The sequence below is a fragment of the Francisella hispaniensis FSC454 genome, assembly GCF_001885235.1.
Lineage (GTDB): Bacteria > Pseudomonadota > Gammaproteobacteria > Francisellales > Francisellaceae > Francisella > Francisella hispaniensis.
In genome coordinates, this window is record NZ_CP018093.1 from 865,073 (window position 1) to 1,326,445 (window position 461,373).

The following is a 461,373-nucleotide window of genomic DNA, read 5'->3' on the forward strand; positions in this document are numbered from 1 at the left end:
TCAAGTGTTGATGATATCAAGTTGTACGGTGTAAGAGGTGAGTCGATTATTTTAGAAAATAAAAGTATTAAATTGGATTCTGTTATTAGACTTTTACACCCACGACACTCTATTTATTTGATTCCTAGAGAAAGTGGTGTTTTTTATCTTGGTGCAACAAGTATTGATAGTAGTGACTATTCTAAGATTTCTGTACAGAGTACATTAGAGTTGCTAAGCATGTTAGTTACGATAGATAAGCGTTTTTTAGAAGCAAGGATATCAAAAACTTTAACTAATGTACGTCCGATGAGTATCGATGATAAGCCCATTATAAGTACTAAAGGGAACATAACATATTTAAATGGTTTATCTCGACATGGGTATTTATTTTCACCAATGGTTGCACAAACTGTGATAAAAAATAATTATGATTTTGGAGGTTGACTATGCGTGTCTTATTTAATGAAAAAGAGCTAAGTTTTGATAATAGTTTAACAATTACAGATTTATTAAAGAGTCAAAATTTTGAATATCCTTGTTTTGCTGTAATGCTTAATAATAGCTTTATAGCAAAAAGGAGTTATTCTGAAGTTTTTCTTAAAAATAATGATGTGGTTGTTACTATTCAGCCAATGCAAGGAGGATAGATTATGCTTGAGTTGTATGGAGAGCATTTTAACTCAAGATTTATACTTGGGACGGCCTTGTATCCTAGTATTGAAATTATGCTTGAATCTATATATAAGTCAGAAGCAGATCTTCTGACAGTATCTCTAAAAAGGTCTGCAAAAAACATGAATGTCAAAAATCAGTTTTGGGAGGAGTTAAAAAATACAGGGTGTAAGTTTTTACCGAATACTGCTGGTTGTAGGAACTCTAAAGAGGCAATAGAAATAGCAGAAATTTCACGTGAAATATTTGCTACTAATTTTATTAAAGTTGAAGTAATAGGAGATGACTATAATTTACAGCCTGATCCTGTTGAGCTAATAGACGCATGTGAGAAGTTAGTAAAAAGAGGGTTTAATGTTTTACCTTATACTACAGATGATTTAGTAATTGCTAAAAAACTAATTGATGTGGGTTGTGAGGCTTTAATGCCTTGGGCAGCGCCTATTGGTAGTGGTAAAGGACTGATAAATCCATATGCTTTGAAAGTCCTAAGAGAACGATTTGATAAGATTAAACTAATTGTTGATGCAGGTATTGGAGTGCCTTCACAAGCATGTGAAATTATGCAGATGGGGTATGATGGTGTATTACTAAACAGTGCTGTAGCATTAGCTGGAGATCCTGCTAGTATGGCTAATGCTTTTAAATTAGCAATATATTCGGGAAGAGAGGCTTTTAAAGCGAAAAGGATGATCGAGAGAGAAATTGCTGTTCCATCAACTAATTTAGTAGATACGCCATTTTGGCATCAGTATTAAGAGATAGTATTATGCGAGATATATTTTTGACCATAGGTGGGTCAGATAGTTCATCAGGTGCGGGTATTCAAGCGGATATTAAAACTGCTAATAATATAGGTGTTCATGTTTGTACAGTTATAAGCTGTGTTACTGCACAAAACTCAACCAGTATTTTAAATATTGAAAAGGTTTATAAAGATAGTTTCAAAGAACAAATACAAGCAATAAGTAGTGACTTTAAAATTAAAGTCATCAAAACTTCAGTACTATCATCTATTGAGCAGATTGATATTGTTGTAGACTTGTTGAATGATTTAAAAGATGTGTTCTACATTTGTGACCCAGTGATGGTGAGTACTACAGGCTATAGCTTAGTAGATTATAAGCTTGCAGAATATTCTAAGCGAAAGCTTTATCCATTAGCCAATATTTTAGTACCAAATCTTGATGAGGCTAAGACGCTTCTTGATGAGTATGATTCTTCTAATATGGAAGTTGTTGAAATTGCTAAGGCAATACAAAAAAAATATAACTGCAAGAGTGTGCTTTTGAAAGGAGGCCATGATTCTTATAAAAATATATCTTTGGACTACTATTATAGTCCTGAAGTTAACTATAAATTAATATCAACAAGACATAAATTAGATGAAAAAGTAAGAGGAACAGGTTGTACTTTTTCAAGTGCTATTGCTAGTTTTTTAACTTTAGGCTTTGATATTAATAATTCTATTGTTCTAGCTAAGTCATATATCTCTAACGCTATTAAAAGTAGTCAAAAAATAGCATCCCATGGATGTTTAATTGTAGGCGCTGAATATATAAATAAACAAGGGTTATTTCCTAAAGTTAGTATGCATGGAAAAGATCTAAATATAAAATTCAGATCAATTAATAAAATAGGCTTTTATCCAATAGTTGACAATGCTAGTAAGATACCTGGTTTAGCTAATTTAGGGATTAAAACTATACAGCTTAGAATTAAATCAAATGATAATAAGCATATACAAAAGCATATTGTAGAGGCTGTTGAGTATCAAAACAAATATGGTCTGCAGCTATTTATAAATGACTACTATGATTTAGCAATTAAATATAAAGCTTTTGGTATACATCTTGGCCATGAGGACTTATTAAGCATAGATAAGAAAACTTTATTAAAAATTAAAAATACGGATATGGCATTAGGTTTAAGTACACATGATTATTATGAGTTAGCAATAGCTTTAGGGGTTAATCCTAGTTATGTGGCTTTAGGTCCCATATATACGACAACTACTAAAAAAATGAAATTTGCACCACAAGGTATCGCTAGGATTCATGAATGGTTAAATATTACTGATACACCATTGGTTACCATTGGCGGTATAAAGAAGAGGCACATTCAATCTTTAGCGAGTATAGGAGTCGATGGCGTAGCTGTAGTTACATTAATAGATGAGATATCTAATCATGAGATACAAAATATAGTAAAGTTATTGGAGAAATAGATGATTTATAATCCTAAAATATCAGAATCTGAACTTGAATATTATGAGCGACAAATTATTATTAAGGATTTTGGCATTGATGCTCAAAAAAAATTAAAAAAGTTTAAAGTATTACTCATAGGTGTAGGCGGTGTGGGCTCACCTGTAGCTACTTACTTAACTGGTTTGGGTGTTGGGGAGTTGAGTATAATTGACGATGACTCTGTTTCAATATCAAATTTACATAGACAGGTTTTATTTGATATAGATTGCTTAGGAGCAAGTAAAGCAATCGTAGCTAAAAACAGGTTGCAAAAGCTTAATCCATATATAAATATAACCGCAACTACACAAAGATTAACTAATCATAACTATACTAAATTAGATATAGAAAAATATCATTTAATCATAGATACAAGTGATAATTATTTGACTAAAATATTGAGTAATAAAATTTCATTGGAATATTCTATACCCTTATTATCAGGAGGGGTTTTAGGATTAGACTTTCAAGCAGGAATATTTAATATTAGCCCTAGTTCGGCATGTATAAATTGCTTATATCCTGATTTGGATAAAGTAGAGCATAATAATACTTTAGGAGTTGTTGGCATAGTAGCTGCTCAAGCAGGCTTAATTCTGGCTAATTTAGCCATCAATTTTTTATTAAAAAAACAAGACTATCTGAGTTCTACTTTATATAGATATAACTCAACATCAATGCAACTAAATAAATTTGATTTGTCTAAAGACGTCGATTGTAACAGATGTCAGTAATTTGTATTTTTTTGTAGACTTAAATTCTTCTAAATAAAGCTAAAAAAATGTATGATTTGCTAAATGTCAATTAATAAGATCAGTGATGGAAATGTACGATAAAAATAGTAGAAATGTTATATTACTTGCTGGGATTGGTGCAATCTTAGAGTTTTATGACTTTGTTTTATATATGATTTTTTCTAAAGAAATTTCAGCAACTTTTTTTGCGGAAATAACGAATCCAACAATCAAAACCTTTTTAACAGTTTTAATATTTTCAATTGCCTATCTGGTAAGACCATTTGCAGGAACTATTCTTGGTATTGTTGGTGATTTGATAGGGCGTAGGCGACTTTTGTTATTTACGATATTACTTATGGGAAGTTGCTCATTATGTATGGGATTAATGCCAGGATACGCTCGTTGGGGATTATTTGCTAGCTTTGTTTTTGTTGTTTTACGTATAATGCAAGGGATAGCTTTAGGTGGTGAACTACCAGGTGCGTATGTGATCGTTTATGAATCTGTCAAAGGGAAAATTGGCTTTGCTACAGCTATTTTATTTACATTTGTAACTGGAGGATTTTTATTCTCTGATTTTGTTGGTTTTGCTCTTGAGTATATTTTTGGCGATTTTGCTTGGCGAGCTGGGTTTATCATTGGTGGACTTTTAGGTTTTGTTGGCTATTATGTGCGCCGTAACCTTCATGAAACTCCAGAATTTGAGAGTATTGATAAGCAAAAAAGACATTCCTTTGGTTCTTTGATCTCAACTTATGGAGCAAATTTATTTGCAGGTATATGTATGGTTATCATAGTAGCCTTTGGCGGGGTAATGCTTACTCTTTATATCCATAAGTTTGTTGAAGATATTATACCTAGTTATAATTCAGGACAAATTTCTTTAATCCTAATGCCAAGTGTTTTAACACTTACTTGTTTTACTTTTGTATTTGGTTTTTTATCAGATAAGGTAGGTATTGCAAAAATGTTTACACTAGGAGCTGGGCTTGTTGTGGTTTGTGCTTTACCAGTATTTTATTTGATGAGTAATATTGGTAGTGTCTCTTCTATAATTATTACTTCAGTTGTAATTATGTTTTGCTATGCATTAGTTGCTGCTACATTTATATTTCTACTTTGTGATCTTTTTCCTACAGATGTTAGATTATCAGGTGTGGGACTTAGCTATAATCTTGCTTTTGCAATAGTTGGTGGAGTTGCTCCTTTGCTTAGTACAACAATTATCACAATGACAGCTTATAATTTCTTAGGTCCTGCTATTGTTGGTATAGTTTGTGGTGTGATTGGTCTATTAGGAATCTTTATCTATCTTAGAAAAGGTGGCTATCATAAAAATAATAAGCAAATGATAGTCAAACTTTAAATCAAAGTCTCTATAGGTATAATACTTTAATTTTTGATAAGGAGTATTAAAAATTAACAGATAATAGCAAATGACACTATGATATAGTTTAGTTCATCAATAAAAAAACGCTAAAGTCTTAGCATTAAAAACGAAGATTAGTAATGAGAAGTTTAATTATTATAGTTATTTTTTTAGTTTTCTTTGAGCAATCTAACGCATTTTTAGTTAAAATTAGTAAAGATAATCATATTAATCAGCCTGGCTATATAACCACTATTACAGGACCAAATATTCAAGCAGTTGATATTAGTAATGATGGTACAAAACTATTTTCTATTTTTAGAGCAGAATATGATTATTGTCTTAATGTCACTAAGTTATCGTATTCGATAAATACTACAGGATCATTTACCCACTGTTTTGATAATCAAAACGTTATTGGTAGCAAAATCACAGAAATAGTTGTAGCTAAATCTGCTAATGCTTTTTATATTTTTTCAAATCATAAGTTTATTGCTTATAGTATCTCACCAATAACTACTAGTATTAAGGGTAAAATTTTTTCACAACGCTTTACACAAAAGATTGTTGAAGCAAAGTTGATTAATGATGGTAAAAATTTATATGTATTAACAGCTAGTTCTAAAAGCGAAAGTGGTAAAGTTATCAACTACAGAGTAAATAGTGATGGCTCTTTAACTAAAGTTAGTAGTGAATCATTAAGCTATAAGCCTAAAAAGATTAAATTTAATAACCTTGAGTATATGTATATTCAAAGTAGTAAAGATATCTATCGCTACGAACTTATAGCTGATGGTAGTGTGATAAAAGATGACAAGATTATAACTATACCATCCGGCAATATATTAGATTTTGATATAATTGCTGAAAATAGTACTGATAGTAAGCTAGTGCTAGCTATTCAAGATACTATTGAGAATAGCAATGTTGAAGGCGCAATAGCTGTCTACAAAGATAGTAGTGGTTTGGTGAGACTTTTGTACAATATAAACTATGATAATCTCCCAAGAGAAGTAGTTAGCTTTAGAGATAAAGCTACTAATCAAGAGATATTTCTAGTTGCATTTGATTACAAATATGAAGTCAATCTTGTAAATAGTTTAAATGCACCATTAATATTCACAGCAAATCTTGATGGAAGTTTTCTTAAACTTCTCAAAAAAGATAATTTAGCAGAGATAGTATCTACTCAGTCATCTATAATCTACGATCTTAAAGAAAATAATAGATTAGCAGTATTTTTCTTAAAAGATATTCAACAACAGCAATCATTTCTATCTAGAAAGATTATTGGTGTGGGTAATCAAAGTAGTATAAATATATTTCAGCTATAGTCGAGTGTTTTTGAGTTAAAGAGATTATCTAGATAGCAAACTTGAAGTAACTAAGTCAGCTAAAAATCTTAATTTAATAAGAGAAGAAATCTGGTTTATTTTTCGACACTAATGATCTACAAAAATGTATTTATAATATCTTTTATGTACTATGATTAAATAGTTCTTATGCTATAATTTTTTTTGAAAGTGTTTTTATTTCAAGGTGTTTATATGTCGCATAATAGTGTTTTTAATGGCTATGTTCCTTATGCAAATGTTTATGATGAAATTTTCACAGCTGATGGCAAAGTACGAAATGATGTTCGTCAAGCTATCAAAGCTATAGATGAATTAAATTTAGAAACATTACATGAGAAACAGAAGTTTGTTGATGCTTCATTCCTAAAAAGTGGTATTACATTTACCGTTTATAGTGATAGCCAAGGTACAGAGAAAATATTTCCTTTTGATCTAATTCCTAGGATTATCTCAGAAGATGAGTGGCGTGAATTAGAAAGAGGTTTGAAACAGCGCTTAAAAGCCTTAAACGCATTTTTAAATGATATTTACGCTGAGCAAAAAATACTAGAAGATGGCATAATTCCTAGAGAGCTTGTAGAATCATCAGAAGAGTACTTACCACAAATGAGATGGATAAAACCACCACATGGTGTCTATTGCCATATTGCTGGATTAGATCTTATAAAAGATGAAAGTGGTTTTATGGTGCTAGAAGATAATGTTAGAACACCTTCGGGAGTTTCGTATGTATTAGAAAATCGTAACTCCTTGATAAAAGCTATTCCAGAAGCTTTTGCTAGCACAAATATCAAAAAGGTAGTAGATTATCCTACTGAGTTAAGAAAGGCATTATCAAGTATTTCTCCAATAGTTGATGGTAAAAAAGGGCTAAGTGTAGTCTTAACACCAGGTCAGTATAATTCAGCATATTTTGAGCATAGCTATTTAGCGCGTAAGATGGGTTGTGAATTAGTTCAAGGTTCAGATCTATTTGTACATAATAATCATGTTTATCTAAAAACTACGAAAGGTCCTAAGCTTGTTACGGTAGTTTATCGAAGAATAGATGATAAATTTTTAGATCCAGAATTTTTTAATCCAGAGAGTATGCTCGGTGTTCCAGGTATTATCCAAGCTTACAAAGCAGGTAATGTAGTTTTAGCAAATGCAGTAGGTAATGGTATCGCAGATGATAAAGCGATATATCCATATGTTCATAAGATGATAGAGTATTATCTTAATGAAAAACCAATATTAGCTCAGGTGAAAACTTATTTCTGCAGTGAAGAAAACGATAGAAATTATGTACTAAATAATCTTGATAAATTAGTTGTCAAAGAGGCAAATAGCTCTGGTGGTTATGGGATGTTAATTGGACCACAAGCTAGTATAGATGAGATACAAGAGTTTGCAGCTAAAATAAAAGCTAAACCAAGAGCATATATTGCCCAACCATTGGTAGAACTATCAACAAGTCCTACATTTGTCGATGGTAAGATAGTACCTAGAAGAGTAGATTTAAGAGCATTCTTAGTTACAGGTAAAAATACTTGGATATTGCCTGGAGGTCTTGCAAGAGTGGCTTTGAAAGAAGGCTCATATGTTGTTAACTCTAGTCAGGGTGGTGGTTCAAAAGATACGTGGGTTTTAGGGAGAGAAAAATAATGATATCTCGTACAGCAGAAAATTGCTTTTGGCTAAGTAGAAATATAGAAAGAGTACAAATGCTAACAAATGCTATTGATGTAGCATATAATGTTGAGCTAGAAATATATTGTGATGCCAAAGATATTTGGTATCCATTAATTGTGGTTTTAGGTTGTGAAGATACATTTATCAAAAAATACGGCTGTAACGCAAAATCTAATACCAGAAAGATTCAAGAATTTTTAATCTGGGATAAAGATAATCTTTCATCTATTTACTCGTCACTTTCATCAGCTCGTGAAAATGCAAGGATAATTAGAGATTTAATTGCTGCAGATATGTGGGAAGAGATAAACGAACTATGGTTATGGATAAATGCAGCTGAAACACATAGACTCTCGATTACTAATTTAGATACCTTTTGTAAAAAAATCATTAAATTCTGTTTTTTATGGATTGGTTTTTATCATAATTTTATTTTGAGAAATGATACCTATAACTTTATGAAATTGGGTATGCTGATTGAGAGAGTTGACTTTACACTTAGATTAGGTGATGTCCATCATCATAGGCATATTAATCTAAATACTAATAGAGAAAGTATGGATGAGTCTCAATATTGGCAGGAAATGTTGTTAGACACGATGTCAAGAGATGCTTTCATGCGAAAAGCAGATTTAGATCTCAATAGAAAAGATGTTGCTGAGTTTTTATTAAAAGCAGATGATTACCCTAGGACAGTAGCTTTTTGTTTAAATGATTGTCTAGCGATATTAAAGAAAATATCATATCATTCGACAGGTATTGGGATGGAGTCTAGAGCTAAAGTAGAGCAACTTATAAAGTACTTACAAGATAATTCTACAGAAACATTGTTAGAAAACAATCATCAAGTTATAACTTATATAATAGTTTCATTAGCTGAGCTTACAACGCTTATTTCAAAAGAGTTCTTTATTTCTGATGTTAATTTCTACATAGCAATGTTAGAAAAACATAATTAAAAAAGGAATATTCTAAATGTTTAGTAACATCTTAGCGATATCTTCAGATTGTCCAATCTCTCCTAAAGTAGACTTAATTAATGATAATGTATCTTCAGATACTATTAGAGACTTTATGTGGGGAATTGGTTGGTATCATTCAGATCATAATGAAGCAACTATCTTAAAAGAAAGTCATGTTGAGAGTGTCGATGTTTTAAGATCGCTGTTCAAAGATAATTCAAATTTTATCTCAAGTAGTTTCATTGGTCATATTTATAGCCATAGTTTATTTGATAAAACAAATCTAAACTTACAACCATTTGTGAAGCCTTACGCTGGTAAAGAGTGGACTTTAGTTCATAATGGCGATTTGAATTACGGCTATGAGAATATCTTAAAACTTACAGTTACTGATTATGAGCCAGTTGGTAAAACTGACTCGGAGTATATTTTGTGCTGGTTTTTGTCACAACTAAGAAGAAAACAAATACGCGACTTAGATGATGATAACTTGTTTATTATTCATGATTTATTGAAAAAAATTAATGAAGTAGGCCAGGCAAATTTAATTATCTCAAACGGAGATGTTACTATAGTTTACCAAGATATTAATGATTTTAATCCTATTTACTATTCAAGATTTTTTCCACCTATCAATTTGTGTAACTTGGTTATTGGTGATATTAAAGTCACTACAGGTTTAAACGATGATAGTCTTAGAACATATATGATATTTTCTAATATAAAAGGTAGTGGTAATTCTTGGCGCCGTCTAGAAGCTGGAAAGATGGTTGTAGCCTCTCATGGTCGAGTTATATGGAACAGTGATAAAAAAAGTAGTAATTACGGTGGACATAAATTTGAAGAAAAACCTATTGCAGCACCAATTATTAAAATGGGTGTTGAGTTTTTAGAACGTGTTTTACATATTGTCCATGAGACTAAATACACATATCAAAATACTGTAAATCTTAGTAAACATATTATTAAGATGAAGCCTGTTATTGATTCTAAACAAAAACTATTTAGCCATAGTTTAGATATTTCTGTAGCATGCGATAAAGAAGAGTATATCGATGTATTTGGTAACGATGTGATGTTTTTAAAAACTAGAGAGCCATACACTGAATTTACTATAAAAATGGAAACAAAAGTTGCTGTCAGTACGAATCATTATATTCGTAAAAAGTCGATAAATAATCGTGCAACAATGCCAATCGCATGGATGCCATGGCAAAGACAAATGATGGCACCATACTTATTATCAGTTGAGTTACCACAAACACAACTTGAAGAGCTAATGGATTACGCTGTTTCATTTGTCAAGAGAAATCATAGTAATGTTATGGCTATCCTTGATGATATTAATAAAACAATATTTTATGAATATAAATATGTTTCTGGCTCAACAAACTTTGCTACTACAGCCTATGATGTATATGTTACAAGACAAGGAGTTTGTCAGGATTTCTCAAATCTATTTATTTGTTTAGCTAGACTTTTAGGTATTCCAGCACGTTACCGTTCTGGTTATATATTTAATGGAGGTAACTATAGTAATACTGCTATGAGTGATGCTACACATGCTTGGGTTGAAGTTTATATTCCTTGGATTGGTTGGGTAGGTTATGATCCTACTAATGGTTGTGAGGTCAATAGTGATCATGTACGTATTGCTTGTGGACGTCATTATATCGATGCAACGCCTACAGCTGGGACGATATATCGTGGTGGTGGTAGTGAGAGTTTATCTATAGATGTAAAAGTTTTTGATATAACTGAATGAGCATAGTAATCTAATATTAGTAAAGGTAATTAAATCTAATTGTTTTCTTTTTTATTCAAAAGATGAGATAAGGCTAGCATAATATTTAACCCCATTTAGCATAGCCTCATTACTTAAATCAAAAGTGGGCTCATGGACCATTGATGTAAAGCCTCTTGTTTGATTTCTAACTCCTAAAAAGGCATAACAAGCAGGTATTTTCTTAGCAAAATAAGAAAAATCTTCTGAGGCCATCCATGGATATTTAGACTCGATAACATTGTTATCACCCAAGGCTCTTTTTGCACTAGTAATTGCTCTAGCACTAGCTGTAGCATTATTTCTAGTTTCTGGGTAACCATCGATATAATTGACTTGTACTTTTGCTTGGTATGTAGCAGCTATACCATTAGCGATTTCATGTAGACGTTTTTGGGCAGTTTCTTTAGCTTCAGAACTTAGGTAACGAATAGCGCCTTTTAAGCTTGCTTGTTCTGGGATTACATTAAATGCTGACCCAGCTTGTATAGCTGTTACAGAGATAACTAGTGGGTCAAAGCTATCAGCATTTCTAGATACAATGGTCTGTACTTGATTAACAAATTGACAAGCCATAATGATTGGATCATTAGCTTTCATCGGAGTACTAGCATGGCCTCCTGTACCGTGAAAGTTTATTTGAAATTGATCTACACCAGCTAGAGCAACAGGGGTAGATATTTGCATAGTACCTTCATCAATTGCTGGTAATACATGGATACCATATATTTCATCAACTTCATCTAAGGCACCATCTGCAATCATTCCTGGAGCACCGCCTGGTAGAACTTCTTCAGATGGTTGAAATATAAATCTAATATTTACGTTTAGTTTATCTTTGTTTGCAACAAATTGCTGAGCTGTTACTATGACCATAGCACAGTGAGCATCATGACCACACATATGTGCTTTGCCAGCAATTTTAGATTTGTACGCACAAGTATTTTGCTCATGAATTGGCAAAGCGTCCATATCTGCACGCAGAGCAATAGTTTTTTTAGCAGCTGCGACTTTTAAATCAGCTATTAAGCCTGTCTTACCGATTCCTTTTTTGACTTGTAAGCCTATTTTTTCTAGTTCATTAGCAATAAAATCAGCAGTATTATATACATCAAAACCAAGTTCTGGATATTGGTGGATGTGTTGGCGAATTCTTTGTAGTTCTTGTATGGCATTTAGAGAAACATTAATCATTCCTAAGTTTCCTTAGGTAAAACATATAATGTTATATATTACATAAACTTAAAATTTAAGTATATGGTTTTTATATTTATTCATGGATAACCTAATGATAATTAGATAAAAATAAGACTATCTATTTTTGATATTGGCTATTAAAAATAGATAAGTGGAGTTATTGATTTATAATGCTATATTTAGAATATCGATATGTGGTTTATTAACTTAAATATTAACGAGGGAAGTCTTTAAGATGAAAAAAATAAACTTATTTATATTATTGATGGTTATGTTTGGTTCAATATATGCAGCAGATCAGCAATTAACTATAGACGATCTTAATTGTTTACAAGAGCAGAAACATCATGGACATATAATAACTTGCTTACCAACAAAAAAACCAGAGAATTGCTCAACAGAAAATTACCAAAAATTAAAGTCGACTGTTCAAGAGTGTAGTTTTAAAATTAGAGGTACTCTAAGATCGGCTCTTTAATTTTTTTAGATATTTTTCTCAAGAAACATTTCTAGATATAATTTCTTATAATTAGATTTAGTATAGTATCTAAGCAGCTAATAAATCTTGTATATTAACTGATTGAATGTGAAAATTATTAGATAATATATTTAGTAGACACTGTAATGCAACAATCACTAAAATTAAGTGAATTTCTTGAGCTTATAAAAAGTACTATAGAAATGAGCTTTGGCTATGAAGGTTTCTGGATAGTTGCTGAATTATCTGAATGGCGTAAGTCTGGAAAACACTATTATGGTGAACTTATTGAGCATGATGATATAAGTAAATATCCTATTGCTAAAATTAGGTGTAATTGTTGGGCAAATAAAGCTGATTATATTCATAACAAGTTTAGCTTAGCAACTGGAGAAAAACTTAGTTCTGATATGAAAGTCTTAATGAAAGTTACAGTAAGTTATCATATCAGTTTTGGACTTAGTCTAAATATTGTTGATATTGATCCAGCTTTTACACTTGGTGATAGGCAAACTCGCAAAATACAAATTCTTGAGAAATTAGCTAAAAAAGGTATCTTAGAAAAAAATAAGTCTTTAGCTATGTCTTATGATTTTACAAGTATTGCTGTGATTACTAGTATAACAGCCGCAGGCAAGGGCGATTTTTTTGAAGAAGCGGATAAACTACAAGATTTAGGACTATGTAAGTTTGATATTTATGAGGCAAAGATGCAAGGTGCAGAATGTGCAAAAAGTGTCTCGGCAGCTTTTACGAAAATAGAAACAAAAGCAGTTAATTATGATGCAATAGTACTAATCAGAGGTGGCGGTTCACAAGCTGATCTTGATTGGTTTAATAACTTATTACCCGCTGAAAGTATTTGTAATAGTAAAATACCAGTGATGATTGGCATAGGGCATGAGCGTGATACAACTGTTTTAGATGAGATATGTACTAAAAGTTTTGATACACCATCTAAAGTCATAAATTTTATCGCAAATACAATTATAACTAATGCTAAAAATGCCAAATATAACTATGCAGATATACTCAAGATTACTAATAATTCAGTAAAACAAAATAAACATCAATTAGATAGCTTATACCATAATTTTAAAACTAAAATTGAGCATTATTTATATCAAACGAGCCAAAATATTGAGCATAATTACAAAGCGGCTATATCTATAGCCAGAGGATTGGTAAAATTATATGGCAAATCTATGGATATGCAGTATGATAATATAATTTCTAATTCGCAAAATCTTATAAAAAACTTTCAGCACAATCTTGAAGAGACATATGATCACTCATTAAGTATCGCTAAAAATGTTATAAAATATTACAATCAAGCAAGTGAATACTTATATAAGCAGATAATATCGGTATCTATCGAACCTACTTTGAAAAGAGGTTTTAGTATAACTAAAACACAAGATGGTAGGTATATCACTAGCCAAAAGCAGGCACAAAAATATCTGAATTTAGAAATTATCTATGTAGACGGTCAAGTACAAGTAGAGGTGAAAAATAATGGCAACACAAAGTAAAAAATTTGCAAAAAACTATGAGATATTAGCAGAGATAAATGAGAAACTACAAGAGCAGCAAGATAATCCAGCATTATTAGATGAGTTAGCACCTATGCTTGAGCAAGCTTCAAAAAGCTATCAGCTATGCAAAGAGAGAATCGCTGCAGCACAGAAGTTTATTGATGAATTTGAAAAAGACTAGTTCAAGTTTACTATTTGTTGTTAATCATCTAACTTTTTTGCAAATCAAAATTTAATTCTATAATATATCAAAAATTAAACTAAAATTTATGAAAAAATGCAAAAGGATATATCTCCTAAAAACGTAATCTTTGCTGGTTTAGCAACTAGTGTAGAGTATTTTGATTTTGCGCTATTTGCATATGTAACTGTTTTTATTTCTGCAGCTTTTTTCCCTGATAGTAACTCAACTGTGGCGACAATTAAAACATTTGGAATGTTTGCCGCGGGTTATCTTATGCGTCCTATAGGTGGAGTATTTTTTGGTAATCTAGGTGATAAAGTAGGACGTAAAAAAGTATTGATCATAACGGTTGCTCTAATGGCTATTTCAACTGCGATTATCGCTTTTACTCCAAACTACCAACAAATTGGTATAGTTTCTGTACTTTTAATTATTTTTGCGCGAATGATACAAGGTTTCTCAATTGGTGGCGAGTATAATGGTGTACTAGCAATATTAAGTGAGCAAGCCCCAGATAATAAGCGTGGTTTAATTACAGCATTTGGGACATTTTTTTCAGGATTTGGAGTATTCTTAGGTACTGTGGTAGTCTTTATATTCTCAAGCTTTTTGTCACAAGAGCAGATGTATTCTTATGGTTGGCGACTGTGTTTTGTGATCGGTACGGTAATGGCTATATTAGTGCTTATATTACAGTTTAGGCAAGATGAGTCACCAGAGTATCTAAGAGCAAAACATGATAACCTTCTTGAAGATACTCCAGTAGTTTCAGCCATTAGAGAGTATCCTTATCAAATATTTGTGGTGTTTGCCCTAGCTGGTTATTTAGGTATTGTTTATTATATGGTTTCGGCATTTATTCCATCTTTATTAGAAGGCTTGTTGCATTACTCGACAAATGTAGCAATGCTAGTAACTATGGTTGCATCAATATGCTATTTTGCAACAGCACCATTATGGGGAGCTGTTTCAGATAAGATTGGGCGTAAGAAAGTCTTACTAACATCTTGTACAGGGGTTGGAATATTAATTTATCCAAGTTTATTCGTGATAAATAGTATGAACTCACCATTATTTTCTTGCATAGTAATGTCATTATTGATGCTACTCATATCAGCAGCAACAGCAACATTTGTAGTGGCTATTAATGAGCTTTTTCCAACGCATCTTAGATTTAGTGGTGTTGCAACTGGTTATAATGTTAGTAATGCACTATTAGGCGGGACAGTACCATTAGTTTCTAGTATCTTAATTGTATATTTTGGTCAGATGGCACCAGCATTATACGCCATTATAGCTTCTGTGGTAATTGTAGTTATTGTTACAAAAATGCCTGAAACTAGAGGGATTGAGTTGGAAGAGTAGCTATTTAGTAGTAGTGTCTATATCAAACAAATTTTTATCCATCAAATGACTAGGCAATACATTTGATAGTGAATTCAAAATATTACTAGGTACTTTTGGATTTTCAAGCGCTAAATCTTGGATAAGTTTTTTAACTTTCTTTCTTTTGAGATTTTCTTGCGAACCACATAGATTACATGGGATTATCGGGAAATTCTCTTCTTTAGCAAATTCTATCAGATCACGTTCTTGTACTAACACCATTGGGCGGATTACAGTATTTTCACCATCTTGAGTAATAAACTTAGGCGGCATAGATTTTATCTGGCCTTGGTAGAGGATTGACATTAATAATGATTGAATTAAATCATCGCGATGATGTCCAAGAATTATTTTATCCATTTTATGCTCTTTTGCATATCTATAAATGTTACCACGACGCAACCTAGAGCATAATGAACAATAAGTTTTACCCTCTGGAACTTTGTCTATGACTACACCATAAGTGTTTTTTGTCTCAATTTCATAAGATGCACCGAGATCATCAAGATATTTTCTAAGTTGACTATCATCCCAACCTGGTTGAGACTGATCTAGTGTATATACATGAAGGTCAATATCGTAAGTTTTATCCTCAATTAAACCATGTAAAACTTTTAGCAGCCCAAATGAGTCTTTACCGCCAGATAGGCATAACATAACTTTATCACCTTTATCAAGAAGCTTATAGTCTGCAATAGCCTTGGTGATGTAATGGCGCAGTTTTTTCTCAGTCTTTGTCATTTATTTATAAGCCTTTTTAAATAACCTATCTTTTTCACGTGCCCAATCTTTATCTTTTTGAGCTTGGCGCTTATCATGAACTTTTTTACCTTGAGCTAATGCTATCTCTATTTTTACTCGTGGACCTTTCCAATACATAGCAAGAGGTACACATGTAAAACCTTTTTGCTCAATTCTCCCCATAATCTTATCAATCTCACGACGATTGAGAAGTAGCTTACGTGTTGCTGCAGCATCTGCAACCACATGGGTTGAGGCAGATAGTAAAGGTGTGATTAGACAATTAAAAAGCCATGCTTCACCATGTTTAATATGCACATGACTATCAACCATTTGTACTTTACCAGCGCGAATACTTTTTACTTCCCAGCCTTGTAGAACTATTCCAGCTTCAAATTTCTCTAAAATAGTATAATCATGCAAGGCTTTTTTGTTTTTAGCAATAGTCGCTGGAGAAACCTTATGTTTACTCATAACTTTATTATTTTTTGTAAAAGATATACAATGTAATGCTATATATTATCAGCAAAACGCAAAAGATTAAATAAATGAATAAGGTTAATAAATCTGCAGTTGTAAATTATAGTGCTGCACAGATGTACGAGCTTGTAAATGACATTAGAAGCTACCCTAAATTTCTGCCAATGTGCTATGATATCGAAATCTTTGAGCAGACTGAAACAGAGACAAAAGCATCATTGAAAATAAAGTCTGGATTTGTGAAGCTTGATTTTGGTACGCATAATACAATGGTCAAAAATGAGCATATTCATCTCAACTTAATGAATGGTCCATTTAAAAGCTTAACTGGTGATTGGAAGTTTGAGCCAATAGATGAAAACTCATGTAAAGTTTCACTAGATATGGAATTTACTTTCGAAAATAAATTTGTTGAAATGGCACTTGGACCAGTTTTTCGCGGTTTAGCAGATAAGATGTTAGGAGCTTTTTGTAAGCGTGCAGAAGAGGTTTATAAGTAGTGAAAATAGAAGTTATCTATGCTTTAGCTAATGAGCAACAGTCTTTTTTTGTTGAAGTTGATGAAGCTATCACTGTTAGACAAGCTCTCAAATTATCTAAAATATCACATAAATACCCAGAGTTAGGGGATATCGAGAATTTGAAAGTGGGTGTATATGGCCAGTTAGTAGATTTAGATTATCAACTAAAAGATAGAGATAGGGTAGAAATCTATAGAAATCTAACTATTGACCCAAAACAAGCTCGTATGCTAAGAGCAGAACAAAAGCGTAAAAAAGAAGGTATTAGACTTTTTGGAGCATAAAAGAGTTTTCAACGCAGAGATCATCATACATTAGAGAATTTTTTATGATTAAAAGAATAGCTATTATCGGTGCTGGTCTTGCGGGATGTTCATTGGCGTATGAGTTAAGTAAATCAGGTAGCTTTGATATAACTATATTTGATAAGAATTCTGAAGTAGCTGATGAAGCTTCAGGTAATTTTGCCGGTATATTAGCGCCGTATTTAACTTCTGATAATAACTTCTCTGATCAATTTCATACTCTTGGTTATAGCTTATTAGTCGATTTTATAAACCAGTATAAAAATGACATACAAATTTGTAATCAAGGAGTAATTCAACTTCTAAGTGATCCAAAAGAGCAACATAGATATCAAAAAATTTTTTTAAATAGAGATATAGATTCAAATGTTGCTAAATTACTATCAGCTATAGAAGTCTCTCAACTTATAAATATAACTACTTCAAAAAATGCTATTTATTATCCGCATGCTTTAGCATTAGTACCTAAAAGTATTTGTCAATTATGGCTTAAATTATCTGATGTTGAATTAAAGTTAGATAATGAACTATTAGATATCGAAAGAACAGTAAATAATACTTGGCAATTAGAGTTTAATAATTTTAAAGAAAATTTTGATATTGTAATTTTTGCAGGTGGATACCAGCTATTTAAGCAAATAACTCAACTCCAAAAAATCCCGGTATATCCATCACAAGGCCAATTAACAGTTATAGAAAAAAGTTTTGATATCACAAAAACTATTATGGATAAAGGCTATATAATTCCAAACTATAAGCAAAATTTACAAGTTATCGGTGCAACCTTTCGTGATAATGATGATACTAATGCAGCTATCAGAGAAGAGGATGATAACTTTAATATAGCTCAAATAAAACAAATGCTAGATAATAGTATAGCAGGTATAAATATAGTTGATTCAAGAGTAGCTACACGATGTGTGACATCAGATCATTTACCATTGGTTGGTAAACTAGTTGATTATGCTAAGTTTGAAAAAGATTTTTATAAACCTCTATCCAGAGGCTATCCAAAAGCAAAAATGCCAAAGATTGAATATCAACAAGGTCTATATGTAGCTTCAGGATTTGGATCAAAAGGTTTATGTTCATCATTATTAGCAGCCAAGATTATAACTGCACAAATAACTAATCAAAAACCACCATGTTGTGATAAATTATTAGCTGCTCTAGCAATAGAGCGTTTTTGGATTCGTGGCTTTAAAAGGGGTATAAAGTTTTTATAAAATTATTGCTAAGCTTATTTATACACCAAAGTAATTGGCTATAATAGTAAAATTTTCTAAGCTAAATTGTATAGATATGAAGTTAAGAGTAAAAACAATCTTGTTGTTAGTAACTTTTAGCATGGTATTGTCTAGTTGTGGGATTAAATGGGAAACTCCAGTAAATGATCGTGATCCTTATGAGAAATATAATAGAAAAGTCTTTTATTGGAATAATAAGTTATACAGTTTTTTAACTCCAGCTGCAAAAACTTATAATTTTATTGTTCCTGATGCAGTTCAGACAGGTATATTTAATATTTTTCAGAACTTATTTGAGCCTAGTAGAGTCGCAAATGATTTATTTCAAGGTGAGTGGGGTTATGCAGGTGATGATAGCATGCGTTTTTTAGCTAACACTACACTTGGAGTAGCAGGTTTCTTTGATGTTGCAAATAGTTGGTTTAATCTACCAATGAGGTATCACCAAGATTTTGCTGTGACATTACACAAGTGGGGAGTATATAAAAAAGGCTATGCATCCCCTTATATAGTTTGGCCAGTCTTTGGTCCTGGAACTATAGAGGGAGTTACTGATAGTGTTGATGCGCTATTTAATCCACTTTCATATTTATTTTTAGCTCCGGGAGTGGGCACATTTACCGCATATGTTGTTAACTATAGTGTTTATGGTTTATATTATACAAACCAAGGGGTTTCGTATTTACCAGCATATTCAAATTTAGAAGAAGTATCTATTGACCCATATGCTGCTTTGCGTAATGCTTATATACAAAATTATGATTATGGTATGGCAAAAGTCCTTAAACAAAAAGATCCAACTTTAGATTCAACACAACAGAATAATCAAGCGATATTAAGTGTTTTAGGTATTAGTGATAAAAATAGCAAATCAGAAATAGCATCAAGTGGCGAAAGTTTTGTTCAAGCCTCACCAAATACTCCGGCTGTGCTTAAAAGTAGTCTTTCAAGTGTAAACCAGGTTGCTGAAGTTTAATTTAAGCTAACAATGCAATTTTTAAAAATATTTTTTGGCTTATCTTTGTTTCTTTAATGTACTGTTTTTTGTTATCTTATATTTATTATGTTAAAAATTACACTGAGGTTTTTAGTGAAAAAATTATTTGTAAATTTAATGTCATTGTTGATACTGTTACCAAGTTTAACTTTAATTGCTGCACCAGTCCCGACAGGTTATGATTTTATTCCTATCCAAGAAGAGATGCAAATTGCTCAACCAGTTGTGCAAAAGCATGGAATGGTTGCATCTCAAGAAGCTCTTGCAAGTAAGGTAGGCTTAGATATCCTAAAGCAAGGTGGTAATGCTGTTGATGCTGCGGTAGCTGTTGGTTTTGCTTTGGCGGTCACTCTACCTAGAGCAGGTAATCTTGCTGGTGGTGGATTTATGATTATTCATCTACAAGATGGTAATAAGAATATAGCTATAAACTATCGTGAAAAAGCCCCAGCAAAAGCATCTCGCGATATGTTTCTAGATGATAAAGGTAATGTTGACTATAGTAAAGTTTCTGGTTCTTACAGTGCTTCAGGTGTACCTGGCACAGTTGCTGGCTTAATCGATGCGCAACAAAAATATGGTAAATTAAAACTATCACAGGTTATTGCTCCTGCTATCAAACTTGCCGAAAATGGTATTCCTGTAAGTTATGATTTTCATCAGTCGCTTGTAACTGCAAAACCGTGGTTACAAAAATCTCCAGACGCTATGAGAATCTTTTATAAAAAAGATGGATCTGCCTATGAGGTGGGAGAAATCCTAAAGCAACCTGAACTTGCTAATAGTCTAAAGCTAATTGCAAAACAAGGCAAAAAAGCTTTCTATGAAGGAGAAATAGCTCATAAGATAGCTGATAGTATGGCTAAAAATGGTGGTTTAATAACATTACAAGATTTGAAAAATTATAATATTGAGGAGATGAAACCACTTAAAGGAACTTATAGAGGCTATACTATATACTCTATGCCACCACCAAGTTCAGGTGGAGTAATCCTAATTGAGCTACTAAATATTTTAGAGAATTTCCCATTATCTGACTATGGTAACAATAGTGCTAAAACTATCAATCTTATGAGTAATGCAATGAGTTACGCATATAATGACAGAAACTCTGACTTAGGCGATCCGGATTTTGTTAAGATGGATTTAGCTAAGTTCTTATCTAAAAAATATGCAAAACAGATTGCTAAAAAGATAACTACAGATAAGCATATTCCTAGTAAAGATATTAGTAGTATAGATCCAGATGATCATGAAAAACTACAAACTACTCATTTTAGTATCGTTGATAAAGATGGCAATATGGTATCAAATACTTATACGCTAAACTATTCTTATGGAAGTGGTATTGTAGTACCAGGAACTGGAATCTTATTAAATAACGAAATGGATGATTTCACTGCTAAAGTTGGTGTGGCAAATGTTTTTGGTTTGGTTCAGGGTGAGGCAAATACAGTCGCACCAAATAAACGACCACTAAGCTCAATGACTCCAACGATAATATTAGATAAGGATGGTAATCCTTTCTTAGCTACAGGTTCTCCTGGTGGTAGCCGTATTATTACAACAACGCTACAAGTGATTCTAAATGTAATTGATTTTAATATGAATCTTCAAGCAGCGGTTAATAATCCTCGTATACATAGTCAATTATGGCCAGAAGAGATTGGTATAGAGCAGGGTATATCTGTAGATACAATTAATCTACTTAAGAAGATGGGTAACACTATCACTCCTTATGCTGCTATGGGAGCAGCTGAGTCTGTAATGTCAGATGGTCAATATGTTTATGGTGCTGCAGATCCTCGTAGAGGTAATGCCTTAGCGGTAGGGTATTGATTGTTTACAAAATAAGTTCATAAGTATTTTATAAGTTTTGGTTAATTTAGGAGTCATTTGTTTTATAAAACATTATATTGTCCAAGTTAAAATACAAAATACTGGTGAATTATTTTTGTTTGTAGTATAAATCAGATAGCAGGATGAAAAAGTAATACTCAAAATGGTTTGGAGAAAATTATAGTATAATTGTTGATTGTAACAAGCAAGTGATAACCTAATAGTGTTAGAAGTATAGAGAACTTTGCCACCTCACTTAGTGGTTATACTAGAACTTCCTGTAGTTTATAAAGTTTTTAATGCGGTAAATCATAAAGGTATAATTGAAAAGCTTATATTAATAGAGTTGATAGAGCTCCTAATGCGTTAAGCAGAAATAAAGCTCTAGTAATTTATACTCCAACAAATGGTAAAATAGCTGCAGCTACTTTTGTTAGTTAGAGTAATAAAGTTACATTAACCTAAGACTAAAAACAGGTGCTTAATAAAATATATTCCTAGCTATTATGCGATAAAAGCTATAAATATTTGGCTGATAAAGTTATTTGAAATAGTTTAATCGGTTAGCTAACAATAATTTAAGCAAGTTTGATTATCAGTAAAAGCATGCTTGTGCTAGCGGCTATAAAATAATTGGTAATGAGAAAGATTATTGGTTTAACCTGATTTAGCTTTAATTCTTAGAGGTTCTGAAGGATAGAAGCTAATAGAATCAATACTTTCATATTTTAAATTTTTATCAAAATAAATAAGTTTATGATTTATTCGACAGTCTTTCACATATGTTTTTAAAACTTATCAAATCCTTTATGAGATTCTATAGTATCATGGAAGTTTAAAAATCTTCTAATATCGATTCTTCTATGTTCTCCAGAATCAAAAAAAGCTTCAACATGCTACATTTAACTCTCTCAGTCTTACCATTTTTTACGGTCTAGCGAATTTAGTAAAATTTTGATTAATCTTGGAGTGATTAAGCTTTTATAAGTTGATGATCAGCCGTTCCTTTATATTTAATAGAGCCCTTGCGAAATAGAACTCTACTACTTTTAGCTTTTAATCTAGAAACTTAATATACACTAGCTTATTTTAAAACTGTAATATTATTCTTACAATTATTTACAATACTTTACGATGCTTTACAACGATTTACTTTTTTTATTATAGTATGTTTATTCATAATGAAAAACTTTGGAAATAAAAACGATGAAAAAAATAACATTACTTACTCTTCTGTTACCATGTTTATTCCTAAACGGATACTCTGTAAGCTTAGACAGCTATTTAAGTTATGTCGAACAAAAATTTGATAAATCAACTTCTACTGAAGCTAAAAGATATGAAGTGATTAAGCCTCTTAATATTAAATATTTATCTGAGGTTAGTTCTATTGAGGATATAGATGAATCACAGTTGGTCGTAGAAGATTTCAAGACTATTTCTTTTTCTAATGCTTTGGCATTAGCTATTGCTTCAGGTGATGTAAAAAAAACTAAAAAATTTTTAAAAGTAATTGATGATGTTAATGACGGTAAATTAGTTTCATCAGCAGGACGTGAAGAATTAGTAATAGGATTACCTCATATTGCTGTAAATCCACTTAGACAATTGAAAATATTTGATAAGCAAGCTAAATTAGATTCTGATCATGCAATAAAGATGCTTAGAATAATTGATTTATTAGCCCAACGTGGTGCTAATTTTAACATGTCGGACTGTGCGGAGTATAATGGACGTTTATATCTTTATAACAACACTCCCCTTGTTCATGCTGAATCAGTTAGTTCTTATTATTCATCTGACTTAAAGCCACAGTATGAGCTTATGGCTAGAGCTATATTATATGGTGCTGATCCTAAACTTTATGACTTATCAGGTTATTTGATTGAGTATTATAAAGGCGGTCTTAAGAATCTGAAGCCTCTAATATTAGAATATTATGCACAATTGTCTATTAATCCAATAAAGTCTAAAAAAGTTAAGTTAGCAGAATCTGTATTGGTTTATCAAGACATTTCAAAGATAATTGAAGCTATTGATAAAAAACAATCTAATAGTTCAGTTCATAAAACTGCACCAAAAGCTGTCAATAAAGTTAGTAGTCAGTCGGATAATGAAAGTACACCAAAAGCTGTTACTGAAGTTAGCAGTTCATTGTGTTGTTCAATATTGTAGAAAATTTTACCAATTTGTTAATTTTTGAGTCTGCTGCTGTTGATTTAATAATATCTTGATTATGACTAAATTCTATAAAACATAGATATCAAGGATATTTGTGTTTTAGTGATCATGGATTTTTATTTTTGTTTATATAAGAATAGTTTTAGAATGCTCTAATTCTAAAATAACAGAAATTACTTTTTTCTACTTTAGTATTTGTTTGTAGCTTAGCCACTTTAGTAAACTTTTGATTAATCCTGCAGTGATTAAGCTTTTATAAGTTGATGATCAGCCGTTCCTTTATATTTAATAGAGCCCTTGCGAAATAGAACTCTACTACTTTTAGCTTTTAATCTAGAAACTTAATACACATTAGCTTATTTTAAAACTGTAATATTATTCTTACAATTATTTACAATAATTTACGAGGCTTTACAACGATTTACTTTTTTTATTATAGTATGTTTATCAATAACGAAAACTTTGGAAATAAAAACGATGAAAAAAATAACATTACTTACTCTTCTGTTACCATGTTTATTCCTAAACGGATACTCTGTAAGCTTAGACAAGTATTTAAGTTATGTCGAACAAAAATTTGATAAATCAACTTCTACTGAAGCTAAAAGATATGAAGTGATTAAGCCTCTTAATATTAAATATTTATCTGAGGTTAGTTCTATTGAGGATATAGATGAATTACAGTTGGTCATAAAAGATTTCAAGACTATTCCTATTTCTAATGCTTTGGCATTAGCTATTGCTTCAGCTGATATACAAAAAACCCAAAAATTTTTACAAGTAATTGGTTATATTAATAGCGATGTATTAGCTTCATCATTAGGATCTGAAAAATTAGTAGGATTACCTCATATTGCTGTAAATCCAATTGAACAACTGAAAATATTTGATAAACAAGCTAAATTAGATTCTGATCATGCAGAAAGGATGCTTGAAATAATTGATTTATTAGCCCAACGTGGTGCTAATTTTAACATGTCGGGCTATGTGATCTATTATGGACATTTATGTTCTTACAACAGTACTCCCCTTGTTCATGCTGCAATGGTTAGTTCTATGAATTCATCTAACTTAAAGCCACAGTATGAGCTTATGGCAAGAGCTATATTATATGGTGCTGATCCTGGACGTAAAGGCACATCAGATTATTTGTTTAAATATTGTGATTACAACGGACTTAATAGCCTAAAGCCTTTAATATTAGAATATTATGCAGAATTGTCTACAGACCCAATAAAGTTTAAAAAAGTTAAGTTACCAAAATCTGTAATGGATAAACAAGTTTCAGAAATATGTAAAGCTATTGACAAAAAACGATTTAATAGTTCAGATCATGAAAGTACGCCAAAAGCTGTCAATAAAGTTAGTAGTCAGTCGGATAATGAAAGTACACAAAAAGCTGTTACTGAAGTTAGCAGTTCATTGTGTTGTTCAATATTGTAGAAAATTTTACCAATTTGTTAATTTTTAAATCTGCTGCTGTTGATTTAATAATATCTTGATTATGACTAAATTCTATAAAACATAGATATCAAGGATATTTGTGTTTTAGTGATCATGGATTTTTTATTTTTGTTTATATAAGAATAGTTTTAGAATGCTCTAATTCTAAAATAACAGAAATTACTTTTTCTACTTTAGTATTTGTTTGTAGCTTAGCCACTTTAGTAAACTTTTGATTAATCCTGCAGTGATTAAGCTTTTATAAGTTGATGATCAGCCGTTCCTTTATATTTAATAGAGCCCTTGCGAAATAGAACTTTACTACTTTTAGCTTTTAATCTAGAAACTTAATATACACTAGCTTATTTTAAAACTGTAATATTATTCTTACAATTATTTACAATACTTTACGAGGCTTTACAACGATTTACTTTTTTTATTATAGTATGTTTATTCATAATGAAAAACTTTGGAAATAAAAACGATGAAAAAAATAACATTACTTACTCTTCTGTTACCATGTTTATTCCTAAACGGATACTCTGTAAGCTTAGACAAGTATTTAAGTTATGTCGAACAAAGATTTGATAAATCAATTTCTCCTGAAGCTAAAATATATGAAGTGATTAAGCGTCTTAATATTAAATATTTATCTGAGGTTAGTTCTATTGAGGATATAGATGAATCACAGTTGGTCGTAGAAGATTTCAAGACTATTCCTTTTTCTAATGCTTTGGCATTAGCTATTGCTTCAGGTGATGTAAAAAAAACTAAAAAATTTTCACAAGTAATTCTTTATATTAATTTCGATGTATTAGCTTCATCACCAGGATATAGAAAATTAGCAGGATTACCTCATATTGCTGTAAATCCAATTGAACAACTGAAAATATTTGATAATGAAGCTAAATTAGATTCTGCTTATGTAAAAAGAATGCTTGAAATAATTGATTTATTAGCCCAACGTGGTGCCAATTTTAATATGTCTGGCAAGGTGAACTATAACGGACATTCATATATTTATAACAATACTCCTCTTGTTTATGCTGAATCAGTTAGTTCTCATTATTCATCTGACTTAAAGAAGCTACAGTATGAGCTTATGGCTAGAGCTATATTATATGGTGCTGATCCTAAACTTTATGGATTAGAAGGTCTTCGTTTGAATGAGTATTCTAAAGAAGATCTTAAGAATCTGAAGCCTCTAATATTAAAATATTATACAGAATTGTCTATTAATCCAGAAAAGTTTGAAAAAGTTAAGTTAGCAAAATCTGTAATGGATCATCAAGACATTTCAAAGATAATTGAAGCTATTGATAAAAAACAATCTAATAGTTCGGTTCATAAAACTGCACCAAAAGCTGTCAATAAAGTTAGTAGTCTGTCGGATAATGAAAGTACACCAAAAGCTGTTACTGAAGTTAGCAGTTCATTGTGTTGTTCAATATTGTAGAAAATTTTACCAATTTGTTAATTTTTGAGTCTGCTGCTGTTGATTTAATAATATCTTGATTATGACTAAATTCTATAAAACATAGATATCAAGGATATTTGTGTTTTAGTGATCATGGATTTTTATTTTTGTTTATATAAGAATAGTTTTAGAATGCTCTAATTCTAAAATAACAGAAATTACTTTTTCTACTTTAGTATTTGTTTGTAGCTTAGCCACTTTAGTAAACTTTTGATTAATCCTGCAGTGATTAAGCTTTTATAAGTTGATGATCAGCCGTTCCTTTATATTTAATAGAGCCCTTGCGAAATAGAACTCTACTACTTTTAGCTTTTAATCTAGAAACTTAATATACACTAGCTTATTTTAAAACTGTAATATTATTCTTACAATTATTTACAATACTTTACGAGGCTTTACAACGATTTACTTTTTTTATTATAGTATGTTTATTCATAATGAAAAACTTTGGAAATAAAAACGATGAAAAAAATAACATTACTTACTCTTCTGTTACCATGTTTATTCCTAAACGGATACTCTGTAAGCTTAGACAGCTATTTAAGTTATGTCGAACAAAAATTTGATAAATCAACTTCTACTGAAGCTAAAAGATATGAAGTGATTAAGCCTCTTAATATTAAATATTTATCTGAGGTTAGTTCTATTGAGGATATAGATGAATCACAGTTGGTCGTAGAAGATTTCAAGACTATTTCTTTTTCTAATGCTTTGGCATTAGCTATTGCTTCAACTGATATGGAAAAAAGTCAAAAATTTTTACAAGTAATTGATGATGTTAATGACGATAAATTAGCTTCATCAGCAGGATATAAAAAATTAGCAGGATTACCTCATGTTGCTGTAAATCCAATTGAACAACTGAAAATATTTGATAAACAAGCTAAATTAGATTCTGCTTATGCAAAAAGGATGCTTGAAATAATTGATTTATTAGCCCAACGTGAAGCCAATTTTAATATGTCTGGCAAGGTGAACTATAACGGACATTCATATATTTACAACAATACTCCCCTTGTTTATGCTGAATCAGTTAGTTCTTATTATTCATCTGACTTAAAGCCACAGTATGAGCTTATGACTAGAGCTATATTATATGGTGCTGATCCTAAACTTTATGATAAAGTTTATAAATCATCTCGTTGTTTGACTGAGTATTATAAAGGCGGTCTTAAGAATCTGAAGCCTCTAATATTAGAATATTATGCACAATTGTCTATTAATCCAATAAAGTCTAAAAAAGTTAAGTTAGCAGAATCTGTATTGGTTTATCAAGACATTTCAAAGATAATTGAAGCTATTGATAAAAAACAATCTAATAGTTCAGTTCATAAAACTGCACCAAAAGCTGTCAATAAAGTTAGTAGTCAGTCGGATAATGAAAGTACACCAAAAGCTGTTACTGAAGTTAGCAGTTCATTGTGTTGTTCAATATTGTAGAAAATTTTACCAATTTGTTAATTTTTGAGTCTGCTGCTGTTGATTTAATAATATCTTGATTATGACTAAATTCTATAAAACATAGATATCAAGGATATTTGTGTTTTAGTGATCATGGATTTTTTATTTTTGTTTATATAAGAATAGTTTTAGAATGCTCTAATTCTAAAATAACAGAAATTACTTTTTCTACTTTAGTATTTGTTTGTAGCTTAGCCACTTTAGTAAACTTTTGATTAATCCTGCAGTGATTAAGCTTTTATAAGTTGATGATCAGCCGTTCCTTTATATTTAATAGAGCCCTTGCGAAATAGAACTCTACTACTTTTAGCTTTTAATCTAGAAACTTAATATACACTAGCTTATTTTAAAACTGTAATATTATTCTTACAATTATTTACAATACTTTACGAGGCTTTACAACGATTTACTTTTTTTATTATAGTATGTTTATTCATAATGAAAAACTTTGGAAATAAAAACGATGAAAAAAATAACATTACTTACTCTTCTGTTACCATGTTTATTCCTAAACGGATACTCTGTAAGCTTAGACAGCTATTTAAGTTATGTCGAACAAAAATTTGATAAATCAACTTCTACTGAAGCTAAAAGATATGAAGTGATTAAGCCTCTTAATATTAAATATTTATCTAAGGTTAGTTCTATTGAAGATATAGATGAATCACAGTTGGTCGTAGAAGATCTAGGTAAGATTAGTCTTATTTCTAATGCTTTGGCATTAGCTATTGCTTCAGCTGATATACAAAAAACGCAAAAATTTTTACAAGTAATTGATGATGTTAATGACAATAAATTAGTTTCATCAGGATATAGACAATTAGTAGGATTACCTCATATTGCTGTAAATCCACTTAGACAACTGAAAATATTTGATAAGCAAGCTAAATTAGATTCTGATTATGTAAAAAGGATGCTTAAAATAATTGATGTATTAGCACAATATGATGCCAATTTTAACATGTTGAACTGTGAGAATTATTATGGATATGTTTACAACAATACTCCCCTTGTTCATGCTGAGTTGGTTAGTTCTATATATTCATTTAACTCAAATCTACAGTATCAGCTTATGACGAGAGCTATATTATATGGTGCCGATCCTGAACTTCCTGGAACAACAGGTCGTTTGACTAATTATTACAAGTATAACAGAGACCTTAAGAATCTGAAGCCTTTAATATTAGAATATTATGCAGAATTGTCTACTGACCCAATAAAGTTTAAAAAAGTTAAGTTAGCAGAATCTGTAATGGCTAATAAAGAAATTTCAGATATACTTAAAGCTATTGACAAAAAACGATTTAATAGTTCAGATCATGAAAGTACGCCAAAAGCTGTCAATAAAGTTAGTAGTCAGTCGGATAATGAAAGTACACAAAAAGCTGTTACTGAAGTTAGCAGTTCATGGTGTTCAATATTGTAGAAAATTTTACCAATTTGTTAATTTTTAAATCTGCTGCTGTTGATTTAATAATATCTTGATTATGACTAAATTCTATAAAACATAGATATCAAGGATATTTGTGTTTTAGTGATCATGGATTTTTTTCATTTATATAAGAATAGTTAGATAGAGATAGTAATTTTTTTATACTTATCGAATTTTAAAAATTATATTTACAACTAATTGTATCATGTAAGTTGTTAGATTTTGTCGAGTTACTTATAATATATTCTTCTTAAAATACTTCTCTAGTTTCTCATATGGTTTTAAAATTTATCAATTCATTTATGAGATTTTTAGAGATGTATTATAGAAATTTAAAAAAAACTTCTAGATTCTTTTCTTTAGAATCAAGAATAGTTTTAGAATGCTCTAATTCTAAAATAACAGAAATTACTTTTTCTACTTTAGTATTTGTTTGTAGCTTAGCCACTTTAGTAAACTTTTGATTAATCCTACAGTGATTAAGCTCTTATAAATTGATGATCAGCCGTTCCTTTATATTTAATAGAGCCCTTGCGAAATAGAACTCTACTACTTTTAGCTTTTAATCTAGAAACTTAATATACACTAGCTTATTTTAAAACTGTAATATTATTCTTACAATTATTTACAATACTTTACGAGGCTTTACAACGATTTACTTTTTTTATTATAGTATGTTTATTCATAATGAAAAACTTTGGAAATAAAAACGATGAAAAAAATAACATTACTTACTCTTCTGTTACCATGTTTATTCCTAAACGGATACTCTGTAAGCTTAGACAAGTATTTAAGTTATGTCGAACAAAGATTTGATAAATCAATTTCTCCTGAAGCTAAAATATATGAAGTGATTAAGCGTCTTAATATTAAATATTTATCTGAGGTTAGTTCTATTGAGGATATAGATGAATCACAGTTGGTCGTAGAAGATTTCAAGACTATTCCTTTTTCTAATGCTTTGGCATTAGCTATTGCTTCAGGTGATGTAAAAAAAACTAAAAAATTTTCACAAGTAATTGGTCATATTAATGGCGATGTATTAGCTTCATCATTAGGATATAAAAAATTAGTAGGATTACCTCATATTGCTGTAAATCCACTTAGACAATTGAAAATATTTGATAAGCAAGCTAAATTAGATTCTGATCATGCAATAAAGATGCTTAGAATAATTGATTTATTAGCCCAACGTGGTGCCAATTTTAACATGTCGGACTATGTGAGCCATAATAATGGACATTTATATCTTTATAACAACACTCCCCTTGTCCATGCTGAATCAGTTAGTTCTTATTATTCATCTGACTTAAAGCCACAGTATGAGCTTATGGCTAGAGCTATATTATATGGTGCTGATCCTAAACTTTATGGATTAACAGGTCGTCGTTTGAATGAGTATTATAAAGAAGATCTTAAGAATCTGAAGCCTCTAATATTAGAATATTATGCACAATTGTCTACTGACCCAATAAAGTTTAAAAAAGTTAAGTTAGCAGAATCTGTAATGGATCATCAAGACATTTCAAAGATAATTGAAGCTATTGATAAAAAACAATCTAATAGTTCAGTTCATAAAACTGCACCCAAAGCTGTCAATAAAGTTAGTAGTCTGTCGGATAATGAAAGTACACCAAAAGCTGTTACTGAAGTTAGCAGTTCATTATGTTGTTCAATATTGTAGAAAATTTTACCAATTTGTTAATTTTTAAGTCTGCTGCTGTTGATTTAATAATATCTTGATTATGACTAAATTCTATAAAACATAGATATCAAGGATATTTGTGTTTTAGTGATCATGGATTTTTTTCATTTATATAAGAATAGTTAGATAGAGATAGTAATTTTTTTATACTTATCGAATTTTAAAAATTATATTTACAACTAGGTTCTGTGCACAAAAAATCTAAATTAGATTGAAAATAGCTAAACCGTTGTTATTTAAAAGTTGTAAGACAATAAATTCAACGGTTTAGCAAATGAATTATCATATAAAAGAAGTATTTTGGTCAAGTATATTATCATTCTTAAAATCACAAAAAGGTATACATACCAATGATGAAGACAAATTAAGATTGTTTATTGAATCAATCTTTTATGTATTACGTACAGGCTGCCAATGGAGAATGTTACCATTTTATTATGGTAAATATAACCTCAGTTCGATAATTATTTCATGTCTAAATATTTATAATTATTGATTTTAATTGGTTTAATAATAAACTGAGCTAAAGCAGCCATGAGGTGAGTAAAAGCATTATTAATAGATCTATGTCTTGTATGCCATAAGGTTAGATTATTTTTAAGATAATCAAAAATAGTTTCAATGATAGATCTTTTAGCTGACATAGTTTTTTCAAATCTAGATCTAGGAACTTTTTTCATATTCTTTTTTAAAGTGGTTATAATGTAATATTATTCTTACAATTATTTACAATAATTTACGAGGCTTTACAACGATTTACTTTTTTTATTATAGTATGTTTATTCATAATGAAAACTTTGGAAATAAAAACGATGAAAAAAATAACATTACTTACTCTTCTGTTACCATGTTTATTCCTAAACGGATACTCTGTAAGCTTAGACAGCTATTTAAGTTATGTCGAACAAAAATTTGATAAATCAACTTCTACTGAAGCTAAAAGATATGAAGTGATTAAGCCTCTTAATATTAAATATTTATCTGAGGTTAGTTCTATTGAGGATATAGATGAATCACAGTTGGTCGTAGAAGATGTACGTATTGTCAGTCGTACTTCTAATGCATTGGCATTAGCTATTGCTTCAGCTGATATACAAAAAACCCAAAAATTTTTACAAGTAATTGGTTATATTAATAGCGATGTATTAGCTTCATCATTAGGATATAAAAAATTAGTAGGGTTACCTCATGTTGCTGTAAATCCAATTGAACAACTGAAAATATTTGATAAACAAGCTAAATTAGATTCTGCTTATGTAAAAAGGATGCTTGAAATAATTGATTTATTAGCCCAACGTGATGCCAATTTTAACATGTCGGGCTATGTGATCTATTATGGACATTTATATTATTACAACAATACTCCCCTTGTAAAGCCACAGTATGAGCTTATGGCTAGAGCTATATTATATGGTGCTGATCCTAAACTTTATGACTTATCAGGTTGTCGTTTGAATGAGTATTATAAAGAAGATCTTAAGAATCTGAAGCCTCTAATATTAGAATATTATGCACAATTGTCTACTGACCCAATAAAGTTTAAAAAAGTTAAGTTAGCAGAATCTGTAATGGATCATCAAGACATTTCAAAGATAATCGAAGCTATTGATAAAAAACAATCTAATAGTTCAGTTCATAAAACTGCACCCAAAGCTGTCAATAAAGTTAGTAGTCTGTCGGATAATGAAAGTACACCAAAAGCTGTTACTGAAGTTAGCAGTTCATTATGTTGTTCAATATTGTAGAAAATTTTACCAATTTGTTAATTTTTAAGTCTGCTGCTGTTGATTTAATAATATCTTGATTATGACTAAATTCTATAAAACATAGATATCAAGGATATTTGTGTTTTAGTGATCATGGATTTTTTTCATTTGTTAGATAGAGATAGTAATTTTTTATACTTATCGAATTTTAAAAATTATATTTACAACTAATTGTATCATTTAAGTTATTAGTTTTTGTCGAGTTACTTATAATATTCTTCTTAAAATTTTAGCTTTTAATCTAGAAACTTAATACATATTAGCTTATTTTAAAACTGTAATATTATTCTTACAATTATTTACAATACTTTACGAGGCTTTACAACGATTTACTTTTTTTATTATGGTATGTTTATTCATAAAGAAAAACTTTGGAAATAAAAACGATGAAAAAATAACATTACTTACTCTTCTGTTACCATGTTTATTCCTAAACGGATACTCTGTAAGCTTAGACAGCTATTTAAGTTATGTCGAACAAAGATTTGATAAATCAACTTCTACTGAAGCTAAAAGATATGAAGTGATTAAGCCTCTTAATATTAAATATTTATCTGAGGTTAGTTCTATTGAGGATATAGATGAATCACAGTTGGTCGTAGAAGATTTCAAGACTATTTCTTTTTCTAATGCTTTGGCATTAGCTATTGCTTCAACTGATATGGAAAAAAGTCAAAAATTTTTACAAGCAATTGATGATGTTAATGACGATAAATTAGCTTCATCAGCAGGATATAGAAAATTAGTAGGATTACCTCATGTTGCTGTAAATCCAATTGAACAACTGAAAATATTTGATAAACAAGCTAAATTAGATTCTGCTTATGTAAAAAGAATGCTTGAAATAATTGATTTATTAGCCCAACGTGGTGCCAATATTAATGGTTTTATTTGTTGATATAACATTTAAATATAATTGGCCAAACCACATTATATATTTTTTTACTGTCTCCCCATGATTCTCTGAATTTATCATAAAATCCTAGTTCAATTATAGGGCATTTATTGTGATTTTTGAGATATTCGGCATAAGCAGAAAAAGATTTGAGATATTCGATAAAACCATCAAAATTCATTTTTTTAGTTTGTTTAAATTCTGGGGCTTCTAAATTGGGTAAATTAATATTGATATCTTTATAAAAGTTATCAACATGTTCTCTACCTTGTGGGAAGTATGGTCGGATAGTTTTATAAAATTCTTGGTAAATAATTTCAACTTCAGCATTGACAGTAATGTTATGGTGATATGCCCAAATAGCTACAATTCCATTAGGTTTAAGTATGCGTATACACTCTTTTTCAAATTTACTCATATCAAACCAATGAGCAGCTTGTGAAACTGTTATTAGATCAACACATCGGTCAGCAAACATACTATTAGCTTCATCTGCTTCAAAATATTTAATATTATTATGTTTGAAGGCTTTAGCTAGTTGAGCACTACTAATATCAGTAGCATGGATTTCATTGATAAATTCAGCTAATTTGATTGCTGTTTGACCATTACCAGTACCACAATCCCAAGCTTTTTGATTAGAGAGTATTTTTTCTTTTAGAAAGTCTATAATCTCAACAGGAACACTGGGTCTAGCTTTTTGATATAATGTTGCTACTGAACTAAAATCTACGTTTGATTTACTCATTGTCTATAATTTTGGTTATAAATATCATGATTTTAATAATACATTATTAGATTAATTAAAACTAAGGGGGTTACAGCTCATAAATATTTTAATTAATGGTAAATTCAAAAAAAATTATAGGCTATTATGTTTTTTTATGAAAAGCTTAGTAATTTGAGTAATTAATCTAAGCTATTAAAGTGTACCACGAGATGCTTTTTTACGATCAGATTCTGTTAGGTGTTTTTTTCTTAATCTAATAGATTTTGGTGTAATTTCAACAAGTTCATCATCTTCGATAAATTCTAAAGCGTACTCAAGAGTAAGCTTAATTGGTGGGACTAAAACTACAGCTTCATCTTTACCAGAGGCACGAATATTAGTAAGTTGTTTACCTTTACAAGGGTTTACGACAAGATCATTATCTCTATTATGAATCCCGATAATCATCCCCTCATATACATCTGTACCATGACCAATAAACATTCTACCACGCTCTTGTAGATTAAACAGAGCAAATGCCAAAGCCTTACCCGATACCATCGAAACTAATGTACCATTTTGGCGAGTTTCAAGAGTTTGTTTTTTCATCGGTCCATAGTGGTCAAATACTTTATTTAAAATACCTGAACCTGATGTAATAGTTAGGAATTCTGTATAGAAACCTATCAAACCACGCGAAGGTATTATAAATTCAAGCTTGACACGTCCTTTACCATCTGGCTCCATATTTTTAAGCTCACCTTGACGTAAGCCCATTTTCTCCATTACTGTCCCTTGATGCTCTTCATCAATATCGATTATAGCTTGTTCATATGGCTCATGTCTTTCACCATCAATATCTTTGAAGATTACTTGTGGGCGCGATACTGCGATTTCAAAGCCTTCGCGACGCATATTCTCAAGTAAGATTGATAAATGTAATTCACCACGACCAGAAACTTTGAATTTATCAGGATCATCTAGTTGCTCAACTCTTAGAGCAACATTATGGATTAGTTCTTTCTCGAGTCTTTCTTTGATCTGACGCGATGTTACAAACTTACCTTCTTTACCAGCAAAAGGTGAGTTATTAACTTGGAATGTCATACTGATAGTTGGCTCATCTACAGAAAGGGCAGGCAGGGCTTCGACATATTCTGGATTACATAATGTATCAGAAATTTTTAGACCCTCCATACCTGTTACACAAACTATGTCACCAGCGCTAGCTTCTGGTACTTCGTTTCTCTCTAAACCAAGATAACCTAATATTTGTAGCACACGTCCACTTCTTTTTTCACCTGCTGCATTTACGATTGTTACAGGAGTATTTGTTTTGATTTTACCTCTTTGAATACGACCAATACCAATAGTACCAGTGAAGTTTGAATAATCTAGTGAAGATATTTGCATTTGGAATGGACCATTTTCATCTACAGCAGGATGCTCAACATTTTCTATGATAGCTTTGAAAAGATCTGTCATATCTTCTTTTTTCTCATTGATATCATTAGTTGCCCAGCCATTGATAGCAGAAGCATAGATAACAGGGAAATCTAATTGTTCATCAGTTGCACCTAGCCTATCAAATAAATCAAAAACTTGATCAACAACCCAGTCAGGACGTGCACCATCTCTATCAATCTTATTGATTACGACTATAGGTTTTAGACCTTTTGCAAATGCCTTTTCTGTTACGAATCTAGTTTGAGGCATTGGTCCATCAACAGCATCAACTAGTAGCAATACCGAGTCAACCATTGAAAGTACACGCTCAACTTCACCACCGAAGTCAGCATGCCCCGGAGTATCTACGATATTGATTCTATAGTCATTCCACTTAAGCGCAGTATTTTTAGCTAAAATTGTGATACCTCTTTCTTTTTCGATATCATTAGAGTCCATGACTCTTTCAACTTCAGGGCCACGACTTTTGAGTGTTCCAGATTGTTGTAATAATTTGTCAACCAAAGTAGTTTTACCATGGTCAACGTGTGCAATAATTGCGATATTTCTTAAATTTTCAATCATTCAGTATTACCTATTTTTATAAAATCACAGATTATTATAGACTAATAGGCTGCAAAAGTACCTAAAAAGTTAAGAACTTTAATTTGAAATTAGTTTTCTATTCTTAGTATAACCAACTAGGAAAATTATAAATGATAAAAAGCTAAATAAGATACTTGTAAGCCTATATAATGAGCATGTGTCATATTGAAATATTACAATTATACTCATTACTATGTATTGGAGTGAATATAGCGAATTAATTAATAATCCAAAAATATAACCAAAAATTAATAAGCTACTACCTAAATATACAACTATTCCAAAGATTACGGATATGAGCAATCTAACATCTACAAAAGGAGATATAGGTAGAGTTAGATAATTAAATAGTATTATTAGTATAGTTACTACTAAAGTGAAAATACTTACAGTTAATAAATTATCCTTAGTTATTTTCTTTGGTTGGATACCAAATCTGTTATAAACAAGTATTGCAACTAAAGGGAGAATTAGATCATGGCTATACATTGCTAAGTTATCAAAATACTTACTAAGACTAAACTGTGAAAAATCAATAAATTGAAAAGAGCCTATGATAGTTGCCAACAGGTAAAAATACCAAGCATCTTTTTTAAAAGAGCAAATCCTAATGGCAAAGATTAAGCCAAAGATTAATATAAAAGCTTGGCATAAATAAAAACTAGTGCTCATGTAAAATTATTTATTGTTTAATTTTAAATTATAATAATATACATATAAGTTATAGATATCAAATAAATACTTATCTAAGGTTGGGCTTGTAGCAGCTCTTTGTTAAAATTAAACTGAAAGTATCAAAAAAAATGGTTGGATGTTAGCAAAACTTAATAAATTTAAAAACCTATTTACAAGAAGGAATTCGTATAATAATTCATATATAAGTGAGCTTATATCATCTATTCATCGTACAGATATCAAAGCAACTATACTTTCGATAATATGGGCAGCAGGTCCAGTTACAGTAATTGCAATTACATTAGGATATTATCTAAGTCATGGTTCTGTAGTCCCTAGCGTCACGGTGATATATTTTTCTTTATATGTACTTTTTGTTGGTTTAGTTGGTTTTGCTAGTAAAATTATTTTTGACTCAATTAGACATCGCAAACAAGAAGAAATGCAAGAACGGTTTTTGTCAGTAATTGAAGATTCTTATCAAAATTTATATTTGGCAAAAAAACTCAATATCACAAATCTTAGTGATCAAGCACGAAATGATAAAATAGCTTATGAAATTTTATCTAAATCACACCCAACTAGTAAAGAAATCTTTTATGCTTTTAACTTGCATTTTAGTAAAGAAATAGCTGAATTCGCTGAAATAGTATATTTACATCATGAAAATGGTTTTCCATTAGACACACAGGTTAATAAACGTAAGTTAAGGATGTTTTATAAGCAAATAGTTAATCATCAAAATATAACCAAAGAGCTAAAGGATAAGTTTTTAAAAGCATTAGTTGGGCAATATGCTAGTCTAAAGCATGGTACAAATAGAAAGATAGGTTTTTTGACAAAGATTTATAATAGCGGTGGTCAATATAACCTTTTTGACTTAGATGATGCAAATAATGCTATTAGACTTTTTATCGAATTACTCTCTGGGAGAAAAATATATTATTTCAGAACAATATCAAAGTTTACTGATGTAAAAAAAGATTACTTATTTAAGTCTATAGAAACTTTGAGAATCAAAGTAATTGAAAAATATAACCATCTCTTAGGAACTTATAAGCAGTGTTTTCTAACTGTTGCTAGCGTAGCTCCAAATTTGAGTCTAAAAGAAGTGATAAATGTATCTGATGATATTCTAGAAAATGTCAAAAAACTTGAGATGTCTCTTTCGCAACTTCATGCTAGAAAGCTAACTAAAGAACTAAGAAAACAAGTATTACAAACTAAAAATAGATTTAATCAAAATGTATCTATAATAAAAACTCTGCTAAAAAGGCTAAATACCCAACTACAACAATGGCATAGGTTACCTTTTAATAACGATGATAAATTAATCAATAACATCGAGCATGAATTAGTATATGTTTTTCTTGAGGATAAAATGAGAATGACTTTGGCATATCAGATGTATGAGTATATAAATCATGAGCATGATTTTCAGACAAAAGAGCAATATATCAAAGCTTATGCAAGACAGATTGTTAAAATATTAAAAGAACCATTAAACTTAGAAGACTCTTCAGTTTTAACAGCTATAGAGATGTCTCGTGGAGCAAATCTTAGTAGTATTAGACTAAGTAACTCAACTAAACAAAAATTAGATACTACTTATAATTTGCGTAAATCTGTTAAAACAAATATTTTTGAGCTTAGAAGGCGTATACAAAAAATTTTAGTAGCACAATATGTTTAGATTTTAATGTATTTTTTATCTCTAAGATATCCAATACTAAAGTTAATCATTATTATACTATCAAAGCTAGCTGCAAGGATTGTTATCTTACTGCAAAGATAGTAAATCTAAGTATTGCAACTCCCAATCTCGTTCACTCTAACTATTAATTTTCTCTAGAAAAAATTTATCATTAGTCATATTATTAGGATATATGTGATTAAAAATCTCCTAAATGTCATATTCTGAAGCAGATACCAAAGCTAAGCTAATAACCCCAAAACTTAAAGATAGTGGTTGGGATGAACGTAATATTACATGTGAGTATTATTTTACAGATGGTCGTAAACAAGCAGGTGGTGCTAGAGGTGAAAAAAAGTTTGTTGACTATCTATTACATTATCAAGGTATAAATCTTGCGATAGTTGAGGCAAAGAAAGGGTGTCAATTATAAACAGGGTCTACAACAAGCTATAGACTATGCTAAGACACTAAATGTTGACTATGTCTACTCTACAAATGGGCATAATATCCTTGAATATCATATCCCAACAGGACAAAGCCAAGATATAGATAAATTTCCAACCCCTAGAGAGCTTTTTGAGCGTAAATATCCAAATATTAATAAAGTTAGACAGAATGTAGTTACGCAAGAGTTTTTCTCTGATGGTACAAAGACTCCGCGATATTATCAAAAGATAGCAGTACAAAAAACTATAGATGCTATTAGTAGTGGTCAAGATAGAATCTTACTAACATTAGCAACTGGTACTGGTAAGACATATATAGCGTTTCAGATAGCCTATAGGTTGTTAGAAGCCAGATGGAGAAAAAATGATATAGGTAATAAAAAGCCACGAATACTATATCTAGCTGATAGAAATATTCTTATCGATCAGGCGATAAATGAGTTTAATCCTATAGAGAATGATTGCAAAAGAATCCAAGGTAAACTAATCAAGAAAAATGGTGGTAAAGTGCCATTAAGTGGCAATGTCTTTTTTGCGATATATCAAGCAGTAGCTGAGAATAAAAATCGTCAGTATTTATCTACAGATAGCGATGATGATAGCCTAACAGCTTACTATAAGCAGTATCCCACAGATTTCTTTGATTTGATAATTATTGATGAGTGTCATCGTGGTAGTGCCAATGATGATAGCTCTTGGCGTGAGATTATTGAGTATTTCTCAAGTGCAGTACATCTAGGGCTGACAGCTACACCTAAGCGTGATGTTAATGGTGATACTTATGATTACTTTGGTGAGCCAATTTATGAGTACTCGCTCAAAGATGGTATTAATGATGGTTTCTTGACTCCGTATAAGGTCAAACGCATTACAACAAATATTGATGAATATCGACCAAACACTCATGATAGTGTAGATGGAGATTTGCCAAATAAGGTCTATGGTATCAGCGATTGGGAGAAGACTATCACCAGCCAACAACGCCATGAGCTAATTGCAAATACAATACTAGATAATATCAACAAGATGGATAAGACTATCGTCTTTTGTAAAAATCAGCCGCATGCTTTAGAGCTAAAGCTAGCCATAGATAGATTTAAAAAAGTCAAAAACCCAGACTACTGTGTGCGTGTGACTTCTGATGAGGGGCAAATTGGTCGTGATTATCTCGAGCAGTTTCAAGATAATGACAAAGATATACCTGTGATTTTAACATCATCAAAAATGCTAACTACTGGTGTCGATGCTAAAAATGTCCGCAATATCGTCCTAACAGCTCCGATAGAATCAATGATTGAGTTTAAGCAGATAATCGGTAGAGGTACACGAACTTTTGAGGGTAAAGATTTCTTTACAATCCTAGATTTTGTCAAAGCTAGTGATAAATTCTATGATAAAGAATGGGATGGTGTCGCTGATGTGGTTACAGATGTCAAAGCTGATGGCAAGCCAAAAGATGATGTCAAAGAAATCAAAGAAAAAGACCCTATAGAGAATCTCAAAGAAAAAGATGATGAGCCTAAAAAGTACGAGCCAATCAATATCACTATAAAAGGGCGTAAGCTTAAAGTACTAGATATAGAAACTAGTTATGTCGGAGTCGATGGGCGACCGATTGCAACACAAGAATATCTTGAGCAATTAATCGGTGTATTAGGTAAATATTGTCAAAATGATGAACAAGCTCTCAAAGATGCTTGGGCAAATCCACAATATCGACAAACACTACTAGACAAGCTCGAGGAGATGCTAAGCTTTGGGCAAAATATCGACAACATCAAAGCAATCTTTAAAGCTAAAGATAGTGATATCTATGATGTGCTAAATCATCTAGTCTTTAGTAAAGATATCTTAACACGCGAGCAAAGGGCAGTTGCTGCAGAGTCATCAGAGTTTATACAGAGGTTACAAAATGCCAAGGCGAGGGAGTTTCTACTCTTTGTCTTAGATAAGTATAAAAAAGATGGAGTAGTTGAGCTGGAGCAAAAAAGACTACCATCATTAGCTGAGTTAAGTGGTCTTGGGACAGTTTCGGAGCTTGCCAATGATTTTGGTGGTATGGCACAGTTAAAAGAAAGCTATTTGCAGTTGCAAAGGGAGATTTATAGGTAGTGTTTGAAATTAAATCTATTCCAAAATATATAACTAAATTACTTAACAAGTGGTATATATTAGTTTCATTATTTTTATTCTTCTTATCATTACTAACTTTATTTTTTCCCACTAATAATAAGGTTAGTGACTTTATACAGTATATAAATAATTTTAGTTTCCTAATCTTTATAATGTGTTTTTTTATAGCATCATATCAAGTATGGTTAGAGGTACAGCAAGAGCTAGATAAAATAAAAAAGAATCCTGTTGATTATAAGGTTACTGCTAAAATACAAAAAATTTTTATAAAAAAGCGATATTTGACAGAAGAAGATGGAAATAAATTAGATCAGCAAATAAATAAATGTGAAGATGAAATTAAGTGTTATGAAAATAAGAATTTAGAAATAACTTCAGATGAGCATAATGTTGCTAACACTGTGCCAATTGGTAAAATAATTAATAATCCTAAATTTTTAAAAAGTTATACAGAAAAAAAGAGTAAAGAATTAGATATAGCTTATTTGCAGAAACTTTATCAGTATAAAGAAGAGTTATTCTATTATAAACATAACATAATAGGTAACATTGAAGAATGGAATAGGACTGTAGATAAAAATTTTTCTAATTTATATACCGTTGATTTTTATATAGAGAGCATAGGTAATAAATCAGATAAAAATATAGATGTTAAAATACAGTTAGGAAGTAATACTTATATAAAAAATGAATCTTTAGAAAACTTATATTGTCATCCTAGATTTATAGAAAAACCAAAAAAACCAGATAAACCTAGTATAAGTAACTTATCAAATTTGACTGGTCTAAATAATACTTCAGACTTAGATATTTTTAAATCTACGAATCTTAATATAGATAATTATCTCAAATTCAAAGAATTTAAAGAAAAATCTCTATCTGTTAATTTAAGAGATATTAATGTAGGAGATGATATACATATTTTCAGAGAAAAAGTTTTAATTGAGTTACCTAAAAAAGAAGAAATAAAAGTTATTATTAAATCTGAAAATTCAAATGCAAAAATTGAGAAAACCGTTGAGTTTGAAATAGAAGAAAATCCCATAGAATATTTTGATTATTTAGCTAGTGAATTAGAAGAATAAAATATACAAAAAAATGGTTGTAAAAAGGCAGATATGGAATCTGCCCCTACAATAAATAATAAAATTGTGAAAATGTATGGTAGGGGTCGTGCCTTGTGCCGACCCATTTTATGATGGATTTAAAATAATGGGTACAAGGGCAACCACAAGGGATTGCCCCTACAACAAATTATAAATTTGTGAAAAAATATTGTAGGTTGGTTTTATGCCAACCCAATATAAAAATAGACAAAATAGAGAAAAACAAAAAAATGAGCGAATTATATAAACTGCCAGCAGGGTGGGAGTGGAAGAAGTTAGACTCTATTTCATCTATTGTTGGTGGTGGAACACCAAAAAGGAATATACAAGAGTACTGGGAAAATGGAAGTATAGTTTGGCTTTCTCCTACCGATTTAGGAAATATCGGAGAAATAATAAAAGTATCATCATCTAAAGATATGATAACTAAATTAGGGCTAGATAAAAGTTCAGCAAGGCTATTACCAATAGGCACAGTTTTATATAGTAGTAGAGCTACTATAGGAAAAATAGCAATAAATGAAATCAAAGTTTCTACAAATCAAGGGTTTACAAACTTTATTTGTAGTGATGGTTTATATAATTACTATTTGGCATATTGTTTAAGCAATTTCACAAGTGAAATAGTTTCTCTTTCAAACTCAACGACCTTTAAAGAGGTTAGTAAATCTAGTTTTAAGAGTTTTTCAATCCCTCTCCCACCACTAGCAGAGCAAAAGCGAATAGTTGCTAAGTTAGATAGTCTTTTTGAGAAGATTGATAAGGCGATAGAGCTACACCAACAAAATATCACAAATGCAAATACTCTAATGGCTAGCACCCTTGATAAGACTTTTAAAAAGTTGGAGGGGGAGTATGGAAATAAAACTTTATCTGATAGTGTAGGAAATCCTAAAAAAGATATTGTAGATGGACCATTTGGTTCCAATCTTAAGGCACCTGAATATATTCAAAAAGGAGTACCTATTATCAGAATACAAAATATCCAGAGATTAGAGTTCATAAATAAAGATATTAAATTTGTTTCGGAGAAAAAAGCAGAGTTTTTGAAAAGACATTCATTTATAGCTTCTGATATCGTTATAACAAAACTAGGAGAACCTTTAGGTAAAAGTTGTATTGTACCTGATAATTTAGAACGAGGCATAATTGTTGCTGATATTATTAGAGTAAGAGTAGATAGTTCGAAGTCTAAAAATAAATATATTATGTATGCTATAAATTCTGCTATTGCTATAAATCAGTTCTCAGAAAACTCAATGGGATCTACAAGGCAAAGAGTTAAGCTATCTATTGTTAGAGATTTAAAAATTCCTCTCCCACCACTACCAATCCAACAACAAACCGTAGAGTATTTGGATAGTATTGCCACCAAGGTTGATAAGATTAAGCAATTAAATGAGCAGAAATTAGAGAATTTAAAGGCATTAAAAGCCAGTATTTTAGATAAGGCATTTCGTGGCGAGTTGTAATATTTAATTGTAGGGGTTGTGCCTTGTGCCAACCCGTTTTATGATAGATTTAAAATAATATATACAATGGCAACCACAAGGGTTGCCCCTACGACAAATTATGGATTTGTGAAAATGTATGGAATAAAAAATATTCACAAATAAAAGAATGAATTCATAGCCAAAGGCTATATGTCTAGCATATAGACTTATATTGGCATTTCGTATACTATTTTAATCCACATAGTGGTAAAAAGTCAATTAACAAGTGAATCAACAAAATATCCTAAAATTTATAACTAAACCAAGAATATCGAAGTATTCTAGCCTAGATGGTTATAAATTAAATATTTTAGAATCACAAAAATATTACTCATCACTAGCAATATTGGAAGTGGCACTCAGAAATGCTATAAACAGTACTTTTTGCGCCAAGCTTGGAGATAACTGGCTTATAGAAAATAATTTCCTAAAAATTAAACAAATTCAGCAAGTTGAGAATGCTAAGGCATTACTAGAAAGTAGAAAAGAACATGTTACTCAAGATAAATTAGTAGCAGAGCTTAATTTTGGCTTTTGGACATCTTTGTTTTCAAAAGTTTATGATAAACAAATGAGAATATCTATTTTGGTTAAAATTTTTAATAATCTACCTAAAAAAGAAGAAAAATTAGTAAATAGACATATTTTAGGTCAAAAGCTTAACAAAATAAGAATTTTTAGAAATAGGATTTTTCACTATGAGAAAATCACTAATAAGCCAGAGTTTGCAGATGTTGATGATACTATAAGCGAAATGTTAAGTTATTTAGATAAAGAGTTATTAAATTTCTTAGCAGGCGTGAGTATTTAATATTTAGAAGGTATTATAAACATTAAAAATTAGTCATACTACGGCACCGATCGTAGTATCCATAGACAAAATGATAATATGGATATAAAAAATAGATTCTATGGTTATGCTTCGACAAGCTCAGCAACTGAGTCATAGAATGACGATGATGTATTGTAGGGGTTGACCTGTGTGTCAACCCATTATGAAATATAATCCATAGTGTAAAATAGGGCCAACATATAAGTTAGCCCTTACGATAAAAAAATGTAATATATGACAAACCAAAACAACCAAAACAACCAAACACAATATTTTAAAAACCGTAAAAATTTACGTTTGAAATATTATGATTATTCTTCGAATGGTGCATATTTTGTCACAATATGTATCAATAATCGTGAATATTTGTTTGGTGATATTATTGATGGTCAGATACATTTAAGTGATGCAGGATTAATGGTAGAGAAAATCTACTATGATTTAGAAAATAAATTTGCCAATATACAATGTGGTGAATATGTGATTATGCCAAACCATTTTCATTGTGTGATACATATTTGTAATGATGGATATGGGACGAATGAAAGGGATGATATAGAATTATCCCCTACAAAGGTTCCTGTAGAGGGCAACCTATGTGTTGACCCTAAATTAGAAAAGGGCGAACACGCAATTCAAAAAAAGGCAGATATAGAACCTGCCTCTACAAACAATCATGTAGGGGTTGTGCCTTGTGCCAACCCATTATTAGGGCAACCACGAGGGATTGCCCCTACGACATTATCGGATATCATTGGTGCATTTAAATCATTGACAACCAACGCATATATCAACGGTGTAAAAACCAAAAATTGGCAATCATTTAATAAACGCTTGTGGCAACGAAATTATTATGAACATATAATTAGAAATGAAAAATCATATAATGAAATTATAAAATATATCCAACTAAATCCTTTGAAATGGGAATTAGATGAATTAAACCCAAAATTTGAGAACAAAAATGCAATCAAAGATAAATAGAATAACAGATATACTAAGACGAGATGATGGAATCAGTGGAGCGATGCACTATACTGAGCAAGTCAGCTGGATTCTTTTTTTTGAAATTCTTGAATGACTATGAGAATGAAAAATCTCTTGAGGCAGAGCTAACAGGTGAAGATTATATATTTGTCTTAGATGAAAAATATCGTTGGAATACTTGGGCAGCTCCAAAAGGTGCAGATGGTAAGCTTGATGTTATCAATGCTGATAGCGGTGATGATTTACTAGAGTTTGTTAATAAAGAGCTTTTTCCATATCTGAAATCTTTTAAATCTATAGATGAAGATGTCAAAAGCTTAAAGTATAAAATTGGAGCGATTTTTGAATTTCTTGATAACCGTATTGCCAGTGGTCATACTCTACGCGATGTTATCAATGAGATTGATGAGCTAAATTTTAATAAAAAAGAAGATCTATACCAACTATCTCAAGTTTATGAAAATCTGCTTAAAGAGATGGGTTCTGATGGTGGTAATAGTGGTGAGTTCTATACTCCAAGACCGTTAGTTAAGGCTATCGTCGATGTAGTTAATCCTCAAGCTGGGCAAACGGTATATGATCCAGCGGCTGGGACTTGTGGCTTTTTGATAGATGCTTATGAGCATATGTATAGCAAAGAGCTATCAACTACACAGTTGAAATTTCTTAATGAAGAGACTTTTTTTGGCAAAGAAAAAACACCTCTATCATATGTCATGGGTGTGATGAATATGATCCTACATGGTATTACATCGCCAAATATTAACAAGGCTAATACTCTTGTCAAAGATATTCGTAGTCTTGAGGAGAAAGATCGTTATGATATCATCCTTGCTAATCCACCATTTGGCGGTAAAGAAAAAGCAACTATTCAGACTAACTTTCCAATCAAATCAAATGCTACTGAGTTACTATTTTTACAACATATTTACAAAAGTCTCAAGCTAGGTGGTAGATGTGGGGTAGTGGTGCCAGAGGGTGTGCTTTTTCAGACAAATAACGCTTTTAAGAATGTCAAAAAAGAACTATTAGAAAACTATAATGTCCATACTATAGTTTCATTACCTGCTGGGGTATTTTTGCCATATAGTGGCGTTAAGACAAATGTAATTTTCTTTGATAGAGAGGGTAGCACTACAGATATTTTCTATTATGAAGTAAACCCACCGTACAAACTAACCAAAAATAAACCAATTCAGTTTGAGCATTTTGATGAATTTCTTGAAATTTGGCAGTCACGTAAACTTACAGAAAATAGCTGGATAGTTAAGGTAAAGGATATCAAAGACTATGATATATCAGCTAAAAACCCTAACAAAGTTGAAACTATCGAGCATAAATCACCAACACAGCTAGTCAATGAGATTAAGCAAAATACCGCTGAGATAGATAGATTGATAAACGAGATTGAGAGTATTATTCAATAAGCATTAATATATGCTGAGCATTTCTGACACCTAGTTCGGCAGCTTTTTTGTAATAATACATTGCTTTTTCTTTATTGTATGGTACGCCATTTTGCTCTTCATTATAGTATAGTGAAGCTAATTTATAGTATGCTTGTCCATAGCCTTTCTCAGCAGATTCATTGAAATACTTAAGTGCTTCTTTATATTCTTTGTTATTATAGTAGTATTCACCAGTATAGTACATCGCGTAGACATCGCCATCTTTTGCCGCTTGCTCAAGTTTATAGAACTGCCTAAAATCACCTTTTTGGGCAAATACCTGCATTCTATGGATCTTTTCCTCATGGGTTAGTTGAATTTTTTCAGCTTTTGATTGTTTTTGATTTTGTTGTTGTTTTGATGAGTCTGTTTGTTGAGTGACTTCTGGTTGTTTTACTGGAATTTCTAGCTTATCGTAAAGATTAGGTAATAGTGAAGAAGCTTTAGGTTTATTGTTTTTGATTATTGTTGCCAATAAATCTTGGCTAATTTTGTCTTTACTATTGTAATAGTAGTAGATAATGCCTTCGTATTTATTATTGTTAGCGCTATTAGCAAAATCAAATTTTAGTGATGATTGATTATTTTTGAGATTAGCTAATACTAAAAAGTCATCAACATAACTATTATCTAAATTACCCCCTGTTTTTAAGAAGTTTGTATCAACTTCAACGCCGAGAATATCTTTATAGAATTGCTGTAGTTGACCTTTATTGGCTTTAAAAAGGTTTATATATATCAAACCACTTAGATTGTTAATTTTTTGTTTTGGTGTTGATAGTCCAACTTCTTTCTTTTGCTCAATTTGATCAAGTTTTTTAGCTTGTTCGATTAGCTTCTGGCGTTGTTGTATCTGTATTTTTATTTGCTGTTGTCTTTGCTCTTCAAGCTCTTTTAAGCGCTGTTGTTTTACACGTTCTTCGACATCAACAATTTCTTTCTTAGCAAGTTCTGATACCTTAGGGTCGGAGCTATATAATAATGTTTGCCACAGCATTAGTGCTCTATAGTTATCACCAGCTTGGGTAAAATTCCGTGCTTGAACGATTATCGCTGGTTCATAACCTTCAGCTGCGGCAGTTGTAAGATATTTATTTGCCATTACTGGGTCATCAGCAGAGATAATACTACCATTTTTGTAACCTAGATAGATATCATATAAAATTTCCGGTTCAACTACTGAAATTATATGATTATTAGAATTAACAAGATCAGCAAGTGCTGTCACAGAATCTTTGTAACCAAGGTCATATGATTTCTTAAAATATTCTATAGCTTTTTTATTACTTTTATTAACACCTAAACCATCTCTATACAAGATAGCTATTTGATAAAAAGCGCTTGGATAGTCTGCGTTAGCTGCTTTCTTATAGTTTTTGTAGGCATCATAGTAATTTTTTTCTGTACCTAAACCATATTGGTAGATATAGCCAAGATAAAAGTAATCTTTAGCTGTGGCTTGATCATCTTCTACAAGGTCTTTGAGAATTATAAAAGCGTTTTTATAGCCACTCTTATTTTGGTTTTGGATATCAGCAAGAGCTGTGTTATAACTTTCTAAGAAAAGCTGATGCTTATAGCTTAGGTAACTATTGATACCAAAAACACAACTACCAATTACACCAACTGAAACTAAAGCTTTGATGATATTCTTTTTAGTAAGCGCGATAGGACCAATTTTTTTTGGTTGTTTAGGGATATTCTCTTGCTCTGACATCAACTATATTTTTTAATAAGATATTTACTTAGATTATATAATAGTTTTAGTTTAGATTTAAGCCAATTAGAGATTTTGTTGTAGTTGTTGTTGCTCTAGTAGTATTTGTTCTTTCTCAGCTTCGACAGTTTGAGGATCTTCTAACGAGACGTTGCCAAAGTGCCCAGCACGGAAATCATGGACTATATTTTTAGCAGCTTGTTTGATATTTGAATTAGTTTTTGCATTTGAAACATCTTTAAGTATCTCTTGAGGATGTTTCTCTAACAAATCTTTTTCGCTAATGAAGTTGTAGCGAGCTAAGAAGTTTTTTGTATTTTTTTCTCTGAAAAAATTTAGAAGATAACAAGCTGTACCTTCATAATCCATCGCAGTATCACGGATAGAGCCAATAGCTGCGATTCTAAAAGCGCTACTTTCACTTTTAGGGCTAGGAAACATAATCCCTGGAGTATCAAATATCATAAAAGTTTTGCTAATATCGATGCGTTGTTGTAGTTTCGTCACTGCTGGTTCATTGCCTGTTTTGGCAACTTTACGACCTGCAAGTTTATTTATCATTGTAGATTTGCCTACATTTGGCAGACCAAAGATAATTGCTCTAATAGGTTTTAGTACAGTGCCTCTTTGTGGACATTTTTTTTGTGCTAAATCAAGAATTCTTTTGACAATATTTTTATCCTCAAGAGTGTTTACTGCAATCGCACTACCTTTGTAGAAATCTAGCCATTGTTTGGTAATTGTAGTATCTGCTAGATCATTTTTTGAGAGTATTTTTATAATCGGTTTGTCACCAACAATTTGTTCTAAAACATGATTGCTGCTAGAGTCTGGTATGCGTGCATCAACAATCTCAATAGCAATATCAATCGAAGGCATTTTTTTACGAAATTCTTTGGTGGCTTTATGCATATGCCCAGGAAACCAATGTAACATTGTAGATAAAAAATATAAATTTAGTTAATATAGGACAAGATTTTACCGATTAGGGCTGATATATGCAAAGCTATATTCTAAAAGGTGGCAAAATTTATGCCCAAAATGATTTTGAAGCTAAGGATATTGTTGTCAAAGATAATATTATCAGTGCTATACTTGATGATGCAAAGGCAGCTACTTTTAATTTACCTATCATTGAGCTAAGTTCTGATGATTATGTGATACCTGGGTTTATCGATATCCATATCCATGGTTCAAAAGGTGCTGATGTAATGGATGGTGATGTTGATGCTTTAGCTGTAATCTCTAAATCACTATATACACAAGGAGTTACTAGCTATCTGGCAACTACAATGACAGCAGCAAATGAGCAAATTCTCAAAGCAATGCACGCGATCAAAGATTATAATTCTCAAACTCACTTGGATAGTGCAAAAATTGTTGGTGTTCATCTTGAGGGGCCATTTATATCGCCAGGTAAGATTGGTGCTCAAAATCCTAATTACCTCCAAGAAGCAGATGTTACTAAAATGACAAATTGGCATAATGCTTGTGATGGGTTAATCAAAAAAATCACTATTGCCCCAGAGATTAAGAATGCTAATAAAGTAATCGAATTTTGTAACTCTAAAAATATAATTAGCTCAATAGGTCACACTAATTGTACTATGGCTCAAGCTCTAGAGGCGATAGAGCAGGGTTGTTCACATGCAACACATTTATTTAATGCAATGAGTCCTATCGAGCATCGTAATCCTGGTGCAGCAACAGCCTTATTAATGTCAAAAAAAGTTTTAGCAGAATTGATAGTCGATGGTATACATTTACACCCTGATATGGTCAAGTTTACCTATACTATAAAGGGTAGTGATAATATTGCTTTAATCACTGATGCGATGTCTGCTCAAAGTGCTGGAGAAGGTGTCTTTGAATTAGGTGGTCAGAAAGTAATAGTCAAAGATGGTCAAGCAAGATTAGAGAATGGTGTACTAGCAGGAAGCGTCTTGACAATGAATAAGGCTCTAGAGAATTTCTTGAAATTTACAAATTGTAGTCTCTATGATGCTGTGAAAATGACAAGTACAAATCAGGCTAAGTCATTAGGGCTTAAAAAAGGTCAAATCAAAGTAGGCTTTGATGCTGAGTTTGTAATTCTCGATAAAAATTATCAAGTTAAACAAGTTATTGGTTAGAAAATGAATTTTTTAGTATTAGATACATCAAGTAAATATTGCTCAGTGGTATTATCAGCTTCTGGTAAAGTATATAATGATACACGTGAGATACCACGCCAACACAACAAATACTTACTTGAAATGATACAGGGAGTTTTCGTTAAGGCGACAATTGACATCAAAGATTTAGATTTTATCGCTTATGGTGTTGGACCTGGTAGTTTTGTTGGTGTTAGGCTTGCTGCAGCAGTTTGCCAAGGTTTTGCAGTTGGTCTAGATATACCAGTGATTGGCTTTTCTAGTATGTTTGCATTGGCAAAAAGTGTTGTAACTGAATCGCAAAAAGTAGCTGTTATCCTTGATGCAAAAATGGGTGATTTTTACCTTGGGCTTTATGATAAAGATACAGATCAGATAATCGCAGAGAATGTTTATAAACTAGAGGAGTATTCTCAAGATCTATATACTGGTTATCAACTAGTTGGTGAATCTATCGCAGAACTACAACTAGAAAATGATGATTTCAAAATAGATGTCGCTAATGTAGTAGAGTATGTATATAAACAATATCAAAAACAAAAATATGATGGTACTTTAACTCAAGAAACATTTCCAGTATATCTAAGAGGTACTAGTCATTGGCAGGCTAAAGAGGAGTGAGCTAATGTGTAGATGGCTTATGTATCACGGTGATAAAATCAAAATGAGTGATTTGCTTGTTGACCCAGAGAATTCCTTGATACATCAGAGTATTCATTCATCACAGGGTGCAGTACCAGTTAATGGCGATGGTTTTGGTATTGGATGGTATACGAGTTTGCACAAAGAACCTGGGATTTATAGAGATCCTCTTCCAGCTTGGAATAATCAAAACCTAATATCACTAGCAAAACATATCAAAAGTAGAAATTTTATGGCACATGTGCGTGCTAGTACTATTGCACCAACTGCTAGTGTAAACTGCCATCCATTTACATTCAAAAATCATCTATTCATGCATAATGGTTCAATTGGTGACTTTAGTGATATTAGACAGGAAATTGAACAATTGATAAAACCACAATGCTTTAAAGCTAGATTAGGCTCTACTGATTCTGAGGCAATGTTTTTATTAGCAGTGTCAAATGATCTAGAAAATAATCCAAAAGCAGCAATAGTAAAATCTATCGAGCAGATTACTAAAATTCAGGCAAAAAATGGCCTCAAAGAAAGTATCAAAGCAAGTATTGCCTACTCAAATGGTGAAACTTCTTATTCGTTAAAAATATCTACCATTGGTAATGAGCCATCGCTATACTATATCAGTTATAAAGATATTATAGAAACTCTTGGCTTAAAAAAGAAAAATAAATTAAAAAGTGGTTTTGTGGTATTATCAGAACCGTTAGTAGAATCTGATTCATATACTTATGTGAATAATTATACTTGTATTGAAATTAGGCAAAATGAATTTAAAGTAGAAAAGTTATAAGGAACAAAAATGGCATCGCTTAACAAAAAGATTCAAAATGTTTCGACTTCACCAACTAATGCTATGGCAGCATTAGCAAAGCAAATCAAAGATCAAGGAAATGACGTAATCTCTCTTGCTATCGGAGAACCTGGTTTTAGTACGCCGGATATTATTAAAGCCGCAGGTATCGAAGCGATAAATAAAAATATTACCAAGTATACAAATGTTGATGGTCTTAAGGAACTACGTGAGGCTATAGTGGCTCGTTACAAGCGTGAGTATGGTATTGAGTTTGCTGCAGATCAAGTCTGCGTTACCTCAGGGGCTAAGCATAGCTTGCATAATATTTTTAACTGTATTTTAGAAGCAGGAGATGAAGCAATTTTCTTTGCACCATATTGGGTATCATATCCGGATATGATCGCCCTTACAGGAGCAAAACCAGTAGTTGTAGAAACTAAATTTGAGAATAACTTTGAGATAGATGTTACAGATTTAGAAAGACATATTACAGCAAAAACCAAAGCTGTGATTATTAACTCACCTAATAATCCTACAGGTTTAATCTATTCAAAAAAATGTATCGAAGATTTAGCAAATTTACTTAGAAAATATCCAAATATTTGGATTATTGGTGATGATATTTATGACCAACTTTACTTTAAGGACAGAGTTACATTGATAACTGAAGTAGCACCTGACTTAGCTGATAGATATGTGATCGCTAGTGGTGTGTCAAAAAACTTTGCAATGACTGGTTGGCGTGTTGGTTTTACAATAGCACCAAAGCTTTTAAATGATGCGCTGAAAAAGTTTCAGTCACAATCTGCTACTTGTGCTTGCTCGATATCACAATATGCTGCAATTACTGCTATGAATATGCCAGCAAAAGATTTAGACTATTTTGTAGAGTCTTACAAACAAAAAGAGCAGTTTGTCACTAAGTGCTTAGAAGCTATGCCGTATATTGATGTCAAGAGCGCTGATGGTACTTTTTATCTTTTTCCCGACCTTAGAAAACTACTTAAACACACTGACTTTAATAATGATGTTGAGCTATGTAATGCGCTACTTACAGAAGAGTATGTCGCTATGATGCCTGGTGTAGCATTTGGTTTATCAGGTTTTGCTAGAATTAGTTGTGCTAATGAAATGCCAGAGCTTGAAGAGGCTATGACTAGATTAGCTAGATTTATTGATAGGCACGTTTTAAACTAATATATTTTCATTGCTTACTATGTAAGCTAGAAATTTATCAAATACACAAAATATTTTCGACTCCAAATTAGATAGCTGTTACAATCAATAATTATTTATTATTATTATAATTTTTTTTATGAAAAATGTGGCTATATTTCAATTATAGGTAGACCAAATGTTGGTAAATCTACTTTGTTAAATAATATTCTAAAATATAAAGTAAGTATTACATCACGCAAACCTCAGACAACTAGACATCAGATCACGGGTATTAAGACTGTTGGCGATACGCAGTTTATCTATGTTGATACTCCTGGTATACATATCAAAGAACCTAAAGCCATCAATAAATTTATGAATAAAGCAGCAACAACAATGGTCAAAGATGTTGATGTGATTTTATTCGTAGTAGAGATGGGTAAATGGACAGAACTTGAAGATAATATTGTTGAGAAATTAAAACACTCAGAAATACCGATATTTTTAGTTGTTAACAAGGTTGATAAGAAAAAATCATTAGAAGCAGCGATGTTTATCGAGTCTATCAAAGAGAAACTAAGTTTTTATGATGTGATTTATGTATCTGCTAAGCAGGGGCACAACATCGATGAACTAGAATCAAGAATTGAGAAGCTTTTACCAGAGTCTGAATATTTTTTCTATGAGGAAGACCAAATTACTGATAGAAGCATTAAGTTCATGGTGGCTGAAATTATCCGTGAGAAGATTATGCGTACTATAGGTAGCGAGGTACCATACCAAATAACTGTAGAGATAGACAGCTATAAAGTTGACCAAGAAAAAAATATTGTCGACATCTATGCTAGTATCCTTGTTGAGAGAGAAAGTCAAAAAGGTATTGTCATAGGTGCTAAAGGAGTCAAACTCAAAAAGATTGGTACAGACTCACGTATAGATATTGAAAGATTAGTTGGTATGCAGGTTAATCTTAAAACACATGTAAAAGTTAAAAGCGGTTGGTCAGATGATGAGCGAGCTTTGAAATCGCTTGGATATGATCTAATCTAAATGTAGTTTATCTATGCAGCGACTTGAGATCAAACCATCAATAAGGTATCGTAATATTGTTTATGCAAGTCTAGTCTTTTTGAGTAGTTTTATTATAGCTAGTTACTTTGGTAATAGTAGTATTGGTTATTTTGGCTTTTTATTGATTTTAGTTTCGATATTTTTCGTAATAGCAGACAATAAGTTTTCTCTTGAAGCTATCATCATCCCAAATCAATTAGAGAGTAATTCACTAATATTTGTAATTAATGGTAGTGAAACTGATTTTTGGCTTATTAGGAAGAATATTGTTATAAATGGCTGGATATTTTTATATGCTATCCAACAAGGCTCAAATAAAAAAATAAAAATGTGGTTGCATAAATCTAATTTTAAACAGCAAAATGATATTAAAGTTTTAGCAAGATATATTTTATTTTCTCAAAACGATTAATCTTTGTTATATTCTTAGCTATACTTTGATTAGTAACTATCAAGAGTATTTTTCTAATGTTAAATCAGTTTAAAGATAAAGTAGCAAATTTTTTAGCAAAGCCGCAAATTATTGAAAATGAGCTATTAAGATATGCGTATTCGACAGACGCTAGCTTATATAGAATGGTTCCTGTGCTTGTACTAATTGTCAAAAATGAAGCCGAAGTCATAGAGGTTATTAAGTTAGCTAATCACTATGATGTCAAACTAACTTTTCGAACAGCAGGAACTAGTCTTTCCGGTCAGGCAGTGACTGACCAGGTCTTAGTAGTGTTAGCCGCAGATGCCTGGTTGGATTATCAAATTATTGATAATGGTAACAAAATAAAGCTTGAGCCAAGTATAATTGGTGCACAGGCAAATAATTATCTTAAGATATATAAGCGTAAGATTGGCCCTGATCCAGGTTCAATTAATAGTGCTAAAATAGGCGGTATTATTGCTAATAACTCAAGTGGGATGTGTTGTGGTACTGCAAAAAACTCCTATGCAACCTTAGACTCAATGCGGGTGATTTTTGCTGATGGTAGTATCCTTGATACTTCTGATGATAATAGCGTTGTCGATTTTAGAAAAAATAATAAAGATTTTATAAATGCAATTTTAAATATTCGCCAACAAATAATCCAGAATCAAGAGTTAGTTGATTTTATCAAAAAGAAATTTGCAATAAAAAATACTAGTGGTTATAGTTTAAATGCTTTTTTAGATTTTGCTGATCCTATCAAAATTATTGAAAGATTAATTATAGGGTCAGAAGGTACGCTTGGATTTGTTAGTAATGTTACCTTAAATACTGTTGTAGACTATAAATACAAAGCCTTAAATCTTATATATGGCAATTTAGATGATTTGATAAAGCTAACTACAAAATTACAAGCATTTGAGCCTTCATCTGTAGAATTACTTGATTATTTATCACTAAAATCGGTATCTGGGGTAGCTGAGCTACAACCTTTTTTAATTAAACTCGAGGATACTAATATAGCAGCAATAATGGTTGAGCTTGCTGAAGATAGTCATCAAAAGTTAGCAGCACATTTAAATGCTGTAAATCAGTGTATTGATACTGCAAATATACTTTATCAAGTTGGTTTTAAAAGTGATGAACAGCAAATGCAAACTCTATGGAAAGCGCGCAATGGTGTGTTTCCAACTATCGCGGCTCAAAGGCCTAATGGTAGTAGCGTATTAATTGAGGATATCGCTGTAAATATTCTAGATTTACCTAATCTTATTAGTGATGTCAAAGAACTTTTTGTTAAGTATAACTACACAAACGCGGCTATTTTTGGACATGTCTTAGCTGGTAATATTCATTTTGTCCTAACGCCTAATTTTAATGATGATGAACAAGTTTTAGTTTATGATAATTTCATGCATGAGATTACTAGGCTAGTAGCAAAAAAATATAATGGTTCTCTTAAGGCCGAACATGGTAGTGGACGTAACATCTCGCCATTTGCAATAGTTGAGTGGGGTGAGAAATGTTGGGATATCATGTGGCAAATTAAAAACCTCTTTGATAAACAAAACATCCTAAATCCAAATGTTAAGCTTACTAAGGATACAAGTTTACATATCAAAAATCTCAAAGAACTAAATAGTGTTGATGATCAAATAGATAAGTGTATGGAATGTGGATATTGCGAGCCAGTATGCCCATCGAGAAATCTTAGTTTGACACCACGCCAACGTAATACTGTTGCTCGTAAAATTGAAACTCTCGAAGGAGAACAAAAACAAAAATGGCTCAAAGATTATAACTATTATGGTATTCAAACATGTGCTACTACCAGTTTATGTAAGACACGTTGTCCGGTAGATATTGATACAGGAAGATTTATCCTTAGTAAAAAAACTCGTCAAGATAGGTCTGTTAATCACAATAAAACAATCAATATTGCCAAGCAAAAAGTTAGGTTAGGAAATTTAACTGCATCTGTTATCGGTAAGCGCAATCTACACAATATCACTCAAACATTGCATAGTAAGTTCAAGTCTATACCAGTTTATTTAGAAACTATGCCAAAAGTTCAGAATTCTAGCTTTGCTAATTCAAATTTTGCTGCAAAACAAAAAGTATTACTAATGCCAGCATGCCCAAATAGAATCTTTGCTGGAAATAGAAAATATACTAAATATCCAAGTCAGTTAATTATAGAAAAGCTTGGTTTTGAGGTTAATTACCCCTCTAATTTAAATAGTCAATGCTGTGGACAAATGTACCATTCTCAGTCAAACCATATTCAGCAACAAAATTCGCAATTACAGCTGCAACAAAGTATCAATTACAATAGTTATAGTTATATCGTTACTGATAATAGCTCTTGTGCTAATTTCGCTAAAGATCAAAATCTTAGTATCACTAGTATAAATAATTTAATTATCGATAACTTAGATAATCTAAAGTTAACTAAGAAGTTTAGTAAAATTGCTCTACATATAGATTGTTCTACGCGTAAGCAAAATATTGACAATAAATATATACAAGCATTATATAGATGTTGTGATGAAGTAGTGATCCCAGAGCAAATTTATTGTTGTGGTTTTGCTGGCGATAAAGGTTTTACGACACCTGAATTAAATGCTAGTAGTTTAGCCTCATTGAAACCACAAATAAAAGATTGTCAAATAGGAGTTAGTTTTAATCGTAGCTGCCAGATTGGACTGTCTTATTATGGTCAGTTAGAGTATATCTCTTTTACAGAGTTGTTATTAGAGTGTTTAGAATAGTAAACTAGTTAAACTAAGATATTGTAATTATCACTCAGATATCAATTTTTGAAATAGTATGAAATAGTATATAACTTCTAAATAAATACAAGTATTGAGATATTTTTTAGTTAAACAAATACTAAATATCATCAGTCTCAGTAATTATTTTAGTTGATTAAAAATATCTTGAGATACTTTTTCAACAGCTTGATCGCCATTTATCTTAATGTATTTTGGTATTTTAGTGTTTGTTGATGAGAAATTTCTGTAAAAATCGATTAACTTAGCGGTTTGAGCATGATATACAGCTAGTCTTTGTTTAACTGTGTCTTCATTATCATCTGTACGAGTTATTAGTGGTTCACCGGTTACATCATCTTTATCAGCTACTTTAGGTGGGTTAAACTTAGTGTGATAAGTTCTACCAGATGCTGGATGTATTCTCCTACCTGTAATTCTCTCGATAAGAAGATTATCAGCTACATCTACCTCAACTATGTAGTCAATATTTACACCTAATTTGTCTAACTCTTGTGCTTGAGGGATAGTTCTTGGGACACCATCTAATAAAAAGCCATTGTTACAATCATTTTTTGAAATTCTATCTTTGACAATCTTGATAATAAACTCATCTGAAACTAATTCTCCAGCATCAAGAATTTTTTTTAATTCTTGACCAAGCTCACTACCTGATTTTATAGTCTCTCTTATCATATCTCCAGTAGAGATATGAGCGATATTATATTTTTGTTCAATTATCTTTGCTTGAGTTCCTTTACCAGCTCCAGGTGCTCCTAAAAGTATTATACGCATTGTTAATTAACCTTAACGTTTTAAAACTAGAGTTTACTTAATGTGGATTTAATTATAAAATAAACAAACTTATATATCTAGGAATAGAGTACCTAATTTTAAGCTGTAAATTTATAAGAAGAGTTTTATGATATCATTGTTACTTGAGAAAAGACGCAAACAAGCACAAAAAACAGTTTTAGGCATTGAGTATGATAAATACTCACTTGCTGCTGTTAAGCTTGATAAGAAGGGTGATAAATACTCATTAGTGTGTTGTGGTAGCGATGTTTTTCCAGCCGAAGCGTATTTTGAAGGTGAGTTAACAACAGAATATGTCGGCGGTGTGGTTGCTGATATCATCAAAGAGAATAAGCTAGGACGTTTTGTAAAGCTAGGTTTTACAAGTTATAACGAGATAGATGTCGCAAAAGAGCAAATTATTTGTGATAAAAGAGCTCTCGAAATAATAGAAAAAGAAGGTGTACATTTTTATATCAGAGAGAATTTCCTAAAAAAACGTTTTCCAGAGAATTATGTTAACGTAGCTTATGATTATTATGATGAGTTAGAAGAAAAGGGAGCTTTAAATATCTACTACATATCTGATAGTGATAGAGTTAAGCAATTCTATGCTATAGCCAATAAAGCTAAAAGAGCATTATCAGTATGTACACTTGATAAAATAGCTATTAGTAGTTTTGTTTCAGAACTTTTTTTATCAGAGATTTCTAAGTATTCTAGTGATAGTATATTTTTGGGATTATATTCAGATAAAATATCGGTATATAGCTTCTCACCACTGGGTGAGTTAAAAAACTATGAGTCTGTCAAAATATTCGATGCAAATATTACTAGTATTAGTTATGTAGATGAGGTTATACAACTGCTACTAAGATTTATGGATTTTATGTCATTAGATTTTGGTGCTAATGATTTTGATAGTTTTGATCAGGTTCAAGATAATAATGTTTATATCTATGGCATTAAACAGGATTTTGAGAATATTTTTGTATCGATAAAAGAATTATCACAAAAAAGTTGCAAAATACTTAATCCATTTGTAAATATTGATATTGAGAAATATGGTGATATAGAGAAACCTTACCGCTATGTTTTGCCTATAGCAATAGCTATGAGAGAGGCATTGTGATATGAAAGATCTTAATTTTATACGCGGTAGATGGAGAAAAAAACAACTAACATATCTTGGCATAGATTTCGGTTTTATGGCGTTAGTTGCTTTTATATTAATGTTTGTTTTGTCGATAATATTTTCTTGGTCTAGTGAAGAGGATATGAAGGTTGAGAACTATATACAAACGCAAATCACAAAACTCAATAGTCAAGTAGCTGAATATGCGGCAGTTAAAACACAAAGAGATAAACTATTAGATATGTCAACAGACTTAGCAAATATTAAAGCTAGTCAGTACTATATCCTATTGGGTATAGAAAAAATTTCACGTGCGATTACCGATCAGCTTTATATCACTAATATTAACTATGTATCTAGTTCTGATACTTTGATCCTTACTGGAGAAGTTAAAGATTTAAAACTTCTTTCGATATTTATGAAGAATCTTGAAATAGAGTTTAGAGTAAAAAAAGTCGAACTTAAAAATTTAGGTTCAGAGAAAAATGGTCAAAGAAGTTTCTCTTTAGAATTTAAGTTTGGAGAGGGTAACGCATTTAAGGGAGAGAGTGTTAAATGGTAGATAAAATCCAGAGCTTTTTATCTAGTAAGCACATCAATAAGATTATAAATGCCCCTCTAAAGATTAGACTGCCAATAATGATTATAGTATTTGCATTATTTGTCTTTGTTTTTTATGGTTTGTTGGTAGGTCCCGTAATTTCAAAAGCAAATCAAGTACAAAATCATATTCAGTCAATGGAAGCACAGATTCCAAGACTTGTCAAAAAAGAGAAAGATTTAGCAGCATTAAAAGAACAAGTAAAGATGCTAGAGCAACACAATACCGAAGAGAGATTTAGTATTCCTGAGCGTCACTCTGTACCGATATTTTTATCTGCACTTAATGAGGCTATTAGTAGTTCAGGTATAACGATTATAGATTTATCTCCAGCGGGTGTTGAGAAAAATAAATATTTAGACTTATATGCTCTAAATTTTAAGGCAAAACTATCTGGGAATTTCTCACAATTAATTAAACTTTTCGTTGCTTTAATTGATATGAAAGATATTGCTGTTATCACCAATATAAATATTAAAAAAGAGTCTGATGATAAATTAGTTACAGAACTAAACTTGCAGACCTATTCGCGTCAAGGAGTGGGGGCTTAGTTTAGATGATAAAAAACAAAAAGTTGAAAAAAATATTTTTTATAATTTTAATTAGTAGTTATAATTTAGCTTTTGCTAGTTACGAATCAAGAATAAATGAGGTAAATCAGTTGATTCAGGTAAATATGAAAAGTGTCAAAAGTACAGAAAAGCTTGATATTCCTGAGTATAAAGGTGATACATTAACTTTTGAGAGATTATCAAAAATCCGTAATGTTTTTAATATGGATCACTATCTACCATTTGAAAAGAAAATACCAATTATTAAATCACAACAAAATAAAAGTATTGTTAAATTAAAGCCAATTGTGATTCCATCAGAGTTACAAAAGATTATGGATGCTAAAGCTAGTGGTTTACAGCGTTATCCATTGGATTCTTTTAAGTTCAAGGGAGTTGTATATCAAAATAATCAAAAATGGGGTGTTGTTGAAAACTCAATGGAAAATAAACCGATGTATCTGAAAAAGGGTGAGCTAGTAGGTCAAAACTATGGTCAGGTTGAAGATATAACTAAAGAAGGTATTGTTATTGATGAGTGGAAGAGGAATGACCTCAAAAGAATCTGGGAAAAGATTCAAACTGTTATACATTAATAAGGTAAAGTGATGTTTTTTGCAAAAAAGAAGTTATTAGTTGTTCTAACAATACTAGGTGGTATTCTAGGTTATGATGTCTCGGTAGCTGATACTAAAGAATCTCAAGTATCTAATCAGTCGCAAACTTCAGATCAGCCTGCAGCAAAAATTGTTGGTCGAGAGGAAAATAAAGACAAAATTACTGATAAACATATCAAAGATCTTGAATTTCATCGTAGTTTAAATGGTAGTGCAGTTTTTGAAGTTGCTTTTGAGGAGAATATAAGTAATTTCTCAGGTTATAAGACTAAGCTGTCACAGGATGGCTATACACTGACAATAACTTTTAATGATACAACTATATCTGATAAATGGGTTAGTAATATTGATACTAAAGTTTTTAATACTATAGTTGACTCTATCAAAATCTTCAAAGAGGGGGGCAGTGTAGTCTTTGTAATTCATTCTCTTGATAGAATCTCTCTAAGTGATTTTAAAGAGGGGAATGTATTTAAGTTTAAGATTGATAGACGTAATAGCCGTGTTGAAGGATTTAATGTTAATGAGCCAATTTCAATATCTTTTAAGGATGCACCAGTACAGACTGTATTGCAAGTTTTATCTGAATTTGCTGGTTTAAACCTAGTAGTTAGTAGTAGTGTGCGTGGTAATATCTCTATTGATTTAAAAAATGTACCTTGGAATGAGGTAATGAATATTGTTTTGGTTAGTAAAGGTCTAGCTACAAAAAAAATGAGTAGTATATTGTATGTAGCTACTGCGGCTGAAATCGCAGCTCAGGAGCAGTTAGAGTTACAAACAAAACGCTCATTGGAAAATAATGCTACTCTGGTGACGGAATTTATACCATTAAACTATACTACTGCTCAGGCTGCACAAACGGTGATTACTTCAATGGCAAAACAAAATGGTGGTATTATGTCACCACGAGGTAGTATTACTGCGGATGCACGTACAAATACCTTAATAGTAACAGATACCGAAGAAAAATTACCACGTATCAAAGAAGTTGTTAATGAGATTGATATTCCAAATGATCAGGTTTTAATAGAAGCTAGAATTGTCGAAGTACTTAGAACAAGCGCACTTGAACTTGGTTTTAACTATGGTGTGATTGATCCCTCTGGTAGAGTTAACATAGGTCTAGATACTTATAATAGTAATCCTAACCCAGCTCCAGGACCAACACCCCCTACACTTGGTGCAGCTGCTGCTGATACTTTTGTTGGTACAACAGCAAAGTTAGCATATACTATAGCTGGAGGAGTACAACTTCAAATGGAAATCAGAGCTCTTGAGAGTGAATCACTAGCAGAAACAGTAGCATCGCCGCACTTAGTCGTTGCAAATAACCAGGTAGCATTTATTAAAGATGGTGAAGATGTTCCATATAACCAAGCAACAGCTTCTGGTGCAGCAGCTGTTGCTTTCCAAGAGGCGGTTCTAGAGTTACAAGTTACACCGCAAATTGCTCCGGATGGTAATATTATTATGGATATTCTTGTTACTAAAAACTCAGTAGGTGCCTCCCCTGGTAAGACGCTTCAAGGAGGAGATTTGCCACCAATTATCAAAAAGAGAGAGATAACCACCAAAGTTATGACTAAAGATGGTGATACTGTTGTAATTGGTGGTATTTATACGAAAACTCAAAAAGAAGAGCGTAATAAGATCCCATTCTTAGGTGATATTCCTTATTTGGGTTATCTATTTAGTTATACAAAAATCACTGATCAAGATTCTGAGTTGTTAATTTTTATAACTCCAAAAATTATTCAGTCAAGAGTCCAAAAATGATAGCAGATAATAGTTGCAAAAATACCAATATTTAGGTATCTTATAGCCTATAATTTTTTATGTATGAGGGGTGATTAGTAACTAACTATCACGGTGTGTAATCAACTTACAATTTTGAGTCAAAAATGATAAGAACAAAAAATATTTTCTTAATTGGTCCAGTGGGTGCTGGAAAATCTACTATTGGTAAGCAGTTAGCAAAACAGTTAAAATTAGAGTTTATCGATTCTGATGATGTTATTGAAAAAAAATGTGGTGTAGATATTAACTGGATTTTTGATCTAGAGGGTGAAGAAGGTTTTAGAAAGCGTGAAAGAGAAGTTATTGCTGAGATTTTAGCTGAAAAGCAAAATATAGTTCTAGCTACAGGTGGCGGTGCTATCCTTGATCCAGATACTAGATCATTACTATCGTCACGAGGTAAGGTTGTCTATCTTGAGGCAACAATTGAACAACAACTTGAGAGAACTTCTAAAGATACAAAAAGACCGTTATTGAGAGTTGATGATAAAAGACCAGTTCTTGAGCAGTTAATGGCTGAAAGAGAGCCATTATATAGAAGTATCGCTGATGTCGTTGTGGAAACTAATGGCGCAACAGTTAAAAATATCGTTAATAAAATATCGACATTTTTAGTAGAAGAAACTATCCTGTGATTAGTACGTTATCAGTAAATCCTACTTTTAGTCCTAGTTATAATATTATTATTGACTCAGTACTAGATTTTTCAAATATTCTCGAGTATGTAGCTAACAAGCAAGTTTTGATTGTTACAAATACTACTATAGGGAACTTATATTTGACTAAGTTTTTAACAGTCTTAGCCAATGATTTAGATGTCAGAACTTGTATTTTAGAAGATGGTGAGCAATATAAATCGCAACAAAGTTTAGATAAGATATTATCAAGCTTGCTTGAGAATCATTTCACGCGTAACTCAACAGTTTTAGTTGCTTTGGGTGGTGGAGTCATAGGTGATATTACAGGATTTGCTGCTGCGATATATCAGCGCGGTGTTGATTTTATCCAAATACCAACCACGTTGCTTTCTCAAGTTGACTCATCAGTAGGTGGTAAGACTGCTATAAATCATCAGCTTGGTAAAAATATGATTGGAGCTTTTTATCAGCCCAAAGTTGTTTATACTTCTATAGAGTTTTATAAAACTTTGCCGCAGCGGGAATATATTGCTGGTATGGCTGAGGTTGTCAAATATGCTTTTATCTCAAAAGATTTTTATCTTTGGCTTGATTCAAATAGAGATAAAATCTTAGCAAAAGATAGCGTTACTTTGATAGAGATGGTAAAAAAGAGCTGTCAGATTAAAGCTCAAGTTGTTGCTATGGATGAAAAAGAGCTAACTGGAGCTAGAGCTATTCTAAATTTTGGTCATACATTTGGTCATGCTATAGAGAAGTGTCAAAATTACCGAGGTCTAAAGCATGGTGAAGCTGTAGGTGTGGGTATGGCTCAAGCTATTGATTTTTCTTGCTATCTTGGAATAATATCACAACAACAAGCAAAAGATTTTAAAAAATTTATAATCAGCTTTGAAATTTCTATTGATTTCCCTAAAGATATTTGTCAAAAAGAATTTTTAGATGCAATGCTTTTAGATAAGAAAAATAGTAATAAAGAGTTAAAATTTATTCTTATAAAAGATATCGGAAATTTAGTTTTGCAAAAGCAGTCCAAAAAAGATTTAGAATTATTCTTGACAGTTTTTAATAGAAAATAACAGATTATATTGATAGTATGTCTTTATTGGTGATTTCTAAAAGGATTGTAAAATATGAAAAGTAAAACTTTAATAACAGGGATGTTGTTACTTTCATTATCGGGAGTTTCTTTTGCAAGTTATACTGTTTTAGATGATAAAGGTAAAGCTATAACTAACTGTGCTGACTTAGAAATAGAAAAAGATAATCAAGATAGATTTTCTAGAGCTGTTTTCTCAAAATGCAACAATAGAGAAGTATTTTCTTATACTGGAGATTTTAGATACATAGAAAGATAAACTAATAGCAATTTTAAGGTTAATCGAAATAAAATAGTTATTTGAGATATTTAAAACTTATTAATTAACTTTTATTATCGATTAGGCTTCGATTGGCTTTTTTTAGTTCATTTCTATAGTAATCTAGATTCTTTGCAGACTCAACTTTTAGATCTTTGATTTGTTGAGTTAGAAAAGTGATTTGACTCTCTAAACTTTCTTTTAGATCAGATATTCGTTGTTTAGCTTGTTCTTGGACAAGGTCACAATATGACTTAGCATCTTTAGCTAATCTTTCAGCAGTTTCACGGCGAATACTTTCTTTAACTAAAGCGGAATATAGTTTTTTGATTTTAATGTTATCATCAGACTCATTAAGAAGTGTTGACCATTCATCTGAGATGTTGCTGAATAGATCTAGTTCATCAATATCTTGAAGTATTTTTATAACATTTTGACTAATAGCCATTAGATTTTAATCCTTATAATATTTTTTGTTTGAAAAAATTATTTTAGACAAGTAATAGTGTTATGAATAAACCTATATATTCTAATGCAAATGATACCGGATTGTTTAGCTAATTAAAAGAGTATTTTTTCAAATAATTCATATAACTATATTGGTTGTCTTAAGCGTATAGTATAAACTAGTGTAATCCATATATTTATGTGTCTATTAAATATGTTAATAAACAATGATAATCTTATATTTAGTTCCGTTGATAAAATAAAGTACTCCGCACGTAGGGGTATGTTGGAGCTTGATATAATTTTAGCGCCATATTTGAATAATTGTTATATGCACGAAGATCTTGCTGGTAAAAAGCTTTTTGTTGAGTTTTTAACTAGTGAAGATAGTGATATGTTTGATTGGCTCTTTAAGGGAGTTACTCCACCACAAAAATATCAACAACTTATAGATAAAATTATCCAAGAAAAGAAAAAGTTTAATCAAAATAAATTAAAATAGCTAAAAGGTGTGTTATATGAATGACTTACTAAATCACTCAGGAGAATATCCTATTTCTAAAGAAATAATGAATATATCTAAATATTGGCTTATTGATGAAAAAGAAGCGATGACAAAGCTTGTTGAAAAAGCTCATATGTCAAGTGTTCAAAAAGCGCAAGTTAGAGAAAGAGCTTATGGCTTGGTAGAAAAAGTCAGAAAAAATAGACTCAAAAAATCTGGTATCGATGCGTTTATGATCGAGTATGATTTATCCTCAGAAGAGGGAATAGTGCTAATGTGTTTAGCTGAAGCACTTTTAAGAGTACCTGATAAATATACTATTGATTTACTTATCAAAGATAAACTTACAAGTGCTGCGTGGAAAAGCCATGTTGGTAGAGAGAAGCATTTATTTGTTAATGCTGCAACATGGAGTTTGATGCTAACTGGTAAAATTTTAAAGAATCCGCATGGATCATATAGAAAAGTTTTCCAGAACTTACTAAAAAAATCAAGTGAGCCAGTAATTCGTCAAGCTATGAAACAAGCGATGAAAATTGTTGGTAAGCAATATGTACTTGGTGAAACTATTGAAGAAGCTCTAAAGGTATCAGAAGCTAAAGTAGCTAGAGGCTATAGTTACTCTTATGATATGCTTGGTGAAGCTGCGATGACAATGGATGATGCTGAATACTATTATGGTCAATACCTTCATGCTATACATGAGTTGGCTAAGTATGCTACAAATACAGAGATCAAAAAAAATCCTGGAATTTCTATAAAATTATCTGCTTTACATCCACGCTATGAGGTCGCAAAGCACCAAAGAGTTCATACGGAATTATATCCAAAACTGCTTAAGCTTACGCAATTAGCAAAAGACTATAATGTTGGTATGAATATCGATGCTGAAGAAACAGAAAGATTACAAATATCATTAGAACTAGTAGAAAGACTAGCTCATGAGCCATCTTTAGAAGGTTTTAATGGTATTGGTATTGTTGTTCAGGCATACCAAAAAAGAGCTCCTTATGTATTAGACTATTTAGCTAACCTTGCTAAGAAAACAAATAGAAGATTTATGATTCGCTTAGTTAAGGGGGCATATTGGGATGCTGAAATTAAGCATGCGCAAGAGCAAGGTTTAGCAGGTTATCCTGTATTTACACGTAAATATCACACAGACGTCTCATATCAGGCTTGTGTTAAACAGCTTTTTGAGAATCATCAATATATCTATCCTCAGTTTGCAACACATAATGCTCAAACTGTCGCTGTAGTATTTGAGTTAGCTAATGGTAATAGAGATTTTGAATTTCAATGTCTGCATGGTATGGGTGATGCACTATATGACAATGTCGTTGGTAAAGAAGGCTATGAAGATATTCCATGTAGAATATATGCTCCAGTTGGTGGTCATAAGCATCTTTTAGCATATCTAGTAAGAAGACTGCTAGAAAATGGTGCTAATAGCTCATTCGTAAATAGAATAGTAGACGAGAATCTGCCTATTGAAGAATTAATAGAGGATCCTGTGAAAAAAGCTATCGATCATGGTTGTGGTCAGCATCCTAATATTCCTTATCCAAAAGATATAGTTGCACCAAGATTGAATTCACAAGGTCATAACACCAATGATTTTGCTGTTTTGGCTGATATGTATAAGCAAATAGAAAAATATACGCTTAAAAATACATATAAAGCAAAACCTATAGTTTCCAGTATTGATCTTGATAAAACAATAGCTGAAAGTGTTATAAATCCAAACACCAATGAAGTTATCGGTAGTGTAATTAATGCTGATGTTAAGATCGCTAAAAGAGCATTAAAAAATGCTCAAAGTGCATTTGAAGAGTGGAGTAATACACCAGCAACAAAAAGAGCTGATATTCTAGAGAAATTTGCTGATCTTTTAGAACAAAATACTAATAAATTCATTGCTATAGCGATGATTGAAGCTGGTAAGACCTTGGCTAATGCTATAGATGAGGTCAGAGAGGCTGTAGATTTTTGTCGTTATTATGCTGCTCAAGCTAGAAAAGAATTTAATGGTCCTATTGATTTGCCGGCACTATCTGACCATCTTAAACAGATAGAGTTTACCGGTCGAGGAGCTATGGTATGTATTAGTCCTTGGAATTTCCCATTAGCAATATTTCTAGGACAGATTACAGCTGTGTTAGCAGCTGGTAATACAGTAGTTGCTAAACCAGCTGAGCAGACACCAATAATTGCTTACAAAGCAATCAAACTTCTATTTAAAGCTGGTTTGCCTAAAAAAGTTTTACAATTTACACCTGGAGATGGTGCAACAGTTGGTAGTGCACTAGTTAAAAGTCCAGTATGCAAGGGTGTGATTTTCACAGGCTCTACAGAAGTTGCGGCTATTATAAATCAAACTTTAGCAAATAAATCTAGTGAAATAGTACCATTTATTGCTGAGACAGGTGGACAAAACGCTATGATTGTTGACTCATCATCACTTCCCGAGCAGGTTACAGCAGATGTGATACGCTCAGCCTTTGATAGTGCGGGGCAACGCTGTTCAGCATTACGTATCTTATGTCTTCAAGAAGATATCGCTGATAACTATATTAAGATGATAGTTGGTGCAATGAAAGAACTTAAAATAGGCAATTCAAAATATATTGATACTGATGTTGGTCCTGTGATCGATAAAGAAGCTGCTGATAACCTAAATGCGTATATTGAAGAGAAAAAAAGCCAGTTCAAGCTTATATATCAAGCTCAGCCTAACCAAGATACTCAAAAGGGCACATTTGTGATGCCTACTGCTTTTGAGATAGATAAAATATCTGATTTAGGCAGAGAGCAGTTTGGTCCAATTTTACATATCTTGCGCTTTAAGGCTAATCAACTAGATAAGCTTATCAACGACATCAATGCTACAGGATATGGTTTGACTGCAGGTGTTCACAGTAGAATTAATGAGGTGATGAACTATGTCAAAAATAACCTTAAAGCTGGTAATATCTATGTAAATAGAAATATTGTTGGTGCTGTTGTTGGTGTCCAGCCATTTGGTGGTCAAGGTAAGTCAGGAACTGGTCCTAAGGCTGGTGGACCTTATTATATGCATCGTTTAGCTAATGAAAAATTATCAGGAGTAGGTGCCGTTGAAGAGATTTATAATCCTGAAAAAATAGCTGAAGATGAAAAGCAGACTAATAAGCTTATCAAAGATAAATATACCATTACAAATATTGTTGCTGGTGAGAGAACTAAAAAAGATAAATATACTAGTCTTAAAGCAGCTAATGGTAAAACTATTGGTAGTAAATACATAGCTTCTGTGAATACTGTAGATAATGCTATAGAAATTGCGAGTAAAGAAGCAGAGCTATGGAATCATGTTAATGCTGAAAAAAGGGCTGCTACTATTGAGAAGTTCCTAGAACTATTAGAGAAAGAACGTCATTTGATAGCTTCATGCCTTGTAGTAGAGTCAAATATTTCAGTTGAAGATGCCCATATCGAAATAGATAAAACTATTCAGCAGGTAGCATATTATTGCCTACAAGCTAAAAAAGAGTTTGCTCATCCACAACTTTTACCTGGACCTACAGGCGAGATTGATGAGTTAAGCTTAAAAGGGCGCGGTGTTGTGGTAAGCATGTGCTCAAGTTCTGATTTACTCATTAGATTTGTTGGTCAAACAGCAGCAGCTTTATTAGCGGGTAATACTGTAGTAGCTAAGCCAGCATATACTGGTAACTTAACTGCTTATAATATTGTTAAATTAATGTTAAAAGCAGGAATAAACCCTAAAGTACTTCATCTAGTCTTGTCAGATGATGAAGAGATAACATCAGCATTACTATTCAATAGTAAAGTTGCACTAGTTGCTTTCTCTGGTAGTGTTTCTGCGGTTAAACAGGTTCATCAGGCTTTAGCATTACGTAGAGGAGCAATTATACCTTTTGTTGCCGAAAGTGTAGCTAAAGATGATAAATGTACAAGCTTAGCTATAGAAACAGCTTCACCATTATATTTACGCAGGTTTGTCGTTGAAAAAACTGTAAGTGTTGATACAACTGCATCTGGTGGTAATGCTTCTTTAATGAGCCTAGAAGAATAAAAAAATATTGCAAACTTATTTTCTTGATGATAATTTAAATCTTAGGTTATTAACTTTCTACTAGCTTTATAGGTTAGTCATTATCAAATAATCACAATGAAAGCAAAGTTATAATCACCTTTGCTTTCATCTAATTTAATAAATTATATAAGGAAAGAATATGAGTAATAATGTATCTGTAAAAAAGATGTCGTTGTTTAGTGCCATATTGATTGGTACTACTTGCATGGTTGGCTCTGGTTGGCTATTTAGTGCTCAGCTTACAGCTAAAAATGCCGGTAACTGGGCTTTCTTGGCATGGATTTTAGCTGCATTAATTGTTGTGATGATTGCGCTATGCTTAGGTAAAGTAGTATCTTTGTATCCTGTTAGAGGAGCTACAACTAGATCTAGTGCAATATCACATAATAGTATTTTTGCAATGCCATTTGCTTTTGCAAACTGGTTTGGTATCGTCGTAGTTATTTCATCTGAAGCATTAGCAACTACTCAGTATCTATCAGGCGTTAAGTCTATGCAATGGCTTATGAGTGATGGTGTTCTGACTACAGCTGGAACAGCTTTTGCACTATTTGTGTTATTTGTATATCTAGTGATTAATTTTTATGGTGTGAAAGTTTTAGCTAAAGTAAATAACGCTATAACTGTATTTAAGATGGCGGTACCGTTCATTATTGTTATAATATTTATAACTTATGCTTTTATGCATAGTTCTGATCATGTAAGCATGTTTTCAGAAGATATTCCTAATAATTCTCAATTTGGATTTAGTTCAGCACTGACAGCAATTGTTGCAGGTGGTTTGATCTACACTTTTAATGGTTTTCAGACCGTTGTTGCTTATGCAAGTGAAGTTAAGAATCCTGGTAGAAATATTCCTTTAGCAATTATTTTAGCATTATTGATAGTTTTAGTTTTATATCTAGGCTTACAGTACGCATTTATGCAGGCAGTTCCTCATCAGTACCTATTAGATAAAGGTGGTTGGGCAGGTCTAGATTTTGACTCACCGTTATTACAAGTAGCAACTCTTTTGGGACTTGGTTATATATCTTTTTTACTTATTGTTGATAGTGTGATTAGTCCATCAGCTACAGGTTATACATATTTAGGTGCTTCTTCGAGAATGCTATATGCAATGTCTTCAGAGGGTCAGATGCCAAGATATTTCGCTAAGATTACTCCAATAGTAAATATCTCACGTAGATCGCTTTTAGCGAATTTTATTTTATCGGTTATATTTTTGTTTTTTTCAGATAACTGGGCAGGTCTAATGCTTGTTGTGACAGGCTTTCATATTATTGGATATATGGCTGCTCCTGTGAGTATGGGAGCTTTAGCACCACGTACAAGGCTATTTGGTTTAGTTGTATTTGTAGTTCTGACATTATTACTTAATACTGTAGAAATTCAGACTCAGATAAATATGAGTGTGATTCTTGTTGTTTTAATGACTATATATGCAAGTCTTGAGTTTAGAAGAATAGGTATTAAGAATCTTTTAATGCTTATATTACCATTTATAATTTTTGTTTGTTTAACTACACCTATAACAAATTATTTTGCTGATGCAATTGTAGGCGTGGTATTCTACTGGTTTGTTACAGACAAACGCTATGTGTCATTTTGTAGATCTACAGCAAACGAGAAAAATATTATTGTCGATTAATTGCTTATTAGCTATAGTCTTTGGAATCTTATCTATCTATAATACAACTCTAATATTATTAAGTTCTTTCAAATAATGAAAAATGCAAAATGGATTTTGATTATTCTCTGTTTAGGGTATTTTATAGATTTTTATGATCTGACAGTATTTAGTGTCTCTTATGTAGATTTATTAAAACAGCAGTTTGGAATATTTGATTCTACTAAAATCCAACAAACATATTATTTGATAAATAATATTCAAATGGTTGGTATTTTAGTTGGGGCAATATTGTTTGGTATCTTAGCTGATAGATTTGGACGTATTACTGTCATAAAATATAGTATATTGCTTTATTCTTTGACTACTTTATTGTGTATATTTGTAAATAATATTTATATATTTATGCTACTAAGATTCTTGGCATATCTTGCATTAGCAAGCGAGTTTGCTGTTTCAAGTGTCTTAATAGTTGAGTTTTTCCCACCAAAAATAGCTGCTTGGGGTATGAGCCTTTTATACATATTGGGTGTTTTAGGTGGTATGTTTGCGACATTTTTAGGTGTATTTTCTTATAAGATTATGTTTATCTTTGGTGGATTTGCCGGTTTGGGTATATATGCTTTTAGAAGAGTTCTTGAGGAGTCGCCATACTTTATTGAGTTGTATACATCAGATAGATTTAAAAATGCTGGAAGTATAGTTTTTCTACTCAGAAACTATAGTAAACCATTGATATTAAACTTTTTAATTACACTACCTTATTTCTTTGTAATTACAGTAATGTTAGCTTTGGTTAAATTTATTGCTACAGATATTGATTTTGCTAGTTTAGTGAAGATGTTTTTATTTGGTTTTTTTGTAGGAAATATTATTAGTTGTATTTTTAGTGGTATCTACAATCATTATTTTAAGTCACCAAATTTATTTTTTATCGTTAATATTATTATATTTCTAACAAGTATTTTTGCATATAGATATATATCGAGTAATTTCATCTTCTTATATGGAATATTTATTGGCTTAATTGGTGGTGGTTATAATATTATGTGGGCTCAATATGCGGCTACTGAGTTTCCAACAGAAGTTCGTTCATTAGCTTGTAACATGATATTTGCTCTAGGTCGTACAAGTAGTATTTTCTTTGGAATTACCTTTGCATCTTGGCTTGCTAGTGAAGAATTATTTAGACAAAATGTTAATATTCTTGCTGTTGTTGTAGCAATTATAGTTTTATTAATCATTTTCTTTTATAAAAGAAAAAAGATTTTAGTTAAATAGAGAAAATGTTTTATGGTAAATAAAATTTTATTTGGAATTACTGGTAGTGTATCAGCTTTTAAAGCTATAAATTTAATAAGGCTTTTTATAAAAAATGGTACTGAATGTAAGGTTATTGTTACTAAAGGTGCACAACAATTTATTAAACCTGAACTTTTAGTAGCTTTAGGATGTGATGTTTATACAGATGAAAAACTAGATATGTTATCTTATCAGCAAAGTATGGCACATATAAATTTACCACGCTGGGCTGATAAGATATTTATAATTCCGGCTTCTGCAAATACTATTGCAAAATTAGCTCATGGTTTGGCAGATGATTTATTGAGTCAAGCTATTCTTGCTAATAATGATAATTCTAAGGTATATATAGCGCCAGCGATGAATGTAAATATGTGGCAAAACCAATTAACCCAGATGAATATTAGTAAGCTTCAAAACATAGGCTTTAATTTGATAGCTCCAGATCAAGGTATTCAAGCTTGTAGTGATGTTGGTAGTGGTAGATTACATGAGCCTGAAGAGTTGTTTAAATTGTTAGCTACTTCTCAGGATTTTAAAGGTAAAAAAGTTCTTATAACAGTAGGCGCAACTGTTGAAGATATTGATGGTGTTAGGTATTTGTCAAATTATAGCTCTGGTAAAATGGGCTTTGCTTTGGTCAAAGAGTTGCTTAATAGAGGAGCAAACGTTGTAGTATTAAAAGCTAAAACTACAATAAATTTTGATATTAAACATACCAATCTAGAAATTATCGAGAGCAAAAGTGCTGATGATATGAATCAAACAATGCTTGAGCAAGCTAAAAATAGTGATATTTTTATTGGTTGTGCTGCAGTGGCTGATTATAAGATCAAAAATAAATTTACTAATAAAATTAAAAAAACTGATGAAACTTTAACTTTAGAATTTATTAAAAACCCTGATGTTTTAGCAAATTGTAAAAAATCATATCCAAACATTTTTGCTATAGGTTTTGCAGCGGAATCACAAAATATAATAGAGTATGCTCAGGCTAAGCTTGTCAAAAAAAATCTAAATATGATAGTTGCTAATTCAACCGAAGTATTTGGTAATGATAATTCAAGTGTAGCAATATTATCTAAGCATCAAAATAAACAATATAATAATAAATCAAAGTCAGAAATAGCTAGTTTAATATTAGATTTTGCTAAGGAGATAATATGAGTTCTAGAGAAGTTTGTATAGCTGGTAAATGTAATAACTTGATAACATTAAAAAATGATAATGTTGAGTTAACACTTTTGGATTTGGGTGCAACTGTTTATTCACTTAAGACTAAGGATAAACATGGTAAGTTTGAGAATATAGTCTTACAGTATCAGGATATAACAGAATACTACAATAATCCATCGTACTTTGGTGCGACTGTAGGTAGAGTAGCAGGTAGAATTAAGGATGCTAAGATTTTGCTTGATGGTAAAACATATTACCTAGAAAAAAACTACCAAGATAAACATACTTTACACGGTGGATTTAATAATATCACATTACAAAAGTTTGCTTTTGAATTTATAGATTCTAATAAGGTCAAGCTTACAACAACACAAAAATCAGTAAATGACAAATTCCCCGCTGATGTTACTATTAGTGTAACCTATGAGCTCTTAGAAAATTCTATAGTTATCTATTTTGATGCTGTAGCCACAGCAGATACAATTTTAAATATGACTAATCATTGTTATTACAATCTATCAGGAGATTATAAGTCAACAATAGTTGATCATCAACTTGAAGTGCCTGCAACACAATTTGTCAATGTGGATGATGATTTGATACCGATAGATATACAAAACTTACCTCAAGAAATGGATTTTAGACAAAAATCATCTATTAGTGATAAGTTAAAATATCAAGATTCTAAATATTTCCGTAGGGGTGGTATTGATCATTGTTATATAGTTGATGGAATAGTAGTACTTGAAGATAGTAATAGTGGTAGGAGGTTAAAGATTTCAAGTTCATACCCAGCAATGCAGATTTATACTTGTAATTTTAGTAGAGGGCACACTCTTTCTAATGGTAAAATACTCAAACAATATGACGCAATATGCTTCGAGCCACAATACGTTGGAGCATTTGATGGTAATTATGATAATCATCCAGCAAAATTGAGAAAAGGGCAGCAATATCAACATTTTATAAAGTTAGAATTTTGATTTCTAAATACTTTAAATAAATCAATAATATTTTTGTGCTGTCCTAGATAACTAAGCTATGCTAGTATAGTTTTGATGAAAAAAGTAGGTTAAGTTCATATTAAAAGATAAGTTAATAGATTTATTGATAGCGGGTAGTACAGAGTACAGCACGAACTGCTTCGGAATGAGTATCGGTGAATAAGACCACGGCTAGTTATAGTTATAGTTAATCCGAAATAGATATGTAATACTACGACTTGATCATAGAATCTAGTTTTAAAATTCATAAGCATAGATCTTAGGATCACACTTTGACTTCCCTCAGTGACCCAGCTATAGAGTGACAAAGTTTATTTTCAAAATACACTCGGATTAACTATATTATTTCCATAGATTAAGACTATTAATTTATAAGAACAGTAAACATTTTTAAATGTTTACTTGAGAAGTTGAAGTAGATAAAAGCTACTTTGGAGAAGCTTGGAAAGGTAAACTAGGAAGAGAATCTAGAGGTAAAATACCTGTATCTGGGGTATTAATTCCATAGTAAATTTGCTGATCTAAAAATTAAAGCTAGTTGATTTTTAGATGATTTAAAATGGCAAAAGTTATATATCACAACTTTCTTAATCAACTTTTATTCTCTTCAAAAAGTTTTCGATAAACTCTATTCTTTGTTCTGCAGTTTTTGTGGCTTTTATAATTAGTAGATCCTGTTCCTTAGTAAGTTTAAAATCACTAGGCTGGGATTGGATAATTTTTATTAGTTTTTGTGGTTCAAATTTTGTATTGTTTGAGAAACTAATTTTGCCAGATGTCGCAAACATTTTTATTTGAGTAATTCCTAGTGCTATTGCATCTATTTTTATATGTGCTACTTTTAGTAGATAAAGAACTTCTAAGGGTAGTTTACCGAAGCGATCAATTAGCTCAATCTTGATATTAACTAGTTCTTTGTGATTAGCTTTAGAGATACGTTTATAGATATTCAAACGAGTATTAACATCATTAATATAATAGTCAGGAATTAGTGTTGGAATATTTAACTCTACTTCGCAGATTGTAGAGTTAATAACTTCTTCAATATTAAGTTCTTTACCAGCTTTTAGATTTGCAATAGTTTTATCGAGTAAATCCATATATAGATTTAAACCAATACCATCAATATTACCACTTTGCTCCTCTCCGAGTATTTCACCAGCGCCACGAATTTCTAAATCATGATTAGCTAAAGTAAAACCACCTCCTAGTGATTCAGTGTTGCTGATAGCCTCAAGCCTTTTTAGAGCATCCTTAGTGATACTTGTTTCATTAGGTATTAGCATATATGCATAAGCTTGATGATGTGAGCGACCAACTCTACCTCTTAGTTGATGAAGTTGAGCTAAACCTAAATTATTAGCATCTTCAATAATTAGAGTATTAGCATTTGGTATGTCAATACCTGTTTCAATAATCGTTGTACACAGTAGGATATGATACTTGTTATGTTTAAAATCAAACATAACTTTTTGGATTTCTTTCTCACTCATTTGTCCATGAGCTATAGCTATTCTTAAGCGAGGAAACAACTCTTGAAGGATTTCTTTTTTCTTTTGAATAGTTTCAACCTTATTATAAAGATAAAAAATCTGCCCACCACGGATAGTTTCACGACTTACCGCTTCACGAATTATATTGTTATCATATTCTTTGACAAAAGTCTTAACTGATAAGCGCTTTGCCGGAGGTGAAGCGATAATTGATAAGTCTCTTAATGCTGAGAATGCCATACTTAAACTACGCGGAATAGGTGTTGCAGACATAGTCAAAATATCTATTTCGGCTTTTAGAGCCTTTAACTTTTCTTTTTGTGCAACACCAAAACGATGCTCCTCATCAATAATTAGTAAACCTAAATTTTTAAAGTCAATTTTTGATGAAATTAGTTTATGAGTGCCAATAATTATATCTACAGTTCCTTTTTTGAGATTTTCAAAAAGTTGTTGCTGAGCTTTTGGTGTTTTTGAACGAGTGATTACTTCAATATTAACTGCAGTATTAGTGAACCTATCTTTAAAGCTATTATAATGTTGTTGAGCTAAAATTGTTGTAGGTACTAAAATGGCAACTTGTTTTTGATTTTGTGTTGCAAGGAATGCTGCACGCATGGCAATCTCTGTCTTACCAAAACCTACATCACCACAGATTAGTCTATCCATAGGTTTCGTTGAGATCATATCTTTAAATACATCATTAATAGCTAAAAGCTGATCAGGAGTTTCCTCATAAGGAAAGTCTGCGCAAAATCTAAGGTATTCTTCCTCATCTAAGCTATTGCTAAAACCTTGACGCATTTCTCTTTTTGCATAAATTTCGAGAAGATTAGCCGCAACATCAATAATCTTTTTAATAGTTTTTTCTTTTTGTTTTTTCCACTTATCTGTACCAAGTTTATTTAGAGCTATTTTTTCGGTAAGAGAAGAATTATAAATAGAGATTAGATTTAATGATGTTATTGGCACATAGATTTTGGCATCATTTGCATATCTTAGTAATATAAACTCATCTTTTTTACCATTTAGCTCAATACTTTCTAAGCCTTCATATCTACCTATACCATGGTCAATATGGACAACATGCATTCCTGGTTTTAAATCTGTAAGGTCTTTAAGATCAATACTAGGATGATGATCATGTTGTGAAATTTTGGTGGAGTTATAGCTATGTTCAGGAAATAAATCTGCTTCTGTAATTAAAACAATTTTTTTGTCTATAATTATCCCTTCTTGAAAGGGAGAAATTATTAAGCAGAATTTAGCAGTTACTTCTAAGGCTTGATTAAAACTTTTACAGCTTTGTATATTTAGATTAAGTTTATTTAAGTGCTCTAGAAGCACTTCAGCACGTCCGTTTGAATCAGTTGAGAAAATAACTTTGTCAAAGTTAGCTTTATTTAAAAGCTGTTGTAAATCTCTAAATGGATTTGCAAGCTTATAGTTTGCTGAGATTTTTTCTAAATGTTCTACTTTAAGTGTTTTAGATTTTGACTTTGGCTGCTGAAACCATTTGATATTTTTATATTCCCGGTAGATATCTTGTATTTCTTGCTGTGAGTAAAAAATTTCTTGGTAGGGTAGAATCGGTCTATCAATATCATGCTTAAGTTCATTATATCTAAATTTTACTTCATCAGAGAAAGCTTCAGTAGAATTACTAATATTATCAACTAAGTGAATATTTGTTGATTGCGGTAGATAATCATAAAGACTAGTAAGCTTGTCATAAAACAAAGGTAAATAAAACTCAATACCACTGAAATATTCATTATATCTTATATATGTTGCTATAGTTGAATTAAGAGCTTTTTCACCACATAATCTCTTGAGCTTATCCAAAGCAAAAGTAGTATTTTGATCGTTATATACTAGCTCATGAGATGGCATAATATTGATTGATTGGATTTGATTACCAGAACGTTGTGTTTCAGTATTAAGTTCTTTGATACTATCAACTTCATCATCAAAAAGATCTATCCTAAATGCAACTTTTGAGCCGATAGGATATATATCAATAATACTCCCGCGAATACTAAATTCACCTTTTTCAAAAACATTGTTTACTAAAGTATAACCTGCTTCTGTAAGTAGTATTTTATATTTAGTGATATCTAATTTATCACCTGTTTTGAGTATAAAACTATGCTCTTGTATAAAGCTTGTTGGTGCTAGTTTTCTTAATGTATTTGAGATGCTTGTGATTATTAGAGTATTTTGTGGTTGGTGTGTCATTTTATGTAGAATTTCTTGGCGTCTAGAAATAATATCTATAGAAGCTGAGAATCTATCATAAGGAAGGATTTCTAAATTTGGAAAAAATAAGATATCTATCTTTGGATTATCTTTATTTAGATATTTTAATTCTTTGTATATCTTATGTGCTTGTTGTGAGTCTTCAGTTACTATTAAATTAAACTGATTATTTTGCTTGAGATATTCGTTAAATAAAATACTAAAAGCAGAGCCATAAGCATTAGATACAATTGTATCATTAGCAAATATTTGGTTATTAAGCATTAGTAAAAATTATTGGATTAGAAATTTAGATAAATGATAATATAAATTATTCTCTATCGCCAGCTACAGCACCAAAGATTTGTAATAGAGTTACAAAAATATTAAATAAAGATACATAAATATTTACAGTAGCTAAGATATAGTTAGTTTCCTCACCTCTTACGATAGCATTTGTTTGCCATAATATAAAACCACCAGATATAAATGCAAATACTAGCGATATAACTAAAGCTAAAGCAGGAAGTTGTAGAAATATATTAATTACTAAAGCTACTAATGCAACAATAGCACCGATAGCACAGAATGAACCTAATCTATTAAAATTTCTCGCAGGGCTCATTGCAACTACAGATAAACCAAGGAATATAAGACCTGTAGTTCCAAATGCCATCATGATTAGCTCAGCACCATTTTTAAACATAGTAAGATACATATTAAGTATAGGACCTAATGAATAGCCTAAAAGTCCTGTTAGAGCAAAAGTTAAAACTATGCCCCATGGTGAGTTTTTAGTAGCATTAATACCAAATAGTAAACCAATGTAAACTACTAGCATCAGCAATGGGTTCATTATCGTTGCGCCTGTACTCATCGCTATAAACGCTGTAAAAGCACTAAATAGTAGTGTCATAGATAACAACCAATATGTATTTCTAAGAACTTTGTTTGCTCTTAGCACAGACTCTTGAGAGAGTGAGTCTATTACACGAGTATTATTTTCAAAGTTATTCATTTTTTCTCCTTCAAATTTGTTTTATATAATCAATAAAAGCTTATTAGAAATTAATTATAGCATAATTGTATAGTGTTAAATATGGGGTATGAAGCTATAATTACAAGAAAATTATTTATAAACTAATAGAAATATCATATAAAAAAGATACAAATATTAGTGATGAGAATATTAAATATAGTAGTGTTGTAGTAATAATTTCATTTTTACCGCCAGCAAGTATTTTGCCAAGAGAAAAATATATTGGGACAATGAAAATATTTAAAATCAAAGCTAAGATTGTAGCAATCATAATCATTATATTGCTGACTAGGATATTATTTGTAAAAATTATTATTAAGATAAATACTCTGATAGCTTCAATATACAACATAATTTTTATAATATTTGAGTTTGTAATTGATTCAATACGCAAAGTTATAAGTTTAAATCTCCAGCCAAAATACACTATTATGCATAATAAATAACCAGCTAGTAAAAATAAAAAAGTACTAATCGCAGAATTTAGATATTTTGGATCTACTACATTTTCGTATCTTAGAAAACTAAGATAAAAGATTTTATTTATAACTATAAGTGCTAAACTAAAGTAGATATATTTTAAAAGATTTTTACCATTTTCTTTGTTATTAGAAATTGTAAGGACATGTAAGTATATTAGTGATAGAGGTAAGATAACTAAGTTTAGACTGCTAAAAACATTTAGATTAACAAGCAAATAAAAAAGTATAAATGCAAATATAAAAAAGATTAAAAGTACTCCATAAAAGCTTATGTTTATTCTTTCTGTTTGACTTGTTAATGAAGTATTAAGCTTATAACTATTTTTAAGGAAAAATAATAACAAAAATATAACTATAAAAAAGTAGAGAATTTTAAAATAGTACATACTTTTGAGAATTAAAAAATATATAATAATTCCTACGGCAACTCCAAGTAAAGCACTTGAATATACACCAATAAAGCCATATATTCTACGAATATCTGTCTTGAGATAAAAAGCACTTAAGTTAAAAAGTAAGTTTACAATAACTATCGCAAGTCCAATCCACAGCGCAGCGCAGCTGAATAGGATCATATTATTTATAAAAGATAAAATAATAGCTACTATGATGAATTGTAAACCATGAATAATTGATTTAGTTGAGCCAAAAATATAGTTACTTATACAACCAAAAATCCCAGCAAAAAATATTACAAAAAAATAATCATTGCGATTATAGAAGAAGTTAATATTGCCGTAATCGTTTAATATCGTCATAAAAGGAGCTATACATAAACATAAGCAAAAAGACATAAAAGCAATGATATGTAAACCCCTGGGTTGGTTAAAATTAATATTTACTTTTGAAATTTTTGTAGAATTTCTCATTATATAAGTGCTAACTCTTGTAGTTTAGTTAAATAGTTTTGTTCATCTGGGAGAGTGTTATACTTTTGTGATTTCCACATTTCCTCTGCTAAATAGTCTATCATAATATGATGTACTTTATGCTCATCATAGTTATATTTACCTAGAAGTTGCTGATATACATTGCTTATGCCAAATGGACGATTTGTTTGAACTTGTTCAATAATCGCTAAATGTAAGCTTATATGTAAGAAAGGATTTATTTGTCCCATTTCAGGAGAGTAGTCTTTATCAATATTATCAATTTTAATCTGTTTATGATACTCTGGATGTAGCTCTATAATCCTAGCTATTTGCTCTTCTAATGCAGTTAAAGGCTTGTCATTGACAAACTTATCCCAGCTATCGATAAAAAGTTTACGTAATTGGTATCTATCTTGAGAGAGGATCATCGATATTTTTCCTTATCTTTAAATTCACAGTAGTCATAAATAATACAGTTGCGACACTTTGGTCTTTGAGCGGTACAAATATATCTACCGTGTAGAATTATCCAATGATGAGCATCTTGTAGATACTCTTTTGGAATAACTCTCAAAAGCTTTTTTTCAACTTCGTTGACATTTTTGCCCTTAGCTAATGGGATACGATTTGCAAGCCTAAAAATATGTGTATCAACTGCCATAGTAGGCTTACCAAATGCAGTATTAAGCACTACATTTGCTGTTTTTCTGCCCACACCAGCTAAAGATATTAGTTCATCAAAATTATCTGGTACTTTACTATCAAACTTTTCAATTAGATCTTTAGATGTTGCTATGACATTTTTGGCTTTGGTTTTATATAGACCTATAGATTTTATATATTCAGCTAATTTTTGCTCACCTAAAGCGTATATTTGTTCCGGAGTATTTGCAACTTTGAACAATATTTTCGTAGCTTTATTGACACTAACATCAGTTGCTTGAGCTGATAAAATTACTGCAACTAGAAGTTCAAAATTAGATGTATATTCAAGCTCTGTTGTTGGTTTGGGGTCATTTTGTTTCCATGTTTCAAAAATTTGGATTCTTTTTTGCTTATTCATTGGTTAATGAAGATTTCTTTTTATTTCTAAACTTAGCTAATGAAGCAGCTATATAGGCTTTTTTATCAATTTCTTGAGCAGTTGCGATATTTTTGTAAACTTCTCTTTGCTTAGTCTTTGTCTGATTTACTCTCTGCTTGTGATATTCGTACCTATCACGATAGTGATTTTTTTGAGTTGTATAAGCATCCTCACTTAGATTATTTGGTTGTTTATCTACAGCTAAATCTACCAAAGATATACAATCCATTGGGCATGGTTCTACACATAGCTCGCAGCTTGTACATTCCGCTTCAATTACCGTATGCATGAGTTTTTTTGCACCTACTATAGCATCAACGGGACAAGCAAGTAAGCACTTCTCACAACCAATACACATTGATTCATCAATTCTTGCAACAGCTCGAGGTTTTTCTCGTCCTAGCGAGCTATCTAATGGTATTTCAGGTTTATTTAAAAGTTTTGCTAGCTCTTTTAAAGTTTTTTCTCCACCTGTTATACACTTATTATACTTTTCACCATTTGTGATAGCTTTAGCATAACTATAACAATCAGGATAAGTACATTTTTGACATTGTGTTTGAGGTAATACTTTATCAATTGCTTCTATGGATATAATCATTTTAGTATAATTCTATGTTTGTTTTTGCTTCGATATTTTTGATATAGTTGGTAATATTCGTTGGTATTTCAAGCAAATCTCTAGCCATTGTTAGGATAAAAAATATTGGAAAAATATTTATATCATCCCAAGAAAACTTTTCACCATTGATAAAAGGAGTTTTGATAAAAGGATCAATTTTTGCAAGTATTTGGTTTATTGCTCTGATTGAGTCATAAGGAGGATTTCTAAGTAAAGCATCAAAGTCACCAATATATTGGGATTTCTTATTTATAAAATATTCTTTAGCACTTTGCGTTGGGAAGTCACATTCATTGCGTGGATGATGAGGAATTCGAGGATATACAATTCTACGAAAATTTGGCTCTAGATCGTCAATACGGTCTTTGACGAAATCATCAATAGTTGATTCCGCAATCTCAAAATTCTGAGTCTTGGCAATAAACTTGCAAATTTCATCACTTTCTTTGATAAAAGTGCCATCATCTTTTTCTAAAAAAGGTACTTGTTTTGAGCCAATTCTATCGATATGAGCTTTTTCATCATCATTTGCTAAGATTATCATCTGATAGTTCAAATTGTTTAAGTCAGCAACTAATCTTACTTTTATACAGTAAGGACAATGGTGATATAGATATATTTTCATAATTGTTTGTTACCATATATTCATAATTATTGCGTTAATTATATCATTTCTTGAGATTAGATAAACTTGTTTAAGTAATCAGCAGTTGTGTTAAAAAGTGCATAACTTGCTAGATCTTTATTTTTATTTCTTTAAAAAGTCATTAGTATAAAATTTATTATCTTTAGGAAATACTATGTTTAAAGATCTAAAATCAAAACAAAGTTTTACAATCGCAGCAATTACATTTTGGGGGCAATTTGCAACTTATAGTTTCAATGCTATTTTAATCTTATACTTGACGAGATCTGTATTAGATTATGGTATTGGCTTTTCAGAAAGTCATGCTTATTCATTTCAAGGCATTTATAAGGCAATGAATTACGCAATTATCATGTTTGGAGGATATATAGCTGATAGATATTTAGGTTTAAGAAGATCTATATTTTGGGGAAGTCTGCTATTAGCTTTTGCATATTTGGCTGTATTTTTAAGTGGTTTTGTGGTCCATCTTAGTGATGAATTTTTTATTTTTGCATTTGCTTTAGTTCCTGTATGTGGATCTTTACAGCTAGGAACAGCATCTGCAATGGTATCAAAAATATATAGCGATAATCCTGTACATGCAAAAAGTGGTATGACAATGTTTTATATATCTGTTAATCTAGGTAGTCTATTTGCATATATAGTAGCTCCTTCATTAACCAATTATAAATTTGGTGCACTAGCAGTATTAAGTATAGTTTTTATTGGGAAATTATTAGCAATAACAAATTTTTCGTATAGATATAAAATTTATGATAATGTTATTGATGACATTGATAAAAAGCCAATGACAAGCATAGCTAAAAAAGTTGTGTTATGGTATTTGGTTATAGTATATATATTTACAGTTATTTGCTATCACTATCCAGACTATGCAAATATAGTTGTGGCCGGTATTAGTATGTTTTGTTTGTTATTATTTTTATTAAGAACAATATTTTTCTTAGATGGTGATGTACGTTTGAAGCAGGTGGTAGGGCTGATACTGATAATTGTAGCTGTAGTATTTTTTGTCATTTATAATCAAATGGGATCAACTCTTGTAATGGCAGCAAAGAACAACTCAGATCTTTTAATGTTTGGTTTTAAAGTTAATGCTGCGAGTTATCAGATAGTTAATCCAATTTTGATAATATCTGGTGGTATGCTTTTAATGAGGATATATCCAATGTTTCCAAGATTTTATATACCATATCAATTCGCTGTAGGAGTATTATTAGCAGCTGCAGGTTTATTCATAATGTATTATGGCTTCTCTATAGACAATAATGGTATTGTAAGTGGTAACTACATTACATTATCATATGTCCTAATTTCTATTTCAGAGTTATTTGTAAGTGCTATTGGACTTAGTATGATTGGCATATACTGTGATAGTAAAACTATTGGTTTTGCAATGGGAGCTTGGTATATATCCTCTTCTATGGCAAATTCTATAACAGGTCTGTTTAATCAAGTGGTTGCTCTTCCAAAAGATGGAATTAGTGCTTTAGAAAGCGCTAATATGTATAAAACTTATTTCTTTGATACTAGTTTAAGTGTTATGTTAATCGGAATTTTAGTACTAGTTTTAGCATACTTCTTAATAAGATTTATGAAAATAAGAAATATAGATTTTGTATAAAATTATAGACTAGGAGCATTAAAGTTTCTTTTAGCAGCTTCTTGATCTAGTAGATATAAACCACTGTCTTTGACAAGTTTGATTTTATTAATCATATCGCCAACAGTTGCTTCTTCTTCCACTTGTTCATCGATAAACCACTGAAGAAAACTCTTAGTAGAGTGCTCTTTCTCTTCTAAAGCTATATTCATTAAGTTATAAAATCTAGTAGAGACTTCTTGTTCGTGTACAAGAGTCGCTTCAAAAACTTCAAGTAATGAATTAAATTTATTTTGCGGTGCTGCAACAGATTTGACTTCGATACGACCATTTTTATCATTGATGAACTTCATGATTTTTTTTGCATGAAAAAGTTCTTCTTCATACTGCGCCATAAACCAATTAGTAAAGCCGCCAAGACCAAGATCTGCAGTGTAACCAGCCATAGCTAAATAAATATTTGCTGATTCTAACTCATAGTTAAACTGGTCATTTAAAGCATCTAATAATCTTTTTGATATCATGATATATCTTCCTTATTTTCATTTTTTATTAAAGTCTAAAGGTTTTTGAAAGTATCTGCAAATTTATAATATTAAAAATTGTTTAATAATCATAATAATTAGCTGGTAACTTAGGAATAGAGAGAATCTTAAACTAATTATTTATAAATAGGCGTTTATCTTTTATAATGTAGGGAAATTATAGCTTAAGTTAATATGCTAGAAATATTATGAAAGAAATATCTAATATAAAAGTTAAAGTTGAAAGTGGTACTAAATATACTACGGATCATGGTTTTCATGCTGTCAAAGATGGTATTAGAAATAAGAAAGAGAATACTGTGCATGTGCGTAAACCAGATTGGTTGAAAGTGCAAAAACAAGATTCTAGAGAATATCTAAAAGTTAAATCTATAACAAAAAAACATAAACTTTCAACTGTTTGTGAAGAAGCAAGATGTCCAAATATTAATGAGTGTTGGTCCCATGGTACAGCAACAATTATGCTAATGGGAAGTGTATGTACTAGAGCTTGTAAGTTTTGTTCTGTAGATACAGGTAATCCAAAAGGTTGGTTAGATAAAGACGAGCCTATAAATGCTGCACAAAGTGTTAAGCTTATGGGACTTGAGTATGTCGTATTAACATCTGTAGATCGTGATGATTTAGAAGATGGCGGTGCTGGGCATTATGCAGCAACTATTACAGCTATCAAAAATCTTAATCAGAATATTAAAGTAGAAGCATTAACTCCAGATTTTGCTGGTATTAACGAAAATATTGATAAAATCATAAATACAAAAGTAGATGTAATTGCACAAAATATCGAAACTGTAGAGCGTTTGACTCATCCAGTACGCGATCCACGTGCAGGATATTGGCAAACATTAAATTTATTAAAATATGTTAAACAAAAATCACCAAATGTGCTTACTAAAACTAGTATTATGGTAGGTCTAGGTGAGACTGATGAAGAAATTTACAAAACTATGGATGACGCGCGAAGTGTAGGCGTTGATATAATCACGCTAGGGCAATATATGCAACCGACAAAGCATCATTTGAGTGTTGAGAGATTTGTGACTCCACAGCAATTTGAAGAGTATCGCAAAGTTGGTCTTGAAAAAGGTTTCTTAGAAGTAGCATCAGGACCTATGGTAAGATCAAGCTATAGAGCAGATAGAGTTTTCAAAAGAAATAATTTAGATTTGTAAAATCAAAAAATATATAAAGGTGAATAAAAATGGCAAAAGTAGCGGTAGTATTATCTGGATGTGGTTATCTTGATGGTTCAGAAATATACGAAACTGTATTGACAATATTAGCATTAGAAAAACAAGGAGTAGAATGGCAAGGTGTCGCGCTAAATAGAGATCAAAAGCAGGTGATTAATCATTTGCACCAATCTGTAGATAGCAAAGCCTCAGCGCGTAATATTCTTGAAGAGTCAGCACGAATTACTCGGGGTAATGTCATTGATATAGCAGATGCAGATAGTGATGATTATGATGCGATAATCTTTCCAGGTGGTTTTGGAGCAGCTAAAAATATTATGGATTTTGCTTTTGTTGGTGATGATAGTTATCAAATGGATGAAGAAGTTTTAAAATTTGCACGAGCTTTTTATCTAGCTGATAAGCCTGCTGGTTATATATGTATAGCACCGTTGATGATACCACTGGTATATCCAGAGGGCACAAAAGCTACTGTTGGTACAGATGAAAATACCACGGCTATACTAGCAAAAAAAGGCGCTGAAGCTATAATTATGGATGCTACAGATATTTGTGTTGATGAGAGTGTCAAAGTTATATCAACACCAGCATATATGTGTGCAAGAAATATCTTAGAGGCAGCTCAAGGAATTGAAAAATTAGTAGAAAAAGTAGTTAGTTATATTTAGATAAAAGGTGTAAAAATGGCAGGTCATAGTAAATGGGCTAATATTAAGCATAAAAAAGCAAAAGAAGATGCAAAACGTGGCAAGATCTTTACAAAGCTAATTAGAGAGATAACTGTTGCTGCAAGATTAGGTGGTGGTGATAAAGATGCTAATCCGCGTTTAAGAGCTGCAATAGCAACTGCATTAGCAAACAATATGAGTAAAGATACTATCGAAAGAGCCGTAGTAAAAGGTGCTGGTGGTGATGAAAGTGCAAATGTAGAAGAAGTTCGTTATGAAGGTTATGGTCCTGGTGGTGTAGCAATTATTGTTGATTGTATGACTGATAACCGTAATCGTACTGTTGGTGAAGTGCGTCATGCATTTACAAAAGTGGAGGTAACCTTGGTACAGATGGTTCAGTTGCATATATGTTTACTAAAAGAGGAATCATCTCATTTGCACCTGGAGTAGATGAGGATGCATTGATGGAAGTTGCTTTAGAAGCTGGTGCAGAGGATATAATTACTCATGAAGATGGTAGTATAGATGTATACACAGATCCGCATGATTTTTCTGATATACAAGAGGCTTTAATTGAGAAAGGTTTTAATTCTGAAAGTGCAGAAATTACTTTTGATGCTGAGACAAAAGCAGAGTTAGATACAGAAACCGCAGAAAAAAATTATAGCGCTTATTGATAAGCTAGAAGATTTAGATGATGTACAAAGTGTTTATTCAAATGCTAACTTTACTCAAGAGCTAATTGAGCAAATCGGTTAGAATTTTATATTTGACTATCATTATTGATAGTTTTCTATATATTGGTGTTAATCTATAGTAAAATCTTGTAGTCATAGAGTTATAAATAAGTATTAAATGGTTATTTTAGGAATAGATCCAGGCTCAAGGATAACAGGTTTTGGAGTTATAAAAGTCCAAGATAATAAAATCTATTATGTCGCAAGTGGCTGTATTCGTATAACAGAAATAACTACGCCAAGAAGACTCAAGCAAATTGCTGATGGAATAACCGAGATTATAAATGTATACGCACCGACTGAAGCTGCAATTGAGCAAATATTTATGTTTCAGAATCCTATGGGAGCTATTAAACTAGGTCAAGCTAGAGGAGTGGCTATGTGTACACTAGCTATTAATAACTTAGAGGTTAGTGAATATTCAGCCAAACAAATTAAACAAGCTGTAGTAGGTACTGGAGGAGCTGCTAAATCGCAAGTCCAGCATATGGTACAGTCTTTGTTAGGTTTGAGCAAAAAAGCCCCCAGAGGATGCTGCAGATGCATTAGCGATAGCAATATGTCACTACCATAGTAGCAAATCATTAGCAAGAATCTCTGGAGCAAGTAGAGTTTCGCAAAAGAGAATTAAATGAAATATCAAAAAAATCATTTGTCTAAGTTTGATGTCAAACTTATAATAGCCTTATCATAAAAATTTACCAGTATTGTTTTATATGGGCACAAAGTATTATATTCGAGCTTGTACAGTATGGCTTATCGGCGCTACATTTTTCTTTTATGAATTTTTTTTAAGAGTGTTGCCAAATTCACTCCATCAAGATATAGTTAATAGTTTTCATGCGACAGCTTTTAGCTTTTCATTATTTGGTGGAGCTTTTTACCTGTGTTATTCATTATTACAAGTGCCAGTAGGATTTTTATTTGATAAATATGGTATAAAAAAATCACTATTTTTTGCTACTATCACTTGCGCGTTAGGAGCATTGCTTTTTTCGTTAACATCTAGCTTATATGTGGCTATTTTTGCAAGATGTTTGATGGGAATTGGTGCTGCGTTTGGTTTCTTAGGTTTATTAATAATATCAACACAATGGTTCCCGATGAAATATATGGGTATTTTATCTGGATCTACGCAAATATTAGGAACTTTAGGTCCTATTTTAGCTGGTGGACCATTACTATTTTTTGTAAATTATTTAGATAGTTGGAGATTAGTAATATTAATATCAGCTATTTTAGGAATTTTTTTAGCAGTATTAATTTTGATTTTTGTTAAAGAGGGTACTAAAGCTGCAGAAACTTTGAGCAAGCAAGAAGTAAATAGTGAGATAAAAAGTAATCTTTTAAATAAAAAATTAATTACTATATATTTCTACGCTTTCTTTATTTATTGTTCGATACCTACATTAGGAGCTGTTTGGGGAGTTAGCTTATTGCAAACTAAAGGACTTAGTATTACTCAAGCTTCTTATTCGGTGGCTTTTTTATGGTTAGGTCTTGGTATTGGAAGTCCTTTTTTTGGTCTAATGTATGATAAGTTTAAAGATAGAATAAATATGTTATTTGTAGTTTCTTTATTAGGATTTATTTGCGTTTGTGCTTTATTATTTTTACATTTAAATCAAATAATGAGTATGACTTTACTATTCTTGATTGGTTGTTCTGCTGCTGGTCAGACACTTTCATTTACTGTGATAGCAAACTATAGAGGACAAAAGCCTAAATCAATATTTTTTGGTATAAATAACACTGTAGTGATGTTCTCAGGGTTTATTGTGCCAATTATTGTTGGAGTTTTAGTTAATAGTTTTAATTTAGATATTTCGCTAGCTCTTTCGATTCTGCCTATCGCTTTTTTAGCAGCACTTATAGTAAGCTTAAAATTATCAAGAATTCAAAGAGGCTAAAGGATATTATTGATGATAAGTTTTATAAAAGGAGTATTGATAGAGAAAGATCCAACCGCTTTACTTATTGATGTAAATGGTATTGGTTATGAAGTTTTTGTACCGATGACAACATTTTATACATTAGGTGATATTGATAGCCAGATTAGCCTCTATACACATTTTGTAGTTCGCGAAGATGCTCAGCAGCTCTATGGCTTTAAATCAAAAGTTGATAAGAAAGTTTTTCAAGAATTAATTAAAGTTAATGGTATAGGAGCTAGAACAGCTATTGCTATTTTATCTGGAATGGATTCAAAAACGCTATTACATTGTATTGAAAATAAAGATTATGCCTTACTCGCTACAGTACCAGGTATTGGTAAGAAAACGGCAGAGCGCCTAGTTGTAGAAATTTACGATAAGTTATTAAAAATGGCCAATGAGATTTATGCTCAATCTTCAGGTACTACAGTAGCTAGCCTAGACTCACAAGCACCACAAGTACCAACACCTACAGTGATAGCAACTTCAATATTTAACGAATCGGTTGATGCATTATTGGCATTAGGCTATAAGCAAAAAGATGCTGAAAAAATGGCTCGTTCTGCTATGGGTGATGCAACTACAGCAGCAGAGGTAATTCGTAAAGCTTTACAAGGATCAATAAGATCGAAAAGATAATCTAAGAAAAATTTTTAAAGAGTCGAATTTTAACTGGACCATTTTGGAAGATAAACGATAATACGCCTACTTTTATTGTTACTAAAGATACCGTCCAAGAAAGACATTTGATTAAGAATTTCTTTTCTAAAATTAATCATTTTAGGATAGTATTCTCTAGGTTGGATAAAACCATTTCAGCATATCTGGGTATGATTAAACTAGCTTCTACTTTTATTGGGCTACGATAAAAAACTATTTTTGTGTACAGAACCTAGATAAAGGTCAAGTAGCATTTTTTAGGTAGTAGTATTATCTGAATACTAACCTTTAATAACCTAAAATTTTAATCTTAACCATTTTGTCTTTTTTGGAATTTAGCAGAGATAAACATGCCTAATAGGACACCAACGACAATAATTCCAATCATGATCGTAGCCAAGGCATTTATCTCAGGTGTAGGACCATTTTTTACAGTTGAATAAATATACATTGGTAAAGTAGGGTTATCACTACCCGCAACAAACTCTGTAACAACCAAGTCATCAATAGACAATGTAAACGTAAGTAGTGCTGAAGTAATTAGTGCTGGTATTAGCTGTGGTAGAGTTATTTTAAAGAATGTTTCAATAGGGCCAGCTCCTAGATCTAGAGCAGCTTCTTCTAGAGATATATCTACACTAGCTATACGTGATTGCATTACTATCGTTACATAAGCGGTACACATGGTTACATGGGCTATCACAACAGTAGTTGTACCACGCTCATGTGGCCAGCCGATTAAATGTTGTAAGGTTGAAAACATCAATAGTAAAGCAACCCCTAGAATAATATCTGGTAATACAAGAGGTGTTGCCACAAGACCATATAAAAAACTTCTAGATCTAAAAAATTTAAATCTAGTCATTGCATAAGCAATTATAGTACCTAATATTGTAGCTATTGCAGAGGTAATAGTAGCTATTTTAAGGCTAGTAAAAGTGGCATTTATGATATCTTCATCATTAATAACCTCATGATACCAGTCAAAAGTAAAACCACCCCATAAATTAATAATTTCAGAATTACTAAATGAGAAAACCACTAAAATTATTAGCGGAATATATAAAAAGATCAAACCTAATATAAGCATTATCTTACTAAATGAAAATCTTTTCATCGCTTATATCCTCCTAAACAAAAGTTCTCTTTGCTTGAATGCGTTGCATCCATAGGATAGGTAGAACTAGTACAACTATTAAAACTACAGATATCGCAGCAGCCATGCCCCAGTTATTAGAGGTGAAAAACTCTTCCCAAATAACATTACCAATCATTAACGAATCCATACCCCCCATAATTTGTGGCACAACTACCTCTCCAATAGCCGGGATAAATATTAACAAGCTGCCAGCAATTAGTCCAGGCATTGATAATGGTAGTGTTATCTTAAAGAAAGAATTAATCGGTCTAGAACCTAAATCCTCAGCTGCATCGTAGATACTAGGGTCGATTTTAATTAGGGTACTATATAGTGGTAATACTAGAAATGGTAAGTAGCAATAAACCATACCTAAATACATCGAAAAATCATTATAAAGTAAAGCCATGCTTGGTAAGCCTAAATCCATTAGAAATTGATTTAGAGTATGGTTACCCAATAATGTCACCCAAGCATAAGTTCTAAGTAAAAATGAAGTCCAGTATGGAATAATAATCAAGACTAAGAAGAAGATTTGAGTATTTTTTTTAGCTCTAGATAGCGCTAAAGCCATAGGGTAGCCAATTAAGATACACAAAGCAGTAGTTATAAAGGCAACTTTAAAAGATTTAAGTAGCGAAATAAATATTAGATTATAATGAATCAACTCAATATAATTACTTAAATATAATGTAAAGTGTAGAGCTGATTGTTTATAAGTCATTAATGAAGTCACTGGCGGAGTGCCATCTGCTGGTAATGTAAAACTGATACCTATGACAAATAAAAAAGGTATAAGTAAAAATACCATAAACCATACAAAAGGAACTAAGTACACTAAAGTATGTCTAAAGCTTTTTTCTAAGTTTTGCATTATGAGTATAACACCATGATATTTTCTGATTCCCAAGTGAGATATACTTCATCATCCCAAGAAGGATGATCTGCATTTCTCTCAATATTGAAGTCAGTTGACTTAATTATATTGCCATTAGCAGTCCTAACATGGTAAGTAGATAAGCCGCCCATATAAGCAATATCTTCAACAATACCTTTAATACAATTTACAGGTTTATTAGGATTGTAATCTTCAGGTTTGTCTTTACTTATGACTATCTTTTCAGGTCGCAATCCAACCCAGATTTCTTGATCTTCAATAGCTTCTATATTTCTTCTTAATACGAAATTAGTACCAGCTTGCTCTGAAGTTATAATGCTTCGAGTTCTACTTACTGCTTCTACACGACCTTCAAAAATTGTACTTTTACCAATAAAATTGGCTACAAATCGACTTTTAGGGAACTCATAAATTTCTGAAGGAGTGCTTACTTGCTCTAACCAACCGTCAGTCATAATACCAATTCTTGTCGACATTGTCATGGCTTCTTCTTGATCATGGGTTACCATTATAAAAGTACTACCTGTTTGTTCTTGAATATCTACAAGCTCAAACTGCATTTGATCACGCAAATTTTTATCTAAAGCTGATAATGGCTCATCAAGTAAGATTAATTTTGGTCTTTTTGCCAAACATCTTGCCAAAGCTACACGTTGACGCTGTCCACCAGATAATTGATGAGGTTTTCTTTTAGCAAGGTGGTCCATCTTAATAATTTTCAAAGCGGCATCTGTAGCTTTCTCAATCTCTTCTTTTTTAAGAGATTTCTCTTGCTTTAAACCAAACATAATATTTTGTTTTACATTCATATGCGGAAATAACGCGTAAGATTGAAACATCATGTTTACAGGTCTTTTGTATGGTGGAGTATTTGACATATCTACTCCATCTATAATTATCTTACCATCAGTAGGTCTTTCAAATCCTGCGAGCATTCTAAGTAGTGTACTTTTACCACTTCCAGATCCGCCAAGCAAAGAAAAAAATTCTTTTGGATAGACATCAAGATTTACAGAATCAACAGCTAGGTGGCCATCATCAAACTGTTTAGATAGGTTCTTTATAGAAACCAAAGGTTTTTTTGAAGATTTTTGCATCTTTAGGTTCTATATAAGTTGGTTAAGATGTGTAATAATAAGCAATTTTTCGATAGAAAAAAAGTAAATTTTAAAAGCTTTGGTAATTAATTATTTTTGGATATCTATAACTTGCTCGCAAAATATCAACTTTCGTAGGCTTTATTACATAATCTTGCTATATATAAACTTAAAAAAGAAGTTAATAAATTATAAGATTGGGATGATATAGTAATACTATTTATTGGATATAAGATTAAAATTATTATTGTTTACTTCAATAACTAAAAAAGTAACAAAAATGATAGAATAAAGAAGGACTTATTATGAAAGAAAGTAACTATGTAACACCTGAAAAGATGTTAAAGGACGGGGTAGATGGTGATATATTCAACGGAGTATTTATACGCAAAGGTACTATAGCTGCTGCTATTAAAAATGCTCAGATCTTAGATGATCCTCAATCAAATAAGCTAGACAAAGAAAAAGCTCTACAATATTTAAAAGACACAATACCAAGTTTAAATAAAGCATTTGGTATGGATAAAGTACTTTCTTGGAAAAATGAACAGCTTAATAAACTTTGATAAGATTATAAATATGGTTTTTACCCAAAAAATAGGCACATTTTTAATTGATAATACATAAAATATTTTCAATCTGATTTATATTTTTTAGAACTTATTTATTCTTTGATATTATCAAATACTTTATTAATTCTTTTCGAAATTAAGAAGAAAATAATAGTTAAAATAGCAGCAATAACCGTTAGGCAAACAAAGATATTTGAGTACATTTGATTTGTACCTAAAGCAGTAATATCTTCAGCTTTTAGTTTGTTACCAATAGCATAATTGGAAACAGGGCCTGCGATTACAATACCAATAGCCACATTTACAAACATATAGCCGGTAAAAATTCCCTGATGAATAGGTTTGATTAAGTCACCAACTAAAGCATAGCTAGTAGCATTTACATGGATCTCACCAGCTGCAACAATTAGCAGTAATAGTATTGGAAAGATAACATTAACAGTACCAGTATTTTTGTTGGCTAATAATATTCCGATCGGTATCATCATAAAAGCTATTATATATAAGCCAATACCTCTAGTGATTAAGCTACCTGGTGGGAGTGTAGTGCCATTTTTTAGTCTTCGTTTTGACAATATTGCTAACATGAAACCAAAAATAATTACACCTAAACTTTCAAAAGTGTTGACAGTTGCTGGCTCCATAGTTATGCCAAATAAAGACTTGTTCGTATTAAACTCAACAAAATTTTCTAATGCTGAGCTTTGCATACCTTGTACAAATGCAAAAATCATACATGCCGAACTTAATAGCATAAAGGCAATTATGCGTTCTCTATACTCTGGTTCTTGTTTTAAAGCGATAAAAGCTAAATATATAAATACTAAGATAAATACGCATATAACAAGGTTGCTACCAAATTCCGCATGTCTGATTAGAAATATTGAAAATAAAAAGCATACTAAGATTATTCCAGGAGCTACTAAAAAACGAGCATTAGACTTTGAAAATTGATTATGGAAAAATGTATCTTTATCCTCAACGTTTTTAAAATTTAGTAGATGCAAAACTACTGTTAGTGCTAAGCATCCGGCAGCTGTATAAAAGGCGATAGTATAGGCGCCATAGCTTTGTATCACTCCAGCTAAGATAAAGCTACCAACAAAACCTATATTCATACAACTATAGTTTATAGAAAATGCAATTCTACGGTTATGATCTTCTGTTTTAAAGAGTTGAGTTAACATCATATTAAGACAGCTGACATTAAGCCCAGCACCAGTGATAAATAGTGCCATGCCATAGACTATCATAGTTTGATTATGTTCAGCGATCATAAACATACTAACTACCTGTAGACATACACTAACTAAAAACAGACCTCTAAAGCTAAAAAACTTTCCACCTAAAGCACCACCTAAAAAATGTAATAAAAAGTTAAGGGCAAAAAAGCTTGCTGTAAGAGTATTTGCTTGAGTTTTTGTAAAACCACCATGATCTGTAAGGTAAAAATTAAGTAGTCCCATTAGTACCGCATAACCAACGGTTGAGAAAATTTGAATAATATTTATCTGTAATACGCCTTGTGGCATTTTTTTATAACTAATCATTTGTTCCTTGATATTAAGAATAAAACATAGAAAAGAGTATAATACAAATTATTGCTGTTTTGTATTTATTAAAAGCTTATGAATAAACTATTTGTAGCCACTGGTTTAATGGCCTAGAAATACTATATAGTTCTCAAAGTAACAAAAATTATATCTATTAAATAAATATTTATTGGAAGTATTATTTTACTATAGCCCCATCTTATAACCGTTTTGTAGAATTAATTGATAGAGCAATATCACCTTTAATTATGTTTATATCAAGCAATCATGGTAAATATAAAGACTTATATTTTGTTGATGCTACTAAAATGCCTCTTTGTAATAATCTAAGAGAGTCAAGACATAAGATGTTTGACGGTTTAGCAAAATACTGACTGGATTTTTGGCTTTAAGTTGTATCTATTAACTGACCATATTGGTGAAATTGTTAATAAGGAGCTCCTTTTCATTAAATTATGTAGTGTAAAGGATTGGTATTTGGCGATTGAGGCTATATTTCTAAAGATAAAGCAAGTAACTACTTAATCAATAATTCTAAGAGTTTATCTATGAAATAATTATCGAACTGAGCTTATAATTAGAATTAAACTTAAAATCTGATAATAGAAACTTTTTACTGGTAAGTATATTTCTTGCTGAGTATGCTGATTGTCTCTGACACAATGCTTCTAAACAGAAGGTCTTATACCTATCGCATAACGAGAACTATTCAAATACAAAAAATTACAAATTTAAACAATTTTTTAAGATAAATTTGCTATATTTTAAAAATTATTTAAACAACTATTTTAATTTAATATGAAAAAATTACAAATGTTTCTACTTATCTCAATATTATGGTTAAATTCGCTTTTTGCTAGTAAGCTACCATATGAGTTTATTACTACTCCTAACCAAAAAATCGTTCTACACGCTGCTTTAGAGGGTCATAATGTAATAGTCGGTGGGTTAGGAATGGTTGTTAAAGATTTAAGTTTAAATGAATATGAGCATAGTAGTAGTTATAGTTATATTACCTACTCTATAATTCCGTATTATTCTTTTTTAAAAGAGAAATATAAGGATGATAATATTATAGAGGTAACTACCATAAATCATGAAGTATTTACAGAAAATAGGAATACAAAAGTTTTTTATAACGATAAATATAAACAGTTTTTAATCGAGCCTGATGAGAAAAATTCAGATATGGTTAATAAACAACCTATATATACACAAGAATCATCTTATTTAACTATCGCGTATTTTAACTCTGCAGTAGCAAGTTTTGCTAATTTTTTAAATGTTAGTAGTTTACATTTACATGCATGGCATTCTGGTTTAGCAGCACCACTAATAAAGAAAAAATATAATATTGAAAGAAAACAAAAAGGCTTAAAGCCAATAAAAGTTATTTCTCATGTGCATATGTTAAATGAAGAACAAGGTATTGAACAAGACCAGTTTTTATATAAAAATTTAGGATTGGAATATAAAACTAACGAAAAACTAAATATTATGGCTTCTCAAATAATAGAGTCAGATTTTTTAATATTTGTCTCTAAAGGTTTAGTCTATGACTACCAAAATGGGCTTGATTATGGGCTCAAAAAAGTACTAGATGAAAAAGGAACTTATTTGAGAAGTGTTAGAAATGGGATAAATTATAACAATTACTCTCTCTTTAATGAGGAACTATATAAAGAATACAGTTTAGATCAGAATACTTTTACTAATGATGATTTTGATTTAAATAAATCAAGAATAAAAGAAATTCTATATGAAAATAATATTATTAGCTCTAAGGATAAGCCTTTATTATTGTATATAGGGAGATTTTCAGAAGAGAAAGGAATAAAATCTTTTCAGATAATAATTGATTCATGGTTAAAACTAGGAGGGCAAGTCGTACTTGCTGGTCAAGCATATGATTCTAATTCTTATTTTCATATTATTAAACTTCAAGATATATACAAAATGAATGAAGATGTAAAAATATATGACAACATAATGAAAGATCAGAAAGAAAAACTTAGCGATAAAGTTGAAATTTCAAAAGGACATTTATTAAGAGCAGCCGCAGATTGGGCTATTATTCCTTCTAAAATAGAGTCTTGCGGTTTGATTGCTATGGAATTGTTATCAGTTGGAACTCCTATAATCACTAGTTGGGTTCAAGGATTAAAAGATACACTTAATCCTTATGGGGTTGTTAACCCTATTGTAAGTGATTCGAATAATATTAATTATAATAGTATCTCATATTTTTATGAAAAAAATATGTCAGAAGACCAATTGAAATATGAGATTGATAGAGCATTTTTAAAAGCTTTTAGCATTTTGAGTAATAGAAAAGAATATCTGGAAATAAGTGTCAAAGCATTAAAAAATAGTTTTGATTATGATTTGAAAGATAATACATTTCCACAACTATATCAAATATATGATGAAGCCAGTGAAGATATTGACCTAAAAGAGAATTATAGTTTATATAATCTTGAAGATCTAATTATAGACTATGAAAGTGAATTATCTCTAGAACAGCTTGGTAAAGAAAAAAAATATAGTTTTGATAAAAAAAATAATTTTTTGATAAGCACTGCTAGTATATATGATGATATAAATTCCGAATGCAACTATGAAAATATTGATAAGAATAGCATCATTTATAATGCTGAGAATAAAAAAATAGTTTCAGAGATAGGTGGTTCAGGAATGTTTATATGGGTTTTAGATATAGATGGTAACTTTTATATAGATACTGGCAAAAATGGTAACAAATTATGTCATGCTTTTATTTGCAAAAATAAAAATCAAATACCAAAACCTATAGTATGTGCTGGGGACATTAAAATTGAAAGCGGGAAGATCGTTTATATAGATAATAGAAGTGGTCATTATAAGCCAACTTTAGATCAATTCCTATTAGCACTAAAATACCTAGATAAAATAGGGATTCTCAATGAAAATGTAAAAATTAAAGAAGAAACTTATAATTTAGATATAACTATTGAACAAATAAGAAATATAGATGTTAACAAAATTAAAAGTCTATATTATTTTGATCACCAGATTGATACAAAAAAACACTAACTTATTTACAAGATTAGTTTCGATGAACAAAATTTTTGCATAAAAATGTTAATCGTATTTAAATAGTTTTGCGAACAAAAATAAATATACTTAATGCAAATTGCATATTATATATCAGAATCAAATTGATCAACCATTTTAACTTTTCTTATAATTCAAAAACGCTTGTATTAGGTCTAGACTTTTACAAATTATAGAATCGGTATTTATATTTTGAAAACAAAGAGCTCAATGAGGCTATATACATAAACATTATAAATATTGGGTTGATAAAAGTATCTGGAATAATTTGATGACATATGTATCAGATGTTGATTAACAACATTTTATTATAGATTATCTGTCAAAGCATATTTCTTCTGAAGGGCATCATATAAAACCTTTTCTGCTTTTCTCAGCTTCATTGCTCTAGCTAGTACTTTTATTTGACTTAGATGAAGCTGGTCATTTTATTTCTGAACTGATATTTATTGCAAATCGACAATCTCAAAATCACGATGATGGTTTGGTTTTTGTGAATGTAATTGATGCAGATAGCAGACTTAGTTATATTGTCTATTTAAATGCTAATGATTTAACGCTAGTATATAAAGTATATTTACCAATTTAAATTACACCTGCATTGCATGGAATTTTTTTAGAGTAGTAGTTTTATGAAAAATATAATTTTTGATTTTGATTCGACGTTAATAAAAAAAGAGTCTTTAGAGTTAATTTTAGAACCAATATTGCAAAAATCCCCAACAAAATTAAAAGAGATAGAGTATATAACTAACCTAGGGATGCAAGGAGATATCAGTTTTAGAGATTCTCTACAAAAAAGATTAGCAATTGCTAGCCCAACTAAGCAGAGTATAAAAGAGTTTAGTAACAGATATTGCCCTAAACTACTAACAGATGGTATCAAAGAGCTAATTCAGAATCTCAAAACTAAAGGCTCTGAAATATGGATTTTTAGTGGTGGTTTAACTGAAAGTATCCAGCCATTTGCAGATTATTTGAATATTTCTCGAGAAAATATTTTTGCTGTTGAGACTATTTGGAATAGCGATGGTAGTTTTAAAGAGCTTGATAACTCTAATGGCGCCTGTGACTCTAAGTTAAGCGCATTTGATAAGGCTAAAGGTTTAATTAATGGTGAGGTTATAGCAATTGGTGATGGCTATACAGACTATCAGTTATATGAAAAGGGCTATGCAGCTAAGTTTATTGCTTATATGGAGCATGTTGAGAGAGAAAAAGTGATAAATTTATCTAAATATGTTGCAAGAAATGTTGCTGAGTTAACTAGTTTAATTATGTAACTTTTTATGAGATATAACAGAATGAATAAATGCTAAACTAAGTACTAATATACCAATTGAGCCGCTAAACCACTCAGGGATATGCGTAAATATTTTTAGTAATAATATTACTGCAAGAAAACCAATTGCATAATGTGCCCCATGCTCTAAGTAGATATATTTTGCCAGTGTTTTCTTTTCGACAAATAGTATAGTCAAAGATCGCACAAACATCGCGCCAATACCTAGACCAATCATAATAATGATAATATTCGCAGTGATGGCAAATGCACCGATAACACCATCAAAACTAAATGAAGCATCTATTATCTCTAAGTAAATAAAACCGATTAAACCATTGCGAGCAACATCTGAATTACTAACTTTAGCAGTATCAAATAATGAGTTAAGTAGGCCAATACTCTCATGAACTATTATACCCAAGAGAAAAGCAATAGCTAAACTACCTTGATAGTTCGGATCAGCGTAGTGGATTGTGATAACTCCAATAATAATTGCAAAAAGAATGTAGCCACCATCATAATTACGAATTTTTTTTGTAACAATATTGTTTTCAATAAGAGGTATCCAATGATGTCCTTTATTTTCGCTTAGAAAAAAGTTTAGGAATACCATTAGTAAGAAACTACCGCCAAAGCTACAAATATAAGGCATAGAATGCTCTAATATAGTTTGGTATTGTTGTGGATTATCTAAAGCAAGAGTAATTACACTTATAAAGTTGATACCGCTAGTCACACTTACTAGTAAAATTGGAAATATTAAACGCATTCCAAAGACAGCAATAGGTAGACCTAAATATATAAAAATCTTTTGCCATTTTGGAGGCATTTGCCCAAGAATTTTTGCGTTGATTACAGCATTATCAAAACTAAGTGATATTTCAAGTATTGCTAATATTAAAATCGAGTATATTGTTTCTAGTGGAGCATTTGGATAAATAAATACAGCAATAACAACACCAATTATTGTTATAAAGAAGGATCCATAAAAGTATTTTAAAATTTTCAAGGTATTCAGGACAGTTATATTTTTAACGGATAGATTTTAACATATAATAATGTTTTAACGGAAATTTTAGGGATGAGTATGTCAATAGCTTTATATACACTGATTTTTCTAGCAGGGTGTTTTTTTGCATGGCGCAACTTTATGAAAAATAAAGAGTATGCTATAAGCATAGCAGAGCGTACAGCAGTTAAATACAATTTGGATTTGCTTGATGATACTGTTTGTTTGCGTAAGATAAATTTGCAATTTGAGAATAAAAGATTGGTTTTTTATAGAGTATATTCATTTGATTATAATACTCAAAGTTCAGATGACAGATACAGAGGTTATATAGTTATCAGAAATGGCAAACTTGATGATGTTGTTGTCTCAGAGTTTGAAAAAGCTGATATTGTCAAAGAAAGTATTATATCTGATCAAGCTGTTAAAACTTCACCGTACCAACCAGCACATAATATTATAAATTTTGATGAGTGAGGAAAATATGATGATTCATCTACACCAACTACCAAAGCTAAAAGGTAGAAATTATAGCTGTAGTCCTTTTTGCTTAAAACTTGAATTATACTTAAAAGCTACAGATTTAAATTATCAGAATCACTTTAATCTTGAGTTTAATAAGTCGCCAACAGGTAAAATGCCCTATATAGAAACTATGGGTAAAAAATTTGCGGATAGCAATCTTATAATTGCTATGTTAGAAAAACAATATCAACTTAATTTAGATCAGCATCTAAGCTCTGAGCAAAAGGCTGTAGCACATGCTTTTATAAGACTGTGTGAAGATAGCTTGTATCCGGTTGGTGTCTATAGCCGTTGGATAGATAAAGATAACTATATTTGGAAAAAAGAATTTATCGAATCTATAGGTTTACCAAAAGCAATGGCAAATATTGTATATCCTGTTGCTAAAAGAAATATTTTACGTCAGTTAAAAGCTAACGGTATTACAAATTTAACTAATAATGAAATTTACTCAAAAGCAGAAAGTGATCTACAAGCTATAAGCGATTATTTAGGCTCTAAAAAGTATTTTTTTAATGATAAAATTTCACTAGTAGATATTGTAGTGTTTAGTTTTGTCATAAATATACTAGATGGTAGTTGTGGTAAAAGATTAGCAAATTTTTTGGTAAGTTTGAAGCTTGATAATTTCATCAAAAATATGCAAGATTCTTTTAATGTGAATTTCTAATATTATTATTCTAGTTTTTATTAAAAATAATAAACTTATAAATATTTTTAGTTATAAAATGTTTTAAAGTTTGTATGCTTAGCTTTCTAAGCTGAATTAGTAACAACAATTTTTTATAAAAAAACAAAGTTATGTAGATTTAAAGGATAAAATATGAATGTTTTGGAGATTAACGTACAAACTCTGAGAAATAATATTAAGCTAATAAAAGAGTATGTAGGTAATGTTAGAATTTGTTTTCCTGTAAAGGCAAACGCCTATGGACATGGTTTAGAGTTAATAGTCCAACACAGTCATGATTTGGTTGATTTTTTTGCTGTGGCAAATGTTTTAGAGGCATTTAGGGTCTTAAATGTAGTTGAAAAACCAGTTATGATTTTTGGAGTAATTGAATATAACTATATTGATAGAATTTTAAGTAAAAATATCCGAGTTAGTATTCAAGATTATAATGATATTGAGAAGTTAGAAAAATTTGCTAAGTACTATAATAAAAAGCCTTTTGTCCATGTTAATATCAATACTGGCATGAATCGCATGGGCGTAGATTATAATGATGCTTGTAGAACTATACAGAAAGCTTATGAGTCTGATTGGTTAATTTTAGAAGGGGTATATAGTCATTTGGCATGTGCTGATAATAGAGATCATCCTACAAATATCAAACAAAAAAACAGATTTGATACTATAGTTGAATTTACTAAAGAATTATCTCAAGATATTATTTGTCATTTGTCTAATTCTTATGGTTTTCTAGGTCAAAAAGGAATCTGTTATGATATGGTAAGACCAGGGATTTTAAGCTATGGTTTTTTACCAGAGTTTTATGTTGATAGAGTTATAAGAGAAATAAAGCCTATTGCAAGACTAATCTCAGAAGTAGTTAAAATAATTACACTACAAGAGGGTGAGGGTGTTGGTTATTCTTTGATATATAGAGGCTATGAGGGTGAGCAACTGGCTGTTATCCCTATTGGTTATGGTGATGGCTTTCCTCGTGAATTAGGTGATAGAGGCTTTGTAAATATTAATGATGTGATGTATCCCATGGCTGGTAGAATGAGCATGGATGGTTTGACAGTATCATTGGGAATAAATGAGAATGATGTCAAAGTAGGCGATATAGTCGAGTTAATATCTGATATTCCACGTAATCGAAATAGTGCATTTTCAATAGCAAAACAAACAAATACTATTGAATATGATATTATGAGTACATTAAATGATCGTGTCATAAGAAAGATTATATAATATTCTAAACTGTTTACTTAATGAATTAATCACAGTAAACTCATAATTATAGTTTATCAATTTGTTAATTAGAGGATAACATGGAAAAAAAGAGTCTTTCTACTTTTAGTCTTGTGGCTATGGGTGTTGGTGCTATCATGGGTTCTGGTTGGATGTTTGCAGCACAGTATACATCTCAAGAGGCTGGTCCAGGATCTGTTGTATCATGGATAATAGGCGCAGTTTTAATGGTCTTTATAGCCTTAGTATTCGCAGAAGTTTGTACAATTGTCCCTGTTGAAGGTTCTACATCAAGAATTCCGCATATTACACATGGAACAATGATAAGTTATATGTTTGCATGGATTACGTGGATATCATATTTAGTTTTAGCACCAATCGAGGTTCAGGCTGTTATTCAATATTTGGCTGTTTTTTATCCATCATTGATCGATACAAGTAGAGATGGTGCTTTATCTATAGCTGGTCTACCTTTAGCGATATTTTTTCTTTTAGGTTTCTGTATAATTAATTTCTATTCGCTTAAGTGGTTAGCAAAAATAAATAATATCGTAACTTTATTTAAAGTGGCTATACCAATATTTATCTCAATTGTCTTTATAGTTTTTTGTTTTACATTGCCTGCATTAAAAGATATAAAAGCCGAAGAGCTTTCATTAATGCCATTTGGCTTTAATGGTGTTTTAGCAGCTGTTTCTGTTGGGGGTATTGCCTATGCTTTTACTGGCTTTAAAACTATTGTTGAATTAGCTGGAAGTACAAAAAATCCTAAAAAATCTATACCTGTAGCAACTGTTGGTGCAGTATTGATTTGTCTAATAATATTTTTATTCTTACAGTCTGCTTATTTGTTAGTAATGTCAAAATTTGTCCATAATAATGATTGGTATAGTGTAGTTATGCCAGGTTCAAGCTCATCAAGTTTTGGACCTTTTGCAGTTATGGCGCAAAGTTTTGGAGTTAAGTGGGTTATGTATCCATTGTACTTTGGAGCTATTATTTTCCCATTAATGGCTGGTTTAATCTATTTTAGTATTGCATTAAAGTCTCTTGGTGCTATGGTTCATAATGGTTATTTACCAAGTATTTTAGGTAAACTAAGTCCTATTATGAAAAAGCCTATTTATGCTATTAGTTTGAATTTTCTTATTGCATTAGTTATGTTTGCGCCTTTTCCTGGTTGGAAAGAGATGGCGACTTTTTTGACATCTTTGATAGCTCTAACTTATATAACTGGTCCTACATCAACTATGGCACTTAGACATCATTTACCTGAGCTTCATCGACCATTTAGGCTTAAAGGTGCTTATTTGTTATCAACTTTAGGTATGTTTGCTGCTACTTTAGTGTTTTTGTGGAGTGGCTGGGCTATAGTATCAAAAGCAGGTATAGCTTTGATTATTGCTTTAGCAATGCTAGGTATATATAGGACTTTTAGAAAAGATAGATCTGAAGAAATACACTGGAATTTTAGAGAATCAATATGGTTTTGGGTTTATATAGTATTAGTAACGATAGTTTCATACTTTAGCTCATTTGGAGGTAGAGGAGATTTAGATTTATATTGGAGTTCGGCAATAATATTAGTAATTAGTTTTATTGTTGTTACAATCGCAAAAAATCTGTGTTTACCAGCGGCTGATATGCGCGATGGTATACACAAAGCTATTAGTGATGATAATTATATCTAAGTAAATATTTCTATTTTTATCTTATATTTCATAATGTATTATATCTATTAGTTAAATCAATTTTAAATATCCTATGATTAAAGTATCTTTTCAGGGTGAGCATGGTGCTTATTCTGAGCAAGCGATAACTAATTTTTTAGAGCAGCAGAATATAAAAGATTTTCAAACAGTTCCATGTTGGTCTTTTTCTGATGCTATTGAACATACTATAAGTGGTAAATCAAATTTTGTAATGATTCCAGTAGAAAACTCTTTAGCTGGTTCTGTTGTGCCAGCATATGATGAGTTGATTAAGAGTAATCTAAAGGTCAAAGCTGAGATAGTCTTAAAAATAAAGCATTGTTTGATGGGGCTCGATGGTGTCGAGATTTCCGAAGTTGAAAGTGTGATATCACATCCTCAAGCATTATCACAATGTGCCAATAGCCTTAAAAAATTAAAGCTTACTCCTGAGGCATTTGTCGATACAGCGGGGGCTGCTAAGTATATATTTGAAAAAAATTAAAAAAATCACTTAGCTATTGCTGGGGAGTTAGCAGCTAAAACTTATGGCTTAAAGATTTTTCAGCATGAATTTGAAGATGAAAGTTTTAATTATACACGTTTTTTATTGATGGGTTATAATGATATCAAAGTTAACTCAGCTGATAATAAGTATAAGACAACTATAATATTCTCAGTTGAAGATAAGTCTAATGCTCTAGTAAATACATTAAATGTTTTTGGTAAACATAATATTAATCTAACAAAAATAGAATCTCGACCATCAAGAAATAGGGCATGGAACTATTTATTTTTTATTGATTTTGAGGGTTGTGATGATGATCTTAATGTACAGCAGGCATTACTCGAGGTTCTAAAAAAAAGCACATTTCTTAAAGTTTTAGGTTCTTATAAAAGTTATCACTTTAGTTAAAAAGTTTATTAATGAATTTAAGTAATGAGTTATAAAGTTAAGATTATTTATAGGGATGTTGCTAATCTAAAGATTTCTTTAAATAAAGATGGTTTAGTAACAGTGGTATCACCTCAAAAGGTCACCAAGAAAGAAATTTTTAAAATTCTTGAGTCTAAAAAATCATGGCTTGATAAACATGCTAAAAGATTATTAGTAAATCAAAAATATGATTATCAAAACTATACCTTAAATGATGGAGATGGTGTTTATTTTCTTGGGCGTGAATATCCTATTAAAATTGTCGAGTCAAAGCATAATATTGTGAATTATCATGATGACTATATACAGTTTTTCTTAAATCCTGGGGTTATTACAAATAGAGAATTTAAGTTACAATTATTAGAAGAATTTTATAAAGATCAGGCAGATGTTATTCTCAATAATCTAGTGGCTAAATACTTAAAAATTACTAATCAAGAAATTAGTAGAGTTACAATAAAAAAAACAAAAACACGTTGGGGCTCATGTAACTATGTCAAAAAAACTATCAATCTTAATTTTAATCTTGTTTTGCGAGACATCCAAGCAATTGAATATGTTGTTTTACATGAGATAGCGCATTTGACTCATCCAAATCATTCAAAAGAATTTTATGCCTATGTGGCCAGCTATATGCCTGATTGGAAAATTAGAGAAAAAAGGCTAAAATAGAGTATAATTAATCATAGCTATTATAAAATTCTTAAACTTTCTGGAGGCATTTTATGGAAAGTACGTTTGAGCTTTTTTCTATAGGAGTTGGTCCATCTTCATCTCATACTATAGGTCCAATGAGAGCTGGTTGTGATTTTATAAATTTGAATAAGGAAAAACTACCTCAAACTACTCGTGTCAAGATTGATTTATTTGGTTCTCTTGCTTTAACTGGGAAAGGTCATAAAACAGATTACGCCGTTGTTTTAGGTGTTATGGGGTTTTTACCAGAGTCAGTTGATATTGAACTAGCTAAAAAACTCTACGATGATTGTTTAAGGAATAAAAAACTGAATTTAGGTCAAAAATTTGAAATTGATTTTGATTATGATAAAGATTTAGTATTTCATTATAATGAGTTTTTACCAGAACATGCTAATGGTATGCGTTTTTCACTATTTGATGGTGATGAGTTACTTTGTGAGAAAGAGTATTTTTCAATTGGTGGTGGCTTTATTGTCGATAAAAAACAAATTAAAAAAGATACTGTTCCTACAGAGGTTCCTTGTGATAAGCCTTATAAGTTTTCAACTATGGCTGAATTAAGAGAGCTTTGTCAGCGTGATAATAAAACTATTGATGAGATAATGTTCGAAAATGAAAAGACAGCTTATGGTGAGCAGCAATCATTAGATAAACTAGCTGAGATATGGCATGTAATGGAAACATCAATCGAAAAAGGTTTAACTTGTGCTGAAGCAACGTTGCCAGGTGGTCTCAAAGTTAGGAAAAGAGCTCCAAGCATGATTAGAAAGCTCAAGGAACAAAATATTGTCAATACTGACTTTAATTATTTAAATGCTTTTGCTATAGCTGTAAATGAGCAAAATGCATGTGGTGAAAGAGTAGTTACAGCTCCTACTAATGGTGCCGCAGGCGTTATTCCAGCTGTGCTTAAATATTATTTACAGACTCATGAGATTGTTAATCAACAAGAACTTAAAGAGGTGGTGAATAAATACTTACTAGTATGTGCTGCTATTGGTATTTTGTATAAATCTGGAGCATCAATTTCAGCTGCTGAAGTAGGTTGTCAAGGAGAAGTTGGTGTTGCCTGTTCGATGGCAGCTGCAGGATACTGCGCTTTACTTGGAGGAGATCTTGATTCTATTGAGTCCGCAGCAGAAATTGGCATGGAGCATAACTTAGGACTTACTTGTGATCCTATTGGTGGGTTAGTACAGATTCCATGTATAGAGCGTAATGCTATGGGTGCTGTCCAAGCTATAAATGCAGCTAAACTAGCATACCTTGATACAGGTGAGAAACGCTTTGTTGGTTTAGATTATGTAATCAAAGTTATGTATGAAACTGGTTTGGATATGTCTAGTAAATATAAAGAAACCTCTTTAGGTGGTTTAGCTACCAATGTTCCAGTATGTTAGTTAACTTATAGTACTGAAATATCTAGGTTTTAAGTTAGTCTGGTAAAATTATACTAATTTGGTATAATTTAGGTCGTAAGAATTCTATAGAAGTTTTTGATATGTATGATGTAAATAAGATTAGACAAGATTTTCCTTTTTTAGCACAAAAAATAAATAATAAGTCGGTGCTTTTTTTTGATACAGGAGCCTCAGCACAAAAACCTCGAGCTGTTATAGAATTCATAGCTGAAGCATATGCTTATGATTATGCTAATGTCCACAGAGGAGTATATTCTCTTAGCCAAGAAGCTAGTGAAAAGTATGAAAATGTTCGTAAAATTGTACAAAATTTTTTAAATTCTAAATCAGCAGATGAAATAGTTATCACAAAAGGAACTACTGAGGCTATTAACCTAGTTGCTAGCTCTATCGGTAAGGGGATTATTAGGTCTGATGATGAAATAGTTGTCACAGAAATGGAGCATCATGCTAATTTTGTACCATGGCAGATGCTTTGTGAAGACAAACAACTAGCTTTTAAAGTAGCTGCAATTAAAGATAATGGTGAGCTAGATGTTGAGAATTTATTAGCTTTAGTTACGGCTAAAACTAAAATCTTAGCAATTACATTATGCTCTAATGTTTTAGGCACAATTAATCCTGTGAAAGAGATTATTAAACAAGTTAGACAAATTAATCCAAACATAATTATTCTAGTAGATGGTGCTCAAGCTGTTATTCATACTAAGGTTGATGTTCAAGATTTAGATTGCGATTTTTTTGTCTTCTCTGGACATAAATTGTATGGTCCTACTGGAGTAGGTGTTTTGTATGGTAAATATGAGCTACTAAAACAACTTCCGCCTTATAATTATGGTGGTGATATGGTTGAAGAAGTAACTATATCTAAAACCACATTTGCGTTACCACCATATAGATTTGAAGCAGGAACTCCAAATATTGTTGGTGCTATTGGACTTGGTAGGGCTATTGAGTATGTTGACTCAATTGGTATGAGTAATATTGAGGAACATGAGCAAAAATTGTTAGAGTACGCGACAAGTGAGCTGAGTAAAATAACGGGTTTAACAATAATTGGACAGGCAAAATATAAAGCAGGTGTGATAACTTTTAATATTGAAGGTTGTAATGCTGGTGATATCGGTGAGCTACTAGCAATCAAGGGTATATGTGTGAGAACTGGTAAGCATTGTGCTCATCCTTTGATGTATCGAATGGGAGTTACCTCAACAGTACGTATGTCTTTTGGAATGTATAATACTTTTGAGGAAATAGATTTGTTCATAATAGCATTGAAAAAAGTAATATCTCAATTAAAATAATTTAGCAAAAAGAGGCGGATATGGTAGAAGTTTTTGATCCAAATGCTAGTAGTGTTTTAGAAGTTACAGATGCTGCGGCAAAACATTTCAAGAAACATCTAGAAAAGCATAATGGTTGTATAGGCATTTACGTCGGAACTAAGGTTATGGGCTGTTCTGGCTTAGCTTATGATGTTGACTTTGTTAGACAGCAACCAGAAGATACACAAAAAGTACAACAGCATGGTATTAGTTTTTTTGTATCTAATAAGTCTATGAATTTTCTTAATGGTCTAAAAATTGATTATGTTAAACATGATTTTGGATTATATAAGTTAGAATATACAAATCCAAATGAGTCAGCACGTTGTGGTTGTGGTGAAAGTTTTACAGTTTAGGAATATATAAATAATGAAACCAACAGATGTAACAATAATAAGAAGACAGGTAAAAGCAGTTGCTGTACCATTTGGTAATGAAGTCGAGCTAATGCCTGGTCAAGAAGTCTTAGTAACTCAAGATAAAGGTGGAAGCTTTACTCTAAATGTAAATGGTAATTTACTCCATCTAGATGGTAAAGATGCAGATGCGATAGGTAAGCAAATCGTCAGATATCCTGTAGAAGAATATGATATTAAACCAGGTGATCCTATTAATATGGATGCTATTTGGGACCAAATGAGAACAGTTTATGATCCAGAGATTCCTGTCAATATTGTTGATCTTGGTCTGATTTATAATATTATTACTAGAAAGTTAGACAATGGTAATTTCCATGTAATAATTGATATGACATTAACAGCGCCTGGTTGTGGTATGGGACCAGTGCTTATGACAGATGTTGAAAAAAGAGTAGCAATGCTTCCTAATGTTGATAAAGTTGATGTAGTAATGGTTTTTGATCCGCCATGGAATTCAGAAATGATGACTGAAGCTGCTAAATTAGAGTTAGGCTTATTTTAGTATTTAGCTTATGAATAAGATAGCAATTTATCCAGGCACTTTTGACCCAATTACTAATGGTCATGTTGATCTAGTAGAGCGTGCATTAAATATCTTTGATGAAATAGTTGTTGCAGTATCTACAGCTTATGGTAAAAATACTCTTTTTGATATTGCTACTAGAGAGCAGATGATAAAAGAGGTTTTCAAAGATAATCAAAGAGTCAAGGTTGTAAGCTTTCAAGGTCTGCTTGTTGATACAGCAGTAAAACATAATGCTTGTGCTATAGTTAGAGGTCTTAGAGCAGTATCTGATTTTGATTATGAATTTCAGATGTCAAGCATGAATAACAAACTAAACAGTGATATTCAAACTATATTCTTAACTCCAAGTGAGAAGTTTTCGTGTATTTCTTCAACATTGGTTAGAGCTGTAGCGATACATAATTATAAGCGTGTCGATGAGTTTGTACCTGAGTGTGTTTTCCGTAAGATAAAGCTTAAATATTCTAAGGAATAAAAATTATGGCATTATTAATTACCGATGAATGTATTAATTGTGATATTTGTGAACCTGAATGTCCTAATGAAGCAATATCACAAGGTGAAGAGTATTATGAGATTGATCCAAATAAATGTACAGAGTGTGTAGGACATTTTGATGAATCTCAGTGTACCAAAGTTTGCCCAATTAGATGTATAATTATAGATCCAAATAATATAGAAACACATCAACAGCTTTTAGAAAAATACAATAGTTTAGTATCATAAAGCTATAAAAAACTCTTTGATTTTTTAAAAAAATTATGTAGAATACTTGAGTCTTATGTTTCGGCATGTGAATAGTTAAAAAGTATTTAAAGGAGTTTTTGATGAGATTAAAAAGTATTGTTATAGCTACAACTGTATTATTAGGTTCAGCTACAGTATCTATCGCTGCAGGTTCAGATAATATGGATACGTCAGCAAACACTAATTCAGCTACTACACAAAGCAGCGGTTTTGCGGCTAATAATTTCATTGCTCCTTTTGCAAATACTTATAGCGCTTTGACTAACAAGGACAATACTTGGGGACCTCAAGATAGAACTGGTCAGTGGTACTTAGGTGTAGATGCTAACGGTCTTGCTGGAACTCCTAACTCTCCATCAGGTGCTGGTGCTAACTTCACAATCGGTTATAATGTTAACAAATACTTTGCTGTACAGTATAACCAATTAGTTGGTAGAGTCTTTGCTGGTTTAGGTGAAGGTGTTGTAAACTTTAGTAACAGTACTATGTTTACTCCATATGCTGCAGGTGGTGCTGGTTGGGCGAATCTAGCTGGTCAAGCAACAGGTGCTTGGGACGTTGGTGGCGGTCTTAAGTTTGAGCTATCTAGAAATGTTCAAGCAAGTGTTGACTATAGATATATCCAAACAATGGCACCTAGTAACATTTCTGGTGCTAATGGTAGAGCAGGTACTAACATGATTGGTGCTGGTTTAACATGGTTCTTTGGTGGCAAAGATACTACTAATAATGACACTGGTAATATCCAGGATAATGGCGCAACTACAGCAGCACAAACTGTTGCTATGCCTACTATTGATGAGTCTAAATATGTTTTACCTGCTGGTATTAAGCAGTGTGAAGGCAACTTTAATCTAACTGAAGATGGTGTTGCGTGCTATACAGTAAATGGTGATGATGTGACAGTTTACTTAGATACTAAGTTTGCTTATGATAAAGCTACTTTAAATGCTAAAGGTAAAAAAGCTATTGCATCTTTTGTTAAATTTATCAAAGATAGTAACATTAGTTCTGTGACAGTTAAAGGTTATGCTTCTCAAGGTCAAACTGGTAGCGAGTTTGATATTTACAATCAAAAACTTTCTGAGAAGAGAGCGCAAGCTGTTGCTGATTATATGAAGCAATTAGGTTTAGATAGTGAGAAAATAATCACTAAAGGTTTCGGTTACGACGATACTTTAGGTGGTATTCCAAAATCTGATCCGCGTAACCAACGCGTAGAAGCTAGCGTATCAGCTCCTCTTAAAGAAGCTAACTAATAGCTTATTTATCAAAATCTTTTAATTTCATCTATATTATATTATTCTAGACAATCAGTTGATTTTTATATTTAAACTATTTAGTAAGTATTAAATATATTTTATTAACTATTATAAATTAAACATAATAAGTCACATAAATTTTGATAGGCTAATATATAACTTATTAGTTATAAGAGTAGTATGAAATATCTTAAAATTAAGTTGTTTCAGTGGTAAAGCCTGACGGAATAATATACTGCTCTTAGTGTAAGTTAGTTATATAGTCTAGTAGGCTTACAAGTACTATGTTCTGCTGTTACTCTGAAATAGTTTTAGTTTCAATGAAATTAATATTTATAATGAGATGATGAACATATACTAGACCAGATTCATTATTTTCTGTATATAGTTTATAAAGAAAAACTCTCAAAGATGATCTATTCTCTAAATCTGATATTATTTTCCTATTAATAACATGCACATACATGTATAGTAAGCTCTTAATAATAGTATTAAATAGTGTCAATTCAAATAAATATCAATTTACATCTCTAAGCAATAAAGTCATATATAAACAATATAAAGATCAATTTGAAAAATATTTTCATTAACTTAGATTACCATAAAGATATTTTGTTCAAAAGATAAAATGAATTATAAATTTTATAATTTTAATCTAATTTTAGTATTGAGAAATTAGATTATTATATTCGATTTTATTAAGCAGAATTACTATAAAGGTTGTTAAATTTTTCAATTTTTTAAATTGATTTTAATTTTAAATACTGGTTTAATGCTTATTAAACAAATAATAAATGTAAGTGAAGCTGAAGCTAGTTTCTACAAGCTTTGATTCAAATTTATAGATTTTATGATTATAAACTTTATGATTAAAAATTTATATCAAATTATTCTCTAACTAAAGTAAAAGAGGTCACTTTATGAATATCAAAATATTACCAATAGCAATAGATTTAGGTGCTAAAAATACCGGTGTTTTTAGCGCATTTTATCAAAAAGGAACTTCTCTTGAAAGTTTAGATAATAAAAATGGCAAAGTATATGAATTATCAAAAGATTCTTATACTTTATTAATGAATAATAGAACAGCAAGAAGACATCAAAGAAGAGGTATAGATAGAAAACAACTAGTTAAAAGACTTTTTAAGCTTATTTGGACAAAGCAACTAAACTTAGAGTGGAATAAAGATACTCAACAGACTATTAGCTTTTTACTTAATCGTAGAGGTTTTAGCTTTATCACTGATGGTTATTCGCCTGAATATTTAAATATTGCTCCAGAACCTGTAAAAGTAATACTTATGAGCATACTTGATGATTATAATGGTGAAGATGATTTAGATAGTTATTTACAATCAGCTACTGAGAATGATAGCAAAATTGATGAGCTATATAATAAGCTATTACAAAAAACACTAGAATTTAAGCTAAGAAAGTTATGTATTGATATCAAAGAAGATAAAGTAACTACTAAAACACTTAAAGAACTCTCAAATACAGAGTTTAAGTTATTAGCTAATTATCTAGTTGACTATGATCGTATCTTAAGAACACAAAAATTTAGTTATACAGATAAACAAGGTAATTTAAGAGAGCTAAACTACTATCACCATGATAAATATAATATTCAGGAGTTTCTTAAGCGAAATATTATTATAAATGATGTAATTTTAGAAAAGTTAACTGATGATTTAGATATTTGGAATCTGAATTTTGATAAGTTTGATTTTGAGAAGAATCTTGAAAAGCTTGAAAATCAAGAAGATAAAGATTATCTACAAACACATTTACATCATTTTGTTTTTGCAGTAAATAAAATAAAAAGTGAAATGGCAAGTGGCGGTCGTCATCGTAGCCAATATTTTCAAGAGATAACAAATGTGCTGGTTGAAAATAATCATCAAGAGGGATATCTCAAGAATTTTTGTGAAAATTTACATAATAAAAAATATTCAAATTTAAGTGTTAAAAATTTAGTTAATCTAATTGGTAACCTAAGTAATTTAGAACTAAAACCGCTGAGAAAATATTTTAATGACAAAATTCATGCAAAAGCTGATTATTGGGATGAGCAAAAATTTGCAGAAACTTATAGCGATTGGATACTAGGAGAATGGCGAGTTGGTGCAAAAGATAAAGATAAAAAAGATGGCGCTAAATATAGCTATAAAATTTTGTGCGATGAATTAAAACAAAAAGTTGGTATAAATCAGGATGGTATAATTAACCAAACTAAGGGTGATTTTGTGGGTTTTTTACTAGAGTTAGATCCATGTAGAACTATCCCACCATATCTAGACAACAATAACCGTAAACCGCCAAAATGCCAAAGTTTGATTTTAAATCCAAAGTTTTTAGATAATAAATATCCAAACTGGCAACAATATTTACAAGAATTAAAGAAACTACAAACTGTTCAAAATTATTTGGGAAATTTTGAAATTGATTTAAAAGACTTAAAATCAAGTAAAGAGCAACCTTATTTTGTTAAATATAAGAGTTCAAATCAGCAAATTGCTAGTGGTCAAAGAGATTACAAAGATTTAGATGCTCGAGTGTTACAATTTATATTTGATAGGGTAAAAGCTAGTGATGAGTTACTTTTAAATGAGATTTACTCGCATGCTAAAAAGCTTAAGCAAAATATTAGTTCTGAGTTAGAAAAACTCGAGTTATGCAAAAAGCTAGATAAAATTATAGCAAATAGTCAACTATCACAAATACTAAAGTCTCAACATATAAATGGTATTTTTGAACAGGGCACTTTTTTGCATTTGGTTTGTAAATATTATAAACAAAGACAAAGAGCGAGAGACTCTAGACTATATATTATGCCTGAGTACCGTTATGATAAAAAACTAGATAAATATAACAATACAGGTAGATTTGATGATGACAATCAACTATTAACATACTGTAACCATAAACCAAGGCAAAAAAGATATCAATTATTAAATGATCTAGCTGGAGTACTGCAGGTATCACCTAATTTTTTGAAAGATAAAATTGGTTCTGATGATGATCTATTTATCAGCAAATGGTTGGTAGAACATATTAGAGGATTTAAAAAAGCTTGTGAAGATAGTTTAAAAATACAAAAAGACAATAGAGGATTATTAAATCATAAAATAAATATAGCTAGGAATACAAAAGGCAAATGTGAAAAAGAAATATTTAATTTAATATGTAAAATAGAAGGTTCAGAAGATAAAAAAGGTAATTATAAGCATGGTCTAGCTTATGAATTAGGTGTACTTTTATTTGGTGAACCTAATCAAGCTAGTAAACTCGAGTTCGATAGGAAAATCAAAAAATTTAACTCGATATATAGTTTTGCACAGATTCAGCAAATTGCTTTTGCAGAGCGTAAAGGTAATGCTAATACTTGTGCAGTTTGTAGTGCTGATAATGCTCATAGAATGCAACAAATTAAGGTTGCTAAGCCTGTTGAAGGGAACAAAGATAATATAATCTTAAGTGCCAAAGCTCAAAGACTACCGGCGATACCAACTAGAATAGTTGATGGTGCTGTTAAGAAAATGGCAACTATATTAGCTAGAAATATAGTGGATGATAATTGGGATAATATCAAACAAGCTTTGAGTAATAATCAACAATTACATGTACCAATCATCACAGAATCAAATGCTTTTGAATTTGAGCCTGCATTAGCTGATGTAAAAGGTAAGAGCCTAAAAGATAAGAGAAAAAAAGCATTAGAGAGAATAAATCCTGAAAATACATTCAAGGATAAAAACAATAGAATAAAAGAATTTGCTAAAGGTATATCAGCATATAGTGGCGATAATTTAGCGAATGGCGATTTTGATGGTGCAAAAGAAGAATTAGATCATATAATACCTCGCGCACATAAAAAATACGGTACTCTAAATGATGAGGCTAACTTGATCTGTGTAACACGTGAAGATAATCAAAATCGAGGCAATAAAGCAGTATTCTTATATGATCTAAAACCAAATTATAAACTAAAACAGTTCGACACAACTGATGATTTGGAAATTGAAAAGAAGATAGCTGATACAATCTGGGATGCTAGCAAGCAAGATTTTAAATTTGGTAATTATCGTAGTTTTATTAATCTAACACCACAAGAGCAGAAAGCATTTCGCCACGCTCTATTTCTAGCTGATGAAAATCCTATCAAAAAAGCAGTCATAAGGGCGATAAATAATCGTAATCGTACTTTTGTAAATGGTACTCAACGCTACTTTGCAGAAGTCCTAGCAAATAATATCTATTTAAGAGCTAAAAAAGAAAATCTAGCTACAAATAGAATAACTTTTGATTATTTTGGAATAGAGACTACAAATTCAAATGGTAGAGGTGTTGCAGATGTTCGTAAACTCTATGAAAAAGTTGATAGTGATATACAAGCGTATGCAAAAGGTGATAAACCTCAAGATAGCTACTCTCACTTAATAGATGCGATGATTGCTTTTTGTGTTGCCGCAGATGAACATAAAAATGGTGGAAGTATAGGTCTAGAAATCGATAAAAATTATAGTTTATATCCATTAGATAAAAATACAGGAGAAGTCTTTAGCAAAGATATTTTTAGTCAAATTAAAATTGCTGATAATGAGTTTAGTGATAAAAAATTAGTAAGAAAAAAAGCTACAGAGGGCTTTAATACGCATAGACAGATGACTAGGGATGGTATCTATGGAGAAAGTTATTTACCAATACTAATCCATAAAAACCTAAATGAAGTTAGAAAAGGCTATAACTGGGAAAATAGTGAAGAAATAAAAATATTCAAAGGTAAAAAGTACGATATACAACAATTAAATAACCTTGTGTATTGTCTAAAATTTGTAGATAAACCTATATCTATAGATATACAAATTACTACATTAGAAGAGTTAAGAAATATATTGGAAACAAATAATATAAGTACTACAGCAGAATACTATTATATAAATCTAAAAACTCAAAAATTACATGAGTATTATATCGAAAATTATAATACTGCTTTAGGTTATAAAAAATACACTAAAGAAATGGAGTTTTTGAGAAGCTTAGCTTATCGTACCGAAAGAGTAAAAATCAAATCTATTGATGATGTAAGTATGATATTGGCTAAAGATAGCAACTTTAAAGCTGGAAAAATAGAATTGCCATTTAAAACAGAGTGGCAAAGACTATATCTTGAGTGGCAAAATACTACTATTAAAGATAATTATGAATTTTTAAAATCATATTTTAGTGTCAAAAATGCTACAAAACAGCATAAAAAAGTTAGAAAAGATTTCTCTTTACCTATTTCTACAAATGAAGGTAAGCTCTTAGTCAAAAGAAAAACATGGGATAACAATTTTATCTATCAGATATTAAATGATTCTGATTCTAGAGCAGATGGAACAAAGCCTTTTATTCCAGCTTTTGACATTTCTAAAAATGAAATAGTCGAAACTATTATTAAATCGTTTACATCAAAAAATATTTTTTGGCTTCCTAAGAATATAAAATTACAAAAGGTAGATAATAAAAGCATTTTTGCTATAGATACTAGTAGATGGTTCGAAGTAGAAACACCTAAAGATCTTATAGAGATTGGAGTATCAACAATTCAATATAAAATCGACAATAATTCTCGCCCGAAAGTCAGAGTTAAACTTGATTATGTTATGGATGATGATAGTAAGATAAATTATTTTATGAATCATTCTTTATTAAAATCAAGATATCCTGATAAAGTTTTAGAGATTTTAAAACAATCAACTATTATAGAATTTGAAAGTTCAGGTTTTAATAAAACTATCAAAGAAATGCTTGGTATGACCTTAGCAGGTATTTATAATGAAACACTTAATAATTAGTGAATACGGTTTATATCTTGGTTTAGAAGCTGGTAGATTAGTTGTTAAGAATAAAGAAGATAAAAAGTATTTTCCATTAAATCGATTAGCTACAGTTTCTATAGCTAAAAAAGGTGTTAGTTTATCTAGTGATTTGATAGAGCAGTTTTCTTTAAGAGGAATCAAACTTTTCTTTTTGGATTTTAGAGGTGTTGCTCACTCGATGCTTGTTGGTGCTAATCAGCACGCTGTAGTTCAAGCACGTATAAACCAATATCGCTATATCAATGAGAATGCTCTAGCACTGTCAATCAAGTTGATTATAGCTAAAATAAAAAATCAACGTGCTACACTTAGCTATTTTAATAAACATCATAAATCAGTAAATCTTTTAAATGCCATAGAAGAGCTAAAGAGGACAGCACAACTTATCAAAAATGCTAAAACTCTAAATGATGTGTTAGGTTATGAAGGATATGCTGCAAATATATATTTTTCAAGTTTAGCCAGAGATAAGTTTTTATCAGAGAGTTTTGCTAATAGAGAAGGGCGAGGCTCTCAAGAAATTGCTAATAGTATGCTAAATTTTGGTTATGCAATTTTATCTAGTTATATTCTAAATGCTGTTACAAATGCTGGACTTGAGCCTTACCTAGGATTTCTGCATCAAAAAAGACCGGGAAAGATGTCGTTAGTTTTAGATTTGATGGAGGAGTATCGAGCTTGAGTTGTTGATAGGGTGGTTATTAAGCTACGTGAACAATATAAGAATAAGAAAAGTATTGATCCTAAATTAAAATCGGCATTAATCTCAGAGATACAGGCAACTATAGCTAAGAAATATATTTATAATGGTAAAAAGTTAAAATTAGAGCATATTATCCAAAGGCAGGTTTATAGATTATCCGGAGAGTTTGCTGGCGAGCATAATTATAAACCGTATATTTTTAAATGGTAAGATATAAGTTGATTGAGTTAGTCGAAATAGACACATATAAATTAAATATTACTTTGACTAGCTCGGTCATCTTTAGAGGAGAGTCATGCAACTAAGAAAAGAATATCTAATAGCCTATGATATAGAAGATAATAGAACCAGAACAATAATCTATAAACAACTTCTAGCTTATGGTCTTAAGGCAGTACAGAAATCAGTATTCTGGGGTCATATAAGCATTGCTGAACTTAATGCTATCAAAAGATTGTTTGCTAACTCATTAACTATTTCAGACAAAATATTTATAACAAGGGTGAATATGCAGGAACAAAAGCTAGAATATAGCTTTGGCTACGATGACAAAACTTTCAAAGATTGGGAAGAGTATGGACATATTTGATAATGATTTATCGATACCGATTAATTTAATTAGGCAATGGTGTTTTTGTCCTAGAGTAGTTTATTATCAAGAGCTATTGGCGATTAAGCCACACAAGCCATTATGGGTTGCTCAGGGTGAAGGATTTCATAAAAAAGTAGAGCATCTTGAGAAAAGACGAAACTTTAGCAGATATGGTTTAGATAATGCTATTAGGCATTTTAATGTAACTATAAAAAGCCAAAATTATAAACTCCATGGTATAGTTGATTGGGTTTTAGAAACTGATAATAATGTATATGTGGTTGAGTATAAGACAAATCCTAATCCAAATAGTCTAGGACATAAACTACAAATAGCAGCTTATGCTTTATTAGCACAGGAGTATTTTGCTAAGCCATGCAAAACTACATTTCTAACATCTGATAAAAAATCATATGAAATAAAAATAACTGATGAGTTAATCACAAAACTTGTAAAAACTGTCAATGATATTCTTAATGCTTTAGATAGTGGTAATAAGCCAGACTCATCTGCATCGGATCATCAATGTATACAGTGTGAGTATTTAAATTTCTGTAATGATCGCTAAAATCAAACTCCTTCGAGCTTGTCAGAATAATTTTAAACTAAAAAGATATCATAAAGTAAAAGATATAGTCTTAGGCATAAAAGTAGTAAATTTTGTCATCATATTATGTAATTATGTCTTTTTTATAAAATCTACGTTTATAATGAGATGCCGAAATAAATTCAGCTTGACATTTTTATCTATGGTTAGCTATACAAAGCTCAAATAAATTATCCACTAGCAAAAAAGCCACTTGAGTGGCAAATTTTTATTTTTAGTTATTCAGACGTGTCAAACAGAGGTCCGTTCAAAATACTTTTAAATGATTACAGAGCATTGATTATTTGGTACGCTTACATTGTAGATATTTTTTCGCAAAATGTCTACATTTTTTTACAAGTAGGATGTTTGCGAAAAAACACCAGCAAATAATTCTCTCAAAGCCTTGCAAACTCTAGGTTTGTCTTGGCTCTAACAGCAGTATATCAAATAATCTAGCTACTGAAACTCACAAAAGCATCTGCTTTGTTAGGTGAATTAATACTAACAGCAGTATATCAAATAATCTAGCTACTGAAACCTTAAAGCTCCACTGGATAATGCTTGACCTAGTTGCTAACAGCAGTATATCAAATAATCTAGCTACTGAAACACATAATAACCATCAGGCTTATCATTACTAGAGCTAACAGCAGTATATCAAATAATCTAGCTTCTTATAAATAACACTAATACCTAGCATCAAGCAGGTAAGTTTTTATTGTACATCAAATAACCTAGCTACCGAAACTTAATTAATTTTACGAATAATATTTAGAAGTTTCTATCTGAGTAAAGTATATCAGATAATATAACCGCTAAAATAGTTATATAGCAAAATATTAATTCAAGTACAGTATTCAAAGCAGTATATCAAATAACCTAATTAATGAAAATTTACAGCTAATTGTTCTTTATATGTCAGGTTAATCCTAACTATAACACTAGTATGTACCAAATAATCTAGCTACTGAAACTTACAGCTAATCTTTTTTCATTTGCTGGACTGATCCTAAGATAGTATATCAGATAATCTAGTAACTGAAACTTATTAAAAAAAAATAATATTTAGTAAGATCATTACTTGATTATGAAAACCTAATTCTAAGAGCTATGTAAACAAAGTTTTAATAGGCTTTAAGCAATTTATTTTATGGATTAATTATTTTTTTTGAATCAATTTTAGAAAAATAATAGCTCTAAAATGATATATAGCTGCAATTAGCTTAATAATAGCTAAGATAAAGTAGTATACAGTATATAAAGTTGCCATAAATACTATAGCTAAAAACAAAATTGTAATCATAACTAATATTGAGATTATCAGTATTTATAGAGTATAGATAAAACTCAAACTATCAAGATAAAAAAGTTTCTAAAATAGCCTTTTAAAAGTTATTTTTAGTAGCTTTATACAGTTAGTTTAATGATTATTTGTTATAATATCTATTAGCAAAATTATATTTCGTTTTGGATTAAGAATTTAGTGAAAAATCAACTTAAATGGATGGCATGGGAAACAACTAGACGTTGTAATCTCAAATGTGTTCATTGTCGTTCATCTTCTGAATGTGAGGTACTTGGTCACCCTGATTTTTCTACCGAAGAGGGTTTTAGAATTATTGATAGTATTGCAGCATTTGCTAATCCGGTTTTGGTGCTATCAGGAGGTGAGCCACTACTACGTACTGATATCTTTGAACTAGCTCAGTACGGGGCGAATAAAGGTCTACGTATGGCATTAGCTACAAATGGCTCTTTAGTAACTGATGAGATCTGTGAGAAAATCAAAAGCTCAAGTATAAGTATAGTATCTCTAAGTATTGATGGTGCTACAGCTGCGACACATGATGATTTTAGAGGTCAAAAGGGTGCTTTTGAGGCAACTGTAAATGCGGCTAAGCTTTTCAAAAAACATCGTATACCTTTTTTGATAAACTCATCGTTTACTAAACGTAATCAGCATGAGATCAAAGATGTCTATAAACTAGCAAAATCTCTAGAAGCTACAGCATGGTATTTATTTATGATAGTACCAACAGGACGAGGAGAAGAGCTTATGCAAGAGCTAATCGATATCGATGATTATCAAGATATTCTCAATTGGCACTATGATATGGAGGCAGATGAGCAAGATATGCTAGTACGTCCAACTTGTGCGCCACATTATTATCGAATTCGTTTTGAGCGTAATAAAGAGGATAGTGCAAAGGTTCGTTCACGTGCTCTTAGCTTTGGTACTGGGGGTGGTAAGGGTTGTATTGCAGGACAAAGTATTTGCCTACTTGATGTCGATGGCAATGTCTATCCATGTAGTTACTTACCTGTCAGCGCTGGTAATGTCAAAGAGAAATCTTTTGTCGAGATTTGGCAAAATAGTGATGTAATGAATCATATGCGTGATTTTAGCGCTTATGAGGGTAAGTGTGGTGCGTGCGAATTTATCAAAATATGTGGTGGCTGTAGAGCTAGGGCGTATAATATTCATGGTAGCTACCTAGCAGAAGAACCTTTTTGCAATCATATGCCAATTAGAATGAGAAATACAGAGGAAAAACAAAGTAATGAATAATTTTAAAAGTATAGTTTTATATCGTATGGTTACACCAGAGAAAGTTTGTCCATATGGTCTTAAGGCGAAAGCGCTCTTTGAGCAAAAAGGTTGGAGTTTTGAAGATAATCATCTAAAAACTCGTGCTGAAACAGACGCCTTCAAAGCAAAATATAATTTACAAACTACTCCATTAATTTTTATAGATGGTAAGCAGATAGGTGGTTATAGTGACTTACTTGAGTTTTTGGGTGAAAAATGAATCAGCAATTAAAATATTTTGTCCTATCTACTCAAGTATTGCCTGAGCATATTGATCCAAATAAGCATCTAAATAATATTGTCTATCTACAATGGATGCAGGATGTCGCTATTGCACATGTCAAGGCTAATGGCGTCTTTGAATTGACCGAGTCTCAGGGGCTTACATGGTTTGCTAGGAAACATACGATAGAGTATCTATCACAAGGTTTCTTAGGTGATGATATCGCTGTGGTTACATGGGTAGAGAGTATTACCAAGATTTCTACATTTAGAAAATATCATATTTATAGAAAATCAGACAAAACACTATTATGTAAAGCAGATACACTATGGATCATGGTAAATGCTCACAAGGCTAAACCTGCCAAAATCCCTACAGAGCTAGTCGAAATTTTCGATAAATATAATGATTTTGAGATTGATGATATTAAAAGCTTAATCTAAGTAAGTATTTTAAAGCTATTTTTTATCGTTTTGAATCACTTCTACTGGTCCGTGATCATCACAATGATCGCCATGAGGATGGTGTAATCTACCATCAACAATATAATCTATATGATCACCATGAGGTACTGCTTCATGACCACAATTAGGTCCATGTACATGTTTAGAGCAATCTTCTTTGATCGGATGGCAGCCATCGGGATTCTTTTCCGTGACTTCTAGGGTATGTTCATCATAGTGACCATTGTGTTCATGATGAAGATGACCATCATGTAGATAGTCGTAGTGATCACCATGTTTGATTTTGGTATGACCACAGTCATCTTGATGTTTATGCTCATGGTTTTGATGTGTTTTACATTTGCTCATAGTGTTATCCTTTTGTAGACTTGTATTATAATCTTAATGCTAATCAGTAAAAACATCAATTCTACTGTGTTAATTTGTTAAATTAGCGCGATTGACAAATTTTATACGGTAGCTAAATTTATTTTGAAAGGTACAATCCTATTTACTACAAAAGAAAGCTTATAAGTAGTTATGGTTTAAAATCAAAAACCAACAATAATTTGATAGAAAAAATTATTTGAATTTGAACTCTTGATAGTTAGCTTGTCCAAAGATTGTATCTGCTTGATATTTGGCTTTGGCAAAATCTATCTTGCTAAGATCAACTTTACGGATATCATAGTTATCCCAAGTACGGAAATAGTAAACACGATTACTAAGATCATCAACTACAGAGTATGAGGTAAATTGTGGCTGAGAACTTACCCATTTCCAATATAGAGAACCCTGTGGTATATCTACAGTGTTGATCATTGACCAAGCATGATTTACAGCTGTCAAATCATCTGGTGTATTTGCTTTAGTAGCATTAAAAGATGCCATTTTTGCAAAGCGACCTGCAGGTGAATAATCAAAAGCAATCAATCTATCTTGTTTAAATTTATCACCTTGATATTTTTTTAGCAATTCAAGTTGTTGATCATAGGTTGGATCATTAGTAAGAACTTTAATCTTATTATCATAAATTTTGGTTTTACCATTTATAAACTCAACTACTACAGAGTTACCTTTAGCATCACTAATCGCAAAATGTAGCGTAATCTCGAGTTTATCTGAGATCTCTGGTATTACAGAGGTATAGAACTTGTTTTTTTTGATAAATTCTACAGCTTGATCAACTGTTTTGGTATTACCTAAAACATATGGCAATAGCATAGTAATATTATAGTCAGAATCTTTTTTATCAGGATATTTACTACTACTAAGCCAAAGAGCACTTACTGCTAGACCATATTCATTCATCCCATCACTAAAATTACCATTATGACTCATACCTACAAAGCCGTAGTGAGTTGTAAAGTCTGCAAACTTATAGCCTCTTGGTACTAGGGTAATTTTAGTATTTAAATCGCCAGGCCATTCCATAGTTCTACCAATAAAGTAATGTCCCTTATCATTTTCAAAACTAAACCAAGTACATCCAAAGCTAAATTGTAGAAATGATAGTATAATTAACGGAGTTACTAGTATTTTCTTAAACATACTTAATAATTTTTTAACTGATACATATTGACCATTATACATATAACTAGAGTACTTTATATATTTATATTCTGATATTCAAAAAATTAGCAACTTTTATTTAAGACGCTGGCGTAAACCTTCAAATAAATAAATCGTTGCAGCTTGAGCTACATTTAACGACTCTATATCACTAAGTGTAGGTATCATAGTTTTCTCACCTATAGAAAAATCAGCGATACCGTTTGCCTCTTCACCAAAAACTAAAATGCTATTAGCAAGTTTAAATTCTTTAGCATAGCATGATACTCCCTGATGTGGTGTAGTTAGCCATATTTTGCGCTGCTGTAATTTTGAGATATTCTTTAGCTCAGCAAGAGTTTCTAGATAGCTAAAATTGAGACTAAATTGTGCTCCCATACCAGCTCTGATGGCTTTAGGGTTAAATGGATCAACAGTACCATTGATTAAGATTATTTCTTTTAATCCTACAGCTATAGCAGTACGTAGAATTGTACCAATATTACCAGGATCTTGAATTCTATCAAGTACTAGAATAAAGTCATCATCAAAGCTAAGTTCTTCAAGCTTAGGTTTTTCAGCTAAGATTAAAATTCCTTGTGGATTTTGTGTTTGTGATAGTGCTTCAAAATCTTTCTCAGTAATAATATATTTTTTGTCTAGAGTATAATTTGGACTATCAGTTTTCTCAGTTACCAATATCGCAATTATTTGTTGTTGTGGTAATCTTTTGAGGGCTTCTTGAGCGCATCTAAATCCTTCAATGACATAGTACGGTGACTTTTTTCGACCCTGAGAGCTATGAAGTTTTTTTATTTCTTTATAGAGTTTTTGGCTAAGATTTTTCATTAAATTAATTAGCTAAGAATTTTGTTAGTTATTGTATGTTTTTTGGTGTGGTGTTTAAATAGCTTTACTGTGTATTTTTGCTATAGCTAGCTATAAATGTTAAGGTAAATATACTATTAATAGATCTCGAGAGTATATTATGCAAAGAGAAAAAGGAGCTTATGCTCCAGTATTTTATCCTGCTATCGTTATTGCAAGCATATTATCATTATTAGGAATTTTAGTGCCTACATCTTTTGCTAATAATATCCAAACTATCCAAAACCTAATATTAGAAAAGTTTGGCTGGGCATATATTTTAGCGATGAGCTTTTTTGTTTGTTTATGTTTGATTTTGATGTTTAGTCGTTTTGGAGATATCAAACTAGGTCAGGATCATGAGCTGCCAGAGTATACAAATATCTCATGGTTTGCGATGTTATTTGCCGCAGGTATGGGAATTGGTTTGATGTTTTATGGTGTTGCTGAACCACTAAATCATTTTTTAACTCCTCCTAATCTTTCGCCAGATAGTCTAGAAACGCTAAAACAGGCTATGAATACAACTTTTTTTCATTGGGGAATACAAGCTTGGTCTGTATATGCTGTAGTTGGCTTATCTTTGGCATATTTTGCATATAGGCATAATTTACCACTATTACCACGCTCAGTACTTTATCCAATTTTAGGTTATAAAATCTATGGAGTAATTGGTCATGGTATTGATATTTTTGCGATATTAGGTACCTTGTTTGGGGTTGCGACTTCATTAGGTTTTGGTGCAATGCAAGTAAGTTCTGGTATGAGTTTTTTAACTGGTATTGCTGATACTCAAAATATGCAAGTTATCTATATCACCATAATTGTCGCACTTGCAACTATATCTGTAGCTTTAGGACTTGATAAAGGTATCAAGGCATTAAGTAATTTAAATATTATATTGGCTATTGTATTATTAGTTTTTATATTATTTTTAGGCGATACTGCCGGACTGATACGTGATTATATCCAAAATATTGGTTATTATTTAAGTACTATTGTTAATCAGACTTTTAATCTATACGCCTACAATCAAAATAATCAAGAATGGTTGAAAAAATGGACTTTATTTTATTGGGGTTGGTGGATAGCTTGGTCACCATTTGTAGGGATGTTTATAGCTAAAGTTTCAAAAGGTAGAACAATTCGTCAATTTATAATAGGTGTTTTGTTTATTCCGGTAGGATTTACATTTTTATGGATGACTGTATTTGGTAATTCAGCTATTGAGATTGTTATGACTGGCTCGGCACAAGGTTTAATAAATGCTGCCAATAATAATATTCCAGTAGCGCTATTTGAGTTTTTGCAGCATTTTCCATTTGCGACAATATTATTGATCTTGGCAGTTCTTTTGATTGTGACATTCTTTGTTACATCTGCTGATAGTGGCGCCTTAGTAATTGATATTTTAGCTACTGGTAATGCACAGACATCAATAACTCCCCAACGTATAGCATGGTCAGTATTAAGTGGTCTTTTAGCTATTTCATTAATCTTAGCTGGAGGTTTACAGGCATTACAATCAGCAACCATAATTAGTGCTTTTCCACTTCTATTTATCTTATTTTTGATGTCAATTTCATTAATAAAGTCATTAAGACTAGATTATCTAAGAATCAAAAGTATCCAAAGACATTCTACAGTTGTCCAGTATGTCAAAGCAGATACATCATGGCAAAAGCGCTTAGCAGCTATAGCATATAAACCATCAAAAACTCAAGCAATAGAATTTTTACAACAGGTAGTAACTCCAGCAGTACTAGAAGTTGCTAGTGAAATGCAAAAAAATGCTATAAATAGCGAAGTTACTAAGGATGATGATGATCATATTCAATTGACGATTAATATAGAATCAGGTGATGATTTTATATATAGTGTAATGCTTAGATCATATCAAACAAAAGCAGATAGCGATAACAATAGGGTAGAAGTTTTATTAGGTCATGGAGGACAATATTATGATATTATCGGTTACTCAAAGGATCAGGTAATTGCAGATATTGTTAATCAATACGATAAACACTTACATTATTTACATTTAGCAGTAGCTGATAAAGATATTATTAATTAAGTACAGCGTAACTTAAATTAAGTATCCAAGCAAAGCTTATCCATAACAGATAAGGTACTAGTAAATATCCAGCTAACTTGCTTATATGCTTAAATACTACAATGTTCCAAACAACAAATATCCATAATATCGACATCTCTAATAGTGCTAAGTCAATATTATGCCAACAGAAAAATATAAAGCTCCATAAGAAATTAAGTCCTAACTGTATAGCATAGACTATAAAAGCTTTTTCTTTGAATAGACCTTGCTGGAATATTAGCCAACCAGATATAGCAATCATAATGTATAAAATTGTCCATACTGGTGCAAACACCCAATTAGGTGGGGCGAAGAACGGACTTTCTAAGTGTGTAAACCAGCTTGGAATATTTATCGATGTTATCATACCAATGAAATATCCAATAGCTAAAATTACTATAATAAATAAGGCTAGTGATAGCGATTTTGTGATTTTGAATTGTTTCATTTTTAACTCCTCAAATCTGCTAAAAAGACCTTTGGATTTATATTAGATATTGTAGATTAGAATATACTTTTTCTAAAGTTTATATCATAATTATTAACAATTCTTAAACAAGATAATAAGGTAAGTAAGATGCTAAAAACTAAGAGCTTAACCCCACATGAGTATGATATTATCATTAATAAAGCTACAGAAAGGCCTTTTACAGGTAGATATAATAATTTAGATCAAAAAGGTGTGTATATTTGTCGTAATTGTGGCACGCCTCTATTTAGAGCTGATAGTAAGTTCATATCAACTTGTGGTTGGCCAAGCTATGATATCCATATTGATAATAATGTAAAGCAACTTCCGGATGCTGATGGTAGAAGAACTGAAATTTTATGTAATAATTGTGATGGTCACCTTGGGCATATATTTCATGGTGAAGGCTATACAAAATTAAATACTCGCTATTGCGTCAACTCTGCTAGTGTAGATTTTATCCCAGCAGAAGATTTTAGTAACACTGAAGAGATTATTGTTGCAGCAGGGTGTTTCTGGGGTGTTGAATATTATATGAAAAAGCTTCCAGGAGTGTTATTTGCTGAGTCCGGCTACTGTGGTGGTAGTGAGCCTTATCCTGATTACAAAAAAGTTTGTCAAGGTGATACAGGTTATTTAGAAGTTGTTAGAGTTATATTTGATACTAGTAAAGTTTCGTTGCAGCAAGTGCTCAAATATTTCTTTGAAATCCATGATTTTGAGCAAGTTGATGGTCAGGGTCCTGATATTGGCGAGCAATATAAATCTGCTATTTTTTACTATGATGATAAGCAAAAACAGGTTGCAGAAGATCTAATACAAATATTAGCACAAAAGGGTTATAAAGTTGCTACAGAGATTAGAGCAATGAAACCATATTATGTAGCTGAAGACTATCACCTTGACTATTATATGAAAAAAGGCACTTTGCCTTATTGTCACAGTCATAAGAAGATATTTTAATTATGTTGATTTGGAAAAAGCCTGTTTTTGATTAGTAAAAATAGACTTATTGAAACTAGTATAAAACCTAATTGCTGTGATGGTATACCTATCATTAATTTTGATATTGATAGGAAACTGAGAAAGAAACCAGCAGCCCCAGCAACTGTAAATTTAACTAACCTTATTACAGCATTACCCGCTGCAAATCCCTCTTTTAATAAATCTATGACTTTTGATGTTGTAGTTATATTTACAAATGCTAGTCCAATTGTTAATAAAGCATTTAGAAATATAAAGATATAGATATTATCAAAAATATAAGAGCTTAAGATATTTATTATTATAATGATGATCGCAAAATAATAGCCGTTGAGAATTAATTTCCTTTGATTATGTGCAGTTACTCTTCTTCTAATATAATTACTAGCAAAAACCACTCCACAAATATTTAAACCAAATAATATACAGTATTGTGTATAACCAAGATGAAAATAGCCAATAATTAAATTTGATGAAGCAGTGATAAAGCTAAATAAGGCGCCAAAACATAAGCCACCAGTCAAAGCGCCAAATATAAAAGGAATATTCATAAAATGATTTAGATAAGTCTTAAAGCTTATTACAAGATTTTTTGAGCGTTTGTATGATGGATGAGTTTCTGGCATTATTAATGTTAAGATTAGTAGAATAACTCCATAGATAGTTAGAAAATGGAAAATATCTTGCCAGTTGCCTGTTAGATATACGATCAAGCTACCAATAATTGGTGCAACTATTGGAGCTAGCATAAACACCATAACCATTGTAGCCATCATTTTCATTAGTTTTTGACCTCTGTAACAATCTTTGAGTACTGCCATTGCCGCTACACCAGCAGGAGAGTCGCCCAATCCCTGCAAAAACCGCATTAATATTAATGTATCAAAACTATGTGTTAGTGAACATAGGATGCTACTAGCTATATATATAAGCATACCTATAGTGAGGATTTTCTTACGCCCAAACCTATCCGATAAAGCTCCCCAAAAAAGCATGCCAATACCAAAACCAACGACGTATGTAGATACAGTAATAGCTACTTTATTGACATTAACATTAAAGAAATCAGCAATATTACCAAAAGCTGGGATGTATGCATCAATAGCAAATGGTGGTAATGCTACGAAAATTACCACAAAGAAAATAAGGTATTTACTACCTTTTCTAATTCCAATCATAATTTTAAGATAATTAATTTTAATATTTTATTTTACAGATAACTTAATATTAAAGCTTTAATAGGTTAAGTCAAACATTTTAAAAGCATGATGATTTAATATAATAGATATATTATCATTGCTTTGTTATTTTTAATAAGTACTTGTCTAAAAAGATAATTTTCAACCAAAAAATAAGGTCATACTTATATTATGTCCGCTTATTGTTATTAATGATAAAAACACTAAGCAAAAAGCATTTTTAAACTTTTATAGATTAATCTAATTAAGCTTCAACACTATCATCATCTTGGCTTTGCTGAGCTGTTTGCTCTGTACTGCCTGATGCTGCTTGAGCTTCAGCTGTAACTGTATTAATATCATTGTGAGCTTGTTTAGCATCAGTTTGCTCATTAGTACTAGCTGTTGTAGCTGTAGACTTAGCTTTGTTAATAGCTGCTTGGATACCATCAGCAGTAGTATAACCACCAATTATAGTAGTATTAGCAGTTGTAGCATTTTTAGCAGGAGCTATCACTAAGAATGGTGTGCCTTGAATTCCAAGTTGATCAAATCCCATTTTTAGCATATCTTTAAGATGGTCAGCAATCTTATCATCTTGGATAGCTTTTTTGACTTTAGTCATATCTGCACCAGCTTGTTTAGCTACATTATCAACTGTTGAATTTTTTAGGCTACCTTCATCTTCACCTGTTGCAAAAATACCGTTATGATATTTAATGTAAGCATCAGCACCATATAGTTTATAAATCGCAGTACCAACTTCTGCAGCATATTCAGAAGCAGGTGCTTTTTGACCAAATATTGGAAACTCTGCAAAGACTATTTGAACATTGCTATTATCCTTCATGACTTTTTCTATTTCAGGAGCAAGTTTAGAACAGTACATACATTGATAATCAAAGAATTCATAAACAACCACATCAGGATTTTTTATATCAGACTTAGGTGTTAGATCAGAGTTGTAGATACTATCTTGGACACTTAAGAAGCTAGTTACAGCTTTTTGATTCATTTGCTGTTGCATCTTATCGCGTAACGTATTCATATTATTGGCGATATCTTCTAGTGGAATAGCTGGTTTTTTAGCATTTATAGCATCTTCGAATCCTGCCATAATTTTATTATTATCTAAGCTGAAAGATTTGATATTTTTATCAGTAGCTATACTAGAACCCATACCATAACCAATAGTATAGCTTGCGTTAGCTGTAATATTAGTATTATCTGCAGGAGCTGCTACTGTTGTTGTAGCAACACTAGAACCAGAACTAGTAGCAGTAGTTGAAGATTTATCATTACTAGAACTATCTGAACAAGCTACTAAACTTGTTGTAATAGCAGCAACAGCTAATGCTTTTAAAAGTTTTTTCTTAGTCATTAAAAATTTACTCCTTTAACTATTTCTTTTGAGCAGCCATTGCTTGCTTTTGGAATTCAATCATTGCATTTTGCATTTGATCTGGAGTTAGTTTTGATTTTTTTCCATTTATACCATCTTTCAGACCGTCAGCCATTTCTTGATTATCAGTAGAAATATTACTTTGATCCATTTGGTTTTTTAATGTTTGTCCCATTGTGTAACCAACAGAATAGCTAATATCATCTTGGCTATCTGCTGCAGCGAAACAAGAAGTAATTAAAGCACCAGCAACTAATGGCGCTAGAAGTAGAGTTTTAGTTAATTTCATTATTTATTTTCTCCTTTTGTTTGGATAATGAATACTTTCTGCTAATAATTCTAACAAACAGTTTGTAAATCACAATGTTTTATCTGTGTAACTTAGAAGTTTTTGCTTTTTAATAGCCCAATCAATATGCTCTAAAACTAGTTGATTATTAGAAAAATGCGATTTTTTTAGTTCCAAAGCTTGTAGATTTGCTTGACTAAATGGTGAGTTACCGATTGCTATAGCAATATTTCTTATCCACGCAGCATAGCCAATTCTTCTAATAGCTGAACCTTGGGTATACTTATCAAAATCTTTCTCTGACCATGCTAGTAGTTCAAGAAGTGGTTTATTTACTAAAAAATCACGCTGTTGAAAATCTTTTTCTGTTGTAATAGGTGCAGTATTATTAAAGGGGCAGACTAGTTGACAATCATCACAACCGTAAATGCGTGTGTCAATTTTATCTCTAAGTTCTATTGGTATAGCGCCTTTGTTTTCTATAGTCAGGTAAGAAATACATTTGCGTGAATCAATCATCTTGCCAGACTGTATTGCTCCTGTAGGACAAAGTTTTATACATGCTTGGCATTTGCCGCAAGAATCTTGATGCTTAGGTAAATCAGGCAGTTTAGACAAATCAAGGTTGCTATAGATTACTCCAATAAAAAAAAATGAACCTTGGCTTTTATTCATCAGCATAGAGCTTTTACCTTGCCATCCTAGACCTGCTTTTTCAGCAAGAGGTCGTTCTAAAACAGGAGCACTATCAGTGAAAACCCTAAACTGATGTCCACCTGTTAGTTTATCGATAAACTCGCCTAATTGCTGAAGTTTTTTTTTCATTACTTTATGATAATCTCTACCATGAGCATATATAGAAATATCTGCAATATTATTAGCTGTTCTTAGTCTCTTAACCTCTGTTTTGACATTAACTGGACGATTAAGATAGTTTAGCGTAGCTACGATGACACTATTAGTACCAGCGACTAATTCATTAGGAATAAACCTTTTTGATCCATGTTTTACCATGTAATCAAGATCAGCATGATAATTATTTTCTAGCCACTTGTTATAATGAGGAATATATTCAGAAAGATCGCAATGAGCTTTCGAAATTGATGATAGATTAAGACTTCTTATGGCAAAATCTTTTACCTGTTGCCATTGTTCTAGAGAAAGCTCAACCTTCATAATTAGTTATCTATGCGTTTGATATCCCATAGCTTTTCTAGCGCATATAGATCTCTAGTTGCTTCAAGCATGATATGCACAACAATATCACCAATATCAACTAAAACCCAATCAGATTTATTGTCACCTTCGATACCAAGTATAGTAATTTCATTGTTTTTTAATTCTTGTTCTAAATTCTTTGCTAAAGCTTTTGCATGAGTTGTTGATGATGCTGTAGATATTACAATCTTATCCATCATATCTGTGAGATGCTCTACATCTATAGTTTGAATATTAATGCCTTTTAAGTCATCAAGAGCTTCTAAAACAATCTCTAGGCGTTGATCTGTTGTCATGAAATTAAATATTAAAGTTTTATAAATTTGGATTAAGATTATAACATAAGTTAATCTAAATGATGATATCATTATATAAACAAAAGGCTTTAGGAGTAAAAGATGAAGAAAAAGAGTTTGTTTCTATTTTTATTTTTGATTATTTTGACTGCAGTAGTTCTAGTGCTTTTTTATAGGTTTGCCCAATGGTATGAGCAAATAATGGGGACAATATTTTCATATATAATGATGATTGGTTTTATATTATTTATATTTGCACCGTTTAGATTTATAAAGGATAAAAAAACAAATATAAGTTTCTTTAATTATTTTAAATATATGGGCATGACTCTACTAGCATTAGTGAAAATAATAATTAGTATCTGTAAGCAGGCAGTTTTGACAGTTGGTTATGTTGTGACAAGATTATTTACTAATGACCAATCTCAACATAAATAGTTAAGTATAAATAACAAGTAATTGATGCAATACACAGCTGAACAGCAAAAAATCATTAATCATGATATCACTAAGCATGCTTTAGTTTCCGCGGTAGCAGGTAGTGGTAAAACCCAAACTTTAATAGCACGAATTGAGTATCTGGTTAGCAATCAAGTGGCGCCAAATAGGATCTTAGTTTTGATGTATAATAAGTCAGCCCAACTTGACTTTGCTACACGCCTAAAAAAAGTTCTCAAGCCAGAAATTGCCAAGTTGATAAATGTGCGTACTATGCATTCCTTGGGTAACAGTTTTCTTCAAGCTTTTGCTAAAGCTGGTTTTGTCAAAGCTGATAAAATTCTCAAGGAGTATGAAGTAGATGCAATCATCGTTAAGCTCCTAAAAACTTATCAAAAAGAATTTAAAATAACTAAAGATATTGATAATGAACGAGTAGAAATATTTAAAAATTATATTTCATTACTAAAATCAGATTTATCTTTGGATAATAGTAAAATAAAAGAGTTAAACTCAAAAGAGAAAAAGTTATTAGACAAAATTTTCAGCCAATTTAATCAAGAATGTGAAAATCAAAAAGTTATAACATATGATGATATGATATATTTACCAGCTAAGTTTTTTGAAAAAGATAAATCCAGTGTTACTCAAGCAAGTAATTTGTATTCGCATATAATCATTGATGAGTATCAAGATATAAATCAGATTCAACAATTTTTTTTACGGTGTTTGGTTGGACAAAATACTTATGTTATGGCAGTTGGTGATGTCGATCAAACTATCTACCAATGGCGTGGCTCGACTCCTTACTATATGTTAGAAGGTTTCAAAAAAGATTTTAAAGATGTAAAGCAATACACACTTTCATATACTTTTCGTTATGGTGACCTGATATCGCTTATGGCAAACAATATTATCGTAAATAATAAAAAGCGACATAATAACTTATGTATAACTTACCCTAAATTAAATAAAGCTACTGATGTGAGTATTTTAGATAGTAGTGACAAAGTGGTATTAAAACTAAAAGCATTAATACATAGTGGCGTTAAGGCTAGTGACATAGTGATACTTGTACGTAAATATAATTCAACTACAATTTTTGAGTTAAGTTGTTTGTACCATGATTTGGCATATAATGTTGTTGCTGATAAAAATATTTTTAGTGAGAATCTTTTTAAAGCTATTTATGGATATTTAATGTTGTTTAACAAAGGTTATGGTTTTAGTAAACATACTCTTGAGCAACGTGTAGAGTTTATCAAATCTATGTTAGATTATCCTTCTTTATATCTAAAAAAAGATCTTAAGCAAAAATTAGCTATACAGATTGCTAGTGATATTTCTCAAGCTGCAAATTTTATCGCTGCTCTTAGCGAAACGGTTGATAAGGCATTTAAACAAAAAAATATCTTAGCAATATCTAGTAGTTGGCGTAATATTTTTAATAATACACGCTTAAGAAAAGCTGAGAAAGCGATTGATTTCATATTAGAAAGTTTAGATTTAGAGAAACAAATTTCTAAGGTTTCAGGAGAAACTCACTCAAGTAAATCTAAGCTACAGATTATTGAGGGAATGGTTAGTTTCGCTAAGGGTAAAAAAAATACTCTGATAGAGTTTATTGAGCTTTTATATGAGCTTTATATTAGATCAAATCAGCAAAATCAAAGTAATCCTAATCAAATTCAAATTATGTCGATGCATCGAGCTAAAGGGTTAGAATGGGATTATGTTGTAGTTCATGATGCTACAGAAGGAGGATTTTTTGGTGATAAAAACACCAAAGTTTGCGATGATGTAATAGAAGAAGAACGAAGACTATTCTATGTTGCGATTACACGAGTTAAGAAACATTTGTTTATAGTTTCATCTGATGATATAACACGTTTATCATCTTGGTATCAGATTAGAAAAAATACTTATCCACGTGATTTGAAATGTAAGAATAGCTTAAGATTTCTATACGAAGGAAATTTAGTTGAGTGTGAGAACTATCTCGATAAGTCTAATTGCGACGATAATGCTAAAAAACTCGATAATATAATCTTTAAAAGATATCACGCTAAAATTACAACTGAGTTTGACTAGTTTTGTGGTTGAGTGTTAGTGTTATTTTGAGTGTCTTGTTGCGCAACTGGAGCTTTGTATTGTAGATCAAATGGCTTGTCAGCAAAGTACATCGCTGGATGAGCTATAATTTTATTATCCTCAGTTTTGCTATACCATTTACCATCGGTATCAGTACTTGCAGCAAAACCATCTAGAATTTGGATATATCTTTTCCAACATTGTGCTTTAAACATAGGTTTTTGACCACTAATAACATTGACTTTGTGCCAAGTCTTACCATTATCGGCTGATTCTTGAAAGGTAATCAAACAGTAGTCCGTTGGTTTTGGCAGAGCAGCTTCCTCTTGGGCTTGTTCTGCTATTTCTTCTTGTACAGCTTGGTAATGAAAATAATATCCAATCCCCGAGATTACTACGATAACACTAATAATAATTGAGCTAATAATTATTTTTTTTTTCATTTTTACAGTCTATAAAATGATAACTTATTTATGATTATATACTTAATTATATTCAAATGCGATTGGTAGAGTTTATTTTGTTTGTCAAAATGGTTTATAATACTATCTGTTTTGAATTTAATAAATCTGTAGCACTATCTACTAAAAGGTAAATCATGATTACTACTAAAGAGTTACGTAATAAATTTATAAATTATTTTGAGTCTAAAAATCACTCGCATCAGCCTAGCTCATCTTTAATCCCATTTGGCGATGATACTTTATTATTTACAAATGCTGGAATGGTGCAGTTTAAAGATGTTTTTCTTGGGATTGAAAAAAGAGATTTTTCTCGTGCGGTGACAGTACAAAAGTGTTTACGTGCTGGTGGTAAGCATAATGATCTTGATAATGTAGGTTATACAGCTAGGCATCATACTTTTTTTGAGATGTTAGGCAACTTTAGTTTTGGCGATTACTTCAAAAAAGAAGCTATTAGTTTTGCTTGGGAATTTTTGACTAAAGAAATCAAACTTCCTGTAGAGAAATTGTGGGTAACTATATATGCTAGTGATGATGAGGCATTTGATGTCTGGCATAAGCATATTGGTTTAGCTAAAGAGAGAATTATCCGTATTGATTCAACAGATAACTTTTGGTCGATGGGTGATACTGGGCCGTGCGGTCCATGTACAGAGATCTTTTATGATCATGGTGAAGATGTTGCTGGGGGGTTACCTGGCACACCAGAACAAGATGGTGATAGATATATCGAGATTTGGAATATTGTATTTATGCAATACAATCGTCATGCTGATGGTTCTACTACAGATCTACCTAAACCATCAGTTGATACTGGGATGGGTTTAGAAAGAATATCCGCAGTATTGCAAAATGTTCATAGCAACTATGAGATAGATTTGTTTCAAGCATTAATTAAAAAAGCTCAGCAAGTAATAAATGCAAGAGATATAAACTCACCTTCACTAAGAGTTATTGCTGACCATATTCGCGCATGTGCTTTTTTAATTGCTGATGGAGTTTTACCAGCTAATGAGGGGCGAGGCTATGTTCTAAGAAGGATTATTCGTAGAGCTGTACGTCATGGTAATAAACTTGGAGCAAATCAGATATTTTTTTATAAATTAGTTGCTGAACTTATAAATCAGATGGGAGAAGCTTACCCACAATTAATCGATAAAAGAGAGCTGATTGAAAAAACACTTATAAAAGAAGAAGAGCTTTTCTTGAAAACTATTGAAAACGGCATAAAAATATTTGATGCTGAAATAGAAAATCTAAAAGGTGATACAGTATCTGGTGAAGTGGCTTTTAAGTTGTATGATACTTATGGTTTCCCTTTTGATTTAACTGCAGATATGGCAAGAGAAAAGGGCTTAAAAGTTGATGAACAAGTATTTTTAGCACAAATGCAGGTTCAAAAGCAAAGGTCTAAAGAGGCTGGAAAATTTAATGTTGATTATAATACTTTGATTAACTCTCAAGTTAAATCAGAATTTAGAGGATATTCAACACTGATAGAAGATGCAAAAGTTTTAGAGATATATCATGATAGTCAATTAGTTGATAGCATTACTGAAGAAGCATCAGCTGTTGTTGTTTTAGATAAAACTCCTTTTTATGCAGAGTCTGGTGGCCAGGCAGGTGATAAAGGTGTCCTTGAAGGTGTTGGCTTTGAGTTTATAGTTGAGGATGTCCAAAAGTCTGGTGAGGCAATTTTACACATTGGTAAGTTAGTAAAAGGTCGCTTAAGTGTAAATGATGAGCTAACTGCACAGGTAAGTGATCAACCTAGACTTGCTACTGCAGCCAATCATAGTGCTACTCATTTATTACATAAAGCTTTAAAAGTAGTTTTAGGTAATCATGCTGAACAAAAAGGTTCACTTGTTGATGAAAATAGACTAAGATTTGACTTTACTCATGATAAAGCGATTTCTCGTAGTGAAATAGAACAAATAGAACTTTTGGTAAATCAGCAGATACGTGCTAATTATCCTGTAGCAACTATAGAAACATCGCAACAAAAAGCTAAGTCACTAGGTGCACAAGCTTTATTTGGCGAAAAATATGGTGATATAGTACGTGTAATATCTATGGGCGATTTTTCTATAGAGCTATGTGGTGGCACGCACGTTGCTTATACTGGTGATATAGGTTTATTTAAAATAATTTCTGAAAGCGGTATAGCTTCAGGAATTAGAAGGATAGAGGCAGTTACAGCAGATAAGGCTATAAGACATACTTTTACCAATGAAAATAAAATTGTAGCGATTAAAGATAGTCTCAAAGCAAATGATGCTAATTTGATAGATAAACTAAAGTCAATGCTTGAGCAGATAAAGAATCAAGATAAGCAAATTGCTAAACTTAAAAAAGAATTATTGTCAGGCTCTAGTAATGATATCAAAGAAACTAATATTGGTGATATAAAAGTTGTTGTTGCTAATGTTGATGGTGTTGATGTCAAAACACTGCGTGATAAAATCGATGATTATAAGTCAAAAAATACTAAGGTAATCGTGGTTTTAACTACAACTAATGCCGACAAGGTACAGTTTGTAATTGGTGTTAGTAATGCTATGACAACTTTGATTAAGGCAGGAGATATTGCTAAAGAGCTAAGTAGTCATATTGATGGTAAGGGCGGCGGTCGTGCTGATATGGCTCAAGGTGGTGGTAATAACTCTGCGAATATAGATCAGGCTTTATCTCAAGTAGAAAAATTTATTTTAAATAATATAAAAAAGTAGTGGTGGCTTGGAAGTAGTGCGTAGATATTTATTAATATCGTTGGGTATATTTGCTTATTGTGTTAGTAGTATAGCTAATCCTGTAGCTGACTATACTAGCACGATAAAGCAATCAATAAATAATTCACCACAGTATAAATTTATTGGCTTTCAGCTTAACTCAAGACAAATGAGCCCGGCGATTCAGTTAGGTAGATTATTACCAAGTATAGATATCGGTGGTTCAATTACAGCAACAAATATTTTAGACCAAAGAACGATAGCTGATGGTGATATTGCTGGTGGGCGTTTTGATTCGATTCAAGGCTTGGTAACGTTGACACAGCCATTATATGATTATGGTGCATATAAGGATTTACAATCAGCTGAAGAAACAGCACAGTTTGCCCAACAGGATTATAGAACAAGTTATCAACAATTCTTATATGATGTAAGTTATGCTTATTTCAATCTTGCTAAAGCAATAAAAAACGTTCAGTATAACTCATATAATTTGAAATCAAACAAACAAAGCTTAAATGAGCTTGAAAGTAAGTTCAAAGCTGGTACTGCAGACGTTGCAGATTATGAAACTGTTAAGGCTAACTATTATATAGCTGAAGCTGATTATGCAGCTGCAGAGAGGGAAGAAAAGGTTGCCCGCGCAGAATTACGTAAATTTACTAATAATGATGATGATGTAGTTTTATATAACAATGATTTTAAAATTAAACAACCATCACCTAATACAGAAGAAGGTTGGGAAGAGCTAACAATGCGTAGCAGCCCATCATATTTAGGTTCTGTTCATACTAAAGAAAGTAAGTATTATGATTATCAATCAGCTACAAGCTCGTTTATGCCTAAAGTTAACTTTGAAGTTAAATATTCGCCTGGTTTTAATGATGTTAGTTCACTTGGTAATCCAGTATTTGATAACTTTTTACCATCTAAAGGCACGATAAATGCATTTTATTTTGGGATTAATTTGACTTGGAATATTTTTGCCGGTGGTACAGATTATGCTCAGTTGAAAAAAGCAGCTTATGATTATCAATCATCTGAGTTTACTATGATTCAAACTGGGAGGGTAGCGCAGAATGATGCGATGTATGCCTTTAGATTTGTTCAACTTAAGAAAAAAGAAATAGAATCGTTGCGTAAATCTGTTGCAGCAGCTAAGATTGCCTATGAGAAATATAAAGAACGCTATGAGCAAGGTACAACAACTATTACTCAGTATTTCATTCTTTTAAACCAATACTATCAATTTCTTATTCAACTTAACAATACTGAATTTGATTATATTATGGGATTTCTAAGTCTATACAAAACAGCTGGTATTTTAACAGCAAAAACAGTGCAAGATTTTAATAATTGGTTACTATTAGGTCAAGACGTGGAGCTATAAAGATGTATATATCAACCAAATTAGAGTGTTTTACACAACATAAGCAAAGTAATTCTCTGCCAATTTTTGTGATTAATAAGGATAACTTTACAAGTTGGCTTAGCAGTCAAGATAGTTTTTTACAGAATTTTATTAAGCAGTTTGATGAAAAAACAAAGATTATTACTGTTCCAGATAATTTAGGAAATATTCAAAAAGTAATTTGTCTTGTATCTGAGGATATGTTTGGTATTGCAAATCTACCAAATCAGCTAGCACAAGGAAATTATCATATCGAATATAGTGATGTAACTGACTTATCACTCTATCATATAGGTTTTGCTTTAGGAAGTTATAAATTTGAGAAATACAAATCTAAAATACAACAGTTAAAAGTGAAATTATATTTACCACAACAATACCAGCATATATTAGCAACTATAGAAGCTAATTATTTAGTTAGGGATATGATTACTACTCCAGCCGAAGATATGGGGCCAGCTGATATTGCTAATGTGATACAACAATTAGCCAAAGAGTTTGCTGCTGATTTTGAAGAAATAGTTGGTGAAGAACTTATTGAGCAAGGTTATATGGGTATTTATACTGTCGGTAAAGGTAGTCATAGAGCTCCTAGACTTGTGCGATTAAACTGGGGTAATATAACTCATCCTAAAGTATCAATAGTTGGTAAAGGTGTGGCTTTTGATACAGGTGGTTTAGATGTCAAACCATCATCAGCAATGCAACTGATGCACAAAGATATGGGTGGTAGTGCTAATGCTATTGGTCTTGCGTATATGATTATGAAGTATAAACTACCTATCAGATTAAGCTTGGTAATTCCCACAGTTGAAAATGCTATAGATGCAAAATCATATCGACCTAGTGATATTATTAAAATGAAAAATGGTACTAGCGTACAAGTTACTAACACAGATGCTGAAGGGCGTTTAATTTTAGCTGAACCACTATATGAAGAAGCACAGAAAAAACCTCATTATTTAATTGATTTTTCAACACTTACAGGAGCAGCTAGAGTTGCAGTTGGACCTGAGATTGCAGCATTTTTCTGTAATAATGATGATGTAGCTAACCAGGTATATAAGTATGCTCAGGCGACGCAAGATCAGGTTTGGCGTCTACCATTAGCTCATTGTTATAGAAAAAGTTTAGAAACGGAATTCGCGGATATTTCACATTGTGATTTATCACCATTTGCTGGAGCAGTAAAAGCAGCATTATTTATGGAGCATTTTGTTGGTATAAAAGATGCACCTACATGGATTCATTTTGATATGATGGCATGGAATATTAGCTCTACGCCAGGTAAACCTAAAGGTGGTGAAATGATGGCTGTTAGAGCTATGTTTGAGATGCTTAAGGATAAGTTTCCAGCTTAAATTAATCAATTGATATTAATACCACACTTCAGTAAGTTATATTTTTTAGTATATAAACATAATTAGTTTATTTACTAATACATCTGAAGTTGTATACTTTATATAAAGAGTATATAAATTATAAAATAATCATGCAAAAATCATTATTAGAACAGCTCAAGCAAGTAACAATGGTAGTTGCAGATACTGGAGATTTTGAGTTAATCAAAAAATACAAGCCAGTTGATGCTACAACAAATCCAAGCTTAATTCTTAAGGCCGTAAAAGAGCAAAAATATTCCAAATTAGTTGCAGAAACTATTAGTAAAGTAAAAACTAATAATCCAAATCTTAACAGTGATGACCTTGTCAAAGAAATAGCTATAGAGATTTTAGTTAGCTTTGGTGTCAAAATACTTGATGTCATCGAGGGTAAAGTATCAAGTGAAGTAGACGCTAGAGTATCATTTAATAGCGCAGCAACTATTGATTATGCTAAAAGGATTATTGCAAGATATGAGTCTAATGGTATCTCAAAAGATAGAGTTTTGATAAAAATTGCTGCGACATGGGAAGGTATTAAAGCTGCAAAAATATTACAAAAAGAAGGTATTAACTGTAATCTTACGCTTATTTTTGATAAGGCTCAAGCCCAAGCATGTGCTGAGGCAGGTGTATATCTAGTCTCGCCATTTGTAGGTAGAATTACAGATTGGCAAATGCAGCAAAATAATTTAAAAACTTATCCAGCAACTAGCGATGATGATGGTGTTAATTCTGTAAAAGCAATATACAATTTATACAAAAGTCATGGTTTTAAGACAATAGTTATGGGTGCTAGCTTTAGAAATGTTGAGCAAGTTATCGCTTTAGCTGGCTGCGATGCTTTGACTATATCTCCAGCTTTACTTGAGGAGCTTAAAAATCGTGATGAACACTTAGAAGTTAAATTAACAAAAAATAATGACGTTGTTACTCAATCACCACAAATTAGCGAAGCAGATTTTCGCTGGTTAATGAATGAAAATGCTATGGCTACTCATAAATTAGCAGAGGGGATTAGATTATTTACAAAAGATACAATTGAATTAGAAAATATAATTAAGCAAAACTTATAATAAAAAAGAGGTATTTTTTGATGAAGAAGCTTATATTGACATCTATATTAAGTTTTATATTTGTGGCGCCAGCATTTAGCTTTGATGATCCTAACGATATTTCACAGCTTGATAGTACTAAAGTTACTTCAAATGTTGCTAATATGAGTAATACAGTGCCAAGAGCTGCAAATGTACCACAGCAACCTATATCACGTGATTCAGTACGTAATATGCAGTCTCATCGTCAAATTATTAATCAAAGAAATAAACAAGAAGCACCACAAGTAACTAGAAAGCATTTAGGTGGCATTTCAGAAGATGATCTACAATCTCCCAGAGCAACTAAAAAATATTCTAAACAAAATCCAGCTGATAATAATTCTACTAAACAGCTTAATAACTCTAAAAATGATACGAAAAATACAGATAAAGATAAGGAAGATGAAAATCCTAATCTAGCTAATTTAGCTACGCCAGAACCAACAAATATTAGAAATAACCTTATAATTAGTGACGAAGATAAATCTCTTAATAGACAGATGATGATGAATGGTCCTCAAGGAGGTTTTCAAAACAATCAACCAAGAGGTATAGGTGGGACAAGTGTTAATATCTAGATTTAAATGTAAAAACTTTTGATGAGAATTATAGTGTTAAATAGGTTCTATGAACAAAAACTTATCAAAGCCAAATCAAAGTGCTTGCTAATCCTAAAATAATAGGTCATTAGATTATTCCAAATCCCTTTGTTAGGCAAATATATATAACACTCTATGGGAGAATAGCTCTACTATCACCATAATCTTTATGAAGGTATTTGCATTGGGTAGCTGTTTTTAGAATATAAAAGACTGCTTCTATAAATTTTCTAAGCTTAGCTGTATCTTTTGTATGTAAACCTTTTTGATTTGTAAACAAAGTTAAAATAGTTGACCAATTTGATTCTGATATATAATATTCGATACATGTTAAGTGTCTTATTTGTTTCACAAAATCATTTACACTTAACATATTTATGCAAAAGTTTTGTTCATGGAACTTAGCTAAGAGTATATCCAAGCTATATCTAAAATAAGAGTTCTAGAGCTTAAGATAATTTAATAATAAGATATCTTAAAAAGTATATTTTAAAGAATTATAGAATGACATATGACATACTAATTTTAGCTTATTTGAGCTATAGTTTTATTTTTAGATGATTCAACATAATGTTAAATTTAGTTGTCTATCATCAGCCTCGCCAAGTCTTACACCTATGCCAATCAGTCTAATAGGCTGACTTTGTTTTTGATATAACTCGGTTATTAGATTTTTTAGAGTTTGTTTATCTAGAAATTTGGCTACTCTAGTTAGACTGGTTTTGTTAAATCTAACGTCTGTAAATTTGACAACAATGCCAACTATAGATTTATAGTGCTCTTCTGACATACGGCTAGTTAATTTATCATATAAACTAGGTAATTTTTCTAAGCAAGCTTCGAGAGTTTTTAGATCTTCTAAGTATGTATTTTCTACACTTACAGATTTACGGATGTGAATAGGATTAACTTCGCGATTATCTATTCCTCTAGCATAGTTATATAAGTTATTACCAAATTTACCAAACTTATCTATAAGAATAGCTAAACTTAGTCGCTGCAAGTCTAAGCAAGTTTCGACATTCATGCTTTTTAGTTTTTCTTGACAGACTTTACCAACCCCAAAAAGTTTCTTAACTGGTAGATCTTTGATAAAATTATTAACTTGCTCAGGAGTGATTACATATAATCCATTGGGCTTATTTATATCACTAGCTATCTTTGCGAGTAGCTTGTTTGGAGCAACTCCTGCTGAACCTGTAAGCCCAGTTTTGTTGAAAATCTCTTGTTTGATAGCTTGAGCAATCAGAGTTGCACTATTTTTATATTCTCTAACATCTGTGACATCTAGATATGCTTCATCAAGAGATAAGGGCTCAACCTTATCTGTAAAAGAGTAAAATATATTTCTAATAATAGCAGATGCAGCTTTGTACTTTGCAAAATCAGTATTTAAAAGTATTAGATTAGGACATTTCTGCATAGCGATTGCTGTAGGCATAGCAGAGCGTACACCATATTCTCTAGCAATATAATTACACGTGGATATTACTCCACGATTTGGGTTTATACCGCCTACAGCAAATGGCTTATCTTTTAAACTTGGATTTGCTTTTTCCTCTACTTGAGCGAAGAAATAATCCATATCAATATGTATGATTTTTCTTACTTTAGCCATGGTTTTATTTATAAAAATCAGCAAATTCATCAATATTTGGATCTTCTTGCCATGAGTATTCTATCTCGATACTTTTTTGTTTAGCTACTTGATAACCTAGCAAATCTGCAATAAAGCCTAAGCTCATATCTATCCCAGCACTAACTCCTGAGCTACTGTAAATGTTACCATCTTTAACCCATCTCGCTCTATCTATCCATATCACATTAGGTGCGATCGATTTTGTCCAGTTAAGAGCTTTTTTATTAGAAGTGGCTTTTTTACCATTTAGCAGGTTTGTTTGTGAAAATAAAGATGATCCTGTACATACTGTAAACATATATTTGGCATCAATTGCTAATTTAGTAAGTTTTGCTATTAGATTTTTATCATTAATTAGTTGTCGAGTACCGATACCACCAGGTATAAATAGAACATATTCTTTTGCTGTTATCTGGGAGAAATCTTTAGTATTTATTTCTACTGCTTGGCTACTACTGACAATATCACCATTAATCGAATAATAGTTAATTTTAAAAACATCCTTAAAACTCCCGAAGACTTCAATCGGACCAAATACATCTAGGGTTTCCCAAAATCATCATATAAAATAGTTACTATTTCTAACATAATTTTTTTATTAAAATATTATTTAGAGATAATACCGTAAAACAAGCCATTTTTATATTAAATCATAGAGTATATAATTAGCGCTAATAAATATAAAAAGTATAACTAATATGATTTTTTTTAAAAACGTATCTTATCAAGTAGAGATAAAAGAGCTTTTTGATAGTATTAATTTCTCAATTTTCCCTAATCAAAAAATAGGTCTTGTGGGTAAAAATGGTACGGGCAAAACTACACTTTTCAATCTTATACAAGGTAATCTAACACCAGATAAAGGCGATATTGAGATTGCTAAAAATACTCGCATAGTTACTGTTAAGCAAGAGGTCGATGATTTCGAAGCTAAAGTCATAGATTATGTAGTCAATGGTATAGAATCTTTAAAACAATTGAAGATCCAAATGCAAAAATCTTTAGAGTCTGAGAACTTTGTAGATTACTCAAAATATCATGAAGAATATGAATCTTTAGGAGGCTATGCAATAGAGTCTCAAGCTGGTAAACTGCTCTCAGGTTTAGGTTTTAGCGTTAGTCAACTCCAGCAAAAGGTGAAAGAGCTATCAGGTGGTTGGCAAATACGCCTAAATCTTGCTCAAGCACTGCTGCAAGAGTCAGATATTTTATTACTTGATGAACCCACCAACCATTTAGATTTAGATGCTGTACTATGGTTAGAAGAGTATCTACAAGAATATAAAGGTTCTTTACTACTTATTTCACATGATAGAATCTTTTTAGACAATGTTGTGAAGCAAATATTTCATATCGATAATAAGAATATAGATACTTATACTGGTAACTATTCATCTTATGAAAAGCAGTCTTATGAGCAAAAAGTACTCCAACAAAAGCAGTTTGAGAAACAACAAAAGCATATTGCTCATTTAGAAAGTTTTGTAAATAGATTTAAAGCTAAAGCCTCAAAAGCAAAACAAGCACAAAGTCGTGTCAAGATGTTAGAAAAAATACAGCGAATAGAGGCTGTTAAGTCAGATTCTGAATTTAGCTTTGAATTTAAGCAGGTTAAAGAGCGTCTCGGAGGTACTTTGGTCAGTTTACAAAATACTGATCTTGGTTATGGTGATAAAAAAATTCTTAATAACGTAAAACTAAATATTTATAATGAAATGCGTATAGGTCTATTAGGTCTAAATGGAGCTGGTAAATCAACACTTATTAAATCTCTTATTGGTGATATAGACATTTTATCAGGTAAGATAGAAAAACATCCAAATCTTAGAGTAGGGTACTTTTCTCAACATTCATTAGATATGCTTGACTCTGAAGCTTCGCCATTATTACATATGCAACGTCTAGACTCGCAAGCAACTCAAGAAAAGCTTAGAACTTTTTTAGGCAGTTTTAACTTTGTGGGCGATAAGGCTTTGGCAAAGGCAGGAACCTTTTCTGGTGGTGAGAAAGCTAGATTAGCTCTAGCAATGATTGTATATCAAGAGCCTAACTTTCTGTTACTAGATGAACCAACAAACCACTTAGATATTGGTGTTCGAGAGGCTTTAACTTTGGCATTGCAGAGTTTCCAAGGAGCTATAATATTAGTTTCGCATGATAGATTTTTATTAGAATCAACAGTTGATGAATATATGCTTGTTGGTGAAGGGCAGGTTAAACCTTTTGATGGTGATATGAAAGATTATTATAAGTATATTCTCGAGATTAAAAAAACACAGAATGATACATCACCAGTACAGTCTAGTAATAATTCTAAAAAGCAAGATAGAAAACTATCTGCAGATAAAAGAAAGCAACTTAAGCCACTTCAGGATAAAATTAAAAAACTTGAAAGAGCATTAGAGAAGTTGCAACACCAAGATTTACAAATGCAACATACTCTTCAAGATCAAAGTTTGTATGATGATAAAGAAAAATTACAACAGACTTTGCTTGAGCACTCTGATTTAAAAGTAAAAATTGAAGAAATTGAATTAGACTGGTTTGTAGCACTCGAAGAATTAGAAAATATTAATCAGAATTAGGCGCCATAAGCCTCATCCCAACTACCTGTCAAACCAGCAACTTCATATTCAGTGACACGGTTTTCAAAGAAGTTAGTATGATCTGCACCATTTAGTATCCATTCTAACCATGTTAATGGATTTTTCTCAATGTTATAGATTTCTTTTAATCCTAGCTGATTTAAGCGTCTATCAGTAATATGGCGAATATATTGCTTAACTTCATCAGCTTTGAGACCTTCGATAGTACCAAGCTCATAAGCTAGTTCAATAAATTTATCTTCAAGTTCAACAGCTTTACTAGCCATTAGATAGATCTCTTTTTTGAATTGATTGTCAACTATATAAGGATTTTCTTGACAGTAAATTCTAAATAGTGCTGCGTTACCTTCGACATGCATTGACTCATCACGAATTGACCATTCAACTACTTTGCCCATACCTTTCATTTTGCCAAAACGTTGGAAATTAAGTAGCATCGCAAAAGACGCAAATAAAGCTACGCCTTCATTAAATACTGTCTTAGCAAGACATAATCCTAGACCACGACGCGTAGTAGGGTCTGCATCCATCATGAAATCAATTTTATCAGTCATTGCTTTATACTCTAAAAAAGCATGATATTCTGAGTCAGGTAAGCCTAGAGTATCATTTAGCAGCGCATATGCTCTTTGGTGAATACCTTCACGAGCTGCAAATGAACCAAGCATATTTCTTACTTCATTGTTTTTGAATAAGGGAATAAACTGATCATAATAGTTCTGACCAACTGCAACATCAGACTGGGTAAAAAGTCTTAAAATATTAGTAATATATTCTTTCTCAACTTTGGTTATTTTACCATTTTTCCAATCTGTGACATCTTCAGAAAGATCAATTTCATCTTCTATCCAGTGAGCTTTCTCATGTTTTACAGTAAGATCGACAGCCCAAGGATAATTAAAAGGTTTGTATGTTTTTGAGAAAGTAGTTAACGATGAACCTTTAACACGTGCAATCACCTCACCAGCTCGAGCCATAAGATTATCATAACCACCTATATGTACATCGCCAACAAATATCTGTGGTACGGTTCGGATGTGTTCTTCTACAAGAAGAATATTTTTATTTACTTCAGCATAGAATTTGGCTCTTTTAACATCATCATCAAGTGATATCTGCGTAAAAGGGATATCATTAGCACCAAACCAACTTTTTGCAAGATCACAAAAAGGACAATTTGTTTTTGTGTATATTTTTACTTCTACCATATTAACCTATTTTTTGTTTAAAATTTTATCAGCATTAGCCTTAAGCTCTGTAAAGCCACCTATATGTTCATCATCTATGAATATCTGTGGCACTGTTGAAATAGGGAAGATAACTTTGCCACTTTGGTTCATTTCATCATAAAACCTAGAACGTTGAGCATAATCATCAATTATAGTTTCATCGAAGGTTATATCATTTTCTTCGAACCATTGTTTTGCCCAAACGCAATATGGACAACCATTTCTAGTATATATTTTTACTTTCATAATTTATCCTTCACAAGCGATACACTCATTTTCAGACTGCTTAATCTCTGAGAACTCGACAAGTCTTTTTTTCTCGACTTTTTTAGAAATATTCTCAGCTCTATTTGAAGTCTCTGTTCTTAGATAATATAAACCTTTACAACCATATTTCCAAGCATTAAAGTGTACTTTGTGAAGATATCCACGCGATGCTCCAGCTGGGAAAAATACATTTAATGATTGTCCTTGGCATAGATATTTTTGGCGTTCACCACCTAGATAGACTAACCAATCTTGATCCATTTCAATAGCAGTTTTAAATACTTCTTTTAACTCTTTACTAAGAAACTCTAGTTGTTGAACTGAGCCGCCATTAGTAATAATATCCGACCAAACTTGTTCTGTATTTTTACCAATTTTTTCTAGCTCTTGTTCTAGATATTTGTTCTTATTAAGATGTGAGCCAACTCTTGTTCTAGAGGTAAAAGCATTTGCTTTCCAAGGTTCAATACTTGGAGAGGTATTTAAGATAAGTGAACTATTGGCATTAGGAGCTATAGCAAGTAAATGAGCGTTTCTACGTCCTGTTCCTGCCATATCTGGAGCTTCGCCTTTTTCAGCACCAAGTATTAGAGTTTCTTCTAGTGCTTGTTCTTTGATACGCTTAAATATCTCTTCATTAATTTCTTTTGCTTTTTGAGATTCAAAAGGTACACGATGAAGCTGTAAATAAGAATGAAACCCCATAGCCCCTAGACCTAGACTTCTTTCACGCGAAGCGCTATATCTAGCTTTAGCAATTTCATCACCAGCATGATCTATAAAAAATTGTAATACATTGTCTAAAAATCTAATCAGATCTCTGATAAGAGAAGTGTCTTTCCATTCATCATATTTTTCTAAATTTACAGAAGATAAACAACATACGGCTGTACGTTTTTCATCTGTAACTAAATGAATCTCATTACATAGATTTGAGCCTTTGATTGTCAAGCCAAGATCTTTTTGAGATTTTGGTAAAGCTTTGTTAGCTGTGTCAATAAAGTTTAGGTATGGTTCACCTGTGCGATAACGAGTTTCTAATATAGTTTCCCAAATTTTACGAGCCTTTATAACATCTCTTACTGTTTTATCATCTGGATCAATAAGTTTCCAATCTTGATCATTTGCGACTGCTTTCATGAAGTCATCAGTAAGATTTACAGCATGATGTAAATTTAAACACTTTCTATTTACATCACCAGTAGGTACACGAATACCTAAAAACTCAATTATATCAGGATGTGATATGTCCATATATGCTGCATATGAGCCTTTACGAGTTTTACCTTGTCTATAGGCAACCATATCAGCATCTACTGTATGCATAAAAGGGATAGGTCCAGGAGCTTTATCAGATACCGCGCGAACACTAGACCAGTGTCCTCCAACACCACCACCTTTTACTGATAACCATCTAAGCTCAGATGAATGTTCAATAAGCCCTTCTAATGAATCTGGCACATAAGATAAAAAACAACTAATAGGTAAAGATTTGACTTTTGCGCCTGGAAGAGGAGCATTAGAAAGCACAGGTGAAGCAAACATGAACCAACCTTTAGCTGCTGCATCATAAATACGCTGAGCTAGGTTCATATCCCCAAACGAGTAAGCAACAGCAGCTCGTGCAAAAGCATATTGAGGAGAGGGTTCATTTTGTAAGCAATAATAATTTGTCAGTAGTTGTTGAGCTTGTTCCGAAAGCTCACAATCTCTGGATAAATCAATATTAATGCCAAGATAGTTTTGATTAGACATGATAAAACCCTATTAAAAATGCGTATATACTAACTTTATAGTAATACTATACTAAATTAGTATAACTATTTATTCCTAGTAAAATTTTATCAATTTTTTCAAATTTTAGAATACTAAAAAGTCAAATATTGTACTTGACATTGGTGAGTCAGTTATAAGATGTAGACAGTACAATGCTTACTGTCTAAAATATCTTAAAAAATTATTTTGCTAAAATTTCAGCAGCTGCTTTATTAAGATCTTTTACAGCGTTTATAGATATTTGTAATTGTTCTCTTTCTTTGTCAGAAATCTCTACTTCGATAGGTCTAACGCCATTTGCAGAAATCTCAGTTGGAACACCAACAAATAGATCTTCATCAAGACCATACATACCAGCTTTTACTTTAGCAGCACAAGGTAAAATCATCTTTTTATCTTTTAAGAAGCTTTCAGCCATTTGAATACCTGCAGCAGCTGGAGCATAATATGCTGAGCCTGTTTTAAGTAAAGCAACAATTTCACCACCACCACTTCTAGTTCTAGATACTATTGCATCTAAGCGCTCTTGTTTAAGTTTGCCTTCTTTAACTAGTTGTTCTAATGATACGCCAGCAACATTAGACATTTTAGTAAGAGGTACCATAGTATCACCATGACCACCCATTACATATGCTTGTACTTGTTGTACTGATACATTTAGTTCATCTGCTAAAAATGTTCTGAATCTAGCAGAATCTAAAACACCAGCCATACCAACGATTTTGTTATCTGGTACACCTGAGAACTTTTGTAACATATTTACCATAATATCTAGTGGATTTGTGATACATATTACAAAAGCATTAGGGCAGTTGTGTTTAATGCCTTCACCAACTGTTTGCATTACTTTAATATTAATACCAAGTAAGTCATCACGAGACATACCAGGCTTTCTCGGAACACCTGCTGTTACGATCACAACATCAGAATTTTCTAGATCTTTGTAATCATTTGTGCCTCTAACTTTAAAATCAACTCCCTCGATAGGGCAAGTCTGTAATAAATCAAGAGCTTTGCCATTTGGCATACCATGAGCTATATCAAAAAGAACTACATCACCTAACTGCTTGATAAGTGCTAAGTGAGCCAGTGTACCACCAATATTGCCGGCACCAACAAGTGCTATTTTTTTTCTAGCCATCAAAATCTCCTTTATTGTGCTAAAAATTGAATCAAAATAAGATATTAATAATTATAACTAATAGTTTAGCTGTTATTCAATGAAAAGTTTTGTAAGCTTTATAGTTTATAATTATAATTGTATTCAAATAAACTTATTAACTAATATTGATGTTCAAGAAAATTACAAATAATCTTGGTTTAGCTATAGGTATTATCGGATTGGTTATATTTATGTTTGGTTTAACAGAAACTGATATTGCACAAAAAAATCTTATAGTTTTCTTCGCTACTTTTTTCTTGTTTTTGTCGGCAGCTATCCAAAAAGAGCCTTTTTTTACCGGTTTACAAGGTATAGCATTTCTTAGTGCTATTATGGTTTTTTATAATTTAGCTGCAATATATAATTTACTAGTATTTATATTCCTAGCATTTGTGTTCGCTATCTACTACTTCTCTAGACATAAATTAAACATTGCTAGAATATGTGCTTTTATAGGATTAGTTGCGTTATGTCTAGGTATACTCTTAGGTAGAAATGAACCAATGGTAGTATGTGGTATTGTTCTGGCAATTTATGCGGTATTTTCTATCCAAGAAGGTTATACAGTTGGTTGGATATTTCTAATACTTAATATATTATTTGCACTTGTTGCAGCTAACGCATTGTATGGTTTTTACTAATTGGGATTTAAATTATGAGAAAGTTATCATTTTTAGATAGAGTTATCGAAGAGTTTGATAGTTATGCTAGATTTACAAAAGCTCCACTAAATCCAAATAGAAAATCTCCTAGCACTGTTGCTATAGATGGAAAATTATCCGAAGTTGAAAAAAAACATTCAGCTGGTTTGATGAGAGTTGACTATACTGGTGAGATTTGTGCTCAAGGTTTATATAGAGGGCAAGCAAGTGTAGCTAAATCACCGCAAACAAAAGAGCATTTATATCATGCTGCTGCTGAAGAATATGATCATTTAGCATGGTGTGGTGAGAGACTTCAAGAACTAGGAGCTAAACCTAGTTTACTTAATCCGTTTTGGTATTGGGCTTCATTCGGTATCGGTGCAGTTGCTGGATCTATCAGTGATGGCTTGAGTTATGGTTTTGTAGTTGAGACTGAAAAGCAAGTAATGAAACACCTTGATTCACATCTAAAAAGTTTGCCTGTGAATGATAATCGCTCACGAGAAATTCTCAAACAGATGTATATTGATGAGTCAGAACATGCCGTTGAAGCAGAAAAAGCAGGTGGTAAGAGGTTACCCAAAGCAGTAAAAGCTGTTATGAAATTACAATCAAAAGTAATGACTACACTTGCATATAGATTTTAATTTGATTTTTATAGTGGACACTTTCTTAGCTGAGACTTATATAGATTTGTATAATCTTTAACCTTTAAAGCAATTTTTTTGTCTTGAGCAATTTTAATATGGTTCTTTAAAGTACCTGCCTTGTAGCGCTTAAATCCAGTTGCTCCGAGCATATAAGCCATATATAAATCTGAATAATCTGTCATTTTGATATTTAAAATTTTTGAGAGTTGTGCCATGTACCAGCCAATAAATTCTACGCTATCATCAAAGTTATTACGCTTAGCATTTGATTTGATTTGTTGTTGAAAGTGTTTCCAAGTACTATCTATTACTTGGGCATATCCATAAGCTGATGAATATTTGTTTTTTGCATTTGCATCAAAACGCGACTCTTGATAAATCAAAGCCATAACAAAGGCTGGCTCAAGTTTGTATTTCGCTTGGGTTTGTTTGAGTGATTTTCTCCAGTTAGGATGCTGTTTGAGTATTTCACATACCCCTGCATTAGTATCTATATTTGTTGTTTCGGAGCAGCTTAGTAATAATAAGCAAAATAGAGTTACTACAAAGTATCTAAAACCAAGTTTCATCAACATAATATTAGCTTAAGTAATCATTGATAATATAAAGGGTAAGGAATATATAAGATTATTTCTAGTGTTTTATATTTTTTTATTGGTTAAAATCATCTCCAACTATTTCTTTAATTACAATCCCTGCTATAGTCAAACCAAATAAAGATGGCATATAACTTAGCGTACCATTCGTTGCTCTAGATCTACCTTGTTGGTTAGTCTCTGGATTTTTTGGTGGTAGCGGTGCGATACTTTTTTGAGTTGAAAATACTGCTTTGATGCCTTTTTTCACTTTTTGTTTTTTTAGGCGTGTTCGCATAGCTCTGGCTAGGGCACAAACATCAGTATTGTAGATATCAGCTACTTTTATTTGAGTTGGATCAGTTTTACCACCTGCTCCCATACTTGATATCGTTTTGATACCTAATTCATGAGCAGTTTTGACTAAATTTACTTTTGCATTTAGAGTGTCTATAGCATCGATGACATAATCATAGTTTTGTTGAGTAAGTAAATCTTGGCTATTTTCAGGATTTATAAATGTTTGCAGAGCACTAACTTGACATTGTGGATTGATATCTATTATGCGTTGTCGCATGACTTCTACTTTTGGCATACCTATAGTGCTGTGCAGCGCAACGAGTTGACGATTAATATTAGATGGGTCAACGATATCCATATCAACGATTGTCAATTTACCAATACCAGCTCTAGCAAGAGCTTCGATTACAAAAGAACCAACACCGCCGCATCCGGCAATAAAGATATTAGCATTCTCAAGTTTTTCCAAACCATTATCATTAACTAAGATTGCTGTTCTTTGTGTGATAGCATTTATCATAATTTATGAATACACCTTGTTTAAATCGTTTATGTAATTATAGGCAAATAGATTAGCATAAGTTTCACCAGTGACGTGATCAACTTCATTTATATCTAGTTGAACAGGTAGCCAATCTGTAGTATTAGTTAAAATTTTATTATTATCTAAAACAAAGCCATTAACGATTGCATTAGCGTTTTTCATGAATTTATCATAGTTAAGTCGCGTCACTATAGAATCTTCTTTAAGAGCAAATAAGTATAAAGGAGTTCTTGTTCTTTCGCCAAAATCAACTATATCGGCAGCTTTCATAGTTTTGATAAGTTCTGAATTAGAGAAAATTTTCTCATTAAATAAGTCATACATTGAGTTATTACCAGTTGGTATAGCATAATGAGAAGCTGATTGCTGATGAGGATATTTTTTGTATAAGGCACTATTAAATATTGCCCCAGCAAATGCTATATTTGGAATATGTTTTTGTAGAAATAATGATTTAAAAGTATAATGTTTACCAGCAATATTACATTTTTCTTGTGGAAAAGTAGAGCACTGCATTTCAAAAAAACCTTTATCAAAGTCATTTACAGAAATACTTTTTGATATATTGCTGTAGTATAGATAGCTCATTAATGTATTAGCCATTAATCCTGGTTTTAGTATAGATGTAGCAAGCTTGCTATGTAGTGCATATTTTTGTGAATCATTATCATCGGTCATAAAATTTAAAGTTGTATCGCTTATATCATATGCACCACTTAAACCTGCAGCGGCTCGATATCTGTAGAGTTTATCTAGTTTATTAACCCCCTTACAGTTACCTCGCCATCCTAAGCACTTAGCGCTCCATATTGAGTATCCACCACCTTCTGAATAACCTACTGAGAAAAGATTAAGTGTAGCACTAGTTTCTAGATTATACTTTTTACGGATTTCATTACTAACATCATTTAGTAAATCTACTGCTGTATTTACGGTTTGTTTAGGGTATAAAACATAAGGATGATAATTTTTGTAGTCATCACCTTGGCCAATATAATCCGGTGCAACAACAATATAACCATTTGCAGCATATAGAGCAGCATAAGTAACATCAAAAATAAGGCTTGTTTGATTATCTTTACTAAAGTTTGATGGTACGCCAACATTATCAAATACAGTAGGGTGATAGTATAGGATAACACCTCTAGGCGATTTAGTATCAGGTAGCATTAGTAGTCCAGATACGTTTGAGGTAATCTTACCTGTCGCAGCAAAAGTATTTGTTGTTTGATATGTTATCTTCTCAAGTTTAATATTCTTGATATCAGTATTTCCTAATGAATCAATATCAATACCATATTGTTTAACATTATTAATGTTTTTATCACAATCCTGCTGAGAGAGATTTTTATTACAAAAGTATTTTGTTTTGAAGTCTTTTACTACATCTGCTGTTTTCCAAGTAGTTGTGTCTACAACATTGCTGTAGCCTAGACAAGAAAACAAAGTTAAGCTTAAAAGTATGGTTTTTTTCATATTTAAAACTAGCTCTAAAAATTTTAAGTCATTATTTTAGCAATTATAAGTTCTTTAATCTAATTCAATATTCCTAACATCTGTAACTGTCATACCAGCTTGTAAAGCACTTATAAGCCCTGGAACACCATCTTCAAAAACATGACATTCTCGAGGTTTTAAGTTATATTTATCTGCAATCATAGTAAAAGCTATAGGAGTATTTTTACTTGGATGATTGTCATCAGCAGTTATAATTTCATCAAAAAAATCTCTAAGTCCAAGTACATCAAGAGATTTGTATACATTTAATTTTTTACCACCAGATATTACTAGCATAGGTATTCTATTATGATAGTATTTAATCAAATCAACAATAGGTTCGATAGGTTTTGTTTGGCTTAGTAGCTCATAAGACGTTTTTTTTATCTCTGCAGCTATTTTAGGTGTTTGGTTATCATCGAAATTAAAAACTTCTTTTAGAATATATTCGCTAGGTAAACCATTATATTTATCGAAGTCTACGGATTCAATTTCTACCTTTGTATTTTTTAGAACATTAAGCCATGCATTTATATGGATATCCATGTTATTTGCGATAGTACCATCACAATCAAAAATTAGTAATTTAGTATTTTTATGTACAGGTAAAAGCATATTATTTTCTGAAATCAATATTATTAGCGATATTATATACGATAAATAGAGTTGACATAAGTGTAATTAATAAGCAAAATTACAAGCGCTAATTTAGATAAATTGACCATAAAACTTTATTAAATGGAGGATGAAATTATGGTATTAGTAGGTAAAAAAGCACCACTATTCAATGCACCAGCTGTTCTAGGTGATGGTGAGATTGTTGATAGCTATGATTTTGCAAAAGCTATTCAAGGTAAGTACGCTGTTGTGGTATTCTATCCATTAGATTTTACATTTGTGTGCCCATCTGAACTTATCGCTTTAGATAAAAGAACAACTAAGCTTAAAGAGCTTGGTGTAGAAGTTGTTTCTGTATCAATTGACTCGCATTTTACTCATAATGCGTGGAGAAATACACCAATAAATGATGGTGGTATCGGCCCAGTTAAATATACTATGGTTGCTGATATTAACCAAGAAATCGTTAAAGCATATGATGTACAGTCTGCAGGTGGTATGGCTTTTAGAGGTACTTTCTTAATCGATAAATCTGGTGTAGTACGTCATCAAGTAGTTAATGATCTGCCATTAGGTAGAAATATGGATGAAGTTATCAGAATGGTAGAAGCTTTACAATTCCACGAAGAGCATGGCGAAGTTTGCCCAGCTGGTTGGAAAAAAGGCGACCAAGGTATGAAAGCTTCGCCTAAAGGTGTTGCAGAATATTTATCTGATCACGTTGTCGATCTATAAAAAATTATTCATCATATAAATATTTCTAAACTTTAAAAATTCTTGGTACTTTAAGCTGTATAGATGAGAAATGTTTTTATAACTTTGTTAAGTTTGTTTTTGCTAACTTATAATAGCTATGCAGCTGACCAAGTTTATGATATAAATACTCAAAAGCAGCTTACCCAAACTGATAAAGCCAAGAAGGCAATTAAAACAGATAGTTCAGCGGTCGATGTTGTAGAGCAATATGAGGGTGAATCTATAGTTGCTGGTAATACTTTTGATGTTGGTAAAACACTTCTGAAAATAACTCACGCAGATAAAATTAAGCCGCCATTTTTTAATGGTATAGATAATAATGTAATATTTTCTCAAGCAATGCTTAATACCCAGCAAGAAACGGGTGATCCTGAATTTATTCTATTATCACGCCAAAATGGATTACTAAAAGATAATTATCTGTATTTGGGTGGAATGGCTTCATTCAACCCAACTTGGGGTAGGTATACTAGAAATAATATTCCCTCGAATTCTGTCAATAATTACAGTTTAGAATATTATATGTTAAGTACTTTAGGTGAATGGACATCTATTTTTGCTTCGCTAAATACTTATGCAATTGATGGGCAATGGAGTACTACACCAGGTGGTGTGTACTTTATTGTTGGTAATTTAAATAAGTTACCTGTGTACACATATGCGGCATTATCAACTGTTAATTTTGGAAATTTTGATGAGACAACTAACTTTATACCAACTTTGACGCGTACGTATTTCATGCAGTCTGGCGGTAATGTTAACTTATCATATAATAAAGATGGACTGCAAGCAAATTTTGTTTTTTTAGCATCACCAAAAAGTAGTCTGTTACAAGTTGCTAATGCCTATAATGGTAATGCTAAGTTAGGCTTTTCTGTAAATATGAAATATACCCAAGATTTACAAAATGTTGGTGATTATTGGTACCTTGGTGCCGCGTATTCAAATGTATCAGGTTTTACAAATGAGCATAATGATAATATAGGTGTCGCAGATTTTAATTTTGGTATGAACATTAATAGATTTGAGTTTATCAATGAATTTGTTTTTACTGATAAAGGAGTTACAAAAACTACTAATCTCTCTGGAGGCTTTAACCTAAGAGAAGCATTTGCTACATCAATATTTCCTGATCTAAATACTAATCAATTTCTAACTAGTGGTGGTAATGTTTTTGGCTGGTCTTCACAACTTGATTATACTGCTAATCTTTATAATAAAGATTTTGTACCATTTGTTAGCTATTCACAAATCCAGCAAGCATCAGATAATTATTCAGCAGCTATAACTAGTGGCTTTAGATATAATATTTTTGCTGACGGTTGGCTTGGTTTTAGTTATACATATATCAAAGGTCAGGCTAAAAGTTTTGCTCAGCAAGATAACATTATGGCTATGTATTTAAGAATATTTATTTGAGTATATTTTACTGTCTTTGCCTAAAAAAGATAAATCTCATAAAGATAGTAATTGATTTGCTATAGTGGTATATTAAGCACAATGAAAAAAAGTGGGGATGATTTGTGACTACTTTACCATTATGTTTAAAGTGTCAATCAGAATATGTCTATCAAGATGATCAATTGTTGATTTGTCCTGAGTGTGGTTATGAATGGCAAGCCGATGAAACTGGTTCTAATGAGTTGGTAATTAGAGATTCAAATGGAAATTCTCTTGCAGATGGAGATTCAGTAGCTATAATAAAAGACCTAAAACTAAAAGGTTCCTCCCAAGTTATAAAGGTTGGTACTAAGATAAAAAATATTCGCTTAGTTACAGGCGATCATGATATTGATTGTAAGATTGATGGCTTTGGCGCAATTAAACTAAAGTCTCAGTTTGTAAAAAAAGTATAACTATTATGAAGTTTGAAAGATTACTATTTTTGATAATTTTTATATCTATTTATAGTTTTTGTTATGCATATTATGTCAAAGATAATGGTAAGAAAATTATCGTTAGTAAAAAAGTAGCAAATACGATTGATGATATAGAAATTCAAGAGGGTGAGTCACTTACTCAACAACAAATTATTGACATAATCGAAAATAGTAGCGGCTCAACAGAAGAATTATAAGTACATGTTTAGAAAATTAGTTGCTCTAGCAAGTATTTTTACAATATCTACATTTTGTCTAGCTAGTGCTGATCAGACAAATGCACAGTCAGAGTCTTCTAGTTCTTTAAACAATAATTATTCCCCAGAGAGTATTCGTAAGCTTGAATCTAATGCATTTAGAAGAGTTTTTCCTAATGAGGCTTATATACAAGATAACGTTCCTTTAAGCTCAGAGCAACTTGAAAAAGCTGCGCAACAGGCTATTCAGGATTTATCAGTTAAAGAGGGTGAAGCATTAACCGATAGTGAAAAACGTGCACTTGCTAAGAGAACATTTGATAATAAGATTAATAATGCTCTTAATATTAATGCTATTAAAACTTCTTTTTTTAATGGTTTTCGTGTTAGTGAAACTTTCACCCATGCAATGCTAAATACACAACAAGATACTGGTGATCCGCTGTTTATGCTACAAGCACGTCAACAAGGGATCTTAGCTGATGATTATATCTACATGGGAGCAAAACTTGCCGTAATTAACTGGCAAAGATTAAACAAAGCTCCACTTGGTGGTGAAACTAAATTATTTACATATTCGATAGAGGCTTATGCAGCTTCAACTATCTCAAAATGGTTTAGTGCATTAGCAGGATTTACGCTTTATCAAGATCATCGTAATGGCTTTAATATAACACCTAATACTATATACCTGATTTTAGGTAATCTCTCAGAAAGTCCATTTTTTGGCTATGTAGCAAATTCAACAGTAATGTATGGTAACTTTGACATAGTATCAAACTATGTTCCAACATTGACTCGAACATATTTTATGCAGTCAGGTGGTAATATTAACCTTTCTTACCATACCCAAGATTTACATTTAAATGCCGTGCTTTTAGATGCTAATCCTAATAGTTACTTTAATGTCACAAATGCTGGAAGTAAAAGTGGAGTAGGTTTTGCTCTAAACAGTAAGTATATTTATCAAATGGAAAAAGCTGGGGATTATCAATTTCTTGGTTTAGCTTATTCAAATGTTTCAGGATTTCAGACAAAAAATGGTGGTAATGTTGGTACGTTTGATATCAATTATGGTTTGGCAGTTTCAGATATAAACTTTGAAGCTGAAGCATTAATAACTGATAAAGGAGTAGGAGGGATTAATAACTCATCTTCGGTTAGCCCAAATAATATTGCAGGTGTTCCTTTTTTTGGCTCGGTAGCTCCAAGTGCTAAATTGATATATGATGGCTTTTTAGGTTCAGGCGCTAATGTAGCATCATGGTCTGCACAAACAAGTTATACTGCTACAGTTTTTAATAGAAGGGTTATCCCATATGTTGATTATTCTCAAATTCTTCAAAATACTAAAAACTATTCATATCAATATGGCGCTGGCTTTAGAGTTAATGTATTTTATGGTTCTTGGTTAGGACTTGATTATACTAATATAAACTCACGTAGTTCAAATTTTAAGGAAACCCAGAACTATCTTTCTATAAACTATACATTATATTTATAGTGATCTGTTGTTATAATTAGTCATTAGTAATGATATATAACCATTTTTAGAATGTCACGACAAGTTTTTATAGATACCGAGACAACAGGTTTTGATTATAAGATTGGCAATCGAATTATTGAGTTTGGTGCTGTTGAAGTCATTGATAGAAGGGTCACAGGAAATACATTGCACTTTTACTGTAATCCAAATTATGAAGTTGAAGCCGGAGCTTTAGCTATCCATGGTCTTACAAATGAGTTTCTTGCAGATAAACCTCTTTTTGAAGATAAAGTCGATGAAATGATTGGTTTTTTAAGAGATGCTGAAGTAATTATCCACAATGCTGCTTTTGATGTGCCATTTATTAATTGGGAGCTTAGTCTCTTAAAAAATAATAAATACGGAACACTAGAGCAAAATGTAGCTAAAATAGTAGATAGCCTTGAGTTAGCTAGAAAAAAACATCCATTACAGAAAAATAACCTTGATGCTTTATGTAAGAGATATCAAATTAGAAATGATCATCGTACTTTTCACGGTGCATTATTGGATAGTGAGCTGTTAGCGGATGTTTACCTGGCTATGACAGGTGGACAGACTAACCTAAGTCTGCAAACAGCCAAAACAGTAAGCAAAAACAGTATTGACATTGATATTAATAAACTAAACTTACGCAAAGCTGATGATAGTATTAGTGATATTTCAGTACATCATAACTATCTTAGCAACTTGCTAAAACTAGAAGAAGATGCCAAATGGTAAGAAAAATAATTTTTCCAGAAGCAAAACAGCATGAGCTTATTTCAGCAGGTAAAGATTTTTTTGCTCGGGATTTGTTTTTAGAAAAAAATACTTATAAAGCCTGGTTAGTTCTAAAACAAGCAGCAACTAATGATGGTGTTAGTTTACTTATAGTTTCAGGTTTTAGAAGCTATGAATATCAGCAGAAAATTATAGATAGAAAACTTGCCAGTGGTCAGACTTTAGAGGAGATTATGAAAGTAAATGCTTTGCCAGGAGAGAGCGAACATCATACTGGTAGAGCTATTGATTTAACAACCGGAGATGAAAAAGAAGTTTTGACAGAGAGTTTTGAAAAAACTTATGCTTTTGAGTGGTTAACTAAAAACGCACATAAATATGGCTTTAAGCTAAGTTTCCCACGTAATAATAACCATGGGTTCATATATGAACCATGGCATTGGTGTTATCATAATGAAAAATGTTAGTAGATTTTTATTTATAAGTGTATTTGTAATATTACTAAATTCTTGTAGTACAGCAAAAAAAGATGTCACAAAGCTTGAGTTTGTTTCTAGTAGCTATCCTTGGATATTTAGCCATGTACGTAAAGAGCTAGTTCAAGGTGATGTAATCGAAGCAATCAAAAAAAATAGTAGTATTGGTAACGTTAGACAGCTTAAAAGACTTAATCAATTAGAATCTGGAAGATTATTACAGCTAAATAGTGATTATAAAGCCTCAATAGAAGCCTATAGTAAAGCTATAGGGTCTTTACCTAAAACTCAGCAACAGTCTCTAGATCAAGCTAAAAAGATTCTTCTAAATAGAAATACATATGATTACTATGATATTAAGACTGCATATGAAATTCCAGATTACGCAATTACTTTCTTGTATACTTATCAGGCATTAAACTATCTTGAAACAAATGATATCAAGCAAGCAATACAATCACTTAATAGCCTTGATAATGCTAAGATATGGCGTGATGAGCAGGAGATACTCGCTGAAGGAATGAAGCAGCTTGGACAAAAAGACCTAGATAGAAATGAGATAACTAGCGATAATCTAGGCTTAGAAAATTTTAAACCCTTGACTCAAATGCTTGAGTTTTCAAAAAGAATACCAAATGCGTATGGTAATCCAATGAGCTATTATCTTAAAGGTTTACTTGATTCGGCAGTTTCAAAAGATTATCAAAAGTCTTTGACAGACATTGAAGGCGCACAACAATATACGGTTGGCAATAAATATCTTGATCAAACAGCTAATGAGTTTAAATCGGCAATAATAAGTCAGACCTCACCATTTGCAATGGGTATGGGTAGAGTGGTAGTATTGTATGAGCAAGGACTTGTATATACGCGCAGTTCTGCTCAAGCAAGTTTAGACCTTGGTAATATAGGTGTTAGAAAGATTGACTTGCCAGTATATAACACTGCCTATAATTTATTTGAACCTAAGCGAGTTATAATTTCAGCAGATGATACTAATTTAACTGATACATATACTGAAACTTTGTTAGATACAACTTTGTTTGCGACAAAATCTTTAATAGAAGCATACTCAAAAGTTATAACTCAAAATGTCGTTATCGAGGCGTTTAAATATGACTATGAGAAGAATTTCGCTTTAGGAGGTTTATTAGGTAGTACTTTGAAGTTTGATTTATCAAAAACTGATCCTAAAAGAGCAGATTTAAGAAGTTGGCTACTACTACCGAATAGTGTTGATTTATTTGAGCAACAACTTGATAGCGGTAATTATATGATTCAAGTTAATAATATTCGCCAGAAAATTGCGATTAAGCAAGGTAAAACTACTCTTTTATGGATTGTTGATATTGGTAAGTTTAAGAAAGTTTATTATTTTATTTTTTAGAAGACACTATTCTAAATTTATTTTAGATTCTTTCTAAACTAACTTTAGTTGCCGTTTAGAATTACTGTGATTAAATCGCAACTCATATTTCTTCAAAAACAGATGAAAATATTCTCACTACTATTAAATTTTTATTTGCCATATTTAGTTATAAGTAAATTCAATTAGATGGTAAATCAATACAAAATTATATTTACTCATGTTCAATCAAATGATATAAATAATCTATATCGAAACAAAAAAGAGGAGATTTTTTATGAAAGATATTATAATTTTGGGTGCCGGCAGAGTCGGTTCACTTGTCAGCTGCTTATTGGTTGAAAGCGGGGATTATATAGTTCATCTACTTGATAAACATATCCCTGATGATAAACCTGTTTTAGAAAGAAATACTAATAATTTAAAATATGTAGAATTAGATGTAACAAACTCTACAGAATTACAAGGCTATGTAAAAAAGCATAATGTCAAAACTATTGTTTCATGCCTACCATTTTTCCTTAATAAAGGTATTGCTAAATTAGCTGGTGAGCTTGAGCTTAATTATTTTGATCTAACGGAAGATGTTGAAGCAACTGATTATATCAAAAGTATAGCAGAGAATTCTAAAAATAATTTTTTTGCACCGCAATGTGGTCTTGCCCCTGGATTTATTAGTATTGTATCTAATAATCTTATGCAAGAATTTGACTCAATTGATACTGTACGTATGAGAGTAGGAGCATTACCATTAAATGTATCAAATACACTTCAATATGCTTTGACTTGGTCGACTGAAGGATTAATAAACGAGTATGCTAAGCCATGTGAAGGTATTGTTGATGGCGAAAAAAGAACTCTAGCACCATTAGCTGATATTGAGCAGATAAAGATTAATGGCCTTACTTATGAAGCTTTTAACACTTCTGGAGGTATTGGCTCAATGATAGATACCTACGCTGGTAAAGTTAAAAATATAAACTATAAAACCATTCGTTATCCAGGTCATTGTGAGAAAATGAAGTTCCTAATGCAGGATATGAAGCTTGGTGAAGATTTAGAGACAATGGTTAAAATTATGGAAAAAGCTTTGCCGCGTATTAATCAAGATGTTGTGCTTATTTATGTATCAGTTGATGGAGTACGTAAAGGTCTAAAAGCAGAACGTCATTTTGCACAGAAGTATCCTTCAAAACTTATGTTTGGTAAGTATTTTTCCGCTTTACAATTAACTACAGCGACTAGTTTATGTGTAAGTATTGATCTTTTACTTAATGCTAAAAAAGAGCCTAGAGGCTTTATAAATCAAGAATCAATATGCCTAAAAGATTTTTATAACAATAGATTTGGTCAATATTACAAAAAATCTGGACTATTAATACAAGCAGATTAATATGGGGGAAGCATGAGTATTTTAAAAGAACTGAATTTAGGTTTACAGGCATATATAACTAACGATACTAAGAACGTTATAGAAACTTTAAATCCTGCAACAGGCGAGCTTTTAGCTAAAGTTAAAAATCAAAATGTAGCTACTATGCGCGAAGCTATCTCAAAAGCTACAGAAGTTGCTAAGCAATGGCGTCAAGTACCAGCACCTAAAAGAGGCGAGTTAGTTAGACTTATCGGTGAAGAGTTACGCAAGAATAAAGATCATCTAGGTAGTCTAGTATCTCTTGAGATGGGTAAATCTAAACAAGAGGGTGATGGTGAAGTTCAAGAAATGATAGATATGGCGGATTTTGCTGTAGGTCAGTCACGCATGCTTTATGGAATGATGATGAATTCTGAGCGCCATAATCATAGAATGTATGAACAATGGCATCCATTAGGTGTTGTTGGTGTTATCTCAGCTTTTAACTTTCCTGTAGCAGTGTGGTCATGGAATGCTTTTATAGCCGTAATTTGTGGTAATACAGTAGTCTGGAAACCATCTGAAAAAACACCTTTGTGTTCAATCGCAGTACACAATATTTGTCAAAAAGTAATTAAACAGCATAATTACCCTGAGATTTTTTATACAGTTATTTCTAAAGATGTTGAGGTTTCAAAAACGCTAGTTAATGATGAAAGAGTAAATTTGGTCTCCTTCACTGGTTCAACAAGAGTAGGACAAGATGTTGGTCAACAAGTTGCTAAAAGATTTGGTAAGTCAATTTTAGAATTAGGTGGTAATAATGCTACAATCATTGATGAATCTGCTAATTTGAAGCTTGCAATTCCAGCAGCAGTTTTTGGTGCAGTTGGTACAGCTGGTCAAAGATGTACTTCGCTAAGAAGACTTTTTGTCCATGAATCTGTGTATGATTTAGTCAAAGAAAAAATGGTTAATGCGTATAAGCAAGTCAAAGTTGGTGACCCTCTCGATCAAACTAATTTAATGGGACCTCTTATCGATCAAGCTGCGGTTGATAATTTCACTAGAACTGTAGAGCAAGCTATTAATCAAGGTGGTAAAGTTCTAACAGGTGGTAAAAGTATTGCAAAGCCTGGCTTTTTTGTTGAGCCGACAATTATTGAAGCTAATCATAATATGCCAATCGTTGTAGAAGAGAACTTTTGTCCAATATTATATATAATGCCTTTTAAAAATATTGATGAAGCTATAGTACTTAATAATAGTGTAATGTATGGTTTATCAAGTTCTATATTTACAGATAATCTTCAAAATGCTGAAAAGTTCCTGTCTAGCTTAGGTAGTGATTGTGGTATAGCTAATGTAAATATTGGTACCTCTGGAGCAGAGATTGGAGGGGCATTTGGTGGTGAGAAGCATACTGGAGGAGGGCGAGAAGCTGGTTCAGACGCTTGGAAAGCATATATGCGTCGCCAAACTAGTACTATCAACTATGGTAAAGATTTACCATTAGCACAAGGAATTAAATTTAATCTAGGGGAGTGATATTATGAGCGTTGATATTTTAGACAAGTTATGGGATCAATATATTCGTGATAATCCCCATGCAAAAGAAATTTATGATCTATTTGTAAAGAATGGCGAGAATCCTATAAATGATCATATTGCATTACGAACTTTAGATGATGATAGGATAAATATTTATAAGCTTGCAGAGGTTTTTATTGAAAAAGGTTATAGTATTTGTGATGATTATGATTTTGCAGTAAAAAAGCTTAAGGCAATACATCTTGAGCATAGTGATGAGACTCAACCGAAAGTATTTATTAGTCAGCTTTTAACAAACGAATTCTCTGATGAGTTACAGCAGACACTAAAGAGATGTGTTGATCTAATACCACAGCAATTGCTGGATAACCCAGAGAATTTACTATTATCTGGTGTGAGTTGGCAAATCGACTATGCTACATACCAAAAATTACTCGAAGAGTCTGAATATGCTGCATGGTTTTATGCTTTTGGCTTTAGAGCTAATCATTTTACCGTATTTATTAATAATTTGAAAAAATTTGCTGAGGTTTCTCAAGTAAATATTTTTCTTAAAGAAAATGGATTTAGGCTTAATTCATCAGGTGGTGAAATCAAGGGTTCAAAAGACGAATTACTTGAACAATCAAGTACTATGTCAGGTTTAGCAGAGGTTAATTTCGAAGATGGTAAGCGAGAGATTCCATCATGTTATTATGAATTTGCTAAAAGATATCCAGATAACACAGGTAAGTTATACCAAGGTTTTGTTGCTAAATCTGCAGATAAAATATTCGAAAGTACAAATACTAAATAAATTACTGTATCAAAGTTATTCTTTTGAATAAACTTCTTTGCTATTATATACCTATATAGGGTATATTTGGGAGAGGTTTATAAATGTCAAATCCTTGTCATAAAAAACATTTAGGTAAACTTAATAGAGTAGTTGGTCAAGTTGAAGCAATCAAAAGAATGATTGATGATCAGCGTTATTGTGTTGATGTTATTACTCAAATAAAAGCTGCTCGAAGTGCGTTGAAATCGATCGAGTTAGCTATTTTAGAAACACATATGCAATCTTGTTTAGAAAAATCTTGTCAGTCAGACTCCAAAGAACTATTAGAACAAAAAATAGCAGAAATTATAAAACTTTTAAAAAAATATCAATAAGGATAATAAATATATGAATAAACAACAAGCTATAATTTATAGAATGGTGACAGATAAACATATTTGTCCTTTTGGTATCAAAGCCAAAGATTTACTAAAACGTAAAGGCTATCTTATAGAAGATATTCACCTTAAGGATAGGCAACAGGTAGATGAATTTAAAAATAAATACGATGTCAAAACTACGCCACAAATATTTATAGGTGGTAATAGAATCGGTGGTTATGATGATTTAGTTAAATTTTTCGGTTTAGTAAAAGATAAACAAGCAAAATCATATAAGCCTGTAATAGCAGTTTTTGCGATGACTTTTTTATTAGCGCTAGCATTTGGTTATTTGATTGCAGGCAATATATTTGCTTTATTAACCATAAAGGTTTTTATGGGATTAAGTATTGCATTTCTAGCGACGTTGAAGCTTCAAAACTTAGATAGTTTTGTTAATCAGTTTATAACTTATGATCTATTAGCAATGCGCTACTTAAGATATGCATATATTTATCCATTTGCAGAGGCTTTTGTTGGAATATCTATAATTGCGGCAGTTTTTAGTTATTTGGCAGCACTAATAGCTATCATAATTGGTTTAATAGGCGCTATTTCTGTGTTTTATGCTGTGTATATCCAAAAACGAGAGCTTAAATGTGCATGTGTAGGAGGCAATAGTAATGTTCCTTTAGGATTTTTATCATTAACAGAAAATATTATGATGATAGCTATGGGTATTTGGATGATATTTATGTGAGCTCAATGATTATTTGAAATTATTTTAGCGATCTTAGCAAATAAATCTTCGTATATTGAGCTTTTACGCATAACTAAATCAACTTCTCTATAGAAATCCCTATTATCAATATCAATATATTTGACATTTTCAGTCTTAGTACATGCAATTTTAGGTATTAGAGTTATACCTTCATCGATAGATACCATTTGTCTTAGGGTTTCTAGACTACTACCTTTAAAGTCGTTATTATTAAATTCCTTTAATGCACAGAGCTTAAGAGTTTGATCTCTAAGGCAATGACCTTCGTCAAGAAGCATAAGGTTCTGTTTGACTATCTCTCTTACACATATTTGCTTATTTTTTGCTAATGGATTAGTCTTAGCTACAGCTACATAAAATTTATCATCAAAGACTTTTTTTCTTATGAATTGGTAGTTTTCAGTATGTGTGGCTAGTAAAGCAAAATCGATTTTACCTTGATCAAGCATTTTAACAAGAATGTCTGTTTTTTCTTCAATTACAGCAATACTTAGATTAGGAAGTTCTTGCTTTATAGCAGGAAGAATTTTAGGCATTAAGTATGGACATAAAGTTGGAAATGCACCAATAGTAATACTGATTTTACCATTCTCTAAAAGTAGCTCAGCAATTTTTTTAAGATTGTTTACTTCATCAAGAATTTTGTATGCTTGGTTGACGATTTTCATACCGGATTTAGTTATCAAGACTTGTTTTGTACCGCGTTCAAAAATTTGAATACCAATATACTCTTCAAATTTCTTTATTTGCATACTTAATGCAGGTTGGCTGACAAAACATTTTTCTGACGCTGTAATAAAGCTTTTTGTCTCATACACAGAAATGATATATTCAAGAGTACGTGTATTCATAACTAAATCTTATAGTTACTATAAATATTATATATTTTAAATTATGTTCAAGAGTAATACAATAATAGTGTAGCTTAACAAAACAAAGGAGTTAGAAATGACTAAAAAAGTACCTAATGTAACTTTTAAGACTAGAGTAAGAGATGAGAGTATTGGTGGTTCAAACCCATTTAGATGGCAAGATGTAACATCAGCTGATATTTTTGATAATAAAAGAGTAATTGTATTTTCACTACCAGGAGCATTTACACCAACTTGCTCAACTTATCAATTACCAGGTTTTGAAAATAACGCAGCTAGATTCAAAGAGCTAGGTATAGATGAGATTTATGTTTTATCTGTAAATGATAGTTTCGTTATGAATAAGTGGATTCAGGTTCAGGGAATTCAAAATATCAAACCAATCCCAGATGGTAATGGTGAATTTACTGAAGCTTTAGACATGCTTGTTGATAAATCAAATATTGGTTTTGGCAAAAGATCTTGGCGCTATGCAATGATCGTAAATAATGGTGAAATCGAGAAAATGTTTGTCGAGCCTGGTAAGCGTGATAATGCAAATGATGATCCTTACGGTGAGTCTTCTCCAGAAAACTTATTGAAGTATTTAGAGTCTAAGTAACTATGAAAAAAGTTATTGTTGTTGGTGCGACTGGAACTATTGGTGGAGCAACTACATATTCTTTAAAAAATGCTGGTTATGAAGTAGTAACTGTGAGTTTTTCTGGTGAGAAAACTGATTTTACTGTAGATATCCAAGACTCTAAGTCTATAAAGAGTTTATTTGATAAAATTGGCAATTTTGATGCTTTGATATCAACTACAGGAAGAGTTGCTTTTAAAAATATCACTGCAATAGAACAACAAGATTGGCAATTAAGCTTAAATAATAAACTTCTAGGTCAAATTAACTTGGTGCAAATTGGCTCAAAATATATTAATGAAGGTGGTTCGTTTACACTTACTTCAGGGATATTAAATGTTGAACCAATAGCTATGGGTAGTATAGCTGCTACTGTTAATGCTGGTTTAGAGGGCTTTGTAAAAGCAGCATCTCTAGAGTATAACAAGTTTCGCATTAATGTTGTAAGTCCAACTGTTGTTGAAGAAGCTCTTGATAAATATGCGCCATTTTTTATTGGATTTAAGGCTGTTAAGGCTGAAGAAGTAGCGAATGCTTATCTTAAGTCTGTAGCAGGTATAGCTAATGGTGAAATTATAAAAGTAGGCTTTTAACTTAATTTCTAGTTTAAATAAAATATTTAGATTGTTATTTGTTTAATGACCGTATCAAAGACTTGTTTTATAGAAAGTTCTGAAGTATTTACGATTGTAGCGTCATTTGCAGGTCTTAGTGGTGCTACTTTACGGTTACGATCTTGAAAATCTCTTTGTTTAATATCTGCTAAAATTTTTTCAAAGTCAGGATTTTGCCCTTTATTTTTTAGTTCCTCATACCTACGTTTGGCTGTAATCTCAGTACTAGCATCGAGAAAGAATTTGTATTGTGCTTGTGGAAAAACCACTGTTCCCATATCTCTACCATCAGCTACCAAACCTTGTTCAGTAGCAAACTCTCTTTGCTTGTTTAAAAGTATAGCTCTGACAGTAGGGTAAGCAGCAATTTTTGAAGCAAGCATCCCTGTTTGTTCAGTACGTATCTCTTTAGTTACATCTTGATTAGATAAGAATGCTTTAACTAAATCATCTTCAATTTTGAAACTGATGTCTAAATTTATTAAAGCTTTGCAGACATCATCTTCGTTTTCAAGATTGGCATTATTTTTGAAACAGTGTAACGCAGCTAGTCTATAAATAGCACCGCTATCTAATAGTTTAAAGTTGTAGTATTTTGCTAGAGCCTTGGCTAAAGTACCTTTACCTACACCACTTGGACCATCAATTGTAATAATCTTAGAATTGTTCATTCTCAAAGTCCTGCATAAACTGTACAAGTTTTTTGACATCCTCTAGGCTTACTGCATTATATAGACTTGCTCTACAGCCACCTACACTGCGATGTCCTTTAAGACCATAGAAACCAGCTTTACTAGCATTGCTTAGAAATTTATCTGTTAGTTCTTGTGTAGGTAAATGAAAGATTATATTCATATTTGAACGATATTCAGGCTTGATATCATTTTTATATATTTTTGAATTATCAATAGCTGAATAAAGTAAATTGGCTTTCTGATTGCTAAACTCTTCAACATTATTTAGATTAGTAAATTTTTCAATCAAATACTCTAGAGTTAACTCAAATGTTACCCATGAAATTACAGATGGGGTATTATAAACTGAATTTGATTTTTTCATTGCAAGGTAGTCAAAGACTACTGGAATATTATGTTTCTCTTTGATTAATGAATCTTTTACTATCACTATAGTCAAACCTGGAATTCCAGCATTTTTCTGTGCTCCAGCATAAATAAGCCCATAATCTGAAATATTAATAGGTTTTGATAAAAAACTCGATGATACATCACAAACTAGTTCTGTATTACATGATTTAGCTAATTTATTAATCTGGAATCCATCGACTGTTTCATTATCTGTGTAATATATATAGTCATATTTATTCGCTTGAAACTTTTGTGCGATATTATCATCATATTTAATGGCATCAACATTAATAAATTTAGCTGCTTCTTGAGCAGCTTTTTCTGACCATTGACCACTACATACATATAATGCATTATTGTATTTATCAGCCAAGTTTAGCGGAATCGCAGCAAATTGCGCAGTAGCGCCAGCTTGCATTAACAGTACACTATAATTATTGGGAATACTGAGTAAAGTTCTTAAATTTTTTTGAATCGAAGCATGAACTTCATCAAAAACCTTATCGCGGTGAGAAATTGATAATAATGACACTCCAGTATCTTTATAATTTGTCATCATTTGTTGTAGCTGTTGTATTATCGATGTAGGTACAACTGCAGGACCTGCACAAAAATTGATTTTCATAATTAAAAAATAATCTCTAATATACAAATTTAAATATATTTTATCAGACTTAATTCGTTTGATATAAGCAAAATATTAGTAAAGTTGAAAAGAAGAGCAGTTTTTATATTTTTGTTTAAGAAGTTGAGAATTATCAAAGTATATTTTTTCAAATTTACTAAATGAATCTTCAAAAATAATAATATTATTATCTGAATTATATGAATTTCTATAAGAAACTCTAATGTAGTAGTCATTATCAGTTTTATAGACTTTAAAGGACAAGTCAGCACCATAACCGGGGTTTGTGGTTAGTATTTTTTTTGTTGTATCAGCTTTGCTAAGTAAGTAAGCAATATTAAACCTAATACCAGTATCGTGTCCAACAAATAGAATATATTTAGGATATTTTTTATCATTTGGATTTAAAATAATTCGCTTTATATCAAAAATTATTTGGCTAATTACAACAGCACCATTAGAGTTGATTGAGTTTTGTAAATAATCTTTTATAAAACCAGCAAAGCCATCTGATTGTGCTGGAATAGCAGAGTGATAGCTATTAAAATTAAATATATCTATCAAAACATCGATATCAGAACTTGTAAGGCCCTTATATGTCTTAAGTACCGAGCAGCCTGATTTTAAGCAATAATCTTTTAGTGGAATAAGTTGCCCTGCAAACTTAGCAATAGGCTGTATGCATTTATAAGCCTGTTGTGGCGTAGAAATTGTAGTGTCACAGTAGTCATCTTTAGATATATAATTATTTTTAGCTAAGACTTCAGATAAGTATCCTATTTTACGCCATTCATCAAGCCAGCCAGGTGCAGAATCAATATTTTTGATATTTTTGTGTATGCTCAACATTGGATCTTTAGCTTTAGGTATAATATCAATAACATCTGAGTTTTTTATATGAGGGAACATCCCTAATAAAACTGCTTGAGCGCTAACGATATCCCTATTAGTACCATCAGCAACAATACAAATATCTTTTGGATGATACTCATTACCTAGGAGCTTATAATGTTCTTTAACAAAATACTCGCCATTATATCTTTCCATCTCAAAGCCATATTGAGTTAATTGTCCAGCTGGTATGTTATCTACATTCCATAAGGGAGGGTATTCTAGCTTGGGGTCATATTGTGTTGATGTACGAGCTCCATGTCTTATAATATCTGCGGCAAATATAATATTTGCATTAGTTAATTGCGTTTTGTTAATATGATATGAATCTTTCGCGGAGCTTATGATTATACTTGTAAAGTATAGCACGCAGATAGTGAGTATTTTTTTCATTATTAATCTTTTAATATTTATTATTTAATCCAATCGCGAGGTTTTATATATTGGTAAACTTTTTCTTCTTCAGAACCCAGTTCAGGATGCCAATTATATTTCCAAGTTGCCATTGGTGGCATTGATGAGAGTATCGATTCAGTTCGACCACCACTTTGTAAGCCAAATATCGTACCTCTATCAAACACTAGATTAAATTCAACATATCTACCACGACGATAAAGTTGAAAATCTTTATGCTTTTGTGAATATTGAATGTTTTTTCTTTGTTTTACTATTGGAATATAAGCATCTAAATAAGAATTTGCGCAGTCTGTTACAAAATTAAAGCATTCATCAAAAGATTTATCATTTAAATCATCAAAAAATAAACCACCAACTCCGCGACACTCATCACGATGTTTGAGATAAAAATATTCATCGCACCATTTTTTAAATCTAGGATAATAGGTTTTATCATGCTTATCACAAATATTTTTTGCTGTTTGATGCCAGTGAATTGCATCCTCTTCAAAAGGGTAGTAAGGTGTTAGATCAAAACCACCACCAAACCACCATATTAGATTATCAGTATCAGCACCAGCAATAAAAATTCTAAAATTAGCATGGGATGTTGGCACAAAAGGATTACGGGGATGAATAACTAATGATAGACCTGTAGCTATAAAAGATTTTCCTGCTAATTCTTGTCTTTTTGCTGTAGCTGATGACGGCAACTGATCGCCATGAACTCTAGAGAAAGCTACCACACCTTTTTCAAATATTTCTCCGCCTTCTATGATCATTGAGTTGCCATAACCTTTAAGTTTTTGTTCAAGAGTATCTGGCTTTTGCCATCTGTCAGAAATAAATTTTGCAGCATTTGTTTCATACTGCTCTAGAGCTGTGGTAATATTTTGTTGAAGCTGTGTTAGAAAATCTTCAAATTTTGAAATTTTTTCTTGCATAAAATATCATAACCTTTGATTTTAAATTCTATTTATAGATGAATAGAAGTTGAAATTAATGAATACTATTTTAGCAGTAGGGAAATAAAATTGCTTGTAAAAAATAAAGCCTTTTCAGTTCTTGAAATTGTATTGCTACTAGTGTTTACGATAATTATTGCTAGTTCAATATATTCGATATACCTAACACACAAGTACACTACACGTATCTCAAACACAATGGCAAAACTAAAGCTAATAAAAACACAAGTAACTACCGAGTTGAATTACGGTAATGGTCATATTGCTAAAGAAAAGTCACAAAATGGTCTGTATGCGCTAACAAATATATCTGATAAAAAAGTTCATGATTATAGTTCTAGTAATATCCTAATTAAGGATAATGGAGAGATATCACTAAAACTTGATGATAGATATTTAGGTAAGGGCAACATAATAATGACACCATATGTTAAATCAAGAGCTAAAACAGAAGATCCATATATAGTTTGGGATTGTTTAGTAACTACCAACAAAAAAATAGCACAAAGTCTAATGCCGGAAGAATGTGTTGTCAAATTAGTCAATAAATAGTTGCTATTATTAGCTTGTGATAGTATAATCTTTTCTTGCTCTTTGCTATATAAAATATATAGCTTATCAGTAAAAACAATCAAATGATAAACCGGAAGGAGTTTATAAAAATGAAACATTATGAAGTCGTTTTAATGATTCACCCTGATCAATCAGATCAATTAGATGCAATGCTTGGCAAATACCGTAGCATAATCGAAGAAAAAGGTGGTAAAATCCACAGATTTGAAGACTGGGGACGTCGTCAATTAGCTTACCCTATCGAAAAACTTCACAAGGCACACTATGTACTATTTAATATTGAGTGTCCAACTGAATCTCTAGAAAAGCTTCAAGAATCTTTAAGATACAACGATGCTATTTTACGTCGTTTAGTTATCGCTACAAAAGAAGCTATAACAGAACCATCAGTAATGATGGAATCAAATGAGAAAGAAGTAATTTAATAGAGGAATTGTAAAATGAGTCGTCGTAAAGTTTGCCGTTTCACTGTAGAAGGCGTGAAAGAAATAGATTATAAAGATGTTAATAAGCTAAAAGCTTATATTACTGAAACTGGTAAAATCGTACCAAGTCGCGTAACTGGTACATCAGCTAAGTATCAAAGACAGCTAGCAACAGCTATCAAAAGAGCTAGATTCTTAGCATTACTACCATACTGTGATCGTCACTTTAATTAATACTGGAGGTTGATTACAATGCAAGTTATTTTAAAAGAAAAAGTTGAAAACCTTGGTGTATTAGGTGATATCGTAAACGTAAAACCAGGTTATGCAAGAAACTTCCTTATCCCATTTGGTAAGGCTGTACAAGCAACTCAAGCAAATATCAAAGCTTTTGAAGCACAAAAAGCTGAGCTAGAAAAAGCTGAAAAGGCTAGATTTGAAGCAGCTGTCGCTGTTGCTGATGCAATTAAAGATAAAGTCTACACTATAGCTGCTCAAGCAGGTGATGGTGGTAAGTTATTTGGTTCTGTAGGTACAGCAGAAGTTGCTGAAGCTGTTTCTAGCCAATCTGGTAAGAAAATTGAGAAAAGCCAAGTACGTATGCCTGAGGGTGTTATCAGAAGTATTGGTGAATTTGAACTTACAGTTCACGTTTATACAGATGTGGATGCAGATATTAAAGTAAATGTTGTAGCTGCTGAAGCTTAGTTTTATAATATACAAACTAACACTGTATATTCTAATAAATATAAAAACCATGTGTTAGCATGGTTTTTTTGTATTTAAAGCAAGGATTTTAATGTCTATGGATTATCAGTTTAAAGCTGCTGAAACAACTTACTCTCTAGAAGCAGAAAAAGCTATTTTAGGGAATATATTACTATACAATCAAAATATAGAGTTGGTAGAAGATTTTCTTTTGATTGATGATTTTTTTGATAAAAGACATAAAACGATATATAAACAGATTGTTACGCTTAATCAAGCAAATACTCCATTTGATGTATTAATTTTAAGTGAGTATCTCGCAACAGAAGGTCTTCTAGAAGAAGCAGGTGGTGAAGCTTATATTATAGATTTAGCTACAAATACGCCTTCAATATCAAATATTAAGACTTATGCTAATATTGTAAAAGATAAAGCTAAACTTAGAAGTTTACAAACTAGTGTAAATGATATTGTTCAAAAGATATATTCGGCAGATTCTAAAAATCCTGATGAAGTTATTGACTATGCTGAGAGTAGAATACTTGATGTAGCTAAAGAGCGAGAAACACTTACTAAAGGTCCAGAGTCGATAAAGTCTGTAATTCCAAAACTTGTAGATAGAATGAGTGCTATAGTTGACTCCGGAAGTGGTCTGACAGGTATATCAACGGGCTTTATAGATCTTGATAAAATGACATCAGGATTACAAAGAGCAAACATGGGTATCATAGCAGCTCGACCATCTATGGGTAAAACTGTTTTAGGTATCAATATCGCTCAAAATGTTGCAAAAGTTGCTGATAAACCTGTATTAGTTTTTAGTCTTGAGATGCCATCAGAAGATATTGTAACAAGGATGTTAGCATCTCAGGCTCGAGTAGAGATGAATTTGCTTAAAGAATGTAATAGATTAAATGATGCTCATTGGGTTAAAATCACCAGCGCAATGAAAGCCTTAAGTGAAATGCCTTTATATATCGATGATACCTCAAGTTTGACTCCAGCAGAGATGCGTTCAAGAGCGCGAAGATTATATAATGAGCATGGTGGTTTAGCAATGATCTTGATAGATTACTTACAGCTTATGAAAATCCCAGGTTACGAGACTAACCGAACGCTAGAAGTCTCAGAGATCTCGCGTTCACTTAAGGCTTTAGCTAAAGAATTAGATATACCAGTTATAGCACTATCACAATTAAATAGAGCTGTTGATGACCGTAAAGATAAACGACCAATGATGTCAGACTTAAGAGAATCTGGAGCAATTGAGCAAGATGCTGACTTGATAATGTTTATTTATCGTGATGAAGTTTATAATAAAGATAAAGAAGATAATAAAAATCTAGGTGAAATAATAATCGGCAAGCAGCGTAATGGTCCTATAGGAACTGTGCATGTGCGCTTTGATGGTCAGTTTGCTAGCTTTGCTAATTTAACAAATGAAAATGATCATATTTTACCTGGTGATATAGGGTATAACGAATAATATTTATATAAAGATTAAAAGAGAAGTTTCATGCAACAAGATAAAGTTAATTTACTTGGATTAAATCAAAAAGCCATAGAAGATTTTTTCATTTCTATCGGCGAGAAAAAGTTTCATGCAAGGCAAGTTTTTAAGTGGATTCATAAAAAAGGTGTTATTGACTTTGATGCTATGACAGACCTTGGCAAAAATTTACGCAATAAACTTAAGGAAAAAACTGAAATAACTATTCCTAAAGTAGTATTTAGTAAGGCATCAAAAGATGGTACTCATAAATGGCTTATTGATGTTGGTGGTAGTGCAGTTGAGACAGTGTTTATTCCAGAAGAAGGACGTGGAACATTATGTGTATCTTCACAAGTTGGCTGTACTTTGAATTGTAGTTTTTGCTCTACTGGTAAACAAGGCTTCAATAGAAATCTATCAGCTGCTGAAGTTATCGCACAATTATGGATAGCAGCTAGAACATTATCAAAAACTGCTGGCGAACATGATTTTACAGTGACAAATATTGTTATGATGGGGATGGGTGAGCCGTTGATGAATTTTGAAAATGTTGTCCCTGCTATGGATATTATGATGGATGATTTAGCTTATGGATTATCTCGACGTAAAGTAACTCTAAGTACATCTGGTGTAGTTCCAAGAATATATGATTTATTAGAACAATCAGGAGTATCTTTGGCTGTATCTTTACATGCGCCAAATGATATGCTGCGTAATGAAATTGTGCCTATTAATAAGAAGTATAATATTGATGAGCTTCTTAAAGCATGTAAATTGTATGCCGAAAAAGGTCCGCATAAGTATATTACTTTTGAGTATACTTTAATGGAAGAGATTAATGATAATTTATCTGATGCGGAAGAATTAGTTGCGTTATTAAAATCACGTGAAGTTCCTGCTAAAATTAATCTTATCCCATTTAATCCATATCCAGGCACGCCTTATAAAAAGCCTAGCAATAATCGTATTCATAGATTTAAAGAGTTTTTGCAGCACAATGGTTTTGTCACTACAGTGAGAAAAACTCGAGGTGATGATATTGATGCTGCTTGTGGCCAGTTAGCTGGCGATGTTATGGATAAAACTAATAGAAAGCAAAGATACCTCAAGAAGCTTGGAGACACTAATGCAAATTAGTTTAAAAAAAATTATAAGTGTAGCGTTTTTATCGACTATCTTATCATCATGTATGACTCCAGAAACGCCTACTCGTAATTCTATTAAAAATAACTCGCAGCAGCAAAATAATACAAGTGAGAATCTTAATCCAAATAGTGCAGAATTTATCTCACCAGAACAATTTACAGTTAATAAGGCCGACTACAAAAAAGCCACAGCTATAAATGCGGAATTAGCGATTATTTATTCAACAGAGGGCTATTTAGAGAGAGCAAAAACTAAGCTTATAAAAGCACAGGATTTAGCAAAACAGCATGGTTATGACCTTGCTATTGTTGGTTATGCTGCGGGATACTATTATCAAAGTATAGGAGCAAACTCAATTGCTAAAAAGTATTATAAAGATACTTTATATAAGCACCCTAAAGATTTTGAAGCAATGAACTTTTATGCGCAATATTTATGCAGTCAAGAATCAGACTATGCTGAAGCACAAAAGCTATTTGATAAATCTTTGTATACCCCTGATAATGATGATATGGCACAAACATTATTTTTATACTCTCAATGTATGTATAAACAAGGTAAAAAGGACCAAGCGCTTGTATATATGGAGAGAGCTAATAGATTTAGACAAGATTATAGAGCTGCTAAATTAAGATTAGCAGAAATGTATTTTGAAAGAAAGGATTATACAAATTGCTATAAAGTTATCTATAGTATGAAGGATGACCCAGCATTCTTTAATAATAAGCGTATTTTAGATTTGAGATTAAAACTAGCTGAATATGCAAATAATAAAAATCAAGCTGCTGAAGTAAGACTAATTTTATCTTCTAATAACTATAATGACGAAGATATCCAAAAATTCTTTTCAGCAGCCGATCAAGAGGATATAAATAAAAATGCGTAGAGCAAATCAAAATAATGATAAAAATCCTGAAAGATTACAAAAGCTTTTAGCAAAATATGGTATTGGATCTCGAAGAAAAATAGAAGAGTATATCGAGCAAGGTAGAGTTAAGGTAAATGGTAAAGTCGCTACGTTAGGAGATAAAGCTAGTGAAGCTGACAAAATCAGTTTCGATGGTAAAGCGCTACATTCATATGGTCAGCCAATGACTAGACCACGAGTAGTGATTTATCATAAAAGAGAAGGTGAAGTTTGTACTAGCAAAGATGAAAAAGACCGCCAAACAGTCTTTGATTCATTACCAAAATTAGCAAAGTCACGTTGGATAATGGTAGGGCGCTTAGATATCAATACTACAGGTTTGTTGCTTTTTACTACAGATGGTGATTTAGCAAATAGATTGATGCATCCTTCTTATCAAATTGAGAGAGAGTATGCAGTGCGTGTATTTGGTCAACAACTATCTGATGAAACTATAAATAAACTTAAAGAGGGTATACAGCTAGAGGATGGTATGGCCAAGTTTAATAGTATAAAATTCTCAGGTGGCGAGGGTGCTAATCTTTGGTATTACGTGACGCTTTCTGAAGGACGTAATCGAGAAGTAAGAAGGATGTTTGAAGCAGTAGGTGTTACTGTTAGTCGACTAACGAGAATTAGATTTGGCGATATAATTCTGCCTAAATTTGTTTCACGTGGCAAAACATTAGAACTAAATCCATCAGAAGTTAATAGACTTAGAAAGTCTGTTAAATTAAAAGAGTATAGTTTCCCCAAGAAATTAGTTGAAAGGTTAGAGAAAAAATAATGAGCTTTGTAAGTCAGATAGAAGAAGTTTTTGGTGTAGATATTTGGGAGTTAAAACCACAATACAAAATTGCGCAACAAAATCAAACTATTAATGACGTTCGACAACAAGAAGAAGTTATAACAGAGCATCAAAATCATTTGCAACTTATATATTCAAATGAAGTTACAAGTTCTAAAATTATAAATATTCTTACATCAGCTAAAATGAATTTAACTTTTCTAAAAAATATCGCAAACAGTATATTTTTTAATTCAAAAGTTAGTATTTATAAATCAAATAATATTAGTTCTTTTGAGGAACTTGAAGGTATTAATCTCAATGAAAAAGATCTACTTAGTAATAACAATGATTTACTAAGCATTCAAAATAAAAAATATATATTGTCAAAACTATATGAATATGCGGATTTCTCTTCTAGATAATAGCTTCTTTACTAGAGTTGTTGAGTTAATAAGACTTTCTGATAAGGATTTCAGTTGGTCAGATAAGCAGATTTTAGCGTCTTTAAATAAAGATTTAACCTTAGGGTTATTTGAGGATAAACAACTTTTAGCTATAGCTATTTTTAGCAAAATATTCGATACAGCTGAGCTTTTATATATTTGTGTTGATATATCTAAGCATAATAAAGGTTTTGGTTTTAAGCTTTTAAAAAACTCAATTTACTACCTTGCACAGCAGCAAATTAAAGAAATATTTCTAGAAGTAGATATTAATAATCATAGCGCTATCAAACTTTACCAAAAGCTTAATTTTAAGAAAATATCACTGCGTAAGAATTATTATAAAAAAGCTAATGGTAGTCAAAGTGATGCGATTATTTATCAATTAAATATATAACAAACAGCTTAGTTAAACTACAAAAGTAGTATAGACATCCAAAATAGCTCTTTTAAAATAAATATGTTGGCTCTAAATTAAATTTGACACGCCATATTACTATAAATATACTACCATTATAAGATAATAATTGTTTATTTATTATGATCGAATTTAAAAATATATTTGCGCAGTAAAAATGATATAAGTAGAAATATTCTCTGGCATAAAAAACTAACAAGCTAAATACAATCCAACTGATGAATTTGGACTAACAAATTATAAATTTTTAAAATATGAGCGATACTAGCAAAAAAATTAAAAAATGGGATAAGCCAATTTTAATAATTTTAAAAAATTCTTTAACGCCAGAATTAGAAGGCAAAAACCGCAGTGACTTCGAAAGGACATTTGGAGGATATCAGCCGCCTTCTGGTGTCTCCTAGAAGTGAAAATAAAGAGATAAAAATGATTAGTCAAACAATTAAAAATCAAGTCGAAGAAATTAGTCAAAACTTAAATAGTACTAAAAAGTTATGGTGTAGTCCAATTTTGAAAATTAAAACTAGATATTTATTAGAAGGCAAGACTTTTAATGAACCACAAGAATCTTCGTTTGACGCAGATGGTCCAAGTTAGTATTAATTATTATATAGCTAACTATTAATAAAAGTAGTATACTATTTTTTATTTAAGCTATGGCCTATTCACATCACTTTATAAAGAAGGTATTAAAGTTAAAATCAGAGGGTATGAGTTTTCTAATCTTGGCTGATAAATTTAATATAAGTGTTAGAAGTATCCAACAATGGTTAAAAGGGAATCTTCCTAAAGGCACTAGAAATAAACCTAATACAAAACTTGATATGAATAAGCTAAAACAAGACGTTATAGATTATCCTGATAGTTATTTACAAGAAAGAGCTACTAGGTTGGTCGTAAGTGAGTTTTGTATAAGCTATAACCTTAAAAAGTTAAATATTACATATAAAAAAAACTCTAATTCACCCCAAAGTAGACGAAGAGAGGCGAGAATTATTCAGGAATAAGATTCAATCTTATAAAGATCAAGGGTTACCTATATGTTATCTTGATGAATCTGGTCATGCCTTAGATATGCCCCGAACTCATGGTTACTCTACACAAGGGCAAAGATGTTATGGGGTATGCAACTGGGGAGCTAGAGGTCGAACCAATGTCATAGGTGCTTTGATTGGCAAGGTATTATTTGCTGTTGGACTATTTACAAGCAATATTGATACGACTGTGTTTACAACTTGGGTAAAACATTTCTTATTACCTATCTTAAAAACTACAACTGTTATAGTAATGGATAATGCTACATTCCATAAAAATATAGATATGTTAAAAATGATTCGTGATGCAGGGCATATTATAGAGTTTTTACCTCCATACTCACCAGATTTAAATCCAATAGAGAGTAAATGGTCTGAGAAAAAAGCATATATCAGAAAACATAATTGCTCCGTGGAACAGTGTTATGCATATTAGTTTTATACATAGTTATCTATAATTCAAAATCGATACATATAACCTATAGTCAAAAAATCTCAAATTAAAGAAGTTTTGCTAAGTTTTAAAAACTATAACATTAGTTGAATTTGGGTTAGATTTATCCCAATAAGTCCATAAACTAGACTGAGGGGAGCTATAACAATAGCTGTAAATCAAAGTAATTAATATAAGTATAACTGCTTTGTTAGACTTAAACGTATTTAGCATTTTACTGATTCTTTTCGCAAATAAGTAAAGAGTATTATATAACTGAGATCCTTTGATAACTACAAGGAAATACTATAAAATCTACTAGTTAGATTATTACTAAAATAGGTTGCACTATGAATTTTCAATACACTAATTTTAAAATTTTAGAAGTAAGTGGTGTAGATACCAAAAAATTTTTGCAGGGCTTAACGACAGCTGATTTAAATCGATTATCAAGTGATAATGATATTTTATTAACAGCTTTTGCTAACTTAAAAGGACGAATTATTTCACTGTGTTTTGTTAAGTTTATATCCAATGAGAAACTACTTTTGTCAGTCGAACAAGAGGTTTTTGATGATCTACTAGCATGGCTGAAAAAGTACGGGATGTTCTCTAAAGTTTCTTTTAATTCTAATGATGATTATGCTTTGTTTTTCACAAAAACTGGATTTTTAAATCATGATGTTTTGACTAAAGATTTTCTAATTTCTGAAATGACTTTTGAGCAAGTTCAAAAAGAGAATATCTTTAATAAACTTGCAACCATAAATGCAGCTAATTTTGAGAAGTTTCTCCCTGCTGAGTTAGATTTAGATAATCTCGATAAAGTGGTTTGCTACACCAAAGGCTGCTATATGGGACAAGAAGTTATAGCTAGAATGCATTACAAAGCTAAACTAAAAAAAGAACTAGCAGTAGTTAAATCTGAGTCGGATATTGATGATTTTGATTTAAAGGATAGTCAAGGTAAACCTCTGGCTAATGTTGTTAATAAAGTATTTGTTGATAACCAATGCTATATGCTTGTTGTGTTTCATAAAGAAGCTTCTGAGCAAGAGTATCAATTAGATGATGGCAAAATTATAACTAAATGCTAAATAATCTTAATAAACAACAGCAGCAAGCTGTCAAATATATAGCAACACCGTTACTTGTATTAGCAGGTGCAGGTAGTGGTAAAACTAGTGTAATTATAGAGAAAATTTCTTATCTTATTGAACAGCTTTTATATCCTGCAAAAAGCATTTTAGCGGTGACTTTTACTAATAAAGCAGCTAAAGAAATGCAAGAACGTGTCAAATCGCGTCTTGATAAAGAAAAATCAAAAGGCTTGATGATATCTACATTTCACTCGCTTGGTTTATCAATTCTGAAAAAGCATTTTAGTGAGCTAGGATATAAGAAAAATTTTACACTATTTGATAGTCATGATTCTTTAGCTTTGATATATGATATAGCCTATGATGAATATCAGTTACCTAAGCAGAATGCTAATTTTATCCAAACAAAAATATCATTTTGGAAGTCAGCTTTACTTACTCCTGATCAAGTTAAGCCTAAAGATGAATTAGAAGAGCAGGCGGCTTTTATTTACCAAGAATATCAAAAATACCTAAAATCATATAACTCTTTTGATTTTGATGATCTAATATTTCAACCAATACAGTTGTTTAGGAGTCATTCTAATATCCAGAAACTTTGGGCAGATAAGTTTAGGTATATATTGATAGATGAATATCAAGATACTAATGAATCACAATATCAGCTTTTAAAATACTTAACTCTAGGAAAAAATAAATTTACTGTAGTAGGTGACGATGATCAATCTATATACGCGTGGCGTGGTTCAAGACCAGAAAATTTACGCCATTTACAAGAAGATTTTGCTGATCTAAAAGTTATCAAACTAGAGCAGAATTATCGTTCCACAGGTAGAATTTTAAATGTTGCTAATAAGCTTATAGAAAATAATAGCCATATTTTTGACAAAAAACTGTGGTCTAATAAAGACTATGGTGAGCAGATTAAGGTAATTAGTTTGGTAAATGATGAGGATGAAGCACAATTTATAGCTAGTGATATATTTTTTGATAGGGTTAAAACTAAATCAAAAAATTCTGATTATGCGGTGCTAATTAGGAGTAATTATCAAGCATATTTACTTGAGAGATATATGCAAATGCACAAAATTCCATATACTATCAGTGGTGGCAGCTCATTTTTTTCTAAAGCGGAAATTAAAGATATTATTTCATATTTGAGGTTAATTGTTAATCCTGATGATGATAGAGCTTTTTTACGTGTGATAAATACACCTAAACGAGAGGTTGGTAGTGCAACTATTCACAAGTTAGGAGAGTATGCAAGCCAGCATCATTGTAGTTTTTTTCATACATTGTATAATTTAGAAAACTTTGAACTACGTGATTTTACTAAGAAAAATCTAGTATCTTTTAAAGATTTAATACTTAATACCCAACAGCAGATAAACTCAAGTATCTCAATACAAGAGTTAAAAAATATAATTAACAATTTTATTGATAATATTTCGTATAGACAATGGTTAATAGACTCTAGTTCTTCTGAAAAGCAAGCTGAGTTTAGGTATGCAAATGTTATTGAAGTTACGAAATGGATTGTAAATCAACTTGAGGATGAGTCATATAATGGTCTTGAGTCATTAGCAACTGTATTAAATAAAATGCTTTTGATAGATATTTTAGATAGGGATAATGAAGATAAAAATGACAATCAAGTCCAGATTATAACTATGCACGCCTCAAAAGGTCTAGAATTTAAAAAAGTCTATATCATGGGGATGGAAGAGGGGATATTACCACATCAACAAAGTATTGAGGATGATTCAATAGAGGATGAGCGTCGCCTTGCCTATGTCGCAATTACTCGAGCTAGAGAGAATCTCACCATTACCATGACAAAGCATCGTAAAAAATTTGGTGAAAAACAAGTTTCAGTTCCAAGTAGATTTATTGATGAGTTGCCAGAGACAGATCTATATTGGGTTGGCACAGAAAAAGAATGTGCAGAAACTCGTAAGGAAAATTCAAAACAAAATATTTCAGCATTAAAGGATATGTTTGGCTAGTTTGAGCAAATATATGATATGATTTATCTGCTTAAAAATATCAAAGGTAATTATTTTGATTTCAGTTGGAAAATATCACAAATTAAAAGTTCTCGATAAAAGAATAAATTGTTTAGTTTTAGATGCTTTAGAGCTTGGTGAAGCAAAATTGCCTGTAGTTGAAGTTAATAACATTATTAATATTGGTGATTATGTTGAAGTATTTTTGTATCATAATTCTAAATCTGAGCTTGTAGCTACTACTAAGAAAGTTTCAACAGTGGGAGAGCTGGCGTACTTACCAGTAAAAACCCTTACCAATATAGGAGCATTTCTTGATTGGGGTTTAGAAAAAGATCTTTTTGTGCCATTAGCAGAGCAACATCGTCCTTTTGAGGTTGGCAAGTCGTATATTGTCTATCTTTACCTTGATAAAATTAATGGCAGAATTACAGCATCTTCAAAAATTAACAAGTATATAAAAGATTATGCTAGTGATGAACTAAAGCCTAATCAGGAAGTAGATCTTATAATTGCTAACTCAACAAGTATAGGTTATAAAGCGATTATCAATAATAATTATTGGGGTATACTTTATTCTTCAGAAGTGTTTAGAAGATTGAGTTTTGGACAATCTACCAAAGGGTATATTAAAAGCATCCGTGATGATGGTCGTATAGACTTATCTTTACAGCTAGCGCATAAAGATTTAGATAAAAATGCTGCACTTATCGAGAAATATCTTATAGTTCATAATGGTTCAGCACCATTTAATGATAAATCTAACCCAGAAGATATTATCCGCAAATTTGGTATTAGTAAAGCAGCGTTTAAGCGCGCTATTGGGACACTTTTGAAGCAAAACAAAATTGTGATAAGAGATAGTGGTATCTATTTGAATGGATAAAAATCAATAAACTAAAGTCTATTTATTTAATATATCGTTATTGCGACGAAAATGGAAATCTCTTCTTAATCAGTATAAAAATATCTGTATCAAGCACAAAGATAAAGTTAATTTTTAGGTTGAGGATTTATATCTATTATTGAGCTTTTTTACGAGCAGCTTCTTTAGCTTTTTGTTTTTTTTGTTTATTTAGTTGAGCTAATCTTTTTGCCTCATCACCAACATGAGAGAAACCTTTTTCAGCAGCTAGTTGAGATTGTTTTTCACGTTCGGCAAAGCGAGCTTTTTGTTTTTCAGTAACTTTATCATAGCAATGATGACAGCTTATTCCTTTGACATATTCAGGAAGTTTTTTATCCTCTTCGGTGATAGGCATGCGACAAGCAAAACACTGATCATAGTTACCTTTTTCAAGATCGTGATTTACAGCAACCCTTGAATCAAATACAAAGCACTCACCTTGCCACATGGATTTTTCTTTTGGTACTTCTTCTAAATACTTAAGAATTCCTCCTTTTAGATGATAAACTTCATCAAAACCTTTGGCTTTAAGCAGAGCTGTGGATTTTTCACATCTAATTCCACCAGTACAAAACATAGCTACTTTTTTATGTTTTTTAGGATCGAGATTCTCATCGACATATTTAGGGAATTCGCGGAAATTCTCTGTGTGCGGGTTAATAGCGTTTTTAAAAGTACCAATTTCTATTTCATATTCATTACGTGTATCAATAAGTACAGTCTCAGGATCAGAGATCAAGTCATTCCAATCTTTTGGCTCAACATATTTACCACAAATTTTATTAGGGTCAATTTCATCAATACCAAGAGTGACAATCTCTTTTTTAAGCTTTACTTTTGAACGGTAAAAGGGCATCTCTTGATGATATGACTCTTTATAATCAATATCTACTAGACGTGGATCTGATTTTAAATAAGCTAGTAGGTTATCTATACTTTCACGCGTTCCTGCAACAGTACCATTTATTCCTTCATTAGCCAAAAGTAGTGTACCTTTGACATTGTTTTTTATCATAGTATCTAGAAGGGGTTGACGCATGGCTTCAAAATCTTCTAATGTAACAAATTTATACATTGCGCAGACAACTATTTGTGACATATATATTCCCAAACAAGTTAGTTATTAACTAAAGACATGATATTATACATTATGCTACAAATATTGAAATGCTTTTGCCAAAATCCTCGGGATAATCTTTGGATTTAATCTTAAGTTTTATGCATTTGGTATTCTACTTTTAGATTAGATGCTTTATCATTTTGGCATAATTTATCAAATTTAGAAATTAGTTATGTTCTTTAAAAAACTTACAGCATTCAAAATCACAGATATTAATATAGATATATTTGAAGATTCTATGAATAAATTAGTATTTATACCTTGTAGTAATTCTCAGAAGTCTTCTAGAGGTTTTATAAATCCATTTATAAAAGATGAAAATTGTCTTTTTAAGTTTAATCATCTAGCTGCGTTTTGTTTACTTACAGAAGAAAAAATATTGCCTGCTCAAGTTATTAATCAACAAGCACAAGAATATATAGAAGAGCTTGAGCTAACTAGATATGTAAGTAAAAAAGAAAAGACACAAATAAAAGAGGATATGCAACAAAAACTTTTACCTCTAGCATTTAGTAAGTTTAGAAAAACTTATGGTTATCTAGATCTAACAAATAACTACCTTATAATTGATACTATTTCAGAAAAGCAGATTACAGAAATTTTGGATTTGTTACATAGATGCGAAGCTAGATTTGAGGCTGTTATCAAAGAAGAAACGGATATTTTAACGGAGTGGCTTGTAGATAACGCTTATCCAGTTGATATTGAGATTGCTGAAAAATGTAAGCTTACTAGTGCTATTGGTGATAGTATTGCAAATATATCATGCCAAGGTAGCTCAATATTAAACGACAATATCAAATCATTTATTGATAGTGGTGGTTATATTACTGAGATTGCCATAATCTGGCGTGAGCAGCTAGCAATGACTGTAAATACTAAATTACAGTTTAAAGCAATTAAGTTTTTGGATGGTATTAAAGATCTAAATAAAGACGATAATTCTGGGCATGAAGTTGATTTATTATTGATGGCTGATATCTTTGCGGAACTTATAAATACTATGCAAAACTGGATAGTAGAGGAGAATTAATACTATGATCTTAAATGAAAATCAACTAAAGGCGTATGAGTATGGCTTAGCACATCATCCAAATCTTAGAGAAGGTTGTAAGGTTTCTTTAGAAGAAGGTATCTTACGTATTGAAATAGCAGAAAATAATGCTATTTTAGAAAATATTTTCAAGCATGATAATACTAAAGCAGGCTTGGTAGCATTACTCAAAAGTGATGAAGTCAAAGAAATGTTAGGCTTTGATTTTTCGAATTTGATATCGATTATGTGTATTAGGTAAAAATAATATGGTACTCGCAACTGGATTCGAACCAGTGACCCCTACCATGTCAAGGTAGTACTCTAACCAACTGAGCTATGCGAGTATATAAATCAGTATTATAATTTCATATGTTCGAAAAGCAATAGTATTTTTAGATAATTTGCTTAATTTCTTTCATAAATATAGATAAATAATTTATAATTAACTTAGTATCAAATATTTTTATTTCTATGAATGTTACTAAAGTTAAGAGACTCCTTAGTACTGGTTATTGGAGTGATTTTTATATTTATCCTTTAGCTGCTATAATTTTTTTTATATACGGTTCTAAGTTACTTAATTTCAATCTGAAAATTATACTTGTATCGTTTTTAGTTGGCATCATTCTTGGATCATTTCTTGAGTATTTTATTCATAGAGTACTTTTTCATCATTGTCCTGTATTTAAAGAGCTACATCAGCTACATCATGATAAACCAATTGAACTTATAGGAAGTCCCACTTATATATCTTTACCTGTGTATACAATTTGTGTTTTTATTCCGTTGTGTTTTATATCAAATTTAGCATATGCTTGTGTTATATTTAGTGCATTTTTATTTGATTTACTTTTTTATTTTATAATTCATCATATTACGCATCATGTTAGGACTAAGAGAGGATCAATATTACATTGGTACAAAAGGTATCATGCGACCCATCATAGGAATCCTAATGTGAATTTTTCTGTAGCTTTCCCAATTTGGGATATAGTCTTTCGGACTAAAGAAAAACAAAAAGATTAACTTCTAATACGATTGTTATTTATATGAATTAATATATCATGTTAAGACATATTCTATAATTTATATTTTTTCATGCAAAAATTTACATTTTTCGTTAGCTGTGCCAAAGGTATCGAGCTACTACTCAAAGATGAGCTAGAAAGATTAGTTATATCTTCTCAAGAAAAACTTGCTGGAGTTGAGTTTGAGGGATCTTTTGAAGATGCCTACAAAGTTTGTATTTACTCTCATCTAGCAAGCCAAGTTATGCTAAAAGTAGCCACTGATAAAGTCATAAATCAACAAGATTTATATGAATTTATATCATCTATAAACTGGATGGATTATTTTGATGTTAATACCGCTTTTAAAATCATAATTTCAGGTAAGCATTATGATTTTAATAATACAATGTTTGTTTCTCAAAAGACTAAAGATGCTATCGTTGACCAGTTTAGAAATTTTACAAATCAGCGTCCGAATGTAGATACAGAAAACCCTGACAATGTCATTAAACTTCACTTACACAAACAGTTTGTAAATGTATTTTTGTGCCTAAATATTGATAGCTTACACAAACGCAGTTATCGCCAATTTCAAGGACAAGCACCTCTCAAAGAGTCTTTAGCTGCTGCGATACTTATTAAAGCAGGGTGGTTAGATGAGCTTAACAAAGATCAACCCATATTAATTGATCCAATGTGTGGCTCTGGGACTATACTTATTGAAGCTGCTCTTATGGCAAAAAATATAGCTCCTGTCTTGTTAAATAAAGAATTTAAACTATTTAATTCAAAGCTTCATGATGAACAATTATGGAGTAACTTATTAGAAACCGCAAAAAAAGCTCAAAAGCCAACAAATGCAATTATTCAAGGCTATGATATTGATAATAATGTTTTGGATAAAGCAGACAGAAATATTTATCAAGCAGGTGTTGAAGATGTTGTTAATATTAAACGACAAGATATCCGTGATCTTGAAAATCAGTTTGAAAGTGAAGGTTTAATAGTTACAAATCCTCCTTATGGTGAACGCTTATATGGTGATCAGCTTGATGAACTTTTAGATATATTTAATGGTTTTGGTGATAGATTATCTCAAGATTTTTATGGTTGGAAAGTTGCAATTTTGACAAGTTTCGATGAGTCAATTAAAGAAATGCAGTTACGCACTACTAAGAAAAATAAATTCTATAATGGTGCTATTGAAACTATCCTTTATCAGTTTGAGATAAATGAGCATGCTAAATTTAAACATGAAACTCAGCTTGAAAAAAATATTCGTATAGCTGAAGCAAGCGCACAAAAGTCAGATGAACATATAGATTTTTCTAACAAGTTAAAGAAGAATCTTAAAAACTTAAAGCCATGGCTAAAACAATCTGGGGTAGAATGTTATCGTTTGTATGATGCTGATATTCCAACTTTTGCGGTTGCAGTTGATATATATGGCGAGCATGTGTTTTTACAAGAATATCGTGCCGATGCAACTATAGATCAAAATATTGCCAAACAAAGATTCTATCAAGCTATATATCAGATACATAAAACTCTAGATATTCAATATGAAAATATCCATACACGAGTACGCCAGCGCCAAAAAGGTAAAGAGCAGTATCAAAAAGAAAATGATAAAAATAAATTCCATATTATAAATGAATTTGATGCTAAGTTTTATGTCAATTTTGATGATTATTTAGATACGGGTATATTCTTAGATCATCGTAAAATTAGACAAATAGTTGCAAAAGCTGCAAAAAATAAAACATTATTAAATTTATTTAGCTATACTTGCACAGCTAGTGTTCATGCTGCTTTAAAAGGGGCAAAAACTACAAGTGTAGATATGTCTAATACTTATCTTGATTGGGGTAAGAATAATTTCAATCTAAACAATATCGATGCTAAAAAACATAATTTTATCCAAGCAGATTGTATAAGTTGGTTAAAAACTAATAAAGATAAATTTGATGTGATATTCTTAGATCCACCAACTTTCTCAAATTCAAAGCGTATGGATGATATTTTAGACATTCAAAGGGATCATGAATTATTGATAAATTTAGCTATGGATTCGCTTAAGAAAGATGGAGTGCTTTATTTCTCAAACAACTATAGACGTTTTAAGATCTCACCACAGATATTAGAAAAATTTAATTGTGAAAATATTGATAAAATCTGTTTATCACGTGATTTTTTATCTAATAAAAGCATTCATAATTGTTGGGAAATTAAATATAAATAATATTATCTCAAAATCTAGTATTTTAAAGTCTGTAATATTTTAGCTAAGCTAGTCTATATGTGATAAAATTTGCGTAGCAATAAAAAATATATTTAATTAAATGGGACGATTTCAACAAAACCTAATGTATGCAATTATCTTAGTGATAGTTTTTGCAGTCTGCGTGTATTTTTTTACCTCTAACAACGAGGCAGAAACAAAAGGAGTTTATCTACCTAAATACAGTGCTGAACTACCGCCAACTGATCCAACTCAAGTCAGAGTTTATAATTTACGATATCAAAGTGATACACAAGGAAATATTGGTCAAGTCAGAACTTCAACTCATGTCAGTAGTGAAAAAGATTTTCAAAAGCTTTGTGATAAAAACCTTAAAGAAGCTATCAAATTAGCAGCACAGCATGGTGCTCACGAGATCAAATATATTTGTCTTTACCCAGAGGGGCAAATCAATGAGTTAAGTAGTGTTCAATTACGTGGATACGATTTTAGAGATTAAATAAATGAAAAAACTAAATATAATTTTTGCTGGAACTCCTGATATTTCAGCTCAAGTTCTAAAAGACTTATATAAATCGCAACATAATATCCAAGCCGTACTTACACAACCGGATAGAGCAAAAGGTCGTGGTAAAAAAGTACAGTTCTCGCCTGTTAAAGAAGTTGCATTAGCAAATCATACTCCAGTATTTCAACCATTATCTTTTAAGAAAGATCCTCAAGTGATCGAGAAAATTAGAGAACTAAAACCAGACGTAATAGTTGTAATAGCTTATGGAATTATTGTTCCACAAGAATTTTTAGATATACCAAAATATGGCTGCTTAAATATACATGTATCACTATTGCCTAAATGGCGAGGAGCTGCGCCTATTCAAAGAGCTATCGAAGCTGGCGATACAAAAACGGGGATCTGTATAATGCAGATGGATGCCGGTCTTGATACTGGAGATATTTTAAATACTTTAGAAATTGATATACAAGATACTGATACTTCGCAAACACTTCATGATAAATTTGCTAAATTATCAATTAAACCATTACTTCAAACACTAGAAAAGATCGAAATAATTAAGCCCCAGCCACAACGAGGCAAGCCAACTTATGCACATAAGATTACTAAGCAAGAGGGGTTAATTGATTTTACAAAATCAGCATGGCAAATTAGTTGTCATATTAGAGCATTTACACCATGGCCTGTAGCATATTTTATATTAGATGGAGAAGCAGTAAAAGTTGGTGATTTTGAGATACTTGATCAAAATGTTGATAATAGTCAAGCAGGTACGATTATAGATATTGATAGAGATGGCTTTGATATTGCGACAAGTGACAAAATTATTAGATTTAAACAATTACAGTTTCCTAACAAAAAAATGCTTAATATTATAGATATTCTAAATGGCAAAGATTTAGATGAATATGTTGGATACAAACTAGGGTAAATAATGAAAGTTGGATTTATAATAGATAATTTAAACTCTTTTAATATCTCAAAAGATAGCACTTATATGATGCTACAGGCAGCTCAAGATAAAGGTTGGGAAATTTATACCTTTTACCTTAATGATTTATCAATAATTAATGGTAAACCCAAAGGTGATGCACTTAAGATAAAAATTCATAAGGCAAAACAAACTTGGTATGAGATTTTATCACAACATCATGATTTTTCATTATTAGATTTAGATTGTATCTTTATGCGTAAAGATCCACCATTTAATATGGAATATATTTATGTAACTTATATGCTTGATTTGGCGAAAAAAAATGATGTTTTGGTAGTCAATAATCCCCAAGCACTTAGGGATTTTAACGAAAAAGTAGCTATTTCAAATTATCCTAAATTTGCACCGCACACTTTGATCACGAGAAGCTATAAACAGATTAATGAGTTTTATGAAAAGCATAAAGATATTATTGTCAAACCTCTAGATGGTATGGGTGGTAGCTCTATCTTTAGAATTAAAGAGGGAGATAAAAACAAAAACGTAATATTAGAAACACTCACACAAAATCAAAGTCGTTATATAATGGTGCAAGACTATCAAAAAGCTATCAAAGAGGGCGATAAGAGGATTCTTATAGTTAATGGCGAGCCAATTAAGTATCTCTTAGCTAGAGTTCCTAGTGATAATGATAATCGTGGTAACCTTGCAGCTGGAGCTACAGCAGAAGTTAGAGAACTTCAAGATAGCGATTATAAGATAGCCAAAAAGGTTGCAAAAAAGCTCAAAAAAGAAGGTGTAATGTTTGCTGGTATTGACGTCATCGGTGATAAATTAACAGAAGTTAATATTACTAGTCCAACGGGTATCCAAGAGATATACAAAGCTACAAAAATTAATGCTGCTAGTTTACTAATGCAAGCAGTTGAGAAAAAAATAAATAAAATGAGACAGGAACACGAAAATGGAGAATAAATCAAACTCTCAAAGTTTATTCGAAGAAGCGCAACAGTATATACCAGGTGGAGTAAATTCCCCAGTTAGGGCATTTAAGAGTGTTGGGCAAGACTTTCCAAGATTTATAAAATTTGCAAAAGGTGCTTATCTATATGATGTTGATTGGAACAAATATATAGATTATATTGGTTCATGGGGACCAATGATTTTAGGTCATTGTGATGACGATGTTTTAGCAGCGATACAATGTCAGGTCAAAAATGGACTAAGCTATGGAGCGCCTTGTAAGCAAGAAGTTGATTTAGCTAAAAAAATAATTGAGCTAATGCCAAATATTGAGCAAGTAAGGTTTGTAAACTCTGGTACAGAAGCTACTATGAGTGCCATCAGATTAGCAAGAGCATATACAGGTAGAAATAAAATTATTAAATTTGAAGGTTGTTATCATGGTCATGCTGATGAGTTTCTTGTGGCTGCTGGATCTGGTGCATTATCCTTAGGACAACCAAATTCTCCAGGGGTACCTGAAGATGTTGTCAAAGATACTTTAGTGGCTAGCTTCAATGATATTGAGTCTATTCAAGCGCTTTTTGAAAAATATAAAGGTGAAATTGCTTGCATCATCGTTGAGCCAATTGCTGGAAATATGAATATGATTTTCCCACAAGATGATTTCTTAGCTAAGCTTAGAACTATTTGTGATGAAAATAATAGTTTACTGATATTTGATGAAGTTATGACAGGTTTTAGAGTTGCTTTGGGTGGTGCTCAGAGTGTCTATAATGTTAAACCAGACTTGACAACTTTGGGTAAAGTTATTGGTGGTGGCATGCCAGTAGGGGCTTTTGGTGGTCGTAAAGAAATTATGCAAAAAGTATCTCCTGCTGGACCAGTTTATCAAGCTGGTACCTTATCAGGTAATCCTATTGCGATGACAGCTGGTATAAAAACTTTAGAAAAAATCTCGCAATCAGGTTTTTTTGACGAACTTGGAGCTAAAGCTCAAAAGCTAGTTGATGGTTTAAATGAGGCTGCTAAAGCTTATGACTTTAATTTTCATGCAAAATGTTTAGGTGGAATGTTTGGTTTATTTTTCTGTAGTGACAAAATTGCAGTAAATACATTTGCAGATTTAGGTAAAACAAATCTTAAGATGTTTAATCAATATTTTGCATATATGCTTGATAATGGAGTATATCTCGCTCCATCTGCTTATGAAGCGGGCTTTATATCAATTGCTCATAGTGATGAAGATATCGAAAAAACTATTTGTCTCACTAAAAAGTTCTTCCAAGAAAATCAAAGTTAATTAATCTCGATGAATAATAAATTTAAAGATATTTTACTTATTATAGTTATTGTAGTAGTTGCTTTTTGCTTGTATGGTATACCAAATTTTTATGCTCCTGATGAAACTAGGTATTCTGAAGTAGCAAGAGAGATGCTTGCAAATCATAACTTTATAGTTCCATATATTGACGGAATGATATTTTTTCATAAGCCACCGCTAGTATATTGGATTAGTTGTATATTTATGAGCATATTTGGCGAGAATACATGGGGAGCAAGACTTGTGAATCCTGTATTACTAGGCATATGTTTAGTTTTTACATATATCGTAGTACGCAAAGTTTTATATTGTCGTCAAACAGCATTATTATCAGTGGGAGTAAGTTTAAGTACAGTTTTATTTCTATTTGTTGGTAGATATCTAAACATGGACTTAGCTATAGCGGTATTTTTAAATATGACTATGCTTAGTTATTGGGTAAGCCTTAAGTATGATGATGACTACAAGAAAAGTACATGTTGGCTTATTTTAGCATTTATATTTGCTGGTTTAGCTGTTATGACCAAGGGACTAATAGGAATAGTTTTTCCAGTGGCTATAGTGGGATTATATTCTGTTATCATGGGACAGTATAAAAGGCTACTTGATATTAGGCTTTACCTAGGTTTAGTAATTGTAGCAGTTATTTCGTTGCCATGGATATTCGCAGTTGAACAATATCATCCTAATTTTGCTTACTATTATATAGTAGTGCAACAGATACTTAGATATTCTACAGATGAGCAAAATAGAGAAGTTTCTAAAATTATTTATTTGTTAGCAATTATGGGAGCTTTTTTCCCTTGGACTTTATTTTTACCTAAAATACTTAAGAGTTTCTTTTCAAAAAAAGCCTTCAAAAATCGTAAGCAAAATGCAGATAAATGGTTTTTATTTATTTGGGCGACATTTATATTTATATTTTTTGGAATTTCTAAATCATTTTTGTTTGGCTATTTAGCACCATTAATACTACCATTATCAATACTTGTAGCTATTTACTTTAAGAGTATAGACATACAAAAATTTGATAAGTGGGATAGTATAAGCTTTAAATTTATTATCCTTATTTTTGCTTTGCTACCTATCGTAGCTGTAGCTCTTTTATGTCTTCCTCAGTATTGGAGTTTTGGCTATAAATATTTCTTAATCTTATTAGCAATTGCAATAATAGCTACTGTAATCACGATCAAATTAATCAAAGAATTAAACACTTTTTCAGTAAATAAATTAGTTGCTTATATTTGTATTATGATGATGACTGTTGCAAATTTAGGGTACATATTAGGCGATTATTTTGATACAAGCTCTAAATACAAAATAGCTCAAGAAATATCTAAAATATATCAGAAATATCCAAATGCTCAAGTTTTTGAGAGTGATCGCTTTTATGATATTATCTTCTACACTAAACGTAATGTAATTATTATTAATGATGAAGGTGAGTTAGATGATGTTAGAGAGTTTCCAAAATCAAATGTAGATAAATATTTAATGAAATTTGATGAATTTGTTAAATATTGGAATAACTCAAATCAGTTAAATATTCTTGTTGTAAAAAATAAACCTAAAGAGCATAGCCCTCTAACTTTTGATGATTATAAAAAACAACTTAATCCAAGTAAGTTTTATGCAATCTCTAGTCAAGATAATGCGACGATAGTTGCTAGTGAAGATATAAAAATATAATCTAAAGATTTATTCGTTAGTTTGATTTGAAGGCATGATATTGCATATATCAATAAATCTATAGTCACTTAATCGTGCTATAAAATCATTGCTTGCTTGATTTAGTATAAATTTAAGCTTACAGTTTGGTATTAATGGACAGGTTGCTTTATCCTTATCAAAGCATTCTACAATGTTCATTGGTTCTAGTTCTTTGACAATAGTTGATAATTTAATATTGTATGTAGCTTGAGAAATTGACACACCACCAAATCTACCTTTATATGATTCTATATAGTTTAGATTGGATAATTTGTTAATAATTTTAGTAGCATGATTAAGTTTAATATCTAATATCTCTACAAGATCTTTAGTTTTATATTTTTGTTTAGGATTTGATCCTAAAATTATTAATATTCTGAGAGAGTAATCAGTAAAAGAAGTTAAATTCATACAAAATATTTTAGTAAAGATGTTTTCAAAGTATAGGATAAATTTGCATAAATTATAATATGCATATATAATGCATATTATAATTTGAGTATATGGAGCTATCTTATGTTAAGCCAAAAGAACATAGATACAATAAAATCAATAATTCCTGTTTTAGAAGAAAATGGAGTTGCTTTAACGAGACATTTTTATGATAGAATGTTTAGACACAATCCCGAAGTTAAAAAGTTTTTTAATACCTCAAGACAAAAAAACTCATCTCAACCAGAAGCTTTAGCTACAGCAATTTTGGCTTATGCAAAAAATATTGAGAATCTTGAAGTTTTAGGTAATGCAGTAGAGCTAATAGCTCAAAAACATGCATCATTACAAATAAAAGCGGAGCATTATCCAATAGTAGGGTCTAACTTAATCGAATCAATCAAAGAAGTCCTAGACTTAAATGATAATGATGACATAGTTATAGCTTGGACAGAAGCCTATAATTTATTAGCTGAAATTTTGATTAATCGTGAAAAGAGTATATACAAAGAGAATTTAGAGCATTATGGTTGGGATAATTTTAAAGAGTTTGAGGTAATCAAAAAAGAAAATGAGAGTATAAATACATATTCTTTTTATTTAAAAAATAATCTTTTTAAAAGATATGATTTTAAACCAGGGCAATATATTACAGTTAGAATTCCATATAATGGAACTACTACTATGAGAAATTATAGTATTTCTGCAGCTACGGGTGAAGATTATATAAGAATAACGGTTAAAAGAGAGGGGCAAGGTTATGTATCTCAATACCTATCGCAAGAGATAAAAGCGGGTGATAAAATAGAAATAGCACCTCCTTGTGGTGAATTTTTCTTGGAGGTAAATAAAAATCTTGATAAGCCGATAGTTTTAATTTCAGCAGGAATAGGTATTACACCTTTAATGAGTATGCTTTTATCAGAGCTAAAAACACAAAACCAAAGACAGATACTTTTTGTTTGTGGTAAAAAAAATAAAAATGAACATCCTTTTGCTAAGTTGTTAGAAAAACTATCAAGTGAGAACCCAAGACTTAAAACTATTTTCTTTTATGAAGATAATTCTGGATCTGACGCAAAGCAAGGACTAGTCTGTATAGATACTGTCCAACAACACCTCAGTGAAGGTAAAAATGATGCTCAATACTTCTTTTGTGGACCTAAAGAATTTATGCTTTCTATACATGAAAAGTTATTAAAAAATGGTGTTAGAGAAAAAAATATTCACTATGAATTCTTTGGCTCAAAAACAGTTTAAGATATTAAATCTGAACAGGTAATTTTCCTGTTGGGATATTACCGCTAAAAATATTTTCTAATGCTGCTTGAATGTTAATCTTCAAAGAAGTCTTTGTATAGTTTGTCTGATCCATAGAAGTCGCACCATAAATACAAACATAATTAATAATATTATCTATATAGTTAATATCATAAGGGGTAAGCGCTGCAATATTTATAGTTTGCTTCGGCTTTATAGAGGTTATATAACTATAAGTTTGATTATATTCACGTAGGTTTGCTGATATTAGCAAAATTATATCAGCATTTTCGATACCAGTTTTTATATTTTGATTATTAATATTTTCAGAGTTTATGATAGTAGTAGAGTTATTTTTTGATACTATTTTTTGTAACTCATTATGAAAATCTGCCATACGTTGGTTATCACTATCTACAATCAAGATATTTTTTAGCTTATTGAGATCGCATGGAATAATTCTTGAATTTTTAACTACAGTTGTACTTTGTTTAGCAATATCTAAAGATATTTGTTGATGTTTATTAGAGCTGACAATTCTATTAGCATATTTTAATTGCTCATCTTGTGAGAGCTTGAATATTAAACTTTCATTGAGTTTATGTTTTGCTTTGAAATCAGTAATATTCGTGTAGGCATTCTCAACTGCATTAGCAAAATTAGGATTTTGATTATATTCTTTTTCTAGTTCACAAAAAAGCTCTTCTAACTTATAGAGATCATTTTCTGACCATACTCGAACAGGCATTAATAAAATATCTATACCAGCTAAGATAGCTAATTTAGAAGCTTCAATAGTTCCAAAGTGTTTAGCAATAGCATGCATGTCCATAGCATCAGATACTACTAAACCATCAAATTTCATTTGTTGTTTTAGTAATTTAGTTATTATCTTGTAAGAAAGAGTAGTTGGCACATAAATATTCTCACTAGTTGAAACTGATATATACTGAGTATCATCTAAGGCTGGAACACTAATATGTGCTGTCATTATCATATTACAATCGCTAGCAAGCTTTCTAAAAGATAGTAGTTCTGTAGTCTCTAATTCTTTCAAAGTTTTCTCTAATATTACATTACCTAAATGACTATCTGTTGCAGTATCACCATGACCAGGGAAATGCTTAATACAATCTATAATTTTAGCATCATGATAACCATTTATAGCATTTTTGGCGTAGTCAGTAACTACATTAGGATTATCCGAGTAAGACCTTACACCAATAATAGGATTATTTTTGTTAGAGTTGACATCTACAACTGGAGCAAAATTAATATTGATACCTAAAGAATATAATTCATCACCAATTATTTTAGCCATAGTATAAGCATTACTAGGATTATCTGTCGCACCTAGTGCCATATTACCACAGCCACTAGTACCTTGTTGTAAGCGATTAACTCTACCACCTTCTTGATCTGTAGCAAAAAATATTGGTGTATTTGTATTAGCTTGAAGATCTCTTAATAGAGAGATAACTTGCTCATTATCTTGAATATTTTCTCTAAAAAGGATAAAACCACCTAAATTATAATCTTTAAAGATCTTATTGACGATATCATTAGTTTTTGTAAAAGGTATCCGTTGATTATTTGCATCTTCACCCCAATAGCGAAAATCCAACATAATTAATTGACCTAGTTTTTGTCTTATATTTGAGTTTGTAGACATCTACAGTTTAGAATAAAATTAATATGAGAATAAATATATCACAGAAGTATTAGCTTTGTTTACATTCCCCAGCCATGACTTACCAAAATTTTCTGACCTGTTAGAGCATTAGTCTTGAATCCAGCTAAGAATATAGCTGTATCAGCGATATCTTGGACTGTCGTAAATTCACCGTCAACTGTGCCGCCAAGCATAATATTTTTGACAACTTCTTCTTCAGAAATATTTAGCTCTTTTGCTTGTTCTGGAATTTGCTTTTCTACTAATGGAGTCATCACAAAACCTGGACCAATTAGGTTAGATGAGATATTATGCTCAGCACCTTCTTTAGCTAAAGCTCTTACAAAACCAACTTGTGCATGTTTAGCTGCTACATACGCAGCTTTATTTTTTGATGCCAGAACTGAGTGAACAGAGCCTACAACTATTATTCTACCACCAGTTTTTAGTTCAATCATATGTCTCATAGCTGCTTGAGTTACAAGTAATGTACCCGTCATATGGATATCAAATAATTTTTTCCAAGCTGAGACACTAAAATCTACTATAGGTGATATTATCTGAATACCTGCGTTATTAATCACAGTATCGATACGACCAAATTTTTTGACAGTTTGATCTACACCAGATTTTACTTGGTCTTCATTTGTAACGTCCATTTGTACAGCTAAAGTTTCTACAGTATATTTATCTGCTAAATCTTTTGCTACTGATTGTGATTTTTCTAGATCTAGATCTGCGATTACAACTTTTGCACCTTGTTTTGCAAATTCTGTCGCCATACCTAGTCCAAGACCTGATGCGGCTCCGGTAATTAAAGTCACTTTATTTTTAACTGACATTTAAAATCTCCTTGAAATATTTTATTTAAGGTAATCAAAAACTACTTCACCAAAACTTAATGTAACATCAGCAATAAAGTGAGAGCCTTTGACAATTTCTAAAACTGGTAAATGATGAAGAGCTGCTTGAACATGATTGAAAACTTGTAAATCTACAGGTCCAGTCCATGCGCCTTTTACAGTAACATCTTTAACATGATATTTAACAAGCTCACAAATACTAACATCTTTACCATTAACGTGCGGTATAGTTTTAAGTAAGAAGTTTGGAGTTTCTTCTAGAGCTTTTTTGATAGCATCTTTATCAAGCTCTTGATATTTATAACCCATAGTACCAAAAGCCACATCTACACTGTTATATTTTACTGTACCTAGTAATGTATCAGAATCTACAGTTAGAGTAGGGTGAGCATATTTCTTTGGGAAGCCCCATATTTCACGGCCTGCAGCAATAGATGGTAAATTATCTAAAAGCATAATATGAGAATATAAGCCTTTTTTACCTTCAAATTCAACTTCGATAAGTTGACCAGCCTCATTAAAACTACCAAAACCATTAGCATCGTGCATTTTCATAAATTCAAATTTTACAATACCTGTTGGTTTAAGAGGCTCAGGGACATATTTTTTTAGGACTTCGATATCTGCGATGTAATCGATTATGAAGTATTCTCTATTCGTGAATTTATAAGCTATTCTATTTGCTGTAGGCGATACTAGAGGCATCGAAAAAACATTTTTTTTAACATCTTCTATTTTCATCTTTTCTCCAGAATTGTTATAGTTCCAATTAACATTATAAGCACTAATATATTTTTAGTAATAGTAATAATCAAGATAAAAGAAAAAAAGTATTTTTATTGAAAATATATTTAAATTTTTAATAAAAAAATACTCTATGAGAATACAATCGATAGTATAACATTTGATTCTATATTATATTTGATAAAGATATGCTTTTGTATAATCTAGTAATAATTATAAACCTATGAGACTACTCTTAGAAAATTTTGAGGCAAATTTTATGAAAAAAAATTACTTAATAGTATCTGTGGTGATGATTGGCTTTTTTGCTGTATCATTTGTGACTAATATTTTAGGACCTATAATTCCAGATGCAACTAACGATCTACATTTGACACTTTCGCAAGCTGGGGTTTTACCTTTTGCATTTTTTATAGCTTATATTATCTCAATTCCTGCAGGATATATGTTAGAGAAATATAGATCTAAGAAGATGATATTATTTGCTTTTTTATTAGGCTCTCTTGGTTCAATTTTATTCTGTCTAAAAGTTAGCTATCTTACTTATATTATAAGTTTATTCACAGTTGGTACAGCTGCAGCCATACTACAAGTAGCTTTTTGGCCTTTATTAAGAGTTGCAGGTGGGGAGGAGAATTACTCATTTTTCTCTGTATTACAGCAAGTATTTTTTGGTGGGGCATCATTTGTTAGTCCATTTGTACTATCTTATTTAGTTATGAACCTTCCATATTATCGAGATAGTAATTATTTTTTACTATTTTTTAATAAGCTAATAGGAACAAACTTTAGTTGGGTTGCTATCTATTGGTTTAATGCCATTGTAATGTTTTTATTAGTGATATTTATCAGTTTAATTAAGTTTCCAAAGGTTGAACTAAAAGATGATGAAAAATTAGAAGGTTTTGCTACTGTGTTGCATCTTTTAAAGGATAAAGTCGTAATAATATATTTCTTAGCGATCTTTGCTTATGTTGGTCAAGAGCAAGGAATTAGTGTCTGGATTTCTAAATTCTTAAATGACTATCATGGCTTTAATACCGAAACTGTAGGTAATACCACAGTAGCATTATTCTGGATCATGCAATGTGTTGGTGGTATTTTAGGTATAGTTTTATTGAAGCTATATAATGTCAAAAATATTTTGAAAGTATTTCTAATCTTACAACTAATATCATTGTCTCTAGCATTGTTTGGATCAGATACTATGGCCTTGATATTTTTCCCTGTTTGTGGTTTTTTGACATCGATAATGTATGGAGGAGTTTTCTCATTAGGAATGAACTCTCTAAAATCACATCATGGAACAGTCTCCGGAATATTCTGCACGGGGATAATTGGTGGTGCTATAGTTCCATTAGTTGTTGGTAATATAGCAGATATCTTAGGCTTAAGAATAGGAATGTGTTTTGTATATCTAACTATAATATATATTTTATATGTAGCTATAACAGCTAAGCCATTAATTGATAATAAAACTATAAAGCTAACAGAATTATTTAAAAAATAAGTTGAAGTGATATGAGTAAAGAAATTCAAATTAATAATAGAACTGTCATTGGTGTTGATATCGGTGGTACTAAAGTGAATGCTGGTAGGGTATGTGGAGAAAATCTATTAGATTCTTATTTGAGCAAAATTCCATCAGATGCAGAACATAATGCTCAATCTGTTATTGATGTTGTCATAAATACAATAGCAAAAATTTTCACTTCTGAGGTAGAAGGCATTGGCGTTGGGATTCCTAGTGTTGCAGATCGAGAAAAGGGAATTGTATATGATGTGCAAAATATCAAATCATGGCAAGAGATTCATCTAAAAGAAATACTAGAAACAGAGTTTAAAGTACCAGTTTTCATAGATAATGATGCTAATTGTTTTGCTATAGGGCAAAGACTCTATGGTAAAGGCAAACAATATGAGAACTTTGTTGGTATTACAATAGGTACTGGTATTGGTGGTGGTATTATCAATAAAGGCTCTTTACTAAAAGACGCTAATTGCGGAGCAGGAGAGTTTGGTATGTTGCCATATTTAGATGGAATCTTGGAGGATTATTGTAGTGGCCAATTCTTTATAAAAAAGATAGGTATTGAAGGTGTTGAGATACTTAAACGTGCAAGAAATAATGATAAAGATGCTCTAGACATCTATAAGCAATTCGGTAAACATCTTGGAGTAGCGATAAAGTCTATTATGTATACTCTAGACCCAGAAGTGATAATAATTGCAGGATCAATAATGTCAGCTAGAGAGTATTTTGAAAAAGCGATGTGGGATGAGATTAAAACATTTGCCTTTACTCAATCAGCTAAAAAAATTAAAATAGAATGGTCAGAAACGGCAGGTGACTTTCAAGTTTTTGGTGCTGCAGCTGTTTATTTGGATAGAAGTAGCAATTTATGATTTTGTTAAAAGAGCAAGGTTAAATGAATAAAACTCAACAACAAATATTAACCTTTTTAGATGATGAAAAATATGTAAGTGGTGAGGATATTGCTAAAAAGTTAGGCATATCTAGAGCTGCTATTTCTAAAAATATCAAAGCACTCAAAGACAATTATCAAATAACAGTTTCTTCTAACTCAAGAGTTGGATATCGACTCCAAGAAAAATTAGATCTAATAAAGGTTGATGAGTTAGCTAAGTTTTTCAAAAATATAAATTATTTCTATTCTGTAGATTCAACCTCAAAATATGCTATAGAAAATCAAACTAAGTTTAGTGAAAATGCTATTTTTATCTCAGAATTTCAAACAGATGGTTTCGGAAGGTTTAAGCGCAAGTGGATCTCGCCATTTGGTAAAAATATCTACTGTACTATGCTTGAAATAGTTGAGCTAGACATATCGAAACTTAATGGATTATCGCTAGTTGTTGGAATCAGTATTGCAAGAGTTCTAAAAAATATTAACTTAGATGCTAAATTAAAATGGCCCAATGATATCTATGTGGATGATAAAAAGATAGCAGGTATTATTATAAATGTTAGTGCTGAAATTAATGGCAGAGCGAAGCTATTTATAGGTTTTGGTATAAATGTTAATATGCAATATAATGAAGAAATTTCTAAAGATTGGACATCAATAAAACTACAATCACAACGTCATGCTAATCGAACTAACTTAACTATACAAATTATCAAAGCTATTAAAGAAGATTTAGCAGTTTTCATTAATGAAGGTTTTACATATTTTAAAAATGAATTTGAATCACTTAACTATCTAAAAGATAAAGAGTTCTCATTGGCTTTAGCTGATAAAACTTATAATAACTGTAGCTATATTGACCTAGCAAATAATGGCGAAATAATTATTAAGAATAGCGAAGGGAATTATTCATTTTCTTCAGGCGATATTAGTATTTTAGATAAATCTATAAAATCTAAATAATCAGCATTTTGAGAAATTTTTGCACTATACTTGTATCCTGATAGCAATTCTATAGTATTAATTTGTTCATCAATGTGTTTGATATTTGAGTCACTACAATTAGCAATCCAACCAGCTAATTTTATATTGTGTCGGTTTAACTCATTTATAGTTAGTAAGGTGTGATTTATACAACCAACTTTTATAGCTGATACTAATAGTACCGGCATTTTCAAAGCCTCTATTAGATCAAGTTGGGTCGTATAATCTGAGTATGGAGTTAATAATCCTCCAGCAGCCTCAATAAATAAAATATCTATATCTCGGTTATACTTATCTTCGATAAATTGTTTGAGACTTTCAATTGAAATATCTACTTTTGATTTTGCTGCTACTATGTGTGGAGCTACAGCTTCATTAAATGAAATTAGGTTTATTTCATCTGCTGTAAATTTATGCTTATAAGCATTTAGAATATTCTCAACATCTTCACACAGCTCTGAAAATTGGCTTTTACCAGACGCTACAGGTTTCAAGCAAAGTGATTTAATATTTTGTTGTTCACAAGCTTCGATAAGTTTAGTTGATATATATGTTTTACCAACTTCTGTATCCGTACCAATTATAAAAAATTTTTTCATAAACTACTCCTTAAAACAAATAAATAAACCAATATGGTAACTGAGATTTATATGACTAGAACTTAAGCAAAGTTTTCTGATGTTTGAGAAATTATCTTTATTATCATCGCCAGTGTATGTATTAACACCGGTAGATTTTAAATGATTTGTTAATTCTCGAAAATTATTGAATCTAAGATCTAAATATAAGTCTTCATGATGTAGACATTTTAGATTAGATCTTTTAATAAAATCTAAAATATTAGAACAGCTATGCATTTTATTTACTCTTAAAATATCTTTTATCTGATGAAAGTTTTTATCAAGAACAGTACTAAAAGCTAAAATTGCGCGGTTATTTAATTTTTTTGAGAGATTTCTGATTAGCTTTTCTGTATTCTGACTCCATTGAAATGACATATTTGAAAATATTAAATCATAATCATTTCTAAGTAGGTGTAAATCTTTATCAAAATTGAGTTTTAGCATATTTATACTGCTTATACTATATGAATTTTTGGATAAGGCGATATCACAAGCATCAATTTGATTTGGTGAGAAGATTTTATTTAGTTCTAATGGTTCAGATAAATCGCGAACTCCCAAATTTAAGATTATATCTATATGATTATAATTAACTAACCTTGAATAATTTAGTGTCTGTTCTAAAAGTAGTTGGCGTACTTGATTTTGAATGGTTGAATTTTTAGAGTATTCAGTAGCTTTTGCAAAGTTACTTCTAACTTGATCATATATATCCATACTTAACCTCTTTGAAAATAATTTCTAAAGCCTGATGAATTTGATCAAAGGTATTATTACTATGTAGTGAAAATCTTAATATAGCTTGATCTTTAGGTACTGTAGGATATCTAAAACAAGATACTATTATTTTATTCTCAAAGAGCTTATCCTTTAATCTAATTGCTAGATTAGCATCATTTAGTTGAATACTTCTAATTGGCGATGAGTCTTTAGATACTAACTCAAGATCTTTATCATCACATAATTCATTAAAAAAATTAATATTTTGCTGAAGTCTTGCTCGATTATCATTAGCGTTTTCAAGGTTTTTTAGTTGTATCAAAGCAGCTTTTAATATAATTGGTGGTAATGCTGTTGTATAGATATAGTTACGCGCAAATTGTATTAGGTATTCTGCAATTGCTTCTGTAGTACAAATTACAGCACCAACTCCACCAAATGCTTTGCCAAGAGGAAAAATACAGATTGGACAATTTTTATAGCTTATTCGAAAGCTGTTGATCGCACCACGACCATTTTTACCCAAAACTCCAAAACTATGAGCTTCATCAACTATTAGCTTTTCTGGTGTGATTTTAGCTAATTTATCAAGTTGAGTAATTGATCCTGAGGTACTAAAGATTCCTTCTGTAGTAGTGAAGCTCTTGCCATCATATATATCTTGAAGTTGACTTAATTGTTGATGTTTATACCTTTTTAGTTTGGCTTGTGAAAGTTTGATTCCATCGATAATAGAAGCATGGATATACTTATCTGCAAAGATACTATCATGCTTACCAAATAGCGTTGAATAAATTGCTAAATTTGCCATAAAACCTGAACTAAAAAATATAGCTCTTGGATAGTTAACAAACTTTGCAAACTCATATTCAAATTGCTGTGTCTCATCAGTGTAGCCACAAACTATATTAGACCCCTTACTACCAAAACCATACTTGTCAAAACCATTTACTATGGCATCTTTGAGATTGTGTGCTGATGATAAATCTAGGTAGTCACTAGTTGTAAAATCAATAGTAGAATCATCCTTTACAAAAGGAGTTAACTCTCTTAATAAGTTATCCTTTTGATATTGAGTATATTTGTCTTGTAGGTTTAACATAATTCAGCATTTGATTCTAAGCCAAGCTTAGCTAATAAAAAATTATCAGAATTAACAGTAGCATTATTTTCTGTTAATAACTTATTACCATAAAATATTGAGTTAATACCAGCAAGAAAACATAGAGTTTGAGTCTCGAAAGACATATTCTCTCTACCTGCTGATAATCTTAAGCGTGCTTGTGGAAATAGTATTCTTGTAGTTGCAATAAATCTTACTAATTCAAAACTATCAATTTGAGCATCTGTATACTTATCTCCTAGAGGAGTTCCTTTAACTGGTATTAGTGTATTGATAGGAATACTTTTTGGAGCAGCAGGTAATTGTAATAACTCTAGTAATAGATTAAATCTATCATCTAAAGATTCTCCCATGCCTAATATACCACCGCAACAGACATTTATATTGGCATTAGTAATATTTCTAATAGTCTCAATTCTTTCTTCAAATTTGCGTGTGGTAATTATTTCTGGATAAAATTCTCTTGAAGTATCAAGATTATGATTATAGTAATCCAATCCTGCTTGCTTTAGCTTAGTTGCTTCATCAGCGTTGATACTTCCGAGAGTTACACATGTTTCTAAGCCAAGATTCTTAACTTCAGTAATAATTTCAGCTACTCGATCAAAGTCTTTTTTTGGTATGTGTTTCCAAGCAGCACCCATACAGAATCTTTTAGATCCAGCATCTTTAGCATTTTTTGCCTCTGCTAATATACTATCCTTATCTAGTAGTTTATGCTTTTCGATACTAGTATTATAATGACCACTTTGAGGACAATATTTACAGTCTTCTGGGCAAGTACCAGTTTTGATACTTTTTAGAGAGCATAATTCGATATCATTGCCAAAATTTTTATTGTGAATTTCCAAAGCCTGTAAGATTAATTCTGTTAATGGTCTTGAGTAAATTTCTTTGATTTGTTCTAATTTCATTTTTCATAAAAATTGTTTTAAAGTTGTAAAGTATTTTATATCTTGTGTACAATTTATGTCAACTTAATATTTTACAAAAGGTTTACAATATGTATAGTTCAAATATATGGCATCCATGTACGCAAATGAAAGACTTTGAGAAATCACCGCCTTTGAATGTTTATAAAACAGAAGGTAGATATATCTATACCAAAGATGGCAAAAAGCTCTTTGATGTAACTTCTAGCTGGTGGTGTAAATCTCTTGGGCATAGACATCCATACATAATAGCTAAGCTTAAAACACAACTAGACAAATATGAGCATACGATATTTGCAAATACTACAAATGATGAAATAGACAAATTTAGTCAAAGAATCTGTAATTTGACAGGTATGGACAAAACTTTATACGCAAGTGATGGATCTTGTGCTATAGAAATAGCTCTAAAAATGACGACACACCTTAGAAGCTTTCAGAATCAAACTAAAAAGTCTAAGTTTGTTTGTCTTGAAAACTCATATCATGGCGAGACTTTAGCAACTATGAGTGTTAGTGATTGTGGTTTATATTCTGATCCGTATAAATCATTATTATTTGATAGTTTTAAACTAAGAGATATTCCTTATGTTACTGGTAAGAATGATCCGCTATGGTCAAATTCTGAATCTTACTGGAATAAATCTCAACAATATCTTGAGCAACATAAAGAATTTATTAATGCTTTAATAATTGAGCCAATCTGTCAAGGTGCTGGAGGGATGTTGATTTATAGCAAAGATTATTTAAATAGACTTTGTAAGTGGTGTAAAGAAAATGATATTTATATTATTTTTGATGAGATAATGACTGGAGTTGGGCGACTGGGTAAACTTTTTGCTTATGAATATCTAGATATTAAGCCTGATTTTTTGTGTGTATCAAAGGGGTTAACTTCTGGGATTATACCTTTTAGTATTGTTTTGACAAAAAATCAGTACTATGAGATGTTTTATGATGATGAGTTAACTAGAGCATTCTTACATTCACATACTCATAGTGGTAATGTTTTAGGAGCTGTAGTAGCAAATGCAGCATTGGATATATTTGAAAAAGAAAATATACTTAACAATGTTAAAGATCTAGAAAAACAATTTAGTGAATCTTTTCTTGAACTACAAGATCAATTACCCATTATAAAAAATATTAGAGGTATTGGAGGTGTTATAGCAGCAGATTTAAATATTGATAAAAAAAGAGCCGGCTTAGATGTTTATCGAGAAGCTATAAAATTAGGCGCATTACTAAGACCTTTAGGAAATACTATCTATTGGCTACCACCACTAAATAGTACACATCAAGAGATTGAGTTATTAAAAAAAGTTACAAAACAGTCTATACTAAATGCGTTTAGTTAAACTACTTTTTACGATTGTTAAAGTATTCTCTATCTGCAATATATATAGTTTTAGTTGCTTCAGCATAAATATTATTATCAGTATCTTCATAGCAGACTGGTAAGCTAATTACAGATTTATTTTTGGTTATAACATCTTGTTTTATTTTATTGATAATTTCTTGGGAGAGTAGAAATCTTGCATAAACATGATGCGTAATTGGCCTAAGATAATCAATATTTGCTGATAAATCCCAAACTACATAATCATCGCCAAGAATATTACATAACTGTAATGGATAGATTGGATCTAGTGATGAGTATATAGCTCCACCAAAACCAGTACCATGATAGTTTTTAGTATTCTCTGTTAGATTAAATTTTAGATGTACTTCAAGAAAGTCATTTGATACAAAAACTATCTCACCACCAGTTGCTACAAAAGCTGGGAGTTCATTAAACCTTTTAATAAGCTCTTCTGATTTTTCACCAGGTTTTTTATCTGTTTTAAAAATTGGAGTCATAAATCTTAATATATTTTTACCTTTGATTGATAAATTTAATTACCTTATCTAAAGCTATTTTAGGATTCTCAAATGGAGCGATGCCAAGCATACCCATAAAACCATGGAACATCTCATCATCATAATGTGTTTCAACTAAAGTTCCTTGTTGTTTGAGTTTTTTCTCATAAGCATAGATACTATCTATTAGAATATCATGAGTGGCTGCTATAATTAATGTATCTGGTTGATTAGTTGCTTGATAAAATAGCGGTGAAACTCTCGACAGTTTAAGTTTTTTAGGTTCTGATAAGATTTCATCTCCTATATAAGCTTTAAGAAACATTTCACACCAATCCATAGTTAAATGATATTTATATTCATCAAATTTTTTATTACTATCATATTTAGTATACATATCAACAGCAGGGTAGACCAAAATTTGTGCTTTTGGTATATTTTTTTGACGTTCATGACAGACTATAGTCACTAGATTGCCTCCAGCACTATCACCCATTACAAAGATATTTTCAGCTGAAATATTAAATTTATTGATATTTTGATATAACCAATCATAAGCATACAAAGCATGATCAACTGCTGCTGGATATTTTTGTTCAGGAGCTAGACCATATTCTAGCGAGAAGATATTTAAATTACCTTGATCGCATAGATACCTACAGACATGATCATAAGTATTTATCGAACCTAAACACCATCCTCCACCATGGACAAAAAATAGCGCTTTATCAGAGAGTTTTTTAGGCTGATAATGCCTTAGTATTGTATTATTTTCTAGTTTAATATCTTCTTCAATAATATCAGGACGTGGTAAACGTTTAATCTGTTCTACTGAAAGATTAGTAAAAATCTCACGTTGCTGTGTTAAATCAAGCTTTTTGATTCTTCTTATTTCAGGAGTGTCTAATAACGCTTCTAATGACGGATGGTATGGCATAATATTTCCTTATTAAATTTTGTGTACTCTTATAATATCAATATCTAATTTTTCTAACTTTCGTGAAAGCTCTCTTGTGGCTCTATCTAGTATTGCTAAGTTACTATTTTTTGCTAAACCAAGAACTGATGGTTTGCGTGAGTGACCAACCAATACTTTTAATTCTAATCTTCTTTTTATGTCGATGATATTCTCTAATAAGTAACTAGCTGTATCTGCTTTTTTACCAAAACCGAATCCAACATCAAAATAAATATTTTGTTGTGCTACGCCGTGTTTTAGGAGAATTTGTTTTTTCTGCTCAATATAATCACAAACATTATCTATAGCATTTTCTTTATCTAAATATTGATTTCTATCTGTAATACCTAAGTTATGAGTTATAACGTATTTTTTGCTATATTTAGCTATAAGCTGAGCTTTTTGCTCAATATTATTACATTCAACATCATTTATCATCCAGATAATATCATGATGCTTAGCTAGAATCTGTTGCATCACCTCTAGTTTACGTGTGTCAATACTGACTAATGGTTTATAAATCAAATTTGGAAGTTGTAATTTAAAATATTCAAGAAATTCATCTAATTTATCAAATTCTTCATTAATCGTTATAGGTTTAGCATCAGGCTTAGTTGATTCAGCACCGATATCAATAATTTCAGCACCGCTTTGTATTAGTTCATCAAGGTTTAATTTACGTTGATTATCATCAAAATTACCATCTGAAAAAGATTGATTTGACAAATTAACTATACCCATACGCATTGTATTTGCAAGAGTTTGTTTAAGTTTTACTATTTCGCCTAGTTCTTTTAATCTTATATTAAGATCCCATTCGACATATTTAGGGTGGTGCCAACCTTTCGATAATTCTAATAAAGGAGCCAAAGCAAAACTACGATTAATTAGTTCTTTATGAGGAATAATAAGTTTATCTGTTTCTAAAATAAGGTCTTCAGCAGCAAGTATATCCAAATCAATTACTCGAGGTGACCATATAGGAGCATTTAGATCTCTACCTATTTTTATTTCTATATCTTTTAAGACTACTAAAAGTTCATCGGGCTTTAGTGAAGAATTAATCTTAACAGCTGTATTTAAAAATCTGATATCCCATTCTTTTGGAGAATCTTCTTTAAGGACAGCTTCACTACTGTATAAGCTTGCTTTTCTGATGATTCTTATATTTTGTTGCGATTCTAGGGCAGTTATCGCAAGATGAATATTTTCGATAGTAAAACCACTATTTGTTCCAATTCCTATAATATATTGCACACTAGTCCCTAATTATAAAACAAGCTGACCCTATTTGAGAAACTGGGGGCTTTTTGGTAAGTTTCAAGAATTTGATAGTTATATCTTCAAAGTTTTTTTGAATAAATAGATAAATTTGTTTTGCTAAATACTCTATAAGATTACAGCTGATACTATCACAAAATTGCTGGATATTATTTCTTAGAGTGTAATAACAAATAGTTTCTTCAAGATTATCAGAGTTACTCGCGTTATAGTTTTGACTAAATTCTAGCTCTAGATCAAGAGTTACCATTTGTTTATAGGCTCTTTCTTCTTCTGAGCAACCTAGACTTACATATATTTCTATATCATTTAAAAATAAAGATTGTTTCATTTTGTCAGATAAATTTACAGGTAAATTTTTATATTTAAGATATTATATCAGCAAATACTAAGATAATTAATTGCTATAAAAAATGAAACAGTTTAGCAAGTTTTTGGAAAATATTAAAAAATATGGCAAAAATAACTATATCTTCTTTGAAAAGAAAAAATATGACTATGTTGAAATTCTGCAAAAATCATATAGTTTAGCGAGATTTTTGGAATCTTGTGGTGAAAGGAAAATATACTCAAATCTCAAAAATTCACCTTTATCAGTGAGTCTTTATATAGCTAGTTGGATAGCTGATATAGATATTTTTGTGCCGATCAATCCAAGATTAGTTGATAATGAGCTAGCAGCGATAATAGAAGGTGATAGTTTATTTATCACAGATAAAATATCTAACCTTGAAGTAAATAAGGTATATATAGAAAATCCGACATCATTTTTTGAGAGTCTTGAATATACGCAAGATTATACAATTTATGCTAAATCTCTGACAGCGCATGTAAGCTCTGGAACAACAGGATTTTATCAAAAGCATCTTCATGATATTAATCAAATAATCAATTATGCTAATGATAGAATCACTGATTTAGGTCTTAAACAAGAGGATCATCTGTTAGTAGCATTATCGATAAATCATGCTTTTGCTTTTTCTTATCAAATCTTACCAGCATTAGCTATGGGATTAGATATAACAATTATCCTTGAATTTGATGCGAGATTAGTAGCAGAGATTATTAACCAAAATAATGTAACCGCTTTAGCATTATTACCGACAATGTATTATTTTCTGTTAGAACAAAATATTAAGAATAACAATAATCTACGCTATCTAAGTGTTGCTGGTGATGTAGTCAGCGAAAGTTTAGCAGATCAAGTTAAAAGTAAGTTTGATATACCATTACTAAATGGTTTAGGTATGACCGAGATTTTTGGATATGGTCAAAATGTATCTGCTAAGACAGTTAATAAAGTTAAAATCTTTGCAGATACTCAAGTAAAAATAGTTAAATTTGAAGATAGTGACTATGGTAAAATTTTCATTAAAAATAATATGCTACCTTTAAATATCCAAACCGAGTGGCTAGAAACAGGAGATATAGGTAGTTTTGATGCTCAAAGCTATGAGCTTAGTTTTTATGGACGTTATAAAGATATAATTATAAAAGGCGGCTCAAATATATCTCCAATTGAGTTAGAAGCGGCAATTTTGAAAATACCAAATATTAATAATTGTATCGTTACTTCTAAAAAAGATAAAATATGGGGAGAAACTGTTTGGGCATATTTGGTAGCATCACAGCAGTACTCTTTAGAGTTTATAAACAACCAGTTAAGTAGTTATATAGCTGAATACAAAAAATTAGATGGAATTATTTATATTGATGAAATTCCAACCACTACAACTGGCAAAACTGATAGAAAAAAACTAAAAGAAATGATTAATCATGAGTAATATCCAATTACCACAATTTGCAATTCTTGAAGATACTCTAACGAATAACCAAAGTTACTATTTCTATAATCCGATTACAGAGATTATAGCTAATGATAAAGAATCACTTGAGTTAGCTTTTGGGCAATTGGAAGAGCTTCAGCAGCAAGGTTTATATCTAGTTGGATATTTAAGTTATGAAGCCAGTTATTACCTTAACAATAACCTTCATGATTTATGCGATCATGATAATACTAAATTACTTCATTTTGTCGCTTTTAGTGATTACTTAAATGAAATCCCAAAGAATATAATTTCAGATAAAAATATAGATCTGATGATAGATAGTCTTAACTTTGCAGATTATCAAAAAAGCTTTAATGAAGTTCAACAAGCACTTATCGATGGTGAAAGCTATCAGATTAATTTAACTAAAAATATCTTAGCTAATACAAGACTTACTAGCTATGAGTTGTATAGCAAGCTCAAACAACAACAATCAGTTAAATATGCTGTATATTTACCATTTTTAAATCCAGATATAATATCAATTTCGCCTGAACTTTTCTTTAAAAAAGAAGCTAGTAATTTACTTGTCAAACCAATGAAGGGTACAGCAAAGCTGACGGGTAATGATTTAGAAGATCAAAAGATATACCAAGAATTATCATCATGTGATAAAAATAGGGCAGAGAACTTAATAATTGTCGATCTTTTGCGTAATGATTTATCTGCTATTGCAAAAACTCATACTGTTAGAGTAGATAAGCTTTTCTCAATAGAGAAATACAAAAACTTATTACAAATGACTTCGCAAATTTCAGCAAAAGTAGATAAACAAATATCTTTTAGAAAGATTCTAGATGGCTTGTTTCCATGTGGTTCGATTACAGGAGCACCTAAAAAACGAACTATGGAACTAATCAAGCAAATAGAAAAAGATAAAAGGGGAGTTTATACCGGAAGCATTGGCTATATTATGCCAAATAATGATATGTGTTTTAATGTTGCTATTCGAACTATTCAAAAATATCATGATAACTTAAAAATTGGTGTCGGTGGTGGTATTACTGTTTATTCAGATGTACAGTCAGAATGGCAAGAAATGAATACCAAGATAAACTTTATACGCCAAATTTATCAGCCTGATTTTTGCTTAATTGAGAGCATTTATTACCATAATCAGTTTAGAGATCTAAAGTTACATTTAGAGAGGCTTAGAAATTCTGCTAGGCAGTTATTTTTTGATATTGATATTTGCAAGATTAGAGATCAACTATATGACTATGTAGAGCAATTAACTGATGATAAAGAGTATAAAATTCGTTTGGAATACCACTATGATAAGTCTATAAATATCGAGCATACTGAAATTAATACTACAAACCAACAAGCTATTAAACTAAAAATTTGCCCTGAGAAAATAAATTCAGCGAATAAATTATTTCAGCATAAAACTACACATAGCTCGACACGAGGCTTTTATACTCAAATGCATCACAAGTATATTAAAGAAAAAAATTGTGAGCTTATCTATCTAAATGAAAAAGATAATATTACTGAAACTAGGTTTCATAATATAGTTATTGAGAAAAATGATAAACTTTACACGCCAAAACTAGAAGATGGTGTTTTAGCAGGGATTGCCCGAAAATCCTTAATTTCTCAAGGCAAACTGCAATCCAAAAGCCTAAATTTAGATGATCTAAAAACCGCTGATAAAATATATCTTATCAATAGTGTTAGAGGCTTAATACCAGCGTATTTGGAGATTTAAGATGGTTTTATATATTGATCATTATGATTCTTTTAGTAATACAATTGTTGATTATATAACTTATCTTGGCTATCAAGTATCAATGGTAAAAACTGATGAGCAAATTGATAATATTGAGCAATATTCGCATATTGTTATTGGACCAGGACCAGGTCATCCAGGTGAGCTCAAAAATATATACCCAGTTATTGAGTACTGTCAGCAAAATAATTTACCTTTGTTAGGAATATGCTTAGGACATCAGCTTATTGCTCAATATTATGGAGCAAAAATCATAAAAGCTAAACAAATATATCATGGCAAACTCTCCAAGATTAAACAACTTCAATCATCTGTATTATACAAAGATCATCCAGTAAAATTTGCTGTAACACGTTACCATTCTTTAATTGTTAATGATATTAAAGAGCCTTTGTTTACTTTAGCTACAACCGATAATTCTGAAATTATGGCTTTTGTTCATCAGAGTTCTAATATTTTTGGTATTCAATATCATCCAGAAGCATATTTGACTGAATATGGTTTATTAACGTTAAAGAATTTTTTAGCTCTTTGATTATATTTTTTGAGGTTTTATATAAAAGCTTAAAATATTAGCAATAATCAGCAATCCAAAAAATAATCCATAAGCTATTTTGTAACTCAAAAAAGTAGCAAAACCATAACCTACTAAAGTTTTTTGAATATAGGCAGCTAGTGGATTAATAATACTATTTAAGACATATTCAACCAAAAATAATAGTGATAATATACTGACAAGATAACTTTGCTTACGTTTATTTGCAGTATCGAAAACTATACCTGTAAAACCAAAACCAATACCAAAAAATAATGCTGCTAAACTAAGTATATAAATGTTAGTGATGTTGGTATAAAAGATCATAATAACTGAAATATTTGCTAATAATGTAAAAATAAAGATATGACTTCCTTTGAGCAATTGAGTAGCAATAATTAACCCAACAACGATTGAAGCAATACCAAAAGCAAGTGACGCGATGCTATTACCTATTAAACCGGCTTGTTGGCTAGTTAACTTAGTGTTTAATAAGATAGTATTTCCCCAATAGCCAATAGTATTAAAAAATACACAAGTAAAAAGACTGGCATAAAGTATCGTGAAGATTATTTGTCTATCTTTGAAAATATCCTTCACGCCAGCAAAATAATCACTAAGTGATTTGATATCATCGCTTCTAGGAATCCTACCATATTTAAATCTACTAATAGAGTAGAGTATTAATATAGCAAGCATAATACTTGCTAATGTCAAAACTATATAAGTATAGTTGTATTGCTTAACAGCATAGTTTAGTGGCGCACCTGAAATAGAAACTGCTAACGAGCCAAAAAAATAAATAAAACCTGTCGCAATTGCAAATAGACGCTTACTAAGAATAATACTTGTCAATCTATAGGCACTCATCATAGCAAAAGCTGTACCGACAGCTATAATAAATCGTGAAGAAAGTAGAGTCGCTGAATTAATAGGAAACGCAAAAATTATAGTTCCAACTAGAACTACTGTCATCGCGGTCATTACAGGGATATCAATACCATATCTATCGACTATAATTCCAACAGGTATCTTCATAATTAGCATTGCGATGCTGTATATTGATATAGCAAAAGCAATGTCAATACTAGAAAATCCATATTGATTTATCAAAGGTATAGAAAATATGCTGAAAGTGAAGTATTTATCATGCGAGTATACATATAAAATGCTACTGCACTTAACCATATTAAGATTAGGAAGATTTTTTTGGACAATGTTTTGAACCTATATTAAAACGGTATAGGATATTTTCTTCTAACTTTTTCGATATCTGCTAATACTTCAGCTGACAACTCAAGATTTATAGCATCAATATTAGTCTTTAATTGCTCCATAGTTGTTGCACCAATTATGCTAGAACTCATATAAGCCTTTCTAATAGTAAAAGCTATAGCCATCTGACAAACATCTAAGTTATGTTTCTCAGCGATTTCTAGATATTCTTTAACAGCTAAGTCAACAGTAGCATTTTGTCTAGTTGCAAATCGAGCTTTCTGCTCAGGTGATCCCATGACTTCATCAGACATTCTACTTCCCGCTGGGATATTACCATCTAAATACTTACCGCTTAAAATTCCCATTTGTAGTGGTGACCATGCTAGATAAGAGATATATCTTCAAGTGCACAAGTTTCCATCACATCAGTTTCATCTCTTCTTCTAAGTAGGTTATATTCATTCTGTAAACTAACTATTCTTGGTAGATTATGTTTTTCGGCTAAGTTAATAAATTGATTTATACCCCAAGCAGAATCATTTGATAATCCTATATGTCTAATTTTCCCAGCTTTAATAAGTTCATCACATGCTTGTAGTGTTTCAAGGATATTATTTTGTATTTGTTGTTTAGCTGTCGCACCTTGAGCTGGTTCAAATGACCACCAATCTGCAAAATGATAGTTTGGTCTATTCACAGTCCAGTGAAATTGATATAAATCGATATAGTCTGTCTGTAGTCTTCTAAGACTATTATCAACAGCTAAAATAATATTTTCACGATTTATCTGAGGATTTTCCTCATTTCTAGCCCAAGGAATAGGGGAGAATTTCGTAGCTAGTATAACATCCTGTCTTTTTTGTCTTGAGCTAAACCAGTTGCCAATAATCTCTTCTGTCTTACCATAAGTATCAGGTGTAGGTGGAACTGCGTACAGCTCGGCAGTATCCCAAAAATTAACTCCTTGAGAAAGAGCATAATCCATTTGTTCAAAACCTTGATCTTGAGTATTTTGGCGTCCCCAAGTCATCGTACCGAGACAAATTCTACTAATATCAATATTTGTTTTACCTAGTTTAGTATATTTCATATTTATCTTTATTTTTTTAAATTTGTGAGAATTATAGCAAATAATAGCTAAGATTTGAGTTGAATTTATACTTTCTAAAAAGGAACTGGATATTTTCTTCTAACTTTTTCGATATCTGCTAAAACCTCATCAGATAGGTTTAGATTAATCGCATCAATATTAGTTTTTAATTGTTGCATTGATGTTGCTCCAATTATACTACAACTCATATAGGCTTTTCTAATTGTGAAAGCTATAGCCATCTGACAAATATCAAGATTATGTTTTTCGGCAACTTTGATATACTCAGTGACAGCATCATCATTGGTCACAAATCTAAAAGCATAACGATCTTCTTGTCCGTCTAGAATTTCAGCAGACATTCTAGTACCAGCAGGGCGAGCACCATTACGATATTTACCTGTTAGCACTCCTTGCTCAAGCGGAGACCATGCTAGATATGATATCTCTTCAAGGGCACAAGTTTCCATTACATCAGTTTCATCTCTACGGCGATTAAGATTATATTCATGCTGAATACTCGCTAGACGTGGCAGATTATGTTTTTCTGCAAGTTTAATAAACTGATTTATCCCCCAAGCTGAGTCATTTGATAGTCCAATATGTCTAATTTTCCCTGCTTTAATAAGCTCATCACAAGTAATTAGAATTTCATGGATATTATCAACTATACGTTGTTTATTCTGTTGACCTGCTAGAGGTTCAAAATCCCACCAATTACCAAAATGATAGTGAGGTCTATTTGTCGGCCAATGAAATTGATATAAATCGATATAATCAGTTTGTAGACGTTTTAGACTATTATTTACAGCATCGATAATATTTGTCTTATCTGTGATAGGGTTTTCTTCATTTCTTGCCCATGGCATTGGTGAGAACTTGGTTGCTAAAATAACTTCATTACGTTTTTGTCTTGTTTTAAACCAGTTACCGATTATTTCTTCGGTTTTACCATAAGTTTTAGCAGTAGGGGGAATAGCATACATCTCAGCAGTATCCCAAAAATTAACTCCTTGAGAAAGAGCATAATCCATCTGCTCAAAGCCTTCATCTTGAGTATTTTGGCGACCCCAAGTCATCGTACCAAGACAAATTCTACTAATATCAATTCCAGTTTTACCTAATTTAGTATATTTCATAATTACTTCTAAAAAATTAATATAATGAGATTATAGCAAATAACTTAATTTTACAGTTAAAATTATAGCGAATACTTAAATATTACAGTTAAGATTATTAATTTTATGATTAGATATTTATTGATTTAATTGCTAAATTTTGGCTGTATTTAAGATCTTCATTTGGAAAGCATCATAGTTTTTACGTGCTTGGTGTAGCTTTGTTATATCTAGTTTTTCAACAACAACATCCTCTTTATTGAAGTTTCCTTTACTCAGATGATTTAGTACAAAAGCTTTATTTTGTGGTGATGTAAAAAGAATTTGACTAACACCATCAATACCTTGAGTATTTTGCTTATCAAAACCAGAAGCCATACCTACAACAACCCCATAAGCAAAGTTTTGGATTGATAGCATTTTCATCGCTGTATGGACTCTATTTAGACCATATAAATCATTAGTATATGATGGTACTATAATAATGTCTGGCTTTATTTTTGCAAGCTCTAAAGATATATTTGGGAATTCACTAGTATAGCAGATTAAGATAGCTATCTTAACTCCGTTATAATTTAATAATAAAATATCCTTACCGAATTTAGTATAACCAACATTTCTCTCTTCAGGAGTTAGATAAATTTTGTTATTTTCTATTAATTGACCATTAGGTAGACCTACCAAAATAGTATTAGAGATTTTACCATTATCATTTTTAGCAATAGTTCCACCTATAACAATCATTTTATATTCTTTAGCTAAATTAACTACTAAGTTTTTAGTTTGACTATAATATTCACTAAGTTTGATGATACTTTGCTTATTCCAAGGTAGATCATCAATTAGATTAACTGAATTATCTTCAGGAAAAACTATAATTTCAGCATCCTGATCTTTAGCTTGCTTGGCTAATCTTCTCATATCACTAGCAAACTCGTCAAATGTTTGTTGTTTAATAAGCATTTGAGCAGCAGCGATATTAATTGTTTGAGCATAACAACTACTATAAGTAAACAAAATAATATTAAAGGCTTTATATTTTTAAACATCTGATAATCCTGGCTTATTCATAATTTAGATATACTTAGAAGATAAACTCTATTAATATAAAAAATAATCTTGAAAAAATTATTTAGTTTGGGACTTAATACTCAAATATTCTGATTTTGTTTGATAAACTCTTGAGCCATTTTTCATCAACTTAAGAAATGCTTTTACATCTTTGTCTTCTACAGCTTTATCCATAGAGGATTGAGCATCTTTGATCGATTGCCACTCAATAATATCAACCCATTGATTAGGATTATTTGTATTTTGAGTCAAAGTTCTTTTTATAAAGCCATTTGATGCTTGTAGATCTTGAGTTACTTTATCTGACGCTTGCAATACATCTTGAGCAGTAGTATTTTTGGTAGTTTCAAAAGAGACTATTTCTAAGATAGGTTGTGAGTGGTTTTTCTCTGTTGCACTTGAAGTATTTAAAAATATAAATAAAAACCCAATTGCTATACTAAAAATAACTATAATTTTCAAAAAAATACCTTTAAAAAACATAACTTTCCTTTAACGTTAGTTAAATGATTTTTAATATTATATATCTTTGATAGGATTTATAACAGCTATTTTTAGATAAAATTGTATTAGCTAGCACTAGCATTATAATAGATACAACTAACAATCTCACAATTAAAATGATTATAGATAAATTTTTACAATCCCCAGATACTCATGAATTATATTTTGGGTTATATAGAAGTTATAAGCATTTGGAAGTATTTTAATATTTGGCATAAACTTTGATGAAGCTATACTGATAGTATTTATAGCAAATTTATCAAAAATAATTTTTGCTCTTTTATAATGAATTCCACCAGTAACTAAACAGTAAGTATTTTTATCATCAACTAACATTTTCTTAATAAATTCAGCATTTTGATAAGTGTTTTTAGAATTCTTCTCGAGAATAATTTTTGATTTTGGTATACCTAGTTTATATAGCACATCAGCATAGATTTCAGCTTCTGATGATTTTTCACCGAAAGGTGCTCCGCCACTTATAATAATTTGCTGTGGATATTGGTGATATACTTCAGCAGTCTTAAGTATACGATCATATGCACTTAAAGTAGGTTGTAATTCACCAAAAGCTTGATTAATGCCAGCGCCTAAGAGAATAATCCCTTTAGTGTTTGCACAAGCTTTAATATCTGTAGATTCTGATTTGAGTGGTATTGCTAAAATACTTCCTAAGATTCCATTACCTATAAGATAATAAATAATCGTTATAGCCACAATAAAATATCTCAAATATCCTTTTGAGAGTATACAAGCAATAACCAAAGCAATTAAAAATAAACATCCAATATCTAATAAATCACTCATCTTAATCTTAATATCATTTCTATTTAGCAAAACTACCACCAAGCATTTCAGTATATGTTTCAGAGCTTTGATTATTTACTCCTCTAAATGAAACACAAGTATGTTTAGCCTTAATCTTCACACTAACATCTTCTGTCGCTAAGATAAATTTTAAGGTCTCAAATATTTGAGCTGTCATTCGCTCCTGAATTTGTGGGCGTCTTGCAAAGAAGTTGCAAATACTGTTTATTCGGCAAAGTCCTATAATATTATTATTGTTAGGAATAAAAGAAACTTCAGCAGTGCCTTCAAAAGGGACAAAATGGTGCTCACAAAATGACATAATAGTTATATCTTTTTGAGTTAGAATACCGGTATAGTTAAACTCATTTTCATACAAAGCACAGGCCGGAAAATTAGCATAATCAAGACCATTGAATATTTCTTGGGAAAACATTCTTGCTACTCTAAAAGGTGTTTTTTCAAACTCATGTGTATGTAGACCAAGAGCATCTAAGATTTGTCGATATGCTTTGGCTATTATGGCTATTTTATTATCACTATCAGAATTAAATTCTCTGGGTTGCTCTAGACCTAGTTTGATGAGATGTTGCTGGACACTTTTACCTAATTTAGAGCAGTATTTGTCTTTCATATTTTATTAGATATAAATTTAATTAAGTGGACTTTGAATATTATATTATTTAATAATTCATCTTTATAGAGTAAATACAAGTTATTAATGTTAATATAGCTAAGTTAAAAAATACCGGAAATAAAAATATTCATGCAATTCTCAGATTTAGGTTTAAACCCCTTAATATGTAGCGCTTTAGAAAAAAAAGGCTATACAAAACCAACTCCAATTCAAGCAAAAGCAATACCATTAGTTCTAAAAGGTAGTGATGTCATGGCATCAGCTCAAACAGGTACAGGCAAGACAGCGGGCTTTACATTACCAATTATCCAAAGACTTCTTGATCAACCAAAAGCTCAAGCAAATCGAATCAAAACTTTGATTTTAACTCCCACAAGAGAGTTAGCAGCACAAATACAAGAACAAATTCAAATATATGCCGCAAATACACATATCCGTTCAGCAGTAGTTTTTGGTGGAGTGAGTATTAATCCTCAAATGATGAAATTACGTAAAGGTGTTGAGATTTTGATAGCTACTCCTGGGAGATTACTAGACTTATATAGTCAAAATGCTCTTAAATTCGATAGTTTAAATACCTTTGTTTTAGATGAAGCAGACAGAATGTTAGATATGGGTTTCATTAATGATTTAAAAAGAATCCATAAGCTTTTACCGAAAAAGTTACAAACACTAATGTTCTCAGCTACATTTTCACTAGAGATAAAAAATCTTGCTAATGATTTTCTTGATAATCCTCAGTCAGTATCAGCTGATGTTGTAAATACAACAGTTAAAAAGATTACTCAGAAAATTTATACGTTAGATAAATCAAATAAAATTAATGCTTTGATTTCATTAATAAAAGATCAAGATCTACATCAAGTTTTGGTTTTTTCACGTACAAAGCATGGTGCTAATAAGATATCAGAGAAACTAAATAATGCTGGTATTACAAGTAGCGCAATTCATGGGAATAAAAGCCAAACAGCTAGAACAAAGGCATTAGCAGATTTTAAATCCAAGGAAATAAACGTTTTAGTTGCTACAGATATAGCAGCTCGTGGAATTGATATTGCCCAACTTCCTTGTGTGATAAATCTTGATCTACCAAATGTTGCTGAAGATTATGTCCATAGAATAGGTAGAACTGGCAGAGCAGGGCAAGATGGTCTAGCTATTTCTTTAGTAAGTGCAGATGAAGTTGAATCACTATCAAATATAGAACATTTAATTGGGCATCTTTTACCAAGAGAAGAGTTAGAAGGTTTTGAGGCTACTCATAATGTTCCTATTACAAGCATGTCACGCAAAACTAAGGCTAAAAAAATTGATGAAGTTAAAATAATAGCTGCAAAGAGAGCAAATAAAAATAATAAAAACACTAATCAAAAGAAAAGCTCAAATCATAATATAGATTTTGCTAAAAAAATCAGACAAAAAATTCATCAGAATAAAAGTGTTAGAAAGCCAAAGGCTCAAGATTAATTATTTTTAGGTAAAACTGTAGCTTCCTCGTGCATTCCGTGAGTAACTTCTGATACAAAATGTACTCTTGTACTCTCTATGATAGCATTTAGCCATCCACGAGCCACCCACATAATAGCAGCAATCACAGCGACAAAAATACCTATAGTTAAAAATACATGTCCATAGACTGCAAGGCCTTCAACTTTTGTAAAAACAGTACCTGCTGCTGGGGCTGTCAAAGCACCTACATAACCACCAATTGGGCCAGCTACCATTGTAGTAAGTAACCACATACCTTGTGCAAGACCACTCATATTTCTTGGGAATAGCTCAGCAACCATAGATAAACCTAGTGCTGAGATTAGTAATTCTCCAGTAGATTGGAAGAAATAACTAGCAACTAACCACCAACCAGATACAATACCGTCAGTTGTGGTAAATTGTGGAAAGTATAGTACTAAAAATGCTAATGCACATAAAGTCATACCAAAACAGAATTTTGTCACATGAGTTCCAGGTATTTTTTTATATACAACCGATAGAATTGGTGACATTAATACTATTACTAGAGGGTTAAGTACCTGCCATTGTTCACCGTGTACATTCATGCCTAAAAAGTTAGGATCGACATTATTAACTGCAAAGAAATTAAGAGAAGTAGGCATTTGTTGATATAATACAAAGAAGATAATCCCCTGTACAATTAATATTAAAGCTACTAGCATCCTTTTTCTTTCATGCTCAGCCTGTTTGAACATTTGTATAAAGAAGTATATTAGTGCTAATATCGCGATTACAACAACTATGCTAGTACATAAAGTAGTGTTTTCAAGTATATTACCTATTATAAAGATCGCTATACAGGCTCCTAAAAGTACCACAAAAACCTTAAACCAAGACATCTTTTGTCTACCAGCTTCTGTTGAGATTCTTTTAATTTTCGGATAGAAAATAGTGTAGCTAATTAATCCTAGAAACATCCCAATAGCTGAACATAAGAAAGCATGAAGATAACCATATTTAGCGGCTACTATAGGGGTAAGAAGCATAGATACAAAAGAGCCAATATTAATCGCCATATAATATAGTGTCATAGCGCCATCTAAAGCAGGATCACCTTTTTCAAATAACTTTGAAATTAAAGAAGTAGGGTTAGCTTTAAATAAGCCTCCACCGATAGCAACTCCAGCTAGTGAGTACATAACAACCGTCTTTTCTGTACTATCTACATGCTCAGCAATAAATGTACTTAAGCTAAGTGATATATATGATAAAAATAAAATTCCCGCACCAATAAATATTGTACGCTTTGCACCAAGGTAGCTATCGCCAATCCAGCCACCAATTAATGGGCCTCCATATAATAATGCTGAAAAAGAACCAAAGATCAACATTGCTTCGGCATCACTGAAACCTAACTTTCTAGCAAAGTAAATAGCTAGTATAGCTTGTAAACCATAATAGCCAAATCTTTCCCATAACTCTAATGTCCATAACACCCAAAAAGGGGTAATATTATTTTTATTTTTTGAATGATTTATATCACTTATATTCACAATTATTCTCCTATTTTGAATAAAATAAAAAACCTTTAAAAAAAGATCAAAAATTCATCATAGAGCATTTAAAACTTAAAAACAATTAGAAATAAACAGCAAATAATATATTTTTAACAACTAGAAATTAATTATTCATCTTATAATCACAGCGGTACCATAGCAAAAAACTTCAGTACCACTAGTATTACCCCCAAGACTGCTTGAGTCATAGCGAATCGCAACTATTGCATTAGCACCTAGCTCTTGAGCTTGATTTATCATCTCTTGCTCAGCATGTAATCTAGCTTCTTTACAGACATTTGTATAGGAAGTATTTTTGCCACCGATAATATTTTTTAAGCCTCCTAAGATACCTTGTGTGATGGTAGGAGTTCGCACAATTATTCCCGTGACTAGACCTTTGTATTCCATAATTTCTCTTTTACCAAGAGTATCGGCTGTGGTTAATATCATAGAATATTCCTTAAACTAAAGTCACAAGCTCTTCTGAGCTAGTAGGGTGGATAGCTATAGTATCATCAAAGTCGCGTTTAGTAGCCCCCATATTGATAGCGACTGCAAATCCTTGCAACATCTCATCAACATTTATACCAATCATATGACATCCGACAATTTTTTCGTCTTTGCCTGTTACAACTAGTTTCATAACTGTTGGCATTCTATGTCCTGAAATAGCACAATATAGAGCTGTGAAGCGAGATTTGTATACTTTTACATTTTCATCGCCATATTTATCTCTGGCTTCTTTTTCAGTTAATCCTACAGTACCAATAGCAGGGTGGGAGAAGATTACTGTTGGAACATACTCTAGATTAGCTTTTAGATTAGTTTCGCCATTAAATAGTCTACGAGCTAGATATCTACCAGTTTTGATAGCTACAGGTGTAAGCTGTGGCACGCCTGAAGCATCACCTAAAGAGTACACTCCTTTAACATTTGTTTCAGACCACTCATTAGCAGGAATTATGCCTTTATCAGTAATTTTTATATCAGTGTTTTCTATACCTAAATTATGAGTATTTGGCGTGCGACCAGTTGCCCATATTAGAGTATCAACTTCCTCTAAAACCTTACCTATATCAGTAGTAATTTTGAGAGTACTACCAGCTTTTTCAACTTTAATTATATTTGTATTGTTTATGATATTTAGGTTTGTCATTTGCATACATTCAACCAAAGCATCACTAATACAATTATCAAACTCCATTAACGGTTTATCTCTACGTACCATAATAGTTGTATCAGTACCGTGAGCATTTAGAACTCCAGCGATCTCAACACCTATATAGCCACCACCAACGATTACAGCTTTTTTTGGAGTTTCTTCTAGCTCAAAAAACTCATCAGACGTGATACCTAGCTCAGCACCTTCGATATTTTTTGGCACAATAGGGTACGCACCTGGAGAAATAAAGATATGATCTGCTGTCAGCTCTGTACCATCATCTAGAATTATAGTCTTATTATCTTTAAATTTACCCCAATTATTAAAATGAGTAATATTCCATTTATCTAATAGTCTGTCATAGAAACCATGAATATTACCTATGTATGTAGCTCTTTTTTCTTTAAGCTTTGCCCAGTTGAAACCTTTAACTTCAACATCAAAACCATATCCTGCGACATCATGCTTTAGTGCTTCAGCTAGATTAGCTCCATACCACATAGCTTTTTTAGGTACACAACCTCTATTTACACATGTACCACCAAGTTCACGTTTTTCAATAATAGCAACTTTTTTACCAAACTTAGCAGCCTGTACAGCAGAAGCTATACCACCAGAGCCACCACCTAAACTTATTACATCAAAATGATTATTACTCATTATATTTCCTTACTATTTAATTTTATGCCTACAATTCTACCCATTTAGTTTATAAATATGTAGAGTTTTAGTTACTTGTCCATTTTCATCAACTTCACCAAAACCGATTGCTTCGATTCTAAAGCTAGTTGGTTTTAATTGGGTATTTTTGATAATCTCATTAAAATCTTTGTCAAAGCTATCTCTTTCATTATCTGTTTGTAAATTAGCAGCCAATATACTTATATGAGGATTAAATTCTGCAAAAGCATTTGGTGAACCATATTTTTCAAAAGATGCTAATTTACTTGGATAGAATTTAACCCAACTTGGAGCAGGGTATTCTTTATCTCTGTACTTCGCTAAGTCTTTTATCACAGAATTTGATAATTGCTGTAATGATTGAGAATTTTTTATATCAAGCATTACAAAACCACTTTTACCAGCACTAAAACCAGTAGTTTCTATATAAAATGGTTCTGTATTCTTAGCAAGATTAGTTAACTGACTTTCAATATCTTTAATATATTTATTTTGAAAACTTGTTAAATACAATGTCAAATGTACAGGGTGATTTTTGATAAAAGGCGTAGTTTTATATTTCTCTAGTACATTTGTTTCAGCTAGAGATTTATCAAATTCTTTAATATATTTATCAGCTGCAGTATCAGGGATTAGATAAACATTATACTGTTTGAAACTCTTTGCAAAGCTATCTAATGTGATAAATAGAAAAGCAAATAAAATAAACAACTTATAAGATAATTTATGTTTCATTAGTATTCCTCAAGATAATTCATAAGTATATTGAATGACTCTATAGTATCAGTTTTTGCGGTATCAACTCTAATAATCTCATCTTTCCAAGACTCGTAATCTCTATTTAAGACATTCTGCCAAGTAGGGTACTTATTTGGATTTGATTTATATCTGGTTTCTATTCTATTTTGATGAGCTTGTATATCACTACAGATGATTTCTATATTTATAACTTTTGTATTATTTATCTGTGATAATGAGTCCCATAATTCTCGAGACTCCAAGATAGGGTTACAGCAGTCTATAATTACATTTTTACCAAGTTCAAGGTTTTCTTTTGCTTGATAGAATGCTATTTCATAGCCTTGTTTAGTTAGCTCTTGTGAATACGCTTTTTTTAAATAATATTCGACCGTATCTATTCTGAAGTATATTGTATCAGGCATAGCTTGTGCTAATTGTTTAGCTAAAGTTGTTTTGCCTGCTCCTGGTAAGCCTGAGAATATATAAGCGTTTTTTGTCATGGTTTATTGATATCTGAGTTTTTTAGTGCTTCTATTATCAAATTTAAAAAGTTTAGCATTTCATAAAATACAAAAAAGTATGCCTCTTCATTTAAAATAATTTTATTACGCTCGTAATGCCTAATATTATATTTATTACCAAATTCTGTAAGCCTTTTAAATTTTTCATCAATATCGTTAATTTCAATGTTTGAATAATCAGATATATATTCTATTATTATTTTTGTAGATGTTTTTTTATTCTCATAAACATAAGTTTTAAGTCTTTCAAAAATATCCCATAAATCATTTATAGCATCTTTTTTAAAATGATTATCAAATTTTGCTTTAGCATTTTTAAGAAGTTCTTCACAATACCTATCGTTAATATTATGCTGAATATAATGTATATCTGTAAATAAAGAATCACTAAATTTTGGAATTGTAGACTCTTTAATTGAAAATCTAATTAATTCTCTAAAAGCATTTCTTGCTTTTTCTTTATCCACAATAGGATTTTGATTAATTTTTTTTAGAAATGATTCATCAAATAAGGCTAGGTATATTCTTAAAAAATGTTTAATTCCATAGCTGTTGTTATTAATATCTTCTAATATAGATTTAACCCATAATCTTCTTGTTGAACCGTCATGAGTATATTGTAAGTCTAACTCTTGGAAAAACATTGTTAATTTAGAACTTGACCTATATGTGAAGTAATCATATGGCTCATCTCCACAAATCATTTTAGCAAAATGATCAAAGAAATATTCTTTTGATACTCTTATTGCCTCTTTGATTGCCTGTAATTGTTTAGTTTGCTTATAGTTCATAATCATAACTAATAGTTAGTGGCGCATGATCTGAGAACCAAATTTCTTTATAGATATAATCAGATTTTGGTACAACTTTATCTTTTAGAGCAGGTGTTGAAATATGATAATCAATCCTCCAACCCACATTATTTGCTCGAGCCTGTCCTCGATTTGACCACCATGTATATTGTAATGGCTCATGATTTATCACGCGGAAAGTATCAACCCAACCTAGATCATCAAAGATATGATCTAACCAAGCTTGCTCTTCTGGTAATACTCCTGATGTTTTACCATAATTAGATTTCCAATTCTTGATATCAATCTCTTTATGCACAATATTAAAATCACCACACACTATAAAATCTCTACCAGACTCAACTTGTTCTTTTAGTATTTCTTTATACTTTTCAAGAAACTGCATTTTATACTCTTGGCGAACATCTCCACTAGAACCACTTGGCAGATACAAACTTGCAATACTAAATTTTTCATAATCAAATTGGATATACCTACCTTCATCATCAGCCCAATCTAATCCAAGCTCTTTGATTACTTTCAGAGGCTTTTTCTTAGCATAAATAGCAGTACCACTATAACCTTTTTTTACAGCATCCTTAAAATCATAGTAATAACCATCTGGGAAATGCTGTTCATCTTTTTCTAATTGATGAAATTGTGCTTTTGTTTCTTGGATGCACAAAAAGTCTACATCCTGCGTTACAAACCATTCCCAAAATCCTTTACGAGCCGCTGCACGTATACCATTAGCATTAAAGGTCATTACTTTTGTCATTTAATTAATCACTAGCTTTTAAGATTTATTAAGACATTTTAGCATTTTAGAACTAGTGGTGTAATAGTAAAGATTTATTAACTCAATAAATCTTTTTGATAGTAAATATTCTTATAGTAAAAGTTTTATGTTGCTATAATTATGTAATCATAAAAATTTGAGTTAACATTATGTCTAACTATATTTCCAAACAAAAAATTAAAGTAAGTCAATCATCAACAGGTGAAGATATTCATGTAGAGAAAATAACTATTAAAGGTTCTGACTCATCAGCACCAAGTGTGTATATGCAAGCTAGTATGCACGCTTCAGAATTACAGGGAAATGCTGTAATGATAGAACTTTTGGAGTATTTCAAAAAGTATCAACCAAAAGGTGATGTTTATCTAATCCCTCAATGTAACCCTATCGGTAAAGATGTATTTATAGGAGCAGGGCACCAAGGTAGATTTGATTCTGCAACAGGAGATAACTTCAATAGATATTATTTTTACCCATCTATTGATTATTCTGGATTTGTCAAAGAACATATCAATTCTACTACAGCAGAGTATAAGCAGGCTTTTGAAAATCTTTTACAGCAAGAGTTAGATAAAGAACTATCTAATGAGTGGGAGCTATCTAGAGCAAAAAGATTAAATCTTCTAGTCCAAAGAGAAGCTCAAAAGGCGGATTATGTCCTTGATTTACATACAGATACAGATGCTACTACATATTTATATACTGCAGATTTTGCAAGACAAACAGCAGAAAAATTTGGCTATAAAGATATGCTTATTATAGATAATGATAAAACTAGTGGTGCTCTTGATGAAGCTATATTTTGTCCATGGTGGCATTTGTCTCAAGAATTCAAAAAACATGGTAGAGATGAAAAAGTACTCAAAGAGGGCTACACACTTGAATTAGGTTCTGAAGAGTATATAAACTTCACTAATGCTAAAATGCAAACTCAAGGCATCCTTAATTATCTGAAACACAAAGATATTATTGATTCACCTTTTAACACTGATTTATTAAATACTGATATTAGACATCATGTTTATGGAGCTAATTATAAACATCTAAAAGCAATAGAGGGTGGTTTATATGAGTGGTTTATTAAACCAGGTGATATTTTCGAAGCTGGTGATGTAATTGGTCAATATATCCAGACATCCACTATGCAAAAGAAAGATCTTATTCTACCTTATGGTGGTGTTGTAATTAGTATTCATAATACTGGTGCAGTCTGTCAAGGAAGCCAATTGATTAACTTGGCTATTATCTAATTATTACTGGCAAAATATATGAAAAAAATACTATTAATTAATGGAAAAAAGGAATTTGGGCATTCAAAAGGTGCTTTGAATCAATATCTAAATGATATCGCTGAGAATCATCTTAAAAGACTTGGTCATGATGTCAAAGTTACAGTTATTGACAATGGCTATGATATAGATGAGGAGATTCAAAAGTGGCTTTGGGCAGATACTATAATTTATCAAATGCCTGGTTGGTGGATGGGTCCACCTTGGATTGTTAAAAAATATATCGATGAAGTATTCACCACAGGTCATGGTGTTATGTATGCTAGTGATGGTCGATCTAGACATGATGCTAGCAAAAAATATGGCTCTGGTGGTTTACTGCAGGGTAAAACATATATGCTATCGCTAACATGGAATGCTCCATTAGAGGCTTTTGTGGAGAAAGACCAGCTTTTTGAAGGTGTTGGGGTTGATGGAGTATATTTACATTTTCATAAAGCCCATGAATTTATAGGTATGAAAGGATTAGAGACATTTATTGCTAATGATGTTATGAAAAATCCTCTTATCAACGAATTTACATTAAGTTATAAAAATCATTTAGATACAGTTTTTGGACATCCAAGGTAATTTTGAAAATATTAGTATCAAAATAATTAAACTATTTTTGGTATAGTAATTAAGTATGTAAAAGTTATATGAGCTTTAGATAATTAACAGGAGTAATTTTATGAAAAATGTTTTAATGGTTACCACTAGTCATAATAGAATGGGTGATTCAAATGAAAAAACTGGATTATGGCTATCAGAGCTTACTCACCCATATTACCGTATTCTTGATGACAATATTAATATTGATATAGTCTCAATAATGGGCGGAGAAATTCCTATAGATCCTAATAGTGTTGCACAAGAAGATTATTATAATGATAAATTTTTAGCCGATGATAATTTGAAAGATATTATGAAAAATAGCACTAGTCTTAGAGATGTAAATATTAAAGAATATGATGCTATAGTATTTGCTGGCGGCCATGGGACAATGTGGGATTTTCCAAATAACTCTAATATTCATAGTAAAGTTTTAGATATTTATGCTAGAAATGGAGTAATCGGCGCAATATGCCATGGTGTAGCAGCATTGATAAATGTTAAAGATCATAATGGTCAAAATATTATAAAAGATAAAGAAGTAACAGGCTTTAGTAATAATGAAGAAAAAATTGTCGGTTTGACCGATGTTGTGCCTTTTTCTCTAGAAGATAGTTTAGTCGAAGCTGGTGCTAAATATAGTAGCGCCTCAGAATGGCAGTCTTATATAAAAAGCTATTCTAAGATTATAACTGCACAAAATCCTCAATCAGCTAATGATTTTGCTAAAGCAATAAAACAATCACTATTTAATTAAATCAACAGTAAAAATTGAAACTCTATCTTCATAATAATTCGATAAAAAATAAGATATTTTACAGTAAAGAAAATTGTGATTCTTCTTTAGCTTGTTGTTTAACTTGAGAGCCACGTCTTACTTGGACCGCTTTAGCTAACATTTCTAGCATCTTAACTGTTTCTTCAAAGTCAACACATTTGTCTGTAACACTTTGTCCATAAGTAAGAGGTCTTTTATTGATATCTTGATTGCCACCAATAAGATTACTTTCTATCATCACCCCAAAAATATCATTGCTGTGTTTTATCTGCTCACAAATATCTGCTAATACGCTAATTTGCTTAGTATGATCTTTTTGACTATTACCGTGACTACAGTCAATCATTACCTTAGTATTAATATCAGCTTTCTTTAGCTTAGCAATACAGTCATCAACGTGCTCTTTACTGAAATTAGGACCAGAAGCTCCGCCACGAAGGATTACATGACCATTTTGGTTACCTTTAGTCGCAAATATTGCCGTTGAACCAGATTTTGTTGTACTCAAAAAATGATGAGGATAAGTAGCAGATTTTACAGCATCTACAGCCACTTGGACATCACCATTAGTAGCATTCTTAAAACCAATTGATGCAGAAAGACCAGAAGCTAATTCTCTATGTACCTGACTTTCAACAGTTCTAGCACCAATTGCTCCCCAAGTGATTAGCTCAGCAAAATATTGAGGAGTAATTACATCTAGAAACTCAGTTGCACACGGTAATCCCATACTAGTTAAATCTGATAATAAGTTACGAGCAAGACGTAACCCTTTATTGATATTATATGAGTTATCTAAATCAGGATCATTGATGAATCCTTTCCAACCAATTGTAGTACGTGGTTTTTCAAAATATACTCTCATTATAATAAGTATATCTTTGTGAAAATTTTTAACTTGTTCTTTTAGCTTAGTAGCATAATCAATTGCCGCTACAGGATCATGAATAGAACAAGGTCCTACAACTACAGCAACTTTATCATCATTTCCATGGATGATATTAGCTATTTCCTTGCGAGATTTTCTTACAGTTTCAAAAGAAGTCTTTAAAAGAGGTATATCTTGGATTAGAACTTCTGCAGGAATCAATACTTTTTCCTTTTTTATATTTATATTAGAAACTTTATCAAAGTTTTTATCACCTATCATTGATTTTGATATCCTTATATTTATATATACTTATTTTCTTTTACCAAAAAGACCTGGCATATTTGCCATACCTTGCATAGCAGACATACGTTTCATTAAGTTTGCCATACCACCTTTTTTACCAATAACGCTTTTCATCATTTTTTTCATTTGCGTGTGTTGCTGGAGCAGTTTATTAAGATCTTGAATTGTAGTTCCAGATCCTTTAATAATTCGCTGCTTTCTACTATGTTTGATAAGCTCTGGTTTTTTACGTTCAAGCGGAGTCATAGAATCTATCATTGCCTCAATCTTTTTAAACATATCATCACCAACGTTACCTGGTAGATTTGCTGGCATATTTGGCAGCTTAGACATAATTGAGCCTACACCACCCATATTTTTCATTTGTTGGATTTGTGCTTTGAAATCTTCTAAATCAAAGCTCTTACCACTTTTAAGTTTTTTAGTCAGCTGTTCAGCAGATTTTTTTTCTGTTTTTTGCTCTATACTCTCTATTAAGCTAAGAACATCACCCATGCCTAAAATCTTAGAAGCAACTCTATCAGGATGAAATGGCTCTAAAGCATCAGTCTTTTCACCTACACCTAAAAACTTGATTGGTTTGCCGGTGATTTCTCTAATCGATAAAGCAGCACCACCTCTAGCATCACCATCAGTTTTTGTCAAAATTACACCAGTTAGCTCTAAAGCGTCATTAAATGCTTTAGCTGTAACTGCAGCATCTTGACCTGTCATGCTATCAACTGTAAAAAAAGTCTCAATTGGTTTGGCAATTTTGTGGATTTGCTTAATCTCATCCATCATGTCATTATCGATATGCAATCTACCCGCAGTATCGATGATAAGCACATCTATGAGTTTAGTTTTTGCTGTTTTTATCGCAGCTGTCACAATATCTTGAGGTTGTTGTGAAGCATCTGATTCAAAAAACTCAACGTTTAAACTATTTGCTAAAGTTCTTAGCTGATCGATAGCAGCAGGGCGATAGACATCAGCACTGACCACCATGACTTTTTTCTTGTGTTGCTCTTTTAGGTATTTAGCGAGCTTAGCTGTAGATGTTGTTTTACCAGCACCTTGTAAACCAGCCATTAATATAATAGCAGGCGGCTGAGTTTTTAGATTTATCGGTACAGCTTCTTCACCGAGTGCTTTTTCAATTTCTTTTTTGACAAAAGAAATAAAAGTCTGATCTGGGGTAAGACTTTTTTTGACTTCTTCACCAATAGCTTTTTCTTTAATATTAGCTATAAACTTTTTGACTACTGGTAAGGCGACATCAGCTTCTAAAAGTGATACTCTAATATCACGTAGCGCTGATTGGATATTTTCCTCAGTTAGAGAGGTTTGGCCTTTTATCTTTTTAAAAGACGATTGTAATTTTTCTGATAAACTAGTAAACATATCGCTATAAGTTTCTAACTCTTAGGACTATATTATTATAATAAACGAAATATTAACATTTTTAAAAAAAATATACTATCTAACAAACAACACTAATAACTATTATTATGAATAATAGTATGCATACTAGCACATAAGTGTAGTTTTTTTCTTTTATAAAAAATATTAACTCAAGAAAAATTCTTAATAACGGTGAAATTATTATCAACAAAATGCCAATACTTATGATACTTTTCGTAATAGTATAATTTTCTGTAAAAGCATTAAGTGCGCCAATAATTATAAACAATATTGCTACAAATAGATTTAACTTTAAGCTTTTATAAATAACATTTTCTTTAATCATACTAGCCCCTTAATAATCATTTGTATCGCTGATATAAATACAACTATAAAAAACATTAATCTAAGAGCTTTAGTTGGGATATTTGGCATTAATTTTGAACCAATTGTTGCACCTAATAAAGTACCTAATGCGACAGCAGCTGTGATAGAGCTGTCTATATATCCAGCAAAATAATAAGTTGAAGTTGCAGCAAATGCAGTGACACCCATAATGAAGTTGCTTGTAGAGGCACTAACCCTAAAAGGAATTTTCATAATTTTATCCATAGCTACAACTTTAAATATTCCAGCACCAATACCAAGTAAGCCACCAATAAAACCAGCACCAGCCATGAAGATAAAACCAAGGATAGGGTGATTAACATTATAATTTTGTTTTTGTCCAGCTATAACAACACTATCATTAAGCTGGAGTTTATTAGCTATAAAAGACTGCTTTATTGGTTTAGTATTATCAGTAATTGATTTTTTCTTAATGAAACTTAAAATTGCAACTAAAATAAGTATGCCTCCAAAAATCAAAAATAATATTTTAGCTCCGAGCATCACAGCTAGCTTAGCTCCAAATATAGCCCCTACAGCTGTCGCTAATGCTAAAAATAAGCCTAATTTTTCTTTAGTTAATCCATGTGACTTTAATGAAACTAAAGATGTTGCAGTAGATGTGCAGATAATAGCTACAAGTGATGCTCCTATTGCATAGTGAAGAGGTACCCCAAGAATTGTTGTCAGCAACGGGGTAATTACTAAACCACCACCTAACCCAATAACAGCACCAATACCACCACCTAAAACCGCAACTATAAAAATCACTAATTCAAAGAATAAGTACTTTTCCATGGCTAAATTTTCGAATAAAGAGTTTGTGATAGCGAGATTATAACCTTTTTAGTAACTATTTATTCAAAAAATTTGTGTTTTTACTTAAATGCTTTTAAAATATATGCTGTTTTGTGTAATTATTGAAAACTAATTAATTAACTGGAGAAGAGGCCAATATGGCGAAAGAAGATTGTATAGAAATGGAAGGTGTTGTTTTAGAAGCACTTCCAAACACAATGTTTAGAGTTGAACTTGAAAATGGACATATAGTAACAGCTCATATCTCAGGTAAAATGAGAAAAAACTATATCCGTATATTAACAGGTGATAAAGTTGTAGTTGAAATTACTCCTTATGATTTAACTAAAGGTCGCATTAAGTTCCGCAGCAAATAAATAGTCTTCAAAACTCTTAATATCTATATTCCTAAAGAATTATATTTTCTAAGACTAATAAAGCAGGCGTTATTATTGTAAGCATAAGCCCAATAGTTATAGCTAGTGGCACTATTTTGTTGCCATAATTATTTCTAATCACAGGAAGGCAAAAATCCATTGCAGTATTAGCTGCATAGCCAACTATAGATAACTATGTATAAAACTAATATGCATAACACTGTTCCACGGAGCAATTATGTTTTCTGATATATGCTTTTTTCTCAGACCATTTACTCTCTATTGGATTTAAATCTGGTGAGTATGGAGGTAAAAACTCTATAATATGCCCTGCATCACGAATCATTTTAACATATCTATATTTTTATGGAATGTAGCATTATCCATTACTATAACAGTTGTAGTTTTTAAGATAGGTAATAAGAAATGTTTTACCCAAGTTGTAAACACAGTCGTATCAATATTGCTTGTAAATAGTCCAACAGCAAATAATACCTTGCCAATCAAAGCACCTATGACATTGGTTCGACCTCTAGCTCCCCAGTTGCATACCCCATAACATCTTTGCCCTTGTGTAGAGTAACCATGAGTTCGGGGCATATCTAAGGCATGACCAGATTCATCAAGATAACATATAGGTAACCCTTGATCTTTATAAGATTGAATCTTATTCCTGAATAATTCTCGCCTCTCTTCGTCTACTTTGGGGTGAATTAGAGTTTTTTTATATGTAATATTTAACTTTTTAAGGTTATAGCTTATACAAAACTCACTTACGACCAACCTAGTAGCTCTTTCTTGTAAATAACTATCAGGATAATCTATAACGTCTTGTTTTAGCTTATTCATATCAAGTTTTGTATTAGGTTTATTTCTAGTGCCTTTAGGAAGATTCCCTTTTAACCATTGTTGGATACTTCTAACACTTATATTAAATTTATCAGCCAAGATTAGAAAACTCATACCCTCTGATTTTAACTTTAATACCTTCTTTATAAAGTGATGTGAATAGGCCATAGCTTAAATAAAAAATAGTATACTACTTTTATTAATAGTTAGCTATAACTCAACCGAAAGATATCTTTTTAATAGTGGTATCATTACAATCACTAACACTTCACGTGAGAAATCAACCATAAATGTAATCATTCCATAATATTCTCCAAGAAAATCAGTATTTAAAACTACCGATAATGAATACCAGCCTAAACCAGAACTTATCATAATACTTTGCTTGAAAGGAATATTAGTAATAAAGCTTATAAACATCCCTGAACCAATTGATAACCCTATAACTATAATCACTATAAATAACGCTTCTTTATTTTTGAAGAGATCTTTGAGTGAAACATTTTCTAGTTTAAGTAAAGCGCCTATTATTAACATTAGAGCTAATAAAAATATAAATACTATATGATCAATAATGCTTGTGACATTTATATTAATAATTTCACCTAAGATATATCCTAAAACTAGATAGATTAGATATTTACTTGCCTTAAGAATAGTTATTAATACATTGTCTTGTTTATCTTGGAGAGTTATTGATACATAGTTAGTTTTTATCATCTTGTTATATTTACAATAAATCAAAATCCCAACTATATTCGTGATAAATATAATAGTAGTATAACCAAGACTTATACCAATAACTTCTACAACAATAGTATTTGTATGAGTAAATATACTAAAGTTATAACCTAAAAGAAATATTATCAATATAACTATTAAATCAAGGAGTCGATTTATTAAGCGTACAACTTTAAGAGTTTTTCTGAGGTTAAAAGCATAATATCCAATAAGCAAAACAAGGAAAAGTATTAATGATTCATACATTTTAGCAATTTTTCAATTTAATCTTTCTATATATAATAAAGAATACAACAGGTATGATCGATAATACAAAACAGATAGACAGCATTTGAATAAACTCTAAAGGATTACTATACAAATTATCTGGTGGAACAAAACCAACAATCACACACAAAATAGTACCTACAATACCTAAAACACAAACAACAGACATACCGATTTTTCCGCCAGGAATATGAAAATCTTCGATGTTTTTTACAGTTTGGTTGTTTGTCAATTTTAGTTTTAAAGCAGCAAAAAACATCATTAAATACATTAAAGAATATATTTGTGTGCTAAGAGCTGTAAGTAACCAATAATAAGCTTGAACAGAAGGCACTAACTCCAGCAGCAGACATATGATAGTCATAATTATAGCTTGAAGTATTAATATACCACTTGGTACATCATGTTTATTTGTTTTATCTAACATATCTGGTAAAAAATGATCATCAGCTGCTTGGAGCAATCCTCTTGCTGGTGAAATCATCCAGTTAATCATTGATCCTATTGAACCAACAAAAACCATTAAGCCCAAGATATAGTAGAAAAGTATAGGAATTCCTAGACTCTCTAAATAAACTTTAAAAGTTTTGATAGTACCATGGACAACATCAATTTGTGATTGTGGAAATATAATAGCAACAGCTAAAGCACCTAAAACCATCGTAAAGATTATAAATATTACTGAAATCAAAAGCGCTAGGGGAAATGTCTTTTTAGGATTTATAACTTTTCTAATATGTACAGTTGCTAACTCAAGTCCTAAGAAAGAAGCTATGATAGCTGTTAGCCCCATCCATGAATCTGTAGATGTAAAACTAGGAATTAGATTGTCTAAATGAAAATGAATATTAAGATCATAACTATTAACTAGCCAAATCAATGCAAATAGCACCATTAATAACATAGGTATAACCATACCAAAAAAAGTACAAGTACTAGCAAAAATTGCCGATACTCTTAGACCCTTAAGATTAAGAATGGTCAAAGACCAAAAAACCACAGTTATAAATATAATTGTAAACTTAATATTCTGCGCAAAATTAGGATTAAATAAGTATGCAATTGTACCTGCAAGGAAAGTCAAAATACTTGGAAACCAGATAAGAGTATTTATCCATTGAAACCATACAGCCAACATTGCAACATTAGGACCAAAAGCTTTCTTAACCCAACCATATACTCCTTCTTCACCCTTAGCAGTATATGTCGCGGTCATCTCTGCAGATACCAATGCAACTGGCGCTAAAAATAAAAAAACAGCGACTGCGAAAAAGAAGAATATGTATGTTCCTGAAGTGGCTGTAGAGGGAAGATTTCTAATATTGTCAATAGCTCCTGTCATTAACAATACTAGTAAAATTAAACCAATTTTTTCTTTTGCTGATGAGTTTACTGTCATAGTTATACATTAGTGGATAGTTTAAAATATATAATAGCGCAAGGATATCTAAATTGGCAATCATTTATGCAATGTATAATGGCATTACTTGAAAAAGTTTCTCTAAGGTTTGCAAAGCATTTTTATTATCGACTTTAATGATTAATCTATCCTGATCTTGTACTAGAAAATTATCCGCATAAAACCTTGGGATATTATCAACTTTCATTATTGCAAGGATTTCTAGACCTTGGGGTAGTTTTAATTCATTAATTTTTTTACCTATAACAGTAGACATATTATCTTGACCATGAACTTTAAGTTCAACAAGCATCTCTTCACTATCTTCAATTTCATACATTCTTTGCATATCAACTTGGGTTAAAAACGCCTTGATTGTTGTATATGAGAAATTATGTGGTGAAATAGAAATGTCAATTAATTTTAGATCTCTGGTAATATCATAGTATTCGGCACTATTAACAGTAGCAACTGTTTTCTTAGCTCCAAGTTTTTTTGCTAAAATTGATGACATAATATTTATCTCATCTGAATTTGTTAAAGCAAAAAACATATCTGCTTCATCAATACCTTCAGCAACTAGTAGATTATTATTAACTGGGTTGTAATGCAAAATTGTTGATTTAGATAATTCACTCAAAGCAAATTCACATTTTTGAGCACTTGGATCTATCATTTTGATAATATATCCTTTACTCTCTAAAGATTTTGCTAAGGTGATACTTGCATAGTTTATACCTGCTATAAATATCTTTCTAATATTGGCTTTTCTAGGTTGGAATATCGACAATATTTGTGATGAATATGCTTTTTCTGAAAGATACATCACTCTATCACCAGGATTAACCAAGGTATTAGTATCATCAATAGCTAATTTTTCACCACCTCTATGTACTGAGATAATATCAACTTTGATATCACCTAGACCTAAATATATATCCTTAACTGCAAGTCCCACAAGAGGGGAGTCAGATGAAACTTCGACTCCGACAATCTGAACACGCTTATCAAAAAAGCTTGATATAAAATATGCACCAGACAAAAAGATCAATTGTTCTAATCTTTTTGTGGTTTCAAAAAATGATTTTATAACTAAATCAATATTGTTTAAAAGTTTAGGAAATCTGTTATATTCAGTGTCGCGGATACGTGCGATTTTATAAGGTGTTTTATATAACTTGTAAGCCATATCGCATACAGCTATATTTGTAGTATCATTTGATGTCACAGCTATTATCATATCGGTATCTTTAAAATTAGCTTCCATCATGATATTTGGTTTGGTAACATCGCCAATAATTGTTTGGACATCAAAAGCTGATGAAATAAAACCAAGTTTTTCTTCATCTAAGTCAATAACAGAAACTTGATGGTCTAAACTTAGCCTTTGAGTCAAATATACACCTAATTGACCGGCTCCTAAAATAGCTATTCTCATAATTAATTGATATAATACTTTTGTAGAGTATGTAAGTTTAAACATACTAATCTAAGGCAGTAAAATAATCAAATTTTTAATTTACATTCAGCCTTATAAATATTATTATATAAGTATATGATACTAAATTAGTATAGATTAAAGGTAATTATGCTTAAAATAAGTAAATTACTCGACTACGGTTTATTAGTGGTTGTTACAATAGCACAAAATGATTCTAATCCATACAGTGCCGCTAAAATTTCTGAATCTACGGGTCTAAATATCCCTACAGTAAGAAAACTACTAAACCAACTTTCTTTGGCAAACATTGTAACTTCAAAGCGAGGCATCGAAGGGGGTTATACACTAGTTAGTGATCCAAGAGAGATTACTGTTTTAGACATTGTTAAGTGTGTAGAAAAAAATGTGAATTTAACAGAATGTTGCGATTTACAAAAAAAGTGTAGTTTGGGAAATTGTATGGTAAGTGGTTATTGGAAAGTTTTAAATAGTCAACTACTTAGTTTATTATCAAAAACATCAATTTATGATATTGTCAACAACAAAGACAAGAGTTAAAAGAAAATGAGTGAAAATTTAGATAAAATCATTGAGCAAGACTATGAGCATGGTTTTGTTACTAATATTGAAGCAGAAACAATCGAAGCCGGTCTAAATGAGGATGTAATTCGACTAATATCAGCAAGAAAAAATGAGCCTGAATTTTTGTTAGAATGGCGTCTTAAAGCTTACCACAAATGGCTAGAAATGAAGTCACCTAAATGGGCAGATTTAAATTATCCTCCTATAGACTTTCAGGCTATCAGTTATTACTCATCGCCTAAGTCACTTAAAGATCATCCAAAAAGCTTAGATGAGGTTGATCCAGAAATTATTGAAACTTATAACAAGCTTGGCATTCCCTTACATGAACAAGAGATGCTAGCAGGTGTTAGAAATATTGCTGTAGATGCAGTATTTGACTCAGTGTCTGTTGTAACAACATTCAAAGAAAAATTAGCTGAAGCTGGAGTAATATTTTGCCCAATATCAGAAGCGGTGCAAAAATATCCTGAGCTTGTACAAAAATATCTTGGCTCAGTAGTTCCTCAAGGTGATAATTTTTTTGCTGCTCTTAACTCAGCAGTATTTAGTGATGGTTCATTTGTGTATATTCCTAAAGGTGTAACTTGCCCGATGGAATTATCAACGTACTTTAGAATCAATGCTATGAATACTGGACAGTTTGAGAGGACTTTAATCATTGCTGATGAGGGTAGCTATGTAAGTTACTTAGAAGGTTGTACCGCACCAATGCGTGATGAAAATCAACTTCATGCTGCAGTTGTTGAGTTAGTAGCTCTAGATGGTGCTGAAATTAAATACTCTACAGTACAAAACTGGTACCCAGGTGACAAGGATGGCAAAGGTGGAATTTATAATTTTGTAACTAAAAGAGGCGTTTGTCACAAAAATGCAAAAATCTCTTGGACACAGGTTGAGACAGGATCTGCAATTACATGGAAATACCCTTCAGTAGTATTACGTGGAGATAACTCAATTGGTGAATTCTACTCTGTAGCTTTAACTCGTCATGCTCAACAGGCTGATACGGGTACAAAAATGATTCATCTTGGTAAAAATACTAAGAGTACGATTATTTCAAAAGGTATTTCTGCAGGTAAAGCTTCTCAAGCCTATAGAGGACTTGTGAGAATATCACCTAATGCTTCTAATGCTAGAAACTTCTCACAATGTGACTCTTTATTAATAGGGCATAATTGTGGTGCACATACATACCCATATATAGAAAATAAGAGTAATTCATCTCAAATTGAACATGAAGCTACAACTTCAAAGATCTCTGATGATCAGCTTTTCTATTGTAAACAAAGAGGTCTTTCAGAAGAAGATGCAATTGCTATGATTGTTAATGGTTTTTGTAAAGAAGTATTTAAAAAGCTACCACTTGAGTTTGCAGTTGAAGCTCAGAAGCTTATGGAAGTCAGTCTAGAAGGTGCAGTTGGATAGATATGGATATTAAATTTTGCAGTGCCGAAAAAAAACATCTAAAAGCAATAATTGCTTTGTTAAGAGATGATTTTTTAGGAAAGGATAGACAGGCTCTTGATTTTGATAGCTATGAAAAAGCGTTTAAAGATATAACTAATGATGAAAATAATCAAATAATAGTTGGTTTAATTGGAGATTTAGTTATTAGCTGTGCTCAAATAACTTATATACCTGGTTTGACGTATTCAGGACAACCAAGGCTACAAGTTGAAGGTGTTAGAGTTCATAAAGATTATACTGGTAGGGGTATAGGTAATCAATTATTTGAATATATAGAAAAAATAGCAACTAATAAAAAATGTGTATTAATCCAATTAACAACAGATAAATTAAGAGATAAGGCTATAAATTTTTATGAAAAATTAGGTTTTGTCTCATCTCATGTCGGAATGAAAAAGAAATTTTAATTTAAAGAGGTTCAACTAAAAAATGTTATTAGAAATTAAAGATTTACATGTAAGTGTTGGTGAACAAAAAAAACAAATACTAAAAGGATTAAACTTAACAGTCAAAAAAGGTGAAGTCCATGCAATTATGGGACCAAATGGCGCTGGTAAAAGTACTTTAAGTAATGTTTTGGCTGGTAAAGATGGTTATGAAATTACTCAAGGTTCAATCACATTTGATGGTAAAGATTTAAATGACTTAAGTATTTCAGAAAGAGCAGCAGCTGGTATATTTTTAAGCTTACAGTATCCAATTGAAATTCCTGGGGTTAGCAATGTGCAGTTCCTTAAAACTGCTTTAAATAGTATTAGAAAACAAAATGGTGAAGATGAAATTGATGCGATTTCTTTTATGAAAAAACTAAAAGAGAATATGCATGTGTTAAAAATTGATCAAAAATATATGTCACGTGGTGTTAATGAAGGCTTCTCTGGTGGCGAGAAAAAACGTAATGAAATGCTGCAACTTATGATGCTTGAACCAAAATTAGCAATATTAGATGAAACTGATTCTGGTTTAGATATCGATGCTCTACAAGTAGTATCACAAGGAGCAAATAGTATGAGATCAGCAGATAGAAGTTTCTTGGTAATTACTCATTATCAAAGACTTTTAGATCATATTCAACCAGATTTTGTTCATGTTTTAGCTGATGGCAAAATAGTTAAGACTGGTGGTAAAGAGCTTGCTCTTGAATTAGAAGAAAAAGGTTATTCTTGGTTAAACAGCTAAAGGTTGCTAAAAATGTTAATAGATAATAAGTCTCTACCTACGACTAAACAAGAAAGCTGGAAGTATACAAATATCGCTTCTATTTATGACAAAAATAATATCAAAGAATTATTAACGGAGTCGCCTCAATCAAAAGATTATCTTGAAGGCTTTAAATTTGACACACAAGAGAATGTTGTAATAATTCTTGATGGTGTTTTAGCTATCGATTATAACAAAAAATTAAACCATATTAGCGCTTTAGAATTACATAAAGATGACAGAAATATGTCTAGGTTAGCTATAGAAAATTCTAAACACTTTGGCATTAATATAGCTAAAGATACTAAAGATTGCTTAAGCCTAATTTTCATAAATACTGAAATGGCCAAGGATAAATTAACAAATATCTCTCTAAAACTTGATATTGATATGTTTGCCACTTTAGATCTAGATATTGACTTTGTAAATCTTACTGAAAACTCCGCGATAAATTTATTTCTAGATATAAATATTGCTGAGGCTGCAAAAGTCAACTTTACAAATAGTGCTAATAATCCAAATAATACTAAGTTAATTACAACAGCAAACTATTTGGTAAATTTAGATAGAGCCGCTGAGTTTAATGGATTTAACCTCCTTAATAAAGATGCTTTATTAAGAAGTGACTTTATAGTTAATCTAAATAAGCCGCATTCAAGATTTGATGTTAGAGGATTATATCTAGTAAATGAGAATGCAATTGCTAATACTTGTTTTTTAGTTAATCATAATGCTTCACATACTTATAGTAATGTTAACTTTCGTGGTGTTGCTAATGGTAATGCTAAGGCTTGGTTTAATGCTAAAGCAATAGTCAATAAAGGTATAGAGCAAATACAAGCATATCAAAATAACAAAAATATCCAATTAAGTAATAAAGCTGAGATAAATACGAAGCCAGAACTAGAGATTTTTGCTGATGATGTCGTATGTACTCATGGTGCTACGATAGGGCAGTTAGATAAAGATGCTTTGTTTTATTTACAGTCTAGAGGACTTGAGCTTCATGATGCCCAGCATTTACTACTAGAAAGCTTTGTAAAATCACAGTTGACAGCCGATGATTTTCCTTTTGAAAGTGAAATCAAAGAAGAGATAATCGAATCTCTAGACGATATTCTTTATACTATTATCTAATCTGTATCAATAACTAGTATAAACTCTTATTTATTTTTCTTTTATATGATAAATTAGAAGTTATATTCAATTTAGTCTTTTAAATAAATCGTATGAAAGAAGTTTTGATGTGCCGACCTACGGCTTTTGATGTTGTTTATGCTATAAATCCATGGATGCAAGTTAATAATAAACCTGATAAAACTTTAGCATTAAAGCAATGGCAAAATCTCTATGACACTTATCAAAAATTTGGAGTAAAAATCAATTTAATTGAACAAGGTGAAAATGTTCCAGATATGGTTTTTACTGCAAATGCTGGAGTTGTAAGAGAAAATACTTTCATAGCAAGTAATTTTCGCCCTGTAGAAAGAAAACCTGAAGAAGTATTATTTCAGCAATGGTTCAAAGATAATGATTATCAAGTTGAAACCCTTGATTGTTACCATAGTGGTGAAGGAGATGCTTTAGAATATAATAATAAACTTTATTGTGGCTATGGTTATCGTAGTAGTTTAAAAGCAACTCAACAATTAGCTAAATTAGTTGATGTTGATGCAGTAGAATTAAAGATTATTGATCCTTTCTTTTATGATCTTGATTTAACATTTTGTCCATTAGGTGATAGGGCAGTGATGTACTATCCGAAAGCATACTCTCAACAAAGCCAAGAAATCTTAGCAGAACTGCCAAATGCTATTGAATTGACTCATGAACAGGTTGCTAGTCAATTTGCAAATAGCGTATATATAAATGGAAAGTTAATTATTTGTGGTTGTGATGATAAGCTTAGAAAACAGTTATATAAATTTGATATAGAACCAATAATTATCGATGTAAGCGAGTTTAGAAAAGCAGGTGGTGGGATTAAATGTATGACTCTGAAATTAGCTTAATATATTAAATATTTGCTAATAAAACCCTTTAGTTAAAATTTAGATATCTGCTAAACTCGGTAATGTAACTATTTTTAAAGGAATTTTAATTTATGAAAAAAAATATTATCCCAATTACTTTAGTAAGTCTTTTTGCAACTACATCATTTGCCATAGCATGTGATAATGATTGTCTAGATCATAATACAATTAAATATTCCACTCAGGCGGAAACTACAGTAAAAAGTGACAGTATACTTGTTCAAGTAACAGGTTATGCAACAACAACACTTGAAAAACAAAATGAAGTAGAAAAACAAATTTCAGATAATGTAAAAAATATTGTTAAATCTGACTGGAAAGTCAAAAATATTGAACAAACTACTAGTAATAGTGGAGCAATTAATATAACTGTCAAACTACAAGCTAGAATAACACAAAGTGAGCTTAATAATCTACAAAGAACATTTGAGAACCAAGGTAAATCATCAGGTATGAGATTAGTTGTTGATGTATTAGATTACAATCCTCCTACTAAAGATATTCAAGCAGCAAAGCAAAAACTAATGATTAAACTTTTTAATGACACCAAAGATTATCTTACTAACTTTAATAAACAAACTAATAGTAATTATACTATTCAATCTATACAATATATTGATGTTGATACTTATCAACCTAGAAATAATTTAATGCTAATGAAAACAGCCTATAGTGGAGATGCAAGCTCAAATAGCTCTAGTCCTGTAGCTGTAACTCAAGACATTAATATCAAGGCAAATGTTACGTTTATGGAGAAATAGATTATGGCATTGAGTAATGTTATAAAAACAGACGAAGCTAATTTTGAAAAACTTATTTATAATACAAATAAAGCCGTTTTAGTTGATTTCTATGCTGATTGGTGTGGTCCATGTAAGACACTAGCACCTATTCTTGATCAACTTTCAAAAAATTACACAAAAGCTGTAATTGTCAAAGTAAATGTCGATGAGAATCAAAATTTAGCTGCCAAATTTGCTATTAGAAGTATTCCAACTTTGATAATTTTTAAAAATGGTAAGCAAGTTGAAACTTTAATGGGTGTCCATACAGGTTCTCAATTAGAGCAGAAGCTAAAAGCATATGAGTAAAGACTTAAAATCTCAAGATTTATGTCAATGGTATTTCAAAACGTTTTTTGAAATACCAGTTAAACCAAATAAGTTTCCTCAAGAATTTGCAATAATAACTGCCTACAATCCACTTAATCAAAAATTAACCAATCAAGAAAATATTTTTAGAAATATTCTTTTAAAACATCATTTAATTAGAAAATATAATTGGGTATATCAAATTAATGGTTTTGATAAAACTACCCTCCACAAAGAAAATGGTTTTATGTTCAATGCTGAATCATTAGATAGTGCTTGTGAGCTTGGTCAAGAATATTCTCAGGATGCTATATACTATGTTATTGATGATATTCTTTATGTTTGTAAATGTGAACCAGCTCAAAGGAAGCTTGTTGAAGTGGACAAGTTTTTAGCTAGGGTTTGCAGATATAAAGTTAACGATTCTTTTTAACTCCGCAACATAATCAAGGAAAAGTTCTTTTCCTTTAGGAGTTATGGTATAAGTTGTCATTGGCTTACCGGATTTAAAAGATTTTTTATTTACAACATAACCATTTTTAATAAAAACTTTCATATGAGTGCTCATATGACCATCTGTTAATTCCAATAGGCTTTTTATGTCTTTGAATGTAGCTCCATCTACAGAATAAAGATACGTAATTATTTTTGTCCTAATGGGTTGATGAAATATATCATTTAGCATAGATTAATCTATTTCAAATGTTGATGATAGTTAATTTTTATAGGTATCAAATAATAAGCTTATAAGATATTAAAAATAGTAAAGTTAATACTATAACTATATTAATTACATAATTCAAAATATAACTGATTTGATACGAATAAATCAAAATTTTAAATAATAATTAAAATATAATTAATATTTTATTTTTTATGTTTGCTGTAAAATTTATTTTAAAATATTGAATATTTATGCAAAATTATATCAAATTAAATAAATTATAAAAGTTTAGGATAAATTAAAATTATGCAAAATTACGAAAACTGGTTTACAAAAAGGGTAAATCGAGCTGAGAAATTTTTAGAGTTAAGTTATGACTGTGCTCGTAATACTTTTAAAAAATCTGAAAAAAAGAATATAACTTTGATCGATAATAAAACTTACTTAGAATTTGTCTCATGCTCATATCTAGGATTGCACAATGACAAGCAAATAATTGATGCAGTTAAAAAAAGTAAAATTCTTGAAACTCAAGGATTTTTATTTTCAAGCTCAAGAACAAGAGTAATATCTCAAGAGGAAAGAAATGCTCTTGACAAACTTGCAAAAGTCTTTTCACCATATTTACCTGTGTTATTTCAAAATTTACATACAGCACATCTTGGAATTATACCTTTATTACTTTCGGGTATATTTCCTAAAATTGATCAAGGCAAACCAATGCATTGCATAATTGACAAGTATGCTCATCAATCTCTCAAAATTTTAGTAGGACTTATAGAACAGTTTTGTGAAGTCGAATTTGTTGATAATACAGATATTAAAAAGCTTTCTAGTAGATTAAAAGAAATCCAGCAGGATAATAAAATACCATTTATATTAATGGATAGTGTCGGTTCTATGGGAAAAATTTATCCTGTAAAAGAAATAATTGATCTAGTCAATGAATATACTGGATATGTTTACTTCGATGATGCTCATGGGATGTCAATAATTGGCAAGCATGGTAGTGGCTACGTGTTAAAAGAACTTGACTATAAATTAAATGAAAGGGTATTCATAACAACCTCTTTAACTAAAGCCTTTGGAGGACAGGGTGGTGTTGTATTAATGCCTTATCAAGAGCAAATAGATTTTATTCTACAATTTTGTACTACCTATACTTTTTCAGGTCCTTTATCGGTGCCTAGTTTAGAAGTAATCAATAAAAGCTCTGAAATTCATCTATCGCCTCAAATTGATTTGCTCCAACAGAAGCTACGTAATAATCTAAAATATTTTGATCAAGAAATTAGCAATGTTAAATATAACCAACTTCGTAATAGTTTTGTGCCATTTAGAATTATATATATTGGTAATGAAGATGATGCTATAAAATATTATAAACAGTTAAAATCGGAAGGCATTCTCGTAACTTGCGCTGTTTATCCTGTTGTAGAAAAATCTAAAGCAATATTAAGAATTACTCTATCAGCAAGCCATGAATATAGTGATATAAAATTGCTTGTAAATAATTTAAAGAATATTTTAAGTAACTACAATGCATAATGATATAGCTGAGTACTTAGATATTTTATTAATATCTTCAACCAATATGTACTAAGTTACTTATAGCCAATTTTTCTTAATAGCTATTAATATTACCAAAATTATAAATATTGGTAATTAAGATGAGATGCTATAAAAATACTATAAACTGCTAAAATCAGACGGTATACTTGTAAATATGTGCTGTATATATCCTGTTATAGAAAAGTCTAAAGTAATACCAAGGATTACTCATATACTGTAAGTCATTAATACGGTGGTATGAAATTGCTTATGAACAATTTTAAAAGAAACATTTTAAGGAACTATGATGCATAATGATATGAGCGAGTATATATTTTCACCGGCATTTAAAGCAATAGCTAATATTTCTAGTAATGAAATTTTTGTATATTTGAAGAATATAAATTCTAAGTATGTATTTTTGAGTAATAATATTTGTAATTTAAGTAATATTACTCTTCAAGAAGCTCTTGGTAAAAGTGATATTGATTTTAATTGGGGTAAAAAACAAGCAAGTGCTTTTAGAAATGATGATTTATTTGTCACAAATAATAAAAGAAATCATATATCCGAATATTTAATATGCAATGGAAAAAATTTTTTATGGATAAAAACTGAAAAAATTCCTATTTTAGATAAACGACAGAATGTAATTGGAATATTGGGTATTGCTCAAGATGTATCATACAAAAAAATGCTAACACGAAGTCACATAGCAAACAAAAAGAATAAAATTGATATAAATCAAAGTCCCGCAGCTATTGTTATAGAATTATTTGAGGAATATATTAGAAATAACTATAAAAACCATATAGACACACGTGATGAGTATTCATTTATCAGAAACTCATTTATCAAAAAGTTATCTTGTGAATTGTCATCAAAAGATGAAAAGTATCTATATAGTATAATAAATTTAGAAAATCAACTCAATGAAACTCTATTAACATTTATTGAGAATAGAGAGTTAATAGTTATTGGTACTGGTAAAGTCAAAACTAAATATTATATTTACTTAATAATTTGCTTATGTTTTATTGAACTATATAACAACAAATCTCTAAGAGAAAAAATTATGATCAATATTGATGATAATATAATAAGACTAATAATAAATAGGGCAGGGGAGAAACATAAGTTTGGTATAGGTGATGACAAGGCTAATAATAAATTCATAACAAATTATTTAACTTCAGACATAATGAATTTGCTAAATATTGATTTAGAAATATTTACTATTGATGGTTTAGTTTCAGCAATAAATGTTATAATAGATACACAGCAAATTAGCTATAATTGATTAAACCTCTTTATTTCGAAGTTATTTGGTTCAATCAATATACTAATTAGTGTACTTATATGACAATTATAACAAATTCAATATCTTCACAAGATTAACACAATAATTATATAGTTTTTAATACTTATAAACTTCTTTTATAATTTCAGTATCATTTGGTTTGTCACAAGAAAATTAATTAATAAGCTTACTAAACTGTGAGTACAGATAAAATTCATTATGCTTAGGTTTGAGGCACATTTTCATATAATAACTTTTGTCAGTTATAGCTGCAAAAAAATTAGATCAGCGGTGTAAATTAAAGCTATCTTAGTCATTTTACAGCGACTTTAGTTTTATTATTTATATTAGAATATGGTTAGAATATGGTCAAAAATATAAGTAAAAAGACAAAATAAATTATCTAGCAAATATATAAATTTTAATTAGGAGCTTGTAAATATTTATTATGATAATTTATATATGATCATAAAGTATTTACGTGGATTTTTATAGCAGTTGGTTATTAAATTAGCAAAATATTCTAATAAAAAATATAGCTAAAATACAATTAAAGTAACTATTTTCAATACTTTTGAGTAAATATTAGCAATTATTTTATAAATCAAGATTTTTACTATAAGAATTTCTTATAATTTAAAAAACTCATATTTTCTAATATTGAGAGTAATTTATGCTATTTTACAAGTCTATTTTTTCATTTTTTTTAATGGTTATTATAAAGACATGTTCATAATGCTATTATTTTATGAGCGACATACTAACAAGAGATTCTTCTTTGTGAGTATTTTTTATATAAAGTTTTTATTATAAATAGGTAAGTTTTAAAAAATGGATTATGAGATGATGAAAAAGAATAAACTACATTTAATAGCAATAGTGTTTTTTGATCATATTATCAATCTGTTTTTGTTTATGTTAGTAACTTTATATAACACTAAGGAGAATCTAATATGTCTAGAAGATACTGCGTCATAAAAGAAAATCAAAAAATGAGGACATTGTTATCAATAATTAAGTCAAATTATAATTCAGATAATAAAGATTCATTACAAGAGGTAAATTTAGAGCATGTTCTAAATAGGATTTTTGACCAAGATATTAAAGTTTTAGTAAAAAATGCTTGGAAAGATTTAGAAATAATAGCTGGTCAAGAAATCAGACTTTTGGAAAATAATTGTAAGAAAAATTTTATTAATCGACTTTACAAAAAAAACAAAGATATGAATTTTATTGTCAAGACAGAACTTAATGATGATACAACAGTTATAAATTTTAATTCAACAAATAATCTTAAACTTGAGCACAAGTATATAAATATTTAATTTATCAAATATCTGGTTGAAAACTATTAAAATCAATAGTTTTGTGAAGTATTAAACTTTGTTAACAATATTATAAACATTCGTATAATATATATTATGTTAAATTATCTAAATGTGCAAAAAAGATAGTTTGCTCTTGTGGATAAAAGCCCTGCTACTAGTATTTAATTTTGATTTTTAATAATGATTATTTTTTTGATTAATTATTTTGAATAATCTTGTTGTAGCATTTTGATTATTTCTAAACTTGCAGGTAAAAATTTAAAATTATTAAGTTCAGAAATTTTGACAAGTTTTAATTGTTGGTTTTCTTTTGAATAAGGAACGCCCTCATAATCATCAACGATAAAAAAATTTATACTTACTTCTATATTGTCTTTATTGATATGTTTTTTAGTTATGTAAGATTTAATATTATTAGCAGTTATACCGACTTCCTCATAAATTTCCCTTTTAACGCATTCTTCAAAGGTTTCATTTTTTTCCACTTTACCACCAGGGAATTCCCAATAATCACTATAAGTTTGAAATTTTTGTCTTAGACTTATGTAGACTTTATCTTTATGTTCATCTAAAATTATCGCCACTGCGGCATTAATATGTGCCATTTTTGTAAAAAAGTAAATTAGTACTAAGAAAATATAATATGTATCAAAATCATAAAAGTGAAATTTTATTAGCAACGCCGCTAATAAAAGATGATGTAGTGTTTACTAAATCTGTTGTTTATCTATGTCAAAATGACCGCCATGGTGCTATGGGATTAATAATAAATAAACCTCTCGTAGATAAATTAAGAGATGTTTTTGAAGAGTTACATATACCTCATAATAATACTTTTGAAGAAATTTTAGAATACCCTCTTTATATGGGTGGTCCAATAAGTCCACATAAAATTATGATATTGCATACTACAAATGGTCGTAATTATAGCTCAACCATAAAATTAGATGAAGGTTTAGCTATTACAGCTTCTATGGATATATTAGAGGATATTGCCAATAATATTTTGCCAGAATATTTTTTACCAGTTGTTGGTTATAGTTGCTGGACTGCCAATCAACTTACAGATGAAATTAAATCAAATGATTGGATCGTAACAAATAAACTTAGTAAGAAAATTTTGTTTAACCATGAAAATAAAGTAAAGTGGCAAAATCATCTAGAACATGCTGGCTACACTTTGCAAAGTCTTGATATATTATTTAATAGAAATACAGGTAATTGCTAAAATGTTTCGGTCACTTATAGCTATCGATTATGGTAAAGCACGTATTGGTATAGCTAGTGGTCAAATGATTACTAAGACTGCAACCCCTATAGGCACTGTTGAAGCTTATGATGGTGTTCCTAACTGGATTGAGCTTGATAAAATTATCAAACGCTGGAATCCTTCTGATATTATTGTTGGTTTACCATTAGATACTCAAGATTTTGAAACAGATATTACTAAGGCTGCCAAAGATTTTGCTAAAGAAGTTAAAGAACGCTATAAAAGAAATGTTCATCTTATTAACGAAGCATATTCTACTCGTGAAGCAAGATGGCGTTTAGAAGAAGTAAAAAGTAAAAAAGTATCACATATAAAAGTAGATGCTTTGGCAGCCTGTGTGATCTTAGAAACATGGATGTCTGAAAATTAATTTAAAAATATATTTAATTTGCTAGAGTATAATATTGACAATACTTAAGTATATATGTAATCATTTATGCTATTAAGATTTATCGAATGAAAATACTTATGCAAAACTTTAAAAATAAAATTATTTTAGTGGCAGTTTTTATATTTTTAGCTTTAAGTATGCAACTATCATATGCTTGTATTTCAAATGAATATAATAAGGCATATTCTCTTTACAGAAATAGTGATTATAGCGGCTCTGCTAAGGCTTTTATAGCCTTATACAAAAAAGGCTGCCCTACTTCTCCATATTTTTTAGGCATATTTTATACTTATGGAATTGGTGTTAAGCAAGATTTAGACTTGGCAATAAAATATTTTGATGTTTTTCTTGATAAAAATAATAATAAACAACCACGTCACTATCGTGCTAATGCATACTTAGCACTTGCATATATTTACAAAACTAAAAACTTAATGAAAAAAGCAAATAAATATCTAACGTTATCTGCTGAAATTGATAATGTTGAAGCTATGTTCTTCTTAGGAAAATCTTATCTAGCTGATAATCAACCATACTATATTGAGACTAATCTGGAAAAAGCTTTTTTCTGGCTTAATAAAGCTGCTCAAAATGGTAATATAGAAGCAATGAAGCTAATATATGATAATAATTTGTATTCAAAAGCTAAGAACTAAAAAATCTCACTTACGAAAAATTGTTTTATTCAATAATATCAGTCTTTAAAAGTAAGAATTTAATTTCTGCTGTGAAAATGTTTTATATTTTATCCTGGGGTAATATTCTTTTCCTAAAAAATATTAAAAAATAAATAATGAGAGAAATTAAAACTATCTTAGTAAATATCTTATTTTCTATTTTATATGTTAATGTATCATTTGCTAATTTTGCCAAAAATGAAGATATGAATGCAAACTATGAATATTTTAATAATAATATTTTAATAGATAAAAATTATAAAGTTGATTGGACTGTAGACGAACAAATAAATATTATCGATGAAAATGCTAGAAATTATTATAAACTAGTTCAATTATATTACCTTGAAGGTTTTGAAAAACTTAAGGTAATCGATGCAAGTATTGAAAATGATAACAAGAAATATGAAGTTGATAAAAGTTTAATTGAAGATAAAAATCTTGCTAGTGAAATAAGTGGCTTTACAAATACACGCCAGATCTCTATTCCTTTTAAAAAAATTCAGGCTGGAAGCAAGATTAAAATAAAATATCATGACATAATAGAGAAGCCAACGTTAAATAATCATTTCTCAACAACTTTGTATTATGGGAGTGATATTCTTCTAAAAAATTCAATAACTACTATTAAATCTAAAATTCCTTTATACATATCGGCTAATGACCCTTTTGGCGTTTTAGATTTAAAATTTTTTATAAAGGATGAAACTTATTATTACAATATTAAGCTTCTAAAACCAATTAACAGCGTCACTATTAATGAACCAGGAAATAGTATTTTAAGCTCTAAAAAGCAAACCTGGGTTAGTATATCTACAGATAAGACATATGAGAAAATAAATAAAATACTAGCAACTAAATATGAAAATCTTATACATCAAAAAATCCCTGATGAACTTTTGGATGATTTACAAGCATTAAAACAACAGAAACTAAAAACTGATATAGAAATTATAGATAATGTAACAAGCCTGGTTCAGGATAAGATAACATACCTAGGAGATTGGAAAAAAGTTGATGCTGGTATTTATCCAAGAACGATGGAAGAGATTATTGATACTGGCTATGGTGACTGTAAAGACTATTCTTTGTTAACAATTGCTAGTTTAAGGTATTTAGGATTATCTGCCAGATTTGCTCTAGTAACTAGAGGCGAGATAATTGAAGAATATTCTGATAAAACCCTACCTAGTATTAATAATTTTAATCATGCAACAGTATATGTTAAAGGATCTGATGGAAAAGAGTATTGGATTGATCCAACTAATAATATTAGTATGACAAATGGATTATTTCCTGACATAGCTAATCGTAAAGCATTAATTCTAGATCCTAAAGGTTTTATTTTTACTCAAATTCCTGATATTGATTATAAAAAATCTAAAATAGTTTCAGTATCTAAATTTGATTTAGAGCAAGATCTTATTTATGTTAAAAAGAATATTACTCTTGAGAAAGAAGCGGCTATTATGTTTACAGGATTGGGACTATTTACGAGTAAAGATATTATTGAAAATGCTATATATAGCAATTTTTCTGAAGGAGAAAATATTGCTAAATCTCAAAGAATTAAATCTATTATTCCAGATTTAAATTCTAGGATAGTCAAAAATATAGATTTTTCATTCGAATATATAGTTGATAATCCATATTTGATAAGTAATGTAGGAAAAGTATTATTATTAGATAGTAATTATACTAGTGTTCCAGAAGATAGTGTAAATGATATATATATAGGTCCTCCTATTACTGTGATAAAAAAATATATCTTCAATACAAAGATTAATGGTATAGATAAATTGAATTCAACACTATCAACGCCATGGATGGATTTAAATATAAAAGCATATATAAATAAAGAAGGAGAAAGTATTGTAGAACAGCAATATATAATTAAAAAAGCTTTTTTAACTTTTGAAGATAGACAATCAGAACAATATAAACTCTTGAAAAAAGAATTTGATAAGTCTTTTAAAAAATTATTGCTAGTACTAAATTAGAAAAGTAGTTTTTAAGCAGTGGTACATCTAGATATTTATGATATTTTCACTTAAAATTACTAGCATATTTTATAACTGTAATCTTAATCTAGGTCTTAATTTCAAATGAATGAATATAATTTTAGTGATATAGAAAAATCGACACAAGACTATTGGCGTAAAAATGATTCTTTTAAAACAATAGAAGATAAAAATAAACAAAAATTTTATTGTCTATCAATGTTACCCTATCCAAGTGGTACTCTACACATGGGACATGTAAGAAATTACACGATAGGTGATGTCATAGCTAGATACCAAAAAATGCAAGGCAAAAATGTCCTTCATCCTATGGGTTGGGATGCTTTTGGTCTGCCTGCAGAAAACGCTGCAATCAAGCATAAAAAATCACCATATGAATGGACAAAAAGTAATATTGCTTACATGAGATCACAATTTGACTCTCTAGGCATTAGTTTTGATTGGTCAAGAGAAATTGCAACTTGTGACGAAGATTATTATAAATGGGAGCAATGGTTTTTTATTCAGCTATACAAAAAAGGGTTAGCATATCGTAAAAATTCAGTTGTTAACTGGGATCCAGTTGATCAAACAGTTTTAGCAAATGAACAAGTTATTGATGGTAGAGGTTGGAGATCTGGTGCATTAGTTGAAAAAAAAGAAATTCCTCAATGGTTTTTAAAAATTACAGATTATGCGGATGAGCTTTTACAAGATATTACTAAATTAGATGGCTGGCCAGAGGCTGTTAAAACTATGCAAACTAACTGGATTGGTAAATCCAAAGGTTTAACAGTTAAGTTTAAGATTAAAGACTCTAATCAAGAAATAGAAGTTTTTACAACTCGTCCTGATACTCTTATGGGAGTTAGTTATCTTGGTATTGCGCCCGAGCACCCTCTTGCTCTTGAAGAAGCTAAAACTAATTCTCAGTTAGCAGCATTTATCGAAGAGTGTAAAAAAACATCAACCATGGAAGCTGATCTTGCTACTCAAGAAAAAAAAGGATTTAAGACATCTATCAAAGTAATTCATCCTATTTCTGGTGAAACTATAGACGTTTGGGTGGCTAATTTTGTGCTTATGGGATATGGTTCTGGTGCGGTTATGTCTGTACCAGCTCATGATCAAAGAGATTGGGAATTTGCACAAAAATATAATATACCATTAAAACAAGTTATAGAGTCTAATGATAAAAAGCTAAAAATTGATTTAGAAAAACAAGCTTTCACAGAAAAAGGTATTTTGATTAACTCAGGTGAATTTGATGGTCTAAACTTCAAAAATGCTTATCAAGCTATTAAGAAATACCTTATAGAGCAAGTTAAAGGTTATGAAACTACTAATTTTAGAATTCATGATTGGGGTATTTCACGTCAAAGATATTGGGGTTGCCCTATTCCTATGATTCATTGTGACGATTGTGGAGCTGTACCAGAAAAAGAAGACAACTTACCAGTAATATTGCCTACTGATGTAACCTTAACAGAAGCAGGCTCGCCACTTAAAGATATTCCGGAGTTTATAAATGTAGCTTGTCCAAAATGTGGTAAACCAGCAAAGCGTGAAACTGATACATTTGATACATTTTTTGAGTCATCTTGGTATTATGCAAGATATACTTGCCCTACTGCTAATCAGATGCTTGACCAAGAAGCTAACTATTGGTTACCAGTTGATAAATATATTGGAGGTATTGAGCATGCTATTATGCATTTATTATATGCAAGGTTCTTCCATAAATTAATGAGAGATCAAGGTTTAGTAAAATCTGATGAACCTTTTAATAACCTTCTTACACAAGGAATGGTATTAAAAGATGGTGCTAAAATGTCTAAGTCTAAAGGTAACACAGTAGATCCTCAAGAGCTTATTGATAAATATGGAGCTGATACTGTAAGGTTATTTAGTATGTTTGCTGCACCGCCTGAACAATCGCTTGAATGGTCTGAAACAGGTGTCGAAGGAGCAAATAAGTTTCTGCGCAAAGTTTTTAATTATGCTGAACTAAATAAAGATATATTTACCAAAAATATAGCGCTAGAGTCTCAAAAACTTATAAAAGAAGATAAAAAAGCACGTTTTGAAATACACTCTAACCTAAAGCAAGCTATTTTTGATTTTGATAAGAGTCAGTTTAATACTGTAGTATCTGCTTGTATGAAAATTTTAAATACTCTCAATAACTATAATAACCTTTCTGAAAGTGTTAAAGTTGAAGGATTTAGTATTTTACTAAGAGTATTAGCACCATTTACTCCACATTTATGTCATTATCTATGGCAACAACTAAATCTAGGAGAAGATATACTTCATACTAGTTTCCCAACAGTTGATAATAATGCTCTAGTAACAGATGAATTCCTTTTAGTAGTACAGATTAACGGTAAGTTAAAAGCTAAGCTAGAATTAGATGCTTCATTATCTCCAAATCAAATTGAAGAAGTGGTCTTAGCTGATCAACATGTCAAATCATTTATAGATGATAAACAAATTGTTAAAGTAATTTATGTTCCTCAAAAACTTATTAATATTGTAATTAAATAAGGTGAAAATATGATGAGAGTAAGATATATCTATACTATATTTTTGTTTATTTTATCAGTTGTATTGCTTGTTAGCTGTGGGTTTCATCCTCGTGGAGTCTTGAGTGATGGTAATGCAGGTAACTTCGATAGTTTAGTTGGTACTAAAATTTATATTAAAGCTGATAATTTTGCTAATTTTGCTAATGCATTAAGACGTAATCTGACAAACTACAATACAATTGTTGTTAATGATGAAAAATCTTCTGACTATATTATAAATATACAAGATGTTAAAAAAGAGTCTCAATTAACAAGTATTGTTGGTGGTGCATCAAATAATACTTTCCAGCTCATATATACAGCAACTTATAATGTTGTCAAGCCTGATGATAAGACTCCTGTAATACCAAATAAATCAATAAATGCTCAACAATTCTGGCAATCTAATTCTGGTACACAGCTTGCACAGAATAACGAAGCTAATAGAATATATTCATATCTTGAAGGTCAGCTAGTAAATAATATGATTACTCAAATTGCTGCTTTATTACCAAGTAAAAATATATCTCAAACATCAACTTCTAGTGATAATTCGTTACAATAAATTCAATAATTATTTTGTTTTATAATAACAATATCTAACTTAAAGGTAATATAAAATATAATGTCATTACTAAAAAAATACTATTTTGATATTATTAATAACCATGGATTAGCTGTAACTTTAAGCTGCTTAACTATTATATTAATAGTACTATTAATATCATTTATTGTTAATAGATTAGCATCAAAATATATAGTTTTGATTGCTAAAAAATTCTTTGATAAAAGTAATTCTATGCTAGGAAAATATCTATTGGAATATAAGTTTTTTGTCAAGTTATCTCATATTATTCCAGGTATATTTGCTTATGTTATAATAGGTTTTGCTACTGATAATGATTATCTTTGGACACAATATTTAGTCACTGGTTTACAGTTACTATTACAAATTTATATAACTATCACTATAATCTTATTTTTAGTATGTTTTGTAGATGCTCTTTTTGACTATCTTGAGAATCTTGCTTATTTTAAAAATCATTCATTACGTAGCTATGCTCAAGTAATCAAGATTGTATTATACATAATTGGTTTTATCTTAGTAATATCATTATTGTTAAATAAATCTCCTATTGCCTTTTTAACTTGATTAGGAGCATTATCAGCAGTTCTAATGCTAGTATTCAAAGATACAATCTTAGGCTTTGTAACAAATGTTCAAGTAGCCGCTCTTGATTTAGTAAGAGTCGGAGATTGGATTACTATCCCATCTGCTAATGTTGATGGTACTGTTATGGATGTATCTATTAATACAGTGAAAATCCGTAATTTTGATAAAACTATATCGATGATACCAACTTATACGCTAACTACTCATAGTGTTCAAAATTGGCGTGGTATGGTAGAAACAGGTGGTCGTCGGATTAAGCGCTCAATAAATATAGATATAGATACGATCAAATTCTGTGATCAAGAACTTCTAGAAAGACTGAGTAAAGAAACTCTTTTAGCTGATTTTATCAAAGCTAAAGATAATGAAAAACTTACTAATATTAGTCTATTTCGTGCTTATATTGAAAATTATTTCCGTAATCATCCAAAAATACATTTAGGTTTGACATTCTTAATTAGGGAGCTTCAGCCGACACAGTTTGGCTTACCTGTTGAGTTATATATATTTACAAATGACACCAACTGGGTTAACTATGAGAAAATTCAAGCTGATATTTTTGATTATGTATTTGCTAGTTTACAAATGTTTGACTTAAAAGCTTTCCAAGCTATTACTGGTAGAATTAATAATAAATTTTAAAAAAACTTTAGCATTTAGGTAATGTAACACCAACTTGACCTTGGTATTTACCGCCTTTATCAGCATAAGAAGTTTCACATTCTTCATCTGACTGGAAAAATAACATTTGAGCAACGCCCTCATTTGCATAAATTTTTGCAGGTAATGGAGTTGTGTTTGAGAACTCTAGTGTCACATAGCCTTCCCATTCTGGTTCAAGAGGAGTCACATTTACTATAATTCCACATCTTGCATAGGTAGATTTACCTAAGCATACTACTAGAGTATCTCTTGGGATTTTGAATTTCTCAACTGTACGCGCCAGAGCAAAAGAGTTTGGAGGAATTATACAAACATCACCTTTGAAATCGACAAAATTTTTATCATTAAAATTTTTAGGATCAACTATTGAAGAATTTATATTTGTAAATATTTTAAACTCATCTGCACATCGTACATCATATCCATAACTTGAAGTTCCATAAGAAACAATTTTTTGGTTATTGATAACTTTTACTTGACCTGCCTCAAAAGGTTCTATCATATTATGCTCTTGAGACATTTTTTTTATCCACTTATCTGATTTTATAGTCATTACTATTATTTCTCTCTTAATTTTCTAATTTAACACCAATAGAATCTAAACTACTTGCCTTAGGTAATTTCTCAATTTGATTTAAAATATTTTCAGCTACAGTCATATAACTTGTATTAATACTATCATCCTTGTCTAGACTAACATAAGGTTTACCATTATCAGCATTCTCACGAATATCCTTATGTAGAGGTAAACTACCTAAAAACTCAATATTATTTTTACCACACAACAGATGAGCACCATCTTCACCGAAGATATGATCATTATTACCACATTTAGGACAAACGTAATAACTCATATTCTCTACTATACCTAAAGTCTTGATATCAACTTTTTGGAACATTGCTAAAGCCCTTCTAGCATCAATTAATGATAAATCCTGAGGAGTTGTAACAATCACAGCACTTGTAACAGGCATATTTTTTGATATCGTTAACTGAATATCACCTGTTCCAGGGGGTAAATCTAAAAATAAATAATCTATATCACCCCAATCCGTATCATTTAAAAGCTGCATCAAAGCTCGTGATACTATAGGACCGCGCCAAATAACTGCTGACTCAGGATCTATCAAATTACCGATAGAAATCATCTTTACTCCGTAACGTTCTAGTGGAATAATCTTTTTCTTATCTGTAGTATTAGGGTTTTGTTTTAGATCAAATAATGTTGGCTGACTTGGACCATAAATATCGGCATCTAAAATACCGACTTTTGCTCCCATCTTTGCAAAGCAAACTGCTAGATTTGCTGTTACAGTAGATTTACCAACGCCGCCTTTTCCAGAAGCAATTAAGATTATATTCTTGATATTAGGTAAAAGCTTTTGCCCTTGTTGAACTTTTCTTTTAATAACATTTTCAATTCTTATCATATTAAAACTATTAGCTTTTTATAATTTATTAGCTATTATAAAGACAATTTGTGTGTAATTATACTTAATTAAAGATGCTTAAAAAAGATGATTTTAAAACGATTTTGCTTACAAGTATTGGTGGAATGTTAGAATTTTATGACTTTGTAATATTTGGATTGTTTGCTATCGTACTTGGCAAAACATTTTTTCCTGCAGAAGGCTCGCCAGCATTGCAAGCACTTTCTGCATTTACAGTTTTTGCTGTTGGATATTTTGCTAGACCATTTGGTGGGATTATTTTTGGACATATTGGTGATAAATATGGACGTAAAAAATCTTTCCTACTAACAATACTTCTTATGGGTCTAGCTGCTTTTATCATAGCTATATTACCTTCTTATCAAAGGGTTGGTATAACCTCAACACTATTATTTGTAATATTAAGAATTATTCAAGGTACTGCAATTGGTGGCGAAATTCCAAGTGCTGTAGTATTTGTCAAAGAATCATTACTAAAATATGGTGGCTTAGCTTGTGGAGTTATATTTTGCTTTATTAATTTTGGTATATTTTTTGCAGAGATCACTAAAATAGTAACTACACATTTTTTAAGTGATGACTATGCTTGGCGTGTAGCATTTATGTTTGGAGGTATTGCCGCGATTATCAGTTATTTTTTTAGAAAAGAGATTCATGAGACTGCAATATTCTTAAATGAAAAAACTCATTATAAAGTTCCAATTATTGATTTATTTAAAACAGAAAAATTAGCAACGGTTAGAGCCATTGCATCTATTTCAATTTTTGCAATGGTAGTTGGATTTTTCTCACTTTATTTGCCAACATATTTCCAACTAAATCATATAGCAAATAGTTCGAGCCTAATACTTATTAATCTATTTGTTTTTTCTGTAATTTCTATTCCAGCAGGTTTTCTTGCTGATAAATTTACACCATTATGTATACTTTTTATCGGTGCAATAGGTTTAGTGATTTTTGGAAGTCTTTTTTATTATGGTATTGTTACTAACTCTAAATATTTACTTTTTAATAATGTTAATTAATAATATTTTTATGGGATTAGTCGTAGGTGTTGCTTCTAACTATGCTAGTACCCTTTTTAGTCCTGGGGTGAGAGCTAGTGGTTTAGGTTTTAGTTATAATATTAGTTTTGCTATTTTTAATGGTGTCTTTTTGGCTCTTGCAAGCTTAGGTGTCGCTAAAGGTTTTATATTAACACCTTTATATTTAGTTTTAGCAGTGATTATTACTTCTGTTATTATCCTAATATTTACACGCAATACTTCACAAAACATCTCTATCTAGTACACTAGCAAGTGTGATAAAATTTTTTAAAGGTCATTCTATTTTTAATAGTAATGTAATGGAAAAGTTTTTGTCAAATTTGATATATATCTTAGAAGCCAATACGATTTTATTTGTTTGTCAAATTTTTACAATTTTTATCGTATTAAAATTAATTGTTGATAAAAGATCAGCATCAAATATTCTTGCATGGATTTTAGCGATATTATTTATCCCTTACTTCGCCATTCCATTTTTCTTTATCTTTCAGCGTAAAGATAAACGTAAACTTTGGCAAAAAGGCGCAATGAGTATAGAGCCTGAACCTTTAGCAAATGCTAGTTTAAGTAAAGGTGAATATAAGGGATTACCAATAGATGTAATAAAAACCTTTGTAAATCTTGAACTTCCTACTCTTACACAAAAAAATACTTTTGAAATATATACCAATGGTACTGAATCTTTTAAAGCTTTTATTCAAGCTATCTTATCAGCAAAAGAAACTATATATATTCAAACATATATTATCAAAAATGATATAACATCAAAGCTAGTAATTAAAGCTTTAGAAAAAAGAGCTGCTGAAGGTGTTGAAATAAAAATAATGATAGACTCTCTAGGCTCCTTTTATGTCTATCGGCATAACAAAAGAATTTTTAGAAACTTGCGTAAATTAGGTGCCAAAGTAGTATTTTTTATGCCGGTAATATCGAATCCTTTACGTAATTACATTAATTATAGAAATCATCGTAAAATTTTTATTTTTGATAACAAAATAGTATTTAGTGGTGGTATGAATATTGGTGATGAATATATGTCACCTTCAGTTCATGATGGAATGTGGAGTGATTTACTCTTTAAAATCGAAGGACAATCTTTGGTTTATTTCCTGAAAATTTTCTGTTCGGATTGGTATTTTGCTACATCTGAGGAGTTAAATCCCAAAATTGAAAATACTATACAAGATGAATGTTTTACGCAAGTAGTTCCATCAGGTCCAGATATGCAAAAAAATCAGCTCTACTCTGGTTTGATTACAGCAATTAACTCTGCACAAAAAAGACTATGGATTATCACACCTTATTTGATTCCATCACTTGATCTACTCCAAGCTATACTTCTTGCTAAATATAGAGGTATTGATGTTAAAGTAATTACTCCTAAAAATTCAGATCATAAGATAATTAATCGTGCTAGATCTAGCTACATTAGAGATTTACTTGAGTGTAATATAGAGGTTTATTTTACAAAAAATATGTTACATGCAAAAGCTGTACTTGTAGACTCCAATATCGCGATACTTGGCTCAGTAAATCTAGATAATCGTAGCCTATTTTTAAATTATGAAGTTGCTACCTTCATATATACTCGCAAACAAGTAGATAAATTATATCAATGGGCAGAAAATATAATTAAGGATTCAGATAGAGATGCATCACACTTGCCGACTAAACGTAGTAGTTTAGTTGTTGAAAGCATTATGAAAATACTTTCACCACTAATGTAACAACTTAATTTAAGACAAAATTTTAGTTACCTACCGAGAATAATATTATCTGTGTGCTACAATCTAGTATAGTTATAAGCTTAAAGTTATTATAAATGGAAAATTTCTTACTTAGTTTACTTTATATTCTAGAGGCAAATATTGTTTTATTTGTCTGTCAAGCGCTAACAATATTTATCGTTTTAAAGCTAATAGTTGACAAAAAATCAGCATCTAATATTTTAGCTTGGCTTTTAGCAATATTATTTATCCCATATATTGCAATTCCATTTTTCTTTATATTCCAGCGTAAAGATAAACGTAGCTTTTGGCAAAAAGAAACTATGAATATTAGTCAGCCATCATTAGAGCTATTCTGCGTAGATAGAAGTGATAGTTGTAAAAATTTACCAATTGAGACAATCAATGTTTTTACGAATATGGATCTACCAACTCTGACAAGTAAAAATACCTTTGAAATGTATACAGATGGAGTTAAGTCATACCAAGCTTTTATCCAAGCTATTGAGTCCGCTAAACAAAATATTTATATCCAAACATATGTATTTAAAAATGATACTACTTCTAAGCTAGTAATAAATGCTTTAGAAAAAAAAGCTGCTGAAGGTGTAGAAATTAAAATGATGATTGATTCACTAGGCTCTTTCTATGTTTATCGTCATAATAGAAAAATATTCAAGAAATTACGCAAATTAGGTGCTCAAATTGTATTTTTTATGCCGGTAATATCAAATCCATTACGTAACTATATTAACTACAGAAATCATAGAAAAATATATATTTTTGATAATAAAATAGTATTCAGTGGTGGTATGAATATTGGTGATGAATATATGTCTCCTATCGAACATGAAGGAATGTGGGATGATATTCTTTTCAAAATTCAAGGAGAATCGCTAGTATATTTTCTTAAGGTTTTTTGTTCAGATTGGCACTTTGCTACAAATGAAGAACTTGAATTTAAAGTTGAAAATATAATTTCTGAGGAAGGTTTTGTTCAAGTGATACCTTCAGGACCTGACTTAAAAGAAGATCAGCTATATTCTGGACTTATTACAGCGATTAATTCAGCTAAAGAAAAGCTCTGGATAATAACTCCATATCTAATACCATCAGCCGAACTATACCACTCAATTATATTAGCAAAAAAGAAAGGTATAGACGTCAAAATTATTACGCCTAAAAAATCTAACCATCAATTAGCAGATCGAGCTAGAGCAAGTTATATAAGAGATTTTCTAGCAAATGATATTGATGTTCATTTTACAAAGAATATGATCCATGCAAAGGCAGTATTAATAGATGATAATGTTGCAATGTTAGGCTCAGTAAATTTAGATATTCGTAGTCTATTTCTAAATTATGAAATTGCTACTTTTTTATATAGCAAAAATGATGTTACAAAAATGTATGAATGGGCAGAAAAAATCTTAGCCGACTCAACTCAAAATACTCAACATATGACTACAAGTAGAGGTAGTCTGATTGCAGAAAGTATTCTTAAAATACTTACTCCATTAATGTAACTCAATAAAAAGATACATCGTAACACTTATTTGCTATCTTTTAAATAGGCTTTCGTTGATATTTTTTTATTTGATAAAAGCTAATTAATCTCTTGATTTTTTAGGTTAGTATGTATTTGCTTTTGATTTATTTCATTAAACAGTTAAGGAGACTAAAAATATGAAAAAGCTAAAAAATACCATTAAAGCAATTTTTTTATTAAGTTTAGGTTCTACAATAATTGCTGCATGTTCTAACAAAAATAATCAAAGTGATGTTAATCCTTTAGAGCTTTATAGTAAAGTTACACAGCTTGAAGATGCTTTTGATGAGCAATATGGTGATACATTTAAATTACCAGAAAATGCAAAGAAATGTGTTGCAAACATAACAAAAAACTCTGATGTTTTAAAGTATATGAATAGTAAAAATGGATATGATTATAATCATGATTCTCAATATGCAAAAAATGCAAAAAAATTAGTTGATAACCTAAATAACCTAATAAGTGAGTTTAAGCAAATTGGCTTTATTAAAACTATAGAAAAAAATGGCAAACATCCTGATATTATGTTTGATATAGATAATACTCTTGAGTTAACTTCTTTTAATGATGATTATGATAGCAAAGGTACTAAACCAACACCATATATTACTGACTTTGTCAAAAAACAATGTTTTAAAGATGGTGTTGATTGCTATTTCATAACAGCTAGGTATTGTAATACTGCCTCAGCAACTACTACTGCAAAATGGCTAAAAAAGAATCTCAATCTTACAGATAATCAGATTGATAAATATGTGTTTTTGTCAGGTTCAATTGAAAATAGCCTTTGTGCATCTACTTCAAATGACAAAGTAGCTTATAAAGATTCATTTAGGCAAGCATTATCAGAGCAAAGAAATGTATATTGGTTAATGTCTATTGGTGATCAAATGACTGACTGGTATGGCTCTCATAGTGGCTTAAAAGTCAAATTTCCAAATCAGTTATTCCAAAGTAATATAGTTCCTAATAACTATGATAACCCTAGCAACTGTATGTTGATGACTGTTACTGCTCCTACTCAAAGTTGTTATGATAAACTTAAATCAGGAATATTAGAGCATGGTACAATTAATTATTGTAAGAATTTCAAAGAAAATAAATATTATAATGGTAATTAGAATCTAAATTATTATTAATTTCTAAGTCCAAATAGCGACTACTGCCATAATTGTAAAGCCAATAATTACAAAGCTATACTGTTTAGTATTACAACAATCTTTCACAAGTACAGATCTATCTAAACCATGTAAAGTCCCCATATATATAAAAGTACCTGCTGCTATAGCAGTAAATGTAGGCTCAACATAAGGATTTGTAACATAATTTTGTGCAGCTTGTCCAAAGACTATTCCTAGTGGAGTCATTATTACAAATATTGTAAAAAGTATAAATCTAGTTATAAAGTTCATATTTGTTTTATTTATATTTATAGCTAATGCAAAACTTGCTGCCCATTTATGTGTAATAATTGCTAAGAATATTACTAGTGCTACACTTAACTCTTCTGATAGACCTAATGCTGCACCTTCAAAGAAACTATGAATTGATAACATAATTGTTGCCATTATAGCCATAAATGATAGGTTACCTTTATTGCTCTTTGATAATGCTCCACCGATATGTTCTAACAACAAAAAGAGTAAAATAGTTATCCCTGCTATCAAAAATGGAAATGGATAGTCTATATTTAGCTCTGTGAAATCTCCAGCTGAATCACCCAGCATATGAATTAAACCAGCACCTAAAAACACTCCACTTGCTAAAGCTTCACCAATAAGAAAATGAAATCCATTTGGATTATTTGCTTTCTTTACAAAAGGAAATATACCAGAGATTGCCGTTACAAATAAAATTACAAGTAAAATTGTTAATTGAAAATTACTCATCATTTATACCTCTTCATCATCTGACTCAAACCAAATAGGGAATGGATCTGCTAAATTGGTATATTTTTCTGGATTATCCCAATAATCATTTATTAAGCATTCATCTAGTGCTACTTTGATTTGATTGTCATCCATTTCATCTTTTAAACCAATGAAGACTATCTCTTGCCTTCTATCACCACTGATATCATTCCAACGATCTTTCAGCATCTGTTGAAATTCTGGCGTATCTGGCCATTGATCTTTATCCATACTAGCCCACCACATACCCATGCCTTGATGTCTGACTAATGCACCAGCTTGAGAAACCTCGCCAACGTAATCAGGTCTTGTTGCTAACCAGAAAAAACCTTTAGCTCTAACTACTCCCGGCCAGTCAACATTATCAAAAAAATTCATTATCTTAGTAGGATCAAAAGGATTTATAGAGTGATAAACAAAAGATCTAATACCATACTCTTCGGTCTCTGGTACATGCTCTTTGAAACTATATAGCTCTTTACTCCATAAAGGATGATTTTCAGCCTCTTCTAAGTTAAATTTCTTAGTATTTATTATCTTATTTATATCAACTTTTGAAAAATTTGTTTCGATTATTTCAGCATCAATATTTAGTCCTTTGATTATAGATTTGGCAGTCTCTTTTTTTGCTTTCGAGCACTCATCAACTTTGTTTAATATTATGACATTAGCAAATTCTATTTGCTCGACCATAAGATCAACTATCGCCCTATCATCATTTTCCCCAAGGCTTTCACTAGTATTTTTTAGATACTCTGAAGAACTATAATGCTTCATAAAATTAATACTATCTACTACAGTAACCATCGTATCTATATAAGCGACATCTGCAAGACTCTTACCCTCTTCATCTCTAAACTCAAAAGTTGTCGCAACAGGTAATGGTTCTGAGATACCAGTACTTTCAATAATTAAATAATCATATTTTTGCGACTTGGCTAATTGTTCAACTTCGATTAATAAGTCTTCACGTAGAGTGCAACAGATACAACCATTACTTAACTCAACCATTTTTGCTTGAGTCTTTGATATATGTGAGTCATGATTTTTGATTAGCTCAGCATCGATATTGATCTCATTCATGTCATTAACAATCATAGCTATTTTAAGACCATTAGCATTATTAAGGATATTGCTTAGTAAAGTAGTCTTACCAGCTCCTAAAAATCCGGATAAAACTGTAACAGGTAACTTTTTCATAAATTTATGAACTCCATATCATCAAATTATTTATTGAGAGAGAATAATACACAAAAATAAAAAGTGTTACAATATAACAGTTTATTAAATGATAAAAAATAAGTTATAATTTGCTAAGTAAATTAATATAAATTTTGACTTCTATTAATGAATAAAAATATACAAACAGCTAAAGAATTTTGTGAAAAAAATAAGTACAGATTTACTAAACCTCGAGAGCAAGTACTTGAAACTATTTTTAGTCAAGATACTCCCCTAAGCGCTTATGATATTTTAGAAATTCTTTCAGAAAAAAAACAAATAAATCCTCCAACTGTATATAGAGCTATAGATTTTTGGTCTAAGCATGGATTTATTCACAGAGTAGAAAGTATTAGTGCATATATAGCTTGTGATATTCAACATAAGCATGAAGGGACACAAATCATCATTTGTAATAAGTGTGGAATAACTAAAGAAGTAAACTTAATTAATTTAAATATAACAGATGAATTAAGAGAAAAAGAGTCGTTTTTAGTAACAGGTTGGAATTTTGAAGTGCATGGTATTTGTGCTAGTTGTAGTAGATAATAAAACAGTAGTTTTTTGAGATTTAGTCATCGAATAAAAGGTTTATCGCAATAGTTACGAGTACTAGACCCAATATTGGTAATAATACTCCTTGTGGTGAGCGCTCAATATAGGGTAGATTTTCAGATATCAATAATCCCCATTCAGGACTTGGTGGTTTCGTGCCTATTCCTATAAAATTAAGGGAAGATAAGCTTAAAGTAATAACTGGTAACCGAAGTAAAGCATGTCTAATTAGAGGCGGCAATATATATGGCAATAAATAGTAGTATAATATTTTTAATCTATTTGTTCCCCATGTAGGAGCTAAGTATGTGTATGGTATGGCTGAGCTTTTGCTTCTAACACTAAACTAGCACAATGAGTAGCTAGTGGAGCCCATGACACTACAACAATTGCAATTAGAGCACTATTTGGACTCATACTGGTTAGACCAGCAATTAATAAACCTGCAACGATATATGGAATCCCTTTTGTTATTTCAATTAAACCTTGACTAAATTTAGTTACAAAGCCCAATATTAAACCAATAATAAAACTTAAAAATGTAGCTATAAACCCTACTTTTAATGTTGATAACATGCCTGAACCTATACGTGCTAATAAATCTCTCCCTATAGCATCAGCACCAAATGGTGCTGCCAAACTTGGACTAGCTAAGCGTGTAAACTGGGTTGAATAGGAATCTCTTAAGGATCCTGAAATTGCACAAATTGCTAGAGACATAAATATCATGAGGCTAATTATTATCTTTATCCTACTTTTAGTAAAAGAGAATTTAGGATGGTTACTGATTAGCTTCCCACTGGTAGTGCTATGACTCAATAGCCAACGCTGTAGCATAATTCCTATGCAACTAATTAAAATTGAGAATATTAGTAATGCTAATAAACCACCTTGAAGTAACGGTAAGTCCTGTGATTTAGTAGCGGCTAAAATCAAGCTACCTATTCCAGGGATAGCAAAAACTTTTTCAACCGCTACTGCTCCGCCAGTTAAACCAATTACAATCATAGCAATTTGAGGAACCAAGCTACTAATAGCTCGAAGTAAAGCAAAACGCATAATTTTTATTTTGCTAATATTGGCAGATAGCCATGTAATTATCCAAGGTTCATTTAATACACGTTTTAGACTATCATTGAGTAGACGACTAAAAAGACCACCAGCTGGTAGTGCTAATGCTAAACTTGGAAGCCAAAGATTTTGTATTGTTTGCCATCCATATGGTGGAAACCATCCTAACCATATTGAAAATATTAAAATTAATAAAGAAGCAATTACATATTCAGGTAAAGAAACTAATATTGAGCTTAAACTATTATGGTTATTACTGATTCTATTTTGTTGCCATTGGTTAAATGTATATAAAACACTAATAAAAGTTAGTATAAATGTTATAACAAGTGAGCATCCCATTAGCAATAATGATATTTTAGCTGCATTCAAGATACTCTGCATGACAGAAGAACCATCGACCCAAGAAGTCCCTAAGTCTCCATGACATATATGTATTAACCGATCCCATAAACGCTCCATTGCATTTTGACCTAGCTCTAGATCATCACGAACTGCCTGAAGAGCTTCATTTGTCATTAACTGTTGAACACCTGAACGTGCACGCAAAATAGCTTGTGCAGGATCAATACCAGCAATATCAGGCATTAAACTCACTAGCATAACAATAAAACAAAGTGATAATAAGCGTGATAACCAAGTCATTTAATTATTTATCTCAGTAAATTGATCAATTAATCGACGTTCTCGTGGATCACGTTGAACATTTTTAACTCTATTATTTTCGCCTTGAATCACGCGTTCATGTAATAGAGGAATAGCTGCATATTGTTCAAGAATTTTATTTTCTGCTTCAATTATAGCCTTCTGGCGCAAGTCACCTAGAGGTTGACTATCTGCATGTTTTAGAGCGATATCTACATCTTCAGAACAAAATTGACTAAGATTAAATGAACCATTACAACTAAAATCACTTTGCATATATGCCACAGGATCACCAGAATCAAGAACTGTAGCGCGTGATAATAAGAATGCATCAAATTTACCAGCTAACGCATCTTTTTCAATTTGTGCATATTCACGTACATCAAGCTCAACAACAAAGCTAACTGCTTCAAGCTGTTGTTTGAGTAATACTGCAACTTCTGGTAACTCTGCTCGGTCAGTAAAAGTACCAATGGTAATTCTTTCACCACTAGCATGTTCTTGTTTAATATTATCAACTCTTGGATTCTGTTCTCGAATTGGTTCTGCCCATGCTAATGCAGGACCTAATAAACCCTTAGCTAAATCAGCATGGTTTTCATAAACTATATTTATTATCTGTTTTGAATTAATAGCTTTAGCCACTGCTTTACGTAGACCAATTTGGCTAAACGCTTTAGATTTATTATTCAGGTAAAGTGTATTAGTTCGAGGCATTGCTACTTCGTGAAGTTTAGAAGAATCAATCATTGCTAATTGAGATACAGGGACTGCTTCTACTACATCAGCTTTATTTGTACGAAGTGCTGATGCTCGAGCAAACCCATTTGGAACATACTCAGCGAATATATTGTTAATCTTAGCTTTTTCTCCCCAATAACTATCAAAGCGTTTTAATTTAGCACTAATTTGACCATTAATATCAGTTAAAACAAATGGTCCTGTACCTGCTTCTATAGGGATTACACGACCATCATCCTTGTATGCTTTACTAGCTAAAATAGCTAATTGTGGACTAGATAAACGACTTGGCAATAGAGGATCATTAAAAGTTGTTTGAATTTCAACAGTAAAGTCATCAACTACCTTAACCTTCCAATTAATACCATCTAAGATACGTGGTTTAGGTGCAGCATCAAGAGCTTTTTGTAATGAATTCACTACTGCGTGGGCATCAAGTTCTGATCCATCATGAAATTTAACATCTTTACGAATACTAAAGAGCCATGTTAAAGGATTTATTTGTTCCCATTTCCTTGCTAGCATTGGTTCAGCTATCGATTGATCATTTAAATTAACCAAAGTTTCTGCTGTACTCCAACGTGATAGCTTGAATGCATCATCTGACAACGGTGATAGACCTGTTCTTGGTGGCTGCATCATAGCAAGACGAATTTCAGACATATTATCTCTACTAGTTGTACCAGTTTTACTTTTAGTTGAATCAGAACAACTTATTAGTAATATACTGAAAATTGTTAAAAATGCTATCTTAAAATTATTAAGGTGCATATGAATCCTCTCTAGTGATTTTATTTAATTCATTATTTTAAAATTATGTATTTAATAACGACTTCGTGATTAAATGCTTTGGATTGTTTACCACATTTTGTGATGTGTTATATTCAACAACCTTACCATGATCTAAAACCAATATTCGATCACATAAGGCTTGTGCAGCATATAAATCATGAGTAACTAAAATTAAACTCATCCGATGAATTTTCTTAACGCTTATTAACAAATCGATAATTTGTTGACGATTAACTGGATCTAAACTACTTGTTGGCTCATCTGCTACAAGTATATTTGGGTTTACAATTAAGGCTCTTGCTATTGCCACTCTTTGTGCCTGACCAACAGATAACTGATAAGAATTGTACTCTAAAAATGACTTATCTAACCCAACCTGATTAATAACTTGTTCAACCCTCTCATTTTGGTTATGAAATATACCTATATATTATTCAAGGGTTCGTGTAAAACTTGTCTTACGGTATAAAAAGGATTCAAGCTCGATTGAGGTTCCTGTGGAATTAGTTGAATATGTTTAGACATCTTTAAGCTTTGCTTAGATGAATTTTTTCGAAAGCTTGTACCCACAGACGTATATTTCTCCTGAGCTTGGTCTACGAAGGCCGAATAATAATTCTATGAAAGTTGATTTGCCAGCTCCGGATGGTCCAACAATTGCAAGATCTTGTTCTTTTATGCTTAAATCTAGCTGTTCTAATGCGATAGAAGGCTTTCCACCAAACCATTTTGGCTTTGAGTAGTAATGAACACTCACTTGCTTAAAAATAATTTCAAAGCAATTGACTTTGGTAAACTTTTCTAAAACTCGAGAGTTATCTAATAATTTTAATAGTTTTTGGCAAAAAGGATGTTGGCTATTTTGAATTGCCTTCGATGGAGAACCATAAGCAACGACTTTACTATCTGAAATAATTAATATTTTGTCACATTTTAATGCCATTGATAAATCATGAGTGATCAATAGTGCCGCATTATTGGATTGCTGAACTCTAGTATAAAGCAGTTCAAGAATTTCAGATTCAGTACTTGGATCAAGTCCACTAGTTGGTTCATCTGCAATAATAAGATTAGCTTTACTAAGTAAAGCAATCGCTATACAAATTCTTTGGCGTTGACCACCAGAAAGTTGATTAGGATATTTACTAAGTATAGTTTCAGCATCAGTAAATCTCAACCTTTCAAGAAGTGATACAATAATATCTTTATTGACCTTATTCAAATGGATTTTATTACCTGTCAATGCTAAACATAGATGCTTTTCAATTGAGGCTAAAGGATTGAGCGCTCTTAAAGCATCCTGAAAAATAACTCCAGGACGCTGATGCTTTGCTCGATGTAACATGGATAATTGACTAATATCATTGCCATTTAATTCAATACTCCCTTGAGTTATGATGTTTGATGGAAGAAAGCCAGCTATAGCTTTTGAAAGCATTGATTTTCCAATCCCGGAAGGCCCCATAATAGCAAGTACCTCACCTTGAAATAATTCAAAAGAAATATCTTTAAATAATATGCCTTTAGAGCTAGTAAGGCTAAGTTTATTAACGGAAAGTATTGGTTGAAAAATATCCATAGTAAAAAATGTATCTATTACATCCCCATTCCTTTTACATCATTTAAATCAGCTAATTTTTGGCTGTCAATTACAAAAAATTATAAGGCCTACAATGTATTCTCTAATATTACAACAGAATTAATAACATCATGAAAAGGATCAACTTTTATTATAGGTGTGAAAATCTTATAAATAGATTCATCAATAGGCCTATACAATAATTTTCTATTATTCCAGCTTGACCTAGCAACTATATGAGAACCTTTAGGAGCTGTGGATCTTATTTGATTAAATATATCTAATTTTGTTTTTGAATCCAGTCCAGCAAGTGCTGCAACAAAAATAGTATTATAATCTTGATAGTTAAAGATTTGTCCAGCCGCATTATAAATATCTATTAAGTGATCTAGTTTTAAGGCTTTTATTAATATTTTTGATTTCTCAGTAACCTCTTTATCAATATCTATTATTTTTGACGAAATATTATATTTACTAGCTAAAACAATAGATGTCAATGGTAAGAAACCTCCCCCAATAAATATGAATTTATGATCTTTATGCTCAGCACAACTACATAGACTATTGTATTCAAGTGTAGTTAAATCTTGGTAATTCTTATAATAAGGAAATGTTTCTAACTCTTTAATAGGGTTAGAAGAATTAACTATTTTATTGGCCCAATATTTTTCAAGTTGATACTCAGCTTCTGCTGATAAATATTGTAAATGTTGCTTTTTCTCTTCAGATAACTCAATCTTACTATCATATTTCATAGCCAACTTAACCAAACTGCTAAATGCACTATTTACCTTCTCGCTAGGAGAGAAATCTTTCAATTGTGATATTTCTTCATATAAATAATTTATTTCAGTCATACGATCCATGCTAAATTCCTAATTAGTATTATTATTTTTTCTAAAGATATGATACTCATTAAATTTAAGTGTTACAATATAACATTTTATAAAATGTTAGTTTATAATATACTCCTACTAAATCATGAACATGACTTTTTAAAATATGTTAAATTACCAAACAAATAAAATTTCTTCTGATAAAACAATCATTTTTTTACTTTGTTTTTTTGGATTAATGTCTCAGCTAGCTATTGATAGTTTTACTCCATCTTTACCATACATCACCAAATATTTTAATACAGTTGAAAGTGTTACTAAACTCACTGTTGGCTTATACTTCTTTGGTATGGCGTGTTCGATGTTAATTTTTGGACACTTATCTGATAGGTATGGTAGAAAGAGATCATTAATAATAGGTTATATTATTTTCTTCGTGGCAAGTATTTTTTGCAGTATATCCCAATCACCCATACAACTTCTATTTTTCCGTTTTTTACAAGGTATAGGGATGTCATGTTCTTTTGTATCATATCGGGCTATTATGAAGGATGCTTTCGATAATGACAGTCAATCTCTAGCAAATGCAAATCTTATCGTAAGTAGTATAGTGTTATTTGTACCTCCCTTATCACCACTAATAGGGGGACTTGTACAACAGTTTGTTGGTTGGAGAAGTAATTTTACACTACATGCAGTATTAGCTATTGTAACAATATATCTAATATTCCAATATCTTCATTTAAAACCTCTGGTGAATACTAAGAGTAGATGGTTAGAATCATATAAAAAAGTGTTGAGTAATAAATCTTTCATTTTAAATTCTGTTTGTAGTGGTTTAGCATCTTCATTAATGTTTTCTTTTGTTGAAGTTTCTCCTTATTTTTTTCAAGTTAAAATGGGATTTTCAACTATAGGTTATTCATTAACATCCGCTACAATGATTGTTGTTCCTGTAATATTTATACTCTTACTAAAAAATAGAGTAAGTAAAATGGATATGGATAAAGTAATGTTATATTGTGCATCAATATCAGTATTTTTTAGTATGCTACTGATATTATCTTACTTTATAGTAGGAATAAGTCCCTTTATAATAATACTTTTATGTACAATAATTATAACTGGTAATGCATTTCAATATACTGCTACTTACGTGGCTGCATATAGAGGGGTTGATGATCAGGTGGGAGCATCATCAGCTTTATTTTGCTTTATCAAAATACTTATGGCAGCTGCTTTTTCTTTAGTTGTTTCATACGTATATGTTAAAAACCAAGCTTCATTAGGACTTATAATAGGCCTGCCTCCATTAGCCATAATAATACTTAAGATAATAGATGTTCGGAATTGAAAGAATTGTAAATTAAAGGTTTAAGAGCATTTTTAGGTTAAAATAAGCGAAAAACCTTTAAATTCCAACAATATAGAATCAACTTATCATCTTAACCTTTTGTCTCATAGACGACTTTTGTATTAATTATCATAAAGAATTACAAAGCAAGTCAATTAATTACAATAAGAAAAAAGCTGGTTTATAAAACCAAGGTTATCTTTAAGCGAAATAATCATTATTTTGAATTAGTCCATCATATGCTTTCCGGCCATCGGTATAGATTTGTACTGTTTTCGAGTATTTTGCCTTATATTATAGGCTTAAGACCTCTTTATAGCAGTTTGATAGAATAGAAATATAGACTTTACTGTGTTCATTTCGTTTTAAAATACGAAATACTGGTGTTTTACCAACATCTCCACGACTACGTTTGGCTCGTACTCATTTGGCTCCAAAATAAGACTCATCTAACTCAAAATCTTCAGCAGATGCTAAAAATTTTTCATCAGACAAATATACAATTATTTTAAAAAATCTATCAAAATGGTGATTAATTGTTACTCTACTAACATTAGTAATTTTACTCGTGTTTGTCACTGTTAAATCTAAACAAAACACTTTAAAATTTCTCTAATTTTAGCATGTGAAATATGCCAACAGTTTTTATACCTTCCAAACATAGGCAAAATATAGCTCCCTCAATGATTTTTGACAAGCTAAAGTTATCTAGACCCAAAACAATTAATTATTAATAAGGTTTTAAAATAAGATTATCACCACAATTATCATATGATGATTTATTATTAGTCAAGTATTTACTAAGTAATTCTATATTTATATTACGCCACTCCTGACTATCTAATTTTTCAAGATCTTTACTAAGACTAACCTCAGTTCGATAATTATTTCATGTCTAAATATTTATAATTATTAATTAATTGGGTTAATAATAAACAGCCATAAGATGAGTAAAAGCATTGTTTATGGACCTATGTCTTGTATGCCACAAAGTTAGATTATTTTTGAGATAATCAAAAATAGTCTCAATGATCGATCTTTTAGCTAACATAGTTTTTTCAAATCTAGATCTAGGAACTTTTTTCATATTCTTTTTTTAAAGTGGTTATAAACTTTAAGCCTTGTTGCTCAAGTAGTTGAGCTTTGTCTTTAGAAATATAACCTCTATCACCAAATACTAATCCTTTAAGTCCATGACATAATTTAGTCAAGAAACTCCTATCATCTTTATTTCCTGGGCTAATATTGGTACTAACAATTTCACCAATATGGTTAGTCAGTAAATGAAGCTTGAAACCAAAGAACCATCTAGTACTAGTCTTACCTTTAGCTGCTAAACCCTTAAATACCTTGTGTCTTGACTCTCTTAAATTATGACAAACAGGTAATTTAGTAGCATCTATACTGTATATCTGCCACGGTTGCTTGATATAAATGCTATTAACGGTGACATTGCTATATCTATTAATTCTACAAAACGGTTATAAGATGGAGCTGTAGGAAAGTAATGTTTCCAGTAAATTTTTATAAACTCAACATAGTAAGTTTTAAAATCTTTATATCTAACAGCTTGATACATGATCAAAATAGTCATTATTTCACTTAAAGATAAACTTGGTTTTAGGCCAACTGTTTTCTTTTTGTAATTAATAGACTTGCTTTGTAATTCTTTATGATAAATAATACAAAAGTCGTCTATACGACAAAAGGTTAAGATAAGTTGATCTATCATTATTGTCAGAATTTAAAGGTTTTTCGCTTATTTTAACCTAAGAATACTCTCAAGCCTTTAATTTACAATACTTTTAATTCCGAACTGAGGTTAAGACTAATTCTTATTTCTTGAAGTATATTTCTTGTATTTTTATCACATTTTAAATCAATATTCTTCGCAGAAATATTTGGGAATTTAGACGATAGCTCTAAATATAACTGTTCTTTTGAAATCATGTTTTTATCTTTTAAATCAATCAAAAAAGCATCTATGAATACACCAATTATTTTTGTTGAAATATAGTAATATTCTGCCTGGTTCCAAACCTTTTGACAAATACCATGCTTATCCCATTCATGTCTAGCAAGATAAAATCCCTGTATCTCAGGATAATTAACAGATGGCATATAATAATCAAGTAGTAGATGATTTAATGCTTCTTCATTATATTTCGAAAAGCTAGCTTCTGTACAATAACCATAGTCTATACGAGCACCATCATTTGGCCATAAGCCATGTAATGTCATTGCGTAATTGAAATCTTTATTTATCTTATCACTTATGTTGTTACATTCAGGCTTTCCTGAATTAGTATAACAAAAACCTTCTGTCCATGTAATAGCAATTTTATAACTATCAAACCTCCCTGCTATATTATCAGATGTATAGATATTCGTTATTAATGAAATATCACTGTTAAAATTTTCTTTTATTCTTTCCTCAATATTACTAGAAGCATAAATATTTGATACTAATAAAATAAGAAATATAGATAAAATATTTTTCTTATAATTCAAAAGTTTATTTTTAATATTTTTTTCTTATACTCCTCTTTAATAAAATTAAAACAAATAGATAATAACTTAGAAAATCAACTATTTAATTGATTTTTTTAAAAAGAAAAAATAGTAAGATTATATTGAAAAATAAACTAATAAATGAAAGGATTAAAGATTTACTTGGCTATAATAGATTAAAGTGAAAAGATCTTAGAAAATTGACTTAGAAGAGTTTTATGCACTAGCTGATTTATCAAATTTTTATACCCTGTAAGATTCTTTATCAGGATGGCAAACATTTTATAACTGGCATAAATCCTATGGATCTACTAAGGCACTCACCTATAGACGTAGTTAGTAGGTATGGGATGAGGTTAATTGCAATTTTTATTTACTAATTGTAGTTTGTGCTGTATACCTGCTATAAATAGTTCTATTAACTTATTTTATTTACTCACCTTACGCAAAAGATTGTAAGTTTTAAAAAGATATTTAGAATACTGATCATAGGAAATAAATGTATCTTCTGAGAAATGGACAAGGATTTACTAGATATATACACAGACTATCTTATAAGCCAAACTAAGTATGCTACAGCCACAAAATTATCAGATATATTAGATCAAGAAGTATCACATGACAAAATAACAAGGTTTTTAAGCAAGTCAGATTTGACAAGCTTAGAATTCTGGAAGTATATAAAACCGTTAGTTAGAAAGCATAATAGCAAATACGATGTTCTTTGTTTGGATGATACAATTAGTGAAAAGCCAAGCACAGATGAAAATGATATAGTCTGTTGGCATCACTCTCATGCTAAAGGTATTCATGTAAAGGGTATTAATATAGTTTCATGTATGCTTAGTACATCAAATTTATCTATTCCTATAGACTATGAGATAGTCAAAAAAGATGAGCGATATTATGATGAAAAAAGATAAGAAGTATAAAAGAAGATCTAAAGTCACTAAAAACCAAATGTTTCAAAACATGATAAATCGAGCAGTTATTAATCATGTTAAGTTTAAATATATTTTGGCAGATAGCTGGTTTTGCTCTAAAGATAATATGAATTTTATACATCACACATTATCGAAGAAATTTATACTTGGTATGAAGTAAAATAGAGTTGTTGCCTTGAGTGATTATGCTAGAAGAAGTAAGGATTTTATTAAGCTCTCTGAACTTGATACTGCTGATGGAGAATCCTGCTTAAAGATATGAATTTCCCTGTACTTTTAACAAAAAAGATTTTCATAAACGAGAACGGTACAAAAGGAATTTTATATCTTGTAACAAATGATTTAGAAATAGATCCTAATCAGTTATATCATGACTATCAAAAAAGATGGCAAATAGAGGTTTATCACAAATCAATTAAGCAAAATACTTCTTTATCAGCTTCACCAACTAAAGTTGAGAAAACTCAAAGAAATCATATTTTTTGCTCATTAGTAGCTTTCTGTAAACTAGAAATGCTCAAGATAAAAACTTCACTAAACCACTTCGCCCTAAAATATAAGCTCTTGGTTAGATCTAACACTATTGCTCTTAAGCAATTATATGAAATTAGAAATTCATAAATCAAATGCGTAAGGTGAGTTATTTATATGAACTTAGCCTTCTTTTTCTCATCAAAAATAAGATAATAAAAATTTTATTAGACTCTTTGCTCAATATTAAATTTAGTTTTCAGTACTTCTATAACTTTATCTATACTTTCAACAACAAGCTTATCATCTAAAGTTTGTAAGTTATCTTGGAAAAGCATACTTAATGCTATACTTTTTCTATCGCTATCTTGAGATTCGTAAATATCAAAGATACTTACATCTTTTAAGATATTTATATCTAAAACCTTTATAGATTTGATAATCTCTCCAGCAAATACAGATTTATCAACTAAGAATGATATATCTCTTGATACAGATGGATACTTAGAAATTTTTTCAAAATTTGGTATTTCTTTCTTAATCAAAACATCTAAATCTAATTCAAACACTATAGGAGCTTTTGCTTTGATTTGGAAAGTTTTTAAAACTGTTGGGTGAATTACACCAATTACACCAATTTTCTTACCATTAGCCAATATATAAGCAGATTGACCTGGATGCAGCCAATTAATATTATTACAAACTTCAAAACTTAGGCTTGTGATACCATTACATAATGCTTCAACATCAGCTTTAACATCAAAAAAGTCTACTTTTTTTGTATTAGACCAATTAGTATTTAAAAGTTCTCCATACGCTAACCCTGCAATTCTATCAAATTGGATTCTTTGGCTATTCTCTAATTTGAAACAAGCACCTTTCTCGAATATTCTTATTCTATTTTGTTGGCGCGATGTATTTGCCTTAAAAGTATTAATCAAACCAGGTATCAAAGATTGTCTCATTACAGATAAATCTTGAGAAATTGGATTCTTGATAGCGATACCCTTTTCTTCAAAGAAAAACTCATCAAACTTAGGATCTATAAAACTATAATTAATAGCTTCATGATAACCTCTATCAACTAATTTAGAGCTTAAATTATCATAAGATTGCTTTGTTTCTGAAATATCTATTTTAGTTGCAGCATATTTAGGCATAGTTTCAGGAAGTTTTGAATAACCATATATACGAGCAACCTCTTCGATTAAATCCTCTGGAATTTCCATATCAAAACGATATGAAGGAGGTGTTACCTCAATACAATTACTATCAAAACTTGTTGCAACGTTCATATGCAATGCTTTGAGTACTTCTGTTACATATTCTATACCAAAATCAGTTCCTAATACACGATTTAGTTTTTTAATAGAAAGAGTAATTTTATTCTCTTTATTTAAGTTTTCTAAATCTTCTGCTCCATGAATTGGAGCAACATCACCAGCTGCTATTTGTGTTATCAATTGAATAGCTATTTTCATAGCCTTTTTAGCTAACTGTGGATCAACTCCACGCTCAAAGCGATGAGAAGAATCAGTATGAAGATTATATTTACGTGCTTTACCAGCAATTTTCTCTGGTACAAAAAATGCACTTTCTAAAAATATATTAGTAGTACTATCAGTTATTGATGAGTCTAAGCCGCCCATAACACCAGCTATAGCAAGAGCTTTGCTATCATCTGCTATTAATAAAGTATCAGAATCTAGTCTAACTTGTGTTTGATCAAGTAGTGTTAGCTCCTCATTATTTTTTGCATAACGGACATTAATACCACCTGCTAGCTTGTCTAAGTCAAAAGCATGGATTGGTTGACCAGTAAGTAGCATCACATAGTTTGTTACATCTACAAAAAATGAAATACTACCAATACCACTTCTTCTTAGTTTTTCAACCATCCATAAAGGTGTTTGAATTTTATTATTAACATTTTTAATAATGCAACCATAGTATGCCTTACAAGCATCTGTGGCGGTTATATTAACTTCTTTAGTATCAGTAATAGTTACTTTGGGCTCTAGTATTTCTAAATCTTTAAGTCCTGCTTTTGTAAGAGCAGAAACTTCGCGGGCTATACCGTATACACTCAAGCAATCGGCTCTATTTGGAGTTAGATCAACTTCGATAATATTATCATCTAAATTTAGATATTTATTAATATCAACACCAACTGGAGCATCTACAGGCAGATCCATTAAGCCATCAGCTTTGTCAGCTAAGCCAAGCTCTTCTTCCGAACACATCATCCCAAAAGATTCTTGACCACGCAGTTTAGATTTTTTAATTTTAAAATCACCTGGTAAAACAGCCCCAATTTTTGCAACTGGTGCTTTCATACCTTCGTAAATATTACTTGCACCACAAACTATCGTTAGTAACTCATCTTCACCAGCATCCACACTACAAACATTTAGTTTATCTGCATCAGGATGCTTGTTAATAGTTTTAATTTGACCAACTACTACACCACTAACTTTTTCTGCGACTACTGGTTCAATTGCATCTACTTCTAAACCAGCTAAAGTTAAAGTATCTGCTAGATTTTGGCTACCCTGAGTATCACCTAGATATTCATTTAACCAATTATGTGAAAATTTCATTTATAAACCTCAAATAATAATTAAAACTGTTTTAAAAATCTCAAATCATTTTCAAAAAACATTCTTAGATCATCTATACCATATCTAAGCATAGATAATCTTTCAACACCCATACCAAAAGCAAATCCTTGATAATTTTCAGCATCTATATTCCCAGCTTTTAAAACTTTAGGATGTACCATACCACAGCCAAGAACCTCTAACCAACCAGTGTGTTTACAAACTCTACAGCCTTTACCATCACACATTACACACTCTATATCTGCCTCTGCAGATGGCTCTGTGAATGGGAAATATGATGGTCTAAACCTCACTTTTAGATCTTTTTCAAAAAATGAGTTAAGAAAAGCATGCAACAAGCCTTTTAGATCAGCAAATGAAACATCCTTATCTACAAGCAATCCTTCTACCTGATGAAACATTGGAGTATGAGTAATATCTGAATCACAACGATAAACTCTACCTGGCGCAATTATTCTAATAGGTGGCTGTTGCTTTTCCATAGTTCTAATCTGAACGCCTGATGTATGAGTTCTAAGTACATGAGTATGATCAATATAAAAAGTATCATGCATAGCGCGAGCTGGATGATGAGAAGGAATATTTAAAGTTTCAAAATTATAATAATCACTCTCAATCTCAGGACCAAATTCAATAGCAAAACCATTTTGTTTAAAAAACGCTTCGATTCTATTTAAAGTTTTTGTCACAGGATGAAGCGAGCCTTGATTTTGCCCTACTCCACTTAGTGTTACATCAATTTTTTCTTGAGCTAGTTTTTCATTTAACTCTTGTTCCTCAAAATTAGCTAGTTTTAAATTAATTGCTTCTTGTAAAGCTTGCTTTGCAATGTTTACTGCTTGTCCTAACTTTGGTTTCTCATCATTAGGCAATGTTGCTATTAACTTCATCATCTCAGTTAATTCACCCTTTTTGCCAAGGTACTTAACTCGAATATCATCTAAAGATTTTTTATCTTTGACAAGATTTAGCTCCTCAAGAGCTTTATCTCTCATTTGTTCGACTATTTGCATATTTATCCTTTATTAAAAAACTTGCTGATATTATAGACAAAAAAGACTTTTATTAAAATGTTGCGAGTGACAAACTTTTAAGGTTTTAGTTAGTTTTTTTGTTTAAGCCATATTTACTAATTATAAATGCTCCAATAACACTTACTAATCCTCCAATTATTGCAGAATAAGCTTCTGTTTCTCCTAGAAGTATCCAGCCAAGAAATAAAGAAATAATTGGCATAAAATATAAAAAGCTAATTGCAATAGTTGCCGATAAATATCTAAAAGCATACCCCCAAAATAAGTAACCTAATGCGCCAGGAAATACTCCTATATAAATTACAACAAAGATACTTGTAAAATTTGCAGTAGATAATTCTGCATAAGCCTCATTAGAATATACCATCAGCATAATTGTACCAAACCAAATACAATAAGTTATAGCCTCAATTGGATGAAATTTTATAAATAAGCTTTTTTGGAAAACTGAATAAATAGCTCCTGAAAAACAAGCACCATATATTAGACAAATTCCTATAAATTCAAATGATGTATCATTTTTTGAGAAAAAAATTATTACAGCACCTACTATCGCTATAGTAAAACCGAAGATACCATATTTGTTAATTTTCTCACCCCAAAATACAAATGCAAATATTGCTACAATAATTGGTGCTTGAGCAATAATAAAATTTGCACCTGCTGCGGTGATTCTTGACTCACCAGAATTTAGAAATACGTTATATGCAAAAAAGCCAAAAAAACCTAAAATTGCAAACCTAAATAAATCTTTTAAACTAGGTAGAGTTTTATTTTTTTGCCTGATGAATATCACAAGCATAACGATACTTGCTATAGCATATCTAGTTAAAGATAAGCCTCCTGCACTAAATCCATTTAGCATTAAATAACGAATTCCGATAAAAGCAGTTGACCACATTGTTATAGTTAGTAACAACAAAATTAATGCTTTTTGGGTAGATAAAAGATTGTGCATAGATAATTAGCTTGGTTGATATATTTAATCTTGAATCATTTTATTAAGTTTTTTGCCAATTACAAATGCTATTACTGCAAAAACTATCGCAACCAAAGAAACATAACCAAATAACTCTTGATATTTATAGAAACTACTTATAGTCATTTGAGTATCAAAGCCTTTTGACTCATCATATTGTATACCACTTGTAACTGCTTGAGCAATTGTTGTACCGATCTTAATACCAATAGCTGATGTTATAAACCATGTTCCCATAGCAAAGCCAGTTATCCTTTGAGGTAATAATTTAGCCATTAAAGACAATCCTAGAGCCGAAATTAATAATTCACCCGCTGAGAAAAATATAGTTATCGCCAAAACTTCCCAAAGAATACTAACTTTAGATGTAGGATCATTAATCAAACACGCTAAGAACATACTGCCATATGCTAAACCACAGAGTAGTATTCCCAAAGCAAATTTAAATGGTAAGCTAAAATCTTTTTTTCCTAATTTTGTATATATAAAAGCTAATATTGGTGACAAGATAATTACACCAGCAGTATTTAAAACTCCAGGTATACTTTGAGGATTAACACTATAACCAAATAAATTTAAATTAACATGATGAACATTAAATAAGAAGAATGAAGTTGATTTTTGCTGATATATTATAAAAAACAGTACTGCATAAATTAATAAGATAATTGCTGCTAATATCTTTTTTCTTGAACTAGGATCTTTTTCAACATAAATTTGAAAGGCAAATACTCCAAAAATAAGCCCTGCCCCAAACCATAAAATATAGTTAATAGTATCGTTAGCTTGTAGTATTATACTAAGTCCAATTATTGCGATAATAAAAACTGACACTATAAGAATAGTTCTTGGATATCCCATATTTCTAAAATCAACTTCATTACCGATATCTTTGATACTAGCGTAACTCAATAGACTATTTAATATACCTATTGCAAAACCTACAGAACACACTCCATACGCAGCAGTGTAACCATATTTTGTTGCTAAAACAGGTATTAGAAGCGATGCTGATAAAGATCCCATATTTATAGACATATAAAAATATGTATAAACAGAATCAAGTTTAAGTTTATCAGTATATATTCTAGAAATTAAGTTTGTAGGTGCAGGTTTAAACAGTGAAGATCCAACAATAATGCAAGCTAAACTTATATATACATAATTATCTATATTTACAAAATAAGGACTTAAAGCTAAGCTAAAATATCCAACTAAAAGAAAAACTGCTCCCAAGAACATTGTTCTTTTAATACCAAAAATTTTATCAGCAACATAACCACCAATAGCATTAAAAACATAACTTAATGAAGCAAATCCCCCAAATAAAAGTACCGCTTGCTTCTCTGTAAAGTCAAAACCATATTTGCTCATAAAGAATAAAATGGCCGTATAACTAAACAAACCCGTAATAGCCAAATCTTTCAAAAAATTCAAAGAAGCATAGTAAAAAGAATGAATTTTGTCTTTTAAGATTCATTAAATTGTATCCATAATAATTTTAATTTGAATTTGATTATAACTAGTATTAAACAGCATTATAAGAAAAACTTTAATTAAAATGCCCAAATCAATGTAATAGAACATTGATTTAGTTGATATCTTAACTTATTTGCTAGCTAGAAAATTCTCACAATCTTAGAATTTTCATTTTAAATTGTGTAGCAATCATTTATATTTGATTTATAGCTATTCTCATTTTAGTCAAAAAATAATGTCAAATACTAGAGAAGTTAAACTTAAAAATATGGTTGCTTATGGCTCTGGCGATTTTTTTGGTGGTGGTGCATTTACAATTCTTGGACTTTGGTTAATGTATTTCTATACTAATATTGCTGGTTTATCGGCTGCTGAGGCCGGATTAATAGTAGCAATAGGTAGAGGACTTGATGTATTTGCTGATCCTATTATGGGTTACATATCAGACAATTGGAAAGGACCATTAGGACGTAGAAAGTTTTTCTTTGTAATAGGAGCGCCTTTAGTTACAGTATTTGCATTGCTTTGGATTCCAGGTTTTGGATTTTGGTATTATCTATTTGGATATGTTGCTTTTAATTTTATTTTCACAATGATACAAGTTCCATATGAGACATTAGCAGCTGAGATGACGGATAGTTATGAAGTTAGATCAAAGATGACTGGTATTAGAATGATTTTTTCACAAAGCTCAAATATAGTTGCAGGATTTTTGCCCGCAACTATTATGTATTTTTTTGCAAATGAAAAAACATCTTTCATCATTATGGGAGTTATTTGTGCAATTTTGTTTATGTTGCCTTGGTTTTTTGTCTATAAATTTACTTGGGAAAGGGATGTTATAGTTACAAAGAAGCAAAATACTAACCTTGTTACTGAGTTGAAGCTTATTTTCATCAATATTTTTTCAACGCTTAGAGTTAGAGCATTTAGACTTAATTTGATAATGTATATTGGTGCTTTTGTAGCTTTAGATGTTTTCGGTGCTAGCTTTGCATATTATTTTACATTTATTTTGGGTTATAATGTTAGCTCAGCGTCGGTTGTGTACACCTGCTTTTCAATAATCCAGGTTATATCCGTGCCTATATTTGCATATTTATGCATCAAAATAGGTAGTGTAATGAGTTATAGGATTGCTATTAGTTCTCTAATTTTAAGTATGCTTAGCTTTATAATCATTCCGATTTTTAGCCCTCTAGTTGCATTAATACTTTTTGTTGTAGTTATTTTTGTATTGGGTTTTGCTAGAGCTGGATGTTATTTTACACCTTGGAATATCTATAACTTTATTGCTGATATTGATGAAGCTCTAACCACAAAAAGAAGAGAAGGTACTTTTGCTAGCACTATGACTGTTTCACGTAAATTAGTACAAGCTTTAGCATTTGCCTTGGTTGGCTTTACTCTATCAATATTTGGTTTTAAAGCTGGTGAGATTATACAAACAGAATCTGCACTATTTGGTATAAGTATTTGTTTTATTGGGGGAACCATTTTATTTTGTATTATTGGTGCTATTGCTGCTTCAAGATTTAGACTTACACAAGCTAAGCATGCTACTTTAGTAACAGAACTTAAAAGACTTAGAGCTGGAGGAAAGCTAGAAGATGCTCCAACTAATGCCATAAAAATTGTCGAAGAACTCACAGGTTGGCCTCATCAGAAGACTTGGGGACATAATAATATATTTTAGGATTTTTGCTTATGTTAGATATTTGTAAATTTAAACTCAAAGATACCAAACAAGATCATCTTTTATTTGAACTTGAAGAAAAACAGTTATTTGCAAGAATTTTTGTTTTAGAAGAAAATATATTCAGAGTACTTTTAACTAAAACATTAAAGCCATCTTTAGATAAAACTTGGTCAATAACAAAAAATGATATTCCATTTGAGGGAATTGATAGATTAGATACCTCAAGTTTTAGTTGCCCAAATTTTGAAGCTTATGGTAATGATGATTTTGCGGTTATAGCAACTTCAAAACTAAAATGTGAAATAAAGCTTAATGGTTTTATCATTAGTTGGTATAAAAGAGACTCTGACGAATGGGTTAAAATATCTCAAGATTTAGATACTCAAGCATACAATTTAGACTTTTGGTCAGATCGAGGTGTGTATCATGCTATTAAGAAAGATCCTAAATCTATGTTTTTCGGTCTTGGTGAAAAAACTGGTTCTCTTAATCGCGATAAAAAGCGCTATGAGATGAAATCAATAGATCCAATGGGATATGATGCAGAAAGTTCTGATCCTTTATACAAACATATACCGTTCTTTATATCTCATAATCACTTATATAAAACATCATTTGGTATATTTTACGATAATTTAAGTGATAGTATTTTTAATTTTGGTAAAGAAATTGATAATTATCATGGACCATATATTAGTTACGAGGCTAAAGCTGGTGATTTAGATTACTATTTTATACTTGGTGATAAGATTGCTGAGGTCACAGAAACTTTTAGTACTATAACAGGTAAGACTATATTACCACCCTATTGGAGTTTGTATTATTCAGGTTCTACAATGACTTATACAGATTTGCCTGATGCTCAAAGTCAAATGGATAATTTTATCAAAGATTGTCAAAAATATGATATTCAATGTGGCTCATTTCAATTAAGCTCAGGATATACTTCTATTGGAGATAAAAGATATGTTTTTAATTGGAATCATTCAAAATTTCCAGATATACAATCTTTTACCAAAAAATATTCTGATAATGGCATTAAATTATGTGCAAACATTAAACCATGCCTACTTCAAGACCATCCTAAATTAGACGAAGTAGCAAGCTTTAATGGTTTTATTTACAATAAATATTATACAAAACCAGAACTTGTGCAATTTTGGGATGAACTAGGATATTATCTAGATTTTACAAATCCTAAAACTATATCTTGGTGGCAAGATAACGTTACCAAACAACTTTTAGAAAAAGGTATAGAATCGACATGGAACGATAATAACGAATATGAAGTTTATAATGGTGAAGCTATTTGCTACGGTTTTGGTAAAGAAATAAAAATTAAACATATTAAACCTATCCAATCATTATTAATGACAAAAGCAAGTTTTGAGGCTCAGAAACATTTTGCTCCACAAAAGCGCCCTTACCTAATTACAAGATCAGGATGTGCTGGACTACAAAGATATGCTCAAACTTGGACGGGAGATAACTATACAGAGTGGAAAACATTAAAATATAATTTAGAAATGGCTAAAGGATTATCTTTATCAGGTATCTATAATTTTGGTCATGATATAGGCGGTTTTAGTGGACCTGCTCCAGAGCCGGAATTGCTTATTCGTTGGATTCAGCACGGTATATTTTATCCTAGATTTACTATTCACTCATGGAATGATGATAAATCAGTAAATACTCCTTGGATGTATCCAGAAGCTTTACAAACAATACAAAAAGCTTTTGATTTACGTAATGAGCTAATTCCATATATTTATCAGCTTTGCTACCAGTCACATACAGATGCCAAAGCTATTCTAAAACCAACTTTTTATGACTTTGAAACCGATATAAGAACTTTTGAAGAAAACCAAGATTTTATGCTCGGAAACTTACTTATAGCAAATATTTTAGAAAAAAATCAAAGAGTTAGAGAAATATACTTACCTAAAGGATCTAATTGGTATGATTATTATGCAGGTAGAGTTTATCAGGGTGGAAAAATTATTAGTATAAATGTAGATATCCAAAGTATCCCAATATTTGTTAGAGAAGGATCAGTTATTGTTACAAATAATTGCAAAGCTGGATTTAATAATTTCAATCAAGAATTAGTTTACAAAATTTATCCTTCACTAACTGATATATCAACACAACATCAAATCTATTTAGACGATGGTGAAACCATGGGTTATTTAAATGGTGAAAATGCTGTTTTAAATATTCAAGTTATAAACAAAGATGGTAAACTTAATATTGATTGGCAATATCAAGGTCATGAATATTTTAAAGTAGCTCATCCTCAAATAATCAATATGAACAAGGAATTAAAAATATAATGCTTAATCTGCAAAATCTCTATAATTGTGAATTACCGAAGTACCAACGTGATAAATTAAAATCTGGTATGCTACATATAGGTATAGGAGCATTTCATAGAGCACACCAAGTTTATTATATTGATAAACTACTTAATGCCGGCGATCAAGATGCTCTAAATTGGGGTTATATTAGTGGAACTATTAGAAGTAACCAAAAGCTAATTGATAACCTAAAAGCTAATGATTGTTTATATACCCTATCAACAAATGATGAAAATGGTACTCAAAATAGGATTATAGGCGCGTTAAAGGAAGTATATTTTGCTGGAAATGACCATTGCGAAAATTTAGTGACTAAAATTGCAGATCCAGAAACAAAGATAATTACCTATACAGTTACTGAAAAAGGCTATTATGTAAATTTATCAACGCAAGAATTAGATTTTGATAATCAAGATATAGTTTATGATTTAGAAAATTTATCTTCACCTAAAACTGCTATAGGGATTACAGTTGCTGGTTTATATAAAAGATGGCAACAAAACTCTCAGCCAATTACCCTACTTAGTTGTGATAACATGCCAAATAATGGCAAAATTCTTAAAAAAGCTATTCTAGAGTTTTCAAGTAAAATAACTATACAACTTAGTATCTGGATATCAGAGAATGTTAGTTTTCCTAGCTCAATGGTCGATAGAATTGTACCAGCAGTTACACAGCAAACTTTAGATAATATTGAAAGTATGATTGGTCAGAAAGATATTTCAGCTGTGGCAACCGAAGAATTCTCTCAGTGGGTAATTGAAGATGATTTTGCAAATGGGCGCCCCGCTTTAGAAAAAGTTGGAGTTGAATTTGTCGAAGATATAGAACCTTTTGAAAAATTAAAATTAACTATGCTAAATGGAAGTCATAGTCTTATTGCATATCTTGGCGCCTATACAGGTTTCAAAACGGTAGATCAAGTTATATCTCAGCCTGAGTTTTATAACTTTATTAGAAAATATATGTTAGAAATTGCTGCGCCATTAGTGGATGGTTTGCCTAAACAAGTTTCAACTGCTGAATATGCTAATAAACTTTTACACAGATTTGCTAACCCTCACCTCAAGCATAAAACTGAACAAATAGCTATGGATGGTTCAAAAAAGATTCCTCAAAGATGGTTAGGATCTTTAAACTATCTTTTAGAAAATAAACTAAATTTTGATATTCTAGCTTTGGGGCTAGCCGGATGGATACTCTTTTGTAGTGGTAAAAATCAATATGGAAATACTCTAGAGATTAGTGACCCTTTAAAGTACGTTTATGAATTAATATATCAAAAAAATAGTACTATTGATAAAATAGTAAATGAATTCCTAGCAATAAATAGCATATTCCCGAGTACTATCTCACAAAATAAAGACTTAGCAAAAAAAATAATATTTTTTATTGAAGAAATAAACAAAAATGGTGTTATAAAAGTTATTAGTAAATTAGGAGAATAAAATGATAGAATCATGGCGTTGGTTTGGTCCAAATGATCCTGTATGTATTGAAGATATTATGCAAACTGGAGTTACTGATATTGTAACTGCTTTGCATCATATACCTAATGGTCAAATTTGGCCTATAGAAGAAATCCAAAAAAGACAGTATGAGGTAGAGAACTCAGTAAAACTTGGTAAAACTCACTTAAAATGGTCTGTAGTTGAGAGTATACCTGTTCATGAAGATATCAAAAGAGGCAAGGCTACTCGCGATGAATATATAAAAAATTATTGTCAAAGTATTCGTAATCTTGCTAAGTGCGGTATTAAATTGATCATATATAATTTTATGCCAGTATTAGATTGGACACGTACAGATCTAGCCAAGCAAACTCCTACTGGTGCTAAAACGTTATCATTTGATGAGGTTGCTTTTGCTGCTTTTGATATACATATTTTAAAAAGAGAAAATGCTATAAAAGATTATAAACCTCAGATTATTACTCAGGCAAAAGAGTATTTTGAAAAGATGTCATCGGATGAAAAAGATAAACTCACAGCAAATATTATTGCAGGACTACCTGGTGCTGAAGAGAGTTTCTCTCTATCACAATTTCAAGCTGCACTTGATGAGTACAAAGATATTAATAAGGAAAGACTTCGTGAAAATTTAATTTATTTCCTAAAGAAAATAGTTCCAGTAGCTGAGGAAGTTGGTACTAAACTAGCAATTCATCCCGACGATCCACCCTTTGAGCTTTTTGGCTTACCTAGAATTATTAGCACTATACAAGACTATGACTGGTTATTTGAGCAAATCCCATCTATGACTAACGGTATAACATTTTGTGCTGGTTCTCTTGGATCTAGATGGGATAATAACTTGCCTCTTATGGCAAAAAAGATTGGTCGAAGAATATATTTCACACATCTAAGAAACGTAGCTCTTGATCCAGAAAGCCGCAGTTTTTATGAGGCGGAGCATCTATGTGGTAACACAGACATGTACGCACTTATAAAAGAGATCCTAAAAATAGAAAAAAATTCTCAACCAATATATATGCGACCAGATCATGGACAACAAATGTTAGCTGACTTAGATAAAAAGACTAATCCAGGATACTCATGTATTGGTCGCATGAAAGGTCTTGCTGAAGTCCGTGGTGTAGCGTATGCCGTTAAAAGAGAAATAGAAAATGCAGCGCAATAAACTTTTGGCTATCGGTGAATGTATGCTTGAGCTTAGTGGTCAAATCCAATTAGGCTCTAATACTAAACTAAGTTTTGGCGGAGATGTTTTAAATACTGCATTATACTACGCTAGACTAGAAGGAGAAGTTACTTTTTTAACCGCTCTGGGCGATGATAACTTCTCAACTCAAATGATAAATCAATGGAATGATGAAAATATCGATACTTCTGAAATCCTAAAACTCAAAGATAGAGTCCCTGGTTTATATGCAATCCAAACCGATAATAAAGGAGAAAGAAGTTTTTATTATTGGCGTGAACAAGCGCCAATTAAAGATATTTTTTATCACTTGACTAAAGAAAACTTAGATAAATATACTAAGCAGTATCGGTACTTATATTTTTCAGGAATATCGCTATCACGTTGGGATGATAAACAATTAGAAATTTTTGCAAACTGGCTAGAAAACTTTAGAAACTCTGGGCAAGATAAAGAAATTATTTTTGATTTAAACTATCGCCCTAAATGTTGGCAATCCAAAGATCAAACAAAAGCATATTTAATGAAAGTGTTAAAATATGTAACTATAGTTTTAACTACTTTTGATGATGAGCAGCTTTTATTTAATGATGTAAACTACCAACAAACTTTAGATAGGTATAATAAATTTAATATACCTATGATTATTATAAAGCATGGAAAAAATCCAACTATATTAAACTATCAAGATCAAATCAACTTAATAAAAGCGACAAAAATAGTTACTCCTATAGATACAACTGCAGCTGGGGATAGTTTCAATGCGGCATTTTTAGCAGCTTTTGCTAAAGGTATAAATTTACACAAAAGTATTAAATTTGCTCAAAATTTTGCTGCTGAAATTATTCAACACCAAGGCGCAATAATTAATAAAACTCATACAGATAAATATATAGATCAACTAAAGGAACTAATACAATGACAATAGCTGAGTTACTTAAAGATAATCCTCTAATTCCAGTAGTCTCTGCAGATACCATTGAAGAAGCTAATAATATTCTAAATAAAGTCCGCGAAAAGAAATTCAAAATAGTTGAATTTACTCTTAGAACACCAAATTCTCTAAATGTAGTTGAAGAGGTAATCAAATCGAACAAAGACTTAATAATCGGAATAGGAACTATAACTAATATAGAGCAGTTTAGAAAAGCAAGATTTTTTGAGGCAGATTTTTATGTTTCTCCAGGAGCTAGTAATGAATTATTAGAATTTGCTCAAGAGCATAATCTTAAATATTTACCAGGGGCTGTAACTCCTTTTGAAATTATGACTGTAATGACTTATGGTTTTAAAATTATTAAATTTTTTCCAGCAGAAGCATTTGGAGGAGTCAAACTTCTAAAAAACTATAAAGCTGTTTTTCCTGAAGTCAAATTTTGTGCTACAGGAGGTATAAATACAACAAATCAACAACAATACTTAGATCAAGAAAATATAATCGCTATAGGAAGTTCATCATTAATATAAAAGGAGATGAGAATGTTAAACGATAATGTTTTAATGCCTACGGATAAACAAACTAGGGACTTAGCCTTTGAAATTTATCAACATATCAAAAATTTACCAATTATTAGTCCTCATGGACATACTGATCCAAAATGGTTTGATGAAAACCAAGCATTTGAAAATCCAGTAGAACTTCTTATAAAGCCAGATCATTATATTTTTAGAATGTTTTATTCACAGGGACTAAGATTAGAAGATTTTGGTATAGCTAGAAAAGATGGTAAAGCTGTAGAAACTGATCCAAGGAAAATATGGCATAAAGTTGCTGAAAATTGGTATCTATTCAAAGGTACACAGGTTGGATTATGGTTTGATGCACAACTAAAAGATGTATTTAACTATGATAAATCATTTAATCCAGCAACAGCTGATGAACTTTATGATCATATCGATAGCTGCCTAAGACAAAAAGAGTTTTTACCACGTGAAATTTGTAAAAGATTTAATATAAAGGTTATAGCCACTACAGATGATGTTGCTGACGATTTGATTCACCATAGAAACATTGCTAATTCTGATTTTGATTGTAAAGTAGTACCAACATTCCGCCCTGATAGTGTTACAAACCCAGAGCTACATCCAGTGCATAAAAACATAAAAAAACTTGTAAAGAAGCTTAATAAAAAAATAGAAAGTTATGATGACTTTATCAATGTACTAGCTGAACGACGCGAGTTTTTTAAAGCTAACGGTGCTACTGCTTCAGATCATGGTGTGACTATTCCTAAAGCATATGATCTAGATAAATCTGAACGTCGTAGTTTGTTCAAAAAAATAATAACAGATGTAGCATCAGACAAGGACAAACGTATATTTAGCGGTCAAATGCTAACAGAAATGGCAAAAATGGCTACAGATGATGGTCTTGTTATGCAAATACATGCAGGTGTTTTTAGAAATCATAACCCAAGGATTCAAAGAAAGTTCGGTAATGATAAAGGTTGTGATATTCCATTAAAATGTGATTTTGTAAATGGTTTACATCCTCTTTTAAGTAAAGTAGGTAATAATCGCAATTTCAAAACAGTATTATTTACCATGGATGAATCAACCTACTCACGTGAATTAGCGCCATTAGCTGGACATTATCCAAGTGTTTTTTTAGGTCCAGCATGGTGGTTTAATGATTCTGCTGAAGGCATGAGAAGATTCCGTCATGCTGTTACCGAAACAGCAGGATTCTATAACTGCTCTGGATTCATTGATGATACGCGTGCGCTACTGTCAATACCTGTAAGGCATGATATTGCAAGACGTATTGATGCTGTTTATTTAGCAGAAATGGTTCTTCAAGGAAGAATTTCTAAAGAAGATGCTTTAAATATTGCTTATGACATAACTTATACACAATCTATCAAAATATTTAATATGCATAATCTTATTATGGAGAAGTAAAACTTATTATGGAGAAGTAAAACTTATTATGGAGAAGTAAAACTTATTATGGAGAAGTAAAATGTATTCACAAACTCAACAAAAATCATCAAAACTTTATGTGGTTATAATTGTTGCTGTGGCAGCAATTGGTGGACTATTATTTGGTTTTGATACTTCTATTATTGCTGGTGCTACACCATTCATTCAAAGAGAATTTATGGCTGAACATTGGCAGTTAGAAATGGTAGTAAGCTTCTGTGTCCTAGGGGCATTTTTTGGTGCTCTAATGAGTGGTTACTTTACTGATAGATTTGGACGCAAGCGAGTAATGATTGCAACTAGTTTGATTTTTATTATTGGAACATTAGTTGCTTGTTTAGCTACAAATATTGAAACTTTAGTTTTAGGTAGATTTATGCTAGGAGCAGCTATTGGAGTGGCGTCTTATGCTGTGCCATTGTTTATAGCAGAAGTTGCTCCAGCATCTAAAAGAGGATCTTTAGTACTCTGGAACGGTGCATTTCTAACAGGTGGTCAGGTTATAGCTTTTATTGTTGATTATTTTCTAACTAGTAGTGGTAGCTGGAGAGTTATGATAGCAACGGGATTAGTGCCTGCAATTATGCTTTTTGTTGGAATGTGCTTTATGCCCTACTCACCAAAATGGTTATTCTCTAAAGGTAGAAAACATCAAGCTCGTGAAACTTTAGCAAAAATTCGTGAAAGTGAAAATGCGGTTTTTCAAGAGCTCTCTGCGATACAAAACAATCTTCAAAAAGCTATTAAACCAAAATTCTCAGCTATTTTTGATAAAAAGATTCGCCCTGTTCTGTACATAGGATTAGCGCTAGGGATATTTCAACAATTTTTTGGTATAAATACGGTCATGTATTATGGACCATATATAATGAAAAATATTGGTTTTGATGGTAGTGAAATGCAAATGCTTATGACTCTTTCATTAGGACTTGTTAACTTCATAGCCACAATTTTAACAATAATTTTCATTGATAAGCTTGGTAGAAGGAAATTTCTCTTAATTGGCTCAGCGATGGCAGCATTAAGTCTATTTAGTATGATTTATTTACTTAATAACGTTACAAATAGTGCTGTTGCCATATTGGCTTTAGTATGTCTTCTTATATATAGTTGGCTATTGTATTAGTGTTGGATCTCTCTTTTGGTTAATTATTTCAGAGATTTTTCCACTAAGTGTTAGAGGATCAGCGATGAGTTTTGTTGCTTCAGTACAATGGTTGGCTAACTTTGTAGTCGCTGCAACCTTTTTAACTATCTTGATAACTATAGGTGTATCATTTACATTTGGTATATATGCTTGTGTCGCGAGTTTAGCCTTTATTATTACATATTTATTTGTTCCAGAAACAAAAGGGGTTGATCTTGAAACTATCGAAAATAATCTCAATAAAGGAATAAAAACAAGATTTCTAGGTAAACAAAGTTAATGGTTTACAAATTAATTTATAAGGAGAAATATTATGTCACAAACTGCAGAAAATACATTTGGTGAATTTCGTAACTATACAGATAGTAAATTCCAAGATCGTGTAGAAAGAACTTACAGAGAAATGCATATAAATCAAAATCCTGATTATGTAGCTCAGATGAAAGCAAAGTATTTTAAGCTTGAACTGGCAAATATGGATGTTTATGAGGTATTTAAACTTTTAGAAAACGTTCATGATGAAAGTGATCCAGATAATGACTTACCACAAATTGAACATGCCTATCAAACTGCTGAAGCTTGTCAAAATAAATTTTTAAAAAATGATACTGAAATCAGAGAAAATGCTTTGATTAAGTCACTTTTTAGAGATCATGAATGGAAAAGTTTGCCTAAAAAATGGCAAGAATTTTATACTAAAAAAGAAACTCTTGCTAATTTATATAGTCATATAAAAGATTGGTCATGGTTTCCATTAGTAGGTTTTGTTCATGATTTAGGTAAAATTATGACATTACCAGAATATGGTCAATTACCACAATGGTCAACAGTTGGTGATACATATCCAGTAGCTTGTCCTTTTGCAACAGCAAATGTTTTTTCTCATAAAGAGTTTTTTAGAGATTCTAAAGACTATAACAAATATAGTATAGAATCTGACACACACTATGGAATCTACAAAAAAGAATGTGGCTTTGATAATGTTGATATGAGTTTTGGACACGATGAATATATTTATAAGGTATTTGAACAAGGAAGCAATATCCCTTATGAAGGGTTATATCTCTTACGTTATCATTCTTTTTATCCTTGGCATACTCCACAAACAGGTGGTTTAGCTTATCAACAACTTGCAAATGAAAAAGATTGGTTATTATTACCTTTATTAAAAGCTTTTCAAAAAGCTGATTTATATTCAAAATTACCAGAGTTACCACCTAAAGAAGTTCTAGAAGCAAAATATAAAGCTCTTCTTGATAAATGGATACCTAAGAAAAAAATTAACTGGTAAGCTTAAAAAGTTTTAATCTAAACTTAGAAATAATAATGCTATTATGGAACTACTATAATAAATTATTTTATCTATGAGCATTAAAAAAATAGATATTTTTAATTATGCATTTATCGCTTTTCCAGTAGCATTTGCAAGTATTCCAATATACATATTTATCCCAGACTATTATCATACAAATTATGGCATAAACTTAACTATTTTAAGTATAGTTTTATTTGTATTAAGAGCGCTTGATGCGATATTTGATCCCCTTATTGGATGGTATTGTGATAGGTTTCATTATCTTAGTAAAATAAGCCTCATTGCAATTGTAGCTATATTTATAGCAGGAGTTTTCATAATATGTGTACCAGTATTTCCAAATATAATTATTAATCTTGCTATTGGAATTTTTTTATCTACTTTAGCTTTTAGTTATATAACAATATTCTCTACCACAAAAGGAGCATTATGGTTAAAAGATGATAACAGTAAGTCAGTAATAATTTCAGCTCGAGAGATTTCTAATATTATAGGAGTGCTTGTAGCATCAGTTTTATTATCTATTCTTCTTGCTTTCATTCCTCATAAAAATAGTTATTTTCTTTATGCTATTATTGCGATCATATTGATTATAATTTCAAGTATCTTTTTTTTAAGGTGGATAAATAAAGTTGAATTAGAAGATAAATCTAGACACGTAATATATAATTTTAATATTAAAAGTTATATTAATCATTTTGACAAAGATGGAGCATTTCTTTTTGTTAGCTATATTATAAGTGCTATAGGTTCTACTCTACCAGCTGTAGCTATTATATTTTTTAGTAAATATGTTTTAAAAACTCCAGAATTAACAGGGATATACATATTTGTTTATTTTCTAGGCGCAATAATTTTTATACCAATAGTAAAAAAAATATCATTAAAATTTGGAATTATTAAAACTTGGGGCTATGTTCTTTTATTTTATGCAAGTATTTTTTCTTTTGTTTTTACATTATCTGATGGAGATTATATTCTTTTTACAATTATATCTTTCATTTCAGGAGCTGGACTTGCTACAGAATTGATACTTCCAAGTATACTGCTTGCTAAATGGATAGATAGTTATCCAGAGCGAAAAGAGCTTGGTAATGGATACTATGCACTATTAGCATTTATTGCAAAGTTTAGTTATGCAATTGCAACTGTTATAACCTTCCCTCTTATTAATATCTCGTTTTCATCAGATATTGATAACCTCAATATTGTTCTTAAATTTATATATTGTGTTTTGCCGTGTATCATGAAGCTTTCAGCTGCTGCTATTATATTTATCTGGTATAAAAAATTAGCTAATAATCATAATAACTTATGATTGTTTCTTATATAAATTGTTGCTGCAGCAATATCGTATATAGAGTTCATACGACTTAATTCCTTGTATCCTAGAACACAAAGCACTCCTAAAAACTTACTCATTGGTTCAATATTTGCTGAAGTTGCACTTACATTATCTAACTCAACTTTTTTTTGGAAAAAAATATTCAAAGGATTAATTATTAGGCTAGAAATATTAGCATCAGCAATTGTAAGAGTTCCATCTGTTGCCTGAATTGTTTTTTTAGAAGTACTTTTCAAACCCAAACTTTCACTATATTTATTAGCTATCGTAAAATTAGATGTCCCTGTATCAACTAAGCAATTTACAGGTGAATTATTATCAATAGCTATACTCATTATTTGATACTGCGAAATTAATTTTGTCAAATTGATCAACAAATAATCACTATTATTCTGTAATTTTTGACCAATTAAATAGTGTTCTTTAGGTGTTATTGTTCTATTTGTCAGGTATATGTATGATCGAGAAAAATCAAGTATTGCATTATATTTTTCTAAAAAATCTAAACCTACTATAATAATTGGATATTGCTTTTTCTTTGGTTGAGTAGTAATTCTAGCTTTTATATTATTTAAACTTATATTGCCAATTTCTATCTTATCTAAAATTACATTATAATTTTTACTCTTCTGCCCTGCCATATTTAATGAATAATTCTGATCTTCTATTTTATTAAGTTTCAGCTGATTTACAGAAAAATTAAATATACTAACTCCCTTAGAGCCAGAATCAAATAATACATAAGCTTTATTTTGATTTACTTTACCAATTAGATATGGAGTAGCAAATTCTTGATTAGTATTGACTAATTTTAGCTTTTGATAATCGTATTCTGCTAAAAAGTTATCTAAGCTTTTAGCTTGTAGAATATTGATAAATAAACAAAGACTACAAATTAATAATATTTTTCTGAGCATTTTTTATAAATGAAATTAAATTTTTTATTATATTATGTTCTTAATCTTGCTGTTAAACAATAAAAAATTATTGTTTAACAATAATTTTTGTATAAAATAATAATACAAACACAAACTTAGGTATATAATCATGCAAAATCTCCAAAAAACTAGTAAGTTTTATAAGATTATTTTTAAAATAATTTTTATATTAATAATCATATCTGTACCTTGCTTTTGGGCATTTGCTCAACAAGGCTACATACCATCATTTACAGATACAGCTCAATATTATATTGATGAAATTTCACATCCTCTTTCTTTAGATACTAGAGTCATAGGATTTTTAGTAAGTCTAATACCTGTTTCAGTTATACTATACATAGTGGCATTGCTAATTAAGCTCTTTGCTAGTTATGAGAGGCTTGAAGTTTTCTCTTATGAAGTAGTTTCAATATATAAAAGATTAGGATGGGGATTAGTATATTATTTTATAGCTCAAATTATTTTTGAACCTTTAATCTCATTGACTCTAAGTTATCACAACCCTGTCGGAGAGCGATTTGTTAGCTTATCTATTTATACCAATGAAATAGTAGCATTACTATGTGGAGGCGTTATTATAACTATTTCAAAAGTTATGCAAAAAGCTCATGAAATTGCTGAAGAAAATGATTTAACTATTTAAGGATATTTCTATATGACTATAAGGATTGACTTAGCCAAAATTATGCTTGATAAACAAGTAAAATCTAAAGATTTAGCTAAGGCTATTGGCATTACAGAGCAAAACTTATCGATATTAAAAAATGAAAAAGCAAAAGCTATTAGATTCTCCACATTGGAAGCTATATGCAAGTATCTTGAATGTCAACCAGGAGATATCTTAGTTTATGAAAGCTAAACGATATCATAAAAACAAACTACTGATATTAAACATAAGAGAATAATAACAAATGAAAAAATTACAAAGGATGAGTAAATTATATAAATGGTTTTTATGCCTTGTTTTTCCTTATGAGATTATCACCTACATTTGGATTTTTTTATATGGAAAGTTTACGATTACTAATGGTAATACAACTATTTATCTTACAACTGAAAACTTTTCAGAAAAAGTTGTACTAGTTACAAAATTACTATTACTGCTTACAGATATGACACCTCTTATTTTTTTCTATATATCATAGGATTGTTAATCAAAATTTTCGATTTATGTACAAAGCTAGAAATATTATCATCTAAAGTTGTTTCATTATATAAAAGATTAGGTTGGACTATAGCAGGATTAATTACTTATTCATTACAATCAGTTATATATAGCTATAATATCCCAGAGGGAAGAAGTATATATTTTAATATAAGTACGGATGATGTATGCAAGTTCATGATAGGTGTAGGAGTTATTATAATTGCATATATAATGCAGGAAGCTAAAAAAATATTAGATAAAAATAATTTGAAATTAGATGGTACACTTATATAAATATATCTTTCGCTTTGGTTAATATTTCCATTTTCAACTAAAAGAGATTCTTAGTTCATTAAAATAAATAATATGGAATAATTTAGATATATAAAATAGCTATGTATATTGTTACAATGTATTTCAAGTAAAATTAATTTTAGATCCTATAAAAAATGAAATTAATAAAAATAAATAAATATTTTTAATCATTGGTATATTTTTTATCAACATAAGCTTTGCAAGCTCTGATAAATATCATCTAGAAACACCTCCTATAAAAGTTTCTACTAATAAACCTGACTTTAGAGATATCAAAAACGTAGCTGAAAAAAAGAAAACCTTTATAGACTTTATGTCGAAAGAAATAGATGAAGCTAATAGCGAGATATGTAGACAAAGAGATACTATTTTAAGATTACAAAAAATTCTTAATAGTAATCAAAATCTAAATGATAATCAAAAAGCTAAAATAAAAAAATATACTGATTTCTATAAAGTTTGGGGAGATAAAACCTTACAACAACAAATAGATGAGCTAGTACTTAAAGTTAATATAGCTCCTAAGAGTCTTGTAATTGCTCAGGCAATTCTTGAAACAGGATGGGGAACTTCAAGATTTGCTGTAGATTATAATAATTATTTTGGCTTACATTGCTTTGAAGAAAATTGTGGTGTAAAAGCCAAAGATTCTGATGTCCAAGTTGAAACTTTTAAAGATGTAGGCGATAGTGTTTTAGGTTATTATTATAAGTTAAATACTGTAGATAAGTTCAGTAAATTTAGAACTGTGAGAGAATTAAATGGTACTGGGGAAAATGATACAGATCAACTAATCGATACTCTAGGAGATTACTCTTCATTAGAAGGCCAAGAATATCAACATAGAATAAAAGATGTGATTAAGTATAATGACCTTAATAAATTCTCTAGCTCTTGCTAACCCTAAACTACTTCTCTAGTTAAATCTTTTAAAATTCTTATATTGATAGAGTTTGTTGTTGATCTGCATTTAAGCTATCTGGGATTTTTAATTTAAAATGGTTATATGCTAATAGAGTTGCAATACGTCCTCTAGCTGTACGCATAATATAGCCTTGTTGGATTAAATAAGGTTCAATCACATCCTCAATAGTACCCTTTTCTTCACTTAAAGCTGCTGACATTGTATCTAGTCCTACCGGTCCTCCAGCAAATTTTTCCATTAATGTAAGCAAATACCTATGATCCATATGATCAAAGCCAACTGGATCAACTTTAAGCATACTCAAAGCTTTATCAGCAATTTCAAAGCATATCACTCCAGAACCTTTAACTTGAGCATAGTCCCTCACTCTACGTAAAAGTCTATTAGCAATTCTAGGTGTTCCCCTTGAGCGTTTTGCAATCTCCATCGCACCATCAGTAGTAATATCTAGATTTAGTAACTTTGCTGAACGATAAACAATTTTTGACAAATCATCTATCGAATAGAACTCTAGTCGCTGAATAATACCAAATCTATCACGCAGAGGTGATGTCAAAAGCCCTGCTCTTGTAGTTGCTCCAACTAATGTAAACGGCGGTAAATCAATTTTTATAGATCTCGCTGCTGGACCTTCACCTATCATTATATCAAGTTGGTAGTCCTCCATAGCAGGATAGAGAATCTCTTCTACAACTGGGCTTAAGCGATGAATTTCATCAATAAATAACACATCATTCTCTTCAAGGTTAGTCAAAAGTGCAGCCAAATCGCCAGCTTTTTCTAGCACTGGACCACTTGTCTGCTTAAGCTCAACCCCCATTTCATTAGCAATGATATTTGATAATGTTGTTTTACCTAAGCCAGGAGGTCCAAATATAAGTGTATGATCAAGAGCATCTTTACGCGCTTTTGCTGCTTGAATAAAAATCTCCATCTGTTCACGTACAGCTGGTTGCCCCTCATACTCTGCCAAAGTTTTTGGTCTGATAGCTCTATCTATAACATTTTCATCACTCGTTTGAGCTGTATTAGCTGAGATTATTCTATCTGTTTCGATCATACTCTAGCCTTATAATAAAATTTAGTAGCAATTATAACATTTTTATCTTGTATGTTGACAATACTATTGCGCTGTATAGCCACCATCTATAGGAATTAAACCACCAGTCATAAACTTACTTTTATCACTGAGTAAAAAAAATACTAATTCAGCAATTTCTTGAGGTTGCGCAATTCTATTTAGAGGAAATTCTTTTTCTTCTTGTTTTTGTGCTTCATCAAATGATATTCCAACATTATTTGCATATTTTTGTATCAAATTTCGATATAAATCTGTATCAACAGTACCAGGACAAACTGTATTAACTCTAATTTGATATTTAGCTAGATCTAAAGCCAGCGATTTGGTCATCTGTGCAATAGCCCCTTTACTTAGAGTATATGCAAAACTATTTGGCTTAGCGATAAAGCATTGATCAGAACCATTAAATACTATTGAGGAGCCAGCTTTAAGATTATTTTCTAAACCTTTGATTAGATAAATACTTGACCAAACATTTAAATCTAATACTTTTTTGATATTTTGAATATCTATATCAAAAATGGATCCTTTTACCAAAATCCCTGCATTCAAAAAAACTCCATCAAAACTAACATCTTTGATAATATCTAAAGCATTAGAAATATCTCTTTGGTTAGTCAAATCAGCTTGGATAAATTTTAGGTTTTCAACACTAAAACTTTCTTGTATGTCTATATTAATGACAGTATGATTTTTATTTTGTAAAAGTAGCTCAATAACTGCTTTGCCAATGCCATTTGAACCACCTGTAACTAGGTAATTTGCCATAGTTTATAAACTAAATTTCATCATCTAATAAATAATATATGATAAGCTTTGAAAAAGACAAATATTTTGTCTAAAATCTAATTATCAAATCTAGATTAATATACGGAGAGAATTCCTGTGGATCTAAAAGAATTTAAAAAGATAGAACTTTCTCACTTTACAGATGCTAAATCAGTAAGTTATCTAAGAGATGATGTTAATCATCTGTTATATTTAGATAGTCCAGCTTTAGATGTGTTTCGTGACTATAAAGAGCACGATGCCTTAGTAGTCAATGCTGATGTAAACTTAAAGGATATAAAAACGAAATTAATAGATAATCATAAAGATTTTATCCTTGTAATTGATGGAGAAGACAAAGTTATAGGAAGTATTTCTTTACACTACATACAAAGCCAAGCATTAAATGAAAGAGCTAGAAGTTCTGGCACAAAACCTGCAGACTTAATAGCAAGTGATATTATGCTACCAATAGCTAAAGCTAATGTTGTTTCTTTTTCAATTATTGAAAACTCAAAGATAGGTCATGTCCTTAATACTCTGATTAATTCAGACTATCATCACATCATAGTTTATGATGAAAATAAAGATGGTGAAAAATATATTCGAGGCTACTTCTCTTTGCCATATATTAGAAGGAAGCTTAGCTTAGATGTATATCATGTTTACCAAAAACAAGGCATTTCAAATTTGAATAAAGGCATTTAGTAAAACTTTTATATTATTTTTGATCTAAATATTTATCAATGATCATATAGAATTTTTTTGCCATAATGGTATAGCCTTTTGCGTTAGGATGTACCGCATCAATCATCAAATCATTATGTCCGATCAATCCAGCTAAGACATTTGGAACAAGTAGACATCCATTATTCTTAGCAAAGTTGATATAATCTTGCGCATAATCATTTTTATAATACGGAATATCGATGCCGCCGATAACTACTAAAGCTCCACTTGCTTGAAGAATATTAACTATCTGTTTTAGATTATCAAAAGCCTCACCTGCAGGAATTTTCTTTTTAAGGTCATTACCACCAAGTGTAATGAGAACTATCTTAGGTTTTTTGGCAATTACTTTATTAATTCTTAGTAATGCTTGTTGAGTAGTCTCGCCAGATATACCCATATTTATAACTTGCGATTGAGCATTTTGGCAAGCTGTGATGGATAGTTATCTTTTCTATCAACGCCATATCCTGCTGTAAGACTATCACCAAAAGCTACAATAGTTTCTCCTTGCGGTTTAGCATTAACTATTGGCCAGTTATTATAATTATTTTCAAAAAACACATAGTAAACGATATATAATAATACTAGTATTGTAATAGCTAAGATTATTTTTCTCATAAATTATTAAAAGATATAATTATTTTTATATCAAAAATTTTATAGTATTATAAAAACTCTTGAAACATAATTATTGATATAATCTTAGTTTTGAATAGTTTACTTTTATAAATTATAAATTATTTTAATAGTAGTTTATCTAACTCTTGAGATATCTTTTCAACACAAATATTACTTTGAGCTAATAATAAATCTTTTGTGCCATGATTGAGAAATTTATCTTGAAGCCCAAAGTTTCTAACAGTCATCTTATTGCTGAGATCTTTAGCTACAAAATATTCATTAACAGCAGAACCTGCACCTCCAGCGATACAATTTTCTTCTAAAGTTAATATTATCTCGTGAGTTTGGGATACCTTATCAAGCATAGCTTCATCAAGTGGTTTGACAAAACGCATATCTATAACTGTAGCATGATACTTCTCAGCTATCTGTTTGGCTAGAGGTAATAAAGTTCCAAAATTTAAAATTGCAATTTTTGAACCTTGTTTAATAACTTTTGCTTTACCTAATTCTAGATCTAAACTATCAGTAATTTCAGTGCCAACACCAGCACCACGTGGATAACGCACCATAGCTGGACCATTATACTCATAGCCAAGCTCCAGCATATGATAAGCTTCGTTTTCATCACTTGGAGTCATAATCACATGATTAGGAATACAGCGCATAAATGCTAAATCAAAGCTACCATCATGAGTCGCACCATCAGCACCAACTAGACCTGCTCTATCTACTGCATATAAAACATCTAGATTTTGTAGAGCTATATCGTGTATTACTTGATCGTAAGCTCGCTGTAGAAATGTTGAGTATATTGCCACAACTGGTTTTAGTCCTTGACAAGCTAAGCCACCAGCAAAAGTCACTGCATGTTGCTCAGCAATCGCTACATCAAAATATCTATGCGGATATAGTTGTGAAAACCTAATTAGGTCAGAACCCTCTTTCATCGCTGGCGTGATCCCAACTAAACGCTTATCTTTAGCAGCTTTTTGACAAATCCAATCGCCAAATATATTTGAATAAGTTGGTTTAGAAATTTTGGTAGTTATATTCTCACCACTATGAAAACTTGGTGCAACATGATGAAATTTAATTGGGTCTGATTCAGCTTTTGTATAGCCCTTACCTTTTTTAGTAATCACATGTAAAAGTTTTGGACCTTTATGATCTTTAAGAATTCTTAAGGTTTTGACTAACTCTGTAACATCATGACCATCAATAGGACCAACATAATAAAACCCCAAATCTTCAAAAAAATTTGCTGGTACAAACATACCTTTAGTTTGAGTTTCAATCTTTTTGACAAATTCAAATATTGGTGGGATATTTTTTAATACTTCCTTACCTTTCTCACGTATAGAATTATAAAAACCACCGGAGATAATTTTACTGAAATGTGCCGAAAGTCCTCCAACATTATCAGAAATAGACATCTCATTATCATTAAGAATAACAAGAATATCTTCTTTAATACCGCCAGCATGATTTAAAGCTTCAAAAGCCATACCACCAGTTATAGCGCCATCTCCGATTACAGCTACGGTATCAGAAGATTTACCTTGTAATCTGTCAGCTATAGCCATACCTAAGGCAGCACTTATAGATGTACTTGAATGACCAACTCCAAAAGTGTCATATTCACTCTCACTACGTTTAGGAAAGCCTGAAATCCCACCATCTTTTTTAATTGTGATAAGTTTATCTTTTCTACCAGTAAGAATCTTATGGATATATGTCTGATGTCCTACATCCCATACGATATTATCATATGGCGCATTATAAACATAATGCAAGGCAACTGTTAACTCTGTAGCACCAAGGCTACTTGCAAAATGCCCACCACTTACATCTAAAGTATCTACTAAGAAAGCTCTCAGCTCTGATGATAAGATTTTGAGCTGACTCTCAGGGATTAACTTAAGATCAGACGGGGTATTTATTTTATCTAAAATAGTATATTTTGACATAGCTTAAAATCTTCATCTAACTTAAAAGTATAAAAAATACTTCTATAATTAAACATTTACGTTATAGCACGGAGATGCGTTATTCCCATTCAATTGTTCCAGGTGGCTTTCCTGTCACATCATACACAACTCTTGATACTTGTTTTACTTCATTTACAATTCTATTTGAAACTAGTGATAGAAAATCATAAGGTAAATTAGCCCATGTTGCAGTCATAAAATCGATACTAACCACAGCTCTTAGAGCTATTACATACTCATATCTACGCTGATCTCCAACTACACCTACCGATTTAATAGGTAAAAATACTCCAAAAGCTTGAGAAACATCGTGGTATAAATTATGTTTATAAAGCTCTTCTGTAAATATAGCATCAGCTTTTTGTAAAGTTTCTACATACTCTTTCTTAATTTCACCTAATATACGTACTCCAAGACCAGGACCAGGAAATGGATGTCTATAAAGCATATTATAAGGTAATCCTAAACCTAAGCCTAATTTACGAACCTCATCTTTAAAAAGTTCTCTTAATGGCTCTAAAAGCTTAAGTTTCATTTCTTTTGGTAAGCCACCAACATTATGATGTGATTTAATTACATGTGCTTTAGACTGATTATTACCAGCTGATTCAATGACATCACTATAGATAGTACCTTGCGCAAGCCATTTAGCGTTTTCTATCTTGGCAGCCTCTTCATCAAAAATATCAACAAATAGCTTACCGATAATTTTACGTTTTTGTTCGGGATCACAGATACCTCTTAAAGCATCTAAAAATCTGTTTTTTGCATTTATACGAATAACATTAATATCCATATGCTCTGCAAATACTTGCATAACTTGATCACCTTCATTAAGGCGCAGTAAACCAGTATCTACAAATATACAAGTTAGTTGATCGCCAATAGCTTGATGTAGTATCGCGGCTACAACAGATGAATCAACACCGCCAGATAGCCCTAAAATTACTTTATCATTACCAACTTTTTGTTTAATTTCTTTTATATCATTTTCGATAATATTTTCGATATTCCACAGAGTATCACAACCACAAATATTAACGACAAAATTCTCAATAATTTGCTTACCATTCTCTGTATGAGTAGTCTCTGGATGAAACTGTACACCAAAAAAAGGCTTAGTCTTATGTGCAACAGCTGCTACTGGGGCATTCGACGAAGAAGCAATTATCTCAAAGTGCTCGCCAGTTTGAGTGACTTTATCACTATGACTCATCCAAACTAGTTGTTCATGCTCCATATTTGAAAATATGTTATTTGTTGAATTCAGTATATTTATAATTGCCTTACCAAACTCACTTTGATCGGCTCCTTTTACTTCACCACCATGCTGCATTACCATTGTTTGCATACCATAGCAAATCCCCAAAACAGGAACTCCAAGCTCAAAAATTATCTCAGGAGCTTTGACATAAGAATCATAAACTGACTCAGGACCACCTGATAAAATTATTCCTTTTGCTTGATAATTTTTAATAAAATCAGCCGCTATATCATGAGGGAAAATCTCACAAAAAACCCCTACTTCTCTTACTCTACGAGCAATAAGCTGGGTATATTGCGAGCCAAAATCTAAAATCAAAATCTTATGATTATGTATATCTGTCATTTTTATAAAAATAAACATTTTCTTAAAAGGTTATTTTATCCTAAATGAAGTTGATTGTAATTAGCTTTTAATGATAAAAATGATATTTAAGTACTTTTAAGATTTTCAACCTCTGACATTACATCTTTGATATTTTCTTCAATATCTTTAGTAGCAGCTTGGCTAATAATAAATATTTTAAGAAAAATAATACTAGCAATTGCAACTAATAAGTTATCATAAGGAAAAGTTACTAGGTTTAATTCATGGATGTATGAAATAGTCCACAAAGTTATAATATAAGCACAAACAAACCATGTTTGCTTAAATACTTGAATAAAAAATTGGCGCATAAAAATAAACCAATACAATAGACATATTAATGCTACTAGAATCACAAGACACAACAGATTAAAAGTTCCTGACCAATATATAAAATATGAACAAGCTATAAAGCCTAAATAACCAAATAGCTGATAATAAGGAAGCTTAAACTTTCTTTCGATATCTGAAAACTTATCTCTAAATATAATCAGTACTACAGGTCCTGATAAACAACTAAATAAAACTAAAGATGATAAGAAATTTACCAAAGCTGTCCAAGTAGGAAATTGAAATAAGAAAACTAAACCAACAAAGAAGTTAATCCAAATACAATAGATCGGTACATGATTTTTATTTAGTCTTGTCAGAACTGATTTTTTGAAAAACTCTAAACCAAATGCTTGCAAAACTCTACCAGTTACAGCTGTATAAACGTTACCCGTTCCGAGAGGTGCTACGATGGCATCGATAAAGAGTATCGTATAGATAATATGCAAGCTAAATAAGCTTAGTAAACCTAAAAGTGGCGCTACACCAGCATTGAAACCATTGACTGACTCAGGAACACAAAACATAAATAACAATGATAAAGATATATACATTGTTAAGCCAACAACAACTGGAGCTATCAAAGATAGTGGAATTGCTAATCTAGGATTTTTGGCAGAGTTAGCAACTATTAGACCATTTTGGAACCCTGAAAATGCAAAAGCTAAGCCTGAACCTGTCACAGCTAATAAAATATGCTCAAAATTTACACTTGTATGAGCCGTATTAGCTTGATAATTCTTAAAAGATCCATAGAATGCTAACATTCCTACAGCAATAGCTATGGGTAAAAATATTTTCCAAATACTCACAATTGAATTTATCTTTGCAACATTTTTTAGTTGATAAGTATTTAGATATGTCAAACTTAGCATAATTACAAATGCAACAAAAACACCATAATATGATAAAAAAACACCTGTTGAATCTGAAATAACTAAATTTGGAAACCAAAAGCCTAAATACTGCACTACAGATTGCGCCTCTAATGGTAAATAGACAAGATAACTAATCCACCCTAAGGCAACAAATAAAAAGCCTAATGTACGCGAATGAGTAATACGCAAAAATCTCATTGCTCCAGAAACTATTGGTAGCATTGAAGCTACTTCAGCAAAACATAATGCTACAAGTAACGTCAGTAAAGCTGTGATAAACCAAGAAATTATCACTCCTTGTCCAGCTGTTTGAAAACCATAATATGGCGAAAATAGCCAGCCACTACCAATCATTCCCCCAGTGGAGATAAACACTACAGCCATTGTAGATAGTTTTTTCATCGCTATCCTTTATTTATAATTTTATATCTATTAAATAATTAATATCAGATTAAACCTAACAAAACAATTTAATTATTTGCCGTTTGAAACTAAATTCCGGATATTCAACACCGACAAAATACAAACCATGTGCTTTAGCTGTCTCAGCTGCTTGTGTTCTATTTTTAGCTTCTAATACTAATTTAATCCATTCAGGAGATTCAAAACCTAAGCCTACCTTTAATAATGAGCCTACTAAATTTCTAATCATATGATGTAAAAAAGCATTACCAACAACCTCAAAAACAATAAAACTACCCTGCTTGATAAACTCAGCTTTTTGGATATTCCTAAATGGTGTATTTGATTGACATTGTGATGACCTAAAAGAACTAAAATCTTGCTCACCAAGAAGATATTTACAAGCTTGATTCATCTTATCTATATCAAGTTCTCTATTCTCCCATAAGCAATGTTCAGCGAATATTGGTGAGCTAGTTGCAGAATTGTAGATAAGATAATTATACGTTCTATTTAAAGCGGTAAATCTTGAGTTAAAATCATCATTAACTTCTTGGACCGCTAGTATTTTAATATCATGAGGTAGTAAAGCATTTGTACCACGCTGCCATGCGCTTAAAGGCCTATCCGCATCAGAATGAAAATTAACAATTTGTGAAGTAGCATGCACGCCGGTATCTGTGCGACCTGCACAAGTGACATTAATATTTCGGTTTGCTATTTTTGATAGTGCTTTTTCAAGTTCTGCTTGAATACTTGGGGAATGAGATTGTCTTTGCCACCCACAGTAATTTTTGCCAAAATATTCGATTTGTAGTAGATAGTTTTTCATAATTAACTAAGAAATTTAACAACTCTAGAATGTAAAACATCCATCTCTTTTGGAATAAGTTTTGAGAAATTAATAAAACCATGCACTAAACTATCAAAATGATAGTGTTGTACCTCAACATCATGCCTAATAAGCCTTTCTGCAAATAATAATCCTTCATCTCTCAAAGGGTCATAACCTGCTGTCATAACTAAAGTTCTCGGCATATTATCTAATTCTTTAATATAAAAAGGAGAAACTTCTGGAGAACGCTTATCGATATTTTCAGGCACATATAGCTCCGAATACCACATGGTTTTCGCTTTAGTTAAGATATAACCACTAGCAAAATCTTCTAGTGATTTTGTAGGCATATGTGATAAATCTACCGATGGATATAAGATAATATTATTAGCGATTTTAACAGTGCCTTTCTGTAGTAAATTATATGTTGCTAAGACTGTTAGATTAGCACCAGCGCTATCTCCCATCAGTGTAAATTTCTTTTTAGAAACACCAAATTTCTTTGAATGTTGGAAAATATGCTCAGCAATATACTCAACATCATTTAGACCTGCTGGGAATTTATGCTCCGGAGCTAAACGATAATCAACCGAGAAAACTACCCTATTTGTAGTTAGTGCAAGTTTGCGACAAAAAGCATCAAATGAATCTAAAGTGCCAGATACAAATCCTCCACCATGAGAGAAAATTATCACCTTAAGTTTCTCATCAACTTTAGGATTGTATACTCTAACTGGAATATTATGACCATCATCATGCGTGATTTGGATATCTTCAACATTTTCTAAGTCAACTTTAGGGTAGCTATATAGATCAAGTGATGCAGCAGCTTTTCGAGTTGCCTCTAAATCTTTTCTATTTCCTTCACGATCGAATTTACCTATAAATGTCAATAAATCTTGTAATTTTGCTGGTATAATTTTAATACCACCATATAAATCTGGCACTTTCTTGAGAATTTCTGCTTCAAGTGCTTTTTCATGCTGAGAATTATCTTTAGCAATAACTTTTAGCCATGCTTTTTTATTTGGTGGTAGTGATTCTATAGGTGTGGATAAGTATCTAGCGATACCTAGCTCATGACAGTCATTTTCAGCATAAAATGGCAAGTTATTAACTAACCATTTAACTAATTTTTCTGCTTTGAGATTATTTGTCTCACGTATTTCTAAAACGTTATATAAATTTCTAACATCATATGACCAAGGAACATAGTCAACAATAAAGTTACAGCTAATATAGTTCAATCCAGCCTCCCTTGCTAAAGCAAATTCTGGAAATGCTGTCATACCTATAACACCGCCTCCCATACTCTGGAAGCATTTAGCATCGATTATAGTAGGGAACTGTGGACCTTCGATACACACATAACTTTGTTTAAAATGAATCTCAAAATCAAATTCTTTTTTCTTTGCTCTAATCTCTTCGGCAATACTCTCTGTTATAGGTTTTGAAAGTGAAACATAATTTAGCAATCCTTGCTCGCAAAATGTAAACTCTCTTAGAGATTTAGTTCTATCAATAAACTGATATGGAATAACCATATCACCAGGTTTTAGCTCTCCTCTTAAGCTTCTAACCGAAGATAAGGCAATAATTGAGGTGGCACCATATTTCTTTAGTGCGTAAATATTTGCTTTGTAGTTTATTTGATGTGGTAGTATATTCTGACCTAAACCAGTTCTATTGAGAAATAATGCTTCTTTATCTTCAACCTTTATTTTAAATAAACCATTCGAACACAAACCAAAAGGCGTTTCTCGCGGTAATTCTTCTATAATCTCAAAGTCATCAAAAGATTCAAAACCACTACTTCCTACAATCGCCCACATATTTTTATATACCTAAAAAGTCGTTGCTAATATTTTTTTATCTCTACAAAATAACTCAATTTTAAACTTATCACCACTATTTACTACACCAACTCCTTTAGGAGTTCCTGTCATTAGTAAATCATTTTCATAGATTGAGATTTCATTTTGCTGCAAAAAATCTATAATTTGTTGAGGTTTATAGATCATAAAATCATAGCTACCTTGCTGAATTAGTATATCATTCTTATATGCTTTGAAATTCAAAAATGCAATGTCTTTACTATCTATTGCAACAAACTCACTAATCACCGCACTATTATCAAAAGCTTTTGCCAATTCCCATGGTAGGCCTTTTGCTTTAAGTTTTGACTGTAAATTTCTATCAGTCAGATCTAATCCCAAACCGACGGCTTTTATATTTGAATTATTATCAAAAATAAAAACTATTTCACATTCGTAATGAGTTTCTCTTTTTGAAGACAACCTTAAAGTTTTAGTTATACTTGAGTTAGGTTTTATAAAAATAACTGGATTGTCAGGAACTTCATTATTAAGCTCATGAATATGCTCAACATAATTTCTTCCGACACAAATCACTTTTGACTTTGTTAGATCAATTTGCATTTTTTGCTTTCCTCGACAAATAGACAATAAAAATTATGATTAAATTTTTTATAATTTGAAATCTTCACCTAGATATACTTTTCTAACTGTTTCATCAGCTAGAACTTCCTCTGGAGTTCCCGCTGCAAGCATATTACCAGCATTTACAATATAGGCTCTTTCACAAATATCTAGCGTCTCACGTACGTTATGATCTGTAATCAAAACACCTATACCTCTATCTTTAAGATGACGGACAACCTCTTTAATCTCTATCACCGACACTGGATCGACCCCTGCAAAAGGTTCATCAAGTAGGATAAATTTAGGATCCATGGCCAATGCTCGAGCAATCTCAACTCTTCTACGCTCACCACCAGATAAACTCATACCTAAACTTTTACGAATATGCTGTATACTAAATTCGTCTAGAAGCTCATTGAGTTTTTCTTCGATTTGAATTTTATTTAGATCTTTACGAGTTTCTAAAATTGCGACAATATTATCTTCAACACTTAGCTTTCTAAATACTGAAGCCTCCTGAGGCAAATAGCCTAATCCTCTTCTGGCTCTCAAGTGAATCGGCATTTTTGTGACATCCTCTTGACCCATGCGTACTTTACCACGCGTAGCCGCAACTAAGCCTACAATCATATAGAATGATGTTGTCTTTCCGGCACCATTTGGACCCAAAAGACCAACAATTTCACCTGTTGAAACTTTCATAGAGACATTATTCACAACCCAGCGTGAACCATATTTTTTGCCTAATCTTTTAGCTTCTAATGTGTATCTTTCCATTTTTACCTACATCTCTAAATCTTTTTATCTGCTAGTTAAATTTATTAATTATAAACTTCCAGCCTTAAAACTTTTACTTTGTTTTGTTTTTGTACTGACTAATAGGTGTAAGACCAGTATCAATTTTTGTTTGGTTTTGAAGACCATCCAATATTATTGTCGACCTTCTATCAACACTACCTGGTATAGATATCAAATCATGAGTTATATCAAAAATCACCTTTTCGCCACGATATACATTGTCATTTTGATAAGCTATAGCTTTTTTATAAAGCTCTAAATGTTTATTAGTAACATCATAAATAATTTTTTTAGAACTTCCCTCAACAGGACCTCTAGTTACGGTTTTTGAGTTGATATAGTTAGCATTAGAGCTAGTCGGAAATGTATAAAATCGTGATTTCTCATCACCATCTGAAAGCATTGTGAAAGTCTTTATTTTTCTATCTTTGTCTAACTTTATAATTAGCTTTTGTCCAGAGATAAAATTACACTCTTGCTCTTGGGAACATAATAACTTTGCTTGCTCTAACCACTTTTGTTGTAATTGTTTAAATGGTAAAGTATTGTCTCTTATGAAATAACTTACACCTTTTTTTAAGTTATTTGGCTGATGACATAAAATATGCTTATTATGAATTTGCATTACAAATACATTGCCTAAATAAGTTAGTACTCCTTTAGTATCATCATAAACAGCATTATTTGCACAAATAGTTACAGGGCCGTACTCTTTTAGGTTATTATCATCCGAGTTATTCTCTTTTTCCCCATCAGTTGCATTATCCTCCTGTATTGAAGAATTATACATAGGAGAACTATAATCAATTTTATCTTCTTCAATATTTGAAAAAGCATTTGAGGTAGTTAAAAGTAAAATTACAATAAATAGCCTAGCTCGTCGCATAATAGCTCCTTACATTTTGGCTTAATTTTATAATTTTAGTTTCTGAATTTCCTTTTACTCCAGTTCCAGTAGTATTATTCCCAGTTTTAGGATCATACATTTTAGTAAATCTGTTATTATAAAAATCTTTAGAACTTGAGTTATAAAACATTTCAGAACTTTTTATATAGATCTTATCTGGTGTTGAATCACTATCAGAAATCTTTTGATTATTATCTGCTGATTTTTTTGTAATCATAATAGCATTAACACCATCATATAAGTGTATCAGATTCTGATCTGCTAATTGTTGAGCATGTTTTGCTTGTACTTGCCAATCAAGCTTCTCTGTGGCTTTATCATAGCTTTTTTCGGTAATATCTGTCATATGCAAATCTTGATTAAGATAACGTTGCAACTCTTTAGCAAAAAAACTCATCGCAAGGTTACCACTAGCATCATACTTGTTATAATTAAAGTCAAATGCTCTTAATTCAATACGGTTTTTTTGCGGTATATTTTTAAGTGGTCTACCACCATCAAGAGCATTATAGCTTATATATAACATTGACGAAATAATTATAATTATAGAGAGTAAATTAGCAAATAAGGAGTATTTTGTAAAAAACTTCATTGCTTGTTTATCTCACTCCACCACTTTGGATATACTCTTTAACAACCTTTTCATATAAATTTAGTTGTTTCATAATATATTCGCAAAATTCTCTTACTGCTCCAGCACCACCATTAGCTTGGCAAATATAGTCAGCATAATCTTTAGCAACAGTCATAGCATCGGCTGGTGCCGCTGAAATAGCTACTTTATTCATCAAGATTATATCTGGCAGATCATCTCCCATATATGCTATATTATCATCATTTAGCTTATACTTAGCCTTGAGAAGCTCGTAAGCTTTTAGTTTATTTTTCTGTCCTTGTAAAATATCTTGAGGATCTAATCCTAAGCTTGCAAATCTATCAGCAACAATTTTTGATTGTTTACCTGTAATAATAGCGACTTTAATTCCCAGTTTCTGCACAAGGACAATCCCTAAACCATCTTTGACATCAAAATTTTTAAGCTCATCACCATTATTAGTTATGATTATTTTACCATCTGTTAATACTCCATCAACATCGAGTATCAATAGTTTAATATTTCTTGAGTGATTTATTTTCATTACTAAGTTTAAAAAAGAATTATTAAGTTCAATTAAAGATATTATCACAAATGATAAAAAGACTAAAATACATTAAAAAAAAAGAACAAACTATTTATAGTTTTTTACAGATTTTTCGATTTCTTTTCTTGCAAATGCTGCATTATCCCAGCCTTCGACTTTAACCCATTTACCTGAGTCTAAATCTTTGTAATGTGTGAAGAAATGCTCAATTTTTTGCTTTAAAGATACTGGTAAATCCTCAACATCATTAATATGATCATATTCCTTAGTTAGCTTAGAACTTGGCACAGCAATAACTTTAGCATCAACACCACCATCATCTTCCATTTTAAAGACACCTACAGCTCTACAGTTTATAACACAACCAACTGCTAAAGGATATGGTGCTAAAACTAGTACATCTATAGGGTCTCCATCATCATAAAGAGTATTTGGCACGAAACCATAATTACAAGGATATCTCATAGTAGATGACATAAATCTATCAACAACAATCATGTTACTCTCTTTATCAAACTCATATTTTATAGGGTCGCTATCTTGAGGTATTTCTATTACAACATTAAAATCGTTAGGAATATCTTTTCCACAAGGTATATTTTTTAGCATCGTAATTTCTCCTAAATTTTTGCCAACTTTTAACACCTAATACACTAACCAAGAGTCTATCACAAAAACCTTTGTATTTATAATACATAAATATTAAAATACTTAAAGTTATGAGTCTAAAAATTAACAACTTTGATAAAATCTTAAGAGGGAAAATAATGAAATTAACAAAAATAGCTTTATTGACAGCTAGTATAACAGCAAGTGTAGCTTTTGCTGCACCCAATATATCTGCCGGCTCCGATCCTTACTTTAACGGTGGCAATGGACTAGCGCAGAAAGATATTATTGTAAGACCCGCAAATATTGAACTAGATGCTCCAGCATGGGTAGCGATGAACTATCGTACTGGAGATATTGTTAGTGAAAAAAATATGGACGTCAGAAGAGCTCCTGCAAGCTTAACTAAGATCATGACTTCTTATATAGTTGCTAGTGAAATAAAGGCAGGTAATCTAAGCTGGGATACAATGATTCCGATTAGTGAGAATGCTGCTTCTACAGGTGGCTCAAAGATGTATGTCAAAGCTGGTGCTAAAGTGTCTGTGAAAAATCTTGTAACTGGTATGGATGTCGTCTCTGGTAATGATGCTACTATTGCTCTTGCTGAATATATTGGTGGAACTACAGAAGCATTTACTGATTTGATGAATCAAACAGCCAAGGCTATTGGCATGAATAACACTCATTTTGCTAATCCAGATGGACTTCCAGGTGGTGAGCAATATACTACTGCTCATGATATGGCGTTGCTTGCAAGATCATACATATATAATTTCCCAGAAGCATATAAAGTATACGATGATAAGGGCTTAGTTTGGAATGCCACAAAACAAGACTCAGTAAGTATTGCTGATCGTAAACAGTGCTTACCTAAGTTTGATCGCGCTACTGGAAATGTCATAGAAAGCTATACAACTAAAGATCTTGATGATCAAGCTAAAGATAAATGTAATAAACTTTTCCCTAAAGGGGATAATTTCGTATTACAAAATAATAGAAATAGATTACTATTCACATTTGATGGAGCTGATGGTATGAAGACTGGTCATACTGATGCGGCTGGATATTGTCTAGTTTCATCTGCTAAACAAGATGGCGAGAGATTTATTTCTGTAGTTCTTGGTACTACTAGTTCTGCTAAGAGAGATTCAGAATCAGCTAAACTACTAAGATATGCTCTGAGCAAATATGAAAATGTACTTTTATACAAAGCAAACTCTCCTGTTACAATCAGTGCGGATAATATTCCTAATGCAAAAGCTGGACAAAAAATAACTGTGACTTCAAATCAAAATATTTATAAAACAGTACCTAAAACTTATGTCCCTTATCTAAGACAAGGTATAGAGTTTAATCCAAATTTGAAAGCTCCTATTAAAACAGGTCAAACTGTAGGTAATTTAGTGATTACACTAGGTGATACTAAGGAGAAAATTGCTAGTGTACCTGTAGTTGCTATGAATGATGTTTCACAAAAAGGTTGGTGGTAATAACCATAAGTTTATAGTTAAGGGTTTATAAATGTCTGAAAATAATAATCATAATCAACAAGAAACTTTTTTTGAGTTCCCTTGTCAATTTCCAATAAAAATAATGGCAAATCCTCAAAAAGAAACTGTTGAATTCATTCTAAGTGTTTTTGAGAAATATGTACCAAATCACAGCGAAATTGATTTTAACACTAAAGAAAGTAAAACTGGCAAATATATTTCTATAACTGCAATTTTTACTGCAGATAGTAAAGAACAGCTAGATAATATCTACAAAGAAATTTCAGCACATCCAGAAGTTCACATGGTTTTATAAAATTTTGTCATGAGTAATAATATTTACCAAAAAGACTTGGGTTTACAACAATATACCAAAGTGTTTGAGAATATGCTTGAGTTTACTTCAACACGAACTTCTGAAACTATTGATGAAATATGGCTAGTTGAACACCCTGCTGTTTTTACTCAAGGTAAACATGGTAAGCCAGAACATATTTTAAATCCGCATAATATCCCAATAGTTGCAACTGATCGTGGTGGTCAGGTTACTTATCACGGTCCAGGTCAAGCGGTGATATATTTTCTTCTTGATATTAAGAGAAATAAACTTGGCGCCAAAAAATTAGTAACAACTGTTGAGCAAGCTTGTATTAATATGCTTGATAAATATTATAACCTAAAAGCTCATATTATTGATGGAGCTCATGGTTTATATATAAACAATCAAAAAATTGCTTCTTTAGGCTTAAGAATCAAACAAGGTAAAAGCTATCATGGTATTGCTATAAATACTAATATGGATCTTACACCATTTAGCTATATTAATCCCTGTGGTTATAGTGGTCTAAAAATGTGTCAATTAGCTGATTTCTATCAACAAGCTGATATCAAAAAAGTTCAACAGCAATATACTGCTGAGTTTGTAACTTTGCTAAATAATTCTATTTGAGAATTATAGTTTTTATTAATTAATCTCATCTTCAACTTGAGCTTGTTGAGTTGCAATGATATTCTCTTGGCAATAGTAACTTCTTGCATCTTCCTAAAGACATCCAAGGCTGCATTGCTGACATTTACAGAAAAATACTCATCAAAATAACAAAAGCTTATTATAAAAAACTTTTCTACCCACTTATTTCTTTTGATTTACAATTTAGTTTTAGTACTGAAGATTTATTTACTACTCTGAGATTATTTAATGTTTACAAAGCAAGCTCTTGGCTAATCAATTGATTTATCTGTGGTTTATGCTTAAGGGATCGCCAAGTTTAGCTTTTTCTGCATAATAGTTGGTATTTGAGTTGCACATCAAAGAATAAACAAGAATCTTTTATAAATTATAAGCTACTTCAGTTAACCGGTATTTTTTGCTGGACCATTAGGTGATTCTATTGCTAAATACATTTATTATATAGTTAATTTAAATATGTCACAAAGAGTACTTTTTTTGCAAAAATTAAAACTTAGAAATTACATATGTTATGGGATGGGAGATATTTTTGGTGGAGGAGCTTTTGTACTTATAGGCACCTTCTTTATGATATTTTTGACAAATAATGTTGGCTTATCTCCCATATTGGCAGGACTACTATTTGGATTCGGTAGATTTTGGATGGCTATCACAGATCCTTTTTTTGGTAATCTATCAGACAGAACAAATACACGTTTTGGCAGAAGGCGAGTTTTCTTTTTAGTAGGTATAATACCTATTATAATAACTTTTATACCAATGTGGATGACTCCATTAAAAGTTGGAGTTAATAATGTCACAGATATACAAGCTTTTATATATTATTTAACAATGTATTGTATATTTGATATTGTATATTCTATGGTTATTACTCCATATGCCGCGCTAATAGCGGATATGACCAACGAGTATAACGAACGTGTTAGATTATCCGCTTTTAGAATGGGTTTTTCACAATTCTCATCAATATTAGCAACGTCTGTAGCACCAATAATATTAGCTACTTATACATACAGTGATAAAGCGTATATTATTATGGCAACAATGTTCTCGATTTTATATGCAATAGTCTGGATTGCTGTATTTTTTGGAACTAAGGAAATAACTATAAGTAATAAAATAGTAAAACAGAACAAAGAGACTTTTGTATCGAAAATAACTACTCTTGTTTATTCTTTTGCATCAGCTTTCAAAAATAAATCATTTCGTGCACAACTAGGACTATATTTATTTGCATTTACTGCTGTAGACTTTCTGATGACATTAAGTGTATACTTCATTAAAACATATCTTGAAAAACCAGAACTAGTTTCTTATATAAGCACAATGTGGCTTGCTCAAATATGTGTTTTACCTGTATATGTATTTATTGCAAATAAATTTAGTCAAGCCACAAGCTACCGCATTGGAGCTGTAATCTGGCTTTTATCAATGCTGGGATTACTGCTACTAAATCAAAATAATGCTACTGCATTGACTATTTCTATTAGCTTCATTTTAATAGGAGTTGGACTTTCGCCATGCTATATGATACCAATGGCTATGCTTAGTTTTGTTACAGAAGTTGATGTTTTACTTAGTAAAGAAAGAAGAACAGGTGTTTATGCTGGGGCAATGTCTTCTGCACGTAAAGTATCTCAAGGACTTATTGTCTTACCACTAATTGGTCTAATATTACAGATGATTGGTTATAATCCTCATTTAGCTTACCAATCTGCAAGCACTCTATTCTCCTTGAGATACGTTTTTATATTTGTACCTATAATACTAATACTCATAGGAATATATTTCTCAACTAGATTTAAAATAACACCAAAAAATTTTGAAATAATCAAAGAAGAAATATCCAGACTAGAAAAAGGTGGCTCTAAAGCTGAAGTAAATCAAGAAGTCAAAATAGTTTGTGAAGATTTGACTGGAACAAAATATGAAAACTTATATAAAAAGGTAAAATAGTAATGCTAAAAGTTAATAATAACACTAATAATGAATTAGAAATAATTTATGATAATATAACTCTTATAAAACATAGTACCGAGAAGCCTGCTTTTTTCATTGGAAAAGGTCAGGATTCAATGGAAATGTATCGTGGTAACTTCAATATATCTGATTACATTTCAGAGAGATTACCCCTAGAAACCATCTGTGAAGGTAATAATACATTCCAACTATTTTACAATAGTAAACCTGTATTAAAAATGTCTTTAGATGATTCTGACAACCAGCTTAAAATATCTTTTAAAGCTATTGATAACAAGTTCAATCGCTTCTGGATAAGGATTAATGCTAATAGTAATGAAAAAGTATATGGTTGTGGGGAACAACTCTCATACTTTAACCTTAGAGGCAGAAATTTCCCACTTTGGACATCTGAGCCAGGTGTTGGTCGTGATAAAAGCACTCTGGTTACATGGATGGCTGATGTAAAAGATAAAGCTGGGGGAGATTATTATAATACAAATTATCCCCAATCAACTTTTATTTCCACACATAAATACTTCTGCCATATGAATAGTACAGCTTATATGGATTTCAACTTTAAAAATGATGATTTTCATGAATTAGAATGCTGGGAAATCCCTCAAAACATAGTATTTAGAACAGCTGATAGTTATATATCTTTACTTGAGAAATTGACAGATTTTTTTGGTAGACAGCCAAATCTACCAGAGTGGGTTTATAATGGTCTAATAGTAGGCCTACAAAATGGTACTGAAACTGTATTAAGAAAAACTAATGATATAATCAAAAAAGGAGTAAAAGTAGCTGGAATTTGGGCACAAGATTGGCAAGGTAAAAGAGTCACAAGTTTTGGTAAACGACTAAATTGGAACTGGCAATGGGATAAAGAAATGTACCCAAACCTTGATACTGAGATACCTAAACTAAAAGATAGAGGTATAAAATTTTTAGGTTATATAAATCCATATTTAGTAAAAGACTATCCCTTATATAATGAGGCATTTGAACTTGGATATTTTGCTAAATCGAAAGATGGTGACGAGTATTTAGTTGATTTTGGCGAATTCTACTGTGGTGTTGTTGATCTAACAAACCCAAAAGCCTTTGAATGGTACAAAAATAGAGTTATTAAAAAAGAAATGATTGACTTTGGTCTAGATGGTTGGATGGCAGACTTTGGGGAGTACTTACCTGTAGACTGTACTTTACATAGCGGCATAGATGCAAAAAAAGCACATAACGACTGGCCAAGGCTATGGGCTAAAGCAAATTATGAAGCAATTAAAGAAACTGGCAAACTAGGAGAAATATTATTCTTTATGCGTGCTGGATTTAATGGCTTCCAACCTTATAATACTCTTTTATGGGCTGGCGACCAATGTGTTGACTTTAGCCTGCATGATGGTCTGGCATCAGTTGTGCCAGCAGCATTGTCAGCAGGAATGAGTGGAATGGGATTACATCATAGTGATATTGGTGGCTACACTTCTTTACATGGATTGAAAAGAACTAAAGAATTATTTATGCGCTGGGCAGATATGGCGGCATTTACGGTAGTTATGAGAACACACGAAGGTAACAGACCTGATGAAAACTTCCAGTTTGAGCAAGATGATGAAGCTGTAAAACACCTAGCAAAAATGGTTAATACATATACTACCCTTAAACCTTATATAAAGTCATTAGTAAATGAAAACCATCAAAAAGGCATACCTGTACAAAGACCTTTATTTATTCACTATGAAAATGATCCTCTATGTTATGATATTCAGTATCAATATTTGCTGGGTCAAGACCTTTTAGTAGCTCCTGTACATCAACAAGGTGTTACTGAATGGGATGTATATCTGCCAAAAGGTAATGATTGGATACATATATACTCAAATAAAGAATACAAAGGTGGACAAACTATAACTGTGAAAGCAGAAATTGGCTATCCTCCAGTATTCTATAAAAAAGGGACTTGTCATAGTAAGCTCTTTAATTCCCTTAAAGATATTAAATAAATCTTATCATCATATAGATAATTTGTTGGTTAAAAAATATCTATAACTTATTTAGGGGCTATCGACTTTAAAAGAATCCAGAAGTTTTACACAATTAAGTGAATAGACCTCTTAATTTTCAAATTTATTTACTTTTTTGGTTTTCTTAGATTTTATAAATTCAATAGAGCCTATTCTTTTGCAGATATAATAGCTTAACCAATTGAAGCTAACTACAAACTTATTTCTTATACTAATTAAAAAAGTTATATGTACTCCTCCCCATATAAACCAACCTAACTTACCTTTGAACTTCATTCCAAATATGTTAGCTATAGCCTCATGCTTTTTAATAATAGCCATATTACCTAAATCTTTATATTTAAAATCGTTATACACTTTATTTTTGTCTCTTTTAATAATAGTTTTTGCAATATACTTTCCCTGTTGTTTAGCTACTGCTGCTAAACCTGGTAGTGGATTATTTTTGACATAAGAAATATCACCAGCAAAGTATATATTCTTAAAATTTCGATGAGTTAGATCATCTAAAACTGCTATCTTACCTTTTTCGATTTGACTACTCATCCAATTGCCTATTCCTTGACCTTTTAAGATAGTACTCCAAATAATTGTAGCTCCTTGGTAACTACTTTTTTCAGTAATTACAAGGCCATTTAAAATATTAATTACAGGCTCTTTAAGATGAATATTTACCTTTCTCGCTTTTAATGAATTATAAGCATGATTTGATAGCTCTTTTGGAAATGCTGAAAGAATTTTATCACCTCCTTCAATTAAATAAATAGAAATATCATCTATTGAAAAGTTATGATAAGTCTTTAAAAAATCTGTATGTAAAAGATCTAATAAGGCTCCCGTGATTTCAACACCCGTTGCTCCTGCTCCAATAATAATAAAACTTAAATAATATTTTTTCTCTTCATCAGTCTGAGCTACTTCAGCTAATTCAAATTGTGTAAGAATGTGTGATTTAATCTTCTGAGCATCATAGGCACTTTTTAGAGAAAAAGTATATTCTCGCCAATCATCATTACCAAAATAATCATATTGTATTCCAGTTGCGACAATTAAATAATCGTATGAATATAAATTATTTGCTTCAGTCTTAACTAGTTGCTGGCTAGGTAAAATATCTATGACTTCTTCCATTTTGAATTCTATATTTTTTTGAGCAAATAATTTTCTGATAGGAACAACAACATTATTTAAAGGAATAAAAGCCGTAGCTGCCTGATATAACATTGGCTGAAAAACATGATGATTATTTTTATCAAATAAAATGATATGATATTTGTTTTTACTTTGTTTGGCTATTTTATTGAGAAAATTAATTCCAACAAACCCAGCTCCTATAACTATTATTTTTTTCATACTCCCCCCTTATTTAACTACTAAAATTATAACAAGAACTAAAGCTATAGATAAGTTAAGAGGAATATTCAAAATATAAAATTTAAGAAGTTTTAAGAAAATTAAAGATATAGAACTATAAAAAAGTTTTCAAAAATGCTGATCTAGAAGGATGTTTAAGCTTCCTAAGAGCCTTAGCCTCAATTTGTCTAATACGCTCTCTAGTAACATTAAACTGCTTACCTACTTCTTCTAAAGTATGATCAGTATTCATACCAATACCAAAACGCATCATTAGAACTTTAGCTTCTCTCTCAGTTAAGCCAGTTTCAATAAGCTCCTTTATTGCTTCACGTAAATTTTCTAAATTAGCCGCTTCTATAGGAGAATAGTTATTTTTATCCTCGATAAAATCTCCTACTGTAGAATCTTCATCATCACCAATTGGACTCTCCATTGAAATTGGTGTATGTGAAATATTCAAAATCTTTTTAAGCTTCTCTTTAGTCATATTAGGAGTATGTTCGATAATCTCCTCTTCTGTAGCTTCACGCCCCTTTTCTTGTAGAATCTGACGTTTAATTCTATTTACTTTATTGATTGTCTCAATCATATGTACAGGTACTCGAATAGTTCTAGCCTGATCTGCAATAGAACGAGTAATTGCCTGACGTATCCACCAAGTAGCATATGTCGAGAACTTAAAGCCTTTACGATAATCAAACTTATCTACAGCTTTCATTAAGCCAATATTTCCTTCTTGGATAATATCTAAGAAATGTAAGCCTCTATTAGTATATTTTTTAGCTTCAGAAACAACCAATCTTAAGTTTGCTTCTATCATTTCTTTTTTCGCTTGAGTAATCTTAGCTTCGCTTCTTGAGATCTCAAGATTTACCTGTTTAAGCTCTTCAATATCCATCATCATTAAAATTTGGAATTGGTTGATTTGCTTAGTAAGGTTATTTATTTCTCTAATAGTATTTTCAGTAAATTTATACTTTTTAGTTAATGGCTCTAACCATTCTACAGAACCGACTTTATAAATTTTAATAAACTCTTGACGCGGCATTTTTGATCTTTCAACGCAGAGCCTTAAAATTTTTCTTTCGAATTCTTTAACTCGAGCATAAGGAAGTCTAATATAATCAACTAACTTTTGCAAATGAGATGTTGATAGCCTTAAATTATCAAACTCCTTAACTATTTTACTATAAAGTTTTTTGTTAGGTTTTTCTTGATACTCTTCAAACATTTTCTCTAAATTTGTAAAGAATTCATAAGCCCTTTGAGTATCAATTTTTTCCTCATGATCATCTTCAGCAATTTTTTCTTCAGTTATTTGTTCGTCACTAAAGCCTGCCATAATCTCATTAAAACGAATATATCTAGCTACAGGTTCATCTTCAATATCTTGAGAGTTCATATAATCTATAGCCTTTTCTTCTAGCTCACGAAAACGCTCAATATAAGTTTTGATTACTATCGGATAGCTTAAAATAGTACTAAATACTTCTGTAGTACCTTCCTCAATCCTAATAGCAATATCTGTCTCACCCTTTTTATCCAAAAGATCGACAATACCCATTTCACGCATATACATACGAATAGGATCTGAAGTCTTACCTTTTAGATCATCAAGATTAGCTTCGCTAACCTTTCTTTCATCATCTTCTTCTAACTGCGGAGTTCTATCATATACATCAATACCCGCGTCAATAAGTATAGCCTCAATTTCTTCATATATTTTAGGATCTTCAGAAACATCTCCTGGCAAAGCATCTAAAATATCAGCTCTAGTTAGGTATCCCCTTTCCTTACCATCAATCATCAAGTCTTTTAGATCAGAGAGCAAATCTTCTTTTGTCATCTAGTACTCCAATAGAATTTTATTTTATTTTATATTATTGTTACCTAATTTTGCTACTAAATATTTACGTTCCATTTCCTGAACATCAGTTCTAAAGGGTAATGAAGCTAAATACTTTAATCTTTTTTTTACACTAGAGTTTTCTACTCTTTTTAGCATAACGAACATTTGTTCTTGGTACTTATCTTCAGCATATTTTTTCTGCGTATTGTTTATACCATAACTTAACAACTCAAAAAAATACTCTCTATAGTCAGGATAGTCCTCTGCCAGTAGCTGTATAAGTATAACAGCTTCAATTTGATTAGATGAGTCTTCTTTTAAAATTTTCAAGCTTTTTGCTAAGATATCAAGATTTTTCGAAGTAGCAAATATTTCAAAATCATTTGTATGTTGCAAAAGGCGAAAATCTGCAAGATTGACAAATAACTCAGCAAGAATAACCTCTTCAAGTAAGAGATTTTTCGTTAATTTCTTTTGCTGAATATTTTGCTGCTTAGTTACATTTAGTAAATTTTGTTTACGTATCTTAAGCAAATTCTTAAGTTGCTCAACTTTTATACCAATCTTATCAGCTATAGTAGCAGTAATACTTTCTGAGTAAATATTATCTGCCACATCTAATAAAAAATTTTTTAAATTCTCTAAAACTTCTGCTTTTGATTCTGCTTTAGTCAGATCTCTACCTTGAATAAGGTTGTCAATTACAAAATCTGCTACAGCCAGTGAATTATCTAAAGCAGCATGAAATCTTTCTAAACCATATTGCTTTATATAATCATCTGGATCATCTCCTTTTGGTAGAGTTAGAATCTTTAATTTTTTATTACCATCTAATATTGGTAACAAGATCTTTATAGTTCTAAGCGCTGCTTTTTGTCCTGCTTTATCACCATCGAAACATAAAATTACTGAGTTAGTTTCGCGAAATAAAATCTTAGCATGATTTGGTGAAAATGCTGTACCTAATGTAGCTACCGCAGCATAAAAACCATGCTGAGCTAAACCAACAACATCCATATAACCCTCTACTACTACAAGACTTTGATTAGTTAGATGCGGAAGTTGTTTTTTTCTTTCACGATACTCATAGAGTCCATATAAAATATTATTTTTCTGAAAAACTAAAGTTTCCGGTGAATTTATATACTTAACTCCATCAGAATCGTCTATTACTCTACCTCCATAAGCAATTACATTGCCTTGAATATTTCTGATAGGAAACATAATACGACCACGAAAACGATCATACAAGCTTCCTTTATCATTTTTTATCGCAAGCCCAGTATCAACTAATATCTCCTCCGAAATATTTATAGATTTTGCTAGTTCAGTAATATTATTCCAACCCTCAGATGAATATCCTATACCAAAGAATCTAGCCAAATTACTATCTATACCTCTTTTTTTAAGGTAGTTTATAGCTTTATCTTTGGTGACAGAATTACCTAAATTCCAACGATAGTATTTTTGAGCTGCCGCTAAAAAGCTTATACATTTGTTATAAAGTTGTTCTTTTTGAATATCTTCTTGAGAATAATTTTCATATTCAACTGGTTTGCCAACAATTTCAGCAAGATTTTTTACAGCTTCAATAAACTCAAGATTATTAATACTTTTAACAAATGTTAACGCATCTCCAGATGCCTGACATCCAAAACAATGATAAAAATTTTTTTCTGGATTAACAAAAAATGATGGTGTTTTTTCATTATGAAAAGGACAACAGCCCTTATAGTTTTTGCCTGTTTTTTTCAAGTTAACATATCTTGAAACAACATCAACTATATCAGCTGTAGCTATAAGCTCTTTTATAAAATTATTCGAGACTTTTTTCGCCATACTGATTTAAAGCTTTGTCCTTAAGCTAAGTTAGATTTTACAATAGCACTTACTTTACTCATATCTGTCCTACCAGCAAGCTCTTTTTTTACACTTGCCATAATTTTGCCCATCTCTTTCATCGATGTAGCTCCAACAGATTCTATAGCTTTCTGAACTATCGCAACAACCTCTTCATCACTTAGTTGCTTTGGCATGTATTGAGTCAATATTTCTATCTCTCTTTTTTCACCTTCAGCAAGCTCAGCTCTATTTGCTTTGATGTATTGATCAAATGAATCTTGTCTTTGCTTAATCATTTTTGTAATTACAGCAATTACTACCTCATCAGTGATCTGTATTTTTTCATCAATCTGCTTTTGTTTTATCGCAGACATTGCCATACGAATTGTTGTTAATCTATTTTTATCTTTATTTTTCATTGACTCTTTCATATCAAGAGTCAACTGATCAAAAATTTGTGACATTTTAAAAAAGAATTCCTTGTGAAAGGGAGAGTTAAACTCTCAACGGTGAATTAAATTTAACTACCTTTTAACTATTATATTGCTCTTGTGAGCTCTTTTAACAGCGGCAGCTTTTTTTCTTTTGCGTGCCCAAGTTGGCTTTTCAAAGTATTCTCTACGACGTAGTTCAGATACTATTCCAGCCTTTTCGCAAGATCTTTTAAATCTTCTAAGAGCGACATCAAAAGGTTCTCTTTCTTTAATTCTAACGCTTGGCATACCCTCTCACCTCACTTAAATGCCAGTTTATTACGTTTATTTAGAGGACTAGTGTCCCTACCATTATTTCAATTTAGTCAATTATTTTATCATATTAACATACAAATGCAAGTTTAGTTATTTAGTTAGAATTAACTTTAAAAAAACTACAACCTAAGATTAGACAATATAACCATAACTTGCTGTATTTATAAGAGATAAAATGCTATTATCTCGATTTAGGATTCTTTAGAAATTTATATGGTTTAAAGTTTTGATAAGAAAAACTAAGCTTTTAGCAGCATTATCTATATTAGTTGTAAGTTTAACTACTGCTCAAGCATCTACACGTAGTGAAGTTCAGTATCTTGTAAAAAAGTATAATCTTTCTGATACAAAGATTGCTATAGCAACTCAAAGAACCATCAACGGCAATCAGTTATATGCTTATGCTCAAAACAGAGCAATGAAGCCGGCAAGTAATAATAAAGTTTTTACAATAGTTGCAGCACTTTTTGCGATACCTAGTGATTTTAGATTTACAACGTCAATAATGTACCCTTCAGATAGAGTAAAAGATCATACTCTGTATGGAGATTTGTACATAAAATTTACTGGTAATCCAGCACTAACTGGTAGTCAGTTAGCCACATTAATAAAAAAAATTAAAATTGATAAAGGTATATCTAAAATCACTGGTGATGTTTATCTCGTTGGAGTCTTCTCTGGACCATATATCCCGGATGGCTGGTCAAAAGAAGATAGTACATTCTGCTATGGTGCCCCAGCATCAAGCTTCACATTAAATCGAAATTGTACAGTTATAAAATTAGTTAAAAATGCTAATAGCCTAACAACAAGAATTGTCGAATTAAGTAACGCAAGTAATATCACTATAAAAAATACTGCAAAGTACACTAGTGCCTCAAATGCAACTACAATAGAAATGAATGATGACAATGTTTTATACATTGGTGGATACTTATCAAGAGCCGCCGAAAAAATGTTTAAATTAGCCATTAGAAATCCAGCTCTTAAAACTTTAGATACCGTAAATGATTTCTTAAATTCTGATGGCATTAAACATGGTAATATCATTATAGCTGGCACTATTCCTACTGGCTATACTGAACAAATTACAACAAGATCTGAAACGATCGGACATTTTATCGATCAAACCCTTAAGCATTCTGATAATTTATATGCCGAGAGTATATTAAATACTATAGGCTTAAAAGAAAAAGGAATTGGTTCTACTAAAGCAGGTACAGAAGCTGTTCAGAGTATACTCTATTCAAAACTAGGTTTAGATACATCATCTTTAACAATGTATGACGGTTCAGGACTATCACATTTAGATAGAGTAACTCCCGAATTTATGGTCAACTTTTTAACTAAAGCTTATAATAGTCAGATTGGTAAAGAGTTCTACAATTACTTACCGGCATCAGGTATGAGTGGTACGATTTCATATAGGATGGGTGGTAAATTGCTTGGACGAGTGCATGCTAAAACTGGAACACTCTCTGGAGTTTCAACATTATCAGGCTATGTATTAACAGCTAAAAACCACCGAATCAGTTTTTCGATCATGCTTAATGATCTTAAACCCTCTGATCGTTATAATGCACGAAGATTCCAAGATAAACTAGTTGATGTCTTCTATAGGAATTTATAAATGAAAAAAATAATTAAACTTACAACTTTAATTATCATAATAACAACTCTTGGATCTTGCGCTACCGAGCCTCCAACAAATATAAATAATGCTTGTAGTATTATTCATCAATTTCCTGATTGGTATTATGATATGCTTGACTCATATGATCGCTGGGGAATTCCTATGAATGTACAAATGGCTTTCATACGTCAAGAATCATCATTTAGAGCTGATGCTAAGCCATCAATGCAATATTATTTTGGCTTTATCCCAAAAGGCAGAGCTTCAAGTGCTTATGGATATGCTCAAGCCTTAGATGGTACTTGGGATCATTATAAAAAAGAAACAAAACAATCATTTGTCTCAAGGTCAAATTTTGCAGATGCCACAGATTTTATCGGCTGGTATTTGAATGATGTACATAATAAAACAGGTATAAGCAAGACAGATACTTATAATCTATATCTAGCATACCACGAAGGTATAGGTGGTTATAAACGTGGTACGCATAGAAACAATTCATTCTTAAAAAATTATGCTCGTAAAACTACTGAAATAGCCCAAAAATACTCTATCCAATTGCAAAACTGTGAAGTTCCACGCAAACCATTACTATCGTATATATTCTAAATATTAAAGGTAAAAAATGAAATCTAATATATTTAAAATAATAACTAACATTCGTTGGTCGGATACTGATAAAAATGACCATGTAAATAATGGTAAATATTTTGATTACTTTGAAGAAGCAAGAACTACTTGGGCATATGAAAATACAGGACTAATGACTTGGGCTAAAGAAAACTCTATTCAGCTAGTCATTACAGAGCAAACTTGTAAATATATTCTCCCTCTTAAACATCCAAACAAAATACAAGTAACACAGTATATTGTTAAAATAGGTGCTGCTAGTATGGAGTTTGAATATGAAATCCGTATATTAGGTAGTGATGAAGTTATCACTAGAGCAAAAGCCAAATTAGCCTGCTATAATGCTAAGACAGGTAGATTACAAAAAATTCCCGCACAACTAAAACAATTAATCTTAGAACAAAATGACTAATAATGATAAACAAATTTTAAAGAAACTTGAAAGACAGATTTTAAGAAAAACTGCTCAAGCAATCAATCAATATAACATGATTGAAGATGGCGATAAAATTATGGTATGCCTATCTGGTGGTAAAGATTCTTATTGTCTACTTGAGATGTTATTGTTACTGCAGAAAAAGGCGCCTATAAGTTTTGATATAATCGCAGTAAATCTCGATCAGAAACAACCAGGCTTTCCTGAGGAAGTATTACCTAATTATCTAAAAAATAAAGGGATAGAATTCTATATCATTGAACGTGATACTTATAGCGTTGTTAAGCGCGTAATTCCTGATGGAAAAACCACCTGTGGTTTATGCTCACGCATGCGTCGTGGCATATTATATGATTTTGCTGAAGAAAATAATGTAACCAAGGTAGCATTAGGTCACCACCGTGATGACATTATCGAGACATTTTTTTTGAATCTCTTTTATAATGGCTCAATCAAAGCTATGCCAGCTAAACTACTTAGTGATGATAAACGTAATATCGTAATACGCCCTCTTGCTTTTGTAAGTGAAAAAGAAACATTAGAATATTCTCAATTAAAAGAGTTTCCAATAATTCCTTGTAACCTATGTGGGTCACAAGATAATTTGCAAAGGGTGTTTATAAAAGATATGCTTAATAGATGGGAACAAAACAATCCTGAAAGAAAAAATGTAATATTTAAAGCTCTATCAAATATTTCCCTATCACAAATGTTAGATAAAGAGCTTTTTGATTTTGTAAATATCTCAAAGAGAGATATAAAAAGATAATTAAGGAGAAAAGATGAAGTTAAAGAAAATAGTAGCAATTATGTCATGCTCATTATTAGGATTAGCTATAAATTCATGCTCAACAAACAAAGATTTAGTAGATTCTACAAATACTCAGCAAGTAACTAAAGATGCTGCGACTATAACACAAAATAATAATCAAGATTTAACTACAGCTAGCCAAACTAAACAAAGCGTTGCTACAAACAAATCAGCTCAAGATAATTCAACAATAAAAATGGGAGCTAATGCAAGCTATGTAGTAGGCTATCAAGTAGGTGCTGGTATAGCTAAGCAAGATTTTGGCTTATATGATAAGCAAACAATAGCTGGTTTTACAGATGCTATCAATGATAATAAGCCAAGAATCTCCGAGAGTCAAATCCGCAGAAATATGGAAACTCTTAAAGATAAAATGATTAAAAAGCAATTAGATACAGCTAATTTAAACAAAACAAAATCACAAGAATTTATGACACAAATTGCTAAAATGGATAATGCTATAAAAGTTGATGATGGTGTTTACTATCAAATGATTAAGCAAGGCGATGGCAAAAAGCCTAATTCTGATAGTCAAGTTACAATAGCTTATAAAGGAACTACGCCAGTTATAACTTACGAAGATGATAAATCAAAACTAAACGAGGTCAAAGAAGCTAAACTAATTGGTCCTACATTTGACTCAAGTGATAACGCAACATTCCCACTTAGAAACTTAATCGAATGCTGGAAAGAGGCTATTCCTAAAATACCTAATGGTTCAACAATAATCTTATACTGTTCTCCAGACAAGGCGTACGGAACTAGAGCACCTGCTGTTATAGGACCTAACCAAGCTCTTTCTTTTGAAATCACGCTCAAAGATTTTAAATAAAAAGGTTTTTATAAAAGTTAATTCTTTCTTTTTACTGCTAGATCACATAATAAAATCATAGCTTGCTTATATTCTGAATCTGGTAAGAAATCTATTTGTTGTTTAGCGAGATCAGCATACTGACAAGCTACTTTATATGAATAATCTACAGCACCACTATTTTTAACCATTGCTATGATCTCATCAATCGCGTATTCACCATTTTCAATTGCTTTTTTGAGAATTTGTTGCTGTTGTTGATTAACATTAGCTAGCGTGTAAATTGTCGGTAAGGTCATTTTACCTTCATCAAGGTCATCACCAATATTTTTACCTAAACTTTCTGCATCAGATACATAATCTAGAACATCATCTGCAATCTGAAAAGCATTACCTAAATAAACACCGTAGTTTCTAATATTATCCTGATACTTAGCATAACTTTGTTTGTCTAGACTGATTACACCTGCTAATTCACAAGCAGCCTCAAATAATTTTGCTGTTTTGCAATATATCACTTTAATATAGTCTTCTTCACTAATTTCGCTATTGCGTGCATTTAATAGCTGTAGCACCTCCCCTTCTGAGATTTTATTAGTTGCATCAGCTAATATTTGCATAATTTGCATATTATCTAAACTTACCATCATCTGAAAAGCTCTAGAATAAAGAAAATCTCCAGTCAAAACACTGGCAGCATTACCAAAGACATTATTTGCTGTTTGCTTACCACGACGCAATTGCGAATCATCAACAACATCATCATGAAGAAGTGTTGCTGTATGGATAAACTCAATAATTGCGGCACATGCTAAATGTTTATCTCCATTATAATTTAAGGCTCTAGCAAACAACATTACTAACAGAGGTCTTAATCTCTTACCACCACTATTTATTATATAGTGGCTAATTTGGTTAATAAGCACGACATCTGAGCAAAGAGAATCAATTATGAATTGATTATTATTTTGTATATCCTCTTTAATAAGTGCCTGAATATCTTTTAGCTGTTGCATTATTATTTTATTGATAGTATTTAACTAAATTAGGATTAAGAATAAAGTAGCAGAATACATTTATCAATACATATTACTAAATAATCTAACTAATTATCTTCATCATGAGATATTTTAAAATGCTTTAATATCTGTTTATCTTGAATAGTAAGTTTTGTATCTTTTGTGTCAACACCTTCATTAAAACCTTTGATAAACTCTTGACAGTTAGCTTTATCTACTGTAATCATTTTTTTCAATCTTAGTTTATACTGCGCTGCTATAATCATCCCCACTTCATATGAGTCTTTATCTGAGATTTTGCTAATATTAGGCTTTTGATCTAGAATAGTATCATCAAAACCTAAGATGAAATCTTTTTTGACTAGCTCTTGGTCCATAGCAGCAAAACTTTTATGGGAAACTTTACCTAATGCCTGACCAATAGTATATGCATTATATGAGGTTTGTTCTACTGCAAAAGCTGATACTGAAAAAGCCAATGCTCCTAGGAGCAAGATAAATTTATTGATACTTTTCATTGTCTATAATAATTCAAAGATAATAGCAATAATTCTAACACAAAGAGCTAACAAGTTTACAGCTAGTTTATATGCTTTTATGATATTGCTTGAATAAACCTTTTTTATAATAGAAATATTGAATTACCTGTATTAATACCAAAATAGATAAACAACTAGAGACAATCACTGATACTAATGGCCAACCCAAAAATATAGCACTATTAATATCACAAATAATACTAATAAGTGAAAGTCCTAGATAAAAAATACTAAAACCTTCCGCTTGTTTCTGACGGTAATTTTTATAAATTTGTGGTAACCAGTAGAGATTATAAATAACCCCACTTATTGAGCCAAACCAAAGCAAAATATGATTACTCAAGCTAATAAAATAAATCATAACAATTACTAAAGATAAATATAAAAGTATAAAAATTGTATGTATAAATATATATTTTTCTCTACGATCATTTAAGATTTGAAATTGCTGAATTGTTAAAAACTTAATAAAATTATATCAACTAAAATATACTGCCACTGCATATTAAAACCAATAGCATAAATTAAATCTAAAGAGTTTGCTACAATCATCAAAGAATGTGTCCACAAACTAATTTCAAATGTTTTATGTTTAAACTGATTATGAATCGTTTGTGGTAGAAAATGGATGAAATAAATTATTAAAGATATATTTAGAGTTATGTAACCAAAATTTTCCATTATTGATATCCTATTATTTTAATCAAATAATAAGAGTTTGTATGATGCTCCTTTAGAAAAAAGATAACCAAACAAACTCCCTACGCTAATATTACTTAGATCAGGTACAAAGGGTCACTTCTCAGCCATTTTTAGATAAAACAGCACCCCTGTTGTCTTCAAGACATAACTATAACATAATTATACTTATTCAACCATAAAATTATCATGCGATATTAGTTAATAGTAAAACCAAAATATAGTACTCTGCAATAAAATATTGAATTTTTAAAGCTTAAAATTACTTTACAATTTTTATGATGGATTAAATGTACGTGTTGGTGATGGAAGTGTAGATTCGATTGGCTGATCAAATCGTTTTGTTTTAATAGTAGGACAACTATATACCTTTAAGCTTGGAGCAAACCATATTTTTTTGTTTTTAGATTTTCACTATTACAATTAACTTTGTTTTTTTAAGACTTGGCATATTTATTAATTTAAGTAATTTTAAAATACTAAGCAATAATAACTGAGATAGCAAATTTTTCAAATATAGATTTTTAATTTTATAAATAGATTCTTATATAAATTAGATCAAAATTACCCTTTTTTAGCTTCAACAGCTATTTTTTTGAAAAAACCTATTATCATCGTTATAAATAGTGAACTAAACACAATTAATAGTAAAACAGCTAAAAGTAACTTATAGGAGACTCCAGATATCATTCGTTCCTCTACGACACCACCAAAATCTGATATTTGCAGATTAGCTGTACTAAGCCACAGTTTATTAGTATCTATAGATTGTTTTAACGAGAACACCTGCATCTTTAAGTCATTGACCATAGTTATATATTTTATTATCATTGCTTGCGTTTGGCTATTTACGACATTATCATTAGATTTTTTAGCCATAAGATCTTTTAAAGTTATTTCATCTTGCTTTAGCAATCTATTATATTCGATTAGCTTTTCAGAAGATTGTTGTATATTTGTTTCGATACTTTTTTTCCAAAGTTGTGTCTCTTGTGTTATAAGAGTTGATTCAGAAAACTTCTTAATTATATCTTGATATAATTGCGATATACTTTTAGTATCAGTTTTTTTTGATTGAATTAGTAAAGTAAAATATGACTTTTGATCATCATATTTTTTCTTTAATTCATAATTGCTATCTTTAATAACAGCTTTTGTTTCGACACTATTTTGACCATTTGCTGTTACAAATTGCTTTTGATCACCAATTTCATATTTATCAAATGGATAAAGAAGAGTTACTTTCTGTAATAATTTATCTTGTGGATTAGCTTGTTTAAGCTCACTAAGAATATTTTGTAAAATTAGATTTAATCTATCATAGCCTATTATTACATGAAGATTTTGACTACCATCAAAATATGAAGGAGCCTGTATCATTTGTTTTAATACAATTCCTTTAGTAATGGTACTTTTATAATACAAAAAAGCAGTAGCTAAAATCGTTAACAAAATAAAAGATAAAATTAGTGTTCTCAAGTTTTTATATAAAAAAATGAAAAAACTCGTAATATTTATCTCTATATACTCGTCTTTTTTATTCATTTATTTTTCAGATATACCTGTTATGTTTCTAAACATCTTACCTAAGTTTACAAGTAATGCAAGTCTATTTTTTCTAGTTCTGATATCTTTTATAAGTTTTCAAAAAAATGAACTAAGCCTTAAGCTAAATAAGTGTACTTACTAAAACAAGAAAACCCTTCTAAAATGTTTTTTAGAGAAAAAATTTATCTAACTACAGATTGCTGAATTTATTTCTGCATCTCATTATAAGTATCGATTTTATTGAGATCCTGAAACAAGTTTAGGATGACAGAATGTACTACTTTTATGCCTAGTAGGCTTATTAGATTTATTTTTATTTTCTCAAAAGAATCTTATATTTTCTTCAAAAAAATATGTCTTACTTAGCTATCCGAGTTTTATAAGAAAGTCTAGAAAACTATACAAGTGAAATTTAGATAGTTAGATAGAAAAAGGCTTATAGTAACTATCAGTAAACTTAAACTACTTTAGTAAGTATATTTTTGTCTAATAGGTAATTTATGATTTTATTTGCACATTCATGAATTGTTTTTGTTGAAGTTGTAATATGTATATCAGGGTTTATAGGTTTTTCATAAGGCGAGGATATACCAGTAAAGTTGGCAATTTCTCTTTCCCTAGCTTTTTTATATAACTTTTTGGGATCTCTTTTTTCGCACTCCGCTAGAGGTGCATCTACAAATATCTCTATGAAATTATCACCAATAAGTTTCCTTGCTTGCTCTCTATCAAGAATAAACGGTGATATCAAAGCTATACTAACAATTAAACCTGCATCAACAAAAAGTTTTGCTATTTCTGAAATCCTACGTATATTCTCTGTTCTACTTATTTCATCAAAACCCAAATCACGGTTAAGACCATGACGTATATTATCGCCATCTAGTATATAAGTATGGCAACCTCTTTCATACAATATTCTATCAACAGCATTTGCAATAGTAGATTTACCAGCACCACTAAGCCCTGTATACCATAAAACTACTGGCTTATGCTTTTTCTGTAAGCTTCTTTCTTCAGTTAAAACACTAGTTTTATGCCATAGGATATTAATACTCATTTAAACCTCTTTAAATAAACTATTCTCTTAAATTTTTAGCTCCCCAATGCGGAAAGTGTTTTCTGATAAGCGCATTTAGCTCTAGCTCAAATTCTGAATAGTTACTGGTATTATCTTTTTTATCATTCATAGCTAACGGCTTAATAACCATACCTGCTCCAGCAGTAACATTAGTGAGTCGATCTATGATTATGAAAGCTCCTGTAATTCGATTTTTCTGATAGTTATCAAAACAAACAGGTTCAGAAAGATTTAGTTCTACTGTTGCTATTTCATTTAGCTCAAGCATGCCGCAAGCGATTTCTTTGAGAGTATTTATATCAGTTTTATAATTAAATTTATTTACACTACCTGTAACCTGCTTCGTTAAGAATTTAACATAGTAATCTTTATACTCTATCAAAGGCTGTTCAGACATCCATACAATATTTGCCCTAAGCATAGATGATGTATGTGGTATAGCATCCTTATGAACAATTATATCACCTCGACTAATATCTATTTCATCATGGGTGGTTATAGTTATCGCTTGACCTGCTTCAGCCTCATTTAATTCTCCATCAAAGCTCAGTATTGACTTTATTGTAGTAATTTTACCGCTAGGCATTACCCTAATAGTGTCTCCTACTTTAGCATAACCTGATACTACGGTTCCTTGAAATCCTCTAAAATCTGAATTTGGTCTACACACTAACTGTACAGGAAAACGAAACTCATCATTGTGAGAATAATCTATTTTTATAGTTTCTAAATAATGCATTAACGGAGAACCTCTAAACCAAGGCATTTTTGTGCTTTTTGAAACTACATTATCACCATCAAGAGCTGATATAGGCACAAATCTAATATCTGGAATTTGTAAACTTCCCGCTAATTTCAAATACTCATCTTGTATAGATTTATAAATTTGTTGAGAGTATCCTACAGTATCCATTTTGTTAACTGCTACTATAACATGCTTTATACCTAGTAGTGAACAAATAAAACTATGCCTACGAGTCTGTGTTTGTAGTCCTTTTCTGGCATCTATAAGTATAATAGCTAAATCACAGTTTGAAGCACCAGTTGCCATATTACGAGTATATTGCTCATGTCCTGGTGTATCGGCAATAATAAATTTTCGCTTATCAGTAGAAAAATATCTATAAGCAACGTCAATAGTAATACCCTGCTCCCTCTCAGACTGTAAACCATCAACTAATAGCGCTAAATCTAATTTATCACCCTGCGTGCCAACTTTTTTACTCTCTGCCACAATTGCGGCTAATTGATCTTCAAAAATCATCTTACTATCATGCAAAAGTCTTCCAATTAAGGTACTCTTACCATCATCTACGCTTCCACAAGTAATAAACCTCAGTAGCTCTTTTTGCTCATGCTGTTTGAGATACTGCTCAATATTTGTAGCTATTAAGTTTGATTGATGTGTCAATTTATATTAAGCACCCTTTTATAACGCATATCGACAATATTAGACAAACAAAATCACTTTTGCAATTTAGTTTAACCTTATCCCATAACTAAACCATCAAACACATTTGGCTTTCAATTTGATAAACTGATAGGTATTGTTGAAAATATAATCATGGATAATAGTTACTAGAGATAACCTTGAACAATATAAGAGATTTCTTACCATGATTATATCTCAACAGAAAAACTCAGATCATAATAGCACAATTTACTGGCATTTTAGCCATAATATCAACTATCAAAAAGTAATGGCAGCTAAAAACATCTAAACAAGCATATCAAATCACATAAATATATCTATAGAAATTCTAAAACTTTTGAATTTCTAGGTGTAAAAATATCGCATATAAGCATTATCAATGTAAAAGATAAAACCAAGAACGACTTTGTAATTAAAATCAAACCAACTTTATGAGCACTTGCTGCTAATCTTAAAGTTTAAGAATACTGTAAGGGTTGATACGGATTTAGAGATGAGAATTTTAGATACTTTTATTAAACAAGTTAAATACTTCCACAACTACTACAAATTTATATTTAAATATTTTGTTTAAGGACATTTCCGGTAATCAGAAATCTAAGAAGGGCCTGTGGTCACTATTTGTAATTCAACTTGATCTTCGATTGACTTTCCATTGACAGTCGGAATATATTCCTGGCAAACTTTTACCAACACTGGAGGAACCCAATTACCTGGAATATTCATTCTCAAATTTAAATTTTGTGGTGCGAACTCTATCATATATTTCCCTATGTCAATATGCCTCAAACGAATATAATTTATTACAAAACTAAAGATATCCCTTCAAAATATTTAGCACTTAACTATAACCAAAGCTAATTATACCAACAGGAAATACAATATCAAAATAATTTTCTAATCAAAATCAACCAACTTTATAAGTACTTACTGCTAATCTTAGAATTTAAGAATACGGTAAAGATTGATACGGATTTTTAGATACTTTTATTAAACAAGTTAAATACTTCAACTATTACTATAAATTTATATCTAAATATTTTGTTTAAGTTAAAAAATTAGGAAGGACCGAAATCAACGCCTGCGTTTGTTGTTTCAGCCCCTGCAGGCTGTTTCCCGTTTATAATAATCAAAGATATTTCATTAATACATAACATGGGCGCTACCCATATGCCACGGATATGTGCCTCGTCTGTTCTTTGTTTTTCTAAACATCTTTCCATCTTTTGTCCTTTTTTAGTCTAATAAAACACGTTTTAATATATCGACAAGGCTAACCCTTCAAACTATATTTAACATTTAGTTGGATATTGAAAAAATTATACCAACAGGAAATACAATATCAAAATAATTTTCTAATCAAAATCAACCAATTTTATGAGTACTTGTTGCTAATCTTAGAATTTAAGAATATGGTAAGGATCGATACGGATTTTTAGATACTTTTATTAAACAAGTTAAATACTTCAACTACTACTACAAATTTATCTCTAAATATTTTAGATACATTTTCTATTAACTCGCACCTTGGGTACCAAATTGTTCAGCGGCGTTTGGAACTTTTCCCTCAATGCTTTCCCCTTCCTGATGTTGAGTCGATAACAAAGGGGGGTGCCATGCTCTTTTTACGGTTTTTGAGTCATTGCAAACACTTGCAGCTTCGATCTTAATAATGTTCATATTTGCTCCTTACTATTGATTAATTTGGTGTGTTGGACTATGCAGGTATTGCTTATATACAATGTCTCTGCTGGGTTTTAAGTCAAATATATAGCTACTATTACATAATCTCTTGTCATAATAACCAATTGGTAATTGGCTTTCAAGTTACAATGATTAAAATTCTCTATACTTCTTACATAAACAGTTTCTAGAACACTCTGACAAAATGTAAAAAATTCAACACTACAAAAATCTGAAATGTATAAATACTAAACCCTATCCAAGATACCCTACTTATAAACTATTTAAACATAACTACATTAGTATTTTCCCAACAGTTTTGATCTAATATTAAAAACAAAATTTTTAGTATTGTCTCTAAATTTTTGTTTAACATACGTTTTTTGATTGTTTTTTCTAACTGGGACCTGCTACCCTCGTGTACGTCTGGGTCGTTGACTCAGCCTGTGCAGCAGTTGGCTTTCCTTGCAATACTCTATTACCATTTGTTGTATTGAGGCAATATAATTCAGGTTTACTCCATTTTGTTTTTATGCGGTAATCTAAATCTGTATATTTAATTTGATTTTTGTCAGTTTTCAATTTATGATTCATTTATAAATTCCTATTTTCTCCCATAACCTATGATATCACACCAAACAAAACAGATACTAATCTAAATTAATAAACTGAAAATGTCAAAAAAATGAATTAGGGTAAAGTTATAGTTAATTTGTTAAAAGTAATTTTATTTTATAATCTAAATTTCTACGACACGCCATATCTACCATCAGGATCCCAATATACTTCCTCTGGTTCTTGGTAAAGTTTACCTAAAAGCTCAAATCCTCGAGTGGCTCGTGGCTTTCTTATTATCAGCAACACAGGTTTGTGCCAGACTCTTATATTAAATTCTTTTTTACAATCTAAATTAGACTTTATCGTAGTTATCTCCTTGCTAGGACACATAATACTTTTTTAGTCATAGATATCTTAGATTAGGATTTTAAAGGTTTTCTTTCACAAAGAAAATTTAAATATATTAGACATTTACTTTCAAGTTAAATTATTCTAAATATTAAAAATACCCTTCAATCTTTTTCTTTTCCATAGAACTACTACTGTCTTTATCTATAGCTCGACCTTGTCGCTCAGATGTTTTGGTTAATAGCATTTCTTGAATAATCTTAGGCAATGTATCAGCATCAGACTCTATAGCTCCTGTAAGTGGATAGCAGCCCAATGTTCTAAAGCGCACTTTTTTATTAGTTGCTTTTTGTCTTAATTCTACTGGAGTCCTCTCATCATTAACCATCATTAATATTCCTTCATATTCAACTACTGGTCTTTGCATAGCAAAATATAAACTGGGAATCTTAATATTCTCCATATAAATATATTGCCAAATATCTAACTCAGTCCAATTTGATAATGGAAACACTCGTATACTTTCTCCTTTGTTGACCATACAATTATAAATATTCCATAATTCGGGGCGCTGATTTTTAGGGTCCCAACGATGATTTTTATCTCTAAAAGAAAAAATTCTTTCTTTAGCCCGAGACTTTTCTTCATCACGACGCGCGCCACCAAATGCCGCATCAAACTTATATTTATCTAAAGCTTGCTTAAGTGACTGTGTTTTCATAATATCAGTATGTTTGACACTGCCATGAGAAAAAGGACTTATTCCATTGTCAACCCCTTGTTGATTAATATGCACTATTAGCTCAAAATCATACTTCTTTGCCATACTATCCCTAAACTCTATCATTTCTTTAAACTTCCATGTAGTATCAACATGAAGTAATGGAAATGGTATCTTTGACGGATAAAAAGCTTTACGAGCTAAGTGAAGCAGTACAGATGAATCTTTACCTACTGAATAAAGCATCACAGGATTATCAAATTGAGCTACTACCTCTCTAAATATCTGTATTGATTCATTTTCTAGTTTTTTTAAATGTGTTTGCACATTTCACCTCGATAAATTATATTTTATTTTAAAGTTTAATAGCTTTATTTTTATAAAAAAAACCAATTGAATAAGTACTTAGAAATTTTAATTTACTTGGAGTAACTAAGAAGATATAAAATAGATCCTTTTTAGTTAATTCTTTTATAGAAAGATCTGTAGTATATAATTTTTCTAGAACATAACTTCTTCTATAGTTCTCAAAAAAAATATATCTAGGTTTTAAAACAGAAGTAAATAAATTATCCTGTACTAGAAATAGCTCACAAAGGATAAATCTTAAATCAATAATTAGTTTATTAATTCTAAACTTAGTTATTAATCTTAGAAATGTTTGCTTATCGATACTATCAAGATTTATATAATCTACTATATCTATAAGCCACTTTAGTCTATGCCAACCAGACATACCACCGTGGTAGATAAGATACAAAAGTTCATACTCATCTGTCAATGTCATATATTCTTTTGAATTATAAACTACCTTTTTTAAAAAATTCTGATTAAGGTTTATTTTTAAATCATCTATTATAGTTATACGCCAATGTAATTCTAATATTATATTTAAGCTTTTATGCACATATGTAAGATCTTTTATCCCTTTTTTACATAGAGGATATTTTTCAAAAAATTCAAGATTATAACGAATGTGTTTGCTTATATTAAACCCAATGCTTAAGAGTATATTATGTACAAGATTAAGTTGATTTTCTTTTACCAGAATATCTATGTCTTTATAAACTCTTTTAGGTTGACTCCCATAAAGTTTTTTGTCTAGTGGTAATCCTTTCAAAATAACGTTTTCAATTTTATGCTCAGCAAATTTTGATAATATATCTGAAAGTAGTTTCTCCATTAATAACTGTTTAGTAACTATTTTTTTAGCTCTTAAAATTAGTCGATTATAATCAAATTTTGGGATATTAATATCTTTTATAATTGGTAAGACTATTAACTCAACTTTATGATATGTTATCAGATTAAATAACTTATCAAAATCAACTAACTCAATCTTCTGTATATCAAATTGATCAACATAATCTTGATTGTTTTTATGAATATGTTTTCTTATTAGATATAATAAAAATTGAAAAGTGATATCTGTTTTATACTTTAATGAAGCCATATTTGAGCATTACCTCTTTATGATCTTGTGTTATTTGATCGATTTGTTCTTGCGTTAAAGCTTCTAAGTAATCAGAAACTTTACCTTTTCTAAAAAAACTTTTTGCATTTGGAGCTTTTTCCTGAAAACCATTCTCTTGCTCTTGTTTTTTAAGATTTTCAAAACTACTAAACTCAACTGCTTTCTCCAATCTTGCTTGGTCTAGTTCCATACCCAAAAATACTATAGCTTTAGTAAACTCTTTGATAGGATTAGCTACCATATCTTCATATCTGAGAAAAAGCTTATCAATTGGTGCATCCTCCCAACTCTTAACATGATTACTCCAACTAAGATGCTTTTGTCTAAGTTGATTTGGCATAGTTTTATCGGTACCACAAAGTGTAAAATCATCATCAGCCATTTCTTTTATAATCTTATTGATATCTTCATAGCCACTATGATGAGCAAATGATATAGCTACATCTAAAGGGTTCCTGATAAGATATATAGCAGCCTGATCTACAGGATTACCAAGTAATGGTTCATTTTCAATATAAGTATATGCATCATGAACCTTATGAAATTGCATACTCTCGTTTTCTTTCCAACTATCGTATAATGCTGGTCTCATATTATCTATTTCATCAAAGTATAAGTCCGCGGAATCGATACTATAGAGTTGATCAAAATGCCATCTTGAACTAGCGATAGGAGTTCGCTCTAAATCATTAATTGATGCTGGTGTATCAGAATTATTAATATAATTAGTTAGAAAAATTCTAAACCATGTATTTCCTGATTTAGGATAAGAGGCTAACCATACAGTTTTATATTTAATTTTATCTAGCATTAAAAATTTTCATCTGGAGATTGAATAATCTCTATTGTAAACATATACTAATTTGAGAATCAAATGAAATAAATTTAACTAATGCATAAATACAATATTTATGGGATAAATATAAATTCTCAACTAAGTATACCATTCTTAAATATAGTTAAAAGTTTTGATTCGAAACAGCCAACTCTTGTAATAGAAGTCGTAGATAATCTATCTTTTATAATCAAAAACCAAATAAATAATGGATTAGGTATGGACTCAGAAGGAGATATAATTTTAGATATACCCTCAATTGGATGTTACAAAATTACTGATGATAAAATAACTATTAAGTACCATAAAGATATTGACAGTCAAACTATAGTTAATTTCTTAGTCAGTGCTGCTATACCATATTTTTTAGCAAAACAAGGTAAGATAATTTTAAGAGGTTGTAGCTTTACAAGTGATAATGAAACTGCAAATTTGCTACTAGGAAATTCAGGTGTAGGAAAATCTACTGTTTTGGCAGCTCTTGCAAAAAAAGATTATAGAATACTAGCTGATCAATTTTGTGTATTGTCGCTAATTGATGACAAAGTATATGTTGAGTCTGCCTTTGCATATATAAAGCTTTGGCTTCAAGCAACTAAACAGCTTGAGATAGATAACACAAACTTATTAAAAGTTAGACCGAAATTAAAAAGATTCTATTGGCAAGCACCATTTTGTAATGAAAAGCTACCAGTAGAAAATGTGTTTAAACTTAGGACACAAAACCTAGAAAGTCAAAACTTATTAGAAAAAATTTATGGAATTGAAAAAATTAGCTTAGTACACGACAGCATATTTGCTGATAAATTAGTATCTATTGACAAAAAATCTAAACTTGAGAAAGCAAAAATATCATTTAAGTTAGCATCACAAGCAAGTTTTTCTAAAATTCTCAACATCCGTACAAAAACAACTATTCAAGACTTAGTAGAATTGATAGAGACTAATTTTGATGAAAAATACTAAAAAGAATATATATTATTTTTATCTATACATTAATGACTTAATAAAACATTCACCATATAAATTCGTATTGGGGTGTTTATTAACTATTATTAACACATTTTGTGCAGGTATAGGGTTGTTATTACTTATACCTTTATTACATTTTTTTGGTTGGAATAATCAAAATGGCTCTTTGGCAAACACACAATTGGGTATATTCTCTAGTCTTCCCAAAGAACTAGCAATTTTTATTGTCTTATTACTATTTCTAATACTAATAATCTTTGCAGCAGTAGTAGATTATATAAATACAACGGTGACAAATTCTTTTAAAAAATCTTATCTTTATAATTTAAAAAAGGAATTTAACTATAAGATTGCTCATGCTAGCTGGGGATATTTAATAAAAAATAGAATTAAAGATATTGAGCATTTATTCTCAAGCGGTTTATCACAAATATCTACTCTGACTATGTTTAGCTTTCAAATAATATCAGCAGTACTTATTGCCTTAATGTATATATTGTTTGCATTAATAATATCGCCAAGTTTAACTTTAATTACAATATTTTTATCTTTGATAATCTTCACACTAACGCATAAATTTAATCCTATTATTAATGGTCAAATGAATTTTGCTGTTCATACTAGGATACATTCTGCTTTTAGTTCCTTTTTAGATGGTGTGAAATTAGCCAAAAGCTATAACACTATAGATAATTATATCGAGCATTTTGATATCTTAAACAAGCAAAGTGAAGCTTTACAAATGGAGTTTATTAACTCACAAAAAAGAATTTCTTTATTTGTAAAAATATCCTCAGCACTTATAATGGCGATATTTTTCTATGCTGCTTTGGTAATTTTTGAAATTCAGTTAGTATCAATGATTGCACTATTGTTGGTATTTGCAAGACTATTACCTAATCTAACAACGATACAACAAAATTATTTTCGCATCTTAAATATTGTGCCTATATATGTACAAACAAAAAATATGATTACTGAACTTGAGAAAAATAAAGAAGCCCAACATAAAGATTTCAAAATAGACCTAAAAGATAAAATTCAGCTTAAAAATGTTGATTTTTGCTATGACGATAATAATAAAGTCCTGAAAAATCTAAACTGCTGCTTATATGCAAATCAAACTGTAGCTATTGTAGGTGAATCTGGCGCTGGTAAAAGTACATTAGCTGATCTTCTTCTAGGTATTTTAAGTGTCGATAGTGGATATATAAAAATTGATAATACCACACTTGATGAAGAGCATATGTATAGCTGGCGAGAATTGATAAGCTATGTCCCCCAGGATACATATCTTTTTAATGAAAGTATCAAAGATAACTTACTATGGGCAGCTCCAAAAGCTACTGATAAAGATATTTATGAAGCTTTAAAATTAGCTGCTCTATATGATTTTGTTGTCAAATTACCTGATGGCATAAATAGTATTATAGGAGATAGAGGTGTGTATTTATCAGGTGGACAGAAACAAAGACTTGCCATAGCTAGAGCACTACTGAGAAAACCTAAAGTCCTATTATTAGATGAGGCTACTAGTGCTCTTGATATACAAAATGAAGAACTAATATACGAAACTCTTAAAAAACTTAAAGGGCAAATAACCATTATTATCATTACACATAGATTATCAACTTTAAGAGCTACGGATAATATTATTGTAATGAGTAATGGTGAAATTATTGAACAAGGAAGCTATCAAAACTTAAGTAGTATTACAGACTCTCAATTTAATAAAGTTTTTTCAATTAATAATACAAAACATCTAGGAGAACATCTATGAGCAAAATAAACCTAAAAGATAAAATAACTAGAAACAATGACTTTTATTCTTCTGAGATAGATAATGAACTAATAATGATGGATATTAGTAGTAATAATTTCTATACTACCGGAGAAATTGGCAATAGAATTTGGGAATTACTAGAGTTTGAAACTAGTTGTGAGAATATATGCCAACAGCTGTGTCAAGAATATGATGTTTCTATAGAGCAGTGCCAACAAGACACATTAAATTTCCTAAATCAATTATTAGAGAATAAAGCTATACAATTAAAAAAATGATTATACAAAAAGTATACAGAAAACTGCGTACAGCTACTAAGATGCCTTTAAAAAAGAAAGTATGGTTTATAATACTTTACCCAATTAGTGGCATAGCTAGATTTGCATCACTAACATTAAGCTTGAAAAAAATATTTTGGTATCTTGGATATACTCATTGTAATGCACAACTATGTATTCCTGCAAGCGAAGAGCAGTTGATACTTGCTTATAAAATTAGTAAAACAGCTACGCTGGTATCAAAATATGTACCGTGGGAATCCAAATGCCTCATAGACGCAATAATGGTAAAAACTTTATTAAAATATTACAAAATACCATATGTTATTCATATCGGTATGATAAAAACTAACGAAGAAAATAAACCATTTATGGGGCATGCATGGGTCAAAGTTGCTGACCAGATAGTTATTGGTGGTGATGGACAGGGTTGTAAAAACTATAGTATAAATTGCACCATAACATCAATTAATTTTAAAACAAAAGCTTAACAAGGATTAATCGTGTTTCACGGCATTTTTTTCAGAAAAGATAGTAAGTTAGAGAAAATTCCACAACAAATAATTGATGGATCAAACCAAAAACTAAATATAGACCCTCAAAGAAAAATAATTAAAACAATATATGATAAGAACTACTGGTTTGCTCAAGCATTAGAAAAAAATTCAAATAAAAGTATTTATATACAAAAAAATATTATTATTGTAGGTTGGATAAAACTATACAATCGTGATGAAATTTTTTCAGAATTACAGTTAGAGTATACTGATAAAATCTCGGATGAAGAACTTATCGTATCATTATATAACAAATATAAAAGCTCGGTCGCCAAGTACCTACATGGTGACTACTCTTTTGTTATTTTTGATATTTCTATTAATCAAGCCATATGTGTTAGAGACCATATGGGAACTAGGCCATTTTATTATTATTTAGATGAAAATATTTTTGTTTTTTCTTCATCCCAAGTTTTGTTTAACCTTTTAGACATAATAGATATCTCAGCTAGTCAAGAATGGATATGTAGAGTTCTAGCAGGTGGTACAAATATGAATTGCAAAAAAACTGCTTACAATGAGGTTTTTAAAATTCCTCCAGCGCATTTTTTAGAAATCTCTAATAATGACACTCAGATACAGAAATATTTTGAATTTTCTACAGAAAAAATTTTTTTAAATGATGATAGTCAATATTTTGAAGAATATGAAAAAAGAGTTAAAAAAGCAATTATCGATAGATTTACTAATAGTAACCATCCTATTGGTAGTGAAATAAGCGGCGGTATAGATTCATCCACAGTTACTGCCTATATCGCTAAATATTTTGATCAGCCGATAAGCAATCTTTATACATACGGATTTACTAAACTAGAGCAAGAACCAGAATATGCCCTACTTGTAAATCAAGTTTATGGTTTACCTAATGCTTTTATTTGTTCTGGGAATAGTTATGATGAGAGTAATTGCAAAAATCCTCTAGATATTTTAGGAGCCCCTGTTGAGCATGGAAATGCTACATTTCATGAGATATTTTATAAAAATGCTTCTCAAAATGGAGTCAGAAGTTTATTTTCTGGTTTTGGAGGTGATGAATTTGTTACATCAATACATGGTGATTTGGTTGCTTTTGAGTTGTTAGCTAAAAAAGATTATATAGGGATATGTAAACACTTTGGTGGAAACATTATTACTAAGCCTCTAAGAATACTACGCTTTTTAATAAGAAATAATATTAAACGTGGCAAAAAAAGCTTTAACATGCTTAATGCTTTCAAACCACGTTGGCCATATTTCTGTGTTAAGGATGAACTTGTCGAAAAATATCGCCTCAAAGATAGATATTTTGAAGTAAGTAATTTTGACAATGGTTATACTAATTTAGATAAATTTACTTTAGAAAAAAGATGGGTTGGCTTTGTACCAACACGTACAGATAACTGTTCACTGATGGCTGCTGCATATGGCATAGATTATTTTTGGCCATTACTTGATGTTAGATTAATCCAATTCTTTTTGTCAATACCAAATACGCTAAAATTTTGTAATGGTTACGGCAGGTATCTACATAGAAAAGCGGTAGAAAAAATTGTACCTAAGAAAATCATATGGAAAAAGAGTAAGTATATGGGTGAGCCTTTTAGCAGCAAAATAAATATTAAGCCTAAATTGAAAATAGCTAAGGATCTGCATCCAGAACTGAGCATATTAATTGATATAGACAAGCTAAAAACTCAAATAGCAGATTATAATGACTCTATTGAAATTGATAAAAGTATTAGCATGGTTATGAATAGAAATGTTGTTGATATTAATGCTATAGATCAATGGTTAAAACATTTTAATTTGAAAATAAAATGATACAAAAAATCACAAAAATTCTTCATCGCATTATAGCGGCAAAACAGCCTAGCTTTATTATTAGCTATATGTATCTGATAAAACCAAAAAATAATTATATAAAAATACATAAAGCAATATTTTTAAAAAGTTTCTCACGCCTAGATTTAGTTATTATAAATACCTTAGCTTGCTTTAGGTGGATTTGCTATTTTGCTTGGATTAGTTGTTATAAAACCGCCAAAAAAAGTACAGACGAACAACTAAATCAAGCAGCTTGTAAAAATCGCTATTATCTATTTGTAAAATTACTTAAGCTAAGTCTGGCAAATTTTATAGCACCTCACTACTACTTTAAATACAAACTATACCAGCATAATCCATTTGAATTTTTCTATAGCAAAGAGAATTCCCCGCTCCATATATACAGTGATAGAAATATTGATAATTCAAAAAACCATATAAGATTAATAAGCGATAAATATGCTTTTTTACAATTCCTTGAAAAACAAAATATCCAAGTAAATTATAGTAATAAAACTAATGTCAATCAAATACAAGCAAACCCAGAGATAATATTTAAAAATCAAAAAATTTTTTGTAAACCTAATATAGCAAATCGTTCAATTGGAGCGCTATGTATTAACTACAATAATTCTAAGTATGAACTTATAACTCTTGTTGATAAAAAAATCGTAACTGGTAAATCTGAAATCTTAAAATTTTTAGAAAGCTATTATGCTAAAAATCAAGAGATATTAGTAGAGACATTTTTTGAAGACGATAATTATATCAAAAATTTATCTCAACACCCTACTGATACGACGACTATACGTATAATCACTGCTTCAAATAGAAGCATCTGAACTAATAATACCTCAAGTAATATATGCCCAATTAGAAATACCAATATTGGAAAACAACAATAAACAACAATTTTATAATATATTACCATTAAATATAAATACTCTAGATATTGATCTAACTCATATTTCAGAGTTCAAAGATAAAGCAAAATTTAAAAATTTACAAATTCCAGAAACTCTAAAGGAAAAAATAAAGATCGCCATAAATAAATGTATCAAAACTCACGAAAGATTAAATATACGAGCAATAGCTTTTGATATTATTATATCTCCAAGTGATGTAGTAATTATAGAAGCAAATTATAATTGGGATATAGAAATACTATATCAAGCTTTTGGTCACAATAATAAAGATCATATTGCTAAGCTCTGGTTAGAAAACCTTTAGAGGAAAAAATAAAAATATGTATATATATAAAATTTTTGGACTAATCATATCTAGCGAAATACTACTACCAGTATGTCAACAACGACCAGAGCTAAAAAATCAAGCAAAAGTTTTTATAAGATTTGGTGAGGTGAGAAAGTATTTACCAAATGATATTAAGGATTTAAATAATCATGCTTTTATCAAACCAAATAATATTTGGCTACATATAAAAGAAAATGCTTGGATACATATAACTGATGGTAAATATATTACAGTTGAATTACTTCCAATCGCAGATTTACAGACAGTATGTTTATATTTATTTGGATCAGGTATCGGTGCATTAGTTCATCAACAACATAAAACAGTAATTCATGGAAATAGTCTCGAAGTGGAGGATGTATTATCTTTACAGGAGACTCTGGAGCTGGTAAATCAACTATCTCAACAGCTCTTTATGAAAGAGGCTATCCTTTTTTAGCTGATGATTTAGCTGTTGTAAATAAAAATTTAGAGGTAGAACCCGGTATTCCAAGATTAAAAGTATGGCAAGATACTGCTGAAAATTTAAATATAGATACCAAAAATCTTGATAGAATAAGGCTTCTAGTCAATAAATACTCTTATCCTATCACAAAAAATATTTGTACAGAGCCCAAGCGAATTAAAACTATATTTTTATTAGAGAGTCATGATGAAAATAATTTTGAAATAAAAGAAATTACAGGTATAACAAAACTAACCGAGCTACAAAAACATACTTACCGTAAATTTTATGTAAGAAAAATGGGCTATAATAAGCAGTTTTTTGAGTTAAATAGTCAAATTGCTCAAAATGTATCTTTATATAAGATAACGAGACCTGCTAATAAATTTGGCTTTCAAGTTGATAAATTAATAAATATTGTTGAGAATATAATTAGAAATAATAATTAGAGAGTATAGTAAAATACTTCACGGACTACTTACAAATTTGTCTCTAAATATTTTGTTTAAGTAAAGCTCTTTAGATATGGAAATGTCAAAGTACATTAACTAGCATTTGCTCGCGCCTGACCAGAAGGAGTTGCGAAGGTAGTTTCTTGATTAGCATATATGTCTTTGTTACCTTTTATTCGGCATGGAGAGGATGAAGTTGTTGCTATATTTAATACAGGAGTGGTATATTTCTTTTTAAACAGGGTGTTGACATTTTCTAATAACTGATTATTATTCTGTGATTCGTTTGACATGCAAAATTAACTCCTTTCTGGGATTATTAAAGAATTGATACATGGTCAATCAATAGCGTGAGAATGTAGTAAATTAATAAACAAACTAAGAACCTCCCGCTTAGAAACCATATATTACTTATACTTATAGCTTATACTAGGTTTTTAAAAGAGTACTAACTAAAATAGCTTAAAACTATTTTTTTAGTCGATTCCGTGGTCAAGCCTGGAGGAATAATGTACTACTTTTTAGTATAATTAGCTATATCTTATAAATTCATAACTAATCTGTCAATTCTTAAAAAAGAGAAAAACTAGATTAATAAGTATTATGCCAACAAAACTTAATAATTACAGCTTATCTTAAAATTTAGTAAGTGTTAATACAGTTTCTTAGATATAAATGTTTAGGAAGTAATTATCAAGCAAATAAAATACTTGTGTAATTAGTACAAACTTCTGTTTAATATACTTTTTTACAATTTATTACGAAGGTCCAAAATCAGCTCCATATGGTGATACTAATTCATTATTACGTCTATTTTTAGCTTGTATATCCATATCGTATTTTCGGTCTCGTAATAACGGCGCAATCCACTTTTTCTTAGAATTATCTCTTTGTTTAGTGATAGTGTCGTACTCAAACATCATATACTCACCTTTTTTCATATTTACCCCCACGCGATTGCTATAATTTAGTCTTTCCGTCAACCTTAAAATTAAAAAATAAGTATAAGTAATATTATATAATTTGTCAAAAACCTAGCTAAATGCTTAAATAAATAGCTACTACTTAGAATAAAATCTTATAGTTCACTTAGGTTTTAAAAAGCTTATCTTAACTAAGAAATCTATCTTTGATTATCTTAAATAATCTAAGATTATGAAAATATAAAAAACAGCTCTTTTAGACATTTGATGGCTACTATTATTTCGATAATGTATAAGTAGTTAAGTACGATACAATTCTTTATATAAGCATCAACAAAAATAAAATTTAGAATTTAGTTATTTGTTAGGACGAAGAGATCTAACAGTCTTACCAGCTTGCCATACTTCTTTTTGACTAAGCTCTTCAAGCTCTTTTTCTAAATCTTTACGATAATCAGCATGACTATTTTTATCAATAGTACGTTGTGCTTCGTTACCATTTTTTACTTCGTTGTATAACTCAGCAAATACACCTTTAGTAGCATCTCTAAATTTAGGTGCCCAATCTAAAGCACCTCTTTGAGCTGTAGTAGAACAGTTTGCAAACATCCAGTCCATACCATTTTCAGCAACTAATGGCACTAAACTTTGTGTCAACTCTTCAACTGTCTCATTAAAAGCTTCACTTGGAGAATGTCCATTTGCACGTAATACTTCGTACTGAGCTTCAATAATACCAGCAAGAGCACCCATAAGAACACCTCTCTCACCTGTTAGATCACTGTATACTTCTTTTTCAAAAGTAGTTTCAAATAAGTAACCAGAACCTACACCGATACCATAAGCTAAAGTTCTTTTCTCAGCATTCCCTGTAGCATCCTGATAGATTGCATAGCTTGAGTTAATACCTTTATTAGCTAAGAATAGTCTTCTAACACTAGTACCAGAACCTTTAGGTGCTACTAAAGCAACATCAACATCTGCTGGTGGAATAATGCTAGTTTTGTCATTATACGTCACACCAAAACCATGTGAAAACATTAATAAGTCACCCGCTTTAAGGTTCTCTTTGATGGTATTCCAAGAAGCAATCTGACCAGCATCTGATAATAAATTAACAACGATAGTACCCTTAGCAGTAGCTTCAGCGATGTTAAATAGAGACTTACCAGCAACCCAACCATCTTCAATTGCTTTATCCCATGATTTTGAGTTCTCTCTTTGTCCAATTATTACATTAAAACCATTATCTCTTAGGTTAAGAGCTTGTGCTGGTCCCTGTACTCCATAGCCAATAATTGCTATAGTCTCATCTTTTAGAGTTGCTAAAGCTTTTTCTAAAGTAAATTCTTGTTGTGTTATTACTGTTTCTTCTACACTACCAAATTTCATTTTTGCCATTTATTATATTCTCCTGAATTTTAAATATTAAGCTGCTTTTCTTTGACTAACTGTTTTTACATTTTGAGGAACTTCACTTACAACAGTTCCTTGCATTGGCAAACAGTTTGTAATACTAATATCTATTACTTCAATAACATTTGCCAGTTTTTTTACAATTTTTTCTATTTTATCTTGTGTACTATGTACCACTAGGTTGAAATGAGAAATACCTTTATTTGCAGTTTCAAATACTGTTAACTGTTCTATATTTATACGATTACGTGAAAGAACAGAAGAAATTCTTTGTAACACACAAAGAGTATTTTCAGTATTCATTGTTATAAAATATATATTTTCACTCATAGCTCTACTCCTCTCTACCTAGCTTTGTGTTACTAATTGATTCACCTGCAGGAACCATAGGAAAAACATTTTCCTGATTTTCTACCATTACCTCAAGCAAATATGAACTGTCAGAATTAAGAAATCTTTCTATTGCATCCTTTAGATCTTTTCTATCTTTCACTCTTTCTGCTTGTATTCCATAAGCTTCTGCAACCTTGACAAAGTCTGGTGATGTTATTTTTGTATAAGAGTATCTACTCTCAAAAAATAATTCCTGCCACTGACGAACCATACCCAAGAATGAATTATTCAAAATTAGAATTTTAACATTAATATCCTCTTGGTTAAGCACTGCTAGTTCTTGTATATTCATCTGAAAACCACCATCACCTATTACAGCAACTACAGTTCTACTATCCTTAACACCCATCTTCGCACCAATTGCTGCTGGCAAAGCAAATCCCATAGTCCCTAAACCGCCTGAACTGATATGAGAGTTAGTCTCTAGAAACTGATAATATCTTGCTGCAATCATCTGATGTTGTCCAACATCTGAGACTATTATGGCACGACCATTAGTAGCTTTAGATAAAAGACTTATTACTTCAGCCATTTTCAATTCACCTTCAGTTGGCATAGTTTCATCTCTTATGACAGCATCAACTTCCTTTTCGTGCATAACTGCAAATTCATTATGCCATTCATGATGTGAGTTTGTAGCTATATAAGGTAATAAGCAGTTTAGAGCCTCTTTAGCATCTGCATTAATACCTATATCAGCCTTAACATTTTTATTGATCTCCGAAGGATCTATCTCAATATGAATAATTTTAGCATTTGGTAAATAATGATTAAGATCACCTGTTACTCTATCGTCAAATCTCATACCCACAGCAATTACAACATCAGCCTCATTACACAGAACATTTGCTGCATAATTACCATGCATTCCCAACATACCTTTGTATAACTCATGATTATAAGGAAATGCTGACAATCCTAATAAAGTACTGACAACAGGTATATTTGCCTTCTCAGCTAATTTTAAAACAGCTTCTTCAGCGCCTGATAGCATTACACCATGGCCTGTGATTAATATAGGTTTCTTAGCATTATTGATATACTCTGATGCTTTTAAAATATCATCCATATTTATAATTGGCTTATGTAGCCATTTACCTTGTTTATTACCTACAGCTTCTCTATACTCCATCATACCGACTTGAGCATCTTTTGTAATATCAATAAGCACTGCACCTGGTCTACCATTTGAGGCTATTTCAAAAGCCTTTTTGAATATTTCAGGTATTTCATTAGGGTCTGTAATTTGATAATTCCACTTCGTTGCTGCTACAGACATACCAATGATATCAGCTTCCTGAAAAGCATCGGTACCTAATAGTGGACTAAAAACTTGACCTGTAATACAAACAAGAGGCACAGAATCTATTTGTGCATCGGCTATTCCTGTAATAAGATTTGTCGCTCCAGGACCAGAAGTCGCTATAGCAACGCCAACCTTTTCAGTAGCTCTAGCATAGCCTACAGCTGCATGTACAGCACCTTGCTCATGTCTAACTAAAACATGGTGAATTTTATCTCTTGACTCATGTAGCGCATCATAAGTAGGCATAATAGCACCACCAGGATAACCGAAAATACAATCAACGCCTAAAGCTTCTAATGATTTCACAATAGCTTGAGAGCCTGTTATCTTCATATTTAAGCAACTCTCCTTTTTTTAAATATTTCCTAACACTTAAATACATCTAGCAAAACAATTTGCTAAATGTTAAGTTATTATAGACATGGACTTGAAATTTTTAAATAGAAAAAGTATGTATGGAAGTTTTTTTGCAAAAATTTAATCTAAGTCTGTAACACATCCAGTTGATGCTGATGATACTGTTTTTATGTATTTCTTTAGAGTTCCTCTACTTACTTTTTGTTTAGGTGCTCTCCACTTGGATTTCCTTTGGGCTATTTCTTGATCTGATAAATCAACATTTATAAGATTGTTGGCTGCATCTATAGTAATTTTATCACCATTTTCAAGCAAAGCTATCATGCCGCCGTCATAAGCCTCTGGAGTAATATGACCAACTATAAAGCCATGTGATCCACCAGAGAAACGACCATCTGTAATCAAGGCAACATCCTGACCTAAGCCAGCGCCCATTATAAGCGATGTTGGTTTAAGCATCTCTGGCATACCAGGACCACCTTTAGGGCCTTCATAACGAATAACTATTACATCGCCTTTTTTGACTTTACCTGTTTCTACTGCAGCAACCATCTCTTCTTCTGAATCAAAGACATTTGCAACTCCCTCAAAGACCTCCCCTTCTTTACCTGTAATCTTAGCTACAGAGCCTTCAGGTGCGACATTACCTTTTAAGATTTGCAAGTGTCCACTCTTTTTAATAGGATTATCTAGCTTATGTATGATTGTATTATCTTCCGGAAGATCCGCAACATTCTCAAGATTTTCTGCTAAAGTTTTACCGGTTACTGTTAAACAGTCACCATGCAACATACCAGCCTTTAATAGCATTTTCATGACAGCTGGAGTCCCGCCTATAGCATGCAAATCAGCCATTACATATTTACCGCTCGGCTTAAAGTCTGCAAGAACTGGTGTTTTATTAGCTATTTCTTGGAAATCATCAATACTTAAATCAACATCTACCGAACTTGCCATAGCCAACAGATGCAGTACTGCATTAGTAGAGCCTCCCATTACAGTTATAAGTACCATAGCATTTTCAAAAGCTTTACGAGTCATAATATCTCTAGGCTTAATATCAAGCTCCAATAAGTTTCTAATTGTCTCTCCAGCTTTGTCACACTCTTGTACTTTCTCAATAGAAGTTGCTGGTGTTGATGAACTAAATGGCAAACTCATACCTAAAGCTTCTATAGCACACGCCATAGTATTTGCAGTATACATACCACCACAAGCACCAGCTCCAGGACATGCTTTTTTGATAGTTTCTTGACGTTCTTGTTCTGTAATCTGCCCAGATATACAAGCTCCATAACTCTGGAATGCTGTGACAATATCTATTGGTTTACCACGCATTACACCCGCCTGAATAGTACCACCATAAATTACAAATCCTGGTCGGTTAAGTCTACCTAAAGCCATCATACAACCCGGCATATTTTTATCACAACCTGGAATAGAAACTAAACCATCATACCAATGCGCAGACATTACAGTTTCAATCGAATCTGCAATAAGATCTCTAGATTGTAATGAATAGCTCATACCATCTGTACCCATAGAAATACCATCACTAACTCCAATGGTATTAAATCTCATCCCCTTGAGGTTTTCTTTCTCAACACTATCTTTTACAAATTGTGCTAACTGATTTAGATGCATGTTACATGTATTACCTTCATACCACACACTAGCAATCCCTATTTGTGGTTTATGCATATCTGCATCATTCATCCCTGTGCCATATAGCATTGCTTGAGAAGCACCTTGTGACTTATCCTCTGTTAATCTTCTACTATATTTATTCAACACTTTTGTCATAATCTTTTATCCTTTAAAAATTTTTAAGCATATGCAATATTATACGCATCGATAAATGCTTAACCGAAGCCTGAATTATATCTGGAGAAACAGCTTTACCGATACTCTTTATACCTTCTTTTTTCTAAGCTCATCTCTACATAAACAACAGCATCAGCACCCTGTCCACGTATTTTCACTTTATAGTCAGTTAGCTTATAGCTAATATCACTAGGACATGCCCTACACAAAGCATTTAAAACAGCATCTACAGGTCCAACACCAGAGCTTGATGCAAAATATAACTGATCAGCAACTTTTACAGTAACCTCAGCAACAGATTTTTGATCTAACTCCACATTTACCTTAAATGATTTGACGTCTAAAACATCTTTACTAACAGCATCAGCCATCTCTGTTGCATCTTGGATAATATCTTGGATATCAGAAACATTAATTGATTTACCCTTAACCAAAAATCTCTCAATCAACTCTCTAACCTTTGCTACAAAACTCTCATCATAGTTAGCGCCAAAAAGCTTACCAAGAGTTTTTTTGACTTCATCAAGAGTAGGTAATTTATCAAATACCACCTCATTTTGTTCTATAAATAACATCGTCTTGTTATCAAAGAAATGACTGTTATATAATCTGTCAAAATCCGTTTCAGAAGGATATATAATTGGTGGTTGAATAGCTGATTTAAGTACAACACCCGGATCTTTTAAGCCTTCTCCAGATAATACACATACTACTGTACTACCTTTTTGAAGTTTTCCTTCCTCATACTTTTTGAGTAAATGTGCGATAGTTGAAGCTGATGCTAATTCAACAAACAACCCTTCTTTAGTTGATAATAAATATTGAGCTTCAAGCATTTTCATATCAGTTACAGCTGTAGATTCGCCTCCTGTGCTATATATAGCATCTATAGCTTTATCTCCATCTATTGGATACGGTACTGCAATTGCTGTTGCTATTGTATTTGCAGTTTTTAGTGGCTCAATTCTATTTTGATTTTTCTGGTATGCTCTAGCTAAGGTATCAGCCTCCGTAGACTGGACACCAGTAAGCTTAGGCAAAGAATTGATAAAACCTAACTCCTTATACTCACAAAAACCTTTATAATAAGCAGTCATATTAGTACCACAACCTATAGGCACTATTACCTCATCAGGTACTTGGAATAACAACTGATCAATTAGCTCAAATGCTGCTGTCTTTTGACCTTCCACTCTAAATGCATAATCTCCAGCCAAGAAAAAATCTTTTGATTTTGCAATATCATAGGCTAGTTTTGCTGCTTCATTATAACTACCCTTAACCTGAACTATTTTTCCACCATATGACATCACTTGAGCTAATTTTGAAGCAGCTACTCCCTCAGGCACAATAATAAAACAAGGCATCTTTGCAGCCGCTGCATAACAAGCGCATGAAGCAGCCATATTACCTGTAGATGCTAGCACAATACCCTTAGCTCCAAGCTCTTTTGCAACTGTTATATCAACTGCTGATCCTCTATCTTTAAATGAGCCAGTAGGATTTTTACCCTCAACCTTAAAATATAGATTAATACCTAACTCTTTACCAATAATTTTACTTTTGAGTAATGGAGTGGCTGATTCTCTTAAAGATACAAAGCTTGATGGATCTTTTATCGGCATAAATGGTATATACTTAGATAAGCATGGTGAAGCTTGAGTAAAATAATCTTTGTTGATTTTTTTACTTATTTCATTAATATTCATCTGAATTTCCCAGGGCTCATTTTCCCCAGCGAATACAAAACTATCTGTAGAAACTTCCTCTTTAGTGTAAAAGTTTAATATTTTATACATTCTCTAGAATTACCTCATATATTTGATAAAAGATTTTAAGTCTACTTTATACTAAATTATTTTAACTAAGAATTGAATATACTATGTGAGCTATTTTGATTAATTGATAATGAATTAGTATCAAATTAGGTATACTAGAGTATTATTGATACCAAGTATTAAGCTTTTCTTTAAACTTATCTAGTCCCATCTTAGTAAGTGATGAAAATAGTTGATATGATATTTTATCTGTAGAAACAAAGGTTTTTAGAAAACTTTCTATCATTCTATTTGCTTGAGCTCGTTCTTTGTTATTTAACTTATCAGCCTTTGTTAGTAATATATGTAAGTTCAAGCCAAAAGATATCGCCATCTCTATCATTAGAGAGTCAAATTCTTTTAACTCATGACGTGAATCTACTAAAAGTACTATACCATTTAAGCATTTACGAGATGTCAAATAGTTCTCCATCTCACTCTGCCACTGGCGCTTAATAGTTTCTGAAACCTTGGCATAACCATAACCAGGTAAATCTACCAACCTCTTATTATCACCTAAATCGAATAAGTTTATAAGCTGTGTTCTTCCAGGTGTTTTACTTACCCTAGCAAGACCTTTTTGATCTGTAAGAGTATTTAATGCACTAGATTTACCGGCATTTGAACGCCCTGCAAAAGCAACTTCTACTCCAGTATCCTCAGGAAGTTGTGAAACCTTTGCTGCTCCCATTATATATTTTGCTTTACTATAGTTCATAACTTATACTCTAACTTTATCTTTTTAAAAAGCTCTTGACATGCTGTATCTATCATCAAAAAAACTTTTTCAAAATTGTTTTCAAAATATGGATCTGGTACATCATTCAAACCAATATTAGATGCATATTCTAACATCCTTGAGACTTTTGAAAAATCAGCTTTTGGAAACATCTCTTTCATTGTATCAATATTTTCTTGATCCATTGCAACAATATAGTCATATTCTGCAAAATCAGATTCTTCTAACTGCTGTGAAACCTGGTCTGAAAGATCACAATCATATTTCTTAGCCATTTCTAATGTGCGTATGTCAGCACCATGTCCTTCATGCCCCCACATCCGTGAGCTTGTACCACATGATGCTATATAAATGTGACTCTCTAAGCCATGCTGTTTAACAATATCACGGAAAATACCATGTGCAGTAGGCGATCTACAAATATTGCCTTTACATACAAAAAGTACTTTTACTTTACTCATTTATTTAGCTTCCTTCATATCTTCAGCAAGTTTACTATTTGGTTCTAATTTAAAACCCTGGAAAAACTTACTATCAGGCTTAAGCATAAATACTACTTCATTTTTACCATTAAAACTTTCTTTGTAGGAGTTCATACTCTTTAGAAACTCATACAATGGTACTGATTTAGAATAAGCTTGGGTAAAAATCTTAGCTGCTTTGGCATCTGCCTCTGCCATTATAGTTTTAGATTCTTTTTCTGCTTCTGCGAGTGTAACTGTTACTTTAGCATCTGCTGCGGCTTTTATTTTCTCAGCTAACTGCTTACCCTCTGCTCGAATAGAAGCAGCTACTTTTTGGCGTGAAGATCTCATTCTTTGATAGATAGAGTCAGTAACTGTATCTGGTAAATCTATCTGCTTAACTCGGACATCGATAACATCTACACCAATTTGCTTAGCTTGCTGTTGGACACTCTTAGTTAAAGCAATCATTAACTTATCACGATTGTTATTAATCAAGCTTTGAATATCATTATTACCAACCTCTGCTCTTAAAGAAGACTCTAAGAATTGTTTTAATAATGTCTCAGCTCGATCAACACTACCGCTAGTACTTGTGTAGAATGTAGAAATATTGTTATTACTTATCTTCCAAATCACATAGGCGTTAATCAGTACATCTTTTTGCTCTTTAGTAACTACACGAGCAGAATCAGCTTCTAAAACTCGATTACGCATATCATATATTTTGACTGTATCTATGAATGGAATTTTAATATGTAAACCTGGTTCATACTCTACAGCTTTACCATTTTTATCCTTTACAAGCTCCCCAAGCCTTAGAATAACTGCTTCTGAGCCTTGTTTGACAATAAATTTTGTGCTTAATACTACTATAGCTAAGACTACTACAAGCACTAAGAATATTTTTAGGAATTTACTCATCTTAATTTCCTCCTTGCGTATTTGATAATAGTGCTTGTTTTTGTGTATCACTTAAACCATAGAAAATATTTTTAGCACCATCACCATCTATCAAGAATATCTTATTATGCTGTAGTACATTTGAGATAGTGTTAAAGTACATTTGATTCATTACGATATCTGGAGATTGTTTATAAATCGGTAATAATTGTTCAAATTGAGCAACTTCACCTTGGGCTTCTAGAACAATCTTTTGTTTATAAGCATTAGCTTGATCTAATATTCTTTGAGCATTACCTTGCGCTACTGGTACTACTCTATTTGCGTATGCTTCAGCCTCATTTTGCTCTCTCTCACGATCTTCACGCGCTTTAATCACATCATCAAAGGCACTTTTAACCGCATCTGGGGCTTGGGCTGGTTGCATTATCACTTCACTGACATAAATACCTGAATTATATTTTTCTAGTAATGCTTCCATTTCTTTTCTAACTTGCTGAGTGATTACAGTACGATTAGTAGTTAATATTTGCTCTAATTTATTTTCCCCAACTACTTGTCTAACTGCACTTTCTAGTGCTTGTTGTAATAATAAGGTAGGATTTGTATTAGCAAATAAGTATTTTTCCAAATCAGCAATACGATATTGAACTGTAAAAGAGATATGCACAATATTCTCCTCAGATGTCAGCATATCACGCTTTAGAGAAATAGTTTTCAACTCTTGGACATTTTCTTTATAAACCTTATCAATACCTAAAGGATGCCAATGTAGACCAGATTCTACTAGTTTAGAAAACTTACCTAGTCTAAGTACTACAGCTTGCTCAGCTGGTTGTATAACATAAAAACCAAAACCAACCCATGCAACTATAAGCAAAGCTACTATTATTGTAACTATTTTAGCAACTGGTGGTTTGTTAAATGTTGATTTACTTTTATTAGCATTTTTTGAATAAATGCTCTCATTATCATCATTATCAGTTTTGTTCTTCTTGCCAAAGAATCTTTTAATCATTTCTTCTAAATCCGGTGGTCCCTGCTCCGAATTCTTACTCCAAAACCATTTTTGTTTTAGTTTTTTAATCATAAACTATCATTCCTATAGACTTTATAAAGTATTTTTAACTCACGCATTAACTATTATATATAAAAAATTCTATATTTTTTGGACTATTAGTAAATAATTAACAAATGCATGGCAAAGCTGTATTGAATAAGTGTAGATATAACTCTAAAATCTAAAGTAAGACTATTTGTTAGGGAAGTAAGAAATGAAAAAAATAGCAATCAATGGTACAGGCGTATCTGGATTAACTTTAGCATGGTGGTTAAGAAAGTACGGTTTTGAGCCAACACTTTTTGAAAAAGCTTCTGAGCTTAAGAAATGGTGGCTATCTTGTTGATTTTTGGGGTCCCGCTTGTGAAATAATGAAAAAAATGGGGCTTTTTGATCAGCTAAAAGAGAAATCATACCAAATCAAAAATATTCACTGTTTTGATGAAAATGGTAGAAGATCATCAAAGGTTAATATCTCCTCTTTAATTACTGATAACTATGGTGAATTCCTAAGTGTCAAACGAGGAGATATAGCTGAGACTATATATAAAGCCTGTAAAGATATAGATATAAGATTTGCTACGTCTATAAATAAGGTAGAAGAAAAAGACAAAACAATAACTGTTCAACTTAGTGATGGTACATAAGAAGACTTTGACTTGGTCATAGGGGCTGATGGTTTACACTCACATATACGTAGTTTAATATTTGATAAATCAGAATATCAAGAGTATGAATTAGATAAGTATGTAGCTGTGCTTTCTCTTAAAAACTACAATCATTATGAGAAATATACTTATGCAATTAGCGTAGGTGATAAACAACAAGTTGCTAGAGTTTGCTTAGATGAAAATGAAACTCTTATAATGTTCATACTAGATTCATCATTGGTTAATAATTTTCCATCAACGCTAGCAGAAAAAAAACAATTATTAGTTAACCTGAGTTCGACTTAAGGGTCGAAATAAAATATACTTTTGCAAAAAATATTTTAGATATGGAAGTTGAAACTATTTTTTGTTTTATTAATGATTTTTGTAAAGAATTTGTACCATTTTATAAAAGTAAATTATTACTCAAAAGGAAGCGTAATAGAGAAAGTGTTATGTCTCTTAGTGAAGTTTTGACAATTTTGATAATGTTTCATCAAAGCCATTATAGAAATTTTAAAAGTTTTTATCTTTTTTATATTTGTAAATATATGAAGAAAGAGTTTCCTAAATTCGTTAGCTACAATAGATTTGTCGAGCTTCAAAAGTCTGCATTGCTACCACTATAGCTAACTATTAATAAAAGTAGTATACTATTTTTTATTTAAGCTATGGCCTATTCACATCACTTTATAAAGAAGGTATTAAAGTTAAAATCAGAGGGTATGAGTTTTCTAATCTTGGCTGATAAATTTAATATAAGTGTTAGAAGTATCCAACAATGGTTAAAAGGGAATCTTCCTAAAGGCACTAGAAATAAACCTAATACAAAACTTGATATGAATAAGCTAAAACAAGACGTTATAGATTATCCTGATAGTTATTTACAAGAAAGAGCTACTAGGTTGGTCGTAAGTGAGTTTTGTATAAGCTATAACCTTAAAAAGTTAAATATTACATATAAAAAAACTCTAATTCACCCCAAAGTAGACGAAGAGAGGCGAGAATTATTCAGGAATAAGATTCAATCTTATAAAGATCAAGGGTTACCTATATGTTATCTTGATGAATCTGGTCATGCCTTAGATATGCCCCGAACTCATGGTTACTCTACACAAGGGCAAAGATGTTATGGGGTATGCAACTGGGGAGCTAGAGGTCGAACCAATGTCATAGGTGCTTTGATTGGCAAGGTATTATTTGCTGTTGGACTATTTACAAGCAATATTGATACGACTGTGTTTACAACTTGGGTAAAACATTTCTTATTACCTATCTTAAAAACTACAACTGTTATAGTAATGGATAATGCTACATTCCATAAAAATATAGATATGTTAAAAATGATTCGTGATGCAGGGCATATTATAGAGTTTTTACCTCCATACTCACCAGATTTAAATCCAATAGAGAGTAAATGGTCTGAGAAAAAAGCATATATCAGAAAACATAATTGCTCCGTGGAACAGTGTTATGCATATTAGTTTTATACATAGTTATCTATATGTTACTTATCTCAACCGTTTAAAGGTGAGAAGACAGGTATATATTTTGTTGACTCCACACCAATTGAGGTGTGCCACATCAAAAGAGCAAACAGGAATAAGACATTTAAAAACTTAGCTTTAAAATCAAAATCTACAATGGGATATTTTTATGGTTTTAAGTTACATCTTATTATCAATGATAAGGGTGAAATAATGGCATTTAAGCTAACTAACCTCAGTTCGGAATTAAAAGTATTGTAAACTAAAGGTTCGAGAATATTTTTAGGTTAAAATAAGCGAAAACCGTTAAAAAACCACTAATAATGATAGATCAGCTTATCTTAACCTTTTGTCGTATAGACGACTTTTGTATTATTTATCATAAAAAATTACAAAGCAAGTCAATTAATTACAAAAAGAAAAAAGTAGGAAGCAAGCCAAATTTAACTTTAAGTGAAATAATGACTATTTTGATCATGTATCAAGCTGTTAGATATAAAGATTTTAAAACTTACTATGTTGAGTTTATAAAAATTTACTGGAAACATTACTTTCCTACAGCTCCATCTTATAACCGTTTTGTAGAATTAATAGATATAGCAATGTCACCGTTAATAGCATTTATATCAAGCAACCGTGGCAAATATACAGTATAGATGCTACTAAATTACCTGTTTGTCATAATTTAAGAGAGTCAAGACACAAGGTGTTTAAGGGTTTAGCAGCTAAAGGTAAGACTAGTACTAGATGGTTCTTTGGTTTCAAGCTTCATTTACTGACTAACCATATTGGTGAAATTGTTAATATCAATATTAGCCCAGGAAATAAAGATGATAGGAGTTTCTTGACTAAATTATGTCATGGACTTAAAGGATTAGTATTTGGTGATAGAGGTTATATTTCTAAAGATAAAGCTCAACTACTTGAGCAACAAGGCTTAAAGCTTATAACCACTTTAAAAAAGAATATGAAAAAAGTTCCTAGATCTAGATTTGAAAAAACTATGTTAGCTAAGAGATCCATCATTGAGACTATTTTTGATTATCTCAAAAATAATCTAACTTTGTGGCATACAAGACATAGATCTATAAACAATGCTTTTACTCATCTTATGGCTACTTTGGCTCAGTTTATTATTAATCCAATTAAAATCAATAATTATAAATATTTAGACATCAAATAATTATCGAACTGAGGTTAGTTAGTGCGTTTAAAGAGTTTAAGTGGGAGACTCCGGACATCTTAGCGAGGCTAACTGATGTTGATGAAATATATTTTGACAAAGTAAGCCAGATAAAAATGGATACTTGGTACAAAGGAAGAGTCGCTTTAGTTGGTGATTCAGCAGCTTGTCCTTCAGTATTAATCGGATTAGGTAGTATATTTGCAATTATTGAAGCTTATATCTTAGCAGGTGAATTACATAAGGCAAAAGGCGATTATCATATTGCTTTTGAGCAATGGCAAAATAGACTAAAAGATATCATAGCTAGAAAACAAAAAGTAGGTCTATCAAATCTATCTGTAGCTGCTTCTGATGAAATATTCAAAAAATACTTATCAACTATCACTGTCAAAATATCTTCGACTCCTGTTATTTCTAAATTTATCGGTGCTGGGATATTTAATGATCCAATTGAAGTTCCAGAGTATAAATAACCTTAAAAATTATTTAACGAAGAAATTTTCTAAATCTAAACCAAGCTCTCTTTTAAATCTCTCGAAATCATCTTGTGATATTTTTATTTGTAATAGATAATTACCCTGATCCGAAATCTCTTCTTTATCAATAACACCAAGCTCATACATCTTAGCTCTGACTTTTGAGTATTTAGGTGGTAAATCTAGAGTTTGATTAATCCATGTTTTATTAAAAAACGTAGCTAATGCCTGGTAAAACTCCGCTAAACCATCTCCATTTTGTGCAGATAAATATACTCTAGCAACTACGCTATTATCAGAATCCTCCAGCGGCACAAAACTTGGATTGATATTTTCTAACTTATCAATTTTGTTATAGACACAAATCGTTTCTTTGTCTGCTATACCAATTTCACTAAGTACTTTTTCAACCTGCTCAATGTAACTTTTATGATCCTCATCAGCATAATCTATAACATGTACCAAAAGATCAGATTCTATAGCTTCTTCTAAAGTAGCGTGAAAAGCTTCGACTAAGTTATGTGGTAAATTTTTGATAAATCCTACAGTATCTGAGAATATAACCTCACCGAGCTTAGGTACAATTACTTTGCGCAAAGTAGGATCTAAAGTTGCAAACAACTGATCTTTAGCTAAGACATCAGCATTTGTGATTTTATTAAATAAAGTTGATTTACCTGCATTTGTATATCCTACAAATGAAATAGTTGGAATGTTATTTTTCTTACGTGAAGATCTACTTAAATCACGATGATGCTTTACTTTCTCAAGTTTTTGCGTAATCTGCTTAATTCTCTGTCTAATTAAACGTCTATCTATCTCAAGCTGTGTTTCACCAGGTCCACCACGCACACCAATACCACCTTTTTGTCGTTCTAGGTGAGTCCAACCTCTGACTAAGCGCGTTGATTGATAGTTAAGCTGTGCAAGTTCAACCTGAAGTTTACCCTCATAAGTTTTAGCGCGTAATGAAAATATCTCTAGAATTAATCTAGTTCTATCCATAACTCTGCACTCAAGAAATTTTTCAATATTACGCTCTTGCGAAGGAGTTAAAGGATGGTTAAAAACAACTAAATCTGCCTCTAGTTCATCGCGTTTATTTTTAATCATTTCGATTTTACCCATGCCACAGAAATATTTGATATCTGGCTCAGGATGATTAAAGTCTAAACTTTGCAATACAACTTTTTCTGCTGCCATAACCAAGCCTTCTAACTCAGTCAAGTCAGCATTTAAGTCACGATGATACTTGAAATTTATATTTACAAGCAAGCACTTACTACCTGCTTGATACGATTGGAAAAATTCCATCAATTAATATTACTCCACAATGGAACTATTAAAGAAAAAAGAAAAGAAATATTACTCGTGAATATTATCTTCATTCTCTTGAATTTCAAGATCGTCAGAATGAATATCATCTACATTCTCATCTTGCTCATCATTAGAATTTTGGTGATATGGATTAAAAGAGCTATAAACCATTCTTACACTTTTAGCTGGAACTATAGTAGATATAGCATGCTTATAAACCATCTGATTGACAGTATTTCTAAGCACGATACAGAATTGATCAAAAGCTTCTACTTGACCTTGTAATTTAATCCCGTTTACTAGATATACAGATACGCTAACTTTTTCTTTTCTTAAAGCATTTAAGAACGGATCTTGTAAAGATGATATTCTTGACATTGTCTCACTTCCTTTTAATTATTTTGTTATAGTTATTATTTTATCAAGTTTAACAATTAAACTTCGCGTATATTCTAACAATATTTAGAGTTATCAGCAAATTTTATTTATGACCAAAATATATTTAAAATATCTAACTCTTTAGTTTTACTCTCCATAGCAACTATATTTATAGGGCTCTGCCAATTACGTATCCAAGTTAGCTGTCGTTTTGCAAGCTGGCGTGTAGCTACAATCCCTTTTTCAACAAATTCATCATAACTAATATCACCATCAAGATACTCCCAAGCTTGGCGATAACCAACACTTCTAATAGCTGTAGTTTCTTTAGTAAGATTAGGATTTTTACGTAAATTTTGGACCTCATCTAAAAATCCTTGATCAAGCATCTGTTTAAATCTGACTTCAATATTTTTATGTAGAATTGATCTATCATTTGGTACCAAAGCACATAATTTCAATTCTTCCTCTAATCCACCAATTTTAGATGTTTTAACAAGCTCAGAGTATTTTTTACCAGTTATCATAATTACTTCTAAAGCACGAAAGATTCTTTGCTGATCATTAGGATTAATTTTCTGAGCAGATTCTTGATCCATTTCATTTAACTGTTGATAAAGATATCGTAGTCCTTTTGCCTTTCTCTCTAATTCAAGAGATTGCCTTATCTCAGTTTGTGACTCAGGTAAAGATGATAGCCCTTCAATCAAACCCTTAAAATAGAGCATTGTGCCACCAACAAGCAAGACCTCTCTTCTTCTAGCCCAAATCTCTTTTTTGAGTCTATTAACACTTGCTATAAAATCAGCAACAGAGAAATTCTCAGTTGGCTCGATAATATCTATAAGATGATGCTTAATACCATCTTGCTCTTGTAAAGTTGGCTTAGCTGTACCAATATTCATACCCTTATAAACAAGAGATGAATCAACACTAACAATCTCAGCATTAATTTTCTTAGCTAATGATATTGACAGTGAAGTTTTACCAGAAGCTGTTGGTCCAGCCAAACCATAGATTAATTTACTCATTTAGATATTTTTATAATTAATTTGAATTGGAATTTGTTGCTTAATTACCTGTAAATAAAAGTTTAGTTCTTCTTGTTTATATGCATCAATAACTTGACTAGGTACTCGAGTAGTTTTATCTGTGAATGGCTCAACTTTAGTTACTTTATAGATATAAATATCACCATTAGCAGCCTTATAATCATGATATTGATTATTGCTATTAAACATTACATAATTATTAAAATCTTTGTCAAAAGCTTGTGAATCAATATTTATTGTGGCTTGTTTAAAGCTCTTATCTATTTTTTTACCACTAGTTAAATCATTTAAAAGGTTTTGAGCCTGCTGTAATGCAAGTTGTTGAGACTTTTGCTCAATATACGCCTTTGAAATTGTATCTTTAATATCAGCTAGTTTTTGCTGAGTTGCTTTGGTTGAATTATCTACTTGATAAACCAAAAGCTGATTATCAGCTATAGTAATACTTGAGTACTTATCTGAGTTTGTAAAAAATTGGCTATTGGCAACATTACTAATTGTCATATCATTATTATCAACAATTGTAGCTGTTTTAGCTTTGCCAAGTTGTTTCTCTAATTTAGCATATTTAATACTATCAACATTTTGTGTGTACTCATTAAATTGCTCTAAGGCATGCCTATTTTGAATTATCTTTTGAATAGTAGATTTCGTATTATCATCAAAATCTTTGAAGAGTTCTTTATGTGCTTCGTAATATGATTTTATTTCATCTTCACCAATTTTATTTTTAGGCACAAAATTATCTTTTGTAATTATAAAGTAACTAATTGTCTTTTGTGCTGGTGTTATGTACTCATTTTTATGAACATCATAATAGCTTTGTAAATCTTGTTGGCTTGGTTTAATTTGTGATTTAAAATCAGCTGGAGAAACCTTGAAATAGTCTATATATTTATTGACAGAGTATATACTTGCAAGTGATTTAGTATCATAATCTGTAACAAGAGATGTATCTACTATAGTTTTAGGAATTATTGTAGCTTGAATATTTTGAGTTAACATCTGTTCTAATCTATCCATACCACCTAAATAAGCCACGACCTGTTTTAACTTATCAGCAGAAAACTTACCATCTTTATCAAAAAACATTGGATTAGTAAATATTGCTGATTGAAGAGCTAGCTTTGATACTACAATATTATGGCGTTGTGCATCAGCCAATATTAAATACTGATCTATCATTTGAGACAAAATAGCTCTCTTTTGTATATCTGTAGTAGCACTTTGGGCATATTGTTGGAATTGTTGTGAGCTTATTTCATTATCACCAACTTTAGCAACATATGCTCGACTACTACCAATATTTGTAAAAAAGAATGTCATTCCAGAAATTACAAAAATAAAGCTTATCGAGATAACCACAATCCATGTAAAAGGACCTTTGAGTCTATCATTAAAAGACTGTAACATTTTTATCGACCTTAATTAATGATTAATTTAATTAACTTGTAAATATTATAGATAAAAAAAAGGCATACCGTTAAGCATGCCTTTAAAAAAATTACTTTTTTGTAACTTTTTATTATTTTACAGCGTCTTTAAGACCTTTACCAGCTTTAAAGCTAGGAACTTTAGAAGCAGGAATCTTAATAGTTTCACCAGTTTTTGGGTTTCTACCCTCTCTAGGACTTCTTTCTTTTACCTGAAAAGTACCAAAACCTACTAGAGTTACGCTATCACCACTTTTTAAAGCTTTAGTTACTGCAGCAATAGTAGCATCTAGAGTATTGCTAGCAACTTCTTTAGTAACATCTGCTTCTTTAGCTATAGCACTTACTAATTCACTCTTGTTCATGTTTTTAAACTCCTTTATTTTTATACAATTGACAAGTGTCAATTTACTTTATAACACTAAAAATGCAGTGTTTCAACAGTTAAATATCAAAAAACTCTCTCTAAAACCTCTTTTATACTACTTACCGGGGTTATTTCGAGTTTTTCTAGGATTTCTTTATCAACATCAGCTAGATTCTTAACGTTCTGTTTTGGGATCAAAACCTCCTTAATCCCGCCTCTTAATGCTGCTAAAAGCTTCTCTTTTAAACCACCTATAGCTAGCACTTCACCACGGAGTGTTACCTCACCTGTCATTGCCACATCATTTCTAACTGGTTTGTTTGTATATACAGAAACTAAAGCCGTTGTCATCGCAATACCAGCACTTGGACCATCTTTTGGTGTTGCTCCTTCAGGAACGTGTATATGTACATCTTTCTTCTCATAGAAATCATCTTCTAGCTTATAGATTTTTGACATTGAGCGTACTACACTAAAAGCAGCATCTATAGACTCTTTCATTACATCACCAAGACTACCAGTATATTTGACTTTACCTTTTCCTGGCATTGCCAGAGCTTCTATAGTCAAAAGCTCTCCACCAACTGATGTCCAAGCTAAACCTGTAACTTGACCTACTTTTGCTTTAGCATTTTTAACACCATAATCATACTGATGTACACCAAGATAATTTTCGAGATTTTTTTGTGTAATAGAAATTTTACCAGTATTTGAATCCTTTAAGATATTTTTAACCGCTTTACGACAAACACCATCTATTTTTTGCTGTAAATTTCTTACTCCAGCTTCTCTCGTATAATACCTGATAATATCAAGTATAGCTTTTGGTGTGAAATTAATTTCATCCTTAGCCAAACCATTATTTTCTAGTGCTTTAGGTACTAAATACTGTTTTGCAATAGCTTGCTTCTCTATTTCGGTATAGCCAGATAAGTTGATAATCTCTAATCTATCACGTAATGCTGGATCTATATCAAGTGAGTTTGCTGTTGCAACAAACATTACCTTTGATAAATCATAATCTATCTCAAGATAATGATCATTAAATGTACTGTTTTGCTCAGGGTCAAGTACCTCTAACAACGCTGCAGATGGATCACCTCTAAAATCAGATGAAATTTTATCAATTTCATCTAATAAGAAAAGCGGATTCTCTGTTTTTGATTTAATTATCTTCTGGATAATTTGACCTGGCATAGAGCCTATGTACGTACGACGATGTCCTCTAATCTCTGACTCATCACGTACCCCACCTAAAGCCATACGCACATACTCACGCCCTGTTGCTCTTGCAATTGATTGTCCTATAGATGTCTTACCTACTCCTGGAGGTCCCACTAAGCATAAAATTGGCGCTTTGGTATTGCTATCTCTTTTAATCTGAACAGCTAGATGCTCAAGAATTCTTTCTTTAACTTTTTTGATACCATAATGATCTTTTTCTAAAACTTTCTCAGCAAGATTAATATCTCTTTTAACTTTTGCTCTTTTACCCCAAGGTAAAGAAAGTATAGTTTCAATGTAGTTTCTCGAAACAGCTGACTCTGAAGAAGAAGGTGGCATTGCTTTAAGCTTCTTAAGCTCTTTTAAGCATTTCTCTTTTGCCTCTTTAGACATCTTAGTATGCTCAATTCTTTTTTTCAAAGCAGTCACTTCTGATTCTTCATCAGCCTCACCAAGCTCTTTATATATAGCTTTGACTTGCTCATTTAGATAGTATTCACGCTGATTTTTATCAACTTGTGTTTTGACTCTATCTTTGATCTTAGCTTCTAGCTCTAGTATTTCTAGCTCTTCATAAAGATATGAAAGCAATAGTAAAGCCTTATTTTTTATATCGGTTGCTTCAAGGATTTTCTGTTTTTTAGCTATATCTGTATTAAGAATAGTAGCTATTTCATAAATAAATTTATGTGGCTCTTCTGTATTTATTAGTGTAGCTAAAGACTCTTTTGAAACTCTACCGCTGATATCAACAAACCTTTTAAGTGAATCAGAAACTGATAGTAAAATAGCTTTTAGCTCTTTATCGACATGGCTAGGATCATAGTTATCATCAATATGTAAACTATCTAAATTTGCATAGATACAACCATCAATATCTTCATACTTAGCTACTAGTCTTTTAGCAATACCCTCAACTATTATTTTCAGACTACCATCAGGAAGTTTCATTATCTGAACAACTTTAGCAAGAGTTGCAATATCGTATATATTGTCTACAACATCACCACGGCTAGAACCATTTTTTTGTGTAGCTAGCAGAATATAGTTATTATAATTATTTGATGCCTGTTTAACTGCCTCTATTGACTTTTTACGCCCAACATTTAGTGGAAGAGTCATCGATGGATAAATAACAACATCTCTTAAAGGAATAACAGGAACGACATTTAGCGCTTCTGACATAAACTTACATCCTCCTGTAAATTTTTAAATTATATCTCTTAATTGTTTTTGCTGTTGTGCTTTTGTCACTAAGGTTGGTTGTTGCTGCTCTAGAATTACTTTATCATTGATAATAACTTTTTCAATATCTTCAGATGAAGGTACATGAAACATCACTTCAAGAAGTACGTTTTCTAAAATAGTTCTTAACCCTCTTGCACCTGTTTTTTTAGCTATTGCTTTTTTAGCTATCTCAACAAAAGCTTGATCAGTAAATTCAATACTTACATCATCAAACTTAAACAGCTTAATATATTGTTTAATCAAAGCATTTTTAGGCTCTGTAAGGATTCTAACTAAATCTTCCTCTTTAAGTTCATTTAGAACTGTAACTATTGGCAAACGACCAATCAATTCTGGAATCAGACCAAATCTAGTTAAATCTTCACTTTCGATTTTTTGCATTAGTTTATCGGTATCTAAGCTATTTTTTTGTTGAATAACATCAGCGTTAAAACCAATACTAACCTTATCCATTCTGTGCTTAACAACTTTCTCGATACCGGCAAATGCCCCACCACAGATAAATAATATATTTGTAGTATCTACTTGAATCATATCTTGATTAGGATGTTTTCTACCGCCTTTAGGAGGCACAGATGAAACAGTACCTTCGATAAGTTTCAATAATGCCTGTTGCACACCTTCACCAGAGACATCGCGTGTTATTGATGTACTTTCTGATTTGCGTGCGATTTTATCTATTTCATCAATATAGATAATACCTTTTTGTGCTTTAGCAACATCAAAATCAGCATTTTGTAAAAGTCGAACAATTATGTTCTCAACATCATCACCAACATAACCAGCCTCAGTAAGAGTCGTAGCATCAGCAATAGCAAAAGGTACATTTAATAACTTTGCTAAAGTTTGAGCAAATAATGTCTTACCTGACCCTGTTGGACCTATTAGCAGCACATTACTCTTTTTAAGCTCAGTATCATCATCTTTTGTTGGGTTAGATGTAATTCTTTTATAATGATTGTATACAGCTACTGACAATACTTTTTTAGCATTATCCTGACCAATAATATAATCATCTAAATATTTTTTGATTTCTACTGGCTTAGGTAATTTTTCAAATGAGATATCTTCCGCAGCAGTGTTACCAATACTACGAATTTTTTCTGCACATTTACTTACACATTCGTTACAAATATTTCCATCTCTTCCTGAGATAATATTTTTGACTTCTTGTTGTGATTTACCACAAAAAGAACAATATAGAATTTTAGCCATTTTATTAAGTTGACTTCCTTTAATTATTTAATAATTGCTTCGCGAGATTCAATCACATGGTCAATCAAACCATACGCTTTAGCTTCATCAGCCATCATAAAATTATCTCTATCAGTATCTTTAATGATAGTATCTAAATCCTGACCTGTATGATGTGCTAAAACCTTATTTAGTCTATCTTTAATACGTAAGATATTTTTTGCATGAATCTCAATATCAGATGCTTGACCTCTAAAGCCACCTAAAGGTTGATGTATCATAATTTGCGAGCTTGGTAGACTATATCTTTTACCTTTAGCGCCACCTGCTAACAAAAGTGATCCCATACTAGCAGCCAAACCAATACATATAGTACTTACATCAGGTTTGATAAACTGCATAGTATCATAAACACCCATTCCAGCTGTAACCATTCCACCAGGAGAATTTATATAAAAATAAATATCTTTATCCGGGTCTTCTGACTCTAGAAATAACAGTTGCGCAATCACAAGGTTAGCTGAGTGATCGTTTACCTCACCATTCAAAAAAACTATACGCTCTTTAAGTAGTCTTGAATAAATATCAAAAGCTCTCTCACCGCCAGCTGTTTTTTCAATTACGGTAGGAACTAGATTATTAGTTATCATTTATAACCTCTCTTTTAAAGCTAGCTTAGAAACCAGCCTGTTGAGCTTGCATATTTTCTTTAATAACTTCAAAGAAATCTTCTGTTTTCTCTGTTACTTTAGCTTGCTCTAATACCCAATCTGTTAGCTTATTTTCTATCACTAACGCTTTTAAGTTAGCCATTTCTTTATCATTTTTCTTGATTTGCTCTTTAGTTTTTTCTGGCTCTTCATAAGCTTGTACTAACTCATTTAATAAGCTCTCAACTTCAGCCTCTTCTGCCTTAAACTCTTGCGAATTCATAATGCTATCTAGTATTAGGCTAGTTTGTACTTTTTGCTTAGCATTAGCTTCAAATAAGTTATCTGGTAACTGACTAACATCAAAACCTTTAGCTCCACCCATTTGCTTAAGTAGGTTTTGCTTAGCTGCTTCAATCTCTCTCTTAATCAAAGATTTAGGAGTTTCAAACTCAGCGATTTCTCTTAAACCTTTGAAAACTTGATCTTTTACTTTTCTTTGTAGAATAAATTTAAGCTCACGCTGCATATTTTCTTTGATTTCGTTTTCAAAAGTATCGACACCGCCCTTTACACCAAACTTCTTAACAAACTCATCGTTAACCTCTGGTAACTCAGCTTGTTGAATTTTCTTAACAGTAATATCAAAAGTAGTCTCAGCCCCAGCAAGATCTTTGTTTTGATAGTCTTGTGGGAAAGTTACAGTAATAGTTTTTTGCTCACCTTTCTTCATGCCGATAATACCATCTTCAAAGCCAGGAATCATTTGACCAGAACCAATGATAACATCTGTATCATTTGCTGTACCACCTTCGAAAGCTTCTCCATCTTTCTTACCAACAAAATCTATCGTTACTTTATCATCTTTTTCTACAACTTTATCAACTTCTGAGAAAGTTGCAAACTGCTTTCTCAGATTTTCAATCATTTGCTTAACTTCTTTATCAGTTAATTCAACAACTGGCTTTTGAACTTCGATTTTCTCAAAACCAGTTACTTCAAACTCAGGAAAAAGCTCAAGATTAGCAATAAACTTAAGTGGCTGACCTTCTTTATTTTCCTTTAATTCAACTTCAATACCCGCAACTGCTAGCTTCTCATCTTGAATAGCTTTAGAATATTTTTGAGGAATAAGATCAGAAATCACTTCCATGCGGATTTGCTCACCATACTTCTTCTTAACTATACCAGCAGGCACTTTACCAGGTCTGAAACCATCCATCTTGATAGTTTTTGCAGTTCTATTGATTTCTTTTGAAACCACACTATCAATTTCGTTAGCTGGTACTTCGATTAATAGTGAACAGTGAATTCCTTCTTTTTTCTCTACAGTAACTTGCATTATTAAGTTTTCCTTTTTATTTATTTAACAATTTTCTAGTAGCAAATTTTAACTATCATCTATTAGATTGTCTATATGTTTATTATTAAATATATGACAAGCCAAAACATTTATTGTAAAATCTAGCTATTTTCTACAATATTTTTAGCAACTTATGGTAACTATAATTGTAAGCGTTTGTTTACTAATTACACCCTTCATAATAGCCTTTTTGCATTCAAGCATTATTTGTGCAAAGCATCATGCAAACATCTACGCAAACTACTTTATAATCAGTAATATAAGTCTTTATACTTTTATCAATAGTTATGCATATTTAGTAGATGGGGATAATATAAGTAAATTTCAAGGATGGATTTTCACTCCTGCTGTTTTTCAGATAGGAATCTTTGAATTAGCACTATTTTTATTTTCAATCTTGGCACTATTTAAAAATAGTCAATTTAAAGCTGCTTGTTTGATATTTTTTGCTATTTATACAGTTCTAAATTCTCTAACACTATTTAGTGGCTCTATTTACTACTCAGGTGTTGAAGCGGTATTTTTTGTAAATACTGCAGCTGCTGTGATTGCTTATGTTTTATATAGGATATTAACTAGGAAAATTTAATATTCTTTACTTTCACTTTATAATCTGATCAATAAATTATTTTTAGCGCTCTAGCTAATTTAAACAATTTTATCATGGCACTTTTATGCATAATTAGCTATATATGACTATCATTCATACCTACCATCTTTCCAATGCTTACGACATACGGAAACATATTTGGTATCTATCTCTTTAAGTGAATCATCATCAACCACTATGGGATTACCTTGTTTTATTGCTTTGCCATTCTGCACCATCATATTAAAGCTTGCTTTTTTACCACAATGACAAATTGTTTTTACCTCCTCAAGAGTATCCGCAATAGCCAAAAGTAAAGCCGCTGTCTCAAATGGTTGACCTAAATAATTAGTACGTAGCCCATAGCAAATCACAGGGATATTTAATTCATCAACTATCTCTGCTAGCTGCCAAACTTGCTCTTGAGTAAAAAAATGAATCTCATCTATCAAGACACAATCTATCTTGTTGCTGCTATTATAATTTTTGACAAATTCAAAGATGTTATCTCTATCAGTCAGTGAGTACGCATCTTGATCTATACCTATGCGTGATTTGACTTTATTTAAACCCGCTCTTTTATCAATCGCTGATGTTAATACTAAAGGCTTCCTACCTCTATCTTCATAATTATAAGCAACTTTTAAAAGATCTAGTGTCTTACCAGCATCCATTGCCGAATATCTAAAATATAATTTCGCCACTATAAAAACCTCTATTGTTGCCAGCTACCATACATCGGATTTGGAAAAATATAATACCTTTCACCAAAAATAGTATACTTATGATTATCAACATTACGCATATTTTTTTGTGTCATTTGAGGGAAATCTTGTATATTATCGCCAAAATAAGCTATCACCGCATGTGCCGGGAGCTTTTTAGTAACTATGATATCATCGGCGTATTTGCCTGATTTAACCGCTTCAAATCTTGAATTTTTGTCCTTTGGATTTTTGGCTCTCTCATTGTAAAATAAAATCTGATCGTAATAAATATCCTCCTTAGTGAGGTTTTCCTCAGTTGCTTTGATTATTTCAGGATCTGCTCCATAGCGATTAGATACAAAGCTTACATACCCTCCTAGTTTATGAACAAGATTGGTTAATTTAGCAGCACCAGGCAAACCTTTTGCTTTTTGCTTAATTATCCCTTGTCTAAATCTCTCTTCATTATAACTATAGTTTTTGTAATCATCATATTCTAACCATGAGTTATCTAAAACTGTCTCATCAATATCTAAGATAATTCCCCATGTCTCTTTTTTAAGATGCTCTTTTTTAACCTGATGCTTTATTCTATGCGCAGCTAAATTATAGATCTCCAGATAGACTGCTCTTTTCTCATCAGAATCATGATACCATTTAACACCATCAATATTTACACTATCACAAGTAGCTGCATAAGCTGTGACAAAACAAAACTGTATAGCAATTATAAAAGTTAATATTATTTTCCTCAAACCCATTTATTTCCCTCCATTTATTGTAATATTTGTTCTTTGGTGAACAGGCGCAATCATTTCTTGATTTTGATAGCATTCGATATTGTCTATATTTAGGCTTACAGCTGTGCTGGCGTATGACACAGCAACAAAACTGCATAGCAATCGCAAAGATTAATATTATTTTTCTCATTGATATTTCTAAGTTCTTTTTCTTATGATATTGATACCATGACGAATAGGTAAGACTAATGTTTCTAAGTCATCGCGTTGATTTACATATTTGTTAAAATTGTCTAAGGCTTTAGCACGCTTATCTTGAGGATCTAAAACTTCACCTCGCCAGAGGATGTCATCAACTATAATTACACCAGTATCTGCTAGTTTAGTAACTAAAATGTCAAAATACTCTTGTGTCTGTTTTTTATCTGCGTCAATAAAAGCGATATCTATTTGATTTGGTAAAGTTGGTAAAATGTCTATAGCGCTGCCTTGACAATATTCTATATTGGAATATTTAGCAATAAATTGTTTTGCTAGCTGTTCGCCTGATTGATTAGGTCTATCGATAGTATACACTTTGATATCTGGCGAAACTTCTGCGATTGCAATTGCTGACATAGCTGTAAATGTGCCAACATCAACACACACTTTTGCCCTAGTAGCAAAAACAAAAAACTGTAGCAATTTAGTAACCATCTTCTCTGAAAGCATTTGCGCACCGTGAATATTTTCATTAGTGTATTGACTTAGCTGTTTGAGATTGTCTGATAAATCACTAGTATGCTCAAGACAATACTGCCAAATATCATCTTGTGTAAATTGATTTTGCCTCATCTAAATTAAATATGTTTAAAAAGCTCTGTGTATTTTGCATTAATCAATTAAATTAGTCTAGACGCTAAGAGTGCTTTTAATTAAATTTTATGATAGAATTTTGAGGCATTTTATTATAAATAAGCTCTTATATCTACAAAGTAAGAGATTAAAAATATAACTTAATGAAATTGTGTCAAGATTAGCACAGGTCGGTTAAGTGTATTTTTATATTGATTAATAGCGCTTTAGCTATACTACAAAAATAAAGGGTTTCGATTAAATGAAAGAACAAAAAAAAGTTTTCATAAAAACTTTAGGTTGCCAAATGAATGAGTATGACTCTGCTAGAATGCATGAGGTTCTAAATGAGCATTTTCATACTGTAAAGACAGATGATTATAAAGATGCAGATATCATCCTTATTAATACTTGCTCTATAAGAGAAAAAGCTCAAGAAAAAGTATTCCACGAGCTTGGAAGATGGAAAGGTCTGAAAAAAACTAATGAAGATCTAATAATCGGTGTCGGCGGTTGTGTTGCTTCACAAGAAGGTGAAAATATTATCAAAAGAGCTCCTTTTGTTGACCTAGTATTTGGTCCGCAAACCATTCATAGACTTCCAGAGATGATCAAACAAAAGCAAAAAACTCAACAATCTCAAGTTGATATATCATTTCCAGAGGTTGAAAAATTTGATTATCTACCAGAGCCAAAAGCTGAAGGTGCTAAAGCATATGTATCTATTATGGAAGGTTGTGATAAATATTGCTCATACTGTGTAGTACCATATACACGCGGTCCAGAAGTAAATAGACCATTTGAAGATGTCTTAGCAGAATGTGCTATCTTAGCAGAACAAGGCGTAAAAGAAATCACTCTACTTGGACAAAATGTCAATCATTATTTAGGTCCAATGGAGAATGGTCAAACAGCTGATCTTGCTCTACTAATCCACTTTATCGCTGAGATAGATGGCATTGAGAGAATTAGATTTACAACTTCACATCCGGTTGAATTTTCACAAAACTTAATTGATGCTTATGCAACTGTTCCAGAACTTGCTAACCACTTACATTTACCAGTACAACATGGCTCAGATAGGATTCTTATCAATATGAAAAGAAACCATACTATCCTAGAATTTAAACAAAAAATTAGAAAATTAAGAACGATTCGCCCTGATATTACAATTTCATCTGATTTTATCGTTGGTTTCCCTGGTGAGACAGAAGAAGATTTCCAAAAGCTACTAGATTTAGTAAAAGAGATTAACTTTGATCAGTCATTTAGCTTTATCTATAGCAAGCGTCCTGGTACTCCAGCAGCTGATTTACCAGATGATACTCCTATGGAAGTTAAAAAAGATCGTCTTAAACGGCTACAGGATTTACTAAATAGTAATGCCCAAATAATCTCTAGACAGATGGTTGGTACTAACCAAAGAATTCTAGTTGATGGAACATCTAAAAAAGATGATAACATCCTATCTGGAAGAACAGAAAACAACAGAGTTGTTAACTTTAAAGGTGATAAATCTTTGATTGGTCAGTTCGCTATGGTTAAAATAACTGAAAGCCTACCAAACTCTCTAAGAGGAGAACTTATTTAATCTATGAATAAAACTCAATTTATTCTTGAACCTTATAACTACGATGCAATGATGCTACTTTGTGGCAATCTTGATGAAAATATTCGTGCTATAGAAAATTATTTTGATGTTGAGATTAGGCATCGTACTGATGACTTTGAGATTACTAGTGGTTCAAGCGCTAACAATACCCAAGCAAAAAGATTTATCAAATCTTGCTATGCTGAGATTCTAGCTGGCAATACCGAACTTGATTTAGAGCAGATTACAACTATCCTCAATGCTACTGCTAAGGATAAAGCAGCGACTACTGCTAGATCACGTAAAAAAGTCGAAGAAGCTGAAGTTCAATTAAGAAGCAAAAAACTCAAAGCGCGTACACATAACCAAGCTATTTACTTAGAGAATATAAAGAATAACTTTGTCACTTTTGGTGTTGGTCCTGCTGGTACAGGTAAAACCTATATGGCAATTGCTTGTGCTGTAGCAGCTTATGAGAAAGGTGAAGTTAGAAGAATTGTACTAGTGCGTCCTGCTGTTGAAGCTGGTGAGAAACTTGGCTTTTTACCAGGTGATCTAACCCAAAAGATTGATCCATATCTGCGCCCAATGTATGATGCTTTATTTGATTTTATGGGAGTAGAAAAAGTCACCAAACTAATAGAAAAACAAGCTATCGAGATTGCTCCACTAGCATATATGCGTGGTAGAACGATTAACGATTCTTTTATCGTCCTTGATGAAAGCCAAAATACTACAAAAGAACAAATGAAAATGTTCTTAACAAGGATTGGTTTTAATACTACAGCGGTTATAACAGGCGATATTACACAAGTGGATTTACCAAAAAATGTCACATCAGGATTAAGTCACGCATTATCAATACTTAATGATATCGAAGGTATAGCTATTTGCTACTTGAAATCCGTTGATATTGTCCGCCATCAAATAGTTCAGAAAATAGTTAATGCTTATGATAAGCATGAAGAGAAAACTAAAAATGGATAATCTAAATATAAATCTCATCAATGATGATGAATACCCCATACCTAGCCAAGATTTACTGCTAAAATGCTTACAGCTTGTCGCAGGTAAACATAATATCAGCCATGCTGAAGTGAATGTAAGTATTGTCTCGAATGATGAAATTCAACAAATAAATAAACAGTTCCGTAATAAAGATAAGCCCACAAACATTATTTCTTTTGAATTTGAGAAGCCTCAAGGCTTACCTGAAGAGATTGCTGATGATTTCTTAGGTGATATTGTCATAGCACCAGCAGTATTAGAGAAAGAAGCCAAAGAACAGAGTAAAGAACTTAATCATCATTGGCAACATATTTTTATCCACGGTTTGTTACACTTGCTTGGTTATGATCACCAAGATGATCAAGAAGCTGAAGTGATGGAGAATTTAGAAATACAACTACTAGCACAGCTAGGAATAACTAATCCATATATTGAACAAGAGAATCAAAATGGCAGATAATAATCCTTTTATAAAAAGACTTACTTCAAGCATTTTTAATATAAAAAGTGAAGATGCTCTTATCGATGCTATTAATAGAGCTGCTACTAATAAAGTTATTGATAAAACATCACAAAATATGCTAATTGGTGCAATGAAAATATCATCTTTAGATGTTGGTGATATTATGATATCGCATACAAAAATAGTTGCTGTAGACATGTCTATGTCTATTAGAGAAATTTTAAAAAAGACAATAAATTCTAGTCATACACGACTACCTGTCTACTGTGAAAACAAATCTGAAATATTAGGAATTTTACATTCAAAAGATCTACTAAAATTAATCTTTGAAAAAGAAATTGAATCAGCTGATGATGAAGAGCTAAAGGCCGAAGATATTAAAAATATTCTGCGCCCTGCTATCTTTATTCCTGAGACAAAAAAACTCAATGCCATGCTCAAAGATTTCAAAAATAGTCAAAATCATATTGCTATAGTTGTAGATGAGTACGGTGCTATTTCTGGATTAATAACTATTGAAGATGTTTTAGAAGAAATTGTTGGTGATATTGAGGATGAATTTGATATTACTAGCCAAAATATAGTTAAGATGGCAGATGATAAGTTTATATTAGATGCTACAACTACTATAGAGGACTTTAATGAATATTTTGCCACATCAATAGATGACAATAGTGATTATGACACTATTGCTGGGATGATTATTCAAACTTTAGAGTGTTTACCTCAAAAAGGTGATAGCATTGTCGTTGATGGCTTGAAATTTACAGTACAAGAAGCAGATAATAGAAAAATTATTAAAATTTTAGTCGAAAAATTTAAGAAATAATGAAAAAGTTAATATTTAGAATAATTCCGCCACTATTAAGTGGTGCAATACTTACTTTAGCATTTGCACCCTTCCGTATCGATATACTAGCATTAGTATCTCTAATACTTTTTTTCTATCAGCTAAATAAAGCAACTAAAATCCGTAGTGCATTTTTCACTGCAACATTATTTGGAATTGGTTTCTTTGGTACTAGCATATCATGGGTTTATATAAGCATACATTTATTTACTGAGTCGATCGCTGCAGGTTTGTCTGCAGCAGTTGGTTTAGTAATCTTGTTAAGTTTCTTACATATAATACCTTTTGGTACTTTTAGCTATATCCTCACGCGCAAAGCTAATAATTTTGCCAAAGTACTAATTTACCCTGCTTTATGGACACTTTTTGAAATAGTTAAAGCGAATCTACTTTGGGGTGGTTTTCCATGGGTATCGTTAGGCTATTCACAAACTGAATCTACTCTAGTATGGTACGCTAATATTGGTAGTGTTTATCTAGTCAGTTATATTATCGCTTTTATGGCTTGTTTGATAACTTTTTATGTCTGTGATAAAACTAATTTGAAGAAACTAATTGGTGTAATTTTTATCATAACTATTTTATATATAGGTGGCATCACTATCAAATATTGCCAGCCTAATGTTCAAACAAGCCAGCCTCAAAAAGTGGTGTTAATCCAAGGAGATTTTGTCCAAGGATTTAAGTGGGATCCTGATAATTTCGCTAGGATGCAAAAATATTATCAACAAGCTGCAGCTGAATATAAAAACTCTTTAATAATCCTCTCTGAAAATGCTATACCTAATTATAGACAATATATGAGCTCATATTTTAGTAATCTTAAACAGCTAGCTGATAAAAATAATAATGCAATGCTTATCGGCTCACTAAGTATTGAACAAACAGCATCTAGAGCTAAAATTTACAATAGTTCGATTATCATTGGCAATGGTCAAGGCGTATATAATAAACATCATCTAGTCCCATTTGGTGAGTATTTCCCAATTAAATTTTTCGGCTATGTTGATAGTGTTGGATTAAGTAGTTTCGATGCTGGTGATAAGATTCAACCAATTATGACAGCTTTCGGTCAACCTCTAGCTAATTTTATTTGCTATGAAGTTGCATATCCTGAGCAAGTTCGTGATCAGTTACAAGGCGCTAAGCTTATTTCTATCATTAGTGATGACTCTTGGTTTGGTGACTCAATTGCTCGTGAGCAACAGTTGCAAATATCTCAAGTCAGAGCGATTGAGAATGCTAAATATGTTCTGACAACTACTAGTAATGGTATTACAGCTATTATTGAGCCTAATGGAGAAATCATCAAAGAGTTACCTAAAGATACTCGTGCGACACTTGAACAAACTATATATTTAAATGATTATCATACTGTTTGGATGAGTATTGGTATGTCGCTAGTTTGGCTATTATTGATATTTAGCATAGTAGTTGGACTGTTTATAAAAGAGAAGTATTCTAAATAATTTATGTTAAACTTTTTGTATACAATACACACTCAGTACCTTTAAGCACTCTTATATCGACAAACTCCATTTGTGCCTTCTGCATTACTTTTATAGACGCTAAATGATTTACTGGAGTAAAAGCAAAAATTTCATTATGTGATAAATTATTTTTTGCCCAACTAAGTAGAGTTATCACTATCTCTGTAGCATAACCTTTACCCCAATATTTATGGTCAATTATATAACCAATTTCAATAGCATCTAACTCTTGTGTATAAGCAAAACCTGCCCTACCTATGAAATTATCATTTTTATCAAATATCATAAAAACTGGAGCCTGATATTTTTCGTAACCTCGAACAAATCTTTCTAACATTGCTGGAATGTCTTGTTCGGTTAAAGCTCCATTTGGAAAAAACTCCCTATTCCTAGGGTTAGTATCCAAGTATGTTAATAGTTGATTATCTTGAAGACTTTGAGAAATTAAACGATACTTTAAGCTTTGAGATAACGGCATTTGTATAATTTTTTCTGTAATAGTTTTCTGCATAATTAAATAACCTACTTTGTAAGTAAAAATAATAAAAATAAATTAATTTGCTATAAATTATATTTTATTATCATTTATATTTTATTAAGCTTATTTTGTTTAGTAAATAACTAAAAATTTTACTGAATAAAAACTTTAACCCATTTAATTTTTATTTACTATCTTATTATTGACAAAATAAATAGTAAATTAAGGAGAATAAAAAATATGAAAAAGACAATCGCATTATCAACTATGGTTTTAATATCTCTAACTAATATTGCTTTTAGTGAAGAATTAAATAATTATTCTGATATTCTAAATGCTGTAAAAGATGGAAAAAATATTACTACATTTATTGACTTCTCAAATTGTAAACCAAAGATAAAAGTATCTGGGCAGTTTAATCCTAAATCAATAATCATTCACGATGATTCTATAATTTTTTCAGATACCCATTTTACTAGAAATAATCCTCAATATCCAAATCAACCAATCCTAGAATATGTAACTTATAAAATAAATGATGATAATAATGTTAATATAACGATAGATATTCTTAATGCTAATAATTATATTCCAATAGAACACTCTAAACATACTACTATTAGTTGTCAAATTACTAAAGATCAAGCTAGTTTTTTTTCTAATTAAATAAAGTTTTAAAATCTTTATCTTATGCAGAAAATATAGAATTATAATTAATAAATTAACCATAAATTTTTTCATATGAGCTCTAAATATTTTAAGCTCAAAGTAAAGTATAAAGTCTTTTGTTGGAAAAACTATTTTTAAAATAGGATTGACGATCATAACTAAAGCAAAAATCCTGGTAATCCATTACTTAAGATTTTGAATTTAGATATCGTTTCTTTATATGCTTTAACAGCTTCTGAGTGACCTTGTTGCAAAGCTATATGTAACCCAGATGTTCCAAACCTAGTTTTAGCAGCTAACAGTTCTCGTCTATTAATTCCGGGAAGATTAAATATCGCCTCTATATAAGCTTTGATAGCTTCTGCGTGGCCCTGTTGCAAAGCCATACACAATCCTGGTGTTCCACTCTGGTTTTTAGCAGCTAATAATTCTTGTTTATTAATTCCAGCAAAGTTAGATATACCCTCTATATAAGCTTTGATAGCTTCTGCGTGACCATCTTGCAAAACCATAAATAAACCCGTTGTTCCATTCGGCATTTTAGCAGCTAATAAATCTTGTTTATTAATTCCAGAAAGATTTGATATACCCTCTATATAAGCTTTGATAGCTGCTGAGTGACCATTTTGCAAAGCCATACACAATCCTGGTGTTCCATTAGATCTTTTAGCAGCTAATAATTCTTGTTTATCAATTCCATCAAAGTTAGATATACCTTCTATATAAACTTTGATTGCTTCTACGTGACCATTATACAAAGCCATATATAATCCTGATATTCCATCCGGCATTTTAGCAGCTAATAATTCTTGCATATCAATTACACGAAGGTTAGATATACTTTCTATATAAACTTTGATAGCTGCTGGGTGACCATTTTGCAAAGCTATACATAATAGTTTACATAAATCATCTTTATCTAAATTATTTGTAACATATTTAACGGAAATATTTTCTTCTTGGTAAGAGTGTGTCAGAATATTCAAAGCTTCTTTCGAATATTTAAATGCACAAAGTACTTCACTATATAATGATCTACTACTTGTTATAAGTTTATGAATATGATGATTGATTAAATATATTGGCATATAATTAGAGCTTTTGCCTACTGAAATAATATGACCTGGCGTGCCTAATGAAAAAGCAATAGGTTCTTTACTGTTATCAATCTTATCAAAAATATCATTAATCAACTCTTTCGTTAACATATTTAATTCTTTAGCTATAACAAAGATTTTTCTATTTTCTTTTTCTTTTTGATTTGTATTAGCTGAGAAAAAGTTTGTTGCAATCTCATAATTTTGACCTCCAAATAATAGATTTTTGTAATTGTGGTATATTTGAACTCCATCAAGCCAATTTAATATATCTAATAATTTTATTTCTTCAGAATCTAGATTTTGTTTATTCTTCCTTTTTTCATATGCTACATTTATTTTTTCTACAATTTCATCAATCGCATCATCTTGATTATTGTTATGTTGTAATAATGTTTTTTCTAAGTATTTTATTCTGCTAATATATGTTTCTAAATCATCTCTTATAATAGCTTGTATAGCCATATAAGCAATTCCGTAACACATTCCACCAGTATTAACACCATACCCTAGTTTTTCTTGTAGTTTTAATAGATCAATAGCCATTAAAATTACTTATTGTTCTTATAACAATATTCTTATTCTATAATAAAAATTTCAAAACCTATCTCTTTTTATACGACAAATAGGGTTACATATCCTCATAAGAAATTTATTTCAAGCATTTAAAAGAGGCTTAATTTAAAAGATACAAATTTTTTTGTTACTAAGATTACTGAACTAGTTTCAGGATCTTAATCAAATCAATGCTTATAGCGAAATGCTGAAATAAACATATACTAGATTTGATTCATAGTATTTAGCATGTCATTTTTTTTATAAAGAGCTTAATTCATAAAAAGTTCATTATATACAGACACAAGAAATCATTTAGCTAACAGTATATCAAATTAATAACTTTTAATACTTCTTAGAAGAAAAATAAACTAAGTATTAATTATAAACTCTTATAAGAAATTAAACGATCTAGAGAAACTTTTCATATAGCAATTTCTTGTATAAACTCTAGCTATTACTTGTTTAGCTACAAAGGCTAAAATAATGCGCCTATTAGTCACAACTTTATCATTAATCCCGAGTATCATACTGGCTACTCCTCAGTTACATGATTCTTTTAAAAGTCTGGAAAATAAATATGATGGAAAAATTGGTATCTTCACTGTCGATACAGATAATAAAACTAATATCAAATATAACGAAAATTATCATTTTCCTATTTGTAGTGTTTTCAAGTTTTTATTAGTTGGTGCAGTTTTAGATTATGATATGCATAATCAAGGTTTCCTAGATAAAAAGATTCCAATAACTCAAGATGATATTGGTACACTTGGCTATGCGCCTATCACTGCTAAAAATATTGATAAGAGCTTAACTATTTCACAACTTAATTATGCTGCTATTCTAAGTGACAATCCTGCTGCTAACATATTAGTTAGAGAAATAGGTGGTTTACAAAACTTAAATAAATTTATAAAAAAATTAGGTGATAAAGATACTATAATCATTGCTGATGAACCTAAAGTTAATCACACAAAACCAGATAGCAATATAAATAAGACTACTCCAAAAGCTATTACTAAAGATATTTATAAATTAGCATTTGGTAATGTTCTAGATAAAAAGCATAAAGATATTTTTATAAAGTACCTAGAAGATAATAATACTGGTGCAAATAGGATAGCTTTTAGTATGCCTAAAGATTGGATAATTGGTGATAAAACTGGAACTTGTGGTCAATATGCGGCGACTAATGATGTGGCTATTATATGGCCTAAAAATCGGCAGCCTATCGGATTAGGAATTTTATACACAAATCCTAATTATAAAAATGCACCAAGTAATGAAGAAATTATTCAACAAGCTGCTAAGTTAATAGCTAATGATCTAGCCAACGTTTATAAATAAGTAGTACGCCACATTGACGAGACATTATTTATAACGGAATCTCTATCTGGAATATTAGTCAAAAAATGCAATCCTGTACGTTGCTCAATGTCTTTTATAGAAACCCTATAGTTAGCAATCTTAGTCTTTTCAACTCTTGCATTAGGCATTACAAAGGCTATTGCTTGATTTTTAGAAGGTACATAAATTATCTTAAAAAAATAATCAGGTACAGCTATCTTATTATCACCTATGGTTTTATATATCTTCTGTTTCTTATATATAGGGCCAGTGTATACATAGATAGAATCATACATATTTGCCCAGATTCGCTCATCCGTCTCTAGTCTTTCCCAACCCTGCCTATTAAGCCCAGCTTTTTGTGGCGACATATTTGATAATAAGAATGACTGATCTGCAGACTTCTTGCTAAAATCCATAGATGCATATGAAGCTAGATGTCCTCTGTCATAACCAGAACGAGAATAATCATCTAATGTCGCTCTATAGACAAATGGCACATCATTATCTTCTTTAAATCTATCATCACGTTTAAGATGATTTGCTACTTTTGACTTTGTCAACTTAAATGCTACCCAGCTTGCCTCTTTAGTTTGATAGTTATAACCAACAACATAACCATCACGACATAGATAAAGATTGGATTGCCCTAAACCTTCAGTTACATCATAACTAGGATTACCATAAGCCAGAAAACCATGACAATAATCAGTTACAGCTGGTAGGATTCTAACTGGTGGATACTGCTTAAGATTATCAAATTCATTTGATTGTTGCTGTTGTTTTTTTGCCTCATCACTTTGTGAAAAAAATCTAGCAATAATATTCTCATTATCTTTGGCAGTATAGTGCTTTATTGGTTCACTAGTGAAATAGTTATATACAGCATGCCTAAAGTTTATAAATTTTTCTTTTAGATCAAACTTATCAAAAAAAATACCAGAAAATCCCCCACCAATAGCTAAAGCTAGTAATATAAATATTTTTATATAATTTATCGGCTTCTTAGTAGTTTGTTTTTTAGTATCTTTTTGCTTAGGTGTTTTTTTTTGTCATGCTTAAATACTTTTTAGTTTATTTTAATGTTTATATAATAAAGATAATACTATTTTATATGTCTTGTTTTGAATAATAAAAACTCTCTAACTTGTGGATCACTTATCAAAGGTAATACTTCTTTTCTAATTCTACTATAGTAATTATTTATAGTTTTCTTTTCAGTATAAGTTAGCATCCAAGTTTCGATTAGCTTATATTCATAAGGTACCAAAGTCAGATCTTCAAAATAATAAAATGGTCCATGACCTGTAGGCGATTCTTGATCACGCTGTTTTACATAACATAAATTTTCTATTCTGATACCAAATTCACCGGGGAAATATGCTCCAGGCTCATTGCTTAAGATCATACCTGGCATTAGCTCAACTTTTGAAACTGAATTAATACGTTGTGGTCCTTCATGTACTCCTAAAAAGCTACCAACCCCGTGTCCTGTTCCATGTGCATAATCAGCACAAAAATGCCATAAATGCTCACGAGCTAAAACATCAAGCTGGGATCCTGTAGTGTCTTTAGGAAATACTGCCCTACCAAGCCCTAAATGACCTTTTAGAACTAATGTATAGTATCTTCTATGCTCTTTTGATGGTTTGCCAAAGTGAAGTACTCTAGTAATATCTGTAGTTCCCTCTCTATACTGTCCTCCAGAATCACATAAAAGAGGTGCTTGATCATCAATCTTTTTCAAATTGGCATCTTTTTTTGCCATATAATGAATAATTGCACCATTTGCTGCATGACCTACTATGTACGAAAAACTATCCTCAACATAGCCTTGCTGTTGAGCACGAAACTCCCTTAGCTTAGCCGCAGCTTGAATTTCATCAACTCCTTGATAGTTATTCTCGATCCAATGCCACCATGATATAAATGCTGCAGCATCTTTACGGTGAGCTTCTTTTGCACCGTTAATTTCAACAGGATTTTTTAAAGCTTTGCTCAAACCTACTGGAGAGTCAATCATTAAGAAATAGCAGCTACTATTTTGATTTTTATTAATACTTTGTGGAACTTTATAGTTAATATTAGCTCCATCTAACAAATATTTGCCTGTAGTTATCTCTAAATCTTGATAAAATTGATAATAATCTCTAGTTTGAATATAATTATCATCTAGGTATTTTTTTATTTCTGGCGTAACTTTTCTATCATCGACATATAGAATTATCTCATCAAGAGAAACAAATAAATAACTTATTACTAAAGGTGTGCATTCAACATCTCTACCTCTAATATTTAATAACCAAGCTATATGATCTAATTTTGAATCCACATAAAAATCTGATCTTATCTGTTTCATTGTGCGTCTTAGCTCTTCAATTTTAGAGGCTACACTTCTACCAGAATATTGAATAGCATGCTCTTGTATTACAGTACATGGAATATCAGCTACTTGATTAAGCTTTTGTTGAGCCTTATGCACGAGATTATCTTGATCAAAAACTACATTGTAATCATTGCTATTAAGAAAATCTAATAGTTCCAAAGCACTTTTATAACTAAGCTTAGCTGGATCTATAGCAATAGTTTTTCCTTTAGCATTTTTCCATAACCACTTGACAATTTCAGGTGCAGAACCTGACTGCTTTATTAGTTCGAATTCATCTTTGTTTAATTGTTGCTCAGCTTGGAGAAAATACCTACCATCAGTAGAAAGATATGCTTTATCCATACCTACGAGCACATCGCCAGCAGAACCATCAAAGCCACTTATCCAAGCACGGTATTGCCAACACTTAGGGACATACTCGTTGTTATGATCATCAACAGAAGGCACAATATAAAAATCATAACCTTTTTCTTGCATTAAACTTCTTAAGATTTGTAATTTTTCAGACATATTATTCCTTATTAAAATTTATTATTTATTCAAACCATACAAAAGTGGCTTGTCTACCTGTGACACCCTCTTTACGATAAGAGTAAAATCTTTTATTACTATAAGTGCACAATCCAGAGTCAACTATATCAAAACAATGATTATCATTTAATATCTGTCTAGCAACTAGCTTCATATCAAAAAGATATTTATCTTCACTTTTCGAACGAAATGCTTGACCAAATGACTGATGTTGCTCAATGAATTTATCATGAACATCGCTACCAACCTCATAAAAATTAGCGGATATACAAGGACCAAACCAAGCTACCAATTCTAGTCCAACAAACTCTTTTAAAGCTACTTCTAATATCCCTTGTGATAGCCCTCGCCAACCTGCATGGATTGCAGCAACTTTTGTCATTTTCTTATCAAATAGGATAATAGGCAAACAATCTGCTGTTAAAACCACACATGCCTGTCTAGGCTTATCAGTAATCATAGCATCACAAAAATCACCATTATACTCATCAAAACTTTTGACAATATTAGTATGGTTTTGTCTTAACCACTTTATATCCGCATTAAGGTATGATTTAAATAAATTACGATTTTTTTCTACAGCTAAATGTTTATCGCCGACATTGTCAGCTAAATTAAACTTAGCATATTTTTCTTTACTAAAACCTTGGGTATTGTTTGTATAACCTAACTTAAGTCTAGCAAAAGGCGTATTAACAAAAACTACTGACATCTTCTAGCATTTACCTATTTTTTAGCGTAACGATTTTTAACATAATTTTCTACAATCTCTATAAACTCTTCAGAGATATTATCTCCTCTTAAGGTATGTGCTTTTTTACCATCGATGAAAACTGGCGCAACAGGTGACTCACCACTACCTGGTAGGCTTATACCAATATCAGCATTTTTTGATTCTCCTGGACCATTGACGACACATCCCATTACAGCAACTTTCATTGCTTCTACGCCCTGATATTGGTCTTTCCATATGTGCATTTTTTCATCTAAATGATCTTTGACTTTGCTTGTTAGTTCTCTAAAAAACGAGCTAGTAGTCCTACCACATCCTGGACAAGATGTCACACTTGGAGTAAATGTTCTCATACCTAGGTTTTGAAGGATTTCACGACATACACGCACCTCTTCTGTACGTGGGGCATTTGGCGCTGGAGTTAATGATACACGTATAGTGTTACCTATTCCTTGTTGTAGTAAAATTCCTAGACTCACAGCACTAGCAACAATACCTTTGGTACCCATACCAGCTTCTGTCAATCCTAGATGTAAAGCATAATCACACTCTTTAGCTAGCTTTTGATATACTGCAATTAAATCTTGTACTTCACTTACTTTACATGAGATTATAATTTTATCTTTTGCTAATCCCAGCTCTTCTGCATATCTAGCGCTTTCTAAAGCTGAAGTTATAAGTGCCTTATGCATTATCTGTTGTAAGCTTAGTGGATTCTCTTGAGCATTATTTTCATCAATCAGCCTTGCCAATAAAGCCTGATCTAAGCTTCCCCAGTTTACGCCTATACGCACAGGCTTATCATTTGCTATTGCAATTTTTATAATCTCTGCAAACTGAGTATCTTTTTTCTTACCAAAGCCAACATTACCAGGATTTATACGATATTTTGCCAAAGCCTTAGCACATTCTGGATATTTACTCAGTAATGTATGACCGTTATAATGAAAATCACCAACCAGAGGCACATAACAATCATGCTTAGCAAGTTCTTTGACAATCTCAGGTACAGCCGCAGCAGCTGGCTCATCATTAACTGTAATTCTAACAATTTCACTACCTGCTTTATGAAGAGCTAAAATTTGTTTAACTGTCTTTTCAACATCTGCGGTATATGTATCTGTCATTGACTGAACAACAACTGGATTATCGCCACCGATCAAAACATTTCCAACTTTTACAACACTTGTTTTATTCATATAAGAACCCAAAAATCATAATTTATTTTTTTAAATAATTCTTCGAAAAGTATACAATCTAAGATTATATCATTATAAAGGTCAATTTTCATAAGCTATGCACTTTAAAGAATTAGAAAATTACTTGAATAATTATTTTGCTATTGAGCAATTCAAAGATTACTGCCCTAATGGTCTACAAGTACAAGGTGATAGAGATATCAAAAAAGTTGTCACTGGTGTCACAGCAAGCCAAAAGCTCATAGATCAAGCTATTGCTGAAAATGCTGATGCTATAATTGTACATCATGGTTATTTTTGGAAAGGTGAAAGTTACCCTATAGTTGGTATTAAATATCAGCGTATAGCTAAACTTATCAAAAATGGCATACACCTATTTGGTTATCATCTACCATTAGATGGACATCCTGAAATTGGCAATAATATTCTACTAGCAAAAAAACTAGGTTTAAGTAACTTAGAATTTTTCGAAACAGGGTCAAAACCAGATATTTCGATAATTGGTAGCTGTGATTTAGATTTAGAAAACTTTGTTAATTTAATAGAAAATAAACTTGATAGAAAGCCAACTATAATAGCAACAAAACAACAAAATAAAAAAGTAGCTATTTGTACTGGTGGAGCACAAGATTTCATAGAGTACGCATACCAAGCTCGAGCTGATACTTTTATATCAGGTGAAATTTCTGAAAGAACAACACATACTGCTCGTGAACTAGATATAAACTATATTGCCGCAGGTCATCACGCTACAGAAAAAGAAGGTGTAAAAGCTATTGCTGAGTTACTTAAACAAAAATTTAATCTTGAGTCAAAGTTTATAGATATAGCTAATCCAGCCTAGTTTGTTTTTAATTCTTTCTTTGCTTTAGTTATCAAAGCTCTGAAATCATCATTTGCATTTAATGCAGAAAACACAGCACTACCAAGTAGATATCCTGCTTGTACATCGCTAGGCCAATGCGCACCACAGATTATTCTACTTTGTCCATATTCATACCCTTTTCTAAGGATTTGCTGCTGATTTGCTGGGTTTATTTCTGCAAGTAATAACGCTATAGCCCAACCTTCTGTACTATGGCCAGAAGGATAAGAGCCATTATCTCTTAATTCTTCTTCGCCTGCTGGATTACAAGTAGATTTATCAAAAAATACAAATGGCCTTACTCGCATATATTCTTTCTTAGCTGAACTACCTGACTTAGATGCTACCTCACTAATTAAATCTATCAGATTATATATAACAGGTGTTGTCTCTTTAGAAATTTGCTGACCAAAGCTTTCAGAGAAATTCTTTGCTATCTCTTCAGTAGTATATCCAGCATCGATCTTTGCTTGAACATAGCGTTGAGTTCCTTTATTTTTAGCTGAAAATGTTACTTCGGATATTGTTTTATCATTCATAAATACAATACTGTCAATCTCTGGAGGTGGTGGCAAAAGAGCTAAACTATTTGGAATAGCAATTTTATCGAGATTTATTAATTGCTCTGCATATAAATTAAATGAAAAAATTGATAATATAAATATTTGAGTTATTCTTTTTAGCATTTATGTTTGATGTTTTTATTTAGAATTGGCTTATAATACAGTATTTACAGAATTTAATCACTAAAAAATTTAAGAAATTACTTCATAAATTCTGCTTCGATATCTTCTAGTGAACGACCAGTAGTTTTTGGCACAAATTTAAATACAATAAAACTATATACTAAAGTACATATACCACATATGTAAAACATGCTACCATGACCTAAGAAATTGTTAATTGGCAAAAATACTGATGCTAATATTGCTGATGCCATACTATTTAGAAACAATGCTATACTTAGTGCCTTACTTCTGATAGCTCCTGGTAATAATTCTGACATAATCACCCAAACATAAGCACCTGGCCCAATAGCAAAAAAGAAGATAAAACTAATCATTCCTGCAAGGATTAACCAACCTTGAGTTTCACCAGCATTAACCAACGACATAACTAAGCCAGTTGCTATTAGTGATAGTGAAACCATAAATGTACCAAAAGTGATGATAAATTTCCTCTCAAACTTATCGGCGATAAACACTGCTATCAAAGTTGCTAAAAAATTTATCGCTGTGATTGTAACACCACCAAGTATAGCAACATAGTTAGAACCAAGACCTGATTCTTTGAGTATCGTTGCTGAGAATTGTAAGATACTATTAATACCTGTCATCTGTGCTAGAATTGCTATTGCAAAAACAATCAGCATAGGCATTAAATAATGTCTATGGCTTAAAGAATTTAACAGACTACCTTCTTGTCTAGATTTCTCAATAACTTCTTTGATTTCAGTTAATTCTTTTTGTGCAGCATTTTTCTCAAATATTCTATTGAGGACACTCTCTGCTTCTTTGTCTCTACCTACCGATACTAACCATCTTGGCGATTTACATAAAAAAATTGAGCCAATAAAAAATATCGCTGCAGGCACTAATGCTGATAAAAACATTCCACGCCAATTTGCTGTTGCTTCGAATAAAAGACCAACGTAGTTTGAAATCAATATTCCCGCAGTTAGAAATAGCTGAAAACACGTTACAGCAATACCCCTAATGTTTCCAGGAACAGTTTCTGTAAGGTATAATGGTACTGTTACAGTCACGAAACCTACTGAAATACCTTGAACTAGACGAGCAAAAAGAATCTCGACATAACTATCTGACATATAAACCATTATTACCGATATTATAAATATTAGTCCTGAAACAATAAGTGTTCTCTTTCTACCAATAATATCAGCAATAAAACCAGCTAGTAATATTGCAAATGCACCACCAAAAAGTACCGAACCTCCTAGTAGAGATGTTTCAAATGTACTCATAGGAATATCTTTATTGATAAATAAGAAAGCACTATTTATCACACCTATATCATAACCATATAGCATTCCTCCCATTGCTGAAAAGAAAATAATCATAGTCACCATGAGTTTCAATTTAATTGAATTATTCATAATTGATATCCCTTTAAATTTATTGATAAAAATTAAACTGTTTCAGTAACTTTTTTTAAGTTATCTGGATTGTCTGGATTAAATCCTAATGATAATGCTAAATCGTTAACCATAAGATAGAATTTTTGTAGTAAAACTATTGTTTCTAGTATCGAATGAGTTTTCACATCAACATTTAGATGAACTTTTGCATCAGATTGATTATCTGTTGTAGCAAATACAGTTCTAACACCTAGATCAGTCATTCTCTTAACAATCTCACGAGTACCTTCGGCACTTTCATCATGTTGCAAGATCGTAAAGGTTGTAAAAGTTTGATTCATCAGCGCAAAAGGTCCATGCAATACTTCCGCTGAGCTGAATGCTTCGGCATGGATAGCACAGGTTTCCTTAAACTTAAGTGCCATCTCTTGAGCAATAGGAAAACCAAAGCCTCTTCCTATTACAAACATATTTTTACTATTCTGTAATTCTGTTAAAGCTTTTGACCAGTCTGATTTTAAGCTTTTTTCTAAAACAGCTGGTAATGCCTCTAAAGCATCAAGCAAGGTTTTATCTTGATTATACTCAGCCACTAAAGCAACTAAAGCTACCAAAGATGTAATAACACTTTTTGTAGCTGCTACAGCATTTTCTGCATCTGCTCTTACTGGTAAAACCAAATCTGCACTTTCCGCTAGAGGAGATTTTTCTACATTAACTATCGCTAGTGTAATACATCCTGCTTGCTTACAACCCTCCAAAGCTAAGCGTAAATCTGGGCTACCACCAGATTGAGAAATAGCTATAGCCAGTGTTTTATCATCACCAATATTTTTACCATATATTGTCGTTATAGACGGTGGTAGTGATGAAACACTAAAACCAAGCTGAGTTTCAAACAAATATTTTGCAAAATTTGCTACACAATCTGAACTACCTCGAGCAATGGTTATAATTCTTTTAATATTTTTTTGTTTAATTATCTTAACTATTGAGCTAGTAATATCTTTGTTTAATTTTAGCTGGTTAGCGACTTTGGCAAAACTACTACTTGCCTCTTGATACATAAGTGTTGTCATCTTAACTATTTAAAAAAATAATGATTAAGCCATTATAGGCGCGATTTTTTTCTTTTTGCAACAAAAAATCATATCAATTTTTGAGTCGATATATTAATTTTTAATCAGTACTAGTACTTTTACTATCCGTATAGTATACCAGTTTAGTAAATTATGTTAGAATTCACAGCTATTAATCTTCTATTCTAAGGACTTGCATATGGCAATTTTACTTATAATTTCTTTACTAATTTTGGTATATCTTCACCTAAAAAAAGTTAGCTTTAATTTCCGGACTATACTAGCATTAATAATCGGTGTTGTTATTGGTATTATCTATAATTCTACTAATTATTATAGTAATAGCTTCATACAAATTAGTAATATCTTAGGTGATGGTTATATTTCTTTACTTAAAATGTTAATAATCCCTATCGTACTAACCTCGATAACTCACTCAGTAATTAACCTAAAAAACTATGAAGGATCTTATGTTATAAGATTTGCCTATAAAACTATAGCGATACTTTTAATCTTAACTGGTATAAGTGCTGCAATAGGTGCTAGTGTTGCTGTTATTATGCATTTAGGACAGGGTATAGATATCGCATCTATCACAGGCAATTTTACTAAAGATATTAAGACCTCAAGTATATCTGAAACTATTTTAGGCTTCCTACCTGATAATATTTTCCATCAAATGGATAATAATAATGTAATGGCTGTAGTAATATTTGCGATACTTCTTGGTTTTTCAATGCTAATTGCACATCGTGAAGATAGTAAGTTAGCAGCACCTTTCATCAGTTTTGTTGATTCAGCATTTTTTGTGATAAAAAAATTAGCTAGAATGATTATTGCTATCACCCCATACGGTGTACTTGGCTTAATGGTACAAATGAGTATTGAACTTGATAAGAACAGTATCTCAACGGTCTTATACTTCATTTTAACTTGTTATATTGCCTTAATTATTGTTCTGATAATACACATTGGTCTTCTAATCTTATTTAGAACTAATATTGTTAGATTCTACAAAAGTATTTGGAAAGCTATGCTTGTAGCTGCTACTTCTAGATCAAGTATGGGTACACTACCACTATCAATTGATGGTTTAAATAAATATGGTACTACTAGTAGTATTGCTACATTTGCACCAACTATGGGTACAACTCTAGGAATGAATGGCTGTGCAGGTGTATTTCCAGCAGTATTAGCAATCATGGCTATGAATGCTACTGGTGCTGATATTACTTTCTCAACAATAGTGCTAATTTCGCTAATCTGTATGCTAGCTTCACTTGGCGTATCTGGCATACCTGGTACAGCTTTTGTTGCGGCTGGTGTTGTTTTTTCTTATTTTGGACTACCTTGGCAGATGATTGCTTTAATCATTGGTGTTGATGCTATTATAGATAGCTTTAGAACACCACTTAACATTCATGGTAGTATGACAACAGCTATTATTGTTGATAAAACTACCAAAGTTTCTTAGATTGGTTAAGTATTTCTTATATACCTCAAGTTTAAGTACCACAAAAAGTAAATCTAACTTTTTCTTCTTCGGTCGGCTCTGTCATATAGCTCTTAGTTAGATTATTAAATTCATAAGGTGTTTTAAGTGCTGCTACAAGATTATATAAATTACCAAGCTTAGCATCTTTAGCAGACTTAAGTGCTTTCTCTACTTGATGATTGCGAGGAATAATTACGGGATTTATCTTCTTCATATTTGCAAAATTTATTTGATTATCGAGCGTATATTTGTCTAACCATTCTCCTAAACCACTATCTTTTAATTCTACAAAATTTTTATAAGTTAAATTATAAAAGGTGTTAGTATAGTCTAGTTTAGATTTAAACATCTCTATAAGTAAATCTGAAATCATTTCATCATGACATGCTTTATCAATACTAAATCCTAGCTTAGCAAGAAACATTTTTTTCCATTTATCCTTATAGATTTCCGAATAGCTTTGCAATTTATCTTGAGCCAATTTAATTGCCTCTTCTTCATCTGCTGAAATAAGTTTCAATAAACTTTCCGCTAACCTTGCAATATTCCATCCAGCGATTGATGCTTGATTGGCAAAAGCATATCTGCCGTCACGATCAATCGAGCTAAAAACTGTATCAGGATCATAACTATCCATAAATGCGCAAGGACCATAATCTATAGTTTCTCCTGAAATGGTCATATTGTCGGTATTCATCACACCATGAATAAAACCAACTCTTTCCCACTGTGTTATTAAACTTGTTTGTTTATCAATTACATAATCAAGTAGACTCAAAGCCTTATTATCATTATAGGGAATATTATGTCTTGTAATTGTATAGTCTAATAACTCCTGACTATAATTCTCACCAAGCATTGCTGCATACTGAAAAGTACCAACCCTTATATGGCTACTAGCAACTCTAACAGCTATTGCACCTTGTTGTAGCTGGTTTCTTTGAATATTTTCACCCGTGGTTATAACAGCTAAGATACGACTAGTTGGTATACCTAAATTATACATAGCTTCACTAACTATATATTCTCTAAGCATTGGTGCTAAAGCTGCTTTACCATCTCCACCGCGTGAAAACTTTGTTAATCCTGCTCCTTTTAGATGAAAATCAACCAGCTCACCATTTGGCTTTTTATATTCGCCAATTAATATAGCACGTCCATCGCCTAACATTGTAAAATTACCAAACTGATGTCCAGCATAAGCTTGTGAAATTGGTCTTTGACTACTGTAACCTAAAAGAATCTCTAATAATTGCTGTTCTGATTTATTGGCTAAATCTAGACCTAATTCTGTGGCTAAACAATCATTTAAAATTAGTAATCTTGCATTAGGATATTTGTATACTGTTTGGGGTGAGTAGAACTGCTCTGATAAGTGACTATAAGTGTATTTAAAATCAATCATAATAAACCATAAACTTTACTAAATTAGTATAATTTTAACAAAATATAGCTAATAACACAGCTTTTAGGTTAAAATAGATAATATCAGCTAGTAAAAGGAGTTTAATAATTATGGAATATCTTAAACTAGCAATAGTAGACTCTGAAAACTACAATAATTTTGCACATATATCTGCAGGTAATTTCGATAGAGTAATAGTTTTTACCAATAGCCAAGAACTAGAGTCTAACTTTAACAAAACTGAAATATATCATAACTTTGAACTAGTACCAATTATCTATGGTGAAGGTAATAAAGATAATATGGATGGCTACATTTGTGCCAAAGTTGGTGAATATGTCGAACGCTATCGTGATTTTCGTACTTACCTTAGTATTACGATATTTAGTAACGATAGAATTTTTAGAGGTATTGCTTCATACTATACCCGCAAAGGATTCAATATAGCAACTACCGCCCCTACACAATGTGATACAGGTACTAGCAATACTGATCCAAAAATACGCATAAAAAAATTTCTCGCCTGTCATGAGAGTGTTGTCAACAAAACATTTAAAAAACATTTTAATGAAAATAATAAGGATGCATTTTATCGTCTTATTAGAAGACATTTAGATAAAGATATTCCTAAACAAATAACCGATCTTTTCGTTGAAAATAACATAATATTTTTTTCGAATAAATCACGTAAAATAGATGTTGATGAATCTAAGTATAACCTTTTGTAATGTTTTAATAAGATACTAGATATACGATTTTTATAATGATAAAATATTGCAACTTTTTATATTATTAATCATTTTTTAGAGTTAATTATGGAATATAGAAAATACATTTGTATCGTTTGTGGTTTGATTTATGATGAAGCTGAGGGATGGCCAGAAGATGGTATAGAACCAGGTACCAGATGGGAAGATGTCCCTGAGGATTGGGAATGTCCTGACTGTGGTGTTAGTAAAGATGAGTTTGAACTTCTAGAAGAATAATTTTCTAGATGTTATCCCTATTTCAGCAAATATCTTTTGAAAATAAAGATTTTATCGTAATGCGGGATGACCTAAGTCACCCTATCTTTTCAGGTAACAAAGCTAGAAAACTTGCCTATATTTTAAACAATCCTGATAAATACTTTAATATCGACACAATTGTATCTTTTGGTGGCAATCAATCTAACTTTATGTTGGCATTATCACAGCTAGCTAAGCTTAAAGGTTGGAGTTTTCATTACTGGATAAAACCTCTACCTAAGTTTCTTGAACAAACTAAAAATGGTAACTTAAAGCTAGCATTAGATAACGGTATGCAGCTATTTGAAACCACAAGCCACCTAAATTTAGAAAATATAAAAGCAAATTACCATATAGATAGTAGTCTCTATTTTTTTGATCAAGGTGGTAGAAATCCTAATGCAGAACAAGGTATTGCAGAATGTGCTAAAGAGATTAAAAAATATTGCCAAAAAAATAATATCGATGACTATAGTGTCGTCATAGCATCTGGTACAGGTACAACAGCGCTATATCTTGAGAAATATCTGCCAAATAAAGTCTACACAATCCCATGTGTCGGTAGTTCAGACTATCTAAAAGAACAATTTGCTAGTATAGATGCTGAATTAGCTCAACCTAAGATTATCTCACCAAATTTTAAAAATAACTTTGGTCAATTAGATATAGCCAACTACAATATTTACCTAAAACTACTTAGAGAAACAAAGATCGAATTTGATTTACTCTATGATCCTATTGCTTGGCGTACTTTATTAGTAAAATATCATCGACTACCAAAACCAATTATATATATCCATTGTGGTGGTGTCAGTGGTAATCAAACGATGTTAACAAGGTATCAAAGGTTTTCACAGTAACATTGTATATGATTACATAGCATTATGATAATATTACATTTAAGTTAATCATAAATAATTAAAATGAACTCTTTTATACTTATAAATATACTTTCTGATATCTTGGCAATAATTTATGCTATTAAAATTTCTAAATTCAGCAAAGATGCTTGGCTATTCTATATTACAAGCATTATTATTAGTTCTAGCACATTTTTTCTTTATAATAACTTTTCAATAATTAACTATTTTTATAGTCTCGAAGCCGAATATTATAATATTGCTATAGCCGTATTAGGATTAATTATTTCATTATGCTTGAAAATTAAGACTAAAAATATATCTGAATATAACAAAGTTTATATATCATTATTCTTATTAGTAATTATCTCTAGTTTTGTTTTATTAACAATATTTATAATCTCTGAAGACAGTTTTACTAAAATAGAAATTACTTGCTTTCTATTATTTGATATTCTTGGAATTATTGGCTTGGCGTTATTAGCAATTAAATGTATCCAAGGACTTTTTTTTCAAGCAGTATATTTTGGTATATCAGCTATTATAGCTATAATATATAATGCTTTTTATAATCATGATGTAACTCTAGCAACTCTTCCAGTTAGCTTTGATATTATAATGACGATTATTTTTACAAATGGATATCTTAGAAATAAAAACAGATATTAAAATTTTAGATATACTCTCATTCAAAAATAAAATTAATATTTTAATCTATAGATATAACTAGCTACACATAAAAGTGTCTCGTTGAATACTCAATAAAGTTCAGGAGATGTTTATCTTAGTATCTCACTTTATTAAAATCCTGAAACTAGTTCAGAAAAACAGAATTTACTACTTTTTATGCCTAGTAGACTATAATTGATTCAATTATAAAATTATATGTCTGTGGTTATATATTACTTATATATAAGTATTCTAACAAATATGAAAAATCAACAGAATTAGATTATCTACAATATCTAGATTTGATGTCTTTGATAGCTTGAGCATAAGTAGCATCCATCTCTGCTCTTGAGCCTACACCACCACCAATCTCATATAGTTTGCCATCACCGATACCATATATAGCTGCATGGATAGTGAAATTAAGACCCTTTGCCCAAGCATCTTTTACCACTGTAGTCTTACAAAGATTTAGAGCTTGATGAAGTGCATTTAGCTCACACATCATATCTACTTTTTTCTTCATGTATTCTTCTTGATTATCTTTATAACAAGATAATGACTCTTCAATAAATTGTTTATTTTGTTCTTTAACTTCATGAATAGATGTTAGCCAGTTATCAATTAGACCATAGCTTTTATCTTTGACAACAGTCTCAACACCACCACAAGCATAGTGACCACATACTATTATTTTCTTAACCTTTAAAACCTCAATAGCAAACTGTAACACTGACAAGCAATTTAAATCTGTAAGTGAAACAACGTTGCAACATTACGATGGACAAAAACCTCACCTGGAATCAAACCACAAACTTGGTTTGCAGGTACTCGACTATCTGAACAGCCTATCCAAAGGTATTCTGGAGACTGACCTTTAGATAAAGTTTCAAAAAAACCTGGATTTGTTTTTTTGATCTCTTCAGCCCATGCTCTATTGCCTTTTATCAACTCAGAAATATCACTCATTTTATCTCCTTGAAATTATTATTAGTATTAGTTATGAGTATAAGCTTTTTACTATTTATATTTAAGTTATATCGTTACTTCGCCTTGTAATGAAACATTAAAAGCTTCTTTGACATCTTGCTGTGTCATATTAGGCTGGCTTAATAAATAAAATAACTTGCCTAAAGCTGCCTCATCTGTCATATCATAACCAGAAACCAAACCTGCTTCAATAAGTCCTCTAGCCGCCCTGTAAGCATCCATTTTCACACTACCATACAAACACTGCGTACAGTTTACTATCACAACACCTCTATCATTAGCTTTTTTTAGTGTCATATGTATACTTGGATCATTAATCATATTACCAGCGCCATAAGTCTTAAGAATTAAACCTTGTAATGGTGGCTCAAGTACAGCTTCTAAAATATCATTACCCATACCAGGAAAGACATTTAAGATAGCAATTTTTGGTACAGCAAAAGTTTCTAACTTAGGTTGACTAAAGGTATCGGCACGCTGCCATAATTTTTCTTGCCTAACAACTATATCTATACCAACTCTTGCCAATGCAGGATAGTTTGGTGAAGCAAAAGCATCAAAATCAGTCGCTGATATTTTTGTAGTCCTGTTACCACGCATTAGCTTTTGATTGAAATATACACATACTTCTTTGATATCATCACTACAAGCAAATATTAGACTATTAAGAATATTTGATATTGCGTCTGATCTAATCTTTGAGATTGGAATTTGTGACCCTGTGACAATTACTGGTTTTTGCAGTTCACCAAGCATAAATGACAGTACAGAAGCAGTATAAGCAAGAGTATCTGTGCCATGTAGAATTACAAAGCCATCATAATCTTGATAATTTCTAATAATATCTAAAGCTAATGAAAGCCATTTTCTAGGATTAATGTTAGACGAATCTATAAGTTCATCGTACTCTTTAATCTCAAATTGCGGCATATTATAATGATAAAAATCTCTAATACCCGCAATTGTCTCGCTAAGATAACCAGGTTTGACATCATAGCCCTGTTCAGTACTAACCATACCTATAGTACCACCAGTATATAGGACTAAAATTTTTTTATTACCGCGATTTTTAAGATCTTTCATTTTATTTCCCCATTAGCTCAGCAATAGCTTTGTTTGCTAACTCATCTGCCTTTTCATTACCAGCATTACCACTATGACCTCTTACCCAGCTCCATGTTACATTATGCTTACTTGTCAGACTATCAAGCTCTTGCCAAAGATCTTTATTTTTGACTTCTTTCTTGGCAGCTGTTTTCCAACCATTAGCTTTCCAATTTGCTAACCATTCGTTAATACCATTTTGAAGATATTTAGAATCAGTATAAATTGTTATATCACACTTTCTTTTTAGAGCTTGGAGCGTTTTGATTGCGGCCATTAGCTCCATTCTATTATTTGTAGTATCTTTTTCACTACCATATATCTCTTTATCTATACCATTATAACTAAGGATAGCTCCCCAGCCGCCAATTCCAGGATTGCCTTTACAAGCACCATCTGTATAAGCAATGACCCTATTTTTCTTTTTGAAAATTTCCATATATTTCCCTAGCGCAACCACCACTATACACTTTAGCCTTTAATGGTTTATCAACAAGTTCGCTGACATTCAAAGGGTCAACCCTAAAATAATTATCTTTCTTAAAGACTACAACATAATTTTTACTAACTATTTTCTTGATCATATTTACTATAAAATTGTTAGTATAGTTTATTAATCTAACTTTTTTACTAATAAAGCCATTTGCCAAAAAACGTGATAACAAACCATATAGACTAATACCACCAACACAAGCAACTATAACCTCACCATCATCTGACAAACAAAAATGTAATTGATTAAATAGTGCCCTCATCTGTTTTGGACAACTTACAAAGCTTTCATCAAGGATGATAAGATCAAAAAATTTATTTTCAAAAGGCCAAGCCTCTATATCAAAAACACATCCAAATGGTAACTGATTCTTTAGATATCCTGAACATACAACAAGTTTTAGGACATTTATATTATGAAAATAATTACTCTCTGTCGCTGTGATAATAAGAGCCTTTTTATACCATCTTTGACTTAGATATCTGGTTATAATACGCTCTTTTTTTATCATACCTACCCTACCAATGCTCTCATTCTATCAAAATAATCAGGGCAGGTTTTACTTACAGCCGCTGCATTATTTACTATTACACCTTGGTATTTTAACCCTAAAAGCGCTAAAGACATAGCGATACGATGATCATTGTGGCTATCAACTTCAGCTGGCTTAAATTTACTCCTAGCTGGCGAGATTAATATACTATCTTGAGTAGTCTCCACATAGATACCAAGCTTGGTAAGCCCCTCTGCCATAGCTGCAATACGATCTGATTCTTGGCCACGTGTATGACTAAGACCTGAAATATGCGTATCGTCTTTAGCAAAGCAAGCAATAGCTGCAAGAGTCATGAAAGTATCAGAGAAATTACGCATATTAACTTGTATACCATGAAGTTCATTACTACCCGTAACTTCTATACCATCATTGTGGTAATTAACTTGACAGCCTATCTTTTCGAGTACTTCTAAGAATTTAATATCACCTTGCTTAGAGTTTTTAGTAACATGCATAACCTTAATAGTTGAACCAGTAATAGCTGCAAATGCCCAAAAGTAAGATGCTGTAGAAATATCTGGCTCAACTACATAGTTACTAGGAGAAGTATATTGAGATTTGGTGACGGTATAGATATTTTCATCAATATCAACTTTCACACCAAATTCTACCATAACTTTTGTCGTCATATCTAGATATGGTTGCTTATGATCCGTGATAGAATTCAGCCTTAGACCATCGTACATAAATGGTCCTGCCATCAACAAACCTGAGGCAAATTGCGAGCTTTTTTCTCCAGCAACTTCTATATTACCGCCGCTTAAGGATTTAGCTACTATTGTCAAAGGCATAGCATGATTGTTTTGATGATAGTTTACTGTCATACCTAGCTTTTCAAGTGGTCTTAGCTGATCTGCTAGGGGCCTATCCATCATTCTTTGTTTAGCATATACGTAATATCTACCTGTAGGCTGCACCGCTAACATCGGTATTATAAATCTTGTCAAAGTACCAGACTCATTACAAAATATCTTGGCATCTAAGTTCGTAAATACTCCGCTACAACCTTGAATAACTAAAGTTTTAGAGTCCTGACTATGTTCTAGCTGACAACCTAACTCCTTTAGCGCCGCAATACATGCTAAGACATCAGCACTATTAGGCAAATTCTCAAATTTTGTTTCACCCTGCGCCATAGCTGCAATTATCAGTGATCTATTTGAGATACTCTTTGAGCCATCTAAATATACCTGTTGATTTATCTGTGATTTTATTTGTGGGATAAAATCCTTCATTTATTTAGTTCAAAAAAAATTATATTGTTGTTTATATTAACATAACTACTAGTATTTTTTTGAATAATTAATCTATAAAGAACTAAAAATTTAAGAGCGATTCTTGATAGCTTTTTTAAGTTTAGCTAGAGCATCTTCTTCTATTTGGCGTACTCTTTCAGCTGAGATATTATATTTAGCAGCTAGATCTTGGAGAGTTGCCTTGTTATCAAGTAGATAGCGCGACATAATAATGTCTTTTGTACGTGTATCAAAACCACTTAAAACATCTTTTACAATCGCTTTGAAATTATCATAGTAATCTTGCTGGACAACTTGATGCTCAATATTTGAAGATTTATCTTCTAGATATAAGCTTTGCTGCGAAGTTTGCTCACCGTCGTCGTCAGTATATGGTAAATCAAGACTTGCATCACCTTGACACATTCTTTTCTCCATCTCAATGACAGTTTCTTCTTTGACACCTAACTCTTCAGCTAACTCTTTTATATCCTCCGAACTTAACCAACCAATTTTGTCTTTACTACTTCTAAGATTAAAAAATAATTTACGCTGTGCTTTTGTAGTAGCAACTTTGACAATCTTCCAGTTTTTTAGGACATAATCATGCATTTCCGCCTTAATCCAATGAACTGCAAATGAAACTAATCTAACACCTTGTTCAGGGTCAAACTTACTTACAGCTTTCATAAGTCCAATATTACCCTCTTGGATAAGATCCGCTATCGAAAGTCCATAACCTGAGAAGTTTCTTGCTATTTTAGTAACAAAACGCAAATGTGATAACACAAGTTGCTGTGCAGCATCTAGATCTTTTTTATATTTATAGCGTCTTGCTAGCTCTTGCTCTTGCTCTAGTGATAATACTGGTAAAGTATTGACAAAATTTAAATACGCACTGAGATTATTATCAGATACAACTGGTAAAGTTTTCGTTTTCGTAGCTGGTAATAATTTTTTGTTAGCCATGTGGCTCCTATCGTTTGCTTATATTACTGATAGTAGTATGCTTGTTTTAGCTGATTAATTTGAGCTTGTTGCTGTTCTAATACATGCGCAAAATCTTGTTGCATTTGCATCATCATAGCATGTAGTTGAGCTATTTTTTGATCTTGAACCTTAGTATACTCTTCTAATCTTTTTATTGCATTTTGCTTATGTACATACTTAGCAAATTTTTCTTGAGCTTGCTTAAGTTTATCTAAGTTGATCCAACCAGTATTACCATTTTTTTTATCAACAACTTCACACCAGTTATTTTGCTTACAATAAAATATATTATAATTATCTTGGTTCTCAAGGGTTATTTGAGCTGATACATCAGAGCTTTGATCATCTTTGCTATATATATCAACTAACTTGTGTGGATGCTTAGCATCTTGCTTTTGTGCTGGAGATTGTACCGGCTTACTATCAGACATAGCTAAACTAGAACTCACACCCAAAGCAAGCATAAAACTTGCTAAAACTAATTTTTTCATTAATGCTCCTTTTATTAATTCTTCATTTTAATTATACACTATTTAATCATTAGCAACCATAATAAAGATTTATTTACAGAATAGGAATATCTTCTTTAGATACTTGCTTTGGAAGTAATGATTCTCTATTTAAACCTAGCGCAACAGCTACCACACCAGCGACATATATAGATGAGTATGTACCCACTACTATCCCTAAGATTAGAGCCAATGAGAAATTATGTACCGAACTACCACCAAATAGATACAGTACTACTACAACTAACATTGTTAGTCCAGAAGTCAAAATAGTTCTTGATAAAGTATCATTAATACTTCTATTGACAACTTCTACGACACTAGCATTACGCATTTTTCTGAAATTCTCACGTACTCTGTCATATATCACAACAGTATCATTTAATGAGTAGCCAATCACAGCTAGTACTGCAGCTAAGACAGTCAAATCAAACTCTAACTGAAATGCCGAAAATATGCCTAAGATAACTATAGGATCATGAAGTAATGCAATACAAGCACTAATACCGAACTTCATCTCAAATCTAGCGCTTATGTAAATTAAGATACATACCATTGCTATTATAATTGCTAAAACACCATTACTTGCTAGTTCTTTACCAACCTGTGGACCGATATAATTGACACTTTGAACTTGCGCATTTAACGAGCTTTCAACTTGCTGTTTGAGATATTGTTGCGCATCTTCTAAGCTTTTTGCTTTTGTGTTGACCTCATCAGGAGCAAACTTAATAAGAAAGTTATTATTATCTCCAAAAGTAGTAATAGTTGTATGTTCAAAACCAGCTTTGGCTAACTCTTTAGTCATAGTTTCAGAGTCTTGTGACTTAGTGGATGTCTGGATTTGTACTTGATAACCACCTGTGAAATCTAAACCAAGATTTAAACCTTTAGTAAAGATAAAAAATAATGACACAACAATCATTATTACAGAAAAAACTGTTGTATATTTTTTAATTCCTAAAAAATCTATGTTTGTCTTTTGTTTAAAAAATTCCATTATAAACCCAACCTAAAATTATATGCCTATAGAGATTTTTTCTAGTTTCTTTCTCTTACCATAAACAAAATTTGTCATCGCTCTTGAAACAGTAACAGATGTAAACATAGATGTGACAATACCTATCATTAATGTGATTGCAAAACCTTTGACTGCACCACTACCGATGAAGAAAAGTATCACTGCAACAATCAAGGTTGTAATATTTGAATCTACAATTGTTGTAAATGCTTTCTCATAACCAATATGTATTGCACTTTGACGAGGCATACCAGCGCGAATCTCTTCTCTGATACGTTCAAATATTAGTACATTACCATCTATTGACATACCTAAATTCAAGACGATACCAGCAATACCTGGTAGTGTCAAAGTAGCACCAGGTATAATAGACATCACCGCTACAATTAAGATTAGATTCATCACTAATGCAATATTAGCTATGACGCCAAAAACGCGATAATAAACTAATATAAATACTACAACAGCTACAAGTGCTATCACGATAGAGAGCATACCTTTTTCAATATTATCCTTACCTAAACTTGGACCTATTTGCTGCTCTTGAACTATATGTACAGGCACTTGTAAAGCTCCTGATTTAATCATTAACGCAAGGTTATTTGCTTCTTTTTGATTTAGACCAGTGATCTGAAATTGTGAACCTAATGCAGATTGGATTGTAGCAACGTTGATTAGTTTCTCAGTTTTACTAACTACATTACTCTCTTTTCCATCTTTATCTTTGACTTTTTCATAAGTAGTATTGACAAGCATTACACCCATTGGATTACCAATATTTTTGCCTGTAATCTGTCTAAAATGACTTGCTGCACTTCTATCTAGCTCAACCATTACTATAGGAGTCCCAGTCTGATGATCTACAGATGGACTAGCCCCGATAATATCAGCACCACCAGCAACAGCAGCACCTTTTAGGCTATAATAGCTTTGATAGCCTCTACCATTATCTAGTGCATAAACCTTATAACCCTGCTCTTCAGCTGCCAATCTATCTGCGACAGGACTTACTAGATAGAAACTTGCTGTAGAGGTACCTCCTAAAATTTGCTTAGCTTGGGTAGCATCTTGCAAGCCTGGTATTTCGATCACTACACGATTATCACCAGCTTGAGCAACAGATGCTTCAGCCACACCTAAAGCATTGATACGATTACGCATAACTGTGACAACTTGAGATATTGCATCTTGCTTAAGCTGAAGGATTTTAGCACTATTATAAGAAATAAATAGCGTATTACCTTTGCTAGTATAGATTATATTAGGATCTTGAGTCTTAGTAAAATCAGTACTTAAATACTGTTTAAGCTTATCAACATCAGCTGAATTTGCTAAAGTTATCGAAACAAAACCATTATCAAGATAATTTTGTGGTGCTTTGATAGCTGATTTTTCTTCAGCTTTTGTTGAGCTTGATATATTTATACCCTTATCATTAGCAGCATTTAGAATTATGCCCAAGGAATTATCTAATTGAGCATCAATAGATGTTTTTGTATCAGCTTCTAGCATCAAGTACATCCCACCACGTAAATCTAGTCCTAGATTCATAGGATTAGCACCTAATGCCGATAACCAATTTGGTGAATTCGAGAGCATATTCATAGCAATAATATAGTCATTACCCAAACTATCTTTTAGTGCTTGTTTAGCTTTTAGCTGCTCTTGGACGTCTTTAAAGGTTATCGCGATATTACTTTTATCATCGGCTATATTAGCTTTTTGATAACTAATTTTATCTTTAGCTAGTGTACTCTCGATACTTACTAATAACTGTGTGGTCACATCAGCATCTTTTTGTGATATCTGTAAAGCTGGGCTTTTACCAAAAACGTTAGGCAAAGCATAAAAAATTGCTAACGCTAAGACAATTACAATCAAAAGATTTTTCCACAGCGGAAACTGATTTATAGGTAAACTTCTGTTGTTACTCATTGAAAATTCCTTTAAATAAAAAGAAAAAAATTAAAAAGATTTTGTAGAATAGCTAATTAAGCTTTAGTAGCACCTTTAGGTAAAATATTTGCTACAGCACTTCTTTGAATCTTTACAGTAACATTCTCTGCAACTTCTAAATCTACAAATGTTTCATCTATCTTAGCAATTTTGCCTACCATACCGCCATTAGTTACAACTTCATCGCCTTTTGATAGCTCAGATAGCATCTTACGCAATTCTTTGTTTTTCTTTTGTTGAGGTCTGATTAATAAGAACCAGAAGATAGCAAAAAATACCACAAGCATTAATATTGAGCTTAGCGGACTACCAGCAGCTTGCTCTGCTCCTTGTGCAAATGAAGTTGGCACAAATAATACGATTGCAGATAGTGACAATAATAATTTTCTCATTTTATCTCCTAAGGATTTTAAATTTTAAACGTAAGAATTTTACCTTAGTAGTAATGCTTTATCAATTAAACACTACTAATAAACTTATAAAAGTTTTAACAACCAGAGATATTAGAAAATTATATAATCCAAGTTATACTAATAACCACAACAAATGACTTGTTCAATATAATGATACTTATATAGCTTTAATCTGAATATCTCAAATATTAATTTATTAGAAATACTCAAAATATTAGCTTGAAGACAGTTCAGTTATTTATGATCATTAATTCTCAAATTTGCAGAATAACGAGTCATCTCCTGATGATAATCATCAACTTTCTCAACATTGCGATTATTGAAATATGCTTGTAGATACAACAAATTCTCAGTGTCGTTTATAGAATAACCACTGTTGAACAATAATATTGACATCAATACTGCCATGAAAACTATAATTTTTTTTTTCATGATTTCTCGCTTATATTTATTTTTTAATTTAATGAACGATGTATTATAGCATGATACAATCTAGATTGTGATACTTGTTTATAACAATCTAACATGAAATAAAATCATCAATATTTATAATATTAGCTATTCTAGTTAAATTTGCTAAACTAGCTTCATGAGCTTGTTGAGTCGCTGCATTGCAAGCATCTGCTATCACAGTAACCTTAAAATCACGATCATGTAAGTCTCGGGTAGTAGACTCTACAACATAACTAGTAGATACCCCACAAATAACCACATGCTCAATATTGTTTGCGCGTAATATAAGTTCTAGATCTGTACCATATAACGCACTCACGCGATGCTTTGTGATAATTATATCATGCTCTTGGACATCCATTTCGTGATGAAATTCGGTTGACCAAGTATTTAATTGTAGTATACCATACTCCGGGGCTTTTTCAAACATAGGAGATACTTTAGAACATTCTTTATATCCCTTACTAAAACCTACTTTCACATGCGCAATTTGAATATTATTATCTCTTGCCCAAGCTATTAACTTATTAGCTTTTTGCATAGTTTTACCATCCTTAATTCTTTGTGCATTATGAACACCTAAAGCACCCCTTTCATCAATGATTTCATTTATAAAATCAGCAACTATTACAAATGTATTTTTCATTTTATTCTCCTTTAAGCTTTTTTTATCAATGACAATACGCTAGCCACACATATCATCAATATTCCACATACTTCTAAACTTTTAAGACTAGTATTATAAAAAACAATATCCAATACCGCCGCAACAATAACTGAAAAGTACATTGCAGGAGCGACAAGAGCTGGATCATTAGTATACTTAAACGCTTTGACTCTAAATATTTGTGCACTTATACTAAATATTATTATCGCTATACACATCCAAATTATTATAGGTTGGGTAAATAAGTTATTCAAATTTGCAATTGCAAATTTATCGAATGGTAATAGTGCAATCATTACCAAAGCAATAAACGTATATATCCATAAATTTATAATAAAAACATCTTCTTTTTGACTTGCATTATGTAGCACAACTTGTGATGCAGCGTTTAGAATACCAGCACAAAGTGCGCTTAATGTATAAATATTAGCACCATCACTACCTGTACCTAAAATCAAGTAAATACCAAAAAAACTGACAATAATACAGATAAAGTTAAAATAACTAATATCCTTTTTAAAAAATACAAAACGTATCACTGGTATAAACAAAGGACTAGTATTAAACAGTAACATTGTAATCAACAAAGATCCTTTACTTAAACTTATAAATAATAATACTTGTGCTAGCATGCTAAATATCACTCTGATAAATATCGATTTCCAGCCATGGGGTATAATCTTTGTAAATGAAGAAATACTTACAACCCACCACATCAAGATACTACTACCAACAAAGCAAACAAACATTGCTAAATAAATACCATCAATTCCAACAAAAATTTTCCTAACAAAAGATCCCAAAGCTATCATTGCTGCAGATATTATCATCAAAATAAAGCTAACGAGATTATTAAAAGAAATCACAATTTAATTCAGTTTATGTTTGGTATGACTAAATAATATAACTATTGCATCAATGTGTAAAACGTATTATTCTTACAATATAGGTAAGTTTTACTTACATAAAAATGATAAAAAGAAACGATTTACCTCCTCTAAATTCTTTACCAGTATTTATAGCTGTGATGAAGACTAAAAGCTACACAAGAGCAGCTGAGCAACTATTTATGACTCATTCTGCAGTGAGCCAATCGATAAAAAAACTAGAAAGCTATCTTGATAAAAAACTCTTTATAACTAACAAAAGAAAGCTTATTATCACAAATTTAGCTAGAGAGTATTATGCAAAAATAGAGCCCTTAATAACACAAATTCATCACTCAACAGAATCTTTTAAAAAACAAAAATCCAAGAAGTTATCGATAAACTGCATGACCACTTTATGTGCAAACTGGTTGATTCCAAAACTCGATGAGTTGATAGAATCTCTAGCAGATACAGAGATACAACTTGTAACCTTAGGAAGAAAAGTAAACTTTAGCTATGATGATATAGATATTAGTATAGAGTATGGTATCGATAGTGACTTTAACAATACAAACAAATGCAAACTAGCCGAAGGTGAATTAATATTAGTCTGCAATAACAAACATATTGGCAAAACCTGTCTAGAGACAATATCTCAACAAAAACTAATTTATGTTGATGATAAAATTCGTATCGATGACTATCTACTTTGGCAACAACATAATAATATTTTAGCTAAAGCCAATAAAAAAATTGTTTTTAAAAATTCACTACAAGCCATCAAAGCTTGTTTTTCAGGAATTGGTTTTTTTGTTACTGATAGGCTTCTAATAGAAGAATATATCAAAAATGATTTTCTATATGTTCCACCACAACAAAGCTACTCAACAGGAAAATCTTATTATCTTTTGGCAAAAGATTCAGAAACCGAAAATTTTGATAAAATTAAAGAGTTACTAACTTCTTATTTCAAATAAAGTTAACTATACAAAAAAATGTCACGCTGAATTTATTTCATTATCTCACTAGTAAGTATTGATTTTATTGAGATTCTGAAACTAGTTCAGGATTGACAGAATATACTACTTTTATGTCTAGTTATATATAGTTAGGCTTATTTATAATTTGCCAAAAACTCTTTTCTAAACTCTGCAAACCTACCCTCATCTAAAGCTTTGCGGATAGATTTCATAAGATTTTGGTAGAAAGTCAAATTATGAATAGTATTCAATCTTGAGCCTAAAATCTCTTTAGTTTTGTCAAGATGATGCAAATAACTCTTAGTGAAATTTTTACAAGTATAGCAATCACAATTTGGATCTAGGGGCGATATATCATCTTTATACTTAGAATTTCTGATTTTAATCACTCCTTCTGAAGTGAAGATATGACCATTGCGAGCATTTCGAGATGGCATCACACAGTCAAACATATCTACTCCACGATATACCGCCTCAACCAGATCTTTTGGTGTGCCAACTCCCATCAGATATCTTGGCTTATCTTCAGGCATTTGATGAGCAGTATGATCAAGTATCCTAATCATATCTTCCTTGGGCTCGCCAACAGATAAACCACCGATAGCAAAACCATCAAAATCAATTTCTTTTAGCTTAGCTAACGACTCATCACGTAAGTGCTCATACATACCACCTTGAATAATCCCAAATAACGCCGATGGATTATCACCATGAGCATCTTTTGATCTTTTTGCCCAGCGCATAGATAGTTCCATAGATTCTTTAGCTTCCTTTTCAGTGGCTGGGTATGGCGTACATTCATCAAAACACATCACGATATCTGAGCCTAAATCTCTTTGTACTTGCATTGATATCTCAGGTGATAAAAATACTTTAGAACCATTGATAGGTGACTTAAATGTCACACCATCTTCTGTTAGCTTACGCATTTTACCTAGACTAAAAACTTGGAATCCTCCCGAATCTGTCAAAATAGGCTTATCCCAACCGTTAAAGCCATGTAGTGAACCATGTTTTTTGATAATCTCTGTGCCAGGACGTAACCATAGGTGAAATGTATTGCCCAAAATAATCTCTGCCCCCATCTGCCTTAACTCAACCGGAGATAGAGACTTCACAGCGCCATAGGTACCTACTGGCATAAATGCAGGTGTTTGAATATCACCACGAGGAAAACTTATTTTTGCTCTTCTTGCTTTACCTTCTTTTTTAAGTAATTCAAACTTCATTACTGTCATAAAAATCAACCTTTTAAAATAAAAATTAATCAATAAGTTTTTTAAGCTATTAATGCTATAACAAAGTTATAAAAATAGCTAGCAATAGATAAATACTTCTTGATAGATATAGCATACTAGGTATAAAAGTAGTACACTCTGCCATCCCAAACTAGCTCAAGACCTCAATAAAATCAGCACTTACTAGATAATGAAATAAATTCAGCATGAGCTTTGGTGTATAACTAAAATTAAATTGAAAAATTAAGACTTTATTGAAAATGAAATTATAGACTTTGGTAGATACTATAGCATTACACTAAGTTATCGACCAAATTTAGATTAAAGAGCTATTTCTTCCAACAGCCGGCCTGCCAGTACAGCACATCACCCGATGGCGCACCGTTCTGAGTAAACGTACTTTCCCCATCTTTCAAAGCCTCTTTATTTTGGAATTTTGCATCCTTAACATTGAACTCCACATACGAAGCTCCATTAGCAGGAGTAGGCAATTTATCTCCATATTTTGGTTTTACATCATCCAACCAACCATAACCATCATCACAGTCGATTATTAATGTATTTCCAGTACCATCCGAAAACTCACCATGTGCATAAGTATTGACTTCATTTAAAGCATTTACAAGAGTTGGAATTGACGCTCCAGATGGTAATGTACCCGTATCAAACACGTACCTATTATTAAGCTTCTTCGTATCTACCACAACAGGCTGCACATCTGTATCTAGATCAATTGTTTTACCATCAACAGTCACAGTACCAGATACACTAATTGTATTACTACCAACTGGTAGATTATACGCAGTAGGGTTAGAATTTGCAGTACAGCTATCACCCTGGCAGCTTACACCCAAGGTACTCTTAACAGTAGCATTATCAGCCAAACTAGCAGTAGCTGGTGCATTCCATGTAATTGTTCCTTGGATATCATGGAGTGGAGTCTTACTTTCTACTCTCTCTATAGTCTTACCTAAGATATTTGTATAGCGAGACACTACAGCATCTGTTAGCTCAAACTCACATAGACCTTTAGCAGAAGTACATTTATCCACTATACGCAACTCCTTAGCAGTAGTAGTCTTACCACAACTTGCTAATGCCGCAACACTAGATATTATGGCTGCCCCAAGCACAAGCCTTTTTTTTGTTATCATCATATCATATATCCTTAATTGTTTATTATTATTAACATTCTTGGATTACTCCATTACAGCTAATTAGAAAGCTAAATAGCTGAAAAAAAGTATAACAAAAAAATTTGCTGTAAAATAATAAAAATAATACATCATATACAATTTAATAGTTCAGTGTACTATATTTTATTGCTGTAAATAAATAATTAGTAATTTGGATCTCTTCAACTCTAAAAAGAAAAGTGTAAGTCAGGATTACAACCCCAACTAAAAGCTTTTTTGAAAAAAAATATTATTTATCGTCAGATTTAAACCAGTTTCAGAATCTCAATACTTATAATGAGATACTCAAATAAATTCAGCATGAAATTTTTTATCCGTGCTTAGCTATATAAAACAAATATACACTTAGGTTGATTCAGAATTCAATATGACATCTTTATATAACCAGATATAAATGATATAAATTAAAAATTCGTGATAAGATAGTTTACTTTGGGATAAATAAAAAGACTACCAACTGTTATTGAAGTACCATACAATGAAATATAGTTTGATACTATTAACTAAGAAATTTCTATACCAAAATACTCATTATCAGCAAATTTAAACTTACATAGATCTTTAGTGTTATTACACTTCTCTACTATACTTATATCACTAGCAGTATCCGTACTATAACTTGCCAATACGGCAACAATAGCTATTACTACAATCGCGATCAAAAGTTTTGTTTTTGGTATCATCATATTATTCATTCCCCCATATTGAGCAGCTATTACAGATTTAACTAAATAACACAACCTAGTCAGAGTTTATCCAGCAGACTTAAACAAAAAAACCTGATTAAGTCGACCAAAAACCCATCCTCAAAAATACAACATTCGTGAAATTTAAAATTTCACTCAAATTAGCATTTTTTAAAATTTTAATACAGTTTATCACAATTTAATAAACATCGTATCATTTTTAACTAATATAAATAAACAACTATACTGAGATACTCAAATAAATTTAGCATGACATTTTTTACACATAGTTAGCTATTAAAATAAACATGTAATTCGGTTGATTCAGAATTCAATATGACATCTTTATATAACCAGATATAAATGATATAAATTAAAAATTCGTGATAAGATAATTTACTTTGGGATAAATAAAAAGACTATCATCTGTTATTGAAATAACATACTGTGAATATAGTTTGATACTATTAACTAAGAAATTTGTATACCGAGATACTCAGCATTAGCCAATTTAAACTTACAGAGATCTTTAGTATGATTACACTTCTCTACTATACTTATATCACTAGCAGTATCCGTACTGTAACTTGCTAATATAGCAACACTAGATATTACTAAAATTGCAATCAAAAGCTTCTTTTTTATTATTATCATATTATCCACACCTCCTACCTATATTGAGAAGTTATTACAAATTTCGCTATATAGCCAACTAGGTATAAATGTAGTACTAGCCGAAATAGCTTAAACCAAGTTGTTTCAATAGACTCCGCGGTCAAGCCCAACGGAATGACGTACTACTTTTACTTAAAAAAATTCTCTAATTAACTCGGCCAACAACCCATCTCCCATAACACAACACCACCTAATCTAACCCCATTTAGTGTCAGACTACTCATATCAAAATGTAAGAACCTATACTCATCAACCCTAAACTCATCCAAATCCCCAACCCAACTCACCATCGCTACACTACGACTAGTAGCTGACTGAGCCTGCCCACCATACTGAGGATTTATATCATCCAACCACACATAACCTGGATCGCACTGAATTTTTAGGTTATTACCATCCGCGAAAAACGTACCATGTGCGTAATGTCTATTTTGATTTAAAGCATTAATGAGAGACTGTAAACTATAGTCATCTTCTAATTCTGTAGGAAATACATGGACGCTACTACCAGTCACTGATGTATTTATCACAACAGGAGGTACATCTGTAGCCAGATCAACAGTTTTACCATCAATCGTAACCGTTCCAGATGCCCTTATTGTATTACTACCAGCTGGTAGCTTAAATGCTGTGGAATTACCATTTTGAGTACAAATATTATTCTGACAACCGACCCTCAACCTATTCTGGACTTCAGAATTATCAGCTAAACTTGCTCCAGCTGATGCATTCCATCCTATTGTCCCTTGAATATCATTTAGCGGAGCTTGACTCTGTACTCTTTCTATAGTCTTACCTAAGACATTTGTATAGCGAGACACCCGAGTATCAGTTAGCTCAAACCTACACAAATCATTGGTTTCATTACATTCATCTACTATACGCAATTCATTTGCAGTCTCTGTCTTACCACAACTTCCTAATAACTCAATAGCAAATATTATTGCAGTTGTATTTAATAGCCTATTTTTCGCTATCATCATATTAACTTATACTCCATATATTGAAAAATTATTATTAGATTTAGCTAGACACTACAGATGTACAAATGTGACATCTTTATATCAAGCTAAAAATTACAAACCTTCACATTTTTAGATCTCCTTAACAGACCAACAACCAATCGTCCAAGTCCTATTATTACTATTATCCAAGGAAAATCCATTTAACGTATCCACAGAATGTAAATATCTAGTCGCCAAGAATTCTTCTTTAGATTTTTTACCTTTTAAATGAGTCACCACTGACACACTGCGGCCAATCTTCGAAACAAAATCTTGACCATAGCTAGGATTTGCCTCATCTAACCACACATAGCCCGGATCACATATAATCTTTATATTATTACCATCCGCTGAAAAAGTACCATGTGCGTAATATCTATTCTTATTTAAATGATCAACGATCTTCTGCAAAGTCAAGCTATTTAATTCCGTAGGGAACACATGCGTAGCACTACTACGAGCTACCGATGTATTTATCACAACAGGAGGTACATCTGTAGCTAGATCAACAGTTTTACCATCAATTGCAACCGTTCCAGATGCCCTTATTGTATTACTACCAACTGGTAGCTTAAATGCTGTGGAATTACTATTTTGAGTACAAACATTATCCTGACAGCTAGACCCTAATTCACTCTGAACTTCAGAATTATCAGCTAAACTTGCTCCAGCTGATGCATTCCATCCTACTGTTCCTTGAATATCATTTAGCGGAGTTTGGCTCAGCACTCTTTCTATAGTCTTACCTAAGATATTTGTATAGCGAGACACCTGAGTATCAGCTAGCTCAAACCTACACAAATCATTATTTTCATTACATTCGTCTACTATACGTAATTCATTTGCAGTCTCTGTCTTACCACAACTTCCTAATAACGTAGCAGTAGATACAATAGCTGCACTTATCAAAAGTTTCTTTTTCATTATCAATATGTTATTACTTTTCATATTTTATTAACTCCGTTATATATAATTGTTAAATATTTTTTTAAAAGTATTCTTCAAGAAGATTGAGAAAGATCAGGCAACATCATGATGAGACTAATCAATAACAAATCTCCATATCACATGATTACCAATCATCTTGCATTCACAACTTATTTAGACCACAATCTAGACATCACCTCCTTCTTCCTCTGCATTACCAATATCAGTATCATCATCTTCACACCAACAACCCCAATGATTTTTTAAACAAACAGAACAATTCATATACAAGACATCTATCACAGCAGCAGGCACAGCTGTTGACAGATCAACGGTTTTACTATTAACATTAACAATGCCAGATACCCTAATTACATTGTTACCAACAGGTATTTTGTACGCAGTAGGGTTAGCATTTATAGTACAATTATCATCCTGACAGCCAGAACCGAATTTATATACAACATCAGCATTATCAGCCTCTGTAGCATCCTGTGGCAGTATCCATGTAATTGATCCTTGACTATCACGCACTGGAGTTTGACTCTGCACCCTTTCTATAGTCCTACCCAAGACATTTGTATAGCTAGATACTTGAGCACTAACTAGCTCAAACCTACATAGAGCGCTATCATCATTAAATTCCATCAAAGTGTTATCTACAGTATTACATTGATATACTATGCGTAGTTCATTAGTAGTCTCTGTCTTACCACACCCCCCCAATAGTATACTTAGCAAGATTATTGCCACTCGAATAAGAAACTTTCTTTTAGTTATCATCATCTATCCATGCTCCATATTTATGCAACTTCTCAACGATTCACTAACAAAAGCAAGTATGCTTATCACCAGAACAGTCCGGACATTCCCAATCCAAAATATCTATCACAGCAGCAGGCACAGTTGTGACCAAATCAACAGTTTTACGATTAACTGTGCCGGTACCAGACACTCCTATCACATTATTACCAATTGGTAGCCAAAACGCGGTAGGGTTAGAGTTTTTGGTACAATTATTACCCTGACAACCAGAACCAAATTCATACACAACATCATTATTATCAGCCTCTCTAGCATCCTGTGGCAGTATCCATGTAATTAGTCCTTGACTATCACGCACCGTAGTTTGACTATGCACCCTTTCTACGACCTTACCTAAGACATTCGTATAGCGAGACACCTCAACATTAGCCAATTCAAATCTACACAGAGCATCCTTATCACCAACTCTCTCTACAAGACTACATTCATATAGCATGCGCAACTCACTAGTAGTTTCAGACCCACCACAACTTCCCAATAATAGCGCAGAAGACAATATTGCCGTCCCTATCAAAATTTTCTTTCTTTCCATTACCAAATTATTACGCTTCATAAATTAACCTCCATTACAGCTATATTAATTAAAATTTGAAAAAGTATAACATAATAATTTGCTGTAAAATTAATGAATTATTAATTGTTATTTTTTGCAAGATAAATGCTCATTTCCATTAAAATAAAGAATGTCAATAAGATGCAAAAAGAACGAAATAGCAATATTTTAAGACATGAACAAAGCATGTAGTAAGAAATAGTTTTATCCTCACCCACCAAAAAAATTCCACATGTATTGCGACACTTATGTTTATCACATCTACAAATATTTATCACTTTAACCATTACAGCTAAATATAAAATATTAAAATAAGAGCTTAACATAATAATTTGCTATATAATTAATGGATTATTAATTAATAATTTTGATATCCCAAAGCATCGCCTGAGGAAATCGAAGAATACTAGATTAATAGTTAATATCTAGCTAGTAAAAGCAATATTGATCCACTATAGGTAACTCTGCTGTGGCGTCACTGGTTCCATAATCCACTAATAAAAAGCTAAATAACATTATCGAAGTTAATAGTAACTTTGTTTTTTCCCTATCAATTGTTTTAAAAAGTACGTTATGCCCAAAACTATATTAAATATAATCGATTGATGTTTTTTTAGATTTAGAAATTTTTCTGATTTCATAATGAAGGATTAATTAATAATAGATATTTTAAGATTTAGTTGAGATAATCCCTCAAATTTTTATATATAAATTATTGTCTAGATAGTATTATCTTCTATAATAGTTTAAATAATTTCAGAATTGTAAAGGAAGATTATGGACTTTTTGAATTTCAGTATCCTAATATTTGCTTACTTGTTAGGATCTATAAATAGTGCGATCATCGTGTGCTATATATTTAGATTACCATCACCTCGCAGTGTTGGTTCTGGTAATCCTGGTACGACAAATGTTCTTAGAATTGGAGGTAAAATTCCAGCTGTAATTACGCTAATATTTGATATACTCAAGGGTTTAGTCCCAGTAGTTATTGCTAAAGTTCTAACAGGCAATGAGTTTATAACTGCATGCACAGCACTTTATGCAATTCTTGGTCATATTTTTCCAATATTTTTTGGTTTCAAAGGTGGTAAGGGTGTTGCAACACTTATAGGCACACTTTTTGGCTTTAGTTGGATCTTAGGATTAATATTTGTGATTACATGGTTATGTATAGCAGTAGTCACACGTTACTCATCATTATCAGCTTTAGTAGCTACCGTTATAGCGAGTTTTTCAGTAATATTTACATCAGACATACAAGTAGCTTTACCATTTTTGATAATAGCGATAATAATACTTGTAAAGCATAAAGGAAACATCCAAAGACTGATTAGTGGACAAGAAAGTAAAATTGGTGACAAAGCAAAGGCAAAAAATGATTCAAATTAAAAACTTAAAAAAAGAATATAGAACAAACAACACTAGTAATCTTGTTCTAGATAACATCAATCTAGAAATCAAACAAGGTGAAATATTTGGCATAATTGGTCATAGTGGTGCTGGTAAAAGTTCTCTTTTAAGATGCTTAAACTTACTTGAGCAGCCTACTGATGGCTCAGTTTTCATAGCTGATGAAAATATAACTAAGAAAAACTCAAAACAGCTACGCGAATTTCGTAAAAAAGTAGCAATGATATTTCAACATTTCAATCTGCTATCATCACGTAATGTTTTTGAAAATATTGCTCTACCACTTGAGATCCAAGGAATACCTAAGGGTGAAATCAAAAAAAGAGTTTTTGAGCTTTTAGATTTAGTTGAATTACCAAATAAAGCAAACGCATATCCACAAGAACTAAGTGGTGGTCAAAAGCAAAAAGTCGCTATAGCTAGAGCACTTGCATTAAATCCACTTGTACTACTATCTGATGAGGCAACATCTGCGTTAGATCCAACATCTACCAAACAAATCCTTGCATTACTCAAACGACTAAATAAAGAGCTTGGTTTAACAATAGTTTTAATCACTCATGAAATGGATGTAGTTAGAAAAATCTGTGATCGTGTTGCGATTATTGATAAAGGTAGGATTGCTGAAATGGGTAAGACTCTAGATGTGTTTTTAAATCCTCAAGCACCTGTCACTAGGTCATTTGTTGAAACAAGTATTCATACTAAAGTTCCAGATTTTATCGCTAAAAAGCTTCAGGACAATCCATATAGTTATAATAATACCTATCCCGTAGTGCAACTAACTTTTTATGGTGATAAAGGTAAAATGCCAATTATTGCTGAGATTTCTCGTCAGTTTAATGCTACAGCTAGTATTATCCAAGCAAATATTGAAACTATCCAAGATCAAATAGTCGGTATAGCAATTTGTCATATCACAGGTGAGCGTCAAGACTGGGAAAATGCCCTAAGATTTCTTTCAAACCAAGATGTTAATTTAAAGGTGCTAGGTTATGCAACAGCAGACAATATTTAGTTTACATGAGCTTAGCCAAATAGCTCAATCAACATGGGAAACTATTTTTATGGTTTTCATAGCTACTCTAGTAGCTGTAATTGGTGGGATATTATTAGGTATTTTACTTTATATCACTCAAGATAATAAAAATGTACTTGTTAAAGGCTTCAACAAAACTTTTAGTGTTATCATAAATATCACTAGAAGTATCCCATATATTATCTTACTAATTTTATTATATCCTTTAACTAAATTAATTGTTGGAACAACAATAGGTACTACTGCTTCGATAGTACCTCTTGCTATAGCTGCTCTACCATTTTATGCACGCTTGACAGAATCAGCTCTACGTGAGGTTGATAATGGTCTTATTGAAGCGGCAAAAGCAATGGGCGCAACTAAAAGACAGATAATATTCAAAGTACTGATACCAGAATCAAAAAATCTCTTGATAGATGCTGCCACTTTGACTTGTATTTCGCTAATTGGCTTCTCTGCTATGGCTGGTATCGTCGGTGGTGGAGGTCTTGGTGATCTAACCTATTTCAAAGGTTATAACTATGGCAATTATACGCTACTATTAGGCGGTGTAATTATGTTAGTTATACTTGTACAACTAACTCAGTCATTTGGTAATTATCTGGTTACCGCAAAAAAACTAACTTCTCTTTGGATTGTTATAGTTATTCTCCTAGTTGCTAGTGGTACTCAACTATATCTAAATGCATCAGCTGCTATAAATCCTAACCAAATAACGGTAGGATATATAACAAGTCCTCCTCAAGATAAAATCATGCAAGAAAGTAAGAAAATTGCTAAAGAACAATATGGACTTGATGTTAAGTTAGTTTCATTCGGAGATTACAATCTTCCAAATAGAGCATTAAATGACAATGAAATCCAAGCAAATGCCTTCCAACATATACCTTTCTTAGAAAATCAAAATAAGAAGTTTGGATATCATATCGTATCTATAGGCAAAACTTTTCTTTATCCAATGGGAATATATTCGAAAAAATATAAACACATTGATGAAGTTCCTGATGGAGCAACTATAGCGATACCTAACGACCCAACTAACCAAGGTCGTGCCCTTATGATATTAGAAGATGCTGGACTTATTAAGCTTCAAAAAGGTGTAACATGGAAAGCCACTCCAGATAATATAGTTAGCAACCCTAAAAACCTAAAAATTATTGCTCTACAAGCAGATCAAATTCCTAACAATCTAGAAGTCGTAGCATTAGGAATTATAAACAATGATTATTTATCAAAAGCAGGACTTACTCATAAAGATGCTTTATTTGTAGAACCAACTGACTCGCCATTTACTAACATTATTGCAGCAAACGCAGATCAGAAGAATAACCCCAAACTTAAAGAATATGTCAAAGCATTCCAAAGTCCTGCTGTTAAAAAAGTAGCTGCAGAAGTATATCCTGATGGTGCCGCAATTGCTGGATGGTAAAAATTATTATTTTATAATATAAACATATATGCTTTAATTATTCTAAATTATCAAAATAACAAATCTTAGTGTGATAAGTATAAACAAACAAATTGGTTGTATATTTCTAATTATAGGAACATCACTTGGAGGCGGTATCCTTGCGATACCAATGATTCTCTCGTACTTTGGCGCAATTATTGGCTCTATAATTATGTTTTTGATGTGGCTGCTAATGACATACTCGACACTAGCAGTTGCAGAAGCCTGTTTACATTTTGAGAAAGGTATTAGTTATCTAGGCTTAGCACATAAACTTTTCAAAAAACCCGGGATTGCTTTAGTCTATATTTGTGCATTTGGGATACTTTATGGTATGTTAGCAGCCTATATATCAGCAATAGGCTCATCTTTTGAAAGCTTATTAAACATAAACTATATAGTTATTGAAATAAGCTTTGTTATTATTTTTGGTGGTTTTATTTTAAAAGGTACAGGCTCTGCTGAATGGCTAAATAGAGTTTTTCTAAGTATAAAATTAATAATTATAGTTTTTATTATAATTTTACTATTTAAATCAATAAGTATAGCTAATTTAGATAGCTATAGCTTTAGTAACTTCAAACAACTAATCATAGCACTACCTATTTTAGCCACAACATTTTCAGCACACATAATAATCCCTAGTGTTGTAAATTATGTTGGACCGCACCCAAAAGATATTAAAAGAATTATCATAATTGCTTCACTTATCATATTAGCAATATATATATGCTGGATAATTTCAATATTTGGTAACATCGCAATTTATGGTAGTAAAAATAGCTTTGCAGAGATGCTTAAATCATTAAGTTCTGAAGATAGTGTCACTCAGCTTATCTATATTCTCAAAGCAAATATAAAATCCTCTGAGATTATAAGTTTTATATATGCCTTTATTACAATATCAGTAACTACGGCTTTTATAACTCTTTCGTTAGCTCTAAAAGATTTGATATTAGATAAATTCAAGATGGCTAATTTATCAAAACTAAATAAAAATGTCTTGCTAAGCTTTTTGCTTTTTATGCTACCCATAATACTAAATTATTATTTCAAAAAGCTTTTCTTAATCGCACTATCTATCGTTGGCTTATTCTCATTGATAATGCTCGTATCTTGCCCTTTATATATGGTTAGAATTTTACGCAAAAGTAACTATCAAATAATTTATAAATCGATGCAAAATAGTAAATTTAATAACTTAGCTCTACTTTGTACTATCATAATAATTATTTTCCAAATTGTAGATTATGTTGTTTAGTTATTCTTTTTATGCAGATAAGAATATAAAATATTTAATAGATAAACAACTAAAAGATTAGAAGGTGAAAATTATGCAACACTCATCAGGTTTTTTAAAATTAGTAGATGACGCAAAATCAAGAATACAAGAGTGTACTGTTGATGATATTCAACAAATGAATAAAACAGAAACACTCGATGGCTTACTTATAGATACTCGTGAAGAATCAGAATTTGCAAATGGCTATATTCCAAACGCAATTCATTTAAGTAAAGGAATTATTGAAAGTGCCATCGAATCAGCAGTTCCTAACAAAAACCAAAAAATGTATTTTTATTGTGGTGGTGGCTTTAGATCTGCTTTAGTCGCAGATAAGCTTCGCAAGATGGGTTATAAAAATGTCATCTCTGTCGATGGTGGATGGAGGGCATGGAATGCTAAAGGCTACCCTACAGTCTCGCCTAATCAATTCAAACCAAATGAGTTTTTAAAGCTTGTCAATAATGCGAAAGCCCAAGTAAAAGAATGTTCTACAACTGAACTTTACAATAAGATTAATTCTCAAGAGCTTGATGGTATAGTTTTTGATGTTAGAGAAGACTCTGAATTTAATAGATTTCATATTCAAGGAGCTACACACTTAAGCAAAGGGCAAATTGAAGTAAAAATTGAAAACTTAGTACCTAACAAAACTCAAAAAATATATTTGTATTGTGGCAGTGGTTTTCGTTCAGCTCTAGCAGCTGAAAGCTTGCAGCATATGGGTTATACAAATGTAGTTTCTGTAGCAGGTGGAATCAAGGACTGGCTAGCTAATAACTATCCAGTTTCTCAAGATTAAGGATAAAAATAATGTCATTTCGTATAGGTCATGGCTATGATGTTCATAAATTTACCTCAGCAAAACAAAATATTATTATTGGTGGAGTAGAAATTGCTTATCATCTAGGTCTTGAAGCTCATTCTGATGGTGATGTACTAATACATGCTCTCTGTGATGCAATTCTTGGTGCTTTAGGATTAGGTGATATCGGTAAGCATTTCCCTGATACAGATAATCAATTCAAAAATATTGATAGTAAATTTTTCTTAGCTGAAATAAAAAAAATGCTTGAAGATAAGCAATATTCGATTAGTAATATTGATTGTACTATAATAGCTCAGGCTCCTAAAATGCTGTCACATATTGGAAAGATGAGAGCATGCCTAGCAAATATCCTTGATATAGAGATTAGTCAAATAAATATCAAAGCAACTACAACTGAAAGATTAGGATTTATTGGTAGAGAAGAAGGTATTGCAACCCATGTGGTTTGTTTATTGTATAAATAGTTATTTCTTTGTACACTCTTCAAGATAGTTTGATACCTCTTCAAGTTCAGCTTGACAACAAAATATTGCCATATCGTTACTTTCTAGTTTTTCAACTAAAAACTTAACTCCATCAATCTCGCCATGAGAAATATATGTATTAGAAATATCATAGCCTTTATCTGCCAAATCTTTACGAATCAATAATGGCAACTCCAAAGGCTTAGCACCACGTAAATATTTTTCTGTTTCTTTTATAACGATAAAGTCCAAATTATGTTTAAGAACTATATCATTAATACCAGATATTAAATACTTACGATCACCAGTTGTACCAATCATCAAATATTTCTTACCACCCTTATCATAGGCTTTCACCATATTTAAAAGGGCTTCTATTCCAGCTTCATTATGAGCATAATCAAGTACAGCAACTTTATTATCCCATTCAAAAACATTAGCTCGACCTCTATTAACTTTCGGATCATTAGAATAACTTCTAAGTGCTTTTTCTATAACATCAAAACTAATGCCTAACTTAAACGATAAAGCTATAGCGATCATAGCATTTTCAATATTATGTTTAGCAAAGCCTCTAACAGTTAACGGTGCCTCTACAACTGGCAATATTACTTTTTTAGAATTTGCTTCAATCCAAACAAAATTACCATCTTCAACTATACAGGCATAATCTGCTTTCGACAAATAATACTCCATATCATACTGTTGTGGGTTCTGAGTAACTACTATTTTTGCGCAGCTAAGCTTATCAAATCTTTCTTTCATATATGAGTTATCAAGATTGATAACCCCATGTGAACCCTGACCTAAAGCGCGAAAAACTATCGATTTAGCCTCAGCAAGTTCTGCAACCGTCTCAATACCATCCTCACCTAAATGATCTGCCGAAACATTTGTCACTGCTGCAGCATTTACGTAAGTTTCTATCAGACCTCTTTTTAGTAAACCGCCTCTTGCAGATTCTAAAAGAGCTACTTCAACTTTTTTATTTGTCAGAACAAATTGATGGCCGGTTGGGCCTGAATAGTCACCTTCATCAATTAATTCATCATTTACTTTTACCCAATCTGTAGAAGTATATCCTGTAAGTTTACCTGCTACACGACAAATGTAATCTGTAAGTCTAATTGTAGTTGTCTTACCATTTGTGCCTGTAACAATAACTGCAGGAATATCATAAATATCCTGCCATGGAATATTATCTATCGAGTCATTATCTAAATCAAACTCATAACAGCCTCTACCAGAACCAATAAAAGCTTTATTTTTATCTCTAAAAGCATTAAAACCTTTTGATTTAGCAAGCTCATAAAGCTTACGATATGTAAGGTTTTTATCCTCATCTATCAATGGAATAAGCTTACGCTTTGCCTCCTCAATAGTTTTGAATACTCCAGTTTCAAAACCCTCTCGAGTAGATAGCCAGATAAAATCAATGACATCACAGGCAGGCATAATTATATCTACTGGAGCTGTCATTGCAAACCTAACACCATTATTAAAAAATTTATGAGTGATTTTAATATCTTGCCAATCAAGAGCTAATAAAATTCTATTAGCTTCTTGATAAAAAAGTTTTGTCAGCTCATCTCTATTGTCTACTAATGGTACATCTAATACTGTCCCTGTTTCTTTAAAGAACAAATTAGGACCAACTAGCCTACGTGAATAACCTTCAGGAATCATACAAGTCTCCTTCTAAAAAGACTATTTAATCATTATCTTCTTCATGATACACCACTCTTACACCACTATCATCAGAAATTATCCCAGCTTTTATCACTTGTGATATTTCTTCTGATAAACTAGGGTCTTGAGCTATTACAGAAGCAGAAAACATTTCTTGTTTCTCAAGTTTTTTATCTTTATTATCAAACTCTTGATCCTTATTAAAGTAGATGATTTGCTTCCAAGTTCTCTTTAGCTTATCAGCAAATATTACTACTAAGTCGCCTTCTTCTGCCATATTCAGTGCTGCATCTACCGCTTCTTTTTCACTTTCTATAATTTCAATATTATCAATAGATATACCTGCTTCAATTAATGCTTCTTTTAATATTCTTGGTACTTCATCTGGCGCTCTACCTCTAGTATCATCATCACGCTTACAGATAAAGTAGTCATAATAAGGTGCCGCAGTTTTTGCTAATTCGACAATATCTTCATCTCTTCTATCTCCTGGAGAAGCCAAGACACATATTTTTTTGCCAGCGAATTCCATATTCATAATCATTTGACTAACTAGTTTGATAGCAGCTGGATTGTGTCCATAGTCCATTAGTACTTTAAATGGATGCTCTTCAAACCAATTCATACGTCCTGGAGCTTGATAGAAGGATGTCACAAAAGTTCTTAAACCATCTCGCATATCATCTAAGCTCATCCCCATACTGTAGCATATACCTATTGCAAACATTGAGTTCTGAACGTTATGTATAGCTTTACCTTCCATAGTTGCTGGTATTAAGTGCGTCCATAATACCGGTATATGAATATGATTATCAAAGATTGTAATCATATCTCCATTTACACCCTTCTCAATAATACATGCCTTACCACCCGCACGGATATGCTGCTTAACTAAAGCATGCTCTGGGTTCATTGTCACATAGAAAATATGCTTAGCTGTAACTTTAGCTGACATTTTCAAAACATTAGGGTCATCTGCATTTAAAACTGCAACATCTTTCGCAGCTTCAACAACTATACTTTTTACTTTAGCTAAATCCTCTAAAGTATTAATACCCTTCAAGCCTAAATGATCAGCAGAAACATTTAAACAAGCTCCAACATTACAATAGTCGTAACCCAAACCGCTTCTTAATAGCCCACCTCTTGCAGTCTCTAAAATAGCCATCTCCACTGATGGATCTTTTAATACCATTTGTGCTGAAGCTGGTCCTGTAGTATCTCCCGCTACAGTAAGTTTACCATTAATGTAGACACCATCTGTAGTTGTTAAACCAACAACTTTACCGGCATTTTTCCACATATGTGCTACCATACGTGAAGTTGTAGTCTTACCATTAGTACCAGTAATTGCAGCAATAGGAATTCTCGCATTACCATACTCTCTAGGTATAAGCATATCAATAACAGCTCCAGCAACATCTCTTGGCTTACCTTCACTTGGTGCCACATGCATTCTAAATCCTGGTGCGGCATTACATTCACAAATTGCTCCGCCAATATCATGATAAGATTGTGAAATATCATCAATAAGGAAATCTACACCACCGACATCTAAACCAATTGCCTTAATCGCTCTTTCAGCCATATCCCTGTTATCCGGATGAACAATATCTGTCACATCTATTGCCGTACCACCAGTTGATAAGTTAGCTGTAGATCTTAGATAAAATACCTCACCATCTTTAAGAATAGTATTTTCATCATAACCAGCTGCTCTTAGCAATGTTCTTGCTTGATAGTCTAACTCTAACTTTGTTAGAACCTTCTCATGCCCAATACCTCTACGTGGATCTTGGTTAACTATTTCAACCAACTCTGCGATTGTATGCTTACCGTCGCCAACAACATGGCCAGGCACTCTCTTTGCAACAGCTATAAGCTTACCATCAACAACAAGCATCCTATGGTCAAAGCCTGTTACATATTGCTCTAATAACACATAACGTGAAACTTTATTAGCTTCAACAAATGCTTCTTTTATTTCTTCAATTGTCTTAAGATTTATTGAAATACCTCTACCATGATTACCATCTAATGGTTTAATAACCAAAGGAAAACCTAAAATTTTAGCTGCTCTTACAGCACCTTCTTCTGTTGTAACCATTCTTTGCTTTGGTACAGGCAAGCCTAAACTACTCAATATCGTGTTTGTCTGCTCTTTATCACATGATAGATCAACAGCAATACTAGTTGTTTTACCAGTAATTGTTGCTCTAATCCTTTGTTGATACTTACCATAACCAAATTGTACTAATGATTGATCATTTAGACGAATATATGGAATATCTCTTTTTTTCGCTGCTTCTACTAATGAAGCTGTACTAGGTCCAAACTCTTTACTTTGAGCAAATTTTATAAATCTAACCTTTTCATACTCAAAGTCAAAATCATCGTTTGTAAATTCTACTTGTTTTTTAAGGTTTTCTGGCAATAGAGATATCAACAAGTCTCTAGCTAATTCCATAGCTCTTAGACCAACATCCTTTTGCTTATACTCATAAACCATATTATAGTGACCTACTTCACCTGCTGATCTAGTACGACCAAATGTCACATCACTACCAGCCATACTTTGAAGCTCTAAAATCACATGCTCCCAAATATGTCCCATCCAAGTACCTTCATCCTCTCTTAATCTACGGATGAATCCGCCTTTTTCTCTATAAGAACAGCCATGCTCTTGTAGTCCTGGCAAGCTCTCTACAAGCTGATCTATAAACTTGTCACCAAGCTTCGCAGAAGGCCAGTTTTCTAGCACTCCTAGATCAATCTCATGTCTTATAACAGGAAAGTTAGCATAAATGTTAGGTCCCACATAAACATTAGTAGATAGTATTTTCATTCAAGGCTCCTTAGATATTCAATCTTGTATACACATAATATATACTTCATAAAACATAATACATAAAAAATATAATCAAAAGTAGCGGATTTTGATAAAACTATAAAAATTATAAGGAACATTATGAAATATGACTTTGGATTTATCGCAATTGGTGATGAAATAACAGATGGCGATATTATCAACACAAATTCAAGTGCATTTGCAAAACACCTTGCTAGCAAAGATTTTCAGATTGGTTTTCATGTAAGCTGTAAAGATAGTTATGATGATATTATAGCGAGTTTAGAGTTCTTAAAATCAACACATAAAAATATCATAACCATAGGTGGTTTAGGACCGACAGAAGATGATTTGACCACAGAAACAATTGCAAAATATTTTGATAAAAAGCTCGTTCTTGATCAGCCTTCTTGGCAAAGGCTAGAGCAAAGAATGCTCTCCAAGTATGGTAAAATTACTTTAGGAACTAAAAAACAAGCAATGTTTCCTCAAGGCTCACAAATTTTAATAAATACAAATGGTACCGCAAATGGCTTTAAACTAGAATTTGATACAGGTAGATATATCTATGCTTTCCCAGGGCCTCCTAAAGAATGTATTACTATGCTTGAAGGATTAAAACTAGCAAATACTCAACAAAATAAAAAAATTATCCGTAAAAGATGGAATGTCTTTAATATTGGTGAAAGCTTATTAGCCGAAAAATTACAAGTAATCAAAGATGTTTATTCTTTTGTTACATTCAAATATAGAATCGCAGATGGCTTTATAGAACTAAAATACTTCTACCCTGAAGGTTGTCCTCATAGTCAAAAAATAACTACAAGTGTAGAAGAAATTCTCAAGGATTACTTACAAACTTAAATTTAGCTGCTCTTTTTTATCAATAAACATAGCATCTATATCCCATGCTAATAGTTGTTTGACTTCACAATCAGTATGAACAGAATATACAAATATTTTGTCAAATTTACGTTTTAAATAAGTGACTCTTTGCTGATTTAAACAACTATAGTTAATAATAATCGCTAGATATCTATTTTGTTTATAATTTTTGTACAATCTTTTATCAATATAATTAAAGTCTCTAGGCCAATTTAGTGTATAAAAAAGTTTTCCTTGAGGATAATCTTTATATTTCTTCAAAAGTTTCATTACAAAATCTGAAAAACTTGATATTAATATTTTTGTTTTTAGATTTGGATATTCTTGAAGTATTTTAAATACGTTTTCCACTAACTTTTGCTGATATTTTTTATCTTGAGTACTTATTTTAAGCTCAAGATTTGTAAAAACATCATTCTCACTAGCCCAGTCAAGGTACTCTCTCAAAGTGGGAATTTTTGCTTTCACTTTTAAAACTGAATCAACAAGTTGTATTTGTTTTAGTTCAGCAAGTGTCATTTCTATAACATTTTTATCGCAGTCAGCAAATCTTTTAGGTGTTCTATCATGAAAAAGAAACAACTCACCATCGCTACTCATCTGAACATCAGTTTCAAACCAGCTAAAACCAGCATCTTTGGCAATTTGAAAAGCCTCAATAGTATTTTCAATAAAATCGCTATTGGCACCTCTGTGAGAAATAAATTTATCTACATGCATATACTTATTTATATTTACTGAATTACATCGCCGATTATACATCAAAAGCTATAGCCTCATAAGCTATTTTTGATTAATTTATCTTAAATATTTTGTTTTTTAATAATTATCTTAATCATGCTATAATTTTGTTACTATTTGAGGTTTATTTTATATAGATGATTGAAAATCCACATATCTGCAAAAAACTTGCTTCGCTATTACTTCACCGTAAACTTATTACAAAGCAACAGCTTGAAGAAATAAGTCACGGTAAGTCTTTAGCAAAACAAGACTTTTTAGAATACTTGATTGAGAATGAGATCATTGATAGTAAATCTTTCATGATAGAATCTGCAACATTATTACGTTTGCAATATATTGATTTAACTGCTATAAATGTAAAATTTTTACCTCAAGAATACTTTGACGTTGATTTTTGTCGCGAAAATCACTGTCTAGCACTATTTACACGCAAAAGGACTATTCATGTTGCAATAGCCAACCCTATTGAAAGTCAACAAATTCTCAAAAAACTTCGTAGTAGATATGATTGTGCATTCATACCAGTAGTTGCAGAGCTAAATTATCTTAAAGAAAAAATCGAAGAATATGAGCAGTATCTCAAAGATGAAGGACAAAGAGAGGATGACGCGAAGCTTAATGAAAGAATTGATGCAGGATCAGAGCTTGATATTGACTTTGTTGAAGAAGGTGAGCGTGAAGGCGATGCGATAATAGGTAGTGGTGAAGATGAAGAGGCTCCAATCATTCGCTTTATTAATAATACTATAGTTGATGCTATCCAAAAAGGCGCTTCTGATATACATTTTGAACCATATGAAAAAAACTTTCGCATTCGCTATAGGATAGACGGTCTTCTAATTGAGACTTTTAATACTAAGAAAAATTTAGCTCCTAAGGTTATTTCAAGACTTAAGATTATGTCAAGCTTAGACATTGCTGAAAAGAGGATTCCACAAGATGGTAAATTTAAAATTTCTCTTTCACGTGAAAAAGCCATCGACTTTCGTGTAAGTACATGCCCTATTAGTTTCGGTGAAAAAGTTGTACTACGTATTATTGACTAAGCTCAACACAAATACCAATAGAACAATTAGGTTTCTCAGAATCACAAAAAGAAACCTATCTTAAATACATTCAACAGCCTCAAGGCATGGTACTAGTAACAGGACCAACAGGTTCTGGTAAAACTGTTACCTTATATACAGGTATTAACATTCTTAATAAACCAGAAAAAAAATATTTCAACCGCCGAAGATCCTGTTGAGCTTATTGTAAAAGGTATTAACCAAGTAAGTGTTAATAATAAACAAGGACTTACCTTCGCAGCAGCACTTAAGTCTTTCCTACGTCAAGATCCAGATATAATCATGGTCGGGGAGATTAGAGATATCGAAACAGGTTCAATTGCAATCAAAGCTTCTCAAACAGGTCACTTAGTTATGTCAACCCTACATACAAACAGTGCTCCAGAGACATTAAACAGACTTGTGGATATGGGCTTGCCTCGATACAATATCGCTACATCTGTAACATTAATTATCGCTCAACGTCTAACTCGAAAGCTATGTCCTAAGTGTAAATTACCAGATACTGATACAGAATTTTCACTTCTTGTCGAAGATAGTGGTTTAAATGATGAGATATTAGCAAAAACATTTGGAACAACTCTAGATAAAGTAAAAAATGCTAAAATTTACAAAGCTAATCCCAAAGGTTGCCCTAGATGTTTTAAGGGTTACAAAGGCAGAATTGGTTTATATGAAGTTATGCCTGTATCAAGGCAAATATCAAGAATGATATTAGAAGATAAAAACACTATGGAAATTGCAATACAAGCACAAAAAGAAGGAATCGCTACTGTCAGACAATCAGCTCTAGTCAGGGTTGCTGAAGGTCTAACATCAATGGAAGAAGCATACCGCGTAAGTTAAAGGGAATAAAAAATATGCTATTTGGCAAAAAAGATAAAAATAAAATAACTATTACATCATGGAATTATAAAGCTAAGCTTAAAAGTGGTAAAAAAACTAAAGGTAGTATTGATGCTGACACCAAAGAGAAGGCAGAAATTCAATTAAGACAAAAGGGCTACTCTGATATCAAAGTCAAAAAACAACCTAAAGATCTATTACCTAAGAAAATATCCTATCAAGATATTACAGAAATGACGCGTCAGCTAGCGACAATGACCAAAGCTGGTATTCCTATAATCAAGTCATTTGAAGTATTTATTATGGGTATTCGTAAGCATCCACGCCTTAAAATATTAGCTATTGAGATAAAACAAGCAATTGAAGGTGGTGAATCATTTTCAAAAGCCCTTAGTAACTTTCCTAAGATATTTGATAAGTTATATGTTGGTCTTATTACTGCTGGTGAAGAATCAGGAAATCTTGATTTAATGCTTAATAAAATTGCTGATCAGCGTGAAGCACTGCAAAGTATCAAAAAGAAAGTAAAAAAAGCACTATCTTACCCAATTATAGTATGTATTATCGCTGCTGGGGTTACAGGTATCTTATTAACATTTGCTGTACCAGCCTTCTCGGCGATGTTTATAAATTCAGGAAAACCACTACCTGCAATTACACAATTAACTGTTGATGCCTCTAACTTTATGCAAAACTCATGGTGGAAAATTATTCTGGCAATATTTATCACAATAACAGTTTATAAATCACTAAAATTTAGATTTCCTAAAATCCAAATTGCCCAAGATCATTTTATGTTAAAAGTACCAATAATTGGTGAAGTTGTATTTAAATCATCACTAGCAAGATTTGCTAGTACTTTAGAGATAACTGTCCAATCTGGTATGAGTCTGACACGTGCACTAGATATGGTGTCTCTTGCAACAGGAAATGCAAAGTACGACCAAGCAGCTTTAGATATTAAAAAGAGCATTAATGAAGGTGCCTCATTTAAAGAAGCAATCGTTGAGACTGGAAACTTCCCATTTCTAGTTGAACAAATGATTGCTGTAGGTGAGGAATCAGGTGCTCTAGAGACAATGCTAGGAAACCTAAATAGAGTATACCAAGAAGAAGTAGATACATTAGTAGGAAGTTTAAGCTCAATGCTTGAACCTTTGATTATGATTGTATTAGGTGGCGTTGTTGGTTTTCTCGTAGTTAGTATGTATATGCCGATGTTTCAAATGGGTGATGCGATATAAATCAATAAAACCCTTTATCTACAATAGTTTATTTAAATATTAATATAATTTTGTGTGTAAGATTGTGATAATGTTTGCAAAAGTTATAAGTATATTTCTAAATAAATCCCTCTTTGAGTATGCTAATAATATTCCATATCAGAGACATATAACCCTTTAATATCGATTATTTTAATCTGGCCAATGCCAATTCGGCTTATCGAGTAAACCTTGCCCTAATATTTTAGTTTGACCTAACTGTTTCTCAAGCTGGATTAAATTACTTTCTTTTGATTCTCTTAGAGCTGATACTAATCTATTTGCGTGAGAAACTATCCATATCTGTGTTTTGTCAGAAGCTTTAATAATAAGTCTTGCTAATGCTGGTAACAAATCAGGATGTAGACTAGTCTCAGGTTCATTTAAAACCATCAATTCCGGAGGTCTTGGCGTTAGAAGAGCAGCAACCCACAATAAATAACGCAAAGTTCCATCTGAAAGCTCAGAAGCAGATAATGGTCTTAACAGCCCTTCTTGATATAGCTCAACTATAAAATGACCATTCTCATACTTTTTTATTCCTATCCTACTTCCTGGAAAAGCATCTTCTATAGCCTCTTCTAGTGCTTGATTATCCCCTATCTCTATGATTGTTTGCAGAACGGCGGCTAAATCATGCCCATCTTGGCTTAAGACAGGTGTACGTGTACCTAATTGAGGTAACCTTGCCGGAGCATCTTTATCACTTCTAAAATGATCATAAAATCTCCAACCTTTTACTTTCTCACGCAACTGAATAAGTTCTGGAGTTTTGTCTATATATACAGCCTGAGTAAATATACTTTCAAAGACTGGAGTATATTGCTCAATAACTTCCCATTTACGACCATCTCTAACTTTAACTAAAGACCCTGTTCTATCTATCAAAGCAGAAGGTACTTTGTATATATCTCCCGCCCAAATAGTTTCTCTTTTTATTTCTGGATCAAGAGAAAATGCTGATAGTGATGGCTCAGGATATCCTAAGGAGATTGAATATCCAAATAAATCATCAGCAAAACCCAAACGTAGTCTAGCAAAATTTTGCTTTGAACTACCTTGTATTGGAACCTCTCCTTTTACCATTTGTCTAGATATTTTCTCAGGACCTGCCCAAAATGTCGTATTTAAGCCACCTTCTTTAGCCAAAGAATGAATTACTCCTCCCTCGGCAGTTTCTGCTAAAAGCCTAAGAGCTTTGTATAGATTTGATTTACCACTGGCATTTGCGCCTGTGATTATATTGAGCTTTTTCAATGGAACTACCAAATCAAATAAGGAACGGTAATGATTTATAGCTAATACTTTAAGCATGTTGAGTAATTTTAATTATGAATTTTTATCATAATGATGACATTTACACTTATCTTTATTTGAGCTAGTGGAAGATGGTTCCACTAAAGATACTAGCGCAGTCTCAACATTTTCATATTGATAAGATTTAGAGAATTCGATACGCTCTATTTGATAATTTGTAGAGTTTTTATCATTGAATTCTTTAACATAATTTTCGATTTCTTTATATTTCTTAATATATAGTTCTTTTTTATCTCCATTAACTTTTATATCCAAATTAAAGCTAAAGTGTTTACCACTATCATGAGAACAAGCTAATGCAAAGCCGAAGAATAAACAAAAAACTATACAAACAATACTTTTTTTTAACATCCTAATCTCCCTAAAATTATGGTTGACTATAAGACCAGAATAATCTATTTGCATCATCTCCTGGACTAAACTCTACTTCTCTGTTGTCTATATACTCACCATATCTTGAGTTTATGAATTCTCTATCAGGTGGGACGTACGCAGCTCCTTGAGCACGCTCCTCTTCAACTTCAGGACCATCCCACATATTCGGCCCACCGTAGTTTACAAACGAATAGCCTAATACAGAGGTCATAAGTCCTACTGACATTAAAATAATTTTCTTCATATCCAACATATCTCCTATAATAGAATAATAATTCTAATCTCATTATAACTTGTTTACAGACTTATATGAAAAAAATTTAACTTTAGCAATGAGATTATTTGCTAAAATTACTTTTATATTAGAATTAAAACTAGTAAAAATATGCAACAATATGGTAGCAAATATAACAAACGAGCTATTCTATTAGTCAATCTTGGAACTCCAGACAATTATGATACCAAATCAATAAAAAGATATTTAAGAGAATTTTTGTCTGATCGTAGAGTAATAGAAGCTAACCCTATACTATGGAAGCTAATTTTAAACTTAATTATTTTACCGATTCGTTCTAAGAAAAATGTTCACACATATGAAACTGTTTGGAATAAACAACATAATAAATCTCCACTATTATTCTACACAGAAAATCTAGCAGATAAATTGGATAAAAAACTAGATAACTATATAGTTGATTGTGCCATGCGTTATGGCAATCCAAGTATAGAAAGTAAAATTAAAAACCTCCAAGATCAAGGCGCTACTGAAATAATAATATTTCCTCTATATCCGCAATATTCTGCTACTACTACAGCAACAGTATATGATGAGGTTTATAGAGTTTTAGCAAAACTAAGATGGCAACCTACTATTAAGGGAATAAATCCTTACTATGATAATAAGTTTCATATTAAAGCGATTAGCCGACAGATTAAAGAACATCTACAAAATTTGGTTTCATCTCCAGATATAATTTTGTTTTCATTCCATGGTTTACCAAAAGAGTATTTTGATAAGGGTGATCCCTACTACTGCCATTGTCATAAAACTTATCGTTTAGTTAAAGAAGATTTACAAAATGAATATCCAAGTATAGATTTTGAACTATCCTTCCAATCTCGCTTCGGACCTAAGAAATGGTTAGAGCCATATACTACCATAAAATTAGAAGAGTTTGCTAAACAAAATAAGAGCGTAGTTGTTATTGCTCCAGGATTTAGTGCTGATTGTTTAGAAACATTAGAAGAACTAGCAATTTCAGAAAAAGAAAACTTTATTGAAAAAGGTGGTAAAGAATTTAGTCTAATACCATGTTTAAATGACTCTAATCAACATGTCGATATGTTATACAATATAATAAATGAGGAAATATGTCTAAGAAAGTAGCCATACATTGGTTTCGTCAAGATTTGCGCTTAGCAGACAATCCTGCCCTGTATCATGCTAGCCAAGCGGATGAAACGATTACAATATTTATACTAGATGAAAATCAAGATATAGGTGGTGCAAGTAAACTTTGGCTTCACCATTCTTTAAGCAACTTAAATAGATCTCTAGATAATAAACTCAATTTTTTTAGTGGTAACCCTCTAGAAATTATAAAGAAACTTATCAAAGAAAATAAAGTTACTGATTTCTATTGGAATAGATGTTATGACAAATATAGCATAAATAGAGATACTCAGATTAAACAATTTCTACAAGAACAGAGCATAAATGTAAATAGTTTTAATGGAAGTCTACTTATCGAACCATGGCAGTGTAAAAAAGATGATGGTAGTCACTATAAAGTCTATACTCCATTTTATAAAGAACTTATAAAAATTAGAAAATATCAACCGAACATCAAAAAAGCTGTCTTTAGTAGACTAATAAAATTAGCTAGCTCTGATACCTTAGATTCGCTAAAACTACTAGAGCCAAAACTAACTTGGCAAAACATCATCAAACAATGGCAAGTTGGTGAAAAAGCTGCTGCACAGCTACTTGAGCAATTTTTAACTACTAAGATTAAAGATTATAAAATTGCTCGTGACTATATGAGTACAGATGCAACATCAACTCTATCACCATATTTACATTTTGGTGAGATATCTCCTAACCAAATCTTCAATGCTGTACAAAGTTTAGACTCTATAGGTAATAATGAGGAACATTTCATTAAAGAACTAGTTTGGCGAGATTTTTCTTATTATCAAATATACTACTACCCTGAGCTTCATAATAAAAACATTAATCAAAAATTTGATAATTTCGCATGGGATAATAACGCTACTCTTCTCAAAAAATGGCAAAAAGGTCAAACAGGTATTCCGATAGTTGATGCAGGTATGCGCCAACTATGGCAAACTGGCTATATGCATAATCGCGTACGTATGATAGTTGCTAGTTTTCTTATCAAAAACTGTCTTATACACTGGAAATATGGAGAAAAATGGTTTTTTGATACTTTGTTTGATGCTGATTTTGCTAGTAATAACGCTAACTGGCAATGGGTCGCAGGCTGTGGTTTAGATGCAGCACCCTACTTTAGAATTTTTAATCCAGTGTTACAAGCTGAGAAATTTGAAGCTTATGAATATATCCGTAAATATGTACCAGAATTAAAGCTTTTGCCAAATAAATTAATTGCCAAACCATGGGAAGCTAGTCAACTAGTATTACAAGAGGCTGGTATAATTTTAGGTCAAAACTATCCACATCCTATAGTTGATCTTAAAAAATCTCGTGACAGAGCTTTACAACTACACAATCAAATAAAGTAAATTCAACTGTCACTTATGAGTAAAGATTATTATAAGCCTAGAAAAATTTAGATTAGTTTATAATATAAAACTTAGTTTAGAATTTTTGTTTAGAAATTGTCAAAAATTTATTTTATTATTATTTTTTGTTTGTAGAACCACCCTTTTTACCCATTTCAGAAAACGCGTCTGAGTCATCCTCTTTTCTGGTTTGAGCAGCTTTCTTGGCTATATTGCTCTCTTCTTCAGCAGACTTATTGTGTCGCTCTTGAGCGCCTTTTTTACCCATATCAGAAAACGCGTCAGGATCATGCTCTTTTCTTGTTTGAGACGCTTCTTTAGCCCTATTTGAACTATTTTTTTCATTGTAAGCCATAATCAATTCTCCCCTTACTTTTGTTTATTGACTTCAATCAAATATAAATCAAAATTAATAAATGATTTATATTTTCAAATATAACCTTAACATAAAGAATATTTTATGTATAGTTTATATAGCATCTAAAATCTATATTATTTAATATCATCTAGGTAAATAATATAAATTTTTAAAAGAAAATTTGACTAGAAAACCCAGTTGCACTTTTTATATCCATGTTAAATACATAAGTTTTATCTATACTTAACCCACCAAATAATCAAGATAGCTACAATCTATTAACTTAACTATATATATAATAATTATTAATTATACATATTCAATAATTAAAATATGCTGTAGAAAAGTTTATGTGGTTGTTTGCGGCTGTTACGATAGAAATATCATAAAAAAAGGGAATTAAAGAAATGGTTATAAAAAAAATGAATGTACAAAGCTTGAAAAACAAGCTTTTGATCAATAAAAAAGGAGTTTATATGAAAAAAACTAAGCTAAAAAGTACTCAAGCTACTCTTCCAAAAATAGGAAAATATGTAGGTATAATATTAGTTATTAGTGTATTTTCTGCAGGTTACTCCGCTGAAAATGATAACTCAAGCTCTTGGGATAATTTTCAAGAAAAAGTGAGTGATACTAGTGATGCTGTAGCTACTAAAACTAAAAAGGCATATTACAAAACTAAAGATGCTTTAAGTGATACCGGTGATGCTGTAAATACCAAAACTAAGAAGGCATATTATAAAGCGAAAGATGCTATAACTCCTGAGCCTTCGGATGAGATTGCTAAAGTAAATGATTAGCAATATTAGAATACATCAAATATTAAGTAAGTAACCTAGATAAGGAAACAAGTTATGAAAGATTTAATATTATCAGCAACTACACTTATAGGTGATGATGTAGTTAATTATGACGGAGAGAGCCTAGGTGAAGTAAAAGAGATTATGCTCGACACCAATACAGGAGAGGTAGCATATGTAGTGGTATCATTTGGAGGTTTTCTAGGAATGGGAGATAAGCTATTTGCTGTTCCAATGACAGCTTTTGAAATTGATACAGCAAATAAACAATTTAAGCTTGATAAATCAAAAGAAGAGTTGAAGCAAGCGCCTGGCTTTGATAAAAATAACTGGCCAGAGACTAACTCGGAGTATTGGATAGGCAGCCTTATAAGAGACTTTTACAAGTAAGTAAAGAAAAGTATTTATTTTTGTTGAAATTAGCAAAATTAAGTACTATAAAATGCAAAAATGATAAGGAGAATTATCATGAAAAAGACAAAACTAATTCTAGTAAGTATATTGTTAGCTGGTGGTTTAGTTTCTGGTTATTCAGAAGAAAATAGTAATACCTCAATATTTAAAACTGCCAACCACAATGAACAAAAGGTATCAAATTTAGCATTACCAGCAAGCTATCTTATAGGGGAAAAGGTAGTTAACTATAAAGGTGAAAATTTAGGTAAAGTAAAAGAAATTATGATTAATCCTACTACAGGTAAAGTAGCATATGTAGTTGTATCCTATGGAGGATTTTTAGGAATGGGAGATAAATTGTTCGCTTTTCCAATAAAAGCTTTCAAGATTGATACGGCAAACTCACAATTTAAAATTAAAAAATCAAAAGAAGAATTAGAAGAAGCTCCTGGCTTTGATAAAAACAATTGGCCAGAGACCTCTTCAGATTACTGGTAAGTTAGTAAGTAAAAACTTAGTTAACTTGCATATGTTTTAAAAAAGCAGGGAAAAGGAAAAACTTATGAAAAAAATTAATCCGAAAAAGCTTGCGATTACACTATTGGTGCTAGGAGGAATATGCTTAGTATTTATACTAGCTATTAGACCATATTTAGATCATTCACATTCACTAAAAGAAAATAGCTCAGCAAACTATACTGTTAAAGAAAAAGTAAGTGAAGCTAAAAATGCTGCAGCTACTAAGACGCAGAATGCATACGACAAAACCAAAGACATGATGACGCCGGAGCATGCAAATGAATAACCAAATGCAAATAGTTCTGTAGCTCAAAAAGTAATAATAATTTAATTTATAGATAAAAGAGCTAATTATGAAAGTTATTAGTAAATATAGTGACAGGTAATAAAGTTGTTAATTATATAGAAAATATAAGAGACGTAAAAAAGGTCTAGCGCTTGGAATTAATAAAAAGGGGAAAAATATGAAAAAGTCAAAAGAAAATACTCAAGAAAATCAACCTGGGCTAACATCAGAGATGGTAAATAAACCTATACATATATATGAAGATTATAAGCCTACTGATAAGCTCAAGAATAAGGTAGCAATTATAACAGGAGGCGATAGTGGAATAGGTAAAGCAATATCGCTTCATTTTGTCAAAGAAGGAGCAAAAGTTGCTTTCACTTACCATAAAAGAGAAAAACAAGATGCTGATAAAACATTAAAAGAACTTGAAAACTTAACTGAAAACTCCAACGATATTTTAGCAGTGGAAGTTGAGCTTAAAAATTATGATGAATGTAAAGAGTTTATTGATAAAGTATATAATTATTTTGGGAGGATAGACATACTGATAAATAATGCCGCTGTTCAATTCCCAAAAGATGATGTAACCGATATATCAGCTAAACAACTAAAAATTACATTCGAAACAAATTTTTACCATTATATATATATGATAAAAGCAGCTCTTAAATACATGAAAAAAGGAGCTTGTATCATAAATACTACTTCTGTAACTGCTTATAAAGGCAGAGCTGACTTAATAGATTATTCATCTACTAAAGGAGCAATCGTGGCGCTTACTCGCTCACTAGCTAAGAATATAATAAAAAATGGCATAAGGGTTAATGCTGTTGCTCCCGGACCAGTATGGACGCCTTTAATACCATCTAGTTTTAGTAAAGAAAAAGTGGAACATTTTGGTGAGAGTTCTTTGTGGGGAGAACCAGCCCAACCAGCTGATATAGCTCCAGCATATGTATTTCTTGCTAATAATGTAGAAAGTAACTATTTTATAGGTCAAGTATTACACCCAAATGGTGGAGAAATAGTAAATGGTTAAGGAGAAATAAGATGCCTTATAATAAACTAGCTGAATTACCCAAAGGGGTAAAGAATGTCTTACCATATCATGCACAAGAAATATACCAAGCAGCTTTTAATAATGCTTGGAAAGAATATAGAGATAAAAGTAAGAGAAGAACTGATGATAACCTTGAAACTATAGCACATGAGGTTGCTTGGTCAGCTGTCAAAAAAAAATATTATAAAGATGAGCAAACAGGAGAATGGCACCAAAAGTAACTCTATAATCATTATAACGACAAATTTATATTATATACTCATCTGTCCACTGCTATAGATGAAAGTATTACATTCTGTGAACCTATTTTAGAATTTCAAAAACTGTTGAATAAAAAGACTTACATATCAATTTATGTTATTTATACTTTCTTGTGCTAGAACATAAATGATTTTATCACTTAAATAAAATATTATTTACTAATAAATAGCTTAATAAAACTTTATTAAGAAATGAATTTAAATAAAGTTCACTATATATGGATGGGTTCATTAATTCCAGATAAATATATAAATAATATTTTTTACTTACTATGCCAATCGGAGCATTACATTAATATATGGACAGATAGACCAGAAGAAACTAGATTGAAATTTTTAGATAAAATAGGTGGATATAGTCATTTACAAAGAAATAAAATTACCGATAGACTAGAATTTAAACAAGTTTTTGAATTAGAGAATTGGTGTCAAATCAATCTGAGTAATTATCTAACACTTAGTCAAATGAGGACTCTATCGGAAACTTTTATGTTCGAATATCCTAATTATTCAGATAGGTATAGTAAATACAGCCTAGAAGTACTGTATAAGTTAGGCAATTTAGCAACACTAAGTGATATATTAAGATTAGTTATCCTATATAAAGAAGGTGGTATTTATATAGATTGTAATAATACATTTAGAGATCAAGATATAAAATACAACATTAAACATTCTATAAATCCTAATCGATATAATATCTGTGTAAATTGTAAATTTAGTTTATATTCTTTTCATAATATAGCTGGCAATAGTGTTTTAGCTGCTAATTCTGGTGCTCAAGGATGTGTCGAAGTACTTAAACTATCTTTAGATACTATATATAAACAGCAAAGTAGTAGGAAGCTAATAGACAATATAGAGAAGATGAAAAAAATATTATTTACTGAGAAAAGTTATTTAAGAGAGGTTTTTGAGTATTTTATGTCTAATAGTTATATTGAAAAAGATACAGACCTAAGAAGATATGGAAAAGATCCGAATAACTATAAATTAGAAATATTAAAAAATTATGGTGGTGTTAACCAATTCATGTATCATTATGGGTATCCTTATGCGTATTTAGCAATGCAAATTGGTCCAGAGGTATTAAAAGAATTTGAAGAAAATAAAGCATTTTCTAAACGAATTACTGAAATTTCAATTTTCAATACAATAATTATTAATTCAGATCAAGCTTGGCTTTAAAAAATAATGAGTATAAAAAGGAGAGATTATTCAACTATTTCCTTCTTATACTAAAATCTAATATTTTTAGACTTTACCCAAATTTAAATGCAAAACATACACCTTAGTATATAGAATAATTTAGATGTAAATTTACCATTCTTTTTAAGTAATTAAAGCTAACTTCCTATAAAGTAGCTATATTGATTTATCTTGGTTTATATAAGCTTTGGCTATTTTTTTTTAAATAACAATCATAATATAGCCTAACTATCTAGAATAACCTCTAGTAATTTCGATATAACTATAATTTAGAGATATCAGCAATTCCAATGAACATCTTATGCAGGTTTACAAGTAAGGCAAGCCTATTTTCTCTTATGTTGATATCTTCATCAATTACCATTACATTTTCAAAGAACTCACTAATTACTTTATCAAGACAAGTCAACAGCTCTAGAGCATAACCATATTCTCGATTATTAATATACTTCTCAAGATCAGGAGCAACTTCTTCGATGCTATAAGCAAGTGCCAACTCATATTCATTAGCTACTGCTTTAGCAAGTTCAATATCATAATAGTAAGCTTTATCTGTAGCATTCTTGCTAAGAATATTAGCTACACGCTTATTTGAAGCTATTAGACTCTGAGCTTTATCTGAATTATAGAACTTAGTTACAGCTTCGACCCTCACAGCAAAATCTTTGACTGAATGATAATTAGTATTATTGATAGCTTCAAAAATATCTACAGCAATACCCTCTTCTTTATAAAGATTTTTTAGTCTATCTAAACAGAAAGATATTACTTCTGATTTTATATCAGCACTAAACTCTAAATTATTAACTTTTTTATAACTTTCTAAGCTTATATCAATAATCTTTTCTAGAGATATATCAACGCTTATATCTCTTAGTATACGCAAGATACCTATAGCTGATCGTCTTAATGCAAATGGATCTTTATTTCCTGTTGGTTTTTGACCAATTGCAAATATACCCACCAAAGTATCTAATTTCTCAGCTAATGCTACACATGCAGCGACATCAGTTTTTGGCAATTCCGCTCCAGAATACTTTGGCCAATATTGTTGCTCTATTGCCTCAGCTACTGTATCTGTTTCACCATGAGCTTTTGCATAATATTTACCGATAATTCCCTGTAAATCTGTAAATTCAAACACCATATTTGAAATTAGGTCAGCCTTAGCTAACAAACCCGCTCTATATGCTTGTTGTGAATCAAAATTACCTAGCTCTGCTAACTGTTGTGCTGAATTAGCTATTCTTTGAGCTTTTTGATACATATTTCCTAATTTACTTTGGAAAGTTACATGCTCAAGCTTAGGCAATAACTGCTCTAAAGGAGTTCTCAAATCAGTATCATAGAAAAAAGCTGCATCAGCTAGCCTAGCATTCATCACCTTTTGATTACCTGATGTTACTAGTTCTGGTTTTTTACTTTGAATATTTGAAATTGTAATAAAATGAGCAACTAAGTCACCTTGTTTATCCAATAGAGCAAAACACTTTTGATGCTCTTCCATAGCTGATATTAATGCCTCTTGAGGAACCCTTAGAAAATCCTTGTTAAAATCACATAACATCGCATTTGGATATTCAACGATAGCACAAACTTCTTCAACTAAATCATCATCTAAAATTACCTGATAATTATTTTCTTTGGCAATATCTTTAGCTTGCTCAACCAACATTTGTTTGCGCTGTTGCCAATCCACAATCACCATAGCATCAGCAAGTAACTTGATATAATCACTAATATTATCAATTACTATAGCTTGCGGATGATGAAATCTGTGTCCATATGTAATATTAGCAGCTTTATGTCCTAAGATTTCTATATCGACAACATCATTACCATATAGTGCTAATACCCAATCTACAGGCCTTACAAACTCCACGTTTGAATCGCCCCAACGCATCATCTTTGGAATTGGTAATTGTTTGAGTGCTTTGATAATAATCTCTTGCAATAGACTAACCGTTGCTTGACCTGATTGTACTGTTTTATAAAAAAGCTTATCACCTTTTGGTGTAGCTACGCTTTCTAATTCATCAAACTCAATACCACACGATTTTGCAAAACCTAAACCTACTTGAGTAGGCTCACCATCCTTATATGCGATAGTTACTAATGGACCTTGCTTTTCAACAACTATATCTTCTTGAGCCTCTGCTAAACCTTTGATTATGAAAGATAGCCTTCTTGGTGACGCAAACCATTTAGTATTTCCAAAACTAACTTTTGCTTCTTTTAGCTGACTTTCTACACTAGCTAATAAAGACTCAGCTAAACTTCTTAGTGCCTTTGGTGGTAGCTCTTCTGTACCTAATTCAAATAAAAAATCTTTTGTAATTTTACTCATTTACAAACCTTATAGATAAATGTTTATTCTCATTAACACTAAAATGTCATGCTAAATGTAATTTCAGCATCTCACGACAAATATCATTATATTGAGATCCTGAAACAAGTTCAGGATGACGAAAAGTATTATTCTCATAAATATTGAGCTATATTATAACTTAATAACCCAAAGAATTTAACTAGGCTTCGATGTTTATTGATACACATTGTCACTTAGATTTTGATATTTTTGATAAAACTCGTCAAAAAATACTACATAATTGCAACTACTTAAGTGTTAACTATTTTATAAATCCTGCGACACAAAGAAGTAGTTGGGATAAGCTAATACAAATAAATAGACAATTTAGCAAAATTGTCATATGTTTTGGTTTACATCCAATATTTATTGATAAACATACTCATACAAACTTAAAAGATTTAGAGGCATATACTCAAAAGCATCCAACTAAACTTATTGGTGAAATTGGTCTAGATAAAAGATTTAAAAACTTCGACAAACAGTTAGATTTTTTCTCGGCACAAATCAGTATAGCTAAAAACCTTGGAAAGCAGGTGATTATTCATGCTATAAAATCACATAACGAAGTAATAAAAATTATTAAAGACTTAAAATTTCAAAATGGTGGAATAATCCATGCTTTTAATGCTAATTATGATATTGGCCAGAAATATATAGATCTTGGCTTTAAACTAGGAGTAGGAGGAATAATTTCTCAACCTCAAGCAAAACTCAAAGAAACTCTACAAAAAATTAAGCCGCAAAATATTGTTTTAGAAACAGACTCTCCAGATATGCAACTTTACAATAGTAGTGGTAAAATTAATACTCCAGAAAATATCCCTAAGATTTTTGAGCTATTAAGCAATATTTATGAAATAAATCCTGCTATACTAAAACAACAAATTTATAATACTAGCTTAGAATTTATCTAAAAAATGTATATATCTAACTTACGCTTACAAAATTTTAGAAATATACCTTTTAAAAGCTTTGACTTTAAAAATAGTATAAATTTTATAGTTGGTAAAAATGGTTCAGGTAAAACATCAATACTTGAATCAATATATTTTTTATCACATAGTCGCTCATTTCGTAGTTCACAGTTAAATAGAATTGTTAATCATAATGCTGATGAGTTTATAATTTATACTAAAGCTTATAATCCAGATGAAATAACTATCTCGCTCTCCCGCAAAAAAAATAGTAATAATATCTCAAAGCTAAATTTAGAGATACAAAAAAATCATACAGAAATAACTAGAAATTTACCAATTCAACTGATAAATCCCGAGAGTTTCAATATCATAAACTCTGGAGCACAACAAAGATGTAAAGTACTTGATTGGGGGGCTTTCTATCTCGATAAAACATTTTTAAAAATATGGCAGCAAACTAAATTTCTCATCAAACAAAGAAACTCTGCCTTAAAACAGAACTATCCATACAACTACATACTCAGTATAGACAAAAAACTCTGTGAGTTTGCTGAAATACTTGATCATAAAAGACAAGCATATTTTACAAAATTAAAGCCTAAAGTCTATGAAATTCTAGCTGAGTTTAATCCTGAGCTAAAACTAGATATAGAATACTTTCGAGGCTGGAATTCACATAAAAATCTATATCAAGTCTTAGAAGAATCTTTTAATTATGACAATAAATACAAAAACACTAATCATGGTCCACATAAGGCTGATATAGTTCTAAGTGTAAATCATAAACCCATCCAAGATATTTTCTCGCGTGGACAACAAAAATTACTTATTTGTGCAATAAAATTAGCACAAGGAGAAATTCATAATTTGGAAAATTATAATAAATGTATTTATCTGATAGATGATATAACTTCAGAACTTGATAACACTCATACTCAAACATTATTTAATTATCTTAGGCAACTTAAGTCTCAAGTATTTATAACAACGACAGAAAAAAATAAAATTAATGAATTTATTGACACAAATAGCTATATATTAGAAATATAAATCTTATAAGAATTAAAAATCATGAAAAAACACATAGTTATGACTTTAGCAATCCTACCTACTCTAGTATTAGCAGATAAGGTTTGTGATGGCAACACTTATCAAATAAATGCGTGTTTAAAATCACAAATGCAAATATATGACACAAAACTAATCGATGTGCAAAACCATGATATTAAAAATTTCAAAAAATATCGTGATAATCTTTGTTATGATATTAGTTCAACTTATAAAGGTGGTACTTATCAAGCGATCAAATATGGTAATTGTGTAATCTCACTTGATAAATGGTATTTACAACAGTTAAAACCATAAAAGATAGCTGATTATTAGCTACTTTATTTGTTAAAATAGATTTTAATAATTTAACTTTTTTGAAAAAATACAATATTTTCTAATCATTATG

At 31.2% G+C, this 461,373-nt stretch carries 425 protein-coding genes, 1 tRNA gene, 34 pseudogenes and 1 riboswitch (2 of these 461 only partly in view); of the genes and pseudogenes, 259 read left to right on the forward strand and 201 right to left on the reverse strand.

Annotation, left to right across the window (positions count from 1 at the left end):
- The 10 genes from FSC454_RS04250 to FSC454_RS04295 all read left to right on the forward strand — a co-directional run.
- On the forward strand, positions 1-426 hold the 3' portion of the coding sequence (locus tag FSC454_RS04250; RefSeq protein WP_071794785.1) for an FAD-dependent oxidoreductase. 627 nt of this gene lie to the left of the window's left edge; 426 of the gene's 1,053 nt are visible here — the last part of the coding sequence; the start codon falls outside the window, past its left edge; it ends in the stop codon at positions 424-426.
- 2 nt (positions 427-428) lie between these two features.
- The gene (gene thiS, locus FSC454_RS04255) at positions 429-629 is read left to right on the forward strand and encodes a sulfur carrier protein ThiS (RefSeq protein ID WP_066047237.1); all 201 of its coding nucleotides are present in this window, start codon (positions 429-431) and stop codon (positions 627-629) included.
- Between the two features lie 3 nt (positions 630-632).
- Positions 633-1,412, forward strand: coding sequence for a thiazole synthase (locus FSC454_RS04260; protein WP_066047239.1), 780 nt, complete (start codon positions 633-635; stop codon positions 1,410-1,412).
- A gap of 11 nt (positions 1,413-1,423) precedes the next feature.
- Positions 1,424-2,881 carry a bifunctional hydroxymethylpyrimidine kinase/phosphomethylpyrimidine kinase gene (thiD, locus tag FSC454_RS04265; protein WP_066047242.1) on the forward strand — a complete coding sequence of 486 codons (1,458 nt, stop codon included), beginning with the start codon at positions 1,424-1,426 and terminating at the stop codon, positions 2,879-2,881.
- Positions 2,882-3,637, forward strand: a complete 756-nt coding sequence (locus FSC454_RS04270) for a HesA/MoeB/ThiF family protein (RefSeq protein ID WP_014548508.1) — start codon at positions 2,882-2,884, stop codon at positions 3,635-3,637.
- Positions 3,638-3,728: 91 nt separating this feature from the next.
- The gene (locus FSC454_RS04275) at positions 3,729-5,006 is read left to right on the forward strand and encodes an MFS transporter (RefSeq protein ID WP_066047290.1); all 1,278 of its coding nucleotides are present in this window, start codon (positions 3,729-3,731) and stop codon (positions 5,004-5,006) included.
- A 143-nt stretch (positions 5,007-5,149) separates the two neighbouring features.
- Positions 5,150-6,343, forward strand: a complete 1,194-nt coding sequence (locus FSC454_RS04280; protein WP_066047245.1) for a hypothetical protein — start codon at positions 5,150-5,152, stop codon at positions 6,341-6,343.
- A 213-nt stretch (positions 6,344-6,556) separates the two neighbouring features.
- Positions 6,557-8,011, forward strand: a complete 1,455-nt coding sequence (locus FSC454_RS04285) for a circularly permuted type 2 ATP-grasp protein (protein WP_066047248.1) — start codon at positions 6,557-6,559, stop codon at positions 8,009-8,011.
- Between the two features lie 59 nt (positions 8,012-8,070).
- Positions 8,071-8,997 (forward strand): alpha-E domain-containing protein, encoded by a 927-nt coding sequence (locus FSC454_RS04290; RefSeq protein ID WP_231865173.1) that lies wholly within the window; start codon positions 8,071-8,073, stop codon positions 8,995-8,997.
- 16 nt (positions 8,998-9,013) lie between these two features.
- The gene (locus tag FSC454_RS04295) at positions 9,014-10,765 is read left to right on the forward strand and encodes a class II glutamine amidotransferase (RefSeq protein WP_066047252.1); all 1,752 of its coding nucleotides are present in this window, start codon (positions 9,014-9,016) and stop codon (positions 10,763-10,765) included.
- Positions 10,766-10,816: 51 nt separating this feature from the next.
- On the opposite strand, the gene FSC454_RS04300 is transcribed toward FSC454_RS04295, so the two are convergent.
- On the reverse strand, positions 10,817-11,977 hold the full coding sequence (locus FSC454_RS04300) for a M20 metallopeptidase family protein (RefSeq protein ID WP_066047255.1): 1,161 nt from the start codon (positions 11,975-11,977) through the stop codon (positions 10,817-10,819).
- A gap of 238 nt (positions 11,978-12,215) precedes the next feature.
- Here FSC454_RS04300 and FSC454_RS04305 point away from each other — a divergent pair, with 238 nt between their 5' ends.
- The 4 genes from FSC454_RS04305 (at position 12,216) to FSC454_RS04320 (ending at position 15,542) form a co-directional block, all read left to right on the forward strand.
- Complete coding sequence (locus FSC454_RS04305) at positions 12,216-12,458, forward strand: hypothetical protein (protein WP_066047258.1); 243 nt, start codon at positions 12,216-12,218, stop codon at positions 12,456-12,458.
- Positions 12,459-12,604: 146 nt separating this feature from the next.
- Positions 12,605-13,990 (forward strand): exodeoxyribonuclease VII large subunit, encoded by a 1,386-nt coding sequence (gene xseA / locus FSC454_RS04310; protein ID WP_066047261.1) that lies wholly within the window; start codon positions 12,605-12,607, stop codon positions 13,988-13,990.
- Positions 13,974-14,174, forward strand: coding sequence for an exodeoxyribonuclease VII small subunit (gene xseB, locus FSC454_RS04315; protein ID WP_066047264.1), 201 nt, complete (start codon positions 13,974-13,976; stop codon positions 14,172-14,174). Before xseA ends, xseB begins: the two co-directional genes overlap by 17 nt.
- A 96-nt stretch (positions 14,175-14,270) precedes the next feature.
- The gene (locus FSC454_RS04320; RefSeq protein WP_066047267.1) at positions 14,271-15,542 is read left to right on the forward strand and encodes an MFS transporter; all 1,272 of its coding nucleotides are present in this window, start codon (positions 14,271-14,273) and stop codon (positions 15,540-15,542) included.
- Here FSC454_RS04320 and ttcA (FSC454_RS04325) read toward each other — a convergent pair whose 3' ends face one another.
- Together ttcA (FSC454_RS04325) and smpB are read right to left on the reverse strand one after the other, a co-directional pair.
- Positions 15,543-16,304, reverse strand: a complete 762-nt coding sequence (ttcA, locus tag FSC454_RS04325; RefSeq protein WP_066047270.1) for a tRNA 2-thiocytidine(32) synthetase TtcA — start codon at positions 16,302-16,304, stop codon at positions 15,543-15,545.
- On the reverse strand, positions 16,305-16,778 hold the full coding sequence (gene smpB / locus FSC454_RS04330; protein WP_066047273.1) for an SsrA-binding protein SmpB: 474 nt from the start codon (positions 16,776-16,778) through the stop codon (positions 16,305-16,307).
- Positions 16,779-16,852: 74 nt separating this feature from the next.
- Between smpB and FSC454_RS04335 the strand changes: the two genes are divergently transcribed.
- The 10 genes from FSC454_RS04335 (at position 16,853) to FSC454_RS04380 (ending at position 29,681) form a co-directional block, all read left to right on the forward strand.
- The gene (locus FSC454_RS04335; RefSeq protein WP_014548497.1) at positions 16,853-17,284 is read left to right on the forward strand and encodes a type II toxin-antitoxin system RatA family toxin; all 432 of its coding nucleotides are present in this window, start codon (positions 16,853-16,855) and stop codon (positions 17,282-17,284) included.
- Positions 17,284-17,589: an RnfH family protein gene (locus FSC454_RS04340; protein ID WP_014548496.1), complete on the forward strand. Its 306-nt coding sequence runs from the start codon at positions 17,284-17,286 to the stop codon at positions 17,587-17,589. The genes FSC454_RS04335 and FSC454_RS04340 overlap by 1 nt, the downstream gene beginning before the upstream one ends.
- 44 nt (positions 17,590-17,633) lie before the next feature.
- Entirely contained in the window at positions 17,634-18,836 is a 1,203-nt protein-coding gene (gene mnmC1, locus FSC454_RS04345) for an FAD-dependent 5-carboxymethylaminomethyl-2-thiouridine(34) oxidoreductase MnmC1 (protein WP_066047276.1), read from the forward strand.
- A 76-nt stretch (positions 18,837-18,912) separates the two neighbouring features.
- Positions 18,913-19,833 carry an MlaA family lipoprotein gene (locus FSC454_RS04350; RefSeq protein ID WP_066047278.1) on the forward strand — a complete coding sequence of 307 codons (921 nt, stop codon included), beginning with the start codon at positions 18,913-18,915 and terminating at the stop codon, positions 19,831-19,833.
- Between the two features lie 114 nt (positions 19,834-19,947).
- Entirely contained in the window at positions 19,948-21,693 is a 1,746-nt protein-coding gene (gene ggt, locus FSC454_RS04355) for a gamma-glutamyltransferase (RefSeq protein WP_066047281.1), read from the forward strand.
- A gap of 1,206 nt (positions 21,694-22,899) precedes the next feature.
- Positions 22,900-23,868, forward strand: coding sequence for a hypothetical protein (locus FSC454_RS04360; RefSeq protein ID WP_071794786.1), 969 nt, complete (start codon positions 22,900-22,902; stop codon positions 23,866-23,868).
- A gap of 483 nt (positions 23,869-24,351) precedes the next feature.
- The gene (locus tag FSC454_RS04365) at positions 24,352-25,317 is read left to right on the forward strand and encodes a hypothetical protein (protein ID WP_071794787.1); all 966 of its coding nucleotides are present in this window, start codon (positions 24,352-24,354) and stop codon (positions 25,315-25,317) included.
- 484 nt (positions 25,318-25,801) lie between these two features.
- Complete coding sequence (locus FSC454_RS04370) at positions 25,802-26,773, forward strand: hypothetical protein (RefSeq protein WP_071794788.1); 972 nt, start codon at positions 25,802-25,804, stop codon at positions 26,771-26,773.
- Between the two features lie 483 nt (positions 26,774-27,256).
- Positions 27,257-28,234 carry a hypothetical protein gene (locus FSC454_RS04375; RefSeq protein ID WP_071794789.1) on the forward strand — a complete coding sequence of 326 codons (978 nt, stop codon included), beginning with the start codon at positions 27,257-27,259 and terminating at the stop codon, positions 28,232-28,234.
- Between the two features lie 484 nt (positions 28,235-28,718).
- Complete coding sequence (locus FSC454_RS04380; protein WP_071794790.1) at positions 28,719-29,681, forward strand: hypothetical protein; 963 nt, start codon at positions 28,719-28,721, stop codon at positions 29,679-29,681.
- 328 nt (positions 29,682-30,009) lie between these two features.
- On the opposite strand, the gene FSC454_RS10100 is transcribed toward FSC454_RS04380, so the two are convergent.
- Positions 30,010-30,135, reverse strand: coding sequence for a hypothetical protein (locus tag FSC454_RS10100; protein WP_269446667.1), 126 nt, complete (start codon positions 30,133-30,135; stop codon positions 30,010-30,012).
- Positions 30,136-30,399: 264 nt separating this feature from the next.
- Between FSC454_RS10100 and FSC454_RS04385 the strand changes: the two genes are divergently transcribed.
- Together FSC454_RS04385 and FSC454_RS04390 are read left to right on the forward strand one after the other, a co-directional pair.
- Positions 30,400-31,371, forward strand: coding sequence for a hypothetical protein (locus FSC454_RS04385; protein ID WP_071794791.1), 972 nt, complete (start codon positions 30,400-30,402; stop codon positions 31,369-31,371).
- 295 nt (positions 31,372-31,666) lie between these two features.
- A pseudogene (locus tag FSC454_RS04390) lies at positions 31,667-31,840 on the forward strand (transposase); the annotation flags it as partial.
- A gap of 16 nt (positions 31,841-31,856) precedes the next feature.
- Here FSC454_RS04390 and FSC454_RS04395 read toward each other — a convergent pair.
- Positions 31,857-32,096, reverse strand: a pseudogene (locus FSC454_RS04395) (transposase); the annotation flags it as partial.
- Positions 32,097-32,204: 108 nt separating this feature from the next.
- Between FSC454_RS04395 and FSC454_RS04400 the strand changes: the two are divergent.
- The gene (locus FSC454_RS04400) at positions 32,205-33,137 is read left to right on the forward strand and encodes a hypothetical protein (protein WP_071794794.1); all 933 of its coding nucleotides are present in this window, start codon (positions 32,205-32,207) and stop codon (positions 33,135-33,137) included.
- A 364-nt stretch (positions 33,138-33,501) separates the two neighbouring features.
- On the forward strand, positions 33,502-34,056 hold the full coding sequence (locus FSC454_RS04405; RefSeq protein WP_071794795.1) for a hypothetical protein: 555 nt from the start codon (positions 33,502-33,504) through the stop codon (positions 34,054-34,056).
- Here FSC454_RS04405 and FSC454_RS04410 read toward each other — a convergent pair.
- From FSC454_RS04410 to FSC454_RS04420, 3 genes are all read right to left on the reverse strand, one after another.
- Positions 34,046-34,801 carry a class I SAM-dependent methyltransferase gene (locus FSC454_RS04410; protein WP_066046232.1) on the reverse strand — a complete coding sequence of 252 codons (756 nt, stop codon included), beginning with the start codon at positions 34,799-34,801 and terminating at the stop codon, positions 34,046-34,048. The genes FSC454_RS04405 and FSC454_RS04410 overlap by 11 nt on opposite strands.
- 174 nt (positions 34,802-34,975) lie before the next feature.
- Entirely contained in the window at positions 34,976-36,793 is a 1,818-nt protein-coding gene (gene typA / locus FSC454_RS04415) for a translational GTPase TypA (protein WP_066046230.1), read from the reverse strand.
- A gap of 78 nt (positions 36,794-36,871) precedes the next feature.
- A complete protein-coding gene (locus FSC454_RS04420) occupies positions 36,872-37,486 on the reverse strand; it encodes a hypothetical protein (RefSeq protein ID WP_066046228.1) in 615 nt (204 codons plus the stop codon).
- A gap of 139 nt (positions 37,487-37,625) precedes the next feature.
- Here FSC454_RS04420 and FSC454_RS04425 point away from each other — a divergent pair, with 139 nt between their 5' ends.
- From FSC454_RS04425 to FSC454_RS04455, 7 genes and pseudogenes are all read left to right on the forward strand, one after another.
- Positions 37,626-39,182, forward strand: a complete 1,557-nt coding sequence (locus tag FSC454_RS04425) for a hypothetical protein (RefSeq protein ID WP_066046226.1) — start codon at positions 37,626-37,628, stop codon at positions 39,180-39,182.
- Positions 39,183-39,396: 214 nt separating this feature from the next.
- Positions 39,397-41,743 (forward strand): annotated as a pseudogene (gene hsdR / locus FSC454_RS04430) (EcoAI/FtnUII family type I restriction enzme subunit R).
- A 917-nt stretch (positions 41,744-42,660) separates the two neighbouring features.
- Positions 42,661-42,849 carry a hypothetical protein gene (locus FSC454_RS04435; RefSeq protein ID WP_066046376.1) on the forward strand — a complete coding sequence of 63 codons (189 nt, stop codon included), beginning with the start codon at positions 42,661-42,663 and terminating at the stop codon, positions 42,847-42,849.
- A gap of 251 nt (positions 42,850-43,100) precedes the next feature.
- The gene (locus tag FSC454_RS04440; RefSeq protein ID WP_066046352.1) at positions 43,101-44,342 is read left to right on the forward strand and encodes a restriction endonuclease subunit S; all 1,242 of its coding nucleotides are present in this window, start codon (positions 43,101-43,103) and stop codon (positions 44,340-44,342) included.
- Between the two features lie 247 nt (positions 44,343-44,589).
- Entirely contained in the window at positions 44,590-45,174 is a 585-nt protein-coding gene (locus tag FSC454_RS04445) for an Abi family protein (RefSeq protein ID WP_066046353.1), read from the forward strand.
- Between the two features lie 255 nt (positions 45,175-45,429).
- Complete coding sequence (locus FSC454_RS04450; protein WP_066046354.1) at positions 45,430-46,179, forward strand: transposase; 750 nt, start codon at positions 45,430-45,432, stop codon at positions 46,177-46,179.
- Positions 46,160-47,609: pseudogene (locus tag FSC454_RS04455) on the forward strand (type I restriction-modification system subunit M). The gene FSC454_RS04450 and the pseudogene FSC454_RS04455 overlap by 20 nt, the downstream one beginning before the upstream one ends.
- On the opposite strand, the gene FSC454_RS04460 reads toward FSC454_RS04455, so the two are convergent.
- Positions 47,599-49,347, reverse strand: a complete 1,749-nt coding sequence (locus FSC454_RS04460) for a tetratricopeptide repeat protein (RefSeq protein WP_066046356.1) — start codon at positions 49,345-49,347, stop codon at positions 47,599-47,601. The pseudogene FSC454_RS04455 and the gene FSC454_RS04460 sit on opposite strands and share 11 nt — an antisense overlap.
- Before the next feature lie 66 nt (positions 49,348-49,413).
- Positions 49,414-50,283: a ribosome biogenesis GTPase YlqF gene (gene ylqF / locus FSC454_RS04465; RefSeq protein ID WP_044247411.1), complete on the reverse strand. Its 870-nt coding sequence runs from the start codon at positions 50,281-50,283 to the stop codon at positions 49,414-49,416.
- A 62-nt stretch (positions 50,284-50,345) separates the two neighbouring features.
- On the opposite strand from ylqF, the gene nagA reads away from it, so the two are divergent.
- The 7 genes from nagA (at position 50,346) to FSC454_RS04500 (ending at position 58,353) form a co-directional block, all read left to right on the forward strand.
- Positions 50,346-51,479 carry an N-acetylglucosamine-6-phosphate deacetylase gene (gene nagA / locus FSC454_RS04470; protein WP_066046357.1) on the forward strand — a complete coding sequence of 378 codons (1,134 nt, stop codon included), beginning with the start codon at positions 50,346-50,348 and terminating at the stop codon, positions 51,477-51,479.
- 3 nt (positions 51,480-51,482) lie between these two features.
- Complete coding sequence (tsaB, locus tag FSC454_RS04475) at positions 51,483-52,121, forward strand: tRNA (adenosine(37)-N6)-threonylcarbamoyltransferase complex dimerization subunit type 1 TsaB (RefSeq protein ID WP_066046358.1); 639 nt, start codon at positions 51,483-51,485, stop codon at positions 52,119-52,121.
- Positions 52,122-52,125: 4 nt separating this feature from the next.
- Positions 52,126-52,932, forward strand: a complete 807-nt coding sequence (locus tag FSC454_RS04480; RefSeq protein WP_066046359.1) for a class II glutamine amidotransferase — start codon at positions 52,126-52,128, stop codon at positions 52,930-52,932.
- A 9-nt stretch (positions 52,933-52,941) separates the two neighbouring features.
- Positions 52,942-54,132, forward strand: coding sequence for a pyridoxal phosphate-dependent aminotransferase (locus FSC454_RS04485; protein ID WP_066046360.1), 1,191 nt, complete (start codon positions 52,942-52,944; stop codon positions 54,130-54,132).
- Between the two features lie 93 nt (positions 54,133-54,225).
- Positions 54,226-55,143, forward strand: coding sequence for a GTPase Era (era, locus tag FSC454_RS04490; RefSeq protein WP_071794796.1), 918 nt, complete (start codon positions 54,226-54,228; stop codon positions 55,141-55,143).
- 13 nt (positions 55,144-55,156) lie between these two features.
- Positions 55,157-55,576, forward strand: coding sequence for a hypothetical protein (locus FSC454_RS04495; RefSeq protein ID WP_066046362.1), 420 nt, complete (start codon positions 55,157-55,159; stop codon positions 55,574-55,576).
- A 56-nt stretch (positions 55,577-55,632) separates the two neighbouring features.
- Positions 55,633-58,353, forward strand: a complete 2,721-nt coding sequence (locus FSC454_RS04500) for an FAD-binding and (Fe-S)-binding domain-containing protein (RefSeq protein WP_066046363.1) — start codon at positions 55,633-55,635, stop codon at positions 58,351-58,353.
- Between the two features lie 144 nt (positions 58,354-58,497).
- Here the strand turns inward: FSC454_RS04500 and adk are convergent, their stop codons facing one another.
- Positions 58,498-59,148: an adenylate kinase gene (gene adk, locus FSC454_RS04505; RefSeq protein WP_014548473.1), complete on the reverse strand. Its 651-nt coding sequence runs from the start codon at positions 59,146-59,148 to the stop codon at positions 58,498-58,500.
- A gap of 127 nt (positions 59,149-59,275) precedes the next feature.
- Here adk and FSC454_RS04510 point away from each other — a divergent pair, with 127 nt between their 5' ends.
- From FSC454_RS04510 to FSC454_RS04545, 8 genes are all read left to right on the forward strand, one after another.
- Positions 59,276-60,280, forward strand: a complete 1,005-nt coding sequence (locus tag FSC454_RS04510) for a type IV pili (protein WP_066046364.1) — start codon at positions 59,276-59,278, stop codon at positions 60,278-60,280.
- 1 nt (position 60,281) lies between these two features.
- A complete protein-coding gene (locus FSC454_RS04515; RefSeq protein WP_066046365.1) occupies positions 60,282-60,845 on the forward strand; it encodes a PilN domain-containing protein in 564 nt (187 codons plus the stop codon).
- A complete protein-coding gene (locus tag FSC454_RS04520) occupies positions 60,839-61,435 on the forward strand; it encodes a type IV pilus inner membrane component PilO (RefSeq protein WP_066046366.1) in 597 nt (198 codons plus the stop codon). The genes FSC454_RS04515 and FSC454_RS04520 overlap by 7 nt, the downstream gene beginning before the upstream one ends.
- A 5-nt stretch (positions 61,436-61,440) precedes the next feature.
- A complete protein-coding gene (locus FSC454_RS04525; protein ID WP_066046367.1) occupies positions 61,441-62,031 on the forward strand; it encodes a pilus assembly protein PilP in 591 nt (196 codons plus the stop codon).
- Positions 62,032-62,043: 12 nt separating this feature from the next.
- Entirely contained in the window at positions 62,044-63,831 is a 1,788-nt protein-coding gene (locus tag FSC454_RS04530; protein WP_066046368.1) for a type IV pilus secretin PilQ family protein, read from the forward strand.
- A 125-nt stretch (positions 63,832-63,956) separates the two neighbouring features.
- Positions 63,957-64,487 (forward strand): shikimate kinase AroK, encoded by a 531-nt coding sequence (gene aroK / locus FSC454_RS04535; RefSeq protein WP_003034250.1) that lies wholly within the window; start codon positions 63,957-63,959, stop codon positions 64,485-64,487.
- On the forward strand, positions 64,484-65,569 hold the full coding sequence (aroB, locus tag FSC454_RS04540; RefSeq protein ID WP_066046369.1) for a 3-dehydroquinate synthase: 1,086 nt from the start codon (positions 64,484-64,486) through the stop codon (positions 65,567-65,569). The genes aroK and aroB overlap by 4 nt, the downstream gene beginning before the upstream one ends.
- Positions 65,570-65,623: 54 nt before the next feature.
- On the forward strand, positions 65,624-65,848 hold the full coding sequence (locus FSC454_RS04545; RefSeq protein ID WP_066046370.1) for a hypothetical protein: 225 nt from the start codon (positions 65,624-65,626) through the stop codon (positions 65,846-65,848).
- 64 nt (positions 65,849-65,912) lie between these two features.
- Here the strand turns inward: FSC454_RS04545 and FSC454_RS04550 are convergent, their stop codons facing one another.
- Positions 65,913-66,296, reverse strand: coding sequence for a hypothetical protein (locus FSC454_RS04550; RefSeq protein WP_003034246.1), 384 nt, complete (start codon positions 66,294-66,296; stop codon positions 65,913-65,915).
- 213 nt (positions 66,297-66,509) lie between these two features.
- Between FSC454_RS04550 and FSC454_RS04555 the strand changes: the two genes are divergently transcribed.
- From FSC454_RS04555 to FSC454_RS09965, 7 genes and pseudogenes are all read left to right on the forward strand, one after another.
- On the forward strand, positions 66,510-66,797 hold the full coding sequence (locus FSC454_RS04555; RefSeq protein WP_066046371.1) for an FAD assembly factor SdhE: 288 nt from the start codon (positions 66,510-66,512) through the stop codon (positions 66,795-66,797).
- 16 nt (positions 66,798-66,813) lie between these two features.
- Positions 66,814-70,878 carry a bifunctional proline dehydrogenase/L-glutamate gamma-semialdehyde dehydrogenase PutA gene (gene putA, locus FSC454_RS04560; RefSeq protein WP_066046372.1) on the forward strand — a complete coding sequence of 1,355 codons (4,065 nt, stop codon included), beginning with the start codon at positions 66,814-66,816 and terminating at the stop codon, positions 70,876-70,878.
- Between the two features lie 160 nt (positions 70,879-71,038).
- Entirely contained in the window at positions 71,039-72,547 is a 1,509-nt protein-coding gene (locus FSC454_RS04565) for an APC family permease (protein ID WP_044247406.1), read from the forward strand.
- A gap of 75 nt (positions 72,548-72,622) precedes the next feature.
- On the forward strand, positions 72,623-73,807 hold the full coding sequence (locus FSC454_RS04570; RefSeq protein WP_014548462.1) for an MFS transporter: 1,185 nt from the start codon (positions 72,623-72,625) through the stop codon (positions 73,805-73,807).
- 12 nt (positions 73,808-73,819) lie between these two features.
- Complete coding sequence (coaBC, locus tag FSC454_RS04575) at positions 73,820-74,995, forward strand: bifunctional phosphopantothenoylcysteine decarboxylase/phosphopantothenate--cysteine ligase CoaBC (RefSeq protein ID WP_066046373.1); 1,176 nt, start codon at positions 73,820-73,822, stop codon at positions 74,993-74,995.
- Positions 74,992-75,987: an aldose epimerase family protein gene (locus tag FSC454_RS04580; RefSeq protein WP_066046374.1), complete on the forward strand. Its 996-nt coding sequence runs from the start codon at positions 74,992-74,994 to the stop codon at positions 75,985-75,987. Before coaBC ends, FSC454_RS04580 begins: the two co-directional genes overlap by 4 nt.
- Positions 75,988-76,348: 361 nt before the next feature.
- Positions 76,349-76,507, forward strand: a pseudogene (locus FSC454_RS09965) (IS1595 family transposase); the annotation flags it as partial.
- Positions 76,508-76,595: 88 nt separating this feature from the next.
- On the opposite strand, the gene mfd reads toward FSC454_RS09965, so the two are convergent.
- The 7 genes from mfd to grxB all read right to left on the reverse strand — a co-directional run bounded on the left by mfd (position 76,596) and on the right by grxB (position 84,463).
- Positions 76,596-80,024 (reverse strand): transcription-repair coupling factor, encoded by a 3,429-nt coding sequence (gene mfd, locus FSC454_RS04585; RefSeq protein WP_066046375.1) that lies wholly within the window; start codon positions 80,022-80,024, stop codon positions 76,596-76,598.
- A gap of 46 nt (positions 80,025-80,070) precedes the next feature.
- Positions 80,071-80,757, reverse strand: a complete 687-nt coding sequence (locus tag FSC454_RS04590) for a Bax inhibitor-1/YccA family protein (protein WP_014548457.1) — start codon at positions 80,755-80,757, stop codon at positions 80,071-80,073.
- Between the two features lie 115 nt (positions 80,758-80,872).
- Positions 80,873-82,129, reverse strand: coding sequence for a hypothetical protein (locus tag FSC454_RS04595; protein ID WP_071794797.1), 1,257 nt, complete (start codon positions 82,127-82,129; stop codon positions 80,873-80,875).
- Positions 82,129-82,560 carry a DUF1841 family protein gene (locus FSC454_RS04600; RefSeq protein ID WP_066045478.1) on the reverse strand — a complete coding sequence of 144 codons (432 nt, stop codon included), beginning with the start codon at positions 82,558-82,560 and terminating at the stop codon, positions 82,129-82,131. The genes FSC454_RS04595 and FSC454_RS04600 overlap by 1 nt, the downstream gene beginning before the upstream one ends.
- Positions 82,557-83,195: an endonuclease III gene (gene nth, locus FSC454_RS04605; RefSeq protein WP_066045476.1), complete on the reverse strand. Its 639-nt coding sequence runs from the start codon at positions 83,193-83,195 to the stop codon at positions 82,557-82,559. The genes FSC454_RS04600 and nth overlap by 4 nt, the downstream gene beginning before the upstream one ends.
- Positions 83,188-83,817 (reverse strand): RnfABCDGE type electron transport complex subunit B, encoded by a 630-nt coding sequence (locus FSC454_RS04610; protein WP_066045474.1) that lies wholly within the window; start codon positions 83,815-83,817, stop codon positions 83,188-83,190. The genes nth and FSC454_RS04610 overlap by 8 nt, the downstream gene beginning before the upstream one ends.
- 1 nt (position 83,818) lies before the next feature.
- Positions 83,819-84,463 carry a glutaredoxin 2 gene (gene grxB / locus FSC454_RS04615; protein ID WP_066045472.1) on the reverse strand — a complete coding sequence of 215 codons (645 nt, stop codon included), beginning with the start codon at positions 84,461-84,463 and terminating at the stop codon, positions 83,819-83,821.
- 175 nt (positions 84,464-84,638) lie between these two features.
- Between grxB and FSC454_RS04620 the strand changes: the two genes are divergently transcribed.
- On the forward strand, positions 84,639-86,111 hold the full coding sequence (locus FSC454_RS04620; protein ID WP_066045469.1) for a peptide MFS transporter: 1,473 nt from the start codon (positions 84,639-84,641) through the stop codon (positions 86,109-86,111).
- 2 nt (positions 86,112-86,113) lie between these two features.
- Here the strand turns inward: FSC454_RS04620 and FSC454_RS04625 are convergent, their stop codons facing one another.
- Positions 86,114-86,614 (reverse strand): ferritin, encoded by a 501-nt coding sequence (locus FSC454_RS04625; protein WP_014548450.1) that lies wholly within the window; start codon positions 86,612-86,614, stop codon positions 86,114-86,116.
- A 209-nt stretch (positions 86,615-86,823) separates the two neighbouring features.
- On the opposite strand from FSC454_RS04625, the gene lipA reads away from it, so the two are divergent.
- The 7 genes and pseudogenes from lipA to FSC454_RS09655 all read left to right on the forward strand — a co-directional run.
- Positions 86,824-87,807, forward strand: a complete 984-nt coding sequence (lipA, locus tag FSC454_RS04630) for a lipoyl synthase (protein ID WP_066045466.1) — start codon at positions 86,824-86,826, stop codon at positions 87,805-87,807.
- 29 nt (positions 87,808-87,836) lie between these two features.
- Complete coding sequence (elbB, locus tag FSC454_RS04635) at positions 87,837-88,496, forward strand: isoprenoid biosynthesis glyoxalase ElbB (RefSeq protein ID WP_014548448.1); 660 nt, start codon at positions 87,837-87,839, stop codon at positions 88,494-88,496.
- A 15-nt stretch (positions 88,497-88,511) separates the two neighbouring features.
- A pseudogene (locus tag FSC454_RS04640) lies at positions 88,512-89,258 on the forward strand (YebC/PmpR family DNA-binding transcriptional regulator).
- 96 nt (positions 89,259-89,354) lie between these two features.
- A pseudogene (gene ruvC, locus FSC454_RS04645) lies at positions 89,355-89,871 on the forward strand (crossover junction endodeoxyribonuclease RuvC).
- A gap of 81 nt (positions 89,872-89,952) precedes the next feature.
- Entirely contained in the window at positions 89,953-91,146 is a 1,194-nt protein-coding gene (locus tag FSC454_RS04650) for an MFS transporter (protein WP_066045458.1), read from the forward strand.
- Positions 91,147-91,158: 12 nt separating this feature from the next.
- On the forward strand, positions 91,159-91,809 hold the full coding sequence (ruvA, locus tag FSC454_RS04655) for a Holliday junction branch migration protein RuvA (RefSeq protein WP_066045456.1): 651 nt from the start codon (positions 91,159-91,161) through the stop codon (positions 91,807-91,809).
- A gap of 95 nt (positions 91,810-91,904) precedes the next feature.
- A pseudogene (locus FSC454_RS09655) lies at positions 91,905-92,039 on the forward strand (IS5/IS1182 family transposase); the annotation flags it as partial.
- Between the two features lie 101 nt (positions 92,040-92,140).
- On the opposite strand, the gene FSC454_RS04660 reads toward FSC454_RS09655, so the two are convergent.
- The 3 genes from FSC454_RS04660 to FSC454_RS04670 are packed head-to-tail and all read right to left on the reverse strand — an operon-like array spanning position 92,141 to position 94,963.
- Positions 92,141-92,947: an ABC transporter permease gene (locus FSC454_RS04660; RefSeq protein WP_066045453.1), complete on the reverse strand. Its 807-nt coding sequence runs from the start codon at positions 92,945-92,947 to the stop codon at positions 92,141-92,143.
- Positions 92,948-92,960: 13 nt separating this feature from the next.
- Positions 92,961-93,842: an ABC transporter permease gene (locus FSC454_RS04665; protein WP_066045451.1), complete on the reverse strand. Its 882-nt coding sequence runs from the start codon at positions 93,840-93,842 to the stop codon at positions 92,961-92,963.
- Entirely contained in the window at positions 93,842-94,963 is a 1,122-nt protein-coding gene (locus tag FSC454_RS04670) for an ABC transporter ATP-binding protein (RefSeq protein ID WP_003015139.1), read from the reverse strand. Before FSC454_RS04670 ends, FSC454_RS04665 begins: the two co-directional genes overlap by 1 nt.
- A gap of 305 nt (positions 94,964-95,268) precedes the next feature.
- Between FSC454_RS04670 and FSC454_RS04675 the strand changes: the two genes are divergently transcribed.
- On the forward strand, positions 95,269-95,529 hold the full coding sequence (locus tag FSC454_RS04675; protein ID WP_066045448.1) for a hypothetical protein: 261 nt from the start codon (positions 95,269-95,271) through the stop codon (positions 95,527-95,529).
- 98 nt (positions 95,530-95,627) lie between these two features.
- Here FSC454_RS04675 and FSC454_RS04680 read toward each other — a convergent pair whose 3' ends face one another.
- Positions 95,628-97,085, reverse strand: coding sequence for an MFS transporter (locus FSC454_RS04680; protein ID WP_066045445.1), 1,458 nt, complete (start codon positions 97,083-97,085; stop codon positions 95,628-95,630).
- Between the two features lie 161 nt (positions 97,086-97,246).
- On the opposite strand from FSC454_RS04680, the pseudogene FSC454_RS09970 reads away from it, so the two are divergent.
- The 4 genes and pseudogenes from FSC454_RS09970 to FSC454_RS04695 form a co-directional block, all read left to right on the forward strand.
- A pseudogene (locus FSC454_RS09970) lies at positions 97,247-97,573 on the forward strand (transposase); the annotation flags it as partial.
- A 313-nt stretch (positions 97,574-97,886) separates the two neighbouring features.
- Positions 97,887-100,160: a glycogen/starch synthase gene (locus tag FSC454_RS04685; protein ID WP_071794798.1), complete on the forward strand. Its 2,274-nt coding sequence runs from the start codon at positions 97,887-97,889 to the stop codon at positions 100,158-100,160.
- A 469-nt stretch (positions 100,161-100,629) separates the two neighbouring features.
- Positions 100,630-100,770 (forward strand): hypothetical protein, encoded by a 141-nt coding sequence (locus FSC454_RS09660; protein ID WP_231865159.1) that lies wholly within the window; start codon positions 100,630-100,632, stop codon positions 100,768-100,770.
- A 43-nt stretch (positions 100,771-100,813) separates the two neighbouring features.
- The gene (locus tag FSC454_RS04695) at positions 100,814-101,464 is read left to right on the forward strand and encodes an HAD-IB family phosphatase (RefSeq protein WP_066046390.1); all 651 of its coding nucleotides are present in this window, start codon (positions 100,814-100,816) and stop codon (positions 101,462-101,464) included.
- Here the strand turns inward: FSC454_RS04695 and FSC454_RS04700 are convergent.
- Complete coding sequence (locus FSC454_RS04700) at positions 101,453-102,475, reverse strand: DUF475 domain-containing protein (protein ID WP_066046389.1); 1,023 nt, start codon at positions 102,473-102,475, stop codon at positions 101,453-101,455. The two genes, FSC454_RS04695 and FSC454_RS04700, sit on opposite strands and share 12 nt — an antisense overlap.
- 78 nt (positions 102,476-102,553) lie before the next feature.
- Between FSC454_RS04700 and FSC454_RS04705 the strand changes: the two genes are divergently transcribed.
- From FSC454_RS04705 to FSC454_RS04805, 21 genes and pseudogenes are all read left to right on the forward strand, one after another.
- The gene (locus FSC454_RS04705; RefSeq protein WP_066046388.1) at positions 102,554-102,952 is read left to right on the forward strand and encodes a DUF3301 domain-containing protein; all 399 of its coding nucleotides are present in this window, start codon (positions 102,554-102,556) and stop codon (positions 102,950-102,952) included.
- 10 nt (positions 102,953-102,962) lie between these two features.
- The gene (locus tag FSC454_RS04710) at positions 102,963-103,670 is read left to right on the forward strand and encodes a glutathione S-transferase family protein (RefSeq protein WP_156470898.1); all 708 of its coding nucleotides are present in this window, start codon (positions 102,963-102,965) and stop codon (positions 103,668-103,670) included.
- Positions 103,671-103,823: 153 nt separating this feature from the next.
- Entirely contained in the window at positions 103,824-104,921 is a 1,098-nt protein-coding gene (gene alr / locus FSC454_RS04715) for an alanine racemase (RefSeq protein WP_066046387.1), read from the forward strand.
- Positions 104,922-105,001: 80 nt separating this feature from the next.
- Positions 105,002-106,612, forward strand: coding sequence for an APC family permease (locus FSC454_RS04720; protein ID WP_066046386.1), 1,611 nt, complete (start codon positions 105,002-105,004; stop codon positions 106,610-106,612).
- Between the two features lie 73 nt (positions 106,613-106,685).
- Positions 106,686-107,528, forward strand: a pseudogene (pheA, locus tag FSC454_RS04725) (prephenate dehydratase).
- A gap of 24 nt (positions 107,529-107,552) precedes the next feature.
- Positions 107,553-108,221 (forward strand): M48 family metallopeptidase, encoded by a 669-nt coding sequence (locus tag FSC454_RS04730; RefSeq protein WP_066046384.1) that lies wholly within the window; start codon positions 107,553-107,555, stop codon positions 108,219-108,221.
- A 53-nt stretch (positions 108,222-108,274) separates the two neighbouring features.
- On the forward strand, positions 108,275-109,648 hold the full coding sequence (locus tag FSC454_RS04735) for an L-serine ammonia-lyase (protein ID WP_066046383.1): 1,374 nt from the start codon (positions 108,275-108,277) through the stop codon (positions 109,646-109,648).
- Between the two features lie 101 nt (positions 109,649-109,749).
- Entirely contained in the window at positions 109,750-110,973 is a 1,224-nt protein-coding gene (locus tag FSC454_RS04740) for an aminotransferase class V-fold PLP-dependent enzyme (protein WP_066046382.1), read from the forward strand.
- Positions 110,974-110,993: 20 nt separating this feature from the next.
- Positions 110,994-111,350: a HesB/IscA family protein gene (locus FSC454_RS04745; protein ID WP_066046381.1), complete on the forward strand. Its 357-nt coding sequence runs from the start codon at positions 110,994-110,996 to the stop codon at positions 111,348-111,350.
- Between the two features lie 13 nt (positions 111,351-111,363).
- Positions 111,364-111,915 carry a putative Fe-S cluster assembly protein SufT gene (gene sufT / locus FSC454_RS04750; protein WP_066046380.1) on the forward strand — a complete coding sequence of 184 codons (552 nt, stop codon included), beginning with the start codon at positions 111,364-111,366 and terminating at the stop codon, positions 111,913-111,915.
- A 10-nt stretch (positions 111,916-111,925) separates the two neighbouring features.
- Positions 111,926-112,414: a pantetheine-phosphate adenylyltransferase gene (coaD, locus tag FSC454_RS04755; RefSeq protein WP_066046379.1), complete on the forward strand. Its 489-nt coding sequence runs from the start codon at positions 111,926-111,928 to the stop codon at positions 112,412-112,414.
- 5 nt (positions 112,415-112,419) lie between these two features.
- Positions 112,420-112,665 (forward strand): YfhL family 4Fe-4S dicluster ferredoxin, encoded by a 246-nt coding sequence (locus FSC454_RS04760; protein ID WP_066046378.1) that lies wholly within the window; start codon positions 112,420-112,422, stop codon positions 112,663-112,665.
- Between the two features lie 101 nt (positions 112,666-112,766).
- Positions 112,767-113,945, forward strand: coding sequence for an outer membrane protein FopA (fopA, locus tag FSC454_RS04765; RefSeq protein ID WP_066046377.1), 1,179 nt, complete (start codon positions 112,767-112,769; stop codon positions 113,943-113,945).
- A gap of 923 nt (positions 113,946-114,868) precedes the next feature.
- Positions 114,869-119,788 (forward strand): type II-B CRISPR-associated RNA-guided endonuclease Cas9/Csx12, encoded by a 4,920-nt coding sequence (gene cas9 / locus FSC454_RS04770; protein WP_066046523.1) that lies wholly within the window; start codon positions 114,869-114,871, stop codon positions 119,786-119,788.
- Positions 119,769-120,494: a CRISPR-associated endonuclease Cas1 gene (cas1, locus tag FSC454_RS04775; protein ID WP_071794799.1), complete on the forward strand. Its 726-nt coding sequence runs from the start codon at positions 119,769-119,771 to the stop codon at positions 120,492-120,494. The genes cas9 and cas1 overlap by 20 nt, the downstream gene beginning before the upstream one ends.
- Positions 120,495-120,506: 12 nt before the next feature.
- Complete coding sequence (locus tag FSC454_RS09975) at positions 120,507-120,725, forward strand: hypothetical protein (RefSeq protein ID WP_071794800.1); 219 nt, start codon at positions 120,507-120,509, stop codon at positions 120,723-120,725.
- Between the two features lie 85 nt (positions 120,726-120,810).
- Positions 120,811-121,104, forward strand: coding sequence for a CRISPR-associated endonuclease Cas2 (cas2, locus tag FSC454_RS04785; protein WP_014548417.1), 294 nt, complete (start codon positions 120,811-120,813; stop codon positions 121,102-121,104).
- Complete coding sequence (gene cas4 / locus FSC454_RS04790) at positions 121,091-121,675, forward strand: CRISPR-associated protein Cas4 (protein ID WP_066046525.1); 585 nt, start codon at positions 121,091-121,093, stop codon at positions 121,673-121,675. The genes cas2 and cas4 overlap by 14 nt, the downstream gene beginning before the upstream one ends.
- 1,504 nt (positions 121,676-123,179) lie before the next feature.
- Positions 123,180-124,265, forward strand: coding sequence for a radical SAM/SPASM domain-containing protein (locus tag FSC454_RS04795; RefSeq protein WP_066046311.1), 1,086 nt, complete (start codon positions 123,180-123,182; stop codon positions 124,263-124,265).
- The gene (locus FSC454_RS04800; protein WP_066046310.1) at positions 124,258-124,506 is read left to right on the forward strand and encodes a glutaredoxin domain-containing protein; all 249 of its coding nucleotides are present in this window, start codon (positions 124,258-124,260) and stop codon (positions 124,504-124,506) included. Before FSC454_RS04795 ends, FSC454_RS04800 begins: the two co-directional genes overlap by 8 nt.
- Entirely contained in the window at positions 124,503-124,952 is a 450-nt protein-coding gene (locus tag FSC454_RS04805) for an acyl-CoA thioesterase (protein ID WP_066046309.1), read from the forward strand. The genes FSC454_RS04800 and FSC454_RS04805 overlap by 4 nt, the downstream gene beginning before the upstream one ends.
- Positions 124,953-124,967: 15 nt before the next feature.
- Here the strand turns inward: FSC454_RS04805 and FSC454_RS04810 are convergent, their stop codons facing one another.
- The 3 genes from FSC454_RS04810 to FSC454_RS04820 form a co-directional block, all read right to left on the reverse strand.
- Positions 124,968-125,321: a hypothetical protein gene (locus tag FSC454_RS04810; protein WP_066046308.1), complete on the reverse strand. Its 354-nt coding sequence runs from the start codon at positions 125,319-125,321 to the stop codon at positions 124,968-124,970.
- 213 nt (positions 125,322-125,534) lie between these two features.
- Positions 125,535-126,503: a linear amide C-N hydrolase gene (locus FSC454_RS04815; RefSeq protein WP_066046315.1), complete on the reverse strand. Its 969-nt coding sequence runs from the start codon at positions 126,501-126,503 to the stop codon at positions 125,535-125,537.
- Between the two features lie 96 nt (positions 126,504-126,599).
- Positions 126,600-127,352 (reverse strand): TrmH family RNA methyltransferase, encoded by a 753-nt coding sequence (locus FSC454_RS04820; protein ID WP_066046307.1) that lies wholly within the window; start codon positions 127,350-127,352, stop codon positions 126,600-126,602.
- Positions 127,353-127,491: 139 nt separating this feature from the next.
- Between FSC454_RS04820 and FSC454_RS04825 the strand changes: the two genes are divergently transcribed.
- On the forward strand, positions 127,492-129,444 hold the full coding sequence (locus FSC454_RS04825; RefSeq protein WP_066046306.1) for a BCCT family transporter: 1,953 nt from the start codon (positions 127,492-127,494) through the stop codon (positions 129,442-129,444).
- Here the strand turns inward: FSC454_RS04825 and FSC454_RS04830 are convergent.
- On the reverse strand, positions 129,437-129,913 hold the full coding sequence (locus FSC454_RS04830; RefSeq protein ID WP_066046305.1) for a TspO/MBR family protein: 477 nt from the start codon (positions 129,911-129,913) through the stop codon (positions 129,437-129,439). The two genes, FSC454_RS04825 and FSC454_RS04830, sit on opposite strands and share 8 nt — an antisense overlap.
- Positions 129,914-130,042: 129 nt before the next feature.
- Between FSC454_RS04830 and FSC454_RS04835 the strand changes: the two genes are divergently transcribed.
- On the forward strand, positions 130,043-130,897 hold the full coding sequence (locus FSC454_RS04835) for a bifunctional methionine sulfoxide reductase B/A protein (RefSeq protein ID WP_066046304.1): 855 nt from the start codon (positions 130,043-130,045) through the stop codon (positions 130,895-130,897).
- On the opposite strand, the gene FSC454_RS04840 is transcribed toward FSC454_RS04835, so the two are convergent.
- The 5 genes from FSC454_RS04840 to rsfS form a co-directional block, all read right to left on the reverse strand.
- The gene (locus FSC454_RS04840) at positions 130,894-132,096 is read right to left on the reverse strand and encodes a multidrug effflux MFS transporter (protein WP_066046303.1); all 1,203 of its coding nucleotides are present in this window, start codon (positions 132,094-132,096) and stop codon (positions 130,894-130,896) included. The two genes, FSC454_RS04835 and FSC454_RS04840, sit on opposite strands and share 4 nt — an antisense overlap.
- Before the next feature lie 265 nt (positions 132,097-132,361).
- Positions 132,362-133,477 (reverse strand): DsbA-like infectivity potentiator lipoprotein FipB, encoded by a 1,116-nt coding sequence (fipB, locus tag FSC454_RS04845; protein ID WP_066046302.1) that lies wholly within the window; start codon positions 133,475-133,477, stop codon positions 132,362-132,364.
- 19 nt (positions 133,478-133,496) lie between these two features.
- On the reverse strand, positions 133,497-133,787 hold the full coding sequence (fipA, locus tag FSC454_RS04850; protein ID WP_014548403.1) for an infectivity potentiator lipoprotein FipA: 291 nt from the start codon (positions 133,785-133,787) through the stop codon (positions 133,497-133,499).
- Between the two features lie 69 nt (positions 133,788-133,856).
- Positions 133,857-134,963, reverse strand: a complete 1,107-nt coding sequence (gene queG, locus FSC454_RS04855) for a tRNA epoxyqueuosine(34) reductase QueG (protein WP_066046301.1) — start codon at positions 134,961-134,963, stop codon at positions 133,857-133,859.
- A 2-nt stretch (positions 134,964-134,965) separates the two neighbouring features.
- Positions 134,966-135,301 carry a ribosome silencing factor gene (rsfS, locus tag FSC454_RS04860; RefSeq protein ID WP_003026672.1) on the reverse strand — a complete coding sequence of 112 codons (336 nt, stop codon included), beginning with the start codon at positions 135,299-135,301 and terminating at the stop codon, positions 134,966-134,968.
- 162 nt (positions 135,302-135,463) lie between these two features.
- Here rsfS and FSC454_RS04865 point away from each other — a divergent pair, with 162 nt between their 5' ends.
- Both FSC454_RS04865 and FSC454_RS04870 read left to right on the forward strand, forming a co-directional pair.
- Complete coding sequence (locus FSC454_RS04865; protein WP_331709118.1) at positions 135,464-135,739, forward strand: hypothetical protein; 276 nt, start codon at positions 135,464-135,466, stop codon at positions 135,737-135,739.
- A gap of 24 nt (positions 135,740-135,763) precedes the next feature.
- The gene (locus FSC454_RS04870; protein ID WP_066046299.1) at positions 135,764-137,830 is read left to right on the forward strand and encodes an ATP-dependent helicase; all 2,067 of its coding nucleotides are present in this window, start codon (positions 135,764-135,766) and stop codon (positions 137,828-137,830) included.
- On the opposite strand, the gene FSC454_RS04875 is transcribed toward FSC454_RS04870, so the two are convergent.
- Positions 137,827-138,273 (reverse strand): hypothetical protein, encoded by a 447-nt coding sequence (locus tag FSC454_RS04875; RefSeq protein ID WP_066046298.1) that lies wholly within the window; start codon positions 138,271-138,273, stop codon positions 137,827-137,829. The genes FSC454_RS04870 and FSC454_RS04875 overlap by 4 nt on opposite strands.
- A gap of 155 nt (positions 138,274-138,428) precedes the next feature.
- Between FSC454_RS04875 and alaS the strand changes: the two genes are divergently transcribed.
- The 5 genes from alaS to FSC454_RS04900 all read left to right on the forward strand — a co-directional run bounded on the left by alaS (position 138,429) and on the right by FSC454_RS04900 (position 145,494).
- A complete protein-coding gene (gene alaS / locus FSC454_RS04880) occupies positions 138,429-141,026 on the forward strand; it encodes an alanine--tRNA ligase (protein ID WP_066046297.1) in 2,598 nt (865 codons plus the stop codon).
- A 7-nt stretch (positions 141,027-141,033) separates the two neighbouring features.
- Positions 141,034-142,416, forward strand: coding sequence for a TolC family protein FtlC (gene ftlC, locus FSC454_RS04885; protein WP_014548395.1), 1,383 nt, complete (start codon positions 141,034-141,036; stop codon positions 142,414-142,416).
- Between the two features lie 2 nt (positions 142,417-142,418).
- Complete coding sequence (locus FSC454_RS04890) at positions 142,419-143,798, forward strand: M17 family metallopeptidase (protein ID WP_066046296.1); 1,380 nt, start codon at positions 142,419-142,421, stop codon at positions 143,796-143,798.
- A 131-nt stretch (positions 143,799-143,929) separates the two neighbouring features.
- Positions 143,930-144,895, forward strand: a complete 966-nt coding sequence (gene tal / locus FSC454_RS04895) for a transaldolase (protein WP_066046295.1) — start codon at positions 143,930-143,932, stop codon at positions 144,893-144,895.
- Positions 144,896-144,915: 20 nt separating this feature from the next.
- Positions 144,916-145,494: a hypothetical protein gene (locus FSC454_RS04900; RefSeq protein ID WP_066046294.1), complete on the forward strand. Its 579-nt coding sequence runs from the start codon at positions 144,916-144,918 to the stop codon at positions 145,492-145,494.
- A gap of 154 nt (positions 145,495-145,648) precedes the next feature.
- On the opposite strand, the gene FSC454_RS10225 is transcribed toward FSC454_RS04900, so the two are convergent.
- From FSC454_RS10225 to FSC454_RS04915, 3 genes and pseudogenes are all read right to left on the reverse strand, one after another.
- The gene (locus FSC454_RS10225; RefSeq protein WP_167359443.1) at positions 145,649-145,867 is read right to left on the reverse strand and encodes a hypothetical protein; all 219 of its coding nucleotides are present in this window, start codon (positions 145,865-145,867) and stop codon (positions 145,649-145,651) included.
- Between the two features lie 210 nt (positions 145,868-146,077).
- Positions 146,078-147,133: a DNA polymerase IV gene (gene dinB, locus FSC454_RS04910; RefSeq protein WP_066046314.1), complete on the reverse strand. Its 1,056-nt coding sequence runs from the start codon at positions 147,131-147,133 to the stop codon at positions 146,078-146,080.
- 4 nt (positions 147,134-147,137) lie between these two features.
- Positions 147,138-147,742 (reverse strand): annotated as a pseudogene (locus FSC454_RS04915) (DJ-1/PfpI family protein).
- A gap of 110 nt (positions 147,743-147,852) precedes the next feature.
- Between FSC454_RS04915 and FSC454_RS04920 the strand changes: the two are divergent.
- On the forward strand, positions 147,853-149,739 hold the full coding sequence (locus FSC454_RS04920) for an ABC-F family ATP-binding cassette domain-containing protein (RefSeq protein ID WP_066046291.1): 1,887 nt from the start codon (positions 147,853-147,855) through the stop codon (positions 149,737-149,739).
- On the opposite strand, the gene FSC454_RS04925 is transcribed toward FSC454_RS04920, so the two are convergent.
- The 4 genes from FSC454_RS04925 to mdh all read right to left on the reverse strand — a co-directional run bounded on the left by FSC454_RS04925 (position 149,736) and on the right by mdh (position 154,173).
- Positions 149,736-150,968, reverse strand: a complete 1,233-nt coding sequence (locus FSC454_RS04925; RefSeq protein ID WP_066046290.1) for a ribonucleotide-diphosphate reductase subunit beta — start codon at positions 150,966-150,968, stop codon at positions 149,736-149,738. The genes FSC454_RS04920 and FSC454_RS04925 overlap by 4 nt on opposite strands.
- A 6-nt stretch (positions 150,969-150,974) precedes the next feature.
- Positions 150,975-151,235: a glutaredoxin gene (locus tag FSC454_RS04930; protein WP_066046289.1), complete on the reverse strand. Its 261-nt coding sequence runs from the start codon at positions 151,233-151,235 to the stop codon at positions 150,975-150,977.
- 3 nt (positions 151,236-151,238) lie between these two features.
- Positions 151,239-153,011 (reverse strand): ribonucleoside-diphosphate reductase subunit alpha, encoded by a 1,773-nt coding sequence (locus tag FSC454_RS04935; RefSeq protein WP_066046287.1) that lies wholly within the window; start codon positions 153,009-153,011, stop codon positions 151,239-151,241.
- Between the two features lie 202 nt (positions 153,012-153,213).
- Positions 153,214-154,173: a malate dehydrogenase gene (gene mdh / locus FSC454_RS04940; RefSeq protein WP_014548384.1), complete on the reverse strand. Its 960-nt coding sequence runs from the start codon at positions 154,171-154,173 to the stop codon at positions 153,214-153,216.
- Positions 154,174-154,322: 149 nt separating this feature from the next.
- Here mdh and FSC454_RS04945 point away from each other — a divergent pair, with 149 nt between their 5' ends.
- Both FSC454_RS04945 and coq7 read left to right on the forward strand, forming a co-directional pair.
- Positions 154,323-154,835 (forward strand): MFS transporter, encoded by a 513-nt coding sequence (locus FSC454_RS04945; RefSeq protein ID WP_066046285.1) that lies wholly within the window; start codon positions 154,323-154,325, stop codon positions 154,833-154,835.
- A 14-nt stretch (positions 154,836-154,849) separates the two neighbouring features.
- Positions 154,850-155,485: a 2-polyprenyl-3-methyl-6-methoxy-1,4-benzoquinone monooxygenase gene (coq7, locus tag FSC454_RS04950; protein WP_066046283.1), complete on the forward strand. Its 636-nt coding sequence runs from the start codon at positions 154,850-154,852 to the stop codon at positions 155,483-155,485.
- An 8-nt stretch (positions 155,486-155,493) separates the two neighbouring features.
- On the opposite strand, the gene FSC454_RS04955 is transcribed toward coq7, so the two are convergent.
- The 4 genes from FSC454_RS04955 to FSC454_RS04970 all read right to left on the reverse strand — a co-directional run bounded on the left by FSC454_RS04955 (position 155,494) and on the right by FSC454_RS04970 (position 159,019).
- Positions 155,494-156,063, reverse strand: a complete 570-nt coding sequence (locus FSC454_RS04955) for a transglycosylase SLT domain-containing protein (RefSeq protein ID WP_066046282.1) — start codon at positions 156,061-156,063, stop codon at positions 155,494-155,496.
- Between the two features lie 76 nt (positions 156,064-156,139).
- Positions 156,140-156,883: a tRNA threonylcarbamoyladenosine dehydratase gene (locus FSC454_RS04960; RefSeq protein WP_066046280.1), complete on the reverse strand. Its 744-nt coding sequence runs from the start codon at positions 156,881-156,883 to the stop codon at positions 156,140-156,142.
- Between the two features lie 3 nt (positions 156,884-156,886).
- Positions 156,887-158,383, reverse strand: a complete 1,497-nt coding sequence (locus FSC454_RS04965) for an alpha/beta hydrolase family protein (RefSeq protein WP_066046278.1) — start codon at positions 158,381-158,383, stop codon at positions 156,887-156,889.
- 54 nt (positions 158,384-158,437) lie between these two features.
- A complete protein-coding gene (locus tag FSC454_RS04970; RefSeq protein ID WP_066046276.1) occupies positions 158,438-159,019 on the reverse strand; it encodes an HAD family hydrolase in 582 nt (193 codons plus the stop codon).
- A 138-nt stretch (positions 159,020-159,157) separates the two neighbouring features.
- On the opposite strand from FSC454_RS04970, the gene FSC454_RS04975 reads away from it, so the two are divergent.
- The 13 genes from FSC454_RS04975 to FSC454_RS05035 all read left to right on the forward strand — a co-directional run bounded on the left by FSC454_RS04975 (position 159,158) and on the right by FSC454_RS05035 (position 170,747).
- Positions 159,158-159,757, forward strand: a complete 600-nt coding sequence (locus tag FSC454_RS04975) for a peroxiredoxin (protein ID WP_014548376.1) — start codon at positions 159,158-159,160, stop codon at positions 159,755-159,757.
- Positions 159,758-159,820: 63 nt separating this feature from the next.
- Positions 159,821-161,197: a hypothetical protein gene (locus FSC454_RS04980; RefSeq protein WP_014548375.1), complete on the forward strand. Its 1,377-nt coding sequence runs from the start codon at positions 159,821-159,823 to the stop codon at positions 161,195-161,197.
- A gap of 104 nt (positions 161,198-161,301) precedes the next feature.
- Entirely contained in the window at positions 161,302-161,634 is a 333-nt protein-coding gene (locus FSC454_RS04985; RefSeq protein WP_066046275.1) for a zinc ribbon domain-containing protein YjdM, read from the forward strand.
- A 5-nt stretch (positions 161,635-161,639) separates the two neighbouring features.
- Complete coding sequence (locus tag FSC454_RS04990) at positions 161,640-161,855, forward strand: hypothetical protein (protein ID WP_066046272.1); 216 nt, start codon at positions 161,640-161,642, stop codon at positions 161,853-161,855.
- A 4-nt stretch (positions 161,856-161,859) separates the two neighbouring features.
- On the forward strand, positions 161,860-163,359 hold the full coding sequence (locus tag FSC454_RS04995; protein WP_066046270.1) for a hypothetical protein: 1,500 nt from the start codon (positions 161,860-161,862) through the stop codon (positions 163,357-163,359).
- 51 nt (positions 163,360-163,410) lie between these two features.
- Positions 163,411-164,103, forward strand: coding sequence for a DNA polymerase III subunit epsilon (dnaQ, locus tag FSC454_RS05000; RefSeq protein ID WP_066046268.1), 693 nt, complete (start codon positions 163,411-163,413; stop codon positions 164,101-164,103).
- Positions 164,097-164,570 carry a M15 family metallopeptidase gene (locus FSC454_RS05005; protein WP_066046266.1) on the forward strand — a complete coding sequence of 158 codons (474 nt, stop codon included), beginning with the start codon at positions 164,097-164,099 and terminating at the stop codon, positions 164,568-164,570. Before dnaQ ends, FSC454_RS05005 begins: the two co-directional genes overlap by 7 nt.
- Positions 164,557-165,966, forward strand: a complete 1,410-nt coding sequence (locus tag FSC454_RS05010; RefSeq protein ID WP_066046263.1) for a COG3014 family protein — start codon at positions 164,557-164,559, stop codon at positions 165,964-165,966. The genes FSC454_RS05005 and FSC454_RS05010 overlap by 14 nt, the downstream gene beginning before the upstream one ends.
- Before the next feature lie 256 nt (positions 165,967-166,222).
- Positions 166,223-167,338 carry a saccharopine dehydrogenase family protein gene (locus FSC454_RS05015; RefSeq protein WP_066046261.1) on the forward strand — a complete coding sequence of 372 codons (1,116 nt, stop codon included), beginning with the start codon at positions 166,223-166,225 and terminating at the stop codon, positions 167,336-167,338.
- Positions 167,339-167,350: 12 nt separating this feature from the next.
- Positions 167,351-168,847: an L-piperidine-6-carboxylate dehydrogenase gene (gene amaB, locus FSC454_RS05020; RefSeq protein ID WP_066046259.1), complete on the forward strand. Its 1,497-nt coding sequence runs from the start codon at positions 167,351-167,353 to the stop codon at positions 168,845-168,847.
- Between the two features lie 4 nt (positions 168,848-168,851).
- Positions 168,852-169,646, forward strand: coding sequence for a DUF1338 domain-containing protein (locus tag FSC454_RS05025; RefSeq protein WP_066046257.1), 795 nt, complete (start codon positions 168,852-168,854; stop codon positions 169,644-169,646).
- A gap of 83 nt (positions 169,647-169,729) precedes the next feature.
- Positions 169,730-170,002 (forward strand): metal-sensitive transcriptional regulator, encoded by a 273-nt coding sequence (locus FSC454_RS05030; RefSeq protein WP_066046256.1) that lies wholly within the window; start codon positions 169,730-169,732, stop codon positions 170,000-170,002.
- A gap of 13 nt (positions 170,003-170,015) precedes the next feature.
- A complete protein-coding gene (locus FSC454_RS05035) occupies positions 170,016-170,747 on the forward strand; it encodes a MauE/DoxX family redox-associated membrane protein (RefSeq protein WP_066046255.1) in 732 nt (243 codons plus the stop codon).
- A 2-nt stretch (positions 170,748-170,749) separates the two neighbouring features.
- Here the strand turns inward: FSC454_RS05035 and oxyR are convergent, their stop codons facing one another.
- Positions 170,750-171,619, reverse strand: a complete 870-nt coding sequence (oxyR, locus tag FSC454_RS05040) for an oxidative stress transcriptional regulator OxyR (RefSeq protein ID WP_066046252.1) — start codon at positions 171,617-171,619, stop codon at positions 170,750-170,752.
- Positions 171,620-171,716: 97 nt separating this feature from the next.
- Here oxyR and FSC454_RS05045 point away from each other — a divergent pair, with 97 nt between their 5' ends.
- The gene (locus tag FSC454_RS05045) at positions 171,717-172,241 is read left to right on the forward strand and encodes a peroxiredoxin (RefSeq protein WP_014548362.1); all 525 of its coding nucleotides are present in this window, start codon (positions 171,717-171,719) and stop codon (positions 172,239-172,241) included.
- Between the two features lie 2 nt (positions 172,242-172,243).
- Positions 172,244-172,855: a short chain dehydrogenase gene (locus FSC454_RS05050; RefSeq protein ID WP_066046250.1), complete on the forward strand. Its 612-nt coding sequence runs from the start codon at positions 172,244-172,246 to the stop codon at positions 172,853-172,855.
- Between the two features lie 26 nt (positions 172,856-172,881).
- Here the strand turns inward: FSC454_RS05050 and cmk are convergent, their stop codons facing one another.
- The 4 genes from cmk to hemF form a co-directional block, all read right to left on the reverse strand.
- Positions 172,882-173,547, reverse strand: coding sequence for a (d)CMP kinase (gene cmk / locus FSC454_RS05055; RefSeq protein ID WP_066046249.1), 666 nt, complete (start codon positions 173,545-173,547; stop codon positions 172,882-172,884).
- Positions 173,534-174,586 carry a 3-phosphoserine/phosphohydroxythreonine transaminase gene (gene serC, locus FSC454_RS05060; RefSeq protein WP_066046248.1) on the reverse strand — a complete coding sequence of 351 codons (1,053 nt, stop codon included), beginning with the start codon at positions 174,584-174,586 and terminating at the stop codon, positions 173,534-173,536. The genes cmk and serC overlap by 14 nt, the downstream gene beginning before the upstream one ends.
- Positions 174,587-174,661: 75 nt before the next feature.
- Positions 174,662-175,870 (reverse strand): histidine phosphatase family protein, encoded by a 1,209-nt coding sequence (locus tag FSC454_RS05065; protein ID WP_066046246.1) that lies wholly within the window; start codon positions 175,868-175,870, stop codon positions 174,662-174,664.
- A 20-nt stretch (positions 175,871-175,890) separates the two neighbouring features.
- Positions 175,891-176,817: an oxygen-dependent coproporphyrinogen oxidase gene (hemF, locus tag FSC454_RS05070; protein ID WP_066046244.1), complete on the reverse strand. Its 927-nt coding sequence runs from the start codon at positions 176,815-176,817 to the stop codon at positions 175,891-175,893.
- Between the two features lie 90 nt (positions 176,818-176,907).
- Here hemF and FSC454_RS05075 point away from each other — a divergent pair, with 90 nt between their 5' ends.
- From FSC454_RS05075 to FSC454_RS05145, 16 genes are all read left to right on the forward strand, one after another.
- A complete protein-coding gene (locus FSC454_RS05075; protein ID WP_231865157.1) occupies positions 176,908-177,390 on the forward strand; it encodes a pilin in 483 nt (160 codons plus the stop codon).
- A gap of 110 nt (positions 177,391-177,500) precedes the next feature.
- On the forward strand, positions 177,501-177,836 hold the full coding sequence (gene rpsF / locus FSC454_RS05080) for a 30S ribosomal protein S6 (protein WP_014548355.1): 336 nt from the start codon (positions 177,501-177,503) through the stop codon (positions 177,834-177,836).
- Between the two features lie 15 nt (positions 177,837-177,851).
- Complete coding sequence (gene rpsR / locus FSC454_RS05085) at positions 177,852-178,070, forward strand: 30S ribosomal protein S18 (RefSeq protein ID WP_003021184.1); 219 nt, start codon at positions 177,852-177,854, stop codon at positions 178,068-178,070.
- Between the two features lie 18 nt (positions 178,071-178,088).
- Entirely contained in the window at positions 178,089-178,544 is a 456-nt protein-coding gene (gene rplI / locus FSC454_RS05090) for a 50S ribosomal protein L9 (RefSeq protein WP_014548354.1), read from the forward strand.
- 91 nt (positions 178,545-178,635) lie between these two features.
- Positions 178,636-180,030 (forward strand): replicative DNA helicase, encoded by a 1,395-nt coding sequence (gene dnaB, locus FSC454_RS05095; protein ID WP_066046242.1) that lies wholly within the window; start codon positions 178,636-178,638, stop codon positions 180,028-180,030.
- A gap of 30 nt (positions 180,031-180,060) precedes the next feature.
- Positions 180,061-181,173 (forward strand): dual-specificity RNA methyltransferase RlmN, encoded by a 1,113-nt coding sequence (gene rlmN, locus FSC454_RS05100; protein ID WP_066046240.1) that lies wholly within the window; start codon positions 180,061-180,063, stop codon positions 181,171-181,173.
- On the forward strand, positions 181,163-182,068 hold the full coding sequence (locus tag FSC454_RS05105) for a pilus assembly protein PilF (RefSeq protein WP_066046239.1): 906 nt from the start codon (positions 181,163-181,165) through the stop codon (positions 182,066-182,068). The genes rlmN and FSC454_RS05105 overlap by 11 nt, the downstream gene beginning before the upstream one ends.
- Positions 182,061-182,876, forward strand: a complete 816-nt coding sequence (rluB, locus tag FSC454_RS05110; RefSeq protein WP_003021175.1) for a 23S rRNA pseudouridine(2605) synthase RluB — start codon at positions 182,061-182,063, stop codon at positions 182,874-182,876. The genes FSC454_RS05105 and rluB overlap by 8 nt, the downstream gene beginning before the upstream one ends.
- Positions 182,876-183,301: a chloroquine resistance protein gene (locus FSC454_RS05115; protein WP_066046237.1), complete on the forward strand. Its 426-nt coding sequence runs from the start codon at positions 182,876-182,878 to the stop codon at positions 183,299-183,301. Before rluB ends, FSC454_RS05115 begins: the two co-directional genes overlap by 1 nt.
- Positions 183,279-183,719, forward strand: a complete 441-nt coding sequence (locus tag FSC454_RS05120) for a GNAT family N-acetyltransferase (RefSeq protein WP_066046312.1) — start codon at positions 183,279-183,281, stop codon at positions 183,717-183,719. Before FSC454_RS05115 ends, FSC454_RS05120 begins: the two co-directional genes overlap by 23 nt.
- 447 nt (positions 183,720-184,166) lie before the next feature.
- Positions 184,167-184,337: a hypothetical protein gene (locus tag FSC454_RS09785; protein ID WP_167359444.1), complete on the forward strand. Its 171-nt coding sequence runs from the start codon at positions 184,167-184,169 to the stop codon at positions 184,335-184,337.
- A 59-nt stretch (positions 184,338-184,396) separates the two neighbouring features.
- Positions 184,397-184,747, forward strand: coding sequence for an IS630 transposase-related protein (locus FSC454_RS05125; protein WP_066045226.1), 351 nt, complete (start codon positions 184,397-184,399; stop codon positions 184,745-184,747).
- Between the two features lies 1 nt (position 184,748).
- Positions 184,749-185,210 (forward strand): transposase, encoded by a 462-nt coding sequence (locus FSC454_RS05130; RefSeq protein ID WP_156470857.1) that lies wholly within the window; start codon positions 184,749-184,751, stop codon positions 185,208-185,210.
- A 347-nt stretch (positions 185,211-185,557) separates the two neighbouring features.
- Positions 185,558-186,304: a CAF17-like 4Fe-4S cluster assembly/insertion protein YgfZ gene (ygfZ, locus tag FSC454_RS05135; protein ID WP_066047020.1), complete on the forward strand. Its 747-nt coding sequence runs from the start codon at positions 185,558-185,560 to the stop codon at positions 186,302-186,304.
- Complete coding sequence (locus tag FSC454_RS05140) at positions 186,298-188,313, forward strand: UvrD-helicase domain-containing protein (RefSeq protein ID WP_014548344.1); 2,016 nt, start codon at positions 186,298-186,300, stop codon at positions 188,311-188,313. Before ygfZ ends, FSC454_RS05140 begins: the two co-directional genes overlap by 7 nt.
- A gap of 55 nt (positions 188,314-188,368) precedes the next feature.
- Positions 188,369-189,199: a CvfB family protein gene (locus FSC454_RS05145; protein ID WP_066047022.1), complete on the forward strand. Its 831-nt coding sequence runs from the start codon at positions 188,369-188,371 to the stop codon at positions 189,197-189,199.
- Between the two features lie 136 nt (positions 189,200-189,335).
- Here FSC454_RS05145 and trhO read toward each other — a convergent pair whose 3' ends face one another.
- The gene (gene trhO, locus FSC454_RS05150) at positions 189,336-190,319 is read right to left on the reverse strand and encodes an oxygen-dependent tRNA uridine(34) hydroxylase TrhO (protein ID WP_066047025.1); all 984 of its coding nucleotides are present in this window, start codon (positions 190,317-190,319) and stop codon (positions 189,336-189,338) included.
- Positions 190,320-190,512: 193 nt separating this feature from the next.
- Between trhO and FSC454_RS05155 the strand changes: the two genes are divergently transcribed.
- Together FSC454_RS05155 and FSC454_RS05160 are read left to right on the forward strand one after the other, a co-directional pair.
- Positions 190,513-191,373 carry a recombination-associated protein RdgC gene (locus tag FSC454_RS05155; RefSeq protein ID WP_066047028.1) on the forward strand — a complete coding sequence of 287 codons (861 nt, stop codon included), beginning with the start codon at positions 190,513-190,515 and terminating at the stop codon, positions 191,371-191,373.
- A gap of 4 nt (positions 191,374-191,377) precedes the next feature.
- Positions 191,378-191,635, forward strand: coding sequence for a hypothetical protein (locus FSC454_RS05160; protein ID WP_014548340.1), 258 nt, complete (start codon positions 191,378-191,380; stop codon positions 191,633-191,635).
- An 8-nt stretch (positions 191,636-191,643) separates the two neighbouring features.
- On the opposite strand, the gene FSC454_RS05165 is transcribed toward FSC454_RS05160, so the two are convergent.
- A tRNA-Val gene (locus FSC454_RS05165) sits at positions 191,644-191,720 on the reverse strand.
- Between the two features lie 127 nt (positions 191,721-191,847).
- On the opposite strand from FSC454_RS05165, the gene FSC454_RS05170 reads away from it, so the two are divergent.
- The 7 genes from FSC454_RS05170 (at position 191,848) to FSC454_RS05200 (ending at position 200,052) form a co-directional block, all read left to right on the forward strand.
- Complete coding sequence (locus tag FSC454_RS05170) at positions 191,848-192,402, forward strand: sterol desaturase family protein (protein WP_066047030.1); 555 nt, start codon at positions 191,848-191,850, stop codon at positions 192,400-192,402.
- 72 nt (positions 192,403-192,474) lie between these two features.
- Positions 192,475-194,628, forward strand: a complete 2,154-nt coding sequence (gene rlmKL, locus FSC454_RS05175; RefSeq protein WP_066047033.1) for a bifunctional 23S rRNA (guanine(2069)-N(7))-methyltransferase RlmK/23S rRNA (guanine(2445)-N(2))-methyltransferase RlmL — start codon at positions 192,475-192,477, stop codon at positions 194,626-194,628.
- Positions 194,629-194,728: 100 nt separating this feature from the next.
- Complete coding sequence (gene fvfA / locus FSC454_RS05180; protein WP_066047036.1) at positions 194,729-195,127, forward strand: Francisella virulence factor A; 399 nt, start codon at positions 194,729-194,731, stop codon at positions 195,125-195,127.
- A gap of 4 nt (positions 195,128-195,131) precedes the next feature.
- Positions 195,132-196,073, forward strand: a complete 942-nt coding sequence (gene fmt / locus FSC454_RS05185) for a methionyl-tRNA formyltransferase (protein WP_066047039.1) — start codon at positions 195,132-195,134, stop codon at positions 196,071-196,073.
- 3 nt (positions 196,074-196,076) lie between these two features.
- The gene (gene gshB, locus FSC454_RS05190) at positions 196,077-197,051 is read left to right on the forward strand and encodes a glutathione synthase (protein WP_066047042.1); all 975 of its coding nucleotides are present in this window, start codon (positions 196,077-196,079) and stop codon (positions 197,049-197,051) included.
- A complete protein-coding gene (gene hemL, locus FSC454_RS05195) occupies positions 197,041-198,342 on the forward strand; it encodes a glutamate-1-semialdehyde 2,1-aminomutase (protein WP_066047045.1) in 1,302 nt (433 codons plus the stop codon). Before gshB ends, hemL begins: the two co-directional genes overlap by 11 nt.
- 9 nt (positions 198,343-198,351) lie before the next feature.
- Positions 198,352-200,052: a phospholipid carrier-dependent glycosyltransferase gene (locus tag FSC454_RS05200; protein WP_066047049.1), complete on the forward strand. Its 1,701-nt coding sequence runs from the start codon at positions 198,352-198,354 to the stop codon at positions 200,050-200,052.
- Positions 200,053-200,061: 9 nt separating this feature from the next.
- On the opposite strand, the gene FSC454_RS05205 is transcribed toward FSC454_RS05200, so the two are convergent.
- Positions 200,062-200,484, reverse strand: a complete 423-nt coding sequence (locus FSC454_RS05205; protein WP_066047052.1) for an Rrf2 family transcriptional regulator — start codon at positions 200,482-200,484, stop codon at positions 200,062-200,064.
- 105 nt (positions 200,485-200,589) lie between these two features.
- Between FSC454_RS05205 and hmpA the strand changes: the two genes are divergently transcribed.
- Positions 200,590-201,765, forward strand: a complete 1,176-nt coding sequence (gene hmpA / locus FSC454_RS05210; protein WP_066047055.1) for an NO-inducible flavohemoprotein — start codon at positions 200,590-200,592, stop codon at positions 201,763-201,765.
- Between the two features lie 4 nt (positions 201,766-201,769).
- On the opposite strand, the gene FSC454_RS05215 is transcribed toward hmpA, so the two are convergent.
- Genes FSC454_RS05215 through FSC454_RS05225 form a run of 3 tightly spaced genes read right to left on the reverse strand, consistent with a single transcriptional unit; the run spans position 201,770 to position 205,041 of the window.
- Entirely contained in the window at positions 201,770-203,437 is a 1,668-nt protein-coding gene (locus FSC454_RS05215) for a glycoside hydrolase family 3 protein (protein ID WP_066047058.1), read from the reverse strand.
- Between the two features lie 59 nt (positions 203,438-203,496).
- Positions 203,497-204,279 carry a 3-hydroxybutyrate dehydrogenase gene (locus FSC454_RS05220; RefSeq protein ID WP_066047061.1) on the reverse strand — a complete coding sequence of 261 codons (783 nt, stop codon included), beginning with the start codon at positions 204,277-204,279 and terminating at the stop codon, positions 203,497-203,499.
- A gap of 21 nt (positions 204,280-204,300) precedes the next feature.
- The gene (locus FSC454_RS05225) at positions 204,301-205,041 is read right to left on the reverse strand and encodes an acetoacetate decarboxylase (protein WP_066047064.1); all 741 of its coding nucleotides are present in this window, start codon (positions 205,039-205,041) and stop codon (positions 204,301-204,303) included.
- 262 nt (positions 205,042-205,303) lie between these two features.
- Between FSC454_RS05225 and FSC454_RS05230 the strand changes: the two genes are divergently transcribed.
- Genes FSC454_RS05230 through FSC454_RS05240 form a run of 3 tightly spaced genes read left to right on the forward strand, consistent with a single transcriptional unit; the run spans position 205,304 to position 208,436 of the window.
- Positions 205,304-206,554 (forward strand): sugar MFS transporter, encoded by a 1,251-nt coding sequence (locus tag FSC454_RS05230; RefSeq protein WP_066047075.1) that lies wholly within the window; start codon positions 205,304-205,306, stop codon positions 206,552-206,554.
- An 11-nt stretch (positions 206,555-206,565) separates the two neighbouring features.
- A complete protein-coding gene (locus tag FSC454_RS05235) occupies positions 206,566-207,450 on the forward strand; it encodes an ROK family protein (RefSeq protein WP_066047067.1) in 885 nt (294 codons plus the stop codon).
- 23 nt (positions 207,451-207,473) lie between these two features.
- Positions 207,474-208,436 carry a biotin--[acetyl-CoA-carboxylase] ligase gene (locus FSC454_RS05240; protein ID WP_066047070.1) on the forward strand — a complete coding sequence of 321 codons (963 nt, stop codon included), beginning with the start codon at positions 207,474-207,476 and terminating at the stop codon, positions 208,434-208,436.
- On the opposite strand, the gene bioD is transcribed toward FSC454_RS05240, so the two are convergent.
- From bioD to bioB, 4 genes are read right to left on the reverse strand one after another with little or no spacing between them, the layout of a single operon-like run.
- Positions 208,379-209,056, reverse strand: a complete 678-nt coding sequence (bioD, locus tag FSC454_RS05245; protein WP_066047072.1) for a dethiobiotin synthase — start codon at positions 209,054-209,056, stop codon at positions 208,379-208,381. The two genes, FSC454_RS05240 and bioD, sit on opposite strands and share 58 nt — an antisense overlap.
- A gap of 3 nt (positions 209,057-209,059) precedes the next feature.
- Positions 209,060-209,797, reverse strand: coding sequence for a methyltransferase domain-containing protein (locus FSC454_RS05250; protein WP_071794801.1), 738 nt, complete (start codon positions 209,795-209,797; stop codon positions 209,060-209,062).
- Entirely contained in the window at positions 209,784-210,902 is a 1,119-nt protein-coding gene (locus tag FSC454_RS05255; protein WP_066046929.1) for an aminotransferase class I/II-fold pyridoxal phosphate-dependent enzyme, read from the reverse strand. Before FSC454_RS05255 ends, FSC454_RS05250 begins: the two co-directional genes overlap by 14 nt.
- Positions 210,896-211,837 (reverse strand): biotin synthase BioB, encoded by a 942-nt coding sequence (bioB, locus tag FSC454_RS05260; protein WP_066046927.1) that lies wholly within the window; start codon positions 211,835-211,837, stop codon positions 210,896-210,898. Before bioB ends, FSC454_RS05255 begins: the two co-directional genes overlap by 7 nt.
- 89 nt (positions 211,838-211,926) lie before the next feature.
- Between bioB and bioA the strand changes: the two genes are divergently transcribed.
- Complete coding sequence (bioA, locus tag FSC454_RS05265; RefSeq protein WP_066046925.1) at positions 211,927-213,213, forward strand: adenosylmethionine--8-amino-7-oxononanoate transaminase; 1,287 nt, start codon at positions 211,927-211,929, stop codon at positions 213,211-213,213.
- 1 nt (position 213,214) lies between these two features.
- On the opposite strand, the gene FSC454_RS05270 is transcribed toward bioA, so the two are convergent.
- The 4 genes from FSC454_RS05270 to FSC454_RS05285 are packed head-to-tail and all read right to left on the reverse strand — an operon-like array spanning position 213,215 to position 216,285.
- Positions 213,215-213,715: a PaaI family thioesterase gene (locus FSC454_RS05270; RefSeq protein ID WP_066046923.1), complete on the reverse strand. Its 501-nt coding sequence runs from the start codon at positions 213,713-213,715 to the stop codon at positions 213,215-213,217.
- A 16-nt stretch (positions 213,716-213,731) separates the two neighbouring features.
- Positions 213,732-214,652 carry a pimeloyl-ACP methyl ester esterase BioJ gene (gene bioJ / locus FSC454_RS05275; protein ID WP_066046921.1) on the reverse strand — a complete coding sequence of 307 codons (921 nt, stop codon included), beginning with the start codon at positions 214,650-214,652 and terminating at the stop codon, positions 213,732-213,734.
- 12 nt (positions 214,653-214,664) lie between these two features.
- On the reverse strand, positions 214,665-215,930 hold the full coding sequence (gene folP, locus FSC454_RS05280; RefSeq protein ID WP_066046919.1) for a dihydropteroate synthase: 1,266 nt from the start codon (positions 215,928-215,930) through the stop codon (positions 214,665-214,667).
- 1 nt (position 215,931) lies between these two features.
- Positions 215,932-216,285: a dihydroneopterin aldolase gene (locus FSC454_RS05285; RefSeq protein ID WP_066046918.1), complete on the reverse strand. Its 354-nt coding sequence runs from the start codon at positions 216,283-216,285 to the stop codon at positions 215,932-215,934.
- 82 nt (positions 216,286-216,367) lie between these two features.
- Here FSC454_RS05285 and FSC454_RS05290 point away from each other — a divergent pair, with 82 nt between their 5' ends.
- The 3 genes from FSC454_RS05290 to FSC454_RS05300 are packed head-to-tail and all read left to right on the forward strand — an operon-like array spanning position 216,368 to position 220,050.
- Positions 216,368-217,738, forward strand: a complete 1,371-nt coding sequence (locus tag FSC454_RS05290; RefSeq protein WP_066046916.1) for a class I adenylate-forming enzyme family protein — start codon at positions 216,368-216,370, stop codon at positions 217,736-217,738.
- A complete protein-coding gene (locus FSC454_RS05295; RefSeq protein WP_066046914.1) occupies positions 217,731-219,494 on the forward strand; it encodes a chorismate-binding protein in 1,764 nt (587 codons plus the stop codon). The genes FSC454_RS05290 and FSC454_RS05295 overlap by 8 nt, the downstream gene beginning before the upstream one ends.
- A 1-nt stretch (position 219,495) precedes the next feature.
- Complete coding sequence (locus FSC454_RS05300; RefSeq protein WP_014548263.1) at positions 219,496-220,050, forward strand: anthranilate synthase component II; 555 nt, start codon at positions 219,496-219,498, stop codon at positions 220,048-220,050.
- Here FSC454_RS05300 and FSC454_RS05305 read toward each other — a convergent pair.
- From FSC454_RS05305 to folE, 7 genes and pseudogenes are all read right to left on the reverse strand, one after another.
- A pseudogene (locus FSC454_RS05305) lies at positions 220,051-221,213 on the reverse strand (MFS transporter).
- A gap of 69 nt (positions 221,214-221,282) precedes the next feature.
- Positions 221,283-222,358: pseudogene (locus FSC454_RS05310) on the reverse strand (aldo/keto reductase).
- A gap of 74 nt (positions 222,359-222,432) precedes the next feature.
- Complete coding sequence (locus FSC454_RS05315) at positions 222,433-223,497, reverse strand: aldo/keto reductase (protein WP_066046912.1); 1,065 nt, start codon at positions 223,495-223,497, stop codon at positions 222,433-222,435.
- 109 nt (positions 223,498-223,606) lie between these two features.
- Positions 223,607-224,525 (reverse strand): annotated as a pseudogene (locus FSC454_RS05320) (nitrilase-related carbon-nitrogen hydrolase).
- A gap of 79 nt (positions 224,526-224,604) precedes the next feature.
- Positions 224,605-225,030 (reverse strand): antibiotic biosynthesis monooxygenase, encoded by a 426-nt coding sequence (locus FSC454_RS05325; protein WP_066046908.1) that lies wholly within the window; start codon positions 225,028-225,030, stop codon positions 224,605-224,607.
- A gap of 141 nt (positions 225,031-225,171) precedes the next feature.
- The gene (locus tag FSC454_RS05330) at positions 225,172-225,858 is read right to left on the reverse strand and encodes a YdcF family protein (RefSeq protein WP_066046937.1); all 687 of its coding nucleotides are present in this window, start codon (positions 225,856-225,858) and stop codon (positions 225,172-225,174) included.
- 19 nt (positions 225,859-225,877) lie between these two features.
- Positions 225,878-226,492 (reverse strand): GTP cyclohydrolase I FolE, encoded by a 615-nt coding sequence (folE, locus tag FSC454_RS05335; protein ID WP_066046906.1) that lies wholly within the window; start codon positions 226,490-226,492, stop codon positions 225,878-225,880.
- Between the two features lie 132 nt (positions 226,493-226,624).
- Here folE and FSC454_RS05340 point away from each other — a divergent pair, with 132 nt between their 5' ends.
- Positions 226,625-227,962 carry a DEAD/DEAH box helicase gene (locus FSC454_RS05340; RefSeq protein ID WP_066046904.1) on the forward strand — a complete coding sequence of 446 codons (1,338 nt, stop codon included), beginning with the start codon at positions 226,625-226,627 and terminating at the stop codon, positions 227,960-227,962.
- Here FSC454_RS05340 and dptA read toward each other — a convergent pair.
- The 7 genes from dptA to FSC454_RS05375 all read right to left on the reverse strand — a co-directional run bounded on the left by dptA (position 227,959) and on the right by FSC454_RS05375 (position 234,180).
- Entirely contained in the window at positions 227,959-229,500 is a 1,542-nt protein-coding gene (dptA, locus tag FSC454_RS05345; RefSeq protein WP_066046902.1) for a dipeptide and tripeptide permease A, read from the reverse strand. The genes FSC454_RS05340 and dptA overlap by 4 nt on opposite strands.
- A gap of 135 nt (positions 229,501-229,635) precedes the next feature.
- On the reverse strand, positions 229,636-229,956 hold the full coding sequence (locus tag FSC454_RS05350) for a YbjQ family protein (protein ID WP_066046900.1): 321 nt from the start codon (positions 229,954-229,956) through the stop codon (positions 229,636-229,638).
- Between the two features lie 10 nt (positions 229,957-229,966).
- Complete coding sequence (gene gorA, locus FSC454_RS05355; protein WP_066046898.1) at positions 229,967-231,328, reverse strand: glutathione-disulfide reductase; 1,362 nt, start codon at positions 231,326-231,328, stop codon at positions 229,967-229,969.
- A gap of 36 nt (positions 231,329-231,364) precedes the next feature.
- Positions 231,365-232,084, reverse strand: coding sequence for a 2'-5' RNA ligase family protein (locus tag FSC454_RS05360; protein ID WP_066046896.1), 720 nt, complete (start codon positions 232,082-232,084; stop codon positions 231,365-231,367).
- Positions 232,084-232,590: a P-loop nucleotide/nucleoside kinase family protein gene (locus FSC454_RS05365; RefSeq protein WP_066046894.1), complete on the reverse strand. Its 507-nt coding sequence runs from the start codon at positions 232,588-232,590 to the stop codon at positions 232,084-232,086. Before FSC454_RS05365 ends, FSC454_RS05360 begins: the two co-directional genes overlap by 1 nt.
- The gene (locus FSC454_RS05370; RefSeq protein ID WP_066046935.1) at positions 232,587-233,402 is read right to left on the reverse strand and encodes a hypothetical protein; all 816 of its coding nucleotides are present in this window, start codon (positions 233,400-233,402) and stop codon (positions 232,587-232,589) included. Before FSC454_RS05370 ends, FSC454_RS05365 begins: the two co-directional genes overlap by 4 nt.
- A complete protein-coding gene (locus tag FSC454_RS05375) occupies positions 233,392-234,180 on the reverse strand; it encodes an exodeoxyribonuclease III (RefSeq protein WP_066046891.1) in 789 nt (262 codons plus the stop codon). The genes FSC454_RS05370 and FSC454_RS05375 overlap by 11 nt, the downstream gene beginning before the upstream one ends.
- Positions 234,181-234,350: 170 nt before the next feature.
- Here FSC454_RS05375 and FSC454_RS05380 point away from each other — a divergent pair, with 170 nt between their 5' ends.
- The 3 genes from FSC454_RS05380 (at position 234,351) to FSC454_RS05390 (ending at position 236,838) form a co-directional block, all read left to right on the forward strand.
- Positions 234,351-235,451: a M14 family zinc carboxypeptidase gene (locus FSC454_RS05380; RefSeq protein ID WP_014548247.1), complete on the forward strand. Its 1,101-nt coding sequence runs from the start codon at positions 234,351-234,353 to the stop codon at positions 235,449-235,451.
- Positions 235,452-235,469: 18 nt separating this feature from the next.
- Positions 235,470-236,060, forward strand: coding sequence for an NAD(P)H-dependent oxidoreductase (locus FSC454_RS05385; RefSeq protein ID WP_014548246.1), 591 nt, complete (start codon positions 235,470-235,472; stop codon positions 236,058-236,060).
- 115 nt (positions 236,061-236,175) lie between these two features.
- Positions 236,176-236,838, forward strand: coding sequence for a type 1 glutamine amidotransferase domain-containing protein (locus tag FSC454_RS05390; RefSeq protein ID WP_066046933.1), 663 nt, complete (start codon positions 236,176-236,178; stop codon positions 236,836-236,838).
- A gap of 58 nt (positions 236,839-236,896) precedes the next feature.
- Here the strand turns inward: FSC454_RS05390 and FSC454_RS05395 are convergent, their stop codons facing one another.
- The 4 genes from FSC454_RS05395 to FSC454_RS05410 all read right to left on the reverse strand — a co-directional run bounded on the left by FSC454_RS05395 (position 236,897) and on the right by FSC454_RS05410 (position 240,601).
- A complete protein-coding gene (locus FSC454_RS05395) occupies positions 236,897-238,009 on the reverse strand; it encodes a 3-deoxy-7-phosphoheptulonate synthase (RefSeq protein ID WP_066046889.1) in 1,113 nt (370 codons plus the stop codon).
- Between the two features lie 30 nt (positions 238,010-238,039).
- The gene (gene ffh, locus FSC454_RS05400) at positions 238,040-239,416 is read right to left on the reverse strand and encodes a signal recognition particle protein (protein ID WP_014548243.1); all 1,377 of its coding nucleotides are present in this window, start codon (positions 239,414-239,416) and stop codon (positions 238,040-238,042) included.
- A 79-nt stretch (positions 239,417-239,495) separates the two neighbouring features.
- Positions 239,496-239,762: a DUF1634 domain-containing protein gene (locus FSC454_RS05405; RefSeq protein WP_044247350.1), complete on the reverse strand. Its 267-nt coding sequence runs from the start codon at positions 239,760-239,762 to the stop codon at positions 239,496-239,498.
- Positions 239,759-240,601, reverse strand: a complete 843-nt coding sequence (locus FSC454_RS05410) for a sulfite exporter TauE/SafE family protein (RefSeq protein WP_014548242.1) — start codon at positions 240,599-240,601, stop codon at positions 239,759-239,761. Before FSC454_RS05410 ends, FSC454_RS05405 begins: the two co-directional genes overlap by 4 nt.
- 158 nt (positions 240,602-240,759) lie before the next feature.
- Between FSC454_RS05410 and infA the strand changes: the two genes are divergently transcribed.
- A complete protein-coding gene (gene infA, locus FSC454_RS05415) occupies positions 240,760-240,978 on the forward strand; it encodes a translation initiation factor IF-1 (protein WP_003033733.1) in 219 nt (72 codons plus the stop codon).
- Positions 240,979-241,009: 31 nt separating this feature from the next.
- On the opposite strand, the pseudogene FSC454_RS05420 reads toward infA, so the two are convergent.
- The 6 genes and pseudogenes from FSC454_RS05420 to trkA all read right to left on the reverse strand — a co-directional run.
- Positions 241,010-241,171, reverse strand: a pseudogene (locus tag FSC454_RS05420) (LysO family transporter); the annotation flags it as partial.
- A 12-nt stretch (positions 241,172-241,183) separates the two neighbouring features.
- Positions 241,184-241,324 (reverse strand): transposase, encoded by a 141-nt coding sequence (locus tag FSC454_RS10105; protein WP_208600927.1) that lies wholly within the window; start codon positions 241,322-241,324, stop codon positions 241,184-241,186.
- A complete protein-coding gene (locus tag FSC454_RS09860) occupies positions 241,321-241,995 on the reverse strand; it encodes an IS630 transposase-related protein (RefSeq protein ID WP_208600928.1) in 675 nt (224 codons plus the stop codon). Before FSC454_RS09860 ends, FSC454_RS10105 begins: the two co-directional genes overlap by 4 nt.
- 42 nt (positions 241,996-242,037) lie before the next feature.
- On the reverse strand, positions 242,038-242,814 hold the full coding sequence (locus FSC454_RS05435) for a LysO family transporter (protein ID WP_071794802.1): 777 nt from the start codon (positions 242,812-242,814) through the stop codon (positions 242,038-242,040).
- A 1-nt stretch (position 242,815) separates the two neighbouring features.
- Entirely contained in the window at positions 242,816-244,240 is a 1,425-nt protein-coding gene (locus FSC454_RS05440; protein ID WP_197456242.1) for an APC family permease, read from the reverse strand.
- Positions 244,241-244,298: 58 nt separating this feature from the next.
- Complete coding sequence (gene trkA / locus FSC454_RS05445) at positions 244,299-245,672, reverse strand: Trk system potassium transporter TrkA (protein ID WP_066044795.1); 1,374 nt, start codon at positions 245,670-245,672, stop codon at positions 244,299-244,301.
- 150 nt (positions 245,673-245,822) lie between these two features.
- Between trkA and FSC454_RS05450 the strand changes: the two genes are divergently transcribed.
- The 9 genes from FSC454_RS05450 to FSC454_RS05490 all read left to right on the forward strand — a co-directional run bounded on the left by FSC454_RS05450 (position 245,823) and on the right by FSC454_RS05490 (position 252,484).
- On the forward strand, positions 245,823-246,233 hold the full coding sequence (locus tag FSC454_RS05450; protein ID WP_066044791.1) for an SUF system Fe-S cluster assembly regulator: 411 nt from the start codon (positions 245,823-245,825) through the stop codon (positions 246,231-246,233).
- Between the two features lie 6 nt (positions 246,234-246,239).
- A complete protein-coding gene (gene sufB / locus FSC454_RS05455) occupies positions 246,240-247,685 on the forward strand; it encodes a Fe-S cluster assembly protein SufB (protein ID WP_066044789.1) in 1,446 nt (481 codons plus the stop codon).
- Positions 247,686-247,687: 2 nt separating this feature from the next.
- Positions 247,688-248,134 (forward strand): GNAT family N-acetyltransferase, encoded by a 447-nt coding sequence (locus FSC454_RS05460; protein ID WP_066044786.1) that lies wholly within the window; start codon positions 247,688-247,690, stop codon positions 248,132-248,134.
- A gap of 22 nt (positions 248,135-248,156) precedes the next feature.
- A complete protein-coding gene (sufC, locus tag FSC454_RS05465) occupies positions 248,157-248,906 on the forward strand; it encodes a Fe-S cluster assembly ATPase SufC (RefSeq protein WP_066044784.1) in 750 nt (249 codons plus the stop codon).
- A gap of 12 nt (positions 248,907-248,918) precedes the next feature.
- Positions 248,919-250,064, forward strand: a complete 1,146-nt coding sequence (sufD, locus tag FSC454_RS05470) for a Fe-S cluster assembly protein SufD (protein ID WP_066044782.1) — start codon at positions 248,919-248,921, stop codon at positions 250,062-250,064.
- Positions 250,065-250,156: 92 nt separating this feature from the next.
- Positions 250,157-250,939 carry a dimethylarginine dimethylaminohydrolase family protein gene (locus tag FSC454_RS05475; RefSeq protein WP_066044780.1) on the forward strand — a complete coding sequence of 261 codons (783 nt, stop codon included), beginning with the start codon at positions 250,157-250,159 and terminating at the stop codon, positions 250,937-250,939.
- Between the two features lie 92 nt (positions 250,940-251,031).
- Positions 251,032-251,721, forward strand: coding sequence for a hypothetical protein (locus tag FSC454_RS05480; RefSeq protein WP_066044778.1), 690 nt, complete (start codon positions 251,032-251,034; stop codon positions 251,719-251,721).
- A 3-nt stretch (positions 251,722-251,724) separates the two neighbouring features.
- Positions 251,725-252,051: a thioredoxin gene (gene trxA, locus FSC454_RS05485; RefSeq protein ID WP_066044776.1), complete on the forward strand. Its 327-nt coding sequence runs from the start codon at positions 251,725-251,727 to the stop codon at positions 252,049-252,051.
- Positions 252,044-252,484, forward strand: a complete 441-nt coding sequence (locus FSC454_RS05490; RefSeq protein WP_066044774.1) for a DUF3293 domain-containing protein — start codon at positions 252,044-252,046, stop codon at positions 252,482-252,484. The genes trxA and FSC454_RS05490 overlap by 8 nt, the downstream gene beginning before the upstream one ends.
- Here the strand turns inward: FSC454_RS05490 and FSC454_RS05495 are convergent.
- Positions 252,443-252,736, reverse strand: coding sequence for a winged helix-turn-helix domain-containing protein (locus FSC454_RS05495; protein WP_066044772.1), 294 nt, complete (start codon positions 252,734-252,736; stop codon positions 252,443-252,445). The genes FSC454_RS05490 and FSC454_RS05495 overlap by 42 nt on opposite strands.
- A gap of 285 nt (positions 252,737-253,021) precedes the next feature.
- On the opposite strand from FSC454_RS05495, the gene FSC454_RS05500 reads away from it, so the two are divergent.
- The 3 genes from FSC454_RS05500 (at position 253,022) to FSC454_RS05510 (ending at position 256,891) form a co-directional block, all read left to right on the forward strand.
- Complete coding sequence (locus FSC454_RS05500) at positions 253,022-254,263, forward strand: aminotransferase class I/II-fold pyridoxal phosphate-dependent enzyme (protein WP_066046597.1); 1,242 nt, start codon at positions 253,022-253,024, stop codon at positions 254,261-254,263.
- 322 nt (positions 254,264-254,585) lie between these two features.
- Positions 254,586-255,566: a diguanylate cyclase gene (locus FSC454_RS05505; RefSeq protein ID WP_244148251.1), complete on the forward strand. Its 981-nt coding sequence runs from the start codon at positions 254,586-254,588 to the stop codon at positions 255,564-255,566.
- A gap of 953 nt (positions 255,567-256,519) precedes the next feature.
- Positions 256,520-256,891: a hypothetical protein gene (locus FSC454_RS05510; protein ID WP_014548226.1), complete on the forward strand. Its 372-nt coding sequence runs from the start codon at positions 256,520-256,522 to the stop codon at positions 256,889-256,891.
- A gap of 203 nt (positions 256,892-257,094) precedes the next feature.
- Here FSC454_RS05510 and FSC454_RS05515 read toward each other — a convergent pair whose 3' ends face one another.
- Positions 257,095-257,499, reverse strand: coding sequence for a (deoxy)nucleoside triphosphate pyrophosphohydrolase (locus tag FSC454_RS05515; protein WP_066044912.1), 405 nt, complete (start codon positions 257,497-257,499; stop codon positions 257,095-257,097).
- A gap of 38 nt (positions 257,500-257,537) precedes the next feature.
- Between FSC454_RS05515 and FSC454_RS05520 the strand changes: the two genes are divergently transcribed.
- The 7 genes and pseudogenes from FSC454_RS05520 (at position 257,538) to FSC454_RS05550 (ending at position 265,615) form a co-directional block, all read left to right on the forward strand.
- Positions 257,538-258,122: a YqgE/AlgH family protein gene (locus tag FSC454_RS05520; protein ID WP_014548224.1), complete on the forward strand. Its 585-nt coding sequence runs from the start codon at positions 257,538-257,540 to the stop codon at positions 258,120-258,122.
- 1 nt (position 258,123) lies between these two features.
- A complete protein-coding gene (gene ruvX, locus FSC454_RS05525; protein ID WP_066044910.1) occupies positions 258,124-258,534 on the forward strand; it encodes a Holliday junction resolvase RuvX in 411 nt (136 codons plus the stop codon).
- A 98-nt stretch (positions 258,535-258,632) separates the two neighbouring features.
- On the forward strand, positions 258,633-259,211 hold the full coding sequence (locus tag FSC454_RS05530; RefSeq protein ID WP_066044913.1) for a tetratricopeptide repeat protein: 579 nt from the start codon (positions 258,633-258,635) through the stop codon (positions 259,209-259,211).
- Positions 259,212-259,348: 137 nt separating this feature from the next.
- A complete protein-coding gene (locus FSC454_RS05535) occupies positions 259,349-261,232 on the forward strand; it encodes a DUF3857 domain-containing transglutaminase family protein (protein WP_071794804.1) in 1,884 nt (627 codons plus the stop codon).
- A gap of 105 nt (positions 261,233-261,337) precedes the next feature.
- Positions 261,338-263,779, forward strand: a complete 2,442-nt coding sequence (gene leuS, locus FSC454_RS05540) for a leucine--tRNA ligase (RefSeq protein WP_066047473.1) — start codon at positions 261,338-261,340, stop codon at positions 263,777-263,779.
- Positions 263,780-263,788: 9 nt separating this feature from the next.
- A complete protein-coding gene (locus FSC454_RS05545) occupies positions 263,789-264,364 on the forward strand; it encodes an LPS-assembly lipoprotein LptE (RefSeq protein ID WP_082810709.1) in 576 nt (191 codons plus the stop codon).
- A 60-nt stretch (positions 264,365-264,424) separates the two neighbouring features.
- Positions 264,425-265,615 (forward strand): annotated as a pseudogene (locus tag FSC454_RS05550) (mechanosensitive ion channel family protein).
- A gap of 7 nt (positions 265,616-265,622) precedes the next feature.
- On the opposite strand, the gene dcd reads toward FSC454_RS05550, so the two are convergent.
- Together dcd and FSC454_RS05560 are read right to left on the reverse strand one after the other, a co-directional pair.
- Positions 265,623-266,189, reverse strand: a complete 567-nt coding sequence (dcd, locus tag FSC454_RS05555) for a dCTP deaminase (protein ID WP_003016296.1) — start codon at positions 266,187-266,189, stop codon at positions 265,623-265,625.
- 16 nt (positions 266,190-266,205) lie between these two features.
- Positions 266,206-267,066 (reverse strand): Mrp/NBP35 family ATP-binding protein, encoded by an 861-nt coding sequence (locus tag FSC454_RS05560; protein ID WP_156470929.1) that lies wholly within the window; start codon positions 267,064-267,066, stop codon positions 266,206-266,208.
- 74 nt (positions 267,067-267,140) lie between these two features.
- On the opposite strand from FSC454_RS05560, the pseudogene FSC454_RS05565 reads away from it, so the two are divergent.
- The 4 genes and pseudogenes from FSC454_RS05565 to FSC454_RS05580 all read left to right on the forward strand — a co-directional run bounded on the left by FSC454_RS05565 (position 267,141) and on the right by FSC454_RS05580 (position 272,533).
- Positions 267,141-268,374 (forward strand): annotated as a pseudogene (locus tag FSC454_RS05565) (MFS transporter).
- A 58-nt stretch (positions 268,375-268,432) separates the two neighbouring features.
- Positions 268,433-269,860, forward strand: a complete 1,428-nt coding sequence (gene cls / locus FSC454_RS05570; RefSeq protein WP_066047436.1) for a cardiolipin synthase — start codon at positions 268,433-268,435, stop codon at positions 269,858-269,860.
- 95 nt (positions 269,861-269,955) lie between these two features.
- Complete coding sequence (gene cls, locus FSC454_RS05575) at positions 269,956-271,386, forward strand: cardiolipin synthase (RefSeq protein ID WP_066047439.1); 1,431 nt, start codon at positions 269,956-269,958, stop codon at positions 271,384-271,386.
- 160 nt (positions 271,387-271,546) lie between these two features.
- Entirely contained in the window at positions 271,547-272,533 is a 987-nt protein-coding gene (locus tag FSC454_RS05580) for an HAD family hydrolase (RefSeq protein ID WP_071794805.1), read from the forward strand.
- 21 nt (positions 272,534-272,554) lie between these two features.
- Here FSC454_RS05580 and FSC454_RS05585 read toward each other — a convergent pair whose 3' ends face one another.
- On the reverse strand, positions 272,555-273,301 hold the full coding sequence (locus tag FSC454_RS05585) for a ZIP family metal transporter (protein ID WP_066047464.1): 747 nt from the start codon (positions 273,299-273,301) through the stop codon (positions 272,555-272,557).
- A 3-nt stretch (positions 273,302-273,304) separates the two neighbouring features.
- Positions 273,305-274,522: a GTP-binding protein gene (locus tag FSC454_RS05590; protein WP_066047445.1), complete on the reverse strand. Its 1,218-nt coding sequence runs from the start codon at positions 274,520-274,522 to the stop codon at positions 273,305-273,307.
- A 147-nt stretch (positions 274,523-274,669) separates the two neighbouring features.
- Between FSC454_RS05590 and FSC454_RS05595 the strand changes: the two genes are divergently transcribed.
- Positions 274,670-275,092, forward strand: a complete 423-nt coding sequence (locus FSC454_RS05595) for a Fur family transcriptional regulator (protein WP_066047448.1) — start codon at positions 274,670-274,672, stop codon at positions 275,090-275,092.
- Between the two features lie 22 nt (positions 275,093-275,114).
- Here FSC454_RS05595 and FSC454_RS10230 read toward each other — a convergent pair whose 3' ends face one another.
- From FSC454_RS10230 to FSC454_RS05620, 5 genes and pseudogenes are all read right to left on the reverse strand, one after another.
- Entirely contained in the window at positions 275,115-275,351 is a 237-nt protein-coding gene (locus FSC454_RS10230; RefSeq protein ID WP_425268605.1) for a hypothetical protein, read from the reverse strand.
- Positions 275,352-275,398: 47 nt separating this feature from the next.
- The gene (locus FSC454_RS05600; protein ID WP_208600929.1) at positions 275,399-276,814 is read right to left on the reverse strand and encodes an ABC transporter permease subunit; all 1,416 of its coding nucleotides are present in this window, start codon (positions 276,812-276,814) and stop codon (positions 275,399-275,401) included.
- The gene (locus tag FSC454_RS05605) at positions 276,815-278,218 is read right to left on the reverse strand and encodes an ABC transporter substrate-binding protein (protein WP_208600930.1); all 1,404 of its coding nucleotides are present in this window, start codon (positions 278,216-278,218) and stop codon (positions 276,815-276,817) included.
- Between the two features lie 151 nt (positions 278,219-278,369).
- Positions 278,370-279,926, reverse strand: a pseudogene (locus tag FSC454_RS09795) (ABC transporter ATP-binding protein).
- An 89-nt stretch (positions 279,927-280,015) separates the two neighbouring features.
- Positions 280,016-280,783 (reverse strand): nicotianamine synthase family protein, encoded by a 768-nt coding sequence (locus FSC454_RS05620; protein WP_167359445.1) that lies wholly within the window; start codon positions 280,781-280,783, stop codon positions 280,016-280,018.
- A gap of 145 nt (positions 280,784-280,928) precedes the next feature.
- Here FSC454_RS05620 and FSC454_RS05625 point away from each other — a divergent pair, with 145 nt between their 5' ends.
- Both FSC454_RS05625 and FSC454_RS09670 read left to right on the forward strand, forming a co-directional pair.
- Positions 280,929-282,116 (forward strand): MFS transporter, encoded by a 1,188-nt coding sequence (locus tag FSC454_RS05625; protein WP_066047459.1) that lies wholly within the window; start codon positions 280,929-280,931, stop codon positions 282,114-282,116.
- A gap of 85 nt (positions 282,117-282,201) precedes the next feature.
- A pseudogene (locus tag FSC454_RS09670) lies at positions 282,202-282,341 on the forward strand (IS982 family transposase); the annotation flags it as partial.
- On the opposite strand, the pseudogene FSC454_RS09675 reads toward FSC454_RS09670, so the two are convergent.
- From FSC454_RS09675 to FSC454_RS05640, 3 genes and pseudogenes are all read right to left on the reverse strand, one after another.
- Positions 282,336-282,800, reverse strand: a pseudogene (locus FSC454_RS09675) (transposase); the annotation flags it as partial. The pseudogenes FSC454_RS09670 and FSC454_RS09675 overlap by 6 nt on opposite strands.
- A 200-nt stretch (positions 282,801-283,000) precedes the next feature.
- A pseudogene (locus FSC454_RS05635) lies at positions 283,001-283,848 on the reverse strand (IS982 family transposase).
- Positions 283,849-283,910: 62 nt separating this feature from the next.
- Positions 283,911-284,627: a ribonuclease T2 family protein gene (locus FSC454_RS05640; RefSeq protein ID WP_066044797.1), complete on the reverse strand. Its 717-nt coding sequence runs from the start codon at positions 284,625-284,627 to the stop codon at positions 283,911-283,913.
- 515 nt (positions 284,628-285,142) lie between these two features.
- Here FSC454_RS05640 and FSC454_RS10235 point away from each other — a divergent pair.
- Positions 285,143-286,192 (forward strand): annotated as a pseudogene (locus tag FSC454_RS10235) (IS701 family transposase).
- A gap of 77 nt (positions 286,193-286,269) precedes the next feature.
- Here the strand turns inward: FSC454_RS10235 and pheT are convergent.
- The 4 genes and pseudogenes from pheT to FSC454_RS05670 all read right to left on the reverse strand — a co-directional run bounded on the left by pheT (position 286,270) and on the right by FSC454_RS05670 (position 292,156).
- Positions 286,270-288,642 (reverse strand): phenylalanine--tRNA ligase subunit beta, encoded by a 2,373-nt coding sequence (gene pheT, locus FSC454_RS05655; RefSeq protein WP_066045401.1) that lies wholly within the window; start codon positions 288,640-288,642, stop codon positions 286,270-286,272.
- Between the two features lie 20 nt (positions 288,643-288,662).
- Positions 288,663-289,676 (reverse strand): phenylalanine--tRNA ligase subunit alpha, encoded by a 1,014-nt coding sequence (gene pheS / locus FSC454_RS05660; RefSeq protein ID WP_066045404.1) that lies wholly within the window; start codon positions 289,674-289,676, stop codon positions 288,663-288,665.
- An 85-nt stretch (positions 289,677-289,761) separates the two neighbouring features.
- Entirely contained in the window at positions 289,762-290,655 is an 894-nt protein-coding gene (locus FSC454_RS05665; protein ID WP_066045406.1) for a DMT family transporter, read from the reverse strand.
- 24 nt (positions 290,656-290,679) lie between these two features.
- Positions 290,680-292,156, reverse strand: a pseudogene (locus FSC454_RS05670) (peptide MFS transporter).
- Between the two features lie 234 nt (positions 292,157-292,390).
- On the opposite strand from FSC454_RS05670, the gene FSC454_RS05675 reads away from it, so the two are divergent.
- The 10 genes and pseudogenes from FSC454_RS05675 to FSC454_RS05720 all read left to right on the forward strand — a co-directional run bounded on the left by FSC454_RS05675 (position 292,391) and on the right by FSC454_RS05720 (position 305,574).
- The gene (locus FSC454_RS05675) at positions 292,391-293,851 is read left to right on the forward strand and encodes an MFS transporter (RefSeq protein ID WP_066045408.1); all 1,461 of its coding nucleotides are present in this window, start codon (positions 292,391-292,393) and stop codon (positions 293,849-293,851) included.
- 11 nt (positions 293,852-293,862) lie between these two features.
- Complete coding sequence (locus tag FSC454_RS05680; RefSeq protein WP_066045410.1) at positions 293,863-296,187, forward strand: glycoside hydrolase family 31 protein; 2,325 nt, start codon at positions 293,863-293,865, stop codon at positions 296,185-296,187.
- Positions 296,187-297,659, forward strand: a complete 1,473-nt coding sequence (locus tag FSC454_RS05685) for a mannitol dehydrogenase family protein (RefSeq protein ID WP_066045412.1) — start codon at positions 296,187-296,189, stop codon at positions 297,657-297,659. Before FSC454_RS05680 ends, FSC454_RS05685 begins: the two co-directional genes overlap by 1 nt.
- A 1-nt stretch (position 297,660) precedes the next feature.
- Positions 297,661-298,851, forward strand: a complete 1,191-nt coding sequence (gene uxuA / locus FSC454_RS05690; protein WP_066045414.1) for a mannonate dehydratase — start codon at positions 297,661-297,663, stop codon at positions 298,849-298,851.
- Positions 298,838-299,794 carry a sugar kinase gene (locus FSC454_RS05695; RefSeq protein ID WP_071794806.1) on the forward strand — a complete coding sequence of 319 codons (957 nt, stop codon included), beginning with the start codon at positions 298,838-298,840 and terminating at the stop codon, positions 299,792-299,794. The genes uxuA and FSC454_RS05695 overlap by 14 nt, the downstream gene beginning before the upstream one ends.
- Complete coding sequence (gene eda / locus FSC454_RS05700) at positions 299,791-300,339, forward strand: bifunctional 4-hydroxy-2-oxoglutarate aldolase/2-dehydro-3-deoxy-phosphogluconate aldolase (protein ID WP_066045416.1); 549 nt, start codon at positions 299,791-299,793, stop codon at positions 300,337-300,339. Before FSC454_RS05695 ends, eda begins: the two co-directional genes overlap by 4 nt.
- Positions 300,340-300,351: 12 nt before the next feature.
- Positions 300,352-301,773, forward strand: coding sequence for a glucuronate isomerase (gene uxaC / locus FSC454_RS05705; RefSeq protein WP_066045418.1), 1,422 nt, complete (start codon positions 300,352-300,354; stop codon positions 301,771-301,773).
- A gap of 61 nt (positions 301,774-301,834) precedes the next feature.
- Positions 301,835-303,221: pseudogene (locus FSC454_RS05710) on the forward strand (sugar porter family MFS transporter).
- A gap of 33 nt (positions 303,222-303,254) precedes the next feature.
- Positions 303,255-304,232: an inositol oxygenase family protein gene (locus tag FSC454_RS05715; protein ID WP_014548196.1), complete on the forward strand. Its 978-nt coding sequence runs from the start codon at positions 303,255-303,257 to the stop codon at positions 304,230-304,232.
- A gap of 73 nt (positions 304,233-304,305) precedes the next feature.
- Entirely contained in the window at positions 304,306-305,574 is a 1,269-nt protein-coding gene (locus FSC454_RS05720) for an MFS transporter (RefSeq protein WP_071794807.1), read from the forward strand.
- On the opposite strand, the gene FSC454_RS05725 is transcribed toward FSC454_RS05720, so the two are convergent.
- Positions 305,559-306,518: a retroviral-like aspartic protease family protein gene (locus tag FSC454_RS05725; protein ID WP_071794808.1), complete on the reverse strand. Its 960-nt coding sequence runs from the start codon at positions 306,516-306,518 to the stop codon at positions 305,559-305,561. The two genes, FSC454_RS05720 and FSC454_RS05725, sit on opposite strands and share 16 nt — an antisense overlap.
- 130 nt (positions 306,519-306,648) lie before the next feature.
- On the opposite strand from FSC454_RS05725, the gene FSC454_RS05730 reads away from it, so the two are divergent.
- The 4 genes from FSC454_RS05730 (at position 306,649) to FSC454_RS05750 (ending at position 308,905) form a co-directional block, all read left to right on the forward strand.
- Positions 306,649-307,185 carry a DUF2975 domain-containing protein gene (locus tag FSC454_RS05730; protein WP_066046220.1) on the forward strand — a complete coding sequence of 179 codons (537 nt, stop codon included), beginning with the start codon at positions 306,649-306,651 and terminating at the stop codon, positions 307,183-307,185.
- 12 nt (positions 307,186-307,197) lie between these two features.
- Positions 307,198-307,401, forward strand: coding sequence for a helix-turn-helix domain-containing protein (locus FSC454_RS05735; RefSeq protein ID WP_014548192.1), 204 nt, complete (start codon positions 307,198-307,200; stop codon positions 307,399-307,401).
- A gap of 288 nt (positions 307,402-307,689) precedes the next feature.
- Positions 307,690-307,983, forward strand: a complete 294-nt coding sequence (locus FSC454_RS05745) for a hypothetical protein (protein ID WP_244148252.1) — start codon at positions 307,690-307,692, stop codon at positions 307,981-307,983.
- Positions 307,984-308,317: 334 nt separating this feature from the next.
- Complete coding sequence (locus tag FSC454_RS05750) at positions 308,318-308,905, forward strand: glucosaminidase domain-containing protein (RefSeq protein WP_066045387.1); 588 nt, start codon at positions 308,318-308,320, stop codon at positions 308,903-308,905.
- 37 nt (positions 308,906-308,942) lie between these two features.
- Here FSC454_RS05750 and ruvB read toward each other — a convergent pair whose 3' ends face one another.
- Both ruvB and FSC454_RS05760 read right to left on the reverse strand, forming a co-directional pair.
- The gene (gene ruvB / locus FSC454_RS05755; RefSeq protein ID WP_066045381.1) at positions 308,943-309,989 is read right to left on the reverse strand and encodes a Holliday junction branch migration DNA helicase RuvB; all 1,047 of its coding nucleotides are present in this window, start codon (positions 309,987-309,989) and stop codon (positions 308,943-308,945) included.
- A 63-nt stretch (positions 309,990-310,052) separates the two neighbouring features.
- Entirely contained in the window at positions 310,053-310,778 is a 726-nt protein-coding gene (locus FSC454_RS05760) for an SDR family NAD(P)-dependent oxidoreductase (RefSeq protein WP_066045379.1), read from the reverse strand.
- Positions 310,779-310,895: 117 nt separating this feature from the next.
- Between FSC454_RS05760 and FSC454_RS05765 the strand changes: the two genes are divergently transcribed.
- Positions 310,896-311,486, forward strand: coding sequence for a CBS domain-containing protein (locus tag FSC454_RS05765; RefSeq protein WP_014548187.1), 591 nt, complete (start codon positions 310,896-310,898; stop codon positions 311,484-311,486).
- 13 nt (positions 311,487-311,499) lie between these two features.
- Here the strand turns inward: FSC454_RS05765 and FSC454_RS05770 are convergent.
- From FSC454_RS05770 to ppa, 12 genes and pseudogenes are all read right to left on the reverse strand, one after another.
- Positions 311,500-312,128: pseudogene (locus tag FSC454_RS05770) on the reverse strand (arylesterase).
- 119 nt (positions 312,129-312,247) lie between these two features.
- Complete coding sequence (dxs, locus tag FSC454_RS05775) at positions 312,248-314,101, reverse strand: 1-deoxy-D-xylulose-5-phosphate synthase (protein WP_066045377.1); 1,854 nt, start codon at positions 314,099-314,101, stop codon at positions 312,248-312,250.
- A 79-nt stretch (positions 314,102-314,180) separates the two neighbouring features.
- A complete protein-coding gene (gene guaA, locus FSC454_RS05780) occupies positions 314,181-315,731 on the reverse strand; it encodes a glutamine-hydrolyzing GMP synthase (protein WP_066045385.1) in 1,551 nt (516 codons plus the stop codon).
- An 86-nt stretch (positions 315,732-315,817) separates the two neighbouring features.
- Positions 315,818-317,362, reverse strand: a complete 1,545-nt coding sequence (locus FSC454_RS05785) for an APC family permease (RefSeq protein WP_066045375.1) — start codon at positions 317,360-317,362, stop codon at positions 315,818-315,820.
- A 55-nt stretch (positions 317,363-317,417) separates the two neighbouring features.
- Complete coding sequence (truA, locus tag FSC454_RS05790) at positions 317,418-318,194, reverse strand: tRNA pseudouridine(38-40) synthase TruA (RefSeq protein ID WP_066045374.1); 777 nt, start codon at positions 318,192-318,194, stop codon at positions 317,418-317,420.
- Positions 318,195-318,196: 2 nt separating this feature from the next.
- The gene (locus FSC454_RS05795) at positions 318,197-320,029 is read right to left on the reverse strand and encodes an alpha/beta hydrolase fold domain-containing protein (protein ID WP_066045372.1); all 1,833 of its coding nucleotides are present in this window, start codon (positions 320,027-320,029) and stop codon (positions 318,197-318,199) included.
- A 12-nt stretch (positions 320,030-320,041) separates the two neighbouring features.
- Positions 320,042-320,635: a fumarylacetoacetate hydrolase family protein gene (locus FSC454_RS05800; RefSeq protein ID WP_066045370.1), complete on the reverse strand. Its 594-nt coding sequence runs from the start codon at positions 320,633-320,635 to the stop codon at positions 320,042-320,044.
- A gap of 48 nt (positions 320,636-320,683) precedes the next feature.
- Entirely contained in the window at positions 320,684-321,415 is a 732-nt protein-coding gene (gene lptB / locus FSC454_RS05805) for an LPS export ABC transporter ATP-binding protein (protein ID WP_003021125.1), read from the reverse strand.
- Between the two features lie 73 nt (positions 321,416-321,488).
- Complete coding sequence (locus FSC454_RS05810) at positions 321,489-322,322, reverse strand: LptA/OstA family protein (protein WP_066045367.1); 834 nt, start codon at positions 322,320-322,322, stop codon at positions 321,489-321,491.
- Entirely contained in the window at positions 322,309-322,935 is a 627-nt protein-coding gene (lptC, locus tag FSC454_RS05815; protein ID WP_066045365.1) for an LPS export ABC transporter periplasmic protein LptC, read from the reverse strand. Before lptC ends, FSC454_RS05810 begins: the two co-directional genes overlap by 14 nt.
- A gap of 7 nt (positions 322,936-322,942) precedes the next feature.
- On the reverse strand, positions 322,943-323,482 hold the full coding sequence (locus tag FSC454_RS05820) for a KdsC family phosphatase (protein ID WP_066045364.1): 540 nt from the start codon (positions 323,480-323,482) through the stop codon (positions 322,943-322,945).
- A gap of 90 nt (positions 323,483-323,572) precedes the next feature.
- The gene (gene ppa, locus FSC454_RS05825) at positions 323,573-324,094 is read right to left on the reverse strand and encodes an inorganic diphosphatase (RefSeq protein WP_066045362.1); all 522 of its coding nucleotides are present in this window, start codon (positions 324,092-324,094) and stop codon (positions 323,573-323,575) included.
- A gap of 158 nt (positions 324,095-324,252) precedes the next feature.
- On the opposite strand from ppa, the gene dacD reads away from it, so the two are divergent.
- The 5 genes from dacD to FSC454_RS05850 all read left to right on the forward strand — a co-directional run bounded on the left by dacD (position 324,253) and on the right by FSC454_RS05850 (position 330,525).
- Positions 324,253-325,587, forward strand: a complete 1,335-nt coding sequence (gene dacD, locus FSC454_RS05830) for a D-alanyl-D-alanine carboxypeptidase (protein WP_066045360.1) — start codon at positions 324,253-324,255, stop codon at positions 325,585-325,587.
- A 31-nt stretch (positions 325,588-325,618) separates the two neighbouring features.
- Entirely contained in the window at positions 325,619-325,903 is a 285-nt protein-coding gene (locus FSC454_RS05835; protein ID WP_014548174.1) for an HP0495 family protein, read from the forward strand.
- A 9-nt stretch (positions 325,904-325,912) separates the two neighbouring features.
- Positions 325,913-326,536, forward strand: coding sequence for a lipoyl(octanoyl) transferase LipB (lipB, locus tag FSC454_RS05840; protein ID WP_066045358.1), 624 nt, complete (start codon positions 325,913-325,915; stop codon positions 326,534-326,536).
- Positions 326,537-327,034: 498 nt separating this feature from the next.
- Positions 327,035-328,513 carry an MFS transporter gene (locus tag FSC454_RS05845; RefSeq protein WP_066045383.1) on the forward strand — a complete coding sequence of 493 codons (1,479 nt, stop codon included), beginning with the start codon at positions 327,035-327,037 and terminating at the stop codon, positions 328,511-328,513.
- Positions 328,514-328,515: 2 nt separating this feature from the next.
- Positions 328,516-330,525 (forward strand): alpha-glucosidase, encoded by a 2,010-nt coding sequence (locus tag FSC454_RS05850; RefSeq protein ID WP_066045356.1) that lies wholly within the window; start codon positions 328,516-328,518, stop codon positions 330,523-330,525.
- Positions 330,526-330,636: 111 nt separating this feature from the next.
- Here the strand turns inward: FSC454_RS05850 and FSC454_RS05855 are convergent, their stop codons facing one another.
- From FSC454_RS05855 to rpsU, 5 genes are all read right to left on the reverse strand, one after another.
- Positions 330,637-331,899, reverse strand: a complete 1,263-nt coding sequence (locus tag FSC454_RS05855) for an NAD(P)/FAD-dependent oxidoreductase (RefSeq protein ID WP_066045354.1) — start codon at positions 331,897-331,899, stop codon at positions 330,637-330,639.
- Between the two features lie 115 nt (positions 331,900-332,014).
- Positions 332,015-333,748: an RNA polymerase sigma factor RpoD gene (rpoD, locus tag FSC454_RS05860; RefSeq protein ID WP_066045353.1), complete on the reverse strand. Its 1,734-nt coding sequence runs from the start codon at positions 333,746-333,748 to the stop codon at positions 332,015-332,017.
- A gap of 24 nt (positions 333,749-333,772) precedes the next feature.
- Positions 333,773-335,590, reverse strand: coding sequence for a DNA primase (gene dnaG, locus FSC454_RS05865; protein ID WP_066045351.1), 1,818 nt, complete (start codon positions 335,588-335,590; stop codon positions 333,773-333,775).
- A gap of 20 nt (positions 335,591-335,610) precedes the next feature.
- Positions 335,611-336,057 (reverse strand): GatB/YqeY domain-containing protein, encoded by a 447-nt coding sequence (locus FSC454_RS05870; RefSeq protein WP_003026091.1) that lies wholly within the window; start codon positions 336,055-336,057, stop codon positions 335,611-335,613.
- 60 nt (positions 336,058-336,117) lie between these two features.
- Positions 336,118-336,315 (reverse strand): 30S ribosomal protein S21, encoded by a 198-nt coding sequence (gene rpsU, locus FSC454_RS05875; RefSeq protein ID WP_003033846.1) that lies wholly within the window; start codon positions 336,313-336,315, stop codon positions 336,118-336,120.
- Positions 336,316-336,568: 253 nt separating this feature from the next.
- On the opposite strand from rpsU, the gene dacB reads away from it, so the two are divergent.
- Genes dacB through FSC454_RS05900 form a run of 5 tightly spaced genes read left to right on the forward strand, consistent with a single transcriptional unit; the run spans position 336,569 to position 340,684 of the window.
- Positions 336,569-337,972 (forward strand): D-alanyl-D-alanine carboxypeptidase/D-alanyl-D-alanine endopeptidase, encoded by a 1,404-nt coding sequence (gene dacB, locus FSC454_RS05880; RefSeq protein ID WP_066045350.1) that lies wholly within the window; start codon positions 336,569-336,571, stop codon positions 337,970-337,972.
- Positions 337,973-338,584, forward strand: coding sequence for a transglycosylase SLT domain-containing protein (locus tag FSC454_RS05885; RefSeq protein WP_014548166.1), 612 nt, complete (start codon positions 337,973-337,975; stop codon positions 338,582-338,584).
- A gap of 16 nt (positions 338,585-338,600) precedes the next feature.
- Complete coding sequence (locus FSC454_RS05890; RefSeq protein WP_066045348.1) at positions 338,601-339,017, forward strand: acyl-CoA thioesterase; 417 nt, start codon at positions 338,601-338,603, stop codon at positions 339,015-339,017.
- On the forward strand, positions 339,010-339,810 hold the full coding sequence (gene ttcA / locus FSC454_RS05895) for a tRNA 2-thiocytidine(32) synthetase TtcA (protein WP_066045347.1): 801 nt from the start codon (positions 339,010-339,012) through the stop codon (positions 339,808-339,810). Before FSC454_RS05890 ends, ttcA (FSC454_RS05895) begins: the two co-directional genes overlap by 8 nt.
- A 13-nt stretch (positions 339,811-339,823) precedes the next feature.
- Positions 339,824-340,684: an FKBP-type peptidyl-prolyl cis-trans isomerase N-terminal domain-containing protein gene (locus FSC454_RS05900; RefSeq protein WP_066045345.1), complete on the forward strand. Its 861-nt coding sequence runs from the start codon at positions 339,824-339,826 to the stop codon at positions 340,682-340,684.
- 17 nt (positions 340,685-340,701) lie between these two features.
- Here the strand turns inward: FSC454_RS05900 and FSC454_RS05905 are convergent, their stop codons facing one another.
- From FSC454_RS05905 to FSC454_RS05955, 11 genes and pseudogenes are all read right to left on the reverse strand, one after another.
- A complete protein-coding gene (locus tag FSC454_RS05905) occupies positions 340,702-341,679 on the reverse strand; it encodes a polyprenyl synthetase family protein (RefSeq protein WP_066045343.1) in 978 nt (325 codons plus the stop codon).
- An 89-nt stretch (positions 341,680-341,768) separates the two neighbouring features.
- Positions 341,769-342,200, reverse strand: coding sequence for a hypothetical protein (locus FSC454_RS05910; protein ID WP_066045341.1), 432 nt, complete (start codon positions 342,198-342,200; stop codon positions 341,769-341,771).
- A 67-nt stretch (positions 342,201-342,267) separates the two neighbouring features.
- A pseudogene (locus FSC454_RS05915) lies at positions 342,268-342,902 on the reverse strand (PQ-loop repeat-containing protein).
- 59 nt (positions 342,903-342,961) lie between these two features.
- Positions 342,962-343,063: riboswitch (TPP riboswitch) on the reverse strand.
- Positions 343,064-343,484: 421 nt separating this feature from the next.
- Positions 343,485-344,300, reverse strand: a complete 816-nt coding sequence (locus FSC454_RS10110; protein ID WP_279625857.1) for a hypothetical protein — start codon at positions 344,298-344,300, stop codon at positions 343,485-343,487.
- 625 nt (positions 344,301-344,925) lie between these two features.
- On the reverse strand, positions 344,926-345,528 hold the full coding sequence (cysC, locus tag FSC454_RS05925; RefSeq protein WP_066047298.1) for an adenylyl-sulfate kinase: 603 nt from the start codon (positions 345,526-345,528) through the stop codon (positions 344,926-344,928).
- Positions 345,529-345,547: 19 nt separating this feature from the next.
- Positions 345,548-346,960, reverse strand: coding sequence for a sulfate adenylyltransferase subunit CysN (gene cysN / locus FSC454_RS05930; protein WP_066047301.1), 1,413 nt, complete (start codon positions 346,958-346,960; stop codon positions 345,548-345,550).
- A gap of 1,536 nt (positions 346,961-348,496) precedes the next feature.
- Positions 348,497-348,661, reverse strand: a complete 165-nt coding sequence (locus FSC454_RS09800; RefSeq protein ID WP_167359446.1) for a hypothetical protein — start codon at positions 348,659-348,661, stop codon at positions 348,497-348,499.
- A 750-nt stretch (positions 348,662-349,411) separates the two neighbouring features.
- Positions 349,412-349,612, reverse strand: a complete 201-nt coding sequence (locus tag FSC454_RS05940) for a hypothetical protein (protein WP_066047307.1) — start codon at positions 349,610-349,612, stop codon at positions 349,412-349,414.
- A gap of 109 nt (positions 349,613-349,721) precedes the next feature.
- Positions 349,722-350,618 (reverse strand): sulfate adenylyltransferase subunit CysD, encoded by an 897-nt coding sequence (gene cysD, locus FSC454_RS05945; RefSeq protein WP_066047310.1) that lies wholly within the window; start codon positions 350,616-350,618, stop codon positions 349,722-349,724.
- Between the two features lie 28 nt (positions 350,619-350,646).
- Positions 350,647-351,744, reverse strand: coding sequence for a nucleotidyltransferase family protein (locus FSC454_RS05950; protein ID WP_071794811.1), 1,098 nt, complete (start codon positions 351,742-351,744; stop codon positions 350,647-350,649).
- A complete protein-coding gene (locus FSC454_RS05955) occupies positions 351,725-352,576 on the reverse strand; it encodes a sulfotransferase domain-containing protein (RefSeq protein WP_071794812.1) in 852 nt (283 codons plus the stop codon). The genes FSC454_RS05950 and FSC454_RS05955 overlap by 20 nt, the downstream gene beginning before the upstream one ends.
- An 81-nt stretch (positions 352,577-352,657) precedes the next feature.
- Here FSC454_RS05955 and FSC454_RS05960 point away from each other — a divergent pair, with 81 nt between their 5' ends.
- Genes FSC454_RS05960 through FSC454_RS09995 form a run of 8 tightly spaced genes read left to right on the forward strand, consistent with a single transcriptional unit; the run spans position 352,658 to position 359,686 of the window.
- The gene (locus FSC454_RS05960; protein WP_066044803.1) at positions 352,658-353,566 is read left to right on the forward strand and encodes a serine/threonine protein kinase; all 909 of its coding nucleotides are present in this window, start codon (positions 352,658-352,660) and stop codon (positions 353,564-353,566) included.
- Positions 353,553-355,352: an ABC transporter ATP-binding protein gene (locus FSC454_RS05965; protein ID WP_244148253.1), complete on the forward strand. Its 1,800-nt coding sequence runs from the start codon at positions 353,553-353,555 to the stop codon at positions 355,350-355,352. The genes FSC454_RS05960 and FSC454_RS05965 overlap by 14 nt, the downstream gene beginning before the upstream one ends.
- Positions 355,349-355,633: a PqqD family peptide modification chaperone gene (locus FSC454_RS05970; protein ID WP_066046318.1), complete on the forward strand. Its 285-nt coding sequence runs from the start codon at positions 355,349-355,351 to the stop codon at positions 355,631-355,633. Before FSC454_RS05965 ends, FSC454_RS05970 begins: the two co-directional genes overlap by 4 nt.
- Entirely contained in the window at positions 355,630-356,124 is a 495-nt protein-coding gene (locus FSC454_RS05975) for a lasso peptide biosynthesis B2 protein (protein ID WP_066046317.1), read from the forward strand. The genes FSC454_RS05970 and FSC454_RS05975 overlap by 4 nt, the downstream gene beginning before the upstream one ends.
- Before the next feature lie 12 nt (positions 356,125-356,136).
- Positions 356,137-357,990 (forward strand): asparagine synthase-related protein, encoded by a 1,854-nt coding sequence (locus tag FSC454_RS05980; RefSeq protein ID WP_066046316.1) that lies wholly within the window; start codon positions 356,137-356,139, stop codon positions 357,988-357,990.
- Positions 357,987-358,835, forward strand: a complete 849-nt coding sequence (locus FSC454_RS05985; RefSeq protein WP_244148254.1) for a hypothetical protein — start codon at positions 357,987-357,989, stop codon at positions 358,833-358,835. The genes FSC454_RS05980 and FSC454_RS05985 overlap by 4 nt, the downstream gene beginning before the upstream one ends.
- A gap of 46 nt (positions 358,836-358,881) precedes the next feature.
- Entirely contained in the window at positions 358,882-359,223 is a 342-nt protein-coding gene (locus FSC454_RS09990) for a hypothetical protein (protein WP_231865145.1), read from the forward strand.
- A gap of 16 nt (positions 359,224-359,239) precedes the next feature.
- Positions 359,240-359,686: a hypothetical protein gene (locus tag FSC454_RS09995; protein ID WP_231865144.1), complete on the forward strand. Its 447-nt coding sequence runs from the start codon at positions 359,240-359,242 to the stop codon at positions 359,684-359,686.
- A 550-nt stretch (positions 359,687-360,236) separates the two neighbouring features.
- Here the strand turns inward: FSC454_RS09995 and FSC454_RS05995 are convergent.
- The 12 genes and pseudogenes from FSC454_RS05995 to hflK all read right to left on the reverse strand — a co-directional run bounded on the left by FSC454_RS05995 (position 360,237) and on the right by hflK (position 371,376).
- Complete coding sequence (locus FSC454_RS05995; RefSeq protein WP_066045439.1) at positions 360,237-360,437, reverse strand: hypothetical protein; 201 nt, start codon at positions 360,435-360,437, stop codon at positions 360,237-360,239.
- 465 nt (positions 360,438-360,902) lie between these two features.
- Complete coding sequence (locus FSC454_RS06000) at positions 360,903-361,085, reverse strand: hypothetical protein (protein WP_066045436.1); 183 nt, start codon at positions 361,083-361,085, stop codon at positions 360,903-360,905.
- Between the two features lie 339 nt (positions 361,086-361,424).
- Positions 361,425-362,468 (reverse strand): ketol-acid reductoisomerase, encoded by a 1,044-nt coding sequence (gene ilvC, locus FSC454_RS06005; RefSeq protein WP_066045434.1) that lies wholly within the window; start codon positions 362,466-362,468, stop codon positions 361,425-361,427.
- A gap of 27 nt (positions 362,469-362,495) precedes the next feature.
- Entirely contained in the window at positions 362,496-362,813 is a 318-nt protein-coding gene (locus FSC454_RS06010; RefSeq protein ID WP_014548144.1) for an acetolactate synthase small subunit, read from the reverse strand.
- A gap of 4 nt (positions 362,814-362,817) precedes the next feature.
- Positions 362,818-364,515 carry a biosynthetic-type acetolactate synthase large subunit gene (ilvB, locus tag FSC454_RS06015; protein WP_066045432.1) on the reverse strand — a complete coding sequence of 566 codons (1,698 nt, stop codon included), beginning with the start codon at positions 364,513-364,515 and terminating at the stop codon, positions 362,818-362,820.
- A 144-nt stretch (positions 364,516-364,659) separates the two neighbouring features.
- Entirely contained in the window at positions 364,660-366,342 is a 1,683-nt protein-coding gene (gene ilvD, locus FSC454_RS06020; RefSeq protein ID WP_066045430.1) for a dihydroxy-acid dehydratase, read from the reverse strand.
- 23 nt (positions 366,343-366,365) lie between these two features.
- Positions 366,366-366,454, reverse strand: a pseudogene (locus tag FSC454_RS10175) (alpha-isopropylmalate synthase regulatory domain-containing protein).
- Positions 366,438-368,162 (reverse strand): threonine synthase, encoded by a 1,725-nt coding sequence (thrC, locus tag FSC454_RS06025; protein WP_244148255.1) that lies wholly within the window; start codon positions 368,160-368,162, stop codon positions 366,438-366,440. Before thrC ends, FSC454_RS10175 begins: the two are co-directional and overlap by 17 nt.
- A gap of 142 nt (positions 368,163-368,304) precedes the next feature.
- A complete protein-coding gene (gene yihA, locus FSC454_RS06030) occupies positions 368,305-368,898 on the reverse strand; it encodes a ribosome biogenesis GTP-binding protein YihA/YsxC (RefSeq protein ID WP_066045427.1) in 594 nt (197 codons plus the stop codon).
- The gene (locus FSC454_RS06035) at positions 368,895-369,380 is read right to left on the reverse strand and encodes a low molecular weight protein-tyrosine-phosphatase (protein WP_066045425.1); all 486 of its coding nucleotides are present in this window, start codon (positions 369,378-369,380) and stop codon (positions 368,895-368,897) included. Before FSC454_RS06035 ends, yihA begins: the two co-directional genes overlap by 4 nt.
- The gene (gene hflC, locus FSC454_RS06040) at positions 369,381-370,307 is read right to left on the reverse strand and encodes a protease modulator HflC (RefSeq protein WP_066045423.1); all 927 of its coding nucleotides are present in this window, start codon (positions 370,305-370,307) and stop codon (positions 369,381-369,383) included.
- A gap of 1 nt (position 370,308) precedes the next feature.
- Positions 370,309-371,376 carry an FtsH protease activity modulator HflK gene (gene hflK, locus FSC454_RS06045; RefSeq protein WP_066045421.1) on the reverse strand — a complete coding sequence of 356 codons (1,068 nt, stop codon included), beginning with the start codon at positions 371,374-371,376 and terminating at the stop codon, positions 370,309-370,311.
- 184 nt (positions 371,377-371,560) lie between these two features.
- Here hflK and FSC454_RS06050 point away from each other — a divergent pair.
- The 6 genes and pseudogenes from FSC454_RS06050 to FSC454_RS06075 all read left to right on the forward strand — a co-directional run.
- Positions 371,561-372,287, forward strand: a pseudogene (locus tag FSC454_RS06050) (FAD-dependent monooxygenase); the annotation flags it as partial.
- A 56-nt stretch (positions 372,288-372,343) separates the two neighbouring features.
- Positions 372,344-372,625: a hypothetical protein gene (locus FSC454_RS10240; protein WP_197456252.1), complete on the forward strand. Its 282-nt coding sequence runs from the start codon at positions 372,344-372,346 to the stop codon at positions 372,623-372,625.
- A gap of 42 nt (positions 372,626-372,667) precedes the next feature.
- On the forward strand, positions 372,668-373,480 hold the full coding sequence (locus FSC454_RS06060) for an IS630 family transposase (protein ID WP_071794746.1): 813 nt from the start codon (positions 372,668-372,670) through the stop codon (positions 373,478-373,480).
- Between the two features lie 42 nt (positions 373,481-373,522).
- A pseudogene (locus FSC454_RS06065) lies at positions 373,523-373,714 on the forward strand (transposase); the annotation flags it as partial.
- A 92-nt stretch (positions 373,715-373,806) separates the two neighbouring features.
- A pseudogene (locus FSC454_RS06070) lies at positions 373,807-374,666 on the forward strand (IS982 family transposase).
- Between the two features lie 14 nt (positions 374,667-374,680).
- Positions 374,681-375,142: pseudogene (locus FSC454_RS06075) on the forward strand (Rossmann-fold NAD(P)-binding domain-containing protein); the annotation flags it as partial.
- A 9-nt stretch (positions 375,143-375,151) separates the two neighbouring features.
- Here the strand turns inward: FSC454_RS06075 and hflX are convergent.
- The 9 genes and pseudogenes from hflX to tig all read right to left on the reverse strand — a co-directional run bounded on the left by hflX (position 375,152) and on the right by tig (position 385,350).
- Entirely contained in the window at positions 375,152-376,459 is a 1,308-nt protein-coding gene (gene hflX, locus FSC454_RS06080; RefSeq protein WP_014548135.1) for a ribosome rescue GTPase HflX, read from the reverse strand.
- Between the two features lie 51 nt (positions 376,460-376,510).
- Positions 376,511-376,840: an RNA chaperone Hfq gene (gene hfq / locus FSC454_RS06085; RefSeq protein ID WP_014548134.1), complete on the reverse strand. Its 330-nt coding sequence runs from the start codon at positions 376,838-376,840 to the stop codon at positions 376,511-376,513.
- A gap of 103 nt (positions 376,841-376,943) precedes the next feature.
- A pseudogene (gene miaA / locus FSC454_RS06090) lies at positions 376,944-377,871 on the reverse strand (tRNA (adenosine(37)-N6)-dimethylallyltransferase MiaA).
- Positions 377,872-379,305 carry a peptidylprolyl isomerase gene (locus tag FSC454_RS06095; RefSeq protein ID WP_066047420.1) on the reverse strand — a complete coding sequence of 478 codons (1,434 nt, stop codon included), beginning with the start codon at positions 379,303-379,305 and terminating at the stop codon, positions 377,872-377,874.
- Positions 379,306-379,417: 112 nt separating this feature from the next.
- Positions 379,418-379,690: an HU family DNA-binding protein gene (locus tag FSC454_RS06100; protein ID WP_014548131.1), complete on the reverse strand. Its 273-nt coding sequence runs from the start codon at positions 379,688-379,690 to the stop codon at positions 379,418-379,420.
- 86 nt (positions 379,691-379,776) lie between these two features.
- Positions 379,777-382,101 (reverse strand): endopeptidase La, encoded by a 2,325-nt coding sequence (gene lon, locus FSC454_RS06105; protein WP_066047417.1) that lies wholly within the window; start codon positions 382,099-382,101, stop codon positions 379,777-379,779.
- A 24-nt stretch (positions 382,102-382,125) separates the two neighbouring features.
- Positions 382,126-383,379 carry an ATP-dependent Clp protease ATP-binding subunit ClpX gene (gene clpX / locus FSC454_RS06110; RefSeq protein WP_066047415.1) on the reverse strand — a complete coding sequence of 418 codons (1,254 nt, stop codon included), beginning with the start codon at positions 383,377-383,379 and terminating at the stop codon, positions 382,126-382,128.
- A gap of 23 nt (positions 383,380-383,402) precedes the next feature.
- Positions 383,403-384,008 (reverse strand): ATP-dependent Clp endopeptidase proteolytic subunit ClpP, encoded by a 606-nt coding sequence (gene clpP / locus FSC454_RS06115; protein ID WP_014548128.1) that lies wholly within the window; start codon positions 384,006-384,008, stop codon positions 383,403-383,405.
- Positions 384,009-384,033: 25 nt separating this feature from the next.
- A complete protein-coding gene (tig, locus tag FSC454_RS06120; RefSeq protein WP_066047412.1) occupies positions 384,034-385,350 on the reverse strand; it encodes a trigger factor in 1,317 nt (438 codons plus the stop codon).
- Positions 385,351-385,504: 154 nt separating this feature from the next.
- Here tig and FSC454_RS06125 point away from each other — a divergent pair, with 154 nt between their 5' ends.
- Positions 385,505-385,960, forward strand: a complete 456-nt coding sequence (locus tag FSC454_RS06125) for a DUF6790 family protein (protein WP_066047409.1) — start codon at positions 385,505-385,507, stop codon at positions 385,958-385,960.
- Between the two features lie 110 nt (positions 385,961-386,070).
- Here FSC454_RS06125 and FSC454_RS06130 read toward each other — a convergent pair whose 3' ends face one another.
- From FSC454_RS06130 to FSC454_RS06140, 3 genes are all read right to left on the reverse strand, one after another.
- A complete protein-coding gene (locus FSC454_RS06130; protein WP_066047406.1) occupies positions 386,071-386,664 on the reverse strand; it encodes a thymidine kinase in 594 nt (197 codons plus the stop codon).
- Positions 386,665-386,675: 11 nt separating this feature from the next.
- Positions 386,676-387,422 (reverse strand): HAD family acid phosphatase, encoded by a 747-nt coding sequence (locus tag FSC454_RS06135; RefSeq protein ID WP_066047426.1) that lies wholly within the window; start codon positions 387,420-387,422, stop codon positions 386,676-386,678.
- A gap of 183 nt (positions 387,423-387,605) precedes the next feature.
- Positions 387,606-388,241, reverse strand: a complete 636-nt coding sequence (locus tag FSC454_RS06140; protein ID WP_066047403.1) for an O-methyltransferase — start codon at positions 388,239-388,241, stop codon at positions 387,606-387,608.
- 262 nt (positions 388,242-388,503) lie between these two features.
- On the opposite strand from FSC454_RS06140, the gene miaB reads away from it, so the two are divergent.
- From miaB to lnt, 5 genes are read left to right on the forward strand one after another with little or no spacing between them, the layout of a single operon-like run.
- Entirely contained in the window at positions 388,504-389,832 is a 1,329-nt protein-coding gene (gene miaB, locus FSC454_RS06145; protein ID WP_066047400.1) for a tRNA (N6-isopentenyl adenosine(37)-C2)-methylthiotransferase MiaB, read from the forward strand.
- 3 nt (positions 389,833-389,835) lie between these two features.
- Positions 389,836-390,819: a PhoH family protein gene (locus FSC454_RS06150; RefSeq protein ID WP_014548121.1), complete on the forward strand. Its 984-nt coding sequence runs from the start codon at positions 389,836-389,838 to the stop codon at positions 390,817-390,819.
- Complete coding sequence (ybeY, locus tag FSC454_RS06155; RefSeq protein ID WP_066047398.1) at positions 390,812-391,300, forward strand: rRNA maturation RNase YbeY; 489 nt, start codon at positions 390,812-390,814, stop codon at positions 391,298-391,300. Before FSC454_RS06150 ends, ybeY begins: the two co-directional genes overlap by 8 nt.
- Positions 391,290-392,132 carry an HlyC/CorC family transporter gene (locus FSC454_RS06160; protein WP_066047395.1) on the forward strand — a complete coding sequence of 281 codons (843 nt, stop codon included), beginning with the start codon at positions 391,290-391,292 and terminating at the stop codon, positions 392,130-392,132. Before ybeY ends, FSC454_RS06160 begins: the two co-directional genes overlap by 11 nt.
- Positions 392,132-393,622: an apolipoprotein N-acyltransferase gene (gene lnt / locus FSC454_RS06165; RefSeq protein ID WP_066047392.1), complete on the forward strand. Its 1,491-nt coding sequence runs from the start codon at positions 392,132-392,134 to the stop codon at positions 393,620-393,622. Before FSC454_RS06160 ends, lnt begins: the two co-directional genes overlap by 1 nt.
- Before the next feature lies 1 nt (position 393,623).
- On the opposite strand, the gene FSC454_RS06170 is transcribed toward lnt, so the two are convergent.
- A complete protein-coding gene (locus tag FSC454_RS06170) occupies positions 393,624-394,154 on the reverse strand; it encodes a GNAT family N-acetyltransferase (protein WP_066047389.1) in 531 nt (176 codons plus the stop codon).
- A 207-nt stretch (positions 394,155-394,361) separates the two neighbouring features.
- Between FSC454_RS06170 and FSC454_RS06175 the strand changes: the two genes are divergently transcribed.
- Entirely contained in the window at positions 394,362-394,787 is a 426-nt protein-coding gene (locus tag FSC454_RS06175; protein WP_066047386.1) for a VirK family protein, read from the forward strand.
- Positions 394,788-394,948: 161 nt separating this feature from the next.
- Here FSC454_RS06175 and FSC454_RS06180 read toward each other — a convergent pair whose 3' ends face one another.
- Positions 394,949-396,433, reverse strand: coding sequence for an ankyrin repeat domain-containing protein (locus FSC454_RS06180; protein WP_071794813.1), 1,485 nt, complete (start codon positions 396,431-396,433; stop codon positions 394,949-394,951).
- 495 nt (positions 396,434-396,928) lie between these two features.
- Here FSC454_RS06180 and blaFTU point away from each other — a divergent pair, with 495 nt between their 5' ends.
- Positions 396,929-397,792, forward strand: a complete 864-nt coding sequence (gene blaFTU, locus FSC454_RS06185) for an FTU family class A beta-lactamase (RefSeq protein ID WP_066046738.1) — start codon at positions 396,929-396,931, stop codon at positions 397,790-397,792.
- Here blaFTU and FSC454_RS06190 read toward each other — a convergent pair.
- The 4 genes from FSC454_RS06190 to ispG form a co-directional block, all read right to left on the reverse strand.
- Entirely contained in the window at positions 397,783-398,790 is a 1,008-nt protein-coding gene (locus tag FSC454_RS06190) for a DNA/RNA non-specific endonuclease (RefSeq protein WP_071794814.1), read from the reverse strand. The genes blaFTU and FSC454_RS06190 overlap by 10 nt on opposite strands.
- 107 nt (positions 398,791-398,897) lie before the next feature.
- Positions 398,898-400,691 (reverse strand): aminopeptidase P family protein, encoded by a 1,794-nt coding sequence (locus tag FSC454_RS06195; protein WP_066046736.1) that lies wholly within the window; start codon positions 400,689-400,691, stop codon positions 398,898-398,900.
- Positions 400,692-400,716: 25 nt separating this feature from the next.
- Positions 400,717-401,424, reverse strand: coding sequence for a peptidoglycan editing factor PgeF (pgeF, locus tag FSC454_RS06200; RefSeq protein ID WP_066046734.1), 708 nt, complete (start codon positions 401,422-401,424; stop codon positions 400,717-400,719).
- A gap of 14 nt (positions 401,425-401,438) precedes the next feature.
- The gene (gene ispG, locus FSC454_RS06205; protein WP_066046732.1) at positions 401,439-402,644 is read right to left on the reverse strand and encodes a flavodoxin-dependent (E)-4-hydroxy-3-methylbut-2-enyl-diphosphate synthase; all 1,206 of its coding nucleotides are present in this window, start codon (positions 402,642-402,644) and stop codon (positions 401,439-401,441) included.
- Between the two features lie 97 nt (positions 402,645-402,741).
- Here ispG and FSC454_RS06210 point away from each other — a divergent pair, with 97 nt between their 5' ends.
- Positions 402,742-403,488 carry a Nif3-like dinuclear metal center hexameric protein gene (locus FSC454_RS06210; protein WP_066046730.1) on the forward strand — a complete coding sequence of 249 codons (747 nt, stop codon included), beginning with the start codon at positions 402,742-402,744 and terminating at the stop codon, positions 403,486-403,488.
- Here the strand turns inward: FSC454_RS06210 and FSC454_RS06215 are convergent.
- The 3 genes from FSC454_RS06215 to FSC454_RS06225 form a co-directional block, all read right to left on the reverse strand.
- Positions 403,485-404,195 carry an acid phosphatase gene (locus tag FSC454_RS06215; protein ID WP_066046728.1) on the reverse strand — a complete coding sequence of 237 codons (711 nt, stop codon included), beginning with the start codon at positions 404,193-404,195 and terminating at the stop codon, positions 403,485-403,487. The two genes, FSC454_RS06210 and FSC454_RS06215, sit on opposite strands and share 4 nt — an antisense overlap.
- 77 nt (positions 404,196-404,272) lie before the next feature.
- Positions 404,273-405,625 carry a sugar porter family MFS transporter gene (locus FSC454_RS06220; protein ID WP_066046725.1) on the reverse strand — a complete coding sequence of 451 codons (1,353 nt, stop codon included), beginning with the start codon at positions 405,623-405,625 and terminating at the stop codon, positions 404,273-404,275.
- A gap of 32 nt (positions 405,626-405,657) precedes the next feature.
- Entirely contained in the window at positions 405,658-406,686 is a 1,029-nt protein-coding gene (locus FSC454_RS06225) for an SIS domain-containing protein (RefSeq protein ID WP_066046723.1), read from the reverse strand.
- Positions 406,687-406,885: 199 nt separating this feature from the next.
- Between FSC454_RS06225 and FSC454_RS06230 the strand changes: the two genes are divergently transcribed.
- Positions 406,886-408,160 carry a dicarboxylate/amino acid:cation symporter gene (locus FSC454_RS06230; RefSeq protein WP_066046722.1) on the forward strand — a complete coding sequence of 425 codons (1,275 nt, stop codon included), beginning with the start codon at positions 406,886-406,888 and terminating at the stop codon, positions 408,158-408,160.
- A 31-nt stretch (positions 408,161-408,191) separates the two neighbouring features.
- Here FSC454_RS06230 and FSC454_RS06235 read toward each other — a convergent pair whose 3' ends face one another.
- Positions 408,192-409,586 carry a protein adenylyltransferase SelO gene (locus FSC454_RS06235; protein WP_066046720.1) on the reverse strand — a complete coding sequence of 465 codons (1,395 nt, stop codon included), beginning with the start codon at positions 409,584-409,586 and terminating at the stop codon, positions 408,192-408,194.
- 110 nt (positions 409,587-409,696) lie between these two features.
- Here FSC454_RS06235 and FSC454_RS06240 point away from each other — a divergent pair, with 110 nt between their 5' ends.
- The 4 genes from FSC454_RS06240 (at position 409,697) to FSC454_RS06255 (ending at position 412,122) form a co-directional block, all read left to right on the forward strand.
- A complete protein-coding gene (locus tag FSC454_RS06240) occupies positions 409,697-410,314 on the forward strand; it encodes a PIN domain-containing protein (RefSeq protein ID WP_014548099.1) in 618 nt (205 codons plus the stop codon).
- 87 nt (positions 410,315-410,401) lie between these two features.
- Positions 410,402-410,572 (forward strand): rubredoxin, encoded by a 171-nt coding sequence (locus FSC454_RS06245; RefSeq protein WP_003018715.1) that lies wholly within the window; start codon positions 410,402-410,404, stop codon positions 410,570-410,572.
- An 8-nt stretch (positions 410,573-410,580) separates the two neighbouring features.
- Positions 410,581-411,453: a 1-aminocyclopropane-1-carboxylate deaminase gene (locus FSC454_RS06250; protein ID WP_066046717.1), complete on the forward strand. Its 873-nt coding sequence runs from the start codon at positions 410,581-410,583 to the stop codon at positions 411,451-411,453.
- A gap of 63 nt (positions 411,454-411,516) precedes the next feature.
- Complete coding sequence (locus tag FSC454_RS06255; protein WP_071794815.1) at positions 411,517-412,122, forward strand: hypothetical protein; 606 nt, start codon at positions 411,517-411,519, stop codon at positions 412,120-412,122.
- Positions 412,123-412,405: 283 nt separating this feature from the next.
- On the opposite strand, the pseudogene FSC454_RS06260 reads toward FSC454_RS06255, so the two are convergent.
- The 13 genes and pseudogenes from FSC454_RS06260 to FSC454_RS06320 form a co-directional block, all read right to left on the reverse strand.
- Positions 412,406-413,091, reverse strand: a pseudogene (locus tag FSC454_RS06260) (carbonic anhydrase).
- 66 nt (positions 413,092-413,157) lie between these two features.
- Positions 413,158-414,195: an asparaginase gene (gene ansA, locus FSC454_RS06265; RefSeq protein WP_066046121.1), complete on the reverse strand. Its 1,038-nt coding sequence runs from the start codon at positions 414,193-414,195 to the stop codon at positions 413,158-413,160.
- A gap of 1 nt (position 414,196) precedes the next feature.
- Positions 414,197-414,655, reverse strand: a complete 459-nt coding sequence (gene rnhA, locus FSC454_RS06270; protein WP_066046124.1) for a ribonuclease HI — start codon at positions 414,653-414,655, stop codon at positions 414,197-414,199.
- Positions 414,630-415,220 (reverse strand): class I SAM-dependent methyltransferase, encoded by a 591-nt coding sequence (locus FSC454_RS06275; protein WP_066046127.1) that lies wholly within the window; start codon positions 415,218-415,220, stop codon positions 414,630-414,632. Before FSC454_RS06275 ends, rnhA begins: the two co-directional genes overlap by 26 nt.
- 2 nt (positions 415,221-415,222) lie before the next feature.
- Positions 415,223-416,500 (reverse strand): 3-phosphoshikimate 1-carboxyvinyltransferase, encoded by a 1,278-nt coding sequence (aroA, locus tag FSC454_RS06280; RefSeq protein WP_066046130.1) that lies wholly within the window; start codon positions 416,498-416,500, stop codon positions 415,223-415,225.
- A gap of 90 nt (positions 416,501-416,590) precedes the next feature.
- Positions 416,591-417,469: an RNA polymerase sigma factor RpoH gene (gene rpoH, locus FSC454_RS06285; protein ID WP_014548091.1), complete on the reverse strand. Its 879-nt coding sequence runs from the start codon at positions 417,467-417,469 to the stop codon at positions 416,591-416,593.
- Between the two features lie 23 nt (positions 417,470-417,492).
- Positions 417,493-417,981, reverse strand: a complete 489-nt coding sequence (locus tag FSC454_RS06290; protein WP_066046132.1) for an SH3 domain-containing protein — start codon at positions 417,979-417,981, stop codon at positions 417,493-417,495.
- A gap of 73 nt (positions 417,982-418,054) precedes the next feature.
- Complete coding sequence (gene secF, locus FSC454_RS06295) at positions 418,055-418,999, reverse strand: protein translocase subunit SecF (RefSeq protein ID WP_066046135.1); 945 nt, start codon at positions 418,997-418,999, stop codon at positions 418,055-418,057.
- 18 nt (positions 419,000-419,017) lie between these two features.
- A complete protein-coding gene (gene secD, locus FSC454_RS06300) occupies positions 419,018-420,955 on the reverse strand; it encodes a protein translocase subunit SecD (RefSeq protein ID WP_066046138.1) in 1,938 nt (645 codons plus the stop codon).
- A 56-nt stretch (positions 420,956-421,011) separates the two neighbouring features.
- The gene (yajC, locus tag FSC454_RS06305; protein ID WP_066046141.1) at positions 421,012-421,368 is read right to left on the reverse strand and encodes a preprotein translocase subunit YajC; all 357 of its coding nucleotides are present in this window, start codon (positions 421,366-421,368) and stop codon (positions 421,012-421,014) included.
- A 255-nt stretch (positions 421,369-421,623) separates the two neighbouring features.
- Positions 421,624-421,821: a hypothetical protein gene (locus tag FSC454_RS06310; protein WP_066046143.1), complete on the reverse strand. Its 198-nt coding sequence runs from the start codon at positions 421,819-421,821 to the stop codon at positions 421,624-421,626.
- Positions 421,822-421,909: 88 nt separating this feature from the next.
- Entirely contained in the window at positions 421,910-422,488 is a 579-nt protein-coding gene (locus FSC454_RS06315) for a cysteine hydrolase family protein (RefSeq protein ID WP_066046146.1), read from the reverse strand.
- Positions 422,489-422,499: 11 nt separating this feature from the next.
- A complete protein-coding gene (locus tag FSC454_RS06320) occupies positions 422,500-423,375 on the reverse strand; it encodes a DMT family transporter (RefSeq protein ID WP_066046149.1) in 876 nt (291 codons plus the stop codon).
- Positions 423,376-423,479: 104 nt separating this feature from the next.
- Here FSC454_RS06320 and FSC454_RS06325 point away from each other — a divergent pair, with 104 nt between their 5' ends.
- A complete protein-coding gene (locus FSC454_RS06325) occupies positions 423,480-424,355 on the forward strand; it encodes a LysR family transcriptional regulator (RefSeq protein ID WP_066046152.1) in 876 nt (291 codons plus the stop codon).
- Between the two features lie 137 nt (positions 424,356-424,492).
- Here FSC454_RS06325 and tgt read toward each other — a convergent pair whose 3' ends face one another.
- From tgt to FSC454_RS06365, 8 genes are all read right to left on the reverse strand, one after another.
- A complete protein-coding gene (gene tgt, locus FSC454_RS06330) occupies positions 424,493-425,596 on the reverse strand; it encodes a tRNA guanosine(34) transglycosylase Tgt (protein ID WP_066046155.1) in 1,104 nt (367 codons plus the stop codon).
- A gap of 329 nt (positions 425,597-425,925) precedes the next feature.
- Positions 425,926-426,750 (reverse strand): DUF3281 family protein, encoded by an 825-nt coding sequence (locus FSC454_RS06335; protein ID WP_066046218.1) that lies wholly within the window; start codon positions 426,748-426,750, stop codon positions 425,926-425,928.
- Positions 426,751-427,295: 545 nt separating this feature from the next.
- Positions 427,296-427,478: a DUF3281 family protein gene (locus FSC454_RS06340; RefSeq protein ID WP_082810698.1), complete on the reverse strand. Its 183-nt coding sequence runs from the start codon at positions 427,476-427,478 to the stop codon at positions 427,296-427,298.
- A gap of 471 nt (positions 427,479-427,949) precedes the next feature.
- Complete coding sequence (locus FSC454_RS06345) at positions 427,950-428,132, reverse strand: DUF3281 family protein (RefSeq protein WP_197456258.1); 183 nt, start codon at positions 428,130-428,132, stop codon at positions 427,950-427,952.
- A gap of 170 nt (positions 428,133-428,302) precedes the next feature.
- On the reverse strand, positions 428,303-429,133 hold the full coding sequence (locus FSC454_RS06350; RefSeq protein ID WP_414842597.1) for a DUF3281 family protein: 831 nt from the start codon (positions 429,131-429,133) through the stop codon (positions 428,303-428,305).
- 114 nt (positions 429,134-429,247) lie between these two features.
- Positions 429,248-430,105 carry a DUF3281 family protein gene (locus tag FSC454_RS06355; RefSeq protein WP_066046164.1) on the reverse strand — a complete coding sequence of 286 codons (858 nt, stop codon included), beginning with the start codon at positions 430,103-430,105 and terminating at the stop codon, positions 429,248-429,250.
- 165 nt (positions 430,106-430,270) lie between these two features.
- On the reverse strand, positions 430,271-430,870 hold the full coding sequence (locus FSC454_RS06360; protein ID WP_066046167.1) for a DUF3281 family protein: 600 nt from the start codon (positions 430,868-430,870) through the stop codon (positions 430,271-430,273).
- A gap of 40 nt (positions 430,871-430,910) precedes the next feature.
- A complete protein-coding gene (locus FSC454_RS06365; protein WP_066046170.1) occupies positions 430,911-431,462 on the reverse strand; it encodes a DUF3281 family protein in 552 nt (183 codons plus the stop codon).
- A 777-nt stretch (positions 431,463-432,239) separates the two neighbouring features.
- Between FSC454_RS06365 and plsY the strand changes: the two genes are divergently transcribed.
- The 6 genes from plsY to ispF all read left to right on the forward strand — a co-directional run bounded on the left by plsY (position 432,240) and on the right by ispF (position 437,939).
- Positions 432,240-432,854, forward strand: coding sequence for a glycerol-3-phosphate 1-O-acyltransferase PlsY (plsY, locus tag FSC454_RS06370; RefSeq protein WP_066046173.1), 615 nt, complete (start codon positions 432,240-432,242; stop codon positions 432,852-432,854).
- Positions 432,841-433,893: a methionine ABC transporter ATP-binding protein gene (locus tag FSC454_RS06375; RefSeq protein ID WP_066046177.1), complete on the forward strand. Its 1,053-nt coding sequence runs from the start codon at positions 432,841-432,843 to the stop codon at positions 433,891-433,893. The genes plsY and FSC454_RS06375 overlap by 14 nt, the downstream gene beginning before the upstream one ends.
- Positions 433,871-435,343 (forward strand): MetQ/NlpA family ABC transporter substrate-binding protein, encoded by a 1,473-nt coding sequence (locus tag FSC454_RS06380; protein WP_066046180.1) that lies wholly within the window; start codon positions 433,871-433,873, stop codon positions 435,341-435,343. Before FSC454_RS06375 ends, FSC454_RS06380 begins: the two co-directional genes overlap by 23 nt.
- A 70-nt stretch (positions 435,344-435,413) precedes the next feature.
- On the forward strand, positions 435,414-436,625 hold the full coding sequence (locus tag FSC454_RS06385; RefSeq protein ID WP_066046183.1) for an aromatic amino acid transport family protein: 1,212 nt from the start codon (positions 435,414-435,416) through the stop codon (positions 436,623-436,625).
- 73 nt (positions 436,626-436,698) lie between these two features.
- The gene (locus tag FSC454_RS06390) at positions 436,699-437,448 is read left to right on the forward strand and encodes a rhodanese-like domain-containing protein (protein WP_066046186.1); all 750 of its coding nucleotides are present in this window, start codon (positions 436,699-436,701) and stop codon (positions 437,446-437,448) included.
- Between the two features lie 11 nt (positions 437,449-437,459).
- Complete coding sequence (gene ispF / locus FSC454_RS06395) at positions 437,460-437,939, forward strand: 2-C-methyl-D-erythritol 2,4-cyclodiphosphate synthase (RefSeq protein ID WP_066046189.1); 480 nt, start codon at positions 437,460-437,462, stop codon at positions 437,937-437,939.
- Here the strand turns inward: ispF and FSC454_RS06400 are convergent, their stop codons facing one another.
- Positions 437,940-439,625 carry a Mur ligase family protein gene (locus FSC454_RS06400; RefSeq protein WP_066046192.1) on the reverse strand — a complete coding sequence of 562 codons (1,686 nt, stop codon included), beginning with the start codon at positions 439,623-439,625 and terminating at the stop codon, positions 437,940-437,942. It lies immediately after the preceding gene.
- Between the two features lie 25 nt (positions 439,626-439,650).
- Positions 439,651-442,473 (reverse strand): cyanophycin synthetase, encoded by a 2,823-nt coding sequence (cphA, locus tag FSC454_RS06405; protein WP_066046195.1) that lies wholly within the window; start codon positions 442,471-442,473, stop codon positions 439,651-439,653.
- Positions 442,474-442,596: 123 nt separating this feature from the next.
- On the opposite strand from cphA, the gene FSC454_RS06410 reads away from it, so the two are divergent.
- The gene (locus FSC454_RS06410) at positions 442,597-443,340 is read left to right on the forward strand and encodes a competence/damage-inducible protein A (protein ID WP_066046198.1); all 744 of its coding nucleotides are present in this window, start codon (positions 442,597-442,599) and stop codon (positions 443,338-443,340) included.
- On the opposite strand, the gene FSC454_RS06415 is transcribed toward FSC454_RS06410, so the two are convergent.
- Positions 443,329-444,081, reverse strand: a complete 753-nt coding sequence (locus FSC454_RS06415; protein WP_066046201.1) for a glycerophosphodiester phosphodiesterase family protein — start codon at positions 444,079-444,081, stop codon at positions 443,329-443,331. The two genes, FSC454_RS06410 and FSC454_RS06415, sit on opposite strands and share 12 nt — an antisense overlap.
- A 158-nt stretch (positions 444,082-444,239) precedes the next feature.
- Here FSC454_RS06415 and pilB point away from each other — a divergent pair.
- A pseudogene (gene pilB / locus FSC454_RS06420) lies at positions 444,240-446,018 on the forward strand (type IV-A pilus assembly ATPase PilB).
- 14 nt (positions 446,019-446,032) lie between these two features.
- Positions 446,033-447,262 carry a type II secretion system F family protein gene (locus FSC454_RS06425; protein ID WP_003036879.1) on the forward strand — a complete coding sequence of 410 codons (1,230 nt, stop codon included), beginning with the start codon at positions 446,033-446,035 and terminating at the stop codon, positions 447,260-447,262.
- Positions 447,263-447,433: 171 nt separating this feature from the next.
- Here FSC454_RS06425 and FSC454_RS06430 read toward each other — a convergent pair whose 3' ends face one another.
- Genes FSC454_RS06430 through FSC454_RS06440 form a run of 3 tightly spaced genes read right to left on the reverse strand, consistent with a single transcriptional unit; the run spans position 447,434 to position 449,216 of the window.
- Positions 447,434-448,594 (reverse strand): AAA family ATPase, encoded by a 1,161-nt coding sequence (locus tag FSC454_RS06430; RefSeq protein ID WP_066046208.1) that lies wholly within the window; start codon positions 448,592-448,594, stop codon positions 447,434-447,436.
- 15 nt (positions 448,595-448,609) lie between these two features.
- Positions 448,610-448,948 carry an FPM13 family metalloprotein gene (locus FSC454_RS06435; protein WP_066046211.1) on the reverse strand — a complete coding sequence of 113 codons (339 nt, stop codon included), beginning with the start codon at positions 448,946-448,948 and terminating at the stop codon, positions 448,610-448,612.
- Between the two features lie 16 nt (positions 448,949-448,964).
- Positions 448,965-449,216: a hypothetical protein gene (locus tag FSC454_RS06440; protein WP_044247309.1), complete on the reverse strand. Its 252-nt coding sequence runs from the start codon at positions 449,214-449,216 to the stop codon at positions 448,965-448,967.
- A 141-nt stretch (positions 449,217-449,357) separates the two neighbouring features.
- On the opposite strand from FSC454_RS06440, the gene hemH reads away from it, so the two are divergent.
- Together hemH and FSC454_RS06450 are read left to right on the forward strand one after the other, a co-directional pair.
- A complete protein-coding gene (gene hemH, locus FSC454_RS06445) occupies positions 449,358-450,359 on the forward strand; it encodes a ferrochelatase (RefSeq protein WP_066046214.1) in 1,002 nt (333 codons plus the stop codon).
- Entirely contained in the window at positions 450,344-451,738 is a 1,395-nt protein-coding gene (locus FSC454_RS06450; RefSeq protein WP_066046215.1) for a cryptochrome/photolyase family protein, read from the forward strand. Before hemH ends, FSC454_RS06450 begins: the two co-directional genes overlap by 16 nt.
- Positions 451,739-451,856: 118 nt before the next feature.
- On the opposite strand, the gene FSC454_RS06455 is transcribed toward FSC454_RS06450, so the two are convergent.
- The gene (locus FSC454_RS06455; protein ID WP_066046217.1) at positions 451,857-452,093 is read right to left on the reverse strand and encodes a hypothetical protein; all 237 of its coding nucleotides are present in this window, start codon (positions 452,091-452,093) and stop codon (positions 451,857-451,859) included.
- Positions 452,094-452,572: 479 nt separating this feature from the next.
- On the opposite strand from FSC454_RS06455, the gene FSC454_RS06460 reads away from it, so the two are divergent.
- From FSC454_RS06460 to FSC454_RS06490, 7 genes are all read left to right on the forward strand, one after another.
- Positions 452,573-452,896, forward strand: coding sequence for a hypothetical protein (locus tag FSC454_RS06460; RefSeq protein WP_231865160.1), 324 nt, complete (start codon positions 452,573-452,575; stop codon positions 452,894-452,896).
- A gap of 54 nt (positions 452,897-452,950) precedes the next feature.
- Complete coding sequence (locus FSC454_RS06465) at positions 452,951-453,286, forward strand: PRC-barrel domain-containing protein (protein ID WP_066046427.1); 336 nt, start codon at positions 452,951-452,953, stop codon at positions 453,284-453,286.
- A 78-nt stretch (positions 453,287-453,364) separates the two neighbouring features.
- Entirely contained in the window at positions 453,365-453,790 is a 426-nt protein-coding gene (locus tag FSC454_RS06470) for a PRC-barrel domain-containing protein (RefSeq protein ID WP_066046426.1), read from the forward strand.
- Between the two features lie 64 nt (positions 453,791-453,854).
- On the forward strand, positions 453,855-454,097 hold the full coding sequence (locus FSC454_RS06475; RefSeq protein ID WP_066046425.1) for a hypothetical protein: 243 nt from the start codon (positions 453,855-453,857) through the stop codon (positions 454,095-454,097).
- A 178-nt stretch (positions 454,098-454,275) separates the two neighbouring features.
- The gene (locus FSC454_RS06480) at positions 454,276-455,139 is read left to right on the forward strand and encodes an SDR family oxidoreductase (protein ID WP_066046424.1); all 864 of its coding nucleotides are present in this window, start codon (positions 454,276-454,278) and stop codon (positions 455,137-455,139) included.
- 11 nt (positions 455,140-455,150) lie between these two features.
- Positions 455,151-455,381: a ChaB family protein gene (locus tag FSC454_RS06485; protein ID WP_066046423.1), complete on the forward strand. Its 231-nt coding sequence runs from the start codon at positions 455,151-455,153 to the stop codon at positions 455,379-455,381.
- 231 nt (positions 455,382-455,612) lie between these two features.
- A complete protein-coding gene (locus FSC454_RS06490) occupies positions 455,613-456,608 on the forward strand; it encodes a glycosyltransferase (RefSeq protein WP_066046422.1) in 996 nt (331 codons plus the stop codon).
- Between the two features lie 283 nt (positions 456,609-456,891).
- Here FSC454_RS06490 and glyS read toward each other — a convergent pair whose 3' ends face one another.
- Positions 456,892-458,976 (reverse strand): glycine--tRNA ligase subunit beta, encoded by a 2,085-nt coding sequence (gene glyS, locus FSC454_RS06495; RefSeq protein WP_066046421.1) that lies wholly within the window; start codon positions 458,974-458,976, stop codon positions 456,892-456,894.
- Between the two features lie 191 nt (positions 458,977-459,167).
- Between glyS and FSC454_RS06500 the strand changes: the two genes are divergently transcribed.
- The 4 genes from FSC454_RS06500 to FSC454_RS06515 all read left to right on the forward strand — a co-directional run.
- Positions 459,168-459,914, forward strand: coding sequence for a TatD family hydrolase (locus FSC454_RS06500; RefSeq protein ID WP_066046420.1), 747 nt, complete (start codon positions 459,168-459,170; stop codon positions 459,912-459,914).
- Between the two features lie 3 nt (positions 459,915-459,917).
- Positions 459,918-460,967, forward strand: a complete 1,050-nt coding sequence (recF, locus tag FSC454_RS06505) for a DNA replication/repair protein RecF (RefSeq protein WP_066046419.1) — start codon at positions 459,918-459,920, stop codon at positions 460,965-460,967.
- 21 nt (positions 460,968-460,988) lie between these two features.
- Complete coding sequence (locus tag FSC454_RS06510) at positions 460,989-461,282, forward strand: lysozyme inhibitor LprI family protein (protein ID WP_066046418.1); 294 nt, start codon at positions 460,989-460,991, stop codon at positions 461,280-461,282.
- An 88-nt stretch (positions 461,283-461,370) separates the two neighbouring features.
- Positions 461,371-461,373, forward strand: the beginning of a protein-coding gene (locus FSC454_RS06515) for a hypothetical protein (protein WP_014548046.1). 204 nt of this gene lie beyond the right edge of the window; only the first 3 of its 207 coding nucleotides appear in the window; the start codon lies at positions 461,371-461,373; the stop codon falls past the right edge of the window.

What these genes read in the sequence shown, in the direction of transcription:
- thiS (WP_066047237.1), top strand. Translation starts at nt 429, where the DNA reads ATGCGTGTCTTATTTAATGAAAAAGAGCTAAGTTTTGATAATAGTTTA.
- FSC454_RS04260 (WP_066047239.1), top strand. Translation starts at nt 633, where the DNA reads ATGCTTGAGTTGTATGGAGAGCATTTTAACTCAAGATTTATACTTGGG.
- thiD (WP_066047242.1), top strand. Translation starts at nt 1,424, where the DNA reads ATGCGAGATATATTTTTGACCATAGGTGGGTCAGATAGTTCATCAGGT.
- FSC454_RS04270 (WP_014548508.1), top strand. Translation starts at nt 2,882, where the DNA reads ATGATTTATAATCCTAAAATATCAGAATCTGAACTTGAATATTATGAG.
- FSC454_RS04275 (WP_066047290.1), top strand. Translation starts at nt 3,729, where the DNA reads ATGTACGATAAAAATAGTAGAAATGTTATATTACTTGCTGGGATTGGT.
- FSC454_RS04280 (WP_066047245.1), top strand. Translation starts at nt 5,150, where the DNA reads ATGAGAAGTTTAATTATTATAGTTATTTTTTTAGTTTTCTTTGAGCAA.
- FSC454_RS04285 (WP_066047248.1), top strand. Translation starts at nt 6,557, where the DNA reads ATGTCGCATAATAGTGTTTTTAATGGCTATGTTCCTTATGCAAATGTT.
- FSC454_RS04290 (WP_231865173.1), top strand. Translation starts at nt 8,071, where the DNA reads ATGCTAACAAATGCTATTGATGTAGCATATAATGTTGAGCTAGAAATA.
- FSC454_RS04295 (WP_066047252.1), top strand. Translation starts at nt 9,014, where the DNA reads ATGTTTAGTAACATCTTAGCGATATCTTCAGATTGTCCAATCTCTCCT.
- FSC454_RS04300 (WP_066047255.1), bottom strand. Translation starts at nt 11,977, where the DNA reads ATGATTAATGTTTCTCTAAATGCCATACAAGAACTACAAAGAATTCGC.
- FSC454_RS04305 (WP_066047258.1), top strand. Translation starts at nt 12,216, where the DNA reads ATGAAAAAAATAAACTTATTTATATTATTGATGGTTATGTTTGGTTCA.
- xseA (WP_066047261.1), top strand. Translation starts at nt 12,605, where the DNA reads ATGCAACAATCACTAAAATTAAGTGAATTTCTTGAGCTTATAAAAAGT.
- xseB (WP_066047264.1), top strand. Translation starts at nt 13,974, where the DNA reads ATGGCAACACAAAGTAAAAAATTTGCAAAAAACTATGAGATATTAGCA.
- FSC454_RS04320 (WP_066047267.1), top strand. Translation starts at nt 14,271, where the DNA reads ATGCAAAAGGATATATCTCCTAAAAACGTAATCTTTGCTGGTTTAGCA.
- ttcA (WP_066047270.1), bottom strand. Translation starts at nt 16,304, where the DNA reads ATGACAAAGACTGAGAAAAAACTGCGCCATTACATCACCAAGGCTATT.
- smpB (WP_066047273.1), bottom strand. Translation starts at nt 16,778, where the DNA reads ATGAGTAAACATAAGGTTTCTCCAGCGACTATTGCTAAAAACAAAAAA.
- FSC454_RS04335 (WP_014548497.1), top strand. Translation starts at nt 16,853, where the DNA reads ATGAATAAGGTTAATAAATCTGCAGTTGTAAATTATAGTGCTGCACAG.
- mnmC1 (WP_066047276.1), top strand. Translation starts at nt 17,634, where the DNA reads ATGATTAAAAGAATAGCTATTATCGGTGCTGGTCTTGCGGGATGTTCA.
- FSC454_RS04350 (WP_066047278.1), top strand. Translation starts at nt 18,913, where the DNA reads ATGAAGTTAAGAGTAAAAACAATCTTGTTGTTAGTAACTTTTAGCATG.
- FSC454_RS04360 (WP_071794786.1), top strand. Translation starts at nt 22,900, where the DNA reads ATGAAAAAAATAACATTACTTACTCTTCTGTTACCATGTTTATTCCTA.
- FSC454_RS04365 (WP_071794787.1), top strand. Translation starts at nt 24,352, where the DNA reads ATGAAAAAAATAACATTACTTACTCTTCTGTTACCATGTTTATTCCTA.
- FSC454_RS04370 (WP_071794788.1), top strand. Translation starts at nt 25,802, where the DNA reads ATGAAAAAAATAACATTACTTACTCTTCTGTTACCATGTTTATTCCTA.
- FSC454_RS04375 (WP_071794789.1), top strand. Translation starts at nt 27,257, where the DNA reads ATGAAAAAAATAACATTACTTACTCTTCTGTTACCATGTTTATTCCTA.
- FSC454_RS04380 (WP_071794790.1), top strand. Translation starts at nt 28,719, where the DNA reads ATGAAAAAAATAACATTACTTACTCTTCTGTTACCATGTTTATTCCTA.
- FSC454_RS04385 (WP_071794791.1), top strand. Translation starts at nt 30,400, where the DNA reads ATGAAAAAAATAACATTACTTACTCTTCTGTTACCATGTTTATTCCTA.
- FSC454_RS04400 (WP_071794794.1), top strand. Translation starts at nt 32,205, where the DNA reads ATGAAAAAAATAACATTACTTACTCTTCTGTTACCATGTTTATTCCTA.
- FSC454_RS04405 (WP_071794795.1), top strand. Translation starts at nt 33,502, where the DNA reads ATGGTATGTTTATTCATAAAGAAAAACTTTGGAAATAAAAACGATGAA.
- FSC454_RS04410 (WP_066046232.1), bottom strand. Translation starts at nt 34,801, where the DNA reads ATGAGTAAATCAAACGTAGATTTTAGTTCAGTAGCAACATTATATCAA.
- typA (WP_066046230.1), bottom strand. Translation starts at nt 36,793, where the DNA reads ATGATTGAAAATTTAAGAAATATCGCAATTATTGCACACGTTGACCAT.
- FSC454_RS04420 (WP_066046228.1), bottom strand. Translation starts at nt 37,486, where the DNA reads ATGAGCACTAGTTTTTATTTATGCCAAGCTTTTATATTAATCTTTGGC.
- FSC454_RS04425 (WP_066046226.1), top strand. Translation starts at nt 37,626, where the DNA reads ATGTTAGCAAAACTTAATAAATTTAAAAACCTATTTACAAGAAGGAAT.
- FSC454_RS04440 (WP_066046352.1), top strand. Translation starts at nt 43,101, where the DNA reads ATGAGCGAATTATATAAACTGCCAGCAGGGTGGGAGTGGAAGAAGTTA.
- FSC454_RS04450 (WP_066046354.1), top strand. Translation starts at nt 45,430, where the DNA reads ATGACAAACCAAAACAACCAAAACAACCAAACACAATATTTTAAAAAC.
- FSC454_RS04460 (WP_066046356.1), bottom strand. Translation starts at nt 49,347, where the DNA reads ATGTCAGAGCAAGAGAATATCCCTAAACAACCAAAAAAAATTGGTCCT.
- ylqF (WP_044247411.1), bottom strand. Translation starts at nt 50,283, where the DNA reads ATGTTACATTGGTTTCCTGGGCATATGCATAAAGCCACCAAAGAATTT.
- nagA (WP_066046357.1), top strand. Translation starts at nt 50,346, where the DNA reads ATGCAAAGCTATATTCTAAAAGGTGGCAAAATTTATGCCCAAAATGAT.
- tsaB (WP_066046358.1), top strand. Translation starts at nt 51,483, where the DNA reads ATGAATTTTTTAGTATTAGATACATCAAGTAAATATTGCTCAGTGGTA.
- FSC454_RS04480 (WP_066046359.1), top strand. Translation starts at nt 52,126, where the DNA reads ATGTGTAGATGGCTTATGTATCACGGTGATAAAATCAAAATGAGTGAT.
- FSC454_RS04485 (WP_066046360.1), top strand. Translation starts at nt 52,942, where the DNA reads ATGGCATCGCTTAACAAAAAGATTCAAAATGTTTCGACTTCACCAACT.
- FSC454_RS04495 (WP_066046362.1), top strand. Translation starts at nt 55,157, where the DNA reads ATGCAGCGACTTGAGATCAAACCATCAATAAGGTATCGTAATATTGTT.
- FSC454_RS04500 (WP_066046363.1), top strand. Translation starts at nt 55,633, where the DNA reads ATGTTAAATCAGTTTAAAGATAAAGTAGCAAATTTTTTAGCAAAGCCG.
- adk (WP_014548473.1), bottom strand. Translation starts at nt 59,148, where the DNA reads ATGCGTATAATACTTTTAGGAGCACCTGGAGCTGGTAAAGGAACTCAA.
- FSC454_RS04510 (WP_066046364.1), top strand. Translation starts at nt 59,276, where the DNA reads ATGATATCATTGTTACTTGAGAAAAGACGCAAACAAGCACAAAAAACA.
- FSC454_RS04515 (WP_066046365.1), top strand. Translation starts at nt 60,282, where the DNA reads ATGAAAGATCTTAATTTTATACGCGGTAGATGGAGAAAAAAACAACTA.
- FSC454_RS04520 (WP_066046366.1), top strand. Translation starts at nt 60,839, where the DNA reads ATGGTAGATAAAATCCAGAGCTTTTTATCTAGTAAGCACATCAATAAG.
- FSC454_RS04525 (WP_066046367.1), top strand. Translation starts at nt 61,441, where the DNA reads ATGATAAAAAACAAAAAGTTGAAAAAAATATTTTTTATAATTTTAATT.
- FSC454_RS04530 (WP_066046368.1), top strand. Translation starts at nt 62,044, where the DNA reads ATGTTTTTTGCAAAAAAGAAGTTATTAGTTGTTCTAACAATACTAGGT.
- aroK (WP_003034250.1), top strand. Translation starts at nt 63,957, where the DNA reads ATGATAAGAACAAAAAATATTTTCTTAATTGGTCCAGTGGGTGCTGGA.
- FSC454_RS04545 (WP_066046370.1), top strand. Translation starts at nt 65,624, where the DNA reads ATGAAAAGTAAAACTTTAATAACAGGGATGTTGTTACTTTCATTATCG.
- FSC454_RS04550 (WP_003034246.1), bottom strand. Translation starts at nt 66,296, where the DNA reads ATGGCTATTAGTCAAAATGTTATAAAAATACTTCAAGATATTGATGAA.
- FSC454_RS04555 (WP_066046371.1), top strand. Translation starts at nt 66,510, where the DNA reads ATGTTAATAAACAATGATAATCTTATATTTAGTTCCGTTGATAAAATA.
- putA (WP_066046372.1), top strand. Translation starts at nt 66,814, where the DNA reads ATGAATGACTTACTAAATCACTCAGGAGAATATCCTATTTCTAAAGAA.
- FSC454_RS04565 (WP_044247406.1), top strand. Translation starts at nt 71,039, where the DNA reads ATGAGTAATAATGTATCTGTAAAAAAGATGTCGTTGTTTAGTGCCATA.
- FSC454_RS04570 (WP_014548462.1), top strand. Translation starts at nt 72,623, where the DNA reads ATGAAAAATGCAAAATGGATTTTGATTATTCTCTGTTTAGGGTATTTT.
- coaBC (WP_066046373.1), top strand. Translation starts at nt 73,820, where the DNA reads ATGGTAAATAAAATTTTATTTGGAATTACTGGTAGTGTATCAGCTTTT.
- FSC454_RS04580 (WP_066046374.1), top strand. Translation starts at nt 74,992, where the DNA reads ATGAGTTCTAGAGAAGTTTGTATAGCTGGTAAATGTAATAACTTGATA.
- mfd (WP_066046375.1), bottom strand. Translation starts at nt 80,024, where the DNA reads ATGCTTAATAACCAAATATTTGCTAATGATACAATTGTATCTAATGCT.
- FSC454_RS04590 (WP_014548457.1), bottom strand. Translation starts at nt 80,757, where the DNA reads ATGAATAACTTTGAAAATAATACTCGTGTAATAGACTCACTCTCTCAA.
- FSC454_RS04595 (WP_071794797.1), bottom strand. Translation starts at nt 82,129, where the DNA reads ATGAGAAATTCTACAAAAATTTCAAAAGTAAATATTAATTTTAACCAA.
- FSC454_RS04600 (WP_066045478.1), bottom strand. Translation starts at nt 82,560, where the DNA reads ATGATCCTCTCTCAAGATAGATACCAATTACGTAAACTTTTTATCGAT.
- nth (WP_066045476.1), bottom strand. Translation starts at nt 83,195, where the DNA reads ATGAATAAGCAAAAAAGAATCCAAATTTTTGAAACATGGAAACAAAAT.
- FSC454_RS04610 (WP_066045474.1), bottom strand. Translation starts at nt 83,817, where the DNA reads ATGATTATATCCATAGAAGCAATTGATAAAGTATTACCTCAAACACAA.
- grxB (WP_066045472.1), bottom strand. Translation starts at nt 84,463, where the DNA reads ATGAAAATATATCTATATCACCATTGTCCTTACTGTATAAAAGTAAGA.
- FSC454_RS04620 (WP_066045469.1), top strand. Translation starts at nt 84,639, where the DNA reads ATGTTTAAAGATCTAAAATCAAAACAAAGTTTTACAATCGCAGCAATT.
- FSC454_RS04625 (WP_014548450.1), bottom strand. Translation starts at nt 86,614, where the DNA reads ATGATATCAAAAAGATTATTAGATGCTTTAAATGACCAGTTTAACTAT.
- lipA (WP_066045466.1), top strand. Translation starts at nt 86,824, where the DNA reads ATGAAAGAAATATCTAATATAAAAGTTAAAGTTGAAAGTGGTACTAAA.
- elbB (WP_014548448.1), top strand. Translation starts at nt 87,837, where the DNA reads ATGGCAAAAGTAGCGGTAGTATTATCTGGATGTGGTTATCTTGATGGT.
- FSC454_RS04650 (WP_066045458.1), top strand. Translation starts at nt 89,953, where the DNA reads ATGGGCACAAAGTATTATATTCGAGCTTGTACAGTATGGCTTATCGGC.
- ruvA (WP_066045456.1), top strand. Translation starts at nt 91,159, where the DNA reads ATGATAAGTTTTATAAAAGGAGTATTGATAGAGAAAGATCCAACCGCT.
- FSC454_RS04660 (WP_066045453.1), bottom strand. Translation starts at nt 92,947, where the DNA reads ATGAAAAGATTTTCATTTAGTAAGATAATGCTTATATTAGGTTTGATC.
- FSC454_RS04665 (WP_066045451.1), bottom strand. Translation starts at nt 93,842, where the DNA reads ATGCAAAACTTAGAAAAAAGCTTTAGACATACTTTAGTGTACTTAGTT.
- FSC454_RS04670 (WP_003015139.1), bottom strand. Translation starts at nt 94,963, where the DNA reads ATGCAAAAATCTTCAAAAAAACCTTTGGTTTCTATAAAGAACCTATCT.
- FSC454_RS04675 (WP_066045448.1), top strand. Translation starts at nt 95,269, where the DNA reads ATGAAAGAAAGTAACTATGTAACACCTGAAAAGATGTTAAAGGACGGG.
- FSC454_RS04680 (WP_066045445.1), bottom strand. Translation starts at nt 97,085, where the DNA reads ATGATTAGTTATAAAAAAATGCCACAAGGCGTATTACAGATAAATATT.
- FSC454_RS04685 (WP_071794798.1), top strand. Translation starts at nt 97,887, where the DNA reads ATGAAAAAATTACAAATGTTTCTACTTATCTCAATATTATGGTTAAAT.
- FSC454_RS04695 (WP_066046390.1), top strand. Translation starts at nt 100,814, where the DNA reads ATGAAAAATATAATTTTTGATTTTGATTCGACGTTAATAAAAAAAGAG.
- FSC454_RS04705 (WP_066046388.1), top strand. Translation starts at nt 102,554, where the DNA reads ATGTCAATAGCTTTATATACACTGATTTTTCTAGCAGGGTGTTTTTTT.
- FSC454_RS04710 (WP_156470898.1), top strand. Translation starts at nt 102,963, where the DNA reads ATGATTCATCTACACCAACTACCAAAGCTAAAAGGTAGAAATTATAGC.
- alr (WP_066046387.1), top strand. Translation starts at nt 103,824, where the DNA reads ATGAATGTTTTGGAGATTAACGTACAAACTCTGAGAAATAATATTAAG.
- FSC454_RS04720 (WP_066046386.1), top strand. Translation starts at nt 105,002, where the DNA reads ATGGAAAAAAAGAGTCTTTCTACTTTTAGTCTTGTGGCTATGGGTGTT.
- FSC454_RS04730 (WP_066046384.1), top strand. Translation starts at nt 107,553, where the DNA reads ATGAGTTATAAAGTTAAGATTATTTATAGGGATGTTGCTAATCTAAAG.
- FSC454_RS04735 (WP_066046383.1), top strand. Translation starts at nt 108,275, where the DNA reads ATGGAAAGTACGTTTGAGCTTTTTTCTATAGGAGTTGGTCCATCTTCA.
- FSC454_RS04740 (WP_066046382.1), top strand. Translation starts at nt 109,750, where the DNA reads ATGTATGATGTAAATAAGATTAGACAAGATTTTCCTTTTTTAGCACAA.
- FSC454_RS04745 (WP_066046381.1), top strand. Translation starts at nt 110,994, where the DNA reads ATGGTAGAAGTTTTTGATCCAAATGCTAGTAGTGTTTTAGAAGTTACA.
- sufT (WP_066046380.1), top strand. Translation starts at nt 111,364, where the DNA reads ATGAAACCAACAGATGTAACAATAATAAGAAGACAGGTAAAAGCAGTT.
- coaD (WP_066046379.1), top strand. Translation starts at nt 111,926, where the DNA reads ATGAATAAGATAGCAATTTATCCAGGCACTTTTGACCCAATTACTAAT.
- FSC454_RS04760 (WP_066046378.1), top strand. Translation starts at nt 112,420, where the DNA reads ATGGCATTATTAATTACCGATGAATGTATTAATTGTGATATTTGTGAA.
- fopA (WP_066046377.1), top strand. Translation starts at nt 112,767, where the DNA reads ATGAGATTAAAAAGTATTGTTATAGCTACAACTGTATTATTAGGTTCA.
- cas9 (WP_066046523.1), top strand. Translation starts at nt 114,869, where the DNA reads ATGAATATCAAAATATTACCAATAGCAATAGATTTAGGTGCTAAAAAT.
- cas1 (WP_071794799.1), top strand. Translation starts at nt 119,769, where the DNA reads ATGAAACACTTAATAATTAGTGAATACGGTTTATATCTTGGTTTAGAA.
- cas2 (WP_014548417.1), top strand. Translation starts at nt 120,811, where the DNA reads ATGCAACTAAGAAAAGAATATCTAATAGCCTATGATATAGAAGATAAT.
- cas4 (WP_066046525.1), top strand. Translation starts at nt 121,091, where the DNA reads ATGGACATATTTGATAATGATTTATCGATACCGATTAATTTAATTAGG.
- FSC454_RS04800 (WP_066046310.1), top strand. Translation starts at nt 124,258, where the DNA reads ATGAATAATTTTAAAAGTATAGTTTTATATCGTATGGTTACACCAGAG.
- FSC454_RS04805 (WP_066046309.1), top strand. Translation starts at nt 124,503, where the DNA reads ATGAATCAGCAATTAAAATATTTTGTCCTATCTACTCAAGTATTGCCT.
- FSC454_RS04810 (WP_066046308.1), bottom strand. Translation starts at nt 125,321, where the DNA reads ATGAGCAAATGTAAAACACATCAAAACCATGAGCATAAACATCAAGAT.
- FSC454_RS04815 (WP_066046315.1), bottom strand. Translation starts at nt 126,503, where the DNA reads ATGTTTAAGAAAATACTAGTAACTCCGTTAATTATACTATCATTTCTA.
- FSC454_RS04820 (WP_066046307.1), bottom strand. Translation starts at nt 127,352, where the DNA reads ATGAAAAATCTTAGCCAAAAACTCTATAAAGAAATAAAAAAACTTCAT.
- FSC454_RS04825 (WP_066046306.1), top strand. Translation starts at nt 127,492, where the DNA reads ATGCAAAGAGAAAAAGGAGCTTATGCTCCAGTATTTTATCCTGCTATC.
- FSC454_RS04830 (WP_066046305.1), bottom strand. Translation starts at nt 129,913, where the DNA reads ATGAAACAATTCAAAATCACAAAATCGCTATCACTAGCCTTATTTATT.
- FSC454_RS04835 (WP_066046304.1), top strand. Translation starts at nt 130,043, where the DNA reads ATGCTAAAAACTAAGAGCTTAACCCCACATGAGTATGATATTATCATT.
- FSC454_RS04840 (WP_066046303.1), bottom strand. Translation starts at nt 132,096, where the DNA reads ATGATTGGAATTAGAAAAGGTAGTAAATACCTTATTTTCTTTGTGGTA.
- fipB (WP_066046302.1), bottom strand. Translation starts at nt 133,477, where the DNA reads ATGACTAAGAAAAAACTTTTAAAAGCATTAGCTGTTGCTGCTATTACA.
- fipA (WP_014548403.1), bottom strand. Translation starts at nt 133,787, where the DNA reads ATGAAATTAACTAAAACTCTACTTCTAGCGCCATTAGTTGCTGGTGCT.
- queG (WP_066046301.1), bottom strand. Translation starts at nt 134,963, where the DNA reads ATGAAGGTTGAGCTTTCTCTAGAACAATGGCAACAGGTAAAAGATTTT.
- rsfS (WP_003026672.1), bottom strand. Translation starts at nt 135,301, where the DNA reads ATGACAACAGATCAACGCCTAGAGATTGTTTTAGAAGCTCTTGATGAC.
- FSC454_RS04870 (WP_066046299.1), top strand. Translation starts at nt 135,764, where the DNA reads ATGCAATACACAGCTGAACAGCAAAAAATCATTAATCATGATATCACT.
- FSC454_RS04875 (WP_066046298.1), bottom strand. Translation starts at nt 138,273, where the DNA reads ATGAAAAAAAAAATAATTATTAGCTCAATTATTATTAGTGTTATCGTA.
- alaS (WP_066046297.1), top strand. Translation starts at nt 138,429, where the DNA reads ATGATTACTACTAAAGAGTTACGTAATAAATTTATAAATTATTTTGAG.
- FSC454_RS04890 (WP_066046296.1), top strand. Translation starts at nt 142,419, where the DNA reads ATGTATATATCAACCAAATTAGAGTGTTTTACACAACATAAGCAAAGT.
- tal (WP_066046295.1), top strand. Translation starts at nt 143,930, where the DNA reads ATGCAAAAATCATTATTAGAACAGCTCAAGCAAGTAACAATGGTAGTT.
- FSC454_RS04900 (WP_066046294.1), top strand. Translation starts at nt 144,916, where the DNA reads ATGAAGAAGCTTATATTGACATCTATATTAAGTTTTATATTTGTGGCG.
- dinB (WP_066046314.1), bottom strand. Translation starts at nt 147,133, where the DNA reads ATGGCTAAAGTAAGAAAAATCATACATATTGATATGGATTATTTCTTC.
- FSC454_RS04920 (WP_066046291.1), top strand. Translation starts at nt 147,853, where the DNA reads ATGATTTTTTTTAAAAACGTATCTTATCAAGTAGAGATAAAAGAGCTT.
- FSC454_RS04925 (WP_066046290.1), bottom strand. Translation starts at nt 150,968, where the DNA reads ATGGTAGAAGTAAAAATATACACAAAAACAAATTGTCCTTTTTGTGAT.
- FSC454_RS04930 (WP_066046289.1), bottom strand. Translation starts at nt 151,235, where the DNA reads ATGAAAGTAAAAATATATACTAGAAATGGTTGTCCATATTGCGTTTGG.
- FSC454_RS04935 (WP_066046287.1), bottom strand. Translation starts at nt 153,011, where the DNA reads ATGTCTAATCAAAACTATCTTGGCATTAATATTGATTTATCCAGAGAT.
- mdh (WP_014548384.1), bottom strand. Translation starts at nt 154,173, where the DNA reads ATGGCTAGAAAAAAAATAGCACTTGTTGGTGCCGGCAATATTGGTGGT.
- FSC454_RS04945 (WP_066046285.1), top strand. Translation starts at nt 154,323, where the DNA reads ATGTTCAAGAAAATTACAAATAATCTTGGTTTAGCTATAGGTATTATC.
- coq7 (WP_066046283.1), top strand. Translation starts at nt 154,850, where the DNA reads ATGAGAAAGTTATCATTTTTAGATAGAGTTATCGAAGAGTTTGATAGT.
- FSC454_RS04955 (WP_066046282.1), bottom strand. Translation starts at nt 156,063, where the DNA reads ATGTTGATGAAACTTGGTTTTAGATACTTTGTAGTAACTCTATTTTGC.
- FSC454_RS04960 (WP_066046280.1), bottom strand. Translation starts at nt 156,883, where the DNA reads ATGATAAATGCTATCACACAAAGAACAGCAATCTTAGTTAATGATAAT.
- FSC454_RS04965 (WP_066046278.1), bottom strand. Translation starts at nt 158,383, where the DNA reads ATGAAAAAAACCATACTTTTAAGCTTAACTTTGTTTTCTTGTCTAGGC.
- FSC454_RS04970 (WP_066046276.1), bottom strand. Translation starts at nt 159,019, where the DNA reads ATGCTTTTACCTGTACATAAAAATACTAAATTACTAATTTTTGATTGT.
- FSC454_RS04975 (WP_014548376.1), top strand. Translation starts at nt 159,158, where the DNA reads ATGGTATTAGTAGGTAAAAAAGCACCACTATTCAATGCACCAGCTGTT.
- FSC454_RS04980 (WP_014548375.1), top strand. Translation starts at nt 159,821, where the DNA reads ATGAGAAATGTTTTTATAACTTTGTTAAGTTTGTTTTTGCTAACTTAT.
- FSC454_RS04990 (WP_066046272.1), top strand. Translation starts at nt 161,640, where the DNA reads ATGAAGTTTGAAAGATTACTATTTTTGATAATTTTTATATCTATTTAT.
- FSC454_RS04995 (WP_066046270.1), top strand. Translation starts at nt 161,860, where the DNA reads ATGTTTAGAAAATTAGTTGCTCTAGCAAGTATTTTTACAATATCTACA.
- dnaQ (WP_066046268.1), top strand. Translation starts at nt 163,411, where the DNA reads ATGTCACGACAAGTTTTTATAGATACCGAGACAACAGGTTTTGATTAT.
- FSC454_RS05005 (WP_066046266.1), top strand. Translation starts at nt 164,097, where the DNA reads ATGGTAAGAAAAATAATTTTTCCAGAAGCAAAACAGCATGAGCTTATT.
- FSC454_RS05010 (WP_066046263.1), top strand. Translation starts at nt 164,557, where the DNA reads ATGAAAAATGTTAGTAGATTTTTATTTATAAGTGTATTTGTAATATTA.
- FSC454_RS05015 (WP_066046261.1), top strand. Translation starts at nt 166,223, where the DNA reads ATGAAAGATATTATAATTTTGGGTGCCGGCAGAGTCGGTTCACTTGTC.
- amaB (WP_066046259.1), top strand. Translation starts at nt 167,351, where the DNA reads ATGAGTATTTTAAAAGAACTGAATTTAGGTTTACAGGCATATATAACT.
- FSC454_RS05025 (WP_066046257.1), top strand. Translation starts at nt 168,852, where the DNA reads ATGAGCGTTGATATTTTAGACAAGTTATGGGATCAATATATTCGTGAT.
- FSC454_RS05030 (WP_066046256.1), top strand. Translation starts at nt 169,730, where the DNA reads ATGTCAAATCCTTGTCATAAAAAACATTTAGGTAAACTTAATAGAGTA.
- FSC454_RS05035 (WP_066046255.1), top strand. Translation starts at nt 170,016, where the DNA reads ATGAATAAACAACAAGCTATAATTTATAGAATGGTGACAGATAAACAT.
- oxyR (WP_066046252.1), bottom strand. Translation starts at nt 171,619, where the DNA reads ATGAATACACGTACTCTTGAATATATCATTTCTGTGTATGAGACAAAA.
- FSC454_RS05045 (WP_014548362.1), top strand. Translation starts at nt 171,717, where the DNA reads ATGACTAAAAAAGTACCTAATGTAACTTTTAAGACTAGAGTAAGAGAT.
- FSC454_RS05050 (WP_066046250.1), top strand. Translation starts at nt 172,244, where the DNA reads ATGAAAAAAGTTATTGTTGTTGGTGCGACTGGAACTATTGGTGGAGCA.
- cmk (WP_066046249.1), bottom strand. Translation starts at nt 173,547, where the DNA reads ATGAACAATTCTAAGATTATTACAATTGATGGTCCAAGTGGTGTAGGT.
- serC (WP_066046248.1), bottom strand. Translation starts at nt 174,586, where the DNA reads ATGAAAATCAATTTTTGTGCAGGTCCTGCAGTTGTACCTACATCGATA.
- FSC454_RS05065 (WP_066046246.1), bottom strand. Translation starts at nt 175,870, where the DNA reads ATGAAAAAAATACTCACTATCTGCGTGCTATACTTTACAAGTATAATC.
- hemF (WP_066046244.1), bottom strand. Translation starts at nt 176,817, where the DNA reads ATGCAAGAAAAAATTTCAAAATTTGAAGATTTTCTAACACAGCTTCAA.
- rpsF (WP_014548355.1), top strand. Translation starts at nt 177,501, where the DNA reads ATGAAACATTATGAAGTCGTTTTAATGATTCACCCTGATCAATCAGAT.
- rpsR (WP_003021184.1), top strand. Translation starts at nt 177,852, where the DNA reads ATGAGTCGTCGTAAAGTTTGCCGTTTCACTGTAGAAGGCGTGAAAGAA.
- rplI (WP_014548354.1), top strand. Translation starts at nt 178,089, where the DNA reads ATGCAAGTTATTTTAAAAGAAAAAGTTGAAAACCTTGGTGTATTAGGT.
- dnaB (WP_066046242.1), top strand. Translation starts at nt 178,636, where the DNA reads ATGTCTATGGATTATCAGTTTAAAGCTGCTGAAACAACTTACTCTCTA.
- rlmN (WP_066046240.1), top strand. Translation starts at nt 180,061, where the DNA reads ATGCAACAAGATAAAGTTAATTTACTTGGATTAAATCAAAAAGCCATA.
- FSC454_RS05105 (WP_066046239.1), top strand. Translation starts at nt 181,163, where the DNA reads ATGCAAATTAGTTTAAAAAAAATTATAAGTGTAGCGTTTTTATCGACT.
- rluB (WP_003021175.1), top strand. Translation starts at nt 182,061, where the DNA reads ATGCGTAGAGCAAATCAAAATAATGATAAAAATCCTGAAAGATTACAA.
- FSC454_RS05115 (WP_066046237.1), top strand. Translation starts at nt 182,876, where the DNA reads ATGAGCTTTGTAAGTCAGATAGAAGAAGTTTTTGGTGTAGATATTTGG.
- FSC454_RS05120 (WP_066046312.1), top strand. Translation starts at nt 183,279, where the DNA reads ATGCGGATTTCTCTTCTAGATAATAGCTTCTTTACTAGAGTTGTTGAG.
- FSC454_RS09785 (WP_167359444.1), top strand. Translation starts at nt 184,167, where the DNA reads ATGATTAGTCAAACAATTAAAAATCAAGTCGAAGAAATTAGTCAAAAC.
- FSC454_RS05125 (WP_066045226.1), top strand. Translation starts at nt 184,397, where the DNA reads ATGGCCTATTCACATCACTTTATAAAGAAGGTATTAAAGTTAAAATCA.
- ygfZ (WP_066047020.1), top strand. Translation starts at nt 185,558, where the DNA reads ATGAATTTTCAATACACTAATTTTAAAATTTTAGAAGTAAGTGGTGTA.
- FSC454_RS05140 (WP_014548344.1), top strand. Translation starts at nt 186,298, where the DNA reads ATGCTAAATAATCTTAATAAACAACAGCAGCAAGCTGTCAAATATATA.
- trhO (WP_066047025.1), bottom strand. Translation starts at nt 190,319, where the DNA reads ATGTCACAAATAGTTGTCTGCGCAATGTATAAATTTGTTACATTAGAA.
- FSC454_RS05155 (WP_066047028.1), top strand. Translation starts at nt 190,513, where the DNA reads ATGTTCTTTAAAAAACTTACAGCATTCAAAATCACAGATATTAATATA.
- FSC454_RS05160 (WP_014548340.1), top strand. Translation starts at nt 191,378, where the DNA reads ATGATCTTAAATGAAAATCAACTAAAGGCGTATGAGTATGGCTTAGCA.
- FSC454_RS05170 (WP_066047030.1), top strand. Translation starts at nt 191,848, where the DNA reads ATGAATGTTACTAAAGTTAAGAGACTCCTTAGTACTGGTTATTGGAGT.
- rlmKL (WP_066047033.1), top strand. Translation starts at nt 192,475, where the DNA reads ATGCAAAAATTTACATTTTTCGTTAGCTGTGCCAAAGGTATCGAGCTA.
- fvfA (WP_066047036.1), top strand. Translation starts at nt 194,729, where the DNA reads ATGGGACGATTTCAACAAAACCTAATGTATGCAATTATCTTAGTGATA.
- fmt (WP_066047039.1), top strand. Translation starts at nt 195,132, where the DNA reads ATGAAAAAACTAAATATAATTTTTGCTGGAACTCCTGATATTTCAGCT.
- gshB (WP_066047042.1), top strand. Translation starts at nt 196,077, where the DNA reads ATGAAAGTTGGATTTATAATAGATAATTTAAACTCTTTTAATATCTCA.
- hemL (WP_066047045.1), top strand. Translation starts at nt 197,041, where the DNA reads ATGGAGAATAAATCAAACTCTCAAAGTTTATTCGAAGAAGCGCAACAG.
- FSC454_RS05200 (WP_066047049.1), top strand. Translation starts at nt 198,352, where the DNA reads ATGAATAATAAATTTAAAGATATTTTACTTATTATAGTTATTGTAGTA.
- FSC454_RS05205 (WP_066047052.1), bottom strand. Translation starts at nt 200,484, where the DNA reads ATGAATTTAACTTCTTTTACTGATTACTCTCTCAGAATATTAATAATT.
- hmpA (WP_066047055.1), top strand. Translation starts at nt 200,590, where the DNA reads ATGTTAAGCCAAAAGAACATAGATACAATAAAATCAATAATTCCTGTT.
- FSC454_RS05215 (WP_066047058.1), bottom strand. Translation starts at nt 203,437, where the DNA reads ATGTCTACAAACTCAAATATAAGACAAAAACTAGGTCAATTAATTATG.
- FSC454_RS05220 (WP_066047061.1), bottom strand. Translation starts at nt 204,279, where the DNA reads ATGTCAGTTAAAAATAAAGTGACTTTAATTACCGGAGCCGCATCAGGT.
- FSC454_RS05225 (WP_066047064.1), bottom strand. Translation starts at nt 205,041, where the DNA reads ATGAAAATAGAAGATGTTAAAAAAAATGTTTTTTCGATGCCTCTAGTA.
- FSC454_RS05230 (WP_066047075.1), top strand. Translation starts at nt 205,304, where the DNA reads ATGAAAAAAAATTACTTAATAGTATCTGTGGTGATGATTGGCTTTTTT.
- FSC454_RS05235 (WP_066047067.1), top strand. Translation starts at nt 206,566, where the DNA reads ATGAGTAAAGAAATTCAAATTAATAATAGAACTGTCATTGGTGTTGAT.
- FSC454_RS05240 (WP_066047070.1), top strand. Translation starts at nt 207,474, where the DNA reads ATGAATAAAACTCAACAACAAATATTAACCTTTTTAGATGATGAAAAA.
- bioD (WP_066047072.1), bottom strand. Translation starts at nt 209,056, where the DNA reads ATGAAAAAATTTTTTATAATTGGTACGGATACAGAAGTTGGTAAAACA.
- FSC454_RS05250 (WP_071794801.1), bottom strand. Translation starts at nt 209,797, where the DNA reads ATGGATATATATGATCAAGTTAGAAGTAACTTTGCAAAAGCTACTGAA.
- FSC454_RS05255 (WP_066046929.1), bottom strand. Translation starts at nt 210,902, where the DNA reads ATGTTAAACCTACAAGACAAATATACTCAATATCAAAAGGATAACTTA.
- bioB (WP_066046927.1), bottom strand. Translation starts at nt 211,837, where the DNA reads ATGAAATTAGAACAAATCAAAGAAATTTACTCAAGACCATTAACAGAA.
- bioA (WP_066046925.1), top strand. Translation starts at nt 211,927, where the DNA reads ATGTATAGTTCAAATATATGGCATCCATGTACGCAAATGAAAGACTTT.
- FSC454_RS05270 (WP_066046923.1), bottom strand. Translation starts at nt 213,715, where the DNA reads ATGACTCCAATTTTTAAAACAGATAAAAAACCTGGTGAAAAATCAGAA.
- bioJ (WP_066046921.1), bottom strand. Translation starts at nt 214,652, where the DNA reads ATGCCATACCATCCGTCATTAGAAGCGTTATTAGACACTCCTGAAATA.
- FSC454_RS05285 (WP_066046918.1), bottom strand. Translation starts at nt 216,285, where the DNA reads ATGAAACAATCTTTATTTTTAAATGATATAGAAATATATGTAAGTCTA.
- FSC454_RS05290 (WP_066046916.1), top strand. Translation starts at nt 216,368, where the DNA reads ATGAAACAGTTTAGCAAGTTTTTGGAAAATATTAAAAAATATGGCAAA.
- FSC454_RS05295 (WP_066046914.1), top strand. Translation starts at nt 217,731, where the DNA reads ATGAGTAATATCCAATTACCACAATTTGCAATTCTTGAAGATACTCTA.
- FSC454_RS05300 (WP_014548263.1), top strand. Translation starts at nt 219,496, where the DNA reads ATGGTTTTATATATTGATCATTATGATTCTTTTAGTAATACAATTGTT.
- FSC454_RS05315 (WP_066046912.1), bottom strand. Translation starts at nt 223,497, where the DNA reads ATGAAATATACTAAATTAGGTAAAACTGGAATTGATATTAGTAGAATT.
- FSC454_RS05325 (WP_066046908.1), bottom strand. Translation starts at nt 225,030, where the DNA reads ATGTTTTTTAAAGGTATTTTTTTGAAAATTATAGTTATTTTTAGTATA.
- FSC454_RS05330 (WP_066046937.1), bottom strand. Translation starts at nt 225,858, where the DNA reads ATGAGTGATTTATTAGATATTGGATGTTTATTTTTAATTGCTTTGGTT.
- folE (WP_066046906.1), bottom strand. Translation starts at nt 226,492, where the DNA reads ATGAAAGACAAATACTGCTCTAAATTAGGTAAAAGTGTCCAGCAACAT.
- FSC454_RS05340 (WP_066046904.1), top strand. Translation starts at nt 226,625, where the DNA reads ATGCAATTCTCAGATTTAGGTTTAAACCCCTTAATATGTAGCGCTTTA.
- FSC454_RS05350 (WP_066046900.1), bottom strand. Translation starts at nt 229,956, where the DNA reads ATGATATTAACCACAGCCGATACTCTTGGTAAAAGAGAAATTATGGAA.
- gorA (WP_066046898.1), bottom strand. Translation starts at nt 231,328, where the DNA reads ATGAGTAATAATCATTTTGATGTAATAAGTTTAGGTGGTGGCTCTGGT.
- FSC454_RS05360 (WP_066046896.1), bottom strand. Translation starts at nt 232,084, where the DNA reads ATGAAACATAAATTATCTTATAAGTTGTTTATTTTATTTGCTTTTCTA.
- FSC454_RS05365 (WP_066046894.1), bottom strand. Translation starts at nt 232,590, where the DNA reads ATGACAAAAAACGCTTATATATTCTCAGGCTTACCAGGAGCAGGCAAA.
- FSC454_RS05370 (WP_066046935.1), bottom strand. Translation starts at nt 233,402, where the DNA reads ATGAACTATAAGCAAACTAAACAATTACAGGCAATCAAAGAGGCAATA.
- FSC454_RS05375 (WP_066046891.1), bottom strand. Translation starts at nt 234,180, where the DNA reads ATGACAAAAGTAATGACCTTTAATGCTAATGGTATACGTGCAGCGGCT.
- FSC454_RS05380 (WP_014548247.1), top strand. Translation starts at nt 234,351, where the DNA reads ATGTCTAACTATATTTCCAAACAAAAAATTAAAGTAAGTCAATCATCA.
- FSC454_RS05385 (WP_014548246.1), top strand. Translation starts at nt 235,470, where the DNA reads ATGAAAAAAATACTATTAATTAATGGAAAAAAGGAATTTGGGCATTCA.
- FSC454_RS05390 (WP_066046933.1), top strand. Translation starts at nt 236,176, where the DNA reads ATGGTTACCACTAGTCATAATAGAATGGGTGATTCAAATGAAAAAACT.
- FSC454_RS05395 (WP_066046889.1), bottom strand. Translation starts at nt 238,009, where the DNA reads ATGATAGGTGATAAAAACTTTGATAAAGTTTCTAATATAAATATAAAA.
- ffh (WP_014548243.1), bottom strand. Translation starts at nt 239,416, where the DNA reads ATGTTTACTAGTTTATCAGAAAAATTACAATCGTCTTTTAAAAAGATA.
- FSC454_RS05405 (WP_044247350.1), bottom strand. Translation starts at nt 239,762, where the DNA reads ATGATTAAAGAAAATGTTATTTATAAAAGCTTAAAGTTAAATCTATTT.
- FSC454_RS05410 (WP_014548242.1), bottom strand. Translation starts at nt 240,601, where the DNA reads ATGGAAAAGTACTTATTCTTTGAATTAGTGATTTTTATAGTTGCGGTT.
- infA (WP_003033733.1), top strand. Translation starts at nt 240,760, where the DNA reads ATGGCGAAAGAAGATTGTATAGAAATGGAAGGTGTTGTTTTAGAAGCA.
- FSC454_RS10105 (WP_208600927.1), bottom strand. Translation starts at nt 241,324, where the DNA reads ATGATTCGTGATGCAGGGCATATTATAGAGTTTTTACCTCCATACTCA.
- FSC454_RS09860 (WP_208600928.1), bottom strand. Translation starts at nt 241,995, where the DNA reads ATGGCCTATTCACATCACTTTATAAAGAAGGTATTAAAGTTAAAATCA.
- FSC454_RS05435 (WP_071794802.1), bottom strand. Translation starts at nt 242,814, where the DNA reads ATGTATGAATCATTAATACTTTTCCTTGTTTTGCTTATTGGATATTAT.
- trkA (WP_066044795.1), bottom strand. Translation starts at nt 245,672, where the DNA reads ATGAGAATAGCTATTTTAGGAGCCGGTCAATTAGGTGTATATTTGACT.
- FSC454_RS05450 (WP_066044791.1), top strand. Translation starts at nt 245,823, where the DNA reads ATGCTTAAAATAAGTAAATTACTCGACTACGGTTTATTAGTGGTTGTT.
- sufB (WP_066044789.1), top strand. Translation starts at nt 246,240, where the DNA reads ATGAGTGAAAATTTAGATAAAATCATTGAGCAAGACTATGAGCATGGT.
- FSC454_RS05460 (WP_066044786.1), top strand. Translation starts at nt 247,688, where the DNA reads ATGGATATTAAATTTTGCAGTGCCGAAAAAAAACATCTAAAAGCAATA.
- sufC (WP_066044784.1), top strand. Translation starts at nt 248,157, where the DNA reads ATGTTATTAGAAATTAAAGATTTACATGTAAGTGTTGGTGAACAAAAA.
- sufD (WP_066044782.1), top strand. Translation starts at nt 248,919, where the DNA reads ATGTTAATAGATAATAAGTCTCTACCTACGACTAAACAAGAAAGCTGG.
- FSC454_RS05475 (WP_066044780.1), top strand. Translation starts at nt 250,157, where the DNA reads ATGAAAGAAGTTTTGATGTGCCGACCTACGGCTTTTGATGTTGTTTAT.
- FSC454_RS05480 (WP_066044778.1), top strand. Translation starts at nt 251,032, where the DNA reads ATGAAAAAAAATATTATCCCAATTACTTTAGTAAGTCTTTTTGCAACT.
- trxA (WP_066044776.1), top strand. Translation starts at nt 251,725, where the DNA reads ATGGCATTGAGTAATGTTATAAAAACAGACGAAGCTAATTTTGAAAAA.
- FSC454_RS05490 (WP_066044774.1), top strand. Translation starts at nt 252,044, where the DNA reads ATGAGTAAAGACTTAAAATCTCAAGATTTATGTCAATGGTATTTCAAA.
- FSC454_RS05495 (WP_066044772.1), bottom strand. Translation starts at nt 252,736, where the DNA reads ATGCTAAATGATATATTTCATCAACCCATTAGGACAAAAATAATTACG.
- FSC454_RS05500 (WP_066046597.1), top strand. Translation starts at nt 253,022, where the DNA reads ATGCAAAATTACGAAAACTGGTTTACAAAAAGGGTAAATCGAGCTGAG.
- FSC454_RS05505 (WP_244148251.1), top strand. Translation starts at nt 254,586, where the DNA reads ATGAGCGAGTATATATTTTCACCGGCATTTAAAGCAATAGCTAATATT.
- FSC454_RS05510 (WP_014548226.1), top strand. Translation starts at nt 256,520, where the DNA reads ATGTCTAGAAGATACTGCGTCATAAAAGAAAATCAAAAAATGAGGACA.
- FSC454_RS05515 (WP_066044912.1), bottom strand. Translation starts at nt 257,499, where the DNA reads ATGGCACATATTAATGCCGCAGTGGCGATAATTTTAGATGAACATAAA.
- FSC454_RS05520 (WP_014548224.1), top strand. Translation starts at nt 257,538, where the DNA reads ATGTATCAAAATCATAAAAGTGAAATTTTATTAGCAACGCCGCTAATA.
- ruvX (WP_066044910.1), top strand. Translation starts at nt 258,124, where the DNA reads ATGTTTCGGTCACTTATAGCTATCGATTATGGTAAAGCACGTATTGGT.
- FSC454_RS05530 (WP_066044913.1), top strand. Translation starts at nt 258,633, where the DNA reads ATGCAAAACTTTAAAAATAAAATTATTTTAGTGGCAGTTTTTATATTT.
- FSC454_RS05535 (WP_071794804.1), top strand. Translation starts at nt 259,349, where the DNA reads ATGAGAGAAATTAAAACTATCTTAGTAAATATCTTATTTTCTATTTTA.
- leuS (WP_066047473.1), top strand. Translation starts at nt 261,338, where the DNA reads ATGAATGAATATAATTTTAGTGATATAGAAAAATCGACACAAGACTAT.
- FSC454_RS05545 (WP_082810709.1), top strand. Translation starts at nt 263,789, where the DNA reads ATGATGAGAGTAAGATATATCTATACTATATTTTTGTTTATTTTATCA.
- dcd (WP_003016296.1), bottom strand. Translation starts at nt 266,189, where the DNA reads ATGACTATAAAATCAGATAAGTGGATAAAAAAAATGTCTCAAGAGCAT.
- FSC454_RS05560 (WP_156470929.1), bottom strand. Translation starts at nt 267,066, where the DNA reads ATGATAAGAATTGAAAATGTTATTAAAAGAAAAGTTCAACAAGGGCAA.
- cls (WP_066047436.1), top strand. Translation starts at nt 268,433, where the DNA reads ATGGAAAAGTTTTTGTCAAATTTGATATATATCTTAGAAGCCAATACG.
- cls (WP_066047439.1), top strand. Translation starts at nt 269,956, where the DNA reads ATGGAAAATTTCTTACTTAGTTTACTTTATATTCTAGAGGCAAATATT.
- FSC454_RS05580 (WP_071794805.1), top strand. Translation starts at nt 271,547, where the DNA reads ATGAAAAAGCTAAAAAATACCATTAAAGCAATTTTTTTATTAAGTTTA.
- FSC454_RS05585 (WP_066047464.1), bottom strand. Translation starts at nt 273,301, where the DNA reads ATGAGTAATTTTCAATTAACAATTTTACTTGTAATTTTATTTGTAACG.
- FSC454_RS05590 (WP_066047445.1), bottom strand. Translation starts at nt 274,522, where the DNA reads ATGAAAAAGTTACCTGTTACAGTTTTATCCGGATTTTTAGGAGCTGGT.
- FSC454_RS05595 (WP_066047448.1), top strand. Translation starts at nt 274,670, where the DNA reads ATGAATAAAAATATACAAACAGCTAAAGAATTTTGTGAAAAAAATAAG.
- FSC454_RS05600 (WP_208600929.1), bottom strand. Translation starts at nt 276,814, where the DNA reads ATGACTTGGTTATCACGCTTATTATCACTTTGTTTTATTGTTATGCTA.
- FSC454_RS05605 (WP_208600930.1), bottom strand. Translation starts at nt 278,218, where the DNA reads ATGTCTGAAATTCGTCTTGCTATGATGCAGCCACCAAGAACAGGTCTA.
- FSC454_RS05620 (WP_167359445.1), bottom strand. Translation starts at nt 280,783, where the DNA reads ATGACTGAAATAAATTATTTATATGAAGAAATATCACAATTGAAAGAT.
- FSC454_RS05625 (WP_066047459.1), top strand. Translation starts at nt 280,929, where the DNA reads ATGTTAAATTACCAAACAAATAAAATTTCTTCTGATAAAACAATCATT.
- pheT (WP_066045401.1), bottom strand. Translation starts at nt 288,642, where the DNA reads ATGAAATTTTCACATAATTGGTTAAATGAATATCTAGGTGATACTCAG.
- pheS (WP_066045404.1), bottom strand. Translation starts at nt 289,676, where the DNA reads ATGCAAATAGTCGAACAAATGAGAGATAAAGCTCTTGAGGAGCTAAAT.
- FSC454_RS05665 (WP_066045406.1), bottom strand. Translation starts at nt 290,655, where the DNA reads ATGCACAATCTTTTATCTACCCAAAAAGCATTAATTTTGTTGTTACTA.
- FSC454_RS05675 (WP_066045408.1), top strand. Translation starts at nt 292,391, where the DNA reads ATGTCAAATACTAGAGAAGTTAAACTTAAAAATATGGTTGCTTATGGC.
- FSC454_RS05680 (WP_066045410.1), top strand. Translation starts at nt 293,863, where the DNA reads ATGTTAGATATTTGTAAATTTAAACTCAAAGATACCAAACAAGATCAT.
- FSC454_RS05685 (WP_066045412.1), top strand. Translation starts at nt 296,187, where the DNA reads ATGCTTAATCTGCAAAATCTCTATAATTGTGAATTACCGAAGTACCAA.
- uxuA (WP_066045414.1), top strand. Translation starts at nt 297,661, where the DNA reads ATGATAGAATCATGGCGTTGGTTTGGTCCAAATGATCCTGTATGTATT.
- FSC454_RS05695 (WP_071794806.1), top strand. Translation starts at nt 298,838, where the DNA reads ATGCAGCGCAATAAACTTTTGGCTATCGGTGAATGTATGCTTGAGCTT.
- eda (WP_066045416.1), top strand. Translation starts at nt 299,791, where the DNA reads ATGACAATAGCTGAGTTACTTAAAGATAATCCTCTAATTCCAGTAGTC.
- uxaC (WP_066045418.1), top strand. Translation starts at nt 300,352, where the DNA reads ATGTTAAACGATAATGTTTTAATGCCTACGGATAAACAAACTAGGGAC.
- FSC454_RS05715 (WP_014548196.1), top strand. Translation starts at nt 303,255, where the DNA reads ATGTCACAAACTGCAGAAAATACATTTGGTGAATTTCGTAACTATACA.
- FSC454_RS05720 (WP_071794807.1), top strand. Translation starts at nt 304,306, where the DNA reads ATGAGCATTAAAAAAATAGATATTTTTAATTATGCATTTATCGCTTTT.
- FSC454_RS05725 (WP_071794808.1), bottom strand. Translation starts at nt 306,518, where the DNA reads ATGCTCAGAAAAATATTATTAATTTGTAGTCTTTGTTTATTTATCAAT.
- FSC454_RS05730 (WP_066046220.1), top strand. Translation starts at nt 306,649, where the DNA reads ATGCAAAATCTCCAAAAAACTAGTAAGTTTTATAAGATTATTTTTAAA.
- FSC454_RS05735 (WP_014548192.1), top strand. Translation starts at nt 307,198, where the DNA reads ATGACTATAAGGATTGACTTAGCCAAAATTATGCTTGATAAACAAGTA.
- FSC454_RS05750 (WP_066045387.1), top strand. Translation starts at nt 308,318, where the DNA reads ATGTCGAAAGAAATAGATGAAGCTAATAGCGAGATATGTAGACAAAGA.
- ruvB (WP_066045381.1), bottom strand. Translation starts at nt 309,989, where the DNA reads ATGATCGAAACAGATAGAATAATCTCAGCTAATACAGCTCAAACGAGT.
- FSC454_RS05760 (WP_066045379.1), bottom strand. Translation starts at nt 310,778, where the DNA reads ATGGCAAATTACCTAGTTACAGGTGGTTCAAATGGCATTGGCAAAGCA.
- dxs (WP_066045377.1), bottom strand. Translation starts at nt 314,101, where the DNA reads ATGTCAAAATATACTATTTTAGATAAAATAAATACCCCGTCTGATCTT.
- guaA (WP_066045385.1), bottom strand. Translation starts at nt 315,731, where the DNA reads ATGACAGATATACATAATCATAAGATTTTGATTTTAGATTTTGGCTCG.
- FSC454_RS05785 (WP_066045375.1), bottom strand. Translation starts at nt 317,362, where the DNA reads ATGAAAAAACTATCTACAATGGCTGTAGTGTTTATCTCCACTGGGGGA.
- truA (WP_066045374.1), bottom strand. Translation starts at nt 318,194, where the DNA reads ATGAAAAACTATCTACTACAAATCGAATATTTTGGCAAAAATTACTGT.
- FSC454_RS05795 (WP_066045372.1), bottom strand. Translation starts at nt 320,029, where the DNA reads ATGTGGGCGATTGTAGGAAGTAGTGGTTTTGAATCTTTTGATGACTTT.
- FSC454_RS05800 (WP_066045370.1), bottom strand. Translation starts at nt 320,635, where the DNA reads ATGCAAATTGATCTAACAAAGTCAAAAGTGATTTGTGTCGGAAGAAAT.
- lptB (WP_003021125.1), bottom strand. Translation starts at nt 321,415, where the DNA reads ATGGAAAGATACACATTAGAAGCTAAAAGATTAGGCAAAAAATATGGT.
- FSC454_RS05810 (WP_066045367.1), bottom strand. Translation starts at nt 322,322, where the DNA reads ATGCGACGAGCTAGGCTATTTATTGTAATTTTACTTTTAACTACCTCA.
- lptC (WP_066045365.1), bottom strand. Translation starts at nt 322,935, where the DNA reads ATGAAGTTTTTTACAAAATACTCCTTATTTGCTAATTTACTCTCTATA.
- FSC454_RS05820 (WP_066045364.1), bottom strand. Translation starts at nt 323,482, where the DNA reads ATGAAAATAAATCACTCAAGAAATATTAAACTATTGATACTCGATGTT.
- ppa (WP_066045362.1), bottom strand. Translation starts at nt 324,094, where the DNA reads ATGCTAAAAAATATACCTTGTGGAAAAGATATTCCTAACGATTTTAAT.
- dacD (WP_066045360.1), top strand. Translation starts at nt 324,253, where the DNA reads ATGAAATTAACAAAAATAGCTTTATTGACAGCTAGTATAACAGCAAGT.
- FSC454_RS05835 (WP_014548174.1), top strand. Translation starts at nt 325,619, where the DNA reads ATGTCTGAAAATAATAATCATAATCAACAAGAAACTTTTTTTGAGTTC.
- lipB (WP_066045358.1), top strand. Translation starts at nt 325,913, where the DNA reads ATGAGTAATAATATTTACCAAAAAGACTTGGGTTTACAACAATATACC.
- FSC454_RS05850 (WP_066045356.1), top strand. Translation starts at nt 328,516, where the DNA reads ATGCTAAAAGTTAATAATAACACTAATAATGAATTAGAAATAATTTAT.
- FSC454_RS05855 (WP_066045354.1), bottom strand. Translation starts at nt 331,899, where the DNA reads ATGAAAAAAATAATAGTTATAGGAGCTGGGTTTGTTGGAATTAATTTT.
- rpoD (WP_066045353.1), bottom strand. Translation starts at nt 333,748, where the DNA reads ATGACAAAAGAAGATTTGCTCTCTGATCTAAAAGACTTGATGATTGAT.
- dnaG (WP_066045351.1), bottom strand. Translation starts at nt 335,590, where the DNA reads ATGGCGAAAAAAGTCTCGAATAATTTTATAAAAGAGCTTATAGCTACA.
- FSC454_RS05870 (WP_003026091.1), bottom strand. Translation starts at nt 336,057, where the DNA reads ATGTCACAAATTTTTGATCAGTTGACTCTTGATATGAAAGAGTCAATG.
- rpsU (WP_003033846.1), bottom strand. Translation starts at nt 336,315, where the DNA reads ATGCCAAGCGTTAGAATTAAAGAAAGAGAACCTTTTGATGTCGCTCTT.
- FSC454_RS05885 (WP_014548166.1), top strand. Translation starts at nt 337,973, where the DNA reads ATGAAAAAAATAATTAAACTTACAACTTTAATTATCATAATAACAACT.
- FSC454_RS05890 (WP_066045348.1), top strand. Translation starts at nt 338,601, where the DNA reads ATGAAATCTAATATATTTAAAATAATAACTAACATTCGTTGGTCGGAT.
- ttcA (WP_066045347.1), top strand. Translation starts at nt 339,010, where the DNA reads ATGACTAATAATGATAAACAAATTTTAAAGAAACTTGAAAGACAGATT.
- FSC454_RS05900 (WP_066045345.1), top strand. Translation starts at nt 339,824, where the DNA reads ATGAAGTTAAAGAAAATAGTAGCAATTATGTCATGCTCATTATTAGGA.
- FSC454_RS05905 (WP_066045343.1), bottom strand. Translation starts at nt 341,679, where the DNA reads ATGCAACAGCTAAAAGATATTCAGGCACTTATTAAAGAGGATATACAA.
- FSC454_RS05910 (WP_066045341.1), bottom strand. Translation starts at nt 342,200, where the DNA reads ATGAAAAGTATCAATAAATTTATCTTGCTCCTAGGAGCATTGGCTTTT.
- FSC454_RS10110 (WP_279625857.1), bottom strand. Translation starts at nt 344,300, where the DNA reads ATGATACAGGCTCCTTCATATTTTGATGGTAGTCAAAATCTTCATGTA.
- cysC (WP_066047298.1), bottom strand. Translation starts at nt 345,528, where the DNA reads ATGAGTATTAATATCCTATGGCATAAAACTAGTGTTTTAACTGAAGAA.
- FSC454_RS09800 (WP_167359446.1), bottom strand. Translation starts at nt 348,661, where the DNA reads ATGAACATTATTAAGATCGAAGCTGCAAGTGTTTGCAATGACTCAAAA.
- FSC454_RS05940 (WP_066047307.1), bottom strand. Translation starts at nt 349,612, where the DNA reads ATGTGTCCTAGCAAGGAGATAACTACGATAAAGTCTAATTTAGATTGT.
- FSC454_RS05950 (WP_071794811.1), bottom strand. Translation starts at nt 351,744, where the DNA reads ATGGCTTCATTAAAGTATAAAACAGATATCACTTTTCAATTTTTATTA.
- FSC454_RS05955 (WP_071794812.1), bottom strand. Translation starts at nt 352,576, where the DNA reads ATGCTAGATAAAATTAAATATAAAACTGTATGGTTAGCCTCTTATCCT.
- FSC454_RS05960 (WP_066044803.1), top strand. Translation starts at nt 352,658, where the DNA reads ATGCATAAATACAATATTTATGGGATAAATATAAATTCTCAACTAAGT.
- FSC454_RS05965 (WP_244148253.1), top strand. Translation starts at nt 353,553, where the DNA reads ATGAAAAATACTAAAAAGAATATATATTATTTTTATCTATACATTAAT.
- FSC454_RS05970 (WP_066046318.1), top strand. Translation starts at nt 355,349, where the DNA reads ATGAGCAAAATAAACCTAAAAGATAAAATAACTAGAAACAATGACTTT.
- FSC454_RS05975 (WP_066046317.1), top strand. Translation starts at nt 355,630, where the DNA reads ATGATTATACAAAAAGTATACAGAAAACTGCGTACAGCTACTAAGATG.
- FSC454_RS05985 (WP_244148254.1), top strand. Translation starts at nt 357,987, where the DNA reads ATGATACAAAAAATCACAAAAATTCTTCATCGCATTATAGCGGCAAAA.
- FSC454_RS09995 (WP_231865144.1), top strand. Translation starts at nt 359,240, where the DNA reads ATGTATATATATAAAATTTTTGGACTAATCATATCTAGCGAAATACTA.
- FSC454_RS05995 (WP_066045439.1), bottom strand. Translation starts at nt 360,437, where the DNA reads ATGTCAAACGAATCACAGAATAATAATCAGTTATTAGAAAATGTCAAC.
- FSC454_RS06000 (WP_066045436.1), bottom strand. Translation starts at nt 361,085, where the DNA reads ATGAAAAAAGGTGAGTATATGATGTTTGAGTACGACACTATCACTAAA.
- ilvC (WP_066045434.1), bottom strand. Translation starts at nt 362,468, where the DNA reads ATGGCAAAAATGAAATTTGGTAGTGTAGAAGAAACAGTAATAACACAA.
- FSC454_RS06010 (WP_014548144.1), bottom strand. Translation starts at nt 362,813, where the DNA reads ATGAGTGAAAATATATATTTTATAACAATGAATACTGAAAATACTCTT.
- ilvB (WP_066045432.1), bottom strand. Translation starts at nt 364,515, where the DNA reads ATGAAGATAACAGGCTCTCAAGCTATTGTGAAATCATTAGAAGCTTTA.
- ilvD (WP_066045430.1), bottom strand. Translation starts at nt 366,342, where the DNA reads ATGACAAAAGTGTTGAATAAATATAGTAGAAGATTAACAGAGGATAAG.
- thrC (WP_244148255.1), bottom strand. Translation starts at nt 368,162, where the DNA reads ATGTATAAAATATTAAACTTTTACACTAAAGAGGAAGTTTCTACAGAT.
- yihA (WP_066045427.1), bottom strand. Translation starts at nt 368,898, where the DNA reads ATGAACTATAGTAAAGCAAAATATATAATGGGAGCAGCAAAGGTTTCA.
- FSC454_RS06035 (WP_066045425.1), bottom strand. Translation starts at nt 369,380, where the DNA reads ATGAGTAAAGTAAAAGTACTTTTTGTATGTAAAGGCAATATTTGTAGA.
- hflC (WP_066045423.1), bottom strand. Translation starts at nt 370,307, where the DNA reads ATGAGTAAATTCCTAAAAATATTCTTAGTGCTTGTAGTAGTCTTAGCT.
- hflK (WP_066045421.1), bottom strand. Translation starts at nt 371,376, where the DNA reads ATGATTAAAAAACTAAAACAAAAATGGTTTTGGAGTAAGAATTCGGAG.
- FSC454_RS10240 (WP_197456252.1), top strand. Translation starts at nt 372,344, where the DNA reads ATGGAAGTTGAAACTATTTTTTGTTTTATTAATGATTTTTGTAAAGAA.
- FSC454_RS06060 (WP_071794746.1), top strand. Translation starts at nt 372,668, where the DNA reads ATGGCCTATTCACATCACTTTATAAAGAAGGTATTAAAGTTAAAATCA.
- hflX (WP_014548135.1), bottom strand. Translation starts at nt 376,459, where the DNA reads ATGGAATTTTTCCAATCGTATCAAGCAGGTAGTAAGTGCTTGCTTGTA.
- hfq (WP_014548134.1), bottom strand. Translation starts at nt 376,840, where the DNA reads ATGTCAAGAATATCATCTTTACAAGATCCGTTCTTAAATGCTTTAAGA.
- FSC454_RS06095 (WP_066047420.1), bottom strand. Translation starts at nt 379,305, where the DNA reads ATGTTACAGTCTTTTAATGATAGACTCAAAGGTCCTTTTACATGGATT.
- FSC454_RS06100 (WP_014548131.1), bottom strand. Translation starts at nt 379,690, where the DNA reads ATGAACAAGAGTGAATTAGTAAGTGCTATAGCTAAAGAAGCAGATGTT.
- lon (WP_066047417.1), bottom strand. Translation starts at nt 382,101, where the DNA reads ATGTCAGAAGCGCTAAATGTCGTTCCTGTTATTCCTTTAAGAGATGTT.
- clpX (WP_066047415.1), bottom strand. Translation starts at nt 383,379, where the DNA reads ATGGCTAAAATTCTATATTGTTCTTTTTGTGGTAAATCACAACAAGAA.
- clpP (WP_014548128.1), bottom strand. Translation starts at nt 384,008, where the DNA reads ATGATAACTAATAATCTAGTTCCTACCGTAATTGAAAAAACAGCTGGC.
- tig (WP_066047412.1), bottom strand. Translation starts at nt 385,350, where the DNA reads ATGCAAGTTACTGTAGAGAAAAAAGAAGGAATTCACTGTTCACTATTA.
- FSC454_RS06125 (WP_066047409.1), top strand. Translation starts at nt 385,505, where the DNA reads ATGGTAACTATAATTGTAAGCGTTTGTTTACTAATTACACCCTTCATA.
- FSC454_RS06140 (WP_066047403.1), bottom strand. Translation starts at nt 388,241, where the DNA reads ATGAGGCAAAATCAATTTACACAAGATGATATTTGGCAGTATTGTCTT.
- miaB (WP_066047400.1), top strand. Translation starts at nt 388,504, where the DNA reads ATGAAAGAACAAAAAAAAGTTTTCATAAAAACTTTAGGTTGCCAAATG.
- FSC454_RS06150 (WP_014548121.1), top strand. Translation starts at nt 389,836, where the DNA reads ATGAATAAAACTCAATTTATTCTTGAACCTTATAACTACGATGCAATG.
- ybeY (WP_066047398.1), top strand. Translation starts at nt 390,812, where the DNA reads ATGGATAATCTAAATATAAATCTCATCAATGATGATGAATACCCCATA.
- FSC454_RS06160 (WP_066047395.1), top strand. Translation starts at nt 391,290, where the DNA reads ATGGCAGATAATAATCCTTTTATAAAAAGACTTACTTCAAGCATTTTT.
- lnt (WP_066047392.1), top strand. Translation starts at nt 392,132, where the DNA reads ATGAAAAAGTTAATATTTAGAATAATTCCGCCACTATTAAGTGGTGCA.
- FSC454_RS06170 (WP_066047389.1), bottom strand. Translation starts at nt 394,154, where the DNA reads ATGCAGAAAACTATTACAGAAAAAATTATACAAATGCCGTTATCTCAA.
- FSC454_RS06175 (WP_066047386.1), top strand. Translation starts at nt 394,362, where the DNA reads ATGAAAAAGACAATCGCATTATCAACTATGGTTTTAATATCTCTAACT.
- FSC454_RS06180 (WP_071794813.1), bottom strand. Translation starts at nt 396,433, where the DNA reads ATGGCTATTGATCTATTAAAACTACAAGAAAAACTAGGGTATGGTGTT.
- blaFTU (WP_066046738.1), top strand. Translation starts at nt 396,929, where the DNA reads ATGCGCCTATTAGTCACAACTTTATCATTAATCCCGAGTATCATACTG.
- FSC454_RS06195 (WP_066046736.1), bottom strand. Translation starts at nt 400,691, where the DNA reads ATGTCTGAAAAATTACAAATCTTAAGAAGTTTAATGCAAGAAAAAGGT.
- pgeF (WP_066046734.1), bottom strand. Translation starts at nt 401,424, where the DNA reads ATGTCAGTAGTTTTTGTTAATACGCCTTTTGCTAGACTTAAGTTAGGT.
- ispG (WP_066046732.1), bottom strand. Translation starts at nt 402,644, where the DNA reads ATGAATAAAACAAGTGTTGTAAAAGTTGGAAATGTTTTGATCGGTGGC.
- FSC454_RS06210 (WP_066046730.1), top strand. Translation starts at nt 402,742, where the DNA reads ATGCACTTTAAAGAATTAGAAAATTACTTGAATAATTATTTTGCTATT.
- FSC454_RS06215 (WP_066046728.1), bottom strand. Translation starts at nt 404,195, where the DNA reads ATGCTAAAAAGAATAACTCAAATATTTATATTATCAATTTTTTCATTT.
- FSC454_RS06220 (WP_066046725.1), bottom strand. Translation starts at nt 405,625, where the DNA reads ATGAATAATTCAATTAAATTGAAACTCATGGTGACTATGATTATTTTC.
- FSC454_RS06225 (WP_066046723.1), bottom strand. Translation starts at nt 406,686, where the DNA reads ATGACAACACTTATGTATCAAGAGGCAAGTAGTAGTTTTGCCAAAGTC.
- FSC454_RS06230 (WP_066046722.1), top strand. Translation starts at nt 406,886, where the DNA reads ATGGCAATTTTACTTATAATTTCTTTACTAATTTTGGTATATCTTCAC.
- FSC454_RS06235 (WP_066046720.1), bottom strand. Translation starts at nt 409,586, where the DNA reads ATGATTGATTTTAAATACACTTATAGTCACTTATCAGAGCAGTTCTAC.
- FSC454_RS06240 (WP_014548099.1), top strand. Translation starts at nt 409,697, where the DNA reads ATGGAATATCTTAAACTAGCAATAGTAGACTCTGAAAACTACAATAAT.
- FSC454_RS06245 (WP_003018715.1), top strand. Translation starts at nt 410,402, where the DNA reads ATGGAATATAGAAAATACATTTGTATCGTTTGTGGTTTGATTTATGAT.
- FSC454_RS06250 (WP_066046717.1), top strand. Translation starts at nt 410,581, where the DNA reads ATGTTATCCCTATTTCAGCAAATATCTTTTGAAAATAAAGATTTTATC.
- FSC454_RS06255 (WP_071794815.1), top strand. Translation starts at nt 411,517, where the DNA reads ATGAACTCTTTTATACTTATAAATATACTTTCTGATATCTTGGCAATA.
- ansA (WP_066046121.1), bottom strand. Translation starts at nt 414,195, where the DNA reads ATGAAAGATCTTAAAAATCGCGGTAATAAAAAAATTTTAGTCCTATAT.
- rnhA (WP_066046124.1), bottom strand. Translation starts at nt 414,655, where the DNA reads ATGGAAATTTTCAAAAAGAAAAATAGGGTCATTGCTTATACAGATGGT.
- FSC454_RS06275 (WP_066046127.1), bottom strand. Translation starts at nt 415,220, where the DNA reads ATGATAAAAAAAGAGCGTATTATAACCAGATATCTAAGTCAAAGATGG.
- aroA (WP_066046130.1), bottom strand. Translation starts at nt 416,500, where the DNA reads ATGAAGGATTTTATCCCACAAATAAAATCACAGATAAATCAACAGGTA.
- rpoH (WP_014548091.1), bottom strand. Translation starts at nt 417,469, where the DNA reads ATGGCTAACAAAAAATTATTACCAGCTACGAAAACGAAAACTTTACCA.
- FSC454_RS06290 (WP_066046132.1), bottom strand. Translation starts at nt 417,981, where the DNA reads ATGAAAAAATTAGTTTTAGCAAGTTTTATGCTTGCTTTGGGTGTGAGT.
- secF (WP_066046135.1), bottom strand. Translation starts at nt 418,999, where the DNA reads ATGGAATTTTTTAAACAAAAGACAAACATAGATTTTTTAGGAATTAAA.
- secD (WP_066046138.1), bottom strand. Translation starts at nt 420,955, where the DNA reads ATGAGTAACAACAGAAGTTTACCTATAAATCAGTTTCCGCTGTGGAAA.
- yajC (WP_066046141.1), bottom strand. Translation starts at nt 421,368, where the DNA reads ATGAGAAAATTATTATTGTCACTATCTGCAATCGTATTATTTGTGCCA.
- FSC454_RS06310 (WP_066046143.1), bottom strand. Translation starts at nt 421,821, where the DNA reads ATGAAAAAAAAAATTATAGTTTTCATGGCAGTATTGATGTCAATATTA.
- FSC454_RS06315 (WP_066046146.1), bottom strand. Translation starts at nt 422,488, where the DNA reads ATGAAAAATACATTTGTAATAGTTGCTGATTTTATAAATGAAATCATT.
- FSC454_RS06325 (WP_066046152.1), top strand. Translation starts at nt 423,480, where the DNA reads ATGATAAAAAGAAACGATTTACCTCCTCTAAATTCTTTACCAGTATTT.
- tgt (WP_066046155.1), bottom strand. Translation starts at nt 425,596, where the DNA reads ATGACAGTAATGAAGTTTGAATTACTTAAAAAAGAAGGTAAAGCAAGA.
- FSC454_RS06335 (WP_066046218.1), bottom strand. Translation starts at nt 426,750, where the DNA reads ATGATAACAAAAAAAAGGCTTGTGCTTGGGGCAGCCATAATATCTAGT.
- FSC454_RS06340 (WP_082810698.1), bottom strand. Translation starts at nt 427,478, where the DNA reads ATGATGATACCAAAAACAAAACTTTTGATCGCGATTGTAGTAATAGCT.
- FSC454_RS06345 (WP_197456258.1), bottom strand. Translation starts at nt 428,132, where the DNA reads ATGATAATAATAAAAAAGAAGCTTTTGATTGCAATTTTAGTAATATCT.
- FSC454_RS06350 (WP_414842597.1), bottom strand. Translation starts at nt 429,133, where the DNA reads ATGATAGCGAAAAATAGGCTATTAAATACAACTGCAATAATATTTGCT.
- FSC454_RS06355 (WP_066046164.1), bottom strand. Translation starts at nt 430,105, where the DNA reads ATGAAAAGTAATAACATATTGATAATGAAAAAGAAACTTTTGATAAGT.
- FSC454_RS06360 (WP_066046167.1), bottom strand. Translation starts at nt 430,870, where the DNA reads ATGATGATAACTAAAAGAAAGTTTCTTATTCGAGTGGCAATAATCTTG.
- FSC454_RS06365 (WP_066046170.1), bottom strand. Translation starts at nt 431,462, where the DNA reads ATGAAGCGTAATAATTTGGTAATGGAAAGAAAGAAAATTTTGATAGGG.
- plsY (WP_066046173.1), top strand. Translation starts at nt 432,240, where the DNA reads ATGGACTTTTTGAATTTCAGTATCCTAATATTTGCTTACTTGTTAGGA.
- FSC454_RS06375 (WP_066046177.1), top strand. Translation starts at nt 432,841, where the DNA reads ATGATTCAAATTAAAAACTTAAAAAAAGAATATAGAACAAACAACACT.
- FSC454_RS06380 (WP_066046180.1), top strand. Translation starts at nt 433,871, where the DNA reads ATGCAACAGCAGACAATATTTAGTTTACATGAGCTTAGCCAAATAGCT.
- FSC454_RS06390 (WP_066046186.1), top strand. Translation starts at nt 436,699, where the DNA reads ATGCAACACTCATCAGGTTTTTTAAAATTAGTAGATGACGCAAAATCA.
- ispF (WP_066046189.1), top strand. Translation starts at nt 437,460, where the DNA reads ATGTCATTTCGTATAGGTCATGGCTATGATGTTCATAAATTTACCTCA.
- FSC454_RS06400 (WP_066046192.1), bottom strand. Translation starts at nt 439,625, where the DNA reads ATGATTCCTGAAGGTTATTCACGTAGGCTAGTTGGTCCTAATTTGTTC.
- cphA (WP_066046195.1), bottom strand. Translation starts at nt 442,473, where the DNA reads ATGAAAATACTATCTACTAATGTTTATGTGGGACCTAACATTTATGCT.
- FSC454_RS06410 (WP_066046198.1), top strand. Translation starts at nt 442,597, where the DNA reads ATGAAATATGACTTTGGATTTATCGCAATTGGTGATGAAATAACAGAT.
- FSC454_RS06415 (WP_066046201.1), bottom strand. Translation starts at nt 444,081, where the DNA reads ATGCATGTAGATAAATTTATTTCTCACAGAGGTGCCAATAGCGATTTT.
- FSC454_RS06425 (WP_003036879.1), top strand. Translation starts at nt 446,033, where the DNA reads ATGCTATTTGGCAAAAAAGATAAAAATAAAATAACTATTACATCATGG.
- FSC454_RS06430 (WP_066046208.1), bottom strand. Translation starts at nt 448,594, where the DNA reads ATGCTTAAAGTATTAGCTATAAATCATTACCGTTCCTTATTTGATTTG.
- FSC454_RS06435 (WP_066046211.1), bottom strand. Translation starts at nt 448,948, where the DNA reads ATGTTAAAAAAAAGTATTGTTTGTATAGTTTTTTGTTTATTCTTCGGC.
- FSC454_RS06440 (WP_044247309.1), bottom strand. Translation starts at nt 449,216, where the DNA reads ATGAAGAAAATTATTTTAATGTCAGTAGGACTTATGACCTCTGTATTA.
- hemH (WP_066046214.1), top strand. Translation starts at nt 449,358, where the DNA reads ATGCAACAATATGGTAGCAAATATAACAAACGAGCTATTCTATTAGTC.
- FSC454_RS06450 (WP_066046215.1), top strand. Translation starts at nt 450,344, where the DNA reads ATGTCTAAGAAAGTAGCCATACATTGGTTTCGTCAAGATTTGCGCTTA.
- FSC454_RS06455 (WP_066046217.1), bottom strand. Translation starts at nt 452,093, where the DNA reads ATGGCTTACAATGAAAAAAATAGTTCAAATAGGGCTAAAGAAGCGTCT.
- FSC454_RS06460 (WP_231865160.1), top strand. Translation starts at nt 452,573, where the DNA reads ATGAAAAAAACTAAGCTAAAAAGTACTCAAGCTACTCTTCCAAAAATA.
- FSC454_RS06465 (WP_066046427.1), top strand. Translation starts at nt 452,951, where the DNA reads ATGAAAGATTTAATATTATCAGCAACTACACTTATAGGTGATGATGTA.
- FSC454_RS06470 (WP_066046426.1), top strand. Translation starts at nt 453,365, where the DNA reads ATGAAAAAGACAAAACTAATTCTAGTAAGTATATTGTTAGCTGGTGGT.
- FSC454_RS06475 (WP_066046425.1), top strand. Translation starts at nt 453,855, where the DNA reads ATGAAAAAAATTAATCCGAAAAAGCTTGCGATTACACTATTGGTGCTA.
- FSC454_RS06480 (WP_066046424.1), top strand. Translation starts at nt 454,276, where the DNA reads ATGAAAAAGTCAAAAGAAAATACTCAAGAAAATCAACCTGGGCTAACA.
- FSC454_RS06485 (WP_066046423.1), top strand. Translation starts at nt 455,151, where the DNA reads ATGCCTTATAATAAACTAGCTGAATTACCCAAAGGGGTAAAGAATGTC.
- FSC454_RS06490 (WP_066046422.1), top strand. Translation starts at nt 455,613, where the DNA reads ATGAATTTAAATAAAGTTCACTATATATGGATGGGTTCATTAATTCCA.
- glyS (WP_066046421.1), bottom strand. Translation starts at nt 458,976, where the DNA reads ATGAGTAAAATTACAAAAGATTTTTTATTTGAATTAGGTACAGAAGAG.
- FSC454_RS06500 (WP_066046420.1), top strand. Translation starts at nt 459,168, where the DNA reads ATGTTTATTGATACACATTGTCACTTAGATTTTGATATTTTTGATAAA.
- recF (WP_066046419.1), top strand. Translation starts at nt 459,918, where the DNA reads ATGTATATATCTAACTTACGCTTACAAAATTTTAGAAATATACCTTTT.
- FSC454_RS06510 (WP_066046418.1), top strand. Translation starts at nt 460,989, where the DNA reads ATGAAAAAACACATAGTTATGACTTTAGCAATCCTACCTACTCTAGTA.